450 protein-coding genes, 6 tRNA genes, 1 other RNA gene and 8 pseudogenes (1 of these 465 running past the window's edge) are annotated in these 442,228 nt (G+C 67.0%); 218 read left to right on the top strand and 247 right to left on the bottom strand.

Annotation, left to right across the window (positions count from 1 at the left end):
• Positions 1-5 precede the first annotated feature (5 nt).
• On the top strand, positions 6-896 hold the full coding sequence (locus tag HZ989_RS12110) for a hypothetical protein (RefSeq protein ID WP_209321072.1): 891 nt from the start codon (positions 6-8) through the stop codon (positions 894-896).
• A 222-nt stretch (positions 897-1,118) separates the two neighbouring features.
• Here HZ989_RS12110 and uvrA read toward each other — a convergent pair whose 3' ends face one another.
• The 5 genes from uvrA to HZ989_RS12085 form a co-directional block, all read right to left on the bottom strand.
• Positions 1,119-4,052, bottom strand: a complete 2,934-nt coding sequence (uvrA, locus tag HZ989_RS12105; protein WP_209321071.1) for an excinuclease ABC subunit UvrA — start codon at positions 4,050-4,052, stop codon at positions 1,119-1,121.
• 262 nt (positions 4,053-4,314) lie between these two features.
• On the bottom strand, positions 4,315-5,904 hold the full coding sequence (locus tag HZ989_RS12100) for an EAL domain-containing protein (protein WP_209321070.1): 1,590 nt from the start codon (positions 5,902-5,904) through the stop codon (positions 4,315-4,317).
• A 77-nt stretch (positions 5,905-5,981) separates the two neighbouring features.
• Positions 5,982-6,422 carry a flagellar basal-body protein FlbY gene (locus HZ989_RS12095; protein ID WP_209321069.1) on the bottom strand — a complete coding sequence of 147 codons (441 nt, stop codon included), beginning with the start codon at positions 6,420-6,422 and terminating at the stop codon, positions 5,982-5,984.
• A complete protein-coding gene (locus HZ989_RS12090; RefSeq protein ID WP_209321068.1) occupies positions 6,419-6,742 on the bottom strand; it encodes a rod-binding protein in 324 nt (107 codons plus the stop codon). The genes HZ989_RS12095 and HZ989_RS12090 overlap by 4 nt, the downstream gene beginning before the upstream one ends.
• On the bottom strand, positions 6,742-7,848 hold the full coding sequence (locus tag HZ989_RS12085; RefSeq protein ID WP_209321067.1) for a flagellar basal body P-ring protein FlgI: 1,107 nt from the start codon (positions 7,846-7,848) through the stop codon (positions 6,742-6,744). The genes HZ989_RS12090 and HZ989_RS12085 overlap by 1 nt, the downstream gene beginning before the upstream one ends.
• A 182-nt stretch (positions 7,849-8,030) precedes the next feature.
• Between HZ989_RS12085 and HZ989_RS12080 the strand changes: the two genes are divergently transcribed.
• The gene (locus HZ989_RS12080; RefSeq protein WP_209321066.1) at positions 8,031-8,456 is read left to right on the top strand and encodes a flagellar assembly protein FliX; all 426 of its coding nucleotides are present in this window, start codon (positions 8,031-8,033) and stop codon (positions 8,454-8,456) included.
• A gap of 181 nt (positions 8,457-8,637) precedes the next feature.
• The gene (gene dksA / locus HZ989_RS12075; RefSeq protein WP_209321065.1) at positions 8,638-9,072 is read left to right on the top strand and encodes an RNA polymerase-binding protein DksA; all 435 of its coding nucleotides are present in this window, start codon (positions 8,638-8,640) and stop codon (positions 9,070-9,072) included.
• Between the two features lie 71 nt (positions 9,073-9,143).
• Here the strand turns inward: dksA and HZ989_RS12070 are convergent, their stop codons facing one another.
• The 8 genes from HZ989_RS12070 to HZ989_RS12035 all read right to left on the bottom strand — a co-directional run bounded on the left by HZ989_RS12070 (position 9,144) and on the right by HZ989_RS12035 (position 16,074).
• On the bottom strand, positions 9,144-10,628 hold the full coding sequence (locus tag HZ989_RS12070) for a replicative DNA helicase (RefSeq protein WP_209321064.1): 1,485 nt from the start codon (positions 10,626-10,628) through the stop codon (positions 9,144-9,146).
• A gap of 123 nt (positions 10,629-10,751) precedes the next feature.
• Positions 10,752-11,132 carry a hypothetical protein gene (locus HZ989_RS12065; protein ID WP_209321063.1) on the bottom strand — a complete coding sequence of 127 codons (381 nt, stop codon included), beginning with the start codon at positions 11,130-11,132 and terminating at the stop codon, positions 10,752-10,754.
• Positions 11,133-11,254: 122 nt separating this feature from the next.
• Positions 11,255-13,762 (bottom strand): TonB-dependent siderophore receptor, encoded by a 2,508-nt coding sequence (locus HZ989_RS12060; RefSeq protein ID WP_209321062.1) that lies wholly within the window; start codon positions 13,760-13,762, stop codon positions 11,255-11,257.
• A 319-nt stretch (positions 13,763-14,081) separates the two neighbouring features.
• The gene (gene rplI / locus HZ989_RS12055; RefSeq protein ID WP_209321061.1) at positions 14,082-14,666 is read right to left on the bottom strand and encodes a 50S ribosomal protein L9; all 585 of its coding nucleotides are present in this window, start codon (positions 14,664-14,666) and stop codon (positions 14,082-14,084) included.
• 1 nt (position 14,667) lies between these two features.
• On the bottom strand, positions 14,668-14,940 hold the full coding sequence (gene rpsR, locus HZ989_RS12050; RefSeq protein WP_209321060.1) for a 30S ribosomal protein S18: 273 nt from the start codon (positions 14,938-14,940) through the stop codon (positions 14,668-14,670).
• 15 nt (positions 14,941-14,955) lie between these two features.
• Entirely contained in the window at positions 14,956-15,339 is a 384-nt protein-coding gene (gene rpsF, locus HZ989_RS12045; RefSeq protein ID WP_209321059.1) for a 30S ribosomal protein S6, read from the bottom strand.
• Between the two features lie 181 nt (positions 15,340-15,520).
• Positions 15,521-15,796 carry a type II toxin-antitoxin system RelE/ParE family toxin gene (locus HZ989_RS12040; RefSeq protein ID WP_209321058.1) on the bottom strand — a complete coding sequence of 92 codons (276 nt, stop codon included), beginning with the start codon at positions 15,794-15,796 and terminating at the stop codon, positions 15,521-15,523.
• Complete coding sequence (locus HZ989_RS12035; RefSeq protein ID WP_209321057.1) at positions 15,793-16,074, bottom strand: hypothetical protein; 282 nt, start codon at positions 16,072-16,074, stop codon at positions 15,793-15,795. Before HZ989_RS12035 ends, HZ989_RS12040 begins: the two co-directional genes overlap by 4 nt.
• A 107-nt stretch (positions 16,075-16,181) precedes the next feature.
• Here HZ989_RS12035 and fabD point away from each other — a divergent pair, with 107 nt between their 5' ends.
• The 9 genes from fabD (at position 16,182) to HZ989_RS11990 (ending at position 24,434) form a co-directional block, all read left to right on the top strand.
• Positions 16,182-17,138, top strand: a complete 957-nt coding sequence (gene fabD, locus HZ989_RS12030; protein WP_209321056.1) for an ACP S-malonyltransferase — start codon at positions 16,182-16,184, stop codon at positions 17,136-17,138.
• A gap of 70 nt (positions 17,139-17,208) precedes the next feature.
• Positions 17,209-17,949: a 3-oxoacyl-[acyl-carrier-protein] reductase gene (gene fabG / locus HZ989_RS12025; protein ID WP_209321055.1), complete on the top strand. Its 741-nt coding sequence runs from the start codon at positions 17,209-17,211 to the stop codon at positions 17,947-17,949.
• A 19-nt stretch (positions 17,950-17,968) separates the two neighbouring features.
• Positions 17,969-18,163, top strand: coding sequence for a hypothetical protein (locus HZ989_RS12020; RefSeq protein WP_209321054.1), 195 nt, complete (start codon positions 17,969-17,971; stop codon positions 18,161-18,163).
• Positions 18,164-18,402: 239 nt separating this feature from the next.
• Entirely contained in the window at positions 18,403-18,642 is a 240-nt protein-coding gene (locus HZ989_RS12015) for an acyl carrier protein (RefSeq protein WP_013270001.1), read from the top strand.
• A 104-nt stretch (positions 18,643-18,746) separates the two neighbouring features.
• Positions 18,747-20,027: a beta-ketoacyl-ACP synthase II gene (fabF, locus tag HZ989_RS12010; RefSeq protein ID WP_209321053.1), complete on the top strand. Its 1,281-nt coding sequence runs from the start codon at positions 18,747-18,749 to the stop codon at positions 20,025-20,027.
• A 1-nt stretch (position 20,028) separates the two neighbouring features.
• The gene (mltG, locus tag HZ989_RS12005) at positions 20,029-21,243 is read left to right on the top strand and encodes an endolytic transglycosylase MltG (RefSeq protein WP_209321052.1); all 1,215 of its coding nucleotides are present in this window, start codon (positions 20,029-20,031) and stop codon (positions 21,241-21,243) included.
• Positions 21,244-21,257: 14 nt separating this feature from the next.
• Entirely contained in the window at positions 21,258-22,124 is an 867-nt protein-coding gene (locus HZ989_RS12000) for a YicC/YloC family endoribonuclease (protein WP_209323118.1), read from the top strand.
• Positions 22,114-22,755: a guanylate kinase gene (gene gmk / locus HZ989_RS11995; protein WP_209321051.1), complete on the top strand. Its 642-nt coding sequence runs from the start codon at positions 22,114-22,116 to the stop codon at positions 22,753-22,755. The genes HZ989_RS12000 and gmk overlap by 11 nt, the downstream gene beginning before the upstream one ends.
• Positions 22,756-22,757: 2 nt before the next feature.
• Positions 22,758-24,434 carry a formate--tetrahydrofolate ligase gene (locus HZ989_RS11990; protein ID WP_209321050.1) on the top strand — a complete coding sequence of 559 codons (1,677 nt, stop codon included), beginning with the start codon at positions 22,758-22,760 and terminating at the stop codon, positions 24,432-24,434.
• 3 nt (positions 24,435-24,437) lie between these two features.
• Here the strand turns inward: HZ989_RS11990 and HZ989_RS11985 are convergent, their stop codons facing one another.
• The 7 genes from HZ989_RS11985 to HZ989_RS11955 all read right to left on the bottom strand — a co-directional run bounded on the left by HZ989_RS11985 (position 24,438) and on the right by HZ989_RS11955 (position 33,565).
• Positions 24,438-25,571 carry a pyridoxal phosphate-dependent aminotransferase gene (locus HZ989_RS11985; RefSeq protein WP_209321049.1) on the bottom strand — a complete coding sequence of 378 codons (1,134 nt, stop codon included), beginning with the start codon at positions 25,569-25,571 and terminating at the stop codon, positions 24,438-24,440.
• On the bottom strand, positions 25,568-26,377 hold the full coding sequence (gene rsmA, locus HZ989_RS11980; protein ID WP_209321048.1) for a 16S rRNA (adenine(1518)-N(6)/adenine(1519)-N(6))-dimethyltransferase RsmA: 810 nt from the start codon (positions 26,375-26,377) through the stop codon (positions 25,568-25,570). Before rsmA ends, HZ989_RS11985 begins: the two co-directional genes overlap by 4 nt.
• Before the next feature lie 9 nt (positions 26,378-26,386).
• Positions 26,387-27,382, bottom strand: coding sequence for a 4-hydroxythreonine-4-phosphate dehydrogenase PdxA (gene pdxA, locus HZ989_RS11975; RefSeq protein WP_209321047.1), 996 nt, complete (start codon positions 27,380-27,382; stop codon positions 26,387-26,389).
• A 4-nt stretch (positions 27,383-27,386) separates the two neighbouring features.
• On the bottom strand, positions 27,387-28,730 hold the full coding sequence (locus HZ989_RS11970) for a peptidylprolyl isomerase (protein WP_245162357.1): 1,344 nt from the start codon (positions 28,728-28,730) through the stop codon (positions 27,387-27,389).
• Positions 28,731-28,813: 83 nt separating this feature from the next.
• On the bottom strand, positions 28,814-31,246 hold the full coding sequence (locus tag HZ989_RS11965; RefSeq protein ID WP_209321045.1) for an LPS-assembly protein LptD: 2,433 nt from the start codon (positions 31,244-31,246) through the stop codon (positions 28,814-28,816).
• Positions 31,247-31,292: 46 nt separating this feature from the next.
• Positions 31,293-32,438, bottom strand: coding sequence for an LPS export ABC transporter permease LptG (lptG, locus tag HZ989_RS11960; protein WP_209321044.1), 1,146 nt, complete (start codon positions 32,436-32,438; stop codon positions 31,293-31,295).
• Positions 32,435-33,565, bottom strand: a complete 1,131-nt coding sequence (locus tag HZ989_RS11955) for an LptF/LptG family permease (protein WP_209321043.1) — start codon at positions 33,563-33,565, stop codon at positions 32,435-32,437. Before HZ989_RS11955 ends, lptG begins: the two co-directional genes overlap by 4 nt.
• Before the next feature lie 143 nt (positions 33,566-33,708).
• Between HZ989_RS11955 and HZ989_RS11950 the strand changes: the two genes are divergently transcribed.
• From HZ989_RS11950 to HZ989_RS11940, 3 genes are read left to right on the top strand one after another with little or no spacing between them, the layout of a single operon-like run.
• Positions 33,709-35,181 (top strand): leucyl aminopeptidase, encoded by a 1,473-nt coding sequence (locus HZ989_RS11950; RefSeq protein WP_209321042.1) that lies wholly within the window; start codon positions 33,709-33,711, stop codon positions 35,179-35,181.
• A gap of 31 nt (positions 35,182-35,212) precedes the next feature.
• Positions 35,213-35,662: a DNA polymerase III subunit chi gene (locus HZ989_RS11945; RefSeq protein ID WP_209321041.1), complete on the top strand. Its 450-nt coding sequence runs from the start codon at positions 35,213-35,215 to the stop codon at positions 35,660-35,662.
• Positions 35,663-35,673: 11 nt separating this feature from the next.
• Positions 35,674-35,976 (top strand): I78 family peptidase inhibitor, encoded by a 303-nt coding sequence (locus HZ989_RS11940; RefSeq protein ID WP_209321040.1) that lies wholly within the window; start codon positions 35,674-35,676, stop codon positions 35,974-35,976.
• 90 nt (positions 35,977-36,066) lie between these two features.
• Here HZ989_RS11940 and HZ989_RS11935 read toward each other — a convergent pair whose 3' ends face one another.
• Positions 36,067-37,152: an RcnB family protein gene (locus HZ989_RS11935; RefSeq protein WP_245162356.1), complete on the bottom strand. Its 1,086-nt coding sequence runs from the start codon at positions 37,150-37,152 to the stop codon at positions 36,067-36,069.
• A 160-nt stretch (positions 37,153-37,312) separates the two neighbouring features.
• On the opposite strand from HZ989_RS11935, the gene HZ989_RS11930 reads away from it, so the two are divergent.
• Both HZ989_RS11930 and HZ989_RS11925 read left to right on the top strand, forming a co-directional pair.
• Positions 37,313-38,032: a glutathione S-transferase family protein gene (locus tag HZ989_RS11930; protein ID WP_209321039.1), complete on the top strand. Its 720-nt coding sequence runs from the start codon at positions 37,313-37,315 to the stop codon at positions 38,030-38,032.
• 186 nt (positions 38,033-38,218) lie between these two features.
• The gene (locus HZ989_RS11925) at positions 38,219-38,530 is read left to right on the top strand and encodes an SEL1-like repeat protein (RefSeq protein WP_209321038.1); all 312 of its coding nucleotides are present in this window, start codon (positions 38,219-38,221) and stop codon (positions 38,528-38,530) included.
• 395 nt (positions 38,531-38,925) lie between these two features.
• Here the strand turns inward: HZ989_RS11925 and HZ989_RS11920 are convergent, their stop codons facing one another.
• On the bottom strand, positions 38,926-39,762 hold the full coding sequence (locus tag HZ989_RS11920; protein ID WP_209321037.1) for an enoyl-CoA hydratase-related protein: 837 nt from the start codon (positions 39,760-39,762) through the stop codon (positions 38,926-38,928).
• An 80-nt stretch (positions 39,763-39,842) separates the two neighbouring features.
• Between HZ989_RS11920 and HZ989_RS11915 the strand changes: the two genes are divergently transcribed.
• On the top strand, positions 39,843-40,700 hold the full coding sequence (locus HZ989_RS11915) for an NAD(P)-dependent oxidoreductase (RefSeq protein ID WP_209321036.1): 858 nt from the start codon (positions 39,843-39,845) through the stop codon (positions 40,698-40,700).
• A 60-nt stretch (positions 40,701-40,760) separates the two neighbouring features.
• Here HZ989_RS11915 and HZ989_RS11910 read toward each other — a convergent pair whose 3' ends face one another.
• Complete coding sequence (locus tag HZ989_RS11910) at positions 40,761-41,486, bottom strand: polysaccharide biosynthesis/export family protein (protein ID WP_209321035.1); 726 nt, start codon at positions 41,484-41,486, stop codon at positions 40,761-40,763.
• Between the two features lie 94 nt (positions 41,487-41,580).
• Here HZ989_RS11910 and HZ989_RS11905 point away from each other — a divergent pair, with 94 nt between their 5' ends.
• Both HZ989_RS11905 and HZ989_RS11900 read left to right on the top strand, forming a co-directional pair.
• A complete protein-coding gene (locus HZ989_RS11905) occupies positions 41,581-43,044 on the top strand; it encodes a chain-length determining protein (protein ID WP_209321034.1) in 1,464 nt (487 codons plus the stop codon).
• Between the two features lie 48 nt (positions 43,045-43,092).
• The gene (locus tag HZ989_RS11900) at positions 43,093-43,794 is read left to right on the top strand and encodes a hfsB (protein WP_209321033.1); all 702 of its coding nucleotides are present in this window, start codon (positions 43,093-43,095) and stop codon (positions 43,792-43,794) included.
• 188 nt (positions 43,795-43,982) lie between these two features.
• Here the strand turns inward: HZ989_RS11900 and HZ989_RS11895 are convergent, their stop codons facing one another.
• Entirely contained in the window at positions 43,983-45,767 is a 1,785-nt protein-coding gene (locus tag HZ989_RS11895) for an acyl-CoA dehydrogenase (protein ID WP_209321032.1), read from the bottom strand.
• A gap of 138 nt (positions 45,768-45,905) precedes the next feature.
• Here HZ989_RS11895 and HZ989_RS11890 point away from each other — a divergent pair, with 138 nt between their 5' ends.
• The 4 genes from HZ989_RS11890 (at position 45,906) to HZ989_RS11875 (ending at position 48,884) form a co-directional block, all read left to right on the top strand.
• Entirely contained in the window at positions 45,906-46,457 is a 552-nt protein-coding gene (locus HZ989_RS11890) for a cytochrome b (protein ID WP_209321031.1), read from the top strand.
• Between the two features lie 6 nt (positions 46,458-46,463).
• Complete coding sequence (locus tag HZ989_RS11885; RefSeq protein ID WP_209321030.1) at positions 46,464-47,042, top strand: YceI family protein; 579 nt, start codon at positions 46,464-46,466, stop codon at positions 47,040-47,042.
• The gene (locus tag HZ989_RS11880; RefSeq protein ID WP_245162532.1) at positions 47,039-47,959 is read left to right on the top strand and encodes an L-threonylcarbamoyladenylate synthase; all 921 of its coding nucleotides are present in this window, start codon (positions 47,039-47,041) and stop codon (positions 47,957-47,959) included. Before HZ989_RS11885 ends, HZ989_RS11880 begins: the two co-directional genes overlap by 4 nt.
• Before the next feature lie 91 nt (positions 47,960-48,050).
• On the top strand, positions 48,051-48,884 hold the full coding sequence (locus HZ989_RS11875; RefSeq protein ID WP_209321028.1) for a GDSL-type esterase/lipase family protein: 834 nt from the start codon (positions 48,051-48,053) through the stop codon (positions 48,882-48,884).
• 45 nt (positions 48,885-48,929) lie between these two features.
• On the opposite strand, the gene HZ989_RS11870 is transcribed toward HZ989_RS11875, so the two are convergent.
• The 5 genes from HZ989_RS11870 to HZ989_RS11850 all read right to left on the bottom strand — a co-directional run bounded on the left by HZ989_RS11870 (position 48,930) and on the right by HZ989_RS11850 (position 53,737).
• Positions 48,930-49,316, bottom strand: a complete 387-nt coding sequence (locus HZ989_RS11870) for a VOC family protein (RefSeq protein WP_209321027.1) — start codon at positions 49,314-49,316, stop codon at positions 48,930-48,932.
• A 109-nt stretch (positions 49,317-49,425) separates the two neighbouring features.
• Positions 49,426-50,505: a patatin-like phospholipase family protein gene (locus HZ989_RS11865; RefSeq protein WP_209321026.1), complete on the bottom strand. Its 1,080-nt coding sequence runs from the start codon at positions 50,503-50,505 to the stop codon at positions 49,426-49,428.
• A 21-nt stretch (positions 50,506-50,526) separates the two neighbouring features.
• A complete protein-coding gene (locus HZ989_RS11860; RefSeq protein ID WP_245162355.1) occupies positions 50,527-51,375 on the bottom strand; it encodes a 3-hydroxybutyrate dehydrogenase in 849 nt (282 codons plus the stop codon).
• A gap of 110 nt (positions 51,376-51,485) precedes the next feature.
• On the bottom strand, positions 51,486-52,250 hold the full coding sequence (gene yaaA, locus HZ989_RS11855; protein ID WP_209321025.1) for a peroxide stress protein YaaA: 765 nt from the start codon (positions 52,248-52,250) through the stop codon (positions 51,486-51,488).
• Between the two features lie 71 nt (positions 52,251-52,321).
• Positions 52,322-53,737 (bottom strand): FAD-binding oxidoreductase, encoded by a 1,416-nt coding sequence (locus tag HZ989_RS11850; protein ID WP_209321024.1) that lies wholly within the window; start codon positions 53,735-53,737, stop codon positions 52,322-52,324.
• Between the two features lie 68 nt (positions 53,738-53,805).
• On the opposite strand from HZ989_RS11850, the gene HZ989_RS11845 reads away from it, so the two are divergent.
• The 4 genes from HZ989_RS11845 (at position 53,806) to HZ989_RS11830 (ending at position 56,480) form a co-directional block, all read left to right on the top strand.
• Positions 53,806-54,228: an NUDIX hydrolase gene (locus tag HZ989_RS11845; protein ID WP_245162354.1), complete on the top strand. Its 423-nt coding sequence runs from the start codon at positions 53,806-53,808 to the stop codon at positions 54,226-54,228.
• Between the two features lie 137 nt (positions 54,229-54,365).
• On the top strand, positions 54,366-54,902 hold the full coding sequence (locus HZ989_RS11840; RefSeq protein WP_209321023.1) for a hypothetical protein: 537 nt from the start codon (positions 54,366-54,368) through the stop codon (positions 54,900-54,902).
• A 124-nt stretch (positions 54,903-55,026) separates the two neighbouring features.
• Positions 55,027-56,007 (top strand): SPFH domain-containing protein, encoded by a 981-nt coding sequence (locus HZ989_RS11835; RefSeq protein WP_209321022.1) that lies wholly within the window; start codon positions 55,027-55,029, stop codon positions 56,005-56,007.
• 14 nt (positions 56,008-56,021) lie between these two features.
• The gene (locus tag HZ989_RS11830) at positions 56,022-56,480 is read left to right on the top strand and encodes an NfeD family protein (protein ID WP_209321021.1); all 459 of its coding nucleotides are present in this window, start codon (positions 56,022-56,024) and stop codon (positions 56,478-56,480) included.
• On the opposite strand, the gene rnhA is transcribed toward HZ989_RS11830, so the two are convergent.
• The gene (gene rnhA / locus HZ989_RS11825; protein ID WP_209321020.1) at positions 56,477-56,935 is read right to left on the bottom strand and encodes a ribonuclease HI; all 459 of its coding nucleotides are present in this window, start codon (positions 56,933-56,935) and stop codon (positions 56,477-56,479) included. The genes HZ989_RS11830 and rnhA overlap by 4 nt on opposite strands.
• 54 nt (positions 56,936-56,989) lie before the next feature.
• Here rnhA and HZ989_RS11820 point away from each other — a divergent pair, with 54 nt between their 5' ends.
• The 5 genes from HZ989_RS11820 to tatC all read left to right on the top strand — a co-directional run bounded on the left by HZ989_RS11820 (position 56,990) and on the right by tatC (position 59,347).
• Positions 56,990-57,217, top strand: coding sequence for an AbrB/MazE/SpoVT family DNA-binding domain-containing protein (locus tag HZ989_RS11820; RefSeq protein ID WP_209321019.1), 228 nt, complete (start codon positions 56,990-56,992; stop codon positions 57,215-57,217).
• Positions 57,214-57,609 carry a type II toxin-antitoxin system death-on-curing family toxin gene (locus HZ989_RS11815; protein WP_209321018.1) on the top strand — a complete coding sequence of 132 codons (396 nt, stop codon included), beginning with the start codon at positions 57,214-57,216 and terminating at the stop codon, positions 57,607-57,609. Before HZ989_RS11820 ends, HZ989_RS11815 begins: the two co-directional genes overlap by 4 nt.
• Positions 57,610-57,702: 93 nt before the next feature.
• Complete coding sequence (locus HZ989_RS11810; protein WP_209321017.1) at positions 57,703-57,921, top strand: twin-arginine translocase TatA/TatE family subunit; 219 nt, start codon at positions 57,703-57,705, stop codon at positions 57,919-57,921.
• Positions 57,922-57,947: 26 nt separating this feature from the next.
• Positions 57,948-58,463: a Sec-independent protein translocase protein TatB gene (gene tatB, locus HZ989_RS11805; RefSeq protein WP_209321016.1), complete on the top strand. Its 516-nt coding sequence runs from the start codon at positions 57,948-57,950 to the stop codon at positions 58,461-58,463.
• Between the two features lie 44 nt (positions 58,464-58,507).
• Positions 58,508-59,347 (top strand): twin-arginine translocase subunit TatC, encoded by an 840-nt coding sequence (gene tatC, locus HZ989_RS11800; RefSeq protein WP_209323114.1) that lies wholly within the window; start codon positions 58,508-58,510, stop codon positions 59,345-59,347.
• Here tatC and HZ989_RS11795 read toward each other — a convergent pair.
• Together HZ989_RS11795 and HZ989_RS11790 are read right to left on the bottom strand one after the other, a co-directional pair.
• Positions 59,332-59,781 (bottom strand): PIN domain-containing protein, encoded by a 450-nt coding sequence (locus tag HZ989_RS11795; RefSeq protein WP_209321015.1) that lies wholly within the window; start codon positions 59,779-59,781, stop codon positions 59,332-59,334. The two genes, tatC and HZ989_RS11795, sit on opposite strands and share 16 nt — an antisense overlap.
• Positions 59,769-60,044, bottom strand: a complete 276-nt coding sequence (locus HZ989_RS11790; RefSeq protein ID WP_209321014.1) for a hypothetical protein — start codon at positions 60,042-60,044, stop codon at positions 59,769-59,771. Before HZ989_RS11790 ends, HZ989_RS11795 begins: the two co-directional genes overlap by 13 nt.
• A gap of 75 nt (positions 60,045-60,119) precedes the next feature.
• Here HZ989_RS11790 and HZ989_RS11785 point away from each other — a divergent pair.
• Positions 60,120-60,290: pseudogene (locus tag HZ989_RS11785) on the top strand (twin-arginine translocase subunit TatC); the annotation flags it as partial.
• Between the two features lie 93 nt (positions 60,291-60,383).
• Here HZ989_RS11785 and HZ989_RS11780 read toward each other — a convergent pair.
• The 3 genes from HZ989_RS11780 to HZ989_RS11770 form a co-directional block, all read right to left on the bottom strand.
• Positions 60,384-60,947 (bottom strand): hypothetical protein, encoded by a 564-nt coding sequence (locus tag HZ989_RS11780; RefSeq protein WP_209321013.1) that lies wholly within the window; start codon positions 60,945-60,947, stop codon positions 60,384-60,386.
• Between the two features lie 121 nt (positions 60,948-61,068).
• Complete coding sequence (gene glnA, locus HZ989_RS11775) at positions 61,069-62,478, bottom strand: type I glutamate--ammonia ligase (RefSeq protein ID WP_209321012.1); 1,410 nt, start codon at positions 62,476-62,478, stop codon at positions 61,069-61,071.
• A 59-nt stretch (positions 62,479-62,537) separates the two neighbouring features.
• Entirely contained in the window at positions 62,538-62,876 is a 339-nt protein-coding gene (locus HZ989_RS11770) for a P-II family nitrogen regulator (protein ID WP_013269957.1), read from the bottom strand.
• Between the two features lie 134 nt (positions 62,877-63,010).
• Between HZ989_RS11770 and HZ989_RS11765 the strand changes: the two genes are divergently transcribed.
• Together HZ989_RS11765 and HZ989_RS11760 are read left to right on the top strand one after the other, a co-directional pair.
• Positions 63,011-63,829, top strand: coding sequence for an NAD(P)H-hydrate dehydratase (locus HZ989_RS11765; protein WP_209321011.1), 819 nt, complete (start codon positions 63,011-63,013; stop codon positions 63,827-63,829).
• Entirely contained in the window at positions 63,826-64,179 is a 354-nt protein-coding gene (locus HZ989_RS11760) for an ArsC family reductase (RefSeq protein WP_209321010.1), read from the top strand. Before HZ989_RS11765 ends, HZ989_RS11760 begins: the two co-directional genes overlap by 4 nt.
• A gap of 341 nt (positions 64,180-64,520) precedes the next feature.
• On the opposite strand, the gene HZ989_RS11755 is transcribed toward HZ989_RS11760, so the two are convergent.
• The gene (locus HZ989_RS11755) at positions 64,521-64,760 is read right to left on the bottom strand and encodes a hypothetical protein (RefSeq protein ID WP_209321009.1); all 240 of its coding nucleotides are present in this window, start codon (positions 64,758-64,760) and stop codon (positions 64,521-64,523) included.
• Positions 64,761-64,889: 129 nt separating this feature from the next.
• Here HZ989_RS11755 and HZ989_RS11750 point away from each other — a divergent pair, with 129 nt between their 5' ends.
• From HZ989_RS11750 to HZ989_RS11740, 3 genes are read left to right on the top strand one after another with little or no spacing between them, the layout of a single operon-like run.
• Positions 64,890-65,303: a hypothetical protein gene (locus tag HZ989_RS11750; RefSeq protein ID WP_209321008.1), complete on the top strand. Its 414-nt coding sequence runs from the start codon at positions 64,890-64,892 to the stop codon at positions 65,301-65,303.
• Positions 65,304-65,321: 18 nt separating this feature from the next.
• Positions 65,322-65,855, top strand: coding sequence for an RNA polymerase sigma factor (locus tag HZ989_RS11745; protein WP_209321007.1), 534 nt, complete (start codon positions 65,322-65,324; stop codon positions 65,853-65,855).
• Positions 65,845-66,156: a hypothetical protein gene (locus HZ989_RS11740; protein ID WP_209321006.1), complete on the top strand. Its 312-nt coding sequence runs from the start codon at positions 65,845-65,847 to the stop codon at positions 66,154-66,156. The genes HZ989_RS11745 and HZ989_RS11740 overlap by 11 nt, the downstream gene beginning before the upstream one ends.
• Before the next feature lie 4 nt (positions 66,157-66,160).
• On the opposite strand, the gene HZ989_RS11735 is transcribed toward HZ989_RS11740, so the two are convergent.
• Complete coding sequence (locus tag HZ989_RS11735; protein ID WP_209321005.1) at positions 66,161-66,643, bottom strand: hypothetical protein; 483 nt, start codon at positions 66,641-66,643, stop codon at positions 66,161-66,163.
• Positions 66,644-66,781: 138 nt separating this feature from the next.
• Here HZ989_RS11735 and HZ989_RS11730 point away from each other — a divergent pair, with 138 nt between their 5' ends.
• The 10 genes from HZ989_RS11730 to eno all read left to right on the top strand — a co-directional run bounded on the left by HZ989_RS11730 (position 66,782) and on the right by eno (position 76,234).
• Positions 66,782-67,198 carry a DUF6249 domain-containing protein gene (locus HZ989_RS11730; protein WP_209321004.1) on the top strand — a complete coding sequence of 139 codons (417 nt, stop codon included), beginning with the start codon at positions 66,782-66,784 and terminating at the stop codon, positions 67,196-67,198.
• A 26-nt stretch (positions 67,199-67,224) separates the two neighbouring features.
• The gene (locus HZ989_RS11725) at positions 67,225-67,788 is read left to right on the top strand and encodes an RNA polymerase sigma factor (RefSeq protein ID WP_209321003.1); all 564 of its coding nucleotides are present in this window, start codon (positions 67,225-67,227) and stop codon (positions 67,786-67,788) included.
• Positions 67,778-68,197 carry a hypothetical protein gene (locus HZ989_RS11720; RefSeq protein ID WP_209321002.1) on the top strand — a complete coding sequence of 140 codons (420 nt, stop codon included), beginning with the start codon at positions 67,778-67,780 and terminating at the stop codon, positions 68,195-68,197. The genes HZ989_RS11725 and HZ989_RS11720 overlap by 11 nt, the downstream gene beginning before the upstream one ends.
• A gap of 88 nt (positions 68,198-68,285) precedes the next feature.
• Entirely contained in the window at positions 68,286-69,122 is an 837-nt protein-coding gene (gene panB, locus HZ989_RS11715) for a 3-methyl-2-oxobutanoate hydroxymethyltransferase (protein ID WP_209321001.1), read from the top strand.
• Positions 69,123-69,218: 96 nt separating this feature from the next.
• Complete coding sequence (locus HZ989_RS11710; RefSeq protein WP_209321000.1) at positions 69,219-70,022, top strand: tetratricopeptide repeat protein; 804 nt, start codon at positions 69,219-69,221, stop codon at positions 70,020-70,022.
• A 35-nt stretch (positions 70,023-70,057) separates the two neighbouring features.
• Positions 70,058-71,512: a PQQ-binding-like beta-propeller repeat protein gene (locus tag HZ989_RS11705; RefSeq protein WP_209320999.1), complete on the top strand. Its 1,455-nt coding sequence runs from the start codon at positions 70,058-70,060 to the stop codon at positions 71,510-71,512.
• Positions 71,513-71,661: 149 nt separating this feature from the next.
• Complete coding sequence (gene der, locus HZ989_RS11700; protein ID WP_209320998.1) at positions 71,662-73,275, top strand: ribosome biogenesis GTPase Der; 1,614 nt, start codon at positions 71,662-71,664, stop codon at positions 73,273-73,275.
• A 186-nt stretch (positions 73,276-73,461) separates the two neighbouring features.
• Positions 73,462-74,259, top strand: a complete 798-nt coding sequence (locus tag HZ989_RS11695; protein ID WP_209320997.1) for a hypothetical protein — start codon at positions 73,462-73,464, stop codon at positions 74,257-74,259.
• A 297-nt stretch (positions 74,260-74,556) separates the two neighbouring features.
• On the top strand, positions 74,557-74,739 hold the full coding sequence (rpmF, locus tag HZ989_RS11690) for a 50S ribosomal protein L32 (RefSeq protein ID WP_029416334.1): 183 nt from the start codon (positions 74,557-74,559) through the stop codon (positions 74,737-74,739).
• Between the two features lie 217 nt (positions 74,740-74,956).
• Positions 74,957-76,234: a phosphopyruvate hydratase gene (eno, locus tag HZ989_RS11685; RefSeq protein WP_209320996.1), complete on the top strand. Its 1,278-nt coding sequence runs from the start codon at positions 74,957-74,959 to the stop codon at positions 76,232-76,234.
• A 15-nt stretch (positions 76,235-76,249) separates the two neighbouring features.
• Here eno and HZ989_RS11680 read toward each other — a convergent pair whose 3' ends face one another.
• Positions 76,250-76,984, bottom strand: a complete 735-nt coding sequence (locus HZ989_RS11680) for an arginyltransferase (RefSeq protein ID WP_209320995.1) — start codon at positions 76,982-76,984, stop codon at positions 76,250-76,252.
• 123 nt (positions 76,985-77,107) lie between these two features.
• On the bottom strand, positions 77,108-78,004 hold the full coding sequence (locus tag HZ989_RS11675) for a flagellar motor protein MotB (RefSeq protein WP_371813006.1): 897 nt from the start codon (positions 78,002-78,004) through the stop codon (positions 77,108-77,110).
• Between the two features lie 120 nt (positions 78,005-78,124).
• On the opposite strand from HZ989_RS11675, the gene HZ989_RS11670 reads away from it, so the two are divergent.
• Positions 78,125-78,209 (top strand) — tRNA-Leu (locus HZ989_RS11670).
• A 55-nt stretch (positions 78,210-78,264) separates the two neighbouring features.
• Here HZ989_RS11670 and HZ989_RS11665 read toward each other — a convergent pair.
• Positions 78,265-79,833 (bottom strand): amino acid permease, encoded by a 1,569-nt coding sequence (locus tag HZ989_RS11665; RefSeq protein WP_209320993.1) that lies wholly within the window; start codon positions 79,831-79,833, stop codon positions 78,265-78,267.
• A 145-nt stretch (positions 79,834-79,978) separates the two neighbouring features.
• On the opposite strand from HZ989_RS11665, the gene hrpB reads away from it, so the two are divergent.
• The gene (gene hrpB / locus HZ989_RS11660; RefSeq protein ID WP_209320992.1) at positions 79,979-82,426 is read left to right on the top strand and encodes an ATP-dependent helicase HrpB; all 2,448 of its coding nucleotides are present in this window, start codon (positions 79,979-79,981) and stop codon (positions 82,424-82,426) included.
• 50 nt (positions 82,427-82,476) lie between these two features.
• Entirely contained in the window at positions 82,477-83,772 is a 1,296-nt protein-coding gene (locus HZ989_RS11655) for an MFS transporter (RefSeq protein WP_209320991.1), read from the top strand.
• Position 83,773: 1 nt separating this feature from the next.
• Here the strand turns inward: HZ989_RS11655 and HZ989_RS11650 are convergent, their stop codons facing one another.
• Genes HZ989_RS11650 through HZ989_RS11640 form a run of 3 tightly spaced genes read right to left on the bottom strand, consistent with a single transcriptional unit; the run spans position 83,774 to position 86,886 of the window.
• Positions 83,774-84,571, bottom strand: coding sequence for an RNA methyltransferase (locus tag HZ989_RS11650; protein ID WP_209320990.1), 798 nt, complete (start codon positions 84,569-84,571; stop codon positions 83,774-83,776).
• Complete coding sequence (locus tag HZ989_RS11645; protein ID WP_209320989.1) at positions 84,568-85,467, bottom strand: class I SAM-dependent methyltransferase; 900 nt, start codon at positions 85,465-85,467, stop codon at positions 84,568-84,570. The genes HZ989_RS11650 and HZ989_RS11645 overlap by 4 nt, the downstream gene beginning before the upstream one ends.
• Before the next feature lie 18 nt (positions 85,468-85,485).
• The gene (locus HZ989_RS11640; protein ID WP_245162352.1) at positions 85,486-86,886 is read right to left on the bottom strand and encodes a glycosyltransferase family 2 protein; all 1,401 of its coding nucleotides are present in this window, start codon (positions 86,884-86,886) and stop codon (positions 85,486-85,488) included.
• 126 nt (positions 86,887-87,012) lie between these two features.
• Here HZ989_RS11640 and HZ989_RS11635 point away from each other — a divergent pair, with 126 nt between their 5' ends.
• Entirely contained in the window at positions 87,013-87,657 is a 645-nt protein-coding gene (locus HZ989_RS11635; protein WP_209320987.1) for a TetR/AcrR family transcriptional regulator, read from the top strand.
• Positions 87,658-87,683: 26 nt separating this feature from the next.
• Here HZ989_RS11635 and HZ989_RS11630 read toward each other — a convergent pair whose 3' ends face one another.
• A complete protein-coding gene (locus HZ989_RS11630; RefSeq protein WP_209320986.1) occupies positions 87,684-89,735 on the bottom strand; it encodes a transglycosylase SLT domain-containing protein in 2,052 nt (683 codons plus the stop codon).
• A gap of 113 nt (positions 89,736-89,848) precedes the next feature.
• Here HZ989_RS11630 and dapA point away from each other — a divergent pair, with 113 nt between their 5' ends.
• Both dapA and smpB read left to right on the top strand, forming a co-directional pair.
• Positions 89,849-90,733 carry a 4-hydroxy-tetrahydrodipicolinate synthase gene (gene dapA, locus HZ989_RS11625; protein ID WP_209320985.1) on the top strand — a complete coding sequence of 295 codons (885 nt, stop codon included), beginning with the start codon at positions 89,849-89,851 and terminating at the stop codon, positions 90,731-90,733.
• Entirely contained in the window at positions 90,733-91,236 is a 504-nt protein-coding gene (smpB, locus tag HZ989_RS11620) for an SsrA-binding protein SmpB (RefSeq protein ID WP_209320984.1), read from the top strand. Before dapA ends, smpB begins: the two co-directional genes overlap by 1 nt.
• Before the next feature lies 1 nt (position 91,237).
• Here the strand turns inward: smpB and HZ989_RS11615 are convergent, their stop codons facing one another.
• From HZ989_RS11615 to HZ989_RS11605, 3 genes are all read right to left on the bottom strand, one after another.
• The gene (locus tag HZ989_RS11615; protein WP_209320983.1) at positions 91,238-91,438 is read right to left on the bottom strand and encodes a hypothetical protein; all 201 of its coding nucleotides are present in this window, start codon (positions 91,436-91,438) and stop codon (positions 91,238-91,240) included.
• A 127-nt stretch (positions 91,439-91,565) separates the two neighbouring features.
• A complete protein-coding gene (locus HZ989_RS11610; RefSeq protein WP_209320982.1) occupies positions 91,566-92,213 on the bottom strand; it encodes a uracil-DNA glycosylase in 648 nt (215 codons plus the stop codon).
• A gap of 157 nt (positions 92,214-92,370) precedes the next feature.
• Positions 92,371-92,949, bottom strand: a complete 579-nt coding sequence (locus tag HZ989_RS11605; RefSeq protein WP_209320981.1) for an NYN domain-containing protein — start codon at positions 92,947-92,949, stop codon at positions 92,371-92,373.
• Here HZ989_RS11605 and folK point away from each other — a divergent pair.
• The 3 genes from folK (at position 92,948) to HZ989_RS11590 (ending at position 96,245) form a co-directional block, all read left to right on the top strand.
• The gene (gene folK / locus HZ989_RS11600) at positions 92,948-93,520 is read left to right on the top strand and encodes a 2-amino-4-hydroxy-6-hydroxymethyldihydropteridine diphosphokinase (RefSeq protein ID WP_209320980.1); all 573 of its coding nucleotides are present in this window, start codon (positions 92,948-92,950) and stop codon (positions 93,518-93,520) included. The genes HZ989_RS11605 and folK overlap by 2 nt on opposite strands.
• Before the next feature lie 83 nt (positions 93,521-93,603).
• The gene (gene rpoZ, locus HZ989_RS11595) at positions 93,604-93,963 is read left to right on the top strand and encodes a DNA-directed RNA polymerase subunit omega (protein ID WP_209320979.1); all 360 of its coding nucleotides are present in this window, start codon (positions 93,604-93,606) and stop codon (positions 93,961-93,963) included.
• Between the two features lie 101 nt (positions 93,964-94,064).
• On the top strand, positions 94,065-96,245 hold the full coding sequence (locus tag HZ989_RS11590) for a bifunctional (p)ppGpp synthetase/guanosine-3',5'-bis(diphosphate) 3'-pyrophosphohydrolase (protein ID WP_209320978.1): 2,181 nt from the start codon (positions 94,065-94,067) through the stop codon (positions 96,243-96,245).
• Positions 96,246-96,428: 183 nt separating this feature from the next.
• Here the strand turns inward: HZ989_RS11590 and HZ989_RS15210 are convergent, their stop codons facing one another.
• The gene (locus HZ989_RS15210) at positions 96,429-96,545 is read right to left on the bottom strand and encodes a hypothetical protein (RefSeq protein WP_245162351.1); all 117 of its coding nucleotides are present in this window, start codon (positions 96,543-96,545) and stop codon (positions 96,429-96,431) included.
• A gap of 148 nt (positions 96,546-96,693) precedes the next feature.
• On the opposite strand from HZ989_RS15210, the gene HZ989_RS11585 reads away from it, so the two are divergent.
• From HZ989_RS11585 to dacB, 4 genes are all read left to right on the top strand, one after another.
• Positions 96,694-97,407 carry a hypothetical protein gene (locus tag HZ989_RS11585; RefSeq protein WP_209320977.1) on the top strand — a complete coding sequence of 238 codons (714 nt, stop codon included), beginning with the start codon at positions 96,694-96,696 and terminating at the stop codon, positions 97,405-97,407.
• Positions 97,408-97,634: 227 nt separating this feature from the next.
• Positions 97,635-97,988: a GIY-YIG nuclease family protein gene (locus tag HZ989_RS11580; protein WP_209320976.1), complete on the top strand. Its 354-nt coding sequence runs from the start codon at positions 97,635-97,637 to the stop codon at positions 97,986-97,988.
• On the top strand, positions 97,981-101,442 hold the full coding sequence (gene dnaE / locus HZ989_RS11575; protein WP_209320975.1) for a DNA polymerase III subunit alpha: 3,462 nt from the start codon (positions 97,981-97,983) through the stop codon (positions 101,440-101,442). Before HZ989_RS11580 ends, dnaE begins: the two co-directional genes overlap by 8 nt.
• Positions 101,442-102,926 (top strand): D-alanyl-D-alanine carboxypeptidase/D-alanyl-D-alanine-endopeptidase, encoded by a 1,485-nt coding sequence (gene dacB, locus HZ989_RS11570; protein ID WP_209320974.1) that lies wholly within the window; start codon positions 101,442-101,444, stop codon positions 102,924-102,926. The genes dnaE and dacB overlap by 1 nt, the downstream gene beginning before the upstream one ends.
• 96 nt (positions 102,927-103,022) lie before the next feature.
• Here the strand turns inward: dacB and HZ989_RS11565 are convergent, their stop codons facing one another.
• Together HZ989_RS11565 and HZ989_RS11560 are read right to left on the bottom strand one after the other, a co-directional pair.
• On the bottom strand, positions 103,023-103,238 hold the full coding sequence (locus tag HZ989_RS11565; protein ID WP_209320973.1) for a DUF2283 domain-containing protein: 216 nt from the start codon (positions 103,236-103,238) through the stop codon (positions 103,023-103,025).
• Entirely contained in the window at positions 103,235-103,486 is a 252-nt protein-coding gene (locus HZ989_RS11560) for a hypothetical protein (protein WP_209320972.1), read from the bottom strand. The genes HZ989_RS11565 and HZ989_RS11560 overlap by 4 nt, the downstream gene beginning before the upstream one ends.
• Positions 103,487-103,659: 173 nt before the next feature.
• On the opposite strand from HZ989_RS11560, the gene rpsB reads away from it, so the two are divergent.
• The 15 genes from rpsB to lpxB all read left to right on the top strand — a co-directional run bounded on the left by rpsB (position 103,660) and on the right by lpxB (position 118,756).
• Entirely contained in the window at positions 103,660-104,541 is an 882-nt protein-coding gene (rpsB, locus tag HZ989_RS11555; protein WP_209320971.1) for a 30S ribosomal protein S2, read from the top strand.
• Between the two features lie 235 nt (positions 104,542-104,776).
• The gene (tsf, locus tag HZ989_RS11550; RefSeq protein ID WP_209320970.1) at positions 104,777-105,721 is read left to right on the top strand and encodes a translation elongation factor Ts; all 945 of its coding nucleotides are present in this window, start codon (positions 104,777-104,779) and stop codon (positions 105,719-105,721) included.
• A gap of 243 nt (positions 105,722-105,964) precedes the next feature.
• Positions 105,965-106,708, top strand: a complete 744-nt coding sequence (gene pyrH / locus HZ989_RS11545; RefSeq protein ID WP_209320969.1) for a UMP kinase — start codon at positions 105,965-105,967, stop codon at positions 106,706-106,708.
• Between the two features lie 26 nt (positions 106,709-106,734).
• Positions 106,735-107,292: a ribosome recycling factor gene (gene frr, locus HZ989_RS11540; RefSeq protein ID WP_209320968.1), complete on the top strand. Its 558-nt coding sequence runs from the start codon at positions 106,735-106,737 to the stop codon at positions 107,290-107,292.
• 34 nt (positions 107,293-107,326) lie between these two features.
• Positions 107,327-108,082 carry a polyprenyl diphosphate synthase gene (gene uppS, locus HZ989_RS11535; RefSeq protein ID WP_209320967.1) on the top strand — a complete coding sequence of 252 codons (756 nt, stop codon included), beginning with the start codon at positions 107,327-107,329 and terminating at the stop codon, positions 108,080-108,082.
• Positions 108,082-108,906 (top strand): phosphatidate cytidylyltransferase, encoded by an 825-nt coding sequence (locus tag HZ989_RS11530; protein WP_209320966.1) that lies wholly within the window; start codon positions 108,082-108,084, stop codon positions 108,904-108,906. The genes uppS and HZ989_RS11530 overlap by 1 nt, the downstream gene beginning before the upstream one ends.
• Positions 108,903-110,099, top strand: coding sequence for a 1-deoxy-D-xylulose-5-phosphate reductoisomerase (gene dxr / locus HZ989_RS11525; protein ID WP_209320965.1), 1,197 nt, complete (start codon positions 108,903-108,905; stop codon positions 110,097-110,099). Before HZ989_RS11530 ends, dxr begins: the two co-directional genes overlap by 4 nt.
• Before the next feature lie 37 nt (positions 110,100-110,136).
• Positions 110,137-111,354, top strand: a complete 1,218-nt coding sequence (locus tag HZ989_RS11520; protein ID WP_209320964.1) for an RIP metalloprotease — start codon at positions 110,137-110,139, stop codon at positions 111,352-111,354.
• Between the two features lie 29 nt (positions 111,355-111,383).
• A complete protein-coding gene (bamA, locus tag HZ989_RS11515; RefSeq protein ID WP_209320963.1) occupies positions 111,384-113,855 on the top strand; it encodes an outer membrane protein assembly factor BamA in 2,472 nt (823 codons plus the stop codon).
• A gap of 32 nt (positions 113,856-113,887) precedes the next feature.
• Entirely contained in the window at positions 113,888-114,478 is a 591-nt protein-coding gene (locus tag HZ989_RS11510; RefSeq protein ID WP_209320962.1) for an OmpH family outer membrane protein, read from the top strand.
• 12 nt (positions 114,479-114,490) lie between these two features.
• A complete protein-coding gene (gene lpxD / locus HZ989_RS11505) occupies positions 114,491-115,489 on the top strand; it encodes a UDP-3-O-(3-hydroxymyristoyl)glucosamine N-acyltransferase (RefSeq protein ID WP_209323113.1) in 999 nt (332 codons plus the stop codon).
• 57 nt (positions 115,490-115,546) lie between these two features.
• A complete protein-coding gene (fabZ, locus tag HZ989_RS11500; RefSeq protein WP_209323112.1) occupies positions 115,547-115,975 on the top strand; it encodes a 3-hydroxyacyl-ACP dehydratase FabZ in 429 nt (142 codons plus the stop codon).
• Entirely contained in the window at positions 115,972-116,757 is a 786-nt protein-coding gene (gene lpxA, locus HZ989_RS11495; RefSeq protein ID WP_209320961.1) for an acyl-ACP--UDP-N-acetylglucosamine O-acyltransferase, read from the top strand. The genes fabZ and lpxA overlap by 4 nt, the downstream gene beginning before the upstream one ends.
• Positions 116,754-117,599 carry an LpxI family protein gene (locus HZ989_RS11490; RefSeq protein ID WP_209320960.1) on the top strand — a complete coding sequence of 282 codons (846 nt, stop codon included), beginning with the start codon at positions 116,754-116,756 and terminating at the stop codon, positions 117,597-117,599. Before lpxA ends, HZ989_RS11490 begins: the two co-directional genes overlap by 4 nt.
• On the top strand, positions 117,596-118,756 hold the full coding sequence (gene lpxB / locus HZ989_RS11485) for a lipid-A-disaccharide synthase (RefSeq protein WP_209320959.1): 1,161 nt from the start codon (positions 117,596-117,598) through the stop codon (positions 118,754-118,756). The genes HZ989_RS11490 and lpxB overlap by 4 nt, the downstream gene beginning before the upstream one ends.
• 38 nt (positions 118,757-118,794) lie before the next feature.
• Here the strand turns inward: lpxB and HZ989_RS11480 are convergent, their stop codons facing one another.
• Positions 118,795-119,421 carry a hypothetical protein gene (locus HZ989_RS11480; protein WP_209320958.1) on the bottom strand — a complete coding sequence of 209 codons (627 nt, stop codon included), beginning with the start codon at positions 119,419-119,421 and terminating at the stop codon, positions 118,795-118,797.
• 66 nt (positions 119,422-119,487) lie between these two features.
• Positions 119,488-120,381, bottom strand: a complete 894-nt coding sequence (miaA, locus tag HZ989_RS11475) for a tRNA (adenosine(37)-N6)-dimethylallyltransferase MiaA (protein ID WP_245162350.1) — start codon at positions 120,379-120,381, stop codon at positions 119,488-119,490.
• Positions 120,382-120,454: 73 nt separating this feature from the next.
• Between miaA and HZ989_RS11470 the strand changes: the two genes are divergently transcribed.
• From HZ989_RS11470 to HZ989_RS11460, 3 genes are all read left to right on the top strand, one after another.
• Positions 120,455-121,504: an Mrp/NBP35 family ATP-binding protein gene (locus HZ989_RS11470; protein WP_209320956.1), complete on the top strand. Its 1,050-nt coding sequence runs from the start codon at positions 120,455-120,457 to the stop codon at positions 121,502-121,504.
• 62 nt (positions 121,505-121,566) lie between these two features.
• The gene (locus tag HZ989_RS11465) at positions 121,567-122,664 is read left to right on the top strand and encodes an NADH:flavin oxidoreductase (protein ID WP_209320955.1); all 1,098 of its coding nucleotides are present in this window, start codon (positions 121,567-121,569) and stop codon (positions 122,662-122,664) included.
• 25 nt (positions 122,665-122,689) lie between these two features.
• Positions 122,690-123,499, top strand: coding sequence for a sterol desaturase family protein (locus HZ989_RS11460; RefSeq protein ID WP_245162349.1), 810 nt, complete (start codon positions 122,690-122,692; stop codon positions 123,497-123,499).
• Between the two features lie 86 nt (positions 123,500-123,585).
• On the opposite strand, the gene HZ989_RS11455 is transcribed toward HZ989_RS11460, so the two are convergent.
• From HZ989_RS11455 to HZ989_RS11425, 7 genes are all read right to left on the bottom strand, one after another.
• Positions 123,586-123,906 (bottom strand): YbjQ family protein, encoded by a 321-nt coding sequence (locus HZ989_RS11455; protein WP_209320954.1) that lies wholly within the window; start codon positions 123,904-123,906, stop codon positions 123,586-123,588.
• A 17-nt stretch (positions 123,907-123,923) separates the two neighbouring features.
• Positions 123,924-124,451, bottom strand: coding sequence for a dihydrofolate reductase (locus HZ989_RS11450; RefSeq protein ID WP_209320953.1), 528 nt, complete (start codon positions 124,449-124,451; stop codon positions 123,924-123,926).
• On the bottom strand, positions 124,451-124,747 hold the full coding sequence (locus tag HZ989_RS11445) for a phosphoribosyl-ATP pyrophosphohydrolase (RefSeq protein ID WP_209320952.1): 297 nt from the start codon (positions 124,745-124,747) through the stop codon (positions 124,451-124,453). The genes HZ989_RS11450 and HZ989_RS11445 overlap by 1 nt, the downstream gene beginning before the upstream one ends.
• Positions 124,744-125,361, bottom strand: a complete 618-nt coding sequence (locus tag HZ989_RS11440) for a hypothetical protein (protein ID WP_209320951.1) — start codon at positions 125,359-125,361, stop codon at positions 124,744-124,746. The genes HZ989_RS11445 and HZ989_RS11440 overlap by 4 nt, the downstream gene beginning before the upstream one ends.
• Before the next feature lie 11 nt (positions 125,362-125,372).
• On the bottom strand, positions 125,373-125,597 hold the full coding sequence (locus HZ989_RS11435) for a DUF2188 domain-containing protein (protein ID WP_209320950.1): 225 nt from the start codon (positions 125,595-125,597) through the stop codon (positions 125,373-125,375).
• Positions 125,598-125,607: 10 nt separating this feature from the next.
• Positions 125,608-126,474 carry a thymidylate synthase gene (locus HZ989_RS11430; RefSeq protein ID WP_245162348.1) on the bottom strand — a complete coding sequence of 289 codons (867 nt, stop codon included), beginning with the start codon at positions 126,472-126,474 and terminating at the stop codon, positions 125,608-125,610.
• Positions 126,475-126,546: 72 nt separating this feature from the next.
• Positions 126,547-127,089: a DUF924 family protein gene (locus HZ989_RS11425; RefSeq protein ID WP_209320949.1), complete on the bottom strand. Its 543-nt coding sequence runs from the start codon at positions 127,087-127,089 to the stop codon at positions 126,547-126,549.
• A gap of 43 nt (positions 127,090-127,132) precedes the next feature.
• Between HZ989_RS11425 and ilvC the strand changes: the two genes are divergently transcribed.
• Entirely contained in the window at positions 127,133-128,125 is a 993-nt protein-coding gene (gene ilvC, locus HZ989_RS11420) for a ketol-acid reductoisomerase (RefSeq protein ID WP_245162531.1), read from the top strand.
• 68 nt (positions 128,126-128,193) lie between these two features.
• Here the strand turns inward: ilvC and HZ989_RS11415 are convergent.
• Positions 128,194-128,270: transfer RNA gene (locus tag HZ989_RS11415), tRNA-Pro, on the bottom strand.
• 157 nt (positions 128,271-128,427) lie between these two features.
• Between HZ989_RS11415 and HZ989_RS11410 the strand changes: the two genes are divergently transcribed.
• Positions 128,428-128,501, top strand: a tRNA-Gln gene (locus tag HZ989_RS11410).
• A 221-nt stretch (positions 128,502-128,722) separates the two neighbouring features.
• Complete coding sequence (locus HZ989_RS11405; protein WP_209320947.1) at positions 128,723-129,151, top strand: response regulator; 429 nt, start codon at positions 128,723-128,725, stop codon at positions 129,149-129,151.
• Positions 129,152-129,155: 4 nt separating this feature from the next.
• On the opposite strand, the gene HZ989_RS11400 is transcribed toward HZ989_RS11405, so the two are convergent.
• A complete protein-coding gene (locus HZ989_RS11400) occupies positions 129,156-129,704 on the bottom strand; it encodes a GNAT family N-acetyltransferase (RefSeq protein WP_209320946.1) in 549 nt (182 codons plus the stop codon).
• Positions 129,701-131,875 carry a S9 family peptidase gene (locus HZ989_RS11395; protein WP_209320945.1) on the bottom strand — a complete coding sequence of 725 codons (2,175 nt, stop codon included), beginning with the start codon at positions 131,873-131,875 and terminating at the stop codon, positions 129,701-129,703. Before HZ989_RS11395 ends, HZ989_RS11400 begins: the two co-directional genes overlap by 4 nt.
• Before the next feature lie 84 nt (positions 131,876-131,959).
• Between HZ989_RS11395 and HZ989_RS11390 the strand changes: the two genes are divergently transcribed.
• The gene (locus HZ989_RS11390) at positions 131,960-132,766 is read left to right on the top strand and encodes a serine protease (protein WP_209320944.1); all 807 of its coding nucleotides are present in this window, start codon (positions 131,960-131,962) and stop codon (positions 132,764-132,766) included.
• Here the strand turns inward: HZ989_RS11390 and HZ989_RS11385 are convergent.
• The 5 genes from HZ989_RS11385 to HZ989_RS11365 form a co-directional block, all read right to left on the bottom strand.
• The gene (locus tag HZ989_RS11385) at positions 132,750-133,697 is read right to left on the bottom strand and encodes a glycosyltransferase family 2 protein (RefSeq protein ID WP_209320943.1); all 948 of its coding nucleotides are present in this window, start codon (positions 133,695-133,697) and stop codon (positions 132,750-132,752) included. The two genes, HZ989_RS11390 and HZ989_RS11385, sit on opposite strands and share 17 nt — an antisense overlap.
• Complete coding sequence (locus tag HZ989_RS11380) at positions 133,697-134,632, bottom strand: glycosyltransferase family 2 protein (protein WP_209320942.1); 936 nt, start codon at positions 134,630-134,632, stop codon at positions 133,697-133,699. The genes HZ989_RS11385 and HZ989_RS11380 overlap by 1 nt, the downstream gene beginning before the upstream one ends.
• A complete protein-coding gene (locus HZ989_RS11375) occupies positions 134,629-136,077 on the bottom strand; it encodes a lipopolysaccharide biosynthesis protein (protein WP_209320941.1) in 1,449 nt (482 codons plus the stop codon). The genes HZ989_RS11380 and HZ989_RS11375 overlap by 4 nt, the downstream gene beginning before the upstream one ends.
• Positions 136,077-137,627, bottom strand: coding sequence for an exopolysaccharide biosynthesis polyprenyl glycosylphosphotransferase (locus HZ989_RS11370; protein WP_209320940.1), 1,551 nt, complete (start codon positions 137,625-137,627; stop codon positions 136,077-136,079). Before HZ989_RS11370 ends, HZ989_RS11375 begins: the two co-directional genes overlap by 1 nt.
• A gap of 598 nt (positions 137,628-138,225) precedes the next feature.
• Positions 138,226-139,116, bottom strand: a complete 891-nt coding sequence (locus HZ989_RS11365) for a LysR substrate-binding domain-containing protein (protein ID WP_209320939.1) — start codon at positions 139,114-139,116, stop codon at positions 138,226-138,228.
• A gap of 155 nt (positions 139,117-139,271) precedes the next feature.
• Between HZ989_RS11365 and HZ989_RS11360 the strand changes: the two genes are divergently transcribed.
• From HZ989_RS11360 to HZ989_RS11345, 4 genes are read left to right on the top strand one after another with little or no spacing between them, the layout of a single operon-like run.
• Complete coding sequence (locus HZ989_RS11360) at positions 139,272-141,740, top strand: TonB-dependent receptor domain-containing protein (RefSeq protein ID WP_209320938.1); 2,469 nt, start codon at positions 139,272-139,274, stop codon at positions 141,738-141,740.
• Positions 141,741-141,757: 17 nt separating this feature from the next.
• A complete protein-coding gene (locus tag HZ989_RS11355; RefSeq protein ID WP_371812944.1) occupies positions 141,758-142,969 on the top strand; it encodes a TIGR03364 family FAD-dependent oxidoreductase in 1,212 nt (403 codons plus the stop codon).
• On the top strand, positions 142,966-143,781 hold the full coding sequence (gene phnX, locus HZ989_RS11350; RefSeq protein WP_209320937.1) for a phosphonoacetaldehyde hydrolase: 816 nt from the start codon (positions 142,966-142,968) through the stop codon (positions 143,779-143,781). The genes HZ989_RS11355 and phnX overlap by 4 nt, the downstream gene beginning before the upstream one ends.
• A gap of 4 nt (positions 143,782-143,785) precedes the next feature.
• On the top strand, positions 143,786-145,063 hold the full coding sequence (locus tag HZ989_RS11345; protein WP_209320936.1) for a DUF5690 family protein: 1,278 nt from the start codon (positions 143,786-143,788) through the stop codon (positions 145,061-145,063).
• A 54-nt stretch (positions 145,064-145,117) separates the two neighbouring features.
• Here HZ989_RS11345 and HZ989_RS11340 read toward each other — a convergent pair whose 3' ends face one another.
• Genes HZ989_RS11340 through HZ989_RS11330 form a run of 3 tightly spaced genes read right to left on the bottom strand, consistent with a single transcriptional unit; the run spans position 145,118 to position 147,929 of the window.
• The gene (locus HZ989_RS11340; RefSeq protein ID WP_209320935.1) at positions 145,118-145,777 is read right to left on the bottom strand and encodes a hypothetical protein; all 660 of its coding nucleotides are present in this window, start codon (positions 145,775-145,777) and stop codon (positions 145,118-145,120) included.
• Between the two features lie 2 nt (positions 145,778-145,779).
• Positions 145,780-146,568 carry a nucleoside triphosphate pyrophosphohydrolase gene (mazG, locus tag HZ989_RS11335; protein WP_209320934.1) on the bottom strand — a complete coding sequence of 263 codons (789 nt, stop codon included), beginning with the start codon at positions 146,566-146,568 and terminating at the stop codon, positions 145,780-145,782.
• Positions 146,565-147,929 carry an MFS transporter gene (locus tag HZ989_RS11330; RefSeq protein ID WP_209320933.1) on the bottom strand — a complete coding sequence of 455 codons (1,365 nt, stop codon included), beginning with the start codon at positions 147,927-147,929 and terminating at the stop codon, positions 146,565-146,567. Before HZ989_RS11330 ends, mazG begins: the two co-directional genes overlap by 4 nt.
• Before the next feature lie 116 nt (positions 147,930-148,045).
• Between HZ989_RS11330 and HZ989_RS11325 the strand changes: the two genes are divergently transcribed.
• From HZ989_RS11325 to ygiD, 4 genes are all read left to right on the top strand, one after another.
• A complete protein-coding gene (locus tag HZ989_RS11325) occupies positions 148,046-148,918 on the top strand; it encodes a D-alanyl-D-alanine carboxypeptidase family protein (RefSeq protein WP_209320932.1) in 873 nt (290 codons plus the stop codon).
• Positions 148,915-149,376 (top strand): hypothetical protein, encoded by a 462-nt coding sequence (locus tag HZ989_RS11320; RefSeq protein ID WP_209320931.1) that lies wholly within the window; start codon positions 148,915-148,917, stop codon positions 149,374-149,376. Before HZ989_RS11325 ends, HZ989_RS11320 begins: the two co-directional genes overlap by 4 nt.
• A gap of 83 nt (positions 149,377-149,459) precedes the next feature.
• A complete protein-coding gene (gene wrbA / locus HZ989_RS11315; protein WP_209320930.1) occupies positions 149,460-150,062 on the top strand; it encodes an NAD(P)H:quinone oxidoreductase in 603 nt (200 codons plus the stop codon).
• A 3-nt stretch (positions 150,063-150,065) separates the two neighbouring features.
• Complete coding sequence (gene ygiD, locus HZ989_RS11310) at positions 150,066-150,863, top strand: 4,5-DOPA dioxygenase extradiol (RefSeq protein ID WP_209320929.1); 798 nt, start codon at positions 150,066-150,068, stop codon at positions 150,861-150,863.
• Here ygiD and HZ989_RS11305 read toward each other — a convergent pair.
• Positions 150,818-152,374: an AMP-binding protein gene (locus HZ989_RS11305; RefSeq protein ID WP_209320928.1), complete on the bottom strand. Its 1,557-nt coding sequence runs from the start codon at positions 152,372-152,374 to the stop codon at positions 150,818-150,820. The two genes, ygiD and HZ989_RS11305, sit on opposite strands and share 46 nt — an antisense overlap.
• Positions 152,375-152,562: 188 nt before the next feature.
• Between HZ989_RS11305 and lipA the strand changes: the two genes are divergently transcribed.
• From lipA to HZ989_RS11290, 3 genes are all read left to right on the top strand, one after another.
• Positions 152,563-153,525, top strand: coding sequence for a lipoyl synthase (gene lipA / locus HZ989_RS11300; protein ID WP_209320927.1), 963 nt, complete (start codon positions 152,563-152,565; stop codon positions 153,523-153,525).
• A 91-nt stretch (positions 153,526-153,616) separates the two neighbouring features.
• Positions 153,617-154,072: a type II toxin-antitoxin system RatA family toxin gene (locus HZ989_RS11295; protein ID WP_209320926.1), complete on the top strand. Its 456-nt coding sequence runs from the start codon at positions 153,617-153,619 to the stop codon at positions 154,070-154,072.
• Positions 154,069-155,196 (top strand): NAD(P)/FAD-dependent oxidoreductase, encoded by a 1,128-nt coding sequence (locus HZ989_RS11290; RefSeq protein ID WP_209320925.1) that lies wholly within the window; start codon positions 154,069-154,071, stop codon positions 155,194-155,196. Before HZ989_RS11295 ends, HZ989_RS11290 begins: the two co-directional genes overlap by 4 nt.
• Here HZ989_RS11290 and HZ989_RS11285 read toward each other — a convergent pair.
• The 6 genes from HZ989_RS11285 to queA form a co-directional block, all read right to left on the bottom strand.
• Entirely contained in the window at positions 155,193-155,951 is a 759-nt protein-coding gene (locus HZ989_RS11285) for an SDR family NAD(P)-dependent oxidoreductase (protein ID WP_209320924.1), read from the bottom strand. The genes HZ989_RS11290 and HZ989_RS11285 overlap by 4 nt on opposite strands.
• A 39-nt stretch (positions 155,952-155,990) precedes the next feature.
• Positions 155,991-156,353, bottom strand: coding sequence for a VOC family protein (locus tag HZ989_RS11280; RefSeq protein WP_209320923.1), 363 nt, complete (start codon positions 156,351-156,353; stop codon positions 155,991-155,993).
• A complete protein-coding gene (gene purF, locus HZ989_RS11275) occupies positions 156,350-157,864 on the bottom strand; it encodes an amidophosphoribosyltransferase (RefSeq protein WP_209320922.1) in 1,515 nt (504 codons plus the stop codon). The genes HZ989_RS11280 and purF overlap by 4 nt, the downstream gene beginning before the upstream one ends.
• A gap of 28 nt (positions 157,865-157,892) precedes the next feature.
• Entirely contained in the window at positions 157,893-158,489 is a 597-nt protein-coding gene (locus HZ989_RS11270; RefSeq protein WP_209320921.1) for a CvpA family protein, read from the bottom strand.
• A gap of 27 nt (positions 158,490-158,516) precedes the next feature.
• On the bottom strand, positions 158,517-159,881 hold the full coding sequence (gene radA, locus HZ989_RS11265; RefSeq protein WP_209320920.1) for a DNA repair protein RadA: 1,365 nt from the start codon (positions 159,879-159,881) through the stop codon (positions 158,517-158,519).
• Between the two features lie 91 nt (positions 159,882-159,972).
• A complete protein-coding gene (queA, locus tag HZ989_RS11260) occupies positions 159,973-161,043 on the bottom strand; it encodes a tRNA preQ1(34) S-adenosylmethionine ribosyltransferase-isomerase QueA (protein WP_209320919.1) in 1,071 nt (356 codons plus the stop codon).
• A gap of 86 nt (positions 161,044-161,129) precedes the next feature.
• Between queA and HZ989_RS11255 the strand changes: the two genes are divergently transcribed.
• From HZ989_RS11255 to HZ989_RS11245, 3 genes are all read left to right on the top strand, one after another.
• Positions 161,130-162,293 carry an amidoligase family protein gene (locus tag HZ989_RS11255; protein ID WP_209320918.1) on the top strand — a complete coding sequence of 388 codons (1,164 nt, stop codon included), beginning with the start codon at positions 161,130-161,132 and terminating at the stop codon, positions 162,291-162,293.
• Positions 162,290-162,724, top strand: a complete 435-nt coding sequence (locus HZ989_RS11250; protein ID WP_209320917.1) for a hypothetical protein — start codon at positions 162,290-162,292, stop codon at positions 162,722-162,724. Before HZ989_RS11255 ends, HZ989_RS11250 begins: the two co-directional genes overlap by 4 nt.
• Positions 162,725-162,826: 102 nt before the next feature.
• On the top strand, positions 162,827-164,497 hold the full coding sequence (locus tag HZ989_RS11245) for a lysine--tRNA ligase (protein ID WP_209320916.1): 1,671 nt from the start codon (positions 162,827-162,829) through the stop codon (positions 164,495-164,497).
• A gap of 103 nt (positions 164,498-164,600) precedes the next feature.
• On the opposite strand, the gene HZ989_RS11240 is transcribed toward HZ989_RS11245, so the two are convergent.
• The 6 genes from HZ989_RS11240 to HZ989_RS11215 form a co-directional block, all read right to left on the bottom strand.
• Complete coding sequence (locus HZ989_RS11240; RefSeq protein ID WP_209320915.1) at positions 164,601-165,236, bottom strand: helix-turn-helix transcriptional regulator; 636 nt, start codon at positions 165,234-165,236, stop codon at positions 164,601-164,603.
• A 52-nt stretch (positions 165,237-165,288) separates the two neighbouring features.
• Positions 165,289-165,720, bottom strand: coding sequence for a hypothetical protein (locus HZ989_RS11235; RefSeq protein WP_209320914.1), 432 nt, complete (start codon positions 165,718-165,720; stop codon positions 165,289-165,291).
• Positions 165,721-165,809: 89 nt separating this feature from the next.
• Positions 165,810-166,166, bottom strand: a complete 357-nt coding sequence (locus tag HZ989_RS11230) for a hypothetical protein (RefSeq protein WP_209320913.1) — start codon at positions 166,164-166,166, stop codon at positions 165,810-165,812.
• Positions 166,167-166,203: 37 nt separating this feature from the next.
• Positions 166,204-166,599 (bottom strand): hypothetical protein, encoded by a 396-nt coding sequence (locus HZ989_RS11225; protein WP_209320912.1) that lies wholly within the window; start codon positions 166,597-166,599, stop codon positions 166,204-166,206.
• Between the two features lie 52 nt (positions 166,600-166,651).
• A complete protein-coding gene (locus tag HZ989_RS11220) occupies positions 166,652-167,059 on the bottom strand; it encodes a PaaI family thioesterase (RefSeq protein WP_209320911.1) in 408 nt (135 codons plus the stop codon).
• Complete coding sequence (locus HZ989_RS11215; protein WP_209320910.1) at positions 167,056-167,529, bottom strand: PaaI family thioesterase; 474 nt, start codon at positions 167,527-167,529, stop codon at positions 167,056-167,058. Before HZ989_RS11215 ends, HZ989_RS11220 begins: the two co-directional genes overlap by 4 nt.
• Positions 167,530-167,591: 62 nt before the next feature.
• Between HZ989_RS11215 and HZ989_RS11210 the strand changes: the two genes are divergently transcribed.
• Positions 167,592-168,650 carry a ligase-associated DNA damage response exonuclease gene (locus tag HZ989_RS11210; protein ID WP_209320909.1) on the top strand — a complete coding sequence of 353 codons (1,059 nt, stop codon included), beginning with the start codon at positions 167,592-167,594 and terminating at the stop codon, positions 168,648-168,650.
• Between the two features lie 205 nt (positions 168,651-168,855).
• Complete coding sequence (locus HZ989_RS11205) at positions 168,856-169,227, top strand: VOC family protein (protein ID WP_209320908.1); 372 nt, start codon at positions 168,856-168,858, stop codon at positions 169,225-169,227.
• 543 nt (positions 169,228-169,770) lie between these two features.
• Here HZ989_RS11205 and HZ989_RS11200 read toward each other — a convergent pair.
• Positions 169,771-171,384: a response regulator gene (locus HZ989_RS11200; RefSeq protein WP_209320907.1), complete on the bottom strand. Its 1,614-nt coding sequence runs from the start codon at positions 171,382-171,384 to the stop codon at positions 169,771-169,773.
• A gap of 203 nt (positions 171,385-171,587) precedes the next feature.
• Here HZ989_RS11200 and queC point away from each other — a divergent pair, with 203 nt between their 5' ends.
• The 3 genes from queC to HZ989_RS11185 all read left to right on the top strand — a co-directional run bounded on the left by queC (position 171,588) and on the right by HZ989_RS11185 (position 173,945).
• Positions 171,588-172,304, top strand: coding sequence for a 7-cyano-7-deazaguanine synthase QueC (gene queC / locus HZ989_RS11195; protein ID WP_209320906.1), 717 nt, complete (start codon positions 171,588-171,590; stop codon positions 172,302-172,304).
• Positions 172,301-172,936, top strand: coding sequence for a 7-carboxy-7-deazaguanine synthase (queE, locus tag HZ989_RS11190; RefSeq protein ID WP_209320905.1), 636 nt, complete (start codon positions 172,301-172,303; stop codon positions 172,934-172,936). The genes queC and queE overlap by 4 nt, the downstream gene beginning before the upstream one ends.
• Positions 172,937-173,144: 208 nt before the next feature.
• A complete protein-coding gene (locus HZ989_RS11185) occupies positions 173,145-173,945 on the top strand; it encodes a class I SAM-dependent methyltransferase (protein WP_209320904.1) in 801 nt (266 codons plus the stop codon).
• Positions 173,946-174,132: 187 nt separating this feature from the next.
• On the opposite strand, the gene HZ989_RS11180 is transcribed toward HZ989_RS11185, so the two are convergent.
• From HZ989_RS11180 to HZ989_RS11170, 3 genes are read right to left on the bottom strand one after another with little or no spacing between them, the layout of a single operon-like run.
• On the bottom strand, positions 174,133-174,405 hold the full coding sequence (locus tag HZ989_RS11180) for a hypothetical protein (protein WP_209320903.1): 273 nt from the start codon (positions 174,403-174,405) through the stop codon (positions 174,133-174,135).
• A gap of 9 nt (positions 174,406-174,414) precedes the next feature.
• On the bottom strand, positions 174,415-175,530 hold the full coding sequence (aroC, locus tag HZ989_RS11175) for a chorismate synthase (RefSeq protein ID WP_209320902.1): 1,116 nt from the start codon (positions 175,528-175,530) through the stop codon (positions 174,415-174,417).
• A gap of 10 nt (positions 175,531-175,540) precedes the next feature.
• Positions 175,541-176,260 (bottom strand): DnaJ C-terminal domain-containing protein, encoded by a 720-nt coding sequence (locus HZ989_RS11170; protein ID WP_209320901.1) that lies wholly within the window; start codon positions 176,258-176,260, stop codon positions 175,541-175,543.
• A gap of 76 nt (positions 176,261-176,336) precedes the next feature.
• Here HZ989_RS11170 and pdxH point away from each other — a divergent pair, with 76 nt between their 5' ends.
• Positions 176,337-177,011, top strand: a complete 675-nt coding sequence (pdxH, locus tag HZ989_RS11165; RefSeq protein ID WP_209320900.1) for a pyridoxamine 5'-phosphate oxidase — start codon at positions 176,337-176,339, stop codon at positions 177,009-177,011.
• Here the strand turns inward: pdxH and HZ989_RS11160 are convergent.
• From HZ989_RS11160 to HZ989_RS11150, 3 genes are read right to left on the bottom strand one after another with little or no spacing between them, the layout of a single operon-like run.
• Positions 177,002-177,643: a TetR/AcrR family transcriptional regulator gene (locus tag HZ989_RS11160; RefSeq protein ID WP_209320899.1), complete on the bottom strand. Its 642-nt coding sequence runs from the start codon at positions 177,641-177,643 to the stop codon at positions 177,002-177,004. The genes pdxH and HZ989_RS11160 overlap by 10 nt on opposite strands.
• Before the next feature lie 51 nt (positions 177,644-177,694).
• Positions 177,695-178,348, bottom strand: coding sequence for a uridine kinase (gene udk, locus HZ989_RS11155; RefSeq protein ID WP_209320898.1), 654 nt, complete (start codon positions 178,346-178,348; stop codon positions 177,695-177,697).
• Between the two features lie 26 nt (positions 178,349-178,374).
• The gene (locus tag HZ989_RS11150; protein WP_209320897.1) at positions 178,375-178,575 is read right to left on the bottom strand and encodes a hypothetical protein; all 201 of its coding nucleotides are present in this window, start codon (positions 178,573-178,575) and stop codon (positions 178,375-178,377) included.
• A gap of 54 nt (positions 178,576-178,629) precedes the next feature.
• On the opposite strand from HZ989_RS11150, the gene HZ989_RS11145 reads away from it, so the two are divergent.
• Positions 178,630-180,276 carry a long-chain-fatty-acid--CoA ligase gene (locus HZ989_RS11145; protein ID WP_209320896.1) on the top strand — a complete coding sequence of 549 codons (1,647 nt, stop codon included), beginning with the start codon at positions 178,630-178,632 and terminating at the stop codon, positions 180,274-180,276.
• A 3-nt stretch (positions 180,277-180,279) separates the two neighbouring features.
• Positions 180,280-180,942, top strand: coding sequence for a DUF1499 domain-containing protein (locus HZ989_RS11140; RefSeq protein ID WP_209320895.1), 663 nt, complete (start codon positions 180,280-180,282; stop codon positions 180,940-180,942).
• Here HZ989_RS11140 and HZ989_RS11135 read toward each other — a convergent pair.
• Complete coding sequence (locus tag HZ989_RS11135) at positions 180,927-181,844, bottom strand: MBL fold metallo-hydrolase (RefSeq protein WP_209320894.1); 918 nt, start codon at positions 181,842-181,844, stop codon at positions 180,927-180,929. The genes HZ989_RS11140 and HZ989_RS11135 overlap by 16 nt on opposite strands.
• A gap of 82 nt (positions 181,845-181,926) precedes the next feature.
• Between HZ989_RS11135 and HZ989_RS11130 the strand changes: the two genes are divergently transcribed.
• The gene (locus tag HZ989_RS11130; RefSeq protein ID WP_209320893.1) at positions 181,927-182,076 is read left to right on the top strand and encodes a hypothetical protein; all 150 of its coding nucleotides are present in this window, start codon (positions 181,927-181,929) and stop codon (positions 182,074-182,076) included.
• On the opposite strand, the gene HZ989_RS11125 is transcribed toward HZ989_RS11130, so the two are convergent.
• Together HZ989_RS11125 and HZ989_RS11120 are read right to left on the bottom strand one after the other, a co-directional pair.
• On the bottom strand, positions 182,073-182,489 hold the full coding sequence (locus HZ989_RS11125; protein ID WP_209320892.1) for a TIGR01244 family sulfur transferase: 417 nt from the start codon (positions 182,487-182,489) through the stop codon (positions 182,073-182,075). The two genes, HZ989_RS11130 and HZ989_RS11125, sit on opposite strands and share 4 nt — an antisense overlap.
• A gap of 22 nt (positions 182,490-182,511) precedes the next feature.
• Positions 182,512-183,849, bottom strand: coding sequence for a sulfotransferase (locus tag HZ989_RS11120; protein ID WP_209320891.1), 1,338 nt, complete (start codon positions 183,847-183,849; stop codon positions 182,512-182,514).
• A 403-nt stretch (positions 183,850-184,252) separates the two neighbouring features.
• Between HZ989_RS11120 and HZ989_RS11115 the strand changes: the two genes are divergently transcribed.
• Complete coding sequence (locus HZ989_RS11115) at positions 184,253-187,495, top strand: TonB-dependent receptor domain-containing protein (RefSeq protein WP_209320890.1); 3,243 nt, start codon at positions 184,253-184,255, stop codon at positions 187,493-187,495.
• Between the two features lie 158 nt (positions 187,496-187,653).
• The gene (locus HZ989_RS11110) at positions 187,654-188,229 is read left to right on the top strand and encodes a hypothetical protein (RefSeq protein ID WP_209320889.1); all 576 of its coding nucleotides are present in this window, start codon (positions 187,654-187,656) and stop codon (positions 188,227-188,229) included.
• Positions 188,230-188,438: 209 nt separating this feature from the next.
• Here HZ989_RS11110 and metH read toward each other — a convergent pair.
• The 8 genes and pseudogenes from metH to HZ989_RS11070 form a co-directional block, all read right to left on the bottom strand.
• Positions 188,439-191,107, bottom strand: a pseudogene (gene metH / locus HZ989_RS11105) (methionine synthase).
• Positions 191,107-191,553 (bottom strand): PIN domain-containing protein, encoded by a 447-nt coding sequence (locus tag HZ989_RS11100; protein ID WP_209320888.1) that lies wholly within the window; start codon positions 191,551-191,553, stop codon positions 191,107-191,109. Before HZ989_RS11100 ends, metH begins: the two are co-directional and overlap by 1 nt.
• Positions 191,550-191,969 (bottom strand): hypothetical protein, encoded by a 420-nt coding sequence (locus HZ989_RS11095; protein ID WP_209320887.1) that lies wholly within the window; start codon positions 191,967-191,969, stop codon positions 191,550-191,552. Before HZ989_RS11095 ends, HZ989_RS11100 begins: the two co-directional genes overlap by 4 nt.
• 83 nt (positions 191,970-192,052) lie before the next feature.
• Positions 192,053-193,123 carry a homocysteine S-methyltransferase family protein gene (locus tag HZ989_RS11090; RefSeq protein WP_209320886.1) on the bottom strand — a complete coding sequence of 357 codons (1,071 nt, stop codon included), beginning with the start codon at positions 193,121-193,123 and terminating at the stop codon, positions 192,053-192,055.
• Positions 193,120-194,166, bottom strand: a complete 1,047-nt coding sequence (gene metF / locus HZ989_RS11085) for a methylenetetrahydrofolate reductase [NAD(P)H] (RefSeq protein WP_245162347.1) — start codon at positions 194,164-194,166, stop codon at positions 193,120-193,122. Before metF ends, HZ989_RS11090 begins: the two co-directional genes overlap by 4 nt.
• On the bottom strand, positions 194,166-195,128 hold the full coding sequence (locus tag HZ989_RS11080; protein WP_209320885.1) for a metalloregulator ArsR/SmtB family transcription factor: 963 nt from the start codon (positions 195,126-195,128) through the stop codon (positions 194,166-194,168). The genes metF and HZ989_RS11080 overlap by 1 nt, the downstream gene beginning before the upstream one ends.
• 64 nt (positions 195,129-195,192) lie before the next feature.
• Positions 195,193-196,008, bottom strand: a complete 816-nt coding sequence (locus HZ989_RS11075; RefSeq protein ID WP_245162530.1) for a DUF6065 family protein — start codon at positions 196,006-196,008, stop codon at positions 195,193-195,195.
• 121 nt (positions 196,009-196,129) lie between these two features.
• Entirely contained in the window at positions 196,130-197,065 is a 936-nt protein-coding gene (locus HZ989_RS11070) for a 2-hydroxyacid dehydrogenase (protein ID WP_209320883.1), read from the bottom strand.
• A 126-nt stretch (positions 197,066-197,191) separates the two neighbouring features.
• Here HZ989_RS11070 and HZ989_RS11065 point away from each other — a divergent pair, with 126 nt between their 5' ends.
• The 4 genes from HZ989_RS11065 to mdoH all read left to right on the top strand — a co-directional run bounded on the left by HZ989_RS11065 (position 197,192) and on the right by mdoH (position 201,568).
• Positions 197,192-197,617 carry a protease inhibitor I42 family protein gene (locus HZ989_RS11065; protein ID WP_209320882.1) on the top strand — a complete coding sequence of 142 codons (426 nt, stop codon included), beginning with the start codon at positions 197,192-197,194 and terminating at the stop codon, positions 197,615-197,617.
• 66 nt (positions 197,618-197,683) lie between these two features.
• Entirely contained in the window at positions 197,684-198,862 is a 1,179-nt protein-coding gene (locus tag HZ989_RS11060) for an acyltransferase family protein (protein WP_209320881.1), read from the top strand.
• Positions 198,859-199,512: a DUF998 domain-containing protein gene (locus HZ989_RS11055; protein ID WP_209320880.1), complete on the top strand. Its 654-nt coding sequence runs from the start codon at positions 198,859-198,861 to the stop codon at positions 199,510-199,512. Before HZ989_RS11060 ends, HZ989_RS11055 begins: the two co-directional genes overlap by 4 nt.
• Positions 199,513-199,642: 130 nt before the next feature.
• Positions 199,643-201,568: a glucans biosynthesis glucosyltransferase MdoH gene (gene mdoH, locus HZ989_RS11050; protein ID WP_209320879.1), complete on the top strand. Its 1,926-nt coding sequence runs from the start codon at positions 199,643-199,645 to the stop codon at positions 201,566-201,568.
• Between the two features lie 78 nt (positions 201,569-201,646).
• Here the strand turns inward: mdoH and ettA are convergent, their stop codons facing one another.
• From ettA to HZ989_RS11015, 6 genes are all read right to left on the bottom strand, one after another.
• Positions 201,647-203,314 (bottom strand): energy-dependent translational throttle protein EttA, encoded by a 1,668-nt coding sequence (gene ettA / locus HZ989_RS11045; protein WP_209320878.1) that lies wholly within the window; start codon positions 203,312-203,314, stop codon positions 201,647-201,649.
• Between the two features lie 337 nt (positions 203,315-203,651).
• Positions 203,652-204,116, bottom strand: coding sequence for a hypothetical protein (locus HZ989_RS11040; protein ID WP_209320877.1), 465 nt, complete (start codon positions 204,114-204,116; stop codon positions 203,652-203,654).
• 829 nt (positions 204,117-204,945) lie between these two features.
• Positions 204,946-205,587: an NrsF family protein gene (locus HZ989_RS11030; RefSeq protein WP_209320876.1), complete on the bottom strand. Its 642-nt coding sequence runs from the start codon at positions 205,585-205,587 to the stop codon at positions 204,946-204,948.
• Positions 205,577-206,146, bottom strand: coding sequence for a sigma-70 family RNA polymerase sigma factor (locus HZ989_RS11025; protein WP_371812932.1), 570 nt, complete (start codon positions 206,144-206,146; stop codon positions 205,577-205,579). Before HZ989_RS11025 ends, HZ989_RS11030 begins: the two co-directional genes overlap by 11 nt.
• A gap of 37 nt (positions 206,147-206,183) precedes the next feature.
• On the bottom strand, positions 206,184-206,795 hold the full coding sequence (locus HZ989_RS11020; protein ID WP_209320875.1) for a TIGR02466 family protein: 612 nt from the start codon (positions 206,793-206,795) through the stop codon (positions 206,184-206,186).
• Between the two features lie 205 nt (positions 206,796-207,000).
• On the bottom strand, positions 207,001-207,774 hold the full coding sequence (locus HZ989_RS11015; protein ID WP_209320874.1) for a tRNA1(Val) (adenine(37)-N6)-methyltransferase: 774 nt from the start codon (positions 207,772-207,774) through the stop codon (positions 207,001-207,003).
• Positions 207,775-207,889: 115 nt separating this feature from the next.
• Here HZ989_RS11015 and HZ989_RS11010 point away from each other — a divergent pair, with 115 nt between their 5' ends.
• Positions 207,890-208,930 carry a polyprenyl synthetase family protein gene (locus HZ989_RS11010; protein ID WP_209320873.1) on the top strand — a complete coding sequence of 347 codons (1,041 nt, stop codon included), beginning with the start codon at positions 207,890-207,892 and terminating at the stop codon, positions 208,928-208,930.
• 13 nt (positions 208,931-208,943) lie between these two features.
• Here the strand turns inward: HZ989_RS11010 and HZ989_RS11005 are convergent, their stop codons facing one another.
• Positions 208,944-210,149, bottom strand: a complete 1,206-nt coding sequence (locus tag HZ989_RS11005) for a pyridoxal phosphate-dependent aminotransferase (protein ID WP_209320872.1) — start codon at positions 210,147-210,149, stop codon at positions 208,944-208,946.
• A gap of 106 nt (positions 210,150-210,255) precedes the next feature.
• On the opposite strand from HZ989_RS11005, the gene HZ989_RS11000 reads away from it, so the two are divergent.
• The 6 genes from HZ989_RS11000 to rodA all read left to right on the top strand — a co-directional run bounded on the left by HZ989_RS11000 (position 210,256) and on the right by rodA (position 217,231).
• Complete coding sequence (locus tag HZ989_RS11000) at positions 210,256-210,966, top strand: TVP38/TMEM64 family protein (protein WP_209320871.1); 711 nt, start codon at positions 210,256-210,258, stop codon at positions 210,964-210,966.
• Positions 210,967-211,242: 276 nt separating this feature from the next.
• Complete coding sequence (locus HZ989_RS10995) at positions 211,243-212,283, top strand: rod shape-determining protein (RefSeq protein WP_013269710.1); 1,041 nt, start codon at positions 211,243-211,245, stop codon at positions 212,281-212,283.
• A gap of 139 nt (positions 212,284-212,422) precedes the next feature.
• Positions 212,423-213,529: a rod shape-determining protein MreC gene (gene mreC / locus HZ989_RS10990; protein WP_209320870.1), complete on the top strand. Its 1,107-nt coding sequence runs from the start codon at positions 212,423-212,425 to the stop codon at positions 213,527-213,529.
• Between the two features lie 8 nt (positions 213,530-213,537).
• Entirely contained in the window at positions 213,538-214,044 is a 507-nt protein-coding gene (locus HZ989_RS10985) for a hypothetical protein (protein WP_209320869.1), read from the top strand.
• Entirely contained in the window at positions 214,041-216,077 is a 2,037-nt protein-coding gene (mrdA, locus tag HZ989_RS10980; protein WP_209320868.1) for a penicillin-binding protein 2, read from the top strand. The genes HZ989_RS10985 and mrdA overlap by 4 nt, the downstream gene beginning before the upstream one ends.
• Positions 216,074-217,231 carry a rod shape-determining protein RodA gene (rodA, locus tag HZ989_RS10975; RefSeq protein WP_209320867.1) on the top strand — a complete coding sequence of 386 codons (1,158 nt, stop codon included), beginning with the start codon at positions 216,074-216,076 and terminating at the stop codon, positions 217,229-217,231. The genes mrdA and rodA overlap by 4 nt, the downstream gene beginning before the upstream one ends.
• Here the strand turns inward: rodA and pip are convergent.
• Positions 217,228-218,214, bottom strand: a complete 987-nt coding sequence (gene pip, locus HZ989_RS10970) for a prolyl aminopeptidase (protein WP_209320866.1) — start codon at positions 218,212-218,214, stop codon at positions 217,228-217,230. The two genes, rodA and pip, sit on opposite strands and share 4 nt — an antisense overlap.
• A gap of 28 nt (positions 218,215-218,242) precedes the next feature.
• Positions 218,243-218,629, bottom strand: coding sequence for a DUF423 domain-containing protein (locus HZ989_RS10965; protein ID WP_245162346.1), 387 nt, complete (start codon positions 218,627-218,629; stop codon positions 218,243-218,245).
• Between the two features lie 31 nt (positions 218,630-218,660).
• On the opposite strand from HZ989_RS10965, the gene HZ989_RS10960 reads away from it, so the two are divergent.
• Positions 218,661-219,821, top strand: a complete 1,161-nt coding sequence (locus tag HZ989_RS10960; RefSeq protein ID WP_209320865.1) for an MFS transporter — start codon at positions 218,661-218,663, stop codon at positions 219,819-219,821.
• On the opposite strand, the gene HZ989_RS10955 is transcribed toward HZ989_RS10960, so the two are convergent.
• From HZ989_RS10955 to HZ989_RS10945, 3 genes are all read right to left on the bottom strand, one after another.
• Positions 219,814-220,413, bottom strand: a complete 600-nt coding sequence (locus HZ989_RS10955; protein WP_209320864.1) for a hypothetical protein — start codon at positions 220,411-220,413, stop codon at positions 219,814-219,816. The two genes, HZ989_RS10960 and HZ989_RS10955, sit on opposite strands and share 8 nt — an antisense overlap.
• A 115-nt stretch (positions 220,414-220,528) precedes the next feature.
• Positions 220,529-222,961, bottom strand: coding sequence for a tipN (locus HZ989_RS10950; RefSeq protein ID WP_245162345.1), 2,433 nt, complete (start codon positions 222,959-222,961; stop codon positions 220,529-220,531).
• 271 nt (positions 222,962-223,232) lie between these two features.
• Positions 223,233-223,415: a hypothetical protein gene (locus tag HZ989_RS10945; RefSeq protein ID WP_209320862.1), complete on the bottom strand. Its 183-nt coding sequence runs from the start codon at positions 223,413-223,415 to the stop codon at positions 223,233-223,235.
• A gap of 160 nt (positions 223,416-223,575) precedes the next feature.
• On the opposite strand from HZ989_RS10945, the gene HZ989_RS10940 reads away from it, so the two are divergent.
• Complete coding sequence (locus HZ989_RS10940; protein WP_209320861.1) at positions 223,576-225,045, top strand: phospholipase D-like domain-containing protein; 1,470 nt, start codon at positions 223,576-223,578, stop codon at positions 225,043-225,045.
• Here the strand turns inward: HZ989_RS10940 and HZ989_RS10935 are convergent.
• The 5 genes from HZ989_RS10935 to HZ989_RS10915 all read right to left on the bottom strand — a co-directional run bounded on the left by HZ989_RS10935 (position 225,033) and on the right by HZ989_RS10915 (position 228,965).
• The gene (locus tag HZ989_RS10935; protein ID WP_209320860.1) at positions 225,033-225,770 is read right to left on the bottom strand and encodes an endonuclease/exonuclease/phosphatase family protein; all 738 of its coding nucleotides are present in this window, start codon (positions 225,768-225,770) and stop codon (positions 225,033-225,035) included. The two genes, HZ989_RS10940 and HZ989_RS10935, sit on opposite strands and share 13 nt — an antisense overlap.
• 44 nt (positions 225,771-225,814) lie before the next feature.
• Positions 225,815-226,501 (bottom strand): TPM domain-containing protein, encoded by a 687-nt coding sequence (locus HZ989_RS10930; protein ID WP_245162344.1) that lies wholly within the window; start codon positions 226,499-226,501, stop codon positions 225,815-225,817.
• Positions 226,501-227,265, bottom strand: coding sequence for a YgcG family protein (locus HZ989_RS10925; RefSeq protein ID WP_209320858.1), 765 nt, complete (start codon positions 227,263-227,265; stop codon positions 226,501-226,503). Before HZ989_RS10925 ends, HZ989_RS10930 begins: the two co-directional genes overlap by 1 nt.
• A gap of 53 nt (positions 227,266-227,318) precedes the next feature.
• A complete protein-coding gene (locus HZ989_RS10920) occupies positions 227,319-227,969 on the bottom strand; it encodes a LemA family protein (RefSeq protein ID WP_209320857.1) in 651 nt (216 codons plus the stop codon).
• A 72-nt stretch (positions 227,970-228,041) separates the two neighbouring features.
• Positions 228,042-228,965 carry a bifunctional methylenetetrahydrofolate dehydrogenase/methenyltetrahydrofolate cyclohydrolase gene (locus HZ989_RS10915; RefSeq protein ID WP_209320856.1) on the bottom strand — a complete coding sequence of 308 codons (924 nt, stop codon included), beginning with the start codon at positions 228,963-228,965 and terminating at the stop codon, positions 228,042-228,044.
• 102 nt (positions 228,966-229,067) lie between these two features.
• Here HZ989_RS10915 and HZ989_RS10910 point away from each other — a divergent pair, with 102 nt between their 5' ends.
• Entirely contained in the window at positions 229,068-230,915 is a 1,848-nt protein-coding gene (locus HZ989_RS10910) for a PPC domain-containing protein (protein WP_209320855.1), read from the top strand.
• Positions 230,916-231,138: 223 nt separating this feature from the next.
• Positions 231,139-232,218, top strand: coding sequence for a hydratase (locus HZ989_RS10905; RefSeq protein ID WP_245162343.1), 1,080 nt, complete (start codon positions 231,139-231,141; stop codon positions 232,216-232,218).
• Between the two features lie 10 nt (positions 232,219-232,228).
• Here the strand turns inward: HZ989_RS10905 and HZ989_RS10900 are convergent, their stop codons facing one another.
• Entirely contained in the window at positions 232,229-233,368 is a 1,140-nt protein-coding gene (locus HZ989_RS10900; RefSeq protein ID WP_209320854.1) for an ATP-grasp domain-containing protein, read from the bottom strand.
• Positions 233,365-234,768 carry a cytochrome P450 gene (locus HZ989_RS10895; RefSeq protein WP_209320853.1) on the bottom strand — a complete coding sequence of 468 codons (1,404 nt, stop codon included), beginning with the start codon at positions 234,766-234,768 and terminating at the stop codon, positions 233,365-233,367. Before HZ989_RS10895 ends, HZ989_RS10900 begins: the two co-directional genes overlap by 4 nt.
• Before the next feature lie 100 nt (positions 234,769-234,868).
• On the opposite strand from HZ989_RS10895, the gene HZ989_RS10890 reads away from it, so the two are divergent.
• The 5 genes from HZ989_RS10890 (at position 234,869) to HZ989_RS10870 (ending at position 241,004) form a co-directional block, all read left to right on the top strand.
• On the top strand, positions 234,869-235,597 hold the full coding sequence (locus HZ989_RS10890) for a hypothetical protein (protein ID WP_209320852.1): 729 nt from the start codon (positions 234,869-234,871) through the stop codon (positions 235,595-235,597).
• Complete coding sequence (crtD, locus tag HZ989_RS10885; protein ID WP_209320851.1) at positions 235,594-237,123, top strand: 1-hydroxycarotenoid 3,4-desaturase CrtD; 1,530 nt, start codon at positions 235,594-235,596, stop codon at positions 237,121-237,123. Before HZ989_RS10890 ends, crtD begins: the two co-directional genes overlap by 4 nt.
• A gap of 271 nt (positions 237,124-237,394) precedes the next feature.
• On the top strand, positions 237,395-238,567 hold the full coding sequence (gene crtY / locus HZ989_RS10880; RefSeq protein WP_209320850.1) for a lycopene beta-cyclase CrtY: 1,173 nt from the start codon (positions 237,395-237,397) through the stop codon (positions 238,565-238,567).
• Positions 238,564-240,066 (top strand): phytoene desaturase, encoded by a 1,503-nt coding sequence (locus tag HZ989_RS10875; protein ID WP_209320849.1) that lies wholly within the window; start codon positions 238,564-238,566, stop codon positions 240,064-240,066. Before crtY ends, HZ989_RS10875 begins: the two co-directional genes overlap by 4 nt.
• Entirely contained in the window at positions 240,063-241,004 is a 942-nt protein-coding gene (locus HZ989_RS10870; RefSeq protein WP_209320848.1) for a phytoene/squalene synthase family protein, read from the top strand. The genes HZ989_RS10875 and HZ989_RS10870 overlap by 4 nt, the downstream gene beginning before the upstream one ends.
• Here HZ989_RS10870 and HZ989_RS10865 read toward each other — a convergent pair.
• Entirely contained in the window at positions 240,976-241,725 is a 750-nt protein-coding gene (locus HZ989_RS10865) for a fatty acid desaturase (RefSeq protein WP_209320847.1), read from the bottom strand. The two genes, HZ989_RS10870 and HZ989_RS10865, sit on opposite strands and share 29 nt — an antisense overlap.
• On the bottom strand, positions 241,722-242,219 hold the full coding sequence (locus tag HZ989_RS10860) for a sterol desaturase family protein (RefSeq protein ID WP_209320846.1): 498 nt from the start codon (positions 242,217-242,219) through the stop codon (positions 241,722-241,724). The genes HZ989_RS10865 and HZ989_RS10860 overlap by 4 nt, the downstream gene beginning before the upstream one ends.
• Before the next feature lie 94 nt (positions 242,220-242,313).
• Between HZ989_RS10860 and fni the strand changes: the two genes are divergently transcribed.
• Both fni and HZ989_RS10850 read left to right on the top strand, forming a co-directional pair.
• Positions 242,314-243,342, top strand: a complete 1,029-nt coding sequence (fni, locus tag HZ989_RS10855) for a type 2 isopentenyl-diphosphate Delta-isomerase (protein WP_209320845.1) — start codon at positions 242,314-242,316, stop codon at positions 243,340-243,342.
• Positions 243,343-243,428: 86 nt separating this feature from the next.
• Positions 243,429-245,075, top strand: coding sequence for an NAD(P)/FAD-dependent oxidoreductase (locus tag HZ989_RS10850; protein ID WP_209320844.1), 1,647 nt, complete (start codon positions 243,429-243,431; stop codon positions 245,073-245,075).
• On the opposite strand, the gene HZ989_RS10845 is transcribed toward HZ989_RS10850, so the two are convergent.
• Complete coding sequence (locus HZ989_RS10845) at positions 245,017-245,394, bottom strand: response regulator (RefSeq protein ID WP_209320843.1); 378 nt, start codon at positions 245,392-245,394, stop codon at positions 245,017-245,019. The two genes, HZ989_RS10850 and HZ989_RS10845, sit on opposite strands and share 59 nt — an antisense overlap.
• A 157-nt stretch (positions 245,395-245,551) precedes the next feature.
• On the opposite strand from HZ989_RS10845, the gene HZ989_RS10840 reads away from it, so the two are divergent.
• Together HZ989_RS10840 and HZ989_RS10835 are read left to right on the top strand one after the other, a co-directional pair.
• A complete protein-coding gene (locus HZ989_RS10840; protein WP_209320842.1) occupies positions 245,552-247,066 on the top strand; it encodes a carboxylesterase/lipase family protein in 1,515 nt (504 codons plus the stop codon).
• 73 nt (positions 247,067-247,139) lie between these two features.
• On the top strand, positions 247,140-247,577 hold the full coding sequence (locus tag HZ989_RS10835) for a hypothetical protein (RefSeq protein WP_209320841.1): 438 nt from the start codon (positions 247,140-247,142) through the stop codon (positions 247,575-247,577).
• 3 nt (positions 247,578-247,580) lie between these two features.
• Here the strand turns inward: HZ989_RS10835 and cobS are convergent, their stop codons facing one another.
• The 3 genes from cobS to HZ989_RS10820 form a co-directional block, all read right to left on the bottom strand.
• On the bottom strand, positions 247,581-248,594 hold the full coding sequence (cobS, locus tag HZ989_RS10830) for a cobaltochelatase subunit CobS (RefSeq protein WP_209320840.1): 1,014 nt from the start codon (positions 248,592-248,594) through the stop codon (positions 247,581-247,583).
• A gap of 60 nt (positions 248,595-248,654) precedes the next feature.
• On the bottom strand, positions 248,655-249,080 hold the full coding sequence (locus HZ989_RS10825; protein WP_209320839.1) for an organic hydroperoxide resistance protein: 426 nt from the start codon (positions 249,078-249,080) through the stop codon (positions 248,655-248,657).
• A gap of 193 nt (positions 249,081-249,273) precedes the next feature.
• Positions 249,274-249,942: a J domain-containing protein gene (locus tag HZ989_RS10820; protein ID WP_209320838.1), complete on the bottom strand. Its 669-nt coding sequence runs from the start codon at positions 249,940-249,942 to the stop codon at positions 249,274-249,276.
• 45 nt (positions 249,943-249,987) lie between these two features.
• On the opposite strand from HZ989_RS10820, the gene HZ989_RS10815 reads away from it, so the two are divergent.
• The 3 genes from HZ989_RS10815 to HZ989_RS10805 all read left to right on the top strand — a co-directional run bounded on the left by HZ989_RS10815 (position 249,988) and on the right by HZ989_RS10805 (position 253,986).
• Complete coding sequence (locus HZ989_RS10815) at positions 249,988-250,287, top strand: BolA family transcriptional regulator (RefSeq protein ID WP_209323105.1); 300 nt, start codon at positions 249,988-249,990, stop codon at positions 250,285-250,287.
• A gap of 82 nt (positions 250,288-250,369) precedes the next feature.
• Complete coding sequence (locus HZ989_RS10810) at positions 250,370-252,187, top strand: ATP-binding protein (protein WP_209320837.1); 1,818 nt, start codon at positions 250,370-250,372, stop codon at positions 252,185-252,187.
• A gap of 107 nt (positions 252,188-252,294) precedes the next feature.
• A complete protein-coding gene (locus tag HZ989_RS10805; RefSeq protein WP_209320836.1) occupies positions 252,295-253,986 on the top strand; it encodes a cisplatin damage response ATP-dependent DNA ligase in 1,692 nt (563 codons plus the stop codon).
• Here HZ989_RS10805 and HZ989_RS10800 read toward each other — a convergent pair.
• Entirely contained in the window at positions 253,983-254,609 is a 627-nt protein-coding gene (locus HZ989_RS10800; RefSeq protein WP_245162342.1) for a hypothetical protein, read from the bottom strand. The two genes, HZ989_RS10805 and HZ989_RS10800, sit on opposite strands and share 4 nt — an antisense overlap.
• A gap of 225 nt (positions 254,610-254,834) precedes the next feature.
• Between HZ989_RS10800 and HZ989_RS10795 the strand changes: the two genes are divergently transcribed.
• The 5 genes and pseudogenes from HZ989_RS10795 to HZ989_RS10775 all read left to right on the top strand — a co-directional run.
• Entirely contained in the window at positions 254,835-255,848 is a 1,014-nt protein-coding gene (locus HZ989_RS10795; protein WP_209320834.1) for a low specificity L-threonine aldolase, read from the top strand.
• A gap of 124 nt (positions 255,849-255,972) precedes the next feature.
• Positions 255,973-257,463: a hypothetical protein gene (locus HZ989_RS10790; RefSeq protein WP_209320833.1), complete on the top strand. Its 1,491-nt coding sequence runs from the start codon at positions 255,973-255,975 to the stop codon at positions 257,461-257,463.
• A gap of 291 nt (positions 257,464-257,754) precedes the next feature.
• Entirely contained in the window at positions 257,755-258,246 is a 492-nt protein-coding gene (gene msrB, locus HZ989_RS10785; protein ID WP_209320832.1) for a peptide-methionine (R)-S-oxide reductase MsrB, read from the top strand.
• A gap of 57 nt (positions 258,247-258,303) precedes the next feature.
• Positions 258,304-258,882, top strand: a complete 579-nt coding sequence (locus HZ989_RS10780) for a hypothetical protein (RefSeq protein WP_209320831.1) — start codon at positions 258,304-258,306, stop codon at positions 258,880-258,882.
• Between the two features lie 254 nt (positions 258,883-259,136).
• Positions 259,137-259,354: pseudogene (locus HZ989_RS10775) on the top strand (DDE-type integrase/transposase/recombinase); the annotation flags it as partial.
• A 538-nt stretch (positions 259,355-259,892) separates the two neighbouring features.
• Here HZ989_RS10775 and HZ989_RS10770 read toward each other — a convergent pair.
• Positions 259,893-260,009 (bottom strand): annotated as a pseudogene (locus HZ989_RS10770) (IS3 family transposase); the annotation flags it as partial.
• Positions 260,010-260,089: 80 nt separating this feature from the next.
• Positions 260,090-260,164: transfer RNA gene (locus HZ989_RS10765), tRNA-Thr, on the bottom strand.
• 95 nt (positions 260,165-260,259) lie between these two features.
• Here HZ989_RS10765 and HZ989_RS10760 point away from each other — a divergent pair.
• The 7 genes from HZ989_RS10760 (at position 260,260) to HZ989_RS10730 (ending at position 265,980) form a co-directional block, all read left to right on the top strand.
• Positions 260,260-260,430 carry a hypothetical protein gene (locus HZ989_RS10760; protein WP_209320829.1) on the top strand — a complete coding sequence of 57 codons (171 nt, stop codon included), beginning with the start codon at positions 260,260-260,262 and terminating at the stop codon, positions 260,428-260,430.
• Between the two features lie 103 nt (positions 260,431-260,533).
• Complete coding sequence (murA, locus tag HZ989_RS10755; protein WP_209320828.1) at positions 260,534-261,838, top strand: UDP-N-acetylglucosamine 1-carboxyvinyltransferase; 1,305 nt, start codon at positions 260,534-260,536, stop codon at positions 261,836-261,838.
• Positions 261,828-262,310 (top strand): DUF2948 family protein, encoded by a 483-nt coding sequence (locus HZ989_RS10750; protein ID WP_209320827.1) that lies wholly within the window; start codon positions 261,828-261,830, stop codon positions 262,308-262,310. Before murA ends, HZ989_RS10750 begins: the two co-directional genes overlap by 11 nt.
• The gene (locus HZ989_RS10745) at positions 262,307-262,771 is read left to right on the top strand and encodes a UPF0262 family protein (RefSeq protein WP_209320826.1); all 465 of its coding nucleotides are present in this window, start codon (positions 262,307-262,309) and stop codon (positions 262,769-262,771) included. Before HZ989_RS10750 ends, HZ989_RS10745 begins: the two co-directional genes overlap by 4 nt.
• 157 nt (positions 262,772-262,928) lie before the next feature.
• A complete protein-coding gene (locus tag HZ989_RS10740; protein ID WP_209320825.1) occupies positions 262,929-263,558 on the top strand; it encodes a M23 family metallopeptidase in 630 nt (209 codons plus the stop codon).
• Positions 263,559-263,632: 74 nt separating this feature from the next.
• The gene (locus HZ989_RS10735; RefSeq protein ID WP_209320824.1) at positions 263,633-264,598 is read left to right on the top strand and encodes an ABC transporter ATP-binding protein; all 966 of its coding nucleotides are present in this window, start codon (positions 263,633-263,635) and stop codon (positions 264,596-264,598) included.
• Positions 264,595-265,980 carry an ABC transporter permease gene (locus HZ989_RS10730; protein ID WP_209320823.1) on the top strand — a complete coding sequence of 462 codons (1,386 nt, stop codon included), beginning with the start codon at positions 264,595-264,597 and terminating at the stop codon, positions 265,978-265,980. Before HZ989_RS10735 ends, HZ989_RS10730 begins: the two co-directional genes overlap by 4 nt.
• Positions 265,981-266,199: 219 nt before the next feature.
• Here the strand turns inward: HZ989_RS10730 and rpsU are convergent, their stop codons facing one another.
• Entirely contained in the window at positions 266,200-266,439 is a 240-nt protein-coding gene (gene rpsU, locus HZ989_RS10725; RefSeq protein WP_156796303.1) for a 30S ribosomal protein S21, read from the bottom strand.
• A gap of 278 nt (positions 266,440-266,717) precedes the next feature.
• Here rpsU and HZ989_RS10720 point away from each other — a divergent pair, with 278 nt between their 5' ends.
• A complete protein-coding gene (locus HZ989_RS10720; protein WP_209320822.1) occupies positions 266,718-267,380 on the top strand; it encodes a COQ9 family protein in 663 nt (220 codons plus the stop codon).
• 181 nt (positions 267,381-267,561) lie between these two features.
• Here HZ989_RS10720 and ileS read toward each other — a convergent pair whose 3' ends face one another.
• On the bottom strand, positions 267,562-270,531 hold the full coding sequence (gene ileS, locus HZ989_RS10715) for an isoleucine--tRNA ligase (protein ID WP_209320821.1): 2,970 nt from the start codon (positions 270,529-270,531) through the stop codon (positions 267,562-267,564).
• Positions 270,532-270,760: 229 nt separating this feature from the next.
• On the opposite strand from ileS, the gene HZ989_RS10710 reads away from it, so the two are divergent.
• Together HZ989_RS10710 and HZ989_RS10705 are read left to right on the top strand one after the other, a co-directional pair.
• Positions 270,761-271,318, top strand: a complete 558-nt coding sequence (locus tag HZ989_RS10710; RefSeq protein WP_209320820.1) for a DUF3828 domain-containing protein — start codon at positions 270,761-270,763, stop codon at positions 271,316-271,318.
• Between the two features lie 37 nt (positions 271,319-271,355).
• On the top strand, positions 271,356-271,937 hold the full coding sequence (locus tag HZ989_RS10705) for a DUF3828 domain-containing protein (RefSeq protein WP_209320819.1): 582 nt from the start codon (positions 271,356-271,358) through the stop codon (positions 271,935-271,937).
• 54 nt (positions 271,938-271,991) lie between these two features.
• Here HZ989_RS10705 and HZ989_RS10700 read toward each other — a convergent pair whose 3' ends face one another.
• From HZ989_RS10700 to HZ989_RS10685, 4 genes are read right to left on the bottom strand one after another with little or no spacing between them, the layout of a single operon-like run.
• Positions 271,992-272,165, bottom strand: a complete 174-nt coding sequence (locus HZ989_RS10700; RefSeq protein ID WP_209320818.1) for a hypothetical protein — start codon at positions 272,163-272,165, stop codon at positions 271,992-271,994.
• A complete protein-coding gene (locus HZ989_RS10695) occupies positions 272,162-273,109 on the bottom strand; it encodes a bifunctional riboflavin kinase/FAD synthetase (protein ID WP_209320817.1) in 948 nt (315 codons plus the stop codon). The genes HZ989_RS10700 and HZ989_RS10695 overlap by 4 nt, the downstream gene beginning before the upstream one ends.
• An 11-nt stretch (positions 273,110-273,120) precedes the next feature.
• Complete coding sequence (locus HZ989_RS10690; RefSeq protein ID WP_209320816.1) at positions 273,121-273,576, bottom strand: MaoC family dehydratase; 456 nt, start codon at positions 273,574-273,576, stop codon at positions 273,121-273,123.
• 38 nt (positions 273,577-273,614) lie between these two features.
• The gene (locus HZ989_RS10685) at positions 273,615-274,484 is read right to left on the bottom strand and encodes a TIGR01459 family HAD-type hydrolase (protein ID WP_209320815.1); all 870 of its coding nucleotides are present in this window, start codon (positions 274,482-274,484) and stop codon (positions 273,615-273,617) included.
• Between the two features lie 79 nt (positions 274,485-274,563).
• On the opposite strand from HZ989_RS10685, the gene lspA reads away from it, so the two are divergent.
• From lspA to HZ989_RS10670, 3 genes are all read left to right on the top strand, one after another.
• A complete protein-coding gene (gene lspA / locus HZ989_RS10680; RefSeq protein WP_209320814.1) occupies positions 274,564-275,091 on the top strand; it encodes a signal peptidase II in 528 nt (175 codons plus the stop codon).
• A gap of 69 nt (positions 275,092-275,160) precedes the next feature.
• Positions 275,161-275,727, top strand: coding sequence for a DUF3035 domain-containing protein (locus HZ989_RS10675; protein WP_209320813.1), 567 nt, complete (start codon positions 275,161-275,163; stop codon positions 275,725-275,727).
• 91 nt (positions 275,728-275,818) lie between these two features.
• On the top strand, positions 275,819-276,268 hold the full coding sequence (locus HZ989_RS10670) for a PaaI family thioesterase (RefSeq protein ID WP_209320812.1): 450 nt from the start codon (positions 275,819-275,821) through the stop codon (positions 276,266-276,268).
• 47 nt (positions 276,269-276,315) lie between these two features.
• On the opposite strand, the gene HZ989_RS10665 is transcribed toward HZ989_RS10670, so the two are convergent.
• A complete protein-coding gene (locus HZ989_RS10665) occupies positions 276,316-277,014 on the bottom strand; it encodes a hypothetical protein (protein ID WP_209320811.1) in 699 nt (232 codons plus the stop codon).
• Between the two features lie 128 nt (positions 277,015-277,142).
• A complete protein-coding gene (locus HZ989_RS10660; RefSeq protein ID WP_209320810.1) occupies positions 277,143-278,417 on the bottom strand; it encodes an EAL domain-containing protein in 1,275 nt (424 codons plus the stop codon).
• Positions 278,418-278,526: 109 nt separating this feature from the next.
• Between HZ989_RS10660 and HZ989_RS10655 the strand changes: the two genes are divergently transcribed.
• Positions 278,527-279,297 (top strand): SDR family NAD(P)-dependent oxidoreductase, encoded by a 771-nt coding sequence (locus tag HZ989_RS10655; RefSeq protein ID WP_209320809.1) that lies wholly within the window; start codon positions 278,527-278,529, stop codon positions 279,295-279,297.
• A gap of 58 nt (positions 279,298-279,355) precedes the next feature.
• On the top strand, positions 279,356-280,276 hold the full coding sequence (locus HZ989_RS10650) for a lysophospholipid acyltransferase family protein (protein WP_209320808.1): 921 nt from the start codon (positions 279,356-279,358) through the stop codon (positions 280,274-280,276).
• Here HZ989_RS10650 and HZ989_RS10645 read toward each other — a convergent pair.
• The 5 genes and pseudogenes from HZ989_RS10645 to HZ989_RS10630 all read right to left on the bottom strand — a co-directional run bounded on the left by HZ989_RS10645 (position 280,231) and on the right by HZ989_RS10630 (position 283,425).
• Entirely contained in the window at positions 280,231-280,758 is a 528-nt protein-coding gene (locus tag HZ989_RS10645) for a response regulator (protein ID WP_209320807.1), read from the bottom strand. The genes HZ989_RS10650 and HZ989_RS10645 overlap by 46 nt on opposite strands.
• 52 nt (positions 280,759-280,810) lie before the next feature.
• Positions 280,811-280,978, bottom strand: a pseudogene (locus tag HZ989_RS15205) (hypothetical protein); the annotation flags it as partial.
• A gap of 85 nt (positions 280,979-281,063) precedes the next feature.
• The gene (locus tag HZ989_RS10640) at positions 281,064-281,258 is read right to left on the bottom strand and encodes a DUF2093 domain-containing protein (RefSeq protein WP_209320806.1); all 195 of its coding nucleotides are present in this window, start codon (positions 281,256-281,258) and stop codon (positions 281,064-281,066) included.
• 32 nt (positions 281,259-281,290) lie between these two features.
• A complete protein-coding gene (locus tag HZ989_RS10635) occupies positions 281,291-281,542 on the bottom strand; it encodes a DUF2164 domain-containing protein (protein WP_209320805.1) in 252 nt (83 codons plus the stop codon).
• A complete protein-coding gene (locus HZ989_RS10630) occupies positions 281,539-283,425 on the bottom strand; it encodes an ABC-F family ATP-binding cassette domain-containing protein (RefSeq protein ID WP_209320804.1) in 1,887 nt (628 codons plus the stop codon). The genes HZ989_RS10635 and HZ989_RS10630 overlap by 4 nt, the downstream gene beginning before the upstream one ends.
• 80 nt (positions 283,426-283,505) lie before the next feature.
• Between HZ989_RS10630 and ndk the strand changes: the two genes are divergently transcribed.
• Both ndk and HZ989_RS10620 read left to right on the top strand, forming a co-directional pair.
• On the top strand, positions 283,506-283,925 hold the full coding sequence (gene ndk, locus HZ989_RS10625; protein WP_209320803.1) for a nucleoside-diphosphate kinase: 420 nt from the start codon (positions 283,506-283,508) through the stop codon (positions 283,923-283,925).
• 99 nt (positions 283,926-284,024) lie between these two features.
• Entirely contained in the window at positions 284,025-284,702 is a 678-nt protein-coding gene (locus HZ989_RS10620) for a YoaK family protein (RefSeq protein ID WP_209320802.1), read from the top strand.
• Between the two features lie 133 nt (positions 284,703-284,835).
• Here the strand turns inward: HZ989_RS10620 and HZ989_RS10615 are convergent, their stop codons facing one another.
• The 5 genes from HZ989_RS10615 to purM all read right to left on the bottom strand — a co-directional run bounded on the left by HZ989_RS10615 (position 284,836) and on the right by purM (position 291,577).
• Positions 284,836-286,896 carry a M13 family metallopeptidase gene (locus tag HZ989_RS10615; RefSeq protein WP_209320801.1) on the bottom strand — a complete coding sequence of 687 codons (2,061 nt, stop codon included), beginning with the start codon at positions 286,894-286,896 and terminating at the stop codon, positions 284,836-284,838.
• Between the two features lie 89 nt (positions 286,897-286,985).
• On the bottom strand, positions 286,986-287,519 hold the full coding sequence (purN, locus tag HZ989_RS10610; RefSeq protein ID WP_245162528.1) for a phosphoribosylglycinamide formyltransferase: 534 nt from the start codon (positions 287,517-287,519) through the stop codon (positions 286,986-286,988).
• 62 nt (positions 287,520-287,581) lie between these two features.
• The gene (locus HZ989_RS10605; RefSeq protein ID WP_209320799.1) at positions 287,582-288,955 is read right to left on the bottom strand and encodes a M28 family peptidase; all 1,374 of its coding nucleotides are present in this window, start codon (positions 288,953-288,955) and stop codon (positions 287,582-287,584) included.
• Between the two features lie 483 nt (positions 288,956-289,438).
• Complete coding sequence (locus HZ989_RS10600) at positions 289,439-290,326, bottom strand: hypothetical protein (protein WP_209320798.1); 888 nt, start codon at positions 290,324-290,326, stop codon at positions 289,439-289,441.
• Positions 290,327-290,545: 219 nt separating this feature from the next.
• Positions 290,546-291,577: a phosphoribosylformylglycinamidine cyclo-ligase gene (purM, locus tag HZ989_RS10595; protein WP_209320797.1), complete on the bottom strand. Its 1,032-nt coding sequence runs from the start codon at positions 291,575-291,577 to the stop codon at positions 290,546-290,548.
• Positions 291,578-291,657: 80 nt separating this feature from the next.
• Here purM and rnd point away from each other — a divergent pair, with 80 nt between their 5' ends.
• Positions 291,658-292,806, top strand: a complete 1,149-nt coding sequence (gene rnd, locus HZ989_RS10590; protein ID WP_209320796.1) for a ribonuclease D — start codon at positions 291,658-291,660, stop codon at positions 292,804-292,806.
• On the opposite strand, the gene HZ989_RS10585 is transcribed toward rnd, so the two are convergent.
• From HZ989_RS10585 to HZ989_RS10575, 3 genes are read right to left on the bottom strand one after another with little or no spacing between them, the layout of a single operon-like run.
• On the bottom strand, positions 292,807-294,294 hold the full coding sequence (locus HZ989_RS10585) for a Ppx/GppA phosphatase family protein (RefSeq protein WP_209320795.1): 1,488 nt from the start codon (positions 294,292-294,294) through the stop codon (positions 292,807-292,809).
• On the bottom strand, positions 294,291-296,507 hold the full coding sequence (locus HZ989_RS10580) for an RNA degradosome polyphosphate kinase (RefSeq protein ID WP_209320794.1): 2,217 nt from the start codon (positions 296,505-296,507) through the stop codon (positions 294,291-294,293). The genes HZ989_RS10585 and HZ989_RS10580 overlap by 4 nt, the downstream gene beginning before the upstream one ends.
• A 23-nt stretch (positions 296,508-296,530) precedes the next feature.
• A complete protein-coding gene (locus tag HZ989_RS10575; protein ID WP_209320793.1) occupies positions 296,531-297,229 on the bottom strand; it encodes a chromosomal replication initiator DnaA in 699 nt (232 codons plus the stop codon).
• Between the two features lie 195 nt (positions 297,230-297,424).
• Here HZ989_RS10575 and aspS point away from each other — a divergent pair, with 195 nt between their 5' ends.
• The gene (gene aspS, locus HZ989_RS10570) at positions 297,425-299,206 is read left to right on the top strand and encodes an aspartate--tRNA ligase (RefSeq protein ID WP_209320792.1); all 1,782 of its coding nucleotides are present in this window, start codon (positions 297,425-297,427) and stop codon (positions 299,204-299,206) included.
• 19 nt (positions 299,207-299,225) lie between these two features.
• Here the strand turns inward: aspS and HZ989_RS10565 are convergent, their stop codons facing one another.
• The 4 genes from HZ989_RS10565 to HZ989_RS10550 form a co-directional block, all read right to left on the bottom strand.
• The gene (locus HZ989_RS10565) at positions 299,226-300,071 is read right to left on the bottom strand and encodes a pentapeptide repeat-containing protein (RefSeq protein WP_245162341.1); all 846 of its coding nucleotides are present in this window, start codon (positions 300,069-300,071) and stop codon (positions 299,226-299,228) included.
• Positions 300,072-300,145: 74 nt separating this feature from the next.
• Positions 300,146-300,577 (bottom strand): pentapeptide repeat-containing protein, encoded by a 432-nt coding sequence (locus tag HZ989_RS10560; RefSeq protein WP_209323104.1) that lies wholly within the window; start codon positions 300,575-300,577, stop codon positions 300,146-300,148.
• Positions 300,578-300,678: 101 nt separating this feature from the next.
• Complete coding sequence (locus HZ989_RS10555) at positions 300,679-301,098, bottom strand: thioesterase family protein (RefSeq protein WP_245162527.1); 420 nt, start codon at positions 301,096-301,098, stop codon at positions 300,679-300,681.
• Positions 301,099-301,100: 2 nt separating this feature from the next.
• On the bottom strand, positions 301,101-303,872 hold the full coding sequence (locus HZ989_RS10550; protein ID WP_209320789.1) for a TSCPD domain-containing protein: 2,772 nt from the start codon (positions 303,870-303,872) through the stop codon (positions 301,101-301,103).
• 205 nt (positions 303,873-304,077) lie between these two features.
• Between HZ989_RS10550 and HZ989_RS10545 the strand changes: the two genes are divergently transcribed.
• Positions 304,078-304,470, top strand: a complete 393-nt coding sequence (locus tag HZ989_RS10545; protein WP_209320788.1) for an NADH:ubiquinone oxidoreductase subunit NDUFA12 — start codon at positions 304,078-304,080, stop codon at positions 304,468-304,470.
• Complete coding sequence (locus tag HZ989_RS10540) at positions 304,467-305,141, top strand: DUF2155 domain-containing protein (protein WP_209320787.1); 675 nt, start codon at positions 304,467-304,469, stop codon at positions 305,139-305,141. Before HZ989_RS10545 ends, HZ989_RS10540 begins: the two co-directional genes overlap by 4 nt.
• Here the strand turns inward: HZ989_RS10540 and aat are convergent.
• The 4 genes from aat to HZ989_RS10520 all read right to left on the bottom strand — a co-directional run bounded on the left by aat (position 305,108) and on the right by HZ989_RS10520 (position 308,185).
• Positions 305,108-305,773 (bottom strand): leucyl/phenylalanyl-tRNA--protein transferase, encoded by a 666-nt coding sequence (gene aat, locus HZ989_RS10535; protein WP_209323103.1) that lies wholly within the window; start codon positions 305,771-305,773, stop codon positions 305,108-305,110. The two genes, HZ989_RS10540 and aat, sit on opposite strands and share 34 nt — an antisense overlap.
• Before the next feature lie 67 nt (positions 305,774-305,840).
• Entirely contained in the window at positions 305,841-307,187 is a 1,347-nt protein-coding gene (gene accC / locus HZ989_RS10530) for an acetyl-CoA carboxylase biotin carboxylase subunit (protein ID WP_209320786.1), read from the bottom strand.
• Between the two features lie 3 nt (positions 307,188-307,190).
• Positions 307,191-307,700 (bottom strand): acetyl-CoA carboxylase biotin carboxyl carrier protein, encoded by a 510-nt coding sequence (gene accB, locus HZ989_RS10525; protein ID WP_209320785.1) that lies wholly within the window; start codon positions 307,698-307,700, stop codon positions 307,191-307,193.
• Between the two features lie 5 nt (positions 307,701-307,705).
• Complete coding sequence (locus HZ989_RS10520; RefSeq protein WP_209320784.1) at positions 307,706-308,185, bottom strand: type II 3-dehydroquinate dehydratase; 480 nt, start codon at positions 308,183-308,185, stop codon at positions 307,706-307,708.
• A 116-nt stretch (positions 308,186-308,301) separates the two neighbouring features.
• Between HZ989_RS10520 and thiS the strand changes: the two genes are divergently transcribed.
• From thiS to HZ989_RS10500, 4 genes are all read left to right on the top strand, one after another.
• The gene (gene thiS / locus HZ989_RS10515) at positions 308,302-308,499 is read left to right on the top strand and encodes a sulfur carrier protein ThiS (protein WP_209320783.1); all 198 of its coding nucleotides are present in this window, start codon (positions 308,302-308,304) and stop codon (positions 308,497-308,499) included.
• 40 nt (positions 308,500-308,539) lie between these two features.
• Positions 308,540-309,349, top strand: coding sequence for a thiazole synthase (locus HZ989_RS10510; RefSeq protein ID WP_209320782.1), 810 nt, complete (start codon positions 308,540-308,542; stop codon positions 309,347-309,349).
• A gap of 67 nt (positions 309,350-309,416) precedes the next feature.
• The gene (locus tag HZ989_RS10505) at positions 309,417-309,923 is read left to right on the top strand and encodes a DUF3224 domain-containing protein (RefSeq protein WP_209320781.1); all 507 of its coding nucleotides are present in this window, start codon (positions 309,417-309,419) and stop codon (positions 309,921-309,923) included.
• Positions 309,924-310,095: 172 nt separating this feature from the next.
• Positions 310,096-311,802 carry a hypothetical protein gene (locus HZ989_RS10500; protein WP_209320780.1) on the top strand — a complete coding sequence of 569 codons (1,707 nt, stop codon included), beginning with the start codon at positions 310,096-310,098 and terminating at the stop codon, positions 311,800-311,802.
• Positions 311,803-311,810: 8 nt separating this feature from the next.
• Here HZ989_RS10500 and HZ989_RS10495 read toward each other — a convergent pair whose 3' ends face one another.
• From HZ989_RS10495 to HZ989_RS10485, 3 genes are read right to left on the bottom strand one after another with little or no spacing between them, the layout of a single operon-like run.
• On the bottom strand, positions 311,811-312,608 hold the full coding sequence (locus tag HZ989_RS10495; RefSeq protein ID WP_209320779.1) for a thioredoxin domain-containing protein: 798 nt from the start codon (positions 312,606-312,608) through the stop codon (positions 311,811-311,813).
• A gap of 21 nt (positions 312,609-312,629) precedes the next feature.
• Positions 312,630-314,060, bottom strand: a complete 1,431-nt coding sequence (locus HZ989_RS10490) for a M48 family metalloprotease (RefSeq protein WP_209320778.1) — start codon at positions 314,058-314,060, stop codon at positions 312,630-312,632.
• A gap of 54 nt (positions 314,061-314,114) precedes the next feature.
• The gene (locus HZ989_RS10485) at positions 314,115-316,778 is read right to left on the bottom strand and encodes an Rne/Rng family ribonuclease (RefSeq protein ID WP_209320777.1); all 2,664 of its coding nucleotides are present in this window, start codon (positions 316,776-316,778) and stop codon (positions 314,115-314,117) included.
• Positions 316,779-317,275: 497 nt separating this feature from the next.
• Between HZ989_RS10485 and HZ989_RS10480 the strand changes: the two genes are divergently transcribed.
• The 3 genes from HZ989_RS10480 to prfB all read left to right on the top strand — a co-directional run bounded on the left by HZ989_RS10480 (position 317,276) and on the right by prfB (position 322,249).
• On the top strand, positions 317,276-318,490 hold the full coding sequence (locus HZ989_RS10480; RefSeq protein ID WP_245162340.1) for an N-acetylmuramoyl-L-alanine amidase: 1,215 nt from the start codon (positions 317,276-317,278) through the stop codon (positions 318,488-318,490).
• Between the two features lie 102 nt (positions 318,491-318,592).
• Entirely contained in the window at positions 318,593-321,052 is a 2,460-nt protein-coding gene (locus tag HZ989_RS10475) for a penicillin-binding protein 1A (protein WP_371812914.1), read from the top strand.
• Positions 321,053-321,126: 74 nt separating this feature from the next.
• Positions 321,127-322,249 (top strand): peptide chain release factor 2 gene (prfB, locus tag HZ989_RS10470; protein ID WP_209320774.1). Its coding sequence is split into 2 segments (ribosomal slippage): positions 321,127-321,195 and positions 321,197-322,249, totalling 1,122 coding nucleotides; the frame shifts between segments, so codons are not numbered across the junction.
• Positions 322,250-322,296: 47 nt separating this feature from the next.
• Here the strand turns inward: prfB and HZ989_RS10465 are convergent.
• The 4 genes from HZ989_RS10465 to tyrS form a co-directional block, all read right to left on the bottom strand.
• Positions 322,297-322,872, bottom strand: a complete 576-nt coding sequence (locus HZ989_RS10465) for a polymer-forming cytoskeletal protein (protein WP_209320773.1) — start codon at positions 322,870-322,872, stop codon at positions 322,297-322,299.
• Positions 322,862-324,007: a peptidoglycan DD-metalloendopeptidase family protein gene (locus HZ989_RS10460; protein WP_209320772.1), complete on the bottom strand. Its 1,146-nt coding sequence runs from the start codon at positions 324,005-324,007 to the stop codon at positions 322,862-322,864. The genes HZ989_RS10465 and HZ989_RS10460 overlap by 11 nt, the downstream gene beginning before the upstream one ends.
• Positions 324,008-324,194: 187 nt before the next feature.
• Positions 324,195-324,650, bottom strand: a complete 456-nt coding sequence (locus HZ989_RS10455) for a peroxiredoxin (protein WP_209320771.1) — start codon at positions 324,648-324,650, stop codon at positions 324,195-324,197.
• Positions 324,651-324,663: 13 nt separating this feature from the next.
• Positions 324,664-325,920 carry a tyrosine--tRNA ligase gene (gene tyrS, locus HZ989_RS10450; protein WP_209320770.1) on the bottom strand — a complete coding sequence of 419 codons (1,257 nt, stop codon included), beginning with the start codon at positions 325,918-325,920 and terminating at the stop codon, positions 324,664-324,666.
• Between the two features lie 228 nt (positions 325,921-326,148).
• On the opposite strand from tyrS, the gene HZ989_RS10445 reads away from it, so the two are divergent.
• Genes HZ989_RS10445 through HZ989_RS10435 form a run of 3 tightly spaced genes read left to right on the top strand, consistent with a single transcriptional unit; the run spans position 326,149 to position 328,221 of the window.
• Positions 326,149-326,685, top strand: a complete 537-nt coding sequence (locus HZ989_RS10445; protein ID WP_209320769.1) for a DOMON-like domain-containing protein — start codon at positions 326,149-326,151, stop codon at positions 326,683-326,685.
• On the top strand, positions 326,682-327,884 hold the full coding sequence (locus tag HZ989_RS10440; RefSeq protein ID WP_209320768.1) for an exo-beta-N-acetylmuramidase NamZ domain-containing protein: 1,203 nt from the start codon (positions 326,682-326,684) through the stop codon (positions 327,882-327,884). The genes HZ989_RS10445 and HZ989_RS10440 overlap by 4 nt, the downstream gene beginning before the upstream one ends.
• Before the next feature lie 13 nt (positions 327,885-327,897).
• Positions 327,898-328,221, top strand: a complete 324-nt coding sequence (locus HZ989_RS10435) for a hypothetical protein (RefSeq protein ID WP_209320767.1) — start codon at positions 327,898-327,900, stop codon at positions 328,219-328,221.
• A gap of 6 nt (positions 328,222-328,227) precedes the next feature.
• Here HZ989_RS10435 and HZ989_RS10430 read toward each other — a convergent pair whose 3' ends face one another.
• The gene (locus tag HZ989_RS10430; protein ID WP_209320766.1) at positions 328,228-328,878 is read right to left on the bottom strand and encodes an alpha/beta hydrolase; all 651 of its coding nucleotides are present in this window, start codon (positions 328,876-328,878) and stop codon (positions 328,228-328,230) included.
• Between the two features lie 156 nt (positions 328,879-329,034).
• Here HZ989_RS10430 and HZ989_RS10425 point away from each other — a divergent pair, with 156 nt between their 5' ends.
• From HZ989_RS10425 to HZ989_RS10350, 16 genes and pseudogenes are all read left to right on the top strand, one after another.
• Positions 329,035-329,514 (top strand): Rrf2 family transcriptional regulator, encoded by a 480-nt coding sequence (locus tag HZ989_RS10425; protein ID WP_209320765.1) that lies wholly within the window; start codon positions 329,035-329,037, stop codon positions 329,512-329,514.
• The gene (locus tag HZ989_RS10420; RefSeq protein ID WP_209320764.1) at positions 329,511-330,650 is read left to right on the top strand and encodes a cysteine desulfurase family protein; all 1,140 of its coding nucleotides are present in this window, start codon (positions 329,511-329,513) and stop codon (positions 330,648-330,650) included. The genes HZ989_RS10425 and HZ989_RS10420 overlap by 4 nt, the downstream gene beginning before the upstream one ends.
• A 3-nt stretch (positions 330,651-330,653) precedes the next feature.
• Positions 330,654-332,119, top strand: a pseudogene (sufB, locus tag HZ989_RS10415) (Fe-S cluster assembly protein SufB).
• Positions 332,116-332,499: a hypothetical protein gene (locus HZ989_RS10410; RefSeq protein ID WP_209320763.1), complete on the top strand. Its 384-nt coding sequence runs from the start codon at positions 332,116-332,118 to the stop codon at positions 332,497-332,499. Before sufB ends, HZ989_RS10410 begins: the two are co-directional and overlap by 4 nt.
• A pseudogene (gene sufC, locus HZ989_RS10405) lies at positions 332,500-332,637 on the top strand (Fe-S cluster assembly ATPase SufC); the annotation flags it as partial.
• Between the two features lie 17 nt (positions 332,638-332,654).
• The gene (locus HZ989_RS10400) at positions 332,655-332,933 is read left to right on the top strand and encodes a hypothetical protein (RefSeq protein ID WP_209320762.1); all 279 of its coding nucleotides are present in this window, start codon (positions 332,655-332,657) and stop codon (positions 332,931-332,933) included.
• Positions 332,933-333,229, top strand: coding sequence for a type II toxin-antitoxin system RelE/ParE family toxin (locus tag HZ989_RS10395; RefSeq protein WP_209320761.1), 297 nt, complete (start codon positions 332,933-332,935; stop codon positions 333,227-333,229). The genes HZ989_RS10400 and HZ989_RS10395 overlap by 1 nt, the downstream gene beginning before the upstream one ends.
• 7 nt (positions 333,230-333,236) lie before the next feature.
• A complete protein-coding gene (sufC, locus tag HZ989_RS10390; protein ID WP_209320760.1) occupies positions 333,237-333,986 on the top strand; it encodes a Fe-S cluster assembly ATPase SufC in 750 nt (249 codons plus the stop codon).
• Positions 333,983-334,996, top strand: a complete 1,014-nt coding sequence (gene sufD, locus HZ989_RS10385) for a Fe-S cluster assembly protein SufD (RefSeq protein ID WP_209320759.1) — start codon at positions 333,983-333,985, stop codon at positions 334,994-334,996. Before sufC (HZ989_RS10390) ends, sufD begins: the two co-directional genes overlap by 4 nt.
• Positions 334,975-336,213, top strand: a complete 1,239-nt coding sequence (locus tag HZ989_RS10380; RefSeq protein WP_209320758.1) for an aminotransferase class V-fold PLP-dependent enzyme — start codon at positions 334,975-334,977, stop codon at positions 336,211-336,213. The genes sufD and HZ989_RS10380 overlap by 22 nt, the downstream gene beginning before the upstream one ends.
• A 5-nt stretch (positions 336,214-336,218) precedes the next feature.
• Entirely contained in the window at positions 336,219-336,608 is a 390-nt protein-coding gene (locus tag HZ989_RS10375) for an SUF system Fe-S cluster assembly protein (RefSeq protein ID WP_209320757.1), read from the top strand.
• Entirely contained in the window at positions 336,608-337,027 is a 420-nt protein-coding gene (locus tag HZ989_RS10370) for an iron-sulfur cluster assembly accessory protein (protein ID WP_209320756.1), read from the top strand. The genes HZ989_RS10375 and HZ989_RS10370 overlap by 1 nt, the downstream gene beginning before the upstream one ends.
• A complete protein-coding gene (locus HZ989_RS10365; RefSeq protein WP_209320755.1) occupies positions 337,028-338,023 on the top strand; it encodes a methionine ABC transporter ATP-binding protein in 996 nt (331 codons plus the stop codon).
• The gene (locus HZ989_RS10360) at positions 338,023-338,685 is read left to right on the top strand and encodes a methionine ABC transporter permease (protein ID WP_209320754.1); all 663 of its coding nucleotides are present in this window, start codon (positions 338,023-338,025) and stop codon (positions 338,683-338,685) included. Before HZ989_RS10365 ends, HZ989_RS10360 begins: the two co-directional genes overlap by 1 nt.
• A gap of 13 nt (positions 338,686-338,698) precedes the next feature.
• Positions 338,699-339,502: a MetQ/NlpA family ABC transporter substrate-binding protein gene (locus tag HZ989_RS10355; protein WP_209320753.1), complete on the top strand. Its 804-nt coding sequence runs from the start codon at positions 338,699-338,701 to the stop codon at positions 339,500-339,502.
• Positions 339,503-339,504: 2 nt separating this feature from the next.
• A complete protein-coding gene (locus HZ989_RS10350) occupies positions 339,505-339,867 on the top strand; it encodes a TfoX/Sxy family protein (protein WP_209320752.1) in 363 nt (120 codons plus the stop codon).
• Here HZ989_RS10350 and HZ989_RS10345 read toward each other — a convergent pair.
• The 3 genes from HZ989_RS10345 to HZ989_RS10335 all read right to left on the bottom strand — a co-directional run bounded on the left by HZ989_RS10345 (position 339,864) and on the right by HZ989_RS10335 (position 343,412).
• Positions 339,864-340,649: a 1-acyl-sn-glycerol-3-phosphate acyltransferase gene (locus HZ989_RS10345; RefSeq protein ID WP_209320751.1), complete on the bottom strand. Its 786-nt coding sequence runs from the start codon at positions 340,647-340,649 to the stop codon at positions 339,864-339,866. The genes HZ989_RS10350 and HZ989_RS10345 overlap by 4 nt on opposite strands.
• A gap of 24 nt (positions 340,650-340,673) precedes the next feature.
• Complete coding sequence (locus HZ989_RS10340) at positions 340,674-341,729, bottom strand: GGDEF domain-containing protein (RefSeq protein WP_209320750.1); 1,056 nt, start codon at positions 341,727-341,729, stop codon at positions 340,674-340,676.
• Positions 341,730-341,846: 117 nt separating this feature from the next.
• Positions 341,847-343,412 (bottom strand): DEAD/DEAH box helicase, encoded by a 1,566-nt coding sequence (locus tag HZ989_RS10335; RefSeq protein WP_209320749.1) that lies wholly within the window; start codon positions 343,410-343,412, stop codon positions 341,847-341,849.
• A 265-nt stretch (positions 343,413-343,677) separates the two neighbouring features.
• On the opposite strand from HZ989_RS10335, the gene HZ989_RS10330 reads away from it, so the two are divergent.
• Complete coding sequence (locus HZ989_RS10330) at positions 343,678-344,037, top strand: hypothetical protein (RefSeq protein ID WP_209320748.1); 360 nt, start codon at positions 343,678-343,680, stop codon at positions 344,035-344,037.
• Positions 344,038-344,125: 88 nt separating this feature from the next.
• Here HZ989_RS10330 and parE read toward each other — a convergent pair whose 3' ends face one another.
• The 3 genes from parE to HZ989_RS10315 all read right to left on the bottom strand — a co-directional run bounded on the left by parE (position 344,126) and on the right by HZ989_RS10315 (position 347,952).
• A complete protein-coding gene (parE, locus tag HZ989_RS10325; RefSeq protein WP_209320747.1) occupies positions 344,126-346,192 on the bottom strand; it encodes a DNA topoisomerase IV subunit B in 2,067 nt (688 codons plus the stop codon).
• Complete coding sequence (locus HZ989_RS10320; RefSeq protein WP_245162339.1) at positions 346,161-347,438, bottom strand: O-antigen ligase; 1,278 nt, start codon at positions 347,436-347,438, stop codon at positions 346,161-346,163. Before HZ989_RS10320 ends, parE begins: the two co-directional genes overlap by 32 nt.
• A 265-nt stretch (positions 347,439-347,703) precedes the next feature.
• Positions 347,704-347,952: a hypothetical protein gene (locus HZ989_RS10315; RefSeq protein ID WP_209320745.1), complete on the bottom strand. Its 249-nt coding sequence runs from the start codon at positions 347,950-347,952 to the stop codon at positions 347,704-347,706.
• A 28-nt stretch (positions 347,953-347,980) separates the two neighbouring features.
• Between HZ989_RS10315 and HZ989_RS10310 the strand changes: the two genes are divergently transcribed.
• Positions 347,981-348,205 (top strand): hypothetical protein, encoded by a 225-nt coding sequence (locus tag HZ989_RS10310; RefSeq protein WP_209320744.1) that lies wholly within the window; start codon positions 347,981-347,983, stop codon positions 348,203-348,205.
• A 39-nt stretch (positions 348,206-348,244) separates the two neighbouring features.
• Here the strand turns inward: HZ989_RS10310 and HZ989_RS10305 are convergent, their stop codons facing one another.
• The 3 genes from HZ989_RS10305 to HZ989_RS10295 all read right to left on the bottom strand — a co-directional run bounded on the left by HZ989_RS10305 (position 348,245) and on the right by HZ989_RS10295 (position 351,810).
• Positions 348,245-350,614, bottom strand: coding sequence for a UvrD-helicase domain-containing protein (locus tag HZ989_RS10305; protein ID WP_209320743.1), 2,370 nt, complete (start codon positions 350,612-350,614; stop codon positions 348,245-348,247).
• Between the two features lie 209 nt (positions 350,615-350,823).
• Positions 350,824-351,543 carry an SIMPL domain-containing protein gene (locus HZ989_RS10300; RefSeq protein WP_209320742.1) on the bottom strand — a complete coding sequence of 240 codons (720 nt, stop codon included), beginning with the start codon at positions 351,541-351,543 and terminating at the stop codon, positions 350,824-350,826.
• Positions 351,544-351,591: 48 nt separating this feature from the next.
• On the bottom strand, positions 351,592-351,810 hold the full coding sequence (locus tag HZ989_RS10295; protein WP_209320741.1) for a ribbon-helix-helix domain-containing protein: 219 nt from the start codon (positions 351,808-351,810) through the stop codon (positions 351,592-351,594).
• Between the two features lie 190 nt (positions 351,811-352,000).
• Between HZ989_RS10295 and HZ989_RS10290 the strand changes: the two genes are divergently transcribed.
• A complete protein-coding gene (locus tag HZ989_RS10290) occupies positions 352,001-352,762 on the top strand; it encodes a Coq4 family protein (protein WP_209320740.1) in 762 nt (253 codons plus the stop codon).
• A 96-nt stretch (positions 352,763-352,858) separates the two neighbouring features.
• Positions 352,859-353,779, top strand: coding sequence for a DMT family transporter (locus HZ989_RS10285; protein ID WP_245162338.1), 921 nt, complete (start codon positions 352,859-352,861; stop codon positions 353,777-353,779).
• Here HZ989_RS10285 and HZ989_RS10280 read toward each other — a convergent pair.
• Entirely contained in the window at positions 353,776-353,952 is a 177-nt protein-coding gene (locus HZ989_RS10280) for a DUF4169 family protein (protein WP_209320739.1), read from the bottom strand. The two genes, HZ989_RS10285 and HZ989_RS10280, sit on opposite strands and share 4 nt — an antisense overlap.
• 77 nt (positions 353,953-354,029) lie before the next feature.
• On the opposite strand from HZ989_RS10280, the gene HZ989_RS10275 reads away from it, so the two are divergent.
• Together HZ989_RS10275 and HZ989_RS10270 are read left to right on the top strand one after the other, a co-directional pair.
• Complete coding sequence (locus HZ989_RS10275; RefSeq protein ID WP_209320738.1) at positions 354,030-354,278, top strand: DUF2171 domain-containing protein; 249 nt, start codon at positions 354,030-354,032, stop codon at positions 354,276-354,278.
• 103 nt (positions 354,279-354,381) lie between these two features.
• Positions 354,382-354,774, top strand: coding sequence for a YccF domain-containing protein (locus HZ989_RS10270; protein WP_209320737.1), 393 nt, complete (start codon positions 354,382-354,384; stop codon positions 354,772-354,774).
• On the opposite strand, the gene HZ989_RS10265 is transcribed toward HZ989_RS10270, so the two are convergent.
• From HZ989_RS10265 to fumC, 3 genes and pseudogenes are all read right to left on the bottom strand, one after another.
• Positions 354,775-355,086 carry a CcdB family protein gene (locus HZ989_RS10265; RefSeq protein ID WP_209320736.1) on the bottom strand — a complete coding sequence of 104 codons (312 nt, stop codon included), beginning with the start codon at positions 355,084-355,086 and terminating at the stop codon, positions 354,775-354,777.
• On the bottom strand, positions 355,086-355,316 hold the full coding sequence (locus HZ989_RS10260; RefSeq protein WP_245162337.1) for a type II toxin-antitoxin system CcdA family antitoxin: 231 nt from the start codon (positions 355,314-355,316) through the stop codon (positions 355,086-355,088). Before HZ989_RS10260 ends, HZ989_RS10265 begins: the two co-directional genes overlap by 1 nt.
• A gap of 60 nt (positions 355,317-355,376) precedes the next feature.
• Positions 355,377-356,768: pseudogene (gene fumC / locus HZ989_RS10255) on the bottom strand (class II fumarate hydratase).
• 93 nt (positions 356,769-356,861) lie between these two features.
• Here fumC and HZ989_RS10250 point away from each other — a divergent pair.
• Together HZ989_RS10250 and HZ989_RS10245 are read left to right on the top strand one after the other, a co-directional pair.
• Entirely contained in the window at positions 356,862-357,479 is a 618-nt protein-coding gene (locus HZ989_RS10250; protein WP_209320734.1) for a peptidylprolyl isomerase, read from the top strand.
• Between the two features lie 62 nt (positions 357,480-357,541).
• Complete coding sequence (locus HZ989_RS10245) at positions 357,542-357,850, top strand: RusA family crossover junction endodeoxyribonuclease (RefSeq protein ID WP_245162525.1); 309 nt, start codon at positions 357,542-357,544, stop codon at positions 357,848-357,850.
• Here HZ989_RS10245 and HZ989_RS10240 read toward each other — a convergent pair.
• The 3 genes from HZ989_RS10240 to ssrA form a co-directional block, all read right to left on the bottom strand.
• Positions 357,804-358,481 (bottom strand): C13 family peptidase, encoded by a 678-nt coding sequence (locus tag HZ989_RS10240; RefSeq protein WP_209320733.1) that lies wholly within the window; start codon positions 358,479-358,481, stop codon positions 357,804-357,806. The two genes, HZ989_RS10245 and HZ989_RS10240, sit on opposite strands and share 47 nt — an antisense overlap.
• Before the next feature lie 150 nt (positions 358,482-358,631).
• Positions 358,632-359,117: an SspB family protein gene (locus HZ989_RS10235; RefSeq protein ID WP_209320732.1), complete on the bottom strand. Its 486-nt coding sequence runs from the start codon at positions 359,115-359,117 to the stop codon at positions 358,632-358,634.
• Between the two features lie 69 nt (positions 359,118-359,186).
• Positions 359,187-359,551: a transfer-messenger RNA gene (gene ssrA / locus HZ989_RS10230) on the bottom strand.
• A gap of 36 nt (positions 359,552-359,587) precedes the next feature.
• Here ssrA and HZ989_RS10225 point away from each other — a divergent pair.
• On the top strand, positions 359,588-361,282 hold the full coding sequence (locus HZ989_RS10225) for a bifunctional protein-serine/threonine kinase/phosphatase (RefSeq protein ID WP_209320731.1): 1,695 nt from the start codon (positions 359,588-359,590) through the stop codon (positions 361,280-361,282).
• 36 nt (positions 361,283-361,318) lie between these two features.
• Here HZ989_RS10225 and gltA read toward each other — a convergent pair whose 3' ends face one another.
• Both gltA and gltX read right to left on the bottom strand, forming a co-directional pair.
• Positions 361,319-362,620: a citrate synthase gene (gltA, locus tag HZ989_RS10220; RefSeq protein WP_209320730.1), complete on the bottom strand. Its 1,302-nt coding sequence runs from the start codon at positions 362,618-362,620 to the stop codon at positions 361,319-361,321.
• 64 nt (positions 362,621-362,684) lie between these two features.
• Positions 362,685-364,103 (bottom strand): glutamate--tRNA ligase, encoded by a 1,419-nt coding sequence (gene gltX / locus HZ989_RS10215; protein WP_209320729.1) that lies wholly within the window; start codon positions 364,101-364,103, stop codon positions 362,685-362,687.
• On the opposite strand from gltX, the gene HZ989_RS10210 reads away from it, so the two are divergent.
• Entirely contained in the window at positions 364,102-366,321 is a 2,220-nt protein-coding gene (locus HZ989_RS10210; RefSeq protein ID WP_209320728.1) for a ComEC/Rec2 family competence protein, read from the top strand. The genes gltX and HZ989_RS10210 overlap by 2 nt on opposite strands.
• On the opposite strand, the gene lexA is transcribed toward HZ989_RS10210, so the two are convergent.
• From lexA to HZ989_RS10190, 4 genes are all read right to left on the bottom strand, one after another.
• Positions 366,302-366,994 carry a transcriptional repressor LexA gene (gene lexA, locus HZ989_RS10205; protein WP_209320727.1) on the bottom strand — a complete coding sequence of 231 codons (693 nt, stop codon included), beginning with the start codon at positions 366,992-366,994 and terminating at the stop codon, positions 366,302-366,304. The genes HZ989_RS10210 and lexA overlap by 20 nt on opposite strands.
• A 72-nt stretch (positions 366,995-367,066) precedes the next feature.
• Positions 367,067-367,882: an indole-3-glycerol phosphate synthase TrpC gene (trpC, locus tag HZ989_RS10200; protein ID WP_209320726.1), complete on the bottom strand. Its 816-nt coding sequence runs from the start codon at positions 367,880-367,882 to the stop codon at positions 367,067-367,069.
• Positions 367,879-368,913: an anthranilate phosphoribosyltransferase gene (gene trpD / locus HZ989_RS10195; protein ID WP_209320725.1), complete on the bottom strand. Its 1,035-nt coding sequence runs from the start codon at positions 368,911-368,913 to the stop codon at positions 367,879-367,881. Before trpD ends, trpC begins: the two co-directional genes overlap by 4 nt.
• 4 nt (positions 368,914-368,917) lie before the next feature.
• Positions 368,918-369,508 carry an aminodeoxychorismate/anthranilate synthase component II gene (locus HZ989_RS10190; protein ID WP_209320724.1) on the bottom strand — a complete coding sequence of 197 codons (591 nt, stop codon included), beginning with the start codon at positions 369,506-369,508 and terminating at the stop codon, positions 368,918-368,920.
• Between the two features lie 107 nt (positions 369,509-369,615).
• Between HZ989_RS10190 and HZ989_RS10185 the strand changes: the two genes are divergently transcribed.
• The gene (locus HZ989_RS10185) at positions 369,616-369,807 is read left to right on the top strand and encodes a peptidoglycan-binding protein (RefSeq protein ID WP_209320723.1); all 192 of its coding nucleotides are present in this window, start codon (positions 369,616-369,618) and stop codon (positions 369,805-369,807) included.
• Here HZ989_RS10185 and trpE read toward each other — a convergent pair.
• Together trpE and HZ989_RS10175 are read right to left on the bottom strand one after the other, a co-directional pair.
• Positions 369,804-371,324: an anthranilate synthase component I gene (gene trpE / locus HZ989_RS10180; RefSeq protein WP_209320722.1), complete on the bottom strand. Its 1,521-nt coding sequence runs from the start codon at positions 371,322-371,324 to the stop codon at positions 369,804-369,806. The genes HZ989_RS10185 and trpE overlap by 4 nt on opposite strands.
• On the bottom strand, positions 371,321-373,237 hold the full coding sequence (locus HZ989_RS10175; RefSeq protein ID WP_209320721.1) for a peptidylprolyl isomerase: 1,917 nt from the start codon (positions 373,235-373,237) through the stop codon (positions 371,321-371,323). Before HZ989_RS10175 ends, trpE begins: the two co-directional genes overlap by 4 nt.
• Positions 373,238-373,363: 126 nt before the next feature.
• Here HZ989_RS10175 and tpiA point away from each other — a divergent pair, with 126 nt between their 5' ends.
• From tpiA to katG, 4 genes are all read left to right on the top strand, one after another.
• A complete protein-coding gene (gene tpiA, locus HZ989_RS10170; RefSeq protein WP_209320720.1) occupies positions 373,364-374,146 on the top strand; it encodes a triose-phosphate isomerase in 783 nt (260 codons plus the stop codon).
• A gap of 51 nt (positions 374,147-374,197) precedes the next feature.
• Positions 374,198-374,617 (top strand): preprotein translocase subunit SecG, encoded by a 420-nt coding sequence (gene secG / locus HZ989_RS10165; RefSeq protein WP_209320719.1) that lies wholly within the window; start codon positions 374,198-374,200, stop codon positions 374,615-374,617.
• A gap of 143 nt (positions 374,618-374,760) precedes the next feature.
• Positions 374,761-376,410, top strand: coding sequence for a CTP synthase (locus HZ989_RS10160; RefSeq protein WP_209320718.1), 1,650 nt, complete (start codon positions 374,761-374,763; stop codon positions 376,408-376,410).
• A gap of 102 nt (positions 376,411-376,512) precedes the next feature.
• Positions 376,513-378,726, top strand: coding sequence for a catalase/peroxidase HPI (katG, locus tag HZ989_RS10155; protein WP_209320717.1), 2,214 nt, complete (start codon positions 376,513-376,515; stop codon positions 378,724-378,726).
• 69 nt (positions 378,727-378,795) lie between these two features.
• On the opposite strand, the gene HZ989_RS10150 is transcribed toward katG, so the two are convergent.
• A tRNA-Ser gene (locus tag HZ989_RS10150) sits at positions 378,796-378,885 on the bottom strand.
• 197 nt (positions 378,886-379,082) lie between these two features.
• Between HZ989_RS10150 and HZ989_RS10145 the strand changes: the two genes are divergently transcribed.
• From HZ989_RS10145 to HZ989_RS10120, 6 genes are read left to right on the top strand one after another with little or no spacing between them, the layout of a single operon-like run.
• Positions 379,083-379,781: a septal ring lytic transglycosylase RlpA family protein gene (locus tag HZ989_RS10145; protein WP_245162336.1), complete on the top strand. Its 699-nt coding sequence runs from the start codon at positions 379,083-379,085 to the stop codon at positions 379,779-379,781.
• 48 nt (positions 379,782-379,829) lie between these two features.
• Entirely contained in the window at positions 379,830-380,456 is a 627-nt protein-coding gene (gene tmk / locus HZ989_RS10140) for a dTMP kinase (RefSeq protein WP_209320715.1), read from the top strand.
• Entirely contained in the window at positions 380,453-381,433 is a 981-nt protein-coding gene (locus HZ989_RS10135; protein ID WP_209320714.1) for a DNA polymerase III subunit delta', read from the top strand. The genes tmk and HZ989_RS10135 overlap by 4 nt, the downstream gene beginning before the upstream one ends.
• Positions 381,434-381,440: 7 nt before the next feature.
• Positions 381,441-382,223 carry a TatD family hydrolase gene (locus tag HZ989_RS10130; protein ID WP_209320713.1) on the top strand — a complete coding sequence of 261 codons (783 nt, stop codon included), beginning with the start codon at positions 381,441-381,443 and terminating at the stop codon, positions 382,221-382,223.
• Entirely contained in the window at positions 382,220-383,020 is an 801-nt protein-coding gene (locus tag HZ989_RS10125; RefSeq protein ID WP_209320712.1) for an MBL fold metallo-hydrolase, read from the top strand. The genes HZ989_RS10130 and HZ989_RS10125 overlap by 4 nt, the downstream gene beginning before the upstream one ends.
• 52 nt (positions 383,021-383,072) lie before the next feature.
• The gene (locus HZ989_RS10120) at positions 383,073-383,255 is read left to right on the top strand and encodes a DUF3606 domain-containing protein (protein ID WP_209320711.1); all 183 of its coding nucleotides are present in this window, start codon (positions 383,073-383,075) and stop codon (positions 383,253-383,255) included.
• A 1-nt stretch (position 383,256) separates the two neighbouring features.
• Here HZ989_RS10120 and HZ989_RS10115 read toward each other — a convergent pair whose 3' ends face one another.
• From HZ989_RS10115 to HZ989_RS10055, 13 genes are all read right to left on the bottom strand, one after another.
• Positions 383,257-383,952 (bottom strand): VIT family protein, encoded by a 696-nt coding sequence (locus HZ989_RS10115; RefSeq protein ID WP_209320710.1) that lies wholly within the window; start codon positions 383,950-383,952, stop codon positions 383,257-383,259.
• A 101-nt stretch (positions 383,953-384,053) separates the two neighbouring features.
• The gene (locus HZ989_RS10110) at positions 384,054-384,677 is read right to left on the bottom strand and encodes a hypothetical protein (RefSeq protein ID WP_209320709.1); all 624 of its coding nucleotides are present in this window, start codon (positions 384,675-384,677) and stop codon (positions 384,054-384,056) included.
• Between the two features lie 14 nt (positions 384,678-384,691).
• On the bottom strand, positions 384,692-386,113 hold the full coding sequence (gene lpdA / locus HZ989_RS10105; RefSeq protein ID WP_209320708.1) for a dihydrolipoyl dehydrogenase: 1,422 nt from the start codon (positions 386,111-386,113) through the stop codon (positions 384,692-384,694).
• Entirely contained in the window at positions 386,106-386,594 is a 489-nt protein-coding gene (locus tag HZ989_RS10100; protein WP_209320707.1) for a glutathione peroxidase, read from the bottom strand. The genes lpdA and HZ989_RS10100 overlap by 8 nt, the downstream gene beginning before the upstream one ends.
• 8 nt (positions 386,595-386,602) lie before the next feature.
• The gene (locus HZ989_RS10095; RefSeq protein WP_209320706.1) at positions 386,603-387,919 is read right to left on the bottom strand and encodes a pyruvate dehydrogenase complex dihydrolipoamide acetyltransferase; all 1,317 of its coding nucleotides are present in this window, start codon (positions 387,917-387,919) and stop codon (positions 386,603-386,605) included.
• Positions 387,916-389,313, bottom strand: coding sequence for a pyruvate dehydrogenase complex E1 component subunit beta (locus HZ989_RS10090; protein ID WP_209320705.1), 1,398 nt, complete (start codon positions 389,311-389,313; stop codon positions 387,916-387,918). Before HZ989_RS10090 ends, HZ989_RS10095 begins: the two co-directional genes overlap by 4 nt.
• Positions 389,310-390,359 carry a pyruvate dehydrogenase (acetyl-transferring) E1 component subunit alpha gene (gene pdhA / locus HZ989_RS10085; RefSeq protein WP_209320704.1) on the bottom strand — a complete coding sequence of 350 codons (1,050 nt, stop codon included), beginning with the start codon at positions 390,357-390,359 and terminating at the stop codon, positions 389,310-389,312. The genes HZ989_RS10090 and pdhA overlap by 4 nt, the downstream gene beginning before the upstream one ends.
• A gap of 127 nt (positions 390,360-390,486) precedes the next feature.
• A complete protein-coding gene (locus tag HZ989_RS10080) occupies positions 390,487-390,804 on the bottom strand; it encodes a septum formation initiator family protein (protein ID WP_209320703.1) in 318 nt (105 codons plus the stop codon).
• 122 nt (positions 390,805-390,926) lie between these two features.
• Positions 390,927-391,943, bottom strand: a complete 1,017-nt coding sequence (locus tag HZ989_RS10075) for a M48 family metallopeptidase (RefSeq protein WP_209320702.1) — start codon at positions 391,941-391,943, stop codon at positions 390,927-390,929.
• A 6-nt stretch (positions 391,944-391,949) separates the two neighbouring features.
• The gene (locus HZ989_RS10070) at positions 391,950-392,519 is read right to left on the bottom strand and encodes a LemA family protein (protein ID WP_209320701.1); all 570 of its coding nucleotides are present in this window, start codon (positions 392,517-392,519) and stop codon (positions 391,950-391,952) included.
• 73 nt (positions 392,520-392,592) lie between these two features.
• The gene (gene parC, locus HZ989_RS10065; RefSeq protein ID WP_209320700.1) at positions 392,593-394,794 is read right to left on the bottom strand and encodes a DNA topoisomerase IV subunit A; all 2,202 of its coding nucleotides are present in this window, start codon (positions 394,792-394,794) and stop codon (positions 392,593-392,595) included.
• A 39-nt stretch (positions 394,795-394,833) separates the two neighbouring features.
• Positions 394,834-395,565 carry a DNA repair protein RecO gene (recO, locus tag HZ989_RS10060; protein ID WP_209320699.1) on the bottom strand — a complete coding sequence of 244 codons (732 nt, stop codon included), beginning with the start codon at positions 395,563-395,565 and terminating at the stop codon, positions 394,834-394,836.
• Entirely contained in the window at positions 395,565-396,050 is a 486-nt protein-coding gene (locus HZ989_RS10055; protein ID WP_209320698.1) for a nuclear transport factor 2 family protein, read from the bottom strand. The genes recO and HZ989_RS10055 overlap by 1 nt, the downstream gene beginning before the upstream one ends.
• A 285-nt stretch (positions 396,051-396,335) precedes the next feature.
• Between HZ989_RS10055 and HZ989_RS10050 the strand changes: the two genes are divergently transcribed.
• The 3 genes from HZ989_RS10050 to HZ989_RS15200 are packed head-to-tail and all read left to right on the top strand — an operon-like array spanning position 396,336 to position 398,138.
• Positions 396,336-396,683, top strand: a complete 348-nt coding sequence (locus tag HZ989_RS10050) for a helix-turn-helix transcriptional regulator (protein ID WP_209320697.1) — start codon at positions 396,336-396,338, stop codon at positions 396,681-396,683.
• Complete coding sequence (locus HZ989_RS10045; RefSeq protein WP_209320696.1) at positions 396,667-397,167, top strand: SRPBCC family protein; 501 nt, start codon at positions 396,667-396,669, stop codon at positions 397,165-397,167. Before HZ989_RS10050 ends, HZ989_RS10045 begins: the two co-directional genes overlap by 17 nt.
• A 14-nt stretch (positions 397,168-397,181) precedes the next feature.
• Entirely contained in the window at positions 397,182-398,138 is a 957-nt protein-coding gene (locus tag HZ989_RS15200) for an SRPBCC domain-containing protein (protein WP_245162335.1), read from the top strand.
• On the opposite strand, the gene HZ989_RS10030 is transcribed toward HZ989_RS15200, so the two are convergent.
• From HZ989_RS10030 to proS, 11 genes are all read right to left on the bottom strand, one after another.
• Positions 398,135-399,373 (bottom strand): serine hydrolase, encoded by a 1,239-nt coding sequence (locus HZ989_RS10030; RefSeq protein WP_209320695.1) that lies wholly within the window; start codon positions 399,371-399,373, stop codon positions 398,135-398,137. The genes HZ989_RS15200 and HZ989_RS10030 overlap by 4 nt on opposite strands.
• 76 nt (positions 399,374-399,449) lie before the next feature.
• Positions 399,450-400,397, bottom strand: coding sequence for a GTPase Era (gene era / locus HZ989_RS10025; protein ID WP_209320694.1), 948 nt, complete (start codon positions 400,395-400,397; stop codon positions 399,450-399,452).
• Positions 400,394-401,107, bottom strand: coding sequence for a ribonuclease III (gene rnc, locus HZ989_RS10020; RefSeq protein ID WP_209320693.1), 714 nt, complete (start codon positions 401,105-401,107; stop codon positions 400,394-400,396). The genes era and rnc overlap by 4 nt, the downstream gene beginning before the upstream one ends.
• Positions 401,107-401,895, bottom strand: coding sequence for a signal peptidase I (gene lepB / locus HZ989_RS10015; protein WP_245162524.1), 789 nt, complete (start codon positions 401,893-401,895; stop codon positions 401,107-401,109). The genes rnc and lepB overlap by 1 nt, the downstream gene beginning before the upstream one ends.
• 580 nt (positions 401,896-402,475) lie before the next feature.
• Entirely contained in the window at positions 402,476-402,877 is a 402-nt protein-coding gene (gene acpS / locus HZ989_RS10010; RefSeq protein WP_209320692.1) for a holo-ACP synthase, read from the bottom strand.
• Between the two features lie 10 nt (positions 402,878-402,887).
• Positions 402,888-403,655 carry a pyridoxine 5'-phosphate synthase gene (locus HZ989_RS10005; protein ID WP_209320691.1) on the bottom strand — a complete coding sequence of 256 codons (768 nt, stop codon included), beginning with the start codon at positions 403,653-403,655 and terminating at the stop codon, positions 402,888-402,890.
• Complete coding sequence (pyrE, locus tag HZ989_RS10000) at positions 403,652-404,236, bottom strand: orotate phosphoribosyltransferase (protein ID WP_209320690.1); 585 nt, start codon at positions 404,234-404,236, stop codon at positions 403,652-403,654. The genes HZ989_RS10005 and pyrE overlap by 4 nt, the downstream gene beginning before the upstream one ends.
• Positions 404,237-404,274: 38 nt before the next feature.
• On the bottom strand, positions 404,275-404,565 hold the full coding sequence (locus tag HZ989_RS09995; protein ID WP_209320689.1) for a hypothetical protein: 291 nt from the start codon (positions 404,563-404,565) through the stop codon (positions 404,275-404,277).
• A gap of 20 nt (positions 404,566-404,585) precedes the next feature.
• The gene (locus HZ989_RS09990) at positions 404,586-405,287 is read right to left on the bottom strand and encodes an ABC transporter ATP-binding protein (protein ID WP_209320688.1); all 702 of its coding nucleotides are present in this window, start codon (positions 405,285-405,287) and stop codon (positions 404,586-404,588) included.
• The gene (locus HZ989_RS09985; RefSeq protein ID WP_209320687.1) at positions 405,280-406,581 is read right to left on the bottom strand and encodes a lipoprotein-releasing ABC transporter permease subunit; all 1,302 of its coding nucleotides are present in this window, start codon (positions 406,579-406,581) and stop codon (positions 405,280-405,282) included. The genes HZ989_RS09990 and HZ989_RS09985 overlap by 8 nt, the downstream gene beginning before the upstream one ends.
• Entirely contained in the window at positions 406,578-407,891 is a 1,314-nt protein-coding gene (gene proS / locus HZ989_RS09980) for a proline--tRNA ligase (protein ID WP_209320686.1), read from the bottom strand. Before proS ends, HZ989_RS09985 begins: the two co-directional genes overlap by 4 nt.
• 132 nt (positions 407,892-408,023) lie before the next feature.
• Here proS and HZ989_RS09975 point away from each other — a divergent pair, with 132 nt between their 5' ends.
• Both HZ989_RS09975 and HZ989_RS09970 read left to right on the top strand, forming a co-directional pair.
• The gene (locus HZ989_RS09975) at positions 408,024-408,437 is read left to right on the top strand and encodes a DUF2141 domain-containing protein (RefSeq protein ID WP_209320685.1); all 414 of its coding nucleotides are present in this window, start codon (positions 408,024-408,026) and stop codon (positions 408,435-408,437) included.
• 5 nt (positions 408,438-408,442) lie between these two features.
• Positions 408,443-408,970 (top strand): hypothetical protein, encoded by a 528-nt coding sequence (locus tag HZ989_RS09970; protein ID WP_209320684.1) that lies wholly within the window; start codon positions 408,443-408,445, stop codon positions 408,968-408,970.
• Here the strand turns inward: HZ989_RS09970 and HZ989_RS09965 are convergent.
• From HZ989_RS09965 to HZ989_RS09835, 27 genes are all read right to left on the bottom strand, one after another.
• Positions 408,967-409,230, bottom strand: a complete 264-nt coding sequence (locus HZ989_RS09965) for a DUF1467 family protein (RefSeq protein WP_209320683.1) — start codon at positions 409,228-409,230, stop codon at positions 408,967-408,969. The two genes, HZ989_RS09970 and HZ989_RS09965, sit on opposite strands and share 4 nt — an antisense overlap.
• Positions 409,230-409,652 carry a methylmalonyl-CoA epimerase gene (gene mce, locus HZ989_RS09960; RefSeq protein ID WP_209320682.1) on the bottom strand — a complete coding sequence of 141 codons (423 nt, stop codon included), beginning with the start codon at positions 409,650-409,652 and terminating at the stop codon, positions 409,230-409,232. The genes HZ989_RS09965 and mce overlap by 1 nt, the downstream gene beginning before the upstream one ends.
• Positions 409,652-411,328, bottom strand: coding sequence for a ribonuclease J (locus HZ989_RS09955; RefSeq protein ID WP_209320681.1), 1,677 nt, complete (start codon positions 411,326-411,328; stop codon positions 409,652-409,654). Before HZ989_RS09955 ends, mce begins: the two co-directional genes overlap by 1 nt.
• Positions 411,325-412,107: a type III pantothenate kinase gene (locus tag HZ989_RS09950; protein WP_209323098.1), complete on the bottom strand. Its 783-nt coding sequence runs from the start codon at positions 412,105-412,107 to the stop codon at positions 411,325-411,327. The genes HZ989_RS09955 and HZ989_RS09950 overlap by 4 nt, the downstream gene beginning before the upstream one ends.
• Positions 412,104-412,850, bottom strand: coding sequence for a biotin--[acetyl-CoA-carboxylase] ligase (locus HZ989_RS09945; RefSeq protein WP_209320680.1), 747 nt, complete (start codon positions 412,848-412,850; stop codon positions 412,104-412,106). The genes HZ989_RS09950 and HZ989_RS09945 overlap by 4 nt, the downstream gene beginning before the upstream one ends.
• 4 nt (positions 412,851-412,854) lie before the next feature.
• Complete coding sequence (gene nuoN / locus HZ989_RS09940; protein ID WP_209320679.1) at positions 412,855-414,300, bottom strand: NADH-quinone oxidoreductase subunit NuoN; 1,446 nt, start codon at positions 414,298-414,300, stop codon at positions 412,855-412,857.
• Positions 414,301-414,307: 7 nt separating this feature from the next.
• A complete protein-coding gene (locus HZ989_RS09935) occupies positions 414,308-415,795 on the bottom strand; it encodes an NADH-quinone oxidoreductase subunit M (RefSeq protein WP_209320678.1) in 1,488 nt (495 codons plus the stop codon).
• A gap of 3 nt (positions 415,796-415,798) precedes the next feature.
• Positions 415,799-417,901, bottom strand: a complete 2,103-nt coding sequence (gene nuoL / locus HZ989_RS09930) for an NADH-quinone oxidoreductase subunit L (RefSeq protein WP_209320677.1) — start codon at positions 417,899-417,901, stop codon at positions 415,799-415,801.
• A 5-nt stretch (positions 417,902-417,906) separates the two neighbouring features.
• A complete protein-coding gene (gene nuoK, locus HZ989_RS09925) occupies positions 417,907-418,215 on the bottom strand; it encodes an NADH-quinone oxidoreductase subunit NuoK (protein WP_209320676.1) in 309 nt (102 codons plus the stop codon).
• Positions 418,215-418,841, bottom strand: coding sequence for an NADH-quinone oxidoreductase subunit J (locus HZ989_RS09920; RefSeq protein WP_209320675.1), 627 nt, complete (start codon positions 418,839-418,841; stop codon positions 418,215-418,217). The genes nuoK and HZ989_RS09920 overlap by 1 nt, the downstream gene beginning before the upstream one ends.
• A 122-nt stretch (positions 418,842-418,963) precedes the next feature.
• Positions 418,964-419,455, bottom strand: a complete 492-nt coding sequence (gene nuoI / locus HZ989_RS09915; RefSeq protein ID WP_209320674.1) for an NADH-quinone oxidoreductase subunit NuoI — start codon at positions 419,453-419,455, stop codon at positions 418,964-418,966.
• Positions 419,452-419,661 (bottom strand): hypothetical protein, encoded by a 210-nt coding sequence (locus HZ989_RS09910; protein ID WP_209320673.1) that lies wholly within the window; start codon positions 419,659-419,661, stop codon positions 419,452-419,454. The genes nuoI and HZ989_RS09910 overlap by 4 nt, the downstream gene beginning before the upstream one ends.
• A gap of 5 nt (positions 419,662-419,666) precedes the next feature.
• Positions 419,667-420,737, bottom strand: a complete 1,071-nt coding sequence (nuoH, locus tag HZ989_RS09905; protein WP_209320672.1) for an NADH-quinone oxidoreductase subunit NuoH — start codon at positions 420,735-420,737, stop codon at positions 419,667-419,669.
• A gap of 3 nt (positions 420,738-420,740) precedes the next feature.
• On the bottom strand, positions 420,741-422,786 hold the full coding sequence (nuoG, locus tag HZ989_RS09900) for an NADH-quinone oxidoreductase subunit NuoG (RefSeq protein ID WP_209320671.1): 2,046 nt from the start codon (positions 422,784-422,786) through the stop codon (positions 420,741-420,743).
• Positions 422,786-423,031, bottom strand: coding sequence for a hypothetical protein (locus HZ989_RS09895; protein ID WP_209320670.1), 246 nt, complete (start codon positions 423,029-423,031; stop codon positions 422,786-422,788). Before HZ989_RS09895 ends, nuoG begins: the two co-directional genes overlap by 1 nt.
• Positions 423,031-423,525 carry a hypothetical protein gene (locus tag HZ989_RS09890; RefSeq protein WP_209320669.1) on the bottom strand — a complete coding sequence of 165 codons (495 nt, stop codon included), beginning with the start codon at positions 423,523-423,525 and terminating at the stop codon, positions 423,031-423,033. Before HZ989_RS09890 ends, HZ989_RS09895 begins: the two co-directional genes overlap by 1 nt.
• Positions 423,526-423,528: 3 nt before the next feature.
• Complete coding sequence (gene nuoF / locus HZ989_RS09885) at positions 423,529-424,842, bottom strand: NADH-quinone oxidoreductase subunit NuoF (protein WP_209320668.1); 1,314 nt, start codon at positions 424,840-424,842, stop codon at positions 423,529-423,531.
• A gap of 390 nt (positions 424,843-425,232) precedes the next feature.
• Positions 425,233-425,505, bottom strand: coding sequence for a hypothetical protein (locus tag HZ989_RS09880; RefSeq protein ID WP_209320667.1), 273 nt, complete (start codon positions 425,503-425,505; stop codon positions 425,233-425,235).
• A 45-nt stretch (positions 425,506-425,550) separates the two neighbouring features.
• Entirely contained in the window at positions 425,551-425,739 is a 189-nt protein-coding gene (locus HZ989_RS09875) for a hypothetical protein (protein WP_209320666.1), read from the bottom strand.
• A complete protein-coding gene (gene nuoE, locus HZ989_RS09870; protein WP_209320665.1) occupies positions 425,736-426,398 on the bottom strand; it encodes an NADH-quinone oxidoreductase subunit NuoE in 663 nt (220 codons plus the stop codon). The genes HZ989_RS09875 and nuoE overlap by 4 nt, the downstream gene beginning before the upstream one ends.
• Positions 426,395-426,781 (bottom strand): hypothetical protein, encoded by a 387-nt coding sequence (locus tag HZ989_RS09865; RefSeq protein ID WP_209320664.1) that lies wholly within the window; start codon positions 426,779-426,781, stop codon positions 426,395-426,397. The genes nuoE and HZ989_RS09865 overlap by 4 nt, the downstream gene beginning before the upstream one ends.
• A complete protein-coding gene (locus tag HZ989_RS09860; RefSeq protein ID WP_209320663.1) occupies positions 426,781-426,972 on the bottom strand; it encodes a hypothetical protein in 192 nt (63 codons plus the stop codon). The genes HZ989_RS09865 and HZ989_RS09860 overlap by 1 nt, the downstream gene beginning before the upstream one ends.
• A complete protein-coding gene (locus HZ989_RS09855) occupies positions 426,969-428,147 on the bottom strand; it encodes an NADH-quinone oxidoreductase subunit D (protein ID WP_209323097.1) in 1,179 nt (392 codons plus the stop codon). The genes HZ989_RS09860 and HZ989_RS09855 overlap by 4 nt, the downstream gene beginning before the upstream one ends.
• Positions 428,148-428,256: 109 nt before the next feature.
• On the bottom strand, positions 428,257-428,685 hold the full coding sequence (locus HZ989_RS09850; protein WP_209320662.1) for a hypothetical protein: 429 nt from the start codon (positions 428,683-428,685) through the stop codon (positions 428,257-428,259).
• Between the two features lie 6 nt (positions 428,686-428,691).
• Positions 428,692-429,282, bottom strand: coding sequence for an NADH-quinone oxidoreductase subunit C (locus HZ989_RS09845; RefSeq protein ID WP_209323096.1), 591 nt, complete (start codon positions 429,280-429,282; stop codon positions 428,692-428,694).
• A gap of 86 nt (positions 429,283-429,368) precedes the next feature.
• Positions 429,369-429,971: an NADH-quinone oxidoreductase subunit B family protein gene (locus tag HZ989_RS09840; protein ID WP_209320661.1), complete on the bottom strand. Its 603-nt coding sequence runs from the start codon at positions 429,969-429,971 to the stop codon at positions 429,369-429,371.
• Positions 429,941-430,318, bottom strand: a complete 378-nt coding sequence (locus tag HZ989_RS09835) for an NADH-quinone oxidoreductase subunit A (protein ID WP_209320660.1) — start codon at positions 430,316-430,318, stop codon at positions 429,941-429,943. The genes HZ989_RS09840 and HZ989_RS09835 overlap by 31 nt, the downstream gene beginning before the upstream one ends.
• A 197-nt stretch (positions 430,319-430,515) precedes the next feature.
• Between HZ989_RS09835 and HZ989_RS09830 the strand changes: the two genes are divergently transcribed.
• The 3 genes from HZ989_RS09830 to HZ989_RS09820 all read left to right on the top strand — a co-directional run bounded on the left by HZ989_RS09830 (position 430,516) and on the right by HZ989_RS09820 (position 433,704).
• Positions 430,516-432,096, top strand: coding sequence for an AbgT family transporter (locus tag HZ989_RS09830; protein ID WP_209320659.1), 1,581 nt, complete (start codon positions 430,516-430,518; stop codon positions 432,094-432,096).
• A 101-nt stretch (positions 432,097-432,197) separates the two neighbouring features.
• A tRNA-Asp gene (locus HZ989_RS09825) sits at positions 432,198-432,274 on the top strand.
• A 182-nt stretch (positions 432,275-432,456) separates the two neighbouring features.
• A complete protein-coding gene (locus tag HZ989_RS09820) occupies positions 432,457-433,704 on the top strand; it encodes a Coenzyme F420 hydrogenase/dehydrogenase, beta subunit C-terminal domain (RefSeq protein ID WP_209320658.1) in 1,248 nt (415 codons plus the stop codon).
• A gap of 6 nt (positions 433,705-433,710) precedes the next feature.
• On the opposite strand, the gene mfd is transcribed toward HZ989_RS09820, so the two are convergent.
• Together mfd and HZ989_RS09810 are read right to left on the bottom strand one after the other, a co-directional pair.
• Entirely contained in the window at positions 433,711-437,163 is a 3,453-nt protein-coding gene (gene mfd / locus HZ989_RS09815) for a transcription-repair coupling factor (protein ID WP_209320657.1), read from the bottom strand.
• Positions 437,163-437,483: a succinate dehydrogenase assembly factor 2 gene (locus tag HZ989_RS09810; protein ID WP_209320656.1), complete on the bottom strand. Its 321-nt coding sequence runs from the start codon at positions 437,481-437,483 to the stop codon at positions 437,163-437,165. The genes mfd and HZ989_RS09810 overlap by 1 nt, the downstream gene beginning before the upstream one ends.
• Positions 437,484-437,580: 97 nt before the next feature.
• Here HZ989_RS09810 and recG point away from each other — a divergent pair, with 97 nt between their 5' ends.
• Positions 437,581-439,671, top strand: a complete 2,091-nt coding sequence (gene recG / locus HZ989_RS09805) for an ATP-dependent DNA helicase RecG (RefSeq protein ID WP_209320655.1) — start codon at positions 437,581-437,583, stop codon at positions 439,669-439,671.
• On the opposite strand, the gene HZ989_RS09800 is transcribed toward recG, so the two are convergent.
• The 3 genes in view from HZ989_RS09800 to rfaE2 are tightly spaced (at most 8 nt apart) and all read right to left on the bottom strand, a layout consistent with a single transcriptional unit that may run on beyond the window.
• Positions 439,668-440,768, bottom strand: a complete 1,101-nt coding sequence (locus HZ989_RS09800) for a DUF3089 domain-containing protein (RefSeq protein ID WP_209323095.1) — start codon at positions 440,766-440,768, stop codon at positions 439,668-439,670. The two genes, recG and HZ989_RS09800, sit on opposite strands and share 4 nt — an antisense overlap.
• A 2-nt stretch (positions 440,769-440,770) precedes the next feature.
• Positions 440,771-441,760, bottom strand: coding sequence for an ADP-glyceromanno-heptose 6-epimerase (rfaD, locus tag HZ989_RS09795; protein WP_209323094.1), 990 nt, complete (start codon positions 441,758-441,760; stop codon positions 440,771-440,773).
• An 8-nt stretch (positions 441,761-441,768) separates the two neighbouring features.
• Positions 441,769-442,228, bottom strand: the end of a protein-coding gene (gene rfaE2 / locus HZ989_RS09790; protein WP_209320654.1) for a D-glycero-beta-D-manno-heptose 1-phosphate adenylyltransferase. It continues 1,013 nt past the right edge of the window; the window shows 460 of its 1,473 coding nt (coding positions 1,014-1,473); its start codon lies beyond the right edge, outside the window; the stop codon is at positions 441,769-441,771.

Raw genomic sequence — 442,228 nt, 5'->3', positions numbered from 1 at the left:
ATTCGATGACGTTTTCGGCCACAGACGCGGCGTTCGAGGGCTTTCGGGTGGTGCGCAGGCACCCGCTGGCCGTCGTTTTCTGGGCAGCGCTGCATCTGGTGTTCCTCGCCGCCTTTTTCGGTGTGTTCGGGTCCGACCTGGCCAGCTTTATGGCGGCGACCGAGACCCTGCAGGGCACCGATCCCACACCCGTCGAGTTGGAGAGCCTCAGCCCGACCCTTTTGGGCCTGTTCGCCCTGGCCGCGCCTGCGGGGCTCCTGCTGGGAGCCATCCTGAATGCCGCCGTGGCCCGGGCCGTCGTCAGGCAGAAGGACAAGGCGTTCGGCTATCTGCGGCTGGGGGCCGACGAGCTGCGGGTGCTGGCGGTGACGGTCGTGATGTTCATCGTCTTCGGCGTCGGAACGATGGTGGCCTTCACCCTGGTCGGCGTCTGCGCAGGTCTGGCCGCGGCCGCCAATGCGGGACTGGGATGGCTTGTGGGGATCGTACTGGGCCTTGGTGCCGTGGCGGCCGTCGTCTGGATGATGGTTCGTCTAAGCCTGGCTGTACCGGTCACCATCGCGGAGCGTCGGATCTCCCTGTTCGACTCCTTTGCCCTCACCAAAGGACACGCGCTGAGCCTGCTGGGCATGGCGGTCATTGCCTTCATCATGACCTTTCTGGTCGGCATGCTGATGACGGTGGTGGCCCTGCCGCTGACGATGACAACGGGCGGCCTGGAACAGCTGGCTGCGCTGGACGGGGCGTCGACCCTGGATATCCTTCGCGCCGCCGGACCGGCCATCGCGGTGTACGTGGTCGTGAACGCCGTGGTGTCCGCGCTGCAGCAGGCCGTGCTGTATGCGCCGTTCTCGGCCGCGTATCTGGGGCTGAAAGGCCTGCCACAGGAGGGCTGACCACCGTCAACCTGTCCAGGACTTGACCTGGTCATGCCGGGGCGGGGCGATGGCCTGATCTCGGGCGAGGTCGTGAAGGTCACGCCGTCGATCATCGACCTGAAGGCCGTGTCGTCGTGACCGCCGTGCTGCTGATCAGCGCGGTCGTGCTGGTGATGCGCTGCAACTTTGCGCGTCAGGGCGGGCTGGCTACGGCCTCACACGCCCCTGTCTGACACTGCCTCAGGCCCGCGCCGTCGCCCGCTTCGGCTTGACGGTCTCACCGGCCAACGCCGCGACCCGCGCCTTGCGGCGGGTCTCATGCCGGTCCAGCACCTCCTTGAGATAGCGCCCGGTCCAGCTGGCGGCATTGGCCGCGACCTGTTCCGGCGTGCCGACCGCGACGATCTCGCCGCCGCCGTCGCCACCCTCCGGACCGAAGTCGAGCAGATAGTCGGCCACCTTGATGACATCCAGATTGTGCTCGATCACCACGATGGTGTTGCCCGCCTCGACCAGTTCCTGGAGCACGTCCAGCAGCTTGCGCGTATCCTCGAAATGCAGGCCGGTCGTGGGCTCGTCGAGGATGTAGAGGGTCTTGCCGGTCGCCCGCTTTGATAGCTCCTTCGACAACTTGACCCGCTGTGCCTCGCCGCCCGACAGGGTGGTCGCCGACTGGCCGACCTTGACGTAGTCCAGACCCACGCGGGTCAGGGTCAGCATCTTGTCCCGGATGGGCGGCACGGCCTTGAAGAACTGCCCGGCTTCCTCGACCGTCATGTCCAGAACATCGGATATGCTCTTGCCCTTGAAGACGATTTCCAGTGTCTCGCGGTTGTAGCGCTTGCCCTTGCAGACGTCGCAGGTGACGTAGACGTCGGGCAGGAAATGCATCTCGATCTTGATCAGGCCGTCGCCCTGACAGGCCTCGCAGCGACCGCCCTTGACGTTGAAGCTGAACCGCCCGGGTCCATAGCCGCGCGCCCTGGATTCCGGCAGGCCGGCGTACCAGTCGCGGATCGGCCCGAAGGCCCCGGTGTAGGTGGCCGGGTTCGAGCGCGGCGTGCGCCCGATCGGCGACTGGTCGATGTCGATGACCTTGTCGAAATGCTCCAGCCCCTCGATCCGGTCGAACGCAGCGGGGGCGTCCGAGGCATTGTGCAGGCGGCGTGCGGCGGCCTTGTACAGGGTCTCGATCGTGAAGGTCGACTTGCCGCCGCCCGACACCCCGGTCACGCAGGTGAACAGGCCGACGGGGATTTCACCGGTGACGTTCTTCAGATTGTTGCCGGTGGCACCGCTGATCTTCAGCGTCTTCTTGCGGTTGATCGGGCGCCGGCCTTCGGGCGGCAGTTCGATCTCGCGCTCGCCGGTCAGGTATTTGCCGGTCAGGGACTTGGGGTTCGCCATCACCTGTTCCGGCGTGCCCTCGGCGCAGATTTCGCCGCCGTGGACGCCGGCGGCCGGACCCATGTCAATCACATAGTCGGCGGTCAGGATCGCCTCCTCGTCATGCTCGACCACCAGGACCGAGTTGCCGAGGTCGCGCAGGCCGCGCAGGCTTTCCAGCAGGCGGGTGTTGTCGCGCTGGTGCAGGCCGATCGACGGTTCGTCCAGCACATAAAGCACGCCGGTCAGGCCCGAGCCGATCTGCGACGCCAGCCGGATTCGTTGGCTCTCACCGCCCGACAGGGTGCCCGAAGAGCGCGACAGGCTGAGATAGTCGAGGCCGACATTGTTCAGGAACCGCAGCCGGTCCGTGATTTCCTTCAGGATGCGGCGACCGATTTCCAGCTGCTTGTCCGTCAGCCGCTCCGACAGGGTGGTGAACCACAGCCAGGCTTTCGAGATCGACAGCCAGCTGATCTCGGCGATGTCCTCGCCGTCGATCTTGACCGCAAGGGCCTCGGGCTTCAGCCGTTTGCCGCCGCACGCCTCGCAGGGCGTCTCGGACTGGAAGCGGCCCAGTTCCTCGCGGACCCACGCACTGTCGGTCTCGCGCCAGCGGCGGTCGAGGTTGGGGATGACCCCCTCGAACGGCTTGGAAACCTCGTATTTGCGGGCGTTGTCGTCATAGACGAACTTGATCTTTTCGCTGCCGGTGCCGTGCAGGATGGCTTTTCGGGCCTGATCCGGCAGGTCTCTCCAGGGCACGTCCATCGAGAAGCCATAGTGGCGGGACAGGGCCTGCAGCGTCTGGGTGTAGAGGGGCGATGGTCCGCGCGACCAGGGGGCCACGGCTCCCTTGTGCAGCGTCTTGTCCCGGTCGGGGATCACAAGATCCGCATCGAAGGTCAGCTTCAGCCCCAGGCCGTCGCACACCGGACAGGCCCCGAACGGATTGTTGAAGCTGAACAGCCGGGGCTCGATCTCGCTGATGGTGAAGCCGGACACCGGGCAGGCGAATTTCTCGGAAAACAGCAGCCGACGCGGCTCCTCGCCCTCCGGTGCAGACGCCCACTCGGCCACGGCGATGCCGTCGGCCAGGTTCAGCGCAGTCTGGAGGCTGTCGGCATACCGCGCCTCCAGACCCGCCTTGGTGACGATCCGGTCCACGACGATGTCGATGTCGTGCTTGACCTTCTTGTCCAGCGTCGGCGCATCCTCGATGGCGTAGAACTCGCCGTCGATCTTCAGCCGCTGAAAGCCCGAGCGTTGCCACTCGGCGATCTCCTTGCGGTATTCGCCCTTGCGGCCGCGCACGATGGGCGCCAGCAGCAGCAGCCTTTCGCCCTCGGGCAGGGCGGCGAGTCTGTCGACCATCATGGAGATGGTCTGGCTCTCGATCGGCAGGCCGGTCGCCGGCGAATAGGGCACACCCACCCGCGCCCAGAGCAGGCGCATATAGTCGTTGATCTCCGTCACCGTGCCGACGGTCGAGCGCGGGTTCTTCGACGTGGTCTTCTGCTCGATGGAGATGGCCGGCGACAGGCCCTCGATCAGGTCCACGTCCGGCTTGCCCATCAGCTCCAGGAACTGGCGGGCGTAGGCCGACAGGCTTTCGACATAGCGCCGCTGGCCTTCGGCATAGATGGTGTCGAAGGCGAGCGAGGACTTTCCTGAACCCGACAGGCCGGTCATCACGACCAGCTTCTCACGCGGGATGTCCACATCCACACCCTTGAGATTGTGCTCGCGCGCGCCGCGCACGCGGATGAAGTTGTGCTTTTCGGTCATCTGTTCCGGGAACGCGGGAAGGCCGGACAGGTGTCCGGTGCAACATCGCTATATGGGCATTGATCCCACTGATTCAGCAAGAACAATGTGGGAACATTGAGACTGGAGCCTGATCGAAAGCGTGATTCACGCCTTTGGCGGACCCATGCAGCGGATCATGCTCAAGCGATCAGGCCCGAGGGCCATTCCGTGGTCACACGGAGAAAATCGCCCGCGTTGAGCGTGATGACGGCGGTCAGTCCGGCATGGACTGCGGCAGCCGTCAGCCCCAGACGGCTCCGATTTGCCGCGCCGGTTCGACGGACTGAAGGCGGGTGCGAGGTTCGATCTCGGCCTTTCCGAACAGCCAGCCCTGGCCGTAGTCAACCCTGAGATCGCGCAGGATGTCAGCGGCAGCTTGCGTCTCGACCATCTCGGCAATGGTCTGGACCTTGAGCGAGCCGCAGAGCTCGACGAGATGTCCGAGCATCGTCCGCGCGCGCGGATCGGTTTCCACGCCTTCGACGAACTTGCCGTCGATCTTGACCGTGTCGACCGACAGGCGGCGCAGGTAGTCGTATGAGGCAGACCCCGAGCCGAAATCGTCGATGCAGACCTTGATCCCGGCGGCGCGGAGCGCACCAAGGCGGCGGTTCGCGGCTTCGACATCGGCCATGGCGGTTGACTCGGTCACCTCGACGATCAGGCGACGACGCTCCTCGGGGCGGACCGCCGTCATGCGCAGGATGGACTGCACATAGCGGTCATCCGCCAGAGAGGCTCCCGAGACATTGACGGCGATTTTCAGCAGGCCGGCACCGGGTTGACGCAGGCGGCTCAGCGCCTTTTCAGCGACGGCGACGTCGAAGCTGTCGATCAGGGCCAGTTCCTCGGCCATATGGATGGTGTCGGCCGTGGCATCGGGGCTCCGGAACCGTGACAGGGCCTCGAAATGGTGAACGGCTCCCGTCTTGAGATCGACGATAGGCTGGTAATGCAGCTCGAAGCCGCCATCACGCACCATGGTCCTGAAGGCGTTCGCGCTCTTGAGCGTGCGCTCCAGGGCGGCGGTAAAGGTCAGTTCCGGCCGGTCCAGCCCGCCGTCCTTCAGACAGCCTTCGACCGCGAAGCGCAGGGCTCGAAGCGCGTTCAGGGAATCGCCGCTGGCATCGATGCCGACATCGATCGATCGGACATCCAGATCTTGACCCTCGCTACGGCCGATTTCGCGAACCTCGTCCGCGAGGTCGACGCTATTCGCGCGATCACGCACCATGGCGAACTGCTCGGGACCCAGCTGGCCTGCGCTGTTGCCATCGACGGATGCGGCCTGGAGCGCGCCCTGGACGCGGGTATTCAGGCGTTCACCCGCCTCGCCGAGCGCTCCGGCGGCCTGCAGACCCTGAATGTCGACAAAGGAGACGGCCAGGTCGCGGGACACGCCCGGCGCGGTCAGGATATCGCGGGCCCTGTCCAGGAATGCGGCCGGTGTAAGCGCCGGACGCGACTGGGCCTCCTGCGGCAGATAGGCCGGTCCATCCCAGGTGACGGCTGCCGAGATGTTGGGGGCCAGGTCGGGCAGGAGGAACAGGCGGGCGCTGGCACGGCGAACGTGGCTGTCACCGGCGGAAAACAGCAGTTCGACAGCCGGCGATCGGGTGCCGGGCCTGAGTTTGGCGAGCACCGTCTCGATCGCCTTTGCGCTGGCCTTGCCGACACCTTCGAAGATGGACAAACCGACCAGTTTCTCGGCCGGTATTTCCCGTGACGGACCGGAGCCCATGGCAAATACGATCATACCTCCGGGTGCCAGCTCGACCAGCAGGTCGGAGGCGGCGAAGGCAAATCCCAAAAGGCGCATGCTGACTGGCATGAACTCAGCCTCTCATAGAGCCCTTAAACTTAGCCTCAAACTCATCGTTAACGCGGGTTGAACACTTTCTCGTTCCGTCAGGCCGTGCGGTTCAGCGTGACGGCGCGCCCGTCACCGGTGGCTGCGCGGCCGGACGCGCCATAGCCGGTGCCCATGGCGCGCGCGCCGGCGACTTCCTGGGCGATGGTGCGGACAAGACCTTCGGAGATGGTACGCGCGGCCTCGACGGTCCGGGCATGAATGGCCAGGACGGCCTCGAACGTCTCGGTCGCCTTGATCAGGCCCATGCGTTCGCTGACGGGGGCCGCAGACAGCAGGTCGGGGTTCGACTTCAACTGGGCTGACTCCCGGCGATACAGGTTGGCCAGTTCCTGGGTCTCGGCCAGGCTTGCGGTCACGTCCTGGGGGCGGCGCGAGGCGAAGGCATCGGTTTCGGCCTCCAGCCTGGCCGTCAACCGGTCGGTCAGATCGGTCAGGCGGCGCAGATGGGCGGTGGCGGTGACGGGATCGTAGGTCACTCTGCGGCTCCCGCCGGAGCCTGGGTCTGCTGGGCCTGCATGCGGACCATCTCCGCGACAATCGTGTCGGCCAGGCCGATCCCGCCGGCCTTGACCGTCTGCCTGGCCATGGCGTCGATCATGAAACTGCGCCAGGTGCCCTCGGCCTCGCCCCCCCCGAAGGGACCGTCGGTCGACAGGCCCTCGAACATGGGCTTCAGCATCTGGGCCAGGAAGGACGCCTCGAAATTCTCTGCGGTTTCGCGCATGCGGGCGGAGGCCGCGCCGGGCGCTGTGGGGGCGGGTGCCAGCAGGTCGGCAGAAACGGACAGGTCGCTCATCACAGCACCTCGATCTCGGCCTGCAGCGCGCCCGCCGCCTTGATGGCCTGGAGAATGGAAATCATGTCGCGCGGCGAGACCCCCAGGGCATTCAGGCCGCTGACCAGGGTGGACAGGGACGTCGCCCCGTTCACCAGCCGGATCTCGCGGCCCAGTTCCTCCTCGACTGTGACGTCGGATTGCGGGACGACCGCGGTCTGGCCCTGGCTGAAGGGGGCGGGCTGGCTGACCTGCGGGCTTTCCTGAACCGAGATGGTCAGGTTCCCTTGTGCGATCGCGACGGTGGAGATGCGGACGTTCTCGCCCATGACGATGACGCCGTTGACCTCGTCGATAATGACCCGGGCGGGGGTATCGACGGCCACCGGCATGTTCTCGACCCGGCTGATGAAGGCCGCCATGCCCAGTTGTGCGGGGGCCCGCAGGGTGACGACCGAACCGTTCTCGGCCAGGGCCGTCGTGGGATAGGTCGCGTTGATGGCGGCGGCGATGCGCTGGGCTGTGGTGAAGTCGGGGTTGCGAAGGGTCAGGCGGACTTCCTGAAGGCTGTCCAGGTTGAAGCCCGTCTCGCGCTCGACTGTCGCGCCCGATGCGATGCGGCCGGCGGTCGGCACGCCGCGCGTCACCGACGAGCCGGAGGAGCCCGAACCGGACACGGAGCCGGTCTGGACCGAGCCCTGGGCCACCGCATAGACATTGCCGTCCGCACCCTGGAGGCTGGTGACCAGAAGAGTGCCCCCCAACAGGCTCTTGGCATCGCACAGGCTGGAGACCGACACATCGACCCGTGCGCCCGGCGTGGCGAAGGGCGGCAGGTCGGCGGTCACCATGATGGCGGCCAGGTTCTTGGAGTTGGCGTTCGATCCCCGGATGTTGACGCCCAGCCGCTCGGTCATGCCTTCCAGCGACTGGCGGGTGAAGGGGCAGTTGCGAAGGCTGTCGCCGGTGCCGGCCAGACCGACCACCAGACCATATCCGACCAGCTGGTTGCTGCGCACGCCCTCGATGGAGGCGATATCCTTGATTCGCGACTGCGCCGACGCCGGTCCGGCCATGGCGAACGCCAGGGCGAGCGGAGCGAGGAGGGCGGTCAGCAAATTCTGCATCGGGCGGTCTTTCGGCGGGCGTATTCATTTTGTTGGATGCGAAAGTCGTGCCGGAAGAAAATCACACAGAATCAATGTTGTTGCTCATCGACTCCGCGTTGTCCCGGCAAATCCTGCCGCGTCGTTAACCAATCGGTGACGGACGTCTGGCGATGGTGAGCCATGCTACGGAGCACCCTGTCATGAAGGTCACTGGCCCCTCGGGTACCGGTCCCGCCGCCAGTCAGCGGCCCGTGCGCGCGAGCGGCGGCTTCTCCGTGCCCCAGGGCGCGGCGACCCCTGCGACGGCGTCATCGCAGGCGGTGTCGTCGGCGTCAGGCGTCAGCGATGTCTCTGCCCTGATGGCCTTGCAGGGTGTGGAGACCGCGACCGAGCGGCGACGCCGCGCCGTCCGGCGCGGAGCCGGACTGCTGGACCGGCTGGACGAGCTGAAGCTGGCCCTGCTGTCGGGCGAGGCGGGTGAGGGCGCGCTGGAGCGCATGGCGCGGGGTCTGCGCGAGGAGCGGCCCGACGATCCGGATGAGACGCTGACGGGCCTGCTGCAGCAGATCGACCTGCGCGCCGCCGTCGAACTGGCCAAGGCCGAAGTTCGCCGCACTGCAACATAAACTCCGGAAATACCGGTCAAATCCCCCGATCATCGGGCCGGGTGATGAAGAAATGTCACGCGGTCGGTGACAAGCGGGCATGGCCGCGATCACGGACGCGCGATGATGGTTGCCGCGAGTCACGAACCCTGCCTATAGGCCGTCTTGCGCCATGGGGGGCGCTGCTTCGAGTGTGAGTGCGATGACCGCATTGGCCTCTGTTCCGTCGGACGAACCAGCCGGTTACCGGCCTTCGGACGACGAGCCGTTCATGAACGAACGGCAACTCGGCTATTTCAAGCATAAGCTGCTGGCCTGGCGGGACGACATCCTGCGTGAATCCAAAGGGACGGTCGTCAATCTGAAGGCCGAGACCGAGAACCATCCCGATCTGCTGGACCGCGCTTCGTCGGCTTCCGACCGCGCCCTGGAACTGCGGACGCGCGACCGCCAGCGCAAGCTGATCGCCAAGATCGAGGATGCGCTCCGCCGGATCGAGGACGGGTCCTACGGATACTGCGAAGACACCGGTGAACCCATCAGCCTTGGACGTCTGGAAGCCCGTCCCACCGCGACCCTGTCGGTCGAAGCCCAGGAGCGCCACGAACGTCGCGAGCGGGTTCATCGGGACGATTGAGGCCCATCCCTCATCCATGGGGGAGGGTCGTCGAAGCGGCGCATCGACGGGGAGCGGCAGGGGTCGCGGCACTACTCCGGAATGTCCCTGAAGTTTGAGTAGCGTCCATCGCGGGCAAGGTTGCCGAACCGCGTGGTATCCGCGTCGAAGCTGAGCTTCACGATGCCGATCGGGCCGTGACGCTGCTTGCCGATGACGACCTCGGCCTGGTGCTGCAGGATGTCCATGTCCTCCTGCCATTTCAGATGCTCTTCGGTGCCTTCGCGCGGCTCGGTTCGGCCGAGGTAGTAGCTTTCGCGATAGACGAACATCACGCAGTCGGCGTCCTGCTCGATCGAGCCGGATTCGCGCAGGTCGGACAGCTGGGGCCGCTTGTCCTCGCGGTTTTCCACCTGACGCGACAGCTGCGACAGGGCCACGATAGGCACGTTCAGCTCCTTGGCCAGGGCCTTCAGGCCGCCGGTGATCTCCGACACCTCCTGGACCCGGTTCTTCTGGCCGTTGCCTTCGCCCACGGTGATGAGCTGCAGATAGTCGACGATGATCAGGTCCAGCCCCTGTTCCATCCGCTTCAGGCGACGGGCGCGTGCCGCCAGCTTGGAGATGGCCAGGCCGCCCGTGGCGTCGATGTAGAGGGGGCTCTCGCCGATCTCGATGGCCGCGTCGCGCACCTTGCCGAAGTCCGAGGCGTCGATCTCGCCCTTGCGCAGGCGGTCGGAAGAGACGCCGGACGCATCGGCCAGGATCCGCATGGCCAGCTGTTCGGCGCTCATTTCCAGCGAGAAGAAGGCCACCACGCCGCCCGAGACCGTCTTGCGGCCGTCCGGCGTCGGCTCCCAGCGATAGTTGCGCGCGATGTTGAAGGCGATGTTGGTCGCCAGGGCGGTCTTGCCCATCGACGGACGGCCCGCAAGGATCAACAGGTCGGACGGATAGAGGCCGCCCAGCTTCTGGTCCAGATCGTCCAGATGGGTGGCCAGACCGGCCAGCTTACCGTCGCGCTGATAGGCCTCGCCCGCCATCTGCACGGCACCGGCCAGCGCTGTCGAGAAACTGACGAAGCCGGACGAGGGCGCACCCGTCTCGGCCAGGGAATACAGGGTCAGCTCGGCCTGTTCGATCTGCTCGATCGCGGGCGTGTCCGGATCCGGAGCCTCCTTGATGATCTCCCCGCCGATGCGGATCAGATCGCGACGCAGGGCCAGGTCGTAGACCACGCGGGCATAGTCGGGCGCGTTCGCCCCCGGCGGGGCGCGGTCCATCAGGTCGGCGAGATAGCGCAGGCCGCCGAACTCGGCGAAGGCCGGGTCCTGCTTGAACCGCTCCATCAGTATGGTCGGCTCGGCCAGCATGCCCTGGCGGATGTGGTCCTCGATGGCGTCGTAGAGCCGCTGATGGAAGGGCTCATAGAAATGCGATCCGCGCAGACGGTCCGACAGCCTCTCGAAGATGGCGTTGTCGAACATCAGCGCACCCAGAAGCGCCTGCTCGGCCTCCAGGTTGTGCGGCAGGGACGGGATGGCCACGGAATCGGCGAAGGGGGTAAAGGCGTTCATCGGGTTAACGCTTACCCCTCACATGAGCCTGCGACAGCCTTGGACGTGGCCTTGGCCGGGGATCGATTCGGCCCGTCTGTGGACCGCTGGAAAATCCCTAGACGGATCAGTTCGGGGCGCGGCTCAGCCGGCCGGACAGGGATAGCGATCCGCCATCCAGGCGCGGATGCCGTCCGTCGGCGACATGTGACGCCGACGCTCGACCGGGATTGCGTTCAAAAAGCTCAGCAACTGGCGCGCATTGACCGAAATGCGCTCACCCGGGCAGGCGGGCGGTGTCCGTCCGGCCGCCCGCGCAGTGCGCACTTCTTCGCCGACGTTGGTGAAGGCGGTATTCGCTTCCCGCATCAGACGACGCGCGTCCGAGCGCAAGGCCGATGTCGGATTCAACGGCACCCTGTTTGCCTCGGTCACGAACGTGTCCAGGGTCCGCGTCTGGGCGGCGGCACGGTGGGCAATGGCGAGAATGGACGCTGTCGCGATGACGATGATGATGGTTCTCATTGGGCCCCTCGACGTCTGACCAGGCTTTGCAGCGTCACACGGCGGCGAAACCAAGGCGCGAACATGAAAACGGCGCGGAGATCGCTCTCCGCGCCGTGTCCGTTCCGGTCCTGTCGTCAGGTCTAGAAGGAGTAGCTCACGCGGCCATAGATGAAGCGACCGTTGAAGCCATAGGGCGAGTACTGCGGGAAGCCCACCGAACCCGTCACCCCGTTGATCGCGGCCGGAGTGAACTGCGGATACTCGTCGGTCAGGTTGGTCACGCCCACGGCCAGGCCGACACCGATAGGCAGCTGATAGCGCGCTTCCAGATCGATCAGGGTGTTCGAACCGGTCTCGTAATCCAGACTCGGGCTGTTATTGGCGACCAGAACACTGTCGTAATAAGTTGCCTTGGCGGTCGCGGACCATCCACCCAGGGACCAGTCGAGGCTGGACACGACCTTTTTCTCGGGCGTGCCGTCCTCGAACGCGAGGATGTTGGCCCGGTCGAACAGGAAGAAGGGCGAGGACGCCAGGGCGCTGGTCGACGGCGGGGTGGAGTTGACCTTGGTGTCGTTGTAGTTGCCTGCGACCGTGAAATCGAAGCGACCATAGTCGGTCGGCAGGCGATAGCGGCCAACAATGTCGATGCCCTTGGTCGTGGTGTCCACGCCGTTGACGAAGAAGCGCACGCCGCTGACGCTGGTGCCAGGCAGATTGGCGGTCAGGAAGGCGCGGATCGCGTCACGCTGGGCCACAGTCTGGCCGGGACGCGCGCCGCCCGTGCCGCCCAGGGTTTCCGAATAGGCGATCCGGTCGTTCACGTCGATCTGATAGGCATCGACCGTCAGATCGACGGCACCCAGACGGAAGACCAGGCCTAGCGAATAGTTGACCGAGGTTTCGGCCTCCAGAGGCTTGGAGCCCAGGATGCGGGACACCGGATCATCGACGCGGAAGGTACTGTTCTCTGCCAGGGTCACGACGGGCACGCCGCCGACCACGCTGGCCGACAGGTTGGTCGCCGTATAGCTGAAATACTGCTGCTGCAGGGCCGGGGCGTGGAAGCCCGACGACACCGCTCCGCGGATAGCGAAGCCGGGATTGAAGTCGTAGCGGGCCGAGGCCTTGCCGGTCAGGGTATCGCCGAAGTCGGAATAGTCCTCATAACGGGCCGCCAGACCGAAGGAGAGGGCCTCCGTCAGCTTGCCCTCGAAATCGACGAAGGCGCTGTAGTTGCTGCGGTCGACCTTAATGGCGTTTTTGTTCGACAGGCCGGGGAAGCCTTGTGAACCGAGCGGGTTGGCTGTGGTCGTGCCCGGGATGACGATCTGCGGGCCCTGATTGTAGGACGCCGGTTCGCCGGCCGTGACCTCGAAGTTCTCGGCCCGGTATTCGACGCCGAAGGCAAAGTTCAGGGGTTCGTACAGACCGATATCCAGCGGCTTCACGCCGTCGATGCCGACCGTGAGCTGGTCATAGGACAGGCCGCCCGCATCGAACTGGCGCTGGGACGTCGTGCCATAGGTGCGGTTCAGCGAGTTGACAACACGGTAGTCCAGCGCATTGCTGCCGTATCCGGCCGAAAGATCCCAGTCGATACCGAACGCAGCGCCCTTGAAGCCGCCGTAGATGTTCTTGTCGACGATCTCGGTCTGGATCAGTGGCAGGAAGCCGTTTGGATAGATGGAGGTGTCGTTGCGCGTCTCGTTGAAGGCACGGGCCGTGGCGGCGGACGAGCTTTCCTTCTGCTGGATGCCGCCGAAGGCATAGGCGGACCAGTCATTGCTCAGCGGCTTGCCGGCATTGAACCACAGGGACTTGCTCTGGACGTCCGGATCGCCGAAGCGGCCGATGACCTGGTTGGAGGCCCCACCGTTGATGGCCGAAGGAGCGGCGAAGTCGGATCGGTTGGTGTTGTTGCGGTCCTGAATTTCGCCGGCGACGGTCACGAACCCGTCCTCGCCCAGCGGCAGACCGATCCAGCCTGCCAGCGACGATTGCGCGCCGTCCTGCACATCGCGGGTGCCACGAGCGGTGGTGACCGTCGTGTCGTAGCGGCCGTAATTATAGGTGATGCCGCCGCCTGAGTTCGCCTCGCGCAGGCGCAGGTTCAGCACCCCGGCGATGGCATCCGAACCATACTGGGCCGACGCGCCGTCTCGCAGCACTTCGACGGAGCCGAGAGCGACCGAAGGGATGGTGTTCAGATCGAAGGCAGTCGAGCCGCGTCCGAGGCTGCCATTGACGTTGACCAGGGCGCTGACGTGGCCGCGCTGACCGTTGATGAGGACCAGGGTCTGGTCCGGGGCCAGCCCGCGCAGCGTCGCCGGGCGGACGTGATCGGAGCCATCCGAGATCGCCGGGCGCGGAAAGTTGATGGACGGCGCGCTGGCGGCGAGGGCCGTGGCCAGCTCCGTGCCGGTTCCCTGTCGGGTCAGGGTCTCGCCGTTGATCACATCGACCGGCGCGATCGTGTCAAGGCGGCTGCGGCCGGCCGTACGGGTGCCGGTGACGACGATTTCGTCGACCTGGCTGGCGTCATCCTGCGGCGGCGCCGACTGCGCCGAAGCGACGAGCGGGCAGGCGAGCAGGGTTGCGGCGGATGCGAACCCGAGCAGGAGGGAGCGGCTGGTTATTCTGAGCATGTTCTGGACCTGACGACCGAGGGGAGGAACGGCGGCGACCGCCGTGTAGCTAAGCGAAACTGTTCAGCACCGGCTGGTGCGGACGGGCCGCCAGCTCACCGCTGGACGCAAGATTTTTGCGCCGACGGGGCTCGGGGTCCGTTCCCCTGCAAGCTGGGTCCACCTTGAGCCGAGGTCAAGGACGGGAAGTGTCTTCGTCGGCGCGCCGTTGCATTTTTGACATGGAACGGACGCAGTGCAGAAACGAAGAAGGGCGCGCCTTTGCGGCGCGCCCTTCAGGTTTTCTATTCCGCCCGATGAGCGGAAATAGGGTCGGCGATCAGGCTTCGGAGCCGAGACCGTCCTGCTGGCCGGCACCGCCCTCGACCATGTCGCGGGCCTGTTCGGCGGCGGCATTGCGGTCTTCGTCGTAGGCCGACTTGATGACGTCCTCGCCCTTGGCCTGACGCTCGGCTTCGTCGGCCGAACGGGCGATGTTGATCTTGACCGTGGCGGTGACCTCGGCGTGCAGGCGAACCAGCACGTCGTGAACACCCAGGGTCTTGATCGCCGTGTTCAGGACGACCTGCGAGCGTTCGACCTTGCCGCCTTCGGCCTGGACGGCCTCGGCGACGTCGCGGCCCGAGACCGAGCCGTACAGCTGGCCGGTCTCGCCCGCCTGGCGGATCATGACGTAGGACTGACCGTCGATCTTGTCGGCGATCTTTTGGGCCTCGCCCTTGTTCTTCTCGTTGCGGGCCTCGATGGCGACGCGGTCGAGTTCGAACTTCTCCAGGTTCTTGGAGGTGGCGCGAAGGGCCTTGTCCCGCGGCAGCAGGAAGTTGCGAGCGAAGCCATCCTTGACGGTGACGACGTCGCCGATGGCGCCGAGGTTCTCGACGCGTTCGAGCAGAACGACCTTCATCTTATTTCACCACATAGGGCAGGAGGGCCAGATAGCGGGCGCGCTTGATGGCCTTGGCCAGTTCGCGTTGCTTGATCTGGGACACGGCGGTGATGCGCGAGGGCACGATCTTGCCGCGTTCGGAAATGTAGCGCTGCAGCAGCTTGACGTCCTTGTAGTCGATCTTCGGCGCGCCTTCGCCCGTGAACGGGCAGACCTTGCGGCGACGATTGAACGGACGGCGGCCGGAGCCGGCGCCGACGGGCATGCCGGGGGTGGAGGTGGTATCGGTCATGGGTTCAAATCCTCCTTACGCGGCCATGTCGGCGTCTTCACGCGGCGTGCGTTCGCGATCGCGTTCACGCTCGCGCTCACGGCGGGCCAGCAGCGGCGACAGTTCCAGGTCGAGTTCCTCGACGCGGACGGTCAGCCAGCGCAGCACGTCCTCGTTGATGCCGAGCTGACGCTCGACTTCGGCCATGGCGGGCGGGGGGCAGTCGATGGCCAGCAGGGAATAGTGCGCCTTGCGGTTCTTCTTGACCCGATAGGTCAGGTTTCGCAGGCCCCAGTATTCGATCTTGGCGACCGTTCCGCCGCCGGCCACGATCAGGTCCTTGATGGTGTCGTTGAGGGCTTCGGCCTGCTGCGCGCTGATATCCTGGCGCGACATGACCGTGTGCTCGTAAAGAGCCATAGTGTCGTCTCCCTTGTAGGGCGTCGGCGCGACCGGACCGGGTGAAGTCCGAACCACGATGGATCCTGAAGCGGCGGCCGGGATGACTTCCCGAACCCTTTGGTGTTCCGCATCAGGACCGAAGCCCTGGAAAGCGAGCGCGTATAGGGGAAAAGGAGGCAGGGGGCAAGGACTGAAAGGGTCAGCGCCAGTTCTGGGCCGCGTGACGGATGCGAAGGATGACCACTTTGCGTTTGGCGATCCGGTACACAACGATGAAGGGCGTCTTCGCCACCTGAAGCTCGTGTGTGCCCGCCCGACTGCCGGCGCGGCCCAGGTTCGGAAACTCTGCGAGATTTCGAATGCTGGATTCAATCCGGCTCGCGACCATGAGCGCCGCGCCGGGCTTGTCGCCCGCAATGAAGTCTGTCTGCGCCCGCATGTCCTCAAGGGCACGCTGGGCGAACTCAATGTTCACCGGGATTGTTTGGCCAGGAGGTCGGTCAAGCGCGCCCGCATTTCGGCGAAGACGATATCTGCATCGAGCAACGGTTCGTTGTCGGCTGAATCAATGCCTTCCTGGATCCAGGCGAGATACTCACCCTCAGTGGCGAAGCCGAGCCACGGATCGCGGGCGTGGAGCGAATCCCGGACGAAATCCGCCGCCGCTTGTTCCGGCGTGATCTCATTGGCCTCAGCGCGCGCCTTGAGGCGTTCGAGGTCTTCATCGGACAGCTGGATCGCGACCTGGGCCATGCCTGAAACGTCGTCTCTCGACCGCCCTTCGTCAAGTCGGCCGGGTTGCCCGGAGGCGGCAACCGGCTTACCCCTCCGCGCTCCTCAGGCAACCACGGACCCTCCTTATGACCCTCGCCCTCCTGTTCCCCGGACAAGGCAGTCAGGCCGTCGGCATGGGCGCGGCGCTGGCCGACGCCTTCGCCTCGGCGCGCGAGGTTTTCGCCGAGGTCGATCAGGCGCTGGGTCAGGATCTGTCGGGACTGATGCGGAACGGGCCCGAGGATCAGCTGACCCTGACCGAAAATGCCCAGCCGGCCCTGATGGCGGTGTCGCTGGCGGTCATGCGGGTGCTGGACAGGGAGTTCGACGTGTCCGTGGCTCTCGCGGCCTTCGTGGCGGGCCATTCGCTGGGCGAGTATTCGGCCCTGGCGGCGGCAGGGGCCCTTTCGATCGCCGACACCGCGCGCCTGCTGAAGCTGCGCGGCCAGGCCATGCAGCGGGCCGTGCCGGTCGGGCAGGGGGCGATGGCGTCGCTGATCGGGCCGAAGACGGACCTGGCCCTCGCCGAGGAAGCCGCAGCGGCCGGGGCCGAAATCGGCACCTGCGTCGTCGCCAACGACAATAACAACGGCAATGTCGTCATCTCGGGCGACAAGGCTGCCGTGGATCGCGCCATCGAGAAGGCCAAAGAACTGGGGGCGCGGGCGATTCCGCTGAACGTCTCGGCCCCCTTCCACTGCCCGCTGATGCAGGCGGCCGCCGACGAGATGGCCGCGGCCCTGGCCTCCGCCCGACTGATCGCGCCGTCCGTGCCCGTCGTGGCCAATGTCACGGCCCGACCGGAGACCGACGCCGACACGATCCGTCGCCTGCTGATCGAACAGGTCACCGGCCGCGTGCGCTGGCGTGAGAGCATGGAATGGATGGCGACGGACGGCGGCGTGACCCGCTTCGTCGAGATCGGCTCGGGCAAGGTGCTGACCGGCATGGCCAGGCGGATCGCCCCGGACGCGGACAGTCTGGCGCTGAACAGTCCGGAAGACATCGAGGCTTTCGCCCAGGCAGTGACGAGTGGCGGGTGACGAATGACGAGTTCACTCGCCGCCCTTCTCGCCACTCGCCACTAAACACTCGTCACTACGGAGACAGACCATGTTCAATCTGACCGGCAAGACCGCCCTCGTCACCGGGGCCACGGGCGGCATCGGCGGGGCCGTCGCCCGTGCCCTGCATGCCCAGGGCGCGACCGTCGTCCTGTCCGGCACGCGCGAGGCCGTGCTGGCCGACATGAAGGCGGAACTGGGCGAGCGCGCGCATTTCGCCACCGCCAACCTGTCCGATCCGGCCTCGGTCGATGCCCTGGTCGGCGTGGCCGAGGAGGTCGCGGGGGCGGGGCTGGATATCCTCGTCGCCAATGCCGGGATCACCAGGGACGGCCTGCTGCTGCGGATGAAGGACGAGGACTTCCAGTCGGTCCTGACCGTCAATCTGGAAAGCTATTTCCGTCTGTCGCGCGCGGCAATGAAGGGCATGATGAAACGCCGCTCGGGGCGGATCATCGGCATCACCTCGGTGGTCGGCGTCACCGGCAATGCCGGCCAGACCAACTATGCCGCCTCCAAGGCCGGCATGATCGGTTTTTCCAAGTCCCTGGCCCAGGAAGTCGGGTCGCGCGGCATCACCGTGAACTGCATCGCCCCGGGCTTCATCACCTCGCCCATGACCGATGTGCTGAACGAGCAGCAGCGCGAGGGCATCCTCCGGAACATTCCGGCCGGGCGCCTGGGCACCGGCGACGAGATCGCGGCGGCGGCCGTCTATCTTTCGTCCGACGAAGCGGCTTACGTCACGGGCCAGACGCTGCATGTGAACGGCGGCATGGCGATGATCTGATTGCCGAAGGAACACCCCGATGATCGTCCTCCGCTACCTCGCCACCATTCTCGCGGGCCCGCTGCTGCTGCTCGGCATCATCTGGGTGCTTCAGGGGCTCAACATCCTGCCGGGCAGCTTCATGACCGGCCAGATCATCTGGGCGATCTACGGGGCTCCGATGGCGATCGTCGGCGGGGGTCTGGTGTGGTGGGTCAACCGTCCCCGCCGATAACACCCGGCTCAAGTCGCGCGACCGCGCGATAGCCCGCCTGGCCTGCCTCAAGTCGCGCGACCGCGCGATAGCCCCTCAAGATGCGTTACGCCCTATTTCCCCCCGCGAGCGGTGTGCTAAAGCGTCGCTATCCGGTTGGGTCAGCGAGGTGTTGCCTCTTGCGCAATCGGGGCCGCCGTGACACGGCAGACCAAGATTACAACGCCGCCCCGGGCGGCATCTAGAAGGCAGAGACACCTATGTCCGATACCCTGGAACGCGTCCGCAAGATCGTCATCGACCACCTGGACGCCGATCCGGACAAGGTCACCGAAAAGGCCAGCTTCATCGACGACCTGGGCGCTGACTCGCTCGACAACGTCGAACTGGTCATGGCCTTCGAGGAAGAGTTCGACATCGAGATCCCCGACGACGCCGCCGAGCACATCCAGACCGTCGGCGACGCGGTGAAGTTCATCGACGAAAAGACCGCCGCCTAAGCGCATTCGGTCTGACGGCAGTTGATGGCCGCCCGGCCCTCCTAGCGGAGAGGCCCGGCGGCCATTACTGTTTCTGAATCAGGATTCTGCTGGAGCGCGAAAGCATGCGTCGCGTCGTCGTCACCGGTCTCGGCCTCGTCACCCCCCTGGGCACCGGCGTCGAGCACAGCTGGAAGGGCATCGTCGAGGGGCGCTCCGGCATCCGTCCGATCACCGCCTTCGATACGGAAGGCTACGGCTGCACCATCGCGGGCGAGGTCCCCAGCGTGGACGGGCGGGGCGGCGGCGGGCCCGACGTGCCCGGCAGCTTCGATCCCGACGCGATCATGTCGCCCAAGGAGAGGAAGCGCGTCGACGACTTCATCCTGTTCGGCATCGCGGCGGCCGACGAGGCGCTGAACGACGCGAACTGGCACCCCGAGACCGATGAGGACAAGGAACGGACCGGCGTCATGATGGGCGCGGGTATCGGCGGCCTCGGCCCCATCGCCGACAGCGCCCGGATCCTGGCCGATTCAGGGGCCCGCCGGATCAGCCCCTTCTTCATCCCGTCCGCCCTGATCAACCTGGCCAGCGGTCAGATCTCGATCCGGCATCAGCTGAAAGGCCCGAATCACGCGGTGGTCACGGCCTGTGCCTCCGGCGTTCACGCCATTGGCGATGCCGCCCGGATGATCGCCTTCGACGACGCCGATGTGATGGTGGCGGGCGGGGCCGAAAGCTCCATCGTGCCCTTGGGCATCGCCGGATTCCTGGCCTGCAAGGCGCTGTGCACCGCCTACAATGACACGCCCGAGGCGGCCTCGCGCCCCTATGACCGGGGCCACGCCGGTTTCATCATGGGCGAGGGGGCCGGCGTTCTGGTGCTGGAGGAATACGAGCACGCGAGGGCGCGCGGGGCAAAGATCTATGCCGAGGTCATCGGCTACGGCATGAGCGGCGACGCCTTCCACATCACGGCCCCGTCCGAGGACGGCGACGGGGCCTACCGCGCCATGAGGGCGGCGGTGAAGCGGGCCGGGATCGCGGTCGAGGACATCGATTACGTCAACGCTCACGGCACCTCGACCATGGCCGACTGGATCGAGCTGAGAGCGGTCGAGCGGCTGGTCGGTGACCATGCCAAGAACCTGGCCATGTCCTCGACCAAGTCGATGACCGGCCACCTGCTGGGGGCGGCCGGGGCCATCGAGGCGGTGTTCAGCGTCCTGGCGATCCGCGACCAGATCGCGCCGCCGACGATCAATCTGGACGACCCGGAACACGAAACCGCCATCGATCTGGTGCCACACAGGGGCAAGCCCATGGAGATCGACGTGGTGATGTCCAACAGCTTCGGGTTCGGCGGCACCAACGCCTCGATCATTTTCCGCAAGGTCGCCTGACATGACGAACGACCGGGGGGCGGCCCCAGGGCCAAAGCGGTCGGGACTGGTGGTGGCCGCGCTGGCCGCCTCGGCGACGGTCAGTCTGTTCCTGATCGCCGGCCTGGCCTGGGCCTGGAGCGTCTATTACGCCCCCGGACCCTCGGCGCGGGCGGGCGATGCGACCATCGTCACCCTGCCGTCCGGCTCGGGCGTCTCGGCGATCGCCGCCCGTCTGAAGAGTGCGGGGGTGATCCGGTCGGTGGACATGTTCAAGGCCGCGGCTACCCTGACCGGGGCGGACCGGAGGCTGCGCGCCGGTGAGTACGAGGTGCCGACCAGAACCTCGCTCAAGGGCGTGCTGGCCCTGCTGACCGATGGCCGCGTCGTGCGCCATTTCGTGACCATTCCCGAGGGGTGGTCGTCGGCGCAGGCCGTGGACATCCTCAACAAGGAATCCGTCCTGACCGGTACCATCGCCGAGGTGCCCGAGGAGGGCTCGCTCTGGCCCGAGACCTATGAGATCGAGCGGGGCGAAACGCGCGCCGAGGTCATCGCCCGCATGCAGCGCGCGGCGACCGAAAACCTTGCGGAGCTGTGGGCCCAGAGGGGACCCAACACCGTGGTCCGGACGCCGGAAGAGGCCGTGATCCTGGCCTCCATCGTCGAGAAGGAAACCGGCATCGCGCGCGAGCGGCCCCAGGTCGCGGCGGTGTTCTCGAACCGGCTGCGCATCGGCATGCGGCTGGAGAGCGATCCGACCATCATCTACGGCATTACGAAGGGCCAGCCTCTGGGTCGGGGCATCCGCCGGTCGGAGCTGGAGCGCGACACCGGCTACAACACCTATCTGATCGACGGCCTGCCCCCGACGCCGATCGCCAATCCGGGCCGGCAGTCGCTGGAGGCGGTGCTGAACCCGCCCCAGTCGCAGGACCTGTTCTTCGTCGCGGACGGGACCGGGGGGCATGTGTTCGCCTCGACCTATGAGCAGCACCTGATCAATGTCGCGCGCTGGCGCTCGATCGAGGCGGGCCGGGCGGGGCCCGCACCGACAGAGGCCTTGCCGCCCGGCGCGGCTCCCGCGACCCCGCCCCCGCCCACCGAAGATGCGGTCATCACCATGCAGCCACCCGGATCGTTGACGCCGCCGCGTGCGACGACCGGGCTGCGGCCTGCTTCACCGGCTCCATCGACCGCACCCGCCACGACACCCGCACCAGCGAACGGGCCGTGAGCGTCCTTTCCGGCATGACCGGCTTCGGCCGGGCCGACGGCGTCCTGGACGGCTGGACCTGGACGGTCGAGGCGCGCTCGGTCAACGGCCGCAATCTGGAGGTCCGGTTTCGCGGGCCGAACGGGTTCGACAATCTGGAGCGGCTGGCCCGGGCGGCGGCGCAGGCCCGGCTCAGCCGGGGTCAGGTGACCCTCGGCGTCAACGCACGCCGCGCAGACGGCGACGCGCCGACCTTGAAGGTCAATGAGGCGGTGCTGGCCCGCTATCTGGCGCTGGCCAATGGACTGGCGGAGGAGGGGGCCACGCCGCCGTCGGCCGATGGATTGCTCGGCCTGAAAGGCGTGATCGAGAGCGACGAACAGGTCGATGACGCCGAGGCCCGTGCCGCCGTCGAGGCCGCCATCGCCGCCAGCGTGGAGCAGGCTCTGGATGCGCTCAAGGTGTCGCGCGACCGTGAAGGGGCCCAGCTGCGCCCCGTGATCGAGGACTTCGTCGGCCGGATCGAAGCCTTGGTCACCCGCGCCGAAACCGAAGCGGCCGCCCAGACCGGGGCCGTGCGCGAGCGTTTCGCCCGACGCATGGCCGAACTGGCCCCGGACGCGCCGGATCTGCAGGAGCGGATCGTGCTGGAGGCCGCCGCCCTGGCCACCCGGGCCGACGTCCGTGAGGAACTGGACAGGCTGATCGCCCACATCGCCTCGGCTCGGACCCTGCTGGATCAGCCGCCGGCCGGCCGAAAGCTGGACTTCCTGATGCAGGAGTTCATGCGCGAGGCGAACACACTGTGCTCGAAATCCGCTACGACCGCGCTGACCGCCATAGGCCTCGACCTGAAGGCGGTCATCGAGCAGCTTCGGGAACAGGTTCAGAATGTCGAATGACCGCACGCCCCGCCGGGGTGTCCTGCTGATCGTGGCCAGCCCGTCGGGCGCGGGCAAGACCTCCCTGTGCCGTCGCCTGATGGCCGATCATGGCGGGCTGGAGCTGTCCATCTCCATGACCACGCGCGGCATCCGGCCGGGAGAGGTGGCCGACCGCGACTATCACTTCGTCTCGCCCGAGGAATTCCAGCGCGGTATCGACGAGGACGCCTTCCTGGAATGGGCCGATGTGCACGGCAACCGCTACGGCAGCCCGCGCGCGCCCGTGGACAAGGCCCTGTCGGAGGGCCGGGACGTCCTGTTCGACATCGACTGGCAGGGGGCCCGACAGATCGCGGAGAAATGCCCGGGCGACGCGGTCCGCGTCTTCATCCTGCCGCCCAGTCTGGAAGAACTCCGCCGCCGTCTGGTGACCCGGTCGCAGGACGCCGACGACGTGATCGAGCGCCGCATACAGAACGCCAAGGGCGAGATCGAGCACTGCGGGGAGTTCGACTACGTCTTCGTCAACGACGACTTCGACCGGTCCTATTCCGAACTGGCCCATATCTATCACGCCGAGCGCAGCCGGCGGTTCCGCAACACCTGGGTCGAGACCTACCGGACGGCCCTGCTCTCGGAGGTGGTCTGACCATGCCCGGCGATATCGAGATATCCCAGGCCGCGACGCTGGAGCCGATCCAGCAGATCGCGGCCAGGGTGGGGATCGGCCCCGACGCGCTGGAACCCTATGGCCGCTATATCGCCAAGCTGTCGCGCGAAGCCCTGGCGCGGCTGGCGGATCGTCCGGCGGGGCGGCTGATCCTGGTCACGGCCATCAATCCGACAGCGGCGGGCGAAGGCAAGACGACCACGACCATCGGTCTCGGCGACGCGCTGAACCGGATCGGACGCAAGACAGTCATCGCCCTTCGCGAGCCCTCGTTGGGGCCGGTGTTCGGACGAAAGGGCGGGGCGACGGGCGGAGGCCATGCCCAGGTCGCGCCGATGGAGCGGATCAACCTGCATTTCACCGGCGATTTCCACGCCATCGGCGCGGCGCACAACCTGCTGGCCGCCATGGTCGACAACGCCCTCTACTGGGGCGACGACCGGGGGCTGGATGCGCGGCGGGTCACCTGGCGGCGCGTCGTCGACATGAACGACCGGGCCCTGCGGCAGGTCGCGGTGGGCCTTGGTGGCACCAATGGCGCGGTGCGCGAGAGCGGCTTCGACATCACCGTCGCCAGCGAGGTCATGGCCGTCCTGTGCCTGGCCGAGGGGCCGGACGATCTGGCCGCGCGGCTGGCCCGCATCGTGGTGGGTCGCACACGGGACGGCGGGGCTGTGACGGCCGGGGATATCGGCGCGGCCGGTGCGATGGCGGCCCTGCTGGGCGAGGCTGTCCTGCCCAATCTCGTGCAGTCGCTGGGCGGCACACCGACGCTGGTCCATGGCGGCCCGTTCGCCAACATCGCCCACGGCTGCAACTCGGTGACGGCGACCCGCGCGGCGCTGGCGCTGGGCGAGTTCGCGGTGACGGAGGCCGGGTTCGGGGCCGATCTGGGGGCCGAGAAATTCCTCAATATCAAATGCCGGTCCAGCGGCCTGGCTCCCGCCGCCGCCGTGATCGTGGCGACGGTTCGGGCGCTGAAGCTGCAGGGCGGGGTTGCGAAGGACGCGCTGGGCACCGGCGACGTCGCGGCCGTGCGGGCCGGCTTCGTCAATCTGGCGCGCCACATCGAGAACCTGCACGGCTTCGGGCTGCCGGTCGTGGTGGCGATCAATGCCTTCCATGGCGACACGGCCGAAGAACAGGCCGCGATCATCGACCTGTGTGCGGCGCACGGGGTCGAGGCCCATGTCTGCACCCACTGGGCCGACGGCGGCGCGGGGGCTGTGGGTCTGGCCCATGCCGTGGCGGCCCTGGCCGACGCCAATGACGATCCGGGCCGCGCGCTGAAGCTGACCTATGCCGACGACCTGCCGCTGGAGCAGAAGATCCGTACGGTGGCCCAGTCCCTGTACCGCGCCGCAGACATCGCCCTGTCGGCCGCGGCGAGGAAGGACCTCGCCCGGTTCGAGGCCGAGGGCCACGGTCACCTGCCGGTCTGCATGGCCAAGACGCCCTATTCCTTCACCGCCGACGAAAAGGTGTCGGGCGCGCCCCAGGGCTTCGTCCTGCCGGTCGAGTCCGTGCGGCTGTCGGCCGGGGCGGGCTTCGTCGTCGCCCTGTGCGGGGCGGTCAATACCATGCCGGGCCTGCCGCGCGTGCCCTCGGCCGAGCGGATCGGGCTGGGCGCGGACGGCCGGATCACCGGTCTGGATTGAGCCTCAGTCTGCCGCGCGCGCCGCGAACCAGGGGATCATTCGCGACAGGGCGTCCTCGATCTCGGGCGTGGAGACCGCAAAGCTGAACCGCATGAAGCGGTGGCCGTCGACGGGATCGAAGTCCACGCCGGGCGCGGTCGCGACCCCGGTGTCGCGCAACAGACGCTCGCAGAAGGCCACGCTGTCCTGCGTCAGATGGCCGATGTCGGCCCAGATGTAGAAGGCCCCGTCCGGCGGGGCGATCGACTTCAGGCCCAGCGCGGGCAGGGCCTCCAGCATCCGGGCACGGTTGGCGCGATAGACCTCGATATGGCCTTCCAGCACCTCATGCTGGTCCATGGCGACCAGACCCGCGTGCTGGCTCAGGGATGGCGGGGTCAGGAACAGATTGCCGATGAAGGCGCGCGCCCGCTCCGCATGGTCGGCGGGCACCAGCAGCCAGCCCAGTCGCCAGCCGGCCATGCTCCAGTATTTGCTGAAGCTGTTGATGACCATGGCGTCCGGCTCGAACTGCAGCATCGACGGCTGGGGGCCGACATAGGACAGGCCGTGGTAGATTTCGTCGGAGAGAATCCGGATCCGCTTTCTGCGACACACGGCAGCGATTTCGGAGAGTTCGGAGGCGGAAATCACCGACCCGGTCGGATTGGCCGGGCTGGCGATGATGACCCCGGCGGGCGGAGGGTCCAGCGCGTCCAGGGCGGCGGCCGTCAGCTGGTAATGCTCGGCCGGCCCGCAGGCGATCTCGACCGCCTCGATATTCAGTGCACGGACGGTGTTGCGATAGGCGACATAGCCGGGGCGGGCCATGGCGATCCGGTCGCCCGGTGCGAAGGCGGACGACAGCGCCAGCACCAGGGCGGGAGAGGCTCCGCAGGTCAGCAGCAGACGATCGGCCGTGATCGCGACGTCGTAGCGGTCGCGGTACAGCTGGACGATCCGCGCCTTCAGCGGCGCGCTCTCCCAATAGCCCATGCCGTCGAGATCCAGCACACGGTGGGCCTCGGCGATCGCGGCGGGCGGGGCGCCGGTCGACGGCTGGCCGAACTCCATATGGATCACGCTGCGGCCCTCGGCCTTCAGGGCATGGGCCAGGCGGCTGATGCCGATGGCGCGGAACGGGTCGATGTCGGTCATGGGGTCGCCTCCGCCAGCCGCAGGAAGCCCGCGATGTCGATCGTCTCGGCCCGCGCGTCCGGATCGATGCCGGCGGCCTCGCACAGGGCCCGGCCGCCCAGCTGTTTCAGGCTGGAGCGCAGCATCTTGCGGCGCTGGCCGAAGGCGGCGGCTGTGACGGTCTCCAGCCGCTTCAGCGTCTCGCGGGCGGGCCGTCCGGCGCGTGGGATCAGGTGGACGACGGCCGACGCCACCCTGGGCGGCGGTGTGAAGGCGGCGGCGGGCAGATGCATCACGATCCGCGCCTCGGCCACCGCCTGGGCGATCACGGCCAGACGCCCATAGGCGTCGTCGCCCGGGGCGGCCACGATCCGCTCGGCGACCTCCTTCTGGAACATCAGGGTCATGGCGTGCGGCGTCCACGGACCCGTCAGCCATTTGATCAGCAGCGGCGTCCCGACATTGTAGGGCAGGTTTGACACGACGTGGGCCGGGCCGGTCGCCAGATCGGCCTCGACGACCTTCAGCGCATCGGCCTCGATGATCGTCAGGCGGCCCTCGCCGTTGTCCAGTTCGGCCAGCAGGGGCAGAAAGCGCGGGTCCTTCTCGACCAGCACCACCGGCCCCGCATCGCTCTCCAGAATGGCGCGGGTCAGGCCGCCGGGGCCGGGGCCGACCTCGATCACGGCGCGACCCTCGAACGGTCCGGCCAGGCGTACGATCTTGCGCGTGATGTTCAGGTCCAGCAGGAAATGCTGGCCGAAGCTTTTCCTGGCCAGCAGGCCGTGGGCTTCCAGGGACTCGCGAAGGGGGGGCAGGTCTGACACCGCCTCCTGTTAGCGCGTGGCCCGCGCCGCCGCCATGGTGGAGGCCAGACGGATCGCGGCGATCAGACTGTCCGCCCGCGCCACACCCTTGCCGGCGATCTCGAAGCCGGTGCCGTGGTCGGGCGACGTCCGCACTATCGGCAGGCCCAGGGTGGCATTGACCCCGCCCCAGAAGTCCAGTGTCTTGACCGGGATCAGGGCCTGGTCGTGATACAGGCAGACGGCGGCGTCATAGGTCGCCCGCGCGTCGTCGTGGAACAGGGTGTCGGCGGGCAGGGGGTCGGTGATGGCAATGCCCTCGGCCCGCAGCGCCTCGGCCGCCGGGCGCAGCACCTCGATCTCCTGCAGGCCCAGCGCACCCCCCTCGCCCGCGTGCGGGTTCAGGGCGGCCAGAGCGAGGCGAGGCGCGGCGATGCCGAAATCACGCTTCATGGCCTCGTGTACCACGCGCGCCGTGCGGCAGACCCGTTCGGCCGTGACCAGTTCCGGCACCTGGTCCAGGGCCACGTGGATCGTCACCAGACAGGCGCGAAGGTCCCTGGCCGTCAGCATCATGACCGGCCCGCGCGTACCGGTGAAGGGCGCGTCGGCGGTCAGTTCGGCGATGAACTCGGTGTGGCCCGGAAAGCGGAACCCGGCGGCATAGAGCGGGGCCTTGGCGATCGGGGCTGTGACCACACCTGACGCTTCGCCGGACAGGGCCAGGCCGACGGCTCGCTCGATCCAGTCGGCGACGACGGAGGCGTTGCGGGGATCGGGCCGGCCCGGCTCGACCGGCGCAGGTGCCGGGTGGTGCAGAACGGGCAGGGCGCGTGCGAAGGCCGATGCGGCATCGCCCGGGGCTCCGATCTCGACCACGGGAATGCCCTGCGCGGCCAGCAGGCGCATGTCGCCGATGACCGCGAACGGTGCCTCATTGCCCAGGGTCTGCCAGGCTTTGGCGACGATCTCCGGTCCGATCCCGGCGGGTTCGCCGAGGCTGAGGACCAGAGGTGGCAGTCCCATGGATCTACTTCAGCTCGATCAGGGCGTCGGCGCGCAGATCGCGCAGATAGCGTCGCGCCAGCATGGCCAGGTTCTGGTTCTGCAGACGGCCTTCGACCTCGCGCGCGGTCGGCACATCGGCACCGCCCGCGCGGCGCCCGCAGACGGCGAGCAAATGCACACCCAGAGGCGTGCGGACGACGTCACTGACACTGCCGATCTCTGCCGCGCGCGCGACCTGCTGGAACTGCGGGGCCAGGTTGGCCACATCCGCCTCGCCGAGGTCGGAACCGAGAAGCCCGGCCTCCGACGAGGTCCGTTGCAGGATGTTGTCGCAGGTCAGACTGCCGCGCAGGGCCTGAAGCCGGGTCGTTGCGGCGGCCACATCGGCGGGGGGCGCGGTTTCCGGCAGCTCGATCATGGCCTGTTTCAGCGACACCAGACTGGTCGCTGCGCCCGCGCGCTTGTCGCGCATATAGATGATGTAGACGCCGCCGGAGACCGGGATCGGCCGCGACAGCTGACCGACCTGAAGCGACTCGAGGGCCGCCTGCAATTCAGGCTGGACGGTGCCCTGTACGAGCCAGCCGGCGTCGCCGCCGCGCGTCGCCGACGGGGCGGCGGAAAACTGGCGGGCCACCGCCTGGAACGGCGCGCCCTGGACCATCTGCTGCACCAGCTGTTCGGCCCCGTTGAAGGCCTGCTGCTGGCCTCCGACGCGGGCCGCCTCGATGTAGATTTCACCGACCAGATACTGGGGCCTGGATGCGGCCTCGGTAACCTGGCGCAGCGCCTGCTGGACCTGTGCCCGGCTGACCCGCGAACGGCTGTTGAACCGGCCGCCGACCAGCTCGCGCCAGCCGATCTCGGTGCGCAACTGCTCGCGAAGGTTTTCCACCCGGATGCCGCCACCGGTCAGGAATTCCAGATAGGCCTGTGGCGTCGTGCCGGCGTCCTCGGCCATGCGCGCGATCTCCTGATCGACCTCGGCGTCGGTGATGATCAGCGTGTCGAACTTGGCGATCTCGGCGGCCTGCAGCCGTTCCTCGATCAGGCCCTGCAGCGCCTGCTGCTGGATCGCCGGGATGTTCTCCTCGGTCGGTTGCACCTGGCTCATGGCGATGGTGGTCAGCATGCGCTGACGCAGGTCGAAGCCGGTGATGACCTGATCGTTCACGGTCGCGACGATACCGTCGGCCATCTTGAACTCGGGCTGAGGCGGCTGAGCGGCCGTGATCGGCTGCTGCCCGGCGGCGGGATTCAGGGTGCCTGCCGCCGCTCCGGGAGCCTGCGCCGGACGAGGGGCCGTCTGTGCCACGGCTGAACCGGCGACCAGCGCCGCCAGGGCGGCGGCGGTCGAAATACGCATCAAACCCATGGTCAGTCCTGATTCCCTCGAACCCGCGCGCCGTGTCCAAAAACGGGCCAGGCACACGCGTTCACGCGTCATGCCTAACGCAAGCCGTTTGATCCATAGCCTGACCCTCCAAAAGTGGCGAGGTTTAGACGAACATAGACACCGTCCGAAGGCCCGGTGGGCCGAACGCGGGTGTTGTCGCGCCGATAGCCGACCTCGACCCGGAAACAGTCGTCGTCGAACAGCAGGCCGACTTCTGACCGGGTGATCAGGTTGCGCTCCAGGTCGGCGATGCCTGCGACCGTCACGCCCCAGTTACGATGGACGAACTGCTGACCGGCCAGCTGCACGAACTCGTAATTGCGGTTGTTCGGCCCGGTCAGGGGATTGGACCGATCGACGATGTAGCTGAGCGTCGCGAGGTTGCGCCGACCCCATCGACCATCGACGGCGGTTTCTGCCCGGCGGATATTGCCCGATCCATCCACGGTCGCATGACCCCAGCCGCGGATGCGGTCCGACGGCTGGAAGCTGGCCTGGACCACCCAGTCCGAGGTCTGGCTCCCGACGCCGGTCGGGTCGTAGATCTTGGTGGGGGCATCCGGAATCGGAATGCCGAAGGCTATCTGGTCCGCATCGCGCATGCTGCGTCCGACGAACAGACTGGCGCTGCGGTTGCTGTCCCAGCGCAGGGTGGAACGCACCCCGGCCGTAAACCGGAAACCGCCTTCCAGCAGGTCATGACCGGGAAAGCGGTCGATGCGGAACAGCGAGGACTCGTCCAGCTCCAGCGTCTCGGAGTCCTCGACCGGGATGCGGGCGTCGACGTCGGGTGCGTTGGACAACGAGATCTGGCCCAGCGGTTCGACGATCAGGTCCGCCCCGTTTCCCAGGTGCCGGATCAGGGGATAGCTGACGTCAAGGCCGATGGTCGCGCGCTCCCGGGTGATGGTCTCATCGGCCAGGCCCAGCACGGGCGGCAGGTCGGCAACCGAATAGACATCGATGCGCCCGTCGATGAAGGGCTCGTAGCGGATGCCCGCCGCCGAGGTCAGGGACCGGCGCCAGTCGATCTGGGCGGTGACCCGGCGGCTGTCCACACCGGGCAGGCCGAGGGTAGCCCCCCTCGGTACGACCTGGGGCCTCAGCACCGGACTGCCGACATAGTCGTCGCGGTACAGCGACACGGCCGATCCGCGCAGCCGCAGCCGCCCGCCCAGCACCGCCTGCTCCGGCTCCCAGCGCCCATCGATCAGAGGCGCGACCAGCGGCAGCGATCCGTCATTCTCGAACACGTTCAGCGCAGGCGTCACATCGTTGAACCGTGCCACCCGCAGGCTCTGGAAGGAGAAGGCGGCGACCGACAGGTACGAACGGGCGGTCTGTCGCTCGGCATACAGCTGCGAGATCAGGCGGCGCTGGTCGCCATAATACAGTCCATTGTCCTGATAGGGGTCGATGACGTCGTAGCGGTCGAACAGGGTCTTGTCGGACGTCCGCTCGGCCGTGAAACCCCAGCGCCACGGGCCGGCCGGATCGAACCTGCCCCAGCTCAGGACATAGCTGCGGCTGGTCTTGTCGCCGAAATCGACGTTGCTCTCGGCGCTGCCGTCGCCGTCCAGATCAAAGTCGCCGAAATTCTGCGCATAGGTGTAGCCGGTCCGGGCCAAGATCGTGCCGTTCGAGAAGCGCCGACGCCATTGCAGGTTCAGGAACGGGACCACGCCGGTGTTGAACTGCGGGCTGATCAGCCAGTCCTCTGACGGCGAGATGACCCGAAGGTAGGGCGTCTCGATCGAGACGCCGCGCCCCTGGTCGTAGTTGGTGATCGGCACCAGAAAGCCGGACGCCCGATCCACGGTCGGGTCGGGATGGGCGAAGTAGGGCGTCCAGAAGACGGGCACGCCGCCGATCTTGAAGACCGCATTCCGATACAGGACCGCACGCAGGGCCTCGTCCTGGACCACCTTTTCGGCCTGGATCGAGAGGCTGGGCTCCTTCGGATGGCCCTCGGCGTCGCAAACGGGGCAGGGCGTGAACAGGGCGTAGTTCAGCTCGTTGACGTTTTCGGACCGCCGGACCGCCGTCGCGGCCATCAGACTGGCCCCATTTGTCAGCCGTGTGGCCAGATCGACCGCGACGCCCGCCTTGAGATCCGAATCCAGTTCCAGATGGCTGGCGTGGACGACGTTGCCGTCCGGGTCGGTCAGCTCGACCTCGCCGTCGGCGACCCCGACCCCCTGGCCGATGTCATAGGTGACGGCGCGGCCGCGCATTGAACGGTTCTGGAAGCGCGCATAGACGCGGTCACGCTCGCCGGTCGCGGTGATCACATTGCCCTGACGGGTCGCCTGATCGGCTTCGAGATAGACGGCATCGACCGGCAGGTCGACGGCGGGGGGCGACGTCGGGCGCGACGGCGTCTGGGCCAGCGCCAGGCTGGACAGCGCCCAGGCCGCCAGCACCGAGCCGGTCAGCAGGCGGATCCGCAGACGGTGCCGGAAAAGAGGGCCGCGATCAGCCTGCATCGGTAGGACTGTATCCCTTGTTCAGGCCCCCGCCTTCGGGAACCGCTTAGCCGTCTTCGGTATAGAACAGCAAGGTGAAGGCCGCGAGCGCTGTCAGGACGGCCGGCAACCAGGCGGCGATGACGGGGGGCACGACCTCCGCCGAGCCCATGGCCGCCGAAAACTGGTTCAGGAAGAAGAAGGCAAAGCCCAGCACGACCGCCGCCACGGCCATCCGCGCCAGGTCTCCCAGCCGCATAAGCCGCAGCGAGAAGGCTGCGGCCAGGATGGTCATGGCCGCGAAGGCCAGGGGGGTGGACAGCAACTGCTGCAGCCGCAGCCGATAGGCGGTGGACGAGAACCCCGCATCCTCGATTCTCCGGATCTGGCCCGGCAAGGACCAGAAGGGTGTCGATTGCGGCCGGGCGAACCGTTCGAACGCCTCTTCGTCGGCCAGGCTGGAGGGCAGGTCCAGGGTCGAATAGCGCGTGGCCCGCTGCCCGGTCTGGGCCCCGACCGCATTCACCAGACGCCAGCGACCGGCCGCCAGGCTGGCGGACCGTGCGTCGATCCGCTCGGTGAAGGCGCGGCGGCCTCCCGGATCGGTCGTATAGATGAAGAAGGTGACGTCCAGCAGCTGGGCGCGGGCGCGATCCTGACGCGCCGCGCGGATGACCATCTGGCGCTGGCCCTCGCCCTCACGCAGCCAGATCGCCTCCTGCTCGCCCCCGCCGACGCCATCGGAGATCCGGCTGCGTTCACGCTGGAACATGCCGTCGCCCGATGCGGCCAGGGGACCGATGATGGTCACCGTCAGGATACCGGCCACCACCGCCGCGCCCGCCGCGGGCAGGACGAAGCGCCAGGCCGAAACGCCCGCTGCCCGCATGGCGATCAGCTCGCTCCGCCGGTTCAGCCCGACAAAGGCCGCCAGCGTCCCGAACAGGAAGACGAAGGGAAGAAGCTGCACGATCACCGCGGGCGACTTGATCAGCATCAGGCCCAGGATGCGCAGGCCCGAAAGATCGGTGTCCGATCCCAGGCCGCGCGAGATCTCGACGAAGTCGATCAGCATGACCAGGGCGCTGATGACCCCCAGCGCCACGGCCAGCGACTTGCCCAGCTGGAGCAGCACGTACCGCTCGATACGTCCCAGATGCAGCGCGTTCAGCATATGGGCGGGTGCCGCGCCGATGTTGCCCAGGGGGCTCATGCCGGTCGCACCTTCAGTCGGGACAGGGTCGGGCGAGAGGCCCTGTGCGGCTTCAGCGCCCGGAACACCAACCTGAGCGCCACGACGGTCGCGGCGATCGGCAACAGATACTGGAACACGTTCAGCCATCCGTTCCATGCGCTGGCCGCCACCACCGCATAGCCGACGACGCGGACCAGCAGGAAGGCGCCCGAGGCCTTTGCGATCCGTGCGGTGTAGCCGGTCCGACTGAAGGCGCCGCCCAGGATGGCGGTCAGGGCCATGGCCATGGCGGTCAGGGCATACAGCGGCGATGACAGCCGCGAATGGGCCTCCGCCAGCAGTTCACCGCGGGGAGCCGTATCGCGAATCAATTCGGGCGTGGGTTTGAACAGCTGGGTGATCCACAGGTCGGCGGACTTGTAGCGGATGCGCTGGTCGTCGGTGACATATGGTCCCAGCGGGAAGACGTAGCCGTCGAACACCAGCTGCTGCAGCACGCCGGCCGGGCTGTACTGCTGCCACGAGCCCTGTTTCATGGTCAGGACGGGCTGTCCGTCGACGCGCCCGAAGCGGGCCTCCGCCGCGTCCCAGGTCGTCACCTTGTCGCCGTTCTGGATGTAGATGAACAGGTTCTTCAGCAGGCCATTCTGTTCGATCTGCTGGACATAGACGGTCAGACCGTTCGGACCCTGAACGAATCGGCCTTCCTCGACCAGCAGGGCGGCCAGATCGGTGCGGATGGCGAAGGCCTGTTCCCGCGCCGTGCGCTGCGCCCAGGGTTGCACCACGACATTGGTCAGCAGCATCACCGCGGCGACGCCCGCGGCCAGCCAGGCGCCGGGCGCGATCATCTGCCAGCGGGTCATGCCGCTGGCATAGGCGGCGGTCAGTTCCTGCTCGCGCTGCAACCGCGTCAGGGCGATCAGGGCCCCGACGAACAGGCCTATGGGCAGGATCACGCTGAACAGCAGCGGCACGGCCAGCAGGGTCAGCTTGACCATGATCCAGACGCTCTGACCGCGTTCGACGATGACCTCCAGCTGATCCAGGCTCTGGCTCAGTATGCCGATTCCGGCCAGCGAGGCGCAGGCTGCCAGAACGGGCAGGGCGATCTGGCGGAACAGATAGGTCTGGATCAGGGTCATGCGGGCGATGAAATCACCCGGTTGCGGGCGCGGGCGTGGCAGTCCATCTAATACACACCCGGCTGCGTCGCCGACAATGGCAGACGCAGCCGCCTTCACCGTATCAACGACCGGGAGCGAATCCCGGCGGGAGTCCCTTGTTCATGAATATCGCCTTCGTCGCCGAAGCCGGCGTCTCGCAAGCCTTGGCCGTTCTGGTCCATGATGGTCGGGCCTTCGCAGGGTCCGGCGCCGACCACGATGCCGCTGCGGCGGGCAGCCTGACCCGGGCGATGACGAACAGCCGCTTCAACGGCAGCGCATCCAGCACGCTGATCGTCGCGGCCCCGCAGGGCATTCAGGCCGACACCGTGGTTCTGGTCGGGGCGGGCGAGGCGGGCAAGTTCGACGACCTGGCGATCGAGACGGCGGCCGGCACCGCCTATCATGCGGTCAAGCTGTCGGGGGCCGAGGCCCTGACCATCGACCTGCGCCACCTCTCCGCAGAGCAGGCCGCGCGCGCCGCTTTCGCGGTGAAGCTGGCGGCCTACCGGTTCGACAAATACCGGACCCGGGAAAAGCCGGACAAGATTCCCTCGATCAGGACGGTCAATATCGTCACCGCCGATGTCGCGGCCGCCCAGGCCGCCTTCGGGCCGCTGGATGCTGTTGCCGATGCGGTCTGTTTCTCGCGTGACCTGGTCGCGGAGCCCGCCAACGTCTTGTATCCGGCCGAGTTCGCCCGTCGCGTCAAGGAACTGGAACGCCTCGGCCTGACCGTCGAGATCCTGGGCGAAAAGGAGATGGAGGCGCTGGGCATGCACGTCCTGCTGGGCGTCGGTCAGGGCTCGGTGCGTGAAAGCCAGCTGGCGGTGATCCAGTGGAATGGCGGCAAGCCCGGCGACCAGCCGATCGCCTTTGTCGGCAAGGGCGTCTGCTTCGACACCGGCGGCATCTCCATCAAGCCCGCCGCCAATATGGAAGACATGATCTGGGACATGGGCGGGGCCGCCGCCGTCGCCGGACTGATGCACGCGCTGGCCGGTCGCAAGGCCAGGGTCAACGCGGTCGGCGTGCTGGGCCTGGTCGAGAACATGCCCGATGGCAATGCCCAGCGTCCCGGCGACATCCTGACCTCCATGTCCGGCCAGACGGTCGAGATCATCAACACCGACGCCGAGGGTCGCCTCGTTCTCGCCGACGCCCTCTGGTACACCCAGGACCGGTTCAAGCCGAAGTTCATGGTCGATCTGGCGACCCTGACGGGGGCCATGATCGTGGCCCTGGGTCTCGACTATGCGGGCGTGTTTTCGAACGCCGACGATCTGGCCGACGCGATTCTGGCCGCCGGTCCCAAGGTCAACGAGAACGTCTGGCGCCTGCCGATCCCGCCCCAGTACGACAAGATCATGGACAGCGTGAACGCCGATGTGAAGAATTCGGCCGGACGCGACGGCGGCTCGATCACCGCCGCCCTGTTCCTGCAGCGGTTCACCAACGGCGTGCCATGGGCGCACATCGACATCGCGCCGGTGGCCTGGGCGTCCAAGTCGACGCGCGCGACCGTGCCGGACGGCCCGGTGGGCTGGGGCGTGCGCCTGCTGGACCGCATGGTGGCCGACACCTACGAGGGCTGAGGCCCTGGTGGACGGCCCCGGGACGAGCGCAATGGGCGAGATCTGGTTCTATCACCTGGAGCGATCCACGCTGGATCAGGTCCTGCCCGAACTGCTGGACCGGACGCTGCAACGCGGGTGGCGCGCGCGGGTTCGGGTCGCCGATGCGGATCAGCGGGCGGAGATCGACGAACGGCTGTGGTCGTGGCGCGACGACACCTTTCTGGCCCATGGCCTTGCCGACCAGCCGCACGCCGCGCGCCAGCCCATCCTGCTGACCGCCGGACATGAGAACCCCAACGCGTCCCAGGCGCTGTTCATTGTCGATGGGTCGGATATGACCGTCACCGAGGAGTTCGAACGATGCTTCATCATTTTCGACGGACGCGACGAGACGGCGCTGCAGGGTGCGCGGGAACGCTGGAAGGCGCTGAAGGGGCAGGGGGCCAATCTGGCCTACTGGAAACAATCGGACGAGGGGCGCTGGGAAAAGGCGGCCTGATCGGCGCGCTGATGCTGGCGGCGTGCTCGTCCACGCCCGTCCCGGCACCCGACGCCCCCGCGATCGTCGAGGAGGCCGAGGCCAACCCGCCGGTCGGCACCCACATGCCGGATGGATCGGAGGACCTCTGCAAGGCGGCCGACCTCCAGTACTTGGTCGGGCGCCCCAGGACTGAAATCCCAGTGCCGGTCGAGGTCGTCAGCCGTCGCGTGGTGTGCACCACCTGTCCGGTGACGATGGACTTCTCGCCCTACCGGCTGAACATCTTCTACAATGAACAGAGCGGTCTCGTTGAGCAGGTCCGATGCGGATGATCCCCGGCCTGGCGCGGGCGGGGTCTCTTGCAGCCTGCGCGGTGACGCCGACCACCCCCGCGCCGTCGGAACGGCGCGGGGGGCTTCGATCTACCAGCGCCAGGCGTCGTAGATGGCGTCGATGATGTAGCCGTCGTAGCTGTCGATCAGATAGATCGTCGTATCGACCAGCACCCACCGGGTTCCGGGGGGCGGATAGCCCAGACCATAGGTCCGGTAGTCGTTCAGCTGGTAGCGCCAGAAGATCGACGGCAGGTAGGATCCGACGTAGTAGCGCTGGCCATAGTAGCTTCTCGGCACCGAGTAGTAGCCGTAGTTCGGCGCAAAGTAGAAGCCGAACCGGACCCCGTTGAAGTCCCGGAACGACCGGTCGTTCCGCCACCAATCTCTGGACCGGCCCCGGTTCCAGTTGCGACGCCAGTCGTACTGGTTCCAGCGGTTGCTGAAGCCGCCATAGTCGCGTCGGCCGTTGCGGTCGTTGTTCCAGTTCCGACCGCCGCCATGGCGATCCCGGTTCCAGTCCTGACCGTTGTTGCCGTTCCAACCGCCATTCCAGCCGCCGTTGCGATCCCGGTCGCGATCCCGGTTCCAGTCCTGACCGTTGTTGCCGCCACTGTTCCAGCGTCCGCCATTGCCGCGATCCCGATCCTGGCCGTTTCGGTCGCGATCCCCGCGATCCCGATCCCCGCGATTCTGGTCGCCGCCGTTCCACTGGCCGCCACCGTTCCAGCCGCCTTGTCCCTCGCCGCCCTGGCCCCACTCATCGCGATCCCGGCCGCCGCGACCACGATTGTCCTGCTGGATCGAGGGTTCAGGCGGAGGCGGCGCAAGGATGACCGGCGGCTGCGGCGGGCTCCAGCCTCCGCCGTCGTTCCCGCCGCGACCACCGCGGTCGCGTGACTGGTCGCCCTGGTCCCGACCACCGCCATCGCCACGGCCTCGATCGCCGCGGTCCCGGGTCTGGTCTCCCCGATCCTGGCCACCGCCCCTGGCGCGGTCGCCGTCACCGCGACGCTCCTGCGGAGCCTCGGGCGGCGCAGGGATGAAGACCTCGGCCGGAAGTCTTTCGGGCCGGGCATCGGCGGTCAGTTCCTCCTGGGCATGGGCCATGGTCGACAGGCTGGCGGGCAAGGCCAGGGCGGCGAGGGCGGCAAAGGCCGTAACGGACGATTTCATCTCATGGTTTCCCGCACGCCGATCCCGGCGGCTCGTCCTCACGGTCGCGCTTCCACCATGAACGCTGGCTGAACGACCCGGATCGCTTGCGGCAGGCCATGCCGCGACCCAGATCAGGGGCCCGCATCGGACGCGGCCCCCCCTGTTCCGGAGACTCTGCATGACCAACCCGATCCAGCTCTGGTACTGGCCCACGCCCAACGGCTGGAAGGTCTCCATCGCCCTGGAGGAAATGGGGCTGCCCTATGAGGTCAAGGCCGTGAACATCGGCACCGGCGAACAGTTCACGCCGGAGTTCCAGGCCATCAGCCCCAATGGCCGCATGCCCGCCATCGTCGATCCGGACGGTCCCGATGGCCAGCCGCTGTCGATCTTCGAGAGCGGGGCGATCCTGCAGTATCTGGCCAACAAGTCGGGCCAGTTCTATCCGACCGATATCCGGGCCCGCACCGAGGTCGATCAGTGGCTGTTCTGGCAGGTCGGCGGCCTGGGGCCGATGGCGGGTCAGACGCACCACTTCCGCCAATATGCCCCCGCGATCATCAAGGACCAGCGCCAGATCGCCTATGGCGTGCGCCGCTACACCGACGAAACGCATCGTCTGTATGGCGTCATGGACCGTCGGCTGGCGGATCGCGACTATCTGGCGGGCGACTATTCCATCGCCGATATGGCGGCCTGGCCCTGGATCCTGCCGGAGCATCAGGGGCAGAACATGGACGAGTTCCCCAACCTGAAGGCCTGGCTGGCCCGCGTGGGCGCGCGCCCTGCGGTGATCAAGGGCCGCGCCGTCGGCGATGCACTGCGCAGCAATCTGGCCGCATCCGGCAAGGCGGCAGAGGCGGCGCGCAAGGTTCTGTTCGGCCAACGGGGCCGATAGAGTCTGAATCAGAGATTTACAGTGTATTTCTCAGGTCTGAACAACCCGGACAGTATTCATATCCCTTTTACATAAAAGATTCTGCGGCACTTGGCGCTGTTAACTTTAACTTCAAACCGGAGGTATTTGATCGCGTATCGAAGGGCGGGTCCAGAACGGACATCTCCCATCGCAAAGGATACGGTGATGAACGCGCAAGAAACCGCGCCGGAACTGATCGACACGGTCGAGGCGGCCCCGCTGCCCCTGCCGACCCCCGACATGGACGGTGACGCTCTGTTCCGTCTGGGCATGATGTATTCGTCCGGATCGGGGGGGTGCCCGATGGACAGGGTCTCGGCCCATATGATCTTCAATCTGGCGGCCATGAAGGGCTCGATCGAAGCCCGGGTCTATCGCCGCGAGATGTCCGAAGAGATGGAACGCGACGAGATCGCCGAAGCCCAGCGCGCCGCCCGCCGCTATATCGACGCTGGCGTGGTCCGTCTCGCGGCCTGATGTCCCGGCGACATCAGCCGCCGGGTCTCAACCATCCGGGCGGATGACCCGCACGGCGACCGCATGGCGTCGCGCGGGCGGCAGAACCACACGACAGGGTCACCCCGGCTGACCCAGCCGCTGACCCCAGGTCCGGATCCGGAGGACGCCGATCCGGGCGACACCGGTAAAGGCGGGCTCCCCGGCACCGGAACGGACCCCCAAGGTCGAACAGGCGGTGGTCAACAAGGCCGCGGCCACGGCGACAGGTTTCGACCTTATGGTCTTGCGGTCCATCCTGGAATGTCAGGTCCTGGCCAGCAGAGGCCGGCAGCGGCCTACGTCGTTCCATTCAGGGGCCAAAGACGTCGCCACGCACAGACTCATTATGCCAAAGCCGAACCGGGGATGGAGAGTCAGTCTGCCGCCGTGCCGAAGCCGGCAAGAGGTGCGAGTGGGGCGAATTCGGCGGAGGTCCGCATCATGCGTGCCTGGATGGCGGCCAGGATGTCCGCCGTGTTCCAGATCGACCCCTGCATCACGGCGGCCCACTCCAGCCCCTCGGCGACCGTGTGGTCCCGCGCATAGGTGACCGCAGCCTTTGAGCCCGAGATCGCCAGCGGGGCCTTGGCGGCGATGGCCAGCGCCATCTCCAGCGCCGCGGCCGCCAACGCCCCGGAGTCCGGCAGGACTGCATTGACGAAGCCCAGCCGCTCGGCCCGTTCGGCGCTCAGGGATGTGCCCAGATAGGCCAGTTCGCGAACCACCGCCTCGGGCAGGACATACGGGAGCCGCTGCAGGCTGCCGACGTCGGCCATCATGCCGATATTGATCTCCTCGATGCGGAAATACGCCCCGACCGCCGCCAGCCGCAGATCACAGGCGGCGACAAGGTCGAGGCCGGCCCCGACGCAGGCCCCCTGGACGGCCGCAATGACCGGAAACCGCACCCGCTCGATCATGGTGAGGGTGTCCTGCAACTCGCGCGCAGCCTGATGAAAGGCCTGGCGCTCCGCCGCCGTGTCCGTCTTCATAATGGCCCCGCACGAGAAGACGGAGATGTCCATGCCCGCACAGAAGTTGCGGCCCTCGCCGGAGATGACCAGGGCGCGGACCTCGCCCGTCGCATCCAGCGCCCTCAGGGCAGGTCCGAAATCCCGCCAGAACGACAGGTCCAGGGCGTTGGACGCCTCGGGCCGCGAGAGCTTCAGTTGGGCGACGGCACCGTCACGGGTGATCTCGAAGGCCGACATGGGTCTTTCCCTCCTGTGCGGAATCTGTGTCATTGGCGTTCGAAGCGTTTTCTATTGAAACCAACCGGGAGCCAAGCCTCATGTCACTTCAGGGCAAGACGCTGTTCATCACAGGTGCCAGCCGTGGCATCGGACTGGCCATTGGCCTGAGGGCGGCGCGCGACGGGGCCAATGTGGTCATCGCCGCCAAGACCGCCGAGGCGCACAAACACCTGCCGGGCACCATCTACTCCGCCGCCGCAGAGATCGAGGCCGCCGGGGGGCAGGCCCTGCCGCTGATCGTCGACGTCCGCGACGAGGCCTCGGTCCTCGCGGCGGTCGAGGCCGCGGTGGCGCGCTTCGGCGGCATCGACATCTGCGTCAACAATGCCTCGGCCATCCAGCTGACCGGCACCCTGGCCACGGACATGAAACGCTATGACCTGATGCACCAGGTCAACGCCCGCGGGACCTTTCTGGTGTCCAGGGCCTGTATCCCGCACCTGAAACAGGCGCAGAACCCGCACATTCTGGCCCTGTCGCCGCCCCTGGACCTGTCGCCCCGCTGGTTCGGCCCGCATGTGGCCTACACCATGGCCAAATACGGCATGAGCCTGGCCATGCTGGGGATGGCGGATGAGTTCCGGGAGGACGGCATCGCCTGCAACGGCCTGTGGCCCCGCACCGGTATCGCCACCGCCGCCATCGAGTTCGCCCTGACCGGCAAGGACGGACTGGCCCATTGCCGCACGCCCGAGATCATGGCCGACGCCGCCCATGCCATCTTCACCACCCCGTCACGCGAGCTGACCGGCCGGTTCCTGATCGACGACAGCTTCCTGTACGAGCGCGGGGTGCGCGATTTCGAAAAGTATAGCGTCGACCCCGGAAAGCCCCTGATGCCTGACTTCTTCGTCCCGGCGGACAGTGTGCCGCCGCCGGGGGTCGTGGTGGGGTGAGGGGGGCGGGTGGCTGCCCGGTGGACCGGGTCGCCAGCACTCCATTTGCGGTCTCACAGCCTAAAACTGCTGATACTGCCCGTTGATCGAGTAGTTGAAGCCGACCGGAAGAGCCGCCCGCACCTGGGTGAAGAAGTTGGCCAGTTCGCCCAGGGTCGAGCGTGGCACGAACAGGATGTCGCCGCGCCGCAGGGCCACGACCTCGCCGCGACGGGGCCTCAGGTCCACGACACGCATCATCCGGATGCCGCCCGGTCCGCGCCGGATCAGCGCCACCTGCTGGGGCTTGGCACCGGCCAGGAAGTCACCGGCCTGGACGATCGCCTGATAGGCGTCCATGTCGCCGTTCATGTCATAGACGCCGGGCGTCCGCACCTCGCCGGCCACCCAGACCTTCACAGGTCCCGCCGTCTTCAGCGTCACCTCGACCATCGGCCGGACCAGTTGTGAGGCGTAGGCACTGGACAACTGGTATTCCAGTTCCGCCAGCGTCCGGTCTGCCGCCATGGCCTGACCGATCAGGGGCAGGGCGATCCGCCCGTCGGGTCCGACCTTGATGGTGCGGGTCAGTTCGGTCGCGGTCGGCGTCGCAACCTCGATCTCGTCTCCGGGATAGAGGAGGTATTCAGGCTCCGCGTCGGTCCAGTCGGCGAAGGCGATGGCGGGAAAGCCGGACGTCTGCACGCGGCTTGACGGCGGACCGCTCTGGCCGCTGGCACAGCCTGCCGTCGACGCGGCGACCACTGCCGCGCCCAGGGTCCACAGAATCTGTCGCCGATGAAGCATGAAGCCGACCCTCGCCGATCATGGGTAACCAGTGGTTAACGCCGACGGTTGAAGGATTAACCTTGTTTACGATTCCACGGATTCGCTTTTTCCCATGCGTTCGACGGCCAGCACGACGACCTATGTCTCGGCTCGCCCCCGTTACGGGGTGTTCGACGTCATCGGCCTGCTGTTTCGTGAGCTGGCGCTGATGATCGTGATTTTCCTGGTGTTGTTCGCCATCGGAGCCGGCGTGGTCCTGACGCTGAAGAAGACCTATACCGCCGGGGCCAGCCTGTTCGTCGGGGCCGGTCAGGAATACGTCTATCAGCCACGCGTGGGGCTGGGCGACCGTCAGTCGACGCCGCCCGCGCCCGGTGAGGTCGCCCAGGCCGAAGCCAACATCATCGGCAGCCGCGAGGTCAAGCTGCGTGCCGTCCGCGCGCTCAGCCTGGAGTTCTTCCACAAGCCCGGCAAGGTCTCGACCGACCCGCTTGCCAAGCAGGAAGGCGATGCGATCAAGGCCATCAACGACGGTCTCATGATCTCGACCACGCCGCAGAGCGCGATCATCGGCCTGGGCTTCGAAAGCGACGACGCCGACAGGTCGGCCCGCATCCTGAACGCCATTCTCGACCAGTATCTGATCTATCGGCGCGAGGTCTTCCAGGACCGCTCCACGTCCGCGATCCAGTCACAGCGTCGGGTGTTCGAGGACGAACTGGCCGATGTCGATGCGGCCTATGAGGCCTTTCTGGCGTCAAACGACATCGGCGATTTCGCATCGACCAAGACGGCGCTGGCGGCGGTCTATCAGTCGACCCTGACCGAAAAGCTGTCGGTGGAGAACCAGCTGAACCAGGCGACGCGGCGGCTTCAGACCCTGGAGGCGCAACAGGCCATTACGCCGGCGGAAGTGACGCTGCAGCAGGACCTCAATGTCTCGGCCCAGGACCAGATCCTGCAGCTGCGCACCGAGCGGGAACAGCTTCTGGCGCGCTACCAACCCGACAGCCAGCCGGTGCAGGACATCGAGGCGCGGATCGCCGGGCTTCAGGCCTATGTGGCCTCGGGCACCACGGTCGGGGCCAAGGAGGTACGTCTGGGGCCGAATCCGGTCTGGACCGAGCTGGAAACGACCCGGATCACGACCCGGGCCGAACGGGACTCGCTCGCGGCCCGGCTTTCTTCCGTCAATCGCCAACTGGCCGAAATCCTCGACCGTCAGGCGAAGATGACGCGCGAGGAGTCTGAAAATGCAACGCTTGCCTCCAATCGCGACGTCCTGACCGCCAACATCCGCGACTTCCAGCAGCGCGAGGCCCAGAGCCGCGCCGATGCCGGTCTGGTGCGCGCCGGGGCCGACAACGTCCGGGTGATCGAGCGTGCCGCCGCCCCCACACGCGGCACCAGCCTCAAGCTGCCGCTGATGGTACTCGCCTTCCTGTTCGCGGGCTTTACAGCGCTGTGCGTGGGCCTGTTGCGGGTGTTCACGCGCCGGGGTCTGTCGACCCCCGCGATCGTCGGCCGGACGCTGGACATGCCGGTCCTCGCCGTGGCTCCGATGAAGGCGGTCTGAAGGGGGCATGATAGCCTTTCCCCCGACAGTCACCGCGTAACCGATTCGATGGTCGATCTCACAAGCGAAATGGCGGGCCTCTGGGCCGCGCTGGGATCGGCTCCCGCCCACCGCGGCCGGGTCCTCCAGTTCGCCTGCGCCAGTACCGGGGAGGGGGCCTCCACCGTCGCGCGCGAGTTCGCCCGGCTGGCGGCCGTGCGGGCGCGAAAGCCCGTCTGGCTGATCGACGCGGACCTGACCCAGCCTTGTCAGCTGGAAGCGGTCGCTGCCGACCGGGACCGCTTCGGGCGTCTGGGGGCCGCAGTGGCATCCTCGCCCGACGGCTCCAGCTTCTATGCCGTCAGCCCGCCGGTGATCGGGCGCGACCGCAAGCCGGTCGCTCCGGCGCGCCTGATGACGGCCCGACCCTGTCTGGGCGGGCGTCTGTGGGTCACGCGGTTCCGGGCCGAGCTGCTGCGCTCGGGTCAGCGCGTCGAGGCCCTTCCCGACCACCGCTACTGGGATGCAATGCGCAGGCACGCCGACACCATCATCATCGATGCACCGGCCGCGGACCGCAGCGACCTGTCGATCACCCTGGCCCCGTTCGTGAATGCGACCGTCCTGGTGGTCGCAGGCGAAATGTCAGGGGCCGCCGAACCCGTGATCCTGCGCGACGAGATCGAGGCGGTCGGCGGCCGCATCGCCGGGGTGGTCGTCAACCGCTCCACCTATCGCCCGCCGGCATTCCTGAGGCGGCTGACGGGGTAAGGGCACGCTACGTCCGAAACTGACGCAGGCCTGTGCTATCGGTTGCGACACGGCTCATGGGGGATTTCGCCGGGATGCGCGGCGTACACGCAGGTTGCACAGGTGCAATCGGCTCCGTCAGGCCACCACTGGGTTTCAGCGTCGATTGCACCTTTTGCACCCGTTTTTTTCGAGTGCAATTCGGGGCTTCAGACCCCCAGCGCCCCGCGGTCCAGGCGCTGCAGCAGGTCGCCGCCCTGGCCCACGGCCGCCAGTCGGCTGGACGCGTGACCCAGGATGTTGGCTGCGTAAACTTCGTACAGGGCGATCTTGCCCTCCAGCCAGGCCGGATCGCCGTCGCCGGCGTTCAGCTTGGACCTGGCAGCCAGGGCACCTCTCGCCAGCATCCAGCCGCCGATGACGTCGCCCATCAGCTTCAGATAGGCGTCGGCTGCGGCCAGCACGTCGGCGGCCCCGGCCGGATCGGCCTTGCGGTCCAGAATCCACAGGGTGGCGTCCTCGACCGCTTCGATCGCCGTCCTGAACCGCTCGACCGGCTTGCCGGAATAGAGGCCGCCGAGCGCCCTCAGCGTGGCCTTCATCTCGGCGATCACGGCCTTGGCCGAGGCCCCGCCGTCCTGCGACAGCTTGCGACCGACCAGGTCCATGGCCTGGATGCCGTTGGTGCCCTCATAGATCGGGGCGATCCGGGCATCGCGATAGAACTGGGCCGCGCCGGTTTCCTCGACGAAGCCCATGCCGCCATGGATCTGCACCCCCTGCGAGGCGATCTCGACCCCGGCGTCCGTCGACCAGGCCTTGGCGATGGGGGTCAGCAGGTCCTCGCGGCCCTTCCAGTGGGCGCGCAGTTCGGGCGTCGCGGCATGGCGGGCCATGTCGGCGGCCACGCCGGTGGACAGGCAGATGGCCCGCGCTGCCTCGATCCGGGCCTTCATGACCGACAGGGTGCGGCGCACGTCCGGATGATCGAAGATCGGGGCTCCGGCCTCGCCGGACCAGACCGATCGTCCCTGACGCCGGTCCAGGGCATAGGCCAGGGCGTGCTGGTAGGCCCGATCGGCGATGCCGACCCCCTCCATGCCAACTCCCACCCGCGCCGCATTCATCATGGTGAACATATGGGCCAGGCCCTCGTTCGGTCGCCCGACCAGTTCGCCCGTCGCCCCCTCGTACTGCATCACGCAGGTGGGCGAGGCGTGGATGCCCAGCTTGTGCTCGATGCCGACGGGCCGGAAGGCATTACGGTCGCCCAGGGTGCCGTCGTCCTTGACCAGATACTTGTTGGCCAGGAACAGGCTGATGCCCTTGGGTCCGGCGGGCGCATCGGGCAGCCGGGCCAGGACCAGGTGGACGATGTTGTCCGTCGCGTCGTGGTCGCCCCAGGTGATGTAGATCTTCTGGCCGGTCAGGCTGTACGTCCCGTCGCCGTTCGGCGTGGCGGTGGACGTCAGCGCCCCCAGGTCCGACCCGGCCTGGGGCTCGGTCAGGCACATGGCCCCGGTCCATTCGCCACTGACCATGCGCGGCAGATAGGCGGTCTTCTGATGCTCGGTGCCGTGCGCCTCGATGGCCTCGATGGCCGCCAGCGACAGCATGGGGCACAGGCCGAACGCCATATTGGCGGCGTGCACGGTCTCATAGGCCGCCAGCTCCAGCGCCTTGGGCAGGGCCTGCCCCCCGGCCGAGGCGGGCGCCGCCAGACCGGTCCAGCCGCCCGCCGCGAACTGGCGATAGGCGTCGGCGAATCCCGGCGCGGCCGTGACCGCCCCGTTCGCATATTTCGCCCCGGCCAGATCGCCGGGCCGGTTCAGCGGAGCCAGGACTTCCTCGGAGAACTGGCCGGCCGCTTCCAGCACGGCGGTCAGCACATCGCCGTCATAGTCGGGAAAGGCCCCGGTGGCGGCCAGGTCGTCGATGCCGGCGACGGCGGTCAGGCTGAAGGCCAGGTCGCGGACGGGGGCACGATAGGTCATGGGCAGATCCTTTTCGGAGCCATGCACCGCTCCGTTCTGCGTCTTCATGCGATGATGCCGTAGCGTCAGGCAAGGGATGGCTTGGCGTCTGGCCTCAGGTGCGCCAAGTTGCGCCTACGACTTCAACGGGGACACCGCATGGCCGAGCCACGCAATCGCTATTCGATCGTATCGCTGATCTTCCACTGGGGCCTGGCCCTGCTGGTGCTCACGCAGGTCCTGCTGATCGCCGCGCACGAGGCCACAGAGGGTCCGCAATCGCGCCAGTTCGTGGTCCTGCACAAGGAGATCGGCCTGACCATCCTGCTGCTGACCCTGGCCCGAATCGGCTGGCGGATCGCCAATCCCGCCCTGCCCATGCCGCCCGGAACGCCTCAGTGGCAGAAGATCGCGGCGCGGGGCACGCATGTGCTGTTCTACGTCCTGCTGATCGGCCTGCCGCTGGGCGGCTGGGCGGCGTCCAGCGCGGCCGGGCGAGATATCAGCTATTTCGGCCTGTTCAACTGGCCCCTGCTGCCGCTGCCGCAGAGCCGTGATCTGGCGGGCACCTTCATGGACATGCACGAGCTTGGGGTGAAGTTCCTGTACGTCCTGCTGGCTCTGCACGTGCTGGCGGCGCTGAAGCACCAGTTCATCGATCGCGACAATGTGCTGCACCGCATGGTGCCGTTCATTCCGCGCCGTCCCTAGGCACCGATGATCCGCCGTCGGTCCCTGTCGGCTCTGGTCCTGCTCGCAGCAGCGGTCGCCGCCCTCGACGGTCCGCCGGTCCTGGCCCAGGTCAGCCGGTGGGTCGCCGTGCCCGCGCAGTCCAGCATCACGATGCGGGTCGCCAGTCCGCTGGGCCTGCGTCGCGGCCGATTCGAGCGCTGGAATGCCGACGTGCGCTTCGACCCCGAAGCGCCGGAGACGGCGCGCGTCGCCGTCACGGTCGAAGCCGCGTCCCTGCGCATGGACAATGCCGCCCTGACCCGCCCGGCCATCGGTCCCGGCCTGCTCGACACCGAACGCTTTCCCGACATCCGCTTTCAACTGACGTCGCTGCGGCGTCTGGACGGCGAGCGGTTCACGGCCGAGGCGGATGTGACCATGAAGGGTGTGACCCGTCCGGTCAGCTTCCCGGTGACCTTGCGCAGCGATGGCCGGACGGCGCAGATGACCGGCGGCTTCTCGCTGGACCGGGCCGCCTACGGAATTGGAACGCAGGGAACGTGGAACAGGCTGATCGGCCGACAGGTGCGGGTGGACGTCTCGCTGGCGACACGGTCCGCCTGACCGAAGGTCCGGACGCGGCCGTCGCGGCGCTACGGGCCGGGCAGCTCGTGATCCTGCCGACCGAGACCGTCTATGGGCTGGCGGCCGATGCCGGCAACGCCGACGCCGTCGCCCGGATCTTCGAGGCCAAGGGCCGACCCCGGTTCAACCCCCTGATCGCCCATATCGCGGATGTCGGGGCGGCCGGGGCCATCGCCGTGTTCGACGATGCGGCGCGGAAGCTGGCCACCGCCTTCTGGCCGGGCCCCCTGACGATCGTGGCTCCGGTTCGGCCAGGCGACCGGGTCTGCGACCTTGCCAGGGCCGGGCTGGACAGCGTCGCGGTGCGGGTGCCGGGCCATCCGCTCGCCCGGGCGCTGCTGCGGGCCTTCGGTGGCCCCGTCGTCGCGCCCTCGGCCAACCGCTCCGGCCGCCCCAGCCCGACCACCTTCGCCGATGCGGTGGAGGAGACGGGAGCGTCCGCCGCCGCTGCTCTCGACGGAGGCCCCTGCTCCGTAGGGGTCGAGAGCACGGTGGTCTCGGTGCTGGGCGGCCGCGTCGCCCTGCTGCGCCCCGGGGCCGTGACCCGCGATCAGATCGAGGCCCTGGTCGGGCCGCTGGAGACCAGCGACCACGGCCACCGCTCCCCCGGGCGCCTGACCACCCACTACGCCCCCGACGCCCCCGTCCGGATAGACGCATTGGATGGCCCCCGCCCCGGCGAGATACTGCTGGGCTTCGGCCCGGGTGTAGGGGAGGCCCGCTGGAGCCTGAGCGTATCGGGCGACCCGCGCGAGGCCGCCGCCAACCTGTTCCGCCTGCTGCGCGAGGCGGACCGCGAGCACCCTGCGGGCATCGCCGTCGCCTCCGTGCCGATGGCGGGGCTGGGTGAGGCGATCAACGACCGACTGCGGCGGGCGGCGGGGTTTGTGGGGTAGGCTCGACCGGGATCGAACTCCGATTTGCAAGTCATGTTGCGTGTCTGAAGGTCTCGTGACAGTCCTCCGTGCAACAAGGGGAACGTCGGACATGTCGAGCATCATCGGGGCACGCCACCCCCAACGCGTCTGGACCCTGGTTCTGTCGCTTCTGGCAGCCTCCATCGGCAGCGCCGCGATGGCCCAGACGCCCGAGCCGTTTGCCTCGACCCGGCCGACGGCCCGGATCGAATACTGGCAGCAGCGGCTCAACGAGATCGAGGCCCGGCTGTCGGATCCGGCCAGTCTCGCGCCGATCCGGCTGGTCTTCCTCGGCGACTCGATCACCGATTTCTGGACCATGGCCGAGAACCCCTGGTTCCCGGGCACCACGGGAGGACGGGCGGTCTGGACCGGGACGTTCGGCGGCGCGGACAGCGCATACCTCGCCCTCAACATGGGCATCTCCGGCGACCGGACCGAGCACGTGCTCCAGCGCATTCTGCCGAAAGGCGAGGGCGGTCTGGGGGAACTGGATCGACCGGACCTCGATCCCGAGGTCATCGTACTGCTCATCGGCATCAACAACAGCTGGGCCGCCGAGGATCCCGCCGTCTCCAGCATCTTCGAAGGCGTCCGCGCCGTCGTGGAGGCCGTGCATGCCCGCAAACCGCGTGCGGTGATCGTTCTCCAGTCGCTGCTGCCGACCAACGAGACCGATCGGAACGAAAACGTCGTGAAGCCGGTCAATGCGGCGCTCGCCGCCTTCGCCTCCGAAAGCCCACAGACCGCCTACGTCCGCTATCTCGACCTGTATCCGACCTTTCTGACCCCGGACGGTCAGCAGAACCGGGCCTTCTTCATGGACGCGGTGCATCCGGACGAGGATGGCTATCGCGCCTGGCGGGACCGTCTGGTGCCGTTTCTGGACGACTTGCGGCAATAACAGCGCTCCCGCTGTTCCCGGCCCGACCCCGTCATCTTGCTGGTTTCATCCGAAGCCCGGCATGAGGTGAGAGGGCCATCCGATGCGGACCAGAAGCCCGTCCGGACCGCACACGCCGACTTCATAAAGCCCCCATTCGCGGTGTCGCAGAATGCCGCCCGGGCGAATGATCAGGTCGTCCACACGTGCCGCGATGGCCTCCACATCCGGCGTCCGGATGAAGACGCCGAAAGGATTATGCGATTCCGGGACTGCCCAGGGACCAGCTCCGGCCTGGGTCAAATGGACCTCACATCCCCAGCCCGTCATGATGCAATAGGTCTTATCGCCACCGGTCCGGGCGAAGCCAAGACGCTCCCAGAATGGTATCGCCGCCGCCAGATCGTTGCTCGGAACGATGGCGAAGGCGCCCACGGTCTCGGGGATGGGCATGGATACTCTCTGGCTGGATGGACGACGAGGCTGGGTCCCTATCCAGCCTGCGCGGACGATCTCCGGCTTGCAATATATCGGCGATGGACATTTCGACCCGAAGGTCCGCCTACCCGAACCGCGCCTGCAGATCGACGCTGGACCGCACGCCCACGTCCCCGAAACAGCTCTCCAGCCATTCCTCCGCCGCCGCCCGGCCGCGGGTCTTCAGGTCGTTGAGGAAGGTCCATTCGGTGTTGAATTTGGAGCCCAGAGACAGGTCGCCCAGCCAGTGGTCCGCCTCGATGGCGTGCATCAGGATGTTGCGGTAGCGGTCCTGGGCCGAGGGCGTCAGCCGGCCCTGTTCGATCAGGTCCTGGACGAAGGCGACGGCGCGCAGTTCGGCGACCAGCGGCGCGTTGAAGACGACCTCGTTCAACCGGTCCATGATGTCGCCGGGGGCCTTGGGCGTATCGGCCCGCTCGAAGGCGTTGAGGGTGATCAGCAGGACGTCATTCGGCGTGTCCTCGTAGAACAGGGGCCAGAGCGGCGGATTGGCCAGATAGCCGCCGTCCCAATAGGGCTCTCCGTCGATCTCGACCGCCTGGAACAGCTGGGGCAGGCAGGCGGAGGCCAGCAGCACCTGATCGGTGATCTCCGCATTGGCGAACACCCGCGACCGGGCATGGCGCACGGCGGTGGCGGCGACGTGCAGCTTGATATCCGAGCCCCGGATCGCCTCGAAATCGATCGAGGCATTCAAGACACGGTTCAGTGGGTTCAGGTTCAGCGGGTTGAACTCATAGGGCGACATCGACATCGCCAGCGTCTCCGACGCCCGCCACAGGGTGGTGTCCTTCAGCCAGGCCGGGGTCAGGGCATTGGACCAGATCGAGGTGTCGCCGAAGACGTTCTTGCCGCCCGACTGGTTGGTCTCGCGCCACAGCTTGTCCAGCGCCTTGCGGGCTCCGACCGCCCCGCCGGTCGCCAGGCCCGACACCAGGGCCGCGCCGTTCATGGCCCCGGCCGAGGCGGCGGTCACCGCCCGGATGTCCAGCCGCCCGTCCTCCAGCAACCGGTCCAGCACGCCCCACTGGAAAGCACCGTGCGCCCCGCCGCCCTGCATGGCCAGACAGATGGGACGCGGGGACGCGGGATCGGCCGCCTCGGGGGCGGGCACCGGCGTGGCCTTGCGTCTGAAAAGCGCCATTCGCCCCCGGCTGTGCTGGCCTTATTGCGCGGTCCAGCCGCCGTCGATCGAGAAGGACGCCCCGTTGGCCGAGGCCCCCAGGTCGGAAATCAGATACAGGAACAGGCCCGAAAGCTGCTCCGTGGTGACGAACTGTTTGGTGGGTTGCGCCTCCAGGATCACGTCGGTGATGACCTTTTCCTTCGAGATGCCGCGCGCCCTGGCCTGATCGGCGATCTGCGACTGGACCAGCGGCGTCTCGACATAGCCGGGGCAGATGGCGTTGCAGGTGATGTTGTCGCGCGCGACTTCCAGAGCGACCGTCTTGGTGAAGCCGACCACGCCGTGCTTGGCGGCGACATAGGCCGACTTGAACGGGCTGGCGACCAGACCGTGGGCCGAGGCGATGTTGACGATCCGGCCGCGCCCCTGCGCCTTCATGATCGGGATGGCGGCGCGGGTGGCATAGAAGGTCGAGGACAGGTTGATGGCGATGATCTGTTCCCACTTGTCGGACGGGAATTTCTCGACCGCCTCGACATGCTGGATGCCGGCGTTGTTCACCAGAATGTCGACGCGACCCAGCTGGTGCTTGCCGAAGGCGACCATGTCGGCCACCTCGTCACCCTTCAGCATGTTGGCGGCGTGATAGCGCACACGGACGCCACAGCTGGCCTCCAGCTCGGCGCGGGTGCGTTCGATCTCAGAGGGATCGCCCAGACCGTTCAGCACCACGTCGCCGCCGCGCGATGCGACCGCCCGGGCCAGCGCCAGGCCGATGCCCGAGGTGGAACCGGAAATGACCGCGACCTGACCCTTCAGGTCATCGGGATTGCGATAGACGGGGCGCTCGGTCGCTTCACCATCCTTCTTGCCGGGCCACTGGAACATGGGGTCTCGTCCACTCTGGTTTCCTGGTGCCGCGCAAAGAGGCGCGACGGTTTCTAGGTTCCGTCAGCCTAGCTGTTCGCGACTGCGAAGGCGACAGGCCGGGGCAAATTTCATGCCCGGGTGAATATCCAGTCGGTGTCGGTCGAGGCCGCCTTGTCGAAGGCGTAGCCGTCGCGGGCAAAGGCCTTGAGGTCCGCAGCCTTCCCGATTCGTTCGTCGATGGCGAACCGGGCCATCGACCCGCGCGCCTTCTTGGCAAAAAAGGAGATGATGCGGCTTTCGCCGTCCTTGGTCTCACGGAACTGGGGGGTAACGACAGGCAGTTTCAGCGCCCGGGCGTCGACCGCGCCGAAATACTCCTGGCTGGCCAGGTTGACCAGGGTGGGGTCGGACTGGTCCGCCGCATCGGCGTTCAGCTGTTTCGAGATCCGGTCGCCCCAGAAGTCGTACAGGCTGGACCCGCGACGCGTCTTCAACCGCACGCCCATCTCCAGCCGATAGGGCTGGATCCGGTCCAGAGGGCGCAGCAGGCCATAGAGCCCCGACAGAATGCGCAGGTGATCCTGGGACCAGGCCAGCGCCGTCTCGTCCAGCGTCCGCGCCTCCAGACCCTGATAGACGTCGCCTGCGAAGGCGAAGGCGGCCTGGATGCCGACATCGGTCGCGGCCGGATCGAAGGCCTGGAACCGCTCGCGGTTGAGCCGGGCCAGATCGTCGGAAATGCTCATCAGCCGACGCAGGTCGGCCTTGGTCTGGCGCTTGGCCGTGCGCGCCAGACTGGCCAGGTCGTCGGTGAACCGCGGCCGGGTCGCCGGGACCGTGAGGGCGGGTTCGGAAAAGTCCAGCCGTTTGGCCGGGGACAGCACGATCAGCAAGGGCAGGAGCTCCGTTCGTCAGCCGGCGTGTCTAGGCTGGTTCGGTGACGGAATGAAGGGTGCCGATCGCCTCAGAACAGGACCGCCGGGTTCATGATCCGCTTCGGGTCGATGGCGGCCCGGATCGCCTGCATGGTGGCAATCTCGAGCGGCGACTTGTAGCGGCGAGCCTCGTCGGTCTTGAGCCGCCCCAGCCCGTGTTCGGCGCTGATGGAGCCTTCATAGCGGGCGACGATGTCATGGACGACCTGCGATCCCGCCTCCCACCGACCCAGGAAGGCCTGCAGGTCCGCACCGGGCGGGCACAGGACGTCGTAGTGCATATTGCCATCGCCGACGTGGCCGAAGGCGCTGACCCGCGCGCCGGGCTCGAACCGTTCGACGGCGGCGGTGGCTTCGTCCAGGAAGTCGGCGATGCGGCTGACGGGGACCGAGACATCATGCTTCCAGCCGCCGCCCTCGGGCCTCTGGGCGGCAGACTGCTCCTCGCGCAGCTTCCAGAAGTCGCGAACCTGCGTCTCGTTCTGGGCGATGGCGGCATCGGTGATCAGGTCGGTCTCGAAGGCCGTGGACAGGATGCGCTCCATCCCGGCCTCGGCCGCGCCCGGTTCGCCCGACGTCAGCTCGATCAGGGCATACCAGGGCTGGACACTGTCCAGCGGCTCGCGGACACCGGGGATGTGCTTCAGGGCGAAATCGACACCGACGCGCTTCATCAGTTCGAACGCCTCGACCCCGCCGCCGGTCTCGGCCTTGGCGCGGGCCAGCAGCTGGATCGCCGCGTGGGGATCGGCCAGGCCGACGACGGCCGTCGCGCGGCTTCGCATGATCGGGAACAGCTTCAGCGTCGCGGCCGTGACGACGCCCAGCGTGCCCTCGGCCCCGATCAGCAGCTGCTTCAGATCATAGCCGGTGTTGTCCTTCCTCAGCCGCTTCAGGCCGTTGAAGACCTGACCGTCGGGCATGACCGCCTCGATGCCCAGCACCAGATCGCGCATGACGCCATAGCGAATCACGGCGGTGCCGCCGGCGTTGGTCGAAATCACGCCCCCGATCGTCGCCGTGCCCTCGGCCGCGAGACTGAGCGGGAAGAACCGGTCGGCCTTCGCCGCCAGTTGCTGGGCCTCCAGCAGGGTGACGCCCGCCTCGACGGTCATGGCGTCGTCCAACGGCGTGACGTCGCGCACGGTCCGCAGGCGACGGGTGGACAGCAGCACCTCTCCATAGGGAATCTGACCGCCGACCAGGCCGGTATCGCCGCCCTGGGGCACGATGGCGACACCGTGGCGGGCGCAGATTGCCACAGCCTGCGCGACCTCGGCGGTCGTGGCCGGCTTCAGCATCAGGGGCGTGTTGCCATGCCATTTGTTGCGCCATTCGGTCAGCCAGGGCGCGATCTCGGCCGCATCCTCGGTCCAGCCGGCCGGGCCGAGGGCGGCCTTCAGGGCGATGACGGCGTCGACGGGGGGAGGGGGGCTCGCGCTCATGTCGCCTTGTCTCAAAGCATGGCCGCATTTGCCACCCCAAACCGCTGCCGGACAGCTATGATGCGGCGATGACATCGCCAACCGCCATGATCCCGGTTCCTGCTGTGGGGGTCGTCTGCCTGAAGGGTGACCAGGTGCTGATGATTCGGCGAGGGACGGCGCCGCGCATCGGCCAGTGGAGCCTGCCGGGCGGTCGGATCGCGCCGGGTGAGCGGGCCATGGACGCCGCTCTTCGTGAACTGCGCGAGGAGACCGGTGTGACCGCGCGCCTCATCGGATTGATCGACGTCGTCGACGGCATCTTTGCCGATGAGGGTCGCCACTATGTCCTCATCGACTATGCCGCCGAATGGATCGAAGGCGTGCCTGTGGCGGGCGACGACGCGGCCGAAGCCACATTCATGTCGATCGACGAGGCGCTGAAAGCCGTCGACTGGGATCAGACCCGCCGCATCATCGCTGCCGGAGTCCGGTTGGCCGGAAGGGCCTGACACTCTGTCAGGTGTCGTCACTTACCTATTGAGGCCCGAAAAGCGACACAAACCTCAGTCGACCCGGATGACTTTGCCGGTGTCGTCTGCCACACAGCAAAGAGTTCGGCGTTGTGCCGACTCGGGGGAGATATCGAATGAAGAAGACCTTGCTCGCTGCAGCGTCCACTGCCGCTCTCGTGATCGGCATGAGCGCCTTCGGCACCGCCGCCATGGCCCAGGCCACGTTGACGGTTACCAATGACGGTGAAGTCGCCATCACCGAGCTGGCCATTTCCGGCACCTCGGTCGAGGACTTCGGCGAGAACCTGCTCGACGAAGAAATCGCTCCCGGCGATGGCGTCGAAGTGACCTTCGAAGTCGGCGACGAGTGCATCCAGGACGTCCAGGCCACCTACGAGGATGGCGACACCGAAGAAGTCTATGACGTCGACCTGTGCTCCGGCAGCGGCTTCGAGGTCGAGGACGACGACGTCGATGAGGAAGATCCCTCGGAAGACGAAGAAGAAGATGAAGACGAGGACGAATACGAAGACGAAGACGAAGACGAAGACGAAGACGACTCTGACGACGAGGACGAGGACGAGGACGAGGACGACTCGGACGATGAGGACGAGGAAGACGAAGAAGAAGACGATTCCGACGACGAAGAAGACGAGGAAGAAGAAGAGTAATCTTCTTTTCAATCCGAGCCTTGCGGCGGTCCCCTCGGGGGCCGCCGTTTTCGTTTGGAGGTGACCGGTTTCGATGGAACAGGCCTCGGCGCAGGCGTAACATGTCCGACGTTGGAGGAAACGAATGAGCTATTTCGCACTCGCGCTGGTGGTCCTGGCCATCGTCATGCTGTTCAGCGTGGTCAAGATCGTGCCCCAGGGGCGGGAACTGACCGTCGAGCGGTTCGGCAAATACACCAAGACCCTGAAGCCGGGCATCAGCATCCTGACCCCGTTCGTCGAGCGGATCGGGCGGCGCATGAACATGATGGAGCAGGTCCTGGACGTGCCCCAGCAGGAGGTGATCACCAAGGACAACGCCATGGTGAAGGTCGATGCCATCGTCTTCATCCAGGTGATGGAGGCTTCGGCCGCGGCCTATCGGGTCGAGAACCTGCCCTATGCGATCACCCAGCTGTGCTCGACCAATCTGCGGACCGTCGTCGGATCGATGGATCTGGACGAGGTCCTGTTCCAGCGCGACAACATCAACTCGCGTCTGCTGACCGTGATCGACGCGGCGACCGAGCCGTGGGGCGTCAAGGTCAACCGGATCGAGATCAAGGACCTGACCCCGCCCGTCGACATCACCAATGCCATGGCGCGCCAGATGAAGGCCGAGCGCGAACGTCGCGCCGTCATCACCGAGGCCGAGGGCGAGAAACAGGCTGCCATCGCCCGCGCCGAGGGGGCCAAACAGTCCGCCATCCTGCAGGCCGAGGGTCGCAAGGAAGCCGCTTTCCGCGACGCCGAGGCCCGCGAGCGCGCGGCCGAGGCCGAGGCCAAGGCGACGGCCATGGTCAGCCAGGCCATCGCGGCGGGCGACGTCAACGCCATCAACTATTTCGTGGCCCAGAAGTACGTCGAGGCCTTCGCCGAACTGGCGCGGAACCCGACCGCCAAGACGGTCATCGTGCCCGCCGAGATGGGCAGCCTGGTCGGCACCATCGCCGGGATCGGCGAGCTGGTCGGTCTGGCCCGCGACCAGCAGCAGATGACCCGCGCCGCGCCCCCGCCACCGCCTCCACCACGTCCCCGTGGCGGTACCGTCCCGCCCACCGCCTGATCCGGAGCACCCTCATGACCGCGATCGCCGACATCTATGCCGCACAGCCCTTCTGGATCTGGCTGGCGCTTGGCGTTCTGTTGCTGGCCGTCGAAGCCGCCTTCTCGACCGAGTGGCTACTTTGGCCGGCCGTGTCCGCCGGGATCGTCGCGGTCCTGACCGCCCTGGGTCTGCGGCTGGGTCTGCCGGTCGAGATCGGTCTGTTCGCAGCCCTGACCCTGCTCTCGACCCTGCTGTCGCGCCGACTGATCCAGCGGGTGAACCCGTCGGACAGCCCCGATATCAACGACCGCGACGGCCGGCTGGTCGGACAGCGGGCCAGGGTGGTGTCGGCCTTCGTCAGCGGACGGGGGCGGGTGTTCGTGTCGGGTGCCGAGTGGCCGGCGGAGATCGAGGGCCCGGCACCCGATGTGGGATCGGACGTCGTCGTCGAATCGAGCCTGGGGTCGGGCCTGAAGGTTCGCGCGGCCTAGGTTCTCGCCTTCGCCGCTCGCATCTCCTCGATGCCGCGGTTCGCCAGCTGGTCGGCGCGTTCGTTCAGGGCGTGGCCGGCGTGGCCCTTGACCCAGTGCCACTTCACCTCGTGCCGGGTGCGGGCGACGTCGAGGCGTTTCCACAGGTCGTCGTTCTTCACCGGCTTCCTGTCCGCCGTCTTCCAGCCGCGCGCCTTCCAGCCATGGATCCATCCGGTGATGCCATCCATCACATATTTGCTGTCCGTGTGCAGGTCGATCCGGCACGGGCGGGTCAGGGCCTCCAGCGCCATGATGGCGGCGGTCAGCTCCATGCGGTTGTTGGTGGTCAGCGGCTCTCCGCCCGACAGTTCCTTGGTGCGCTCGCCAAACTGAATGATCGCGCCCCAGCCGCCTGGGCCCGGGTTACCCTTGCAGGCGCCGTCGGTGTGGATGATCACGTGGGACACGGGCATTCTCGCATGGCGTTATAACGTGTGTTATACAGTGGGTCGAAAGAGAGGCCAGTCATGATCGCGCTCAAAGTCACCCAGGTCGGAAACTCGGTCGGCGTCGTGCTGCCGAAGGAGGCCCTGGTGGAACTGGGGGTCGAGAAGGGCCAAACCCTCTATCTGACCCGCGCGCCGGATGGATCGATGCGTCTGTCGCCCTATGATGACTCGGTTCAGCGCCAGATCGCCCTGGGTGAGAAACTCATGGACGAGCATCGAGATGTCTTCCGCGCCCTGGCCAAATGAAGACGCGCGAACCGGTCTGGCTCGAACAGGCCGCGATCGTGGCGCTGCATGACCGAAGTCTGGCGCTGCATGGCGGACCATCGGGCCTTCGGGACGAAGGTTTGCTGGAATCGGCTTTGCAGCGCCCAGGGAACCGGTTCTTCTACGACGGCGAAACGAGCCTCGCCGTGCTGGCCGCGACCTATGCGGTCGGGGTGGCGTCGAACCACCCGTTCGTCGATGGCAACAAGCGCGCCGCCTATCAGGCCTTGATTCTGTTTCTCGCTCTCAACGGCTCCCCGCTTCAGGCTGACAAGGTAGACGCTATCGAGACGATGCTGGCCGTCGCGGCTGGTGATGTAGACATTGAGGCCCTCGCCGAATGGATCAGGGCCAACAGTACGGCGTCGTGACGCCGCATTCGCTTGGCGCGTCGCCATCCGTTGGACTATATGCAGCGTATGTTTGACGCGGGCCGCTTCCGGTCCGTTCGAGGAGATTGTTCCGTGGGCGCTATGAGCATCTGGCATTGGGCCTTTGTCATCTTGATCGTTGCGCTGCTGTTCGGGGGCAAGGGCAAGATCTCGGGCCTGATGGGTGACGCGGCCAAGGGCATCAAGGCCTTCCGCGAGGGCCTGAAGGACGAGGACAAGAAGGACGGTCCGCATGAGGGCGTCAGCAGCCTGCCGCGCACCGACGCGGAAAAGGAAGAGCTGAAGCGCTAGTCGCGGGCGGGAAGAGAGCCTGACGGATGGGCGGCCTCGGCCCCGGGATCGGGGGCCTCGAATACGTTGTGATCGGCATCGTCGCCCTCGTGGTCGTGGGACCCGAGCGGCTGCCCGGCATGCTGCGCGCGCTGGGCAAGATGGTCGCCAGGGCGCGGGGCATGGCCAATGAGTTTCGTGCCAGCTTCGAAGACATGGCCCGCCAGTCCGAACTGGACGAGCTTCGGAAAGAGGTCGAGGCCCTGCGCACCAGCCAGATGGTGCCCCTGGGGGCCGCCGCCGACGCAGCCTTCAAGGACATCAAGGCCGATCTGGAACGCCCCGCTCACGTCGAGAGCCTGCCGCCGTCCGTGGTTCTGGACCAGCCGGAGTTCCCCGAGGCCGTGACGATGCCGGCGCCGGAGGCCGTCGCGCCCGCAGCCAAGGCTTCCCGCAAGCCTCGCGCCGCGTCTGCCAAGGCGATCTCGGCGGGCACGACCGCGAAGGCGCCGCCCAAGGCCGCCAGGCCCCGCGCGCCGCGTAACAGCAAGATCGACCTGTGACCGTTCGCGACGAGGCCGAGATCGAGGCGTCGCGGGCGCCCCTGATGGATCACCTGATCGAGCTGCGCGGGCGGTTGATCTGGTGCGTGGTGGCCTTCATCCTGGCCTTCATCCTGTGCTTCTTCTTCGCGGCCCAGCTGCAGGTCGAGCTGATCAAGCCGTTCCAGGCGGCCGCCGCCGTCCATGCCGATGCTGTCGCCCGGGGCACACACGGCAATCCGCTGGACCTGCTGGCCATTGCCATGGGCCTGAAGCCGCTGCCTCCCGGCGGGCTGGCGGCGGTCGAGCTGATCGCCACGGCGCCGCTGGAACAGCTGTTCACCAAGATGAAGATCGCCGGGTTCGGGGCCATCGTGCTGTCGTTCCCGGTCATCGCCTATCAGCTGTACGCCTTCGTCGCGCCGGGCCTTTACCGCAACGAGAAGGGGGCCTTCCTGCCGTTCCTGATCGCCACGCCGGTGATGTTCTTTCTGGGCGGGGCGCTGGTCTATTACGTCATGCTGCCGTTCGTGATGCTGTTTTCCCTGAGCCAGCAGATCTCCAGCGAGGGCATCACCGTGATGCTGACGACCAAGATCTCGGACTATCTGAACCTGGTGACGTCGCTGATCCTGGCGTTCGGACTGTGCTTCCAGCTGCCGGTGGTGACGACGCTGCTCGGCATGGCCGGGCTGATCTCGTCCAAGCTGATGAGCGAGGGCCGACGCTATGCCATCGTCGCCGTCGTGGTCCTGGCCGCCATCGTCACACCGCCCGACCCCATCAGCCAGCTGATGCTCGCCGTGCCCCTGGTCCTGCTTTACGAGGTGTCGATCTGGTGCGTCCGGCTGATCGAGTGGCGGCGCAAGACGGACGAGGACGCCGAGGTTCAGGTCAGCGCCTGATCGGGCGTCAGGATGTCGAGTTGCGGAAACAGCGGTCTCAGATGGCTGATATTCCATGTCACGACGCGAGGAATTCCTGCCTCGATAGCGGCTTGTCCGATAAGCCAGTCGTAGATTCTGGCACCGATGCCACCGTGCTCGCTGAAGGCTCTCACAGCCCAGACGGTTTGGGTGGGCGTCAAACCTACCAGCGTGGTGACTGCGGAGACGCTTTCAAGCGAAGCCCAGGCCCGGGCGGGTTCCCAGCCGTAAGGGGAGGGGCCACTTCTCCTGGTCAAGGTCGTGAATGCCTCAGCGTAGCTGTGTGCCGCCACGCCGAAACGCTGGTTCTCTGCGGCGATCAGGATCCGGACCGAGGGCCCATGATGCGAATGGTCCTCCTCAAGGCCAGCGACGATGACGTTGCTGTCGAGAAGCGTTGTCAGTCGATGCATAGGCCGCGTTCATTTCGATCCTCGTCGATCGAGGCCAGCGTTTCCTCAAGTGTGATGGTGCGGCCAGTGGCGCGCTGCACAAGGATTCTGCCCTTCCAGACCATGCCGTCGGGTGCCGGTTTTGGGCCCGGCGGATGGAAAGCGCGCAACGCTTCCTCCACCACCTGCGTCGTTGTCATGCCCGTCTGGCGAGCCAGGTCCGCAGCGCGCTCACGCGCGAACCGGGAGCGTATGTTAAGCTGAGCGGATCGGGCGCGTTCCATGGGTTCCTTTCTATCACGGAGGCCCGGGGAATGGCTAGCAGACCGAACATCTTGCTAGCCAAGACGTAGCCGCGGGCCCGGGCGGGTGTCATCGCGCTGGCCGCCGTCGTCACGCCGCCCGACTCCATCAGTCCGCTGATGCTCGCCGTGCCCCTGGTGCTGCTCTACGAGGTGTCGATCTGGTGCGTCCGGCTGATCGAGTGGCGGCGCAGGACGGACGAGGGCGACGAGGAATCGGCTGGCTAGAAGGGACATGGTACAGGTGAGAGGGCACCGCTGGCACTACGCTTGTCGTTCTTCCGACCCAAGTCGATGGCAGGAAATCTTATAACCCACCTTTCAGAGCTCGCGACCCAACAAACGGTCCTTTATTGATAAGCGGGCTTTCAGGGCGTTTGCTAGCGCTTTCTTGACTTCACTTGATTCCGCGTCCGTCAGTTCGTCTGTTGCTTTATGTTCGCTCAACGCTGAAAAAACGAACCGTAGGAACGGCTTGCCATAGCTAGGGTGAGAATGCACCAACCGTTTGATGGCTGCAGGGTGCTTGTAGATGTGACATCTAATGGTATGGGTCCATGCATCCCTGTCATCCTTCGAGAGGCTGGACAACGGCCACCTCTGTCGGCTCAGCCAAATGACCATCTCTTCCAAAACGTAAAAGTGGAAAGATAGCTTTGGGTCTGTTGCCGTCGTTGCATTTGGGCTCTCGGTCAGATACTCGCGAAATAGTGCGTGAACATGGGCGAACGCCGCATCTGTCGAGTTTTTTCGGTAGGTTAACAGGGCAAGAAATAGCCCAATAACACCTACGACAAAGCCGATTGCCGATGCGGTATTCGCGAATCGACTACCGTCTTGCCCTTCAACAAGCCACCGCCAGAACGCGGCGAGATCGATGTCCATCTTTTCCCCCTCCAACGAGCCAAGTCTGTGCTCAGTACCAACGGAATGCAACCTTTGAGTGCAGCAAAAAGCCCCGGATGGCGGACCATCCGGGGCCTTGTCTATCCGCCGACCCTATCGATCAGCAGCTGTAGTACATGTCGAACTCGACCGGGTGGGGGTGGAGCGACAGGCGCATGACCTCTTCCATCTTCAGCTCGATATAGCTGTCGATGAAGTCGTCATCCATGACGCCGCCCTTCTTGAGGAAGGCGCGGTCCTTGTCGAGGTTCTCGAGCGCTTCCTTCAGCGAACCGCAGACCTCGGGGATGTTGCCGCGCTCTTCGGGCGGCAGGTCGTAGAGGTTCTTGTCGGCGGGGCCGCCCGGATCGATCTGGTTCTCGATTCCGTCGAGGCCCGCCATCAACAGGGCGACGAAGGTCAGATAGGGGTTGCCCATCGGATCGGGGAAGCGGGCCTCGATGCGCTTGCCCTTGGGCGAGGAGACGTGCGGGATACGGATCGAGGCCGAGCGGTTGCGGGCCGAATAGGCCAGCTTCACCGGGGCTTCATAGCCGGGCACCAGACGCTTGTAGGAGTTGGTGGTCGAGTTGGCGAAGGCGTTAATGGCCTTGGCGTGCTTGATGATACCGCCGATGTACCACAGACATTCCTGGCTCAGACCGGCGTATTTGTCGCCGGCGAACAGGGGCTTGCCGTCGCGCCAGATCGACTGGTGGACGTGCATGCCCGAGCCGTTGTCGGCGAACATCGGCTTGGCCATGAAGGTCGCCGACTTGCCGTAGGCGGCGGCGACATTGTGGATCACATACTTATAGAGCTGCAGACGGTCGGCCATGGTCAGCAGGTCCGAGAACTTCAGACCCAGTTCGTGCTGGGCTGGGGCGACCTCGTGGTGGTGCTTCTCGGGCTGGAGGCCCAGGTCGCGCATGACGCCCAGCATCTCGCCGCGCAGGTCCTGGCCGCTATCGACCGGGTTGACGGGGAAATAGCCGCCCTTGGGCCCGGGGCGGTGGCCCATGTTGCCCTCGGTGTATTCCGCGCCCGTGTTGGCCGGCAGCTCGGTGGAGTCATAGCTGTAGCCGGTGTTGTGCGGCTGGGTCGTCCAGCGCACGTCGTCGAAGATGAAGAACTCGGCTTCCGGTCCGAAATAGACCGCGTCGCCCACGCCCGAGGACTGCACATAGGCCAGGGCCTTCTTGGCCATGGAGCGGCTGTCGCGGTTGTAGGGTTCGCCCGTGTCCGGGTTCATCACGTCGCAGAACAGGAACATCGTGGTCTGCTGGTAGAACGGATCGATATAGGCCGTGGTCAGGTCCGGCATCAGCAGCATGTCGCTCTCGTTGATCGCCTTCCAGCCGGCGATGGACGAGCCGTCGAACATGGTTCCCTCGGTCAGGAACTCCTCGTCGACCAGGTCGATGTCGAAGGTGACGTGCTGCAGCCGTCCCTTGGTGTCGGTGAAGCGGACATCGACGTATTTCACGTCCTTGTCCTTGATCTCCTGCAGGATCTTGCTGGCGGCGCTCATAGGTTCGATGTCCTTCTCTTCGTTTCTTCTGGGGAGGAAGCTTACTGGTCTTGTGCGGCCTAGACCGCCTGCGCCCCGGTTTCGCCGGTGCGGATGCGGATGACGTCGGTGATGTCGGAGACGAAGATCTTGCCGTCGCCGATCTTGCCCGTGCGGGCGGCGGTCTGGATGGCCTCGATCACGGCCGGGGCCAGGTCGTCGGCGACGACCACCTCGATCTTGATCTTGGGCAGGAAGTCGATGACGTATTCGGCCCCGCGATACAGTTCCGAATGACCTTTCTGGCGGCCGTATCCCTTGGCCTCGAGCACGGTCATGCCCTGCACCCCGATGTCCTGGAGCGCCTCTTTCACGTCGTCCAGCTTGAACGGCTTGATGACGGCTTCGATTTTCTTCATGGGCGCCCCCGAGCTGGCTTGGGCCCGATCTCTTGCGAGAACGTCCAGACACTCGGGGAGCAAAGGGACACCGCATTGCAGCATAAGGCAAGGGCCAGGTTGCATTTTCAGGCGCTCCGTGCGCGGAAGGATGGATGGTGAAAACGAATGCTCCGTCCCTGTGGGGAGATGTCGTCCCGCGGCCGGGCGCGCAGACGCACAAGCACAGCCGCGGTCGGCTGGGCGTGGTCAGTGGCGGGCCCCTGAGAACGGGGGCCGCGCGGCTGGCGGCGCGGGCGGGATTGCGGACCGGGGCGGGGCTGGTGCGGCTGCTGTGTCCGCCGGACGCGGCCCGGGTCGTGGCCGGGGCGGTCGAGGCGATCATGGTCGACGCCTTCGGGACGCCGGACGAACTGGCGACACTGACCCGGCCGATGCAGGCGGTGGTGATCGGCCCGGCGGCGGGGCTGGACGAGGCGACGGTCGCGAACCTGACGGCCATCGCGGGCGGGCAGGCGGCGCTGGTGGTCGATGCCGATGCCCTGACGCTCTTTGCCGGGCGGGCGGATGCGCTGTTCGCCCTGCTGGGCGAGCGCGACGTCATCACGCCGCATGAGGGCGAGTTCGAACGCCTGTTTCCCGGGCTGCTGGCGCAGGGCCGTGAGGCGGCGGCGATCGAGGCGGCCGGGCGGTGCGGCGCGGTCGTGGTGCTGAAAGGCAGCCGGACGCTGATCGCCGCGCCGGACGGGCGGATCGTGGTTCAGCCTGAGGCCTCGCCCTGGCTGGCGACGGCGGGCAGCGGCGACGTGCTGGCGGGCATGATCGGCGGGTGGCTGGCGCAGGGGCTGTCGGCGTTCGACGGGTCTTGCGCGGCCGTCTGGATGCATGCCGATGCGGCGGCCCGCTTCGGTCCGGGCCTGATCGCCGAAGACCTGCCCGAACAGATCCCCCATGTGCTGAGGAGCCTGCGATGACCCCGACCCTCTATGGAATCAAGGCCTGCGACACGATGAAGAAGGCCCGCGCCTGGCTGGACCAGCACGACCGGGCCTATGTATTCCACGACTACAAGGCCGTCGGCATCGACCGGGCGACGCTGGCGGGCTGGGTGGCCGAACATGGCTGGGAGACGGTGCTGAACCGTAACGGCACGACCTTCCGGGCCCTGCCGGATGCGGCGAAGGCCGGGCTGGACGCCGACAAGGCCATCGCCCTGATGCTGGCCCAGCCCTCGATGATCAAGCGGCCGGTGCTGGATACGGGTGACCGCACGCTGGTGGGGTTCAGGCCGGAAGGGTATGCGGCGGCGTTTGGGATGGAATAAACCAAGTAAAATCAGATATATGACGCAGATATCTGATCTATGGACAGCGGTTCAGGCCACCTCCGATTGCACTCCGGAAAAACCGAGTCCAGGGCGTGCAAGCCGCTGATTTCACAGGCCTAAAATTGCACTTCGTTGGACTCATGGAGTCCAGCGAACTCGATCGCCCGTTCCTTCTCCCCTTGCGGGAGAAGGTGGCCGAGTGAAGCGAGGTCGGATGAGGGGTGACTCCGATATCGCGGGTGAACGCCAGCCGGGCCCACACCCTATGCTCCGGAGTCACCCCTCATCCGTCAGCCTTCGGCTGCCACCTTCTCCCGCAAGGGGAGAAGGACGATGGTTTACCCCTCCACATCCGTCTCGGGGCGGTCGTGGCCGTCGGCGCGTTCGGTGATCCAGGTGCCGGTGCTGTCCGCGTATTCGATCATCGCCGTCTGGTCCGCGACGCGCTGTTCGCGAGCGGCGTGCACGGCGGCGGCTTTTGCGGCGTCGTGGTTGGGGAAGGTCTCGGACCAGGTGTCGCCGACCCTGTAGGCCCAGCCGCCGTCATGCTCGGCGATGCGATAGGTGACGTGGGTCATGGGAGGCTCCGTTGCAGGTTTGATCGCTTCACTCGCATTTTCTTCAAGGCCGTGCATCCATTTCGCGGTTCGGCTGCGACCCGTCATGGAAAGCGCGGGCGATGGGCCGGTGCGCATGGGGTGAATACGATGGAAGACCTGTTCCGTTCCTACTGGTGGCTGCTGTTCCCGCTGGGCTGGTTCGTGTTCGGCGGCCTGCAGTCCGTGATCGACTATTTCCGGCACAAGGACACGCTGAAGATCATCAAGACCTATGCCGACAAGGGCGAGCAGCCGCCCGAGGCCCTGCTGAAGGCGCTGGAGCAGCCGGAGTATGAGGATCGCCGCGACCGGCGGCGCTATCGCTACCGGTCGCACGGCGAGCGGGGCAGTGTCTTCTCGGTGGTGCTGTTCGGGGTGCTGGCGGCGGGCTTCGGCTATGCCAGCTTTTCCAACATGTACGAGGCGGGCGACGCTTTTCTGATCGTGGCCTTCGTGATGGGGGCGCTGGCGCTGGCGTCCCTGGTCTCGGTCGTGCTGGCCGGGCGCACTCCCCGCGAGTGACGGTGGTCGGTGGGGGACATGACGACAGACGCCGGGCTGGTGCGGGCGGCCCGGGCGGGCTCGGACGCCGCCTTCGCGCGGCTGGTGGAGCGGCATCAGGCCCCGGTGCGGGCCTTTCTGCGCCGGATTCTGGGCGGCCGTTTCGACATGGCCGACGACCTGGCGCAGGAGGTGTTCGTCGCCGCCTGGGGCTCGCTCGGGCGGCTGAAGGATCCGGCCGGGGTGCGGTCCTGGCTGTTCGGCATCGCCTGGCGACGGGCGCAGGACCGGATGCGGTCGGGACTGAGGGGACAGGCGCGGGACCGGGCCTGGCTGGACGAAACGCAAACCGCGGCCGGGATTTCGCCCGAGGACCGGCTGGCCCTGGCCGACGCCATGGCGAGCCTGCCCGCCGACCAGAGAGCCTGCGTCGCCCTGTGCCTGGCCGACGGATGGTCGCATGGCGAGGCCGCCGGGGCGCTGGGGCTTCCGCTGGGCACGGTGAAATCCCATGTCACCCGGGGTCGGGCGCGACTGCTGGCCGTGCTGACGGGAGGATCGGATGACGCCTGAAGACACGCGCGAGCAGACTCTGGCCGCCTTCTTCGCCGAAGCTGTCCCCCCGGCGCGCGACCTGGGCTTTCAGGCCGTGGTGGCGGAGCGGGTCGCGCGTCGACGGGCGATCGCGACGGTGGTCGCCCTGATGCCCTGGACGATCGCTGCCATCGCCCTGTGCTGGGCGCTGGGGCCGCTGCTGGCTCCGGTCGTGCTGGCGTTCAGCCAGACCCTCGCACCGGCCGTCGCCATCCTGGCCCTGACGGCGCTGGGTGTATGGGGCTCTCTTGCGGCCGGGCGCCGTCTGGCACCGGTGTAAGGCGTCAGCCGGCGCGCAAATAGCCGAGGCAGTCGGCCTGCACAGCCTTCAGAGCGGGATCGGTCACGCCCTCGACGGCCGAGATGATGGTCGGGTCGTCGGTGACCTCGCAGGTCCGTTCGTCGGCGCCGCCGGAGGCGTTCAGGGCGGTCAGCACACCCTCCGGATTGATCGGCAGGGCCCGGGACAGGGCGTCGGCCAGGCCTTCGGCGTATTCGCCATCCACCTCGGGCCTCAGCATGGGAATGACCGACAGCCAGCCGGGGTCGCCGGTCGCGATGCCGGCGAAAACCGGCTCCAGCCCGGTCGGATCGGCCGGGCCGGTCAGGACGGCGACCGTATGGCCTGCGCCATCGGCAGCGATCAGGTCGGCCAGGTGGGCGGCCGTCATCGGCTGTTCGGGGATGTCTTCGCCCTGGGTCGTGTCCACGGGTGGCGAACAGGCAGCGAGGGCGGCGATCAGGGCAGCGATAGACAGGCGGTGCATCGGTCGGGGTCTCCTTGCGCGCCACCTTACGAAGATTTCACGTCGATCCACGCATCCGTTCGCGCTCGCCGCCGCCTCTTGTGATCAGAAGGCCCGGGCATCAGGCTCGCGCCGATCATTCAAGGAGGGGCCAAACCCATGGAAGACTTCATCCCGATCTTCGCCATCTTCGCCGTTTTCGGCTCGATCACCGCCATCGTCGTCGGACCGAGCTGGCTGAAGAGCCGCGAACGCCGCGACATGCAGGCGACCGTCCGCGCCGCCATCGACAAGGGCCAGCCCCTGCCGCCCGAGGTCATCGAGGCCCTGGGCAAGGAAGCCACCAAGAACCTGCCCAGCCGCACCCGCGACATCCGCCGGGGCATCGTGTGGCTGGCGACCGGCATCGGCATCGCGGCCTTCAGCCTGATCAACGACCTGTCGGGCAATGGTGACGGCTGGGGACCCCACGGCGGCCCCGACTTCGACGGCGATCTGCTGGGCATCGCCGCCATCCCGGTCGTCGTCGGTCTGGCCTATCTGCTGCTGAGCTTCTTCAACAAGAACAGGGACTGAGCCCGGACTGACAGGGGGAAGCAGTCATGGCCAAGTCCCTGATGGACCATCACGACGTGGAGCTCGCCGCCCTTGCGGCGGCGGGCGGGCGGCGCGAGTTCGGCGAACTGGTCCGCCGCCATGGCTCGGCCGTGCGGTCCCTGCTCCGGCGGATGGGCGCGCAGGGGGCCGAGGCCGACGACGTGGCCCAGGACGCCTTTCTTCAGGCGTTCGAGAAATGCGCCGAGTTCCGGGGCGACGGCACCTTCGCCGCCTGGGTCAAGCGCATCGCCGCGCGTCTGTATCTGAAACGCAAGACGAAGGACGCCCGCTATGTCGCCGAGATCGAGCCGGACCAGGAGGATGTTACGCCCTCTCCCGACCAGGCCGGTCTGGTCGACCTGGACGAGGCCTTGAAGACCCTGAGCGAGACCGAACGCCTGTGTGTCTCGCTGTGCCATGGCGCGGGGCTGTCTCATCCCGAGATCGCGGCCGCCATGAATCTGCCGCTTGGAACGGTGAAGTCTCATGTCAAACGTGGTCTGGATAAACTCCGTGCCCGGCTTTCGCCGGATGCCGGACAGTCGGGGAGGGCGACCCATGTCGGCTGACGAAATCGATCCGATGATCGAGCGGCTGTTCGCCCGCACGCCCCAGATGGCCGACGCGACCCTGTTCGCCGCCGATGTCGAGACGAAGCTGCAATCCTCGACGCGGGTGCGGACCCTGGCCCTGACGCTTGCGGGCGTGGTCGGAGGGATCATCGCGGTGCGGGAGTCGATGAATGTGACCCTGAATTTGACAGGGTCGCAGGCCCCGGTCGCGGGGCGGGTGATCGGACAGGGGATCCAGTCCGCCAGTCTGGACGTGCAGGGGGCGGTCGCGTCCGGTCTGTCGCAGATGGGGCTGGCCGACATGACGCTGGGGTCCATGGGCGGGATGCAGCTGTTCTGGATCGCCGCCGGCGCGCTGATCGCGCTGGCCGCCGCGGGGGTGATGAAGCTGTCGCAGGATGTCTGATCGCTCGATCTCCGCACCCCCCGGCCTTCGCCGGGGTGTATGGAGATGATAGAGAGATCCGCCGTCGCATCAGATCGAGTTCAAACCGATGTCCGCCCAGTCCCAATCCGCCGTCAAACGCCTCGCGGCCCCCGACATCATGAAACGCAAGGGCGGCGAGCCGATCGTCTGCCTGACCGCCTATGACGCCCCGACGGCGGCGCTGCTGGACGATCACTGCGACCTGCTGCTGGTTGGGGACAGCGTCGGCATGGTGGTACACGGCTTGCCCAATACGGTCGGCGTCACGCTGGAGATGATGATCCTGCACGGGCAGGCGGTGATGCGCGGGTCGAGGCGGGCCATGGTCGTGATCGACATGCCGTTCGGCAGCTACGAAGGCGGCATGCAGATCGCCTATGAGAACTGCGCGCGGGTGATGAAGGAAACCGGGGCCCAGGCGGTCAAGCTGGAAAGCGGCCCGACGGTGCCCCAGACGATCGAATATCTGGTCCAGCGCGGCATCCCGGTCATGGGCCACGTCGGTCTGCGGCCCCAGGCGGTGCTGACCGAGGGCGCGTTCAAGGCCAAGGGCAAGACCGACGACGAGCGCCTGCGGGTCATCGCCGAGGCCGAGGCGACCGCCGACGCCGGAGCCTTTGCCATCGTCATCGAGGGCACGGCCGAGGGCGTGGCGCGCGAGATCACCGGGACGATCGACAAGCCGACCATCGGCATCGGTGCCTCGGCCGCCTGCGACGGGCAGATCCTGGTGACGCCGGACATGCTGGGCCTGTTCGACTGGACGCCGAAGTTCGTGCGCAAATACGCCGATCTGCGGGGCGAAATCGACCGCGCGGTCGCAACCTATGCCGCCGATGTGAAAGCCCGCCGTTTTCCTGCCGAAGTCGAGACCTACTTCTCAAGGACACCCGTCACCTCCTGACGCGTCTTGCCCGTCAAGATGCGTTGCGGGGGAAGCGCCGACTGTCTAGGGTCCGCGCCGATTGGCTTTGCAGCGTTTTTTGGGGCGGCGTTTCACGTGACTGATGTCTTCGAAGAGGTCGAGGAGGAGATTCGCTCCGAACGCCTCAAGCGCCTGGCGCGCACCTGGCTGCCGGTCGTCGGCGGGATTCTGGCCGTCGCCCTGGTCGCCGCCCTGGCATGGTGGGGCTGGCAGAGCTTCCAGACCAGCCAGGCCAACAAGGCCTCCGTCGCCTATCAGCGCGGCATTGAGGCCTTGCAGTCCGGCGACAAGACGGCGGCCGAGAGTGCCTTCGCCGAGGCCCAGAAGGTCGGCAACGGGGCCTACAAGGCCCTGGCCCTGCAGCAGCGCGCGGGTCTGGCCGTCGAGGCCAATCGCATCCCCGACGCCATCAAGCTGTTCGATGACGCCGCAAAGGCCGACTCCGATCCGATGCTGGCCGATCCGGCCCGCTACAAGGCCGCGCTGCTGCTGATGGACAACGGCGGGACGCTGGCCGACCTCGAGGCGCGGCTGACGCCCCTGACCGACGACGATCGGCCCCTGCGGCCGTTCGCGCAGGAGGCGCTGGGTCTGGCGCGTCTGCAGTTCAACAAGCCCGCCGAAGCGCGCGAGCAGTTCGTGCTGCTGACCCTGGGGCAGGACGTGCCGGATTCGGTGCGTCAGCGCGCCCAGGCCGCGATCAGCATGATCGACGCCGGACTGGTGGCCGGGCTCGGCCCCATCGTCGCCGCCCAGCAACTGGTACCGCCACCGGAGCCCGCCCTTCCGACCGGCCCGGATGGCCAGCCGATCGACCCGCGCGTCCTGGAAGCCGCACGTCAGGCCCAGGCCCAGGCCGAAGCGCAGGGGTCGAACTGACCGTGACGACCCGCCCCCTCAAGACCGGAACACCGATGACCCCTGTGTCGCGCGCATTGAAGACGGCCCTGATTCTGGGGATCGCCGCCGGATTGGCGTCCTGCGGGACCGTGCGGCGCGCGCTGCCGTTCGGTCTGGGCAAGGGCGACGCGCCCCAGGCCACGGCGACCGAGGGGACGCGGATCTCGATCCTGACCTTTGAACAGCAGCTGGCCCCGTCCGCCGGGCTGGTGGGACGTGACTTCTTCCTGCCGGGACCGGTCGCGGCCAATTCCTGGCCTCTGCCGGGCGGCACCGCGACCAATTCGATCGAACACGTCATCGCCGCGCCGAACTTCGCCGTGGCCTGGCGTCGCCGCATCGGCGACGGATCGACCAAGACCCGCCGGGTCATGGCTCCGGTTGTGGCCGACGGCGGCCGCGTCTTCGTCATGGACGCCGAATCGACCGTGACGGCCGTCGATGCGGCCACCGGCGACATCGTCTGGAAGGTCGACGTCAAGCCGGACGGCCGTGAGGCCCGCGGTGGGGCCAGCGTGTTCGGCCTGCCCATTCCCTCCATCGGCATCGGCGGACCGGGTCAGCTGACCGGCGGCTTCGGTGGCGGCGTCGCCGTCGGCGGCGGCAAGGTCTTCGTCGCCTCCGGCTATCGCACCATGTCGGCCCTGGATGCCGCCACCGGCGCAGTCGTCTGGACCCAGCCGGTCGATGTGCCGATCCACGGCGCGCCGACGGTGGCGGGCAACCACGTCTATGTCGTCGATGTCGACAACCAGCTGATCGCCTTCAACACGGCGACGGGTCTGCAGGACTGGTCCTATCGCGGCATCGTCGAGCCGGCGCGGATCATGCGGGCCTCCAGCCCGGCGGTCAGCGGCGAGACGGTCATCGCCCCCTTGTCGTCCGGTGAAGTGGTCGCCCTGCGGGCCGGCAACGGCCAGGTCGTGTGGCAGCAGGTCCTGTCGCGCACCAGCCGCACCAGCGCCCTGTCGGAGGTCCGCGACATCGCGGGTCGCCCGGTCATTTCCCGCGGCTTCGTCTATGCCGTCGGCCATTCGGGCGTCATGCAGGCCATGGACATCCGCACGGGCCAGCCGAAATGGTCGCTGCCCGTCGCGGGCGTGAATGCGCCGCTGCCGGCGGGCGACGTGGTCTATGTGGTGTCCAAGTCGGGCGAGCTGACCCTGGTCAATCGCGAGTCGGGCGCGGTCTACTGGACCCGCAATCTGAACGACGGCCGGATCCGTCAGGAAGGCGGCTTCATGGGCTTCTTCGACCGCACCGTGCGGCCGGAGTGGTCGGGTCCGATCCTGGCCTCGAACCGGCTGGTCCTGGTCAACTCCGACGGCGATGCCGTGGCCTTCGATCCGAAGACGGGCGTGGAGACCGCCAGTCTCTCTCTCGGCGCGCCCGCCTATATCGCCCCCGCCGCCTACAATGGCGCGCTCTATGTCCTGACCGACGACGGTGAACTGGTCAGCATCCGCTGATTGACACAAATTCTCCGCTCATCCCCGCGAAAGCGGGGATCCAGTGCTAGGGTGAGGCACGGAGCCTTGGATTTCGGTCGGCGCGCCAGGTCGACTATCATCGCCCAAAGGACTGGGTCCCGGCCTTCGCCGGGATGAGCGGAATCTGGATGCCATTGAAGCTCGCCATCGTCGGCCGCCCCAATGTGGGCAAGTCGACACTGTTCAACCGGCTGGTCGGCAAGCGCCTCGCGCTCGTCGACGATCGCCCGGGCGTGACCCGCGACCGGCGCTATGCCGAGGGCAGCATCGGCGACATGGACCTGACGCTGATCGACACGGCGGGCTACGAGGACGTCAGCGACGACAGCCTGGAATCGCGGATGCGCGAGCAGACCGAGCTGGCGCTGGAGGACGGCGACGTCATTCTGTTCATGATGGACGCACGCGAGGGTGTGACCTCGCTGGACCGCATCTTCGCCGAGCGGCTGCGGAAACAGCACAAGCCCGTCATCCTGCTGGCCAACAAGGCCGAGAGCCGCGAGAGCGGCGGCGGGGTGGGGGAGGCGCACGCCCTGGGCTTCGGTGAGCCGGTCGCCATCTCGGCCGAGCATGGCGAGGGGATGGCCGACCTGTATGCCGCCATCCGCGACGCCTCGGTCGACATCTTCGTCGAGGAGATCGACGAACCCGACAAGCCGATCCGCATCGCCATCATCGGCCGTCCGAACGCCGGCAAGTCGACCCTGATCAACCGCCTGATCGGCGAGGACCGTCTGCTGACCGGACCCGAGGCGGGGATCACCCGCGACTCGATCTCGGTCGACTGGGAATATGAGGGCCAGAACATCCGCCTGGTCGACACGGCCGGGATGCGGCGCAAGGCACGGGTGCAGGAGAAGCTGGAAAAGCTGTCGGTCGCCGACACCATCCGCGCCATCACCTATGCCGAGGTGGTCGTGCTGGTGATGGACAAGGACAATGCCTTCGACGTCCAGGACCTGCAGCTGGCCGATCTGGTCGAGCGCGAGGGCCGGGCGCTGGTCTATGTCGCCGCCAAATGGGACCTTGAGGACCAGCCCCAGGCCAGGATGGCCGAGCTGAAGCATCTGGCCGACGACAAGCTGCCGCAGCTGCGCGGGGCGCCGTTCGTGGCCCTGTCGGCGCATTCGGGACGCGGCGTCGATCGCCTGATGCCCGCGGTGCTGAAGGCGCACGAGACCTGGTCGGTCAAGGTCAAGACCAAGGATCTGAACGACTGGCTGGCCCTGGCGACACAGCGGCATCCGCCCCCCGCCGTGGACGGCAAGCGGATCAAGACCAAATATATGGCCCAGACCAAGGCCCGCCCGCCGACCTTCGTCCTGTTCGCCAGCCGCGCCGCCTCCCTGCCCGAACACTATATCCGCTATCTGACCAATTCGCTGCGCGAGAGCTTCGACCTGCCGGGCACGCCGCTGCGGCTGACGATCAAGGGCGGGTCGGAGAACCCCTATGCCTCGGGCGGGGCCAAGTCCGGCCCCGAACGCTACAAGGGCGACGCCAAGACCGCGCCGCGCGCCGTCAGGAAGAAGGCCGAGGAAGAGTCGCACCTGCCCGGCAAGGCGCTGGAACAGAAGAAGACCCGCGTCGCCAAGCCCCGCATCATCGGCGCGGTGAAGAACTCGGCGTCGAAGAAGGCCGGGTCGTCGGTGGCGGTGCAAAAGGGTGCGCGCGGCGGGGCGCGGCAGGTGTCGCGCTCGGGCCGTGTGCGGACGGGGCAGAAGCATCTGCCGAAGAAATAGGGTGGCGGGCGCACCGGGCCGCTGCACCGTCGGCGTCCCGCACCATCGCCAACGGCACCGGTCGCCCCGCAGCAGAGGTCGCTGTTTTTCGCTTTTCGGGCGGCCTTTGCACGGCGGCGGGTGGTTGTTTACCCCGTCCTGCTGATAGGTTCAGGCAAGCCCCGTGACAGGTCCTGGATTACTTCATTGAACTACGTCGTCCTCCGCCGCAGTCCGGACTGGGCTCATTTCGATATTGAGCAAACCCGCGTCTTTCTCGCCGCCTTCCCCGCCATCGATAACGACCTGATCGTAAAATTCGCAGAACGCTGGGATGCCGTCATGGCGATGCGATACATCGATTATCGCCAGGCCATGAAGGATCTGGCGCTGTCGACAGCACGCGCGGTGCGGCGCGCCACATTCGTGACGCTCGACGATCTGCCACACCTCGACCTTCATGATGACGACAGGCTGTACTTCACCGACGACGACGACTGGGTCAGCCCCGACCTGTTCGAGCGACTGGAGCAGTTGCCTTCGAATGGCGACGGCTGGCTCTGGAACTCGGTGTTCGTCGGCAAGCTGTTTGGTGACACGCCCGAGGAGGGGCCGGAAAGCCGCGTGGTCCGGGAACGCCCTGCGTCGGATACGGTCTATACCAACAACTATGCTGTAACGGGTGCGGCCTTTCGGCGTCTGGGTGCCGGCGCCCTGGTGGAACACACGAACGCGCAGCTGGCCCTGGATGGCGGGCGCTTCGTGCCTGTTCGGTCAGGGGAGTATCTCAGCGCCGCCAACAAGCATCTCTGCTGCACGGTCTGCATCCATTACAATCAGGCCAGCGAGGCCTTTCAATCGGATATGGCCGGAGCCGTCCGACTGATCCTCGACGAACTGGCCGTCACTGAGTTGAGCCCGCGCATTTCGTGGCTCGCGGGGGCACTGCAAGCCTTCCAGGAGATCAACCGTCGTGCCTTGCCGAAAGGCGATCCAATCGGGTGAGCAAGACGCTCGTTGGGCAGGGACTCGACGTGGAGCCTGTGCCCGCTTGCCATGGTGAGAAGCGGAGGCCGGACTGTCGACCGGCATCGGCCGCATGGTCGCGTCCCTTGAGCCTGATCGGCCGAGGGGCCACGCCCACTGCCCGCCCAGGCCAACCGACCTCTTTTCCCTTGAACATCCCTGCCAACTCCGGCATAAGCCCGCCCTCGCAGGCGGCTCATCCGATGGGCCGCCGCATTTCGTTTTCGCGCTGGCGGGTTTCGATCCGTGGTGCCCGACCCTGAGATTGAGACGGACATGGCTGTTCCGAAGCGCAAAGTATCGCCCTCGCGTCGCAATATGCGCCGCGCCCACGATGCCCTGGGCACCAACCCCTATACCGAAGACAAGGACACGGGCGAGCTGCGCCGGTCGCACCACATCGACCTGAAGACCGGTACCTATCGCGGCCGCCAGGTCCTGACGCCCAAGGAAGACTAGGCCTCTTCTTTCCACGGCTTTCGAGACGTTTGCGGCGCGCGGGACACCCCGCGCGCCGTTTTCGTGCGCCGAGGCGGCATCGATCCTTCACGGAATGCCGCTCATGATCCGATCCCTGTTCGCAGACCCCGCTCTGGCCGGTCGGCGGTTGGCGATTCGCGGGGGCCGGGCTAAACCCCCGGCCTGATCCTCCCTGCATCCGCGAAGGCCCCAGCCCATGACCGACATCGCCGACATCGTCGCCCGCCAGATCCTCGACAGCCGCGGCAATCCCACGGTCGAGGTCGATGTGGTTCTGGAAGACGGCAGCTTCGGCCGCGCGGCGGTGCCGTCGGGTGCCTCCACCGGCGCGCACGAGGCGGTCGAGCTGCGCGACGGCGACGCGACCCTGTGGGGCGGCAAGGGCGTCCAGAACGCCGTGGATGCCGTCAACGGCGAGATCTTCGACGCCCTGTCGGGCATGGACGCCGAGGACCAGCGCCGCATCGACGAGGCGCTGATCACCCTCGACGGCACCGAGAACAAGGGACGGCTGGGGGCCAATGCCATTCTGGGCGTGTCGCTGGCGGTCGCCAAGGCCAGCGCGATCTCGGTCGGCCTGCCGCTGTTCCGCTATGTCGGCGGCATCTCGGCGCGCGTGCTGCCGACGCCGATGATGAACATCATCAACGGCGGAGCCCATGCCGACAATCCGATCGACATCCAGGAGTTCATGATCCTGCCGACCGGGGCCGAGACCTTCTCCGAGGGCCTGCGGATGGGCTCGGAAATCTTCCACGCGCTGAGGAAGCAGCTGAAGGACGCCGGCCACAACACCAATGTCGGCGACGAGGGCGGCTTCGCCCCCAATCTGGCCTCGGCGGAGGAGGCGCTGAGCTTCATCACCAGGGCGGGACAGGCCGCGGGCTATCTGGCGGGCGAGGACTTCCACCTGGGCCTCGACGTCGCGGCGACCGAGTTCTTCAAGAACGGGGCCTACAACATGGCCGGCGAGGGCAAGATCCTGGACGGGGAGGGGATGGTCGCCTACCTGGCCGACCTGTGCGAGCGCTTCCCTATCGTTTCGATCGAGGACGGGTGCGCCGAGGATGATTTCGACGGCTGGAAGCTGTTGACCGATGCCCTGGGCGAGCGCGTCCAGATCGTCGGCGACGACCTGTTCGTGACCAATCCGGCGCGTCTGGCGGCCGGGATCGGCGAGGGTCTGGCCAATTCCATCCTGATCAAGGTCAACCAGATCGGCACCCTGTCGGAGACCCTGGACGCCGTCGATATGGCCCACCGCGCGGGCTATACCGCCGTGATGAGCCACCGCTCGGGCGAGACGGAAGACTCCACCATCGCCGACCTGGCCGTGGCCACCAACTGCGGGCAGATCAAGACCGGCTCGCTGGCCCGCTCGGACCGGACGGCCAAGTACAACCAGCTGCTGCGGATCGAGGAACTGCTGGGCGACCAGGCGTCCTACTATGGCGACGGGATGCTGCTGAAATAGGCGGACGCGACCGTTTCAGTCGATGCGGGTCCAGCCGAGAGGCTTCAGGACCTCCATCGGCCGGAACTGGGCCTTGTAGTCCATCTTGGACGAGCCCTCGACCCAGTAGCCCAGATAGACGAACGGCAGGCGCACGATCGCGGCCTGCCGGATGTGGTCCAGGATGGCGAAGACCCCCAGCGAACGCTTGCTCATGGCCGGGTCGAAGAAGCTGTAGACCATCGACAGCCCGTCCGAGAGCAGGTCGCACAGGGTGACCGCGACCAGGTCGCCGGGGCCTTCGTCGGTGCTGGGCAGGCGGTATTCGATCAGGTGGGTCCGGACCGCCGTGTCCTCGACCATGGCGATATAGTCGGGCCAGGTCATGTCGGTCATGCCGCCGCCCGGGTGGCGGGTTTCCAGATAGCGTTTCAGCAGGGCGAACTGCTCCTGCGTCGCCTCGGCCTCGACCAGGTCGCGCGACAGGTCGGCGTTGCGGCTCAGGATCTTGCGATGCCCGCGCGAGGGCTGGAACTCCGGCACCGGCAGGCGCACGGAGATACAAGCGTCGCACCCCTCGCAGGCCGGGCGATAGGCGATGTTCTGGCTGCGGCGGAACCCGGCGTGGGTCAGTTCGTCGTTGACGTGGGCCCCGTCCGAGAAGGGCAGGTTGGCGAAGACCTTCCGCTCCGTCATGCCTGGCAGATAGGGGCAGGGCGCGACCGCCGTCATGAAGAAGCGAAGCTGGCGCGTGGGAACATACTGCGTCACGTCAGGACGTCCGCATCGGTTGGACGATCATCGAGGGCAGGCAAGGCGTCATGCGGTGATTTGGCGTCATTCCGGCCTGCGCCGCAAGGCTGTTCGCGCCGGAACCGATCCGGCGCGCGCTCGTCACAGGCTGGTGTCCGTCGGAAGCACGGGGGCCTCGCGCAACAGGACGATGGCGATGCGCCGGTTTCCGGCCAGCGACGGATCGTCCGGGTACAGAGGATCGGACCCGGCCTTGCCCGCCACGGAATAGACCCGGTCGACGTCGACGCCGGCCGACTGCAGGATCTGACGCGACGCATCGGCGCGCGACGCCGACAGCGTCCAGTCGCCGGGGCTGGAGGCGCGGCCCGATCCGGCGATGGCCGAGGTGTGACCGGAGATCGAGATGCGATTGGGCAGACGGTTGACGACCCCGGCGATGGCGCGCAGCAGGATCTGGGCCCGCGCGTTCGGTCGCGCCGAATTCTGGTCGAACATCGAGCGGCCTTCCTGATCCACCAGCTGGATGCGCAGGCCCTCCGGCGTCTGGTCGATGATCAGCTGTTTCGACAGCTCGGCCAGCTCGGGCATGCGCTGCATGGCCTGACGCAGGGATTCGGCGGCCGAGGCGAATTCAGCGGCTTCGCGGGCGGCGATCTCGTCGCGCAGCTCATCCTCGGAGGCGGCGGCCAGATTGGGGTTGGTGCCGACTTCCTCGGGCGCGTCCTCGGGGGCTTCGGGGGCCTGTTGTTCCATCACGGACATGGAGCCGGAGCTCTTGGCCCCGTCCTCGCCCAGAGAGGTGCCGCCCAGAATGCCGCCGGAGCCGGAGGTGGTCGCCGACACGCTGGCGGGCGCGAAATATTCGGCGATGCCGCGCTTCTGTTCCGGGTCGGTCGTGTTGATCAGCCACATCAGCAGGAAGAAGGCCATCATCGCGGTCACGAAGTCCGCATAGGCGACCTTCCAGGCGCCGCCGTGGTGTCCACCGCCGACGACCTTCTTGACCTTCTTGATGAGGATCGGACGATCACTCATGGACGACATGGCACGAGCCCTGGGACAACGATGGCTGACCGTGGTCGATCTAGGTTAAGGTGGCGTTTCCGATTGGGCAGTTGTGGCCGCGACCACTTGCCCCTAAACGGACCGCCCAGTGCGGATGTGGCGAAACTGGTAGACGCACCAGATTTAGGTTCTGGCATCGCAAGATGTGGAGGTTCGAGTCCTCTCATCCGCACCATGAACAAAAGGCCCGGGATTGCTCCCGGGCCTTTCGTCCTTGGGTGATGCGGGGATCAGGTCGTCGCAGGAGGCGGAGGAATGTCGGCATCCTGCTCGTGGATGTCGCTCAGACCGCGCCCGACATGGCTCTTGCGATAGCCATAGAGGAAGTAGATCACCAGGCCGATGCCGCCCCAGATCGGCAGTACCATCTTGGCGTCGTGCGGCAGGTTCCAGAACAGGAAGGCGCAGCCTGCGGCCGAGAGTGGCGCGAACAGCCAGATCAGCGGCGTGCGGAACGGACGCTTCCGGTTGGGCTCCTTGACCCGCAGGATCATGACCGCCAGCGACACCATGAAGAAGGCGAAAAGGGTGCCCGAGTTCGAGATGTCGGCCAGCTGACCGACCGGGAACAGGGCCGCCGCGATCGCCACCGCGATGCCGGTGAAGGCGGTCACGATGTAGGGCGTCTTCCACTTGGAGTGGATCCTGGTCAGGCCTTCCGGCAGCAGGCCGTCGCGCGCCATCACGAAGAAGATGCGCGTCTGGCCATAGATCATCATCAGGATGACCGAGGGCAGGGCCAGGAGGGCCGCGGTGCCGAGGGCGTTGCCGATCATCGGGAAGTTGACCTCACGCAGGACGTGGGCCAGCGCCTCGTTGGAACAGACCAGCTTGTTGGCATTCTCGGCCAGGGCACAGGCGGCGACGAAGGCGGGCGATCCGGGCTGGACCGCTTCCCCGGCCGGGCCGACCACGGGCTGGGCCCCGATGGCGCCGATCGCACCGACCGCCACCAGCAGATAGAAGATGGTGCAGATGGCCAGCGAGCCGATCAGGCCGATGGGCACATTGCGTTGCGGGTTCTTGGTTTCCTCGGCGGCGGTCGAGACCGCGTCGAAACCGACATAGGCGAAGAAGATCGAGGCCGCGGCCCCGACGATGCCCATGCCCGAGGAGCTGCCGAACAGGCCGTTGGGCGCGAACGGGGTGAAGTTCTCGGACTTGATCAGCGGCAGGGTGATGACGATGAAGGTCGTCAGGGCGACGACCTTGATGACCACCAGCAAGGCGTTGACGCGCGCCGACTCCGTCGTGCCCAGCATCAGCAGGAAGGTCACGCCCAGAGCCACGATGATGGCGGGGATGTTGATGATGCCGGCCGAAAAGTCCGGCGTCGGGATGAAGCCGTTCATCGACCAGGTCGGGCCGGCCTGGAGAAGGTCGGGCCAGTCTATTCCAAGCCCGTTCTCGAGCAGTCCAAGGACATATCCGGACCACCCCACAGACACGGCCGAGGCCGCCACGGCGTATTCGAGGATCAGCGCCCAGCCGACGCACCAGGCCAGAAGCTCGCCCATGACGGCGTAGGTATAGGTGTAGGCGGAGCCCGAAACCGGGGCCATGGCCGCCAGTTCGGAGTAGCAGAGCGCGGCAACGGCGCAGACGGCTCCGGCGATCACGAAGCTGATCGCCATGCCCGGACCGGCTTTTTGCGACGCAGCGGCCGTCAGAACAAAGATACCCGTGCCGATGATGGCGCCGATTCCCAGCAAGGTGAGCTGGACTGGACCGAGCGACCGATGAAGCGATTTCTTCTCGGCCGTGGCTAGAATCGCGTCGAGCGACTTAATGCGCCACATGAATTTCCCCTAATACGATTATCCCGGACCCCTGCCGGTTTGCGCTGACGCTAACCATGGAAATGGCCTTGCGCAACGCGCTATCGATCCATGACTGCGTGACGACGCTTTCGTGAACACCGCCGTTGCCGCTGGAGCGCTCCCGATGTTGCCGATCCACGCCGTTCTGGACGACCTGAAGGCCGCGCTGGCCGCCCGGCCGGCGGTCGTGCTGGCGGCACCTCCGGGCGCGGGCAAGACGACGGTGGTGCCGCTCGCCTTGCTGGACGTGCCCTGGCGCGGCGACGGACGCCTCCTGGTGCTGGAGCCACGGCGACTGGCCGCGCGGGCGGCGGCGGAGCGGATGGCGGCGACGCTGGGGCAGGCCACCGGAGAGGTCGTCGGCTATCGCACGCGGCTGCAGAGCCGGATCGGGCCGCGCACCCGGATCGAGGTGATCACCGAAGGGGTCTTCACCCGGATGATCCTCGACGATCCCGGCCTCGACGGCGTGGCCTGCGTCATCTTCGACGAATTCCACGAACGCAGCCTGGACGCCGACCTGGGCCTCGCGCTGGTGCGGGACAGTCAGGGGGTGCTGCGGGACGATCTGAAGATCCTGGTCATGTCGGCGACGCTGGACATCGCGGGGATTTCGCGGCTGCTGGCCGGTGCAGACGGAATGCCTGCACCCGTGATCGAGGCGGAAGGACGGGTCTTTCCGGTCGAGACCCTCTACCTCGGCCGCAATCCGGTCGAGCGGATCGAGGACGCGACGGCGCGGGCCTGCCTGACGGCGCTGGGCGATCAGTCCGGTTCGGTGCTGGCCTTCCTGCCGGGGCAGGGCGAGATCCATCGGACGGCGCAGCGGATCGCCGAGCGGCTGCGCGATCCGTCGGTCGATGTCGTTCCGCTGTTCGGGGCGATGGAGAAGGACGCCCAGGACCGGGCCATCCAGCCTTCGCCCCCGGGCCGGCGCAAGGTCGTGCTGGCGACGTCCGTGGCCGAGACCAGCCTGACCATCGAAGGCGTGCGGGTCGTCGTCGACAGCGGCGTGTCCCGCGTGCCCCGGTTCGAGCCGTCCAGCGGTCTGACCCGGCTGGTGACCGTGCGGGTCAGCCGGTCCTCGGCCGAGCAGCGCCGGGGGCGGGCGGGTCGGACGCAGCCGGGGGTCTGTTATCGCCTGTGGGACGAGGAGGCGACGCGGGGGCTGGTGCCGCATCAGCGGCCCGAGATTCTGGAGGCGGACCTGACGGGCCTGGCGCTGGATCTGGCGCGCTGGGGGGCACGCTCTACGGACGGTCTGGCCCTGCTGGATGCACCGCCAAAGGGCGCGATGGCCGAGGCGCGGGCGGTGCTGACGCGACTGGGTGCGCTGGACGCTGCGGGCGGGCTGACGGCGCACGGGCAGCGGCTGACCCGGATGCCGCTGACGCCCCGGCTGGCGCACCTGGTCGCGGTGGCGGCCAATGCGGGGGAGGCGAGGCTGGGTGCGATGATCGCGGCCGTGCTGAGCGAGCCGGGGCTGGGCGGCAACGACACCGACCTGCGCGAGCGGCTGCGCGGCTTCGACCGCGACCGTGGCCCCCGGGCCAGTGACGCGCGCACGCTGGCTGATCGATGGGCGCGGGCGGCCCCGGACGGCGGCGAGGCGCGGGGCGACGGCATCGACGTCGGCACTCTGCTGGCCGAGGCCTTCCCCGAGCGGGTCGCACGGGCGCGGGGCAGGCCGGGCGAGGTGTTGCTGGCGTCCGGCCGGGGCGCGTTTCTGGACGCCACCGATGCGCTGGCCGCAGAGCCCTGGCTGGCGGTCGCCGATCTGGGCGGCGGCGAGGCCCGGGACCGGATCCGGCTGGCGGCCCCGCTCGATCCCGCGACGCTGGAGGGGCGGATGACGCTGGAGGATCGGCTGGTGCGCGAGCCGTCGGGGCGTCGGGTCGTGCGGCGCATCCGGCGGCTGGGGGCCATTGTGGTCGACGAGCGGGTCATCGGACCGGCCGACCGCGCGGCGATCACCGCTGCCCTGCGCGCCGAGGTGGAACAGCAGGGGCTGGCGGGCCTGCGCTGGGGCGAGCGGGCGACCGCCCTGCGCGACCGCCTGGCCTTTCTGAGGGGGCTGGATGAGGACTGGCCCGACGTGTCCGACGACGGCCTGACGGCGGCGCGCGAGACCTGGCTTTGGCCCCTGCTGGATACGGCTCAGGCCCTCGACACCCTGCCGGACGACGCCCTCGCACAGGCCCTGCTCAGCCTCGTGCCGTGGGACCGGCACCGGGACCTCGATGCCCTGGCCCCGGCGCGCCTCGTCACGCCCCTGGGGTCGGCAGCGATCGACTATGCGGCTCACGGCGGACCGCGCGTGGACATCCGGGTGCAGGAGCTGTTCGGCGTGCGGGAACACCCGGCCGTCGGCGGGGGCCGGGTGCCGCTGACCCTGGCCCTGCTGTCGCCGGCACGGCGTCCGCTACAGCTGACGAAGGATCTGCCGGGCTTCTGGAGCGGGTCGTGGAAGGATGTGCGCGCCGAAATGCGCGGCCGCTATCCGCGCCATCCCTGGCCGGAGAACCCCGCCGAGGCCCCGCCCACCAATCGGGTCAAGCCGCGCGGGACCTGACCGCTTGACCACAGGGCCGAGCCGACGCATCGGTGGTCATCGACATGGGGATGCTGACCTTGCCCGCACCTGACCTGCTGATCGCGCCCAGTCCTGCCTCGACCCGGCGCGTCCTGTTCGCCAGCCTGATCGGCACGACGATCGAATTCTTCGATTTCTACATCTATGCGACCGCCGCCGTGCTGGTGTTTCCGGCCCTGTTCTTTCCGGGCGGCGATCCGCTGACGGCGCAGCTGCAGTCGTTCGCCACTTTTGCCCTGGCCTTCTTCGCGCGGCCGGTCGGGGCGGTGGTGTTCGGTCATTTCGGCGACCGGATCGGGCGGAAGGCGACCCTGGTCGCGGCCCTGATGACCATGGGACTGTCGACCGTCGTCATCGGCCTGTTGCCGACCTATGCCCAGGTCGGCGTCGTGGCCCCGCTGCTGCTGGCCCTGTGCCGGTTCGGTCAGGGGCTGGGTCTGGGCGGCGAGTGGGGCGGCGCGGTCCTGCTGGCGACCGAGAACGCGCCGCCGGGGCGCAAGGCCTGGTTCGGCATGTTCCCGCAACTGGGTGCGCCGATCGGCTTCATCCTGTCGACCGGGGCCTTCATCGTCCTGACCTCGACGATGAGCGATCAGGCCTTTCTGGATTGGGGATGGCGGGTGCCGTTCCTGGCCAGTGCGGTCCTGGTCATCGTCGGCCTGTGGGTCCGGCTGCGGATCACCGAGACGCCGGAGTTCAGCCGGGTGATCGAGCGGGCCGAGCGGGTCAAGGCCCCCATCCTGACCCTGCTGGCCCGTTACAAGGGGGCTCTGGTTCTGGGGACGCTGGGGGCCACCACGACCTTTTTGCTGTTCTATCTGATGACGGTGTTCGCGCTCAGCTGGGCGACGACGACCCTGGGATTCACCCGCGCCGACATCCTGCCGATCCAGCTGGTCGGGGTGATCTTCTTTGGCGCCTTCATCCCGATCTCGGCCCTGGCGGCCGATGCGTTCGGTCAGATCAAGGTGCTGGTCGCGGCCTCGGTCGGGATCGCCCTGTTCGGGTTTCTGATCGCGCCGCTGTTCGCGGGGGGGCTGACCGGACTGCTGATCTTCTTCTCGATCGGGTTCGCCCTGATGGGGGCGACCTACGGGCCACTCAGCTCGACCATGGCGCGGCCGTTCCGCGCGGCGGTGCGCTATACGGGGGCGTCGATGGCGTTCAATCTGGCGGGCATAGCGGGAGCGTCCGTGGCCCCTTACGCCGCGACGTCTCTGGCCAAGACCTTTGGTGTGCCGGCCGTGGGCCTGTATCTGGCGGGAACGGCCGTGGTGACCATCCTGGCCCTGATCGGCATGTCTCGGCTGAAGGTCGAGGACTGACTCAGACGGCGTCGGTCACCGCATAGGCCATGATGCCGGTGGCGATGGCAAGGTTCAGGCTGTCGGCCCGTCCGCGCATCGGGATCTTCACATTGACGTCGCAGGCGGCGGCGAGGCCGTCGGTCAGCCCGGCCTGCTCGTTGCCCATCAGGATCAGGGTCGGCGATGCAAGGGCCGCGTCGCGATAGCCGACGCTGGCATCCAGCCGGGTGCCGACGACGCTGCCGGGCCAGGTCGTCCGCCAGGCCAGGAAGGCCTCGGCCGTACAGCGGACGATGGCGACGGCGAAGACGCTGCCCATGGTGGCGCGCACGGCCTCCACGGAAAAGGGATCGACGCAGTCGCCGATCAGGATGACGCCGCCGCAGCCGGCCGCGTCCGCGGTGCGGATGATGGTGCCGAGATTGCCGGGATCACGGACCTGCTCCAGCGCGATCCAGCAGGCGGCCGATGCGGGGTCGATCTGGTCCAGCCGGGCATAGGCCTGGTCGAAGACGCCCAGCACGGTTTGCGGGTTCTCGCGGCGACTGATCTTTTCGAGGATGGGGTGGGTGACGACGACGATCTCGCCGTCGGCCTCCAGCGTCGCGGCCTTCGCGCGGTCCAGCAGCGGATGGGGCCGCGCCTCCATGCCGACCATCAGCAGCCGGGGCGCGCGGCCCTGATCCAGTGCCTCGCCGATGAACTTCAGGCCCTCGGCGAGAAACTGCCCCGTGGCCTCGCGCTCCTTGCGCATGTGCAGGGCGCGGACGGCCTTGACCGTGTCATTGGTCAGGGAGGTGACGAGGCGTTCCGTCACGAGGCGCTCCACCGGGCGAAGAAGGACAGGCCGATGGCGCGGGCGTCCGGGCCGTCCTCGGACAGGGCCAGTTCGCCCCAGTCGATGCGGCCGGCGCGGTTCGCGGTCGCCTCCCGCATCAGATGCGCCAGCGACAGGCCCGAGACCCGCGCGGCATAGGCGTTCAGCAGCAGGAAGTCCGCGTCGTCGGACAGCAGGGCCGCGCAGTCCGTCAGCAGGGCGGGCATGTCCTCGAACAGCCGCCAGACCTCGCCCGTCGGGCCGCGTCCGTATTTGGGCGGGTCCAGGATGATGCCGTCATAGCGCGAGCCTCGCCGGACCTCGCGCGCGACCCATTTTCGGGCGTCCTCGACGATCCAGCGGATCGGGTGGTCGGACAGGCCGGACAGGTCTGCGTTCTCGCGCGCCCAGGCGACCGACTTTCTGGAGGCGTCGACGTGGGTGACCTCGGCCCCGGCCGCGGCGCAGGCCAGGCTGGCGACGCCGGTGTAGCCGAACAGGTTCAGAATCTTCGGCCGGGCGCGGGCCCGCACGCGTCCGTCCAGCCAGTCCCAGTTCGCCGCCTGCTCGGGGAAGAAGGCCAGGTGCCGGAACGGGGTGAAGCGGCCCGTGAACCTCACCTCGCGCCACGACAGGGGGAAGGTGTCGATCGCCCCGCCCGCGAACCGCCAGCGCCCGTCGTCATCCTCGTCCTGCGCCTGCGGGTCGAAGAGGGCGTCGGCGCGGTCGAAGGCGGTCGGATCGCGCGGCTGCCAGAAGCACTGGGGCTCGGGCCGGACGACCGTGTGGGCTCCATATCGCTCCAGCTTCCTGCCCGCCCCGGAATCAAGCAGGGCATAGTCGGACCAGCCACAGGTCAGCAGCGTCTGGGGCTCGGGGGCGAAAACGGGAGGCATGGATCAGGCCTTATGCCGTCAGGCGGCCCGCCGTCCAGCCGTCGCGGGCCCGGCCACGGTTTCGGCTGTCAGATCGATGGCGTCCGGCACGTGCCGTGTCTTGTTCCAGGCGAAGGGCTCGTAGAACAGCCGGGCAAAGCCATGGGCGAAGGCCAGGGTCAGCATGGACCAGTAGAGCGGGGTCCGGGCGATGTCGGCGAGGGTACAGGGCAGGCCGGCCCGGCGGGTCCCGAGCCAGGCGCTGCTCCAGGCGGCGACGGTCCCGAAGCCCAGAACACCCAGGGACACCAGCGAGGCGCGAGGCTCCAGCCCGGCCGCGACCGCGACCAGCACCAGGGCCGCGACCCAGGCCACGGAGATCGCGTGCACGGCCGCGGCCGCGAGCGATGCCCCGACCGTCATCAGCAGGGCCAGAGCCCCGCGCCACCCGAGGGTGTGCAGCGAACGGGTGTGAACGCCGCAGGTCTGCATGTACCCCTTCAGCCATCGCGTCCGCTGCGGCAGCCAGGCGCCCAGACCTCCCGGCGGAGGCTCATGGGTCGGGCGCTGGATGACCCCCAGGGTGCCGCCGGCCCGCCACAGGCGAAAGCCCAGATCGGCATCCTCGGTGACATTGTGGGCATCCCAGCCGCCGACGGCGCGCAGCCACGACGCCCGGAAGTGATTGCTGGTCCCGCCCATGGGAAACGGCAGTCCCAGCCAGGCCATGGCCGGCAAGGTGACCTCGAACAGGCTGGCGTATTCGATGGCGAACTGGCGATCGAGGAAGGGTGTGCGGGTCCGTGTCGCGGTCCGGATGCGCAACGGCGCCTGAAGAGCCGACAGCGTGCCGGACGCGTCGGCGGCGAAGCGCGCCGCCGCCTCGCGAAGCTGAAGCGGATCCGGATCGTCCTCGGCATCATAGACGGTCACCAGCGCGCCGGTCGCGGCGGCCAGGCCGACATTCAGGGCGCGGGGCTTGGTCCGGGGATGGCCGGGCGGCGCGATCAGGATCGACATCCAGGCCGGGCGGTCGGCGTGCCAGGCCGCGTCGATGGTCTCCTGGTCGTGGGCCTCCAGCACCAGGAAGGCCTCCAGTCGATCCGGGGGATAGTCGATCCTGGACAGGCGTTCGACCAGCTGGTCGATCACCGATGCCTCGTCCAGCAGGGCCACCAGGATGGTGTAGCGGGGAAGGTCCGGCCCCCGCGCCAGGGTGCCCGGCGCAGGCCGTGGCACCACGATCAGCAAGACCCGCCAGAGGGCGACAAGCACGAAGGCCAGGTGCGCACTGCGGATCAGGATGGCCCCGGTCGCTTCAGGGGCCAGGCGTATTCCGGCGCCGGCAGCCACCAGTGTCGCCAGCAGGACGCCGGCCTGAAGCCCGGTCAGGCTTCGACGGCTTGCCCATTCCTCGAAGCGATGCGCCAAAGTGTTCAAGGTCGCCAACCGCAGGTTGCCCGACAACCCTAGGCGGCAAGCCCGTGTCGGGCAAGGCGTTGGCATGACGAAGGGATTGCCGCTATTCCAGCACGGCGGCGTCGCGCCGTGGATGGAGTTGTTCGCGTGCCGGAACTGCCGACGATGTCTTCAGCGGGGCCGGTCAAGGGTGCGCGCAAGCCCAAGGGCGAGGGCCATGCCCGGCGTGCCGAAATCCTGGAAGCCGCCGAACGCATCTTCGTGGAGGTCGGCTATGAGGGGGCCACGATCCGGCGGATCGCCGATGAGGTCGGCCTGTCGTCGACGGCGCTCTACATGCATTTTTCCGAGAAGTCGGAGATCCTGCACGAGATCTGTCGTGTCGCGTTCGCGCGGCTTCAGGCCATGAACGAGGCCGTGATGGATGAGCCCGGACCGCCGGAGCTGCGTCTGCGGCGGCTGCTGGAAGCCTATGTCGCCTTCGGGTTCGACAATCCCAATGCCTATCGCCTGACCTATCTGACCCGCCCGGTCGAGGCGCGCGACGGCGCGCAGACGGCGGCCCAGAACCTGGGCGGGGAGCTCTATCGCGCGTTCGAGGCAGTGGTCGGCGATATGGCCGCACAGGGGCATCTGAGGGGCGATCCGCGCACCGCGGCCCAGACGCTCTGGGCCGGCGCACACGGCGTCGTCTCCCTGATGATCACCAAACCTTACTTCGACTGGGTCGGCCGCGAGGCCCTGTCACGGTCGATGATCGATGCGCTGATCGCGGGCCTGCTGAGGCCCTGAGGGCCGCCCAAGGGCCTTGGGGTGACCTATTGATACGGTCGCGGCCCGTTGTAGCCCGCCGCGATGTCGCGCGAGAGGTTCAGGGGGGCGGAACCGCCGTTCAGCCGGGCCTTGTAGACCGACATGTTTTCCATCACCCGCATCATGTAGTTGCGCGTCTCGGTGAAGGGGGCGCATTCGATGAAATCGGCCGGGTCCACGCCGCCCCCGGCGACGCCACCGCGCGGATCACCGCACCGCGCCGTCCACTGCAGTGGTCGGGCAGGGCCTGCGTTATAGCCGACGGTGGTCAGCAGCATGGAGCCCGAAAACTGGCTCATCAGTTCGCCGAGGTGATAGCTGCCCAGGGTCATGTTGTAGTCCGGGTCCCACAGCCGCTCGGACGACCAGGGCATGCCCAGACGCCGAGCCACGCCCGAGGCGGTCGAGGGCAGGAACTGCATCATGCCGCGGGCGTCGGCACCCGAGCGGGCGCGGGGGTCGAAGCTGGATTCCTGACGCGTGATGGCCAGGGTGAACTCCAGCGGGGCGGCCCCGGCCACGACCGGCGGTATGCGGATCGGATACTGGCGCTCGGGCATCAGATAGCCGCGCTGGCTGGCGGTTCGGCCGACCATCATGGCCCCGAAGCCGTCGCCGTAGCCGCGCGACAGGTCCATCAGCTGGGCCAGATCGGTCGCGCCGGGCAGGGTGTCGTCCAGCTGGTAGGCGAAGACCCGGAACAGGCTCATCTCGCCGGCCTCGCCCAGGATGCGGGCGGCCCGGACGACCTCGTTGGCCTCGAAGGCAGCCGCGTCATTCTGCGTGATGACGGGATCGGCGGGCAGGGTCAGGGTCGTGATCCCGGCCTTCTCGGCGGCCAGCTGGCCGTAGAAGGTCTGAATGTGACGGGCCCCCTCCTGGTAGAAGGTCCGGGCCCCTGCCTGGTCGCCCCGGGCCTCGGCCGCGCGGCCCAGCCAGTAGAGGGCGCGGCCCTGGGTGATCGGGGTCTGTGACGCCTGGCGCAGGGTCTCGAAATGGCGGGCGGCGGTCGTCGGATCGCCGATTTTGGTCAGGGCGACCCAGCCGGCGAAGAACTCGGCATCGACCTTCTTTTCGCCGGACGGGAAGCCGTGTCCCGCCATCGCGTCATAGGCGGCGCGCCATTCGCGGCGCTCAAGGGCATCGAGGAAATAGTTGCGGCGCTCGGACCACAGCGTGGCCTGGGAATCCGGATTCAGCGGCGAGGGGGGCAGGGCCGACAGCAGGGGGAAGCCCTCGGTCTGACGACCGGCCGCGCGCAGGATGCGGACCCGCTCCAGCACGACATTGGAATCCATCGCCTGCGACGGCGACAGACTGGCCACGATCGCATCGCCGCCATAGGCGCTGCGCAGCGACAGGACGGCATTGGCGATGGTCTGTCGCTCGGGCGAGACGAGGGCGATCATGGCCCGCGTGGCCGGGCCGTGCGGGCCGACGAGCAGCATGTTCAGCCGCGCCTCGTGATCCCGCTGCTTCAGGGCGGAACCCCAGCGGGCCAGGATGCGGGTCTGGTTCGCCACGTCGAAGGACTGGGTCTGCCACCATTCCTGGATCAGCAGGCGGGATTCGTCCCCGCGACCGCGCTGGTCCAGCGCATCGGCCAGGGCGATGGCCCCCTCGACGGTGGTCGGCCGGTCCGAGGCGAAATAGGCCAGGGCGGCGTCGGTCCCCATGCCGGCGCGGTCCAGCGCCCGTTCGCCCGCCGCGATCCGGCTCTCGGCCCGGGGCCAGCCGGCCAGGGCGGTCTTGTCCCGGGCCAGTTCGGTGAAGGACAGCTGATCGGCGGAGGTATCGACCAGGGCCCATTCGACCAGCTTTCTGGCCGTGCCGTCGCCGATGCCGGAGATGGCGTTGCGCGCACCGATCACGTCGCGGGCGCGGGCGGCGGTCAGACCCTGGCGGAACAGGGCCACGTCGGCCTGGCTCAGAATGCCCGGCTGATAGGCGTCGCTCGAGGCGGAGGGCGTGCCCAGGGGCGGCTGGCGGTTCAGGTCGGCGGTCTGCGGAATCGGCGCGAGAACGGCCAGAACGGCCGCCAGGGTGGTCGCAAGCATGATATGTCCGATCCCCATTCATCCCGGTTGCGGGTTCGACCCCGGCAACCTACCCTCTCGCGTCTCGTTTCAGGCGCCTGCCGCCCATCCCCACGCAAGGTATTCTTGTTTCAATGACCGCCCCCTTGTTCAAGGGCGTGATCACCGCCCTGATCACACCACTTCGTGACGGAAACGTGGACGAAGCCGCATTCGAGGCCCTGCTGGAACGCCAGATCGCTGCCGGAGTTCATGGCGTCGTGCCGATGGGCACCACAGGCGAAAGCGCCAGCCTGTCGTCGCAAGAGCACAGGCAGGTGGTCGAGCTGTGCGTGCGCGTCGCCGCCGGGCGTGTGCGGGTGATCGCGGGCGCGGGATCGTCCTCGACCGACAAGGCGATCGGGATGGTGCGCCATGCCAAGACCGTCGGGGCCGACGGTGCCCTGGTCGTCACACCCTACTACAACCGGCCGTCGCAGGCGGGTCTGAAGGCGCATTTCGAGGCCATCGCCGATGCCGTCCAGCTGCCGCTGTTGCTGTACAATGTGCCAGGCCGGACGGGCGTCGATCTGGCGGATTCGACGGTGGCCGAACTGGCCGGTCATCCGAACATCGTCGGGATCAAGGACGCGACCGGCGACATGGGGCGGGTCAGCTGGATGCGTGCCAATATCACGGGCCAGTTCGACCTGATCTCGGGCGATGACGCCAGCTGCCTCGGCTATCTGGCCCATGGCGGGCACGGTGTGATCTCGGTGGTGTCGAACGTCGCGCCGGACGCGATGGTGGCGCTGTACGGCGCGCTTCAGGCCGGGGACCTGGCGAGCGCCCGGTCGTGGCAGGATCGGCTGATCGGGCTTCACAAGGGTCTGTTCGCCGACGCGTCGCCGTCGCCGACCAAATATGCGCTGGCGACGCTGGGGCTGTGCGGCGAAGAGGTGCGCCTGCCCCTGGTGCCCACGTCGGCCGAGGCGCGCGCGGTCGTCGATGCGGCCCTGTCCGCGGCCGGAATCGGCTGATGGCGACGTCCAAAGAGAAGGCCGCGGCCGCGACCAGGGCCCCCATTACCAAGGCCAAGGTGATCGCCGAGAACCGCCGTGCCCGCTTCGACTATTTCCTCGAGGACAATATCGAGGCCGGGATCATGCTGCTGGGCACAGAGATCAAGGCGCTGCGGATGGGGCGGGCCAATATCGCCGAGAGCTATGCGGCGGTGGAGGGGCGCGAGATCGTGCTGATCAACGCCGACATCCCGCCCTATGTGCAGGCCAACCGGTTCAACCACGAGCCGCGTCGGCCCCGGAAGCTGTTGCTGCACAGAAAGCAGATCGACCGGCTGATCGGGGCGGTGCAGAAGGACGGCCAGACGATCATTCCGCTGAAGCTGTATCTGAACGACGACGGCAAGGCCAAGCTGGAGATCGCCCTGGCCAAGGGCAAGAAGCTGCACGACAAGCGCGAGGCCTCGGCCGACCGCGACTGGGCCAGAGACAAGGCCCGGCTGCTGCGCGACCGCGGCTAGATCAGGCGGCGCGGCTCAGCGGTCGGGCGTCGACGACGTTCGGCGCGGTCAGCGTCGGGGCGCTGGTCCCGTAGATTCCCAGCGACGGCGCGAGGGCGCGTTCCGCGACCATGATCGTCAGGGTCAGGACGATGGCCGCGAGCAGGGCCAGCAGTCCGATCCGGCGTTCGGCGGCGGTGAAAAGCGAAGGCCTGTTACGCATGGTCTGCCCCTCCCAAGGCATGGATCCAACGCAAGCTGTGCGGAGATGTTCCGCCCGGTTTTCATACACCCGAACGGTCCTGATTCGTGTGTCCGGCGAACAACAGTCGCCCGTCAGGAGAGGTGAGTCAGCGGCTGTCGATGAGGGTGCGGGCGCGCCGGAAGATCGCCTCGAACATCGCCGGCGTCAGGCGGCCGGTGTTCGTGTTGAGCCGCGAGCAGTGATAGCTGTTCAGCAGGGTATAGCCGCCGATTTCGGCCTCCATGCCGTGGCCCGACGCCATGGCCGAGGCCGGAAGGCCCATGGCCTTCAGCACGCTGCGGCGCGAGACGTCGCCCAGGGTCACGATGACCCTCAGCCGGGACAGGGCGTCCAGCCGGGCCTTGAGGAACGGGCGACAGGTCGCCTCCTCGATCGGGAGGGGCTTGTTCTGGGGCGGGGCGCAGCGGACGGCATTGGTGATCATGCAGTCGACCAGCGTCAGGCCGTCGTCCGGACGGGCGTCATAGGTGCCAGTGGCGAAGCCGGTCCGGATCAGCGTCTCGTACAGAATGACGCCCGCCCCGTCGCCGGTGAAGGGCCGGCCCGTCCGGTTGGCCCCGGTCCGGCCGGGGGCGAGGCCCGCGACCAGCAGCCGCGCGTCCGGGTCGCCGAACGAGGGCGCGGGGCCGTTCCACCAGTCGGGGTTCTGGCGGCGGTTCTCCTCGCGATAGGCGACCAGCCGGGGGCACAGGGGGCAGTCGCGGGGCGGTTCGGGATCTTGCCGTGGTGTCATGCCCAAAGATCACTCCGCTCATCCCCGCGAACGCGGGGACCCAGTTCTTTGGGCGCACATTTCGGGCCGCATGTTCGCTGACATTGATCCGAGGCACCGTGCCTTGAGAAAGCACTGGGTCCCCGCGTTCGCGGGGATGAGCGGGAGGTAAAAAAGGTCATCCTTCGTTCCTGTCGAAGGTGCGCACCGTCGGCGCGGTCGAGGGCGTCCTCGGCCGCCCCCAGTCGTCCAGCCGGTCGGCCAGGTCGATGTAGTCGTCGGCCTGACGCCGCAGTTCGTCGGCGATCATCGGCGGCTGGCTCTTCATGGTGGAGACGACCGTGACCCGCACGCCCTTGGCCTGTACCGCCTGGACCACGCGCCGGAAGTCGCCGTCGCCCGAGAACAGGATGGCGTGGTCCATGTGCGGAGCCATCTCCAGCATGTCGACCGCGATCTCGATGTCCATGTTCCCCTTGGTCTTCGTATGACCCTGGGCGTCGGTGAAGCGCCTGACCGGCTTGGTCACGACCGAAAAGCCGTTGTAGCCCAGCCAGTCGACCAGGGGCCGGATGGACGAGAACTCTTCGCCCTCGATCACCGCCGTGTAATAACAGGCGCGGATCAGGCGGGACTGCTGGCGAAAGCCGTCCAGCATCTTCCGGAAATCGAGATCGGCGTTCAGCGCCCTGGCCGTCGAATACAGATTGGCTCCGTCGATGAAGACGACGAGGCGGTCGTTCGGATAGGATGTCATGGCAATCTCGCCTTCTGAAATATCGGACCCGGACACCCATGCGGACCTCGTCAATATCGACGGGTCCGGGAGTCTGGACGACGCCGTCATCGTCGCCCTGGGCTGCAATGACAAGGGGGTCTGGTCCGATTGTCGCGAGGCGCTGGAGGCCGCCCTGGCCCGGTTCCGGACGGAAGGCATCGATGTGGTCGCCCGCTCGTCCTGGTGGGCGTCGCAGGCCTGGCCCGACCCGGAGGATCCGCCCTTCCTGAACGGTGTGGTGATGGTCAGGACCGCCCACGATCCGCACGCCCTGATGGCGGCGCTGGGCCGGATCGAGGCGGCGTTTGGTCGTCGCCGCACGGTGCGGAATGCGCCCCGGACGCTGGACCTCGATCTGATCGCCTATGGGCGGGAGCAGGGCGACCGCGACGGCCTGATCCTGCCGCATCCGCGCGCGGCGGAGCGGAAGTTCGTCATGGGGCCACTGGCGGAGATCGCGCCGGACTGGGTGCATCCGGGGGTGGGGAAGACGGCGAGGGCTCTGGAGGTGCAGGCTTCCGTTGGTCGAGATGCGCGGCCTGTCGGCTGATCGCCCCAAATCGTCCCTGTGGCGTTGCACAAACGCCTCCCCATCTGTATGCAACGCGGTTCTCCCCCCGCCCGAGGTAATTCATGGCTCGCGTCACTGTCGAAGATTGCATCCAGAAGGTACCGAACCGGTTCGGCCTGGTCCTGCTGGCCGGGAACCGCGCCCGCGCGATCGCCAATGGCGCACCGCTGACCATCGATCGCGACAATGACAAGAACCCGGTCGTCGCCCTGCGCGAAATCGCCGACGAGACCGTGGTCCCCGCCGACCTGCTGGAGACTGTCGTGGTCGCCCTGCAGCGCGTCGACGAGCGCACGGAAGCCGAGGACGAGGCGGAAATCGTGGGTCTGCTGGCCGAGCCGCAGCACATGAACATGGCCGAGGCCGAGCTGATCCGCGCCCTGCAGAGCGACCGGGACGGCGGGCAGGAGGAGCGGTACTGACGGCCCAATCCGCCAACGGTATCACCATCCTCCCGGCGCGGTCCGGTTCGACCCCGCCGCCGACCCCCATTGCCAATGACGCCGTATCGCCGCCCGCAGAAATGTCGGCGGCGAAACGCATTCCGGTCCTGCGCCAGTTCGAGCTGATCGAGGCGGTCAAGGCCTATGACCCCACCGCCGACGAGGCCCTGCTGAACCGGGCCTATGTCTATGCGATGAAGATGCACGGCTCGCAGCTGCGCGCCTCGGGCGATCCCTATTTCGCCCATCCGATCCAGGTCGCGGGCATCCTGACCGACTATCGGCTGGACACCGCCACCATCGTCACCGCCCTGCTGCATGATGTGGTCGAGGACACCTCGGCCACCCGCGACGACATCGCCCGCATGTTCGGCGAGGAGGTCGCGGTCCTGGTCGAGGGGGTGACCAAGCTGAGCCGGCTGGAGCTGCAGGCCGAGCACACCCGTCAGGCCGAGAACCTGCGCAAGTTCATCCTGGCGATCTCGAAGGACGTGCGCGTCCTGCTGGTGAAGCTGGCCGACCGTCTGCACAACATGCGGACGCTGAAATACGTCAAGCCCGAGAAGCGCGAGCGGATCAGCCGCGAAACCCTGGAGGTCTATGCGCCGCTGGGCCGGTCGATCGGCATCCACTCGATCGCGTCGGAGCTGGAAGAGCTGGCGTTCGAGCACCTGAACCCCACGGCCCGCACCGCCATCGAGCGGCGGCTGGAGGCGCTGAAGCTGGAGCACGGCGGGGCCACCGAGACCGTCGCCGGCGAGTTCCAGCGGGTGCTGAGCGAGGCGGGGATCGAGGCCCGCGTCTATGGCCGCCAGAAGACCCCCTATTCGATCTGGAGGAAGCTGCAGCGGAAGTCCGTGGGTTTCTCGGCCCTGTCCGACATCTATGGCTTCCGCGTGCTGGTCGAGGCCGAGGATGACTGCTACCGCGCCTTGGGCGTCATCCACCGCGCCTGGCCGATGGTGCCCGAGCGGTTCAAGGATTTCATCTCGACGCCCAAGTCGAACAACTATCGCTCCCTGCACACCACGGTGGTCGGCCCCGCCGGCCTGCGCATCGAGATGCAGATCCGCACCGAGGCCATGGACCGTGTGGCCGAGGACGGGGTGGCCGCGCACTGGGCCTACAAGAACAAGTCCTATGGCTTCGACCAGGAAGCGATGGAGCGCGAGGGCGGCCGCGACCCGCTGCAGAACCTGCGTCACCTGGTCCAGGTGATCGAGCACGGGGAGGGGGGCGAGGACTGGGTCGAACACGCCAAGCTGGAGATGTACCTGGATCAGGTCTTCGTCTTCACGCCCAAGGGGCGGCTGATCACCCTGCCGCGCGGCGGCATGGCGCTGGACTTCGCCTATTCCGTCCACACCGAGGTCGGCGACACGGCCGTGGGCGTCAAGATCAACGGCGAGCTGAAGCCGATGCGCACGGCGCTGCAGAACGGCGACGTGGTCGAGATCATCCGCGGCAAGAAGCGCGAGGCCCCGGCCGACTGGCGCAGCCTGACCGTCACGGGCCGCGCCCGGTCCGCCATTCGCCGCCATATCCGCTCGTCAGAGCGCGACGAGTTCTACAAGCTGGGCAAGACCACCCTGGAACAGGCCCTGGGCCGGGTCGGCAAGTCGCTGGCCGCCGTGTCGCTGAAGTCGGTGGTCGAGACCCTGGCCACCGGCACCGAGGAGGATCTGTTCGACGCCATCGGCCGGGGCCGCCTGCCCGCCAACAAGGTGGTCGAGATGCTGTTCCCGGCCCTGAAGGGCACGCTGAACACCGGCCAGGAACGCAGAAAGATCGCCGACGACAAGGCCCGCATGTTCGTGCGAGGCGGCGGCCTGACGCCGGGGATCAGCATCCATTTCGGGGCCTGTTGCACGCCGGTGCCGGGTGACCGGATCGTCGGCATTCTCGAGCCCGAAAAGGGTCTGACCGTCCACGTCATCGACTGCCAGAAGCTGGCCGATTTCGCCGACGACGACAGCGTCTGGCAGGACCTGCAATGGACGCCCCAGGCCGAACAGGGCGCGGTCGGCATGGCCCGCCTGCGCGCCACCATCAAGAACGCGCCCGGCGTCCTGGGTCAGGTCGCCACCGTCATCGGCGAGGCGGGGGGCAATATCCTGAACCTGAAGATGGCGCACCGTCAGTCCGATTTCTTCGACGTCGACCTGGACGTCGAGGTCGCCGACGCCAAACACGCCACCAGCATCATGGCCGCGCTGCGGGCCAACCCCAGCGTGGACACCGCCGAGCGGTCGCGGGGGTAGGGGCTCATTCCGTCATCCTCCGGCAAGCCGCTTGCGGCGCAGACCGGGGGACGCAGCGGCGCGCGGGAGCGCGAAGCTGTCGCGCACTCCGCCGCTTCCGACCATCCTGCCTGAACAGATCGCCTTCGGCGCCGCTGGGTCCCCCGGTCTCGCTGCGCTCGCCGGAGGATGACGGACTTGGGCCTACTTCTTGCCCGGCGGCTGGGTGAAGGGCGAGGTCCCCACCGACACGGCCGGCTTGGCCTTCTCGGCCTTGGGTTTGCGGACTTCCTTGTTGGACTTCACTTGACCCTTGGCCATGGCCGATACTCCAGACGCGCGCCGCCGGAAGGGCGGGCGTGGCGAATACAGCATAGCCTGCGTCGATCCCGCCGTCCTCCGAAAGCGTTGGCTTGACGATGAACGATCTGGCGAACAACGATGTCTCAGATCTTAACAGGGGGCCGGTATGCGAGCACTTGCCAGGGCAACCTTAGGCGTCCTGCCCATCGTCTGGACCGTCATCACGGCGCCGCTGGCGATCATCAGCGCCTTGAGCGACCTGCTCAACATCGACGGTCTACTGCTCGCCCCCGTCGCCACCTACAGGGCGGCCGCGGTCGACACGGCGTCCGCCCTCGGCCTTTCCCTGCCGGTCGCGGGCTGGGTGATTGATCTGGTCATGCTGGGCCTCGCCGCAGGCGTCCTGGCCTGGCTATTCTTCACCCGCCTCTATCTCGAGAGCCGCAGCCAGTGGAGAGCCGCGCGGGAAGGACGAGCCATCGCCGTCAACCCTCAAGATGTCGAGCCGGATGCCCTCGACCTCTTGGTTGCCGGGACCGCAGGAGCGGGAATACTGGTCGCCGGCGGTGTCAGCCACATGATGCTGTCCACCGGGGCCGCCATGGCCGGGACTGGACCCATCGGATGGGTTGTGGGCCCCTTTGTCTTCGCTGGGGTCGGCCTTTGGGCGTTATCGAAGCGCGAAGAAGCAAGGAAGAACGCTGCAGAAGCGCATGCGCGTCGTGAATCGCTCAGGCTGGCCGCCGAACAGGCCGCCATTGCGCAATCCAACATTCGAATGTTCAGGGCCAACGAGCGCCGCAAGCTTCTCATCGCATCAGGGATCGTTTTCGCGGTCGTCGCGGGCAACTTCGTCGTTCCCTTGTTTGCGAACTTCTGAACTTGACGAGAACAAAAAGCCAACATAGAACATATGCGGAACACGCAATCTGGGGATAAGGCGATGACACGGGTGGTTCGGGAAACTCTGTCGCTTGCATCGTGCGGCGGCTTTGTCTGGATGGTCTGGCAGGTCGCCCTGCTGGCGAGATGAGTCGCCGAACCTGATTCCCTTTCCGCTCATCCCCGCGAAAGCGGGGACCCAGTGAGAGCCGCGAACCCCGAACGATGGCCTTTTTCACCTACATCGTGGCCAGCGGGAGAAACGGAACCCTCTACACCGGGTCGACCGATGACCTGACGGCGCGGGTGTTTCAACACAAGAGCAAGACGTTCGGGGGTTTCACGGCGAGGCACGATGTGGATCATCTGGTCTGGTATGAAGTCCACGAAAGCCGGGACGCGGCGTTCCGGCGCGAACGGCAGATCAAGAAATGGAATCGCGTCTGGAAGCTGGAGCTGATCGAGACGGCCAATCCGGCGTGGCGCGATCTGCATGATGAGTTTCGCCTCCAGGGGCTTACGGATGCCAAGGACTGGATCCCCGCGTCCGCGGGGATGAGCGGAAGCGAAAATGGCTGAGCTCGGCGGGAACGGTTTCGTCCATCTGAGGGTCCGCTCGGCCTATTCGCTGCTGGAGGGCGCGATCAAGGCGGGCAAGGTCGGGAGGCTGGCGGCGGACGCAGGGATGCCGGCGGTCGGCGTCGCGGACCGGGTCAATCTGTTCGGGGCGCTGGAGTTTTCCGAAGCCGCCAAGGCGGTGGGAGTCCAGCCGCTGATCGCCTGCGCCCTGCCGGTGACCGGCATCGGCGGCAAGCGGGCCGAACGCTGGGCCAAGGTGCCGACCGTGGTTCTGATCTGCCAGGACGAGACGGGGTGGCGGAACCTGTGCGCCCTGTCGTCCTCGGCCTATCTGGACGCCCGTGACGAGGAGCCGCACGTGACCTGGGAGCAGGTCGTGGCCCGGTCGGCGGGGCTGATCCTGCTGTCGGGCGGTCCGGACGGTCCGGTCGATCCCCTGTTCGTCCAGAACAAGCCGGCCGAGGGGGCAAGGGCGCTGGCGGCGATGGCCGGGGCGTTCGGCGACCGCTTCTACGTCGAGCTGCAACGGCATGGACGGCCGGACGAGGCGGCGGCGGAGCGGGGTCTGGTCGACTGGGCCTATGGCCAGGACGTCCCGCTGGTGGCGACCAACGACGTCCACTACGCCCGGCAGAACCAGGCCCGGTCGCACGACGCCCTGCTGTGCATCGCCGACGGCGCCTTCACCGGTCAGGAGGACCGCAGACGGATCAGTCCGGAGCATTTCTTCAAGACGGCGGCGGAGATGCGGACCCTGTTCGCCGACCTGCCCGAAGCCTGTGACAGCACGATCGAGATCGCGCGCCGCTGCGCCTTTCTGGTCACGACCCACCCGCCGATCCTGCCGCGCTTCGACGCCGGCGACGGCCGGACCGAGCCCGAAGAGCTGATGCATCAGGCGCGCGAGGGGCTGAAGGCGCGGCTGAAGCGGGTGACGCCCTCGGCCCCCGAGGCCGACTACTGGACCCGGCTGGAGTGGGAGGTCGGGATCATCACCCAGATGGGGTTCCCCGGCTATTTCCTGATCGTGTCGGACTTCATCAAATGGGCCAAGGCGCACGGGATTCCCGTCGGGCCGGGGCGGGGTTCCGGGGCCGGGTCGCTGGTCGCCTGGGCCCTGACCATCACCGATCTGGATCCCTTGCGGTTCGGCCTGCTGTTCGAGCGGTTCCTGAATCCCGAGCGGGTCTCCATGCCCGACTTCGACATCGATTTCTGCCAGGAGCGGCGGGAGGAGGTGATCACCTATGTCCAGGAGCGCTACGGCAAGGACCGCGTCGCCCAGATCATCACCTTCGGCACGCTGCAGGCGCGGGCCGTGCTGCGCGACGTCGGCCGGGTGCTGCAGATGCCGCTGGGACAGGTGGATCGCCTGGCCAAGATGATCCCCAACAATCCGGCCAATCCCACGAGCCTGGCCCAGGCGATCGAGATCGAGCCGCGTCTGCGCGAGGCGCGCGATGCCGACCCGGCGGTGGCGAGCCTGCTGGAGACCGCTCTGGAGCTGGAGGGGCTGTACCGCAATGCCTCGACCCATGCGGCGGGCATCGTCATCGGCGACCGGCCCCTGGTCGAGCTGACGCCCCTGTATCAGGACCCGCGGTCCGACATTCCGGCCACCCAGTTCAACATGAAATGGGTCGAGCCGGCCGGGCTGGTGAAGTTCGACTTTCTGGGCCTGAAGACCCTGACGGTGCTGGACCGGGCGCACGGATACCTGGCCCGGCGCGGGGCGGCGCAGGACTTCAACCTGCTGCCGCTGGATGACGGCAAGACCTATGAGCTGATGGCCTCGGGCCAGACGGTCGGGGTGTTCCAGCTGGAATCGCAGGGGATGCGCGACACCCTGCGCAAGATGCGCTGCGGCTCCATCGAGGAGATCACGGCGCTGATCTCGCTGTATCGCCCCGGGCCGATGGAGATGATCGACACCTATATCGACCGCAAATTCGGTCGGGCCGAGGTCGACTATCTGCATCCCAGCCTGAAGGAGACGCTGTCGGAGACCTATGGCGTCATCATCTACCAGGAACAGGTGATGAAGATCGCCCAGATCCTGGCGGGCTACAGCCTGGGCGAGGCCGACCTTCTGCGCCGCGCCATGGGCAAGAAGAAGAAGGAGGAGATGGATTTCCAGAAGGCGCGCTTCATCAAGGGCGCGTCCGAGAAGTCCGTCCCGGAACAGCAGTCCGACTCCATCTTCGAACTGGTGGCCAAGTTCGCCGGCTATGGCTTCAACAAGTCGCACGCGGCGGCCTATGCGCTGATCAGCTACCAGACCGGCTGGCTGAAGGCGAACCATCCGGTGGAGTTCTTCGCCGCCTCGATGAGCCTCGATCTGTCGAACACCGACAAGCTGGCGGTCTTCTATCAGGATGCGAGGAAGTTCGGCGTGCCCGTGAGGGCGCCCGACGTGAATACATCCTCGGCCGACTTCGACGTGGCGTGGGACGAGGGGACCGGGGCGGTGCTCTATGCGCTGGGGGCCATCCGCAATGTGGGCCTGGAGGCGATGAAGCATGTCGTCGAGGTGCGCGAGACCGGCGGTCGCTTCGTCGACATCTTCGACTTCCTGGAGCGGGTCGATCCGCGCGCGGTCAACAAGCGGGCGCTGGAGGGACTGGCCAAATCGGGAGCGTTCGATTCCCTCCATCCGAACCGCCGCCAGCTGTTCGAACAGGCCGATACCCTGATGGCCTATTGCCAGAGCGTGGCGGCGGACCGGACCTCGTCGCAGGTGTCGCTGTTCGGGGCCGATCAGGCGGGGGCGTCGCGTCCCCGGCTGAAGGCCGTGGAGCCCTGGGTCGGGCCGGAACGGCTGGATCAGGAGCTGTCGGCGGTCGGCTTCTACCTGTCCGGCCACCCGCTGGAGGACATGGAGGGGGCGCTGCGACGCAAGCGCGTGACCTTCGTCGCCGAGGCGGTGCAGCGCGTGGAGCAGGGTCACGACGCCTTCATGATGGCCGGGGTCGTGCGTCGGCGTCAGGAGCGGGCCAGCGCCAGGAATGGCGAGAAATTCGCCTTCGTCACCTTTTCGGACCCGACGGGCGAGTTCGAATGCCTGTTCCCGCCCGAACAGCTGCGGAAATGCCGCGACCTGCTGGAGGTCGGTTCGGCCCTGATGGTGCGGGTGCGGGCCAAGGCGTCGGACGGGGAGGTCCGCTTCTTCGGCGACGACTGTTCGCGGCTGGAGACGCTGGTGGACGATGCCGCGGTGGGGCTGCGGGTGCATGTGTCGGCCCGCACGACCGATCCGACCGCCATCGAGGCGCGGCTGGCGCGGGCGGTGGCCCAGCCCGGTGCCGGGGGCAAGGGGGGCGAGATCACCCTGATCGCCTCGCTGGACGGACGCCGCGAGGTCGAGATGCGGCTGCCCGGCCGCTATCGTCTGGACGGGGCGCTGCGGGGCGCGCTGAAGTCGGCCCCCGGCGTGTTGATGCTGGAAGACTCCTGATGCGCCGGGCCGCCTTGCCGGTGGCCCTGTGGTCGCTGGTCGCGGCCCTGACGGTGTCAGCGGGCGGCTGCGCCTCCTCGGGTGGACTTGCCGGAGCGGAACCCCCGGCCGTTCGGGCTGTTCTGGACGACCCGGGACAGTCGGGCACGCGCTGGGGTCTGCTGGCCGTCACGGCGGAGGGCGAAGCCGTGGTGGCGCGGAACGCGGACCAGCGCTTCATTCCCGCGTCGACCACAAAGATTTTCACCACGGCCGCCGCCTTCGCCCTGCTGGACGATCTGGATGCGCCGGATCCGGCCGATGGAACCTCGGTTCGCCTCGAAGACCGTCCGGACGGCGGCGCGGCCGATGCGGTGCTGGTCGGTGCCGGGGACGCGCAACTGGGCGACGGACCGGGCTGCGTCGCCGACTGCCTGTCGGAGCTCGCCGATGCGACGGCCGCGCGGGTCCGGCGGGTCGGAGACGTCATCGGCGACGACCGGCTGTTCCCCGACACGCGGTGGGGCCCCGGCTGGAGCTGGGAGGACATGCAGGAATCGTTCGGGGCGGCGGTGTCAGCCCTGACGGTCAACGACAATATCGTGGTGCTGGAGGTCATGCCGGGAGCGACGGTCGGCGTGCCGGTTCGGGCGACCTGGCGGGACGGGGACGACCTTCAGCCGCTGGAGACGGAGGCGGTCACCGTCGCGGACGGCGAGGCCGATCTGAGGCTGGAACGCCGGCCGGGTCAGGAGGGCGTGCGCCTTTACGGCCGGATGCCGGTGGGAGCGGCACCGGCGCGTTTACGGGTCGGGCTGGACGATCCGGCCCTGACGGCGGCGCGCCGGTTCCGGCGTCTGCTGGAGGCGCGCGGCGTGACGGTCGAGGGTGAGGTGAGGGCGCGCCATCGGCCACCGACGCTGACCGACGCCGTCGCCCCGGTTTCCGGGATGGACGGGGTGGAGGTGGCGCGTCTGGCGCGGCCGCCGCTGCTGACCACCCTGACCCGCACGGCCAGGTTCAGCCAGAACCTGCATGCCGAACTGATGCTGCATCGGCTGGGTCGGCTGGACGGCACGGGGGCGCGTGCCGACGGCCTGGCCCGGATCGAAGCGATGATGGCCACGGCGGGCGTCCCGCGCGAGGCCTTCGACCTCTACGACGGGTCCGGCCTGTCGGCCTACAATCGCATCAGTCCCCGGGCGGTGACGACCTTCCTGCTGTGGACGATGGACCAGCCCTGGGGCGAGGCGTGGCGGGCGACCCTGCCGGTCGGCGGACGGAACGGCACCCTGTCGCGGCGGTTCGTGGGGACGCCGCTGGAGGGCAAGGTGTTCGCCAAGACCGGCACCCTGAATGGCGTCAACGCCCTGGCCGGTTTCCTGACGGCCGCCAGCGGGCGGATGCTGGTGTTCGCGATCTATGCCAACGACCGGCCCTCGTCGGCGGGGTCGGCGCTGGACGTCATGGACCGCGCCGTGCTGGCGCTGGCGGCGGAGAACTGAAGCGGACGCGCCGATGCCCACTGCCCCGGACGAGCGCCGTCAGGGCCTGGTCGACACCCTGAACGCGGCGGCCCCCGCCGACGTCGATGAGGTCCGTCAGGCGGCTCGGGGCGCGTTCAGGGGAAGGGAGCTCGTCTCGATCGTGGTCAGATCGAGTTTCGTGGACGCGCGGTCGATATCGATGCCGACCACGGTCCCGTCTTCGTCGATGTCAGCGTTCAGGCCGGTCGCCACCTCCCGCGTTTCGACACCCGGTGTGGACTTCAATTCGATGTAGAGGCTGTCCGTCTCGGGATAATAGTGCAGCTTCACGATCCAGCCTTTCGGAAGTTCCGATCCAGGAAGGCATCATGCACCGTAACACCGTATTCGAGAAGAACGACGCGAAGCGCCCTCGGCGACGTCTCGCCGGGCACGACGACTTCGCCCCAACACCGGATGCGACCGTCCTCCTGAATTTCGCGCCTGAGCGGGTTGGCGGCAACCGCCTCGCACCAGTCTCGCTGGATATGGGGCCGTTTCCGCAGCACCTGTTCCTCGAAGTATCGCGTCGTCTTCAATCCCGCGTCTCCCGAAACCGAAGCTTGCATTTTCGGGGCCCGGGGTCTATCAGCCCGCCCACTTCACACGCAGGCGTGGCGTGTTCGGGGAGACATCCCGGACGCTCCGTTCCGAGGGATCATCTGGTCCTTTCACCGTCTGCGGCGGAATAATCGGAAAAAGGACTTTCCCAATGGCTCTGCCAGACTTCTCCATGCGCACCCTGCTCGAAGCCGGTGCCCACTTCGGCCACCAGACGCACCGGTGGAACCCGAAGATGGAGCGCTACATCTTCGGCTCGCGCTCCAACATCCACATCATCGACCTGTCGCAGACGATGCCGCTGTTTCACCAGGCTCTGGTGGCCGTGCGCGAAGTCGCTGCGAAAGGTGGACGCGTCCTGTTCGTCGGCACCAAGCGCCAGGCCGCCGAGCCGGTCGCCGAGGCCGCCAAGCGCTGCGCCCAGTACTATATGAACAATCGCTGGCTCGGCGGCACCCTGACCAACTGGAAGACCGTTTCGGGCTCCATCGCGCGTCTGCGCGAGCTGGAAGGCATCCTGGAGCGCGGCGGCGAAGGCCGGGTCAAGAAGGAACTGGTCAACCTGGCCCGCGAGAAGGAAAAGCTGGAACTGTCGCTGGGCGGCATCCGCGACATGGGCTCGATCCCCGACATCATGTTCGTGATCGACACGAACAAGGAAGCGATCGCGATCCTCGAAGCCCGCAAGCTGAACATCCCGATCATCGCGATCCTGGACACCAACTCCGATCCCGACGGCATCACCTATCCGATCCCGGGCAATGACGACGCTGCGCGCGCCATCCAGACCTATTGCGACCTGATCGCCGACGCCGTCCTGGACGGTCTGGCCGCCGGTGCCGCGCACTCGGGTGTCGATCTGGGCGCGATGGAAAACCCCGTCGAGCCGATGCTGGCCGAGGCCTCGGCTCCGGTCGATGCGGACGCAGCGCCTGCCGGGACCGAGGCCGTCGCCGAGGAACTGCTGGCCGCTTCGGGCGAAGAGGTCGTCGCCGAAGCGCCTGCCGCCGAGACCGAAGAGACCGAAGCCTGATCTTTTCCCTCCCCCGCGGGGGAGGGCAGGCGCGCAGCGCCGGGTGGGGGCGGCAAGGCGATGAGCAGGCGATCTGAGTCTGATCTGCCTTGCCCTCCCCACCCGGTCTTCGCTTCGCTTCGACCACCCTCCCCCGAGGGGGAGGGATAAGAGCGGATTTGACCTGTCGAGAAACTGACATCAGGCCGGGGTAATCCCCCGGCCGCTCACGCATTCAAGACTCAGGAGACCAGCAATGGCCGAGATCACCGCCGCCCTCGTCATGGACCTTCGCGCCAAGTCCGGCGTGGGCATGATGGACTGCAAGAAGGCGCTCCAGGAAACCGACGGCGACATCAACGCCGCGATCGACTGGCTGCGTGCCAAGGGCCTGTCCAAGGCCGCCAAGAAGGCCGACCGCGTCGCCGCCGAGGGCCTGGTGGCCGTCGCCTCGAAGGAAGACGGCAAGGGCGAAGTCGGCGCCGCCATCGAGTTCAACTCGGAAACGGACTTCGTGGCCCGCAACGAGCTGTTCCAGAACGCCGCCAAGGCCTTTGCCCAGAAGGGGCTGGACCATCACACGGTGGAGGCCCTGCACGGTGCCGAGCTGGAAAACGGCAACACCATCCAGGCCGAGGTCACCAACATGATCGCGACCATCGGCGAGAACATGCAGCTGCGTCGCGCCGCCCGCCTGTCGGTCGATGAGGGCGTCGTCGCCTCCTACGTCCACAATGCCGTGGCTCCGGGCCTCGGCCGAATCGGCGTTCTGGTCGCCCTGCACGGCGGTGGCGACAAGGCCGCCCTGCGCGAGCTGGGCCGCAAGATCGCCATGCATGTCGCGGCGACCGCGCCGCTGTCGCTGAACACCGATGACCTGGACCCGGCCGCCGTCGAGAAGGAGCGTCAGGTCCTGACCGAAAAGGCCAAGGAAGAAGGCCGTCCCGAGGCCATGATCGCCAAGATTGTCGAGGGCCAGATCAACAAGTTCCAGAAGGACGTGGTGCTGACCAAGCAGCCGTTCGTCATGAACCCCGACGTGACCATCGAGCAGCTGGTCGCCGACGCGGGCAAGGAACTGGGCGCGCCCGGCCTGCACCTGGCCGGCTTCGTCCGCCTGGCCCTGGGCGAGGGCGTGGAGAAGGTCGAGGGCCCGGACTTCGCCGCCGAAGTCGCCTCGATGATGGCTCCGCAAGCTTAAGGACGCTGTTTTCCCTCCCCCTCGGGGGCGCGGGCCGATCGTATACGATCGGCTCCGCACAGATCGCGAAGCGATCGGGTGGGGGCGACAAGGCAAGGCCGCACGATGGGTCGCCGGCCGTTCCCACCCGGTCTTCGCTTCGCTACGACCACCCTCCCCCGAGGGGGAGGGAGATTCTTGAGTCGAAGCCAAGCGCGCCCTTCGTCTATAAGACACCGACGATTCCCGCCGGACGAGACCCCCATGCCCGCTGACAGTGCCCCGAAATACAAGAAGGTGCTGCTGAAGGTGTCGGGCGAGGTCCTGATGGGCAATCAGGGCTATGGCATCGACATGGACACGGTCGACACCGTGGCCGCCGCTATCGCCAAGGTGGCCACGGGCGGGACGCAGATCTGTCTGGTGATCGGCGGCGGCAACATCTTTCGGGGCCTGTCGACCGCAGCCGCCGGGATGGAGCGGGCCAGCGCCGACTATATGGGCATGCTGGCGACGGTGATGAACGCCCTGGCCATGCAGAACGCGCTCGAGAAGATCGGCATCCAGACCCGCGTGCAGAGCGCCATACCGATGGCCGCGATCGCCGAACCCTATATCCGCCGTCGGGCCGTCCGGCACATGGAAAAGGGCCGCGTGGTGATCTTCGCCGCGGGGACCGGCAATCCCTATTTCACGACCGATACGGCCGCCGCGCTCCGCGCCGCCGAAATGGGCTGCGACGCCCTGCTGAAGGGCACGTCAGTGGACGGCGTCTATTCGGCCGATCCCAAGAAGGATCCGTCCGCGACCCGCTATGACCACCTGAGCTATCAGGATGTTCTGAGCCAGAATCTGAAGGTCATGGACGCCGCCGCCATCGCCCTGATGCGCGAGTCGAGGATTCCGATCGTGGTGTTCTCGATCCGCGAGGAAGACTCCCTGCGCAAGGTGCTGAAAGGCAAGGGGACCTTTACCGTTATCGGCGACACAGACCCCAAAGCGGCCTGATACAAGAAACGCACCAGGAGACCGACATGGCCAAGCCCGACCTGAAGACCTATCGCGACCGCATGGACCGCGCCGTGTCCTCCCTGAAGGAGGAGTTCCAGGGCCTGCGGACGGGTCGCGCCAACGCGGGCCTGCTGGATCCGGTCCAGGTCCAGGCCTATGGCTCCTCGTCGCCGCTGAATGCCGTGGCCGCCATCAGCGTGCCCGAGCCGCGCATGATCTCGGTCAGCGTCTGGGACAAGTCGATGGTCGGACCGGTCGAGAAGGCCATCCGCGCGGCGGGTCTGGGCCTGAACCCCATCGTCGACGGCCAGACCCTGCGCATCCCGGTGCCGCCGCTGACCGAGGAGCGCCGCCGGGAGCTGGCCAAGCTGGCCGGCAAATACGCCGAACAGCAGAAGATCGCCGTCCGCAACGTGCGCCGCGACGCCAACGACGACCTGAAGAAGGCCGAGAAGGCGGGCGAGATCAGCCAGGACGACCAGAAAAAGATGGAGACCGAGGTCCAGAAGGACACCGATGCGGCCATCAAGCGTATCGACGAGACCTTGAAGACCAAGGAAGTTGAGATCATGCAGGTTTGAGGGCGTCCTCGTACCTCGACAGAACGGATTATCGATGACGGCCCAACCCGGCGGTCTGCCAGCCTCTGAGATCGGGCCCCGGCATGTCGCACTGATCATGGACGGAAACGGTCGCTGGGCGCAGGCGCGGGGACTGCCGCGCGCCATGGGCCACCGCGAGGGGGTGCAGGCGCTGAAGCGCACCGTTCAGGCCGCGCCCGATTTCGGCATCGAATGCCTGACGGTGTTCGGCTTTTCGACCGAGAACTGGCGCCGTCCCGTCGAGGAGGTGTCCGACCTGATGGGTCTGGTCCGGTCCTATGTGTCCAGCGACCTGAACCGGCTGGCGCGCGAGGGTGTGCGGGTGCGGGTTCTGGGGCGCCGCACCGGTCTGCCCAGCGACATCGACGCCATCGTCGAGCGGGCCGAGCGGACGACGGCGCACAACGACAAATTCCTGCTTCAGGTGGCCTTCAACTACGGCGGCCGGGCCGACATCGTCGATGCGGCCCAGGCCCATGTCGATCGCGTGCTGGCGGGGCAGGCGACGGGTCCGCTGGACGAGGACATGCTGGGCTCAGGCCTGTCAACGGCCGGGGCGCCGCCAGTGGACGCCATCGTGCGGACCTCGGGCGAGCAGCGGCTGTCGAACTTCCTCCTGTGGGAGGCCGCCTATGCGGAGCTGATCTATCAGGACATTCTGTGGCCGGACTACGGGCCACACGGCCTGGCCGACGCGGTCCGGCAGTACCGGGCGCGCGACCGCCGGTTCGGGGCCGTGTCCGTCGCCCCGGCGCTCGCGGTCGGCTGATGGCGATTCGGGTGCGCGACATCGGGCTTCGCGCGGCGTCCGCCATTGTTCTGGCTCCGGCGGCCGGCCTGGCCACCTGGCTGGGCGGACCGTGGTTTCTGGCCCTTCTGGTCGCTGCAGCCGCCCTGTTGTCGGCCGAATGGGCGATGATGAGCGCGCCCAGGGCCTGGCGGGCGACGGGCGCGGCCGTGTTTCTGGCCCTGCTGTGCGCGATCCTGACGGTTCATGCCCAGCAGCTGTCGCTGTCTCTGGTGCTTCTGGTCTTCGGCGCGGTCGCTGCGGCCCTGTATGCCCGAGCCCGGGGGCAGGAGGCGCTGGATGCCGCCTATGGCGTGCTCTACCTCGGCTGGCCGGCGGTGCTGGTCATCTGGCTGCGCAACGGTCAGGCGGACGATGCCTCGGGCCTGCACTGGACGGTCTTCGTGCTGGCGGTGACCTGGGCCTCCGACATCGCCGCCTATGTCGTTGGCAGCCTGCTGGGGGGTCCGAAACTCTGGCCCCGCTTTTCCCCGAACAAGACCTGGTCCGGATTTCTGGGCGGGCTGCTCGCCGGTGTCGCGGCGGGCGCAACGATCGCGGCCTGGCTGGACATGGGGCCGCTGACCGTCCTGTGGGGCGGTGCGCTGGGTCTGGCGGGAGCCCTGGCCACCATGGCGGGCGACCTGTGGGAATCGGCGCTGAAACGCCGCTTTGGCGTCAAGGATGCGGGCAAGTTGATCCCGGGGCACGGGGGGCTGCTGGACCGGGTGGACGGGCTGATGTTCGCTATTGTCGTGGTCGCGGCCGGTCGGCTGGGCGTGCTGCTGCTGGAGGGCGGCGCATGATCCGGCGGCGGGTGAGCGTCCTGGGTTCGACGGGTTCGGTCGGGACCTCGACCCTCGACCTGATGGAGCATGGCCAGGCGGCGGGATCGGCCGGGTTTCAGGTCGTGGCCCTGACCGGCGGGGCCAATATCGAGCGTCTGGCCGGACAGGCCCGGCGCTGGCGGCCGGAAATCGCCGTGACGGCCGACCCGGCACGGCTGGATGAGCTTCGCGCGGCGCTGGACGGCACCGGCATAGCGGTCGCTGCGGGCGAGCAGGCGGTGATCGAGGCGGCGACGCGGCCGACGGATCTGGTCATGGCCTCCATTGTCGGCGCGGCGGGTCTGAAGTCCGCCTGGGCGGCGGCGGCGACCGGGGCGACGCTCGCCCTCGCCAACAAGGAAAGTCTGGTCTGCTGCGGGGCCAGCCTGATCGAGCGGGTCCGCGCCCATGGCGGGCGACTGATCCCGGTCGATTCCGAGCATTCCGCCATCTTCCAGGTGTTTCCGGCCGAGACGCCGGACCATGTCGCACGATTGATCCTGACCGCCTCGGGCGGGCCGTTCCGCACGATCTCGCGCGAGGCGATGGCCGCGATGACGCCGGAGCAGGCCGTGGCCCACCCCAACTGGAGCATGGGGGCCAAGATTTCGGTCGACAGCGCCACCATGGCCAACAAGGGCCTGGAGATGATCGAGGCGGCCTATCTGTTCGGCATGCCGGCCCAAAAGATCGACGTCGTCGTCCATCCGGAATCGATCATTCACAGCCTGGTCGAATACATCGACGGCTCGACCCTGGCCCAGATGGGGCCGCCGGACATGCGCACACCCATCGCCTGCGCCCTGGCCTGGCCCGAGCGACTGGCCTGGCCGGCCCCCCGGCTGGACCTTGCGGCCCTTGGCCAATTGACGTTCGAGGCACCCGATCCGGAGCGGTTTCCGGCCCTGCGACTGGCGCGTGAGGCGCTGGAGGCGGGGGCGGGGGCACCGACCATTTTCAATGCCGCGAACGAGGTCGCAGCCCTGGCCTTTCTTGACCGTCGTCTGGCCTTTCTCAATATTGCCGCAGTCATCGCCGAAACGCTTGATCGGATGACGAAGACGGGGCCGGGTTCCGGTCATGACGACGCCTGCGCCGGGGCCCTGGCCCTCGATGCGGACGCCCGTCGTGTAGCGGTCGGGATCGTTCAGGACATGGCGATCGCCGCCTGATGGCGTCTCGCGGACGGGAAACGGGGACGACGAGCGAATGCTGAACGCCTTGGCGCAAATCCTGATGACGGTCGTGCCGTTCCTGCTGGTCCTGACGGTCATCGTCACGATTCACGAACTGGGTCACTTCCTCGTCGCGCGGTATTTCGGGGTGAAGGTCGACCGGTTCGCCATCGGCTTCGGCAGGGCGATCTTCAGCCGCACCGATCGCCACGGCATCGAATGGCGCATCGGCTGGCTGCCGCTGGGCGGCTATGTGAAGTTTTCGGGCGACATGGATGCCTCCAGCGTACCCGACAGCCGGGGTCTCGATACGCTGAAGCGCGAGATCGTGGCCGAAAAGGGCGTCGGGGCCGAGCGCGACTATTTCCACTTCAAGCCGATCTGGCAGCGTATGCTGATCGTCGCCGCCGGGCCGGTGTCGAACTTCATCCTGGCCATCGTGATCTTCACAGTGCTGTTCTCGCTCATCGGCGTGGAGCTGCGTCCCGCCCGCGTGGGTGGGGTCTTGGCTGGATCACCCGCCGAGGCGGCCGGGTTTCAAACCGGCGACCTTATCTCCCACATGAACGGCAAGCCGGTCGAGGACGCGGGCGAGGTTTTGCGCAAGGTCAACCTGTCCAGTGGCGATCCCATCCGCTTCACCGTCGAGCGGGCCGGACAGCCGGTCGAGATCGTCGCCACGCCGGCCCGCACGACCAAGGACGACCCGATCGCAGGCCGGGTTAACGTCGGCACCATCGGCTTGAAGCTGTCGTCCACGGCGGCCGAGTCCCGCCAGATCCGCTACAATCCCATCGAGGCGGTGGGGCAGGGGGTTCGCGAGACCGGTGACGTCCTGGGCACCACCCTGAACTATCTCGGACGCATCTTCACGGGCCGCGAGAACGGCGATCAGCTCAGCGGGCCGCTGGGCATCGCCAAGGCGTCGGGAGCCCTGACGAACGCCGCAGTCGCGGCCAATCCCGACCCTGTGGCCATGGCCATCAACCTGCTTCTGACGATGATGAGCTTTGCCGCCATACTTTCGATCGGAATCGGCTTTCTAAACCTGTTGCCCATCCCGGTTCTGGATGGCGGTCATCTGGTCTTCTACGCCTATGAGGCTGTGGCGAGAAAACCCGTGGCGGCCAGTGTTCAGGAGGCGGGGTATCGGGTCGGTCTTGCTTTGCTGGCGGGTTTGATGTTGTTCGCGACCTGGAACGACCTGCAGAAGTTGAACCTGTTCAAATTCCTGGGCGGGCTCGCCTCGTGAGCCGACGCCAGCCCTTATTGGTTTCCCGAATGATCCTGAACGACCCGCGCGCCGCCAACACCCCGGCCGACAGAACTCTGCGGGGCGGTTTCGTCGCCACCGTCAGCCTGATCGCCCTGATGGCGGCCGGTCCGGCGTTGGCTCTGACGCAGCCGCCTGCGCCGAATGTCCAGTCCGGGGCGCTTCAGGCCACGGGGCAGGCCGCGACCGCACCGCCGACCGAGACCGGCGTGGTCAATCGCATCCTCGTGCAGGGCAACCAGCGGATCGACCAGACCACGGTCCTGTCCTATCTGCCGATCCAGCCGGGCGACACCATCGATCCGGTCATCCTGGACGTCGCCATCCGCACCCTGACGCGGACCCAGCTGTTCGCCGACGTCCAGATCGGGCTTCAGGAGAACGGCGACCTGATCATCCGCATCGTCGAGAACCCCATCATCAACCAGGTGGTGTTCGAGGGGAACAGCTCGATCAAGGAAGACAAGCTGCGGGAGGAGGTCACCATCTCTCCTCGCGGCATCTACACCCGTGCCCGGGTCCAGGAGGACGTGGGCAAGCTGATCGAGCTGTACCGTCTGTCCGGCCGGATCTCGGCGACGGTCACGCCCAAGCTGGTCCAGCTGGAACAGAACCGCGTCGACGTCGTCTTCGAGATCGACGAAGGCCCCGAAACCGGCGTGCAGGCCATCACCTTCCTGGGTAACCAGGCCTTCTCGGATTCCGAGCTGCAGGAGGTCATGGTCACCAAGGAATCGGCCTGGTTCCGCCTGTTCACCAAGAACGACAACTACGACCCCGGCCGCCTGGACTACGACCGCGAGCAGCTGCGCAAATTCTATACGAACCGGGGTTATTACGATTTCCGCATCACCTCGGCCGTCGCCGAGCTGACGCCCGACGACAGCGCTTTCGGCATCACCCTGACCGTGGACGAGGGGGACCGCTACAACTTCGGTACGATCGACGTAGTGACCGAAAACGATCGGCTGAACGCTGACTTCCTGAAGCTTCTGCTGCCGATCCGGTCCGGCGATCTTTACGAGAGCGACAAGATCGAAAGTTCGGTTGACGCCCTGACCTTCGCCGCCGGTTCGGCCGGCTATGCCTTTGTCGACATCAACCCGACCTATCGGGCCAATCCGGACACCGACACCGTCGATGTGACCTTCAACATCTCCGAGGGCCAGCGCGTCTACGTCGACCGCATCAACGTCATCGGCAACACGCGGACGATCGACCCGGTCATCCGTCGCGAACTGCTGCTGACCGAAGGCGACGCCTTCAACCGCACCCTGGTCGAGCGCTCGCGCAACAACCTGCGGGGCCTGGGCTTCTTCAAGGACGTGACCATCGAGGAGGAGCGCGGCTCCGCCCCCGACCGCTCGGTCGTGAACGTCACCGTCGAGGAACAGCCCACGGGTGAGCTTTCCGTCGGCGCCGGCTTCAGCTCGGTCGACAGCTTCGTCGTCAACCTGGGGATTTCGGAGCGCAACTTCCGCGGCCGGGGCCAGAACGTCGTGGCCCGGGTCGAGTGGGGCTCGCTGCGTCAGCAGATCGATTTCCGCTTCACCGAGCCCCGCTTCCTGGGTCGCGACATCGGCGCGGGCTTCGACCTGTTCCACTCGCGTTACGACTTCCAGCAGGAGTCGTCGTTCGACTATCGCTCGACCGGTGCCGGCCTGCGTCTGACCTATCCGCTGAACGGCTACAGCCGCCTGGCGACGCGCTATTTCATCAAGGACGACGAGATCATCGTGCCCGTCGGCTATTGCGCGGGCGGGGGGCAGGGGTCAGCGGCCCTGTGTGAACAGATCGGCGCCTCGCTGAACTCCTCGGTCGGCTATACCCTGCTGGTGGATCGTCGGAACGATCCCATCCGCCCGACGCGCGGCTGGACCGGATCGGTGCGCCAGGACTTTGCCGGTCTGGGTGGCGACGTGAACTATGTGAAGACCGAGGTCGAAACGACGGCCTACTACGGCATCACACCCAGCTGGATCGTCAGCGTCACCGGCTCGGCGGGCTATGTGTCGGGCTGGGCCGGGGATGCGATCCGCATCAACGACCGCTTCTTCAAGGGCGGCAACACCTTCCGCGGGTTCGAGAACGCCGGCATGGGCCCGCGCGACCTGGCCACAAACGACGCCCTGGGCGGCAACTTCTATGCGGTCGGCAGCGTCGAGCTGACCCTGCCGAACGGCCTGCCCGAACAGTACGGCATCAAGACCTCGCTGTTTGCCGACGTGGGCACGCTGGGCGTGCTCGACGACCGCTATACGGTCAACGCCACGACCGGACTGTCCAGCGCCTGCCGCGACGGGGCCGTCATCGGCGACGCCTGCGTGGCCGACGACCTGTCGTTGCGCGCCTCGGTCGGCCTGAGCGTGCATTGGAAAGCGCCGGTCGGTCCGATCCGGTTCGACTTCTCCCAGATCCTCAGTTCCGAAGACTACGACCGCACCGAAACCTTCCGTTTCTCCACCTCCACCCAGTTTTAAGCCGGGCCGTTCCGGCCTCCATAAGGTTACCCATGAAACTCCTCGCTCTCGGCGCATTCGCCCTGGCCTCCTTCGCCGCCATCGCCGCCCCCTCGGCCGCTTCGGCCCAGACCGCCGGCCCGCAGAACCCCGGACCCGTGATCCCCGGCGTCTGCGTCTATTTCAACCAGCGCCTGCTGGCCCAGTCGACGGTCGGTCAGGCCGTTCAGGCTCGCATGGAGCAGCTGGCGACCGAGGTTCAGGGTGAACTGGCCCCCTATGGCACGGCGATCCAGACCGAAATCACCGCCCTGCAGCAGGGTGGCCAGGCCGCCGATCCGGACGGCTTGCGCCGCAATGCGCTGCAGCAGCGCATCCAGGAAGCCCAGGCCCTGGAACAGACCCGCCAGGACGAGCTGCGTTACACCCTGGGTGAGCAGCGCCGCCTGATCTCGGCCCAGGTCGAGCCGATCCTGGTCGCCGTGTACCAGGAACGGGGCTGCGGCCTGCTGCTGGACCGCGAAAGCGTCTTCATCGCCAACCCCGCCATGGACGTGACCGACACGGTCATGGAGCGCCTGAACGCGGCCCTGCCGACGCTCAGCTTCAACCGCCTGCCGGTGCCCGTCCAACAGGCTCAGTAGGCATTCGGCATGATGCCCGACGCCCGGTTCTTCACCACGTCGGCACCGCTCGGCCTCGACGACCTCGTTGCCCTGACGGGTGGCGAGGTCGTTCGCCGTTCGGGGGCCACCGTGTCGCGCGTGGCTCCGCTGGCCGAGGCGGACGCGGCCTGCGTCGCCTTCATGGCGGATCGCAAATTCGCCGCGGCCCTGTCGGCCTCGGGCGCGGGGGTGGTCCTCGTGCCGCCGTCCGCGGTCGAGGCGGCACCCGCCGGGGCGGCGGTCATCGTCTCGAGAGAACCCCAGGCCGCCTGGGCCCGGGTCGCGGCGCAGCTGCATCGACCCATTGCGCTGGAGGCCGCCATCGGGAGCGACGTCTGCGAAGACGACACGGTCGTTCTGGAGCCGGGCGTGGTCGTCGGTCGTGGTGCCCGGATCGGGCGCGGGAGCCGGATCGGGGCCAGTACTGTCATCGGCCCCGGCGTTCAGATCGGGCGTGACTGTGCAATCGGTCCGGGAGCTTCGGTCGGATTCGCCCTGATCGGCGATCGGGTGAAGATCTACGCCGGGGCGCGGATCGGCGAGGCCGGCTTCGGGGCTGCGGGGGCCGCCGGCGGACCTGTCGACATTCCCCAGCTGGGCCGCGTCATCCTGCAGGACGGGGTGACCGTCGGCGCCAACACCTGCATCGACCGCGGGGCCTATGGCGACACCGTCGTCGGCGAGAACACCAAGATCGATAACCTGGTCCAGATCGCGCACAACTGCATCATCGGCCGGAACTGTCTGATCGCCGCCCATACCGGCATTTCCGGCTCCTGCACCGTCGGTGACAATGTGATGTTCGGGGGCCAGGCTGGGATCGGCGACCATCTGTCGATCGGCGACGGCGCGCGGGTCGCAGGGGGCGCGGGCGTGCTGGCCGACATCCCGGCGGGAGAGACCTGGTCGGGCTATCCCGCCAAACCGATCCGGCAGTTCTTGCGCGAGGCCGTCTGGCTTGCCAGACAGGCGAACCGCAAGAAGGACTGAGTGCGCGTGACTGATCCGACGACCGCCGACGACATCCGAATTGACTACGCCGAGGTGATGCGCCGTCTGCCGCATCGCTATCCCTTCCTGCTGGTGGACAGGGCCGAGGCCTTCGTGCCCGCGACCTCGATCGTCGGCATCAAGAACGTGACCCACAACGAGCCGTTCTTTCCGGGCCACTTCCCGATCGATCCGGTCATGCCGGGGGTGCTGATCGTGGAGGCCATGGCCCAGACGGGGGCCCTGCTGATGTCCAAGACCCTGGATGTCGCCGTGGCCGACAAGGTCATCATGTTCATGTCGATCGACGGCGTCCGCTTCAGGAAGCCCGCCCGGCCGGGCGACCAGCTGCGCATGGAGGTCAAGGTGACCCGCGCGCGGGGCGACGCCTACAAATTCCGGGGCGAGACCTTCATCGACGGCAAGCTGGCGGCAGAGGCCGAGTTCATGGCCATGGTGGTCACGGTCGACCAACCCGCGACATGACCATTCACCCCAGTGCCATCGTCGATCCCTCGGCCGAGATCGCCGCCGACGTCGTGATCGGTCCCTGGTGCACGGTCGGGCCGGGCGTCTCGCTGGCGCCGGGTGTCCATCTGGTCAGCCACGTCGTGGTCCAGCAGGACACGCGCATCGGCGACCGCACCGTCATCCACCCCTTCGCGGTCATCGGCGGCGACCCCCAGCACAACGGTTACAGGGGCGAGCCGGTCCGGCTGGAGATCGGCCACGACAACAGTATCCGCGAGCACTGCACCTTCAACCGCGGCACGCCGCAGGGCAGCGGCGTCACCCGCGTCGGGTCCCACGGCCTGTTCATGACCGGGGCCCACGTCGGACACGATGCGGTCGTCGGCGACAACGTCGTCATGGCCAACCAGGCGACGCTGGGCGGTCACGCGAGGATCGGCGACAGGGTCTTCCTCGGTGGCCTGTGCGCCGTGCACCAGAACGGCCGGGTGGGGCAGGGGGCGATCGTCGGCGGTCTGGCGGCCGTGACGCGCGACGTCATCCCCTATGGCTCGGCCTGGGGCAACCACGCGCGGCTGCATGGGCTGAACCTGATCGGATTGAAGCGGAAGGGCTACGGCAAGGACGCCGTCCGCCGGCTGCTGGCCGCCTTCCGGGATCTGTTCGAGGGAGCCGGCGTCTTCGCCGACCGGCTGGACCGCGTCGAGGCCGACTATGCCGACCTGCCCGAGATCATGGAGATCGTCGCCTTCATCCGCGCCGACGCCAGACGCCCCCTCTGTCTGCCGGGCGAATGACCGGAGCGACCGGAAAGCTGGGCCTGATCGCGGGCGGGGGCGAACTGCCGCATGCCATCGCAAGGCGCTGCGAGGCCGAGGGGCGTCCGCTATACATCGTGCGGCTGGACGGGTTTGCCGACGTTCATCTGGAACGCTGGCCCGGCGCGACCTTCGGCATGGCCGAGATCGGCGGCATCCTGAAGGCCTTGAAGCACCAGGGCTGTGTGGCCGTCTGTCTGGCCGGCACCGTCAGCCGACCGGATTTCAAACGACTGAAGCCGGACCTGAAGGGGGCCTCGGTCCTGCCCGGCATCATCGCCGCCGCCGCCAAGGGCGACGACGCCCTGCTGCGCAAAATCCTGTCGGTGTTCGAGGCCGAGGGCTACGGCATCGAGGGGGCCGATGATATTCTGGGCGGCGAGACCCTGCCCGACGGGGCGCTGGGCCGCGTCATGCCGACTCCAGAGCAATTTCTGGACTTGAAGAAAGCGCTTCATATCGCAGAAAAGACAGGAGAACTTGATATCGGGCAGGGCGCAGTCGTCTGTGACGGGCTGGTGCTGGCGGTCGAGGCCCAGGAGGGCACCGACGCCATGCTGGCGCGCGTCGCGGGCCTGCCCGCCGACCTGCGGGGTTCGGCGACGGATCGCAAGGGCGCGCTCGGCAAGGCGCCCAAGCCGATTCAGGATCTGCGTGTCGACATGCCGGTGATCGGCGCTCGCACGGTCGAGATGGCGGCCGCCGCCGGACTGGCCGGCATAGGCGGGATTGCGGACCGTCTCATTCTGATCGATCGGCAATCAATTATTGATGCAGCAGATCGCCTCGGTCTGTTCATCTGGGGCGAGCCCCGGCCATGAAGGTCATGCTGGTCGCGGCGGAGGCCTCGGGTGACGCCCTGGGAGGCGGTCTGGCCGCGGCGCTCAGGGCGAGAGAGCCCGGCATCGCTCTGGTCGGCGTCGGCGGTCCACGCATGGCCGAGCAGGGGATCGTCAGCCCCTTCGACATCGCCGAACTGTCGGTCCTGGGCTGGCTGGAAGGGTTGCGTGCCTATGGCCGGGTCAAGGCCCGGGTCGCCGACACCGTGGCCATGGCGCTGCGCGAACGTCCCGATGCTGTGGTCCTGATCGACAGCTGGGGCTTCACCATCCGCGTCGCCAGGGCCATTCGCGCCGTCCTGCCGGACGTGAAGCTGATCAAATATGTCGGCCCCCAGGTCTGGGCCTCCCGGCCGGGAAGAGCGAAGACGCTCGCCGCCGCCGTCGATCACCTGCTGGCCCTCTACGCCTTCGACGCGCCCTGGTTCGAGGCCGAGGGCCTGCCCACCACCGTCGTCGGATCGCAGGCGCTGCACATCGACATGGGCGGGGCCGATCCCGCCGCCTTCCGGTCCGCGCGGGGCATCGCGCCCGATGCTCCCCTGCTGTTGATCCTGCCGGGCAGCCGCCCCGGCGAGATCCGCCTGATGACACATGTCTACGAGCAGGCCGCCGCGCGCCTGAAGGCCGGGCGTCCGGACCTGCAGATCGCCGTGGTCGCCGCCGGCACGGTCGCGGCCGATGTCACCGCCCGCGTCGCCGCCTGGCCGTTCCGCGCCCATCTGGTGACCGAGGCGGACAAGTATGCGGCGATGAAGGCTGCCACCGTCGCCCTGGCCACCAGTGGCACGGTCTCGACCGAGCTGGCGCTGGCGGGCGTGCCCATGGTCATCGGCTACCGGTTCGCGCCGGTCAGCTATGCGCTCATGAAGCCCTTCTTCACCGGCAAATACGCCACCCTGTTCAACCATGCTGCCGACGCCGAGATCGCCAGGGAGCTGATCCAGGCGGAGGCCACTCCGGAGCGGTTCGTGGCCGAGCTGTCCCGCCTGCTGGACGACCCCGCCGTTCGGGCCGACCAGTCCGCCCGCCAGACTGCCGCCCTGGACCTGATCGGCCGTGAGGGACGCGACCCGTCCGAGATCGCGTCGGACGCGGTCTTGCACCTGATTGACGCTCGCCCCGGTCTTCGACTGTAGAACACCGTTCGCGGGACGGATGGGATGATCCTGGGTGTTCAGCTCTGACTGGCGGGCGCGATGCTTTCGAGTGTGGTGGCGAGATCGTCCTCATATCGCAGGGTGACGGTCCGGCCATTGGCGGACGTCATCTCGCCAGCGACGAAGGCCTCGAAGGTCACCGAGGTCCCGTCAGGTGCCTTGACCGTTAGCTCGGACGGCAGGTCACCGCTCTCGGTGTCCGCGCCGCCGAGGACGCCCTGGATCGTCTTCGCATCGGCGGGCGGAGCCGGTTCGCCTTCCACCCGGGGAAGAATGGACGCCCCATTGATGAGCAGATCGACCATTCGGTGTTCAGTGGTCACCGTGTAGCGAACCTCGACCGGCTTGCCGATCAGCGGCTGGATCGTGGCCGGAGCGACCGGGCCTCCCACCTCAGGATCGAGGCTTCCCAATTTCAGATTGCCTTCATCGCCCACGGCTGCGCCGGCAGGGCCGACCTCAAGGCCATCATAGTAGGCCGGCCAGCTGACGTCCTCGAAGGCCAGCAGCACGCCCTTGACGCTGTGCGTTCCGACCGTCCGGGGGGCGAAGCCAGCCTGTGCGGCCTCTGCGCTGGCACCCTCCGGTGCCGAGGCCGGCTCTGTGGCCGGAGCCTCGCAGGCCGCGAGAGCCAGAGCCGCCAACCCCGTGATGAAAAGCCTGATCGTGATGTCCCGTCTCCCCGGATCGCCGTGTCGGGAGAGGCTAGATCAGCGTCGCGCGGGTGGCAATCGGCCAGTCCGTTTCCAGTCGGCACACTGGTTCCTGAACCATGTCAGCTGGCGCTTGGCATAGTTCCGGGTGGCCTGTTGAATCGCCGTGGTCGCCGCGGCCAGGGTGATCTCTCCGCCGAGGAGGGCTGCCAGTTCCCGTACGCCCACCGCCTTCATCGCAGGGAGGGCCGGGTTGAGTCCCCGGCCCGCCAGCGCCCGGACCTCATCAATGGCCCCGCCCGAAAGCATCGTCACCACCCGCGCATCGCAGGCGGCATAGAGGGCCTCACGGTCCGGCTCGATCACCTGCCGGTCATAGGTGCCCGGTTCCAGCAACGGCCGGGTCGAGGCACGCCAGTCGCTGAGCGACCGCCCCGTCGCCCGTGCCACCGCATAGGCCCGCGTCAGGCGCTGGCGGTCCCCGGGCGCGATGGCGGCCTCGGCGGCCGGATCGACGGTCGTCAGCCGCAGGCGGAAGGCGGCCTCGCCCTCGGTGTCGTACAGCGCCATCGCCGCCTCGCGCGCCTCGCCCGGTACATCGGGAATGTCGGCAAGACCCCGGGTCAGGGCGTTGAAATACAGGCCCGTTCCGCCGACGATCAGGGCGGGGCGACCCTCGGCGCGCAGCGTCTCCAGCAGCGGCAGGATCGCCCGCGTCCAGCGGCCGACCGACCAAGTCTCGGCCGCATCGACCGTGCCGTACAGATGGTGCGGGGCCTGCGTCTCGTCGTCTGCCGATGGCCGGGCGGTCAGGACGCGCAGGTCAGCGTACAGTTGCTGGCTGTCGGCATTGATGATGGCCGCCCCCGTGCGCGCGGCGATCTCCAGCGCCAGCCGCGACTTTCCCGATGCGGTCGGGCCGGCGATCAGGGTGATGGCGGGTCGGGACACGGGACGCTCGCTTGCGGCAGGGGTTGGCGATAGAACGCGCATCCCTCCCTCGCAACCAGCTCCCGAGTTCGCCTTGATCGATCGCGCCGCCGTCGAAGCCGTCCTGAACGCCATTCCCGACCCCGCGACAGGCCGGGGACTGGTCGATGCGGGCGTGCCGAAAGGCCTGACCGTCACCGAGGATCGCGCGGGCTTCGTCATCGAGGTTCCCGCCGACCGCACCGCCGCCTATGCCCCCGTGCGCGATGCGGCCGAGGCGGCGCTGAAGGCCATGCCCGGCATGGCCCGGGTCTCCGTGATCCTGACTGCCGAGACCGCCCCCGCCGCCCGCAAGGCCTCCCTGTCGCCCGCCGCAGTCGAGCAGACGCGCGCCAAGGCACCGGTGCCGACCGACCGCCCCGCCCATGTCCGCCGTGTTCTGGCCGTCGCCAGCGGCAAGGGGGGCGTGGGCAAGTCCACGGTCTCGGTCAATCTGGCCACCGCCCTGTCGAGACGCGGCCTGCGGGTCGGCATCCTCGACGCCGACGTCCACGGTCCCAGCCTGCCGACCATGCTGGGCCTGTCGGGCAAGCCGGACTATGTCGACGGGGCCATGGTTCCGCACCTCGCCCACGGGCTGAAGGCCATGTCGGTCGGCCTGCTGACCGGGGCCGGGGACGCCATGGTCTGGCGCGGCCCGATGGCGTCGCAGGCCCTGACCCAGATGCTGACCCAGACCCGCTGGGGCTCGGAAAATCAGCCACTGGACGTCCTCGTCGTCGATCTGCCTCCCGGCACCGGCGACGTGCAGCTGACCCTGATCCAGAAGACGCCGCTCGATGGGGCCGTGATCGTCTCGACGCCCCAGGCGGTCGCCCTGGCCGACGCCCGCCGCGCCCACACCCTGTTCCAGCGCGTCAATGTGCCGACGCTGGGCCTGATCGAGAACATGTCCGGACCGGTCTTCGGGCGCGGTGGGGCGGAGGCCGAGGCGGGCCGTCTGGGTGTCGATTTCCTCGGCGATCTGCCGCTGGACGGCACGATCCGGGAGGCCGGCGATGCGGGCACGCCGCTGGCGTCGGGGCCGGTGGCCGACCGCTTCGATGCCGTCGCGGCGACGATCGCGCAAAAACTCGGCCTCTGAGGGTTTTCAAAGGCAACGGCAATCGCCACCTTGTCGGTACCTATTCCCCAGCGAGACTCCCCATGAGCGTCGACACCCTGTTCCGCCCCTTCACGATCAAGGGCCTGACCCTGCCCAACCGCATCGTCATGGCCCCCATGACGCGCTCGTTCAGCCCCGGCGGCATCCCGACCTCGGACGTCGCGGCCTATTATCGTCGTCGCGCCGAGGGTGAAGTCGGCCTGATCATCACCGAGGGCACGGTGGTCGAACGCCCCGCCGCCCGCAACGACGCCAATGTGCCGGTCTTCCATGGCGCCGCCCTGCCGGAGTGGAAGAAGGTGGTCGACGAGGTCCATGCGGCCGGTGGCCTGATCGCGCCGCAGATCTGGCACGTCGGGGCCGCGCGCGGGCAGGGGGCCGAGTGGCAGCCCCTGGGTCAGGTCGACAGCCCCTCCGGCCTGGTCGCGCCCGGCAAGCAGAAGTACGAACCGATGACCGAGGAGGACATCGCCGACACCATCGCCGCCTTCGGTCGGTCCGCCCGGGCCTCGCGCGAGCTGGGCTTCGACGCCGCCGAGATCCACTCGGCCCACGGCTATTTGATCGACCAGTTCTACTGGGCCGGCCTGAATGCGCGCGGCGACCGCTGGGGCGGCCCGTCCATCGCCGAACGCGCCCGGTTCGGCGTCGAGGTGGTCAAGGCGGTCCGCGATGGTCTGGGCCCCGACATCCCCCTGATCATCCGCCTGTCGCAGTGGAAGCAGCAGGATTACGAGGCGAAGATCGCCCTGAGCCCCGACGAGATGGCCGAATGGCTGCTGCCCCTGTCGGACGCGGGCGTCGATGTCTTCCACTGCTCGCAGCGCCGCTTCTGGGAGCCGGAGTTCGAAGGGTCTGACCTGAATTTCGCCGGCTGGGCCAAAAAGATCACCGGCAAGCCGACCATCAGCGTCGGCTCGGTCGGTCTGGATGGAGAATTCATGGCCGCCTTCCGGGGTGAGGGTTCGAAACCTGCCTCACTCGATGGCCTGATCGAGCGGATGGAGCGAGAGGAGTTCGACCTGATCGCCGTCGGTCGTGCCCTGCTGTCGGACCCGAACTGGGTGCTGAAGGTCAAGGAAGGCCGTCAGGACGAACTGTCCGCCTTCGAGCGCGGCCATATGGCCGTGCTGCACTGAGGCAGTCGCGAGTGGCGAGTGGTTAGTGGCGAGCGAGGTCGGATGGCCCGCGGCCTTCTCGCCACTCGCCACCCGCCACTCGCCACTCTACTTTCCGGCCATGACCCCCGCCGCCGTCCTGATCACCACCCTTTGGCTGACCCTGATCATCGGGGCGCGCTATCTGCTGATCGCGGGGGGTGTCTGGTGGCTGACCTGGGGGCGGGCCAGGGGTGTGGGCCGTCGCCTGAACCGCGAGCGGCCGTCGCGTCGGCTGATCGCCCACGAGATCAAATTCTCGCTGCTCTCGACACCCATCTATGCCTTGCCCGCCGCGGTCGCCCTGGAGGCGTGGAAGGCGGGCGGGACCATGATCTATGTCGATCCTGCGGCGTATCCCCTGTGGTGGCTGCCGGTCAGTTTCGTCCTGCTTCTGGTTGTGCAGGACACCCACTATTACTGGACCCACCGGCTGCTGCACGACCGCCGCATCTTCGGATGGGCCCACGCCGCCCATCACCGCGCCCGCGATCCCAGCCCCTTTGCCAGCTTCGCCTTCGACCCGGCCGAGGCCGTGGCGACGGCCTGGCTGTTGCCGCTGCTGACCTTCCTGATCCCGCTGAACCTGTGGATGCTGGCGGTGATGCTGGCGTTCATGACCGCCACGGCGGTGATGAATCACTGCGGGTGGGAGATGTGGCCCGATCGCTGGGTGCGCGGCCGCATCGGCTCGCAGCTGATCACCGCCACCCACCACAGCCGCCACCACACCCACATGAAGACGAACTTCGGGCTCTATTTCCGCATGTGGGACCGGTGGTGCGGGACGGATGCGATGCCTGAAGTCAGGGATTAGGGGGTAGGGATTAGGGATTGAACCGAGGCTGTCCAGCCAGGGTCGCCCCCGCTCCACCTAATCCCTAATCCCTAATCCCCAATCCCTCACTGAGGCTCCACCACCACGGCCGTGCCATAGGCCAGTACTTCGGTCACGCCCGGCATGATCTCGTTGGATTCATAGCGCATGGCCAGGATGGCGTTGGCACCGGCGGCCCGGGCGTGGTCCACCAGCTGTTCGAACGCTTCCTGCCGCCCGGCCTCGGCCAGTTTCACATAGGCACCGACACGCCCGCCGACCAACGACTGCAGCCCGCCGATCGCGTCGGATACGACGTTGCGCGACCGCACGGTGATGCCGCGTACGACACCGATGTGGCGCACGATCCGGTGTCCGAAGATGTCGTTGGTGGTCGACGTCAGCATGGCCAAGGCCTCCGATTTCAGATGCGGTCCAGGATGCGGAAGACGAACGGATGGTCGTCCTTCTCGCCCGCATCATGGCGTTCGTTCAGCGTCTCGGCAAACAGGGATTCGTCGAACGCCGGGAACATCGCGTCGCCCTCGGGTTCCGCCTCGACCTCGGTGATGTACAGCCGCCTGGCGCGCGGCAGGGCCGCTTCGAACAGGGCCGTGCCGCCGATCACGCAGATCTCGTCGATGCCGTCGTCCCCGGCCGTCTCACGCGCGATGTCGATGGCGTCGGCCAGGTTGGAGCAGACCACCGCCCCCTTCGCCTTGCCCCGCTCCTCATAGGACAGATCGCGCGACAGCACGAGGTTGAGTCGACCGGGCAGGGGCCGCAGCGGCAGGCTCTCCCACGTCGAGCGGCCCATGATGCAGGGCTTGCCCAGGGTGATGGCCTTGAACCGCTGCAGGTCGGATCGCAGCGTCCACGGCAGGTCGCCGTCCCGACCGATGACTCCGTTGCGGGCGCGGGCAACGACGAGGGCGATGTGGGGGATGGGCATCAGGAACGCTCCAGCCAGCGCAGCCATTTGTGCTGCATGGCCTGTTCGATATCGATCCCGGCCTGATCACAGTAGATCAGTAGCATACCCAGCACATCGGCGGCCTCGTCGGCCAACGCATTGGGATCGGCTTCACCGCGGGCACGGCCCGAAAGGCGCAGATGTTCGGCGGTCAGTTCGCCCAGCTCTTCCTGAAGCTTGAGGATGGCCCAGTCGCCGGAGCGGTCGATGCCGTGCGCTGTGGCGTAGATGTCGGAGATGCGCAGGACGTCGGCGGCGAGATCTGAAATCTTCACAGGGGGTGCGCGGCGACCCACGCCTCCATACTTCTCATCAGGGTGGATATCGGCAGCCGATCGATGTCACGCCGGGAAAAGCCCCGCGCGACCAGCGCGTCGTCATTGTCCGCCATGAAATCAGTGAACTGATCCCATAGGCGCGCTGGCCCGTCCGCGTCCAGCCGCGCCTCCTGATCCAGCCAGTCCCGAACGGCTGTGAACGCTTCCAGCGGCTGGTTCCCATGGGCCACGACGTCGGAGCTCGACAGGTCCGACAGGGCAGCCTGGTACCGGTAACGCTCGGTTTCCATAATCAGGCACTTCTTTTCTGACCAGGGCGCGCCCCCAAAGCGTTTGCACCCGAGGTCAAGCCCCAGCTCCAACGGCATGTTCAACCGGAACAACTCACCCGCCTTGCGGGCCTTGATGCGGGACAGGTCGTGGATGCCGTATTTCGAGCCTTCGATCAGCTCGATAATCTTCTCGATCCGGGGCTCATTGCCATCCAACCGCTCCGACGCGATCCGCGGTTGGAAGCCGAGGCGGTAGATGCAGAAGACAACGGGCCGCAGCAGCGACTTGTAGTCGTTGTCGAACGGGCAGTTGATGAAGACGTTCGTTTCGAACGCCAACGCAATCCGCCTCAGCCTTTGGAGGCCACGGGATTGCGCCCATAGCTGTCTCGCTGGCGGATCGTGCCGTCCTTACGGTGGACATAGAACTCCACGCCGTCCTTGCGGGCGGCGTTCCGACCGAATTTGATCGCGTCAGCCTGGGATTCGAACACCTTGGTCGCTTTCGCCGCTCCGCTGCTGCGAACGGCCCATTCCCCATTCGGACGGGGTACGACATGCTTGTTGGCGGCCATCGCGCGGCTCCTAGATCGCAACCTGCGCTTTAATATGAGGCCAGGACTCGTACCCTTCAAGCACGAAGTCCCCCGGCTCGAAGGCGAACAGGTCCCGCCCTGGCGCCACCGTCATGGTCGGCAGATCGAACGGCTGGCGGGTCAGCTGCAGCTCCGCCTGCTCGATATGGTTCGAATAGAGGTGGGCATCGCCGAGGGTGTGGACGAAGTCGCCGGGCTCCAGCCCCACCACCTGGGCGACCATCATCGTCAGCAGGGCATAGCTGGCGATGTTGAACGGCACGCCCAGGAAGACGTCGGCCGAGCGCTGGTACAGCTGGCAGCTCAGTTTCCCATCCCCCACGAAGAACTGGAACAGGCAGTGGCAGGGCGGCAGGGCCATGTCCTCGATATCGGCCGGGTTCCAGGCCGAGACGATATGGCGGCGGCTGTTGGGATCGGCCTTCAGACCCTCGATCAGCCGGGCGATCTGGTCGATGCTCCCGCCGTTCGGCGCGGCCCAGGACCGCCACTGCTTGCCGTAGACGGGGCCCAGTTCGCCGTCCTCATCGGCCCATTCGTCCCAGATGGAACAGCCGTTCTCCTTCAACCAGCCGATGTTGGTCTCACCGCGCAGAAACCACAGCAGTTCCACGATGATGGAGCGCAGATGCAGCTTCTTGGTCGTCAGCAGGGGAAAGCCCTTCGACAGATCGAACCGCATCTGGCGGCCGAACACGCCCAGCGTGCCCGTGCCCGTCCGGTCGTCGCGCCGCACGCCGTTGTCCAGGATGTCGCGCAGCAGGTTCAGATACTGGAACTCGGGATGGTCCGCGGGCGCGGCCGTCTGCGCTCCGGTCCGGGTCTGAAGATCTGCGAGGGTCGCGAGGGCGTTCATGGCATCAACCCTCCGCCGATTCGCGCGCCGAATCATCAGGCGACCCGTGGCGGTCCACAGGCAGAGGTCGCCTTATCCCCCGAACCCACCCTGATCCAGAAACGCCTGCTCCTCGGGCGTCGTGTCCCGGCCCAGACAGGCGTTGCGATGCGGGAACCGGCCGAACCGGGCGATGACGTCGCGGTGGACGTGGGCGAACTTCAGGGTATCCGGCATATCGGCCACCAGCGGCAGCAGGGCGTCCTGATCGGCCAGATCCTCCGAATGCATCAGCGGCATGAACAGGAACTGGCGCAGCTCGGGCTCGAACGTCGCCGGATAGCCACGGGCGATGGCATCGCGGGCGAAATGGCGGGCAAGTGCATCGGTCGCGAACTGATGGGCGGTGCCGCGAAAGCTGTTTCGGGGATACTGGTCCAGCACGATCATCAGGGCCAGCGCGCCCTCGGCCCTGTCCATCCAGTCGTCCAGCTGGCGGCGTGCGGCGGCGAAATGGGCGGCGCGCATGTATTCGCGCACGAGAAAGTCGAACTGCGGGTCCTTCCGGTACCACTTGGCGGGACCGGCCTCTTTCCAGAAGCCGACAATCGTGGATGGCGTTATGAGACCCGGCATGACGCACTCCTCCTCAGGTGAAGCCTTGGCCCTACCCGCTCCCTTGCCCGTTTTCCATGACCGCGATTGCGATCTGTCGATCATCCGCGGCCGGCGGGTCGCCATCATCGGCTACGGCAGCCAGGGCCGGACCCATGCGCTGAACCTGCGTGACAGCGGCGTCGCCGACATCGTCGTGGGTCTGAAGGAAGGGTCCGCCACGCGGGCGAAGGCCCAGGCCGACGGCTTTCCCGTCCTGACGGCCGGTCAGGCGACGGCCAGTGCCGACGTCGTGGCCATGATGGTCTCGGACGAGGCGCACCGCGACCTGTACCGCGACGAGATCGAGCCGAACATCAGACCCGGCGCGGCCCTGATCTTCGCCCACGGCCTGTCGGTCCGGTTCGGCCTGGTGACGCCGCGCCCCGACCTCGACGTCATCCTGGATTCGCCCAAGGGCATCGGGCCGCGCATCCGCGATCTGTACGAGGCCGGGGAGGGGGTCTTCTGCCTGTTCGGCGTGCATCAGGACGCCACCGGCGGGGCCCACGCCCTGGGCCTGTCCTATGCGGCGGCGCTGGGCTGTGGGCGCAAGGGCATCCTGGAAACCACTTTCGCCGCCGAGTGCGAGAGCGATCTGTTCGGCGAGCAGGTGGTGCTGTGCGGCGGGGTCGGCGAGCTGATCGATGCGGCCTTCATGAAGCTGGTCAAAGCCGGCTATCCGCCCGAGGTCGCCTGGTTCGAGTGCTTCTATGAGGTCAAGCTGGTCACCGACCTGATGTACGAGCGCGGCATCGCGGGGGCCTTCGCCAAGATCTCCAACACGGCGGAATATGGCGCCTATCTGACCGGCCCGCGCGTGATCGGCGAGGCGTCGCGCACGGCTATGGACGCAGTGCTGGGCGAGGTTCGCGACGGTTCGTTCGTCCGGCGGTTGATGGCCGACCATGACGCCGGCTCGCCCGAACTGCTGGCCCGGCGCAAGGCTCTGGGCGAACGCACCATCGAGACCGTCGGTGCACGTCTGGCGAAGGTCGCGGAGGCAGCGAAGGGGTGAGGCGGGAAGCGCCCGGAGCGCGCCCAGGTCGTGTGCGCCCGCGTCGACCGCGACAGCGCCCCGGATAATGGTCGGAGTGGCAGGATTCGAACCTGCGACCCCTGCGTCCCGAACGCAGTGCTCTACCAGACTGAGCCACACTCCGACTTGAGGACGGGGCTTATAGCGACGGGGTTCCGGGGCCGCAAGCGGCGTTCATGCGGGCGGCGAAATAGACGGGAAACCGGGTGTTGCATCGCCTGCGGCCTTGGCGTATTCGACCGCCTCCCCAAGGCCCAGGTCTCGGGGCGCACCGGGCCTGCTGGGGAATGGTGTAATGGTAACACTCCGGTTTTTGGTACCGTCATTCTAGGTTCGAGTCCTAGTTCCCCAGCCACCGATGCGCTTTCCGACCATCGACGCTCGTGCGTCGCGATCCGGACTTCGGCGGTCACGGTCATTCGCCCTGAGGGCGCAAGCCATTGTCGATTTTCATGGAGACGGTGAACCCTTCCGCCAGGCGCGCGTTCGCTGTGTTCGGTAGCCGACACAGTGGCCGGAAGGCGGGCCGCCGGGCTTTGGGGTAAGTGGGTGAATCAGGCTGCTGACCTCCGGGTCATGATCGTGGAAGATCAGGCCATCCTCGCGATGGAGCTGGAGCTGGTGCTCGGCGACGCCGGGTGCGAGGTCGTGGGCTGTGCCATGGATCGCGACGGCGCATTCGAGATTGCGGCCCGCGAGCGGCCGACGCTGGCACTGGTCGACGTCAACCTGCTGGACGGGATGACCGGACCCCAGATCGCGCAGAGGCTCGTCAGCGAATACGGGACGGTCGTGGTTTTCCTGACCGCCAACCCCGAACAGATCCCCGACGGGTTCGCCGGTGCCCTCGGGGCGGTGTGCAAGCCGTTCGACGACCACACGATCCGCGCCGTGGTCGCCTTCGCCGGCCGCTTCATCACCGACCGGACGGTGGGCGAGGCTCCCCGCAAATTCCGCCTCGCCCCCTGGCTCAAGACGCCGCCCGCCAGGATCCCGACTCACTGATCGATCAGGCCAGGCCCCTGCGCAGATCCAGTCCGGCTGCAGTCGGAGGTGCGCCGTCGGGGGCCAGATCGAGCTGCATCAGATGCACGTCGATCCAGCGGTCGAACTTCCAGCCGACCTGGGCGTAGGTGCCGACCCGGCGAAAGCCGAGGCGTTGGTGCAGGGCGATCGAAGCCTCGCTGGTAGCGCTGTCGCTGATGGCACCGATGACATGGCGCAGGCCCATGGCGCGAACGCGATCGACCAGGGCGGTCAGCAAGGCGCGCCCGACCCCGCGACCCCGCGCATCCGCCTCGACATAGATCGACCCCTCGACGCCATACCGGTAGGCCGGGCGCGGCCGGAATGGAGAGGCGTAGGCATAGCCCGCGAAGGCTCCATCGATCCCGGCGACCAACCAGGGCAGCCCCCTGGCGCGCACGGCCTCGAAGCGCGCTGTCATCTCCGCCAGCGAGGGTGGATCCAGCTCGAACGTCGCCGTGCCGGTCAGGACCTCGCGGCCATACAGGGCCGTAATGGCGGTCAGGTCGGACGGGGTCGCCTCCCGGATCACGCGGTCTCCCAACCCCGATCCATGGCCCAGACCGCGAAGGCATAGTCGTGGGCGACTTCCTTCAGATAGTCGAACCGCCCCGAGGCCCCGCCGTGCCCGGCCTCCATATTGATCTTCAGCAGCACCGGATTGCCCGAGGTCGTGGCGGGGCGAAGTTTGGCGACCCATTTCTGGGGCTCCCAGTAGGTGACGCGCGGATCGGACAGGCCGCCGGTCGCCAGGATCGCCGGATAGGCTTTGGCCTCGACCTGATCGTAGGGGCTGTAGCTCATCATGTAGTCATAGGCCTCCGGATCCTCGATCGGATTGCCCCACTCGGGCCACTCGGGCGGGGTCAGGGGCAGGGAGGTGTCCGACATGGTGTTGATGACATCGACGAACGGCACCTGGCCGATCACCCCGGCCCAAAGGTCGGGCCGCATGTTGGTGACGGCTCCCATCAGCAGGCCCCCCGCCGATCCGCCCAGGGCCACGATCCGGCCGGCGCTGGCATAGCGGTTGGCGATCAGGTGTTCGGCCGAGGCGATGAAGTCGGTGAAGGTGTTCTTCTTGGTCATGCGCCGGGCATTCAGGAACCAGCCCCAGCCCTTGTCCGACCCGCCCCGGATGTGGGCGATGGCATAGATCCAGCCCCGGTCCACCAGCGACAGCCGCCCGGTCGAGAAGCTGGCCGACATGGGAATACCGTAGGAGCCGTAGCCATAGAGCAACAGCGGTGCTGACCCATCCACCGGCGTCGTCCTGCGGCGCAGGATCGTCACCGGGACCCTCTGGCCGTCGGTGGCCGGGGCGTTCAGGCGCTCGACGACATAATCCGCCGGGTCGTGGCCCGAGGGGATTTCCTGCACCTTCATCAAGGTCCGGGCCCTGCTGGCCATGTCGTAGTCGTAGGTCGAGGTCGGGGTGGACGGCGAGTTGTAGGTGTAGCGGGTGACCGTCGTATCGAACTCCGACGCCCCGGCCAGCGACAGGGCGTAGGCGGGTTCGTCCGCCGCGATCGCGTGCTCCTGGCCCGCCTTGTCGCGGATGATGATGGTGGTGTTGGCCTCGGCCCGCTCCTGCCAGGCCAGGTGGGCCGAGGTCAGGTCGAACCCCTCCATGAACCGTCCGGGCCGGTGCGGCACCAGCTCGCGCCAGGCGATGCGGGCGGGCTGGCCGGTCGGTGCCTGCATCAGCTTGAAGTCGACGGCCTCGTTGTCGTTGGTACGGAATACCCAGCCGTCGGGCCAGTGGTCCGCATCGTAGCGGATGCCGACACGACGCGGGGCCAGCACCGTCGGCATGGCCGTCGGAGCACCCTTGGGGATCTGCCAGGCCTCCGATGTCTCCTGGTTCTGGACCGTGATGAGAACGAAGGCGTCGTCCGAGGACCGCCCGACGCCGAGGAACATGCCGTCGTCGGCCTCGTCATAGACCAGCACCGTTTCGCCTCCGCGCGAGGGGCGGCGATAGATCCTGTCCGGGCGTCCGTTGTCGTCGCGGTTGGTCCAGAAGATGTAGCCGCTGCACGGGCTGAAGACGAAGTTGCCGTTGGACGACTGGATCGGGTCGGGCAGCAGTTCGCCGGTGTTCAGATCGCGGGTGTAGATCTGGTGCACCTCGGACCCCTGGGCATCCTCGGCATAGGCGAACAGGGTATGGTCGGGGCTGTGCTCGACCGAGGAGACCTCCGAATAGGCCTTGCCCTCGGCCAGGGCGTTGGCGTCCAGCAGGATCGTCTCAGATCCACCCCCGCGCGGGCGGCGGCAGAACAGGGGATGCTGCATCCCGGTCTCGAACCGGCTGTAGTATTCCCAGGGACCGTCGGGGGCGGGGACGGACGAATCGTCCTCCTTGATGCGGCCTTTCATCTCCTCGAACAGCCGGGTCTGGAGCGGCAGGGTCGGGGCCAGCATCGCCTCGCGATAGGCGTTCTCGGCGATCAGGTGTTCCTTGACGTCGGCCTTGATCAGCGTCGGGTCGCGCAGCACTGCCTGCCAGTTATCATCCTTCATCCAGTGATAGTCGTCGATCCGGGTTCGACCCAGCTGTTCGATGGTCACCGGGATCTTCCGGGCGACGGGCGGCTTTGGCAGGGTCATCGAAACTCCGGACGGACGGGCGAGAACGGGAGAGGCTGCGGCGGCCAGGGCCGACGCGGCGGTCGTGGCCACGAACCGGCGGCGGTTCATGGCGGGCCTTCCTTTAGGACAGGACGCAAGCTTGTGCGACGGGGAGCGCTTGCGTCAAATGCCCCGAGCCGGAGACCCCGCCGAATGATCCAGACCCCGCCCGTCCCGGACGCGCCGTCGCCGCTTGTCGTGCCCGTCCGGGACCTGACGGTAGAGCTGATCAATGCGACGGTTCAGCTGGACCAGCCTTCGGGACCGACGACGCGCACGGTCGGCACGGGCTTTCTGATCGATGCCGTGCGCCCGGACGGCACCCCGCGTATCGTGCTGGTCACGGCCGCCCATGTGCTGGAGACGATGCCAGACCCGGAGGCGCGGATCGGCTGGCGTGTCGCCCTGCCGGACGGGAGCTGGCGATTCGATCCGGAGCCGCTGATCATCCGTGACGACGCGGGCGGACCGCTCTGGACACAGCATCCCGTGCAGGACGTGGCCGTCATGGAGATCACGGCCCCGGAAGCCTTCGCGCGGGCGGCCATCCCGATCGGCTGGCTGGCGGACGGGAATGCCTTCGACGCCTGGCAGGTCGGGCCGGGCGACGAACTGCTGTCGCTGGGGTTTCCGCGCGGGCTTTCCTCGAACCGGGCCGGGTTTCCGATACTCCGGGTGGGGCGTATCGCGTCCTGGCCCCTGTCGCCGGTCAGCGCCTTTCCGACCTTCCTGCTGGATTTCACTGTCTTCCCCGGCAACTCGGGTGGACCGGTCTTCTGGACGCCGGGCGCGCGCAAGCGGCCCGGGACGACCGGGCCGGAGACCCCCTTCATCGCCGGCCTGCTGAGCCAGGAGGTCCGCGTCGGCGACGATGCTCTGGAGATCGGCGTGGTCACCCACGCCGTCTTCATCCGCGAGGCGATCGCCCGGCTGGACGCCGAGGTCAGACCCTCGCCGTGAGGCCGTTCAGCCGGGCCAGTTCACGCGTGCCGTAGAACCGGGGCTCGAACCCCCTGGTCCAGAACACCTTGCCGAGACCGCGGGCCGTCCTGTCCATCATCCCGGCCCGCGCCGGATGGGCGATGGCGGTCAGGGCGAGGGCGGCGATGCCCCAGACCACAGCCTGCACCACGCCGACCAGCATCCAGCGACCGACGCCCGGCCAGTCGCGGGCCTTGGCGGCGGTCTGGCTGGGCCCCTGGCCATAGGCGAAGGCGCGCGACAGGGCATAAAGCATCGTGGCCCGATGCGGCGGCGCGAACTCCTCGACCCAGGCGTCGGCGGCCCAGCCGAACCGTCCGCCCCGCGCGCGGAGGGCTGCGAACAGGGCATCGTCCTCGCCCCCGGTCTGGTCCGCGAGCGTGTCGAAGGGCGTGGGTCCCGGCAGGGCCGTCGCGCGCACCAGCAGCGAGTTCCCGCAGCCAAAACTGTGGTCAATCAACCCTGTGGACGCGGGTCCTTCCCTGCCGAAGAAGCGTTGGAGATAGGGGGTGGCCCATCCGGTATCGTCGGGCACCCGGCCTGTGATCGGGCCGAACACCGCGTCCGCCCCCGTTTTGGCCTGCGCCGTCAGCAAGGCGGCCAGCCATTCGGGCGAGGCGACCTCGTCATCGTCGAGGAAGGCGATCAGTCGCGCGTCGGTCATCGCGAGGCCGGCGTTGCGCGCCGTGGCCACGCCGGGTTTCGGCTCATGCCGATAGATCAGTGGACAGGGGCTGGTGACAGCCAGACGCGACACAGTCCCGGCCGCTGTCCCCGCCGGATCGTTGTCGACGACGACGATGGACGCAAGCCGGTCGGCCACGCCCGTCTGCGCGAACAGCGAGCGCAGCGCCCGCTCCAGACCTTCGGGCCGCCGCATCGTCGGCACGATCACCGACACGTCCGGCATCAGACCGCCTCGGCGTAGAGGGCGGCGCGGTACAGCCTCAGTGAGAAAGCCCGCGCGCCCGTCGGCATCCAGCCTGCGACGGCCGCGCGTTTCATCCACGGCCGCACCCTGGACAGGGCGGGCAGCCGCTTGAGCAGTCTGGCCGCCTTGAAGCTGGGGTAGTTGCCGATGATGTCGGGATGGCGGGCGACGACGCGGGCGAAATTGCCGGCCGACTGCTCATATTTCCCGGCCAGCGCCTCGACCGTATCCAGACCCATATGGGTGGCCGGATTGTCGACGTGGACGACGGTGAACCGACGCGAGACGCGCATGGCCCACTCGACATCCTCCCAGCCCCAGCCGGTGAAGGCGGGGTCGAAGGCCTCGGCCCGGAACACATCGCGGCGGACCAGCAGGTTCGAGGTATAGACGTATTTTTCGGGTGTCCTGGCCCGCTCGACACAGGGAACGCACTCGCTGCGGGTCGCCATGGCGCGGTGGACCGAGAAGCGCGTGTCCGTCGGGGCCTGCAGCAGCGAAAACCCGCCGAAGGCCACGGCCGGATCCTCGCGCGCGACCAGGTCGGCCCAGGTCCAGAGGAAGCGGCGGTGGTCCGGCCGCATGTCGCTGTCCAGGAACAGCAGGCTGCCCCCCCGCGCGGAGGCGGCCAGCCGGTTGCGCCCCTTTGAGCGGCCTTCGTTCCGGGTCAGGGAGATCAGGCGGACGGGCAGGGCCATGGCAAGGACGACAGACGTCAGCCGCGCGGTCAGGGCGGGGTCGTTGGTGCCGTCATCCAGCAGGACGATGTCGACCGCGCCACCCAGGGCGCCGGCTTCCTCATCCAGCAGGCCCAGCAGTTCGGTCGGGTCGTCGCGCAGGAAGGGGATCAACACCGAGATCGCCGGTTTCGCCGACGTCCTGCGCGCATTGTCCGTCAGGACCGGGCGGGTCATGCGGTCATGCTCCGGCCCGTCCGTGCCGCGATCAGGCGGAGGGCCAGGTCGCGCACGCCGGCGGCATTCAGGGTCAAGGCAGCCGCCGCATAGACGACGGCGCCGACGCCGGCCTTCAACGCCAGCTCCGCCACGCCTCCATAGGCGGGCAGCAGGACCACGGTTCCAGCCATGACCCCGCAGGCCAGGGCGCAACGGCTCAGCGCCGTCCCGGGGATCGGCATGACGACGACGCTGCGCCCCAGGGCGATGGACGCCAGAAGGCCGATAGCGAAGCTGGTCGTCGTCGCGAGCGCGGCCCCCATCACGCCCAAGGGGGGCACCAGGATCAGGTTCAGGATCACGTTCGATGCCGCGGGGATGCCCAGGGTCAGAAGAAGTCGGTCCGTCCGCCGTCCCAGCACGAAGGCCTGGCCGAGGTAGTAGGCGGTCATACCCGACAGCAGGGCCGACAGGGCGATCCAGGGCGTAACGGAAGCCGCGACGCTGCGCAGGTCCTCGCCGATCATGAAATCCGCCAGGGGCCGCGCCACCAGAGCCACGCCGACGGCGGCCGGCAAGCCGATCAGGATGAAGGTCGAGGCCTGTTCACGGGCGGCGGTCATGAAGGCCTCGCGACTGCCGCGCTCCCAGGCCATGATAAGGGCGGGCGTGCCCGCGGCACCCAGCCAGATGAAGAGCACGTCCAGCGTCCGGCTGGAGAGGCTGTAGCCGGCGTGATAAGCCCCGACCGCCGCAGACCCCATGAAGATTTCCAGCAGGAACCGGTCGGTGGACGCCATGATCAGCGACAGGCCCAGCCCCGCCGCGATCGGATAGCCATAGCGGGCATAGCCGACCAGCCGGTCGCGATAGTGGACGCCGCCTCGCGCCTGCCTCAGTTCGCCGGACAGCACGAAGGGCAGGGCCAGCAGAGGGGCCACGGCCAGACCGATCAGGGGGGAGGCGGCTCCCGCGCCCATCAGCGCGCAGGTCGCTCCGATCAGGAATCCACCCAGGGTCACGCCGATGTCCATGGCCACCGATTTCGACACCTCGCCCGCCGCCTGGTATCGCTCCTGCGCCAGCTTGGTCAGGGCCCGGATCGGCAGACCGACCAGACCGGCACCGATGGCCAGCTTGAGCCCTTCATCGATGGGCGAGAGCCAGAGCAGCAGACCCGCGATCGGCAGGACGGCTGCCGTCATCACCGCCATGGTGCGGTACACCGTGGTGAAATGGTCGGCCAGACCCTGGTTCCGCTCGGCCGCCCAGAACCGGGCCATCGACGCTTCCAGCCAGCTGAAGGTGCCCACATGGACCAGTGTCGTGATCGAGATGGCGAGGGCGTAACGGCCGAAGTCATCGGGGCTCAGCAGCCGGGTGAAGACGAGGATCGCCCCGAACCCGACCAGCCCCTGGATGATATTGGCAGGCAGATAGCCCCAGACGCCGCGCCAGAACATCAGCGAACCGCCGCGCGATCACCCAGCAGGACGGGCACGGTCACGGCCATGATCCAGAGATCCAGCCACAGCGACTGACGTTCGATATAGTCGATGTCCAGCTGCACCCGGCGGCGCACGTCCTGGGCGCAGTGCAGTGGCCCGCGAGACCCCTTGATGGCGGCCCAACCCGTCATGCCGGGCTTCATACGGTGACGATGAGCATATTCGGCGACCAGGCGCGCGCTCTCGACCGCCCCGGTCTTCATGCCGATGGCATGGGGCCGGGGGCCGACCAGCGACATCTCGCCCTTCAGCACATTGAACAGCTGTGGCAGCTCATCCAGGCTGGTGGCGCGGATCAGCTTGCCGATGCCGGTCACGCGGTCGTCGTCGGTCGTGACCTGGCGGCTGGCGGTGGCATCGGCGGCGTCGGCCCGCATGGAGCGGAACTTCCACACCACGATCTCCTCGTGATTGAAGCCATGACGGCGCTGGCGGAAGAAGATCGGGCCGGGGCTGTCCAGCTTGATGGCCAGGGCCGTGATCACCATGACCGGTGACAGCACCACAAGGACCAGCGTGCCGACGATGAGGTCCTGCAGCCGTTTGTTGAAGGCGCGGCGGTCGTCATTGAGGGAGCCGTCCAGCGACGCCAGCGGAGCCCTGGCCAGCCGGTCCAGCGCCGCGCTGCGCTCGATGGCATCGATCGGATCGACCAGCAGGGTGACCTCGTTGGGGAGTGCCGATAGTCGCGCCGTCAATTCGCGCACCCTCTTCTCTGCCCTCGGATCGATGGCCAGGACGATCCGGTCGACATAGGGCGTCATCCGGTGGGTCATCAGGGCCTCGGCATCGCCCAGCACCGGCACGCCCTCGATGCTGTCAGGAGACCGTGCCAGACGGTCGTCGAACACGCCGAGGACATTGATGTCACGCCGTTGCAGGGCGTCACGGATCAGCCGTTCCGCATGGCGCGTCGCACCGACCAGCACGATGTTCGGCGTCAGGGCTCCCGTCGCCCTCCAGCCCATGACGGCCTGGCTCCAGCCGAGGTGCAGGCAGTACAGGGCGACGGTGACCAGGGCGGTCCACACGATATAGGCCGTCAGGGCCGGGGTGCTGCCCGTAACCACGGCTTCCAGGGCAATGGCGCACAGACCGCCGCCCAGTGCGACGCCGGACACGGCCGCCAGATGGACCATCACCTCCTGTCCTCGCGCGAAACGGTAGAGCCCGAGGGATCGAAGCAGACCCAGGATCACCAACGCGCCGGCTGCCAGCGGCAGGGCGCGGGACAGGGGCATGGTCATCAGCCCGGCCGGCGTCATCGCCCAGCCAATCGCAAGGGTCAGACCGAACACGACGGCAACATCGGCACTGCGGAACCAGTGGACCGCCAGCCGCGATGCGCCTTTCTGGCGAGCATTCCGCCACACGTCGGGGCGAAACGGTCCGCGCCGCGCCGCGCCCTCTGTCGCGCCTCTCGCGGATTTCGCGGCCAGGGCCTGCAGCCCTGTCGCATCCAGCCGCGGCACCGCCGCGCGATCCAGTTCGAGGGCTTTGGTCATGCATTCACTGTGCACAGACCCTGTGGATGTCGCGTTAACGCTGGTCCTCACTCTTGATAGGCGCGAACCGCATGATCGGCCAGGTGACCGCCTCGCACATCGCCGCGGAGCCGGCGGCGTCGTTCATCTGGAGACCCACACAGGGCTTCACAGGGGCCTGAGGGATCAACCGCACCCCATTCCCGATCAGGCCCGGCAAACGGCCCCAACGCCGGGAACCGGCGCACGTTCGAGCCCGATCAGGCAGGGTGTCTGGCGGCTGAAGAATGGCTTCCTATCCCGTCGCCGGCCGGGCCCTGGTGACGACGACACGGCCCGCCGCATCAACGGCGCGAACCTGAAAACGCGCCTGCCCGGATCGACGCCGATCGTCGTGATCGACGCGATGGACGGTGCTCCTGCGATGATGTGTTCGACGACAATCATCCCGGTACACAGATGCCGACCGGAGCGCCGTCCGCGCCATCTCTGCAGCCTAGAAGGACTTCCTCAGGCGGACTGTCACCTGGACGCAAAATGGGAAGGGGGAAGGAAGGCCAGCGCGTGGCTCTCGGGAGCTGTGTGGACGGTCCACTCTCTGCACCGGGATTCTGCCGCGTCAAAGAGGGATGGGGCTCTCCGCACGCAAGCTTGAAGCCGTGTCGAAAACCCCTCTGGCCAGGGTGGAGCGGCGCTGGTCGGCAAGGCACATGATGTAGCCGGTCTGGATCGGTACGTCGCAGTCGAGCGGCAGATAGGCGATCCGGGGATCCGGCGGGCATTCGGCGGAATAGAACATGCTGACGCCAACCCCCATGGCGATGGCCTCGCGGATGGTCTCGCGGGTGTGGAGCTCGATGGTTTCGGCCGGCTCGACCCCGGCCCGCGACAGCAGGTCCAGAGACGTCTCCCGGGTGCGCGAGGGAGCTTCGCGGAGCAGAAGCGTCTCTTGACCGAGAAGGCTGAGGGCTGCGGTCGTCGAAGCCGCGACGGGATGATTGCGGGCCACACCCAGCACGAGTCGATCGCGGTAAATGGCCTCGTAGGACAGAGAGGCATCGATCGGGGGATCGCAGGCGATGATGGCGTCGACCTGTCCAGCCTTGAGCCAGGCCACCACCTCGCTGGCGTTGCCGATCCGCACCTGAATTCTGGCCCCGGGGCACCGGGCGGGGTAGGCGGCGACGAAGCGGGCGGCATAGGTCGGACTGTCGGAGGCGAGGCGTAGTTCGAGGCCGCCCGGGGCAAGCGCCGGTGCGAGGAAGTCGTCGATCTCGCCACTGACCGAAAAGAGCTTCTGGGTCAGGGCGAACAGGGACTGCCCCGCGCCTGTCAGGACGAGCGGCGGCTTGCGCCCCTGAAACAGGGGCACCTGGTGGCGTTGCTCGAGCGCACGCAGCTGTTCGGAGATTGTGGGCTGCGATACGGCCAGCCGGCGCGCGGCGCGCACGATGCTGCCCTCGCCCGCCACGGCGTGAAAGGCCCTCAGATGCTGGAGATTGGCGGCCATGCCGCGTTTCTATGGCGTCATGGTGAAACGCCCGTGACACCTCGGCCCGTCCGAGGGGGGCCCTCGAAACAACCGATTGGCGGGGTCCAGTCGCGCCGGGCGATAGACCCTTCGTCGCTGCCGGGGGGGATCCGGCGCCTATTGGGAAACTCATCATGTCCGTCACGAACAAGCACGCGCTGCTGGTCAGCGTTGGACTTCTGGCACTCGCGAGCGCCACTCCGAGCTTCGCCCAGACCGAATCCGCTTCCCAGGAGCCGACCCAGGTCGACGAGATCGTCGTCACGGGCCAGGCCGTCGCCCGGGGCAACAACGTCATCGGGGCCGATCGGATCGACGCCCTTCCGGCCGCCCAGAACATCGTGGATGCCATCAAGCTGGTCCCCGGCGTGTCGATCCGGGGATCGGATGCGCTGAACAACGACCCGTGGACCTATGCCATCAATATCCGCGGGTTCGAGGTCAACCAGCGCAGTTCAAAGGTCGGCCAGACGCTGGACGGGGTTCCGCTGTTCAATGCCTCCTACTATCTCGGCGGATCGCCGGCCCAGAAATATGTCATCACCGAGAGCGTGGACCGCATTCTGGTAAGCCAGGGCACGGCGGACGTCGGCTCGCCCGCTGCGAACGCTCTGGGGGGAACCCTCGCCTACTTCACGCGCGACCCGTCCGAAGAAGCCGCTGGCCTGATGCGTGTGACGCTCGGGGACTTCGATACCCGGCGCTATGTCGCGCGCTATGACTTCGGCACCCTGTTCGGCAACACCCGCCTGTATGTCGCCGGCTCGCAGCTGGATGCGAAACTCTGGCCCCACGGTGGCGCGACGCCGGCGGGGATCGAGCAGTTCTCACTGGAGGCCAAGTCGGTGACCGATTTCGGCAATCTGGTTGTGACCGGCTATGTCAACTACAACGACAGCGACGATGATCCCATCATCGAGTCCTCGCGATCGGCCCTGAACACACGCGGCCTCAATGTCGACGGGTCCTCGTCCGTCTTCAATCCCCTGAGCGCAGCGGCCAATGAGAACTGGGCCGACGACTGGGCGGCCATTCGTGAAAACACGTTCGGATACCTCAAGTTCGACTGGCGTCTGAATGACGTTCTGAGCGTGGACGTCACGCCCTACATTCAAAAGAACGAAGGTGTTGGCGAGTTCCTGCCGCCCGGCCTGCAGCCGCGGATCGTGACGGTCGGCGGCCAGCGTCGTCAGGTCGTGTTCGGCAACGGGGCGTCGCGCTCACGCACGGCCACCTTCCAGAACGCGGCAGGCAACGCTGTGTTCAACTATACGGCCGGCGTCGCCGACAGCTATATTGCGCTCGACGGGTCTACGGTCACCTCGGCCGACTGCTATACGTCAGACGGGGCTGTCCGGCTCACCAACGGCCAGCCCACCTGTGCCCAGGGCCAGTCCTACCGCAACAGCACCTATTATCACACGCGCTCGGGCGTTGTGGCCAATGCCCGGCTGGACCTCGGTGCCCACCAGGTCAGGGCCGGTGTCTGGTACGAAAATCTGGACCGGGACTTCGGGCGCAAATGGCTGCGCTATCAGGATATCCGCACGGGGCCGGTGATCGTCGCCAACTCGGTCTACCGCGAGGATTTCGAGCAGACTTTCGTCACGGACCTCTACAAGTTCTACATCGCGGACGACTGGTCGGTGAGCGAGGATCTGACGATCAGCCTTGGGCTTCAACACTATCTTGTCGACATCTCGGGCCAGACCCGGGACGAGAGCCGCTATGCCGCAGATGGGACGTTCAATGGTTTCCTGATGTCGAGCGTGAACAGCGACAGCGACGAAATCCTCCCGTCCGTCGGTGCGGTCTATGACGTGACCGATGATCTGCAGGTGTTCGGCGGCTATTCGCGGAACTTCGGGGCCATCGGCGACTGGGCGCTCGAGAAGACGGGCACGGTCTTCGCCCGCCTGAAGCCGGAAACCAGCGAGAACATCGAGGTCGGTGCCCGCTACAGCACGCAGCGCCTCGCCGCCGCCGCCACCGTGTTCCGCACCGAGAATGACAAGGCGATTGTTTTTCTCGATGAAACCTTTGCCTCGAGCACAGGCGGCATCAACTACAATGTCGGCACCGGCGGCACCTATGTGAACGCCCCCGGCGGCATTCGGACGACCGGCGTGGAGGCCAGTGCGCAGTTTCGTCTGACCGACGCCTTCAGCGCCTATGCGGCCTTGACGCTGCTCAACAGCGAATACAGCGCGACCTTCAACGCGGCCAACTACGGGGGCAGCCGCCGTACCCAGGTCACGGAGGGCAACAAGGTTCCCGGTACGCCGGACGTGCTGCTGGCCGGATCGCTGTCCTACGAAAAGGGACCGTTCACCGGCAGCCTGACGGCACGGTATGTGGGCGAGTCGGAAGGTGACGCCCAGAACCGCCCGGAACTGGTGGTGCCGTCCTATACGCTGGTGGACCTGTCAGCCGCCTATCGCCTGCCTCTCGGCGACGATGAAGGCCGCTATATCGAAGCCCAGGTTGCGGTGAATAACGTCACGGACGAACGGTACATCGGTGGCATCCTCGACGAGTTCAATCAGCGCTATACGCCCGGCGCGCCCCGGACGGTCTATTTCACCCTGTCGGCCGCTTTCTGATCGACGAACGGCTTCTCTTGGGTCAACCCGAGGGGAGCCGTTCTGTCTATTGCCTCAAGAAATTTGAATCCTTGGACCATTCATCGGCGCCCACGTCCCGTTTCGACCTTGCTGTGGTGGGGGCAGGCATTCTGGGCCTTGCACACGCCCTGGCGGCTGCGAAGGCCGGAAAGTCGGTGGTCGTGATCGACCGCGATGCACGGGCCGTTGGAGCATCGATACGCAATTTCGGGTTCGTGACGATTACCGGACAGCGGCAAGGCGACACCTGGCGTCGCGCCAGACGAAGCCGGGATGTCTGGGTCGAGGTCGCGCAGCAAGCCGGGATCCCGATCGAGCAGCGTGGACTGACGATGCTGGCCCGCCGCCCCGAATCCCGCGCGGTGCTGGAAGCGTTCATGAAGACCGAAATGGCGGCGGATTGTGCCCTGTATTCACAGGCCGAAGCCCAGCGGCGCTGGCCCGAGTTTGCGTCTGCGCCTCTGACCGGTGCCCTCTGGAGCCCGCACGAGGTGCGGGTCGAATCCCGCACCGCCATACCGCGCCTGGCTGCGTGGCTTGCCGAAGCCCTGGGCGTCTGTTTTGTCCGTTCCGCCGCCGTGCAGAACGTGTCGCTGCCGCGCATCCAGACTTCGCGCGGCGTGATTCTCGCGGATACCTGCGTGGTGTGCCCGGGCGATGATCTGACGAGCCTCTATCCGGAGGCCATCGCGGCCAGGAATGTGACACTCTGCAAGCTTCAGATGCTGCGCCTGGCGTCTCCCGAAAGGGCGCTGCCGACTGTCCTGATGTCCGACCTCGGGCTTGTCCGTTATCATGGCTACGCCGACCTGCCTGAAGCTTCAGCCCTCAGAACGCGTCTGTCCGCCGAGCAGCCGTCCCACCTGCAGAACGGGATCCATCTGATCGTCGTGCAGAGTGCGGACGGGTCGCTCGTGGTCGGTGACAGCCATCATTATGACCAGACGCACGAACCGTTCGCGGAGCAGTCCGTCGAGGATCTGATCCTGGACGAGTTCCGCGCGGCGACCGGGTTCGACGCTCCGCCGGTGCTGGAGCGGTGGACGGGCGTCTATGCCTCTGCGGACCAGGACATGTTCCGTGAGACCCCCGAGCCCGGGGTCCGTCTGGTGATGGTCACCAGCGGGACCGGTGCCTCGACGGCTTTCGCCATCGCCGAAGAAACCATAGCCGACCTGTTCGGATCCTCTCAGGACGTTGCAGCATGAGTTCCCCGATCAAGGCCGTGATCTTCGACTGGGCCGGTACCATGGTCGACTTCGGCTCCGTCGCGCCGGTCATGGCGATGCGGGAGGCTTTCTCGGCGGAGGACGTTGCTGTGACGGACGCGGAGATCAGGGCCCATATGGGGCGGGCCAAGCGGGACCATGTGGCCCAGATCCTGGAGGGCTCCGGGGTCAATGCGTTATGGACCGCGCGTCATGGTGCGGCACCGACCGGCGCGGACGTCGATCGAATTCATAATGCGCTGGAGCCGCTGATGTTCACCGCCGCCGCCGCCTGCTCCGGCTTGATCGACGGCGCGGCCGACCTCGCGCGCGATCTGCGCGCACGAGGCGTCAAGATCGGTTCCACCACCGGCTATACCCGGACCATGATGCAGGCGATCCTGCCGCGCGCGGCCGATCAGGGCTATTCGCCCGACGCGGTCGTCTGTGCCGGGGAAACACTGGAAGGCCGTCCGTCGCCCTTGATGGTCTGGAAGGCGCTGGTGGAGATGGGCGTGTGGCCGGCGGCGGCCTGCGTCAAGGTGGATGACGCCGAGGTCGGAATGGGCGAGGGGCGAGAGGCCGGGTGCTGGACCGTCGGGATCGCCGCGTCGGGCAATGGTGTCGGCCTGAACAAGGCCGAGCTGGCGGCCCTGGACCCGGCCGAGCGGGCCGCCCTCATCGAACGGGCGCGGGATGCGCTTATGGCGGCAGGCGCGCACACTGTGGTCGACACCGTGGCGGATCTGCCCGGGGTGCTGTCGGAGATCGAACGGCGCATCCTGGCCGGCGAAACCCCGACGGGTCTGTGAGGCGATGTGGCTGACGCGATGGCTTGAGAAGGCTCATCCGGTCGCCTTCTCCCTGTTCGCAGGGACGGCGGCCTTCGCCACCTATTTCTCGATGTATGCGTTCCGCAAGCCGTTCACGGCGGCGACCTTTGAAGACGTCCCGGGCTGGGCGTTCGCGCTCGATTACAAGGTAGCCCTCGTGATCGCCCAGGTGCTGGGATACGCCCTGTCCAAGGTCATCGGCGTCAAGGTCATCTCCGAGATGGACCATAGTCGAAGGGCGGTCGCCATCATCGCCCTGATCGGCCTGTCCTGGCTGGCGCTGGTCGGGTTTGCCCTGGCACCCGCGCCATGGAATGTCGCGGCCCTCTTTCTGAATGGATTGCCGCTTGGTCTGATCTGGGGGCTGGTGTTCAGCTATGTCGAGGGCCGCCGCACGTCCGAGGTGCTGGGCGCCATTCTGTGCGCCAGCTTCATCCTGTCGTCGGGGGTCGTAAAGTCGATCGGCAAGGCCCTGCTCAATCTCGGCGTGTCCGATCACTGGATGCCGGCAGCGGCGGGATTGGTCTTTGTTCCGCTGCTCCTCATCTCCGTCATCGCCCTGTCCCGGATCCCGCCTCCCAATGTCGCCGATGAGGCCGCCCGGGTCCGACGCGGCCCGATGGACGGGCAGGCCAGAGCCGCCTTCCTGAGAGACTATGGTCCCGGCGTCATTCTGCTGGTCGTCGCCTATGTCCTGTTCACCGCCGTTCGTGATGTGCGCGACAACTTCGCTGCGGAAATCTGGTCGGCGCTGGGGTTCGGAGGGACGGCAGCCATATTCACCGCCAGCGAGCTTCCCGTGGCCGCGATCGCGCTCTGCGCCCTGGGAGCCATCATGATCGTGCGGGACAACCTTCGGGCGCTTCTGGTCATCCACGGCATCGTCATCCTGGGTGCGGCGATCCTCGGTGCAGCCACGCTCGGCTATCAGCTGGGTCTGGTGTCTCCGATCGCCTGGATGATCCTGTCCGGCGCAGGCCTCTACATGGCCTATACGCCCTTCAACGCGATGCTCTTCGATCGCATGATCGCGGCGACCGGTCGGGTCGGCACGGCGGGGTTCCTCATTTATCTGGCCGATGCCTCGGGCTATGTCGGCAGTGTCGCCTTGCTGCTGTTCCGCAACTTCGGTGTCGCCGACATGAACTGGCTGACCTTCTTCATCTGGACCTGTTACGCGGCGGCCATGGCCAGCGTCGGCCTGGTGACGGTTTCAGCGGTGTTTTTTGCCCGGCGACGGCATGTCCGCGCCCATCCCTGATCCGGGCCAGGCCTTCCCTGGAGTCGCCCCCCGATACGACAAGACCGCCAGGACCTATGTCGCAGGCCTCTGCATCGCCCGTCGCCCGATCGGGTTCAGGCTGTACCAGACGACGAAACCGATCATCGCCACCATGCCGATGGCCGAGGGCAGCACCTGGCTGACCGGCTGGAACTGTTCCAGCAGGTTGCCGGACCCGGCCGACAGCATGGCGAAGTAGAAGCCGATCATCTTCACACCGTGATCCAGCAGGCGCACATGACGCCGCCAGGTCTCGATCCACAGGTGACGGCTCAGGTCATAGAGGATGATGGTGGTAATGAAGCCGATGGTCGCATAGCCGATCGCGGGCGGCCATGAGGCGTTGCCCGACCCCATGTGCAGCCCCAGCACGGCCACCAGCCCCAGCCCCGTCAGGGCCAGGGCGATGTCCGGCAGGCCCGGCCCGGCCCGCTTCAGCGTCAGGGTCCGCAGGCCGCTCAGATACTGGTATCCGGCGCTCAGCGTGGCCGCGACCAGCGGCGCGGGCGGATCGAACAGAACGTCGGCGATCACCGCGCTGGTCAGCACCACGGCCCCCAGGCCGACGGTGGCGCGCCCCGACCAGCGATGCAGCGGCCCGCCCTTGCGGCTGAACAGCGGGACCAGACCGATCAGCAGGGCCAGGGCCCCGGTGCCGATGTGGCTCCAGACATTCAGGGCGTGGGGGTCCATGATCAGCCTCTCCGCTCCGCCGCCTTCGCCGCGTTCCACAGGGCGTCCATCTCGGCCAGATCCGACTGTTCGGGCGTCCGCCCGTCCCTCGCCAGTTCCGCCTCGATGAAGCCGAAGCGCCGCACGAACTTGGCGTTCGCGCCCCGAAGGGCATCCTCCGGCTCCACGCCCAGCTTGCGGGCCAGGTTGGCGACGACGAACAGCACATCGCCCATTTCCTCGCGGGCCTTGTCGAGGTCTCCGGCGGCGATCTCGACCCGCAGTTCTGCGACCTCCTCGTCCAGCTTGGCGAACACCTCGTCGGTGGACGGCCAGTCGAACCCGACCCGCGCCGCGCGCTTGGTCAGCTTGGCTGCGCGGTGCAGGGCGGGCAGACCGACGGGCACGTCGTCCAGCACCCCGTGCTGGGCCTTTCCCGCCCGCTCGGCCGCCTTGATGTCTTCCCAGCGCAGCTTCTGCGCCGGTCCGCTGATCTGGGGATCTTCCTCACCGAAGACATGAGGATGGCGCCGGATCAGCTTGTCGCACATGGCCTCGGCCACATCGTCATAGGCGAACAGCCCCTGTTCCTCGGCCATCCGGGCGTGGAAGACGACCTGGAACAGCAGGTCCCCCAGTTCATTCTTAAGCTCGCCCATGTCGCCCCGTTCGATGGCGTCGGCGACCTCATAGGCCTCCTCGATCGTATAGGGAGCGATGGTCTGGAAGGTCTGTTCCACGTCCCACGGGCAACCGCCGTTCGGGTCGCGCAGCCGCACCATGATCTCGCGCAGCCGTTCGGTGGGGGTCATGCTGCATCCCGGGCGGCCAGCCCGGCCCGGACCTCGGCATGACGCTCTGCGTTCAGCGGATAGGCCCTCAGCACCACCGCCGACAGAACCAGCAGCACCGTCGGTACCGCCAGGAACAGGATCGTCAGCGTCGTCAGGGCTGTCGGCGTGTTCACGGCCCCCACCGCCTGATCGAACCCGACCCAGCCCAGGATGATCAGCACGCCCACGCTGATCGCATAGCCCAGCTTGGTCGTCAGGCTGAGGAAGGAGAACAGCAGCCCCATCCGGTCCTCGCCCGTCTCCAGCCGGACCTCGTCGGCCACATCCGCCATCATGGCCCGGGTCAGCAGAAGTCCCGCCGCATAGGGCAGCCCCGCGATGAACAGACCGATGGCCGTGACCGTGAAATTCCCCGCCGGCAGGAAGCCGACCAGTCCGTACAGGACGGCAAACGCGATCGAGGCGATCTGCAGCGCCCGGTCCTTGCCGACCCGGACCGCCAGCCAGCTCCAGAACGGGGCCGCGATCAGCCCGGCGACGAAATACAGCACCATGAAGATCTGGCTCTGGCCCCGGTCGAAGCCCTTGATGCTCTCGAAATAGAAGAACAGCAGCGCCCCCGTGATGCCCGGGGCGATGCCCAGGAACAGGTCGCACCACAGGACCTTGCGCACCACCGGTCGCACGATCAGGGCGATCCAGGCCTTCAGCGCGCCATGCGTTTCGCCCCGCGTCACCTGCGGCTCGGGGGCCAGCAGGACGGCGGCGACCAGGGTCACCGGCAGGCCGACCAGGATGAACAGCCCCATGGCCCGCACCCCGTCCTCATAGGTGCCCCATCCGGCCTGCAGCACGATGGTGGGAATGAACAGGGCGATCAGCACGCCGACGATGTTGGCCGACTGCCACCAGCCGTAAAGACGGCTGCGCTCGTCATACTGCGGGGCCAGCACCGCCCCCCAGGCCAGCTGCGCCAGGGTGGTGATCGAAAAGCCGAGATAGAGCACCAGCAGCCAGACGAACAGATATCCGAACCCCGCGCCCGGCTTCACAAAGAAGATGAACCATACCGCCAGCATCAGGATCGGCGTGCCGGCCGCCAGCCAGGTCCGGTAGGGGCCCCATTTCGACGTCGTCCGGTCCATCCCCCAGCCGACGACCGGGTCGAAGAAGATGTCGATGCAGCGCACCAGCAGGAAGGCCAGCCCCACCGCCGCCAGATCCAGTCCGACATACTGGCTGTAGAAGGCCGGCAAACTGACCGCCAGCGGCAGGCCGATCGCCGCATAGGGCAGGCAGGGGCCGGAGAAGGCGGCCAGCACCAGATTGGACCGGCGAGGGGCGGCGAGGGTCCCTTTCGGGAGATGTGTGTCGGTCATCCGGCCGTCCTGTACATCCGCCGCAGGCTGAGTCGGCGCGAACCGACCATGCCAGAACTGGTCGCGTGAGGAGAGGGGCCTTGCCTGTAACGCCGCAGTGAGGCTTCCTGATCGCCATGCGTCGTGGCCTGCTCCTCCCGATCCTGGCGATCCTGTTCGGCCTGATGATGGCCGGTGCCGGTCCTGCGATGGCGCAAACGGACGACCGCTGTCAGGCCGGACGCGAGCAGTGGGCCGGTCAGGCCTTTGCCAACGCCATCTCGGAGTATTCGCTGGAGTGGTCGCCGTTCGGCACGACCGAGTGGGGCTGGGTGACCTATCTGCCGCTTCTGCAGAAGGAACTGGGCACCGACTGCGACGCCGGCACGCCCGCCTTTGCGGCCGCCTTGGCGGGCTTCCAGACACGCTATGCCCTGACGGCCACGGGCGTCTTCGACCAGCCGACCTTCCAGACCCTCAAGGGCGTGCTTCAGGAACGCCGGCCCTTCGTCATGGCCCGAGTCCGCGATGAATGCCCCGATCCGCCGCCGATCCGGGAACTGGGCTATCTGGTCGAGTCCGAGGAACACGCCGACCGCCTGACCCGCCTGCTGCGCCGCGACGTGCTGGACGCCTATCGTCGCATGGTCGCCGCCGCCCGCGCCGAGGTGCCGGAGGTCAGGAACGACCCCGAGCTGCTGCAGATCTTCTCGGGCTACCGCGATCCGGAAGTGGACGCGGCCCGGTGCGCGGCCGAACGCAATTGCGACGGCCTCCGGCGCGCCGTCTGCTCGCCGCACCGGACCGGTACGGCGGTCGATCTCTATGTCGGCGAACTGCTGGGCATGGGGGTCGATTCCACCCAACCGGCCAGCCGCCTGCACATGAGCCGGCAGCCGACCTATCGCTGGCTGGTGCGCAATGCCGGACGGTTCGGCTTCGTGCCCTACGTCTTCGAGCCCTGGCACTGGGAGTGGGTGGGATCGCCGACGTCCCAGGGCACGCCGTGAGGGCTCTGACCGACGGCGAGCGGCGATTGATCCGGGGCGAGTTCGGCGACGCAGTGGCCCTGGAGGCCGTGCGGCTTCTGGGCACCCCATGGCCGTTCGATCGCGCCTTCGTGCCGGGCCGCTGGTTCGGGCGGGATTGGGTGCTGTGGCCGCGGCGGTCGCTGCCGGGGGATTTTGCGGTCGCGCCGGTCGCGCTTCAGGCTGTGCTGATCCACGAGATGGTCCACGTCTGGCAGGGCCAGTCGGGCGTGAACCTGCTGACGGGCAAGCTCAGGGCCGGTGACGGCCCCTCGGCCTACAGCTATCCGGCCGCGCCCTGCGGGTGGGAGGCGCTGAACATCGAACAGCAGGCGATGGCGGTCGAGCATCGGTTCAGGGCGGCACGTGGCCTTCGCGTGCCCGCCGATGCCGGCCATTACGCCTCCGTCTGTCCGATCGGCGGATCAAATTCGCGCTGAGAGGGCTTGCGCAGGATGAAGGGCGCGCTAAATCCGCTACTGATGTTGTTGCAGAAGTGCGAAACCCTTCACAGGAGCGATCCATGACCAAGGTGCTGGTTCTCTATCATTCGACCTATGGCCACATCGAGCAGATGGCCGAAGCGGTTGCGGAAGGCGCGGCCTCCGTCGAAGGCGTGACCGTCGATATCCGCCGCGTCCAGGAAACCGTGCCCGAGGCACTGGCGATCCAGTCGCACTACAAGCTCGACCAGAAGGCGCCCCTGGCCAACGTCAATGAGCTGGAACACTACGATGCCATCATCGTGGGCGCGGGAACGCGTTTCGGCACGGCGGCGGCCCAGATGCGGAACTTCTGGGACCAGACCGGCGGCGTGTGGTTCCAGGGCAAGCTGGTCGGCAAGGTCGGTGGGGCGTTCACCTCCTCGGCGACCCAGCATGGTGGCAATGAGACGACGCTGATCGGCCTGATCCAGACCCTGCTGCACCACGGCATGGTCGTGGCCGGTCTGCCCTATGCCTTCGCCGGTCAGATGACCCTGGACGAGATTTCGGGCGGCTCGCCCTACGGTGCGACCACGATCACGGGCGGCGATGGATCGCGTCAGCCCAGCGCCAACGAACTGGCCGGTGCCCGCTACCAGGGCGCGTACATCGCCGGGCTGGCGAAGAAGCTGAAGGCCTGATCCATGCGCCAGCCGGCGGTCTTCTTCGGGCACGGCTCACCGATGAACGCCCTGGGCGGGCCGTACGCGGCGGCCTGGCGCGCCCTCGGGCATGAGCTCGGAAAACCCGCCGGCATGGTCATGGTCTCGGCCCATTGGGAGACCCGCGGCCTCGGCGTGACGGCCCAGGCGAACCCTGAAACGATCCACGATTTCGGGAACTTCGGGCCGGAGTTGCATGCGATGCAGTATCCGGCTCCGGGGTCTCCGGTGCTGGCCGCACGGGTCGCTGACCTGACCGGGGCGCAGGCCGTCGAGACCTGGGGGCTGGATCACGGGACATGGTCGGTGCTGGCGCACGTCTGGCCGGACGCGGACGTGCCGGTCGTGCAGCTGTCACTGAACCGCGCGCTGGACGCGCGCGGTCACTATGAGCTGGCGAAACGCCTGCGGCCCCTGCGCGACGAGGGCATCGTCATCGCCGGCAGCGGCGACGTCGTGCACAATCTGCGGACCTTGAAGCGGGACGGCGAGGACGCTTATCCCTGGGCGACCCGCTTCAACCTGGCGGTGAAGTCGGCGCTGGAGCGGGGCGATCACGACGCCCTGATCGACTGGGTCGGCCTGGCCGAGGATGCGCAGCTGAGCGTCCCGACCGACGAACACTATCTGCCGTTGCTCTACGTCGCCGCCCAGGCCGAACCCGACGACGCGGTGACCTTCTTCAACGACGTGATCGACGGCGGGTCGATCTCGATGACGGGCGTGCGGATCGGTCAGGCCGCCTCGGCCAGGTCGACCAGCGACTGGATGGAAACATAGTCCGTCTTGCCTGTGCCCAGCACCGGCAGCTCGCCCACCTTCACGATCTTCTTGGGCACCGCCAGCTCCGGTGCGCCATGTTCCCGCGCCCAGTCGGCGATCTGTTTGACGTCCGCGTCCTTGCGTTCGGTGACCAGGACCAGCTTCTCGCCCTTCCGGCTGTCGGCGACGGAGATGACGGCATGGCGCGCCTCTGGCCAGACGGCGCTGACCAGGCCTTCAACCGCGCTCAGCGAGACCATCTCGCCGCCGATCTTGGCGAACCGCTTCACGCGACCGAGGATGGCGATATAGCCCTCCGGATCGATATCGACGATGTCACCGGTGTCGTGCCAGCCGCCCTCCAGAGGCTCGATCCGCGTTGGATCCTCAGGCGACATATAGCCGGCCATGACATTGGGCCCCCGCAGGAACAGGCGGCCACCCTCGGTGATGCCCTCGACGGGCTCGACGCGGGCCTCCATGCCCGGCAGCAGCTGTCCGACGGTGCCGGGGCGGTTGCGGCCTGGGTGGTTCACGGCGACCACGGGCGCGGCCTCGGTCGCGCCATAGCCTTCCAGCAGCTTCACGCCGCCGAACCTTGTGTTGAACAGGTGGTGGGTCTCGTCACGCACCCGCTCGGCCCCGGCGACGACGAATTGCAGGGTGCGGAAATCGTCGGGCGAGGCGACGCGGGCCCACTGGTTCAGGAAGGTGTCGGTGGCGAACAGAAGGGACGCATTCACCTCGGCCAGCAAGGCCACGATCTGCTTGCCGTGCAGGGGGGAGGGGTACTGGAAGGTCTTCAGCCCCTGCAGCAGCGGCAGGATCACCCCGCCGGTCAGTCCGAAACAGTGGAAGGTCGGCAGGGGGTTGAACATCACCCAGTCCGGATCGAGCGGAATGTGGGTGTGGACCTGACGCGCATTGGCGACGAGGTTCTTCTGGCTCAGCAACACACCCTTGGGCGCGCCGAAGCTGCCGGAGGTGAACAGCACCACGCCGGGATCGTCCGGCCGGGTGGCGACACGGAACCGGCTGGGCATCAGACCCGCCATCAGGCCGAACAGCTTGTCCTGAAGGCCGATGGTGGCCCGCACATCGTCCAGCCAGACGATCTCGGCGACCGTCTCAAGCTGGGCGATCAGGTCCTCGAGTTTGGCCTGTTCGACGAAACGACGGGCGCACAGGATCTTCCTGACCCCGCCCGCCTGGATCGCCGCCTTCAGATTCCGCTCGCCGGAGGTGAAGTTCAACATCACCGGCACGCGCCCGAACGCATGCAGTCCGAAGAAGGTCACGACCACGCCCATCGACGATGGCAGCAGGATGCCGACCCGTTCGGACGGTCTGGTCATCGCCGCGATCTTGCGCCCGAGGACGAAGGCGGCGCGGATCAGGCCCGTATAGGTCAGGGGCTTCCGGTCCTGGTCCTCCAGGATTTCCTTGTCGCCGTACCGGGCGCGCGCGGCGATCAGGGCGTCGAAGAGGGATTCTTCGCCCGCGGATGGATCAAGGCCTGGCCGTAGCACGCATATCCTCCGGAGGGCTTTGCACCGCCCCCTCGCTGACTGGACGGCCAAACTAGGCAAGCTGGGCGGCAATGAAAAGATGCGTTACGTCGCGTGAGCGTCCGGGCTGCGTCACAGGGCGTGACTTGCCTTCCGGTGACGGAAAGACGACATACCGGCCTGTCCTCCCTGGAGCCCGGCCTGCCTCGATGGTCACCCTCATCGACACCCTGACGCGAAGCCCTGCGGACCTGCGTCATCCGGAAAAGCAGAACCGGCCCGAGACGGCGGTGCTGAAGAAGCCCGACTGGCTGAGGGTCAAGGCCCCGGGGTCGGGTCAATACAATGCGACGAAGGAGATCGTCCGCTCCAAGGGGCTGGTCACCGTCTGCGAGGAGGCGGCCTGTCCGAACATTGGCGAGTGCTGGAGCCAGAAGCACGCCACCCTGATGATCATGGGCGACACCTGCACGCGGGCCTGCGCCTTCTGCAACGTCAGGACGGGCCTGCCCCAGCCGCTGGACCCCGAGGAACCGGCCAAGGTCGGGCTGGCGGTCGCCCAGCTGGGTCTGAACCATGTCGTCATCACCTCGGTGGACCGGGACGACGTCGCGGACGGCGGGGCCGCCCATTTCGCCGAGGTGGTTCGCCAGATCCGGCTGCAGGCCCCGCTGACGACGATCGAGATCCTGACGCCCGACTTCCTGCGCAAGGACGGCGCGGCCGAGGTGATGATCGATGCCCGTCCCGACGTCTTCAACCACAACCTCGAAACCGTGCCGCGCCTGTATCTGAAGATCCGGCCCGGGGCCCGCTATTTCCATTCCCTGCGCCTGCTGCAGCAGGTCAAGGAGCGCGACCCCAACCAGTTCACCAAGTCCGGCATCATGGTCGGTCTGGGCGAGACCCGGGAGGAGGTCATGCAGGTGATGGACGACATGCGCTCCGCCGGCGTCGACTTCATCACCATCGGCCAGTACCTGCAGCCGACCCGCAAGCACGCCGCCATCGACCGGTTCGTCACGCCGGAAGAGTTCAGGGCCTATGAGGCCATCGCCCGGGCCAAGGGCTTCCTGATGGTCTCGGCCTCGCCGCTGACGCGCTCATCGCACCACGCCGGCGACGACTTCGCCCGGTTGAAAGCCGCGCGTGAAGGGCAGACGCGGCGTTGAGGCAAACGAATGGTGACCTTGTCATCCCGGAAGACGCGCAGCGGCTATCCGGGACGGTGCAGCCCGTCGGGATGACAAGGGCTTTTGCCTGATGGCCATCCATCGCGTCACCCGTCATCTGCCCTACACCCCCGCCCAGCTCGCCGAGCTGGTCGCGGACGTGGAGGCCTATCCACGCTTCGTGAAATGGGTAACCTCGATGCGGGTCTGGAACCGCCGGCAGGAGGCCCCCGGCGTCGATCTTCTGGATGCGGAGGCCTCGGTCGGGTTCTCGTTCCTGAAGGAGCGGTTCTCGACCTGGGTGCGGCATGATCGGAATGCGCCGCTGGTCGAGGTCGGGCTGCTGCGCGGCCCGTTCCGGCACCTGAAGAACCGCTGGGAGTTCCATGAGGACCCCGGGGGCACGCGGCTGGAGTTCATGATCGACTTCGCCTTCAAATCACCGCTGCTGAACGCGGCGTTGCAGGCCAATTTCGATCGGGCGGTGTCCATGCTGATCGGATCGTTCGAGGCGGAGGCCGCGCGGCGGTTCGGTCCCAGGCCGTGACCGGGTTCGACTTCGACGCCGTCGTGGTGGGGGCCGGGGCCGTGGGCCTCGCTTGCGGCCGGGCGCTGTCGAAGCGGGGGGAGAGCGTGCTCGTCCTCGAGAAAGAACCGCACATCGGCCAGGGCGTGTCGTCGCGGAACTCCGAGGTCATCCACGGCGGGCTCTACTATCCGACCGGGTCGCTGAAGGCGCGGTTCTGCGTCGAGGGGCGGCGGGCGCTGTATGCCTGGCTGGACAGCCACAAGATCGACCATCACAAATGCGGCAAGCTGGTCGTCGCCACCGAAGAAGGCGAGGTCGACCTGATCGAGCGTATCTTCGAACAGGCGACCCTCAACGGCGTCGAGGGGCTGGAGCATCTGAGCGGCGAGCAGGCCCGCGCGCTGGAACCGGCCCTCAACGCCCGCGCCGCCATCCTGTCGCCCGAGAGCGGCATCTTCGCCAGCCACGACTATATGCTGTCGCTGCAGGGCGAGATCGAGGACGCCGGGGGGTCTGTCGTCGTCTCCACGCCGTTCGAGCGGGCCGAACCCCTGCCGGGCGGCGGTTTCCGGATCACGGCAGGCAGCCTGGATCCGGAGGGGGAGGGCGGCACCAGCCTGACCACCCGGCTGCTGGTTACCGCGCCCGGCCTTTCGGCGCAGGCCGTCGCGGCCCGGATCGAGGGCTTTCCGGCGGATCGCATTCCGGCGGGTCATTTCGGCAAGGGGGTCTATTTCCGTCTGACGGGCAAGGCCCCGTTCGACCGGCTGATCTATCCGCCGCCGATCGCGGGGGCGCTGGGCACCCACTATCGCAAGGATCTGGGCGGGCAGGCCGTGTTCGGGCCGGACCTCGAATACGTCGCGACCGAGGACTATGCCGTCGATCCCGCCAGGGCCGAGGCGTTCGCGACCTATATCCGCCGCTTCTGGCCCGGCCTTCCCGACGACGCCCTGACGCCCGACTATGCCGGTATCCGGCCCAAGCTGCACGGACCGGGCGAGCCCCAGCCCGACTTTCAGCTGGATGGCGTCGAGGTGCATGGCCTGCCGGGCCTGATGGCCCTGTTCGGCATCGAGAGCCCGGGCCTGACCAGTTCGCTGGCGATCGGTGAGGCCGTGGCCGCGCGTCTGCTGGCCTAGATCAGGGCGGCGGTCGGCAGGTCGGCCGACCATTCCCTGAAGCTGATCCGGGTCGGGGGCGTCAGGTCCGGTCGCGCCAGTTCGACGATCAGGGGGCCGAGTTCGGACGGATGGGGCAGGGTCTGGGGGTCTTCGCCCGGGAAGGCCTGGGCGCGCATCTGGGTGCGCATGCGCCCCGGGTCCAGAACGCTGACCCGGATCGGCGTGCTCTCGATCTCGTCGCCCCAGGCCAGCATCATGGCCTCGGCCCCCGCCTTGGTGGCGGCATACAGACCCCAGAAAGCCTTGGGATCGCGGGCGAGGCTGGTCGTCAGATGGATGACGCGGGCGGCGTCGGAGCCGCGCAGCAGGGGCTCCAGCGACCGGATCAGGCGATATGTGGCGGTGAAGTTGGTCTTCTCGATCTTGGCGAAGCCGCGCGGGTCGATGTGGCTGACGGGGGTCAGGCCCTGGGCCCCCAGGGTGGCGGCCGCATTGACCCAGATGTCCAGCTTGCCGAACCGACCGAAGATCGCCCCGCCCAGCCGGTCGATGCCGCCGCCGTCCACCAGATCGAACGGCACCAGCGTCGCGTGACGCCCGGTCGCGGCATAGATGGCGTCGTCCAGCTCCTCCAGCCCGCCCTGGGTCCGGGCGGTGGCGACGACGTGCGCGCCGGCGACGGCCAGGGCCAGGGCGGCCTGATAGCCGATGCCGCGCGACGCCCCCACAACAAGGGCGATACGGTCATCCAGGGGAAGGGCGTCGGAGGTCATGCGGCCTGATAGCGCGACGGTTCGCCGTGCGCCAAGCGGCTAATCGACCAGACCGGGCGCCGGCTGCCACAGGCTGAGGCTGACGCCCTGATCGTCGCAGATGACGGCCGACAGGCCGGTCTCGCTCTCGGCCGGCATGGAGGCGCGGCCGCCCAGCGCATTCACCCTGGCGCAAAGGGCGTGGACGTCGGCGACCTGGATGTAGAGGTTCGGGAAGTCCTTGCGCTCGCCCTTGCGCAGACCGAACGGCACCTCGCCGACAGCGCCCGTCGCCAGGACATGGGCATAGGTCGGGTTGGAGTTCGCGTCATCGAACGTCCAGCCCAGCAGGGCCGAATAGAAGGCTTTGGCCTTGTCCAGATCGGGTGTGTCGATGGTGAAATAGCCGAGGCGGTTGGTCATGCGGTCACCAGCAGCGACAGCTGGCGGCCGATGGCGTCGCGGCCGCCGTCCGCGATCTCGCGGTCCACCAGACGGGTCGGATAGTCGCCGGTGAAATAGTGGTCGGTGAACTGGGGGGCGGCGTCGTTGCGGCCCGTCTCACCCATGGCCTTGTACAGGCCGTCGACGGACAGGAAGCCGAGGGAATCGACCTCCAGCAACTCGCGCATCTCCTCCATCGTCTTGTTGGCGGCGATCAACTGGTCCCGTTCGGGCATGTCGATGCCGTAGAAGTCGGGCCACAGGATCGGCGGGCTGGCCGAACGCAGGTGGACCTCTTTCGCCCCCGCGTCACGGACGGCGCGGACCAGTTTGACCGAGGTGGTGCCGCGCACGATGGAATCGTCGATCAGGACGACGCGCTTGCCCTCGATCACGGCGCGGTTCGGGCTGTGCTTCATGGCCACGCCCTTCTGGCGCGCGCCCTGGCTGGGCTGGATGAAGGTGCGGCCCAGATAGTGGCTGCGGATGATGCCCATCTCGTAGGGGATGCCGCTGGCCTGGGCATAGCCGAGGGCGGCGGGCACGCCGGAGTCGGGCACGGGCACCACCACATCGGCGTCGATCGGAAACTCGCGCGCCAGTCCTTCGCCCATGCGCTTGCGCACGCCATAGACGGAGCGCCCGTTCACGACGCTATCGGGGCGCGAGAAATAGACATATTCGAACAGACAGGGCCGGGCCGCCCGGGCCGGGAAGGGCTTCAGCGAGCGCAGGCCCTCGTGGTCGATGACGATAACCTCGCCATGCTCGACGTCGCGGACGAAGGTCGCGCCCATGGTGTCCAGGGCGCAGGTCTCGGACGCCAGCACCCAGGCGTCGCCGAGCTGACCCAGCACCAGCGGCCGGATGCCCAGCGGATCGCGGGCACCGATCATCTTGGTGCGCGTCTGGGCGACCAGGGCATAGCCGCCCTCGATCCGGGCCAGGGCGTCGATGAAGCGATCGACGATCTTGGCCTTACGGCTACGGGCGATCAGGTGAAGGATGACTTCCGAATCCGAGGTCGACTGGAAGATCGAGCCTTCGCCGACCAGCTGGTTCCGCAGGAAATGGAAATTGGTCAGGTTGCCGTTGTGGCCGATGGCGATGCCGCCCTGGTCCAGATCGGCGAACATCGGCTGGATGTTGCGCAGGAAACTGCCACCGGCCGTCGAATAGCGGGTGTGGCCGACCGCCGCTGTCCCCGGCATTCGCTCGGGCAGATCGGTGCCGCCGAAGGCCTCGCCCACATGGCCCATATGGCGTTCGGTGTGAAAGCGGGTCTGGTTGACCGAGGCGATGCCGCAGGCCTCCTGACCCCGATGCTGCAGGGCATGAAGGCCCAGGGCAACGATGGCGGAGGCCTCGTCGGCGGGCGCGCCCCAGACGCCGCAGACACCGCATTCCAGGCGCGGATGATCGTCATCGGCGTCTCGGAAATGCTCCCGGTGGACGACCGGAGGCTGGATCACATGGCTCAGGCTGCGCATCGACGGGGCTCCGATGACAGGCGAATACTCATTCGGGGGCGGCAGGGCGCGAGGTAGGCTGCGATTGGGTCGGGGGCAAGGCGTTATTGTTCGAAAACCCTCGGCGAACGGATGAATCGACGACCGGGCTGATGGCGTCGGCCCCCCGGCCGATGCCGGGCAGGATGATCTGGATGGCGCGGGCGGCACCGGCGCTGAGGGGGCGCAGCGTTGCCTCACTGAGCCATTTCGGGGTCCGCTCGCCCGGCATGGCGGCGACGATCACCAGGTGGATGGTCCCCAGTAGCACCAGGGCGCGGCCCGCGCCCACGACGATCCCGACCAGCCGGTCGATGCCGCCGAGCGTCGGGTGCGCCTGTGCCTGTTTCGACAGGATGGAGCCGAAGATGCGGATGCCGAAATAGACGAGCAGGAAGGAGCCGATGGCCGCCGTGATGGAACCCGCCCAGTCGGGGTTCACCAGGGCGCGGCCGATCGGGGCGGTCAGGGGCAGGGCCACGAGGGCCAGGAAGGCCGCGAGCACGAAGCTCAGCAGGGTGATGATCTCGCGCGTGCCCCCGCGCACCCACCCGGCCGCGGCCGAGGCGAGGATGACCAGCAGGGCGAAGGCGTCGAAGCCGGTCATTCGGTGTCCGTCAGCCGCATCCCTGACCTAATAGCGGTTCTGCGAGATTCGTTCGACCGCTTCGGTCAATCGGCTGACGCCGGTGATCTGGACGCCCCCGCCCTTGACCGTCAGGGGCGGGGACAGGGCCTGGTCGAAGCCCAGCTTCTGCGCCTCGCGCAGACGCGCCTCGGCCCGGCCCACGGCCCGGACCTCGCCCGACAGGCTGATCTCGCCGAAGACGATGCAGCCCTGGGGCAGGGGCATGTCGGTGACCGAGGAGATCAGGGCGGCGGCGGCGGCCAGGTCGGCGGCGGGCTCATTGATGCGCAGGCCGCCCGCGACGTTCAGATAGACGTCCTGATCGCCGAAGCCGACGCCGCAGCGGGCCTCCAGCACCGCCAGGATCATGGCGAGGCGACCCGTCTCCCAGCCGATCACGGAACGGCGCGGCGTGCCATAGGCGGATTTCGACACCAGGGCCTGGATCTCGACCAGCACGGGACGGCTGCCTTCGATCCCGGCGAAGACGGCGGCCCCGGGGGCGCGGTCCTTGCCCTCGCCGAGGAACAGGGCCGACGGATTGGCGACCTCGCGCAGACCGGCATCGCCCATCTCGAACACCCCGATTTCGTCGGTCGCGCCAAAGCGGTTCTTTCCGGCGCGCAGGATGCGGAACGGATAGCCTCGCTCGCCCTCGAAGCTCAGGACCGCATCGACCATATGCTCCACGACACGCGGACCTGCCACCTGGCCGTCCTTGGTGACGTGGCCGACCAGAACCACCGCCGGGCCGCCCGCCTTGGCCAGGCGAACCAGTTCGCCGGCGCAGGCGCGAACCTGGGTGACCGATCCGGGTCCGGCCTCGTGCGCGTCGGACCACAGGGTCTGGATCGAATCGACGATGACGATGTCGAACGTCTCGCGCTTCAGCGTGCCCAGAATGTCGCGCAGCGCCGTGGCGGACGCCAGGGCGACGGGGGCCTCGGCCAGGCCCATGCGACGGGCGCGGGCGCGAATCTGCTCGATCGCCTCCTCGCCCGAGATATAGGCCACGCGCGCCCCGGCCAGGGCGGCGCGACCGGCCACGTCCAGCAGCAGGGTCGATTTGCCGACGCCGGGATCGCCCGAGAGCAGGATGGCAGAGCCGGGCACGACGCCACCGCCGCAGACCCGGTCGAACTCGGTCACCCCGGTGATGATGCGGGGCGGCTCTGCGGTTTCGGACAGCAGCGATTCGAACTGCAGGCCACGGGCCCTGGCGGTGGCGGCCGGCTTCAGCGCGCCGGGCGGGGCCGAGCGGCTCTCCTCGACGATGGTGTTCCAGTTGCCACAGGCATTGCACTGCCCCGCCCACTTGCCGTGGACCGCCCCGCAGGACTGACAGACATAGATCGCACCGTCTCTGGCCATGTCACCGGCTTACAGGAGTCGCGCGGATCGGGGCAGGGGGCAGGTCCGGGCCTACGTCCGATTCTGACGGGCCTGGGATGGCGGTCTGCGGTCAGCGACGGAACAGCAGCGACCCGTCGCCGTAGGAGTAGAACCGGTATCCGTCCGAGACCGCGTGGGCATAGGCAGCCTTCATCGTATCGAGCCCTGCGAAAGCGCTGACCAGCATGAACAGGGTCGATTTCGGCAGGTGGAAATTGGTCATCAGCACGTCGACGGCGCGGAAGGCGTAGCCCGGTGTGATGAAGATGGCCGTGTCGCCGTGGAAAGGCTGGATCACACCGTCGGGTGTCGTTGCGGATTCCAGCAGGCGCAGCGACGTGGTGCCGACGCAGACGATGCGTCCGCCGTTTGCATGGACGGCATTCAGGGCGGCGGCGGTTTCGGTCGAGACCGTGCCCCACTCGGAATGCATCCTGTGATCGGCGGTGTCGTCGGCCTTCACCGGCAGGAAGGTCCCGGCCCCGACGTGCAGGGTCACGGCATGGGTGCTGACGCCCTTCGCCCGGATCGCCTCCAGCAGGGCCGGTGTGAAATGCAGGCCGGCGGTGGGGGCGGCGACGGAGCCGTCGTGGGTGGCGAAGACGGTCTGGTAATCCGACCGGTCGCGATCGTCCTCGGGTCGTTTGGCGGCGATATAGGGCGGCAGGGGCATGACGCCGACCGTACGGATGGCCTCGTCCAGCGCCGGGCCGGTCACGTCGAAGCGCAGGGTGATCAGGCCGTCTTCGGACTTGGCCACGACGGTGGCCGACAGGCTGTCGAACACGATGCGGTCGTCCGGCCGGATGCGTTTGCCGGGCTTCATGAAGGCGGACCAGGTATCGGGCGCATCGCGGTGGTGCAGGGTGGCCTCGACCGCGACCGTCAGGGTCTCGCCCTCCGGTCCTCCGACGACGGTATTGGGGCGTTCGCGAACCCCGGACAGCCGGGCGGGGATGACGCGGGTGTCGTTGAAGACCAGGGCATCCCCGGGGCGCAGAAAATCCGGCAGGTCGCGAATGATGTGGTCGGCCAGGGTGCCGTCCCGGACCACCAGCAAGCGAGCGGCATCGCGCGGCTCGGCCGGGCGCAGGGCGATCCGGTCCTCGGGCAGGTCGAAGTCGAAATCGGCGGTCTTCATGGCGTCGGCGAATGGCCACGCGCGCGGTCAGGGGTCAAGCTGCTAAGGTGTATGGGGTCCAGGCGGGCCGGCGGGGATCTTGAGCGTTGGCGATCACTCTGGACTGGAAGACGGGCTTCGAGATCGAACTGATGGCCCCCGCCGGTGCATCCCGACGGGACCTCGCCGAGCGTGTGGCAGACCGGGTCCCCGGGACAGTGCGGCGCTTTTTTCACCCGCAGTCGGAGCCCAGCGCGGTTGAGGGCCGACCCGTGTTCGAGAACCTCACGCCCGGATTTCAGGTCGTGGACGGTCAAGGACGGTGGATCGCCTCCTTCGTCGACGATCTGACGTTACAGCGCGATCTCGACCGGGAACGGCCGCCATTGGACGGGTGGCGGCGGATTGTTGCCGATGATGGGCGACTGCTGAGGTTGGTCGAGCGCCACTGTGACCCGGATGCGGTGGGGGACGTGACGCTGGAGCCGCTGGCCGCGCTGTTCGGGACCCGGATTGTGCGGCACCCGTCGGGGATGGTGCGGGTCGCCGACGACCGGGGCCGGTCGGTGGCGATTGATGCGCCCTTGCCGGGCGAGCGGGAACGCCCGTGCGAGATCGTGACCGCCCCGATGGAGGCGGACCATACCGAGGGGCTCGGACGCTTGCTGGCGGATGCGCGGGCGTTGGGCTTCTTTGTTCCCGTCGAGGCTGCGACCCACGTTCATTTCGATGCCGGTCCCCTGTGTTCTGCGCCAGCGGTGGCGGCACTGGTGGCGCTCTGGACGCGCCACGGGACAGCGCTGAAGCGGCTGGTCGGGGCGAATGCCCAGTGCGTGCGACTGGGAGACTGGCCCGGGGAACTCGCGACCCTGACCGCTAGCGAGGCCTTCCCGGCCATGGAATGGGCGGCGGCCAGGGCCGGGCTCGCAGGCGTGGAGGGGCTGGCGAAGTACTGCGATTTGAACCTGGTCAACCTGATCAACGGGCGTGCGGACAAGCACACCGTCGAGGTGCGGGTGTTGCCGGGCCTGCTTGATGCGGACGCGATCGTTGCGGCTGCGGCCCTGTTCGAAGGCCTTTTGGGCTGGTGCCGTGATGCGGTGCGGGGCGAAGCCGTGCCTTTGACCCTCGTCGAACTGTTGATTCAGTCGCCGATGGACGAGGCCGCGAGGAGCCTCTGGCTGGACAGAATTCGTCAGGAGAACACGGCTATCGCAGGCGCTGGAAGGCCGTATAGTCGGGAGACCGATCAGTCGAGGAACAAGCCATGACGACCAGAATCCAGGCCCGCTCGCGCCGCTTGTCGTGCGCCTTGCTGATGTCCAGCGCGATTGCCCTTGTGATGTTCGGTCAGCCCGGCCGGGCGGCGGCGCAGGACGAATACGACACCTTCTTTGCCTCGGGCTACACCTACTGCGACGCCAAGCTGATGGGGGCGCTTTTTGGCGAGGATCCAGACGGCGGAAAAATCATTATCGGCCAGAAGATCCAGAACGGCATCGGATCGAACATTCGTGTGACGCTCGCCGAGAGCCGTGATCTGGGAAACACCTGCGAGTGGGAAGACACGGGGCTGTCGTACAGCGACGCCCAGGTGATGGCCGAGGTCTGGGGCCTGGACGATCCCTATGAGGCCAAGCTGAAAGCCGCCCGTCTGTACACCCAGGGACGGTCGCAACAGGTCGCCAATGCGCTGAGCTAGGGTCCTGAGCGCGGGGATCGCGGGAGCTGCGCCGGCGGTCGGCACGGCGGTGCCTATGGCCTGTCGTTGACCCATACGGTCTAAAGCTGCAAACCCCCGCCCATGCTGCAGAACCTCGAAACCTTGGCCCGCGAAGCCAAGTCCTGGCCGTTCGAACAGGCCCGCGCCCTGCTGGACCATGTGCTGAAGAAGCGGCTGTCGGACGCGGAGCGCGATGCGGCCAGGCTGCTGATCGACGCCGGCAAGGCGGACGAGGCGCTGGCGACCTTCGAGGCGCTGCAGCGACCCGTGGTGCTGGAAACCGGATACGGCCCGTCCGGCCTGCCGCACATGGGCACGTTCGGCGAGGTGGCGCGCACGACCATGGTGCGCAACGCCTTTCGCGCCCTGACCGGGGATCACTGGCCCACGCGGCTGATCGCGTTTTCGGACGACATGGACGGCCTTCGGAAAGTGCCCGAGGGCGTGCCCAACCCGGAGATGCTGGCCGAAGACCTGCATCTGTCGCTGACGCGGGTGCGCGATCCGTTCGGGACGCACGACAGCTTCGGCGCGCACAACAATGCGCGTCTGAGGGCGTTCCTCGACGGGTTTGGCTTCGACTACGAATTCATGTCCTCGACCGAAACCTATCGGTCCGGCCGGTTCGATGAAGTCCTGCTGCGGCTGCTGGAGCGGTTCGACGCGGTCCAGGCGATCATGCTGCCGACCTTGGGGCCGGAGCGGCGCGAGACCTATTCGCCCTTCCTGCCGGTCAGCCCGATCACCGGCCATGTGCTCCAGGTGCCGACGCTGGAGCGGAACGTGGAGAAGGGCACGATCGTGTTCGACGACCCGGCCGGGGGGCGCACCGAACTGCCGGTCACGGGCGGGCATGTGAAGCTGCAGTGGAAGCCGGACTGGGCGATGCGCTGGACCGCGCTGGACGTCGACTATGAGATGAGCGGCAAGGACCTGATCGAGAGCGTGCGCGAGTCGTCGAAGCTGTGCCGCGCCCTGGGCGGGGTGCCGCCGGAGGGGTTCAACTACGAGCTCTTTCTCGACGTCGAGGGCAAGAAGATCTCCAAGTCCAAGGGCAACGGCCTGACGATGGAGCAGTGGCTGCGCTACGGCACGCCCGAATCCCTGAGCTGGTATATGTTCCAGTCGCCGAAGTCGGCCAAGTCGCTGCACTTCAACGTCATTCCGCGCGCGATCGACGACTGGCTGGGGGCCATCGAGGCCTATCGGACGCAGGAACCCGCCAGGCGGATCGACAACGCCGTCTGGTCGATCCACGCCGGCCATCCGCCCGAGGTCGCCTCGCCGGTGTCCTTCGCCCTGCTGCTGAACCTGGTCGGCGTGGCCAATGCGTCGAACAAGGCGCAGCTTTGGGCCTATTTCGCCCGGTATCTGCCGGACGCGACGCCAGAGACCGAGCCGGTGCTGGACGGGCTGATGGACCGGGCGCTGAACTATTACGAGGACTTCGTGAAGCCGACGAAGTCCTATCGTCTGCCGGACGACCGGGAAAAGGCGGCCCTGCTGGATCTGGCGGCACGGCTGGGGGCGCTCCCGGCCGGGACGACGGATGGCGAACTGATCCAGGGCGAGGTCTATGCTGTGGGCAAGGCGCACGGGTTCGAGCCTTTGAGGGGCTGGTTCGCGGCGCTGTACGAGGTGTTGCTGGGGGCGTCGCAGGGTCCGCGCTTCGGGTCGTTCGCGGCCATCTATGGCCTGCCCCAGACCCTCCAGCTGATCGAAGCGGGCGCAGAGGGAAAGCTCGCGGCATAGAGGCCGACAGAGTGCCGGTGGCGGCCGCGCAACGGTGCGCGGCCCGGGCGGAGGTCAGGGCTGATGGAAGAAGCCGCTCCGGACGGGGCAGCTTTTTTCCGGCCTACTGACTGACCCACAGGATCCGGGCCATCCAGTCGATGTCCGCGCGGGGGATCAGGCGCGGAGGATAGGCGGGGTTGATCGAGCCCAGGGTGACGGACGTGGCATTGATCGCATCTACCTGTTTGGCCAGGGTTTCGCCGGACCGGGTGCGCGCCACCACCCGATCGCCCTTGCGCACGTCGGTGTGGTCGCGGTCCACCAGGACGCGGTCTCCCTCGCGATACAGGGGCACCATGGAGTCGCCGGAAATCCGCAGGCTGAACAGGCTATCGCCCGGCGCAGGCAGATCGGTCTGGTCCCAGCCATCGCCGGTCGGCAGGCCTGCGTCGTCGAAGAAGCCGTCCGGGCCGGCCTGGGCCATGCCCAGCATCGGTGCCGTCGCGATCCGCATGGGCGCATCGTCGGCCAGGGCGGCGAATTCGGCCAGCGATGTGCCGGTGACTTCCAGTATGCGGTTCAGGCTTTCGGTCGAGGGCCAGCGCGGTCGCGGCGGGACGCCCGGTCCGAACCGCTTGGAGGGATTCAGGGCGGTGGCGTCCAGCCCGGCCCTGCGCGCCAGGGCCGAGGCCGAGAGGCCCTGGCGGCGCGCCAGAACGTCCAGGGCCGACCAGAGGCGATGATGGGAGAGGGGCAAGCGCGCCGACCGTGCAGACGGGAAGGTCGACACCGTAGCCAGGAATAAAGACCTATTCCAGCCCTGCCGCCCGCCGCTCCTGCCAGGCCCAGAAGGTGCCGATGCCGATGGTCAGAAGGATGCCGTAACTCGCGAGGTTCAGCACGGTGTAAAATGCCGCAACAGGTGGTCGGACATCGAACAGATAGACGATGTGGCTCATCACGACGAGCAACTGGATGGCCAGGGCCCAGGTCACCCACGCGCGCCGGGACTGCCAGACGATGAACGCGAAAGTACCCGCCATAGCTACGTCCAGAAGGAACAGGATCCACTGGAAGTCCTGATAGAGCTGGCCGTCGTCCTGCAATATCAAGCCCGCAAGCCAGCCCAGGAGGTAAGTGCCCATGACATGCCGCTCAGGTCCGTCGCCTTTGACGAACGCAAAGATGGCCACTCCGATCATGGGGAGCATGGCTATCTTGAGATAGAGGGTGTCCAACATGCAATCGCCCCCGCACGAAATCGTGCGAGGGCGACTATGCTGCGAGTCTGACTTGCTTGGAACCCGTCCCGCACAGGACTACGCCAGATTCAGGCGGCGCGGTCCACCCTGTGAGGCGGACGTGTTTCCGACCCGATCGGGGTCTCCCAGTCGTCGGGCTTTTCCATCGGGCCGACGGCATAGATGCCATAGCCCTGACGGCGGTGGGCGCGCTGCAGTTCGGCGTGGCAGGCCACGATGGCTTCACGGGCCGAAGACAGGGCCGCGATGGCTTCGATGGCCTTGGCCTGGGCTTCCGAACCCGCGACCGGCGAAACCTTCAGAAGGGTGCGGGCACCGATCATGGACTGCACGAGGGTCGTGGACGCCGTGATGGCCGCGTCGACCGCCTTTTCGGTGGCATAGAGATCACCAGCAATGCTGGCAACGACTTCAGTTCTATCCATGGTCAAGCCCCTCGATGAAAAAACAACGAACAACTTGTTAACACATCCGGGACGCAACAGGTAGCGTTTTGTTAACGATTCGTGGAGGGCCGCCGACCCTCCCACCGCCTGCGCCTTCCCCCCCGACGGGAGGACGGTCTTCCGGCTTGTCCATCGGGCCGACAGCGAGTGTGTCAAGCCCCAGACGGCGGGCCAGAGCGGCAAGCGTGTTGTGGGTATCGACCAGGTGGGACCGCGCCGAGGCCAGCGCCCCGATCGTGGCGGCGGTGGCGTCGAACGCCTTCTGACCCGTCACGGCAGACAGACAGGCGTGGGCCCGGGCGGCGGGCAGCATGGCGGCCAGGTTTGCGGCTTCGATCAGGGCCAGGTCGATGGCCGACTCGGCGGCATACAGGCGGATCGCCAGGGACTCGCCGACGGTTTCTCTGCTCATGGTGGATTTCCCCGGTGGCCGGATGCCACCTGAGGATGCAATCATGGGTCGTTCAGGATTGCAAGTCCCGGTTGTCGTCCAGCGAGAAGTGGGCCGTCAGGCTGGCGATGGGCTCGGCCGGGTCATCCTGCCAGGCCTCGGCCAGGACGTGCGCCACGCGGCGACCCGCGCGCGAAATACGGGCGCGGGCATGGACGTCGCGCGGCTTGCCCGACCGCAGATAGGCCGTGGTCACCGTGATGGGCCGGGGCAGGCGAAGGCGCGGCCAGACCAGGGCGACCTGGGCGATGGCGGTCAGCTCCAGCATGGCGGCGGTGGAGCCCCCGTGCAGGGCCGGCAGCATGGGATTGCCGATCAGGTGGTCGGCGAAGGGCATGACGACCGTCAGGATGTCGCCGTCGCGTTCGGTCCGAAGATCCAGAAAGCGGGCGTAGGGAATCGTGTCCAGCAGGCCGGTCATGCGGCGTCGCCTTCCGCCTTCTGGCCGGAACCGGTCGCGCCCGCGTCCCTGGCGTTGATGACATAGGTCGCCTGGGCGGCGGCGACCGGGTCGGCGGGGTCGTCCTCGAAGGCCCAGGCGCGGACGAAGCCGATGGTGCGCGTCAGTTTGTAGCAGCGGGCCTCGCTGAGCAGGTCCACGCGCGGACGGGCGGCGCGCATATAGTCGATGCGCAGGTCCAGGGTGGCGATGGGGGCATATTTGCCAAGGGCCACCCAGACGGCCAGACCCCCGACATGGTCCAGCATGGCGGTGACCAGACCGCCGGCGAAGACCTCCGTCTCCGGATCCCCGACCAGATCGGCCCGCCAGGGAGTGCGCAGGCGAACACGGTCGCCCTCGACACCCTCGTACCGGAATCCCAGCGAATGGGTGTGGGCCGCGCCCGAGGCGAGCTGCGGCAGGATGTCGGTCAGGAACGGATCGCTCATCTGTCCGTCCTTATCGGGCGCGGACTGGCGCGCAAGCCCCGCAGCATGCCCATATCGCGCCCATGATCCGACCCGAAGACCTGCTCCGACCCACGCCGGCCGGCCTGTACTGCCCGCCCGGCGACTTCTACGTCGATCCCAACCGGCCGGTGGACCGGGCGGTGGTGACCCATGGCCATGCCGACCATGCCCGATCGGGCCACGGCGCGGTGCTGGCGACGGCCCAGACCCTGGCCATCATGGCCGAGCGGTATGGCGAGGACTTCACCCGGCTGCGCCAGCCGGTGGCCTATGGAGAGACCGCCTCCCACAACGGGGTCGAGATCCGGCTGGTCCCGGCGGGCCATGTGCTGGGTTCGGCCCAGGCGGTGGTGACGTATCAGGGCCTGACCATGGTGGTGTCGGGCGACTACAAGCGTCGACGCGATCCGACCTGCACCCCGTTCGAGCCCGTCCCATGTCACGTCTTCATCTCGGAGGCGACTTTCGGCCTGCCGGTCTTCACCCATCCGCCGGATGCCGGGGAGGTGGGGCGGCTGGTCCAGTCGCTGGGCCAGTTCCCGGACCGCGCCCATCTGGTCGGGGCCTATGCGCTCGGCAAGGCCCAGCGGGTGATCCGGCTGCTGCGCGAGGCGGGCTGGGAGCGGCCGATCTACGTCCACGGCGCGCTGGAGCGGCTGAACGCCCTCTACGGGCGCGAGGGCGTCGATCTGGGCCCGATCCTGCCGGCCACGGGGCTGCAGAAGGACGCCCACTCTTCAAAAGGAGGATTGGGCGGCGAGGTCGCCATCGCCCCGCCGTCCGCAATCCAGGATCGCTGGGCGCGGCGTTTCGCCGATCCGGTGACGGCCTTCGCGTCCGGCTGGATGCTGGTCAAGGCGCGGGCGAAGCAGCGGGGCGTGGAACTGCCGCTGGTGATCAGCGACCACGCCGACTGGCCCGAGCTGATCCAGACCTTCGAGGAGGTGAGGCCCGAAGAACTGTGGATCACCCACGGCCGCGAGGAGGGGTTGCTGCGCTGGGCCGGGATCAACGGCGTCAAGGCGCGGGCGCTGCGACTGGTGGGGTATGAGGACGAGGACGAGGAGACGGGCGGGGAGGGCGGTCCGGATCAGGGCTGAGGGCCTGAGCCCGGCTGGTCGATCGTGTCCGCTGACGCCGCCGTGACGGACATTGCCACGTCACGTGTGATTGTAGAAGAAACAGGGAATGGCAAAGTCAGGACGGTTCTTGCTGTTCGCCCTCGCTGTCACATGCGGACTCGCAGTGGCGTGCAGCGAAGAGGGAGCGCCCCGGCGGGGTCACATGAGGCAGGACACATCGGCTATGACCAACCCGGTCTTCCACTTCGAGATACCTGTCACGGACATGGACCGGGCGGTCTCCTTCTACGAGGCTGTTTTTGGCTATCGCATGACCAGGCGAGACGTTGACGGCTACCCGATGGCCTTTTTTCCGCGAAGCGACGGTGCACCGGGTTCCAGCGGAGCCCTCGCCAAAGGCGACGTCTACAGGCCCTCAAAGGAGGGTGTGATCGTCTATTTCGATGTCCCGGACATTGATGCCGTCTTGCTGCGCGCCCGGGCGCACGGGGCGAATGTGCTCTATCCCAAGAAGGATATCGGCGCGGCAGGTTATGTCGCTGAAATCGAGGACAGCGAGGGCAACCGGATCGCTTTGTCGCAGGTCAGGGACTGACAGGACGGCTTCTGCTCGTGTGAAGCGCTGGGGCGCAATCACGCGTTCCACCCTCGAACGCACCCTGGACGGGTCCGTTTGTGGCTCTCTCGAACGAAGATTGCGAAAGCCACGACCGCTTCTGACGTGGGCGCGTGTCAGGCTGTCCGCACGATCATGATCCCGCGGAATGCCCCGGCCGGCCGCGTCCGGACCAGGGCCATCTCTTATCTCTCGAATACGCTCTGAACGGGGTCGAGTCCGTTTGCGAGCCGTGCCGACGGGTTGGAGCCAGGAGCAGGAATGTCAGTTTTTTGAATGCGATGGCCAGATTTTCCAAGGCCAGGCCGCAGGAGTTGGACTCCTTGCACCCGGTTTTCTGGAGTCCAGTTCGTGACCCGTGACCGTTGGTGTCCCGCCCGGCAAACCTAGAGCCTGATCGGCTGAGGAGGAATCGCTTCGCGATTCCGCCGATGCCGTGAATCAGGCTCCGGATATGAGCGAGGGCATGATTCACGCTTTCGGTTGGACCCACGACGTGGGTCCACCTCAAACGATCATGCCCTAGGCGGCGCGAACCTTGGCCTTGGGCACGTCTGCCGTGTCCGCTGTCAGGGCGGCACTCATGGCCATACGCAGGCGCTCGGGCTTGATCGGCTTCTCGACCACGGCGGCCATGCCGATCGACAGATAGTGTTTCGCATCGTCGGGATCCGCGTTGGCGGTCAGGGCGACGATCGGGACGTTGCGCGCCGGGCCGGTCAGGGCGCGGATGGCCTGGGTCGCCTGGACGCCGTCCATGCGGGGCATCTTGATGTCCATCAGGATCAGGTCGAACGGGCGGGCCTGGACGGCTTCCAGAGCCGCCAGCCCGTCCTCGGCGGTCTCGGACGAACAGCCGAACATCTCGCACAGGGCCTGGGCGACGATCCGGTTGGTGGCATTGTCGTCGACGATCAGGATGTGCGGATTGGAGGTCAGCTCAAGGTCGGCCAGGGCCGAGACGTTCGACGGATGATCGATCGCGACGTCCGACAGGGGCGCCGTGATATTGAAGGCGAAGGTGGTGCCGCGACCCTGGTTGTTCTCGGCCCAGATCCGGCCGTTCATATTGTCGATGATCTGGCGGCAGATCGACAGGCCCAGTCCCGCGCCGTCCGGACCGGAGCCGTGGACGAAGGGCTCGAAGATGGCATCCACGTGGCCGGCATCGACGCCGGGGCCGTCGTCCCGGATGCGCGCTTCCATATGGACCTGGCCATCCTGGGACCAGGCCTTGAGGCGGGCCTCCACCACGCCGTTGCGGGCGAACTTCAGGGCATTGCCGATCAGATTGTTGAACACCTGCTTCAGGCGAACGGAATCGATGTCTGCCTTCAGTTCCGTGTCGCCCTCATAGCCGACCAGCAGGCGTACGCCGTCCTGGGACGCGCGCGGGGCCCACAGGTGCTCGACATCGTCGACGAGGGCGCGCAGCGGGGTAGGCGCGGGGGCCAGCTCCAGCTCGCCGGCCTCGGCGCGCGAAAGGTCCAGCGCATCCTGCAGGATACGCAGGAGGGTCTCGGAGGAATCGACGATGGTCTGGACGTGCAGGTGGGCCGCATCGCTCAGGGGCTGGCGGCGCAGCAGCTCGGCGACGGCGAGGACGCCGTTCATGGGCGTGCGCAGCTCGTGGCTCATGATGGCCAGGAACTGGTTCTTGGCGCGGGCGGAGGCCAGCGCCTGGGTCCGGCTGTCGGCCAGAGCGCTGGCCTGCTCCTCCAGTTCGCGATTGTGGGCGCGCTGGTGGTCGTTGACGGCCTGCAGCAGGGAGATGGTGGTGCCGACACCGCGATAACGCCCCTGCCGCGTCACGATGAAGCCGCGCATCAGGGCCCCGGGGCCGGACTTCAGCAGGATGTCGCTGAAGGCATCGATGCGGACCCCGGCCTCGACCACAGCGGGCTCGGGATCCATGATCATGGAGACGGGGCGATTGGCGTAGAGCGCGTGCCCAAGTGGACCGGCGATCCTGAGCAGGAAGGCGGTGCGTTCGACCAGCCCGACGGGCCGGCCGTTCTCGACCACGGGGATCACGAGCGTATCCGGCTCATTGCTGAAACGAGCGAAAATCTCGCTGGTCGGGACCGTCGGCGAGACAGGCTCGGCGCGCTCGGTAAGAACCTCGATCGTCGGCATACAGGCCGTTACTCCATCATCACGATGAACAGTTATGGGATAACCTTCTTCGGAATCGTTAACTGTGACCCGCTGCCGCATTCCGGCCCCCATTGGCGAGGTTTTGCTGGTGTCCGTGCGGTGGTGTAAGGGCCAGGGCAAACGTCCAGAGTTCCATCCCTTTTTTCTATGCGCGCGGCCAGCCGGCCGACCGCAGGGCTGTCATGACCGAAACCCGATCCAAAGCATCGTCGGCTCTCGTCCTGTTCTCCGGTGGTCAGGACAGCGCGACCTGCCTGGCCTGGGCGATGGAGCGGTTCGGGCGGGTCGAGACCGTGGGTTTCGACTATGGCCAGCGCCATGCGGTCGAGATGGCGGCGCGGCTGAAGGTGCGCGAGAGGATGCCCGGCGTCCTGCCGGACCTGGCCGCGCGGCTGGGGCCGGACCACGTCGTGGACCTGACCGGGTTCGGGGCCATCGGCGAGACGGCCATGACGACCGACCGGGCGATCGAGGTGGGCGCGCGCGGCCTGCCGACGACCTTCGTACCGGGGCGAAACCTGATCTTCCTGACAGCGGCGGCTGCGCTGGCGGACCGGCGCGGGCTGGATGTGCTGGTCGGCGGCATGTGCGAGACGGACTTCTCCGGCTATCCCGACTGCCGACGCGAGACCATGGACGCGATGGAGCGGGCGCTGTCGCTGGGGTTTGACCGGCGCGTGCCGGTCCAGACGCCCCTGATGCGGCTGACCAAGGCACAGACCTGGGCGCTGGCGGACGAGATCGGTGGCACCGCCCTGGTCGAACTGATCGTGGAGGACAGTCACACCTGTTACCTGGGCGACCGGACGCAACGCCATGCCTGGGGCTATGGCTGCGGGACGTGTCCGGCCTGCGCGCTCCGGGCCGCGGGCTGGGACGGATGGGTCGCAGGACAATGACCTATGCGGTCAAGGAAACCTTCCTGACGGTGCAGGGCGAGGGCGGTCAGGCGGGGCGCCCGGCGGTCTTCCTGCGGTTCGCCGGGTGCAATCTGTGGAGCGGGCGCGAACAGGACCGGGCCACGGCCGTTTGCTCGTTCTGCGACACCGAGTTCGTCGGGACCGACGGTGACGGGGGCGGGCGATTTCCGGACGCGGAGGTGCTGGCGGACCATGTCGCTTCCCTGTGGATCGGTCGGGGCGGGCATCCGAAACTGGTCGTCTGCACGGGTGGCGAGCCGCTGCTGCAACTGGACGGGGCCTTGATCGCCGCCCTTCACGCCCGCGGCCTTGACATCGCGGTCGAGACCAACGGCACCCTGCCGGTGCCTGAGGGGATCGACTGGGTCTGCGTCAGCCCGAAGGCCGCGGCCCCGGTGGTGCAGATTTCAGGGGCCGAGTTGAAACTGGTCTATCCTCAGCCGCTGGCAATGCCGGACCGGTTCGAGGACCTGGATTTCGAGCGCTTCTGGCTGCAGCCGATGGACGGACCCGATCAGACGGCCAATACGGCGGCGGCCCTGGACTACTGCCTGCGCCATCCGAAATGGCGCCTCAGCATCCAGACCCACAAGTACATCGGAGTCCGTTGACCGGACGCGACCTCACGGCTGCTTCAGACGGGCAAGACCGGCGTCCGGGCCGGGGCCGATCAGATGCATCCCGAACGGCTCACCCGGGTCCTGGGCACCGCCGTCGTGATCCTCGTGGGCGCGGATCACCAGATATCCGATGTCGGCGGGATCCAGCCCCCGGGTAACCGTATGAAAACGATGTCTGCCAGCGATCTTGCAAGCAATCATGATTTACAAGGCTCCCGAAAAGGGAATGCCCATGCTTCAAGACCACCAGAACTTTGACGTCGACGAGGCGTTCGAAGTCGGCCTGTCAGAAACCGGTAACTTGTGGCAGCGCCTGGGCGTGAAGCCCGACTTCACGGGACTCGATGTGATGGAGGTCGGCTCCGGTCTCGGCTTCCTGACCGCCGATATTGCCCTGGCGGGTGCCAAAAGCGTTCTGGGTATCGATACCTGGGAACCGCGCGTGGAGTGGGGCACAAAGAAGCTGGCCCAGCGCTTCCCGCAGCTGACCAACGCCCGGTTCGACTCCACACCAACCAACGACATGGCCGGTGAGGCGCGTTTCGATGTCATCGTCTCGCAGAACACCTTCGAGCATATTGCCGATATCGACAGTGTGCTGAACTCTTTCCGTCGCCTGCTGCGCCCGGGCGGCAGAGCCTATATCGGCTTTTCCCCGATGTATCACAGCCCGTTCGGCGACCACGGCGAACTGCGTGCGAGAGTGCGCCTGCCCTGGCTGCATCTGATTGCAGGCCGCAAGCGCGTGATCGCGGCCTATAACAAGGCCAATGGCGAGAACGTCACGACACTTATCGAATGCGGCTTCAACGCCTTGAAGCCAGCAGACTTTCGCCGCGCCTTCCTCAGGTCGGGCCTCGTCGTTGAAAGCCTGCGCGTCAATCCGACAGAGGGCGGGCTCAAACAGCGCATCATGGACGCCTTTGCCCTGATCTCGAAGATCCCGGGGCTGGAGCCCTACTTCGCAACCGGCATGTACGTGGTCCTGCGCAAGCCATAGGCTGATCGCCCTGGATTGGCGTGCGCGTGGCCTTGTAACCTCGGGCAGTTGCGAGGCGATCCGTCATGGCCGTTGTTTGAGCGTCGGTTCATGTCGATCCCGACGGCCCACGCGCCGGATATCTGCGAGGGCAGGATTCACGCTTTCGCTGGACCCACGACGTGGGTCCAGCTCAAACGATCATGCCCTAACAGCGCTGGCCGTTGGCGCGGCGTTGCTCGCATCGGCGTTGCTCGCGTTCGTGGTCGCGCTGCTCGCGCGCCTGGCGCGCGCGGGTTTCCTCGTCGGAGGTGGTGACGGAATCCACTCCGGCACCGACGACCGCACCCGTGACCTTTGCCGCGCCACCGACCACCGCACCCGCCGTGCCGACCACGGCCCCGACCAGACAGCCCTGGAGCATCAGTGCGCCCGCGAGGACGATCGACAGGGCGGCGGTGCGTCTGGCAGTGCGGAACATGGTTCGCACCTAATCCGAACCGGGTGAATGGATTGTGACCGGACCGATTTGCGCCCGGTGCCTCAGCATGGCGTCGGCCAGCACGCAGGCGGCCATGGCCTCGACCACCGGAACGCCGCGCAGGGCGACGCAGGGGTCGTGGCGACCTATTGTCCGCAGGTCGGTCTCGGTGCCGTCGCGGGTGACGGTCTGTCGCGGGGTCAGGATCGAGGATGTCGGCTTGAAGGCGATGCGGGCGGTCAGGGGCTGGCCGGTCGAGATGCCGCCGAGCACGCCACCCGCCTGGTTCGACTGGAAGACGATCCCGCCGTCCGGACCGATCCGCATCTCGTCGGCATTGTCCTCTCCCGACAGTTCGGCGGAGGCGAAGCCGGCCCCGATCTCGACGCCCTTGACGGCGTTGATCGACATCATGGCAGCGGCCAGTTCGGCGTCCAGCTTGCCGTAAAGAGGGGCACCCCAGCCGGCGGGGATACCGGTGACCTCCAGGGCGACCACGGCACCGGTGGACGAGCCCGCCTTGCGCACGCCGTCCAGCCAGCCTTCCCACGCGGGCACGACCCCGGCGGAGGCGGCGAACAGCGGGTTGTCCTGGACGACGGAAAAATCAACGCTGTCCGGCGCGATCCTGTGCGGACCCAACTGGACGATGCCGGCGCGGATGACGATGCCGTCGCCCAGAATGCGGCGGGCGACGGCCCCGGCGGCGACCCGGCTGGCGGTCTCGCGCGCCGAGGACCGTCCGCCGCCGCGATGGTCCCGCACGCCATATTTGGCCTGGTAGGTCATGTCGGCATGGCCGGGCCGGAAGGCGCGGGCGATCTCGCCATAGTCTTTCGACCGCGCATCCTCATTGTCGATATGGATGGCGATCGGTGTGCCGGTGGTCACGGGCCCGTCGCCGTCGTCGAAAACCCCGGACAGGATGCGGGCGGTGTCGCTTTCCTTCCTCTGCGTGACGAAGCGGCTGCCCCCGGGTTTTCTTCTGTCCAGCCAGGGCTGCAGATCGGCCTCTGACAGAGGAATCCGGGGCGGACAGCCGTCAACGACGCAGCCGATCGCCGGCCCGTGGCTTTCGCCCCAGGTCGTCACGCGAAACAGATGGCCGAAGGTGTTGTGGGACATGATCCCGCGATTAGGCCGCCAAACGGTCCGGCGTCCAGACCCGGGTGAAGCGGGCCAGCATGTCTTCGGCGGCCGAGGGCGCGACCTCGCTGGCGAACAGGGTGACGAACAGGTGTCCGGTCCTGTGCGAGCCGCGCGCGGGCAGGCCGAGATCGCGCAGGCGCAGGCGGACGGGCGATTGCAGGCCGGGGGTCAGCCAGGCGGAGCGCGTCCCGGCGTGGGTCTCGATCTCGAGGCGGCCTCCGTCGGCCAGCACGCGCGGTGTGGCCCCCCAGCGCATGTGCAGATCGTCGCCCAGGACGGCGAGGCCATCGCTCGGCCGGATCAGGACGGGAAGGTACAGGTCTGACCCGTCGTCGGCGGCATTCTTCAGTCGAAGATGTTCCCCGGTGCGCATCCCGGCCGGCGCGTGCACCCGCAACGATCGCATGCCGAGGCGGACGGTGGCATCGCCGCCCTGGATGGCCTGAAGCGGCGTCAGGCCAACGACCGGCAGGGCGACAGGACGCGTCGTCGGCGCGGCGAGGGCGGGGTGCCCGCCCCCCCGATCCTGGATCAGGCGATAGGCGGCGATGACGCGGCGAAAACGGTCCGCATCGCCGCCGGGCAGGTCGGGCCGAGCCCCCTTGACGGCCAGGCGGAAGGCCCGCGCCACCTCGGTCTGGTCGGTCGGGCCGTGCAGCCCGAGGACGGCGAAGGCTTCGTTCAGGGTCTGGTCGGATGGGTTCATGCGGCGAATAGGCCCTCGGCATGGTCAAGGACGGGTTAACCGTGCGGAGGTGGGCGGCGCTTGCTATATCGGCCGCATGACCAGCGCCGTGATCCCGCCCAGCCCGTCCCGCGAGGAGTATGCCCGCGACTATGCCGCCGCTCTTGCGGCCAACGGAGACGAGACGATCTTCGATCGGGCGGAGCCGATCGGGCTGATGATCGACTGGCTGGCCCAGGCCCGGGCACATGAGCCGAATGACCCCAATGCCATGGGCCTGTCCACGGTGGATGCCGATGGCGCGCCGGACAGTCGGATGGTCTTGCTCAAGGACGTCGATGCACGGGGATTGACCTTCTATTCCAATCGCGAGAGCGCCAAGGGGCTTCAGCTCCAGGACCGGCCGCGTGCGGCGCTGCTGTTTCACTGGAAGTCGCTGCGACGCCAGGTGCGGATACGCGGCGCGGTCGAGCCGGTCAGTACCGAGGAGGCCGATGCCTATTTCGCCAGCCGGGCGCGTGAAAGCCGGATCGGTGCCTGGGCTTCGGACCAGTCACGGCCACTGGCCGGGCGCTCCGAACTGGAAGCTGCGGTCGCGCGCGAGACGGCGCGGTTCGAGGGCACGGACGTGCCCCGGCCCGGGCACTGGACGGGATGGCGCGTGGTGCCGGATGTCGTCGAGTTCTGGAGGGACCGGCCATTCCGTCTTCACGATCGCCTGCGCTTCATCCGGGCTGGCGATGACTGGACGCGCGCCCGGCTTCAGCCCTGAACCCGGGTGCCATAGCGGGCCAGGAAGGTCTGCACGGCATCTTCCGCGATCTGCGCATTGGATCGGGTCGCCCGAACCTCGTCCCCCGTGACGAGGGGCATGAAGAACACCGGATGCTCGATCATTCCCATCAACTGGCCGGCGGCCCAGGACGGCTTGTCGATCCCCAGCTGGCCGCGCTCTGACAGGCGCGACAGGGCGGCTATGAGGGGGCGGCCGAAATCGGTGCGTCCCTTGTCGAAGAACTGCTGGGCGACGTCGCGGAAGCGGGGCCGCTCCGCCATCACAAGTCGGAAAACGGCTCGCACAAACGGATCACCCATGAAGTCGGCATAGGCGGTGGCGAAAAGGATGAGCTGATCGCGCGCCGCGCCATCCGCGACGCGGACGCGTTCCATCTGGGCCGAGAAGTCGGCCGAGGCGTCCGCTATGACCGCCGTGAACAGGTGCTCCTTCGAGGGGAAATAGGCGTACAGGGTCGCCGTCGAGACGGTCGCCGCCCGCGCTACAGGTTCGATCTTCGTGGCCGCATAGCCGTTGGCCATGAAGTGGCGGCGCGCTTCGCGAACGATTGCCTGGCGACGCTGGTCGTCCACTTCGAGGACGCTGGCCTGGGCGTTGTGTGAGTGCATCCGGTTACCCTTAGCCCACATAGTTACGCTTCGGAAAGTCAGACGACGTCGTCAGGTCTGATGCGCCAGGAGGGGTGCCAGCAGGGGATGCGCCAGCAGGGGGGCGGCCAGGCGCACGATAACCTGCGGATCGTCCAGTCGGACCGCGGCCGTGGCATCGGCGATGACGAAATCGGCCCGTGTGCGGGATGGCTCTGTCAGGCGCTCGTGACCCGGCCGTACCGTCCTGAGGTACTGGTCGATGACCGAGGCCGATGTACGGCCTCGCTGGGCCTGATCGCGCAGCAGCCGACGGATGAACCGGATGTCGGACGGCGTGTCGACGAACACGCGGATGTCGAACAGGTCCGCCACCGCGGGCGTGCACAGTATATGGGTCCCCTCCACAATCACGACGGGCGCGACCGGGATGACCTCGCCGTCCGGCTCCCGTCCGTGGTGGATGAAGGAATAGACCGGTGCGGTGACGGGTTTGCCCGCCTTCAGTCGGCACAGGTCCTCGTACAGCAGATCGTGGTCACGGGCGGCGACGTCGTCGAAATCGAAGGTCGCGGCATCGAAGCCGGGCAGGGATGCGGCGTCGCGGTAGTAGGAATCCTCGCGCATCAGCACGGCGGTACCGGGCGGCAGGACCGAAGCGACGGTTTCGGCCAGCGTCGACTTGCCCGAGCCCGAGCCGCCGGTTATCGCGATGAGAAGGGTCATGGCGGGCCCTTACCGCCCGCCACGGCTCAGCGGAAGACGCAGGTCAGACCGGCGTACAGGCTTTCGACCACACCATCGGGCGCATCCGTGCCCAGAAAGCCCATGTCGAACGCCTCGGGGTCCCGAAGGGACAGGTCCGCAAAAAACGCCAGAACCGTGGATCCACAATGGCCGGACGTGCGCAGGGATCTGCCTGCCCTTGAGTCACGTTGCTTAACGACGGTCACCTCGGCTAGCTTGGCCCAAGCCCCGCATGCAGCCGGGGTATGTAAGGGAATGCGATGCTGGGATTGATGCAGGACTGGCCGCTGACGGTCGACCGGATCCTTGACCACTCGAAGAACTGGCACAGCCATCGCCAGGTCGTGACCCGATCGGTGGAGGGGCCGGTCGTGCGGACGACCTATGGCGATATCCATGGTCGGGCCAAGCAGGTTTCCAACGTGCTCAAGGAATGGGGCATCAAGGTCGGTGACCGGGTCGCGACCCTGGCCTGGAACACCGGCAACCACATCGAGGCCTGGTACGGCATCATGGGGATCGGGGCGGTGTGCCATACACTGAACCCGCGCCTGTTTCCCGAGCAATTGATCTACATCATCAACCACGCCGGCGACCGGATCATTTTCGTCGATCTGACGTTCGTGCCGCTGCTGGAAGCGATCCTGCCGCATTGTCCCAGCGTCGAGCGGGTCGTGGTGCTGACCGACGCATTTCACATGCCGGCGACGAAACTGCCCAGGGCGGAATGCTATGAGGCGATCCTGGCGGGCGTGTCGCAGGACTGCGTCTGGGGCGATTTCGACGAGCAGACCGCCTGCGGACTTTGCTACACCTCGGGGACGACGGGAAACCCGAAAGGGGTGCTGTATTCGCACCGGTCGAACTTCATCCACACCCTGCTGGGCATGCAGTCCACGGTGCTGGGGCCGTCGCCGAAGGAAGTCATCCTGCCGGTCGTGCCGATGTTCCACGCCAATGCCTGGGGCATTGCCTTCGCGGGACCGGCGTCGGGGGCCAAGCTGGTCATGCCGGGGGCCAGGATGGACGGCGCCTCCATCTATGAGCTGATCGTGTCGGAAGGCGTGACCTTCTCGGCCGCCGTGCCCACCGTCTGGCAGGGGCTGCTGGCCCACCTGCGCGAGCACAAGCTGACGATCCCGACGGTCAAGCGGGTGCTGATCGGCGGCTCGGCCGTGCCGGAGAGCCTGATCCGTGCCTTCCACGACGAGTTCGGCATCGAGGTCTCGCAGGGCTGGGGCATGACCGAGACCTCGCCCATCGGCACCATGTCGATCCTGACGCCCGAGCTCGACGCCCTGCCTTATGACGAGGGCATGAAGTGGCGGATCAAGCAGGGGATGCCGCCGCTGGGCGTCGAGCTGAAGCTGAAGAACTATGCCGGCCAGGAGATGCCGCACGACGGCACGACCTACGGCCGTCTGATGATCAAGGGCCCGACCATCGCCCGCGCCTATTTCCGCGACGAGGGCGGCGACATCCTGGACCACGAGGGCTTCTTCGACACCGGCGACGTCTCGACGATCGACGAGCACGGCTTCATGCAGATCACCGACCGGGCCAAGGACGTGATCAAGTCCGGTGGCGAATGGATCAGCTCGATCGAGATCGAGAACATCGCCGTGGGCCATCCCAGGGTCGAACTGGCGGCCGTCATCGGCGCGGCCCATCCGAAATGGGACGAGCGGCCGGTGCTGATCATCAAATTGAAGCCCGGCGAGACCCAGGACAAGCAGGAGCACCTGGACTTCCTGGTCGGCAAGATCGCCAAATGGTGGATGCCCGACGATGTCGTCTTCGTCGACGACATCCCGCTGGGGGCCACGGGCAAGATCGACAAGAAGAACCTGCGCGAGCAGCTGAAGGATTATCGGCTGCCGACCTCGGTCGAGCCGGCGCGGGTCTGAGGCGTGGCCGGACGGAGTCCGGTGCGCGGCCTGATGGCCGTCCGTGCCGCCGTCGCGGCCGCTCTGGCCGGCCCCCTCGTGGTGCTGGTCGCGGTGCTGCTGGTGGCCAGCGGTGTGATCCCGGTGAGCATCGGGCTCGACCTCCTTGCCTTGAAGGTCGGTCCGGGTCTGAGCGTGCTGGCGGTGGTCATCGCTCTGGTCGCGCTTCCGGGCGCGTTCCGGAGCTTCGCGCGCCTGGGCCTGATCGCCCTCGCGACGCTGGTCGTCGCCGTCGGCGGGGCGGGCGCGTTTCTCTGGCGGGTACAGGCCATGGCGGCCGTCGGTCCTCTGGACGTCACGACCGATCCGGGCGATCCACCGGGCGTCCCGGACGCCGTCGGCCCCGGCGTCGCCTGCCCGGGCGTGTCCGCGCCCATGACCCAGTCTGCGGAGGGCGCGGCGGGCTGGGCCATGCAACAGGCCGGTTTCCGCATCACCGACGCCAGCCTGTTCCAGATCAGGGGCGAGCGCACCGGGACCTTCTTCGGCCTGCGGCATGAGGCGGTCATCCGCATCCGTCCGGGCCGGACCGATGTCCGGGTCGTGGCCCGCTATGACCGCGCCGACGGCGGCGAGACCTGTCGGCTGGCGGGCGCGCTGGTCGCTGCGCTTCAGGCCGGTCGATAGGTCGCCGCAAGCGTCGGTTCGCCGTCGGCGATGACGCGCCGGTCCCTCACCAGCTTGATCAGGTGCGCCCAGACCGACAGGCCGGCTGCGGCCCACAGGCGCTGGTCCACGGCGGCATACAGAACCGGAACCATCGCCGCGATGGTATGATCCCCGGCCAGGAGGCGGCTCATGATCTGGGCCTCGCGATCCAGGCGATGCTGGCGATAGGCAGCGAGGAAGGGCGCGGGCTCGGTCACCGGCGCGCCGTGCGTGGGCCACAGGGTCGAGAAATCGGCCGCGATCACCCGCTCCAGGCTGCGCATGTAGTCGCCCATGTCGCCGTCGGGCGGGGCGACCACAGTGGTGGACCAGCCCATGACGTGGTCGCCGCAGAACAGGGCGTTCTCGTCTTCCAGGGCGAAGGCCATGTGGTTGGACGCATGACCCGGTGTGAAAAGGGCGCGAAGGGTCCAGCCTTCGCCGGCGATCGCCTCGCCCCCCGTCAGGACCGTATCGGGTGAAAACGCGGCGTCCTCCTCCTCGTCGAGGGGACCCGACGCATGCGTGTCCTGCGCGGGCGGGCGCGCGGCCAGGATCGGTGCTCCGAGGCGTCCGGCGAACGGGCGGGCGAGGGGAGAATGGTCGCGGTGGGTGTGGGTCACCAGGATATGGCTGACCGTCCGGCCCGCGACGGCCTGTGTCAGGGCGTCCAGATGTGCAGCATCGAGCGGGCCGGGGTCGATGACCGCGACGGACGATCCAGGCCGGGAATGGCCGACGATATAGGTGCCGGTGCCGGTGAAGGTGAACGGGCCGGGGTTGTTGCAGATGACCCTCTGGATCAGGGGCGAGACCTGATCGGCGCGGCCATACCGGAAATCGAAGGCGCGGACGAAGGGAATGGCCTGAAGCACGGACATGACGCTGGTCTCGAAATGGCACGAAGGACGACGGCCCGTTCCTTGCCTTAACAGAACGTAAACCTGTTCTGGAGCACCTGTCTTGGCCCGATCAATCGCACTGACTGTCTCAAGCCGGCTCCAGCCCGTCGCGGCGGCCATGCTGTGCCTGATGGCCGCACAACTGGTCCTGGCATCCTGTGGCGATCCGGAACCGATCCCCTACGCCGCGCGGACTGCGATCAGCCGCTAGAGCGGCAGCCGGCTGAGGTCATAGCCCGCTGCGGCGGCGGCTTCGCGCAAGGTCTGCGCATCGGACCGATCCAGCGCCCGCATGGCCAACGCCCAGGCCATGGCGGACCGGGTGCCCGAGCGACAGAACATCAGGACACGTTCCTGAGGCTCGAGAGCCGCAATGGCCGTCGCAGTCGCGGTCACCGCCGCCTCGTCCGGAAGACCCCGAACGGGAGCATGGACGAACCGCATGCCTGCGGCCGCCACAGCGCTGGCCATTTCGTCGGCCGAAGGTTGACCGGGGTCTTCATTATCCGGACGATGGCTGATCACGACGACGACACCCGCGTCGGCGAACGCCGCGAGACTGTCGAGGGCGATCTGCGGGGCGACAAGGGTCCCCGCGTCCAGGGTCTGGTAGAAGGCGGTCATGCGGGGACTCCTGCGGGGGCTTTCAGCCTTGATAGGCCTTGAAGAACGGCTCCAGGTGGCTCTCGTAGCGCCGCCATGCGTCCCGCGAACTGGTGTAGAGCGGTTTCCGGACCTGGGCGAAACTGGCGGTCGTTACGGCGCGCCTGGTCTTGTGGAAGTCGCTGAGCCCGGCCTGGGGCGGCAGACCGACGTGCTGAATGATCCGGTCGATCCACGGCTCGATGTCACCGACCAACTCATCGTAGGGCAGCGTCAGGACGGCGTCGCCCAACTGCTCCGTCCAATGCTCGCGTAAGCGGTCCTCGCCCCGGAAATAGCGACCCATATCCTCCTGCGACCAGCTCCAGTCGACTCCCTGCGAAAAGCGTGTGCGGAAGCAGGACCAGGCCACAGCGCCGGCAGACCGTTTCAGCCAGATAAAGCGCGCATCGGGCAGAATGTGGCGGATCAGGCCCAGATAGCGGCTGTGGTTCAGTGTCTTGTCCACGATCCGGCCATCGGGCCCAAATCGCTCGTCGAGCATCGTCAGATAGGCCCGACCGATCGCTTCGAATCCCCTGGCACCATTTGAGGCCGCGAATGCCGACACCGCCGCGGGGGTGAAGCCCTGGATGGGCATGGCCGCCGTACTGAAATAATTGATCTCGGCACCGTCGGTCACGTCAGCGTGGCTGACCAGAATCTGCTCGATCAAGGTGGTGCCGGATCGCGGCAGGCCGAACACAAAGATCGGCCTGTTCGAGCGAGTCTCCACGACGGGCAGCCGGGCTGCGAAATCAGCGGTCCAGCCCTGGATCACCTGATCAACAAAGGCGTCCGTGTCTGCCGCCTGGTAGCCCCGAAGTCTCTGCATGACCGCAGCGCCTTCCGAATAGGCAGCAAAGGCTCTGTCGATTTCGCCGAGATTATCCCAGGCCTTGCCCAGTGCATATTTCAGCACGCTGCGCGCTTCCTCGCCCGCCGGTCCATTCGGGAGCCGCTGCAGCAGGTCGAGCATCGACTGCAGGTCGGGGTCGCCGGCCGCGAACGTCTTGGACTCGGCCAGCGCCTGCCAGGACCAGGCCATCGCCGAGGCATCGGTGTGCAGCGACATGGCCTGTCGAAGCGCAGCATTCGACGCCTCGATATCGCCGACCTGCGCCAGGCAGGTCCCCAGGAAATGCCATCCGGCAGAGTTGTTCGGTTGCTCGATCGTCAGGGCGCGACCAACGTTGCAGGCAGCCTGGACGCGCCCGTGGAGCGCCAGCATCTGGCCGTAGGCCAGCCGAGGGCCTGGATCAGCCGGATTGACCCGTGCGTAGCGCTCGGCCGCAATCAGGGCGACGGAAATGGCCCCGATGGTCGACGCGAGCCGTGACACAGCCCCCCACTTTGTCCCGAAATCGCTCGCACTGTTCACGGCATGAGCGAGGTGGGCTGCAGCCGCGTCCCGGTCTCTCCTCTGGAAGGCGGCAAGCGCGGCGTTCACGCGCTCAGCAGCATTTGGTGTCGTGATGGGTCGCTGGTTTTGCAACAAGGCGCGTTTCCTGTCCCGCGCGCGGGAATGGGGTAAGGGCTGACACCCTTCTTACCTTTGAGGCCACGTTTCAAGGATGTGGCGCAACGGTGACAGTTTGAGGCGGAATGTGGCGGGACTGAAGCATTTACGTGGACGTAATCATTACGAAGATTACACTCGTGACAGGGAGTCGTGATGTTTGATTGCGACGGAGCGTTGGGTGGACCCTGCCGGGAGCCCAATTTGCGCAGCTGGAGAGTAGACAGTGAAAGTTGAAACCGTCCGTGGACGCCTTCTGGCGTCGACCATGATCGGTGGTGTCGCGATTTTCGCCGCGGCCATGGTTCCTTCGATCGCCCTGATGGCTGTACCTGGCGTGGCCATGGCTCAGGCCTCGGCGACCCAGGGTGCCCTGTCGGGCACCGTCAGCGACCAGAGCGGGTCTCCGGTCAGCGGCGCGTCCGTCACCGTAACGTCCGACGCCCAGGGCTTCAGCCGCACGCTGACTTCGGACGCTTCGGGCAGTTTCCGCGCTGTCGCCCTGCCTCCCGGCAGCTATACCGTCTCCATCAACGCCAGCGGCTTTGACGCCTTCTCGGAAGCCGTCACGGTCGGCGTGGGCGGCACCACCTCCGCCATCTTCACCGTCGGCCGCGCCGGCGCGGCTGCGGATAACGTTGGCGAAATCGTCGTCGTCGGCGTCCGCACCGCTGTTTCCGACTTCGACACCACCACAACCGGCCTGAGCGTCGACGTGGAAGAACTGGCGTCCAACGTGCCTCTGGGGCGCAGCGGCACAGCCCTGGCCCTGCTGGCTCCCGGCGTGACCTCGGGCGACGCGGCGTTCGGCGGCATTCCGTCGATCTCCGGTTCGTCTGCGGGTGAGAACACCTTCTTCGTCAACGGGCTGAACATCACCGACTTCGTCAGCTTCCTGGGCGGCGCATCCGTGCCGTTCGAGTTCTTCGAGACCTTTGAAACCAAGACCGGCGGCTATTCGGCTGAGTTCGGTCGCGGCACCGGCGGCGTGATCAACGCCACCACCAAGTCGGGCGGAAACGAATGGGAATTCGGTATCACCTCCTTGTGGGAGCCTGAAGCGCTTCGCAGCTACTCGCCGAACACCTATCTGGCACTGAACGATCTCGACACCCTCGAAAGCTGGGATGTGATCCTTGAGGCCGGTGGCCCGATCATCCAGGACCGCCTGTTCGTGTACGGCCTGTACAACCAGCGTTATCGCGAGTCCTACAATCAGAATACCTCCAACCAGGGCTTCAAGGTCGAGGACGACAGCCCGGTCTACGGCGGCAAGATCGACTACATCATCGCCGATGGTCATCGCCTCGAAGGCACCTACTTCTCCGACGAGACCACTCAGGACGTCACTCAGACGACCTTCTTCGCCGGCACGCCCACGCCGAATTCGCGAAACGACGGCACCTATCAGAACACGTCCGGCGGGGATAACTGGGTCATCCGCTACACCGGACAATGGACCGACTGGCTGACGACGTCGCTGGCCTATGGCGAGACGAACAACAACTCCTCGTCGACGTCGGCGGAAGACGTCAATCCGGTGATCACCGACATCACGGGCTTCGACTACAACCGCGACGGCGTCGAGGATGTCGCCGCCCCTCTGACCGCCCAGCGCGGCAACTGGCTGGTCGGCTCGCCCGGCACCAATGACGACAAGCGCGAAATGCTGCGCTTCGATGTCGATGTCTATTTCAACCTGTGGGGTGCGCACCACGTCCGCGCCGGTATCGACAACGAAAACCTGTCCGGTTCCCAGACGCTGTCGCGTTCGGGGCGGGGCTTCAACATCTGCCGCTCCAGCCCGATCAACACGGCTGTCGGGGCTGACGCCCTGAACTGCTCGGGCACCCGCACTGGCGGCGTCGCCTACCGCTACCAGTCGCCGTTCACGGCTGCGACAGCTGGGGCGCGTCCTGCGCTGATCGGCTCGCCGCGTCGGGTCCGCGTGGAAGTCTACAACAACGACGGTAGCTGGGAATCGACCCAGAACGCCCTTTACCTCCAGGACAGCTGGCAGGTCACTGATCGCTTGACCCTGAACCTTGGCCTGCGTGCGGAAAGCTTCGAGAACGCCAATATCTCGGGCGACGTCTTCGTCGACATCAAGAACCAGATCGCTCCGCGTCTGGGTGCCACCTATGATGTGTTCGGCGATCGCACCGCCAAGCTGTTCGGCTCCTATGGCCGTTACTTCCTGCCGGTCGCGCTCAACACCAACCAGCGCCTCGCTGGTCGCGAGCTCTACTTCCGCGATACCTACAACCTGAATACGGCCAACGGTAACCTGGCGATCGACGCCAACCAGGACGGCATTCGTGACGACAACGATCAGCCGATCCTGGGCACGCTGTTCTCGTCCGTCACCCTGGCGGACGGCACCACCCGCCCGACCAACACCCAGGTCGATGCCGAGCTGGCCCCGATGTACGTGGACGAGTTCATCCTTGGCTACTCGCAGGAGTTCAGCAACGACTGGGGTGACTTCACCGCCAGCGTCACCGGCACCTATCGTGATCTGGGCCGTGCCATCGACGACATCGCCATCGACAGCGCCCTGCAGGCTTACTGCGCGGCTGCCGGCGGCGGTCTGACGGCCGCCAGCTGCTATTCGGTCTGGTCTGGCTTCCACCAGTATGTTCTGGCCAACCCCGGTCAGGACGTGACCGTGACCCTGGCCGGTTCCGATCTGGCGAAGGCTTCGGGCGGACGCATCACGACGGATCGCCAGGTCACCCTGTCGGCTTCGGACCTGCGCTTTCCGAAACCTGTCCGCGAGTACACGGCGGCGGAGTTTACCCTGGAACGCGCCTTCGACGGCGTCTGGGGTGGTCGCGTCAGCTACCTCTGGTCGAACAACGAAGGTAACTATGAGGGTGCCCTCAAGTCCGATAACGGCCAGGCCGATCCCGGCCTGACCCAGGACTACGACGTCCCCGGCCTTGCGGACGGTGCCTCTGGCAAGCTGCCGAACCATCGCGAACACTCGTTCAAGGCCTATGGCAACTGGCAGGTTACGCCCGCCTTCAATATCGGCACGAACATCATCGTTCAGTCGCCGCGCCTGTTCGGCTGTCAGGGCGTTCACCCCGAGACGGATCCGAAGACCGACGACGATCTGTTCGCCGCCTACTACGGTGCCGCCTCGTGGTACTGCGACAGGAACGGCGACGGTAAGTCGGAATCCACGCCGCGGGGTTCGCTGTTCGAAAGCGACTGGCTGACCCAGGTCGACCTGACGTTCGCCTATACGATCAGCGATCGCTGGGGTATTCCGGGTGAGGGCGTGACGCTGCGGGCCGATGTGTTCAACGTATTCGCCAGCAACAATGAGCTCGACTTCAACGAGTTCGGCGAGATCGATATCGGCGTCTATCCGGGCCCGGGCCAGGTCAACCCGAACTTCGGCAAGGTCACCTCTTACCAGACGCCCCGCTTCGTGCGTCTGAGCGCGTCGATCAAGTTCTAGAACAGACGCCTGTATGAGCAGACGGGGTGGCGGATCTTCGGGTCCGCCACCCTTTTTGTTGCCTGCTGTCGATCCGCGATCAGGGGTCGCAGAAAAACCATCGCTGTGTTCGACAGACTGTCACGTTGATCTCCTTTGTACCGAACACCGGACTACTCATGCGCACGCTCTTCGCCGCCTCGCTTCTCGCTCTGGCCCTCGCCGTTCAGTCACCCGCCCGTAGCCAGGACGCAGACGGGCCCATCACCACCGCTCGCGGTGGAGGCGAAAGTGTCGCCGCCCGCAACGCCCGTGAGGCCATCGCCTATGCCACGCCCCTGCCGCGCGGCGCGCCGGAACAGGATTATCCGCTGGTGGCCTGGTGTGCGGCCCTTGTCGAGGGACACATTGCGCTGGGACGGACCCTGACCACGGCAGACGATCTGGATCGCGAGATCATGCGGCTGGGCGGGCTGGAGGCGACGGACTTCCGTGAGGCGCTCCGGATCGGGGCCGCGCGCCAGACGCCCGCCACGCGTGCCGCCGCCGAAGCGGCCGCCGCCGGGGCCGCGGCCAAATGGACGCCGTTGATGGCGCAGACCGACGAACGCGTGCGCAGCGAAGCCTTCGGCCTGTTCTTCGGCCTGCCGGGCCGGTGCGAGCACGCCGCGCGCCGCGTCCGCGAGAACATCACCACCCCGCCGGAAACGCTGGATGACGCCGGTCTGGACGAGACCGGTCAGCCGAAGGGGTAATAGACGCCTTCTCCCCTTGCGGGAGAAGGTGGCAGCCGAAGGCTGACGGATGAGGGGTACGGCGACGCAAATGACATGAGGCGAGCAGACGCCGATCAGCAAGACCGGGAGTCACCCCTCAGCCGACCTCGCGGAGCCTGTCCTCCGGCCGATCGAAGATCGGACCGGGGGGCTCGGCCACCTTCTCCCGCAAGGGGAGAAGGGGACAGCTAAGCCGCCGCGACCCGTTCCACCGCGCCCGGCTCGTAGTTGAGGATCGGGGCCAGCCAGCGTTCGGCGGTCTCGACATCCCAGCCCTTGCGCGCGGCATAGGCCTCGACCTGATCGCGATCGATCTTGCCGACGCCGAAATAATGGCTGCCGGGATGGCCGAAATACAGGCCCGAGACCGAGGCGGGCGGGGTCATGGCGAAGGATTCCGTCAGGGCCATGCCCGCGTTCGCTTCCGCCTGTAACAGTCTGAACAGCGTGGCCTTTTCCGTGTGATCGGGCTGGGCGGGATAGCCGGGGGCAGGGCGGATGCCCTGGTATTGCTCGGCGACCAGGTCGTCGATGCCGGTCGCCTCATCCGGCGCATAGCCCCACAGCCGGGTCCGCACTTCCTTGTGCAGCCGCTCGGCGAAGGCCTCGGCCAGACGGTCGGCGAGGGCCGCAGCCATGATGGCGGAATAGTCGTCGCCCGCGTCCTTGAACCGCTTCGAGGCCTCCAGTTCGCCGTGGCCGGTCGTGACGGCGAAGGCTCCGATATAGTCCTGACCGGCCTCTGCCACGAAATCCGACAGGGCCAGGTTGGGCTTGCCGTTCGCCTTCCGGATCTGCTGGCGCAGGGTGTGGAACCGGGCGATCTCTTCGCTGCGGCTCTCATCGGCATAGACGGCCACGTCGTCGCCGATGGCATTGGCGGGCCAGAAGCCGACGACGCCCCTGGCCGTGAACCACTTCTCGTCGACGATCCGCTTCAGCATGACCCTGGCATCGGTGAACAGGTCGGTCGCGGCCTGTCCGACGATCTCGTCCTCGAGGATCTGCGGATAGCGGCCGATCAGTTCCCAACTGGCGAAGAAGGGCGTCCAGTCGATGTGATCGGCGAGGTCCTGCAGGTCCCAGCTGTCGAAGGCGCGGACGCCGATGAAGGAGGGCGCGCCGGGCATGGGATCGACCGGATCGGGCCGGAAGCGGTTCTCGCGGGCCTGGGGCAGGGTGGCGCGCGCCTTGACCTCCTGGCCCCGGGCGTATTGCTCGCGGATGCGGATGTATTCGTCGCGGGTGGCGGCCTCGTTCTTCGCCCGTTCGGTCTTCGACAGCAGACCCGAGACCACGCCGACGGCGCGACTGGCGTCCACGACATAGGTGGTCGATCCGGAGGAATAGCCCGGCTCAATCTTGACCGCCGTATGGGTCCGGCTGGTCGTGGCCCCGCCGATCAGCAGGGGGATGTCGAAGCCGCGCCGCTGCATTTCGCGGGCGACGAAGACCATCTCGTCCAGGCTCGGGGTGATCAGGCCCGACAGGCCGATGATGTCGACCTTGTGCTCGATCGCGGCGTCCAGGATCCGGTCGGCCGGGACCATGACGCCCAGGTCGATGACCTCGTAGTTGTTACATTGCAGGACCACGCCGACGATGTTCTTGCCGATGTCGTGGACATCGCCCTTGACCGTGGCCATCAGGATGCGGCCGGCCTGCTCGCGCGGTTTTCCGGCCTTTTCGGCCTCCATGAAGGGTTCCAGCCAGGCCACGGCCTGTTTCATCACGCGGGCGGACTTCACCACCTGCGGCAGGAACATCTTGCCCGATCCGAACAGGTCGCCGACGACGTTCATCCCGTCCATCAGCGGACCCTCGATGACGTGCAGCGGCCGGTCGAACGACAGGCGGGCCTCCTCGGTATCGGCGTCGATGAACTCGGTGATGCCGTTGACCAGGGCGTGCTCGATCCGCTTGCCCACCGGGGCCAGCCGCGCCATTCAGGTCGCCTTTCGTCCCGGCGCCGCCCTTGTCGCCCTTGAATTTCGGCGATGTCGACCAGCCGCTCGGTGTTGCTGACATTGGTCCGCTGCGGGCGGTTCAGGATCACATCCTCGACAGCCTCCCGCAGGACCGGGTCGAGGGTGTCATAGACGGGCAGGTCGCCCGCATTGACGATGCCCATGTCCATGCCCGCCTGGATGGCATGGTACAGGAAGACGCTGTGGATCGCCCGGCGCACCGGCTCATTGCCGCGAAAGCTGAAGCTGACGTTCGACACCCCGCCCGAGACCCGCGCATAAGGCAGGGTGGCCTTGATGACCCGCGTCGCCTCGATGAAGTCGACGGCGTAGTTGTCGTGCTCCTCGATCCCCGTCGCCACGGCGAAGATATTGGGGTCGAAGATGATGTCCTCGGGCGGAAAACCGACCTCGTCGACCAGGATGCGATAGGCGCGGGTGCAGATCTCGATCTTGCGCGCGGCGGTATCGGCCTGTCCGACCTCATCGAAGGCCATCACGACGACGGCGGCGCCGTAGCGCAGGCATTTGACCGCCTGTTCGCGGAACTCCGCCTCGCCCGCCTTCATCGAGATGGAATTGACGATCGGCTTGCCCTGGACGCATTTCAGGCCCGCCTCGATCACCTCCCATTTCGAGGAGTCGATCATCACCGGCACGCGGGCGATGTCGGGCTCGGCTGCGATCAGGTTGAGGAAGGTGACCATGGCCGCTTTCGAATCCAGCAGGCCCTCGTCCATATTGATATCGATGATCGATGCGCCGGCCTCGACCTGCTGGCGGGCGACGGTCAGGGCGGCGGGATAGTCGCCCTCCACCACCAGCTTCTTGAATTTGGCCGAGCCGGTGACATTGGTCCGCTCGCCGACGTTGATGAAGGTGGGGCGCACTAGATCTCCAGAACCTGTCTCGCTCGCGGACTCAGACCCTGCTCGCCGAACGGATTGATGATGAGGACGCCGTTGATCTCGGCCCCGTCGGACAGGTCTTCGGTCAGGAGCGTGTCCACGCCCGCCTGACGCGCTGACGCCAGCAGAAGGGCGTCCCAGTACTGAAGCGTTGCAGCGCCTGCCTGCTCAAGGGCCCAGACCGCGGCCTGACGGGTGGGGGGAAAGACCGAAAATGCCCCGATCAGACGCCGCCCGGCCTGCGCGGCCTCTGAAGGTGTCTTACCCATCTTGCGGCGCAGGACATTGTTCAGTTCACCGACGACCTGAAGGCCAACGATTCCCTGTTTCGCCGCCAAGGCCGCCACCGTAGCTCTCGCGACAGCCTGCTTTTGCGGACTGTCTTCGTCATACAGGTAGGCGAAGACGTTGGTGTCGGCGGAAATCATCGGTCGTACAATTCGTCGCGGGTCCAACGTTCGCCGCAGGAGTGCCCGCCGCCCGCCGTTAACAGGGCCTGCAAGGCCTCGGCCCGAACCTTCGGGTCGGGATCGGCGGGGTAGATCAGCGGCGCGTCCGCAACCTCATCGCCAGGAAGTTCGATCACAACAGTTTCCCCCCGACGTGACGCATACAACTCCTTCCAGAACGTCTGCATCCGCCCGACGGGACGCAGTCCGGACGTAGGGCGCCCGTCCACCCCATCGGCCATCTTGCGCCACAGGCCACGGACGCCATCGACGACGAGTTCCAGGTCTTCGCCGCCCTTCAGGGACTGGAGGCGCGCGGTGACCCTTCGATCGCCATGGACGTGTTTGGTCCAGACGACGACGTCTTTCACAGCGGTTTCGGCTTGAGCGCCCATGTCAAATCTCCCTGTCAGCAGCGGAAGAGAGTCTAGGGGGCCTATGGGGGGTGTCAATGGGTCTGAGGTGGGGGTATATGGGGTCACGCCACCAGCTCGAACGGTTCGAGCCCCGACAGCCGCATCGCCACCGGCCGCTCCGGGATCTCCCGCGTCGGCAGTTTCGACACCGCCTCGGCCGTGTGGCGGATATGCTCCGGCGTCGTGCCGCAGCAGCCGCCGACGATGTTGACCAGACGCGAAGCCGCCCATTCCTCGATGAAATGGGCCGTCTGGTGCGGTTCCTCGTCATACTGGCCCATGGCGTTGGGCAGGCCGGCGTTGGGATAGGCGGCGACCAGGGTGTCGGCGACCCGGCTCAGTTCGGCGATGAACGGCCGCATCAGATCGGCCCCCAAGGCGCAGTTGAAGCCGACAGCAAACGGCCTGGCGTGCCGCACGCTGTTCCAGAAGGCCTCGGCCGTCTGGCCCGACAGGGTGCGGCCCGACCGGTCGGTGATGGTGCCCGAAATCCAGATGGGCAGGGGCTCCATCCCCTCGTCTTCCAGATCCTTGATGGCCTTGATCGCGGCCTTGCAGTTCAGCGTGTCGGTGATGGTCTCGATCAGATAGAGGTCGACCCCGCCCTCGTTCAGCGCCTTCACCTGATGGCGATAGGCCTCATAGACCTGGTCGAAGGTGACCAGCCGCGCGCCGGGATCGTTCACGTCGGACGACATCGACAGCATCTTGTTCAGCGGTCCGATCGATCCGGCGGCAAAACGCGGCTTGTGTGGTTCCTTCTCCGTCCAGCGGTCAGCCGAGGCGCGGGCCAGTTTCGCGCCTTCCAGATTGATGTCCCACACCGCATCGGCGTCCAGGTGATAGTCGTCCTGGGCGATGACCGTGGCCGAGAAGGTGTTGGTCTCGGAGATGTCGGCCCCGGCGGCGAAATACTGGTCGTGCAGGTCAGCGATGACATCCGGGCGGGTGATGCACAGGATGTCGTTGTTGCCCTTCATCTGGCCGTTGTGGCCGGCGAAACGGTCGCCGCGGAAATCCTCTTCGGACAGTTCGGCGCGCTGGATCATCACGCCCCATGATCCGTCGAGGACCAGGATGCGCGCCTTCGCGGCGGCATGGAGGGCCGCGATGCGTTCTTCGCGGGCGGTCATGCGTAATCCTCCCCCGCCGGGGGAGGGGGACCACCCGAAGGGTGGTGGAGGGGGCTGCCCCCTTCGTCGGCTTCGCCGACACCTCCCCCGATGGGGGAGGACTGTCCTTCGCGCACACCCAGCACCCGGCAGATGGCATAGACCAGGTCGGCGCGGTTCAGGGTGTAGAAGTGGAAGTCGGAAAATCCCTCCTCCTGCAGCCGGGCGCAGGTCTCGGCGGCGACGGAGGCGGCCAGCAGCTTTCGCGTCTCGGGATCGTCGTCCAGACCCTCGAAATGGGCCGCGAGCCAGGCCGGGATCGTCGCGCCGCATGACGCGCTCATCCGCTGCAATCCTGCGAAGTTCGATACCGGCATGATCCCGGGGAGCAGGGGAATGGTCACGCCCGCCGCCCGGATCCGGTCCCGGAACCGCAGGAAGGCGTCGATATCGAAGAAGAACTGGCTCAGTGCGCGCGTAGCACCCGCGTCGACCTTGGCCTTCAGCACGTCGATGTCGTGCTCGATGGACGGGCTTTCGGGATGCTTTTCCGGATAGACGCCGATCGAGGTCTGGAACCCGCCGACGCGCTGGATCGCGCGGGCCAGCTCCGTCGCATTGGCATAGCCATCGGCGCGCGGCTGATAGGCCCCGCCAATGCCACTGGCACCGGGCGGATCGCCGCGCAGGGCCACGATGTGGTCGACGCCGATGGCCTTGTAGTCCTGGATGACCTGATCGACCTCCTCGCGGCTGGCCTCGACACAGGTCAGGTGGGCGGCCGGCTTCAGGTTCGTTTCGGCCAGCATCCGTTGAACCGTGCGGTGGGTGCGCTCGCGCGTCGAGCCGCCCGCGCCATAGGTCACGGACACGAACGCAGGATTCAGCGGCTCCAGACGGCGGACGGCCTTCCACAGGGTCGCTTCGGCTTCGTCGGTCTTGGGCGGGAAGAACTCGAACGAGACCCGGACCGGATTGGCGTTGTTTCCGGCGCGCGCGACCGGCCCCAGCGGCGACAGCAGCAGGGCGCGGGCGTCCGCGAGTGACGTGGCGGTGGCGGCCATCAGGCAACGCTCCTCTTGGCGACGGCCGGGCGTGTCGCGGTCCAGATGGTGACGGTCAGGCCTGCGGTATCGGGCGGCAGGGCGATGGAGGCGGAGGCGTCGAGACCGGCCTCTGCCAGCCAGCGGCCGATCTCCTCGTCGGCAAATCCGAGCCGGCGATGCTGATGTTCGTCGCGCAGTTGCTCGAGGTCGTGGGGGGCGAAATCAACGATCAGAAGTTTTCCACCGGGACTGACCAGTCGGGCGGCCTCTGCGACGGCAGCCGCCGGATCGACCAGATAGTGCAGCACCTGATGGACCAGAACGAGGTCGGCGGACTGGCCGGGCAGGCGGGTGGCGAAGATGTCGCCGTGGCGCAGTTCGACCCTGTCCAGGCCCGCCTTGACCACATTGGCGCGGGCGATGTTGAGCATGTTCTGGCTCAGATCCAGCCCGATCGACATCCGCGCCCTGGAGCCCAGCAGGGTCAGCATGCGGCCCGAGCCGGTGCCGAGGTCGACGACGCGGTCGAACGGGCCGGTTCCGGCCGCGCGGGCGATGGCGCTCTCGACCGCCGATTCGGACACATACAGGGACCGGATGCGGTCCCAGCTGGGGGCCACGGTCTCGAAATAGGCGGCGGCGGCCGTCGCGCGTTCATCGCGGACAGCGTTCAGGCGGGCGTGGTCCGCCTCGCCCTCGGCGTCGTCCAGCAGGTCCAGCACCGTGTCGATCAGGCGACGGGCGTCCACGTCGTGCGAGACGCGATAGAAGACCCTCGCGCCATCGGGAAACCGTTCGATCAGACCCGCGTCGGTCATCAGCTTCAGGTGGCGGGACACCCGGGGCTGGCTCTGGTCCAGAACCCGGCTGAGTTCCATCACCGACAGTTCCTCGCCCGCCAGCAGCGACAGGATGCGCAGCCGCGTCGGCTCGCCGGCGGCGCGCAGGGCTTCGATCGTCTGTTCTGCCGTCAGGGACATGGGAAAATCATATAAGGATATCCTTATATGATTGGAAGCCCGAAAAGGTGGTGTCGCGCCGGGGTTATCGGGGCTTCGGAACGGCGGACCAGGTTCTGAACCCGATGTGGGCCCTTGCCGGAGGGCCGGGCTCCGTCGGCGGGCTGTCTGGCAGGGGGGACAGGCGGCGCTTGTTCACGTGCGCGGCCGGTGCCCGGGCGATCTGGTCGGGGAACTCGCCGCGGAAATAGAACCGCTGCCAGGCCTGTTTGATCGTCTCCGGATCGCCGTTGGCCATGCGGGTGTTGAAGTCGGTCCGGACCTCCATCCATTTGCGATACTGCAGCGCCAGGTCGGAGTCCTCGTCCATCGAGGCGCGGACGGGCCGGAAGGCCTCGATCCTGCGGTGTTCGACCGGTTGAATGAAGCAGAAGGGTTCGTCCTTCTCGAACCGCACGATCCCCGGCGCGGTGAAGCGCCAGTTCATCGTGAAGGGGTAGGGCAGCCAGTCCGTCTCGGTCAGGCCCTCCAGCGCGCCGATCCCGTGCTTGAACCGGTTGGGCACGCCCGAGGCCCGCAACGCCCAGCCGGGCGGCGTGCGGAACAGCCAGCCGGTGTGGAAGGTCAACACGCCTTCGGTGAAGTGCGACGCGGCGAAATGGTCGAAGAACTCGGCACCGGCATCCGGCCGGAACCGGATCGAATCGGCCCCCATCCGCCCGTCCCACTCGGCCTCGAAACCGAACGGACACAGCAACTCCCACCCTGTGGTGTTGGCCATGGTGAGCGGCAGGCACCGATAGGGGTGGCGACCGGCGAAATCGTCCATCCAGTCACGTTCGGGACGGCCGGGCACCAGACGCGGCGGGTCGCGACGCATGGGAAAGCATTCCAGCGTCAGATCCGGGTCTGATCCGGCGTCCGGTGTGGTCTGGCGCGTGATTTCGTCGGTCTGGTCGGTCAAGAGCGGGCTCCGATGAGGCATCTATCCGGCGTGTCCGATCGACCTTCCGCAACTGGCGTCAGCGCGTCGGGGCGATCGGCGTGATCAGGGGGTCGTCCGCCACTGCTGCGGCCAGATTGCGCATCAACAGGCCCAGCATGCCCTGCACCGCCTCGGTCGTAGCCCCAGCCGTGTGCGGCGTCAGGACGGTATTGGGCACGTCGGCCCAGCGCGCGGCATCGACAGGTTCGGTCTCGAAGACGTCCAGCGCCGCCTGACCCAGGGTGCCGGACCGCAGCGCCGCGATCAGGGCCTCCTCGTCCACCAACTGTCCCCGCGCGACATTGACCAGAAGCCCGTTCGAGCCGAGCGCCCTGAGCACCTCGGCCGAGATCAGGCCACGGTTCGTCCGGTCCGCGCGACAGGCGACGACCAGGATGTCGCTGTTTCGCGCGAGCTCCGGCAGGCTGGCGTTGCGGGGCCAGGGCGAGGGCTTGTCGCGTGGCCCCCACCAGGCGACCTCGCAGCCCATCACCTGCACCCGGCGTGCGACGGCTTCGCCGATCAGGCCAAGGCCGACAATTCCGACCCGCTGACCCTTCATGGACGGGGTCATCAGCCGGCTTTCCATTCGCCAGTTGCCGTCCCTCAGTGTGCGGTCACCCGCGAGGATCTGGCGGCGGGCCGCCAGAATCAGTCCCAGCGCATGATCGGCCACGTCCTCGTGATTGACGGCGGGCGCGTGGGTGACCGGCAGGCCTCGGGCGGCGCACCAGTCCAGGTCGATGCCGTCATAGCCCGATGTGAAGCAGGCGATAAGCTTCAGGTTCGGCAGACGCTCCAGCACCGCCGTATCCAGCGGCGCTTCGCCGATCACAACGACGGCCTGAATGTCGGCCTGGGCCTCGACCGGGGGGTCTTCCCAGAACCGGAACACGCGATAGGCGGTTTCCAGAAACGGTGTCAGCAGACCCAGGGCGGGCTGCATGATCAGGACGGCGGGACGGGGCTGCATGGCAGTGCTTCTAGGCTTGACGCGGGTCAGGAGCCAGTCGGCGGTCAGGAAAAAGAGGGTCGCCGAACACCGTGCAGGGCGGCTAGGCTGGAGCAGGAAGGCGGTTCGCCCGCCGAAGGAGCCTCCATGAAAATCATCGCCGCCTCATTCCTCACCGTCGCGCTTCTGACCGGGTGCAGCGCCGTCGGCGGTGGACGGGACGGAGGGACCGGAGCGATGCCCGTGAACGGCGATGTCGAGGGCGTGAAGGGCGGGGAGACCCGTTTGAACGTCGGCCAGACGATGGCTGTGGCGCTCGACAGCAACAGCACCACCGGATACCAGTGGCAGGTGTTCGACATCGAAGGCGGCGTCCTGACGCCCGGCACTCCCTTCGGTGAGGAGATCGTCGAGCCGCACGCCCCCGGGATGGTCGGTGTGGGCGGCACGACGCATTGGCGCTTTGTCGCAGCGCGCCCCGGCACCGCGACCCTGACCTTCACCTATCGACGCGCCTGGGAACAGGGAACGCCGCCGGCCCGGACGGAGACCTATCGCGTCCTCGTCCGGTGACGCCGCCGCGCTGACCCCTGGCAAGGCGGCGTGGACAGGGCGGGGCCGGTCGATCATAGACGCAGGGTGAACCCCGCCGCCACACCTGTCCGTCGCCTCGATCTGGACTGGATCCGGGTATCCGCGTTCGGCCTGCTGATCCTGTATCACGTCGGCCTGGCCTATGCGCCCTATGACTGGCACATCCACAGCCGTCACACCTTCGAATGGATGCGCGAAGGCGTGCTGGTCACCAATCCGTGGCGGCTGACGCTGTTGTTTCTGGTTTCCGGTGCCGCGCTTCGGTTCATGACAGCGCGCCGGAGCGCCGGCCAGGTGGCTCGGGCCCGGGCCGAGCGTCTGATTCCGCCCCTGTTGCTCGGGACCCTGGTCCTCGTGCCGATCCAGTCGTGGATCGAGGCCATGGACAAGGGTGGCTGGTCCGGCGACTTCGCCGCCTGGTGGTGGCACGAATTCAGCCTTTCGGGCCTCAGCGACGGCGTCCCCGTCAACCATCTGTGGTTCATCGTCTATATCGCGGTCTACAGCGCGGTCGTGGTGCTGCTGATGATGCGCCCGACGCTGCTGGCGCGGGCCGAAGCGTTGCTGGTGCAGGCTCTGGCCGGCTGGCGGGTGGTCGTCGTGCCGATGGCCTATCTGATCTTCATCCGTCTGACGGTGTTTCCGCAGATCGGCGTGACCAACACCCTGACCCACGACTGGTACAATCATGCCCTGTCCCTGGGGGCCTTCCTGTTCGGCTTTCTGGTCGTACGACAGGAGGCCGTGTGGCGCGATCTGGAGCGATATCGCTGGCTCGGCCTGGGGATCGCCGGCCTGGCCCTGCCCGTCATGATGCTGCAGACCGCGCATCCGGGGGGAGGGGCCTTCTGGGGCGTCCCGCGAAACCTGGTTTTCGCGATCGACCAGTGGGCCGTGATCTGCACCATCCTGGGGTTCGGCAGTCTGTACCTGCGCCAGCGCGACAGTCGTGTGTTGCGGTATCTCGGCGACGCGGTCTTCACCTGCTATCTGGCGCACCAGACGATCCTGGTCGTCGCGCTGTGGCTGATCGGGCCATTGGGCTGGGCCGCTCCACTCGAGGCCGGGGTGCTCGTGATCGTCACGATCGGCGGCAGTCTTCTGGTCTATGAGGGTGTGCGCCGAATCCCGCTGATCCGCCCCATCTGGGGGCTCAAGCCTCTTGCCGCCGGGCATGTCGTCGCCGGTTCGGCTCCCGTCGCTCGGGCCGACAAGGTCGCATGAAGATCCCGGCGCAGGATATCGCAAAGGCGGCGCGAGCCCTGCTCGCGGTCGGCGTGGCGGCACCGGTTCTGGCGCTGGTGGCGGTGCTGATCGCGGCGGCGACCTACACGGACTTCGATCACGCCCGACAGTATCTGAGCGAACTGGGCGGCGCGACGGCGGCCCATCCGTGGATCTTCAACGCCGGGGTCCTGTTCGCCGGGGTCCTGACCGGATTTGCGGGCCTGGGATTCGCCCTCGCCGTCGTGATCCTGACCCGGTCCGTCGTGTCGCCCATCCTGATCGGTCTGCTGTTCGTGCTGGCGGGGATCGGGCTGGTCGTCTCAAGCCTCTATGCCTGGCCGGACCCGCGACACATGGCCATCAACCTGGGCCTGGGGATTCAGCTGGCGCCGGCGTTCCTGCTGTTTGCCTTGCGGGACGCCGCAGGGGTCCTTCGTCTCAAACAGTTCCTGCTCGCCGCCTTCCTCGCCATGGTCGCCCTGACGGTCATGACCAAGCACCTGATCTTTCCCGGAACGGTCAACGATTTGAACGTCGGCTACTGGGAACGGGCCTTTGCCATCGTGCTGGTCGGGTGGGTCGGCGTGGCGGCCTGGCTTCTCGGAAAAGCCCTGGATCCCGGCATCGCATCGATCGACGACGCCTGATCGCCCAAGAAAATTCACGTGATCACCATTCCGTGATTGAAAATCGCGCAAGAGTGATTGAAAGTGCCTGCGATGTTGCATCGCAACAACCGTGTCCGGTTGGCGCCTTGTGACCCGAAAGGGAGCTTTCATGAGCGGCTACGGCTCGACGGCACGTGTCTATCAATCCGATGACAAGGTCGAGATGTTTTCGGCCTTCACCGGTGTCAGCGGCTGGCTGCCTGAGCAGGCCCCGCTTGCCATGCCGCGCCAGACGTTCGACGACGCCGACCGTCAGGTGACCGCTCGTCCGGCGACGCGTCCGGACGGGCTGCTGACCCGTCGGTTCATCGTGTTCGGTTCCACGTTCGCCGTGGCTCTGCTGGCCCTGATCGCACCGGTGATCTTGTGCGCGCGCGAAGGGTTTCAGCCGCTCGAGATCCTGGCCCTGGTCATCTTCGCCGTCCTGATCCTGGCCATCGCCTGCTGGTTCTGCAGCACCTTCGCCGGTCTGGTCGTGATGCTGACGGGCCGCGAGCAGGACGACATGGACTTCGCGCCCTATCCGCCGCTGCCGACGCGCCGGACGGCCTTGCTGATGCCGCTCTACAACGAGGACGCCCGCGCGGCCCTGGCCCGCCTCGGCGCGCTCGACGCCTCCCTGGCCCGCCTGGGGGCTTCGGACGCCTTCGACCTGTTCGTGCTCAGCGATTCGACAAAAGACGAGGCCGCCATTGCCGAACTGTCGGCCTGCATGGCCCTGCGCGCCCACGCCGGCAGCCAGCTCTACTATCGCCGCCGGACCGAGAACATCGAACGCAAGGCCGGCAACATCGCCGACTGGACGCGCACCTTCGGCGGTGCCTACGACTTCATGATCGTGCTGGACGCCGACTCGACCATGGCCGGCGAGACCGTGCTGCGTCTGGTCGACGCCATGGAGCGCAACCCCGGCGTCGGCCTGATCCAGACCGCCCCGACCATCATCAAGGCCCAGACCCTGTTCGCGCGCGTGTCCCAGTTCGGCGTGCGCCTGTACGGCCGCGTCGCCGCTGCCGGCCTGGCCTGGTGGGCGGGTTCGGAGGCCAGCTACTGGGGCCACAACGCCATCCTTCGCACCCGCGCTTTCGCCGACTGCGCCGGCCTGCCAGAGCTTGAAGGCCGCAAGCCCTTCGGTGGCCACATCATGAGCCACGACGTCGTCGAGGCCGCCCTGCTGCGCCGCGCCGGCTGGGCCGTCCACGTCACGGCCGCCCTGGACGGCAGCTGCGAAGAGACCCCGCCGACCCTGACCGACTTCATCCGCCGCGATCACCGCTGGTGCCAGGGCAATCTGCAGCACCTGGCCCTGATCGGCGCCCCGGGTCTGAACCCCATCAGCCGCCTGCAACTGGCCATGGGCTGCATGGCCTATCTGTCGTCGCCGCTGTGGCTGGCCTCGCTGATCGTCGGCATGGCCATGCAGCTGCAGGGCCCGGTCGACTGGACGTCGTTCTTCTACATCCTGAACCCCCAGTTCTCGCCCTTCATGCTGGCTTCGCTGCTGGGTGGCGTGATGCTGATGGGCCCCAAGCTGATGGGCTTCGTTCTGGTCCTGACCCGTCCGGGCGAGCGCAAGGCCTTCGGCGGCACCCGTCAGATCCTCAAGGGCATGGCGCTGGAAATCGCCCTGTCCGCCGCCCTGGCCCCCATCCTGATGGTCGCCAACACCATCGCCGTCATCAAGATCGTCAGCGGCCATGACGCCGGCTGGTCGGCCCAGCAACGCAGCGCCGACGGCTTGGCCTGGAAGGATGCCTTCATCGCCATGCGCTGGCAGATGTTGACGGGCGCGATGTTCGCGGCCGGCCTCTTCATCCGTCCCGACCTGGCGACCTGGTTCGCCCCGATCGTCCTGCCGCTGCTGTTCGCCGCCCCGATCGGGGTCTTCACCTCGCGCCGCGCGGTGGGCGAGGCCTTCGGCCGCAAGGGCTGGATGGTCACTCCGGACGAGGATGCCGTTGCGGTGTCGCCTGCCGTGCTGTTCCCGGCGACGCGCCCGGTGGCCGAGATCGAACCGGTTCGCGCCTTCGGCTGATCCCGGCGTTCTGACGCGAAAAAGAAAAGGGGACCGGGCCGCAGCCCGGTCCCCATTTTTGTTTTCTGGTCTGGAGCCTTACCGCCCGAACTTCTGGAACTTGATCCTGTGCGGGATCAACGCGTCCGTCCCCAGGCGGCGCTTCTTGTCCTCTTCATAGGCCTCGAAGTTCCCTTCGAACCATTCGACGTGGCTGTCGCCCTCGAAGGCCAGGATGTGGGTCGCCAGACGGTCGAGGAACCAGCGGTCGTGGGAGATGACCACGGCGCAGCCGGCGAACTCTTCCAGCGCCTCCTCGAGGTTCTGCAGGGTCTCGATGTCCAGGTCGTTGGTCGGTTCGTCCAGCAGGATCAGGTTGCCGCCGGTCGCCAGGGTCTTGGCCAGGTGGACGCGGTTGCGCTCACCGCCCGACAGCTGTCCGACCTTCTTCTGCTGGTCGCCGCCCTTGAAGTTGAAGCTGCCGACATAGGCGCGGGTGTTGATCTCGCGTTTGCCGACCATCATCACATCGGTGCCGCCACTGATCTCTTCCCAGATGGTCTTGTTCGGGTCCAGGGCGTCGCGGGACTGGTCGACATAGGCCAGCTTGACCGTCTCCCCGACCTTGATGCTTCCGCCGTCGGGCGTTTCCTGGCCGGTGATCAGCTTGAACATGGTCGACTTGCCTGCGCCGTTCGGGCCGATCACGCCGACGATGCCGTTGGGCGGCAGTTTGAAGGTCAGGTTGTCGAACAGCAGCTTGTCGCCATACGACTTCTGCAGGCCCTCGACCTCCAGAACGACATTGCCCAGACGCGGTCCGGGCGGGATCTGGATGTGGGCGTGGGTCTGGGCCCCGCGCAGGTTCTCCTGCTCGGTCACCATCCGCTCATAGGCGGCCAGACGGGCCTTGGACTTGGCCTGACGTGCCTTGGCGCCCGACCGCACCCATTCCAGTTCGCGGGTCAGGGCGCGCTGGCGAGCCTCGGATTCCGAGTTCTCCTGAACCACCCGCTTCTGCTTCTGCTCCAGCCAGCCGGAGTAGTTGCCCTCGTAGGGGATGCCCTTTCCGCGATCGAGTTCCAGCGTCCATTTGGTCACCAGGTCCAGGAAGTAGCGGTCGTGGGTCACCAGGATGACGCAACCCGGGAAGGCCTCCAGGTGGTGCTGCAGCCAGGCGACGCTCTCGGCGTCGAGGTGGTTGGTCGGCTCGTCCAGCAGCAGCATGTCGGGCTTGGACAGCAGCAGCCGCGCCAGGGCGACGCGGCGCTTTTCCCCGCCGGACAGGTTGGTCACCGCCCAGTCGTCGGGCGGGCAGCGCAGGGCGTCCATCGCCATCTCGATGCGGCTGTCGATGTCCCAGACGTCGCCGGCGTCGATCTTCTCCTGGAGCGAGGTCATCTCCTCCATCAGCTCGTCGGAGTAGTTCTCGGCCATCTCCATGGCGATGGCGTTGAAGCGGTTGACCCACTGCTTCTCCTCGCACCAGGCCTCGACGTTCTCGCGGACGTTCAGGGCCTCGTCGAGGTGGGGTTCCTGTTCCAGATAGCCGCGCTTGACGCCGTCGGCGGCCTTGGCCTCGCCGCTGAACTCCGGGTCGATGCCGGCCATGATCTTCAGCAGGGTCGATTTGCCCGAGCCGTTGACCCCGACGACGCCGATCTTGGCGTCGTTGTAGAAGCTCAGCCAGATGTTCTCGAAAATTTTGCGGCCGCCGGGAAAGGTCTTGGTCAGACCCTGCATCTGGAAGATATATTGCTGCGCCATGAGGTGCGGTGCGCCCTGTCGTCAAAATCGGATGGGAGGTAGGGGCGCGATGTAGCGACCCGCGCGCCGGGTGGCAAATGAACTGGTCCCCGGCCGCCTGGCGCAACCTTGCGCCGACCCTGGCAAACCTTCAACGCCATCGGGTCCCGGTCATCGCGAGGTGCCAGATCTGTGGCCTGACGAAGGACGTTCGGTGGGCCGTCGTCCGGCGATCCAGGGGCGACGCCCAGGTCCCCTGGGGAAAATCGGTTCCTTGTCGTCGTGGCCATTGTGCACGACGACAGCGGGCCTGAGGAGTCATCCGGGGTTGACGAGGGATACTGACCGGCGCGGCCCCCTAAGGGGAGCTTGATTCAACGAGGTCGAGGATCGTTCTGACAAGTGGATCGTACTGTAACGCACCGTTTACGTAAGCGGTCGGTCCTTCGTTGTCGGGTCCTTCCTCGCGCGGAACAATGGCGATCACAAGTTCACCGACCTCAGCAACCCAGCCGGTGCCGCAGGACACCATGCTGTTCCAGGTCACCCGGAAAGGGCCAGAGACTGCACCATCATTTTGTATGAAACGAATGGGGTCCAGGGTCGCCCAGCCGAAAGCTTCACATTCCGCTTCGCCGGCATCGTAGCCGGGGTAAAGGATCGGCTGTCTTGAGCGAGCGGCTGCTATGCACGCACTTGGATCGGACTGCTCAACAGCAACAACACGGCCAACAAAGACTGCTTTGGCGTATTGGACTTCACGAGACGCATCGGCAGGCCTCGGGACGCATGCAAAGGTGCGGGCGGCAGGGATCAGCGCCACGCCTACGAGTAGCGCCAGAACGAAGTGCCTTGTCAGGCCATGCCTCATCGAAAACACGTTGAAAATCTCTCGGTTAGAGGGGACAGGCCCTGTCGTCGTGTATCTTCTGGCGACCGGAGCAAATCCGCGCATAAGATTCCAGATCAACAGAAAACAAGAACAGCTGTCTTCATATTGCTGAATAGGCTCCTTGGATCAATATAGTGACGATTGTAATAAGCATCCCAGCCAATCTCAAGGACTTCATGGGACTGAAACGGTGCTCTGACTACCTCAGGTGCGGCGGGTGCCGTCAGGGCCGCTGCGATCGCCAATAGAGTGAGGATTCTCATCACGACGGGCCTGTCCTGAGGCGTTGAGTCGCCAAATCGGAAAAAAGGCTGGCCGGGGCAAAGACTGGCGTTTTCACCCTGATCGGCCCTGACTGACAGCAGGTACAATCCGGTCTCGACCCCAAACCGACAACGGCATTATTCAACCGTTTGCGGTCTGTCTGTCTACACCCAGCCACCAACGAAACCTGACGAACGGCAGTGGCCTGCACCCGGTTTCGTAGACACAGGTGCGGCGGGAGAATGGGCGCCAATCGCGAGCTGGCCGGGGAAATCCGCCTGATCCATGCCTAGAGCAGCGGCCGTTATGGCTCGCCCCGCGTCCACGCCACCCTGCGCCGGCATGAACGTCGGATCGGTCGATACCGCGTGATTCGGTTGCAGCTCTTTACGCTGGACAATCGCCTGATCGCCCGGCGGGTGGGAGCGCTTTCGACATCTGATCGAAAAGCCGCCGGAATGGCGGTCCGGAGGGTCATTGGCCTTTAGGCCGACGCCTACCAGCGAAAAACGAACCGTCCCGCGACGGCGCCGATGGCGGTCGCCAGCCCCATGCCGAGCGAATACCAGACGGCGACGAACGGGGCGGTGTGTTCGGGGCAATGCAATCCGTACAGGGTCGTGGCCAGTCCGGCGGTCAGAAGGCCTGCAGCGGCTCCCGCAAGGGCAGGGCGTGTCGGCGCAAACGCTCGCGCCGCCCAGAAGACGAACGGGGCGGCCAGGCCGCTGAGCAGCAGGATGTTGGGGGCACAGGCCCGGGCGCTGTCGCCCATCAGGGCGGGCATCCGCTCCGGCATCGGCATGGTGACCAGCTCATGGACCGCCAGCGCCCCCGCCGCGACCAGCAGGGCGGCGAGCACCGTCAGCGGTGCCTTCGCGCTGGCACCCGGCCGACCCAGCCGCGCCAGCAGCCAGAAGGCGGCGACCGCCAGCCCTCCGGTGTAGGCCGCCTTGGCCCAGAAGGTCGGACCGATCATGGCGGTGGCGAGGTCGCTGCGGAACCCCAGCCAAAGCCCGACGCCGGCCAGCACCAGCAGGCCGCCGGGGACCATCCACAGCAGCAGGCGGCGTTCGATCTCGCGGCGGCCGGACGGCGGCAGGTCGACAGCCAGGGCGTCGATCAGGTCTTCAGTCTTCATGGTCGCCTCCGTCGGGGGACGCGGGCGCAAAGCGGGCGTTCAGGGATTTCAGGCTGCGGTGGATGCTGACCTTGGCCGCGGTCAGGGTGTAGCCGTGGTTGGCGGCGGCCTCTGCGACGGTCAGGCCTTTCAGGCGGACGTCCTCGATCAGACGGCGCTGGCGGGCGGGCAGCAGCGACAGACAGCGCGACAGGTCGGCCCGGGTCGCGCCATCCTCGACCGTATGGTCGGCGAACAGCTCCGACGCCTCGTCCAGCGGATGGGTCGGGCGGCGGCCGCGTCGGCGCAGGTGGTCGATCAGCTTGTGCCGTGCGATCGCATAGGCCCATCCGCTGAAGGACTGGTTGCGGTCCCAGGTCGTCCGCTTGGCATGGATGGCGATCAGGGTTTCCTGCACCAGGTCCTCGGCATCCGCCCCCCCGTCGAACAGCCGACGGGCGAAGAAGGGCCGCAGATGCGCGCCCAGATCGGTCAGCAGCACGCGCCAGGCCCCAGCGTCGCCATCAAGGCCACGCAGCATGAGGGACTGAAGATGCGCTTCGCGGTCGGTCACGGTCACCGGGTGGTTCGTGCGGGACGCGGAAAAGGTTACACAGTCAGGCGTAGTTGAAACTCACCGAAATCCGCTCTGCCTTCGCCGCGTTCATCGGCACTTCGTGCCGCAGCCAGCTTTCCCACATCAGCACGGTCCCGGCCGAGGGGGTCAGGTAGACGAATGGCTGCTCGGACTGCGGGGCATCGGGGTCGACGCCGGGGCGGGCCATCATCAGGGGCAGGCGGGGATCCTCCAGCTTCAGGGCCGACGCGCCGTCTGGCACTTCGACATAGACGGTGCCGGACAGGAAGGCGTGCGGGTGGATGTGGCCGGAGTGCGACCCGCCGGGCATCAGGATATTGACCCACATCGTGTCGAGCCGTGGCTTCCTGGCCAGGTCGAAATTCAGGGCCCGGGCATAGGCCAGGGCGTGGCGGTCCAGATGCTTCTTCAGCTCGGCGAACTCGGGCAGGCGCCGGGGCAGGTCGTTCAACGAGCCGTAGGAGGTATAGCCCCGGTATCCATGCGCCTTGCACCAGGCCCGGCCGGCCCCGTCCTCGGTGGCCAGCATGCGACACGCGTCGGAGAGGCCGGCGTTGAAGGTTTCGAACCCCGGTGTGGCGGCGAGGGTGGCCTCATAGACCTGGGTGACGAAGAGGGGGCGCAGGGACATGGACGTCTCTTAGCCTCTCCCTCCCCCTCGGGGGAGGGCAGATCGCGCAGCGATCGGGTGGGGCGGGCAGGGTGGGGTGCCGAGGCCTGCGTCCGATTCTGGCGCAGGTACCGTCCAGGGTGCTGGCTGCCTTCAGGTGAATGTCGAAGCCCTGGAGAAGTCAGAGTCACTTTTTTCCTCCTGGAGACTCCAGGTCCCGAACGGGTCAGAAACCGATATCTGCCTCGCCGCGCAGGATCGCCTCCGTCCCGGGCGTATGTTTGGCACCGTTGCGGTCGTGCAGGATCAGGGCGGGTAGCAGCCGCAAGGGGGCGCGGCCGCCGCGGATGGCCTGGATCAGGACCCGTTTCGCGGCATGGTCCGCGAACGGCTGGATCGGCCTGATGGCGAAGGATCCGCACCGCTCTCCCAGCAGGGCCAGCAGATCGGCCAGGCGGTCGGCGCGGTGGATGATCACGATCCGGCCTCCGTCCCGCACGCCGTCGCTCAGAAACCGCGTCCAGACCGCCAGTCCGTCATCGGCGATCCAGGCCCCGCGCCTGGCCGGGGAGGGCGCGCGAAGGGCGGACTCGTCGTCGAAAAAGGGGGGATTGCTGACCGCCCAGTCGAACCGGGCGAGCCCCGGCGCCGCGAAACCTGCGGCGACGTCGCCGTGCCTCACGACCATCCGGTCTTGCAGGCCGTTCAGGATGACGTTCCGCCCGCCCAGATCGACCGCCGCTGCGTCGCGCTCGATCCCGGTCAGCAGGACGCCGGACCGGCGCGCCGCGATCTGGGTCAGGACGGCACCGACCCCGCATCCGGCCTCCAGCACCCGCTCGCCCGGCCTGGCCGGCACGGACGCCGCCAGCAGGGCCGCGTCCATCCCGGCGCGATAGCCGTCGCGGGCCTGCAACAGACGAACCCTTCCGCCCAGCAGGGCATTCTCGATGGGTTCGTCGTGCGGCAGGGCCTCGGACGGTGGAGATGCGACGGTCACGCGGCTTGACCCCTCATGGTGGTGTCACCATTGTCCGGCGGATCGGTTTGCTGCAAGCGGGCGCGATAAGGAAGCGGCGTATCCTCCCCGATGCCGCGTTTGAGAGAGATTTCCTTTGGATGCCGTCACTTTGACCGCGCCCCGAGCCCATCCCATCAGGGACCGGGGCGATGCCGAGGCCCTGGCCCGGCTGGCCAAGGTCGACATGGCGGCCGTCGATGCCCTGATCCTGGACCGGATGCAGTCCAGCGTGCCTGTGATCCCGCTGCTGGCCGAGCATATCGTCTCGGCGGGCGGCAAACGCCTGCGGCCCTTGCTGACGATCGCGGCGGCGCGGTCCGCCACGGCGGGCCGGCCCGAAGCCGATCTGACGGCCGCGCTGAAGCTGGCGGCCTCCGTCGAGTTCATTCACACCGCCACCCTTCTGCACGATGACGTCGTGGACGGGTCCGAGCGCCGTCGCGGCAAGGTCGCGGCCCATCTGATCTGGGGCTCGGCCACCAGCGTGCTGGTCGGCGACTTCCTGTTCGCCCGCGCCTTCGAGCTGATGGTTGAAACCGACCAGATTCGGGCTCTGGGTATTCTGGCCCAGGCCTCCAGCGTGATCGCCCAGGGCGAGGTGCTGCAGCTGACGCGGGCGCACGACCTGAACCTGGATCAGGAAACCTATCTGCGGATCATTTCGGCCAAGACCGCCGAACTGTTCGCAGCCGCCGCCGAATCCGGTGCCGTCGGCGTCGGCGCGGACCAGACGACGACGTCGGCGCTGCGCGCCTATGGGCTCAACCTGGGTCTTGCCTTCCAGCTGGCCGACGACGCGCTCGACTACGGCGGTTCGTCGGAAACCCTGGGCAAGAACGCGGGCGACGACTTCCGCGAAGGCAAGGTGACCATGCCGCTCCTGCTGGCTGTGGCCCGAACGCGCGGACGCGAGGACGCCTTCTGGGACCGCACGATCAACGGCAACCAGCGGACCGACGAAGATTTCCGCCGGGCGCGAGAGTTGATCCTGGGTACGGGCGCGGTGTCGGCCACGCTGGATACGGCCGGCGAATACGCCGACGCCGCCAAGGCTGCGTTGAAGATGCTCCCGAACGGGGATTGGCGCGCGGCGCTGGAAAAGCTCGCCGACTTCGCCGTCAGCCGGGCCAGCTGACCTTCAGGCCTGACTATCTGAGACCCGCTGCGAACCTTTGAATGCGCGCGCAGGCCTCCTCCAGAACGGCTTCCGACGTCGCATAGCTGATCCGGAAATAGGGGCTGAGGCCAAACGCCGCCCCCTGAACCACGGCCACGCCCTCGGCTTCCAGCAGGGCCGAGGTGAAGACCTCGTCGTCGCTGATGACCGTGCCGTCAGGGGTCGTCTTGCCGATCAGCCCCTCGATCGACGGATAGACATAAAACGCCCCTTCCGGATTGGGGCAGCGGATGCCGGTCGCCTGGTTCAGCATGGACACGACGAGATCGCGCCGCTTCTCGAAGGCGGCCCCGCGCTCGGCCATGAAGTCCTGGGTCCCGTTGAGCGCCTCGACGGCCGCCCACTGGCTGATCGACGACGGGTTTGACGTCGTCTGGCTAGCGACCTTGCGCATCAGATCGATCAGGGGCTTGGGCCCGCCCGCATAGCCGATGCGCCAGCCGGTCATGGCATAGGCCTTGGACACGCCGTTGACGGTCAGGGTGCGGTCGTAGAGGTCCGGCGCGACCTGGGCGATCGTCGTGTATTCGAAGTCGCCATAGGTCAGGTGCTCGTACATGTCGTCTGTCAGCACCCAGACCTGCGGATGGCGACGCAGGACATCGGCCAGGGCCTCCAGCTCTGCCCGGGTATAGGCAGCCCCGGTCGGGTTGGACGGACTGTTCAGGATCAGCCATTTGGTGCGCGGCGTGATGGCGGCCTCCAGAACCTCGGGCCGCAGCTTGAAGCCGTCGGACTCCTCGCCAGTGACGAAGACGGGCTCGCCGCCCGCCAGCAGGACCATGTCGGGGTAGCTGACCCAGTAGGGGGCCGGCACGATGACCTCGTCGCCCGCGTTCAGGGTGGCGACGAAGGCGTTGTAGATCACCGGCTTGCCGCCCGAGGCGACATGGATCTGCGCTGCGGTGTAGGTCAGACCGTTCTCCCGTGCGAACTTGGCGACGACGGCCGCCTTCAGTTCGGGCGTACCGTCGACGTCGGTGTATTTCGTCTCGCCGCGCTGGATGGCGGCGATGGCGGCGTCCTTGATGTTCTGCGGCGTGTCGAAATCGGGCTCCCCCGCGCCCAGACCGATGACGTCGCGCCCGGCCCGTTTCAGTTCCCGGGCCTTGGCCGTGACGGCGAGGGTCGCCGAGGGCTGGACGCGGGCGAGGGCGGCGGATTGCAGGTCGGACATCGGCGATTCCCGGGGAGAGCGGTCCTTCGTCTTACGCAGTTGCGAAACCGGGATCAAACGGCAAGGCTCGCCCTGGGGGCTGGCACGGTGGTATGCGCAGGCGACCATGCGGCGCATCCTCGACTTCATCCTGAACATGGAAGGTGCCCGGTGGCGCGCGCTGCTGGCCAGTGTGCTGTTGCTGGGGGCCGTGGCCGCGCTGTTCGCCGTCGGCAAGGCCTCGCTGGGGCTGGAGGCCGAGGGGCGGCTGGAGGCCTGGCTGCAGGGCTTCAACGACGGACCGCTCGGATTCGCGGCTGTGGTCGTGGTGTTCGTGGTCTCGGCCTTCCTGGGCGTGCCGCAGTTCATCCTGATCGCCGCCAGCGTCGTGGCCTTCGGTCCATGGTCGGGGTTCGTCTACAGCTGGATCGCCACGGTCGTCTCGGCAGGCGTAACCTACTGGCTGGGGCGCGGCCCCACCGCACGGGCGGTCGAAAAGCTGGGCGGGCAAACGACCGAGCGTCTTGCCCGGTTCGTCGGCAAGAACGCCTTCTATGCCAGCTTCATGATCCGCAACGTGCCGTCGGCTCCGTTCATCGTCGTCAACATGGCCTTCGGGGCCGCGAGGGCCTCGTTTCCCGCCTTCCTGGCGGGATGCGCGCTCGGGGTACTGCCCAAGACGGCCCTGGTGGCCTTTTTCGGCGGGTCCTTCATGTCGGCGGTGCGCGGCGACGGCGTCTGGACTTCCGCCATTCTGGCGGGCGTGGCTGTGGTCTGGCTGGGCCTGATGCTGGCCGTGCGCGAGATCGTGAAGCGCCGCGAAAACCCGGCCGATTAACCAGAACTCGGGGCGGCGCAGGTCCGGTGGGTCGACCGTTCGAAACGTTGCGCAGAAACCGGGGCATAGCCGTCACCGGGTCGTGATCGGAAGCGGTCGTTCGGGTGCCATCGGGGCTTGTATTCGCCTGTCCATGCGGGCAAACGAGCGCACAGCCGGTCAGGCGAGGACGATCAGGAAATTCGACGCGTGTGGGGATACGCTTCGGATGGGGTGTCGCCGAAGCCGGATGATTTCAGCGCCTTGAAGGCCCCAACCGAACGGTAACCGACCTCCATGAGTTTCTCCCTCTTCGGCGCCATCTCCAACGACATTGCGATGGACCTCGGGACCGCCAACACCCTGATCTATATGAAGGGCAAGGGCATCGTCCTGAACGAGCCTTCGGTCGTGGCGCTCAGAAACGTCGGTGGACGCAAGATCGTGCATGCCGTCGGTATCGAAGCCAAGCAGATGCTGGGCCGCACGCCCGGCCACATGGAAGCCATCCGCCCCATGCGCGACGGGGTCATCGCCGACTTTGAAGTCGCCGAGGAGATGATCAAGCACTTCATCCGCAAGGTTCATAACCGCAAGGGCTTCGTGAACCCCAAGATCATCGTCTGCGTGCCCTCGGGTGCCACGGCGGTCGAGCGGCGGGCGATCAACGACAGCTGCCTGAACGCCTCGGCCCGCCGCGTGGGCCTGATCGACGAGCCGATGGCCGCCGCGATCGGCGCCGGCCTGCCGATCCACGAGCCGACGGGGTCGATGGTCGTCGACATCGGAGGTGGCACCACCGAGGTGGCCGTGCTGTCGCTGTCAGGCATCGTCTATTCGCGCTCCGTCCGGGTGGGCGGCGACAAGATGGACGACAGCATCATAAGCTACATGCGTCGCAACCATAACCTGCTGATCGGCGAGACGACCGCCGAGCGCATCAAGAAGGACATCGGCACAGCCCGCATCCCGGCCGACGGCGAAGGCCTGTCGATCGAGGTCAAGGGCCGCGACCTGATGCAGGGCGTGCCCCGCGAGGTTCGCATCTCGGAACGGCAGGCCGCCGAAGCCCTGGCCGAACCGGTCTCGCAGATCATCGATGCCGTCAAGGTGGCGCTTGAGGCGACGCCGCCGGAACTGGCCGCCGACATCGCCGACAAGGGCATCATGCTGACGGGCGGCGGAGCGCTGCTACGCGGTCTGGACGCCGAGATCCGCGATCACACCGGCCTGCCGGTCTCGGTCGCCGACGATCCGCTGTCCTGCGTGGCCATCGGCTGCGGTCGCGTTCTGGAGCATCCGCGCTGGATGAAGGGCGTGCTCGATTCGGCGCTTTAGGGCCAGCCGCAAGCGTCGCTGCAAATCCCCGTGATTGCAGCGAATTCGCCGGTTTCATTGTGGCCCGCTTTTTGCGATAGGCTGCGTACAGCGGCGGGGGGCGTCCCGCCGACCATGACTCTTTTTGGGAAGGCAGGCCGTGGCGTTTCGCGACGGACCGTTCGATCAGTTCAAGGTGCCGCTGGTGTGGACCGCCGCGGTCGTGGTCGTGGTCGCCCTCATTGCATCGGTTCTGCTGATCCTTGTTGACCGCCGCCATGACGCGGACGCCGATGGCTATGGGCCCGTCCGCGCGGGCATCGACGCAGGCGCCGGGCCGCTCAACGGCATCTTCGCCGCCCCGGTGCGCTGGGCCGGGGCGGCGTCGGACTATTTCGGCGGCTATTTCTTCGCCGTGTCCGAGAACCGCCGTCTGAAAAAGGAACTGGAAGAGCTTCAGCCCTGGCGCGACCAGGCCATCGCCCTGAAGAACGTCAACGCCCGCTACGAGGCCATGCTGGGTTTGAGGACCGAACCGGTCATTACCCTGGCCACTGCCCGCGCGGTGTCGGAATCCCGGGGGCCTTTTGCAAAATCGTTCCTCCTGGACGCAGGGTCGGACAAGGGCATCCGGATCGGCAATCCCGTCATTACCGAACAGGGTTTGGTGGGACGGATCGTCGGCGTGACCGGCGGGGTCAGCCGGATGCTCCTGCTGACCGACGTGGCCAGCCGCACGCCCGTTCTGATCGATCGCACCGATGCTCGCGCCCTGCTGACCGGCGATGGGTCGGGTAATCCCAAGCTTGAGTTCGTGCGCGGTGTCGGCGCGGTCCAGGCCGGCGATCGTGTCCTGACATCCGGTGATGGCGGAGGCTTTCCGCGCGGTGTGCCGATCGGGGTCGCAGCGCGCGGCATCGACGGGTCCTGGCGGGTCAAGCTGTTCAGCGATCGGGGGGCCATCGACTACGTCCGCATCATGCTGTTCCAGGACTTCAGCCAGCTGGTCGCACCGGACGCCCTGAACGCGGCTCCGCTGGCGGGCCTCGCGACCGCGCCGGCTCCGAGCGCGACCCAGGCGGCGGCCATCGGGGATGCGGCCGCACGGCGTGCGCGGACCCCGGCCGCTGCCGGGCCAGGCTCCGCAAGACCACAGGCGGCTCCCACGCGATCCAGGCCAACGGTCCCCTCGACGGCTAGGCAGGTGCCGGTTCCGCCGACCGCAGCCCCGCCTGTCCCGGTGCCGGCAGGAGGGGGCGCGGCGTGAGACGTTCGATGCAGGTTCGCGTCGTCGGCCCGCTGCAGTGGGTCATCTATCCCGCGCTGATCGCCATGGCCGCCACCCTGCTGCTGGCGACGCCGGTCGAGTTGTTCGGCCTGAAGCTGCCGGAGCCGGTTCTGCCGATGGTGCTCGCCTTTGCCTGGCCGCTGATCCGCCCGTCGATGATGGCTCCGGCCGTGCTCTTTGGCCTCGGCGCGTTCCTCGACATGTTCTGGGGAGGCACCCTGGGGCTGTGGCCCCTGTGCCTCCTCGCGATCTATGCCGTCGTGCTCGGGTCGCGAAACCTGCTGGCGGGTCAGGAGACGCAGGTGCTGTTCGTCTGGTACGCCACCTGCACGTTGGGTGCCTTCCTGCTGGCCTATCTGGTGGTGAGTCTGGTCGCAGGGCACGCCCCGAGCCTGCTGGCCCTGCTGGGGCAGGTGATCCCGACGCTGCTGCTCTTCCCCATCGCCGACTGGATGGTCCGGCGGTTCGACGACGGCGACGTGCTGTTCCGATGAGCGAGCCATCGATCTTCTTTTCGGACGTCAATGAGCGGCAGGGATCGTTCCTGCGGCGCACCTTTGTCGTGGGTGGGCTGACGGCTCTGGGTATCACGGCCCTGACGGTGCGGCTGGCCCAGCTCCAGGTCGTTCAGGCGCAGGAATATGCGACCCTCGCAACCAACAACCAGTTCAACTTCCGTCTTATGCCGCCGCCCAGGGGACGGATTCTCGATCGCAATGGCGTGGTGATCGCCGGCAACCGGCCCAGCTTCCGCGTCCTGATCGTGCGAGACGAGACCAAGGATCTGGACCAGACCCTGGACCTCCTGGGTCGTCTGCTGCCCGACACCGTTGATCGGCGGCGCGCGATCATCCGGGATGTGAACGCTGCGCCGCGCTTCAGCCCCGTGCCGGTCAAGAGCGACCTGACCTGGGAAGAGTTCGCCAAGGTCAACATCTATGCCCCCGAACTGCCGGGGGTGATGGCCGACATGAACGAGGCGCGCTTCTATCCGTTCGGCGGCTCGTTCGCGCACGTCATCGGATACGTGGCCAAGGTGTCGGATCGCGACATCAAGGCCATCCAGGACAGGGGCGAAGAGCCCCCTCCCATGCTCTACAATCCGGGTTTCCGGATCGGCCGCTCGGGGATTGAAAAGGCGCTGGACGCCGACCTCCGCGGCGAAGCCGGAGGCAAGCGGGTGGAAGTGGATGCCCGCGGTCGCGTCGTTGCCGAGGACGTCGGAGGCTCGCGTGCAGCCGTGCCCGGCGACGATGTAGTCCTGACCCTCGATGCGGATGTACAGAACCGGGCGCTGGAGGTGTTCGGCGATGAAAGCGGGGCCTGTGTGGTGATGGATGTCCGTAACGGCGACATCCTGTGCATGACGTCAGCCCCGTCGTTCGACCCGAACCTGTTCGTCGGCGGGGTACCGACGCGAACCTATCGTGCGCTGGCCGACTATGAGCGCAAGCCGCTGCTGGACAAGTCGATCAACGGGACCTTTCCCCCCGGATCGACCTTCAAGCCGGCCACCGCCCTCGCCCTGCTGGCGGCGGGGGTCGATCCAAATCAGCGCGTGACCTGCGGCGGGTCGTGGCGGACGGGCAACCGGACCCAGAGGTGCTGGGGCGTGCATGGATCGCAGGACATGCATGATGCGATCAAGAACTCGTGCGACGTCTATTTCTACGCCATGTGCAATCGCGCAGGCGTCGATGGCATCCGTAACGCTGCGATCAAGCTCGGCTTCGAGACCGCGTTCGACATCGGCGTGGACAACCAGCGCAAGGGCCTGCTGCCCTCGACCGAATGGAAGCGCCGGACCTTCCCGAACGATCCCGTCTGGCATCCGGGTGAGACGACTTCGGTGGCCATCGGCCAGGGCGCGATCACGGTCAATGCGCTGCAGCTGGCGGTCTATACCTCACGTCTGGCCAACGGAAAAAAGGCCATCCAGCCCCGACTGATCAAGTCGGTTGGGGGTGTCGAACGCCCCAGCGGCGCGGCCGTGCCCGACCTGGCCTTCAGCCAGGAACACCTGGAAATCGTCCGCCAGGGCATGATCGCGGTGGCCAATGACACCTCCGGCACAGCCTATCGTCAGAGCCAGCTGGGGCTCGGCGACATCCAGATGGCGGGCAAGACCGGGACCGCCCAGTCCCGCGACTATGGCACCGGGTCGCGCAAGTCAGACATCTGGGCGCTGAAGGATCACAACCTGTTCATCGCCTTCGCCCCGATCGATGCACCCCGCTATGCCGTGGCGGTCATCATCGAACACGGTGGTCGGGGCGGGAGCACGGCCGGCGCCCCCCGGGCGCGGGAGGTCATGCGGACCGTCCTGTTGAAGGATCCGGAAATGCGCGAGCGGATCACGCGGCCGGCCCCGCCCGAGGCCGAAGGGCCGATGACCGACGAAGAGGCGAACTTCGGCGCAGCGCCCGAGCCCGACCTGCCCACGCCGGATGCGCAGACCCCCCCCGTCAATCGCACCGGTCCGTCCACGACCGGCGGTCCACGCCCCTATCTGGCGGAGCCTCGATGACCTCTTCGGCCCTGACACGCCCCGGTGAACGCGATCGTCTGTCAGTCAAACTGGGCGAGATCGACTGGCGGTTCGCGGCCCTGCTGTGCATCGTCGGTGGGATCGGGGGCGCGATGCTTTATTCGGTCGCCGGGGGTTCGTGGGAACCGTGGGCGGCCAATCACATGATCCGCTTCGGCGTGTGTCTGGTGATCATGCTGGCGCTGTCGATGGTCAGCATGCGGATCTGGTTCGGATCGGCCTATGTCGTCTACGGTCTGGCCCTGGTCATGCTGGCCCTGATCGAGATCCCCGGTCTGGGCTACACGGCCATGGGCGCGACACGATGGCTGGACCTGGGCGTGACGCGGATCCAGCCGTCGGAGATCATGAAGATCGGCGTCGTTCTGGCGCTCGCGCGCTGGTACCACGGGGCCTCGGCCCAGGACGCCCGGTTCAGCTGGAAGCTGATCTTTCCCATTGCCATCATCGGCCTGCCTTTCGCCCTGGTGGCGCATCAGCCGGACCTGGGCACGGCCATGCTGATCGGCCTGACCGGCGCCGCGATGATGTTCATGGCGGGTCTGAGCTGGAAGATCATGGCGGCGGCGGCCGCGGGTCTGGCGGCCATCGTCCCGCCCTATGTGATGTTCGGCATGCACGACTATCAGCGCCATCGCGTGCTGACCTTCCTGTCGCCGGAGAGCGACCCGTCGGGCACCGGCTATCACATCACCCAGTCCAAGATCGCCCTGGGGTCCGGGGGTCTGCTGGGCAAGGGATATGGCCTCGGCAGCCAGAGCCAGCTGGAATTCCTGCCCGAGAAACAGACCGACTTCATCTTTGCGGCCGTGTCGGAAGAGTTCGGCTTCGTCGGATCGTTCTCGATCCTGCTGTGCTACATCGCCATCATCCTGATCGCGCTCAGGATCGCCTCGCTGTCGCACAGCCATTTCGGGCGGATGGCGGCTGCCGGCGTGACGGCGACTTTTGCCCTCTATGTGATGATCAATGGGGCCATGGTCATGGGTCTGGCCCCTGTTGTCGGCGTGCCAATGCCGCTGCTGAGCTATGGCGGTACCGTCATGCTGACCGTGATGATCGGCTTCGGACTGGTCATGGCGACGCGAGTTCACCGCTATGCCGAGTTGCCCAAGGGCCACGGCCTGATCTAGAGGCGACCCGAAGCCATCGCCGCCCAGTCGGTCCCGCGCACCAGGCTGTCGATAATGCCCGGCTCGCTCGAGGCGTGACCAGCGTCAGGGACGATATCCAGCCTTGCCTCCGGGAAGGCGCGGTGCAGCGCCCATGCGCTGGCGATCGGCGTGACCACGTCGAAACGGCCCTGGGCGATCCAGGTCGGAATGTGGCGTATCCGGCCGATGTTCTTCAGAAGCCAGCCTTCCTCCGGGAAGAAGCCGCCGTTCATGAAGTACCAGCACTCGATGCGGGCGAAGGCGATGGCGAATTCGGGTTCGGCGAACTTGTCCGGACGGGCGGCGGGGCCCTCGACGCTGACGGTCTCGCCCTCCCAGCTGGACCAGGCGATGGCGCAACGCTCCTGTTCGGCGCGGTCGTCGCCCGTCAGCCGCTTGTAGTAGGCACCCATCAGGTCGTTGCGTTCGTCCTCCGGGATCGGGGCGATGAAACGCTCCCAGGCGTCCGGGAAGATCATCGAGGCCCCGTCCTGATAGAACCAGTGCAGTTCCTTCCTGGTCAGCAGGAAGATGCCACGTAGGATCAGGGCCTTGACCCGCTCGGGGTGGGTGATCGCATAGGCCAGCGACAGCGTAGACCCCCAGGACCCGCCGAATACGGCCCAGGCGTCGATCCCGCAGCGCTCGCGCAAGGCTTCGATGTCCTCGATCAGGGTCCAGGTGGTATTGTCCTCGAGCGAGGCATTGGGTCGCGACTTGCCGCAGCCGCGTTGATCGAACAGCACGATGCGATAGATAGCCGGATCGAAATAGCGGCGCATGCCGGCATTGATCGCACCGCCAGGGCCGCCGTGCAGGACCAGGACCGGCCGGCCTTGCGGGTTGCCGCATTCCTCGAAATAGATCTCGTGGGCACTGCCGGTCTGCATCCAGCCGGACGCGAAGGGCTCGATTTCGGGGTACAACTCGCGTCGGGGCGTCTCGGTCACGGGAAAGGCCATACTGGGGTCGGTGCCTCGGGTGGGAGGGTCAGGCGGTGGGCAAGGCGCGCAGGCCGCAGAAGGCCAGGACGAGCCAGCCCGCGATCATCAGCACGCCCCCGATGGGCGCGACGGCCCCGAGAGCGGGGAGACTTAGCAAGCCCAGGAAGGCCAGCGCCAGACAGAAAATCAGGCCACCGGTCGTCGCCAGCCAGCCCGCCACGCCGGCAAGCCTAAGCCCCGGGGCCAGGACCGCGCAGACTACGCCCAGCACGGCATGGGCCAGCTGGTATGAGGCCCCTGTGGTCAGCAGGGTCTTGATCTGGGGGCCGGCCCCGTGGGCGGCGAAGGCCCCGACCGCCACCGCCATCGCGCCGTTCAGTGCAGCGAAGGCCGCGAGGTAGCGATTCCATATCATGACGAGACCGTAGACCATGGAGTCGTCTGCGTCTGCTATCGGACGAGGCATGACTCCCGCCCGCCGCATGGCATTGCAGTATGTGTTGCTCTTCGGTGCCAATGGCGTGAGCCTGCCGTTTGCCGGGCTGTGGTTCCGCGCCCAGGGATTTTCCGGAGCCGAGATCGGGGCGCTGCTGGCGGCACCGATGCTGGCGCGGCTGGTGACCGGACCGGTGCTGGCGGTTTGGGCCGACGGGTTCGCGCATCGCCGGACGCCGATCGCCATTCTCGGTGTTGCGGGCGCGCTGGCCTATGCGGGCGCGGGCGTGACACAAGGGGTATGGGTTCAAGGCCTGCTCTGGTTTCTGGGTGCCAGCACGATGGCCGCGATGATCCCCCTGACCGATGTGCTGAACCTGAGCGCCGCACGCAGGCACGGCTTCGCCTTTGCCTGGCCACGGGGATGCGGGTCTGCGGCGTTCGTGGCGGCAAACGTACTGATGGGGGCGATCCTCGCGCGGGCATCGGTCGACTGGGTCATTGTGTGGATCGTCATTGCGGGCGTTCTGGTTGGGGTGACCGCCGCCAGCCTGTTGCCACCCGAAGCAGTGTCCGACGCCGGACCGGGCCGCAAGCGGGATCGCTATGCCGGCATCGCCCGTCTGGTGACCGATCCCGGATTCATGACAGCCATCGTGGCGATCGGCGCGGTCCAGGCGACCCATGCCTTCTATTACGGATTCTCAGCCATTGCGTGGAAGGCACAGGGGATCAGCGAGGCGACGACAGGCCTGCTCTGGGCGACGTCCGTCCTGGTCGAGATCGCCTTCATGTGGATCGTCGAGCCGTGGCGGCGGGCGAGGGGGATCGGGCCCTGGCCGGTGCTGATGCTGGGGGGCATCGCGGCCGTGGTCCGGTGGACGGTGCTGGCCTTCGTGCCGCCGCTCTGGGCGCTGTGGCCGCTACAGGCCCTTCACGCGCTGACGTTCGCGGCGACCTATCTGGCAGGTGTCGAGATCATCGAACGGCTCGCACTGCCGGGGCAGCATACGGCGGCGCAGACGTTGAGTTCGGTCATGGCGGCAGGCGTCCTGATCGGACTGGCGACCCTGGCCGCCGGGCCGCTGTACGATCGATACGGGACCCTGGGCTATCTGGCCATGACCGGCCTGGCGGTCATGGGCCTGGCGGCGGGGTGGCGATTGAAGCGAACGTTGCGGATCAGCTGAGCCGGGCGCGGGGCAGGGGCGACAGATGCCGGGCAATGGCACCGGCCGCCGTGCGAATCCCGGTGCGAAGGTCTTGCGGATCGGTCGTCGCCGGAACCCGCAACAGTCCGACGGCCGGCGCGTCTACGGAGTCGGGCAAGGCGGTGAGAATACGATAGAGCAGATAGCTGCCGGCGTCCTCTTCGGACTCCGACGACGCGTCCGCCGCAAGGCCGGCATCGGTCAGGGCCCGGACCATCTCCGCAACCGGCGCAGTCGCGCGCGCGAGGGCAGGGCCGGTCTTCACAAGCCGGGCACCACCGGTCAACGTCCGGTTTTCAGCCCTCATCTGGATGCGAAAGCCGTCGGTCCGACGCGTTCGACCGACCAGAAGCACGCCGCGGCAATCAGGGTCTTCGAGTTCGCCCGTCAGAAGACCGGCGAGGACATCCGGATCCCCCGGGCCGATCGGCACGGCGCGCGCGCTATGCGGATGCCAGCCGTCGTCGGCCATATCCTCCAGCGCGGCCCATGAGGGGTCTTCGGACTCGTAAACACAGACGAGGATAGCGGGTCTACGGTCCGGTTGGGTCTCGGCGACGGTGTCGAGCATGGGGTCCGCTGTGTGCGTGACGGGGTCGTGACAGCGGCGCGACGGTGTCTGCAAGCGGACGTTATCGTCAAGCCCAATTCCTCCGGCCGCCCCCCGTATCAGTCGCTTTCGCGTCTCAGGCGAGATCGCCGATTGCGGCATCCAGCAGCAGGAAAGCGCGACCCGGATCGGTGGCCAGGGTCGCCAGAACATCGTGGGCGTCGCCCGCGCGCGCGCGATCGTTCAGCCGGGCGGCGAGGTCGCGCACATATCGCTCGGCATCGGCCCTGAGTTCCGGATCGCTCATCACCCGGCGCGAAACGCTGCGCACGGCGGCCGGCGCGACACGGCGCACGATCTGGCGCGCACGGTCGGGGTCGCGTTCAGCCAGAGCCGTTGCGGCCTCCTCCACACGTGACCGGGGCAGCAGGGCGTTGGGATCGACACCCATCCGCCGGATGGCCCCCGTTATCCTGTCTGCGAGGGCGTCGGCGTCGGCTGGCATGGCTGGCGCATCGAGATCCAGCGATGGTTCGCCCGGGCCGTCGTCGACCAGATCGCTCCAGTCCAGCCGGTCCTGAGGCGGCGGCGCAGCGCGGGGCGTGGGTTCGCTGCTGGCGGGGGCGAGACGCAGGCGACCCCTGAGGCCGAGTCCACGGTCCCGTTCGGCCTCCACAGCCGCCTCGGGCCGGGTGGGTCGAGTCTCTGGCGTGGTCTGCGGAGGCGGTGTGGACGGGGGCTCGCGGCGACGCATCGGTTGGGGATCGCCCGAGACCACGCCCATCAGGCGCACGGCTTCGGTCAGCATGTCGTAGTTTCGGCGTACCCGTTCCTGGAAGCCGGCGTCCAGGGCCTCGGTGTCCTCGGCGGCCTTGCGCGAGGCAGCGGCGAGGGCGGCCAGACCCTCTTCCACCGTGATGCGCACGGCCTCGGCGCGGGCGCGGGCTTCTTCCGGCAGGCGTGAGGCGCGGTCGTCGAGGTCTCCTATCGCAGCATCGACCTCGGCCAGGGCCTGGTTCATGCGAAACAGGGTGGCCTCCAGCTTGCCGATCGCGCGCTGACCAGCCTCGTCGACGAGGCCCACCGTCTCGTCGACGATGCGACGGGCACCTTCGACCCGGGCATCGGCGGCCTGGTCCGCCTTCTGTGCCGCATCGAACAGGGCCTCGCCGAGGCGGTCGGCGCGAACCTGGGCGTGATTTGCGGCTTCGTTGGCTGCGATGCGACTGTCCTCGGTGGTGGCCTTCAGGACGGCGAGGGCCCTGCGCGTTTCTTCGACCAGGGTGTCGCGCGCTTCGGCCGCCAGCGCCTCAAAGCGGTCGAGCGACAGCTTCGTCGCGGCGTCGAAGCCATCGGCCTCACGCTGCGAAAGGTCCACCAGGGCGCGAAACTGGTCGGTCGCAGCTTCGACGAGATCCTTCAGAATCTCCGACGTGCGGGTCGAGATGTCGCCGAGTTCGCCACTGGCCGAGCGGGCGGCGGACAGCTGTTCGGTCAGCTGGGCGCGCTGGCTCTCGACCTGGGCCGAGAAGTCCTCCTGGTCGGTACGCAGGGCATAGGCGGCCGTGACCAGGGCGGCCCGCTGCTGGCCCAGCCCCTGTTCGACCGACAGGATCTGCTCGGCGACGCCGGTGCCGGCATTCTCCAGGCGCAGGGTCTGGCGGGCCAGGTCGTCGGCGGCCAGTCGGGCGGCGTCCTGCGCTTCGTTTGCAGCGGCGGCGAGGTCTGCGGCACGGGCGGCCAGTGCCGTCTCGGCTTCGCGCAACTGGGTCTGGGCCAGATCCGAGGCATCGACGATCAGGCGGGACTGGCGCTCGACCGCGCCAAGAACATTCGAGGCCTGGGTGTCGAGGCGACCGCCCAGATTGACCATCTCATCGCGCTCTCGCGCCAGGCTCTCGGTCAGGCGACGGGCCGTCCGGGCGGCGGTATCAGCCGCTTCATTGAGCCGGTGGGTCTCGATCGAAAGGGCTTCGCGCAGAAGGGCCATGTCATGACGGGCGCGCTCGGCGGCCAGAGCGGTCTGATCGATGTCGTTGCGCAGGGCCGACAGGACATCGCCAGTCTGCTGGGCCGCCAGGGCGGTCGGAGCGACCATCGCTTCAGCCATCTGTCGGGCACGGCGAGTCTCGAAGGCCAGGCCATTTCCCTGACGTATGGCGTGAGCAAGCATCAGGGCCAGGCCGGCGGGTGCCAGGGCGATCAGGGTGTAGATCGCCAGGCGCAGGGGATCGGCCAGGATGTCACCGGCACCGATCTCATAGGCCGCCCAGGCTGCGATGCCGCCGAGCCAAAGCGCCGAAGCCGCGCCGGCAATCAGATAGGGCGTAGCGGGCTGACTGGCCCGCCCGACCGGCAGCGGGCGGGGTGCAGGCGGTTCTGGCCGGCGATAGGGGGCCGGCGGGGCATCAGCGCTGATCGAGAAGGGCGCGACGACAGGCGATTCCGGGATCGGATGCCGGGCAGGCATAGCCGGAGCAGGCTCGGCCGTGCGTTCAGATTCCGCTGCGGCGACCTCCGCCCGCTGCTGCTGCAGTTCGAGAAGACGCCGACGTCGACGTTCGGACATCGGGCGTTCGGGAGCAGGTGGCGGGCTTGCCGCAGGCACCTGGTCGGGAATTGAGATATCGTCCGAAGGTGGTGCCTCGGCGTCCGGGCTTACCTCGGGGTCGGTCAGAACAAGCGGCGGCCGTTGGCGGGACTTCATTAAAGGTCAATCTCGTTTGGCGGGCGCGCGGCGTTCCGTGCCAGGTGCACCCGTGACCCTAGAGCCTGATCCCGGAGGGCGAAAGCATTTCGGGTTCAGGAAACACGCGTCAGGCGAAATCAGTCGTGTCGCATCAGCACTTCTGATCGCGACGTGCGGCGATGAAATCGGCCCTGGCCGGCTGGTCGCAGTCTCGAACGCGGTGCACCTCGGGCGACGCGCGCTGTGGGCGCTCGATGTCAACGCCGAACTGGGACAGCGCTGCCGTGACGAGCAGCGCGATAAAGCCAGCCAGCAATTCGATCAGCGCCTGCACCTGAGTGCTCCCTTCGACCCTTTCGCCTTATGCCTGATTTCAGAGTGTCACACAATCCGGTGGTGGAACCGATGCGCAGCTGTGCCATTGACGATACCAGCCCTCAATGGGACGAAAAGGGCGATCCGGCAGGATCATTCAGGCGGGCGGGTCGATCAACATGGAGCAGGCGGTCGACCACGCGACCCTGGACGCCTCGGCGGTCCTGGTTCCCGGCGACACCTGCTGGCGTATCGAGACGGCCGATCGGCTGTCGATCCTGATGGAGAACGAGGCCTATTTCGACGCCTTGTCGTCGGCCCTGGACAAGGCCCGACGGTCGGTCGTGGTGCTGGGGTGGCAGTTCGATCCGAGAACCCGTCTGGATCCGGAAACAAGGACCGGAGACCGCCAGGCCGAGATCGGGCACCGGTTACGGTTGATGGTCAAGACGCGACCCGAGCTGGATGTGCGACTGTTGATCTGGAAGTCGCCCCTGCTGATCGCGGCGTCGCAGGGCTTCTATCCGCACAAGGCCCAGACCTGGTTCCGCAAGCGGATGGTGGAGTTCCGACTGGATTCGCCGGGTCCGATCGGAGCCTGTCATCACCAGAAGGCGGTCATCATCGACGATGCCGTGGCGTTCTGCGGGGGCGGGGACATTTCGGTCGATCGCTGGGATTCCACCGGGCATCTCGACGACGATCCGCGTCGACGCCAGCCGTCCGGCGTCATCTCTCCGCCCCGTCACGAAACCATGTGCGTCATGAGCGGTCCTGCGGCCATGGCGCTGGGCGATCTTGCGCGCGAACGCTGGTTCAAGGCGACGTGGGAGAGGACGGTGCCCGAACCGGCTGGAAGCGACCCGTGGCCCGACGACGTGCCGGTCGATTTCGAGAGCGTTCGCGTCGGCATCGCCCGGACCGAACCCGCATACGGCGGTCGGATTGAAGTCCGTGAGAACGAACGCCTGCATCTGGCGGCCATTCGGGGGGCCAGAAAGCTGATCTATATGGAGAACCAGTACTTCACCTCGCCGGTGATCGCCGGGGCCCTGGCCGAACGGCTGTCCGAACCGGACGGCCCCGAGATCGTGCTGGTCTCTACGGGACGCAGCCCCAGCTGGTTCGACAGCATGACGATGGACACGGCGCGTGCCGAGGTCCTGTTTCGGCTGGAAACGGCCGACGTCCACAACCGTTTCCTTGCCTTCAGCCCCAATACCCGGGGCGGCGAGCGGATCATCGTCCACGCCAAGGTGACCATCGTGGACGATCGCCTTTTGCGCATCGGTTCGACGAATATCAACAACCGCTCGCTGGGCTTCGACACCGAGTGCGATGTGGCCATCGCGCCGGACGACGCAGCTGGTCGGGAAAGAATTCGTGCCTATCGCCACCAGACCATCGGCCACTTCATCGGCGTCAGCGGGGACGCCTTCGCGGCGGCCGAGGCCGTCACGGGTTCGACGGGCAAGGCGATCCAGGATTTCGACACGGGACGCCTGTCGCCGCTGGGCGCGACGCCGCCCTCGATGGTCCAGCGCACGATCGCGGAATTCCAGCTGGGGGACCCCGTGTCGACCGCAGACGCCTTCCGTCCGTGGAAGCGGCGCAATCGGTCGCAGCGACCTCTGCCTCAGACGTCCTGAAACTCGAAATCGACGACCAGGGGCAGGTGATCCGAAGCCATCCGCGCCAGGGGTGAAAACGCAGCCCGGACCCCAACCACCCGGATGTGCGGACTGACGAAGGCGTGGTCGATGCGGATGGCCGGAAAGCCGGATGGGAAGGTCTTGATCGTCGGTCGTTGGCCGATCTGACGCTGGCAGTCCGCCAGCCTGCGGGTCAGGGTCTGGTAGGGTCGCGTGATCGAGGTCGCGTTGAAGTCGCCCGCCAGAATCGTTGGTCCCTGACAGTCGGCATGGCCCATCCAGTCCTTGCCGACCAGGGCGGCGGCCTGAAGCCGCTGTTCGCGCGGAACCAGCCCCAGGTGGGTGGTCAGGACATTCAAGGGCGGACAGTCCTGTTTTTCCACACGGGTCCAGAGGGCACCGCGCGGTTCCAGACCCGGGATGCCCCTGACGGTGGGCAAGGCCCCGACCCGGATCAGGCGCTCTGGCCAGCGGCTCAGGATCGCATCGCCGTACTCCTCCTGTTCGACCGTCATCGCGGCATGGAAGCGAACGGTCATGCCCAGGCTGTCGGCGATCGTCCGGGCCTGATCCACTCCACCTGTGCGGACCCTGCCGACGTCCAGTTCCTGGAGGCAGACGATGTCAGGATCGTGCTCGGCGATGACGGCGACGATCCGCTCGACATCCAGTCGACGATCCACGCCGACACAGCGGTGCACATTATAGGTCATGAGACGCATGACCGACCCGCTAGTCGATTATGCGGGCCAAGGCCATGCGGGTCTCAAATCTCGACGAGACGGTCTAGGACCTCGTTCGGGTTCGAGGGGCGCGGCGGAAAATGCTCCGCCAGAACGCCGCCTGCCAGTGCGATGGCCCTTTCAAAACCTTCTGCCGGGCGGCGGGCTTTCAGGCCAGCGGTCAGGACGGCGACGGAGTTGGCCCAGACGTCGGGATCGACACGGCTGTAGATCCCTTCATCGGCGATGATCTCGACCTGACGATCGGACAGGGCGGCGAAGATCAGAACGCCCGTCCTCTCACGCGTGACATGCAGGCCATGGGCCAGGAACTGATGCATGGCGGCCTGTCGGGCTCTGTCGCGCCGGATCGATCCGGGCGTGACGAGGCGCGTGACGGGCGGGATACGCAGGAACAGATAGGCCATGATGAAGATCGCTGCCTGGACGACGGCATAGACGCCGATGGTCCGACCGATCATCACGTCACGGGCGGCAAGGTGAGCGGCTTCCCAGGTCACGGCGAAACCGGGAAACCACCTGGCCTCGAACCCGAGGGGAATGAATGCCAGCGGCAGGATAAAGGCCACTGCTGCCGCCCAGACCAGGCTGACGTCCCGATAGGAAGACACCTGTCGCGCGAGGACACAGAAAATCTCGCCCGATGTCCGGGCCTCGGCCGCAGCGATGGCGGCGGCGATGGCGGCGTGTTCTTCAGGTTTGATCCGCATTACCATCCGCCGGAAGCCCCGCCACCGCCAAAACTGCCGCCGCCGCCGGAGAAGCCGCCGCCACCGCCGAAGCCGGAACCGCCGGAGCGACTGCTGGCTGCGCTGCTCAGGACATTGGCCGCTCCCCACAGGATCACGTCGCCCAGACCCTCCGGGCCGCGTCGACGCCGGCCCCTTCTTCCCGCACCGCGCATGAGGTTCAGCAACAGAAACAGAAAGATCAGCGCGATGATGAGGGCCGGAAAGAACGGTTCGTCGGCTTCGGTCGGAGCGGCGGCGACGGCCCGGGCCCGGGCTTCTGCGGGATCCAGTCTGAGCTGGCCGATCACGGCATCGACGCCGGCCGTGATGCCTCGTTCAAAGCCGCCTTCGCGGAAAGGCGGCAGAATGTCGTTCTGGATGATCTGGTTCGACAGGGCATCGGTCAGGACGGGTTCAAGCCCATAGCCGACCTCGATGCGCACCTTGCGTTCGTTGGGCGCGACAATCAGCAGGACGCCGCTGTCACTTTCGCTGCCGCCGATGCCCCAGGCCCGGCCGAGCCTGTAGCCGTAGTCCTCGATCTCGTAGTCCTGAAGGCTGGTCAGGGTGACCACGACGAACTGATCGCCCGTGTCGGTCTCCAATTGGGCCAGCCGGGCCGTAATCTCGGCTTCCCTTTCCGGGGACAGAAGCCGGGCCTGATCGACGACACGCCCGGAGAGCGCAGGAAAGTCCGGCTCGACCGCGAAAGCCGGCGTGCCCATGTACAGGACAACCACCATCGCTCCGACAAGGGCGACGGCACGGCGGGCAAGGCTGGCCAGGGAAACCAAAGTCACCGTGCCGGCGGCGTCGAGCCCGGCGCGTTTGTCGGCGCACCATTCAGGTTGAACTGCACCTGCGGCGCGGACTGTGCCTCTGCTGTGGCCGTGAACAGTTGCATCGGTTCCTCGCCCGAAAAGACGGTCCTGGCCCAGATCACGGTCGGGAAGGTGCGAAGGCTGATGTTATAGTCGCGCACCGCCTCGTTATAGTCGCGGCGCGCGATGGTGATGCGGTTTTCGGTGCCCTCAAGCTGCGACTGCAGCTGCAGGAAGCCCTGGTTGGCCTGAAGCTGGGGATAGGCCTCGACCGTGACCAAAAGACGCGAAAGGGCGCTGGTCAGCTGGCCCTGCGCCGCCTGGAACTGCTGGAAGGCCGCGGGGTCGCTGAGGGTCTCGGGCGTAACCTGAACGGCCGTGGCGCGGGCGCGGGCCTCGGTGACCTGCGTCAGGGTGGTGCGCTCCTGAATGGCGGCCCCCTGCACGGTAGCGACCAGGTTCGGGATCAGATCGGCGCGGCGCTGGTACTGGCTCTGCACATCGGCCCAGGCCGCCTGGGCGCGTTCCTGCTTGGTCGGGATGGTGTTGTAGCCGCAGGCCGAAAGCGCCGGAACCGCCAGTATGACGACGGCCGCCATACCGAAGCGCGAGTTGATGCGAACCATGGAAACCCTCCGTTCGACGGCCACCCGCCGCCTGTCTTCAAGTCGTGACTATCCGCGCATCGACGGTTTGCTTCAAGCATCCAGAGCCGATGGTACGATACCGTTCGCACGGCAGGCGGCGACATAGGTGTTGGCCAGCAGGCAGGCGATGGTCATGGGTCCGACTCCGCCGGGGACGGGTGTGATCGCACCCGCGACCTCGACGGCCTCGGCGAAGAGCACGTCGCCGACGACCCGCGTCTTGCCCTCGGCGGCCTTCACCGGATCGGCGGAGGGAACGCGGTTGATGCCCACGTCGATCACGGTCGCGCCGGGTTTGATCCAGTCGCCCCGGATCATCTCCGGTCGCCCGACCGCCGCGACCAGAATGTCTGCGGTCCGGCAAAGGGCGGGCAGATCCCGGCTGCGGGAGTGGGCGACGGTGACGGTGCAGTTCTCTGCCAGGAGCAGCTGCGCCATGGGTTTGCCGACGATGTTGGAGCGGCCGACGATCACCGCGTGCAGGCCCGAGAGATCCCTAAGCCGGGCCTTCAGCAACATGGTCGAGCCCAGCGGCGTGCAGGGGACCAGTCCTGGCAGTCCGACGGCCAGGCGGCCGGCATTGACGACGTGGAAGCCGTCGACGTCCTTGTCCGGGTCGATCGCGCCCAGCACTGCGGCCGAATCGATCTGCGAGGGCAGGGGCAGCTGCACGAGGATGCCGTGGATGCCCGGGTCCTCGTTCAGGGATTGAACCAGGTTCAGCAATTCGGCCTGGGTGGTCGTGTCGGGCAGTCTGTGGGTGTCGGACCGCATACCGGCGCGTGCGGTGGTTTCGCCCTTGTTGCGGACGTAGATCTGGCTGGCCGGATCCTCGCCGACAATCACGACAGCCAGACCCGGCTTGATTCCGTGTGACGTGATCAGAGCGCCTGTCGCGGCCGTGATGCGGCCCACGAGGCCTGCAGCGAAGACCTTCCCGTCGATGATCGTGGCGCGCATTGGGTCGTCCGCCATGATTGGCTCCTCATCCGTCAGGAATCGACCGGTGCGCGGCGATTTACAGTTGTCGCGGATCGTCGTCTATGTGCGCCACGGGCTTATCCCGGGGGAAACATCATGCGCCGTTCTTCTTTCGCCATCACCGTCAGCGCCATCGCTCTGCTCACCGCCGGTCAGGCTCTGGCCCAGGAGGTCACGCCTCTGCGTCTGGGTCAGTCCGTGACGGGCGAACTGACCGCAGAAGACACCAGGGTCGATAACGACGATGTCGGCCAGTTCGTCTACGACACCTATTCGGTCCGGCTTCGCGAAGGCCAGCGGGTCGAGGCGACGCTGCGCGCCGCATCGTTCGATGCCTATCTGGAGGCGTTCGTGGGCGATGCTACCGAGGCGTTCGCGTCTGACGACGATGGTCTCGAAGAAGGAACCGACTCGCGGATGCGTTTCGTGGCTCCTGCCTCCGGCACCTATCTGATCCGGGCGCGGACCCTGAGCGGTCTGGAAGGCGGAGACTATACGCTGCAGATCAGCGAACGCGCTGCCCCGCCCCGCGCCCCGCGCCCGACCGGACTGCGGATCGGGGAAGAGATCGATGGCCAGATCACGGACACCGATCCGGTGAACGACGATGACGCCCGTTACGACGCCTACAGCTTCCGCGCTCGCGAGGGTCAACGCTATGCGATCAGCCTGAACAGCGACGATTTCGATGCGGTCGTTCGGGTCGGTTCGGCCCGCGGCGTTTTCCAGGAAATCGCGTCCAATGACGATTCCGGCGCAGGAGGGCTGAACTCCTATCTGATCTTCACGGCACCGACCTCCGGCGACTTCATCGTGCGCGCCGCGCCGCTGGCTGGCACGACCAACGGTGCCTATACCCTCAAGGTTGAAGAGGCCGCACCGGCCGCGCCGCGCAATCCGATCGCCTTCGGCGAGACGGTGGAGGGCAACCTGGGCAGCCACAGGAACGATTTCGGTGTTCCGGCCGAGATCTATACTTTCCACGCCACAAGCGGTCAGCGGATCATCGCCACGATGAGTTCGGACTCGTTCGACACCTTCCTCGAATTGTTTGCCGAGCGAGCCCAGGACGCTGGTGGCCGCTATTCGGTCGACTCCGATGATGACAGCGCGGGCGAGGGCACCAACTCGCGCCTGACCTTCACCTTCTACGAGGACGGCGATTACGCCCTGGAGGCCCGGGCCTTCAACGGTGACGGGGAGGGGGCCTTCACCCTGACCTTCGAGGAGGCCCCGCCGCTGCCTGAACCTGCGCCGATCGCCGTGGGGGCGACCGTCCAGGGCGAGATCGTCGACGGCGACGCGACCGACGACGAAAACCGGGGCTATGACGCCTATCGTTTCACCGGCGTGGCCGGAAACCGTGTCCAGGCCATCATGCGCTCAGGTGATTTCGACACCTATCTGCAGATCGGAACGGCGGAGGGGGAGTTCTACGCCGCAGCCGAGGACGACGACGGTCTGGGTGAAGGCACGGACTCGCGCCTGAACTACATCCTGCCGGCCGACGGCGACTACATCGTCCGCGCCCTGCCGCTGTCGAGCGACGACAAGGGCCTGTATTCACTGGAGCTGATCGACCGGGGCCCGCAGCCCCTGCCGGGCAGCATCCTGGTGGGTGCGACGGCGCGGGGAACCCTGACCGATGACGACGGTCTGACCGAGGACGGCAGCTATTACGACGCCTACAAGGTCACGCTGAAGGCCGGCGAGAAGCTGCGGCTGACGATGGTTTCCAATGCGTTCGACGCCTATATCGATGTCGGTCAGGAAGATGAAAGCGGCGTGTTCACCTCGGTCATCTCGGACGATGACGGCCTGTCGGACACCCATGCCAAGATCGAGTGGAGTGTCGAGGAAGATGGTGACTATGTCATCCGCGCCCGCAGCTTCGCTTCGGGACAGGAAGGGGCCTATGCCCTGACGGTCGCACCCAGAGAGTAGTCTGACGTCAGACCAGGACAGGGGCTCCGATGGGAAATCATCGGAGCCTCTTTTCGTTTCAGCGCCCGGACGTCTGGCTGGCCGAGGCCAGATCGATCAAAAAGTGACAATCAAAATGGACACTCATGTGTCAACCCGGCTTGTCAGTCCGTGAAAAACGGTGCGACATGGTCGATGTGAAGGTGTGGACCCCGTCCCCCGGGCAATGAGGCGTTGGACAACGATGACGGCGATCCGGCTCGACCAGGAAGCAACAGCGCCCGCGCGTGGGAGTCACAGCTTCTATGCCGCCTTTGATCCTGTGTGGATAAGGCACGCGAGGGTCGCGAGGCGTTCGGCGGTTCTGCCGACCTTTGGCGGAGCGGGGCCCGACGGCGGACCCCGGTTCGACGCCGACGTCCCCCCGGGTGGATATCTCTGGTGGTATGTCGATGCCCAGAGCGACGATGGACTTTATGGTCTGACGCTGATCACCTTCATCGGCAGCGTCTTTTCTCCCTACTACGCCTGGTCAGGCTGGGCCGACCCGTTCAACCATTGCGCCGTCAACCTGGCGCTCTACCGGCTGGACGGCGGGGCAGGGCGCTGGGCCATGACCGAACGGCCGGAGCGCAAGCTGACGCGTGATGCCAGCCATATCTCGATCGGCCCGAGCAGCCTGTCCTGGGAGGGGGGCGTGCTGACGGCGACGATCGATGAGATCGCCAGCCCCTGGCCGGAGCGGCTGCGCGGCACGATCCGTCTGCGGCCAGAGGCGCTGACCGGTCGCGCCTTTGCCCTGGACGCCGCCCAGGACCATGTCTGGCAGCCGCTGGCCCCCCGGGCGCGGGTCGATGTCTCGTTCGATACGCCCGGTCTTTCCTGGAGTGGTGACGGCTATTTCGACACCAATCACGGCAGTGAACCTCTGGAGGCGCGGTTCCGGCGCTGGGATTGGTCACGAGCCCATACACCGGATGATGTCGTGCTGTTCTACGACGTTGACCGGCTCGATGGAGCCCGCCACGAACTGGCCTTGCGGGTCAACAGAAGCGGTGACATCGAGCGGGTCGAGGCCCCGCCGGCCAGGGCCTTGCCACGGACCCTGTGGGGAGTCCGGCGCAAGGCGCGCGGGGATGCCGAAGGCCGGATGAAGGTGACCCGGACGCTGGAGGACACCCCCTTCTATTCGCGCTCGGCCCTGTCGGGTGATGTGTTCGGGCGTCCGGCTTCGATCTGGCACGAGAGCCTGATGCTGGATCGGTTCAGCAATCCAGCCGTCCGATGCCTGCTGCCGTTCCGGATGCCGCGCGTGCCCTGGTAGCTCGACAGGCTCAGGTCGCCCCCTCGAACCAGCTGATGTCCGCCGTGGACACCTCGCCGAACGAGCGGCCCTGTCGGATCGAGGCGGCGATGATCTGAAAAGCTGTCACAGGCATGGAGATGAAGGGCCAGGGATCGCTGGCGTCCCAGGTCACGTCCCTGGCTTTCGTCAGGGCCTTGAGATTGGGGCCGAAGCGAACGGGGTCGAACACGGAGCTCTGGGTTTCTGTCAGGGTCGGATAGAATTGTTGCATCCAGCGCGCGGCCCGCAGTCGCGGCGGGGCGGCGGTCGGCTCCAGGGTGGCGGCGGCGAGATCCTGCGTCTCGATAAAATGAACCCCGCTGGTGACGCGGGGATTGCATTCGATAGCCTGAGGGCAGCCGTCTTCGTCGACGATGAAATCGAACGAAATGAAGCCTGTGTGGCGGGTTTTTGCGACGAAGTCCTCGACCCAGGCCTGGATCGCCGGATGCTCAACGCGTTCGAAGGCCACGGCGACGGTGCCGGACATGACGAGGCCGCGATAGACCACGGTCGTCGCGACCTGGCCCGCATGGGCGATCGAAAAGGTGCTGAAATGCTGGCCCCTGATGCGCTGTTGCACGATCTGGCGGGCGTCGGCGCTCGCGGGGCGGGGCGGGGTGCCCGCCGCTCCGAAGGCGATCCCGCGACCGGAACAGGACAGGGCCGGCTTGACCACATAGTCATTGGACAGGGCCAGGGCTTCGGCCGCCGCGCTGCCGAGCGCGGCCGTGCGCGGCACGGTCAGGCCACGACCGGCGGCCAGGGTGGCGAAGGTTTCCTTGTCGTGAAGCGCAAGCAACTGATCGACCGGGGGCGCATAGAGGTGCACGCCGGCGGGAAGCCGGTCGCGCAGATGGGCGACATGCATCGTCTCTTCGGACAGGGGCAGGACCAGGTCGACGCCTTCCCGTGTGACGATCTCCAGCAGAGCTTCGAGATAGGCCGCCTTGCCCGCCGACGGCGCGGGCGTGACCCGGCTCCTGGCCACGGTGTTGGACGCCCCCGTCAGATGGCTGCGGAACGGTTCTGCGACCACCACGCGCCAGCCCCGCGCGTGGAAGGCGCGCGCGAAGTCCAGCGCCTTCGGCAGCCGGCCGATGGTGATCAGAACGGTTCCCGCGGTCATGCCGCCTCGCTGGTCCGGCGCACGCGCACCATGACCTCCTCCGCCGGACGCGTCGTCAGCCGGGCGACCGGACGGACCCGTTCGGGATGGTCCACGCTGAAGCGATAGCGGCGCAAGAGGCGGCCAAGGATCAGGGTGGCCTCTGTCGTGGCGAAGGCCGCGCCGACGCAGACCCGGCGGCCGATCCCGAAAGGGATATAGGCCCCGGGCGTCATCTCGTGCTCGCGCTCGGGCAGGAAACGGTCCGGGTCAAAGGCGTGGGGGTTCTTCCAGAGCGCGCTGTGGCGGTGCAGCACCCAGGGCGCGATCATCACCATCGAGCCGCGCCGAAGCTGGTAGCGGCCGAACCTGACGGGTTTCAGGGCGACGCGGGGCAGGAAGGTGATCGGGGGATACAGGCGAAGGGTCTCGCGAAACACGTTGCGGGAAAAGGTCAGATGTCGGGTCTGCTCGAAGCTGATGGTCTCGTCCGGTGCCCGGTCACGCACTTCGGCCTCTATGCGATCAGCGATCTCGGGTCTCATCGCCGTGATGAAGAAGGACCAGGTGAGGGCGCTGGCGGTTGTTTCGTGGCCGGCGAGGAAGAAGACGCCCAGCTGGTCGATCACTTCCTCGCGCGTAAAGACCGTTTGGTCTTTCGGATCCCGGGCCCCGATGACGCTGGCGGCGATGTCGTCGAACGCGGCTCCGGCGGCGAGATGTCGGTCCAGCAATGCGCCGATGTGGTGGCGGATGCGGGCGCAGGCCTCCAGCACCGGACGGCTTTGGGGGATGGTGGTAAAGGCCTTGTCGAAGATCAGGCGGCGCAGTTCGACGTGGGCCACGCTGCGTTCGAAGACGGCGAAGGACTCAAACACATCGCGCGCGGCGTCATTGGCCAGCGAGGCGGAGAACACGGTGCGACAGATGATGTCGGCCGTCAGCTGACCCAGCATCATGTCGAGCGAGAACATCTCGCCCGTGCGACACCGCTCGTCGAGACGGGCCTCCATGTCGTCGACGGCTGCTGACATCGCCGGATAGGCCAGGCTCAACCGCATGTGGGAGAAGGATGGATCGATCATTCTCCGCTGGGCCCGCCAGCGATCCCCTGCCGAGACAAAGATACTGTCACCGACCAGGGGCTCCAGTGCCCCGACCATCAGGTCGCTCTTGGGAAAGACATCGTCCGGGTCGGCCAGGATCGCCCGGACGGTCTCCGGGTCATTGACGATCAGGATGAAGCGGCGGGAGTAACCCAGCGGACCGAACGGGACCTGATAGGCCGAGGCTGGCAAGAGGCTCAGCAGATTTCCCTCGCCGCGAAGGGCGGTGCGCACCAGGGCGGCGAGCGGCGGCAAAGGATCCGGCCCGGGCGGTTGGTACAGGTCAGGCAGGTCGGATCCGCGTGTCGGCCTCACCGCAGATTTTCCTTACGAACCATCCTGATCCCTTGAATCTTCGACCACTACGCTGAAGGATGAACAGAACGCCAGACGCCGCCGTCCGCAAGGCTCGACCATGTATCTTCTGTTCAAGAGTCTGATCGCGGTCCATATCCTTTTCGGTGCTGTGGGCCTGATAAGCTTCTGGATTCCCGTCTTCAGCCGGAAAGGGTCGCCCGCGCATCGGCTTTGGGGTCGCATCTTCGCGCGATGCATCCTGGTCGCCGGCGGGATCGCCATCCTGCTGTCCCTGTGCACACTCTACGCCCCTATGGAGACCCATCCTCACCTGGAGGACCCGGTCTTCGTGCGCGGGATCTTCGGCGTGCTCATGTTTCATCTGGGAGTGCTGACGGTGAACCTGGCCTGGTACGGCCGAGAGGTTTTGAAGAACAAGGCGAACCCGGCCGCAAACCGGCGCGGGGTGACCCTCTATCTGCAGGTCCTGCTGGGCCTGACCTCGGTCGGCTGTGTGATCGAGGGACTCGCGATCGGTCAGCCCCTGATCGTGGGGGCCTCGGTGATCGGCTTCGCGACCGTGGCGACAAACCTGATGCACATGCTCAACCCGGCTCCCCCGCCGAAGGCCTGGCTGAGAGAGCATGTCAAGGGCATCGTGGGGGCGGGGATTTCAGTCTACACGGCGTTCTTCGCCTTCGGAGCCGTTCGCATCATGCCTGAAATCGCGTTGCATCCGGGTCTTTGGGCCATCCCCCTGACGGTCGGATTGGGGCTGATCCTTTATCATTACTGGAAGATCAGTCAGTCCGGCTCGCAACTCGGGAAACTGGCCGCCGGCGAATGAAAGACCATCCGGTTCTGGTCATTGGCGCGGGCATGGGAGGTCTTGCCGCCGCCATCGATCTCGCGCGCGCCGGCTGTCAGGTCACGGTGGTCGACAAGGCCGCGACTCCCGGCGGCAAGATGCGTCAACTGCATCCGGATGGAGGCGCCGGCATCGACGCCGGCCCGACGGTGTTCACCATGCGTTGGGTGTTTGAAAGCCTGTTCGCCGACGCCGGGGCCAATCTTTCGGACTATGTGACCCTGGGCTCCGCCGGCGTCCTCGCCCGGCATGGCTGGACCAACGGTTCGCGGCTCGACCTGTTCGCCCGGATGGATCAGTCGATCGCGGCGATCGGCGACTTCGCCGGAAAGGCGGAGGCCGAGGGCTATCGCGCGTTCTGCGAGCGGAGCCAGGCCATGTACGCCGTGCTGCGTGACTCCTTCATTTCCGCACAGCGCCCGGGCTTGTTCGACATGGCCCCTCGCGTGGGACTGGCCGGGCTGCCCGCCCTGCTGGCCACCGCCCCCCACAGGACACTCTGGGCCGAGCTTGGCCGCTATTTCACCGATCCGCGCCTGCGGCAGCTGTTCGGTCGATACGCGACCTATACCGGGTCGTCGCCCTTTGCCGCTCCGGCGACGCTGATGCTCATCGCCCATGTCGAGAAGGATGGGGTCTGGTTTGTCGAGGGCGGCATGATCAATGTGGCGCTCGGAATGGAGGCCCTGGCCCGATCTCTGGGAGTGACTTTCCGATATGGTGAAGGGGTCACGGCAATCCTGCAGGCGGGCGGGCGCGCATCGGGTGTTCAACTGGCCTCGGGCGAGAGCCTCGCGGCCGACTCCATCGTCTTCAACGGCGATATCTCGGCCTTGAGGGGCGGCTTGATCAGCGGCACCCGAGCCGTCGGTCCGCAGCCTGTGGCATTGGCCCGGCGCTCGCTCTCGGCTGTGACATGGTGCGTGACCGGGCGAACCCGCGGCTTTCCGCTTTCGCACCACTCAGTCTTCTTTTCAGATACCTACGAAGACGAGTTCCGCCAGGTGTTTGGGCGTCAGTCCGTCTGCGAACAGCCCACCGTCTATGTGTGTGCCCAGGATCGCCATGATGACCGACAGCCGCCGGGGGAAACGGAACGGCTTTTGCTGCTGGTCAATGCGCCTGCGGTCGGAGATCGGGGGTCATTCGATCCCGTCCGTCTGGAAGAGGTACGCCGTCGGGCCTGGTCCGTTCTGGAGCGTTGCGGGCTCACGGTGGAGGCCGCGGACGAGGCCATGGTCGCGACGACGCCGGACGATTTCGAGCGGCTGTTCCCGGCCAGCGGCGGGGCACTGTATGGCCGGGCCAATCACGGACTGATGGGCAGTTTCCAGCGTCCCGGACCGGAGAGCGGGCTGGACGGGCTGTATCTTGCCGGCGGCGGGGTCCACCCCGGCCCGGGTATTCCGATGGCGACCCTGTCGGGGCGGCTGGCTGCCATGCGGCTTCTGTCCAGGACTCAAGGCGTCCACACCGGCTGGCGGCTCCCACAGAGTGCTCTCTAGAAACCGGACAGCGATCCCGAATGGTCATCGACCGTGAAAACGGCTCACATTTTCGTCGGTCTGGCCTTACAGAACCTTCGACGGATGGGGATCAGGTTCGAAATTCGACGAAGTCCGGGGCATGGATTCCCGGCGAGGAAGGGGACGGAGGCGGTGGCATGATCAGCAACGGGCAACGGCGCTCAGGCCCTCGGGGCCGGACGGGCGGATGTGCGGAAAGCGGGCCTGAAGCGCGGCTCCCCGGATCGCCGCAATCGGGCCTTTTGATCGGATGACCGCAGCGGCACCGGACTACGACCTGATTCTGGTCGGCGGGGGGCTCGCGTCCAGCCTGATCGCGTGGCGGCTGGCGCTCGATCGGCCTGATCTGCGGGTGGCTGTGATCGAGCGCGATGGCGCGCTTGGCGGAAACCACACGTGGTCGATCTTCGACAGCGACGTCGCCTCCGTCGATATGGAGTGGCTGACCCCGGCGATCGCGCATCGATGGTCCCGGGGCTATGAGGTCCATTTTCCCCGTCGCAGCCGGATCGTGACGACGGGTTACAGCAGCCTGACCTCCGAACGGCTTCACGCGACAGTCGCGCCCCTGCTGGGTGACCGGCTGATCCGCGGCGAGGCCGTCGTGGTGGATCGCGAGGGGGTCACCCTGGCCGACCAGCGCCGGCTCACCGCCGGCGGGGTGATTGACGCGCGCGGGCCGAAGCCGACGCGGGCACTGGATCTGGGCTGGCAGAGTTTTGTCGGACAGACGGTTCGACTGACCGAGCCTCATGGCCTGACCCGGCCAACGATCATGGACGCCACGGTCGAACAGTTCGGGGCCTACCGGTTCGTCTATCTGCTGCCGTTCGACGACCGTACGGTCATGGTGGAGGACACCTATTACGCCGATCGTCCGGAGCTCGACCGGCCGGCCCTGAAGCAGCGCATTGACGCCTACATCCGCTCGCGCGGCTGGGCGGTCGAGGCGGTTGTCGCCGAGGAGGAGGGCGTCCTGCCCATCGCGCTGGACGGCGATATCGACGCGTTCTGGGCGGACGGAGAACCCGTGGCCCGCGCCGGTCTTCTGGGCGGGTTGTTTCACCCGGTGACGGGCTATTCCCTGCCCGACGCCGTCCTTCTGGCCCGGCTGATCGCCGGGCAGCAGGACCTGTCGTCCGCGGGTCTCAGACGGCTGACGGAATCCTATTCCAAAGGGATCTGGCGGGATCGCGCCTTCTATCGTTTGCTGAACCGGATGTTGTTCAGGGCCGCTGAGCCGGGAGAACGCTGGCGCGTGTTCCAGAGATTCTATGGACTGTCGGACGGCGTGCTGCGGCGCTTCTACGCAGGCAGGAGTAACCTGCTCGACAAGGTGCGTATCCTCACAGGAAAACCGCCCGTGCCTTTTGTTCGGGCGCTGCGGCAGGTCCGCGAGACAGGACGAGGAAGTCGGGCATGAGAGACGTGGCAGCAAGACGCGCGGTTGTGATCGGGGCGGGCTTTGGCGGCATCGCCCTGGCCATCCGTCTGCAACGCGCGGGGGTTCAGACCACGCTTGTCGAGAAGCGCGACAAGGCCGGAGGCCGGGCCTATGTCTGGAAGGAACAGGGCTTCACCTTCGATGCCGGCCCGACGGTCATCACCGACCCCGACTGCCTGACCGAACTCTTCGAGGGCACGGGATCGGAGCTGAAGGACTATGTCGAGCTGATGCCGGTCGACCCCTTCTACCGGCTGTGCTGGGAAGACGGGGCCTTCTTCGACTACAACAACGACCAGGCGGCCATGGAGCGCCAGATGGCGGCCTTCAATCCGGCCGACGTCAAGGGTTACGAGCAGTTTCACGCCCATTCCGAAGCCCTGTATCAGGAGGGCTATATCAAGCTCGGCTCTGTCCCGTTCCAGTCGTTCTGGACCATGATGAAGGCTGCGCCGGTCCTGGCCCGTCTCGAGGCGTGGAACAGCGTCTATGATATGGTGGCGCGCTATATCCAGGATCCGCATCTACGCCAGGCGTTCAGCTTCCATACCCTCCTGGTGGGGGGAAATCCGTTCAAGTCGAGCTCGGTTTATTCGCTGATCCATGCACTGGAGCGCCGCGGCGGCGTGTGGTTCGCCCGTGGCGGGACCGGAGCCCTGATCGCGGGGCTTATCCGCTTCTTCGAGGATCTCGGTGGGGTCGTCCGGCTGAACAGCGCGGTCGAGCGGATCGAGACCGAGGGCGAGCGGGCCACGGGGGTTGTCCTCGAGGGGGGAGAGGTCATCCCGGCCGATATGGTCGCTTCCAACGCCGATGTGGTTCATACCTACGACCGCCTTCTGGGCCAAAGCCCGCGCGGAAAAGCCAAGGCAAAATCTCTGAAATCAAAACGATTCTCCATGTCGCTCTTCGTGCTGCATTTCGGGACGTCGAAGCCGCAGTCGCATCTGGCGCACCATACGATCTGTTTCGGGGCCCGATATCGCGAACTGATCTCGGAGATCTTCGCCGGCCCGTCCCTGCCGGAGGATTTCTCGCTGTATCTGCACGCGCCGTGCGCCACCGATCCGTCGATGGCCCCCGAGGGCATGAGCAGCCACTATGTCCTGTCGCCCGTGCCGCACCTCGGCACCGCCGACATCGACTGGTCGGTGAAAGGGCCGGAGTACCGCGAGAGGATCATCGATTACCTTGAGGAACGCTATATTCCGAACCTGCGCCGGGATCTGGTCACCACCCGCATCTGGACGCCCCTGGATTTCAAGGACGACCTGAACGCCCATCTGGGCTCGGCTTTCTCGCTTGAGCCGATCCTGACGCAGAGTGCGTGGTTCCGGCCGCACAACCGCGATGACGTCATCCCGAACCTTTACATTGTCGGGGCAGGCACCCATCCGGGTGCGGGCATCCCCGGAGTGGTCGGCTCTGCCAAGGCCACGGCAGGCTTGATGCTGGAACAGGGGCAGACTGTCCGGTGACCGCAGATGCTGTCCTCGCCGCCTCAAAGGCTTCGATCACCAAGGGGTCCAGGAGTTTTCGCTCTGCCTCGCGGCTGTTCGACCCGGCGGTGCGAGAGGATGCCTGGCTGCTCTATGCCTGGTGCCGGGCCTGTGACGACGAGATCGATGGCCAGGATCATGGCTTTGGCCATGAGGCGTTGAGCGTCGAGGAGCAGAAGCGTCGGCTGGCGCGACTTTACGACATGACGCGGCGGGCCATGACCGGCGAGCCGATGTCAGACCCGACGTTCGCCGCCTTCCAGCGCGTGGCCATCCGTCATCGCCTGCCGGAACGCTGGGCCATGGACATGATCGACGGGTTCGCCATGGACGTGGAGCACCGCGACTATGTCACCCTCGATGATGTCATGGCCTATTGCTGGCATGTGGCAGGGGTGGTCGGAGTCATGATGGCGCGGGTCATGGGCGTAACGGACCCCGAGGTTCTGAGGCGCGCGCAGGATCTGGGTCTGGCCTTCCAGCTGACCAACATCTCGCGCGACGTGATCGAGGATGCCGAAGGCGGTCGCGTCTATCTGCCGGCCGACTGGCTGGTCGAGGCGGGCCTTGAACCCACGGCCGAAGCCGTCGCTGACCCCGGCAATCGCGAGACCGTCCATAGGGTGACACGGCGGCTGCTGGCGGTGGCCGAGCCCTATTACGACAGTGCGCGCGATGGTCTGCGCGGCCTGCCGTTCCGATCGTCGATGGCGATCGCGGCGGCGCGGGGCGTCTATCGTGAGATCGGCCGCAAGGTCCGGCGGGGCGGGCCGGGCGTCTGGAAGAGGCGCGTTTCGGTCGGCCGGGCGATGAAGCTGTGGCTGTTCGGCCGGGGGGCCTTGATCGCCGTCTGGACCCAGACCCTGGATCGCGGCAAGGCCCCGCCGCCTAGACAGGCTCTGTGGACGCGGGTCTGACGGGCTGGGCCTTCAGCGACGGCAGCCGCCACCACGGCGTCGTCGGCGAGCTGTGGTGCTCGTGGTGCAGGCCGAAGTGGAAGCAGGTCAGCAGCGACAGGATCCACGGCATCGGCAGGGTTCGGGCGTTGTGGTGGTCGATGAAGCCAGCACCGGACTTCTCGTGTCGGTGGGGCAGCCAGGTGCCGAAGACGAACAGCTGCAGGGCGCTGACGATCGCGGGCAGGCCCCAGAATAGCATCATGTTCAGCGGGTTCGCCTTCAGGACGAACAGATAGACTACAACCACAGCCATGACGATCAGGAGTTCGCGCAGGCCGAAATAGCGGGTGAAGAAGGCGACGAACCAGGGACCGAAGGCCTCGGGCCGGTCGGCGTGGAAGTCCGGGTCGGCGGCGCTGCCGGGCGCGCGGTGATGCTGGTGGTGGCAGACATTGAGGGTGCGGAACGAGAAAGCTGCATAGGCTCCGACGCACAGCTGGCCGATCGCCGCATTCAGGCGCGGTCGACCGGGGGCCAGCGAGCCGTGCATCGAATCGTGCGCGACGATGAACATACCGGCGCCCAGCCAGCTCTGGGCCAGGATCAGTAGAGGGGCTAGGGCCACCGCGGGCCACGAAAGGCTCTGGAAAAAGACGCCCCAAACATGCAGCGTCAGCCACCCGCCGACGATCAACAGGGCCAGCGTCAGGCCGATGGCGGTCTGGCGGACCGGGCTCACGGCGTGGTCTCGCCGAGGCGTTCGGCCCGGCGCGCTTTCAGGATGGCGTTCAGCCGGTGGGGGTTCGGGGCGAGGACGAAGCCGAAGGACACGGCCCCCTCTCGCGTCTGGACCGCATGATGCAGCCTGTGTGCCTGGACCAGTCGACGGGCATATCCGTTCCTCGGCATCCAGTGGAAGGGCCAGCGCTGGTGCACCAGACCATCATGCACGAAGGCATAGACGACCCCGTAAAGGGTGACGCCCAGGGCGATCGCACGAATCCACCACAGGTCGGTCAGCCAGGCCAGGACGAACAGGCCGCATCCGACGATTGCGCCGACCACGCCGTAAAGATCGTTGACCTCGAACATCTTGTCGTGCGGCTCGTGGTGATCGCGGTGCCAGGCCCAGCCAAGGGGGCCGTGCATCACATAGCGATGCGTGGTCCAGGCGACGCCTTCCATCAGAAAGAAGACGGCCACGGTCAGGGCGGTGAACCAGAAGGCCAGCATGATCTGAACTCTACCCGCTGGACCCCGATGCTGCCAGCGTGACAGATCACCTCTGTTGCGCCTATCGACGGCCAACGAGATTGTGGAGCGCCTGTTGTCCGGACCGAGCATCACCGATCGCAAGGATCAGCACCTGGACGTGGTCCTGTCCGGCGGGGGGCGTCATGCCCGCGACGCCGGGTTCGATGCGGTTCGTTTCGTGCACGAAGCGCTGCCGGATCTGGACCACGCCAGGATCGACCTTGGTGTCGACTTCCTGGGGCACCGGCTGCGCGCCCCCTTGCTGATCAGCTCGATGACCGGGGGACCGTCCCGGGCAGAGGCGATCAATGCGCATCTGGCCGAGGCGGCGCAGGCCCTGGGCATCGCTCTGGCGGTCGGGTCGCAGCGCGCGGCCCTTGAGGATGGCGGCGGGTCGGGGCTGAACCAGTCGCTGCGGGATCGGGCCCCGGACACACCGATTCTGGCCAATATCGGTGCGGCACAGCTGACGCGCGGCTTTGGCCTCGACGAGGCCCGGCGCATCATCGACATGATCGGGGCCGATGCCCTGATCGTGCACCTGAATCCGCTTCAGGAGGCCTGCCAGCCCGAGGGCGATCGCGATTGGTCGGGTGTCGGCGCGGCCCTTGAGGCGCTGATCCTCCGACTGGACGCACCGGTCGTGGTCAAGGAGACGGGGGCCGGTCTCTCCGCTGCGACCGCACGGCGGCTGTTTGCGATGGGCGTTTCGGCGATCGATATCGCCGGCGCGGGGGGAGCGAATTGGGGCTTGATCGAGGGAGAGCGGGCCAACGATCCCTCTGACAAGACCCACGCCCTGGCCTTCGCCGACTGGGGCATTCCGACGGTCCAGGCGATTCAGGCGGCGCGCCAGGCGTGCCCCGCAGGGTTCATCATCGGCTCGGGCGGCATCCGCGATGGTGTCGATGCGGCCAAGGCGATCCGGCTCGGTGCCGACCTCGTCGGCCAGGCGGCGGGCGTCCTGCAGGCTGCGACGGTTTCGACCGAGGCCGTGATCGACCACTTTCAGATCATCATCCGGCAGATGCGGACCGCGTGCTTCTGCACCGGGTCGGCTGATCTCCAGGCGTTGCGCAAGGCCGAGCTGATCCAGAGCTGACCCGTTCTGCCGCGCGACGAACGCACGCGTGGCTGGAAGCCACCTGTGCCGGAATCGTCCATGATGTCCTTGATGCGGAGGCCGATATGAGCGAACGCGACGTCGATGTCGTCATCCTGGGCGGTGGGCACAACGGTCTGGTCTGCGCCTTCTATCTGGCCCGGGCCGGGTTGAAGGTCACGGTGCTGGAGCGCCGGAGCATGGTCGGCGGCGCTGCGGTGACCGAGGAATTCCATCCCGGATTTCGTAACTCGACGGCGAGCTACACCGTCAGTCTGCTGAATCCCCAGATCGCCGCCGACATGGATCTGGCGCGTCATGGTCTGCACATCGTCGACCGGCGGATGTCGAACTTCCTGCCCCTGGAAGACGGGCGGCATCTGGCGGCGGGGCCAGGCCGGACCCAGGCCGAGGTGGCAAAGTTCTCCAACCGGGATGCGGAGCGTTTGCCGGCCTATGAGGCGCGGCTGGAGCGGGTGGCCGAGGTGCTGCGCGCGCTGGTTCTGGAGACGCCACCGAACCTGCCGGACGGCGGCTGGCGGGAGGCTCTGCCCGAAATGATGAAGGCGGGCCGTGTGGCGCGTCGGCTGGGGGGGCTGGACGTTACGGCCAGACGAGACGTCCTCGACCTGTTCACCAAATCGGCGGGTGACTGGCTGGACGGCTGGTTCGAGAGCGATCCGGTCAAGGCCCTGTTCGGGTTCGACAGCGTGGTCGGACACTATGCCAGCCCCTATACGCCCGGCTCGGCCTATGTGCTGCTGCATCACGTTTTCGGTGAGGTGAACGGGGTAAAGGGCGCGTGGGGTCATGCGATCGGAGGCATGGGGGCCATCACCCAGGCCATGGCCGCGGCCTGTATCGAACAGGGGGTCGACATCCGGCTCGACGCCCCGGTGGCGAAGGTGCTGACGGTGCATGGCAGGGCAGTCGGCGCGGTGACCGAGGGCGGACAGATCGTAAGGGCGCGCGCGGTCGTGTCGAACCTGCATCCGCGTCTGCTGTTCGATCGCCTGGTCGATCCGGCGATCGTGCCGGCCGATTTTCGGGACCGGATGGCGGGCTACCGTTCCGGCTCGGGCACGTTCCGGATGAATGTCGCGCTGTCAGAGCTGCCACGATTTTCCGCTCGTCCCGAGCCCGGCGATCACCACACGGCCGGGATCATCCTGGCACCCGGCCTCGACTATATGGACCGGGCGCATGCCCAGGCCCGGCTGGACGGCTGGTCGGCCCGACCGATCATCGAGATGCTGATCCCCTCGACGCTGGACGCCACCCTGGCACCGCGAGGGTCGCACGTCGCCAGCCTGTTCTGCCAGCACGTGGCTCCGCAGCTTTCCGACGGTCGGTCGTGGGACGATCACCGCGAAACCGTCGCCGACCTGATGATCGATACGGTCGACGAATGGGCCCCGGGATTCAAGGCCTCGGTCCTGGGGCGGATGGCCCTGACGCCTCTGGACCTGGAACGGCGCTTCGGTCTGGTGGGCGGAGACATCTTCCACGGACGGCTGACGCTGGACCAGCTGTTCAGCGCCCGCCCGGTCCTCGGCCATGCCGATCACCGCATGCCGGTGCCGGGATTGTATCTGTGCGGCTCCGGAGCCCATCCGGGCGGCGGGGTGACGGGGGCACCGGGCCACAATGCGGCGCGCGAAATCCTGAAGGACTTCAAACGGCGGCGATACCCAGGGCCTGGAACAGGGCGTCGCGCACGGCATCTTCGGTGAAGGGTTTCTGGATGGTCGGATGTCCACGCCAGTCTTCCGGCAGGCCACCCTCGCCATAGCCGGTGGAGAAGACGAACGGGACGCCCATCGCTTTCAAGGCCTCGGCGACCGGGAAAACCTCACGACCGGCGACATTCACATCCAGAAGGGCACCGTCCAGACGGTTGTCGTTCCGCAGGACCTCGAGGGCGGTGTCGATGTCGTCGACGGGCCCGACCGGGGCGAATCCCATGTCTTCCAGCATCGTCTCCAGCAGCATGGCGACCAGCGCCTCGTCCTCGACCACCAGAATGCGGCGACCGCGCACGGCATCAGACATCAAGCTACCTCGATCAGCGGAAGACCAGTCCGCGACAGATCCGGCCCGTGTCTAGCGTGACAAGCCCGGGGTTGCCACATCGTCGTGGACCCCGGCATCGCGGCACCCGCAACCATCGCCGGATTGTCGGCGCGCCCAACCTTGCTAGGATCACCTCATGATCCTTGAAAGCCTGATGGCGGCCCTCATGACCACCGGTCCGGCAAATCTCTCCGACCCCGAGATCGTCGTCGCCCAGGGTCGCGCCCAGGGCCGTGCGGAAACGGGCGTTATCTCTTTCCAGAACCTGCCCTATGCGGCGCCGCCCGTGGGTCCGCTTCGCTGGCGTCCGCCGGAGAAGCCCGCGCCATGGTCCGACATCCGGGACGCGACCCGGCCAGGCCCCATCTGTATCCAGCCGCCTGCCAACGGCGATCCGGGCGTCGGGCCGCTGCCCATGAGCGAGGACTGCCTGACGCTGAACGTCTGGACGCCACAGGGCATGACGGCACCCCTGCCGGTCATGGTCTGGATCCACGGCGGTGGGTACAACAACGGGTCGGGCACGGCGGCGCTCTACAGCGGCACGAACCTGGCGCGCCGGGGCGTGGTGGTGGTGACGATCAACTATCGGCTGGGACGGCTCGGCTTTTTCGATCATCCCGCTCTGGCCGCCGAGCGTCGGCCCGACGAACCCGCGGGAAACTATGGCGTCATGGACCAGATCGCCGCCCTGGAGTGGGTGCGCGACAATATCGCCCGGTTCGGCGGTGACCCCGGCAATGTGACGATCTTTGGCGAGTCAGCGGGCGGGGTCGCGGTGACGCAGCTGATGGTCGCGCCCGCGGCCCGGGGTCTGTTCCACAAGGCGATCGTACAGTCCGGCCTTGGGCGCCAGAGATCGGCGCTGCTGGACGAGGATCGCCCCGGACACCCGTCGGCGCAGAGCCTCGGCGTCGCCTTTGCCCGATCCGTGCAACTGGCCGGGGCCACAGCCGATGAGCTGCGCGCCCTACCGGCCGAAAGCCTGCTGTCGCCGACCCCCGCCTTGTACACCGACAATCTGATCGTCGACGGGCGTGTCGTGTCCGAGGATGTCGTCGAGGCCTTCGCGGGCGGACGACAGGCCCCTGTGCCCATGATTCTCGGCACCAACAGTGCGGAGTTCTGGTGGATCCGCCCGTCCGACGCGGGTGCCTATGGACGTGCGGACGATCTCATGACCGACGAGGAATACAGCGCCCTGGTCGCGGCCTATGGCGGGCAGGGCGGCTATGACACCTCGGTCGTCAGCGACCTCATCTTCAACGAACCGGCCCGTCATCTGGCGCGCCTGCATGCCGGTGCGGGACATCCCGCGTGGCTGTACCGTTTCGACGTCGTGCCCGAGTCCAATCCCGAACCCAGCGGGGGGGCGACGCATGCGTCCGAGCGGCCCTATGTGTTCGATAACCTCGACACCGTCGGTCGGCCGCTGGGAGAGCGTGACGCGCGCGCGGCCACGGCCATGGCGGACTACTGGACCGGATTTGCCGCGCGATCGGATCCCAACGGACCGGGCAGGGTCGACTGGCCAGGCGTCGCCGGCGACCGGTTGCTGGAGTTCACCAACGACGGACCGGTCGCCAGAGCCGTGCCGCACGGCGAGAGGCTGGACCTGATCCAGCAGTTCTACGCCCGAATTCGGCCCTGACGGGCCCGACCCTGCGGCGCTGATCGCCGGGCCCTTGCTTGGCGCAAGGGTCGAGGCGGGCTAGATCCAGCGCATGACCCAGACCTCCCTTCGCCGCCTGATCGACCTGCCCGGTGTCGCCGACCTCGAGGCCATGGCCCTGATGAAGCCCGGCCACGCCGACCCGGCGCGCCGCGACGAGTTCCCCGAGGTGGATCAGGTCCTGACGGCGGTGTTCGGCCTGACCGCCGGGGCGGCCGAGGACGCCGTCCGCCCAGACGACTGGGACGGCATCGAACGTTTGTCGCCGCTGGATCAGGTCGAGGCCTTCGCGGCCGAGGGCTGGGACGTCACCGACGCGAAGAGGAAGCCGCTGCGGATGCTGGCGGTCTTCGCCGAACCCCTGGCCCTGGCCATGCGCGGCGCCGCCGGATCACTGCCCGACGCGCCGTTCGTGCCGGAACCGAAGGAGGAGCGGGATGCCTGGGGAGCCGGACTGGCCGCGGAGGCGGTGCGGTTCCGGAAGCGGTAGGGCCTAACCCACCTTCACCCGCGTCGCCGCCTCGGGGAGGTCCTCGCCGAACGCGCGCTGGTAGAACTCCGCGATGGTCGGCCGTTCCAGTTCGTCGCACTTGTTGAGGAAGGTCAGGCGGAAGGCGAGGCCGACGTCGCCGCCGAAGATGGTGGCGTTCTGGGCCCAGGTGATGACGGTGCGGGGGGACATGACGGTGGAGATGTCGCCGTTCATGAAGGCGTTCCGCGTCATGTCGGCGACGCGGACCATGGCGGCGATAGCCCGCCTGCCGTCGGCGGTGGCCCATTCGGGGGCCTTGGCGGCGACGATCTCGGCCTCCACGTCGTGGTCGAGGTAGTTCAGGGTGGTGACGATGTTCCAGCGGTCCATCTGGCCCTGATTGATCTGCTGGGTGCCGTGATACAGGCCACTGGTGTCACCCAGACCGATGGTGTTGGTGGTGGCGAACAGGCGGAACCACTTGTTGGGGCGGATGACGCGGTTCTGGTCCAGCAAGGTCAGGCGACCCTGCGCCTCCAGCACGCGCTGGATGACGAACATCACGTCGGGGCGGCCGGCGTCGTATTCGTCGAACACCAGGGCAATCGGGCGCTGGATGGCCCAGGGCAGCATGCCTTCGCGGAACTCGGTGATCTGCTTGCCGTCCTTCAGGACGATGGCGTCCTTGCCGACCAGATCGATGCGGCTGACGTGGCTGTCGAGGTTCACGCGGACCAGGGGCCAGTTCAGGCGGGCGGCGACCTGTTCGATGTGGGTCGACTTGCCGGTGCCGTGATAGCCCTGGACCATCACCCGGCGGTCGTGAGCGAAGCCGGCGCAGATGGCCAGGGTCGTCTGGGGATCGAAGCGATAGGCGGGGTCCGTCTCCGGGACATGGCCGTCGACGGTGTCGAACATCGGCACGGTCATGTCGGCATCGATGCCGAAGGCCTCGCGCACGCTCACCTGCCGGTGGGGCTCGAAGGTCAGCAGGGGATCGGGGGTCGCGTCGGGCGGAGAGTCGGAAAGGGCCATAGGCCCCGTGTAGAGGGGCCGCGCGCGCGGCTCAACACGCGCGCGGTCTCTCTGCTGTGGTTATTCCGCGCTGAGGGCGACGTCGACGTTGCCGCGGGTTGCGTTGGAATAGGGGCAGACCTGATGCGCCTTCTGGATCAGGTCGTCGATGACCGCCTTGTCGAGGCCGTGATCGGTGACCTTCAGATCAACCGAGATGTTATAGCCTTCGCCATGGTCGTTCTTGCCGAATCCGATGCCGGCATGGACCCTGGTGTCCGGGCCGACCGGCGTGCCCGCATGACCGCTGACCAGACGCAGGGCTCCCATGTAACAGGCGGCGTAGCCGGTCGCGAAAAGCTGCTCGGGGTTGGTGCCGGGGCCGTCGTCGCCGCCCATCGCCTTCGGGACAGACAGGGCGACGTCGATCTTGCCGTCGTCGGTATGCGAGCGACCATTGCGGCCGCCACCGGAAGCGGTGGCGTGGGCTTTGTAGAGGACGTCCATCAGAAGGCTCCGTTTCGACAGGGGGAGCTGTGCAGATAGGGGGCCACGCGACGAGCGCTAGAGCCTGATCGGCCGAGGTGGAATCGCTTCGCGATTCCGTCGATGCCGTGAATCAGGCTCCGGATATGAGCGAGAGCATGATTCACGCTTTCGGCTGGACCCACGACGTGGGTCCACCTCAAACGATCATGCTCTAGGCGATGCCGGCCTTCTTGAGGATCTTGTAGGCCTTGATGACCCGCACCAGCTTGGCCTCGGCCCCGCGGTCGCCCTGGTTGTGATCGGGGTGACAACGCTTCAGCAGGTTGTGATAGGCGGTCTTGATCTTGTCCTTCGACGACCCGGGTTCCAGGTCGAGGTCCGCGAAGGCTCCGCGTTCGATCTTGCCGACCCGGCGGTCCTCGGTCGGGTGCTGGGCCGCCTGATCGCCCTTCCTGCCAAACAGGCCATAGCTGTCGCGCCAGGAGCCGGCGCCCGTGGAGTTGGCCGTACCCATCCTCGCAGCGAAGGCGGCGGCCTCTCTGGAGTTCTTGCCGGCCTTCATCTCCCAGGTCGGGCGACCGCCCGTCATGGCCTCGTTTTCCTTGGCCGCGCGGATCTGGGCCTCGTTCATACCGGCGTAGAAATTCCAGCTCTTGTTGTACTCGCCCGCGTGCGGCTGGCAGAAATCGTAGAAGTCGTTCAGCCGCTCGCGCGATTTTGGCGCACGCGCCGTCGCGGCCCTGGTGCAGTCGGGCCAGTTGCAGGGCTTCTCGCCGGGCTTCAGACGCAGGACATCGGCTTCCGCCTCGGCCTCACCGGCCTTGGGCGGTTTGATCCGCATGTCCTTGAAGCGGGGCTTGTAGTCGAATGACGCTGGCATCGGTCACAGTGTAGGGTCGAATTGGTCACCAACAAGGAACCGAATATGTCTGAAGGCCCGATCGCGAGGATTATCCGCAGAAAACTGACGGACGCGCTCGCACCGACACGCCTTGAGATCGAGGACGACAGCGCGCGACACGCCGGCCATCATCATGAGGGGGGTATGGACGCGAGGCCCGGCGGCGAAAGCCATTTCAACCTGACCGTCGTCTCCACTGCCTTTGCCGGGCTGGGTCGGGTGCAACGCCAGCGCATGGTCAACGGCCTGCTGGCCCAGGAAATGGCCGGTCCCGTGCACGCGCTTTCGATCCGCGCCCTCACGCCTGATGAAGCCGGAGGTTGAACGATAAACCTGCGTTCACCTCGTCTTAGAACGTTCGCCCTAGTGTCAATCGCGAGACTGCTCACGGGATATCGGGAAGCGCATGGTTGGCTCCGAGGACATTGGCAAAAGCCTCGAGGGCGCACGCACCGGTGCCAGTGAAGCCGCCCAGGCGCTGACAGCGATCCTGCAAACCCAGTATCTGCGCTATCTCATCATCGCCAGTTGGGCGGTCGGCCTGTTTGGCACCGTCGGTGCGGTCCCTGCCATCATATGGTTTGCAGTGACGGTGGCGGCGGGTTCTGTCCGGGGGGCCTTCGAGCGCCGCATGGCGGGCCGGGTCGATGCCGGATGGGGTCTGATGTTTCCGGCCGTGGCGACCGTCACCACCGCAGCCTGGGCCTCGGCGCCCCTGCTGGCCTGGTTTTCGGACACGAGCTTTGGTCAAGCCCTGGCCGTGGCGCTGTTGATCAGCGGCTATGTGCTGGTGTTCTCGCAACTGCGGAGTTCGCCCAAGCAGGCCATCGTGATCTCGTCGCCCTATTCGGTGGTCGCGGTGATCATTCTTTGCAGTCTCTGGGGTGACCCGCAGTTTGTCCCGTTCCTCAGCATCATGCCGTTCACGGCCGCAGGCCTGTCTGTTCTGGTCACCATGACGATGCTGCGCGACGAGCGGATCAAGGCGTTCCAGGAACATCAGGCCCATCTGATCGAGGAGCTTCAGAGCGCGCGCGACAAGGCCGATGCCGCCAACCAGGCCAAGTCCAACTTCCTGGGCGTCATCTCGCATGAGTTGCGCACACCGATGAACGGCGTGCTCGGGGCGGCACAGGTGCTGTCTTCGACCCGGCTTGAGCCGACGCAGCGCGAGTATCTGTCGATCATCCGCAACTCCGGCGACAACCTGCTGCACCTGCTGAATGACATTCTCGACATGACCAAGATCGAGGCGGGAAAGATGACCTTCGAGGTTGTCGACGTGTCGATCGAGGACCTGCACCGGCGTGTGACCGGACCATTCGAAGCCCAGGCGGAAGCGAAGGGCCTGCAGTTCATTTCCACCTTTGATGGCGAGGTGCCGTCTGTCGTGAAGGGCGACCCGTTGCGGGTCTGTCAGGTGATCCAGAACCTCCTGTCGAACGCCGTGAAGTTCACCGAGGCGGGCACGATCCACTATCACGTCGTGGCCCGCAGGATCGCCGACAGGCGCGTCGCCTTCGACTTCTCCGTCACCGACAGCGGCACCGGAATTGCGCCCGAGGACCTGCAGCGCCTGTTCCAGCCCTTCACCCAGGTGGATGCGTCCTCCACCCGGCGTTTCGGGGGAACCGGGCTGGGCCTGACGATCGCCCGACGGATGGCCAACATCATGGGCGGGGACATTCGTGTCGAGTCGACCCTCGGCCAGGGATCCACCTTCGTCCTGTCGGTCGAGGCCGACGTCGTGGAATGGCAACCCATGCAGGAGGCCGAGGCCATCGACGCCGAGGTGGGCGAGGGCGACAGCCTGTCGGTCCTCGTGGTCGAGGATCACCCGGTCAACCGCATGATTCTGGAAGCCTGGCTCGGTTCGGCTGGACACACGACGGTGTCGGCGGAGGACGGCCAGATCGCCGTGGACGTCGCTGCAAGCCAGGTCTTTGATCTGATCATCATGGATGTGAACATGCCCGTCATGGATGGCCTCAGCGCGACCCGCCTGATCCGGTCCGCTGGCATGAACGCTGAAACACCGATCGCCGTTCTGTCCGCCTCGGCCCGGCATGAGGACCATGAGGCGGGTCTGGGCGCCGGCGCCGACGCCTATCTGAACAAGCCGATCGATTTCGCAGCCCTGGCCCAGCTGATGCAGAAGGTCAGGGGCGGTCGAGCCGCCATACAGGGCGGGGCGGAAAGCGTTCAGGCGGCGGTCGCCGCCTGAACCGGGCCAGACGCGTACCGTTCAGACACAGCACAAGGCCTGAACCCCGAAGGGAGACTTCCGGGGCGTTTTCGCGTTTGGAAGGGCCTGTGCGTAGATGAGGCTTCATGCGCGCCTTCGCCGAACTGCTGGATCGCCTGTCGCTGACGGGATCACGGAATGCCAAGCTGGTGCTCCTGCGGGATTATCTGCGCGTCACGCCCGATCCCGACCGGGGATGGGCGCTCGCAGCCCTGACCGGGGAGCTCAGTTTCGACGCGGCCAAGCCGGCGATGATCCGCCGCGCGGTCGAGGCAAGGGTCGATCCGGTGCTGTTCCGCTGGTCCTACGACTATGTCGGCGACCTGGCCGAAACGGTGGCCCTGATCTGGCCCGGCAATCCTGAACACCGCCCCAACCGCGAGCCCGGGTTGGGCGAGATCGTGGACGCCCTGTCCTATGCCAGGCGTGGCGAGGTTCAAGGCCTGATCGAGGGGTGGCTGGACGCCCTGGCCCCAAAGGGACGATGGGCGCTGCTGAAGCTGGTGACGGGGGCATTGCGGGTCGGGCTGTCGGCACGACTGGCGAAGACGGCAACGGCCATGGTGCGGCCGGCCATGGTGTCGGACGCTCCAGATCCTGCGGGCGATGAGGCGGTCGTCGCGCTGGAGCCCGTCGATGTGTCCGAGATCGAGGAGGTGTGGCACGGGCTGGTGCCGCCCTATGCCGACCTGTTCGCCTGGCTGGAGGGGAGGGCGGAGCGACCCAGTCCCGATGCGCCTGGCCGGTTTCGCCCGGTCATGCTGGCGGTCGCGATCGACGAGGTGGTCGATTTTGCGAGGCTTTCCCCTTCCGACTACGCCGCCGAATGGAAATGGGATGGCATCCGTGTCCAGGCCGTTCGGGAGCAGGGGGTGATGAAGCTGTACTCCCGGACCGGCGACGAGATTTCAGGAAGTTTCGGCGACGTCACGGCGGGCCTCAGCTTTGAGGGCGCGATCGACGGCGAACTGCTCGTCTGGCGCGACGGGCAGGTCGCGCCGTTCGGGGACCTGCAGCAGCGGCTGAACCGGAAGACGGTCGATGCCAGGACCATGGCGGCCTATCCTGCGGCCATCGTTGCCTATGACGCCCTGGCGCTGGATGGCGAGGACCTGCGGTCGCGTCCCTTGCGAGAGCGACGCGCGCGGCTGGAAGCCATGGTGGCGGCGCACACCGGCGACCGGCTGCATCTGTCGGCCGTCGTCGATTACGACAGCTGGGAGGCATTGGGCCTCTTGCGCGCCGATCCGCCGGTCGGGGCGGCGGCCGAGGGTCTGATGCTGAAGCACTGGGACAGCCCCTATGTCGCGGGGCGCCCCAAAGGGCCCTGGTTCAAGTGGAAGCGCGATCCGCACGCGATCGACTGCGTCCTGATGTACGCCCAGCGCGGGCACGGAAAACGCTCCAGCTTCTATTCCGACTTCACCTTCGGCGTCTGGACGCCTGAGGGCGCGCTGACCCCCGTGGGCAAGGCCTATTTCGGGTTTACCGACGAAGAACTGAAGCAGCTGGACAAGTTCGTGCGCGACCACACGATCGACCGCTTCGGGCCGGTGCGCTCGGTGCGGGCCGAGCACGATTTCGGGCTGGTGCTGGAGATCGCATTCGAAGGTCTGAACCGGTCGCCCCGCCACAAGTCGGGCGTCGCCATGCGCTTTCCCCGGATCGGGCGGATCCGTTGGGACAAGCCGGCGCGCGAGGCCGCGACAATCGCAGAGGTCATGGATCTGCTCGATGCCATCGAGGGCGGTGGCGGGCGTCTGGCGAAAGCGGGCTAGCCGGCCTTGCGCCGCGTGCGCCAGGCGCGGTCAACGTCGTCGGACACGCCGCAAAGCTGCAGGAAGGTGACGACGGCCACCGATGCGGGTGCGGTCATGCCCGGCATCAGGGCGTGTCCGGCGGGAGCTGGAGCGGTCGCCTCGATCATCAGGGGCAGGATGGTCCATCGGGCCGGGAAGGGCTGGACGTCGATGTTCGGTTCGGCGCGCAGATGCGGGCAGTGCTGAAGCGACAGGTCCGAGCAGCGGCGGTGCAGCGGCGCGATCGCCCCCGCATCGATCAGGACCTGCGCGTCGGCGATGCGCGGCGGCAGGTCGGCCCCTCGGCCCGAGGCCCGCAGGCGACCGGCCGGGATGCGGCGCGCGACCTGTGTCACGCGGTCGTCGGGACCGGTCGGCTCCCCGCACATGGGGCACAGCATCCGGGAGACCGTCAGACGCTGACGGAGCAGGTGGTTCCTGGAGTATTCCGGGCGTCCGTAGCCGGCATGCTCCACCTGCGTCAGGGCCAGACGCCCGCCGACAGAGGCACAGGGCCGGACGCCCTGGATCGGTTCCGCGGTCCAGCTGGTGACCCAGGGCACATCGACACCGACGGTCAGGGTGGACTTCTTCAAAGGCACGCACTCCGCTGCGGTCGACCAGCTTGAGGCCCCACGCGGTCCCCGTCGAGGGGCGGATTTCTCATCCGACGGGTTCCAATCCCCGCCCGGGACAAGGGTCTGTCCGATCCAGCGCCGGTCCCCGGAGCGGCCGAGGGTCAGCAGGGTTTGCGCGCGGGCTCGAATCCGCTCAGCGCCGGGTTCGACAGCGGTCGCGACTGCGACCGGAACGAGGCCTGACTGGCGATGCGCTACGATTTCGGTTCCGACAATACGGCAGGGATGGCACCGGCCGCGCTGCGCGGCCTGGTCGAGGCCAACGCGGACTACGCACGGGCCTACGGGGCCGACGACATCACGGCGCGCGCCGCCGACCAGATTCGAAGCCGTCTGGACGCGGATGCCGAGATTCGCTTTGTCTTTTCGGGTACGGCCGCCAATGCCATCGCCCTGTCGATGCTGGCCTATCCGCACGAGGCGGTTCTGGCCCATCACGCCGCCCACGTCTGCACCGACGAGACGGGTGCACCGGGCTTCTTCGGGCAGGGTGTCGGCCTGATCGGCCTGCCCGGCCTGTCGGGCAAGATCAGCGCGCGCGCTCTTGAAGCCGCCCTCGACGAGCCCGAGGTCGGCCACCGCCAACCGCCGGCGGTTCTCAGCCTGACCCAATCCACCGAATACGGCACCGTCTATACCGAGGAAGAACTGCGGCACCTGATCGAGCCGGTGAAGGAGCGCGGTTACGGGGTCCATCTGGACGGCGCGCGGTTGGCCAATGCGGCGGCGGCCGGGTTCGACCTGACCCGGATCGCGCGGCTGGGCGTCGACGTCCTGGTGTTCGGGGGCGCCAAGGCCGGGGGGCTGTGCACCGAGGCGATCGTGATGTTCGACAAGTCCCTGGCGCGCCGGATCGACAATCGGTTGAAGCAGGCCGGGCAGATGGCGTCCAAGGGCCGGTTCCTGGCCGCGCCCTTGCTTGGACTGCTGGAGAGCCATGCCTGGGAGGACGGTGCCGCCCACGCCAATCTGATGGCCCGGAGGCTGGCGGCCGGTATTGCGTCACGCACTGCCTTCACCCTGGCGCACCCGGTCGAGGCCAATGCCGTGTTCGTCCGCATGCCTGCGACGGCCCATGCGGCCCTCAACGCGGCGGGGTGGGCCTGTTACCGCTTCGACGACGGTTCGGTTCGTTTCGTATGCTCCTGGGCGACGACCGAAGGGGCGGTGGACGAGGTGCTGGAGGCGATCGCGTGTCTTTAGTCGGCACCCGGCCGTTCGCCCGCGACGCGAACTGTCACGCCTTCGCCGTAGTGGCTTGGCAAGGTCGCGTCATATCGGCTTTAACCCGTCACCGAACCAACGATTTCTGGCCTGGAGTTCGCCCATGATCCGTTTCCTGACCGCCGTTGCGGCGGCCGCCGTCGCCTTGAGCGCCAGTGCCGCATCTGCACAGGACTTCCGGGCCCTTGCCCGGACCGACCTGCAGGCGGCACACGACGCCCTTCGCGACAACCACCCGGCGGCCGTCATTCCCGGCGCGGCAGGCGACAGCTTCCGGGGCTGGATCGAGGCGGGCCTGGCGGATGCCAATGGCCGTCTGGGTCAGGTGAACTCCGGTGACAGCCACGCCTATCTGATGCGGTACTATGCGGCCGGCTTCCGGGATTCCAACATCGCCATCACGCCATCCTACGAAAGCCTGGGGCCGTACTTCGGCATCTCCTGGCCGGGGATCACGACCGGCTGGCGGAACGGCCGCTACGAGGTCACCTACGTCAAGGCCGGCGTCCGCAACGCGCCGCGGGTGGGCGATATCGTCGTCAGCTGCAACCTTGTGCCGATCGAGGAATATGCGCGTGGCAAGCTCGACAAGTGGGAAGGCAATCTGGACACGGAGGCCGGGCGCGTGACATCGGCGCCGTATCTGCTGTGGAACCGGAACAATCCGTTTGCCGCAGGCGTCCCGTCGACCTGTGAGTTCAAGCGTGGCGATCGCGGTCGTCCTCGCGCGACCGATCTCCGTCCCGTCCCGCTGGCGGCCGGGGACCTGGAGGCGGCCTACCGCGCGACCGTCTACATGCCGACGGCGACGCCGCTGGGCATCGAAACCGTCAATGGGCGGCCGTGGGTCAATGTGCACTCCTTCGCCGATAGCGCGGGGTGGGATGCCTTCAACGCCCAGGTCGAGGGACAGGCTGCGGCCCTGCGGGGACCGCAAGGCTTCGTGCTGGACCTGCGTGCCGCGTCCGGCGCTTCGGCCTATACCTCGACCGCGCGCGGCTATGGCCTGGCCAACCGCATCTGGACGCCCGAGTTCACCGTCAGCCGCCAGCCCGCGGCCGGGGCCATCACCTATCGCGCCACGCCGGGCAACCGGACCTGGTATGCCGAGACCCTGGGGCGCATGCAGGCGGATCCGCGCTTCGTGCAGGAAGCCACGCCGGTGATCGAACAGACCCAGGCGATCGTCGCGGCCTTCGATGCCGCAATCGCTGCGGGACAACAGACCTTCACCCTGCAGGGCCGGGCCGCCGTGGCCGATACAGGGGCCGCCAATCCGGTTCAGGGGCCTGTCGTCGTCCTCGTCGATGCCGGTTGCTCGGGTGGGTGCCTGGACACGCTGGACCTGCTGTCCAAGCTGCCGAACGTCCGCATCGCGGGCTCGACGACGGCGACCGACACCATCTTCATCGAGCCGACCGTCGCGCGCCTGCCGTCGAACTATTCCGATCTGAGCTATGGTCACAAGGCCTGGACCAGCCGCGCGCGCCCAAACAACACGCCGTTCACCCCGGCGCAGGGCCTGGCCTATGTCGGCAACCCGGCCGACGAGGCGGCCGTCCGGGCCTGGGTCGCGACCCTGTTCGGAAGCTGAGGCGATCACCACCCTCCCCGTCACGGGGAGGGTGGACGCGCGCTGAGCGGATAGAAAATTCAGGTAAATCAAGGCACTAAAGGATTTTTCTGACCTTTTCTAGCCGGCATAGGTCCGAGTCGGATGGACTCCGAAAAACCGGGTCCATCGCGTGCAAAGCTCTGATTTCAAAGACCTTTAATTGCACTTCGTTGCACACCTGGAGTCCAGCGAACCCGGGGGGCAGGGGGCGTCGATTCCGGCGAGGGGCATGGGGTTGGAAGCCCATGCCGGCGTGCCTATCTCGGACCCATGACAGACACCGCAGACACCCGTCCCCTTCGGTCCGCCGCCGGCTTTGACCTGACCCCGCCCAGCGAAAGCCAGCGCGTGGCGCTGGAAGCCGATCTGAACGCGGAGGAGAAGCGGGTCCTCCTCAGCCACGGCACCGAGGCCCCGTTCTGCGGCGTTCTGCTGGGTGAAAAACGGCCCGGCGTCTTCTGCTGTCGCGAATGCGGCCTGCCGCTGTTCAAGGCGACGACCAAGTTCGAGAGCGGCACCGGCTGGCCCAGCTTCACCCAACCGGTGGACGAGGCACACGTCACTGCCATCGTCGACCGGTCGTACGGCATGACGCGGACCGAGACGACCTGCGCCCGGTGCGGCAGCCATCAGGGACACGTCTTTCCCGACGGACCACCCCCCACCGGCCTGCGGTACTGTATCAACTCGGTCGCCCTTCAGTTCGTGGAAGAGGGCCGCCCCTTGCCCGATCCGCTGGGGCGCGGCGACGGGATCGCATGATCTTCACCGTTCCGCCGCATTCCGGGTTAGGATGACGCGTGTCGTGGAGTTGATGGCATGCTGATCCTGCTCGTTCTGACCAGCCTCGCGATCGCGTCGGATCCGGATGGCGTGGTGTCCACGGCACCGCCAGGGGCCGATTCGGTGGTGGTGGGTGCAGTCGCGCCGACGACGGACGCCCGCCCGGATGCGTCCCGGATCACCCCGACGACCCAGTCCCTGACGACGGCCGAGCAGATCGACCGCTGGATCGCGGCCCGTCCAGCTCCGGACGCGCCCTTCGCCTCCGATCGAGAGCCTGTGGATGACCGCAAGATGCACGGCTTCGTGAGCGGCGCGGTCGGGACCGGTGACTTCCGTGCAGTCTCTGTCGGCGTGTCCCTGCCCATCGGCGAGAGTGGTCGTCTGGACCTGAGCTTCTCCCAGACCCGGAACGGGTACGGCGGCTATGGGTACGGCTACGGCTACGGATACGCCGGTCTTGCCTACGACGGGTTCGGATACCGCGATTACCGGCCCACGGATTTCAACGGGCATCGCCCGATGGCTTATGACCCCTTTTTCGAAGAGCGGGTGAGGGTGGCGGGAAGCGACACCGAGCGACGAGACCCGCAATCGGACCGCCGCACGCCCTGACCCCGCACGATCATGAAAAAGGCCCGGTATATCGACGGGGCCCTGATCGTTCAGATGGTGTCACCTGCCTCCGAGTTTTCATCCAGACTCCGTTGACTGGGAACAGGTCGGCATCGGCGCGATTTCCGCCGGCTGACCTGCCCCCTTCCTAATCCCCCGGTTTGAGTGAGAGTCCGTCAACCTCAAGGAGACGGACATGATGAAGAGCAGGTTCCCCGAGGCGCAGATCATGGGCGTGCCGCGCGAACAGGAAGCTGGCAATGCGCCGGCGGCGGGGTCGCAAGCGGGCGACCGGGATGCGCATCGTGGACGACTTCACGCGCGAGGCCTTGGCGGTGGTGGTCGACACCTCGATCCGCGGCCGGCGCATGGCGCGCGAGCTGAATGCGCGATCGCACGGCGCGGCAAGCCGGCGCTGATCGTCAGCGACAACGGCACGGAGATGACGTCGAGAGCCATGCTGGAATGGGCCGCCGCCGGGCGATGACCGCCCGGGCTTCTCGCGCCGGAGACCGTGCGGCTGAACCACGCGGCCGGTCGGCTGCGCGACGTGAATAGCTGCGCCGCCCGGCCGCTCCCACCGGAGCCCAAGATCAGCTATGAAGCCTGCGGACTCCCATTCTGACCGCGGGACCACAGGGAAGGCAGGTCAGGTTCAGCCGCCGCCCTTGCCGCTCTTGGCGATCTGTCCGCCCGCGTCGATGATTGGAGGCTGGTCTTTGGTCGACGGTCTGGTGCGCGGAGGCGAGGCGACCGCGGCGTCGCCGCCTTCTCCCGGAAACGCGGTGCTACCGGGCTGGGACATCAGCGAGACCGGCTTACTGGGCGTTGCAGTGTTGTTGTCCGCAGGCTTGGCAGGCGGGTTGCACGCCGCCACCATCAGAAGGGTGAGACTAGCGATCACAGTCCGCATAGGTGTGCGGTCCCTTGTCTTCTGCCGACTCCAAAACAGGATCGCTATGTCATCGCACAGGGATATCAACGGCCGATGTTGGTGCTGTCAAGCTACCGGCCGCAGACCGCTGGCTCTCGGAGCGACTGCGCCAGGCGTAGTAGCCGCTCGCCGTCAGGCCCGGGACCGCGCACATAACGCGGACTGGCCAGACCTGACGATGCCCATCGCAGAATTCGCCACTTGTTCAGGTCTGAACCAGTGGGGAGTGAGATGCGGGCGGACTCCGTAGAGCCCGCCACGCTTACCTTCAGATGGTGCCGCCGGGGGGAATCGAACCCACGACCTCAGCCTTACCAAGGATGCGCTCTACCACTGAGCTACGGCGGCGGAATCTGAGGAAGCGGCCGTATAGCCACTGGATGGGCAGGGGGGAAGCCCTCTTTCCGCTTGCCCGGCAAGTTTTCCCGGTGCTGACTGTTTCAATGACCAAGCCGTCCGATACGACGCCTGCCGCAGCGGGCCCCGATCCTTCTCCCTCCACCAGAACGCCGGAGCAGGTCGCAAAGAGCGAGCGGGCCAACCGGCTGGCCAAGGCCCTGCGCGATAATCTGCGGCGACGGAAGACGGCCCGGCCAGACCGCAAGGACAGCTGAACACTTTTCACGACAGCGACCGTCCGCTCTTTCGTCAGAGGCCCGGGCCGGGCTAGATAGCCGGCTCGCCGGGACGCTGGATCCTTGCGGTCTCAAGGACGACATGGACAGCATCACGGTTCACGGGGGCAGCACCCTCCACGGTTCGATTCCCGTCAGCGGGGCCAAGAACTCGGCCATCAAGCTGATGGCGGCGTCGATCCTGACCGACCAGCCGTTGCTGCTGACCAATATGCCGCGCCTGGCCGACACGAAGTTCCTTGGCCGCCTGTTGCAGCAGTTCGGCGTCTCGGTCACCGAACGGGACGGCGACGACGGGCAGGAAACCCTGTTCGATGCGCGCGAGATCACCTCGACCTTTGCGCCCTACGATCTGGTGCGCCAGATGCGGGCCAGCTTCAACGTCCTCGGGCCGCTGCTGGCCCGGACCGGTCACGCCCGGGTTTCGCTGCCGGGCGGCTGCACCATCGGGGCGCGTCCGGTCGATCTGCACATCGACGCCCTGACCCGCCTCGGGGCCTCCATCCATCTGGAGGAGGGTTATGTGTCGGCCGTGGCGCCGGACGGCCTCCGGGGGGCGGAGATCGAGTTTCCCTTCGTGTCGGTCGGGGCGACCGAGCATACGCTGATGGCCGCAACCCTGGCGCAGGGGACGACCGTCCTGAAACGCGCCGCGCGCGAGCCCGAGATCGGCGATCTGGCCCGGTGCCTCGTCATGATGGGGGCCAGGATCGAGGGCATCGATACCGACACCCTGGTGATCGAGGGCGTGACGTCGCTGACCGGCGGTAGCTGGTCCGTGATCCCCGACCGGATCGAAATGGGGTCCTACGTCTGTGCCGCCGCCATGGCGGGGGGCGAGGTGCGTCTGACCCGGGGGCGGGCCGGGCTGATCCAGAGCCTGACGGACCGTCTGGTCGAGTCCGGGGTTGAGATCACCCCGACCGGCGATGGCGTCATCGTCAAACGGGATCCGGCTGTCCGGCTGAGGGCCGTCGACGTCGCGACCGAGGTCTATCCCGGTTTCGCGACCGATCTGCAGGCCCAGTTCATGGCACTGATGACCACAGCCGAGGGGGTCAGCGTCATCCACGAGAACATCTTCGAGAACCGGTTCATGCATGCGCCGGAGCTGATGCGGCTGGGGGCCGAGATTTCGGTTCACGCCGGCGAGGCCCGCGTGACCGGGGTCGAGCGACTGAAGGGCGCGCCCGTGATGGCGACCGATCTGCGGGCCTCGGTCAGCCTGGTCATCGCCGGCCTGGTCGCCGAGGGTGAAACCAGCATCGGACGCGTCTATCATCTGGATCGCGGTTTCGAGCGGCTCGAGGAAAAGCTCGGGGCGTGCGGGGCCGACATCCGGCGGGTCAAGGGCCCGCCCGTCGAAGGACCGGGTGATGACCACTGAACCCCTGACGGCCGAGGAGGGTGAGGCCATCCGGGCCGCCGGCGGGAACAATGCGCCGCTGCGCCTGCTGGCCGAGGACGATCAGGATCTGGCCATCATTTCGGCCGCGCTGCAGGATTCCATCCTGCGCCCCGCCGACATCGTCTGGGAAAAGAGCGCGCGTCGTCTGACGATCGAGCTCAGCCGCTTCTGCTGGGAATGCGGCGGCACCCGGGTGCGGGCGGCGATGCAGTTCGGCGACGTCCAGGCGGTGAAGAGCCGGGGCCTGCCACGGCTGCCCGACGCGCCGCTGGAGTTGCTGGCCATCCATTTCATCGAGGGCGAGGCCCCGAGCGGCAAGGTCATCCTGATGTTCGCCGGCGGGGGCGATCTGAGGGTCGATGTCGAATGCCTGGACGCGGTGGTCGCCGATCTGTCCGAGCGCTGGCAGGCCAGTGTCACGCCCACCCATCTGGACGGAAGCGCCGAATGACCGAACAGCGCCTGGCCTCCGTCGATCTGGACGAGGCGACCCTGCCGTCTGCGACGGCCGAGATCGAACACGAGCGCCGGGTGGCGATCTTCGACCTGGTGGAGAAGAACGTCTTTTCGCCGGAGGGGGCCGATGCGGGGCCCTATGGGCTGAAGCTGTCGCTTCAGGACAACCGGCTGGTGTTCGACATCGCCGGTATCGATTTCGCCCGGACCTATGCCCTGTCCCTGACGCCGCTGAAGAGCGTGCTGAAGGATTATCTGATGATCTGCGACAGCTATTACGAAGCCCTGCGCGGCTCGTCGGCCAGCCAGATCGAGGCCGTCGACATGGGGCGGCGCGGTCTGCACAACGAAGGGGCCGAGCTGCTGAAGGCGCGGCTCGACGGCAAGATCGCCATCGATCACGAGACGGCGCGCAGGCTTTTCACCCTCGTCTGCGCCCTCTATCGCCGGGGCTAGATCGAGGTTCGAGGTGCGGCGTCCTGCCACGTCCAGTGCCCCAAAGTCGCCCCATGATGTCTTAGAAAGACGGCTCGTCGGCATTGGTCGCCTGTTTGGGCTGTGACCGGTCGCTGCCCCTCCGCTTTTGACAAGCGCCGCCCGAGCCGAAGAATTTATGCGCCAGCTGCCGACCGCCGTCCGATCCCTGTTGACCCACTCCGGCCAGACGGTCGCCCTGATGGGCGTCGCCGTCCTGGCCATGGCCATGGCACCGGCGGCGGTGCCGTCCCTGACGGCGGTCGAGGTCCCGGAAGCCGTCCCTGTGGTGGCTGTCGCGGCACCCGCCGGTCCGGTCATGCGCGAGATGACATTTGACGAGCCCGTGCCGGGCTTCGCCATCAACTCCCGCTTCGGAATGCGGCGGCTGGGCGGCGAACGGGGTGTCCGAATGCACAAGGGAGTCGATATCGCGGCCCCGACCGGCACCACGGTCTTTGCCGCAGCCGAGGGTGAGGTCATTCGCATCGGCCATGATCCGGCGGGGTATGGCAACTTCATCGAGATGCGCCACCCCAACGGCATGACGACGCTCTATGGCCACCTGAGCCGGATCGACGTCGCATCGGGCGACCGGATCGGCGCGCGCGAGCGGATCGGCCTTGTCGGCTCCACGGGCTATTCCACGGGGCCCCATCTCCATTTCGAGGTCCGCAGGGCCGGGGCCCAGGTCAATCCGGCCCGTGTGATGGGTCAGGTGTTCGAGGTCGCCGTGGAAATGCCGCCGCACGGTTCCCCCGCACCCTGATCTTTACGTCGAATCCGGTTTGAGGTGGCAAGCGCCTTTGCTACCCCTTGGTCTGGTCAGGCTCGGGGGTGCAGATGGCGGCGTTGGTTCTGGATGGCGTCAGCAAGCGTTATGGCGAGTTTCAGGCGGTTCGCGACCTGAGCTTTGAGGTCCAGAAGGGCTCCATCTGTGGCTTCCTTGGGCCCAACGGCGCGGGCAAGACCTCGACCCTCCGCATGATCCTGGGCCTGCAGTCGGCCACGAGCGGATCGATCTCGATCCTCGGCGCGCCGGACGGGCGCAAGGTGCGCGACCGGATCGGCTTCCTGCCGGAGGAGCGCGGTCTCTACAAGAAGATGACCCCCGTCGACGCGATCGCCTTCTTCGGGTCCCTGAAGGGCTTGCCGAACTCGGAGGGCCGCAAACGCGCCCGGGAAATGCTGGAGGCCCAGGGGCTTGGCGCGTCGCGCAACAAGAAGATGAAGGCGCTGTCCAAGGGGATGGCCCAGAAGGTCCAGCTGATCGCCTCGGTCGTGCACCGTCCGGAGTTCGTCATTCTGGACGAGCCGTTCAGCGGGCTGGATCCGGTCAACCAGCAGGGGCTGGAGGCGGTGATCCGCGATCTGGCGGCCAATGGCGCGACGGTTCTGTTCTCCACCCATGTCATGCAGCACGCCGAGCGGTTGTGCGATCAGGTCGTCCTGGTCGCCCGGGGCCGAAAGGCGTTCGACGGCACGGTGGCTGAGGCGAGGGCGACCTCGCGCCGTTTCCTGGAGCTGGAAGGCGAGATTGCCGAGGCGGCGGTCGCGGGCCTGCCCGGCGTCACCGGCGTCGAGGTGACGTCCGAACAGGGGGGCGTGCGCCTGCTGAAGGCGGCGCTGGCCCCCGGTGCCAATGGGCAGGAAGCCTTGAAAGCCGCCTTCGTCACCGGTCTGGACGTCCGCCGGTTCGAGTTGAAGGAGCCGACGCTGCATGACGCCTTCATCGACCTGACCGGCGATCATCCCGATCAGGATCAGAGCGTCGCGCGACCTGTCGCCAGCCTGGAGACCGTCCGATGAGCCGCGTGCTGCTGATCGCCCGCCGGGAGTATCTGGCCTATGCCCGCACGGTCGGGTTCTGGCTGTCGCTGCTGGCCCTGCCGCTGTTTGCGGTGCTTGGCGGGGGGCTGCCTGTCCTCCTGCGGGGCGCGGATACGGTCCGGGCCGTGGCGCTGATCGAGGAGGGGCAAGCCGCCTCGGGTCTGGAACAGGCGGTGCGGCAGGCGCTTGCGGACGACACGGAGCGACGCAGCGAGCGTGCGCGTGAAGCCGCCGAGAAAGCCGCAGCCTCGGCCGGCGCACCCCCGGGCGCGGCCCGGGAGGCCCTGGCGTCGATCAGCCAGCCCCGACTCAGGTTCGTGGCCGTTCCATCCGATCTGGCGAGCGCACCGCCGGGCGTGGCGCGCGACGCCATCGTGCGGCGATATCTGACCGACGAGACGCCAAAGTCCGAGCGTCTGGACGCCGTGGTCTTCCTGACTCGCGGAGCCGATGGACCGGGGGCCCGCGTCTGGGCCGCCCGGGCATCGGACGACACGGTCGAGGATTTCGTGCGCGACGCCCTGAAAGATGCGAATCGCAAGGCGGTACTGGCGGCGGCCGGCATCGACGCCGCGGTGGTTGATGGGACCGACAGCTTCAGGCCCGAGATCGGCGTGTTCTCGCCACGGTCGGCGGGGGCAGGGGAGGTCTCCCTGCGCGACCGGCTGCCCGGCGTCATCGGCCTGGCCATGTGTTTCATCCTGTGGTCGCTGATCATCACGGGGGCGTCGATCCTGCTGAACAGTGTGATGGAGGAGAAGTCGAACAAGATCCTGGAGGTCCTGCTGTCTTCGGCCTCCGCCACCGAAATCCTGACGGGCAAGGTGCTGGGTGTGGCGATGCTGACGCTGACCGTGCTGGTCGTCTGGGGGGGTATCGGCACGTTCGGCCTGATCTCGGCGGCCCCGAGCGTGGCGGCCGACGTCGGATCGGTGCTGATGGCGAACGGGCTGCTGTTCTATTTCGCGGCCTATATCGTCGGCGGATACCTGATGTACGCGGTGCTGTTCGCCGCCATCGGGGCCTTCTGCGAGACGCCGCGCGACGCCCAGACCCTGATGGGGCCGATCATGATGGTGCTGGTGATCCCGATCCTGGTCGTCCAGATGTCGCTGGTGAACCCCGATGCGCCGGTCGTCCGCTTCATGTCCTGGGTGCCCTTCTTCACGCCCTTCCTGATGAGCGCGCGGGCGCCGTCCGAGCCGCCCCTGATCGAGGTGATCGGCACCATGGCGGGCATGTTCGCCGTGGCGCTGCTGATGGTCTGGCTGGCCGGGCGGGCGTTCCGGGCCGGGGCCCTGTCCGACGTCAAGTTGAGCTGGAAGAGCTTCGCCTCGGCCATCAGCGGCGGGGAGCGGTAGTCGCGTCATCTCCCTCCCCCGCGGGGGAGGGGCGTCTATGCGGAGCATCGACGGGGTGGGAAGGGCCGGTGATCCAGATGCAGGTCCGGGGGACTTCGCCTTGCCGCCCCCACCCGGTCTCCGCTGCGCTGCGACCACCCTCCCCGAACGGGGAGGGAGAAGGATACGAAAAAGGCCGCTCATTCGAGCGGCCTTTGAAATCTCGATCGTTGCGCCGGCTTACGGGCGCGGGACGCGGGGCTTGGGAGGGGGCAGCAGGCCTTCGCGCTGCATGCGCTTGCGGGCCAGTTTGCGGGCGCGACGAACGGCCTCGGCCTTCTGGCGGGCGCGCTTCTCCGAGGGCTTCTCGTAGTGCACGTGGCGCTTCATTTCCCGGAAGCTGCCTTCGCGCTGCATCTTCTTCTTGAGGGCTTTCAGGGCTTGATCGACGTTATTATCGCGAACGAAAATCTGTACCAGGTTGAACTCTCCTTTGGCCGCCCGCCGCGTCCTGTGAGAGGCGGGCAGACAAGTAAAATCGGTTCCCGCAGGCGACAGCCCGGCGAGCGAAGGCGTGCGGATACACCAAGCCTGTCACCCTGTCCAGATCGTCGCGTCCCCGATCGCGCTGTCGCGCGTCGGGGATGACAAGAGTAGAGTGAGGTCATGATCGATAGGCCACATCTCTCGAACGAGGTCCCGGGCGACTGGGGCGACGCGCTGTCGCGCGTCGGGGATGACAAGGCTGGAGTGGAGCCATGACCGATACGCCACCTCTCTCGAATGAGGCCCCGGGCGACTGGGGCGACCGGATGGAACAGGCCGTGCTGGACGCAGCCGTCCGGCTGGCACCGACCCTGGGCTGGAGCGGCCGTATGGTCCGCGCGGCCTGCGCCGAAAACGGCCTGTCCCAGGGCGATCAGGACCTGCTGCTGCCCAATGGCCCGCGCGATCTGGCCGCCCTGCTGTCGCGCAGGCACGACGCCCGGGCGCTGGAGGCGCTGGGCGAGCCCGGCCCGATGAAGATCCGCGAGAAGATCTTCGCTGCCGTCTCGGCGCGGATGGAGGCGGGCGCGGCCGATCTGGAGGCGACGAAGACCTGCGCCGGCTTCCTGGCCCTGCCGACCCATGCCGACCTGGGGCTGAGCCTGGCCTGGGAGAGCGCCGACCACCTGTGGCGCTGGGCGGGCGACACGGCGACCGACTGGAACCACTATTCCAAGCGGACGATTCTGTCGGGGATATTGATTCCGGCCCTGACGATGCGCTGGTTCGAGGGCCGCGAACCGGCGGAAGCCTTCGTGCGGGCGCGGATCGAGAACGTGATGGCCTTCGAGAAATGGAAGGCGGGGATGGATTTCGATGCACCGGTCAGGCGGGCGACCGAGTTCCTGAGCCGGCTGCGATACGGGCGGGTGTGACGGTTTCCCTCTCCCGGAGGGAGAGGGCTTGAGCGCACGGCGGCGCAGCCGTCGTCCTTGCGCGAAAGGGTGAGGGGTTCTGCCCTCACCGGTTCGCACCCTAACCCCTCACCCTTTCGGCCGAGACGCATCGCTTCGCTCTGCGGGCCTCAAGCCCTCTCCCGATGGGAGAGGGTGAACGTCACGCATGCCTGGCGTCCCACCATCGCACCGCGTCGGCATCGCGGGCGCTGAGATCGGGGTAGGCGGGGTCGGAGCCGACGTCGGGGACGCGACGCCAGGAGCGGGCGCATTTGGGATGGTCGGCAAGCCGGACTTCAACGACGATTTCCTTGCCGGGATGCGCCACCAACGGGGTCTCGGTGTATCCCGTCAGGTCTGCGCCGCTGGTCCGGAAGATCTCGGCTGCGTCCAGATCAAGGAAGAGCGTCTCCAGTTCGCGAGCGATTGATACGACCGGCCAGGCGTCCAAGGCTCCGCCGATGACCTTGTCGCGGCGCGAGGCTTCGAGAGCATCGTTGACGGCCTCGATCACGGTTTTCACCCGCATCCACCGATGGGCCTCCTCGCCGTTCCGCCATTCCGCAGGCGTCTCCGGGATCACCCGCGCGCAGTTCGTGCCTGCGTCCGGATAGCGCGTCGTCCAGGCCTCCTCCATGGTGAACGGCGTCAACGGCGCGAGCCAGGCGGTCAGGCGCAGGAAGACCTCCTGCATCACCGTCCGCGCCGCGCGGCGGCGGATGGCGTCGGGGCGGTCGCAGTAGAGGCTGTCCTTGCGGATGTCGAAATAGAGCGCCGACAGGTCGCCGGCGCAGAACTCCAGCACCGGGCGGACGACGTCCTGGAAGCGGTAGGTCTCATAGGCCCCGCGCACCTGCAGATCGAGCTCCCACAGGCGGTGCAGGATGAACCGTTCCAGGGGCGGCATGTCGGCATAGGCGACGCGCTCCGCCTCGTCGAAATCGGCCAGGGCACCCAGCAGATAGCGGACGGTGTTGCGCAGCTTGCGATAGGCGTCGACCGTGGTCTGGAGGATCTGCTTCCCGATCCGCTGGTCCTCGGCATAGTCCACCAGGGCGACCCACAGGCGCAGGATGTCGGCCCCGCTCTCCTTGATGACGACGGCGGGGTCGGTCGTATTGCCCCGCGACTTGGACATCTTCTCCCCGTTCTCGTCCTGGGTGAAGCCGTGGGTCAGGACGGCGTCATAGGGGGCGCGGCCGCGGGTGCCGGAGCCTTCCAGCAGGTTGGACTGGAACCAGCCGCGATGCTGGTCCGAGCCTTCGAGATACAGGTTGGCGGGCCAGTGCGACGGGCGGTCGCCGGTGTAGCCGTGGGCCGGGTCGCGGGTCTCAAGCGTAAAGGCATGGGTGCAGCCGGAGTCGAACCAGACGTCGAGGATGTCCTCGATCTTCTCGTAGCTGGCCGGGTCGTGCAGGCCGAGGAAGTCCGAGTCAGGACGGGTGTACCAAGCGTCGGCGCCGCCTTGTTCGATCGCGGCGACGATGCGGGCGTCGACCTCGGGGTCATGCAGGGGCTGGCCGGTGTGTTTGTCGACGAACATGGCCAGAGGCGTGCCCCAGGCGCGCTGGCGGCTGATGAGCCAGTCGGGGCGACCCTCGACCATGCTGCGGATGCGGTTCTTGCCGGCGGCGGGGTGGAAGTCGGTCTGGTCGATGGCGGTCAGGGCCGTCTCGCGCAGGGTCGCGCCGTCGGCATGGTCCAGCGACTGGTCCATGCGGATGAACCACTGGGGGGTGTTCCGGAAAATCACCGGGGCCTTGGAGCGCCAGCTGTGCGGGTAGCTGTGTTCGAGGCGGCCGCGGGCCAGGAGGGTGCCGGCCTCGATCAGTTTTTCGATCACGGCGGGGTTGGCACTGCCGAACTTGCCGGTCTTCTTGCCCTCGGTCTCCAGCACCTTCAGGCCGGCGAACAGGGGAACGGACGGATAGTAGGCCCCGTCCGGGTCGACGGTGTCGGGCACCTCATGATGTCCGTGGGCCTTCCAGACGTCGAAGTCGTCCGCGCCGTGGCCGGGGGCGGTGTGGACGAAGCCGGTGCCCGCGTCGTCGGTGACGTGGTCGCCGTCCAGCAGGGGCACGTTGAAGCGGTAGCCGTCGTCCAGCTCCGCCAGCGGGTGGGCGCAGACCAGGCCGGAGGGGTTGATGTCGTCCATACGGGTCCAGGTGGCGATCTTCGCGGCCCTGAAAACGTCCTCGGCCAGCTTGTCGGCCAGGATCAGCCGGTCGCCCTGTTTCGCCCAGGGCTCGAATTCCAGGCCGGTCTCCATCGACTGGACCTCATACAGGCCATAGGCGATCTCCGGGCCGAAGCTGATGGCGCGGTTGGCCGGGATGGTCCAGGGCGTGGTCGTCCAGATGACGATCGAGGGCGTCTGGTAGCGGAAGGCCAGCAGGTCGTCGGGGTGGTCGTCGGTCGCGGCGATGACCGGGAATTTGACCCAGATCGTGGGCGAGACGTGGTCGTGGTATTCGATCTCGGCGTCGGCCAGGGCGGTGCGCTCGACCGGCGACCACATGACCGGCTTGGAGCCGCGATACAGCTGGCCGGAGTTCTTGAACTTGTGGAACTCCTTCACGATGGCGGCCTCGGACGAATAGTCCATCGTGGCGTAGCGGTTGTCCCAGTCGCCGGTGACGCCAAGGCGTTTGAACTGGTCCTTCTGGACCTCGATCCAGCCCGCCGCGTATTCACGACAGGCGGCGCGGAATTCGGCCTTGGAGACCTCGTCCTTGCGCTTGCCCTGGGAGCGGTAGCGTTCCTCGATCTTCCACTCGATCGGCAGGCCGTGGCAGTCCCAGCCGGGCACATAGTCGACGTCGTAGCCCAGCAGAAAGCGCGAGCGGACGACGAAGTCCTTCAGCGTCTTGTTCAGCGCATGGCCGATGTGGATGTCGCCATTGGCATAGGGCGGGCCGTCGTGGAGAACATAGAGGGGCGCGCCTTCGGCCTGACGCTGCGCGCGCAGGGTGGAATACAGGTCGCCCCACTGTTCCAGAATTTGCGGTTCCTTCTGGGGCAGGCCGCCGCGCATGGGGAAGGGCGTCTCGGGCAGGAAGACGGTCTCGCGGTAGTCGCGGCCGGTGGAGGATTCGGGGGCGGATTCGGTAGGGGGGGCGTCGTCGGCCATGCGTCTGGTCTCGGGCAATCTGATGGGGGCGTCGGGTGAGGTCGGCTGGCAATCCCGGCGGGCGCGGGGGCGGTCAGGCCCCGTCGGCGCTACGCCGGGCGGCTAATCTCGATCGGAATGATCCGGCGCGCGTCCATAGAAGGGTCCTATCAGGGCGCGGGGGCTGGGAAAAGCGCGGGGTTTCGGTAACGTCACTTTCATGCGGCGAGGTCGTGGAGGAGAAATGTCTATGCGGATCAGACTGACGAGCATGTTTTGCGCCGTGCTGATCGGCGCGCCACTTGCAGCCTGCGAGGCCAGGCCGACCGAGGGCGCGGCCCCGGCGGCGGCAGCGACGTCCGTCCAGGCCGAAGGGGCGGAAGCCTTCGTGCGCGACCTCTATGCGAGTTATACCGACGACTATGGCGTTCAGTCGGGTCGGACCGACACGGTCTGGTCCGAGCGGACCAAGGCGCTGTGGGACGAGAATTTCGAAGCCGCCCAGGGCATGGGCTATCTCGGTTTCAATCCGATCTGCGCCTGCCAGGACTGGCTGAAGCTGCAGGTGACGTCGCTGGTCGTCACCTCGACCGGATCCGACAGCGCCGATGCCGCCGTGGTGTTCGTCAACGGCGAGCCGCCGGAGACTGTGCGCCAGACCCTGAAACTGGTCCGCGAGGACGGCCAGTGGACGGTCGACGACATCGCCTGGGGTTCCGGGCATATACTCGCGGGCGAGCCCAACATGGTCGAGGGGCTGATCGCCTCGACCGCCGAGATCAAGGCAATGCCCGCAGAGGATCGGTGAACCGTCGATCACCCAAGGCCTTAACCGGAGAATGACAATGCGTAGCTTGATGATGGTTTCGGTCGCCGCGATTGGTCTTGCGGCCTGTTCGCAGGGGGAGGACGCCAAGGCACCTGACGGCGATGCCGCGGCTTCGGCCTCAGCCTCATCCTCGCAAGCAGGAGCGGCGTCTCCGACCGGGCCGGTGTCGCGCGATCAGATCTATGCCGCGGCGGGCGAGGGGCCCGAGGTCTTTGTGCGGACGATCTACGCCCAGTACGTCAATGGCGGACCGCAAGGCGAACAGCCGGCGCCGGGACAGGACCCGATATTCTCGCGCATCATGAATGCCCTGATCGGGGCCGACTTCCGCGCGGCGAACGGAGATGTGCCGACGCTTGACTATGACCCGTTTTGCGCGTGCCAGGATCAGGGAGATTTCGCCATCACTGCCCTCGCCGTCGCCCAGTCCGCCCCCAATGCGGCCGAGGCCAATGTCGCCTTCACCAACCTGGGCGAGGCGAAGACGCTCAAGCTGAAGCTGGTGCGCGAAGGCATCAATTGGAAGGTCGATGACATCATCGACGGCGAGACTTCGGTGCACGACGAACTGATGAAGGTGGCCGAGGCGGCGGCCTGAGGTCTGATCAGTGCCGTTGGGTCTCGCCGTTGCCTCCGGCCCTGTCGCCCGGGCCTACTCGCCCGGGGCGGGCTGGCTGTGCCTTTGCGCCTCGCGCTCCTGCTGAGCCCTGTCCATGGAGGCGGCGGCCATCACCAGGCCAGTCACGCAGCCGGACAGGGAGGTGCAGAGAAAGGCCGCCAGGATCATTCTGGAAATCACAGGCAGGGCGGGCCGGTCAAACGTCATGCTGTGTCTCCTCCGTTCAGGACGATTTTGGCCATCCTTGCATCGCCGTCAATCTGGGTCTTGAGAGCGTCGAGCCCGTCGAACTTCATCTCGCCGCGCAGCAGGGCGACCAGTTCGGTCTCGACCGTCTGGCCGTAGAGGTCGCCCGAGAAGTCGAACAGCCAGACCTCCAGCAGGGGCTCGGCGATCTCGAACATCGGCCGGACGCCGAGGTTGGCGACGCCGTCGATGACGCGGCCGTCCGGAAGGCGGGTGCGGGTGGCATAGACGCCATAGGCCGGGCGCATATAGTCGCCGAGGCGGACGTTGGCGGTCGGGACGCCGATGGTGCGGCCGCGCTTGTCGCCGTGGACGACTTCGCCCTCGATGGCGAAGGGGCGGCCGAGGATGGCGGCGGCGCGGGCCATGTCGCCGGCGTGCAGGGCCTCCCGCACGGCGCTCGAGGACAGTTTCAGGCCGCCGGCATCATCGATACGGTCGGTGACCGAGACGCTGAACCCGAGGTCGGCTCCGGCCCGGGTCAGGGAGTCGGGGGACCCGGTGCGGCCCTTGCCATAGGTGAAGTCGAAACCGATCGCAGCGTGCCGAAGCCCCAGGCCTTCGCAGAGGACCCGATGCGCGAACCCGGTATCCGACAGGCCGGCCATCTCGGCGTCGAACGGCAACAGATAGAGACCTTCGACCCCCAGGGGTTCGAGCGCCCGGGCCATCTGGCCGGGCGTCATGAGCCGGAAAGGCGCGGCCTCGGGCTGGAACCAGCGGCGCGGGTGCGGCTCGAAGCTGACGACGGCGAGGGGGGCATCCAGCCGTTTCGCCGCGTCGCGGGCCGAGGCGATGACGGCCTGATGCCCCCGGTGGACGCCGTCGAAGGCGCCCAGCGCGGCGGCGGCCCCGCGTTGCGCCGGGAGCAGGTCGCGCCAGCCGTTGATGATCCGGGTCGGCACGAGAGCGCCGGTCAGGCCCTGGCGGGCCGGCGACGGCGGGGGACGCGGACGATGGCCTCACCCTCCATGATGCAGTCCTCGCCGACATAGCCCTCGGTGCGCAGGGTCACGCGGGCCGATTCCTGATCCACGGCCGCGACGGTGATCCGGGCGCGGACGACGTCGCCGATCCGGACCGGCTTGTGGAACGCCAGGGTCTGGCTGAGGTAGATGGCCCCGGCCCCCGGCAGGATGGTGCCGACGACGGCCGATCCGAACGAGGCGCTGAGCAGGCCGTGGGCGATGCGGCCCCGGTAGGCGGTCTTGGCGGCAAAGGCCTCGTCCATGTGGACCGGGTTGAAGTCGTCGGACGCCTCGGCGAACTGCTGGATGCGGTCCTCGGTCACCGTGACGTCCTTGATCGCGACCATTCCGGGCGACAGCTCTTCGAGGATATAGCCGCCCGAGGCGTGGGGTCCGGTGTTCATGGGGCGGTGTTAGCGGGCGTTTCGGCGTTTGGCGAGGACTACCATTTCAGGTCCAGGGCGGCGTAGCGGGCATAGGCCGTTTCGGACGTCAGCAGGGCCGCCGCGCGGGCCGGGTCGAGCGCGTCGTCGGTGCCGCGAGCGGCGTCGCCGTGGATCCCCTGGGCGATGAACAGGCAGTCGAGCGCCTGACGGTTGGCCCCGAGCACATCGGTCACCACGCCGTCGCCGATGCACAGCACGCGCGACCGGTCGACGGGACGACCCAGCAGCCGCCCGGCCTCGGCCAGGGCCAGGGCATAGATCGGGCCATAGGGCTTGCCCGCCATGGTCACCCGACCGCCGATCGATTCGTACAGATCGGCGAGCGACCCGCCGCAGTAGATGATCCTGTCGCCCCGCTGGACGATCCGGTCGGGGTTGGCGCAGATCAGTTCCAGGTCCCGCGCCACGGCCTCCGTCAGACTGGTGCGATAGTCCTCGGGGGTTTCCGTTTCGTCGTCGATCATGCCGGTGACGGACAGGAAGGCCGCGTCGGCGGCCCCTTGCGCGCGCACGAGCCCGAGGCCCTCGTACAGGGTGTCGTCGCGTTCCGGTCCGATGATCCAGGCCGGGCCCGGGGCGCGTGCCGCCAGCTCCACGCGCGTGGCGTCGCCGGAGGTGACGAAGGCCTGCCAGCTGTCGCGCGGCACGCCAAGGGCATCCAGCTGGGCGATGACGTCGGACGCCGGTCGTGGCGAGTTGGAGATCAGGACGACATGACCACCCTGCTGGTTGAACCGGGTCAGGGCCGCGCAGGCCTCCGGCCAGCTTTCACGGCCGTTGTGGATCACGCCCCAGACATCGCACAGCAGGACGTCATAGTCGGCGGCGACGGCGGACAGGGCAGGCAGGGCGTGGGGCAGGGTCATGGGCGCTGACTAGCGGTTCGCGGCAAATGCGTGAAGGGAGGGTTTGGCGGCGGCGCGTTCGCCTGCTAACCGGACGCGCATGAAAATACCTCGTATCGCCTGGGCCGCCTATGGCTTCGCACTCGTCGTCATCGTGCTGGACCAGCTGACCAAGGCCTGGGTCCTGGGTTCGGCCGACGTGTCGGACCCCGCCCTGATTCCCGATGGGTACAGGTTCGCCGAGGTCGTGCCGGGGATTTTCTCGATCACCATGGTTCGCAACACCGGTGTCAGCTTCGGCCTGTTCGGCGGGGGGGGCGCGCGGTGGGCGCTGTCGATCTTTTCGCTTATCGTGGCGGGTGGCCTGGCCTGGTGGGCGCTGCAGGCGCAGCGTCGAACCTTGATCGCGGCGATCGGCCTGGTGATCGGCGGGGCGGTCGGCAATGCCATCGACCGGATCCGCTTCGGCTATGTCGTCGATTTCATCGATTTTTCGGGGACCGGCGTGTTCCCGTGGGTGTTCAACATCGCCGACAGCGCCATCACCATCGGTGTGTGCCTGTTGATTCTGGACAGCATCCGCTCGGAACGGAAGGCCACCGTTGGCGTGGCCCACGAAAAGGCGTAATCAGCGGCTCTTTCGTGCCTGCAACTGTGTGACCTGGGCGCGTTCGTCGCGCCGGAGCCGAACCGAACCATGAGAATCGCCCGTCTTTCGACTGTGTCCCTGATCGCCGTCTCGGCCGTCGCCCTGACCGCCTGCGGGACGGTGCGCCAATCCATCGGCCTGACCAAGGTCGTGCCGGACGAGTTTCTGACCGTGGCCTCCGCGCCCCTGACGGTGCCGCCGGAATACGGCCTGCGCCCGCCGGCACCCGGCCAGCCCCGGCCGCAGGAACTGGCCCCCGAAAGCGCCGCGCGCCAGATCCTGCTGGGTCAGCGCCAGGCCGTGACCCGTTCGGCCGGTGAGACCGCACTGGTCAGCGCCGCCGGTGCCGACCGCGCCGATCCTCTGGCCCGCTATGTCGTCGACGACGAGTTCGGTGATCTGGCGCACAAGGAAACCAGCTTTGCCAACCGGATCCTGTTCTGGCGGCGTGACGATGCCTCGACCCAGGCCCCGACCCAGAGCGAGACCGCCGGCGGCACTGTCACCATCGACGCGGCGAGCGAAAATGCCCGCCTGCAGGCCCTGACCGGCACGCAGTCGCAGATCGTGATCGCGCCGCGCCGCGGTGGCGGGTTCAAGCTGCCGGGGCTTTAGGAACGCATCGTCCCCCAAGGGGGGGAGGATTGGCTTGCCACATTTCTGACAGTCCTTATTGTGAACGGACCCCATCAGCGGACCGTTCGCCATGACCAGCATCCTGTCGCTCACCCACCTGTCCGGCGTCGAGCAGTTGCGTCTGGCCTTTCAGGGCGAGGAGAACGCAGCGCCGATCGCGAGGACGCTCGACTATGCCCTGACCGAGATCGAGGAGGGGCGGGTGGTGTTCGAGGGGACGCCGACGCGGGCGGTCTACAACCCCATCGGCACGGTGCACGGCGGCTGGATGGCGACGCTGCTGGACTCGGCCTGCGCCTGCGCGGTGCATTCGATGCTGAAGCCGGGTCAGGCCTATACGACGCTGGAGATCAAGACGGTCTTCCACCGCGCCCTGACCGAGGGCGTGCCGGTGAAGGCCGAGGGGCGGATCGTCCAGATGGGGCGTCGGGCCGGGTTCGCGCAAGCCGAGCTGAAGGGTCTGGACGGCAAGCTCTATGCGACGGCGACCTCGACCTGTCTGGTGATGGAGACGAAGTAAACAGTCCGGCCCACGGTCGTGCCGAACCGAACCGCGCTGGCGGCCGACTACATCGGCGGAACGATGCCGTCCTTGCCCATGGCCAGGAACCCGACCGTGGTGGCCCCCGCCGGTATGACGACATAGACCTTCTGTCCAACCGCCAGGGACGCCCGGTCCGTCGGCTCGAACCGCACGATCGGCACGTCTTCGGGGATGGTGACGTTGGCGGTGCCGCCGTCATAGGAGATGGTCAGCATGCGGCCGGCGGACGAAGCCTCGCTGCCTGAGACCGTGCCGTTGGTCATCATGCTCTGGCTTTCGACGGTGCCATTGGTCATGGCACTCGACTCGACGGGGCCGCCGCCGCGGGATGCGACCACACCCGGAGTGTCCCACGCATAGTGGCCTTCGCCGGCTCCACGCATGGATTCAGGAAAGATCACAAGCTCGACCGCGCGAAGGGCCTCCTTCGGGCCGGTTGTCGCGGTGCCTATGAAATCGCCGTCCTTGAGCGTCGAGAGGCTGGAGGACACGACCCAGACAAAGCGGGTGTCCGCCGCGACGGGGACCGAAACCGTCCGGTCGTCCCAGGTCCGGACGGTCAGCGTATCGCCTGCCAGGGCCTGCAAGGTGCCGCGCAGGCGAACGGTGGCGGACGAAGCGGCGATCGTCTCCGCAGGGGCGGCTGTCGGCTCCGGTGCAGAACACGCGCCGAGCATCGCCAGCACGGCAGGAACCCAGGCCAGGTGTCTGATCGACGTCATGGTGCCTCCAGTCATCGTGAGGTCGGCGACCGGCCCCCCTTCCGACCTACACACTGCACGTTCGTGGCGGCGCTTGCCATGGCTCCGCGCGTGCGGCGAAACGTCCCCGGCCCGGGAACGAAGCCGATCTACGCGAACCGCCGCCGCTTCTCCGCCGAGATCAGAGTGGAGCGCACGAAATCCGCCGGAGGGTCGGTCTCGGCGAGGACGTCTTCCTTGATGGCGCGGGGCTGACCGAACAGATGGCCCTGGCCCATGGCGACGTCGAGCTCGAGGATGTCGACGATCTGGCGCTCGTTCTCGCACTTCTCGGCGATGACCTCGATGCCGTAGCGGCGGGTCAGCTGGGCGAAGTCGGCGGCCTGGATGTCGCGCAGGCTCGGTATGGGCGTGCCGCCGTCGAGGTCCAGCAGCTGTTCGATCAGCAGGTCGGCGGCGACCTTGACGAAGCGCACATCCGACCGCTGCAGGTCGTTGAAGTCCAGATCCAGGGTCTGGACCTTGTCGATCGAGAAGCGGAAGCCGAGATCGGCCAGCTTGGCCATGTTGCGGGCCTCGACCGCGCCGCGGGCGTCGAAGGTGGCCTGACCCAGTTCGAAGATCAGGGCCTCCTTCAGATCGCGGTTCTCCGACAGGAAGGCCAGGAACTGCGGGAAGAAGGTCTCGTCGCCCAGGGAGGACAGGGCGACGTTGCAGAAGACGCCGACCTTTCGGTCCTGACGCGCCAGACGGCGCACGATCTGGGCGCAGCGGAACAGCAGCAGGTTGTCGATGGCGGGGACCAGGCCCTCGCCCTCGGCGATCGACAGATACTCCGCCGGCATCATGACCCGGTCGCTCGAATCCCGCAGACGGGTGAAGCTTTCGTAGAAGACGGTCCGGCGCTGGGGCAGGGTGACGACCGGCTGCAGATACAGGTCGACGCGGTTTTCGGTCAGCGCGTCGTGGACGGTTTTCAGCAGAATGTTCGACTGCTGATGGCGGCGGGCCTCGACGCTGTCGGGCGCGACCATGGGCGCGACCTTCAGGCGCTGGTCGATGGAGATGCTCATCTGCTGGATCAGATCTTCCAGCATGCGGACTTCGCCGGTCAGTTCCTCGGTGCGGGTCAGGGCCCCGGCCTCGATCGCGGTGGCGAGGTCGCCGAGCGCGCTCTGGGTCTGTTCCATGGCGTCGGCCAGCAGCCGGTGCGCCTCACGCACCATGCCGATCTCGGCGCGCAGGGCCTTGCGTTCCGTGATACCGGTGAAGATGGCATGGGCCGCACCCAGCAGGCCCAGCACGCCGAACGTCGCCGCCGCGCCCGCACCGACGCCCAGCCCCGCCCGCCACAGGAAGGCACCGACCGTCATCGCCAGAAAGACGTAGCCGAAGAACAGAAAAGCGTTGGTCAGTGCGCGCATGGGAACGGGGTTGTCCGTCTTCCCGGATGGAATCGGTCGAGTATCAGGGTATCAGGTCCAAACGGCTAGGGTGCGGTTCAAGAAACCGCGCCGAAATCAGGGGATACGCATGGAATTGTTCGATCTGACCGGCAAGGTCGCCATCATCACCGGCTCGTCCAAGGGCATTGGCAAGGCCATCGCCGAGCGGCTGGCCGAACATGGGGCCAGGGTGGTGATCTCCTCGCGCAAGGCGGGTCCGTGCGACGAGGTCGCGGCCGCCATCAATGCGAAGCATGGCGAGGGCCGCGCCATCGCCATTCCGGCCAACATCGCCTCGAAGGAAGACCTGCAGCGGCTGGTGGACGAGACCAATGCGGCCTGGGGCCAGATCGACATCCTGGTCTGCAATGCGGCGTCCAACCCCTATGCCGGGCCGATGGCGGGGATTTCGGACGATCAGTTCAACAAGATCCTGCAGAACAATGTCGTGTCCAACCACTGGCTGATCCAGATGGTCGCGCCGCAGATGCTGGAGCGTCGGTCCGGAGCCATCACCGTGGTCTCGTCGATCGGGGGCCTTCGCGGCAATGTCCTGATCGGGGCCTATAACATCTCCAAGGCCGCCGACATGCAGATGGTTCGGAATCTGGCGGTGGAGTGGGGGCCGTCGAACGTGCGGGTTAACTGCATCGCGCCGGGCCTGGTGCAGACCGACTTCGCCAGATACCTGTGGGAAAATCCCGAGATCCTGAAGGTCGCGACCGATCCCGCCCCGCTGCGTCGCATCGGCCAGCCGGACGAGATCGCGGGGGCGGCCGTCTATCTGTCGTCGCCGGCGTCGTCCTATATGACGGGTCAGACCCTGGTCGTGGACGGCGGGATCACCATTGCCTGGTGAGGAGGGTCACAGGGTCGGCGCGCGCTCGGATCGCCCTGGGGGCGATCGCGCGCCCGGAGTGCGGCAGGACCTGATCTGGCGTCTGGAATCGGTGGCCTTCGCCGGCTTCATCGGCCTGATGCGGCTGATCGGGCTGGAGGCGGCATCGAACCTGGGCGGATGGTTGCTGCGGACCCTGGGACCGCGCGTCAGCACTCACCGGATCGTCATGCGCAACCTGCGCATCGCCTTTCCCGATATGAGTGTGGCGGAGCGGGCGCGGCTGGCCATCGATCAGTGGGAACAGACAGGCCGCACCTTTGCCGAGACGGCCGTGATGGATCAGCTGACGCCGGCCTCCGGCCGGATCGACATCGTGGGGGCGGATCGGCTGGAGGCGATTCGTCGGAGCGGCAAGCCGGTCGTCTTCGTCGCCGGCCACATGGCCAACATCGAGACGATGGCGGCCGTTCTGGTGGCCAGCGGGGTGCCGGTCCAGGTCACCTATCGCGCGGCGAACAACCCCTATGTCGATGCCCAGATCCGGGCCGCGCGGGCGAGGTATGGTGTGAAACTGTTCGCGCCCAAGGGCGGGGACGGGGCGCGGGAGTTGCTGGCCGGAATGGGACGCGGCGAGAGCGTCGCCCTGATGAACGATCAGAAGTTCTCGGAGGGACCCGAGGTGAGCTTCTTCGGTCACCCGGTGAACGCCGCGCCCGGACCGACACGGCTGGCGCTGAGGTTCGGCACGGTGATCCTGCCGCTGTCGGTCGTGCGGCTGCCCGGCGTCCGGTTCCGGGTGACGGCCCACGAACCGATCGAGGTCGCGTCCACGGGCGACCGACAGGCCGACATCAAGCGGGGCGTGCAGGCCATCACGACCTTCATCGAGGACCGGGTGCGCGAACATCCGGTCGACTGGTTCTGGGTCCACCGCCGGTGGCCGGACCGGGTCTATGCCGCGCTGGAGTCCGACAGGTCGGCGTCATCGAGGGCATGATCGCTCTCGCGGCGCAACGGACCCTCGTAGGTCGCCGAGCTCTTCCGGCGGCGGTCCGGGCCGAAATAGTCTTCGGTCTTCACGAAGGCGCGCGGGCGCATGATGACGGCCTCGATGCGGTCGAAGATGGCCTTGCCCGTGATCGGCTTGACCACGAACTCGGTCACGCCGGCGTCGCGCGCCTCAAGGACGCGCGACCGTTCGGAGTGGCCGGTCATCATGATGATCGGCAGATGGGGATTGACGCTGTCGGGGCTGTTGCGGACCAGACGGGTGAATTCGAGCCCATCCATAGGGGCCATGTTGAAGTCCACGATCGCCAGATCGATGTCTCGTGACCTTAGCGCGTCCAGAGCCATGGTCCCGTCCGCAACCTCGCGGATGTTGCGGACGCCGGCGGACTGCAGGATCGCTGACGTGATCGCGCGCATGTGCTGGTTATCGTCGGCCAGCAGGATGTGCAGGGCGTGGAGACCGGGCATGGGATCGGGGCGGAGGAACTATACGACTGCGGACAGATGCAAGCACCTATCGTCAAACGGAGACCAGGTCCATGTCGGTTGCCCCTCGGGACGATGGACAAGGGGATTCAGGCCCCGTCTGCCCGATCAGGAGGGAGGGATCACCGTTGCGGTCACGCCCTTTCGTGCGCCAGCACAGATGGGGCCCGGTCGCCCGGCCGGTCATGCCGACCGCACCGATGATGCCTCTGCGTCTCGCCGTTCATGACGCGGGGCCTGGTCCGGCCCAGGACGAATCCCCCTGGATCAGGCTGCGGCGCGAGGGATCATTCGCCGACCAGCCGGGTCAGCGCCTCCGCCGGGCTGTAATAGGCTTCCTGTCGTTCTGCGGACCAGTACCGCAGCGTCTCCAGCGGGATCGTGCGGCCGGACACCGCGCACAGGACGAAGGGACCCGGCTTCAGCACGGCGAACTCGCCGTCGCCATAATGGAGGGTCGCGGGGATCGGGGTCGCGTTCATGACGTCAGCCTAGCGATATCGACACCGGCTGGCTATCGGGCCGGCGGGCGCTGTTCGAGGGCGAAGACGGCGTCGGCCAGCTCCTCGACCTTGCCCGCGATCAGGGCCTGGGCGTCGTAGAGGCCGCGGTTGTAGATGGCGTAGCCAAGGTCACGGGCGATAAAATCCAGCAGCATCGAGGCCTGAAGCGCGCCGAGCTCGACATCCAGATCGTCGCGCAGGAAGGCCTGAAGGCGCGGGACGAGGTCGGCGGTTTCCTCTTTCGAAAACGCGATCGGTTTCATGCGGTGACCTCGGCCAGGGTTTCCTCCGCCGACATCCAGGCGGCCTCGGCGGCGTCGAGATCCGACTGGGTCTTCGCGCGGGCGCGGGTGAGGCCTTCCAGCGCCCTGGGGTTGGAGACGGCGGCATTGGCCAGGTCGTCATCGATGCGCGCGATCTCGGCGGTCAGGGCGACGACGCGTTCCTCGGCCTTCTTCACTGCGTGACGCAGTGTGGACGGGGAGGGGCCGCCCTTCTTGATCTGAGGTTTGGCGGCCGGGGCGGCGGCGACCACGGCCGCTTCTTCCTTCTTGACCTGACTGGGCTTCACGGCATCCCGTTTGGCGCGGTCGAGAACGAACTTCGCATAGTCGTCCATGTCGCCGTCGAACGGTTTCACCGTGCCGTCGGCCGCCAGCCACAGCCGGTCGGCGACCATCTCCATCAGCGAGCGGTCGTGGGTGATCAGGATGACGGCGCCGTTGTAATCGTTGAGCGCGTCCAGCAGGGCCCGGCGGCTGTCGATGTCCAGGTGGTTGGTCGGTTCGTCGAGGATCAGGACGTGGGGCGCATCCATGGCGACCATGTTCAGCAGAAGGCGCGCGCGCTCGCCGCCGGACAGGCTGGCGACGGTGGTTTCCTGCTTTTCGTAGTTCAGGCCGAACTGGGCGAGCTTCGAGCGGCGGGCGCTTTCGGGGGCGTCCGGCATGGCGCGGCGGATGATCTCCAGCGGTGTATCGGTCGGGTCCATGGCCTCGATCTGATGCTGGTGGAACCAGCCGACCCGCATCTTGCGGTCGCGGTGCAGCTCGCCGTCCGAGACGTTCAGGGCCCCGGCGATCATCTTGGCGAAGGTCGACTTGCCGGCCCCGTTGACGCCCAAGAGGCCGATGCGGTCGTCCAGGTCCATGCGCAGGTTGAGGTTCTTCAGGATGGAACGACCCGCCTCATAGCCCACGCTGGCGCGCTCCAGCCGGATCAGGGGCGGGGCCAGCGGACGGGGGGGCGAGGGCAGGGTGAAGGGGGCGACGCGTTCCTCGATCGTGGTCGAGACCGGCTGCATCTTGGCCAGCCGCTTCATGCGCGACTGGGCCTGGGCGGCCTTGGAGGCCTTGGCCTTGAAGCGGTCGACGAAGGCCTGGAGGTGGGCGCGCTCGGCGTCCTGCTTGGCCTTGGCCGACAGCTGCAGCCGGGCCTTCTCGGCGCGGGCCTGTTCGAACTGGTCGTAGTTGCCGGTGTAGATCTCCAGCTTGCGGTTCGCGAGATGGAGGATGTGGGTGCAGACCTCGTTCAGCATCTCGCGGTCATGGGAGATGATCAGGGCGGTCGCCGGATATTTCTTCAGCCGCGCCTCCAGCCATAGCGCGCCTTCGAGGTCGAGATAGTTGGTCGGCTCGTCCAGCAGGAGCATGTCGGGCTGGGCGAACAGGGCGGCGGCGAGGGCGACGCGCATGCGCCAGCCGCCGGAGAACTCCGACATCGGCCGCTGCTGGTTCTCGTGATCGAAGCCGAGGCCGGCGAGGATTTCGGCGGCGCGGCTGGGGGCTCCGTCGGCGTCGATCTCGATCAGGCGGGTCCAGATCTCGCCCATCTCCTCGGGCTCGGCGGTTTCCAGGCGGGCCAGCAGGTCGTGGCGTTCGGTGTCGGCCTCCAGGATCGTCTCGATCACGCTGACGGGGGTGGCCGGGTGCTCCTGATCGACCGATCCGATGCGGGCGGTGCGGGGCAGGGAGACCTCGTCTCCATTGCCGGCCAGCTCGCCCAGGATGATCTTGAACAGGGTGGACTTGCCGATGCCGTTGCGGCCGACCAGCCCGACCTTGGATCCCGGCGGCAGGCTGACCGAGGCGTCGTCCAGAAACTGGCGACCCCAGGCGTTGAACGTCAGGTTGGTGATCTGGAGCATTAGAACTTACGAGGCTTGGAAGGCGGGGAGGCGGCGTCTATAAGCCCGCGACCTTCAATCTCCCAACAAGAAGTCTATCCATGACCGAACGTACCTTCTCGATCATCAAGCCCGACGCCACGCGCCGCAACCTGACGGGCGCGATCAACGCCGTGATCGAGGCCGCCGGACTGCGCATCGTCGCCCAGCGCCGCGTGCACCTGACCGAGGCCCAGGCCAAAAAATTCTATGAAGTCCACGCCGAGCGCCCCTTCTATGGCGAACTGGTCGGCCAGATGACGGCAGAGCCGGTTGTCGTCCAGGTGCTGGAAGCCGACAACGCCGTCGCCCGGTACCGCGAAGTCATGGGGGCCACCAACCCGAAGGACGCCGCCGACGGCACGATCCGCAAGTCGTTCGCCCTGTCGATCGGCGAGAACTCGGTCCACGGTTCGGACTCGGTCGAGAACGCCGGCATCGAGATCGCCCAGTTCTTCACGGACGACCAGATCGTCGGCTGAACCCTTCTATAGAGATCGTCGCGGCGACGGCCGGGTCCATGGCGGACCCGGCCGTTTTCGTGTCAGGGTCCGGCCTCATGCCGCTGTTCAGATGACCAGATGAAGGAGTACGGGCACAGGGGCGTCCTGCTGGCGACGACGCTGTCGGCTCTGGCGGGCTTTGTCGATGCGGTCGGCTTCCTGACGCTGGGAGGCTTCTTCGTTTCCTTCATGAGCGGCAACTCGACCCGGCTGGGCGTGGGGCTGGCGACCGGGCGATGGGCCGAGGCGACGACAGCGGCGGGCCTGATCTGTCTGTTCGTGGTCGGGGTGGTGATCGGTGGCACGGTCGCGCGCCGGGTCGGCGAGGGCCGACGCTCTGCCGTGTTGGTGGCCGAGGCGCTGCTGCTGTTCGTGGCCGCGACGCTCGGCACCCTGGGTCATCCGGGCCGGGGCATGATCGCCGCGGTGCTGGCCATGGGTGTCGAGAATGCGGTGTTCCAGAAGCAGGGCGATGTGGGCGTCGGTCTGACCTATATGACCGGAACCCTGGTGCGGATGGGTCAGAGGATCACCACGGCGCTGCACGGTGGACCGCGCTGGGACTGGCTGCCGTTTCTGGCGCTCTGGCTGGCGCTCTCCGGCGGCGGTGCCCTGGGGGCCTTGAGCTATCTGCGGATCGGCGTCCTGGCCCTGTGGCTGGCCCTGGCTGTGGTGATTGCCCTCGCCGCAGGCACCTGGCTGGCTGAACGGACCGGCAAGGCCGCGGGTGAGAGGGGCGAACCTTCGGCAGGCTGACACCTCCCTGAGGACTTCCTTCCGGAACCGCCCGCAGGCGACGCACGGGGCTCCGGCCGCGAGGCTCCCCGAAGCGGGAGCGTTCTCTGACGACAAGGGCCCCGGATCGCTCCGGGGCCTTGTTCGTCCCTGACTACCAGATGCGGGCGCGGGCCTCCGGGGCCAGATACTGCTCGTCGCCCGGCTTGACGCCGAAGGCCTCGTACCAGGCGTCGATGTTGCGCACGGTCGCGCCGGCCCGGAACGCGGCGGGCGAGTGAGGGTCCACCGTCACCTGCTGGCGAAGAGCCTCCTCGCGGGCATTCTCGCGCCAGACCTGGGCCCAGCCGAGGAAGACGCGCTGGTCGCCGGTCAGGCCGTTCAGCACCGGAGCGGGCTGGCCGTTCAGCGACAGGTGGTAGGCGTCCAGCGCCAGCAGCAGCCCGCCCATGTCGGCGATGTTCTCGCCCATGGTCAGGTCGCCGTTGACGTTCGCCCCCTCGACCGGGCTCAGCGCCGAGTACTGGGCCCCCAGAACAGCGGCGCGTTCCTCGAACCTGGCGGCGTCCTCTGCCGTCCACCAGTCGCGCAGCACGCCGTCGCCGTCGGTCTTGCGGCCCTGATCGTCGAAGCCGTGGGTGATCTCGTGGCCGATCACCGCGCCGATGCCGCCATAGTTGATGGCCGGGTCGGCGCGCGGGTCGAAGAACGGTGCCTGGAGGATCGCGGCGGGGAAGACAATCTCGTTGCGGGGCGGGTTGTAATAGGCATTCACCGTCTGGGGCGTCATGCCCCATTCCAGCGGATCGACCGGGCGCTTCAGCTTGCCCAGGTTCCACGCCCACTCGAAGGCGGAGGTCCGCTCGACATTGCCGTACAGATCGCCAGGGACGAGGTTCAACCCCTCATAGCTCCGCCATTGTTCCGGATAGCCGATCTTCACGCCGAAATTGGCCAGCTTGTAGAGGGCCTGTTCCCTGGTCGCGTCGCTCATCCAGTCGACACGCTCGATGCGGCCGCGCATCGCGATCATCAGGTTGGCCACCAGGGCTTCCATCTGCGCCTTGGACTCGGCGGCGAAGTGGCGGGACACATATTCGCGGCCGAGGGATTCCCCCAGCGATCCGTCCACCAGGGTGACGCCGCGCTTCCAGCGAGGCCGGTCTTCGGGCTGACCGCTCAGGACCTTGCCATAGAAGTCGAACCGGTTGTCCACGAAGGCCTGCGACAGATAGGGCGAGGCCTGGTCCACGACATGGAAGGCCTCCCACGCCTGAAGCGTCTCGATCGGGGTCTCGGCGAAGATGCGCGCCATGCCGGGAAAGGCGGTGTTGTTCGCCGCGATCAGGACGGGGATGTCCGACACACCCGCGCCCTCGGCCCAGCCGGCCCAGTCGAAGCCGGGGGCAGCGGTGGCCAGGTCTGCCAGGGTCGTGGGGTTGTAGAGCTTGTCGATCTGGCGGTTCTCGACCTGGGTCCAGTGCTCATGGGCGATGGCGGTCTCGAAGGCGACGATCTTTTCCGCATTTCCGGCGGGATCGGCCCATCCGGCCAGTTCGAGGGCCCTGGCGACATAGGCCTGATAGGCCGTCTTCTGGGTCGCGAAACTGTCTTCCAGATAGTAGTCGCGGTCGGGCATCCCCAGACCGCCCTGGACCACATAGGCCGAAGTCCTGTTGGGGTCCTTCAGGTCCTCGAAGGTCTGGATGGCGAACAGACTGCCCCCGAACCCGGACTGGGTGCGGCCCATCAGGGCGGCCAGCTTCTCGCGGGTATCGGCGGCGCGGACCTCGTTCAGATCGGCCTGAAGCGGCGTGGCCCCCAGCTGATTGACCTTCGCCTCGTCCATGAAGTCGCCGTACAGGGTGCCGATGCGCTGGGCGTCCGGGCTGGCTGTGGGGTTGGCGGCGCTTTCGTCCACCAGAGCGCGCAGATTGGCCTGGGACCGGTCGTACAGCATGTCGAAGACGCCGTAGGACGTCTTGTCATCGGGGATCGGCGTATTGGCCAGATAGGTGCCATTGGCATAGCGGTTGAAGTCCGTCCCCGGCGAGACCGAGGTGTCCATGCCGTTCAGGTCGAAGCCGAAGACGCCGATCTCGGCCTGGTCCTGGGACGGGATCTCGACCGCGACCGGCGCGGTCTGGGCCAGGGCGGGCAGGGCGACGAACAGCGCGGCGGAGGCGGCGCAGGCGAGCAGGCGAAGTTTCAGCATGGGTCCGTCCCGACGGATGAAAAGGGCGGATCGGACACTGTCGCGGGTTTCGTCGTCTGTCGCGCCGAAACTGTCCGGATTACAAACTTCTAATCCAGCGACCGGCAGAATTCGGCGAGCGCGCGGGGATAGAGGGCATGTTCGGCCTGCAGCACGCGCCGGGCGAGGCTGGCGGTGGTGTCGTCGGGGAGGATGGGCACCGCGCTCTGGGCCAGGATCGGCCCCTCATCCACGCCGTCGGTGACGATGTGGATGGTGCAACCGGCCTCGGTGTCGCCCGCCGCAAGCGCACGGGCATGGGTGTCGAGGCCGGGGTGTTTCGGCAGCAGGCTGGGGTGGATGTTCAGCATCCGGCCGGCCCACCGACCGACCAGCCAGGGGGTCAGGACCCGCATATAGCCCGCCAGGGCGACGACCTGGACCTGTGCGGTCTCCAGCTGGGTCTGGATTGCCGCCTCGTGCGCGGCGCGATCCTTGCCGAAGGGCCGGTGGTCGATGGCGATGGCAGAAATGCCCCTCGACCGGGCCATCGCCAGACCGCCGGCCTCGGGGTCATTCGACACGACCAGCACGATCCGATGGGGCGCATCGGATTGCGCCGCCGCGTCGATCAGGGCCGCCATGTTGGAGCCGCCGCCGGAGATGAGGATGGCCACGCGGACGCGGCCGGTCGATGCCGCCACGGTCAGTTCGCCGGAGTGGGGGGATCGCCGACCGAGACGAAGGCCCCGGCCGGACCCGGAAAGACGACCGGGCTTTCATAGCCGTCGTCGGACACGGCCGAGACGCCGAAGAAATAGTCGTCGATCGGCACGCCCGCCAGCACCAGCCGGGTCGCGTTGCCGGCCCATCGGCTGTTCGTCCATTGCGGTGCGGTCGTGGATCGCCACCAGACGCGATAGCCCGCGGCCCCCGGCACCGCCGTCCAGCTCAGGGTCGTATCGGGCTTGACCGCGCCCTCGATCGTCACGCCCGAGGGCACCATGGGGGCCGAGGCCAGGGCCGCCATGGCGGCGATGTTCAGCCGGGCCACCTGGCCCAGATAGGCGAAGTCGACCCCCTCGATGGTGTCGCCATAGACCACGCCGTTCTCGGTCCGCAGGTCCTGATGCTGGCGGTCGTAGTTCTCGGCCCCTTCCGTGATCCGGACGGCCGGGAAGCCGGCGCGCAGCATCTCGACCTGATCGCCGCCGCGGCCGAAGCGGTCGGTGCGATAGACCATCTCGACGTCGAAATTGGTCAGGTAACGGTCGGCGATACCGTCGATGTAGCGCCCCAGGTTGCGGGACGAGGAATCCAGCTCGCCGCCGTTGTAGCGGCGCCGGTCGGTCTGTAGCGCCGTCTCGACCGTCTTGGTGCCTTCGGAGAAGACGCGGACGCGGGTGGTGTCGCGCACGCCCGACTGACCCTGGGAGTTGCCGACGATGTCGTTGTTCAGGTTCGCCTCGACGACCCACCCTTGCGCCTTCGCATAGTCGGCCAGGATCCTGCCGCCGAACAGGCCCTGTTCCTCGCCCGACAGAACGGCATAGACCAGGGTGGCATCGAACCGGTGCTGCGACAGAACGCGGGCGGCCTCCAGCACGGCGGCGACGCCCGAGGCATCGTCATTGGCCCCCGGCGCATCGGCCGTGAAGTTCATCACGTCGGTGACGCGGCTGTCGATATGGCCCGAGATGATGATAACGCGGTTGGGGTCGCCGGTCCCACGCTGGATGGCCAGGACATTGACCACCTCCGTCGGGGTCGGCACGCGCGGACCGGTGACGGTGTCGGCGGGCAGGGCGATCTCCAGACAGCCCCCGCAGGCCTCGCCCATCGCGCGGAACTGGCGTTCGGTCCAGCGCCGCGCCGCGCCGATGCCCCGGGTCTCGGAGACGGTGTCGGACATGGTGTGGCGGGTGCCGAAGCCGACCAGGGCGGTGATGTCGGCGCGCATGCGGTCGGGCTCGACCTTGGCCACTACCTCATGCAGCAGCGACTGCTCGGGAGCCGCGGCCGTCTGGGCATGGGCGACGCCGGGAAGGGCGAGGAGGGCGGCGAGGGCAATCAGACGCATGGACGACTCCGGTTTGGGGGGACCGTACCGCCTTCGCTCTCCAGGCGGGAGGGGGGATGAGGCCTGCGGATTGGACTCCGGAAAAACAGGGTGCAAGGAGTCCAATGGCTGCGACCGGCTCTGCGAGAATTCGTCCAAACTATTGATTTTTTTTATCGCTGGTTTCGAGCTCGGGAATGGACTCTCGCCACGAAGTGTCCCCTCCGGCAGGTTGTCATCACCGTCGCCTCGGCCCGATCAGGCCCGTCGCGGTCTTGCTGAGGGATCGGGACGTTTGCGCGCATTCCCGAAGCCTGCCACGCGACTGCGTCAGAACCGGACGCAGGGGTGATCACGTGGTCAGCCTCTTCGTTGAGGAGGGGGATAAGTCCCGCCATGGGGACCGGTTTCGACCCATAAAGGTCAGTGAAGCGTCCGGCTACCGTGCTGCGGTAGGCGACTGTTACGACTTTCAAATCCTCGGTCAGCTGCTCCGTGAGCAGACTATTTGAGCGCCACAATCAACAGCAGCGCAGCGATGACCCATGCAACAAGCCGGAGCGATTTTAGCAGCGTCAGGACTTTAGGATCAATCAGTGGCGACCTCAATGATGCGTCTCTACCACTGGTATGAGCAGGGGCATTTTCGTTCTCCACAGAAGCGCCTACGGCACTCGGGTTTAGACTTTGGCTCCACAAGGTCAGGTCGAAGTCGCCAACCTTTCCCAGCCTCGGCGGCACGATCTCACACCCTTCAGGTGTTTGGACGGGATGATCCTTTTTGTCTGATGTCAGCACCTTGATGTGGCTGGTTGAGATCGATGGCGACCAGTCCGAATAGAAGCCCTCGACCCCGTCAACACGTAGCGTTCCGCCTCCGATCGCTCTCTGGTCAATTCTAGAGGCTATCTGGGCAAAGAATTCGTCTCGAACGTACAGCGTAAAGCCCAGATAGTCCGGATAGGTCTCTTCGCGAAAATCCGGGTCGCACGTGTACGAGACACCGCCAAACACACGGCAGTCATCGATGTCAGCTGCGGACCTTCTATAGATGGACAGAGTGAGATCTTCAATTTTGCGAGCCGTGCCGAACATCGAGTATTCGGTCGGGTGTGACTGGTCGGGGGGGTGTCCAGAACGCAGTTTCGCCAAGATATGGGTCTTCTCAACGAGCTTCGGAGCTTCTTCACCGACGGTGCCATATTGGTCCCTCGAGACCGACGAAACTAGCTGGACATCAAACAAGGTGAAGTAGAGGGACCAAGTCCAAGGGATTTGCTTTGTTGCCGTGCTCGCCGACGCGTCCGCAATCTCACTCACACTCCAAGAGTACAGATTCCGGAAGTCAGAAACGTTGTCCAACACCACGCTTCGTTCCAAGTGACGCTGCATCTTTGCCTCCTTGTACCCATCCGCTGCCGGACCCTACATTGATCTCCGCCTCAACCGTTAAGGTCGATCAGGTGGTCGGTTTCAACTGCTTCTCGTAAGACCCCTCCCCACCCTCAACCGCCGTTGGCAAGGTCAGCTTCAAGCGTGTGGAGAGCGGTGTGGTCACCGACGCGAAATCTAGCCGACCTCAGTACACCCTCTCCCGCCGGAAGAGGGAAACTATACCAACTGCCCGCACACGAAGGCGGCCTCGCCGGCCTCCAGCAGGCCCGCCAGGACCTCCTCGGCGTTCTCCGGGCTGACGATCAGGATGAAGCCGATGCCGCAGTTGAAGGTGCGGCGCAGTTCGTGGTCGCTGATGCCGCCGACCTCGGCCAGCCACTGGAACACGGGCGGCAGGGGCCAGGCGTCCCAGTCGAATGAGGCCGTCAGGCCTTCGGCCAGGCAGCGGGGCGGGTTCTCGATCAGGCCGCCGCCGGTGATGTGGGCCGCGCCCTTGATGAGCCCGGCCTTCATCAGCGGCAGCACGGACTTTACATAGATGCGGGTCGGCTCCATCAGGGCCTGGGCCAGGGACCGGTCCCGGGCGAAGGGGGCATCGTCGCTCCACGACAGGCCCGAGCGTTCCACCACCTTGCGGATCAGCGAATAGCCGTTCGAGTGCGGGCCGGATGAGGCCAGGCCGATGATCAGGTCGCCGGTGTTCTGCAGGTCGAGCCGGGGAAGGGCATGGCCGCGTTCCAGCGCGCCGAGCGAGAAGCCCGCCAGGTCGTAGTCGCCGCCGGAATACATGCCGGGCATCTCGGCCGTCTCGCCGCCCACGAGGGCGCAGCCGGCCTGACGGCAGCCTTCGGCGATCCCCGAGACGACGCGGCGGGCGGCGTCGATCTCCAGCTTTCCGGTGGCGTAGTAGTCCAGGAACACCAACGGCTCCGCGCCCTGGGCCAGCAGGTCATTGACGCACATGGCGACCAGATCGATGCCGACGCCGTCATGACGGCCGGTCTCGATGGCGATCTTCAGCTTGGTGCCGACCCCGTCGGTCGTGGCGACGATCAGGGGATCGACGAACCCCGCCGCCTTCAGGTCGAACAGGGCCCCGAACCCGCCCAGGGCGGCCTCGGCACCCGGGCGGCGCGTGGAGCGGGCCAGAGGCTTGATGTGCTCGACCAGGCTGTCGCCGGCGTCGATGTCCACACCGGCATCGGCATAGGTCAGGCCGTTGATTTGCGTGTCGGAAGTGTCGCTCATCGCTCACAGGCCTGAAATCGGTGCGAAAATAGGGTCGCGGCACTTGCCACGACGGCGTTGCGGGGGGCTATAGCATTTCAATGACGCCGATCACCACCAATGACGCTCTGGTCCGGTTCTGTGCCGATGTCGCCAAGGCCCCGTTCATCGCGGTCGATACCGAGTTCATGCGGGAAACGACCTATTGGCCCAAACTGTGCCTGATCCAGGCCGCGACGCCGGAGCATGAGGCGATCATCGATCCGCAGGCCGAGGGGCTGGATCTGACGCCCTTTCTGGACATCCTGCGCGACCCCGGAATCGTGAAGGTCTTCCACGCCGCGCGCCAGGACACCGAGATCTTCGTCAAGCTGGGGGCCATGCCCAGGCCGATGTTCGACACCCAGGTCGCCGCCATGGCCGCCGGGTTCGGGGATCAGGTGGCCTATGATTCGCTGGTCCGTCAGATGCTGCGCATCGATCTGGACAAGGGCAGCCGCTTCACCGACTGGTCGCGACGACCGCTGTCGGAGGCGCAGCTGACCTATGCGATCGGCGACGTGACGCACCTGGCGGCGCTGTATCCGAAGCTCCGCGACCGGCTGGCCAAGGACGGCCGGCTGGACTGGGTCACGTCGGAGATGGAGGATCTGGTCGATCCTGAACTCTACGACACCACGCCGGACAAGGCCTGGAAGCGGCTGAAGCCCAAGAAATACAACGCCAGATACCTGGCGGCTTTCAAGGCGACGGCGGTCTGGCGCGAGCAGGCGGCGCAGGACCGCGACCAGCCGCGCGGACGCATCCTCAAGGACGAGGCCATCGACGAGATCGCGACCCAGGTGCCGACCGACGTAGAGGCCTTCAACCGCCTGCGCTCTGTGCCCAAGGGGTTCGGCGGATCGCGTCTGGGGCTGGAACTGGCGGACGAGCTGAAGCGGGTCATGCTGGACCCCGAGGCCCATGCGCCGAAGATGGACCGCCCCGCCCACAATCAGCCCGCGCCGCCTTCGGTGGTGGAGCTGTTGAAGGTGTTGCTGAAGGCCAAGAGCGACAATGCGGGCGTTGCCTCGAAACTGATCGCCAATGTGGCGGACCTGGAGAAGATCGCCCTGTCGGATGCGGCGGATGTGGATGCCCTGAAGGGCTGGCGGCGTCAGCTGTTCGGCGAGGATGCGCTGAAACTCAAGCGCGGGGTGATCGCCCTGGTGCTGAACGGACCGCGCGTCGAGGTCGTCGAGATCGAGTAGTCAGATCTCCAGCTTCAGGCCCATGGCCTCGGCCAGGGCCCTGGCGCGACGGCGGGTCTGTTCGCCCAGCAGGACATCGGCATAGCCGTCGGACGCCGTCAGTTTCAGCTGGCCCCCGGCAACGGTGATCGAGGCATTGGCCAGCAGTTGCGGCGACCGGCCGGACAGGTCGCACCCCAGCCGCATCGCGAGGCCCAGGGCCCGCGCGCTCGCACGGGCTTCCTCGCCCAGCAGTCGATCGGTCGTTTCGGGGGCTGGTGTCGCGGCATTGCCGCCGTAGCGGGCGTTGAGGGCGCAGGCCAGCCAGACCCGCTCGGCATGGGTCTGGCCCGGGATCGGCGCGCGCAGGACCTGGTCGAACACCAGTTCCAGCCGGTGGTCCGGATGCAGCCGGGCTCCGAGGTCGGCCAGGCGACAGGCCGCGGCGGCCAGCACCGGATCGCGCTCCGGCCCGAAGGCTACGGGCAGGGCGGCGATGATGTCCGACAGCCAGGCGTTCAGCGCGGCGGGGAGGGCGGGCGAGATGCCCTGGCGCGCACCCAGCGCCGCACACCCCGCGATCAGGGGGTCGGCCGGCGCCTCGTCGTGGTCGAGCGTCTCGTAGAGCAGGCCTTCGCGCAGGCCCCAGGCGGAGAAAACGACACGCTTCAGCGACAGGGCATCGATCAGGCCCTCCAGCACCAGGGCAGCATAAGGCAGGGTCTCGGCCCGCCGCCTGGATACCCCCGGCAACCGGTCAAGCGAGGCCCTGGACTGCTGGGCCACGAACCGGGCCACGCCGCGCGCGTCCTCGGCGCTCATGGCATACTGGTGGACGATCCGCAGCGGATAGCCGCTCATCTCCATATGCAGCTGGGCCAGGGATCGCCAGCCGCCGCCGACCGCGTGGAGTCCGTCTGCGCTGAATCGCGTGCTGACGGGCTTCAGACGTTCGGCGATCATGTCGCGCAGTCGGATCGCATCGAAACCCTTCGGGTCGGCCAGGGCGAACGGCCCCAGGGCCAGGGTGACGCCCGGCTCGACCTTGCCTCCGCCGATGCGGATCAGCTCAAGGCTGGACCCGCCCATGTCAGCCGCAAGGCCCTCGGCGCGCGGGTCGCCGGCCATGACGCCCAGGGCGGAATAGTGGGCCTCTTCCTCGCCTGTGAGGACGCGGACCTGGAGCCCGGTCTCGGCCGCCACCCGATCACAGAAGTCGGGACCATCCTCGGCCTCGCGCACGGCAGCGGTCGCGGCGACGAAGGTATAGGCGGGGCGCACGCCTTCCAGGACCGCCGCGAACCGGCGAAGCGTGGTCATCGCCATCTCGACACCGGCTTCAGACAGCCGGCCCGTCCCGGACAGGTCGCGGCCGAGGCCGGCCAGGACCTTTTCGTTGAACACGGTCCAGATCGCCCGGCCTTCCAGCCGGTAGAGGACCATCCGGACCGAGTTGGAACCGATGTCGATGACAGCCGCCTCACGCGGGGCGGTGAACCCATCCGTCATAGAGTCGGCCGGTCGTAGCGCAGCTCCTGCGGCTTGTTCTTCACCTTGCGGCCACGGCCTGACAGGCTGGGGTTGGTCATGAAGTATTTGTGAGCCGAGAAGGGCCGCTCCGGGTCCACCGGTTGCACCCGGGTGTAATGACCGTCGGCGCCGAGAACCCAGCTCTGGGCGTCGTCCTTCAGATTGGCGACCATGATCTGGTCCAGGACCTGGTCGTGGACCGTGGCGTTGAAGACCGGCGTCATGATCTCGACACGCCGGTCCAGGTTACGGGTCATCCAGTCGGCGGAAGAGATGAAGACCCTGGCCTTGTCGTGCGGAAGGTCGCGGCCGTTGGCGAAGCAGATGATGCGGCTATGCTCCAGGAAGCGGCCGACGATCGACTTGACCCGGATGTTCTCCGACAGGCCCGCCACGCCGGGGCGCAGGCAGCAGATGCCGCGCACGACCAGTTCGATCCGCACGCCGCACTGGCTGGCGCGGTACAGGGCGTCGATGATCTCCGGATCGACGAGCGCATTCAGCTTGACCCAGATGGCGGCCGGCTTGCCCTCGGCGGCTGAGGCCATCTCCTTGCCGATCAGCTCGATCAGGGTCGTTTTCATGTTGAGGGGCGAGACGACCAGCGCCTCCAGATCCTCGGGCTGGGCATAGCCGGTGATGTAGTTGAACACCCGCGACGCATCGCGGGCCAGGACCGGGTCGGAGCTGAACAGGCTCAGGTCCGTGTAAACCCTGGCCGTGATCGGGTGATAGTTGCCGGTGCCGAAATGGCAGTAGGTCTTCAGTCCGTCGCCCTCGCGGCGCACGACGACGCTGAGCTTGGCGTGGGTCTTGTACTCGACGAAGCCGAAGACGACATGAACCCCGGCGCGCTCCATGGCCCGGGCCCAGCGCAAATTGGCTTCCTCGTCGAACCGGGCCTTGATCTCGACCAGGGCGACGACGTTCTTGCCATTCTCGGCCGCCTCGATCAGGGCAGCGACGATCGGACTGTCTTTCGAGGTGCGATACAGGGTCTGTTTGATGGCGATGACGTTGGGATCCCTCGCCGCCTGACGCAGGAACTGGACCACCACGTCGAAACTCTCGAACGGGTGGTGGATCAGGATGTCTTTTTCACGCACGGCGGCGAAGACGTCGCCGCCCTGGTCGCGGACCCGTTCCGGATAACGGGGCTCATAGCCGGGAAATTTCAGGTCGGGGTGGCCGGAGGGAATCAAATCGCCCAGCTGCGCCAGGCCCAGCATGCCGTCGATCAGGACCACGTCCTGCGGTTCGGCCTCCAGTTCGCCAACGATGAACGCGCGCAGGTCTTCGGGCATGGATGCCTCGATCTTGACCCGCACGACCGAGCCCAGGCGTCGTTGTTTCAGCGCCTCCTCGAACTCCAGGACCAGATCTTCGGCCTCTTCCTCGATCTCGATGTCGCTGTCGCGGATCAGGCGGATCACACCTTTTTCCAGCACCTCATGGCCGGGGAACAGGTGCTCGATGAACATCAGGAGCACGGTTTCGAGTGTCACGAACCGGCGTCGCCCCTTTACCGAGCGGCCGTCGCCCGTCAGCTCCCAGAAGCGGCGCACCTGGGTCGGGACCGGGACGAGGGCATAGAGCGTCTTGTTGTCCCGGTTGCGGCGCAGCTTGAGCGCCAGAGAGAAGCCCAGGTTGGGCAGGAAGGGAAACGGATGCGCCGGGTCGATGGCCAGCGGCGTCAGGACGGCGAACAGCTGGTTCAGGAACTCGGGCTCCAGCCGTTCCCTGTCGGTCTTGGTGACCTTCTCGGAATGGACGACCTCGATGCCGGCCCCGACCAGCTCGCGCCGCAGCTGACGCCAGCGTTCCTGCTGTTCGGCCATCAGTTCGCCGGCGGCGACGTTGACCTTCTCCAGCTGTTCGGCGGGCGTCAGACCGTCGGCCGACAGGACGCGGACCCGCTCGCGCAACTGCCCCTTCAGCCCCGCCACACGGGTCATGAAGAACTCGTCGAGATTGTTGGCCGAGATGGACAGGAACCGAAGCCGCTCCAGCAGCGGATGGTTGGGGTTCGCCGCCTCTTCCAGCACCCGGTTGTTGAAGGCGAGCCAGCTGATCTCGCGGTTGAAGAACCGTTCCGGCGAGGCCATCAGCGTCGCGTCCAGGCTCAGCTGGGGGGCGCGAGAGGAGGGGACTTCCTCTCCTCGGGTCGGATCAGCGATGGCAGAGTCGGACATGAGCCGGTTGTGGGGCGGGTTTGTTACGGCTGCAACCCTTCGTCGCCGCCGTCGAACAGTTCGGCGCTGGCATCGAGGACCTGGCGGGCCAGGGCCCGCGTCACGGGGCGATGTTCGTCGTCCAGCCGGGCGACGATGGCGGCCGCCGCCTCCGCCGACCGGGCGATGCGCAGCACCAGAAAGTCGATGACGCCGTCCGCCGGGATGATGCTGCGTTCTGCGAATCGGGCAGCCAGGATGGCGGACATGACCGCGTCGTCCGGGGCCTCCATGGCCACCACCCGCACGGCGTCGAGGCGGGAGCGCAGATCCGGCACCCGGACCGCCCATTGGCGCGGCGAGGGGCGCGACACCATCAGCAGGGCCCCGCCATCGTGCTGGGCCAGGTTGATCAGGTGGAACAGCGTTTCGTCATCGGCGTCCCGGGCGATGTCGAGGAGGACCGGGCGGCCCTCCAGTTCCAGCGGATCGGTCAGTGCGGCCTCGGCGCCGTTCAGCGGAACGGCACCGACGCGCTCGGCCCAAAGCGCCGCCAGATGGCTCTTGCCGCAACCCGCGGGTCCGCAGAGCGCCATGACCCGGCCCGCGGCATCGGGCCAGGTGGACAGGGCGTCCATGGCACTGGCGTTGGACGCCGAGCGCACGAAGACAGACGCCGCGCCGACCACGTCGCTGGTCAGGGGCAGTCTGAGCTGATCGCGGAGGGGTCGACGCGCCGACATGAGGCCAGCATAGCAGATCAGCCCGACTGTCCGGATAGGGTATCGCCGCAGGCCGTGGACAGACGGCCAGGCCTGTGGACGTCGAGGCCCGACCCGGCCCGACCTTGACTTTCCGGGGCGTTGATGCGCCCTACGCCGCTTCCATTTCCCGCCGTGCCCCTTGTCTTTCCGGGGGCCGTTTCAGACGATTTTCTCATGCACGCCTATCGCTCCCACACCTGCGGTGCCCTCCGGTCGAAGGACGCAGGATCGAATGTGCGGCTGTCGGGCTGGGTGCACAGGAAGCGCGACCACGGCGGTCTGCTGTTCATCGACCTGCGCGATCACTACGGCCTGACGCAGCTGGTCTTCCACCCCGAGACCCCCGGGTTCGAGGCGGTCGAGCGGCTCCGCGCCGAGAGCGTGATCCGCGTGGATGGCGAGGTCGTGGTGCGCGACGCCTCGGTGGTCAATGCCAACCTGCCGACCGGCGAAGTCGAGCTGCGCGTCACCGGCGTCGAGGTCCTGTCCGAGGCGGCCGAACTGCCGCTGCCGGTGTTCGGCGAGCCGGAGTATCCGGAAGAGCTGCGGCTGAAGCACCGCTACCTCGATCTGCGCCGCGAAACCCTGCACAGGAACATCGTGCTGCGCTCGCGCGTGATCTCCTCGATCCGTCGCCGCATGGTCGACCAGGGCTTCCTCGAATACCAGACGCCGATCCTGACGGCCTCTTCGCCCGAAGGCGCGCGTGACTTCCTGGTGCCGTCGCGACTGCATCCCGGCAAATTCTATGCGCTGCCGCAGGCCCCGCAGCAGTTCAAACAGCTGCTGATGGTCTCGGGCTTCGACCGCTATTTCCAGATTGCGCCCTGTTTCCGCGACGAGGACCTGCGCGCCGACCGGTCGCTGGAGTTCTATCAGCTCGATGTCGAGATGAGCTTCGTGACGCAGGAGGATGTTTTCGCAGCGATCGAACCCGTCATGCACGGCGTGTTCGAGGAATTCGCCGACGGCAAGTCGGTGACGCCCTATCCCTTCCCGCGCATCCCCTACCGGGACTCCATCGCCTGGTACGGTACCGACAAGCCCGACACCCGAAACCCCATCAAGATGGCCGAGGTGTCGGACCGCTTTCGCGACGGCGGGTTCGGCCTGTTCGCGAAGATTCTGGGTGCGGACGCAAAGAACGCGGTCTGGGCGATCCCTGCGCCCGGTGGCGGCTCGCGCGCCTTCTGCGACCGGATGAACAACTGGGCCCAGGGCGAGGGCCAGCCGGGCCTCGGCTACATCTTCTGGTCCGACGACAACGACGCCTGGGGCGGGCCGATCGCCAAGAATCTGGGAGCCGAGGCGACCGACGCCCTGATGTCCGGGCTCGGCCTGGACAAGGGCGATGCGGCCTTCTTCGTCGCTGGCGACCCGAAGGTTTTCTACAAGTTCGCCGGTTCGGCCCGGACCCGCCTGGGCACGGAGCTGAAACTGATCGACGAAGGCCGGTTTGAATTCTGCTGGATCGTCGACTTCCCCATGTTCGAATGGTCGGACGAAGAGAAGAAGGTCGATTTCAGCCACAACCCGTTCTCGATGCCGCAGGGCGAGCTGGAGGCGCTGAACACCCGGGATCCGCTGGAGATCCTGGCCTATCAGTACGACATCGTCTGCAACGGCTATGAGCTGTGTTCGGGCGCGATCCGGAACCACAAGGCCGAGATCATGCTGAAAGCCTTTGAAATCGCGGGCTATGATGCCTCTGTGGTCGAGGATCAGTTCGGCGGCATGCTGAACGCCTTCCGCTATGGCGCGCCGCCGCACGGCGGGCTGGCCCCGGGCATCGACCGGATCGTCATGCTGCTGGCCAACCAGGTCGCGATCCGCGAGGTCATCGCCTTCCCGCTGAACCAGCAGGGCGAGGATCTGCTGATGAACGCCCCGACCGAGGCCGGTGAACGTCAGCTGAAGGACGTCCACATCCGCACGGCCATGCCGCTCAGGATCTGAAGTCGTTCAGGGGGCGGCCTCAGGGCTCGCCGCCGTCCGCGATGATGATGTTCCGGCGTGGTGACGGTGGCGCAGGAGGCGCGGGCGGTCGCGGCGGGGCGGGAATGCGAACGGTCATCCGGCTGGAGCAGCTGTGGACCGTGAGGCGAGCCGGCAACCGGGTCGACCCGTCGCCGCAGGCCTCCGACACCTGGGCCTGGGTCAGGCCGCGCGCGCCGGACAGGTCTGCCCCCCGGATGTCGGTCCGGCTCAGGGAGGCGTCCGTGAAGGATGCGCCCCGGAACGTCGCATTGGCCAGTCGCGCGCCATCCAGCTCGGCCCCGTTGAAGTTGGCCGAGGCGAAGTCTCCGCCCGCCATATTGGCCGCGTTCAGCTGCGCGCCTGCGAACGACGCCCCGCGCGCCGACAGGTTGGCGAGAGTGGTGCCGAACAGCTCGGCCCCCGACAGATTGGCGTTCGTCAGATTGGCGCGATTGAAGTTGGCCCCCGTCGCTTCCGCACCGGTGAGCGAGGCATCGGTAAAGTTCGATGTCGAAAAGTTGGAGCCCTGGATCCGGGCACCGCGCAGATCGGCGCGGCTGAAGTCGCTGGCGGAGAAGTTCGAACCGACCAGTTCGGCGCCGCGCAGATTGGCTCCGACCAGGGTGGCCGAGATGAAGGTGGCACCCGCGAAGGTCGCGCCGGACAGATTGCGGCCCGAAAGCTCACAGCGATTGCACGACCCGCCCAGCGAGACCATACGGGCGACTTCGCGGTCCTGGACGTAGAGCCGGCTCCCGGCGGTCACGGGCGATACGACGCCACACAGTCCGGCCGAAAGGGTCAGGGCGGCGAGGGCGGCGTTCACGCGAGCAGACTGGAACATGGACTGTTTCACGCCGCCTAGATGCCCCGTCACGCGCCCAAACCCTACTTAAATCGCGGTAAGAATGGAGGTCTTCAGCAGGCGGGAATGCGAAGCGAGCCGGGCAGGGTGGTCGATGCGTCGCCGCAGGCCCCGTTCAGCTGTCTCTGTGTCAGACCGGTCGCCCGGGCAAGCCGGGCGCCGGAAAAGTTCGCTCCGCTCAAGGTCGCGCCGTTGAAACTGGCACCCTCCAGATAGGCTCCGACGAAACTGGCATTGGTCAGGTTCGCGCCATTGAATCTGGCGCTGGAAAACACGCCGCCATAGGCCTCCACATCGCGCAGGTCGGCATTGGAGAAGCGGGTGCGGTTCATGACCGACAGGCTGAGGTCCGCCTGGCGCAGCCGCGATCCCGACAGATTGAGGCCTCGCGCCTCGAGCCCGCTGAAATCGCCCTGGAACAGGTTGCAGCCTGCGCAGCTGGCCCCCCCGCGCACGCGCGCGATCTGTCCGGCATTCTGGGCCATGGCCGGGGCGGACACGGCCAAAGCGAGCAGAGTGGCGAGGATCACGCGATGCAAGACGATATTCCGAATCCGGCCAGCCAGCGGCAGTCTGGAGCGAGACCCTAGGGCACAGGGCTTACGATCTGCTGAACCGTCGTTTCCATGCCGGCGAGGATGGTCCGAAACCCTTCGGACAGGGGCATCGACACGCCGTCCACGGCCCGGACATAGGTCAGGTCCACCTCGACCAGCGTCTGTCCGGCCCGGGTGATGTCGACCCGGATCGCGTAGCTGGATCGGCCCAGCCGGGTCAGGAAGACGCGCAGATCCAGCAGGTCGTCGAAGCGGGCAGATGCGCGGAAGGTCGCATGGGCATCGACGACATAGCTCTGGCCCATGTCGCTGTCGGCGTCGCTGGGGACACCTGCGGCGCGGAAGAACTCCAGGGCGGCGACGTCGGCATAGACAAGATAGTTCGGGTTGAAGACGACACCTTGCGCGTCCACCTCGCCCCAGCGGACGCGCAAAGGGTGGCTGAACACGGTCAAATCAACCGCGCATCTTGGGGGGCAACCCCGCACGAATCGCAGACCAGCGCCCCGCCGCGCTGCTGCAGCGTGAAGTCGCCACAGGCCGGGCAGGTTTCGGCCTCGCGCCTGTCATAGGGGCTGACCTCGGGCCCGGCCTTGCGGCCGAACGGCAGGACCACGAGGTTGTCCGGCGTCGTTCCCCGGGCGAACCCCTTGGAAATGAAGCGGGCGGCGGGGACCAGTTCGTCGGCCTTGCCCGACCCCAGCCCGTCGGCATTGAGAGGTTCGGCGTCGGCATTGGCCAGCTCGGTCCGGTTCAGATAGCTGACGCCCAGCTCGCGGAAGATGTAGTCGAGAATGGAGGTGGCCGACCCGACGCGGTCATTGCCCGTGACGCGTCCCGCCGGATCGAACCGCGTGAACACGAAGGCATCCACGAACTCGTCCAGCGGCACGCCGTATTGCAGGCCGATCGAGATCGCGATCGCGAAATTGTTCATCAGGCTCCGGAAGGCGGCCCCTTCCTTGTGCATGTCGATGAAGATCTCGCCGAGCTCGCCGTCCTCGTATTCGCCGGTATGGATATAGACCTTGTGGCCGCCCACAGCGGCCTTCTGGATATAGCCCTTGCGACGGTCCGGCAGCTTGCGACGCGTCCGGACCCGTTCGATGACCCGCTCGACCACGCGTTCGGTGACGGGCGGCGGCGGGGGCGCGGGGTCCGGCATGCGCCTGAGCGGTTCCGTTTCCGGAAGGACGAGCAGGGGTTCGCCCGATGCCTGACGTCGGGAGAGGCGGACGGCCCGATGTCCCTCGGATGCCGCCTGGTTCAGGGTGGCCATGGCTGCGCCGATCCCGGCCTGGCTGGGCAGCTCGATCGCGGTCAGGTCGATGACGTCGCTGAAGGCTTCCGCCAGACGGGTCAGGTCGGTGGCGGCCGGGCCCGTCTCCGCCAGAAGCGCCCTCAGTCGAGGCGGCGCATCGGGCCAGCCCGCGAGGTCCCGGTGTCCGAACACATAGGCGCTGGCGACGGAAATCTCTTCGGGCGTCGCCAGAAGGCTCAGCAGGAGCCCCTGTCCGAAGGTGTCTTCGTCGATCCCCAGGACATCGCGGACGAAGCCGGGCTCCAGCACCGATGCGTGGAAGGCGTCTTCCAGTCTCTCGACATGGGCCAGGGCCGTTTCCACGGCTTCCAGCTCGGTATCGGTGAAGCCGCGTGCGGCCAGGTCCGCGTGGCCGAGGATCGGGGCGTCCACCAATGTGCGGCGGCCCAGAACCCAGCGCTCGGCCGATTCCACGTCGGCTCCCTGAGCCTCGATGGCCTGGGCAAGGGCCGGATGCAGCCGGCGGACAAGATCCCCGTCGCGGGTCTGGAACAGGTCCACCGCGCCGAGCGTCGAAATGCCCAGACGCAGGTCGCGCTCGGCGTCCGCGGCCACGGTTGCGATCAGGCTGTGCCGTCGACCGGATTCCTGGGCAGCGGCGAGGGCCTGGGCTGTCCGCAAGGCGGCGGCCCGGCCAAGCTCGGTGTCGAGGCCGGCCAGTCGGGCCTCACGCGCCTGCAGGGCGGCGATGACCTCGTCGGCTGCCGTCATCCAGGCTGGAGCGGGCCGGAGGGTCTCGACCAGTTCGCTGGACGCCAGGGATACCGATGCGGCCAGCAGGCCGGCCGCCGACTGGAAGGCACTCTCCGGGCTGGACCGTTCCGGCTGGCCGACCAGCCATTCCAGACCGCCGACCAGGGTCATGATGATCGGGCGCACCGCATGGCGGCGTCTGGCCAGCCGTCCGTCCGCGGCGAATCCGCAGGCGACCTCGATCTCGAGCGCCGTGGTCCAGAGCCGGGCCAGGGCATCAAGCGCCGGGACCAGGTCCGGCAGGGTTGCGGCAATGGAGGGCAGGGACAGGGCGCAACCCGGGGCGATCGACAGGTCGCCCAGGGCCTCGGCGTCGTGCAGGGAGAAGGCCACCACGAGGTCGTCGGCCAGGGCCGCGTCTGCCGCTGCCCGCAGGGGCGCATCCACGAGGGCGTCCGGCTGGCCGACGGAAACGATGCGCATCGGGGCCTTCGGCTCGGGCTCGGGTGCGGAGAACAGCCGTCCGGCGATGGCATCCAGAATGGCCGTGTCATCGGCCCCCGCGCGCCGGGCCGCCAGTGCAGCGCGGGCCAGGGCCGGATTCGCGGCCGGGTCGCCGCAGACCGAGGCCGGCCCATTGCAGCGGCGGACGGCATGGGTGACGGCCTTCAGCGTCCGGGTGACACCCGACAGGGCGTGGGCCGTGACACGCGCGGTCCGCAGCCGTGCCGTATCGCCCTCGAAGCGGTTGCGCACGATGGGGTCGTCGAGGTCGAAGACGCTCGAATTGCGGGTCGGGGCGCCGGAGTCCTCGGAGGCGTGCGGTGTTCTCGCGCCTTCCATGAGGACCGACGACGGAGCGGCCAGGCCCAGCAGGACGCTCGCAACCAGCTCGGAGGCAAAGATGTCCGCGTCCGACGTCGCTGCGAAGATGCCGGTGGCCCGGCCCCAGGCGGCGAGGCGGTTGGCCCAGCGATCAAGGGCACCGTCGAGGATCGCCGTTCCACCGGTCGCTTGCCGGCCCGGCGCGGTTTCGAGCCTGGGCCAGTCATCGGGCGAGCGGTCGTGCCAGTCCAGCCAGGCCTCGACCCGCGCGTCGCTCCAGCCGGCCGGGGCCGTGACCCGCACGACCCGGCCGACGCGCTCGATCTCGCGCGCTTCGCAGGCGACGGTCGCGGTCAGGTCGGACAGGAGGGGGGTAAAGCGCATTCGCGGGCCCGGACAGGATCGTTGCGACAGCCTAGGGCGCGCCGCCGCCTGTCTGCAATAGATGTAGGGGTTTCGGGGCAGGTTACCCCCAAGATGTTGGCAATAAGGATTTCGGGTCAGTGCTGGACGCGGGCCGGGCCGGTTTCTATGATCGCGCCTCTGGATCGGGCCTCCCGCCGATCCGAATCTGGACTGGATAGGCCCCGTGCTCGGCAGAATCTTCGGTTGGACGTCCGGCGCGACGATCGGCACACTCTTCACCATCGCCAGGCGTGGCGAACTGATCGGCACCGACGAGAACGGCAACCGCTATTACCAGTCACGCGACCACATCAGCTATGACGGCCGCAAGCGACGCTGGGTCGTCTATGACGGCTATGCCGAGGCGTCCAAGGTGACGCCGGACTGGCACGGCTGGCTGCACTACACTTTTGACGAGCCGCCGACCGAGGCTCCCTTGCCGCGCCGCCGGTGGGAGAAGGATCATCTGCCCAATATGACCGGCACGCCGCTGGCCTGGCATCCGCAGGGGTCGCTGGCGGCCGAGGGCGTGCGCCCTGCCGCAACGGGCGACTACGAAGCCTGGAAGCCCGAATGACCGCCCTGCGCCGGGTCCTGGCCGGCACGGCCGCCGTCGTTCTGGCGACATCCGGAGTCGTCGTGGCCGGTGGCCGACAGGACGGCCCGCCCCAGGACGCCCGGCCGGCCGCGGACCCTGTCGGTGATGCCCTGCGCAATGACCCGGGTCAGGAAGCGGCTCCGGCCGGCGATCCGGCCCCCGACGAGCCCATCGCCATTACCCCTCCGATTCCTTCCGTCGAGACGACCGATCTGGCCGCCGACCCGGTCTCTGAGGAAGAAGACGCCGCCACCGATGAGGCGGACAAGGGCGAGGGCGAAAGCGAGGAGGACAAGGCCAGGCGTCTGGCCGCCGACACGCCCACGCCGCGCCAGCGTCGGCGCGTCGCCATCGTCGATGCCATCGACAAGATCACCGCCGAGAGCATGCGGTTCGAGGTCGAGGTCGGCGGGCCACCGGTGCGGTTCAACAACAATCTGATCTTTACCGCCCGCGCCTGCGAGGTCTCGGCCGACAATGAGGTGGTGAAGGACGCCATCGCCTATCTGGATATCACCCTTCAGCCCCGCGCCTCGCCGGGGACGGCACCGCGCCAGATCTTCCGGGGCTGGATGTTCTCGTCCACACCGGCGATCAGTGGTCTGCAGCACCCGATCTATGACGCCTGGATCGTCGGCTGCAAGGCATAGGCCACGGCGTCCGACCCTGACAGCGGGATCGACAGGGCCATCGTCTCGGGACCGGACTCCAGGGCCATGGCCAGCCGTTTCAGGTAGTCGGCCTGGGGCATTTCGATCAGGCCGAACTGGTCCAGGTGAGGCGTCCTGAACTGGGCGTCCAGCAAGCGCCAGCCGCCCCGGCGCAGCCGCGCGACCAGATGCACCAGGGCGACTTTCGAGGCATCCGTGGCGCGGCTGAACATGCTTTCGCCGAAGAAGGCCCCGCCGAGGGTCACGCCATAGAGACCCCCGACCAGGACCTCGTCGCGCCAGCACTCGATGCTGTGGGCCCGTCCGCGGGCGTGCAGCTCCACGTACAGTCTGCGAATGGGGGCGTTGATCCAGGTGTCCTCGCGTCCCGGTGACGGCGATGCGCAGGCATCCAGGACGGCGGCGAAGGCGGTATCGACCCGGACGACGAACGGTTCGGCGCGAACGGTCCTGCGAAGCCGGGTCGGGATGTGAAAGGCGTCCAGAGGGATGACGCCGCGTTGCTCGGGTTCGACCAGAAACACCCGCGGCTCGTCCCGACCCTCGCCCATGGGGAACACGCCCCGGGCGTAGCACGCCAGCAGGGCCTCGGCGGTGAACAGACCCGGCAGGGGGAAGACGGAGGCCGCAGGGTCGGTCACGGTCGCTATCCTTCCCCACAGGGACAGGACCGGGGGGTCACGCCTTTTGCCGCCTGGCCCAGTTTTCCAGCCAGTGGATGTCGTAGTCTCCCGACAGGATGTCGGGCTCGGCCAGCAGTTTCTGGAACAGCGGGATGGTCGTGTCGACGCCGCCGATGACCATCTCGTTCAGGCTGCGCTTCAGACGGGCGATGCATTCGGCGCGGTCGCGGCCGTGGACGATCAGCTTGCCGATCAGGCTGTCGTAATAGGGCGGAATCGAATAGCCGGCGTAGATCGCGCTATCCAGCCGCACGCCCAGACCGCCCGGCGCATGGAAGTCGGTGACGGTCCCCGGCGAGGGGGCGAAGGTCTCGGCGTTTTCGGCATTGATCCGGACCTCGATGGCGTGGCCCTCGAAGTGGATGTCCTCCTGGGTGAAGCTCAGCGGCAGACCGGCGGCGATGCGGATCTGTTCGCGCACCAGATCGACCCCGGTGACCGCCTCGGTGACCGGATGTTCGACCTGCAGGCGGGTGTTCATCTCGATAAAGAAGAACTCCCCGTCCTCCCACAGGAACTCGATCGTGCCGACGCCCAGATAGCCGATCTTGCCGATGGCCTTGTTGACCGTCTGGCCGATGGCGATCCGTTCCGCAGCCGACAGGGCGGGCGAGGGGGCCTCTTCCAGCACCTTCTGGTGGCGGCGCTGCAGCGAACAGTCGCGCTCGCCCAGGTGGACGACGTTGCCGTGGCTGTCGGCGACGACCTGAATCTCGATATGGCGGGGCTTCTGGAGATAGCGCTCCATATAGACCGCGCCGTTGCCGAAGGCGGCCCGGGCTTCGGTCTGGGCGGTCTGGACGGCCTCGACGAGGTCTTCCGGCGTCAGGGCGACCTTCATGCCGCGCCCGCCGCCGCCCGCCGCCGCCTTGACGATCAGGGGAAAGCCGATGGTCTTCGACGCTGCGATGGCGTCCTCGATCGTCTCGACCTCTCCGGCCGAGCCGGGGACGCAGGGAATGCCGGCCGCAAGCACCGTCTGCTTGGCCGTGATCTTGTCACCCATGACGCGGATGTGCTCCGGCGTCGGGCCGATGAAGGTCATGCCGTGGGCCTGGACAATTTCGGCGAAGCGGGCGTTCTCGGACAGGAAGCCGTAGCCCGGGTGGATGGCCTGGGCTCCGGTGATCTCTGCCGCCGCGATGATCGAGGGGATGTTCAGATAGGATTTGGCGGCCGGGGCGGGGCCGATGCAGACGCTCTCGTCGGCCAGCCGCACCCACATGGCACCGCGATCGGCCTCGGAGTGCACCGCGACGGTGGAGATGCCCATCTCCTTGCACGCGCGGTGAATACGCAGCGCGATCTCGCCGCGGTTGGCGATCAGGACCTTGGTGAACACGGCCTAGGCCTCAAGCAGGACAAGAGGTTCGCCGAACTCGACCGGCTGGGCGTCGCCGACCAGAATGTCGGCCACGACGCCGTCGCGCGGGGCCTGGATCGGGTTCATCGTCTTCATCGCCTCGATGATCAGGAGGGTCTGACCCTTCTTCACCTTGTCGCCCGGCTGGACGAAGGCCGGGGCTTCCGGCGAGGCCTGAAGATAGACGGTGCCGACCATGGGCGACTTCACCTGCTCTCCGGCCCGGGCGACGATCGTCGCCGGATCCGACGGCATTGCGGCCGGCGCGGCGACCGGGGCCGGGGCGGCAGCCGGTGCGGCCTGTTGCGGCGCGGCGGCATACTGCATGACCGGTGCGGCCGTGATCTCGCGGGCGACGCGGATGCGGAGCTCACCCCGCTCGACCTCGATCTCGGTCAGGGAGGTGTCATTCAGGATATCGGCCAGCTGGCGGACCAGAGCGGCGTCGATCTCGATCGACGGTTCGTTCTTCAGCGGTTTTTCGGTCGCCATGACAGCTATGCCTTGTCTGGGTTCAAACGGCCGGCGGAGATCTTGCGTTCCCCCACCAGCCCGAGAGCGGCCTTGACGGCCAGTTCATAGGATAGGGCTCCGAAGCCCGAGACGACGCCGGTCGCGGCCAGCGAGACGTAGGTCCTGTGCCGGAATTCCTCGCGCGCCGCCGGGTTGGACAGGTGGCACTCGATCACCGGAATGGTCAGGGCTTTCAGCGCATCGAGCAGGGCGATGGACGTATGGCCATAACCGGCCGGGTTCAGGATCAGGGCGTGCGCCTCGGTGCGCGCCTCCTGGACCCAGTCGATCAGCTCGCCCTCGCGATTGGTCTGCCGGAACACGACCGTCGCGCCTTCGGCTGCCGCCTCGCACAGGGCCTGGACGTCGGCCAGGGTCTCGCGTCCATAGATGTGCGGCTCCCGCACACCCAGAAGGTTGAGGTTGGGGCCGTTCAGGACGTAGAGGACGGGGGTTTCGGGCATTCGCTCCGGACAGGTTGGCGACGGCTGGACCGCCTCGGTGGGGCGGCCTTTTAGCGGAACGGCGTGCCGCGTCAAAGCCGGGGACGCGCCGGATCGGATCGGGTTGACGTAACGACATGCGCATTCAAGTCAACGGAGATACGCGCGAAGTGACTGCGCGGACGGTTCTGGCCCTCGTCGAGGAGCTCGGATTCGACGTTCGCAAGGTCGCTGTGGAGCGAAACCTCGCCATCGTGCCCCGGTCGCTCCACGCGGACACGCCCCTGGCCGAGGGCGACCGGATCGAACTGGTCCAGTTCGTGGGCGGCGGCTGAGCGGGTTCCGTTCCCGGCCGGTCGGGCCTAGATTGGTCGGATGAATGCTCCCTTCAGCCCGCCCGCTCCGGCGGATATCTCATCCGACACCTGGACCGTCGCCGGTCGCACGTTTTCGTCGCGTCTGATCGTCGGTACCGGCAAATATGCCGACTATGCCCAGAACGCGGCCGCGGCCGAGGCGGCGGGGGCGGACATCGTCACGGTGGCGCTGCGCCGGGTGAACCTCAGCGATCCGTCCCAGCCCATGCTGGTCGACCATCTGAAGCCGGACCGGTTCACCTTCCTGCCCAATACGGCCGGTTGCTTTACGGGCGAGGACGCGGTGCGGACCCTGCGCCTGGCGCGCGAGGCGGGGGGGTGGGACCTGGTCAAGCTGGAGGTGCTGTCGAACTCGGCGCACCTGTATCCCGACATGATCGAGACGCTGCGGGCGCTGGACCTGCTGGTCAAGGACGGGTTCGACGTCATGGTCTATTGCACCGACGATGTCGTGATGGCCCAGCGGCTGGAGGCGGCGGGGGCTGCCGCCATCATGCCGGCGGCGTCGCCGATCGGATCGGGTCTGGGCATCCAGAACCGGGTCAACATCCGGCTGATCGTCGAGCAGGCCCGGGTGCCGGTGCTGGTCGACGCGGGCGTGGGCACCGCCTCGGACGCGACCATCGCCATGGAACTGGGCTGTGACGCGGTCATCGCCAATACGGCCATCGCCGGAGCGCGGGACCCGATCGGGATGGCACGGGCGATGAAGCATGCGGTGATTGCCGGACGCGAGGCCTATCTGGCCGGGCGTATGGCCAAGCGGATGTATGCCGACCCGTCGTCACCGCTGGGCGGTCTGATCTGATCGATCCGCGATTGACGGGCGTCGCCAAGCGGCCCATTCTGTTCCCGAAATGTTCACGGGGGTCGGGATGCGATTTCTGACGGTTCGAGGCTATGTGGTGCTGATCACCTTGCTGGTTCTGGCGAGCATCGGCGTCTTCGGAGCCGGTGTGGCGCGGGCCCAGGATGCGGGCCTGCATCACGCGACGGGCACCTTCGAGGTGACGATGGCACCCGGCGACGAGGAGCAGGTCGAGGCGGGCCTCGGTCTGTCGCGTTATGTCCTGTCCAAGACGTTCGAGGGCGGCATCACCGGCACCTCGGATGGCCAGATGCTGGCGGGTGGGCCGCCGGGCGTGGAAACAACCGGCACCTATGTGGCGCTCGAGCGTGTGGTGGGAACCCTGGACGGCAAGACCGGCGCCTTTCTGCTGGCCCATCGCGGCGACATCAATGCGGACGGCTACACCCTGTCGATCACCGTCGTGCCGGGATCGGGGACGGGGGAGCTGGTCGGGCTGTCGGGCGACTTCGGACTTACCATCACCGACGGCGTCCACCACTACGATCTGGCCTATCGATTGCCAGAGGACTGAGGCCCGGGCGGACCCGGCCCGACGCGATCACGATCAACGTCGGATCGGTCACAGAAGCCGGGCGTCGATGAGGCTCCACGGGAGGGCAGACCGGTTCAGGGGCCGAAGGCACGGTGCAGGCAGGTGACTTTGTGCCCGTCTTTGAGGCAAGGTGTCCGGGGAGGGTTTGTCCATGCGAAACCGGCTACTCGGGTTCACCGCGATGGTCCTGTGCCTCGCCGCGCCTGCGGTTGTCGCCGATGCCACGACCGCCATGGCCGACGATGCCGCGGCCGCGGCGCTGATCCAGACCCCGCGCGGGTGCGGCCGGGTCGGGTCGTCGCTGGATGCGGCCCCGGAAGCCAATATGGTCATGGTCGAGGGCTTCGGGACCGCGACCTGGAAGGTCGACACGGACAGTGCGGAGGCCCAGGCCTGGTTCGATCACGGGGTGCGACTGCGCTGGGCCTTCGAGCACACCGAGTCGGTGCGGGCGTTCCGGAAGGCGAGGGCGCTCGATCCCGATTGCGGCCTGTGCGCCTGGGGCGAGGCCTGGGCGCTGGGGCCGAACCTGAACGGTGGCGGCACGGACGAGGCCTCGATGAACGAGGGCCGGGTGCTGGCCCAGCTGGCGCGACGCCGTGGCCGCGACGCGACGGCGCTGCAACGCCAGATGATCGACGCCCTGATCCAGCGGTATTCGGGATCCATGGCCAGCCGGGGTGTCCGCTTTGCCCGCGCCATGGACCGGGTCCAGCGCCGCTCGCCGGACGATCCCATGATCGCGGCGGTGGCCGCCGACGCCTGGATGTTGCAGGCCGACGAATGGTGGGATGACGAAGGCCGACCCGGTGACCATGGCATCGTGCGCGCCATGTCGATCCTGGAGGACTCGCTGGCCCGGTCGCCCGACGATCCCGGTACCATCCATCTGTACATCCACCTGACCGAATGGTCGGGCGACCCGCACAAGGCTATTCCCTATGGCGAGCGGCTGGCAGCCCTTGCGCCTTCGGCCAGTCATCTGGTGCACATGCCGTCGCACACCTTCTATCGCGTCGGCCGCTACAGGGACGCGATGCGATCCAATGTGAACGCGGTCGGGCTGGACAAGCGATACAATGAACTCGCGGCCCCTCCGGGCGGCATCGTCGGCATGCCGCTGCACGGCCATAACCTGCATTTCGGCATGGGCGGGGCCCTGATGGCGGGCGGGGCCGAGGACGGTCTGGCCCTGGCGCAGGACTTTCTGGCGACCTATCCCGAGATCGCGGGCGACGCGGTCTGGCGTCAGCTGATGGCCAATGACGCCTATGCGATCTTCGGCCGGTTCGGCACGCCCGAGCAGGTCGCGGCCCTGGGAGAGCCCCCGGCGGACCGGCCCCTGCTGCGGGCCAGCTGGCGCTATGGACGAGGCGAAGCCGCCGCGCGCGCCGGGAATGCCGCCGCTGTCCGCGCCGAGGCCCAGGCGATCAAGGCGATCCGGGACGACCCTTCGATCAACGGCGAAAATGCCAAGGACATGAAGGACTTCATGGAGGTGTCCCAGCGCGTGCTGGAGGGCCGTGCCGCCATGATCGAGGGCAATGCCCCCGCCGCGATCGCCGCCTTTACGCGCGCGGCAGAGATCCAGGCGCAGGACTCCGAGGGCGGCGATCCGCCGATCATCTGGTATCCGACGCGTCGCAGCCTGGCCGCTGCGATGCTGGCCAATGGCGATGCCGCCGGGGCAAAGGCCAGGGTTGAGGAACTGCTCACCGACTGGCCGATGGATCCCTACAGCTATTTCGTGCTCGCCGAGGCCGAGGCGGCGCTGGGCCATGCGGCGGCCGCCGAGGCTGCCCGGGCCAGGGCCAGCGTCGAATGGGTCGGCGGCGAGATGAGCCTGAAGCTGGCCTAGGCAGCGGCCTAGGTCGCGGCCTTGGCGGCCTCGATGGCGGCCAGGACCTCGGCCGGGGCGATGCTGGAGGTGGTCTCGCCGTTGATCAGGAAGGTCGGGGTGCCCACCAGCCCCAGCGTCGCGCCGGTCGTGTGAATGTCGGCCAGGTGCCGGTTCATTTCGGGCGACCGGATGGCGGCCACAGCGTCAGGTATGGAGACGCCGTTCTCGGCCAGCACACGGTCCACCGCCGCGCGTGTCAGGCCGTTCTCGGCCATCAGGGCCTGATAGACCTGCAGGTATTTGCCCTGCTGGTGGGCGGCCAGGGCCGCGCGGGCGGCATAGTTGGAGGTGGTATCGTTGCCCCGATCCAGAATGGGCCAGTCCTTGAACACGAACCGCACGTCGGGATGCGCCTCCATCAGGCGGACATAGTCCCTGGCCACCGCCTTGCAGCCGGGGCAGCGGTAGTCGAAGAATTCGATCACGGTGACCCTGGCGTCGGCCGGGCCGAAGGATGGATCGCGCGCATCGGCCATCATCAGGGCAGGATTGGCCGCGACGGCGGCATTGATCTTCTGGACCGTATTGTTCGCCTCGGCCTGTTCGCGGGCCTGAACGACCTCGTCCAGCACGGCCGGATTGGCCATCAGATAGGCCCGAACCCGGGACCCGAAATCGCCCCCCGTGACATAGGGCGCAAGCGAAAGACCGAGCGCGACCACGGCCACGGCCAGGGCAGTGGCACCGCCGCGCCCCGAGCCGAACCAGGCCAGTGGATCGGACCTGGTCACGGGCGCGGGATTGGTCGGGGTCGGATCAGTCATTCAGGGCCTCGGTCGGAAGGGTCAGGCGCCCGCGGGCGGTATGACGGTCGAGCGGTCCCGGCGGCGTTCCTGCCGCCGGTCCAGGTCGTTGATGTCGTCCATGGTCGCGCCGGACGCCAGAACGATGTCCATGGCGCGTCGCCATTCGTTCGATCCTCTCGGCAGCATGTCGCGGGCCCGCAGGGCAAATTGCGTCGCCTCCTGCTCGATGCCGGCCGCGAAATAGTATTCCGCCGAGGCCAGGCGCGCCTCGCCCTCCTTGCCCTGGCTGGCATAGGCCTGTGACAAAAGCCGCCATGCGAGGGTGTTGTCGTCCTCTCGCGCCACCGCCCGTTTCAGCTGATCGACGGCGGCATCCAGGTTGGCGCTGTCATTGGTCTCGATGAGGGCGTGGGCCAGGTTGATGCGAAGCAGGGGCGCGTCCGGCTTCAGCCGCACGGATTCCGAATGGGCGGCGATCGCCTCGCCCGGACGGCCCTCCTCGAACAGGATCTGCCCCTTCAGTTCCCACAGATAGGGGTCTTGCGGCTGTTCGGCGATCAGGGCATCTGTGGCGTCCAGCGCCCTCTGTGTCTGGCCGTCGCGATACCAGGCGATGGCGCGGGCATAACGCGCCGGGAAGGACGTGTCGCCGGAGCCATAGGCCCGGAGCGTCGTGTTCGGCGGGTCCATGAAGGCGTGAATCTTGGCCACGATCAGGGCGTGCTCGGCCATCCGTTCCGGGCTGTCGACCCGGCCATAATGGGCGGCCGCCTCAACGGGGCGACGCAGGGCTTCGATCCGCTGACCCGACAGGGGGTGGCTGCGGAAATAGGGATAGCGGCGCGCGTCGGAAAAGACTTCCTGGCTGCGGAAATTCTCGAAGAATTCGACCAGCCCCCGTCCGGATTCGCCGGCCGCCTCCAGACCGCGTTGCGCGGTGATGTCGGCCTCGCCTTCCTGACCTTGCAGGTAACGCAGGGCATTGATGGTCCCAAAGAACTGACCCGAGCCCAGCAGGGCCACGCCGGCACCCGGCTGGCCGGCGGCAATGGCCAGGGCCCCCAGAGCCATCGTCATCAGAAACGGCTGGGTCGCAGCACTCTGCGCCCCTTCGCGCAGGACGTGGCGATTCTTCACATGGCCCGCCTCGTGCGCCAGGACGCCCAGCAGCTGGTTGGGATTCTCGGTGCGCAGGATCAGACCGGTGTTGACCCCGATCACCCGGTTGCCCGTGGCGAAGGCATTCAACTGGGGGTCGTTCACCAGCAGAACCTGGATCTCGGACGGCTCCAGCCCCATCGCGATGAAGACCGGATCGGTCCATTCTCGAATGATGCTCTCGACCTCGGTATCCCGGATCGTGGACTGGGCCGAAGCAGGACCGGCCACGGCCGCCAGCAAGGACGCGGTAGCGGCGGCGCAGACCATGCGCGCGACGAGGCGGGACGCTGACTGGTTCGACCGGATCATGGCCAACTCCTTCGACCGGCGCCCCCGCCTCGTCTTCATGAGCAATCTAGGCCGTCACGAGCCCAGACGCCACCACCCACGCTTGGGCTTGACCGGGGGTGCGGTGATTTGCGCCGGGTCATTGGCGATGATGGCGGACAGATCCGCCTCGGGCATGGGCGGTTCGACGGCCTCGACCAGGATGGCCGGCTCGGCCTCGGCCACCGGCTCAGATGCCTCTGCCACGAAAGCGATCTCCGGCTCCATCGGGGGCACTGCGTCTTCGGCATCGGCCTGAACAATCGCGTCCGACGGGGTGTCCGCGACCGAGGTCGAGGACTTGCGGCGCACGCGGCGGCGTTGCGGCTCAGCGGTCACGACCGGGGCAGGGGCCTCGGAGGCGTCGTCAGCCAGCATGACGGCCATCGGCGCATCGGGCGACCCGTCGGCGGGCATACCCTCGCTGGTGGCGTCACCCTCGACCTTCAGATCGTGCGGCGTGGAGCGCTCTCCACCCCGACCGCGACCCCGACGACGACGCCGCGAGCGGCCGCCTTCGCGATCGCCGGCGATCTCGCCTTCCGGCCGTTCGCCGACCTGTTCCTCGACGTCACGCCGGGTCTGGACCGGGGCTGAGTTGGCCGAGGGACGCTCGCCCCGTTCGGCACGGGCGGGCGGGTTCAGCGGGTCGAACCAGACATAGGGATCTTCCAGAGACGGCGTACGGCCGCGAACCCAGAAGAAATCACTCGATCCGGTCGAGGCCGTATCGCCGTCCTCGCGGACCCGGCGCCCCCCCCGGCGACCCCGGCGGCGGCGGCGGCCCGCCTCGCTGTCGTCGTCGTCGTCGGAAACGACGCCCTCAATCACGGCATCGGCGGCGATCGGTGTCGCTTCCTCGTCACGGCGTCCGCCGCGACGGCGACGGCCGCGACCCCGGCCGCGCTCGCCCTCGTCCCGCTCGGCGCGCTCACGCGGCTCGTCGTCGTCGGTGTCTTCACGGTCCAGATCGTCGTCGTCGTCGACGATGAAATCCTCGTCGGCATCGTTGTCGTCATCGGCGCTGTAGGCGGAGTCATCGAAGTCGTCGTCGAGGTCCGCCAGGGAAACGACGGCCTCGGGGGCGACGAAGTCCTCGTTGGTCTCGGTGCGTTCTATGGCGCTCTCGCCCTGGCCCAGGCGGTCGTCGATCTGGATGATGACGGCCAGGCCGCGACGCTCCAGCAGCCGCTGCAGATAGTCGCGCTTGTGGTTCAGGATGTAGAGGGCGACGGCGGATGAGACCTTCAGATTGATCGACCCCGCGCCGTTCTTGCCGGCCTCGATGTCGACGGCGCGCAGCACCATCAGGGCGGCGCTTTCGGCCGAACGGACCCGACCGGCACCCTGGCAGTGCGGGCAGACCTCGGTGGCGCCTTCCAGCACGCCGAGGCGGCGACGCTGACGGCTGATTTCCATCAGGCCGAAGCCGGAGATGCGGCCCATCTGGATCCGGGCCCGGTCGAAGCTGAGTTCGTCCTTGAGGATGCGTTCGACGGTCCGGTTGTTCTTGGACTCGTCCATGTCGATGAAGTCGATGACCACCAGGCCTGCGAGGTCGCGCAGGCGCAGCTGTCGGGCGGCCTCGACGGCGGCCTCGCAGTTCGTCTTGAAGGCCGTGGCCTCGACGTTGCGTTCTTTGGTCGCGCGCCCCGAGTTGACGTCGATGGCGACCAGGGCCTCGGTCTGGTTGATGACCAGATAGCCGCCGGACTTCAGCGGCACGACCGGCTGGTGGATCTGCGTCAGCAGCTCCTCGATGCCATTGGCGGCGAACAGGGGCCTGGACCCCTGATAGAGGTGCACCTTCCTGGCCTGGGACGGCATCAGCACGCGCATGAAGTCGCGGGCTTCCTTGAAGCCTTCGAGGCCTTCGACCTGGATGCCGTCGAAATCCTTGTCGAACATGTCGCGCACGGCGCGGCGGACGAGGTTCTCTTCCTCGTAGATCAGCGAGGGGGCGTGGGAGGCCAGGGTGGTCTCGCGGATCGTTTCCCACAGGCGCAGCAGGTATTCGTAGTCGCGCTTGATCTCCGCTTTGGTGCGTTTGGCGCCGGCCGTGCGGATGATCAGACCCATGCCGCGCGGCACGTCCAGGGCGGCAGCGGCGGCCTTCAGGCGCTTCCTGTCCGTGGCCTGGGTGATCTTGCGGGAGATTCCGCCACCCTTGCCGGTATTGGGCATCAGCACGCAGTAGCGACCGGCCAGAGACAGCCAGGTGGTCAGGGCCGCACCCTTGCCGCCGCGCTCATCCTTGACGACCTGGACCAGCAGGATCTGCCGGCGCTTGATGACGTCCTGAATCTTGTAACGACGCATCAGGCGACGCTTCAGACGTTCCTCCTCGGCCATCCCGCCTTCGGAATCGCCGTCGTCGCTGTCGCGGGCGTTCTCGTCGTCGTGATCGTCGTCGGCCGAGTGCGCCTCGGCCATGATGGCCTCGCGGTCGGCGGCCGGAATCTGGTAGTAGTCGGGGTGAATTTCGTTGAAGGCCAGAAAGCCGTGGCGATTGCCGCCGTATTCCACGAAGGCTGCCTGCAGGCTGGGTTCTACGCGGGTGACCTTGGCGAGGTAGATGTTGCCGCGAAGCTGGCGTCTGGTCTTCGACTCGAAGTCGAATTCCTCAACCTGGCGGCCGTCCACGATGGCGACGCGGGTTTCTTCCGCGTGCGCCGCATCGATAAGCATGGTCTTTGACATTGAAGATTTCTCTCTGGCGCGCTCTGCCGGGACCTGAAGAGGCCGGGGCGGCTCGCCGAACGGGGTAAGGGGCCGGTGCGTGCATCATCCCGTCGTCGCGGCGAACGCCGGACACGACTGCGACCGGCCCTGTCGGGGCAGTCGATCGGAGGGAGAAGCAGGCGGAAAAGCCCATGGGGTCTGGTCGGTCCTGGACCCGCGGGCGCCGGAACAGCGTCGCAAGGTCGGGGGTAGGCCCGGCCCCGTCGATCTGTCCGGGACTAACCGGTCGATCCGCGAGGGCGGGAGTGGGGTGCCGCGCCGGGGCCGCGCCAGACCGTCGATGCGGCGGCGCGATCGTTCGCGAACAGATACAAGCATAGGCATGCCGGGTGTGAATGAAAAGCCACGATGGCTCTGCCTTCCGCTTTCATGGCCCCGCTTAACCCAATCCAAACCGCGTTCTGGCAGGCTGCCCCTCTCGATCAAGGTGGGTCGCCGTCACAATGCGCGCGTCGATGCGTTTCAAACTCTCAGACTGGAGCGTCCGCGACTGGGCGCTGACGGTGCTTGCGCTCGTCGTGCTGGCGGCGGTTCTGCTGGCCGGTAGCCGTTCGATGGCGACCGGGGCTGCGGGCGACGTCCTGGGTGTGCGCTTTGGCGGCGATGCCGATCACACGCGCGTCGTTATCGACCTGGGCCGATCGGCGCGAGGCGAGGTCATCGAATCCGGATCGGCGGGGCGCGTCGTCCTGACTCTGGCCGGCGTGGGTGCCGGTCGCGGCGTGGACGGAACCGGATCGGGTCTGGTTCGCGACTGGCGTGTCAGTCCGTCGGGCACGGCTTCGCGCCTTCAACTGGCCCTTGGACGGACCGCCCGGATCGAGCGGCGGTTCCTGCTGCCGCCCGGCGATGGCGTCACCCACTATCGCTACGTCATCGACATCACATCCACCGGGGGCACGGTTGCCGGCACCACGGCGCGACCCGCCGCGACCCGCGCCCCGGTGCGCGCCGGGCGTCCGCTGGTGGTCATCGATGCCGGACACGGCGGGCATGATCCTGGGGCCCTCGGTTCCCATCGTTCCGAAAGCGCCGTGACGCTCGCCGCCGCCGTGGCGCTGCGCGACGAGCTGCTGCGGACGGGTCGATACCGTGTCGTGCTGACCCGCGAGTCGGATGTCTATGTCGACCTGTATCGTCGCGTTCGTATCGCCAGGCAGGCGGACGCCGATCTGTTTATCTCTCTGCATGCCGATGCGGGGGCCGACCCGGCGACGCGTGGCGCATCGGTCTATACCCTGTCCGAACAGGGCGCGAGCCGGGCGGTGCGCGAGGTCACGCGCGGCGACAACTGGCACCAGGACCTGCATTTGCCCGGACGGGATCCGTCGGTCGATCGCATCCTGCTGGACATGACCCAGCGCGCCACCCAGAACCGCTCGGCCCAGTTCGCACGCCTGCTGCTGAACCATTTGGAAGCCGCCGATCATCCATTGCTGCGCCGCAGCCATCGCGATGCGGGTCTGGCCGTCCTGCTGGCCCCGGATGTCCCGGCCGTCCTGCTGGAGATGGGCTTCATCACGAACCCCGACGACGAGCGCGCCCTGGGCGATGCCACCGAACGCCGCCGGCTTGTGCGCGCTGTGGCCGGGGGCATCGACCGCTATTTCAGCCAGACGTCCCAGCCGCTGCAGATGGCGGCGCTGAACAGCGCGGGTGGCCTTCCATAGAGCAAGATCGTTTGAGGGCCCCACGTCGTGGTTCTGTCCCAAGCGATCATGCCCTAGCGAAGCATCGCGAGCCCGGCTAAACCCGACAGCGACCGTCGGATCATGCGACGCGCGGTCGGGTCGTTGGAGTCTGCGGTGAAGATTGCCGAACGCTGGTTCGTGATGGCGGGTGTGGCCTTGCTGGGGGCGATTGCCCTGGCCGGGCTCATCGTCGCCGTCTATGCGGCCTGGCTGTTCCATGACCTGCCCGATGCATCAGAGTTGGCGGACTATCGCCCGGCGACGGCGACGCGGGTCTATGCCGGCGACGGTACGCTGATCGGCGAGTTCTCGGACGAGCGGCGCATCTATGTGCCCTACGAGCAGATCCCGCCGCTGGTGGTGAAGGCCTTCCTGGCGGCTGAAGACCGCAATTTCTTCCAGCACGGCGGCATCGACGTGTCGGGCCTCGGTCGTGCCATGCTCAAGAACGTCCTCAACGCCGCGACGGGGCGACGCCTCGAGGGTGGATCGACCATCACCCAGCAGGTGGCCAAGAACGTCCTTCTGACCAATGAATCCAGCATCGGACGCAAGCTGAAGGAGGCGATCCTTTCCAGCCGTCTGGAAACGACCCTGTCCAAGCCGCAGATCCTCGAGCTGTATCTGAACGAGATATTCCTGGGTTACCGGTCCTATGGGGTGGCCTCGGCGGCCTACAACTATTTCGGCAAGTCGCTGGAGCAGCTGACGCCTGACGAGGCGGCGTTTCTGGCGGCCCTGCCCAAGGGTCCGAACAACTATCATCCCAAACGCCACCCGGCCGCCGCCAAGGGTCGGCGCGACTGGGTACTGGGTGAGATGGCCCAGAACGGGTTCATCACCCAGGCCCAGCTGGTCGAGGGCCGTGCCCGACCCCTGAACGCCCAGGCCGCGCCGCGGCGGGCCGAGTATCAGGATGCCGATTTCTTCGTCGAGGAGGCGCGGCGCCAGGCGGTCGCCAATCCCGATTTCGGCGACCAGTTGAACGCCGGTGGCTTCTATATGCGCACGACGCTGGATCCGTCGCTGCAGACGGCGGCGCGCGACGCCCTGATGCGGGGCCTGGAGAATTATGACCGCCGGCATGGCTGGCGTGGCGCCTGGGGCACGACCGATTTCGCGCCCGGATGGCAGGCCGTGGCGCTTCGCCAGCAGGCGCCACCGGAACGCCGTGAATGGCGAGCTGCTGCGGTCGAGAGCGTGTCGGGGAACACGGTCCGGGTGCGCACCGCGCGTGACGACGATACCGGCACCCTGCTGACGGCCGATGCGGCCTGGGCCAATGCCAATCGTCCGCTCAGGCGCGGTGACCTGATCTTCGTCGAGCCCCGGGCGGGTCAGTTCGCCTTGAAACAGGTCCCGGCCGTCAACGGCGCGCTTGTCGCGATCGAGCCACAGTCGGGGCGGGTTCTGGCGATGGTCGGCGGTTACTCCTATGCCCTGTCCAGCTTCAACCGCGCGACCCAGGCCCGGAGACAGCCGGGGTCGTCCTTCAAGCCCTTCGTCTATGCGGCTGCGCTGGAAGGTGATTTCACGCCCGCCTCGATCATCGTCGACGGGCCGATCAGTTTTGCTGGTGGGCCGAACGGTCGCCGCTGGACGCCCGAGAACTACAGCCGGCGCTATTACGGCCCCTCGTCCCTGCGTCGGGGGCTTGAGCTGTCGCGCAATGTGATGACGGTTCGTCTTGCCGACAGCATCGGCATGGAAAAGGTCGTCGATCTGGCGGCCCGGATGGGGGTGGCCAGCAACCTGCAGCCCAACCTGTCCGTCTCTCTGGGTGCGGGAGAAGTCACCCCGTACAATCTGACGGCCGCCTATTCGGCCTTCGTGAACGGCGGCCGGCGGGTGAACCCCTATCTGATCGAATACGTCCAGGACCGCGACGGCGAGACCATCTATCGCGCCGATCAGCGGCGGTGCCGGGACTGTACGCGCGCCTTTGCCGGCCAGGCCTCGCCGTTCCTGGAGCCTCGTGGCACCCAGGTCATCGACCCCATCACCGCCTACCAGATCAGCTCCATGCTGGAAGGTGTGATCCAGCGCGGTACGGCCGCCAGCGCCCGGGGCCTGGGGCGCTGGGTCGGGGGCAAGACGGGAACGACCAACGAGTACCGCTCGGCATGGTTCGTCGGTTTCACGACCGATATCGTGGTCGGGGTCTTCATCGGCTTCGACGACAACCGGTCGTTGGGTTCCGGCGAGGCGGGTGCCTCGGCCGCCGTGCCGGTGTTCATCGACTTCATGGAGGACGCCCTGAAGGAACGGCCGGCCCGTCCTTTCGTGCGGCCGCGCGGTGCGATCTTCCGCACCGTCGACGGCATCGAGGAAGCGTTCCGACCCGGCACGGAACGCCGTCGCGAGGACGAGCGCGAGGCCGAGGAGGCTGCCACTCCGGATGGTCCCCAGAACTACAACGATGTCATCCAGCGCGAGGCCGAGGCGGCGGCCGGCGCGACACCGGGGCAGACCACCCAGCCGACCTCTCCACCGTCGCCGACCCGACAGGAACCGGCCGAGGACTTGAGCGGGCTGTACTGACGGCCTAGTTAGACCCTCATGAGCGGCGCGCCCTCCGGCGCGCCGTCTTCTTTTTGCATTCGCAGGAGTTCGCGATGAGACCGGATGTCGAGGCCATGAAGGCCGACATCGAGCAGAGTGTCGCTCTGCTCAGGAGGCGTCTTTGACTGGGATGTCGCCAACCGAAAACTCGATGAGCTGAACGCGAGGGTCGAGGACCCGACACTGTGGGACAGGCCCGACGAAGCGCAGGCGGTCAGCCGCGAGCGCTCGAAGCTGGAAGCCCAGATCAATGCCGTCAAGGGCATGGAGCGCGACCTCGAGGACGGCATCATGCTGGCCGACATGGCCGACGAGGAAGGCGACGAGGCGACGCTGGAAGAGGCGCGCGCGCAGCTGAAGGCGATCAAGGACCGGGCGGCACGCGCGGAGCTGGAGGCCCTTCTGTCCGGGGAGGCCGACGGCAACGACGCCTATCTGGAAGTGAACTCCGGTGCGGGTGGCACCGAGTCCTGCGACTGGGCCGGAATGCTGCTGCGGATGTATTCGCGCTGGGCCAGGGCGCATGGCTACGAGGTCGAGGTCGAGGCGTCGGAAGACGGCGATCAGGCCGGGATCAAGTCGGCGACCATCCTGGTCAGCGGCCCCAATGCCTATGGCTGGCTGAAGTCCGAATCCGGTGTGCACAGGCTGGTGCGGATCAGCCCCTATGACGCGGCGGCCAAGCGCCACACCTCGTTCGCCTCGGTCGGGGTTTCGCCGGTCGTGGACGATACCATCGAGATCGACATCAACCCCGCCGATGTGCGGACCGATACCTATCGTGCGTCAGGATCCGGTGGCCAGCACATCAACAAGACGGATTCGGCCGTGCGGCTGACGCACATTCCGACCAATACCGTCGTGGCCTGCCAGGCCGGACGCTCGCAGCACCAGAACCGGGAACAGGCCTGGAAGATGCTGCGCGGGCGTCTGTACGAGCTGGAGCTTCAGAAGCGTGAGGCGGCGGCGCAAGCCCTGGCCGATGCCAAGACGGATATCGGCTGGGGGCACCAGATCCGCAGCTACGTCCTGCAGCCCTACCAGATGGTCAAGGACCTGCGGACAGAGGTCGAGACGTCGGACACCCAGGGGGTTCTGGACGGCGATCTGGACGCCTTCATGGGCGCGGCCCTGGCGGCCCGGGTCGGAGAGACGCGCGGCTCGACCGTCGAGTAGGGCGGCAGATTTCCCCTCCCCCGAGGGGGAGGGAGAGACTGGACGGCTTATGCTTCCTTGGGGTCGATGACCTGAGGCGCGGGCTCGGCGGGCGCGGGGGCAGGTGCCGGCGGAGCCTCGAAGGCGGACGGAGTCGGGCGCGGCGCGGGCGCAGCGGCTGCGGGGGCCTCGCGGCGGCTCTGCAGGACGCGGCCCTGGAAATAGGCACCGATGTCGATCGACAGCTGCTCGGCGGTGATGTCGCCGTCGACATAGGCGGTCGAGACCAGCTTGACCTGCTTGCCGTTGACGCCACCGACGATGCGGCCGCGGACTTCGAGGTAATCGGCGGTGACATTGCCTTCGATGGCCCCGGTTTCGCCGACGATGAGGCGGCCGACGCGGACGTCGCCCTTGACCGAACCGTCCACCTGAAGGTCACCGGCCCCCGAGACACTCCCTTCGAACTGCAGGTCCGACGACAGGGTCGACAGGCCACGCGAGGAGGCGACCGGGGACGGGGCGGGCGAGGATGCCGAGCGATTCATGCCGGGCGAGGGAAGGTCGGGCAGCGGCGGAATGGGTATGGCGTTCGACGGACGGTCGGGTGTGGAGGGGGCGGGGGCTTTCGGCTTATTGAACAAGTTGATCTCCGGCTCTCATGAAGCGTGCGGGGTTCTGGGGTCGGCCATCCATCCATACCTCGTAGTGCAGGTGGACGCCGGTAGAGCGGCCTGTCGTGCCCATGGCCCCGATCCGCTGGCCCAGCGCGATGCGCTGGCCGGGTTCGACGGCCATGGCGTTCAGATGGGCGAAACGGGTCTTGAAGCCGTGACCGTGGTCTATCTCAATGGTGTTGCCATACCCTGAACGAACCCCGGCAAAAGACACAATGCCGGGAGCGGTCGAGTAGATCGGCGCGTTCAGGGGGGCGGCGAAGTCCTGGCCCTGGTGCACAGCGGGGCGACCGTTGAACGGATCGAAGCGGACGCCGAAGCCCGAGGTCGTGCGCGACTGGGTCGGCCGGGCGAAGGGCAGGTCCTCGGCCGCATCGGCCAGGCGGCGCATTTCGGTCAGGTTGTCGGCGGCGTGACGGATGCGCACGGCGAAGGGTTCGTCCACGTCCAGAATGGTGGCCAGGGCCTTGGGATCGCCGGCCTCGATCAGCGGGCCACCCAGGGCCGATCCGGCGGCACCGTAGACAGCCGGGTTGAGTCCTGCGAGGCGGAAGGCCAGACGCAGGCGTTCGGCACGGGTCTGGGCGAAGTCTCCGGCCCGTTCGATCAGGCGTTCCTGGTCCATGCGGACCGCGACGATGCGCTGGATGGGGCGGGCCTGGCCCGGCGCGGGCGGTGTGGCCGGGGCCAGGACCGTCTCGGCCCCCTGGACGCCATGGAACATGCTCATGACACGGGTCAGGGCCGCGTGGCGACGCTCGACCATGCTGGCCATCTCATCCAGTCCGCCGGTCGTGGCCGACATGCGGACGACGGCGGTTTCCAGCCGCGCCTGAAGGTCGGCATTGAGGCGTTCGGAAGCGGCCCGCGCCCGAACGACCTCGTCGTCAGCGCGGCTTCTGGCCACCATGTCGAAGATGAAGCCGCCGGATGCGACCAGGGTCCAGCCCGCGACCACGATTCCGGCCGCAGCCAGCAGCATCTGACGTCCGCTGGTCAGAACATATCCACGCGTCTCGCCGCTGGTGCGGAGAAAGACATGCCGTTCCGGAAACCAGCGTTCAATCAAAGAGTGCCTGATCACTCCCTGTTCTTCAGCCATCGTAACACGCCCCCATGTACGGGACTGATTATCCTGCAACTGTTGCGCGGCTGCAATAGCGTTCATGCAGTCTTAACCATGATGGCGTGCTGCCGACCCGCCAACGAATCTATTCGAAAGCAGATTCGCGTGTCAGGCGTTTTTCAAATAGACTGTATACGCATCAATACAGTCGACGCCTTCACGTTCAGAGAGCCCTTGCAGCGTCCAGAACGGCCTCGGCGTGTCCCTTGACCGAGACCTTGCGCCAGACCTGCCGCACGGTGCCTGATGCGTCGATCAGGAAGGTCGCGCGCTCGATGCCCATATAGGTCTTGCCGTACATGCTCTTCTCGACCCAGACGCCATAGGCCTCGGTGACGCCGGTCTCCTCGTCGGAGGCCAGGGTGACCTTGAGGTCGTATTTGGCCTTGAACCGGTCGAGCTTCTTCACCGGGTCCTTCGACACGCCGATGACCATCACGCCGGCGGCGGCGAAGGCATCGGCGTGTTCGGTGAAGTCCTTCGCCTCATTGGTGCAGCCGGGCGTGTCGGCCTTGGGGTAGAAATACAGCACCGAAGGGCCGGACAGGGTGGCGCGGGCACCGCCGTCGGCGGGCATGTTGAAGGCGGGGGCCCTGGAGCCCGTGGTGATCTCGGTCATGTCTCTTCTCCGTTCAGACGGGGCGGACGAGCAGGAGCTTCTTTTTGCCCGCCGCCAGCTTGATAACGCCGTCGGCGTTGACGTCGGTCGCCTCGATAAGGCGTGCCCCGTCGGCGATCGCCTCGTCATTCAGTCGCAGGCCGCCGCCCTGGGCCAGACGTCGCGCCTCGCCATTGGAAGCCGTCAGTCCCGAGCGGGTGGCGACGGCGGCCAGCATGGCTCCGATCACTTCAGACGAGGGCAGGTCGATGGTCGGCAGGTCGGCGGACAGGGTCCCGCGCTCGAATGCGCCTTCAGCGGCGGCCCGGGCGGAAGCCGCAGCGTCCGCGCCATGCAGCATAGTGGTCGCGGCGTCGGCGAGGGCCTTCTTGGCGTCGTTGATCTCCGCGCCCTGCAGGGCCTCGAAGCCGGCGATCTCGTCCAGCGACAGGTCGGTGAACAGGCGCATGAAGCGGCCGACGTCGCCGTCCTCGGTATTGCGCCAGTATTGCCAGTAGTCATAGGGGCTGAGCTGCTCGGCGTTCAGCCAGACCGCGCCCTGGGCCGTCTTGCCCATCTTGCCGCCGGAGGCCGTGGTGAGCAGCGGCGTGGTCAGGCCGAAGGCGGCCTTCTGATCCACCCGGCGGACCAGGTCGACGCCGGAGACGATGTTGCCCCATTGATCCGATCCGCCCATCTGCAGGGTGCAGTTCACACGTCGGTTCAGCTCCAGGAAATCCACCGACTGCATCAGCATGTAGTTGAACTCGAGGAAGGTCATCGGCTGTTCGCGTTCCAGCCGCAGCTTGACCGAGTCGAACGCCAGCATCCGGTTGACCGTGAAATGGGTGCCGTAGTCGCGCAGGAACTGGATGTAGCCATAGGTCGACAGCCAGTCGTCGTTGTCGATCATGATCGCATCGGTCGGGCCATCGCCGAAGGTCAGGAATTTCTCGAACACGGTGCGGATGGAGGCGATGTTGGCGGCGATCGTCTCGTCGGACAGGTGGGGGCGCGACGCGTCCTTGCCGGTCGGATCGCCGACCTTGGTCGTGCCGCCGCCCATGATGACGATGGGGCGGTGACCGGCCTGCTGCAGCCGACGCAGCATCATGATCTGGATCAGGCTGCCAATATGAAGGCTGGGGGCCGTGGCGTCGAAGCCGATATAGCCGGTGACCACGCCCGCGATGGCCGCGGCATCCAGCTCGGCCGAATGGGTGATCTGATGGATATAGCCGCGTGCCTGGAGGGTTCGCAGGAAGTCGGACTGGAAGGCTGGATCGGTCATGGCTTCAGGCCTGGCGGCAAGGGAAGCGGGGGCAGTAGCACGGTCCGTCGCCGGGTCGAAGGGCGGACGACAGTGGAGTCAGAGTCGCAAAACGTGACTCCAACTTCTCGAGGCCCGGCGCGCTGGCCCGGGCACGGGCCTTCGGTGCGAGGAGTCTGGCATATCGCTGCGTCAGAACCGGATGCAGCGGGCTTGGCCTGGTCGGGGAGGGGCGTGTAGTCCTGAGCGATGCTGGATCCCGTTGAACCCGAAGGCCTGATCACCGCGATGCTGCGGCCGCACCCGGGCGGGATGTCGAGGCCGGCCGTGCAGATGGAGGTCAAGCTGGAGCGGCAGGGCGACCGTCTGTGGGTCCGCTTTATCGTGGCCGGAGACGTCGGGGCCGTGAAGTGGCCGACAGATCAGGGGGGCGGCAGGGCGGATCGCCTGTGGGAGCAGACCTGTTTCGAGATCTTCGTCCGGACGGCCGACGGCTATCGGGAGTTCAACCTGTCGCCGTCGGGGCAATGGGCGTCGTATGGCTTTGTCGGCTATCGGGAAGGGATGACCGAGGCGGCTGAGATCGTGGACGTGTCGCCGCTCGATCTCGCGTCCGACATGCTGGCGCTTGAAGCCCGCCTCGATCTGCCAGCCTCGGCCGGAAAGCTGGCCCTGTCGGCCGTGATCCAGGCCCTGAATGGCGACAGGACCTACTGGGCACTGGTCCATCCGTCCGATAAGCCGGACTTTCATCATCCCGACTCCTTCATCCTGGACCTGCCATGAAGTTCGGCATCGACCGCGTTCTGTCCGAGCCTGATCTGCTCGCCGCGCTGAAGGGGCGGCGGGTGGCGCTGCTGGCGCATCCGGCCTCGGTGACGGCGGACCTGACCCATTCGGTCGATGCGCTGATGGCGGCGGGGGTCAATCTGACGGCTGCCTTCGGGCCCCAGCACGGGATGAAGGGCGACCTGCAGGACAATATGATGGAAAGCCCGGACGAGACCGATCCGGTCCACGGCTTTCCGGTCTTCAGCCTGTACGGCGAGGTCCGTCGGCCGACGGCGGCGTCGCTGGAGACGTTCGACGTTATCCTGATCGACCTGCAGGATCTGGGCTGCCGCATCTATACCTTCATCACGACCCTGCTTTACGTGCTGGAGGCGGCGGCGGAGCACGGCAAGGCGGTCTGGGTGCTGGATCGGCCCAATCCGGCCGGGCGGCCAGTCGAGGGCACCACCCTGCTGCCGGGATGGGAGAGTTTCGTCGGGGCCGGGCCGATGCCGATGCGGCACGGCATGACCCTGGGCGAACTGGGTCACTGGTTCATCGATCACTTCAGGCTGGATGTCGACTATCGCGTCATCGCAATGCAGGGCTATGACCCCGAGGACGGGCCCGGCTTCGGCTGGCCGCTGGGGGAACGGGCCTGGATCAACCCCAGTCCCAATGCGCCCAACCTGTCGATGGCGCGCGCCTATCCGGGGACGGTGATGGTCGAGGGGGCGACCCTGTCGGAAGGACGGGGCACGACCCGGCCGCTGGAGCTGTTCGGGGCCCCGGACATCGACGCCCGCGCCGTGATCGCCGAAATGCGGGCGCTGGCCCCGCAATGGCTGGGCGGCTGTGTTCTGAGGGATATGTGGTTCGAGCCGACCTTCCACAAACATGTCGGCACCCTGTGTTCCGGGGTGCAGATCCATGTCGAGGGGCCGGGCTATGGCCACGCGGCGTTCCGGCCGTGGCGGGTCCAGGCCCTGGGCTTCAAGGCAATCCGGCGGCTGTATCCCGACTACGCGCTGTGGCGGGATTTTCCGTATGAATATGCCTTCGGCAAGCTGCCGATCGACGTCATCAACGGCGGGCCGGGCCTGCGCGAATGGGTCGATGACGCCGAGGCGACGCCCGGCGATCTGGACGCGATCGCCGGACCGGACGAGGCGGCCTGGATCGAGGCGCGGCGGCCGTTCCTGCAGTACGGTTGAAACGGAGACCGCTATGTCAGCCGCAATCCTGTTCATGCTCGCCGCAACGGCGGACGTGACGCCGCCTGTCCGGGCCGAGATCTGTCATGCCCAGATCATGATCATGATCGAGGATGTCATGAGTCAGACCGGTCGGGTCGCCGGGCCGTCCTGGTTCGTCAGGGACTGGTGGGCCCTTCGGCTCACCGATGCGCAGAGCGACGCCTCACGACAGGCAGAGGTCCGCGCCCTCGTCCGAGCCTTCAGGAGCGCAGATCCTGAAGGCTCGGATGCCGAGCGCAAAGCCTGTGTCGATGAGGCGATCGAGGCCGGTGCCGTTCCGGGCCGGAAAGGCTGACACGTCTCAAGCCGGCTCGGCCTCCAGCCGCTTGTCCAGATACAGGCCCACGCGGCGCTCCACGGCGTCGATGTGGTCCTGCCAGAAGTGGCTGGCGCCGTCTTCCAGCTCGTAATCGATGACGATGCCCTTCTGGGTCCGCAGCTTGTTGACCACGCGCTCGACCTCGACCGGCGGCACGATGGTGTCGGCCGTGCCGTGCAGGAACAGGCCGGACGCCGGGCAGGGGGCCAGGAAGCTGAAGTCGTACATGTTCGACGGCGGCGAGACCGAGATGAAGCCGTCCGTCTCGGGCCGGCGCATCAGCAGCTGCATGCCGATATAGGCCCCGAACTGATAGCCGGCGACCCAGGTCTGGGTGGCGGCCGGGTTGTTGGACTGAAGCCAGTCCAGGGCGGTGGCCGCGTCGGCCAGCTCGCCGATGCCTGAGTCGAACTCGCCCTGCGACTTGCCGACGCCGCGCGAATTATAGCGCAGGGTGGCGAAGCCGCGCTGCTGGAACAGCTGGTGCAGGGTCACGGTGACGGGGTTGTTCATATGCCCGCCCGCCTTGGGGTGCGGGTGCAGGATCAGGGCGATCGGTGCATTGGCGCGCTTGCCGGGGGAATAGCGGCCCTCGATACGACCGGAGGCGCCGGGCAGGATGACTTCAGGCATGGGGCTCTGGAATCCGTTCAACTGTCATTTCGGGCCGCCGGAATACTTGACCACGGGGGTAGGACATTCTAGGTCCATCCCTGCGTTCGGCCGCCTCGCGAAGCGGCGGGTCATAGCACAAGACCCCGGAAATGCGCGCGAATTTTGAGGACGACGATGCGACTGTCGACCAAGGGACGATATGCCGTGATGGCGATGGCCGATCTGGCCAGGAACGGCCAGGGCGAGGGAGCCGACGGCCGGGCCGTGTCGCTGGCCGAGATCGCCACTCGTCAAGAGATTTCATTGAGTTATCTGGAACAGCTGTTCGCCCGGCTGAGGAAGAACGGACTGGTGCGCAGCGTGCGCGGGCCGGGCGGCGGCTATCGCCTGGCCAAGGCGGCGGGCGAGACCGTGGTGTCGGAGATCGTGCTGGCCGTCGATGAGCCGATCCGGGCGACGCGGTGCGCGGCCCATTCCTCGCCGCGCGGCTGCATGATGGCCGGTGAACGCTGCATCACCCACAATCTGTGGGAGGATCTGGGCGACGAGATCCACCGCTATCTGGCCAGTGTATCGCTGGAAGACGTCATCATGAACCGGACGGGGTCACGGCGGTCTGCGGCGGCCGGTGCCGACATGGGCGTGGCGGCATGACCGGCGTCTATCTGGACTACAACGCCTCGGCCCTCGTGCGGCCCGAGGTTCAGGCGGCGATGGCCGAAGCCCTGGCCGACAACGGCAATCCGTCGGCGGTGCACGCCGCCGGGCGGCGGGCGCGGGCGCGTGTCGAGACGGCAAGAGCCCGGGTGGCCGATCTGGTCGGGGCGGATGCGCAAAGCGTGATCTTCTCGTCCGGCGGGACGGAATCGAATGCCCAGGCGATCGCCAGTGCGCTGGCGGCCGGGTTCGAGCGGCTGATCGTCTGCGCCTCGGAGCATCCCTGCGTCGCGGAGGCCGCCGTGGCCTCGGGCAAGCCGGTCAAGGTGCTGCCGGTCGATGCGCGCGGCGTGATCGATCTCGGCAAGCTGTCGGAACTGCTGCGCGGCCCGGGCAAGGCTGTCGTGGCCATCCACCATGCCAATAATGAAAGCGGTGTGATCCAGCCGATCCGTGAGGCCGCCGCTATGGTGCGGGAAGCCGGGGGCTGGCTGCACGTCGATGCGATCCAGTCGGCGGGCAAGATCCCGGTATCGATGGGGGCTCTGAAGGCCGACAGTTTGACCCTGTCCGCGCACAAGCTGGGCGGGCCACAGGGTGTGGGCGCGCTGGTGCTGGGCGAAGGCCGGGCGGCGGTGTCGATCGTCCGTGGTGCCGGGCAGGAGCGGGGCCTGAGGGCCGGGACCGAGAACGTGCCGGGCATCCACGGCTTCGGCATCGCAGCCGACTGCGCGGCTCGCGACCTGCCGCTGGCCGAGGCGCACAGGGCCTGGCGCGACGCGGCCGAGGTCGCGGTCGAGGCGGCAGGGGCGACCATCATCGGCAAGGGCGCGCCGAGGCTGCCCAACACCCTGTTCCTGTCGGTCGCCGACTGGGACAGCCCGCAGGCCCTGATCGTGCTCGATCTCGGCGGCATCATGGTCTCGGCCGGCAGCGCCTGCTCCTCCGGCAAGACCAGACCCAGCCGGACGATCGTGGCCATGGGGCGGATGGATCTGGCGACCGGGGGCGTGCGCGTCTCGGGCGGATGGGGCACGACGCAAGACGATTGGTCACGCTTCGCCGACGCCTGGACCAAGGCATACGAGACCCATCGCGCCAGACAGGCAGCGCGCACGAAGGAAGTCGCCTAAGCCATGGCCGCCGTTCAGGAAACCATCGACGCCGTCGCCGCGCTGGAGAAGTACGAGCATGGCTTCACCTCGGACATCGAGACCGAATACGCCCCGCGCGGGCTGAACGCCGACATCGTCAGGTTCATCAGCGAGAAGAAGGGCGAGCCGGAGTGGATGCTGGAATGGCGTCTGGCCGCCTATGAGCGCTGGCTGGCGATGGAAGAGCCGACCTGGGCTTCGGTGAAATACGAGCCGGTCGATTACCAGTCGCTGTTTTACTATGCCGCGCCGAAAAAGAAGGACGGTCCGAAGTCGCTGGACGAGGTCGATCCCGAGATTCTGGAAATCTACAAGAAGCTGGGCATTCCGCTCAGCGAACAGGCGGTGCTGGCGGGCGTCGAGGGCGCGCCGCGCTACGCGGTGGACGCGGTGTTTGACAGCGTCAGCGTGGTCACCACCTTCAAGGCCGAGCTGGCCAAGGCGGCGTCATTTTCATGCCGATTTCCGAGGCCTTACGGGAATATCCTGATCTTGTGCGGCAATATCTGGGATCGGTCGTGCCGGTCTCGGACAACTATTTCGCGGCGCTCAATTCAGCTGTCTTTTCCGATGGTTCGTTCGTCTACATTCCGCCGGGCGTGAAATGCCCGATGGAGCTGTCGACCTATTTCCGCATCAATGCCAGCCAGACCGGCCAGTTCGAACGCACCCTGATCATCGCCGACAAGGGCAGCTACGTCTCCTACCTCGAGGGCTGCACAGCCCCGATGCGCGACGAGAACCAGCTGCATGCCGCCGTGGTCGAGCTGGTCGCCCTGGACGATGCCGAGATCAAATATTCGACGGTCCAGAACTGGTACCCCGGCGACGCGGAAGGGCGGGGCGGCATCTACAACTTCGTCACCAAGCGCGCCGACTGCCGGGGCGACCGGTCGAAGGTGTCATGGACCCAGGTCGAGACCGGTTCGGCCGTGACCTGGAAATACCCGTCCTGCGTCCTGCGCGGCGAGGAGAGCTCGGGCGAATTCTATTCGATCGCCATCACCAACGGGCATCAGCAGGCCGACACCGGCACCAAGATGATCCATCTGGGCAGGAACTCGAAGAGCCGGATCATCGCCAAGGCCGTCTCGGCCGGAAAGTCGGACTCGACCTATCGCGGCCTCGTTTCGGTGCATCCGAAGGCGACGGGGGTGCGCAACTTCACCCAGTGCGACAGCCTGCTCATCGGCGGCGACTGCGGCTCCCACACCGTGCCCTATATCGAGGCCCGCAACGGCTCGGCCCAGCTGGAGCACGAGGCGACGACCACGCGCCTGTCCGACGACCAGCTGTTCTACGCCCAGCAGCGCGGGCTGAGCCAGGAGGAGGCCGTGGCCCTGCTGGTCAACGGCTTCGTCCGCGACGTGATGCAGAAACTGCCGATGGAGTTCGCCGTCGAGGCCCAGAAGCTGGTGGCGATCAGTCTCGAGGGGAGCGTGGGGTGACCGCTCTTATAGCTGGCCTTCTGGCACTCGCATTTGTCAGCCAAACTGCCGAGCAGACTGCGGCCCTGAACGATGCCAAGCGCTTCCAAGCCCAGATGTACTCGGCTTACCATGACTGCGTATCAAGTGAGGCGCGCCGGCTGGAACCTTCTGGCGACGCAGCTGACAGCGTTGTTGAAGCAGCCATGACATCTTGTGCACAGGAGAGGCGAGACCTCCTCCAAATCTCAATCCCGGTTTTGATCATCGAGCATGATTTGCAAGAGGGCCAAACATCGCGGGCAATCACGACCTTTATGAATGGCTTAGATGATGGCGTGCGCTCAGCCGCGCGGCTCGCGGTGATCGAAGCGCGTACAGCTCGAAACTCAAGGCAGTAGATGCTCTCCATCTCCAACCTCAACGTCTCCATCGGCGACAAGCCGATCCTCAAGGGGCTGACGCTCGACGTTCCGGCGGGCGAGGTGCACGCCATCATGGGGCCAAACGGGGCGGGAGCCTTGTCGATGTGCTATGTGGGCTGGCGGAGAATGCCATGACCGCCGTGCGGAAACCCGATTTCCAGACCTACGACGTCGAACTGGACGAAGAGATCGCCGGCCGACTGCGCCAGATCGCCGAGCGGACGGGCGATACAGTCGAAAATCTGATCGCTTCGGCCGCCCTGGCCTATGCGGATCGCGGCGTTCCGCCGTCGAACGCCTGGACCACAGAAGATCTTGCCGCGATCGACGAGGGGTTTGCCCAGATCGACCGGGGTGAGACTTTCACACAGGAGGAGGTCGAGGATCAGATCGACGCGGTACTGCGCTGATGGCGAAGGCCATTTGGTCGGCGCAGGCGACGCAGGAGTTCAAGGATCTGATCGCCTACTTGAAACAGAATAACCGAAAATCCGCCGACGAGGCCGCGACAGAGATCAAGTCGATATCGAGATTGCTGGCGCGGCGGCCCTTCCTCGGTCGGCCAGGTCGACGCGAGGGCGAACGCGAGTTCAGTGTTTCGGACTGGAACAAGGTCTTCGTCTATCGCGTCACACCAGACGGCATCGACATTTCCACGCTGCGCGATCCGCGTATGCAGCCCAAACCAGACGATACGGACACCTAGACCGCCCATGCTCTCCATCTCCAACCTCCACGTCTCCGTCGGCGACAAGCCGATCCTCAAGGGGCTGACGCTCGATGTGCCGGCGGGCGAGGTGCACGCCATCATGGGGCCGAACGGGGCGGGCAAGTCGACGCTGGGATATGCCCTGTCGGGGCGGCCCGGATACGAGGCCGTCGAAGGATCGGTCGAGTGGAACGGCGAGAGCCTGCTTGACCTCGATCCGGCGGCGCGGGCGGCGAAGGGCGTGTTCCTGTCGTTCCAGTATCCGATCGAGATTCCCGGCGTGCCCGCCCTGACCTTCGTGCGCACGGCGCTGAATGCGCAAAAGCGGGCGCGGGGCGAGGAGGAGGTCTCGGCACCGGCGTTTCTGAAGATGGTCCGGGCGGCGTCGGCGGCGCTGAAGATGGACTTCGAGATGCTGAAGCGGCCGCTGAACGTCGGCTTCTCGGGCGGCGAGAAGAAGCGGATGGAGATCCTGCAGATGGCCCTGCTGGAGCCGTCGCTGCTGATCCTCGACGAGACCGATTCCGGCCTCGACATTGACGCCCTGCGGATCGTGTCGGAGGGGGTCAACGCCCTGCGCAGCCCCGACCGCGCCATGCTGGTGATCACCCACTATCAGCGGCTGCTGGACTATATCAAACCCGACCGCGTCCATGTGCTGGCCGCCGGCCGGATCGTGGCCTCGGGCGGGCCGGAACTGGCGCTACAGCTGGAGGCGGAAGGGTATGACAAATACCTGCCGCAGGCCGCATGACGGCGGTCGACCTGCGCGATCCCTCGACCTTCCCGTCGCGGCGGGTAGAGGCGTGGAAATACACCGACCTGGCCCGGGTGCTGCGCGAGACGCCGCCGCCGTCGCCAGGCGTCGAGATCGCGCCCGGCGGGCCGTTCGCGGCGCTTGGCGGCGAGGAGATCGCCTTCGCCAACGGCCGCGCGGTCGGGGCCGATGCCTTCGTCGCCTCGGGCGAGCAGACGCTGCGGCTGCGGTTCGTGTCGGATGCGACGGGGACGGGTCACAGCGCCGCGATGCGGATCGCGGTCAGGCCGGGGGCCCGGCTGACCCTGCTGGAAAGCCATGAAGGGACCGGCGCAGGATATGTCGCCAACTATCGGATTGATCTCGATGTTCCGACCGACGCCGAGGTCACACGCGTCGTGCTGATCGACGAGCCTGCCGATGCCATTTCGGTCGCTGTGGCCCGGGTGAAGACGGCCCCCGGCGCCGTCTATCGCCAGACGACGATCACCGGCGGCGCACGGCTGCAGCGGCAGGAGACTCATCTGGCCCACGGCGGCGAGGCGACGGCGGTGACGCTGGACGGCCTCTATGCCCTGTCCGGCGAGCGCCATGCGGACCTGACCAGCGTCGTCCGCCACAACGGGCTGAACGGCGTCACCTCGCAACTGACCAAGGGTGTGGTGCGCGATACGGCGCGCGGCGTGTTCCAGGGCAAGATCGTGGTCGAGCGCGGGGCGGACGGCACCGATGCGCGGATGGGCCACCACGCCCTGATCCTCGGCGAACGCGCCGAGGTGGACGCCAAGCCGGAGCTGGAAATCTATGCCGACGACGTGCAGTGCGCGCACGGCAATACGGTCGGCAATCTGGACGAGAGCGCCCTGTTCTACATGCAGCAGCGCGGCATTCCGGTCGATGAGGCGCGGGCGCTTCTGACCCAGGCCTTCCTGTTCGAGGTCGTCGACCGCATCGCCCACGAGGGCGCGAGGGAGGTGGTGAGGTCATGGCTGACGGCGCGACTCTGACCCGCTTCGACCCCTATGCCGCCCGGGCGCAGTTCCCGATCCTGTCGCGGACGGTGAACGGCAAGCCGCTGGTCTATCTGGACTCGGCCGCCTCGGCGCAGAAGCCGCGCGTGGTGATCGATGCCCTGACCGCGGCGATGGAAGGCTCCTATTCCAACGTCCACCGCGGCCTGCACACCCTGGCCAATGAGACGACCGAGGCCTTCGAACAGGCGAGGGAAACCGTCGCCCGCTTCCTGAACGCTGAAAGCCCCGACCAGATCGTCTGGACCAAGGGCGGGACCGAAGCCTTCAATCTGGTGGCGGCGGGCTTGGCGCAGAGGCTGAAGCCCGGCGATGAGATCATCACGACGCAGATGGAGCACCACGCCAACATCGTGCCCTGGTCGATGCTGCGCGACCGGCTGGGGATCGTGCTGAAGTGGGCACCGGCGCTGGACGACGGATCGCTGGACATGGACGGGCTGACCGCGCTGATCGGACCGAAGACGAAACTGGTCACAGTGACCCATATGTCGAATGTGCTGGGCACGGTGAACGATGTCCGTGCCGTCGCCGATCTGGCCCATGCGGCCGGGGCTCTGGTGCTGGTCGACGGGTGCCAGGGGGCGGTGCATTGCAGCCCGGACGTCCAGGCGCTGGACTGCGACTTCTACGTCTTCACCGGCCACAAGCTGTACGGCCCGACCGGCATCGGCGGCCTGTATGGCAAGCGGGCCGCGCTGGAGGCCCTGCCGCCGTATCAGGGCGGGGGCGAGATGATCGCGACCGTGACCGAGGAGGCCGTGACCTATGCCGCCATCCCGCACCGGTTCGAGGCCGGCACGCCGCCGATCCTCGAGGTCATCGGACTGGGGGCCGCGCTGGAGTGGTTCATGGCCTTCGACCGCCAGGCCGTGGCGGCGCATGAGCGGGCGCTGTACGACCATGTCGTCGCGCGGCTGTCGGGCCTGAACTGGCTGCGGATCATCGGCGAGGCTCCGGGCAAGGGGGCGATCCTGACCTTCACGGTCGAGGGGGCGCATGCCCATGACGTGGCCCAGATCCTGGACCGGTATGGCGTGGCCGTGCGGGCCGGGCTGCATTGCGCCGAGCCTCTGTCACGTCGCTTCGGCATCAGTTCGAGCGCGCGGGCCAGCTTCGCCCTATATAACACCGTGGAAGATGCGGATGCCTTCGTGGACGCGCTGATCAAGGCGCGGGAGTTCTTTGTGTGAGCGAGATGCAAGACCAAGCAATCAGCCAGAGCGAGACCTTCGCCGGGACCTGGGCGGAACCGCAGGCGGCCGCCCTGCCGCAGGCCGAGCTGGACAGGCTGACCGAGGACCTGATCGCGGCGCTGAAGACGGTGTTCGATCCGGAAATCCCGGTCGACGTCTATGAGCTGGGCCTGATCTACAAGGTCGATCTTTCGGACGACAAGGACGTGCTGATCGACATGACCCTGACGGCACCCGGCTGTCCGGTGGCGGGCGAGATGCCCGGCTGGATCGAGGACGCGGTGATGAAGGTCGAGGGCATCAAATCGGCCCGCGCCAACCTGGTGTTCGAACCGCCGTGGGATCCCTCCAAGATGAGCGACGAGGCCAAACTGGCCTTGAACATGTTCTGATGACCGACTTTGAAACATCGTCATCCTCCGGCCTGACCGGGGGACGTCCCCGCCGCCCGCGCCCCAGGGTCGTGACCCTGACCGAGGCCGCGGCCGGGCGCGTGCGCGAGATCATGGCCAATGCCGAGAAGACCTATGTCGCCCTGCGGGTCGGGGTGAAGAACGGCGGCTGCGCGGGTCAGGAATACACCTTCGCCTATGCCGAAGAGATCGCGCCGATGGACGAGGTGGTCGAGGACAAGGGCGTCACCATCCTGATCGACCCCAAGGCGATCCTGTTCCTGATCGGGTCCGAGATCGACTACGAGACGTCGAAACTGTCGTCCAAATTCGTGTTCCGCAATCCGAACCAGACCGACGCCTGCGGCTGCGGCGAGAGCGTCACTATCGTTCCGGCGAAAGCCCTCGAGACCGACTGAATGATCCGGCTGGAAGGGGTCACCAGGCGCTATCGGAGCGCTGCGGGCGAACGTGTGGCGCTCGACGCGGTCGATCTGACGGTGGCCAGGGGGCAGGTGTTCGGTGTGGTCGGGCGCTCGGGCGCGGGCAAGTCGACGCTGATCCGCACGATCAACCGGCTGGAGACCCCGGACGCCGGCAAGGTCTTCGTCGGCGATCAGGAGATCACGGCGCTGAAGCCGGCCGCCCTGCGGGCGGCGCGTCGGCGGATCGGCATGATCTTCCAGCATTTCAACCTGCTGAACGCCAGGACGATCGAGGAGAACGTCGCCTTTCCGTTGCGGCTGGAAGGGCGGCCGGGGTCGGAGGTCGATCGCCGGACGGCGGAGCTTCTGGACCAACTGGGTCTGTCGGAACATGCGAAGAAGCATCCCGCGCAGCTTTCGGGCGGGCAGAAGCAGAGGGTCGGCATCGCCCGGGCCCTGGCCTGCGGTCCCGATGTCCTGCTTTGCGACGAGGCGACGAGCGCGCTGGATCCCGAGACGACCGACGAGATCCTGGCCCTGCTGGACGGGCTGAACCGCGATCTGGGTCTGACCATCGTCCTGATCACCCACCAGATGGAGGTGGTTCGCCGCGTCTGCGATCGGGTGGCGGTGCTGAAGGACGGGCGGGTGGTGGAGGAGGGGGCCACAGCCGATGTCTTTCTGCATCCGAAGTCTCCGGTCACGCGCGCCATGCTGGCCGAAGGCGAGGGGGGCGAGACCCTCGACGCCTCGGTCGTGCCGGCAGGCGGGCGGCTGGCCAGGCTGACCTTCCGGGGCGGCTCGACCTATGAGCCGGAACTCAGCCGCATCGCGCGGTCGACGGGCGTGGACTATTCGATCCTGTCGGGCCGCATCAGCCGCATCCGGGGCGAGCCCTATGGCCAGATGGTCGTGGCCTTCACCGGCGGCGACGCGGACGCCGCGGTCGCCCAGCTGACGGCGCGCGGCGTGGTGGTGGAGGCCCTTTGATGGAATTCTTCGCCAATATCGACTGGCCCGAGATCGCGCGGGCGACGCGCGACACCCTTCTGATGCTGTTCGGCGCCATGGCCCTGACGGTCGTGTTCGGCGTTCCGCTGGGCGTGCTGCTGTATCTGTCCGGCAAGGGGCGGCTGGCGGCCAATCCGGTGCTGAACGGGGGGCTGTCGCTGGTCGTCAACATCCTGCGGTCGGTGCCCTTCATCATCCTGCTGATCGTCATGCTGCCGGTGACGGTGATTCTGGTCGGGACCTCGCTGGGCGTCGCCGGGGCCATCCCGCCGCTGGTGGTGGGAGCCGCGCCCTTCTATGCGCGTCTGGTCGAGACCGCGCTGCGCGAGGTCGACAAGGGCGTGATCGAGGCGACCCAGGCCATGGGCGGATCGACCTGGCAGATCGTGACCCGCGCCCTGCTGCCGGAGGCCATGCCCGGCATCATCGCCGGAGGCACAGTCACGGCCATCGCCCTGGTCAGCTATACGGCCATGGCGGGCGTGGTCGGGGCCGGGGGCCTGGGCGACCTGGCGATCCGGTTCGGATATCAGCGGTTCCAGACCGACGTCATGGTGGTGACCGTAGTTCTGCTGCTGCTGCTCGTACAAATTCTGCAGATGATCGGTGACGCCATCGTCGCTAGGGTCTCGCATCGCTGATTGAGATTTCCCCATGCTGAGACGCACCCTGATCCTGGTCGCTGCCGCCCTGGCGCTTTCCGCCTGCAGCCAGGGCGTCGAGACGCCCGCCGATCCGTCCGCGCCGCTGATCGTGGGGGCCACGGCCGTGCCGCATGCGGAGATCCTGGAGTTCCTGAAGCCCACGCTCGCCGCTGAGGGATTCCCGATCGAGATCAAGGTTTTCAACGACTATGTTCAGCCGAATACCCAGCTGGCCGAGAAGCGGATCGACGCCAACTATTTCCAGACCAGGCCCTATCTGGACGAGTTCAACGCGGCCCGTGGCGCGACGCTGATCACCATCGCCGGCGTTCATGTCGAGCCTCTGGGCGCCTATTCGCGCAAGCATCGGGCACTGGCGGACCTGCCCGACGGCGCGGACGTCGCCCTGCCGAATGATGCCTCGAACACGGGCCGGTCGCTGCTGCTGCTCCAGTCCGCCGGGCTGATCACCCTGCGCGATCCGACCAATCCGCTGCAGACCGTCCGCGACGTCACAGGCAATCCAAGGAATGTCCGCTTTCGCGAGATCGAGGCCGCCACCCTGCCGCGCGTGCTGGACCAGGTCGATCTGGCGGTGATCAACACCAACTATGCACTGGACGCAGGGCTGAAGCCGAAGACCGATGCCCTGGCGCTGGAGGGCGGTGACAGCCCCTATGTCAACTATCTGGTCGCCCGTCCCGACAACCAGAACGACCCGCGCATCCAGGCTCTGGCGACGGCGCTGCGCAGCCAGGCGGTCAAGGATTTCATCGCGCAGAAGTATGACGGCGCTGTCGTCCCGGCGGCTTGACCATGGCCTATGACCCCGACTTCGGTGAATGGGTGCAAGAACATTTCGCGGCCCTTCATCCGCTCGAGATCAAACGCATGTTCGGCGGGGCAGGCCTCTATTCGGGCGGTCTGATGTTCGCCCTTCTCGATGACGGTGTCGTCTGGCTGAAGGCTGACGAGACCAGTGCGCCGCTGCTGATCGAGGCCGGGTCGCGCCAGTTCACCTATCCGACGAATGACGGGCAGACGATGTCCATGGCCTATTGGTCGCTGCCGGAAAGCGCGATGGACGACCCGGACGAGGCTGTCGCCTGGGCCAGGCAGTCGATCAATGTGGCCCTGCGCAAGGCGACCGCAAAGCGACCGCGCAAAGCCAAGCTCTAGCCTGCTGCTGCCGCCTTCGCCTGTTTCGCCAGCTCGTCGGGGGTGGGGACGCGGACATTGGGAATGACCGGTCCGCCGCGAGCCTCGGCGATCAGTTCGGCGGTCCGGCCCTCCACGACCGCTTCCAGTCGCTCCAGGAACTCCTCCTTGCCCAGCCCGGTCGGGATCGGGTCGAGGAACTCCAGCGTCGCGGTCCCCGGGTGTTTCTCATAGGCCTCCTGCGGCCAGAACAGGCCGAGGTTGGAGGCGAGGGGCACGACCGGCATGTCGAAGTCGCGATACATGTGCCAGACGCCGGAACGGTAGCGGAACTTCTCGCCGACCTTCGCCAGATTGCCTTCAGGATAGATCAGGATCCTGCGGCCCTCGGCATGGGCTGTGGCGCCGCTCTGTTTCAGGGAATCCCGCGCTTCACGGCCGCCGCAGTTGTTGACCACAATGGCCCCCAGCTTCTTCAGCACCGTGCCCAGCAGGGGAAACTTCTCGAGGTGGTCGCCGGTGACGAACGCCAGGTCGTCGAACTGATCATAGGTGGCAAAGCCGTCGCCCCAGCTCTGGTGCTTCGAGGCGATGATGAAGGCCCCGGTCGGCAGGCGGTCGCGGCCGCGCACCTCGATCCGGATTCCGGCGAAGATCCGCATGGCCTGCACCATGCGGCGGACATAGCGGCGGATGACGAAGGCGGTGGCACCGCGCCCCGGCGTCAGGGCTGCGAAAGCGGCGGTGAGGCCATAGCCGATCGACAGGAGCCAGTAGGCGATGTTGAAGGCAAGACTTCGCATCGGACCAGCCTGTCCGATTCTCGCTCAGGCCGCTTCGTTCAGACGCTCGCCGTTGGTGACCTTGTTCCGGCCGGTGCGTTTGGAAGCGTAGAGCGCCTGGTCGGCCCGATCGAGCAGGGACGAGCCGGTCTCACCCGGACGGCGCTGTGCGAGGCCGGCAGAGATGGTCACCGCTCCCAGCTCGTCGTTGGTTGAACGGCGACGGAGGGCGCGGGTGCCGATTTCTTCGCGAATCTCGTTCAGGACCTTCTCGACGGCGGAGGCGTTCTCGGACGGGAAGATGATGGCGAACTCTTCGCCGCCATAACGGGCCGCGGTGCGAGGCGCTTTGGAGATACTGCCGATGACGCTGGCGACATAGCGCAGAACCTGATCACCGGTCTGGTGGCCCCAGGTGTCGTTGAACCGCTTGAAGTGGTCGATGTCGAGCACGGCCAGGGTCATCGGTTGACGGTTCTTTTCAGCCTCGTCACAGGCCTTCAGCAGTCCCTCGTCGAACGCCTTGCGATTCGCCAGGTTGGTGAGGGCGTCGGTCATGGCGTCGCGGCGGACCTGTTCCAGATGATCGCGCAGCCGGGCGATTTCCTGGGTGGACGTCTCGAGACGTCTTTCAAGCGTGGCGTTCTCGAACTGAACCTCGGTCGTGGCCCTGGTCAGGTTCGAGACGACATCCAGCAGGGCGGTCGGCTCGGCGGCCCCTTCGAGGTGGACGGAAGCTCCGGCCAGTGTCTCCCCATAGGCGGCCTGGGACTTCTGCGCCTGGGCGATGGCTTCGGAGACCGTCGACAATTCACGGTTCAGGACGGCACCTGCGTCGCGGATTTCCTCCGACAGGCGACCCCGGGGCAGATATTCGGCTGCAATCTTCTCCGCGATGGCTTCGGTGAAGACGGTTCCATTCCCGAGGACCCGGCTCATCTCGAGGCTCAGCGCACCCTCGGGTTCACCCAGCCAGTGAAGCCAGAGCTCGAAGTTCAGCGGAGTTGGCCAGACGCCGACACTTTCCATCTCGCCCAACGCCCGGCGCGCCAGGGTGAAGGCTTCAGGGCCGTGCAGTGTCGTCTGAACCTGTGTCGACATTCGAGGCTTCTCGCATCGCGCTCTTCGGACCAATGAGTCCATTGCCGGCATGGTAGTGGTCGAACCGTAAGATAGGGTTAATCGCCACTTGAAAAAACGGGAATATGGCCCGCCGTTTCAACCCTTGAGGGTGGCCGGCCGACGCAGGAAGGCCGGTACGTCGCCACCGAAGCCCGCGCCTTCACGCGCCGGTGCCGGGTCGTGGTCGGCGCGACCGCCGGGGCGACGATCGGCCTGACGCAGCCGGGGCTCTGATGTCTGGCGGGGCTCCGATGCGGGTTCGGCGACGGGCCCGACCGGTGCGACGACCTGGACAGCATCCGACACGGGCACCGGCGCAGCGGCCTTGCTCGCCCGGCGGCTGCGGGTGCGGCGGGCCGGGGCCTCGTCGGGGGTTGCCGGCGCATCGATGGCGGCCGGTAACGCGGCGGGCTGCTCCCCGCGCGTCTCCATAGCCTCGACCGGGCTGTCCGCACGGGCCTTTCCGCGCGGCGGGCGGGCGTCGGACTTTGTCGCTCCGCGACGGGACGAGCCGCTGCCCAGGTTCGACCAGTCGAGGTCTAGGACCAGTTCCTCGGGGCTCATCTTGATGAGCTTCATCACCTTGTCCAGCGACTTGTCGTCGGCCGGGGTCACGATCATGAAGGCCTGACCCAGCTTGCCGGCGCGGCCGGTGCGACCGATGCGGTGGACGTAGTCGTCGGCATGGTGGCTGACGTCGTAGTTGAAGACGTGGCTGACGTCGGGAATGTCCAGGCCGCGGGCGGCGACGTCGGACGCGACCAGGATCTTGAGCGCGCCGGAGCGGAAGTCGGCCAGAGTCCGGGTGCGCAGCGACTGATCGAGATCGCCGTGGATCGGCGCAGCATCGAAGCCGTGCTGTTTGAGGGACTTGGCGACGACGTCGACTTCGGACTTCCTGTTGCAGAAGACGATGCCGTTGCGGACGTCGGCGCGGGCCATCAGCTCGCGCAGGGCGGCGCGCTTGGCCTTGGGGTCGCTGGAGGGGATACGGACCAGATACTGGGTGATGGTCTCGGCCGTCATGGCCGGGCGCGACGCCTCGATCCGGGTCGGATCCTTCAGGAAAGCCTGGGTCAGACGGGTGATCTCGGGCGGCATGGTGGCGGAGAAGAACAGGGTCTGACGCTTGGGCGGCGTGAGTTTGAAGATGCGCTCGATGTCGGGGATGAAGCCCATGTCGAGCATGCGGTCGGCCTCGTCGACGACCATCAGCTCGACACCGTTCAGCATCATCTTGCCGCGTTCGAACAGGTCCAGCAGGCGGCCCGGCGTCGCGATCAGGACATCGACGCCCTTGTTCAGGGCCGCGACCTGGTCGCCCATGGAGACGCCGCCGATCAGGAGGACCCAGCTGAGTTTGGTTCCCTTCGCGTATTTTTCGAACGACATGGCGACCTGGTCGGCCAGTTCGCGGGTCGGGGCCAGAACCAGGGCGCGCGGCATGCGAGCCCGGGCGCGGCCCTTGGACAGGCGTTCGATGAGGGGGAGGGTGAAGGCGGCCGTCTTGCCGGTGCCGGTCTGGGCGATCCCCAGAACGTCGCGACCGGCAAGGGCCACGGGAATGGCCTGGGCCTGGATCGGTGTGGCGGTGGTGTAGCCGGTGTCGATGACGGCTTGCAGGGTCGTGGGCGAGAGGCCCAGAGCGGAAAATTCGGTCATGTATCCTTGGACGGAGCCCGGCAGAAAGCTGTGCCGGTGGGAAAGCAGGAGCCGCCCGATCAATGGGGCGGCGGAGAATGTCGCGGAACCGCCCTGTCTCTGGGCGAGCGGGCGGCGCGAATCGCCAGATCCTGTCCCGAACGTGCGCCGCGTATAGAAGTCCATACGTCAGAGTCAAGGATTCGCCGATCGTCGGTCGCCCTTGGCAAAGTGTGAACTATCGTTAAGATTTGGTCATCGAGCGCGGCGGGGAAGGGGTTCAGACATGAGGAAGACCATCATCGCGCTGGCGGCCGCCTGCGCTGTGGCGACGCCGGTGGCGGCCTCGGCCGAGATCGCCGACATGTTCGAGAACACGCTGGTGTCGCGCTATCCGGACGGGGGCTGGGTGCGCCACTGGTTCAACCGGGATGGCACCTATTCAGCCCAGTTTTCGGACGGACGACGGCTTTCGGCGTCCTGGCGGATCGAGGGCGAGCGCGTTTGTCTGAATGGCATCCGGCCAGCCTTCATGATGATCTCGCGCTACTGCTCGCCGGTCGTCGAGGCGCGTGTCGGCCAGACCTGGACCGCGCGCGATCCCCTCGGGCGGCGTGTGCAGAACGAGCTGGCACCGGGGCGTTAAGGGTATTCCGCTCATTCACTGGATAAAGGATCGCGATTGATCATCGCCTGGTCATCGACGCTGATCCTCAACCGATCGTGAAAGCCAACTAAACGTCCAGATCGGCCACCGCGAACCGGGCATTGTCCTGGATGAAGCGGAAGCGGGCGTCGGCCTTCTTGCCCATCAGGCGTTCGACCAGGTCCTCGATGTCGTCCTCGGAGGCGGGCAGGGTGACGCGGGCCAGGGTGCGCTTCTTCGGGTCCATGGTGGTCTCCTTGAGCTGGGAGGCCATCATTTCGCCGAGGCCCTTGAACCGGCCCAGTTCGACCTTCTTGCCCTTGAACACCGTGGCCATCAGCTCCTCGCGGTGGGCCTCGTCGCGCGCATATTCCGACAGGGGACCGGCCGAGAGGCGATAGAGCGGGGGCAGGGCCATGAACAGGCGGCCCTGGCGGATCACCTCGGGCATGGAGCGGTAGAAGAAGGTGATCAGCAGGGCCGCGATGTGCGCCCCGTCCACGTCGGCGTCGGTCATGATGACGATGCGTTCGTAACGCAGCTGTTCGATATCGAAGCGCGGGCCGGGCGTGACACCCAGAGCGAGGGTCAGGTCCGAAAGCTCTATATTCGCGCGCAATTTGTCGGCCGTGGCATTGGCGACGTTCAGGATCTTGCCGCGCAGGGGCAGGATGGCCTGGGTCGTGCGGTCGCGCGCCTGCTTGGCCGATCCGCCGGCCGAGTCGCCCTCGACGATGAACAGTTCGGTACCGTCGGCGGACTGGCGGCTGCAGTCCGAGAGCTTGCCCGGCAGGCGGAGCTTGCGGGTGGCCTGGGCGCGCTGGACCTCCTTGTCCTTCCTGCGACGCAGGCGGTCCTCGGCCCGCTCGATGATGAAGGCCAGCAGGACATTGGCCTGTTTGGGATTTTCGGTCAGCCAGTGGTCCAGGGGGTCTCGCAGCAGGGCCTCGACCAGACGCTGGGCGTCGGGGGACGACAGCCGGTCCTTGGTCTGGCCCTGGAACTCGGGATTGCGCACAAAGACGGAGATCATGGCCCCGGCGTTGGCGATGACGTCCTCGGCCGTGATCTGGACCGCGCGCTTCTCGTTGGTCAGTTCGCCATAGGCCTTCAACCCCTTGACCAGGGCGGCGCGGAACCCGGCCTCATGCGTGCCGCCATCCGGGGTCGAGACGGTGTTGCAGTAGGACTGGACGAAGCCGTCGGCCTCGCCGAAGCCGATCGGGGACCAGGCGACGGCCCACTCCACCGCCCCGGCCTCGCCCTTACGCTCGACCCGGCCGGAGAAGGTCGGGGTGACGGTTTCCAGCTCGCCGATGCGTTCGGCGAGGGCGTCGGCCAGGCCGTTGGGGAAGTGGAAGGTCGCGGCCTCCGGCGTCGAGTCGGTGATCCGGTCGGGCGCGCAGGTCCACTTGATCTCGACACCGCGGAACAGATAGGCCTTGGACCGGGCCATCCGGAACAGGCGGGCGGGCTTGAAGGCCGCGCCGACGCCGAAGATTTCTGCGTCCGGGTGGAAGCGGATCAGGGTGCCACGCTTCTTCGACGGCTGCACCTGTTCGATCGGGCCGAGCGGCAGGCCGCGGCTGAAGGACTGTTTCCATTCGAAACCGTCGCGCCAGACCGTGACGTCGAGACGGTCGCTGAGGGCGTTGACGACGCTGACCCCGACGCCGTGCAAACCGCCCGAGGTTTCATAGGCTTTCCCCGAGAACTTGCCGCCGGAGTGGAGGACGGTCATGACCACCTCCAGCGCCGACTTGCCGGGATGTTTCGGGTGCGGATCGACGGGAATGCCGCGCCCGTCGTCCTTGACCGACAGGAAGCCGTCTGCGTCGAGGTCGACGGTGATCAGTTTCGCATGGCGGGCCACGGCCTCATCCATGGCGTTGTCGAGGACTTCGGCGAACAGGTGATGCAGGGCCCTCTCGTCCGTGCCGCCGATATACATGCCGGGGCGTTTGCGGACGGGCTCCAGACCCTCGAGCACCTCGATCGAGGAGGCGGAGTAGGAACCGGTGGCGGGGGCGGGCGGGGCCGCGGGGGCCGCGACGGGCGCGGCGGCCTGCGCCGTCAGAGCCGGGTCGGGCACGGGCACCGCAGGCTTCGGGGCCTCGGGAATGTCATCGAACAGGGATGGCGCGTTGGCGGGCATGGGCGGAGTGTGTCGCGATTCGGGGTCGCTGCTGGTAGGCCGCGCGCGCCGCCGGGGCAAGCGGGACACGCGTCGGGTATGGCTCGAAACAGGTGGCGCGGGCGACGATGGCCAGCATCAGCACCCAGGGCAGGTTGGCATGGCTGAGCAGCACGCTCTCGGACAGGCTGAGCAGCAGGAAGGCCAGGAAATAGCCCAGCGCCCACCAGCCCTCCTTCGGCCCGTCGGTCCTGACGCGCAAGACCGAGCCGAGAAAGCCGATGGCGACCAGGAGACCCACGCTGATCGCACCCGGCCAGCCCAGCTGGACCAGCAGGTCGATCCAGCCGTTGTGCGCCGATGGCACGGGCCAGCCCGTTTCCGCGCGCACATACATGGCGGGCACGGAGTCGCGACCCCAGAAGGCCTGGTAGCCATAGCCGGTCCAGGGATGGACCGAGACCTTGTGCATCAGGCTGACCCAGATGTCGGTGCGGCCGGTCAGGGAGGGATCCTTGCCCAGCGCCTTCAGCACCACGGCCGGCTCGGTGATGAAGACATAGGAGCCGGTCGCGATCAGCACGACGCCGACCCAGATGGCCACGACCGAGAAGGCCGCCCCGCCGCGCCGCATGGCCCACAGACCGGCGATCAGGCCCACCGCGAGCAGCAGACATAGCAGCGAGGTCTTGGACTGGGTGGCGAGGACCAGAAGGGTCGTGACCAGCAGGGCGATGGAGGGCATCAGCCGATGGCGGGTCTGTTCGGAAGCCAGGCAGGCGGCGCTGGCGGCGGCACCCGCGACCATGATGACACCCATCTGGTTCTTTTCGTACCACAGGCCGCGCCACAGGCCGTCGTTGTCGCCGTGGTGCACGCCGATGGCGGGAAAGGCGAAGACGAAGACCAGACTGCCGATGCCGAGGATCAGTCCCATCCACATCAGCAGCCGCGACAGGTGCACGCCGCGGAAGGCGACGCCCAGATAGACGGCAAAGACCGACGCCATCCCCATCGCCAGCACGCGCCGCAAGGTCGTCTCCACATCGATCGACCAGTATCTCGACGCATAGGCGTGGAGCACCAGGCCCAGCACCATCAGCAGGGCGGGCCAGGCGCGAATGACCTTGTCCGCCCGCATCGCCAACAGCCCGATGATGACAACATAGACCGGCAGCCAGATCAGCCGCAGAATCGGTGTTTCGGCCTGGGTCGGGGCGAAGACCGGACCGACGAAGGCCCCGGTGAGCATGATCACCACGAACATCGCCGCCGCCCGCTCCCAAAGGGGCGGGGCAGGGTCGGCAGGCGCGGAGGTGGCGAGAGCAGGGTGCACGGAGGGAGGTTGGCAAGACCTCGTTAAGGAAGCGTGTGGGGCCAGCCCCCAACCCTCACCCGCTCATCCCCGCGAAAGCGGGGACCCAGATCTTCTGTGGGGCACGCCGCAGGGCACTTGATTACCGTGATCGAAGAGCCAGATCGCCGAAAGCACTGGGTCCCCGCTTTCGCGGGGATGAGCGGAGATTGAGGGATCAGCTCTTGTCTTGAGCCTCGGCAGCCCGCTGCAGATCAAGCGTCTCGCGCAACTCCGCCAGGACCTCGTCCAGATCGCGTACCGGTTCAACGGGATCGAGCGGTTGCCTGGGTTCACGGGGATCGCCGTTGATCCAGACAAAGTCGTCGTAGTCGAACAGATGCGACTCCAGCATCATCGCCGCGACCCGTGTTCGAACCGGATGTAACCGTTCAGCCGCCCGCAGCGAAAATCGTGCGAGGGTCAAGGAACCGGACCCGCAGGGGGACTTCAGTATGGCGATCAGCGGCGACTATTCGACGCCCGTCTATGTCAACGGCTACAGCTGCCGCAACTGCACCGACGTATCCAACGCCAAAAAGAACATCGACCCGGCCCGCCCGGAGTCTGGCCCGTTCAACTCGACCGCCGACCTGGACCCTCGCGCTCGCCTGGCACCGCAGAAGGTCAACGCCAACGTCGCCGTGCAAAGCATAAGGCTGCTCGACGTCCGCGCCTGAAGAAAGCGACCGGAAGACCGGAATTCCGCCCGGACCCGGTCATGCCTTCTCAACAAACGTATCGATGACTTTCTTCTCGCCCGCCTTCTCGAACGCCACCGTCAGCTTGTTGCCCTCGATCACCCCCACCGAGCCGTAGCCGAATTTCTGGTGGAAGACGCGCTGGCCCTTGACGAAGCCAGAGCCGGATTTGGGGTCGGCGGTGGCGATCAGGCGGCCTTCACCCTCGATGACGGTGCTGCGGGCGGGGCGGGCACCGGGGGTTTGTGCGGCCGTGAAGGCTTTCGCGCGCTGCCAGCCGGGAGAGGTGTAGCCGGTGCTGAAGGAGGGGGTGTCGTCCCAGCGGGATTTCGCCTCCTTCATGCCGGCGGAGGCCCCGTAATAGCCGGTATCGCTTTCGGCCTCGACATGGGCGATGGGCAGTTCGTCGACGAAGCGGCTGGGCAGCTGCGATGTCCAGCGGCCGTAGACGAGGCGGTTGGCGGCAAAGGAGATGCGGGCGTCCTGCTTGGCGCGGGTGACGCCGACGTAGGCGAGGCGGCGTTCCTCCTCCAGGCCTTTTTCGCCCTTCTCGTCGATGCTGCGCTGGCTGGGGAAGACGCCTTCCTCCCAGCCGGGCAGGAAGACGAGCGGAAACTCCAGTCCCTTGGCACCGTGCAGGGTCATGATCTGGACGGCGTCCGAGGACGGGCCGCGGTCGAGGTCCATGACCAGCGAGACGTGTTCGAGATAGGCACCCAGCGTGTCGAACGACTGCATCGCCTGGGTCAGTTCTTTCAGGTTGTCGAGGCGGGTCGGGCCGGTCACGCGGTCGGCCTTCTGCATGTCGGTATAGCCGCTCTCCTCCAGCACGGCCTCGGTCAACAGCCAGTGGCGGGTGTCAGCGGCAAGGGCGCGCCAGCGGTCGAGGTCGCGCACGAAGGTCGACAGGGCGGTGCGGGTGCGGGCCTGAAGCTCGTCCGACGTGATCAGGTCACGAACGGCGGCCATGGCCGAGACGCCGTTGTGACGGGCGATCTGCAGGATCTTCTGCACACTGGTGTCGCCGATGCCGCGCTTGGGCACATTGACGATCCGCTCGAAGGCCAGGTCGTCGTCCTCGGACTGGATCAGGCGCAGATAGGCGTGGGCGTCGCGGATCTCGGCGCGCTCGAAGAAGCGCGGCCCGCCGATAACCGTATAGGGGATGGCCAGGAGGACGAACCGTTCCTCGAAGGCGCGCATCTGAAACGATGCACGAACCAGGACGGCCATATCCTTGTAATTCGTACCCTCGCGACGGGCGGTCTCGATCTCGTCGGCGATCAGGCGGCTCTCGGCCTCGCCGTCCCAGACGCCGCGCACGCGGACCTTGTCGCCGGTCTGGTCCTCGGTCCACAGGGTCTTGCCCAGACGGTCGCGGTTGGCGGCGATCAGGCCGGACGCGGCCCCGAGGATGTGGCTGGTCGAACGGTAGTTGCGCTCCAGCTTGACGATCTTCGCGCCGGGAAAGTCTTTTTCAAACCGGAGGATATTGTCGACCTCTGCGCCTCGCCATCCATAGATGGACTGATCATCGTCACCGACGCAGCAGACATTGCCGGTCGAGGACGTCAGGAGCCGCAGCCACAGATACTGGGCGACATTGGTGTCCTGGTATTCGTCGACCAGGATGTAGCGGAAGCGTTTCCGATATTCGTCAGCTATGTCCGCGTGTTTCGACAAAATTGTGAGGTTGTGCAGCAGCAGATCGCCGAAATCGCAGGCGTTCAGTGTGGCCAGGCGCGACTGATAGGCGGCGTACAGGCTCTGGCCCTTGCCGTTGGCGAAGTCCTCGCCGGAGGGCAGCTTTTCGGGCGTCCAGCCGCGGTTCTTCCAGTGGTCGATCAGGCCGGACAGCGATTTGGGCGTCCAGCGTTTGGTGTCGATGTTGGCGGCTTCGAGCAGTTGCTTCAGCAGCCGCTCCTGGTCGTCCGTGTCGAGGATGGTGAAGGTGGACTTCAGCCCGACGAGCTCTGCATGGCGGCGCAGGATCTGGGCTGCGACCGAGTGGAAGGTGCCGAGCCAGCGCAGCCCCTCTGCCGACGGGCCGATCAGGTGGGTGATCCGCTCGCGCATCTCGCGTGCAGCCTTGTTGGTGAAGGTGACGACCAGCAGTTCCCACGGCCGGGCGCGGCCGGTGGCCAGGATATGGGCCAGGCGAGTGGTCAGGACGCGGGTCTTGCCCGTGCCGGCCCCGGCGAGGACAAGGACCGGGCCCTCGGTCGCCTCGACGGCCGCGCGCTGTTCGGGGTTGAGTCCTGACAGATAGTCGGGGGCCTCATGCGTCACGCCACCGGGACCGCGCGAGCGGGCGAGGTCGGAGATGCGCGGGGCGGGCAGGGCGTCAGTCAATGCGGGGATCCCGGGATTCGGCGTGACCCGGAACATAATGAGCACAGAGGCCAAAGTCAGTCCCTGACTTCGACGGGCCAGGAACCGGCAAGCCGCGCTGTCGTTTGTCCGGTTCAGGGGCGGCATGGAAGCGCCCAGGCTGCCGGAGATCGAGCCGCCGACCCTGCCGGTGCCGGGGCCGGCCCCCTCCAACTGATGTCGGTGTCTCCTCCCGATCGCTTCGCGACCGGGAGGAGACCGAAGGACTATTTCAGCTGGTAGGTGACCGTGGCGACGACGCGGACGCGCTTGTCCAGCGAGGTGGATTCGTTGTCGATGTCCTCGCGGGCAAGGATTTCGAACGACCCTTGCGTCGCCTGACGGATGGGCCCGAGCGGCGCGCCGGAATCCTTGGCGAACTGCTCCGCACCCGAGCGGGCCGAGGCCGTGGCTTCCGCGATCATGGACGGGCGGACCTCGTTCAGCTTCGTGTAGACATAGACCGGGTCGGCGAACCCGATCAGCACGTCCTGACGCACCAGCTGGTCCAGCGAACGCTGGGTCTGGGCCACGCGGGCCACGTCGCGGGTGCGGATCGTGACGGAGTTGGTCGCGGTATAGTGCAACACGTCGCCGGCGGGCTGATAGGCATTGGCCTTGTTGTCCGTGACGGACAGGCGACCATTGGTCAGGGCGTCCTCGGGATAGCCCTGGGCCTTCAGGAACTGCTGGACCTTGAGCAGGTCGCCATCGATCTTGCCGGTGACGGCATCCAGATCGTCGCCCGACTGGCTGAAGTTGATGGTCAGGACGGCCAGATCGGCCACGACGTTACGCTCGGCCACGCCGCGCACCGTGACCTGTCGATTGCCCACCTGGGCATTGATGACCCCGCCGCCTATGGCGATGCCGGACCCGATCAGGCCGATGGCGATGAGCCCGCCAAAGATGGCGGGCGGAAGAAGGCTGCTGCGATCGACTGACACGGCGATATCCCCTGGTTGAGAGGGAGACCGTGCGCGCCATTGTCGCAATTAGCGAGTGATGGAACCTGACCCCGCGTGCTCCAGCGCAAGAAGCCGACAGGCGGAGGCGAGCGCGCGACGCCCGCGCGTCTGGTCGATCCAGACCAGCAGGCCTGCGTGGCTGAGGTTCCGTTCGGCGGCGATGCGGTCCAGGATGACCCAGAACTCGGGTTCCAGAGCCACGGAGGTGGCGTGACCGGCCAGGGTGACGGAGCGCTTCTTGAGCATCAGACCGTGCGTTCCGCCAAAGCCGCCTCCTCCACGTGGATACGATAGATCACCAGCGCCGTGTTCAAAAGGCCGAAGGCCTCCCCCTGAAGCCACCGTGGGCGGTGGAGAGGACGGCGAGGCGTCGGGCCAGGGTTCGCGACGGTCGCCGGGTGCGCTATAGTCGGGTTCCTCACAGCGGGATGACTCGATGACGATCGATACGCTTGCCTACCCCGAAGAGTTCCAGTCGCTGAAGCCGCAGCGTATTCAGCCGCTTGCCGCCTATCGGGCGTTCCGAAAGCTCATCCGGGACAAGGAAGACACCGCCCAGGTGTTTGAAATCATGAAGGCCCTCTCGGGCCGATCGCAGGCCCGCGGCTATGCGCGGATGCTGCGCACCATGGAGGGGGGGCGCCAGGCCTTCCTGCGTGACGAACTGGCGCACAGGCTGGATGATCCCGCATGGCTGGCCCGCTTCAAACCGGGAACGGTCGGCGCGACCTACCGGGCGTTCCGGGAAGCGCGCGGCTTCACGGCCGACGGCCTCGCTGAGGTAGAGCGGGAGGTGGTCCCCTTCATCGACGCGCCGCATCCGATCGTCTGGTATTCGCGCAGGCTCAGGGACATCCACGACATCTGGCACGTCCTGACCGGCTATGGCACCGATGCCCTGGGCGAAGCCTGTGTGGTGTCATTTTCCTATGGGCAGACCCGGAACCTGGGGTTTGCCTTCATCGGCTATGGCGCGGCGCAGGAGATCCAGCGGGAGAACCGGGCCATTCCGGCGCGGCGGGCGGTCCTCCAGGCGTGGCGAAACGGGCGCGCGGCGCGGTGGCTGCCGGGACTGGACTATGAGGCCCTGTTCCGTGAACCCCTGGACGCGGCCCGCATGCGACTGGGGATCCGGCCGGCCACCGTTTATGCGGCCGTGCCTGAAACCGTGCGCAACGTCATCAAACTGCGGGCATGACATAAGGCAGCCTTGGCCTTTCGGGCGGGGATCGCGGTTGCCTGCGATGCCGTCACCCGGCAAGGGTCGGCTCTCCCCCTTGACCGAGAGTCTGCCTTGAACCTGCCCGAACCCCTTCGTCGCCCGTCCGCCAATGCCCTGGCCATCGCCGGGGTCGTCCTGTGTGCCGTGATCTGGGGCACGACCTGGTATGCGATCACCTGGCAGTTGGGCACGGTCGATCCGGTGGCGTCGCTGGTATGGCGGTTCGGGCTGGCCGCGCTGGTGCTGATCGTCGGCTGCGCGGTGATCGGGCGATCGCTGACGCTGACGCGGGGCCAGCATCTGGCGGCCTTGGGGCAGGGTGCCTTTGTCTTCGCCGTCAGCTACTCCTTCACCTATGCCGCCGAGGGGCATGTCACCTCGGCCATCGTGGCTGTGGTGTTCGCCGGCCTGGCCTTCCTGAATCTGGTGCTGTTCCGGGTGGTCGTGGGCCAGAAAGCCTCAGGCGCAGCGTGGACGGGGGCCACACTCGGCATCATCGGGGTCGCCGTCCTGTCGGGCGGCGAGGCGCTCGGGGCGGGTTTCGACCAGCGCGCATTGATCGGGATCGGCCTGGCCTTTCTGGCGGTGATGAGTTCTGCCGTCGGCAACTACTTCTCGTGGCGGGGTCAGGAGATGGGCACCGCAATCCTGCCGCAGACCGGCTGGGCCATGGCCTATGGGACGGGGATGCTGGTCGTCTTCGGACTGGTGACCGGTGCGCGGTTCACCATCGATCCGAGCCCCGCCTATCTGATCTCGCTGGTCTATCTGGCCGTCCTGGGGTCGGTCGTGGCCTTCGTCACCTATTTCGCCGTGGCGAGGGCGCGGGGCTATGCCCTGGCCAGCTACATCTCGGCCCTGACGCCGCCGATCGCGATGCTGGTGTCGGTGCTGTTCGAGGACGCCCATTTTGGATGGTCGGCGGCGGCAGGACTGGCGCTGGTGCTGGGCGGGCAGGCGCTGCTGTCCCGCGCGCCGAAGGCGGCCACCTAGTCTTCGAGGCGGGACTGATCCAGCAGGCGTGACAGGCGTTCGCGTTCTGCGCGGGCGGCGTCGCGTTCGGCCTTGGTGAGGCCATGGAGCACGCGATTGGCCTCGGCCCGTGACTTCGCCCCGTCCTTGTTTCGCGCCTTGCGCACGCGGTTCAGGTTTACGATCTCGGCCATCGGATCCTTTCGGCGCAGTCGGCAACCCGGCGCACGGGTCGGCGTTTGAGTGTCTCACCCCCGCCAGGAGACCGCCCATGGTAGACGTCACGCGCATCAAGGAACACCTAGAAGTCGTCGGTTCGGACGGCGGTCACGTCGGGCGTGTCGACCACGTCCTCGGCGACCAGATCGAGCTGGCCAGGCTGGATCTCGCCGGTGTCTTCAAGCACCACATGATTCCGGTCAGCTGGGTCGACGACGTCCGTGACGACACGGTCCGCCTGTCGCTGACGAAAGATCAGGCCAGGGCCCAGTGGACCGAAAAGCACCACGACGCACACTAGGCATCCGCCGGGTTACGACGAATTCACGAGGGCCCCGCTGATATCGGCGGGGCCTTTCGACTATGTATTCGGGGTCGGCAGCGGGCCGGCAGGAGAGACGCCCTTGATCCGACTGATCCTGAACATCCTGTGGTTCGTCTTCGGCGGCTGGATCAGCGGCCTGCTGTGGCTGCTGGGCGGGGCGATCCTGGCGCTCACGGTCGTGGGTCTGCCCTGGAGCTTCGCCGCCTGGCGGATCGCCAGCTATTCCTTCTGGCCGTTCGGGCGAGAGGTGGTCTGGGCGGGGGAAACCGGGGGCAAGGACGTCGGCTGCTTCGGTGTGGGCCTGAACGTGATCTGGTTCGTGTTCGCCGGCTGGTACATCGCCCTGTCGCACATCATTATCGCTGTCGCCGAGGCCATCACCATCATCGGCATCCCCTTCGCCCTGAAGGATCTGGAACTGGCCAAACTGGCCCTCATGCCGGTCGGTGCGACGATCCGGGACAAGCCCTGATCAGAACCCGGTGAACAACCGGTCGAGGGCGCGACGGATTTCGTCTTCGTAGCGCTTGAGATCGCCGACGGCTCGCTTCAGTTCGGACCGCAGGACGGGCGCCATTTCAGGCAGCGAGAGATGGAACGGCTCGTCGTTCAGTCGAATCAGGATCGAAACGCGCGTGAATTCGCCGCTGCGAGGTTCCCGGATCAAGGGCGCGATCAACGCCGTTGGCATCTCCTCCACGAAATGGGACTGCATCAGGACGATGTAGGGAGCGGCTATGCGAGAGCGGGGTGACGGGTTCGCAAACACGTCAAACTGGCGCATCACCAGGTCCGCAAGTCCTCACCGAAGACGCCGTCGCGCTCGATGCGCAAACGATAGGCTTTCAGCGCCTCTGCGTTCTCTTCGGCCCACCGCTTCGCGCGTGCTTCGGCCCCGGCCGGATCGACCTTTTGCAGATAAAGGCGAAGGCTTCTTTCATCCACGCCGGTCACATCAATACCCAGCCGCGCGGCCTGCTCCAGCAGTTCCGGTTCGATCTCGATCTTTTTCAAGACAGGATGCACCATAAGACTACTCTAGTGCGAAAGGCGGCCAAACGCGAGCGGGCGGCTTCACCCCGGCGCGATCATCTTCTCGGGCCGCACCGCCTCGTCGAACTCGGCGTCGGTCAGGTAGCCGCCGCCGACGGCTTCCTGGCGCAGGGTCGTCCCGTTCCTATGGGCCGTCTTGGCGATCTTCGCGCAGGCGTCATAGCCCAGCTTGCCGTTCAGGGCGGTGACCAGCATCAGCGAGTTGTTCAGGCCGCGTTCGATGTTGTCGATGCGGGGCTCGATGCCAACGACGCAGTTGTCGGTGAAGCTGACCGCCGCATCGCCGATCAGCTTCATCGATTGCAGCACGTTGTAGATGATGACGGGCTTGAACACGTTGAGTTCCAGATGCCCGTGCGATCCGGCGACCGTCACGGCCACGTGATTGCCCATCACCTGCGCGCAGACCATCGTCATCGCTTCGCACTGGGTCGGGTTGACCTTGCCCGGCATGATCGAGGAGCCCGGTTCGTTGGCGGGGAGGCTGAGTTCGCCGAGGCCTGCGGGGCCGGAGCCCAGGAAGCGGATGTCGTTGGCGATCTTCATCAGGCTGACCGCGAGCACGTTCAGCGCGCCCGAAATCTCGCGACCATCGCGTCATGCGCCGCGAGCGCCTCGAACTTGTTGGGCGCGGTGACGAAGGGATGGCCGGTCTCGGCGGCGACTTCGGCGGCGAAGGCGGTGTCGAAGCCGAACCTTGGCGTTGACCCGGTGCCGACAGCGGTGCCGCCCTGCGCCAGCTCGAGCACGCGCGGCAGCGCCGCTTCCACCCGCTTGATGCCCGTAGCCAACCTGCGCGGCGTAGCCGAGAACTCCTGCCCCAGCGTCATCGGGGTCGCATCCTGCAGGTGGGTGCGGCCGATCTTGACGATGTCGGCGAATTCCTGCCTCGGCATCGAGCGCGCCGTGGAGCTTCTTCAGGGCAGGGATCAGGTGGTCCAGCGCCTCGACCGCCGCAGCAATGTGCATGGCGGTGGGGAAGGTGTCGTTCGACGACTGACCCATGTTGCAGTGGTCGTTGGGGTGGACGGGGGTCTTGCCTCCCTTCTTGCCAGTGAGAATCTCGTTCGCGCGGCTTGCGATCACCTCGTTGGCGTTCATGTTCGACTGGGTGCCCGAACCCGTCTGCCACACCACCAGCGGGAACTGGTCGGCGAGGGTGCCGTCGATCACCTCGCGCGCGGCCTGGACGATCGCCTCGCCGATCCCGGCATCCAGCCTGCCCAGCGCCATATTGGTCTCTGCGGCGGCGCGCTTGACGATGCCCAGGGCGCGCACGATCGGCAGGGGCTGCTTTTCCCAGCCGATCCGGAAGTTGCCGAGCGAGCGTTGCGCCTGGGCCCCCCAGTAGCGGTCGGCGGCGACCTCGATGGGGCCGAAGGTGTCGGTTTCGGTGCGGACGGTGTGGGTCATGGTCTGCTGTCTTCGGCTTGGCGATAGATCGCGGCGGGGTGTAGCACGGCGATGCCGTCGGGCAAGGCGGCGAGCCATGATCGGAGCGAGGCGATGAGGCAATTCGAGATCATCTCGGCTGCGGTGTTGAGCATGACCCTGGCGGGCTGCGCGACGATATCCTCGGCCCCGCCGGTCCAGGTCGTCATCGCCACGGACGCGGGGCGGTTGGTCGTCGATCTGGACGTCGAACATGCGCCGGTCTCGGCCTGCAACTTCATCAGTTATGTGACGACCGGCGACTATGACGGGGGCAGTTTCTTTCGCACCGTGGTGGCGGCGACCAACGCCAATCCCAACCCGATCAATGTGATCCAGGCCGCGACGCCGCGTGGATCGGACGATGCGTCCAGGCCCCCCATCTCCCTGGAGCGGACGCGGGACACGGGCCTGCGCCATCTGGCGGGCACGATTTCGCTGGCCCGGGGAGGGCCGGATACGGCGACGTCCAGCTTCTTCATCGTGACGCACGATACGCCCAGTCTCGACTTCGGCGGCGGGCGCAATCCGGACGGTCAGGGGTTCGCGGCCTTCGGGCAGGTGAGCGAAGGTCTGGAGGTGGCGCGGGCTATTCAGGCGATGCCTGCCGATGGCGAGGAGCAGCTGACGCCACCGGTCGTCATCCGTTCCGCCCGTCTGATCGGAGAGCGGCCGTCGCGGTGCCGCAATTGACCGGCGACTGGGTCGTCTCCGGCAAGGTTCGGGCGCGCGAGGAGGGGGAGGCCGTCGTCATCATGATCGACGGCCTGACCACCCAGGCCAAATACTACAAGCCGCTGGTCTATGAGTTCTTCAGGAAGGAATGGCGCGGCGCGCGGCCGTCCTATGGCGACTATGTCGTGGAGATCGTGATGGAGCACGTCGGCGAGCCGCCCTGGATGGACCTGGACAACCTGGCCAAGGCGCTGCTGGACGCCATCAAGGGATATCTTTTCCACGATGATGCCCAGGTGGCCCGGCTGCTGGTCGAAAGGCACGAGGGCGAACGCGAGCGAATCACGATCCGTGCCTATCCCCGTGCGCCTGGCCGCCCGAGCGGGTGAACCGCAGGGTCGGCAGCAGCAGCTGCATATTGGGACCAATGAAGACCTGGGGCTCCGAGGCGGGCGTCAGACCTTCTGCCGCCTCGCGCTGGCTGACGCAGGCACGGGTGGCATTGGCCAGGGCGATGAAGTCCGTGGCGGTCGGAAGGCTCTCGATCACACAGCCGTCGAAATACGGATAGGTGGCGTCCTCGCTGCATCCGAACGAGGCCCGGTCACGGCGTGCCGCGGTCATGACCATGCGGTTCGGTCCCGCCAGGCTGTCGAGGAACACGCCGGAGAAACAGGCGGATATGACCACGACGGTCGGCCGCTCGCCGCACACCTCATGGACCAGGCGAGCCATGGCGGTCGGCGTGACCCGCGCCGCGGGACCGAAGTTGATCCCCTCGGGCGAACCGTGGGAGCTGATGTAGAGGAAGCAGCCGCGCGTGGCCCGGGCCGCCGTCTCGGCGATGCCCGTTACGGCCGCCTCGGCTGACGTGGGCGGCTCGGCATCCGGGCGCAGGCTGTAGTCGACCATGTCGGCGCGGGAAAAGCCGGCGGCGAGGAACCCGGCGGTCAGGTCGCGACGGGCGTTGTCGAAAGCCTGGATCGGTTGACCCGCGCTGGTGCGCCAGTCGGCGGCCACGATCGCGGAGGCCCAGCCGTCGAACCGGCTCTGGGCGAGCGCTGGGACTGCGCCCAGCCATGCCAGAAGAACGATGACGACCGAGCGAACCAGGAGACGCTCCCGACTGGAGGAGATGACAGCCTACCAACAGCGCAGGCGGCGCAAAGCCTATTTCTTGCGGAACTGATCCAGCGACACGACCTTGGGGCCGTCGTCGCCCGACGGCACGGGCTCGGTCCGTTTGGGCGCAGGCAGCTCCGCGACGGGTTCGGCCACGACCTCGGGGGCCTCGAACTGCAGCAGGAACTGGACGCTGGGGTCGTAGAAACGGGTCACGGCCGCATAGGGCACGGTCAGGACCTTGGGCATGCCGCCGAACTTCAGCATGACGGAAAACAGGTCGTGCTCGACGGAGAGGTCCCAGTACTGGTGCTGGAGCACCACGGTCATCTCGTCGGGATATTTCGCCACGACGTCGGGCGGAACCGAGACGCCGGGCGCGCGGGTCTTGAAGGTGATGTAGAAATGATGGGCACCCGGGATACCACCGGGACTGGCGGCGCGTTCGAGCGCGGCACGGATCACGCCACGCAGGGCATCCTGCGCCAGCCTTTCGTACAGCATCTCGTCAATCGGCGGCGCGTCGTCGGCCATGAATACCCTCGGTGTCTGGCGACAGATAGCGGCACCGGGCGCCGGGCGGAAGACGCCATGTGCGGAAAGCGCCGGGGATTCTGTTGGCAGGCTCCCCGACAGGCCCCGCCCAGGGATCTGAACCCCTGGGACTCAAGATTCGAAATCAACCGAACCGCATTACGCGGCGAGGCGGACTTCTCCAGCGAAGTTATCGTTCGCAGTTAGAAAATGGCCCGATACGGTGGGCCAGGACGAGCGAAAGCAGTCTTCTTTACACGTCCGTCGATGCTAGTCGGCCCCATAAGCCTCCGCCGATAACGCGGGGAAGATGGTGGAGCCGCCGGGAATCGCACCCGGGTCCGGTCCGCTTATTACAAGCGCGTTTATCGCCATATCCGGAGCAAGCCCCGGCAAGAGGCAATATAGGCCGAGAAGTCCTTGCATCCAAGTTGCGAAGTGAAGTCTGCTGCAAGGCAGGGGGATTTCGCATGGCGGAGGACGGCAGGCTGGAGATTGCGGCGGGGTTCGCGACCGCGCTGGGACCGCGCAAGGACAATCAGGATTTCGGAGCCGTCCACATCGGTGCCCCTTCGGAGCAGGCGCTGCACGGGATGGTCGCCCTGGTCGCCGACGGCGTGAGCGGGTCGAAGGCCGGGCGCGTGGCGTCTGAACTGGCGGGTCGCACCTTCATCGACGCCTATGTCGATCAGAACCCGCTGAAGGGCGTCGCGGCGGCGGGCGTGGGGGCCCTGGCCGGCTATAACCGGTGGCTCCATGCCAAGGGCCGATCGGATCCGGATATGGCCGGGGCAGCCACGACCTTCACGGCCCTGGTGATGCGCGGGCGCGAGGCGACAGCGCTGCATGTGGGCGACAGCCGGGCCTGGCATTTCCGCGACGGGGTGCTGACCCGACTGACCGAGGACCATGTGCTGAGCCAGCCGGGTCTGAGCCATGTCCTGTATCGGGCGATCGGAATTGAACCCGACCTGCGGCTCGATACGCGGGCTGTGGGGCTGAAGGCGCACGACCGGCTGCTGCTGACGACCGACGGCGTGCACGGCGTGGTGTCCGACGAGGATCTGGGCCACCTGCTGGGACGGCGGGCTTCGCCGGAGGCGGACGCCCGGGCCATCGTCGATGCGGCGGGTCTGGCCGAGACGCGCGACAATGCCACCGCCATCGTCATCGACGTCATCCGCATCGGGGCCGTGGATCAGGATGCGATCGGGGCGGAGGTCGCGGGGCTGCCGATCCTTCCGCCACCGAACGCGGGCGACAATGTCGACGGGTTTCGGCTGGAACGGCTGCTGTCCGATGGCAACTACACCCGGCTGTTCATTGCCCGGGACGGCGAGGCGACCACGCCCGTCGTGCTGAAGTTTCCCAAGCCCGCCCTGCTGTCCGAAAGCGGGGCGCGGGGTGCCTTCCTGCGCGAGAGCTTCATCGGCCGGCGGATCGACAGTCCGTTCGTGGGCAAGACCCTGACGCTCGATGTCGGTCGCCAGAGCCGCCTGTACATCGCCCAGCCCCTCTATGTCGGACGAACGCTGCACGCGAAGATCGCCGAGGAACCGTTCGACATCCCGACGGGCGTGGATGTCGGCATCCGCCTGGCCAGGGCCGTCGTAGCCCTGCACCGGCAGGGGATTGCCCACCGCGACATCAAGCCGGACAATGTGATCCTGGAGAAGGACGGCGGGCTGAAGCTGATCGATCTGGGCGTCGCCAGACTGCCGCGGATCGAGGAGTTCGCCGAGGCCGAGGCCCCGGGCACGGCCGGGTACAAGGCACCGGAGTTGTTCGCGGCCTATCCGGGTGATGCCCTGAGCGATCAGTATGCGCTGGGGGTGACGCTGTACCGGCTGTTCACCGGCGACTACCCCTGCGGCCAGGACGAGGATTTCAACCGGATGCGGTTCGAGAAACCGACCCGACCGACCGTGCTTCGTCCCGATATGCCGGCCTGGCTGGAGGCGGCGATCCTGCGGACGCTGGCGGTCGAGCCGACCGACCGGTTCGCCGACGTCGAGGAACTGATTCACGTGCTGGAGAGCGGCAGCGCCGCGGCCGTGCCGGCACGACGCGAGCTGTCGCTGATGGAGCGCGAGCCGGTGCGGTTCTGGCAAGGGGTCAGCGCGCTGCTGCTGGTCCTGCTGCTGGTATCGTGGATGATCCGCTGAGGGCGACGGCCCGATGCCTCCCTCGACAGGGAGGTTTCAGCCGCGCGACTGGATCGGCACGTAGTCGCGCTGCGTCGGGCCGGTGTACAGCTGGCGCGGGCGGCCGATCTTCTGCGCCGGATCGGCCAGCATTTCTTCCCACTGGGCGATCCAGCCGACGGTGCGGGCCAGGGCGAACAGCACGGTGAACATCGAGGTCGGAAAGCCCATGGCCGACAGGGTGATGCCCGAATAGAAGTCGACGTTGGGGAACAGTTTGCGCTCGATGAAATATTCGTCGGACAGGGCGATGCGCTCCAGTTCCTTGGCCACCTGGAACAGGGGATCGTTCTTGTCGCCGACCAGGTCGAGGATCTCGTCGGCCGATTCCTTCATCACCGTCGCGCGGGGGTCGTAGTTCTTGTAGACCCGGTGGCCGAAGCCCATCAGCTTGTATTTCCGGGCCTTCACGCCCTCGATGAACTCCGGAATCTTGTCCGGCGTGCCGATCTCCCGGAGCATGTTCAACGCCTCTTCGTTGGCGCCGCCGTGCGACGGTCCCCACAGACAGGCGATGCCGGCGGCGATACAGGCGAACGGATTGGCCCCCGACGAACCGGCCAGGCGCACCGTCGAGGTCGAGGCGTTCTGTTCGTGGTCGGCGTGAAGAGTGAAGATCCGGTCCATGGCCCTGGCCATCTTGGGGTCGACTACATAGTCCTCGGCCGGAACCGCAAAGCACATGCGCAGGAAGTTCTCGGCGTAGCTGAGGTCGTTGCGCGGTGACACGAAGGGCTGGCCGATGTGGTATTTATAGGCCCGGGCCGCGATGGTCGGCATCTTGGCGATCAGACGGATGGCCGAGATGTCGCGCTGGACCGGATCATGGATGTCCAGGCTGTCGTGATAGAAGGCCGAGAGGGCGCCCACAGCCCCGACCATGATCGCCATCGGATGGGCGTCGCGGCGGAAGCCCTCGAAGAAGCGATCGAACTGGGCGTGCAGCATGGTGTGGCGGGTGACGATGGTCTCGAACGCCTCGTATTCCGCAGCCGTCGGCAGTTCGCCCTTCAGCAGAAGGTGGCAGACCTCGATGAAGTTCGACTGCGAGGCCAGCTGGCCGATCGGATAGCCGCGGTGCAGCAGGATGCCGGCGTCGCCGTCAATGTAGGTGATGGCGCTTTCGCAGGCCGCGGTGGAGGTGAAGCCGGGATCGAAGGTGAAGGTATCGGTCGCGCCATACAGCTTGCGGATATCGATGACGTCCGGGCCCGTGGAGCCCGACAGAACCGGCAGTTCGACGGTCTTGTCGCCGTAGGTCAGGGTCGCCGTTCCGGCGGGTTTGGAGGCTTCGGTCATCAGGCGCCCTTGCGATGGTGTTCGGACCGGACGGGAAGACCCGGACCGCGACGGTTACCTACGATCATCTAGTCTGTTGCAGCGCATCATCCAAGCGGCCGAGCGATTCTTCCCGACCGAGCGCGGCGAGGGTCTTTGCGATGTCGGGTGAAACGCCGTCGCCCGTCAGCGCGGCCCGGACAGCGGGGCCGATCTTGCCGAATCCCACCGCTTCCTCCTCGGCGAAGGCCTTGAGCTCGGCCTCCAGGGCGAAGACGTCCCAGCTGGCGAACAGTCGTAAGCGGTCACGCAACCGCGCGATCCGTTCGCCCGATTCGCCCGTGAGGAGGGGCAGGGCCTTTTCAAAGATCTGCAGAGGGCGCCGGCGAAGGACGAAGCCGGTCTGATCGGCCAGTTCCAGCAAAGTCCGGGCCCTGTCCTTGACGAGGGGCATGGCCCGCAGAAGACATGCCTCGTCGCCCTCGGCCAGCGCATGCCCGCGCGCCAGATGTGTGTCCAGCACGGCCTTAGCCAGCCGGTCGTCGTCGGCCAGCCGCATCCAGTGCGCATTGACGTGGGCCAGTTTGTCGAAGTCCAGCCGGGCGGGGGCCTTGCCGACGCCGTCGAGGTCGAACCATGCGCGGGCCTGATCGTCGCCGAACAGTTCATCGTCGCCGTGGGCCCAGCCCAGACGGGCCAGATAGTTGCGCATGGCCTCGGGCAGATAGCCCATCCCGGCATATTCGTGGACGGCCTGGGCCCCGTGTCGTTTCGACAGTTTCGCGCCATCGGGACCGTGGATCAGGGGGATGTGGGCGAAGGTCGGTCGCGGCCAGTCCAGCGCATCATAGATCAATGATTGACGTCCGGCGTTGTTCAGATGGTCGTCGCCCCGGATGACGTGGGTGACCCCCATGTCATGGTCATCGACGACGACGGCCAGGTTGTAGGTCGGGGCCCCATCGGAACGCAGCAGGACGAGGTCGTCCAGATCTTCGTTGCCCCAGCTGACTTCGCCCTGGACGGCGTCACTCACGATCACCCGGCCCGGCAGGGGGCGTCGGAAGCGGACGATGTGAGGCCGGGACAGGTCGTCCATCGTCGGCTCGCGGTCGCGCCAGGGCGATTCGAATGGACGGCGTGCGGCCTTGGCCTCGTCACGCAGGCGGCCGGTTTCCTCGGCGGATGTGAAGTCGCGATAGGCGGCCCCGCGCTCCAGCAGTTCATCGACAACCTGGCGGTGTCGGTCCGCGCGGGCATACTGGAAGACGGGGTCCTCGTCGGCGAACAGTTCCAGCCAGCTGAGGCCGTCGAAGATCGCCTTGACCGCCTCGTCGGTCGAACGCTCGCGGTCGGTGTCCTCGATGCGGACCAGGAACCTGCCGCCGCGGCCTTTCGCGTAAAGGTAGTTGAAAAGCGCCGTTCTTGCGCCGCCTATGTGCAGATAGCCGGTCGGCGAGGGGGCGAAACGGGTGATGACTCGGGGGTCGGAGGAGGAGGTCATGGGGGGCGTGTCCGGACGGGCCGCCCTTATACCTCCCGATGCCGCAAAGCCCAGCCCGCGAGAGAGGATCGCCGCGTGGCTTTCCGATGAAGTCCGGGCGCAGTCGCTGCGGTGGCGGTTGCTGGCCCCGGTGGCGTTCGGCTGCGGAGCGGCCCTCTATTTCGCGCTGAAGCGCGAGCCGCCATTGTGGCCGCTGCTGGGAATGGCCGGGGCCATGCTGGCGATCTGGCTGGGTGCACGGTGGCGGGGGAACGGGCGCAGGATCACCCTGCCGCTGATGCTGCTGGCCTGTCTGGCGTGTGGACTCGCGGGGGCGAAGGTCCGCAGCGACCGTGTCGCGGCGCCGATCGCACCGGCCATGGCCGAGCCCACCGTGATCGAGGGCTGGGTCGTCGATGTGGACAGCCCGGGCGACCGGGGGCACCGGGTGGTCGTCGCCCCCGTCCGCGTGCAGGGCCTGCTCCCGGAGGCGACCCCGATCCGTCTGAGAGCCACGGTCAGGGGTGAGCCGCCGGTGCCAGGGTCAGCCATCCGCCTGTACGCGATCCTGAATCCGCCGCCGCCGCCCGCCAGCCCGGGAGCCTATGACTTCGGGAGAGGGGCCTGGTTCGACCGCCTGGGCGGCACGGCCTTCGCGCTGGGCGAGACGCGGACGGCCGGGCTGCCCGCGGCGCCATGGAGCCTGCGGATGGCGATGCGGGTCAATGCGATGCGGTTTGCTCTGGCCCGGCGGATCGTCGATCGCCTGGGCGAGCGAACCGGCGGGATCGCGGCGGCCATGACGACGGGGCATGAGACCTGGATCCAGCGCGAGGATCTGGACGCCATGCGCGATTCCGGACTGGCACACATCCTGTCGATCAGTGGCCTGCACATGGCGATCGTGGGCGGGTTTGCCTTCTTCCTCGTGCGGTTCGGGGTGGCGGCCTGGCCCTGGCTGGCGCTGCGGGTGTCAGGCAAGAAGGTGGCGGCGGTCGCCGGGCTGATCGCGGTCTGGAGCTATCTGGTGCTGTCAGGCGCACCCGCCCCGGCGGAGCGGTCGGCGATCACGGCCTCGATCGCCTTCGCGGCCATCCTGCTGGACCGGCCGGCCATCAGCATGCACGGGCTGGCTGTGGCCGCCATGGTCGTGTTGATCCTGCAGCCCGAAGCCATCGTGACACCGGGGTTCCAGATGTCGTTCGCGGCAACAGCGGCCCTGGTGGCCCTGGCCGAGGCCTGGCCACCCCGGACACGCGCTCTGTCTGTGCCCTGGCCCATCGCCCTGATCCAGTCGGCGCGGCACTGGCTGGTCATCGCAGTCAGCGCCAGCTTCGTGGCGGGCGCGGCGACGGGGCCGTTCGCGATCCAGCATTTCAACCGGACCGCCGTCTTTGGTCTGATCGCCAATCTGGCGACGTCGCCCATCGCCGATTTCATCATGATGCCGGCGCTGGCCCTGGGTGCGCTGCTGGAGCCGGTCGGGCTGGGCGGGCCGTTCCTGTGGGTGGCGGGCAAGGGGGTGGATGCGATGCTGTTCGTCGGCCACCGGGTCACGGCGCTTCCGGGCGCGGTCAGGACCATCGCCAGCGCGCCGGACCATGTGTTGCCGATCTCGTTCCTGGGCGTGCTGTTCGTCTGTCTGTGGCAGGGGCGGCTGCGGTGGGCCGGACTGCCGTTCGTCTGCGCGGTGCTGATCTGGCCGCGCGATCCGACACCGACAGTCTGGATCGGCGATGGGGGGATCAATGCGGCCTATAGCGTCGGCGGTCAGGCGGTCGTGGTGCGGCCGGGCGTGCGGGATTTCGCCACCGAGGTATGGTCGCGGCGGCGCGGACTGACGCGGGCCGAGCGGGACGACGCCGGCTGGATCTGCGAGCGGTATGCCTGTGCGCCCCGAACCGGTCATGCGCCCCTGGCCGTGTGGTGGGGCAAGGTCGCGCCGGATGCGGAGGCGCTGGCGGGCCTGTGTGCCTCGGCCCCGCTGGTCAGCGTGCGGGCGACGGTGTCAGCCCTGCCCAGCGCTTGCGCCGACCGCCTCGTGCTGGACGGGGTGGACTACGCACGCGGCGGGGCGGTCGAGCTGTGGCAGACACCGCAGGGCTGGCGTGCGGTCTGGTCTGCGGATACTCGGGGAGACAGGCCGTGGAGCCGCCCCGGACAAGGTCTCCGACCTTTCCGGGATGACAAGGCCGATCCGGATGCGGCCGAGCCTGGCTCTAGTGATACTGGCGGATGAGACCGACCAGCTTGCCCTGGACCTCGACCTGGTCGGGGCCGAAGATGCGGGTTTCATAGGCGCGGTTGGCGGGCTCGAGGGCGATGGAGTTGCCCTTCCGGCGCAGCCGCTTCAGCGTCGCCTCCTCGCCCTCGACCAGGGCGACGACAATCTCGCCGGACGAGGCGGTATCGACCCGTTTGATGACCACCAGATCGCCGTTCAAGATACCGGCCTCGATCATCGAATCGCCCTCGATCTCGAGCATGTAGTGTTCGCCCGCGCCCAGCATGGCTTCGGGCACATGATAGCGGCCGTGATCCTGCTGGATCGCGGCAATGGGCACGCCGGCGGCGATCTTGCCGACCAGAACCAGTTCGCGGGTGTCGTTGGCGGGTTCTGCCGCCCGCGGACGGCCGCCGCCCTCGATGACGTCGGGGCGGAAGGGGGCGCGGCCCCGGACCGGGCCGGTCGTGGCCTGTTCCGGCAGCTTCACGACCTCAAGGGCGCGGGCGCGGTGGGCGAGGCGGCGGATGAAGCCGCGTTCCTCCAGCGCCGTGATCAGCCGGTGGATGCCGGACTTGGACGCCAGATCCAGAGCCTCTTTCATCTCGTCGAACGAGGGGGAGACGCCCGTCTCCTTGATCCGCTCGTGGATGAACATCAGGAGTTCGTGCTGCTTTTTCGTCAGCATGGTGAGAATCGCCTTCAGAACAAGTCGTGAACCGTTGTCGATGTTCTGTAAGTGTTCCTCCCTAATGTCAACTTAACGGGAAACAGGCTCCAGCAGCGACCGCGTGGCGGCCTCGACGTCCGGTTGCCGCATCAGGCTTTCGCCGACGAGGATGGCCCGGGCCCCCGCCGCCGCCACCTCGGCGACGTCCGCCGCCATAGAGATCCCGCTCTCGGCGACCAGCAGGGCTCCGGCGGGGGCCATGGCGGCATAGCGGGCGGTGGCGGACAGATCGACCTCGAAGGTGCGCAGGGAACGGTTGTTGATGCCGATCAGGACGCCGCCCGCGTCTGGCTCAGAAAGCGCCACGGCGCGGGCCATCTCGGCTTCGTCATGGGTCTCGATCAGGGCGTCCATGCCGAAGCGGCGGGCCTCGGCCAGCAGGTCGACGGCCAGGGCGTCGTCAACCATCGACAGGATGATCAGGATGCAGTCGGCCCCCAGCGCCCGGCTCTCGGCCACCTGCCAGGGGTCGACGAGAAAGTCCTTGCGCAGACAGGGCAGGGCGGTGGCGGCGCGGGCGGCGATCAGGAAGTCGTCGTGGCCGTGAAAGCTGGGTTGATCCGTCAGGACGGACAGGCAGGTCGCGCCGCCCGCCTCATAGGCGCGGGCCAGGGCGGGCGGGTCGAAGTCGGCGCGGATCAGACCTTTGGAGGGGCTGGCCTTCTTGATCTCGGCGATCAGGGCGGGGTGCCCGTCCTGCGAGCGCTTGCGCAGGGCGTCGAGAAAGCCGCGCGGCATGTCGGCGACCCGGGCGAGCGATTCGACCTCGGCCAGCGGACGGGCGGCCTTGCGCGCCTTGACCTCGACCCGTTTGTAGGCGGCGATCTGTTCCAGGATGTCGGTCATGCGGCCGACTCCGGCTCGGGCGCGGAGGTGATGGCGGCCAGCTTCGTCAGGGCTGTCCGGGCCGCACCGTTGTCGATGGCGCGGGCGGCGATGGCTACCCCTTCCCTGAGGTCCGCCGCCTTGTCCGCGACGATCAGGGCGGCGGCGGCGTTCAGCAGGACGACGTCGCGATAGGGCCCGGTCGCGCCGTCGAGCAGGGCAGTCAGGGCGGCGGCATTGGTCTCGGCGTCGCCCCCGCGCAGGGCGGCGATGTCGGCGCGGGGCAGGCCGGCGTCCTCGGGCGTCACGGTGAAGCGGCGGACAGTTCCGTCCTTCCATTCAGCGACCTCGGTCGGGCCGGTCGTGGTCAGTTCGTCCAGTCCCTGACCGTGCACGGTCCAGGCGCGGGTGGCCCCAAGGTTTCCGAGCACCCGGGCCAGGGGCTCCAGCAGGCGCGGGTCATAGACGCCCATGACCTGACGCCGGGCGAGCGCCGGGTTGGACAGGGGACCCAGCAGGTTGAACACAGTGCGAAAGCCGATCTCGGCCCGGATCGGCCCGACGTGGCGCATGGCCCCGTGATAATGCGGCGCGAACAGGAAGCAGATGCCCGCTTCGTCCAGCGCCTGTTTCTGACGCTCCGGCCCGGCGGTCAGGTCGACTCCCAGCGCCGAAAGCACGTCGGACGAGCCCGATCGGGAGCTGAGGGCGCGGTTGCCGTGCTTGGCGACCTTCAGGCCCGCGCCGGCCAGGACCAGTGCGGCGGCGGTCGAGATATTCCAGGTGTGCTGGCCATCGCCCCCGGTGCCACAGGTGTCGATGACGTCATATGGCTGGTCGAAGGGGCTGGCGGCGGCGCGCATGGCGCGGGCGAAGGCGGTGATCTCGTCCACCGTCTCGCCCCGGATCCGCAGGGCGGTGACGGCGGCGGCGACCTGGGCTGGGGTCGGTTCGCCGCGCAGGCAGGCGGCGAAGAAATCGCCGGCTTCCGACTCGCTCAGCGTCTGGCCGTCGACCAGCCGGGCCAGCAGCGGCTTGAATCCTTCGGACACCGCCTCAGACCATGGCCAGGCGCTTGACGCCCGCCAGATCGAGGAAGTTGGCCAGAAGCGCATGGCCGTGTTCGGTGGCGATGGATTCGGGGTGGAACTGAACACCGTGGATCGGGCGGGCGTGATGCTGGACGCCCATGATCTCGCCGTCCCCGGTCCAGGCGGTGACGTCGAGGCTGTTCGGCAGGGTGGCGCGGGCCACGGCGAGGCTGTGATAGCGGGTCGCGATGAAGGGGCTGGGCAGGCCCGCGAACAGGCCGCGACCGTCGTGGGTGATGGGCGAGGTCTTGCCGTGCATCAGGGCCTTGGCCCGCACGACGTCCCCGCCGAAGGCCTGGCCGATCGCCTGATGGCCCAGGCAGACGCCGAGGATCGGCATGTCGTCGGGTGCCGTGGCGATCAGCGGCAGACAGATGCCGGCCTGATCCGGCGCACAGGGGCCAGGCGACAGCAGCACCGCCTCGGGCTTCAAGGCCCAGGCTTCCTCCACGGTCAGGTCGTCGTTCCTGACGACATGCGTGCGCGCGCCCAGCTCCGCGAGGTAGTGGACGAGGTTGTAGGTAAAGCTGTCGTAGTTATCGACGACGAGGATCATCCGGCGCTTCTAGAGACTGGTTTCACTGCCGCCAAGCGGACGCGTGCGCACAACGGATCGTTAACCGTTGCGGTTCGAGATCGGCATTCGAACCGGAGGGTGAGTCCATGACCATGCAGGCCCAGATCGATCAGGCGCGGCAGGCGCTGGTGGAGGTCGAGTCGAAGCCAAGTGTCATGGCGACGCTGGGGGCCGCAGCGCTCGCAGCGGCGGCGGCGGTGCTGCTGGCCGGGGTCATGATCCTGGGGCCAGGCGTGGCGATCGAGGATCAGCCGGTGCCGGTTAGCGCGACGACCTAGACACCGCCCGCGTCATTCAGGGGCGCGCCCAGCTCGAACCGCCAGGCATCCCCGGCCGCCCGCATCGGGGCGCGGGCCTTGGCCTCGGTTTCCGCATATTCGGCCGCCGGATCGCTGTCGGCGACGACACCGGCCCCGGCCTGGACGAAGACCTGGCCGTCCGCGAACAGGGCGGTGCGCAGGACGATGCAGATGTCGGCCTCTCCGCCCGCCGAGATATAGCCGACACCGCCGCCATAGCCGACACCGCGCTTTTCCGTCTCCAGCTCGTCGATGATTTCCATGGCGCGAACCTTGGGCGCGCCGGACAGGGTGCCGGCGGGCAGGGCGGCCAGAAGCGTATCCACCGCGTCGAGGTCGGGGTGGGCGCGACCCTCGACATTGGAGACGATGTGCATCACCTGGCTGTATCGTTCGACGACGAAGCTCTCGGTCACCTTGACGCTGCCGGGGGCGGCGACTCGGCCCACGTCGTTCCGACCCAGGTCCAGCAGCATCAGATGCTCGGCCCGTTCCTTCGGATCGGCCAGAAGCTCGGCCTCCAGCGCCCGGTCGGCCTCCGGCGTCGCACCGCGCGGCCGGGTGCCGGCGAGCGGGCGAATGGTGACCCCGCCGTCCTTCAGACGCACGAGGATCTCGGGGCTGGAGCCCGCCAGCTGAAAGTCGTCGAAGGTGAGAAAATACAGATAGGGCGACGGATTCTGGCGGCGCAGCGAGCGGTAGAAGGCGAACGGATCGCCCGTCCACGGCGCACGGAAGCGGTGGCTGAGCACGACCTGAAAAATGTCACCCGCGCCGATGTAGTCCTTGGCCGCAGCGACCAGTCCGGCATAGGCGGCGGCATCGACCGGGGACGCAAAGTCAATGGCCGGGGTGGGCGTGGCCTGGGCACGACCGAGCAGGGGACGACGCAGCCGGTCCTCGAAATCGTCCAGCCGGGCCTCGGCGGCATCGACGGCTGTCTCCGGGTCGTCCCCGGGCCAGACCGGAGCCATGACGACGATCTCGTGCTTCACTGAATCGAAGACGGCAATGACCGACGGGCGGGTCAGGACGGCGTCGGGCAGATCGAGCGGATCGGGATTGGGCGCGCCGAGGGGTTCCAGCAGGCGGACCATGTCGTAGCCGAAGACGCCGAACAGGCCCGCGGCCATGGGAGGCAGGCCGTCGGGCAGGTCGAACCGCGTTTCCGCGATCAGGGCGCGGAGGTTGTCGAGCGCGCCGCCGGGCTGGTCAGTATAGCGTCTGGCGGCGATATCCGGCCCTCGCGCGATCGAGGCGACGCCATCGCGGCAGCGCCAGACCAAGTCAGGATCGAGCGTGATGATCGAGTATCGGCCGTTCAGCGCGCCGCCTTCCACCGACTCCAGCAGGAAGGCGTGAGGGCGGCCCCAGCCCACCTTCAGATAGGCGGACACTGGCGTCTCCAGGTCGTCGATGATCCGGCGCACCGCGATCTGCGGCGTTCCGGCCTTCAGTCCCGCGACCAGAGCCTGCCGGTCGGTCGTCTCGCTCATGGAGCGGGAGCGGTCGGCGTCGCTTCCGGTGCGGTGACGCCGAGGGCCTCGATCGCGGCCGCCGGATCATTGGTCGCCTTCGAACGCGCCGCCGCCGCCGTCACCAGCTGCTCGACGCCGGCATTGACGATGTCGCTTCCGATGCGGCCGCGAATCTGATCGGCCAGACGCGAGGCCGTGGCGGGATCGGCCGGCCGCACCGCATCGACGCGGCCGACGACGAAGCTGTTGTTCGTGCCGGGGCCGGTGAAGATCTGGCCACGGCTCTGGCCGAACAGACCCTCGAGCACGCCCTGACCCAGAGCGGTCTGGGCTTCGGCATTCTGTTGCACGCCACTGCGGTTGATCAGGGTGGCACCCGCCGAGGCCGCGACGGCGGCGATGTCCTGACCGTCGCGGACACGCTTGGCCAGTTCCTCGGCCTTGGTGGACAGGCGTCGGGCGTTCTCGCGCAGGGTCCACTGCTGGGTCAGCGGCCCACGGACCTCGGCCAGGGCCGGCAAGGCGGCGGGACGGATGTCGTCCAGGCGCAGCACGAAATACTGGCCCTGGCCGGCGTCGATCACATCGCTTTCGCCGCCCCGGGTCAGGGCATAGGCGCTCTGGAGGATCTGCGGCGGGGCATTCATCGGCTGGCCGTCGGGCAGTCGGCCGTCCTGGGTGAAGGGGGGAAGCTGGACGAAGCGGGCCCCGACCTGTTCGGCGGCGACGGCCAGGGGCTTGCCCTCGGTGCGCGCCTTCTCATAGGCCTCCACCCGGGCATAGACGCGGGCCTTCATATCCTCTTCCTGGAGCTCCGCCACGATGGCCCCGCGAACCCCTTCCAGAGTGGCGGGCGTGCCGGGCAGGATCACGGTCACCTTGGCGACCGAGAAGCCGACACGGCCCTGGATCGGGGCGGACACCTGATTGGCGGCCAGAGCGAAGACGGCGGTGGCGACGGCCGGATCGGGCAGGGCGCTTTGGGGCTGGGCCTCGTAGACGGCGGGCTGGATATTGTTGGCCTCGGCCACGGCCTGGGGGGTCTGGCCCGCGCGCAGGGCGCCGGCGATGCGGTCCGCGGCCGCCTGGGTCGAAACGGTCAGGGTCGTGAAGGTCCGGCGTTCCGGGGTCGACAGGGCGTCCTTGCGGAAGTTGAAGCGCTCGACGACCCGCGCCTCGGGGATCGCCGGCGGAGTGAAGCCCGGCGCATCGTTGAACAGCAGGACCGTGGCAATACGGAATTCGGGCCGACGCAGCTGGCTCGCGTTCTCGTTGATGAAGGCCGTCAGCTGGGCGTCGGTCGGGGCGGGCGTCGCGCCGGCCATGGCCTGGGTCACCTCGAACCAGCGGCCGTCGCGGACCTGGAAGGCCTGACCCGCCAGCAGCGCGCCGAAGATGCGCGGGGTGCGCAGGCCCGCCTGGATGGCCGTGCCGAAATGCTGGCTGACGGCCGTGTCGCGGAACTCGTCCTCGAGCATGACCGGCGTCACGTTCTGGGCGGCCAGGGCCTGCTCGTACTGGGCCTGATCGAACTGGCCCGTGACCTGGTTGAAGAAGGCCGGAATCTCGCGGATGCGCTTCAGGACCAGCTCCTCACTGACACGGATGCCGGCCTTGTAGGCCCAGTCCAGGAAGCCGAGACGATTGGTCTGGCCTTCCAGATAGCGGACGTGGACGTTTTCCTTGACGAGGTCCTCGTTTGTGACCGGACGTCCGGCCTGCTCCTGCATGCCGGTGCGGACGCGCTCGAACTCCGACCGGAACTGGGCCACATCGACCGAGCGATCGCCCGCCGTGATGATGTGTTTGGGGCCAAGATTGCGCAGGACGTCGGTCTGGCTGCCGCCCACGATCAGGAAGCTGAGGATCAGCAGGACGAACAGACCCGCCGCCCACTTGGATTTGGCGAAGGCACGGAACAGGGAAATCATCGAGTGGGCCTGACGGTCGGACGGCGAGACACGCCGCGAATGGGGATATGGGCGTATAGGGGAGGCGACCTATCCCCCGCAAGCGCCGGGCTTGGCAGGCGGCGAGACGCTGCCTAGACAGGCCGGATGAAACAATCCGTGAAGATGATCGTCGGCAACTGGAAGATGAACGGCGAGTCCACCGGGGCGAAGGAGTTCGAACGCCTCGCAGCCCGCCTGATCGAGGATCCCTGCCGGGTCGACGTCGCCATCTGCCCTCCCGCGACGCTGGTCGAACGCTTTGCACGCATGGGCGGGCCGGCAGGAATCGGCATCGGGGGCCAGGACTGTCACCCTGAGCCGCGCGGGGCCTATACAGGCTCGATCTCTGCCGAGCTTCTTTTTGAGGCGGGGTGCGCGTTCGTTATCGTGGGCCACTCCGAGCGTCGTCAGCTGTGCGCCGAGACCGATGCGATCGTTTCGGCCAAGGCTGATGCAGCGATAAGGGCGGGGCTGGCTCCGATCATCTGCGTTGGCGAGACTTTGGCAGAGCGCGAGGCAGGAGAGGCGGTCGCCGTGGTCCGACAGCAGATTCTGGGATCGCTGAGTGATCGCCTGGCGGGTAGGGAATGGGCCTTGGCCTATGAACCGGTCTGGGCCATCGGAACCGGCCGGACGCCTACCCTGGAACAGGTCGCCGAAATCCATGCAGCCGCTCGTGAAGCCATGACCGAGCGGCTCGGCGATTGCGCCCGCCACACACCCATCCTGTACGGCGGTTCCGTGAACGTCGACAACGCCCGAGAAATCCTGGCGGTTGAGAATGTCGGGGGCGCGCTCGTTGGTGGGGCTTCGCTGAAGGCCGAGGACTTTATCGCGATCATCCATGCCGCCGAACTCGCCCTCGTTGCCGCTGGCGCGCAAGGATGATAGACGCCGCCGCTTGATCGGCGGACCGTCCCGCCACACATGTAAGCGACCATGCTCCAGACCATTCTCCTCGTCGTCATGATCCTGATCTCGCTGGCCCTGACCGGCGTGATCCTTTTGCAGCGTTCCGAAGGGGGCGCCCTGGGCATGGGCGGAGGTCCGTCGGGCTTCATGACCGCGCGCGGGGCGGGCAATCTGCTGACCACCACGACCTGGTGGCTGGGCGCGGGTTTCGTGATCTGCGCGATCAGCCTGACCATTCTGGGCAATGTGGAGCGGTCGAACCGTTCGGTCGTTGATGCCGATGCCGTCGGCTCCATCGCCCTCGATACGGCTCCGTCGACGCCGACGGCCCCGGCACCCAATCCCGCGACGCCGTCGCAGCCGGCCGCGCCGTCGCTGGACGACCTGGAAGCCAGCCTGCCGACAGCGGGCGTGGCCCCGGCCCCGGCACAGACGCCGGCGAACTAGGGTGACGGCGGAGGCTCCTCCGCCGCTTCCCCGCCGATCCAGCCTCCTGCACCCGCCGACGGTGGGGCCGAAGATGTGTTTTCAACAGATGGATCGCGAACCGATCCGAAGCTGGAGCCGAATCGGCTCTAAGGTGATGCCCCGTGGCTAGATATGTCTTCATCACGGGCGGCGTGGTTTCCTCGCTGGGCAAGGGGCTGGCGTCGGCGGCCCTGGGCGCATTGCTCCAGGCGCGCGGCTACAAGGTCCGGCTTCGCAAGCTCGATCCCTATCTGAATGTCGATCCGGGCACGATGAGCCCCTATCAGCACGGCGAGGTCTTCGTGACCGACGACGGGGCCGAGACCGACCTCGATCTGGGTCACTATGAGCGGTTCACCGGCGTGTCGGCGGCCAGGTCGGACAACATCACGACCGGCCGCATCTATTCGACGATCATCGAGAAGGAACGGCGCGGCGACTATCTGGGGGCCACGGTGCAGGTCATCCCGCACGTCACCGACCAGATCAAATCCTTCTGCCTGACCCCCGCCCTGACCGATGAGGGCGAAGAGGTCGACTTCGTGCTGGTCGAGATCGGCGGCACGGTCGGCGACATCGAGGGCCTGCCGTTTTTCGAGGCGATCCGCCAGCTGGGCCAGGACCTGGAGCGGGGCCAGTCGTGCTTCGTCCACCTGACGCTGCTGCCGTTCATCAAGACGGCCGGGGAGATGAAGACCAAGCCGACGCAGCATTCGGTCAAGGAGCTGCGCTCCATCGGCATCCAGCCGGACATCCTGCTGTGCCGCTGCGAACTCCCCATCCCGCCGGAGGAGAAGCGCAAGATCGGCCTGTTCTGCAATGTGCGCGAGACGGGCGTGATCCAGGCGATGGATTCGGCCGATATCTATGCCGTGCCGCTGGACTATCACCGCGAGGGTCTGGACGCCGAGGTGCTGGCCCATTTCGGCATCAAGGACGCGCCAGAGCCCGACCTGACCCAGTGGCAGGAGATCGCACGTCGCCGACTGCAGCCCGACGGCGAGGTCACGGTCGCCGTCGTCGGCAAATACACGGTCCTGAAGGACGCCTATAAATCCCTGATCGAGGCGCTCCATCACGGCGGGGTGGCCAACAACGTCAAGGTCAACATCGACTGGGTCGAGGCCGACACCTTCGAGGGCGACCGCGAGCTGTGCGAACAGCGACTTCAGGACGCCCACGCGGTCCTGGTGCCCGGCGGCTTCGGCGAGCGGGGGGCGGAAGGCAAGATCGAGGCAGCGCGGTTCGCCCGCGAGCGCAACATCCCCTATTTCGGCATCTGTTTCGGCATGCAGATGGCGGTCATCGAGGCCGCCCGGAACCAGGCAGGGCTGACCAGGGCCTCCTCCACCGAGTTCGGTCCGACCGAAGAGCCTGTCGTCGGGCTGATGACCGAATGGACACAGGGGAACCAGCGCGTGCTTCGGCAGCAGGGCGGGGACCTGGGGGGCACCATGCGTCTGGGGGCCTACGATTCGACCCTGACCCCGGGATCGAAGATCGCCGGGATCTACGGAACCACGGCGATCAGCGAGCGTCACCGCCACCGTTACGAGGTCAACATCAACTATCGCGATGCGATCGAGGCCATGGGCCTGCGATTCGCCGGTCTGTCGCCCGATGGCGTCCTGCCCGAGACCGTCGAACGCACCGATCACCCGTGGTTCATCGGCGTCCAGTATCACCCGGAGCTGAAGAGCCGACCGTTCAAGCCCCATCCGCTGTTCGCCAGCTTCATCGAGGCGGCGCTGGTGCAGAGCCGGCTGGTTTGATAGGCCTAACCTATCCTGACGATCAATATTTCAAGTTAGACTAATGCCCGCCAGGGTCTATCCTCTCCGTCCTCAACCACATAACGGCAGGATGGAACGATCATGGACGGCAGCGATATCGTCGAGCCCACCACCAAATGCCCGCTGGGGCACGGCGTGCGGTTTCACACCAGCTTTGGCGGCCGGTCCAACCGCGACTGGTGGCCCAACCAGCTGAATCTGAAGCTCCTGTCGCAGCATTCGTCGATGGTCAGCCCGTTCGCGCCGACCTTCCGCTATGCCGACGAACTGGAAAAGCTGGATGTCGAGGCGCTGAAGGCGGACCTGCGCGCGCTGCAGACCGATTCAAAAGACTGGTGGCCCGCCGACTTCGGTCACTACGGCCCCTTCTTCGTCCGCATGGCCTGGCACAGCGCGGGCACCTACCGGACCGGCGACGGACGCGGGGGTTCGGGGGCGGGCACGCAGAGGTTTGCCCCGCTGAACAGCTGGCCGGACAACGGCAACCTGGACAAGGCGCGCCGCCTGATCTGGCCGATCAAGCAGAAATACGGAAACCGGATCAGCTGGGCCGACCTGATGATCCTGGCCGCCGACGTCGGCATGGAGACCATGGGCTTCAAGACCTTCGGCTTCGGCTTTGGTCGCGAGGATGTCTGGGAGCCGGCCGAGGACGTGTTCTGGGGGGCCGAGGATACCTGGCTTGGCGATGAACGCTATCAGGGCGAGCGTGAGCTCGACAAGCCGCTGGCCGCCGTCCAGATGGGCCTGATCTATGTGAACCCGGAAGGCCCGAACGGGAACGCCAGCCCCTCCGCCGCGGCCCACGACATCCGCGAGACCTTCGCCCGGATGGCCATGAACGACGAGGAAACCGTCGCCCTGATCGCCGGCGGCCACACCTTCGGCAAGGCCCACGGCGCGGGCAGTCCGGCCCATGTCGGTGTCGAGCCGGAAGGTGCGGGACTCGTGGAACAGGGTCTGGGCTGGCGGAACAGCTTCGAGAGCGGCAAGGGATCGCACACGATCACCAGCGGCCTCGAAGGTGCCTGGACCAGCCATCCCACGCGTTGGGACAACGGCTATTTCGACCTGCTGTTCAAGTACGACTGGGAGCTGACCCGCAGCCCGGCCGGTGCCCAGCAATTCACGCCGGTCAACATCGCCGACGATGATCTGGCCCCCGACGCACACGATCCGTCCCGGCGCGTCAAGCCGATGATGGCCGTGACCGACATCGCGCTGAAGACCGACCCCGCCTATCTGGAGATTTCGAAGCGGTTCCACGCCCATCCGGACCAGTTCGCCGACGCCTTCGCGCGAGCCTGGTTCAAGCTGACCCACCGCGACATGGGACCGCGGGCCCGGTACCGTGGTCCGCTGGTGCCGCAGGAAGTCCTGATCTGGCAGGATCCGATCCCGGACGTGGATCACCCGCTGGTCGAGGCGGCCGACATTGCGGACCTGAAGGCGCGCATCTTCGCCTCGGGTCTGTCCGTCAGCGCGCTTGTCGCCACGGCCTGGGCCTCGGCCTCGACCTTCCGGGGGTCGGACAAGCGGGGCGGGGCCAACGGTGCCCGGATCCGTCTGGAGCCGCAAAAAGACTGGGCGGTGAACCAGCCGGCGCAACTGGCCCGGGTTCTGTCCGCTCTGGAAGCCATCCAGACCGACTTCAACGCGGCCCGGACCGACGGCAAGAAGATCTCCCTGGCCGACCTGATCGTGCTGGCCGGTTCGCTGGCTGTCCAGAAGGCCGCCCGGGACGCCGGCTTCGACGTCGAGGTGCCGTTCACGCCCGGCCGGATGGACGCCAGCCAGGCGCAGACCGACATCGAGTCCTTTGATGTGCTGGAGCCGACGGCCGACGCCTTCCGCAACTACCTGAAGACGGACTACACCCTGACGGCCGAGGAGCTGATGGTCGACCGGGCGCAACTGCTGACCCTGACCGCACCGGAGATGACGGTTCTGGTCGGCGGCCTGCGGGCGCTGAACATCAATACCGACGGTGTCCAGCACGGGGTCTTCACCAAGCGTCCGGGTCAGCTGACCAACGACTTCTTCGTCAACCTGCTGGACATGGACACGGTCTGGACCGCGACCTCCGACGAGGAGGCCGAGTTCGAAGGGCGTGACCGGGCGACCGGTGCGCCGAAGTGGACCGCGACCCGCGTCGATCTCGTCTTCGGCTCCAACTCGCAACTGCGGGCTCTGGCCGAGGTCTATGCCCAGTCGGACTCGGGCGAGAAGTTCGTCACGGACTTTGTCGCGGCCTGGACGAAGATCATGAATGCGGATCGGTTCGACCTGCGCTGACCGGTCGAGGACCCGAGACGTTAACGGCCCCCGTCCGACCCGGGCGGGGGCCGCTTCGTCTTGGAGCTGTGGCGGACAGGGTGGGATTCGAACCCACGGCAGGCTTTCACCTGCGGCGGTTTTCAAGACCGCTGCCTTAAACCACTCGGCCACCTGTCCGTATGGACACAAGGCATAGCAGCGACGCGCCCGTTAACCAAAACGGAAATCGTCCGGTCGATCATGAAGCCATGATCGGGATGACAAACCTTCGGGCGGCTCTCAGGTTCTTGGTCGTCGGCACCGCGTTGTCGACGCTCGCAGCCTGCGCCAGCGCCGGCGCGCCCGGTGGCACGCGACGGGCCGTGATTCCGGTCGTGACCGACCCCGCACCGATCGTGTCGGGCACGATGCGGCCGTATCAGATCAGGGGACGCTGGTATCGACCGGCGGAACAGCCGGGATATGACGAGGTCGGCATGGCGTCCTGGTATGGCGACCAGTTCAACGGGCGGCCGACATCGACCGGCGAGCGGTTCGACATGCACGCCCTGACGGCGGCCCACAAGACACTGCCGCTGCCGGGGCTGGTCGAGGTGACCAACCTGGCCAACGGACGGACGGTCGTCCTGCGCGTCAATGATCGGGGACCCTTCGTCGACGACCGGATCATCGATCTGTCCCGAGGCGCCGCCGAGGCGCTGGATCTTCTGCAGCGTGGCGTGGGCGAAGTTCGTGTCCGTTACATGGGCCGCGCCCCCAGGGTCGGGGGTGGTGCCGTGCTTTCGTCCGCCCGGTCGCAACCCCGACAGCCGGCCGCCGTGCCCGAACCGGCCCCCATACCCATGGCTTCGTCCGCACATTTCTGGATCGAGGTCGCGGCCTATCCGACCCGGCCGGAGGCGCGGGCCGCGGCCGGGCGTCTGGGCGAGACGGCCCGGGTGCAGGCCGCGACCGACAACTCCAGGTTCCGGGTGCTGCTGGGACCCTGGCCCGACGCGAATGCCGCCGAACAGGCACGACAGTCCGTCGTGGCGCGGGGATTTCGCGACGCCCTGTTGATATCGGCGCGATAGGACCGAAGCGCCCTTGGCCCCGGGCGTCGGGGTCGCCATTGTGCGCCGATGGCGCGCGGTCGGTTCATTACGTTTGAAGGCGGGGAGGGGACCGGAAAGTCCACCCAGGTCGCCCGTCTGGTCGATCGTCTGCGCGCGGGGGGTCGCGAGGTGATTCGGACCCGCGAGCCCGGGGGGTCCCACGGCGGCGAGGCCATCCGCGAGCTGGTGGTCCGCGGCAGCGCCGATCGCTGGTCCGCGCGGACCGAGCTGCTGCTGATGTTCGCGGCGCGCTCCGATCACCTGGAGCGTACCATTCTGCCGGCGCTGGAGGCCGGACACTGGGTCGTTTGCGACCGCTTCGCCGATTCCAGTCGCGCCTATCAGGGATTGGCGGGGGGCGCCGAGACCGCGTTTGTCGAGGCGCTCGACCGGCATGTGGTCGGGCGCAATCAGCCGGATCTGACGCTCGTTTTCGACCTGCCGACCGAAGTCGGACTGGAACGCGCCCTGGCGCGTGCCCAGGAAGACACCCGCTTCGAGTCCAAGGGCATCGCCTTTCATCAGGCTCTGAGGCAGGCCTTTCAGGCCATCGTCGAAACGCATCCGGAGCGGTGCCGCCTGATCGATGCGACCGGGTCGGTCGATGAGGTCGAGGCGCGCGTGTGGGCGGCCGTGGAGACGCTGGCACCATGACGGCCGAGCCGAGAGATCGCTTCGACCTGGTGGCGTCCGCAGGGGCGGAAAAGGCCTTTCTGGAGGCACTGGATCGGGGGCGGCTGCATCACGCCTGGTTGCTGTGCGGACCTGAGGGTCTGGGCAAGGCGACCTTCGCCTATCGCGCGGCACGCCGTCTGCTGGGGGCGCGGCCTGACCCGACGCGGGGGGCGCTGGGCGCATCGCCCGGCGATCCGGTCAGCCAGCTGGTGTCGGCCCAGTCGCATCCGGATCTGATGGTGCTCGAGCGCCTGTCGGACGGTGGCAAGACGAAGAAATCCATCTCCGTCGATCAGGCGCGCGATCTGCCGGAGTTCTTTTCCAAAAGCCCGTCCCAGGCCGCGTATCGCGTCGCGATCGTGGATACGGCTGACGACCTGAATTCCAATGCGGCCAATGCCTTGTTGAAGACTCTGGAAGAGCCACCGGAGCGCGGTGTGCTGTTCCTGATCAGTCATGCGCCGGGGCGACTGCTGGCCACGATCCGGTCGCGATGCCGTCGGCTGACGTTCGCGCCCTGGGATGATGCCGCAGTCGCGGCTCTGGTCTCGCGCCAGACCGATCTGGACGGTGACGAGGCCCTGCGGATCGCGGGGATGGCGCGGGGATCGCCCGGCGCGGCCCTGTCCCTGGCGACCGAGGCCAGTCTGGCGCTCGACCGGCTCGCCCGGCGCTGGGTGGACGAGCCCGCGCTGGACCGGGCCGAGCAGATGGCGATGTCGGACACCTTTCGCGGGGCGGACGGGCAGGGGCGGTTCGAGGCGCTGATGGATCGCCTGACCGCCGCCGTGAAAACGAGGGCGCTGGAGGGGAGCGACGGCGCGGTCTGGGCGGATCTCTGGACCCGGCTGAGCGAACTGCCGGACCGGACCGCCGCCGTGAACCTGGATCGCGCCGACGTGCTGGCCGGGGCCCTGGCCGACCTGTCGCGGGCCAAGGCCCAGGCGGGTCGGTGAGGTCGCCATGCTGATCGACAGCCACGTCAATCTGCATGCGGTCCAGTTCGACGAGGATCGCGATGCGGTCATCGCGCGCGCACGGACGGCGGGCGTGGACCTGATGGTCGAGATATCGGACTCGCTCGCCACCTTCGAGGCGACCCACGCCCTGGCAACGCAGCATCCCGACATCTGGTGCACCGTGGGGGCGCATCCCCACGAGGCGCGGCATCACCTTGAGATGACCGCTGCGGATCTGGTGGCCCTGGCCCGGCGCCCGCGTGTGGTCGGAATCGGGGAGTGCGGACTGGATTTCCACTATGACCTCAGCCCTCGGGACCAGCAGGAGGCGGTGTTTCGCGAACATATCGTCGCCGCACGCCAGACGGGCTTGCCGCTGGTCGTGCACACGCGCGAAGCGGACGACCGGATGGCCGCGATCCTGAGAGAAGAGGTGGAGAAGGGGGCCTTCAGGTTCCTCATGCATTGCTACACAAGCGGGCATGAACTTGCAGAAACAGCTTCGGAATTGGGGGCCTGGTTCTCGGTCTCGGGCATCGCCACCTTCAAGGCGGCGGAGGATGTGCGCGCGGTGATCCGCACCATGCCGGCGGATCGCATCATCGTCGAAACCGACTGTCCGTATCTGGCCCCGGTGCCCCATCGCGGACGGCGGAACGAGCCCGCCTATATCGGCCATGTGCTTCAGGCGCTGGCGGATATCCGGGGCTGGACGCCGGAGGAGGCCGAGGCGCAGACGACGGATGCCTTCTTTGGTCTGTTCGATCGGATCCCGAGGCCCGCATGAGCGATCTGGAGATCACCATCCTGGGGTGCGGGTCGTCCGGTGGCGTGCCACGGGGCGATGGCGACTGGGGGGCGTGCGATCCGGCCGAGCCGAGGAACCTGCGCTCCAGATGTTCGATGCTGGCGCGTCGGAAAGGCCCGGACGGAGAGACATGTCTGCTGATCGACACGTCTCCGGACCTGCGTCAGCAGATGCTGACCGCGCGGGCGACCCGCGTGGACGCCGTGCTGATCACCCACGATCACGCCGACCAGACCCACGGTATCGACGATCTGCGGGTGTTCGCCCTGCGACGGCGCCAGCGGCTTCCGGCCTGGATGGATGCAGCGACACGGACGGCGCTGACCCACCGGTTCGACTACATCTTCGAGAGCAAACAGGGTTATCCGGCCATTCTGGAGGCGCAGGACCTTCCGGCTCACGGCACGCCCTGGGAGGTCGACGGCCCGGGGGGCGCGGTACCGGTCGTGACGTTCGACCAGGGCCATGGGCCCATCCGGTCCGTCGGCTATCGACTGGGTCCTGTCAGCTATTCGAGCGATGTCGATGCCCTCGACGATGACGCGCTGCGCGCCGTGAGCGGGTCCGACATCTGGATCATCGACGCCTTGCGCTGGACACGCCATCCGACGCACGCCCACGTGGACCAGGCGCTGGAATGGATCGCCGCTGCCGATGTCGGCAAGGCGGTGCTGACGAACCTGCATATCGATCTGGATTACAAGGCGTTGTCGGCGCTTGTTCCGTCAGACGTGGAGATCGCACACGATGGCTGGACCGCAGCGATCCGCCTCTGATCCATCTACAATTTCGCATAATATATCTTAGGCGATAAAGGGAAACGCCCTCATGGCTGGCCTCAAGGACAAACGCGGTTTCATCGACAAGGACCGTCTGGACCTGTCGGAGCGCCAGGCTGTCGAATACTGGATGAAGCGCTGGGGCGTGACCCGAGAACAGATCACGGCGGCGCATCGCAAGGCCGGCCGGATGGTCAAGGACATCGCTGCAGAACTCGGCAAGAAGCGCTGATTCAGGTCACGACGCCAAACAGTCGGCCGATGCCCGCTGTGACGGCCAGGGCGATCGCGCCCCAGAAGACGACACGCGCGATGGGCCGGAACAGGCCTGCCCCGCCGGCGGCGGCGCCGAGCCCACCAAGGACGGCGAGAAAGACCAGGGACGATACGGCCACGACGGGCATCACCCCCTCAATGGGCGTGATGAAAACAGCCAGCAAGGGCGCTGCGGCCCCCAGGGTGAACGTCGCTGCAGAGGTCAGCGCGGCCTGGACGGGTCTGGCCGTGGTGAAGGTCGAGATGCCGAGTTCATCCCGTGCGTGGGCCATCAGGGGATCGACCCGCATGAGCTGCGCGGCGACCTGATTGGCAAGGTCCGGGGTCAGGCCACGCTCGACGTAGATCTGGCTCAGCTCGCGCGTTTCCGCCTCCGGCGATGCCTCCAGCTCGGCCCTCTCCTTGGCCAGATCCGCCTTTTCGGTGTCCGATTGGGAACTGACGGAGACGTATTCGCCTGCGGCCATCGACAGGGCCCCGGCCACCAGACCGGCGATGCCGGCCACCAGGACGGCGGATTTCGAGGAGCCGGCTGCGGCCACACCCATGATCAGACTGGCCGTCGACACGATGCCGTCATTCGCGCCAAGGACGGCCGCCCTGAGCCATCCGACGCGCGAGATGACGTGGCCTTCGAGATGGGATCGCTTCATCTGCGCACAGAGCGCCCTGCCCCGGCCGAGCGCAAGCCTTCAGTGAGATGCGGATCACCCGGCCACAGGCGTTCACCGATCGGCGCGGACGACCGTTTGGGCTAACCGGGTTGCACCCTGCCCCGCCAGAGAGCAAACGAGGCCAGGCCGACGGGGCCCAGCAGGGCCAGGGCGACGGGTCGCTGGATCGCACCCTCCCACCGGATCAGGTCGATGCCGGTCTGGCCCGTCATCACCGCAGCAGAAGCGGCGACCGCCAGCAACGCGAAGAGGAACGCGAGCCGCCAGACAGACGAGCGCCGGAAAACGATCAGGAGGATCGCCGGATAGACCACGCCTGCGAGCATGAAGGGGCCGCTCGCGCCATGTGAAGGGTCAGGCAGCGGCACCAGTCCGGCCCACAGGGTGGCACCGCCCACGCTGATCACACACAGACCCGCCGCGAGGGCGATCGGCAGGTTAACGCCAAGTCCGCGCATCCGGACCACCTGGCCCACGCCGGCGAGAATCGCCATGGCCCCGATCAGCATCACCAGGGTGTTGAACACGCTGGCCACGGGCGAATCGAGCGAGCCTAGCTCACTGGCCACGTCGCGGGCGAAATCATACCCCGGAACGAAGGGGAACAGCGCGATCTGCATCGCGAAATAGAGGATCGGAAAGGCAATCCCCGCCAGCAGCGCGAACCTGACCCAGGAGATTGGTCTCGTCGAGGGGTCGGGCATGCGCCGAATCATTCCTAGAGATGGATCACCCGGCCATACGCATCCAGCGCCGCCTCATGCATGGCCTCGGACATGGTCGGGTGGGGATAGACGATGCCGTGGATGTCTTCCTCGGTCGCTTCCATGGTGATGGCGGTGACATAGCCCTGGATCATTTCGGTGACCTCGGCCCCGATCATATGGGCCCCGATCAGGGCCCCGGTCCGGGCGTCGAAGATCGTCTTGACGAACCCCTCGGTCTCTCCCGAGGCGATGGCCTTGCCGTTCACCTTGAAGGGGAAGCGGCCGATCCTGACCTCACGTTTCGCCTCACGCGCGCCCTGCTCCGTCACCCCGACCGAGGCGACCTGGGGCTGGGCATAGGTGCAGCCGGCGATGGGCGAATGGACGTTGGGCGAGGCGAAACCGGCGATGTGTTCGGCGGCGTGGATGCCTTCGTGACTGGCCTTGTGGGCCAGCCATGGCGCACCGGCGCAGTCGCCGATGGCGTAGAGCCCCTTCACATTGGTCCGGCAGTGGCCGTCGATCTCGATATGGCCGCGGTCCATCTTCACGCCCAGCGCCTCCAGCCCGATGCCGTCGGTGTTGGCGGTGATGCCGACCGCCGAGATGCAGACCTCGGCCTCAAGCACCTCGGCCTTGCCGTCGGCCTCGATGCCCACCTGCACGCCCTTGCCGCCCCCCTCTCTGGAGACGGTGGACACCTTTGTGACCTTGCAGCCGGTACGGAACTTCATGCCGCGCTTTTCGAAGGCCTTCCGGGCGGCTCTGGAGACCTCTTCGTCCTCGACCGGCATGATCCGATCGACCGCTTCCACGACCGTAACTTCCGCGCCCAGGGCTCTGTAGAAGCTGCCGAATTCGATTCCGATCGCGCCCGATCCGATGACGATGATCGACCGGGGCATGGCCTTGGGTGCCATGGCTTCCCGATAGGCCCAGATCCGATCGCCGTCGGCCTCCAGGCCGATCTGGGGGATGGCCCTGGCCCGGGCACCGACCGCCAGCATGACCGCCCTGGCCTCGACCGTGCGCGAACCGCCGGCCTTGAGCGCGATGACGACCCTGGGGGCCGCAGCACCCTTCTCCAGCTTCGCGTTGCCCTCGATGACCTCGATCCTGTTCTTTTTCATCAGGAAGCCGACGCCCTGATTGAGCTGTTTTGCCACGCCGCGCGAGCGGGCGATGATGGCGTCGAAATCGAAGCCGACCTTGTCGGCGGACAGGCCATAGTCCTTCAGATGACTCAGGCTCTCGTACTTCTCACCCGACTTCAGCAGGGCCTTGGTGGGGATGCAGCCCCAGTTCAGGCAGATCCCGCCCAGGGTCTCACGCTCGACGATGGCGACCTTCAGGCCCAGCTGGCTGGCGCGGATGGCCGCGACATAGCCCCCCGGACCCGAGCCGATGACGACGAGATCAAGCGTATCAGCCATGTCGGATCAGTTTCTCGATATCGGGCACAATGGCCGCAGGTTCGACCTGGGGCGCATAGCGGGCGACCACCCTGCCCTCCCGGTCGGTCAGGAATTTCGTGAAATTCCACTTGATGTCACGGCTGCCGAGGAAGCCCTTCTTCTGTTCCGTCAGCCAGGCGTAGAGCGGGTGGCGGTTCGCGCCATTGACCTCGATCTTGTCGAACAGCGGGAAGTCCACGTCATAGGTGGTGCTGCAGAACGAGGCGATCTCGGCGGCCTTGCCCGGCTCCTGCCCCCCGAACTGGTTGCAGGGAAAGCCCAGCACCTCGAACGGCTGGTCCGCGAACTGTTTGTGCAGGGCTTCCAGCCCCGCATACTGGCCCGTGAAACCGCATTTCGACGCCGTGTTGACGATCAGCAGCGCCTTGCCGCGAAACCGCTCCAGCGGCACCTCGGTCCCGTCGATGCCGGTGGCGGCGAAGTCATAGACGGTGCTCATGATCCCTCTCAGGCCAGCATGGTGACAGGATCTTCGATCAGCGGCTTGAACGCCTGCAGGAAGCGCGCGCCGATGGCACCGTCGACGACCCGGTGATCGCAGGTCAGGGTGACGGTCATCACCGTGGCGACGGCCAGCTGGCCGTTCTTCACCACAGGCCGTTGTTCGCCCGCACCGACGCTCATGATCGCGCCCTGGGGTTCGTTGATGATCGAGCTGAAGGCCTTGATCCCGAACATGCCGAGGTTCGAGACGCTGAAGGTGCCGCCCTGGAACTCCTCGGGCTTCAGCTTCTTGTCCCGGGCGCGTTTCGCCAGATCCTTCGATTCTACAGCGATCTGGGACAGGGATTTGGTTTCGGCCTTGAATATGATCGGGGTGATCAGGCCGCCGTCGATCGCCACCGCCATCGCCACGTCGGCGTTGTGGTGCATCGCGATACCCTCGGGCGAATAGCTGGCGTTGGCCTCGGGCACGCGCTTCAGGGCCATGGCGGCGGCCTTGATGACGAAGTCGTTGACCGAGACCTTGATGCCCCTGGACTCCAGGCCCGTATTGACCCTGGCGCGCGCCGCCAGCAGCGCATCGATCTCGCAGTCGATGAACAGCGGGAAGTGCGGCACGGTCTGGATCGAGCCGACCATGCGCCGCGCGATCGCCTTGCGCATGCCGTCCAGCGGGATCAGGTCGTAGCTGCCGTCGGGGATCCCCATGTCGGCCAGAGACTGAACCTTGCGCGCCTCGATGCCCGAGGCGGCGGCCGTCACAGGCGATACCGCCGGACGCGCGCCGCCCTTGCCGGCGGCCTCGACATCGGCCTTGACGATGCGGCCGTGCGGGCCCGTGCCCTTCAGGGTCGACAGATCCAGACCGGCGTCCCGGGCCAGACGCCGTGCCAGCGGCGAGGCGAAGACGCGCGCACCCTGTTCTCCCCCCCTTGGGGGGAGAGGCTGCGGAGCAGCCGAGGGGGGCGCGATGGGCTCGGACTTGCCCCCCTCTGGCGGCTGCGCCGCCTGTCTCCCCCCAAGGGGGGGAGACTGCGGTTGCGGCGACTGGGCAGCCTTCGGAGCCGGAGCGGCCGAACCGCCCTCCTCCGCCAGCCGGGCGATCGGCGTATTGACCTTCACGCCCTCGGAGCCTTCGGCCACCAGGATGGCAGTGATCGTGCCTTCGTCGACGGCCTCGACCTCCATGGTCGCCTTGTCGGTCTCGATCTCGGCGATCACATCACCCGCCTTGACGGTGTCGCCGACCTTGACGTGCCATTTGGCCAGGACGCCCTCTTCCATCGTGGGCGACAGGGCGGGCATCAGGATGTCGGTCATGCCATCACCGCCTTGACCGCCTTCACGATCTTGTCGACGCCGGGCAGCGACAGGATTTCCAGATTGGCGGCATAGGGCAGCGGCACATCCTCCTGATGCACCCGCAACGGCGGCGCATCGAGGTAGTCGAAGGCATGTTCGATCACCCGGGCCACAACCTCGGCACCGACGCCCATCGGACCCCAGCCTTCCTCGGCCGAGACCAGGCGGCTGGTCTTCCTGACGCTCTCAACGATGGTCTCATGGTCCAGCGGGCGCAGGGTTCGCAGATCGATGACCTCCACCGAGATTCCCTCGGCCTCCAGCTGTTCGGCGGCCTGCAGGGCGAAGCCGACCATGCGGGCGTGGGCGGTGATGGTGACGTCGGTACCCTCGCGGCGGACCCTGGCCTTGCCGATGGGAACCAGCCAGTCCTCGACGTCCGGCACGTCGAACTCGATGCCGTACATCATCTCGTGCTCGAGGAAGACGACAGGGTTCGGGTCGCGGATCGCCGATTTCAGCAGGCCCTTGGCGTCGGCGGCGTCATAGGGGGCGACGACCTTCAGGCCCGGCACCTGGGCATACCAGGCGGAATAGTCCTGGCTGTGCTGGGCCCCGACGCGGCTGGCGGCACCGTTCGGACCGCGGAATACGATGGGCGCCCGGATCTGGCCGCCGGACATGTACAGCGTCTTGGCGGCCGAGTTGATGATGTGGTCGATGGCCTGCATCGCGAAGTTGAAGGTCATGAACTCGACGATCGGCTTCAGGCCCGCCATGGCGGCGCCGACACCCAGACCGGCGAAGCCGTGCTCGGTGATCGGGGTATCGACCACGCGGCGGGCGCCGAACTCCTGCAGCAGTTCGCGGCTGACCTTATAGGCGCCCTGGTACTGGGCGACCTCCTCGCCGATCAGAAAGACAGCCTCGTCGCGGCGCATCTCTTCGGCCATGGCATCGCGCAGGGCGTCGCGGACGGTCGTCTTCACCAGCTTGGCACCGGCCGGGATTTCGGGATCGCGCAGCGCAAGCCTCGGTGGGGAAGACGAGCCCCCCTCCCCCGCTTCGCGGGGACTCCCCTCATCGGGGGGAGATTGCGTTCCGGAATGTCCCCCCTCGGGGGGGACCGAAGCCTGCGAAGCAGGGTTCGAGGGGGGACTGGCCACCGCGCCAGCCTCTCCCGCCATCCGGGCGATCGGCGTATTGACCTTCACGTTCTCGGAGCCTTCGGCCACGAGGATTTCGGCGATCTCGCCCTCATCGACGGCCTCGACCTCCATGGTCGCCTTGTCGGTCTCGATCTCGGCGATCACATCGCCCGCCTTGACCGTGTCGCCCGCCTTGACGTGCCATTTGGTCAGGGTGCCTTCTTCCATCGTGGGCGACAGCGCCGGCATGAGAATGTCGGTCACTGGGCGTTCTCCAAGATGGGGGTCTCCACATAGACGTCGGTGTAGAGCTCGGACGGATCCGGCTCGGGGCTTTCCTGGGCGAACTGGACGGCCTCGGCGACGATGGCCTTCACCTCGGCGTCAATGGCCTTGAGCTCGTCCTCCGTGGCCTTCGCCTGCTCCAGTAGCATCTTGACGTGGTCGATGGGGTCGCGGGTCTTCTTGACCTCGTCAACCTCCTCCTTGGAACGGTATTTGGCCGGGTCGCTCATGGAATGACCACGATAGCGATAGGTCTTCACCTCAAGGATGAAGGGCCCCTCGCCCGCTCGCGCGCGCTTCACCGCCCGCTCGACCGCGTCCTTGACCGCCAGGACGTCCATGCCGTCGACCAGTTCGCCGGGGATGCCGAAGCTGGCCCCGCGATGGGCCAGGTCGGTCGTCGAGGACGAGCGTTCGATGCTGGTCCCCATGGCGTACTGGTTGTTCTCGATGATGTAGATGGCCGGCAGCTTCCACAGCTGGGCCATGTTGAAGCTTTCGTAGACCTGGCCCTGGTTGGCCGCGCCGTCGCCGAAATAGATGAAGGCGACGCTGTCATCGCCCCGGTACTTGCCCGCGAAGGCCAGGCCGGTGCCGAGCGCGACCTGCGCTCCCACGATGCCGTGGCCGCCATAGAAGCCGGTCGGCACGTCGAACATGTGCATGGACCCGCCCTTGCCCTTGGACGACCCGCCGGAGCGTCCGGTCAGTTCGGCCATGACCTCTTTCGGGTCCATGCCCGCGGCCAGCATATGGCCGTGGTCGCGATAGCCGGTGATGATCTTGTCGTGGCCCTGTCTGACGTTGGCCTGAACGCCGACCGCAACGGCCTCCTGGCCGATGTAGAGGTGGCAGAAGCCGCCGATCAGACCCATGCCATAAAGCTGGCCTGCCCGCTCCTCGAAGCGGCGGATCAGGACCATCTCGCGATAGTAGGCGAGCAGCTCGTCCCTGGTCGCGGTCGGGGCGTTGGGAATCCTGGCCGAGGCCTTTGAGTCCGTGGTCTTCTGGGCGGCTCTCGCCATCCGGCATCTCCCGGGTATGGGCTCCCGGGCTATCCGCGCCGCCGGAGCTTCTTATCGTTACGGAAAGCGGCTGTAGCAGCCTTCGTTCCCCAATGGCAAAGCGCGCAAGCTCCGTTGTAACAAGAGTTCAGGAGCGCGTGGCGGTCGCCGACCCGACGCGCGGCGTACCGACCTGGACCACATAGTCGCGAGGGTCCGAAAAGCCGAGCACGGCGCTGGCGCGTTCCTCTAGCAGGTCCCGGGACAGGCTGCCGGTGCGCAGATAGCGAACACGAACCTCGAGATCGGCACGCTGCTCGCTCAGAGCCATCAGCTGGGTCTTGCGCTGGACCAGACGCGCATCGCGCGCAGACCCGCTCAGAAGACCGCGTTCACCGGTCAGGGCCTGAACGCTCAGATACACGACCAGCAGAAACAGGAAGCCGGTCACAAAATAGGGTTTCATCCGTTCGAGCAACACGAACGCTCCTTCTGAGCGTGAAGTCAGTTGCCCATTCGTGACCGAAAATGCCTAACAAATCCTAGCTTGACCGTAGGCGAGGCCTCGAAATCTTCGCCCCGCGGAAATCAGGAGACGGGAACCGCCGTGGTGGCCGAGGGGATCGCCGAATTGTCCCGGGAGCCGGGGTCGCGGCCGCCGGCGAACCGGATCAGGGCTGCGATCCGCTTCTCGATCGGCGGGTGGGTGGCGAACAGGGCATCGGTGAAGCCCTCACGCTCATTGTCGAGAAACAGGCCCTGCACATCGTCGGGGGCCTGGAGCTTCGATCGACCGGACACCTTGCGCAGGGCCGAGATCATGGAGTCGGGGTTCCTGGTCAGTTCTACCGAACCCGCGTCAGCGACATATTCGCGGGTCCGGGACAGCATCATGCGGATGACGAGGGCGAAGATATAGCCGACGGCCGCGATGGCGAACCCGATCAGGATCAGGAGACCCCCGTTCCTGTTGTCCCGGCTGCGTCCGCCCCTGACATAGAACAGGCTACGAAACACCAGCTGGCACAGCACGCTGATGATGCCCGCGAAGATCGAGGCGATGATCATGGTCCGCACGTCCTTGTTGATGACGTGCGTCAGCTCGTGGGCCAGGACGGCCTCCATCTCATCCCGGTCGAGGGCGGCGATCAGGCCGCGCGTGACGGTCACGCTGTAGTGGCCCTCGCGAATGCCGGAGGCGAAGGCGTTCAGGCTGTCGCTGTCGATGATGCGGAGCGTCGGCGTCTGCAGCCCGCGCGAGATGGCAAGATTTTCCAGCAGGTTATACAGCTGAGGCTCATCCCGGCGCTCAACCTTGCGGGCCCCGGTCATGGCGTCGATCATGGCCTGATTGCCGAACCAGGCAATGGCGAACCAGACCAGGGCGACGACGACGGCCAGGGGGATGGTGCCCGCCAGCATCGACAGGGCCAGACCGATGTCCTGGCCGAGCGTCCCACCGGAATTGGGCAGGAAGCCGAACCCCATCAGCACCAGCTCCAGCCCGAACAGGACGAGCGTCAGCATGACCGGAAAGCCGATCAGCAGCAGGGTCGAACGCGTGTTGTTCGCCCAGATGTGGGTCTGCAGCCCGACGGCGGCCATACAGGGTTAGAACTTCACCGGGGGCGGTGCGGCGGTCATGGCCGCACGATCGGTGGCATCGACGGCGAAGAACGGCTTTTCATTCCCGAAGCCGAACATCCCGGCGAACAGGACGGTCGGGAACTGGGCCCGCACGGCGTTGAACTCGGCCACCGCATTGTTGAAGAAACGTCGCGCGGCGGCGAGCTTGTTCTCGATGTCGCTCAGCTCGCGCTGCAGTTCCAGGAAGTTGGTGTTGGCCTTCAGGTCCGGATAGGCCTCGGCCACGGCGAACAGCCTGCCCAGAGCGCCGGTCAGCATGTTGTCGGCATTGACCTTCTGATCGACCGTCGAGGCCCCGGCGGCGGCAGCGCGCGCCTCAGTCACCGCGTTCAGCGTGCCCTGCTCGTGCGCGGCATAGCCTTTCACCGTCTCGACCAGGTTGGGGATCAGGTCGTTGCGCTGCTTCAACTGCACGTCGATGTCGGCAAAGGACTGGTCGGCCTTCTGATCCAGGGCGACAAGCCTGTTGTACCCGCCCAGCACGACGAATCCGAGCACGGCGATGATGACGACGACGACGATGATGGCGGTCATGACGGGCCCCTGTGAGACCCGGATTATCGCGCGATCGGATCGGTGCGGCCAGTGAAATCGCGGTAAGCCGGGGTCAGCGGAACTTGCGCAGGCCCCGCGGTCCCATCCGCCCTGCTCCGGCGCGCTTGCCCAGCCAGTCCTTCCAGTCGGGCCAGTTGCGACGGCGTCCGCCCCCGTCGATCCATTCCGGCCCGTGCGCCCCGTCGAACAGGGCGATGTCTGTCAGCCCGCCCTGCTTGAACGACTGCAGCTTCACGCCCTTGCCGCGTCCCATTTCCGGAAGCTCCTCGGCCTTGAAGATCAGGGTCTTCAGATTTCCGCCGATGGTGACGATGTGGTCGCCGTTGACCCGGAGCGCGGCCAGCAGCTCGCCGTTCAGCACCTGTTTGCCGCCGCGCTTCTGGGCCAGCAACTCGTCTTCCGGGGCGATGAAGCCATAGCCGGCCTTCGATGCGATCAGCAGCTTCGCGCCGGGCTGATGGGCGAGGACCGCGACGATGCCGGCGCTTTCCTCCAGCTCGACCATCAGCCGAAGCGGCTCGCCGTGGCCCCGTCCGGACGCCAGCCTGTCGGCCCCCACCGTAAAGACGCGGCCGTCGGACGCCGCGACCAGCAGCTTGTCGGTCGTGAAGGCCGGCACCAGAAAGCCCAGGGCGTCGCCTTCCTTGAACTTCAGCTCGGACGGATCCTCGACCTTGCCCTTGACGGCCCGGATCCAGCCGCGCTCGGACAGGATCACGGTGATCGCCTCGCGCGGGATGAAGGCCTCGGCGGGCACGAAGGCGGACGCGTCGACGGCCTCGGCGATCGTCGTGCGGCGTGGCGAAACCGTGACCTTGCGCGTCGCCGCGAGCTCCTGCCCGATCTTCTTCCACTGTTTGGCCGGTGACGATGTCAGCGACTGCAGCGAGGCCAGTTCTTCGGACAGGGCCTTGTATTCGTTCTCGATCGTCATTTCCTCGATCCGCGCCAGCTGACGCAGCCGGGTGTCGAGAATGAAATCGGCCTGGGTTTCCGACAGACCGAAGCGGGCGATCAGGACGGCCTTGGGCTGCTCCTCCTCGCGCACGATGCGGATGACCTCGTCCAGGTTCAGGAAGACGATCCGCAGGCCTTCCAGAAGGTGCAGCCGCTTCTCGACCCGCTCGATCCGCCAGGCCGAGCGCCGGTTCAGCACCTCGCGCCGATGATCCAGGAAGGCCTGCAGGCAGGCCTTCAGCCCCATGACGCGCGGCGTGCCCGTGGCGTCCAGCACATTCATATTGACGGGGAAACGGACCTCCAGGTCCGACAGACGGAACAGGCTCTCCATCAGGCTGTCGGCATCGATGTTGCGGCTCCTGGGGTCGAGCACGATGCGGATGTCCTCGGCGGACTCATCGCGCACGTCCCCCAGCAGGGGGGCCTTCTTCTGTTCGATCAGCTCGGCCAGGGCCTCGATCAGTCGTGATTTCTGGACCTGATACGGCACCTCGGTGATGACGATCTGGTAGCCGCCCCGCTCCAGCGGCTCGCGCTCCCATCGGGCGCGCAGACGCACCCCGCCGCGTCCGGTCTCATAGGCGTCGAGGATCGAGGCCTGCCCCTCGACCGCCACGCCGCCCGTGGGAAAATCCGGCCCCGGCACGATCCCGGTCAGCTCCGCCGTGGTCGTCTCGGGCCTGTCCAGAAGGACCAGACAGGCGTCGATCAGCTCTCCGACATTGTGTGGCGGGATCGAGGTCGCCATGCCCACGGCGATGCCGGACGATCCATTGGCCAGCAGGTTGGGGAAGCCGGCCGGCAGGACCGTCGGTTCTTCATCCTGATCGTCATAGGTCGGACGGAAGTCTACGGAATCCTGATCGATTCCATCCATCAGAAGCATGGCCGCCGGGGTCAGCTTGCACTCGGTGTAGCGCATGGCCGCGGCGTTATCGCCGTCGATGTTGCCGAAGTTTCCCTGCCCGTCCACCAGCGGATAGCGCTGGGCGAAATCCTGGGCCAGGCGCACAAGGGCATCATAGATCGAGGCGTCCCCGTGGGGGTGGTAGCCGCCCATGACCTCGCCCACGACCTTGGCGCATTTGCGCGCCGCCGCCTGCGGATTCAGCCGCATCTGGTGCATGGCGTAAAGAATTCGACGGTGCACGGGTTTGAACCCGTCACGCACATCGGGCAGCGCCCGGTTGGTAATCGTCGACAGGGCATAGGCCAGATAGCGACGCGAAAGCGCATCACCCATCGGTTCGTCGACGATACGGCCGCCTTCGGGCGGGGGAGAGTGGAGGGTCATGGATTGCGAATCGGCTGGTTTGACCCGGCAGTCTAGCCCCTAAAGACGGCCCTGCTCTGCCAGCTTGTCGATCATCCAGACCCGCGCCTCCGGGAGTGGCCGGTTCTGGGGATGGAAGACGAACTGCTCCAGGAAATGCCCGGTCAGGTCCAGACCGGCGCGCACGTCGCCGTCCCGCAATCCGGCCTGGGCACCAAGCATGAAGGGCGGTAGTTTCAACAACTTGTCAGCATAGGGTGCACCGGCGTCCGAACTGACGGCCCGGCCGGTGCGGGGGCTGACCCAGATCAGATCGCCCATCGAACCGGTGACGGCACAGCGCGACAGATCGAGCCCGAACCCCAGATCCTCCAGCAGCCCCGCCTCGAACCGCACGAAGATCGCCGGCCAGACCGACGGGATCCGGAAGGCCGACATCAGGGCTTCGAATGCCAGGAAGGCCCCGGGATGCGGCTCGCGCTCCGGCAGGGCGCCCTGGGCGACAGCCGCGGCGGCCGCGAGGCCCGTCAGGGCCAGGCTATCGTCGAACAGGGCGCTCGGTCCCTCCCCCACCGGTTCCAGCCGCGCCGACCCCAGATGATCGGCAGTCCGGGCCCGGTAGTCGGCGATGACCCGCGCACCGGCCTGCAGGAAGGGCTTCATCCGGCGCGACGCCCCTCCGGCCACATAGGCGGCATGCCGTCCGTGGGTCTCGGTCAGCAGGTCGACGACGACGCCCGTATCGCCATGGGACCGCGCCGACAGGACGAAGGCGTCTTCGTGGAACTCCATCAGGGGGCCGGGGCTTCCTTCGCCGCCTCGTACGTCCTGATGATGCGGGCGATGGGGCTGGCCAGATCGTTCGGGACGGCGAGGCTGAGGACGTATTGCTCGATCTTCCAGCCGCCGTCGGTCAGGCGCATGACGCCCGACCCCCGCGTGCGGCCATAGGTGTCGTTGGTCAGCTGTTCCTCGAACCAGGCGATGCAGCGGCATTCGATCGGCGCGATCGTGACGACCCGCGACGTCGCAGGATACGACCAGCCTTGGCCGCGCGCGAAATAGGGACCGACATAGCCGCGCAGCTCGTCCAGCGTCCAGTGTTCGCCGGCGTCCGTCCCGACGAAGCGGGCATCGGGCGCATAGAGTGCGAAATAGGCATCTGCGTCGGCCGCGGCCGAGGCGACGTTCAGCGCATCGAGGACGGCCGCGACCTCGGCCTCCGGCGTCGCGGATCGAACGGTCAGGGCGGCGAGGGCTGCGAGGACAAGGGACATGGGCACCTCCGGATAGAAATGCCCTTCCTAGCCCTACTCGCCGCCTTCCGGAACCGGACAGGTCTTTGGGGTGATCGCCCGGGTGAGGATTCCGGTCGACGACGAGTCCGGCGATGGCTTGAGGGTGCCGTTCAGAACGACGGCTCGCAGGGGCCGTCTCCGGCTCGGAGAACCGGCCAGAACGGTGCCAGGGCCACGGCCTTCCCCGGGTTTCATTTAACCGCTCGGTTGACAACAGTTGGCGACGGGCGCACTTAACCGATCAGTTCAACACGAAACGCCGACATGCAGCCCGATCTCCTCTCCGCCCGGTTCGCCGCCCTGGCTGACCCCACCCGTCGGGCCATCCTGGCGCGTCTGGCCGAGGGCGAGGCCAGCGTGAACGATCTCGCCGCGCCTTTCGACATGAGTTTACCGGCCGTTTCCAAGCACCTGAAGGTTCTGGAAAAAGCGGGCCTGATTTCGCGCGGGCGGGAAGCGCAATGGCGACCCGCGCGGCTGGAACCGATGGCGCTGAAAAGTGTCGCCGAATGGCTGGAACACTATCGTCGATACTGGGACTCCAGCTTCGACCGGCTCGAAACCTACCTGCAGAAGATCCAGAAGGGAGACCCCGATGGCCCACGAAACTGACAACCCCTGCCATACGCCGGGCGAGCCCAACGGCTTCGACCTGACGCTGAAGCGCCACTTCGATGCGCCCCCCGAAAACGTGTGGCAGGCCTGGATCACCCCCGACCTGCTGAAACAATGGTTCTGCCCCAGGCCCTGGTTCGTCTCGGAGGCCGTCATCGACCCGCGCCCCGGCGGCGTCTTTAACACGGTGATGAACGGACCCGACGGTGAGGTCATGCCGAACTCGGGCGTGATCCTCGCGATCGAGCCGAACCGCAGACTGGTGACGACCGACGCCTTCACGCCCGACTGGCGACCGACCGGGCTTCCGTTCATGGTCGCCGAGGTGACCCTGGCACCCGCGGCCGATGGGGGCACAGACTATGTCGCCGTGGCGCGCCACTGGAACGTCGAAACGATGAAGCAGCATGAGGCGATGGGTTTTGAGGCCGGGTGGAACGCAGCCGCCGATCAACTGACCGACCTGCTCAAGACGCTGTGAGCGCCCGGATGTCGATGTCTGAAACCACCCTTCCCGACCTGCCGGCTCTGCTGCCGCACCGCCTCGACATGACGCGCGTGTTCGATGCGCCGCGTCCTCTGGTCTGGGCCGCCTGGACCCGGCCCGAGATGCGGGTCCAATGGCTGGGTCCGGTCGAATGGCCCATGGTCTCGGGAACCAACGACCTGCGGGTGGGCGGACCATGGCGGGCCTGCCTCCGGTCCGTCGAGACCGACGAGGACCTCTGGCAGGGGGGACACTATCGCGAGATCGACGAACCCCGACGACTGGTCTTTACCTTCAGATGGGACGAGAGCCACGAAGACGGTCCGCCCGCAGAGACGCTGGTGACCGTCGATCTGCACGAGACCGCCGACGGCCGCACCCGGATGGACTTCACCCACGAGGGCCTGAAGTCCGAACGAAGTCTGGCCGGCCACACCCATGGCTGGACCTCGACCATGGACCGGCTGGAGGCCTGGCTCGCCATCCATCCCGACGGACAACACGCCGAGGAGACCAGAATGAAACTCGTGACCAGCCTGAGCTTCGCCGGAAATTGCCGGGAAGCCTTCGAATTCTACGCCCGGGTCCTGGGCGGCGAGATTACGGCTGCCATGACCTACGGCGACGGTCCGCCGGGGATGGAGGTGCCGGCCGCCATGAAGGACTGGCTGATGCACTGCTGGCTGCAGGTCGGAGATCAGGCCCTGATGGGTTCGGACATGCATTCGGACTGGGCCACGAAGATCAATGAGCCCAGGAACGGCTTTGACGTCACCCTCCATACCGACAGTGTCGAGGAAGCCCGCCGGGTGTTCGAGGCTCTGTCCGAGGGCGGCACGGTCGCCATGGCGTTCTCGGAGATGTTCTGGACGCCCGGCTTCGGCACCCTGACCGACCAGTTCGGCATTCCCTGGATGGTCAACGTCTCGCCGGCCGCCGACTGGAAGCCGGGAGCGGCAACCTAATCGGCCAGGGCGGTCGGGAAGGGGTGCCCGAGCGCCTCGGCCATCCCTTGCTGCGAAATCAGCAGGACCTCGGGCTGCTGGTGGTAGTTGTTCGACAGCACAATCACCGCGACCCGGGCGTCCGGCTGCCAGGTCACCAGGTTGCGAAAGCCTGACCAGCTGCCGGTGTGATAGATTTCCCGGTCCTGAAAGGCCGGCGTCACCCGCTGGCCGAGGCGATTGGCCATCAGGCCGTACCCCCATTCCCGTCGGGGCAAGCCGTTCCTGTCCCTCGGCTGATCCGCCGGGGCGTGGTCGGCGATCATCTGGGCATAGCTGAAAGGCGTCAGCACATGGCCGCCATGCAGCGCCCACTCCCAGACCAGCATGTCGTCGAGCGTCGAATACAGCGCACCCGCACCGGCCACGATCGACACGTTCGGCTGGCGCTGGGCCGTCAGCCCGGCCGGAAAGGTCGCATGGCCGGTGACGATGCCGAGATCGCTGTCATCGTCGAACCCCGTGTCCTTCATGCCGAGCGGCTCGAAGAAGGTCGTCCGCAGATAGTCCGGAAAGGCCATGCCACTGGCCTTCTCGACGACGGCGGCGGCCAGGTTGAACCCGGCATTGTTATAGGAAAGCTTTAATCCCGGTGTGAACGACAGGTCGAATCCCTTTGACTCCTCAGTCAGTTCGTCCAGCGCCGCTGGCGTGACCCGGCGATCGCCCCAGCCGGGTCGCGCCATCAGGTCCGGGATGCCGGAGGTGTGCGACAACAGATGGCTGAGCCGGATGGGGCCCCAGGCGACGGGACACGGCTGGATCCATTTGCAGACCGGATCGCCGATCGACAGCCTGCCCTCGTCCTGCAGTTTCAGGAGGGCGGCCGCCGTGAACTGTTTCGAGACCGATGCCAGGCGGAACCGGGACGTGATCCGGTTGGGTGCGCCTGTGGCGACGTCGGCAGGGCCGTAGGCCTGTCGGAACAGCACCCGGTCGCCGCGCGCCACCAGGACGGCCCCCATGAACCGACCGGCCCCTGCCTCGGCCTGAAGGCGAGACGCGAGCAGCGGCAGCGACTCGACGACCGCGACAGGCGGGCGTTCGGGCAGAGCGGCCCGATCGGACGACGGCGTGGGCACTGGCCGTGCCATCAGGGCCGCAGCCAGGGCGGCACCGCCCACCAGCAGAACCACGCCGATCAGGCCGAGGATGAGGCGGGGACGAGCCCCCGACGTACGCGGAACGTGGAACATCAGGCTTGGTAACGGCTCCGCACGATTCGTCACCCCCGACGGGCGTTTCCGCGCTCAACTCTGCGCGAGCGGCAGGCTAGACGTCGAAGTCCAGGCCGAACTGGGCATAGAGCGCCCGGCTGTCCTGCCATTTCGGATCGACCTTGACCGTGAGGAACAGATGGACCGGGCGATCCAGCAGCTCGGTCAGTTCCTCGCGCGACTTCTGGCCGATCCACTTCAGGGTCTGCCCGCCCTTGCCCAGCACGATGGGCCGCTGGCTCTCGCGCTCGACGTAGATGGTCTGTTCGATGCGGGCGGAGCCATCGGCCTTCTCGTCGAAGGCCGTGGTCTCGACCGCCGCGGAATAGGGCAGTTCTTCGTGGACGCGCAGATAGACCTTCTCCCGGGTGATCTCGGCGGCCAGGACGCGGATCGGCACATCGGCGGACTGGTCCTCGGGATAGAGCCAGTGCCCTTCGGGCATGGACAGGGCCAGCCGCTGCTTCAGGTCGTCGACCCCGTCGCCGGACAGGGCCGAGATCATATAGACCTCGGAATAGACGCCCGTTTCGAACAGGGCGTGGGACAGGGCCAGCAGGGTGTCGCGGCGCATGCCGTCGATCTTGTTGAGCGCCAGGATGACCTGGGTGTCGGTCGCCTTCAGATTGGCGATGATGGTCTCGGTGTCCTCGGCCGAGCGGCGGTCAGCGGCCTGACCGTCCTTGCCCTCGGAGGCGATGTGCGAGGCGGCGTCTATCAGATGGACGACGACATCGGCGTCCTGGGCCCCGCCCCAGGCCGAAGCGACCATGGCGCGATCCAGCCGGCGGCGCGGGGTGAAGATGCCGGGCGTGTCCACCAGAACGATCTGGGCCTCGCCCTCCATGGCGATGCCGCGCACGGGAAAGCGGGTGGTCTGGACCTTCTGGGTGACGATGGAGACCTTGGACCCCGTCAGCCGGTTCACCAGGGTGGACTTGCCGGCATTGGGCGCGCCGATGATGGCGGCGAAGCCCGCGCGGGGGTTCTGGGGTTCGGTCAAATCACGCCTTCTCGCTGCAGCAATGCGGTCGCGGCCGCCTTTTCCGCGTCCTGACGCGAACGCCCCGCGGCGGTCAAGGGTTCGACGCCCTCGATGGAAACCTCGACCGTGAACGTCGGGGCATGGTCGGAACCGGTCCGGGACGCCACGCGATAGGCCGGCAGGGGGCGGCCCTGCCCCTGGGCCCACTCCTGCAGCGCGGACTTCGGATTGTTCAGGGCACGCGGGGCAGGCGAGGACAGTTCCCGGGCCCAGGCCCGGTCGAACATCGCGCGGGCCGAATCGAGGCCCCCATCCAGGAATACCGCGGCCAGCAGGGCCTCGACCGCATCGGCCACGACGCCTTCCTTGCGGCGGCCGCCGGTCCGGGTCTCGCCGGGCGACAGGCGAAGGGCCTCGCCGATCCCGAGGGCTTCACCCACCCGGCCGCAGGCGTGTTTGTCGACCAGGGCGTGCAGGCGCGAGGACAGCTCGCCCTCGTCTGCCGCCGGGAAGTCGTCGTGAAGACGCTGCGCGACCAGCAGACCCAGCACCCGGTCGCCCAGGAACTCCAGCCGTTCGTTGTGCCGCGCGGGCTTGCCCGCGGCCTTGTCGGCCCCCTCCCCCACGCTGGAATGGGTCAGGGCCCGCTCCAGCAGGGCGGGGTCGCGGAAGACGTAGCCGATGCGGTCGACCAGAGCGGCCACCGCATCGGCGCGGGCATTCGCCATCAGTCGAGGATCTTGAAGAAGCGGCTCAAGCGGATGTTCTGGAACCAGCTGACGGGGTTCCACAGGGAGGCACCCGGCGACCAGGAGAACATGATGATCTCGGCCTTGCCGACCAGATTTTCGTCCGGCACCAGACCCACACCGGCGGACTGCTGCACACGGCTGTCGATCGAGTTGTCGCGGTTGTCGCCCATCATGAAATAGTAGCCGACCGGAACCTCATAGACGCCCGTGTCGTCCAGATCGCCGCCGGGACCGAAATCCTGGGTCATGAAGGTCTTGCCGTTGGGCAGGGTCTCGCGGACCTCCGTCACCGGACGCGGGCCGAAGACGTCGGCGACCTCTGCCGCGCCCACGGTCACGTCCTGGACCGGCGTGCCGTTGATGTAGAGCTTGTTGGCGATCATCTGGATCTTGTCGCCGGGCAGGCCGATCACCCGCTTGATGTAGTCGGTCTTGTCGTCGCGCGGCAGCTTGAACACGACGATGTCGCCACGGTTCGGCGCACGGCCCAGAACCCGGTCATCGCCGAGCGGCAGGTTGACCGGCAAGCCCGACGAGAACCTGGAATAGCCATAGGCCCACTTGGACACGATGATGTAGTCGCCCTCGTAGAGGTTCGGCTCCATCGAGGCCGAGGGGATGGTGAAGGGCTGGAACAGCAACACACGCAAGACGAAGGCGATGGCCAGGGCCACGACGATGGTCTTGATGATTTCAAGGGTCTCGGAGCCGGCCGAGCCGCCCTCGTCGTCATCCCGGGCCGCGACGCGGGCCGCAGCGGGAATCTTTTCCTTGCGGTCGTCGAACGGTGCATCGCCCTGATCGCTCCAGATCGGGCGGGGCACGTAAGACGAGGTCACGGGCTCGGCGGCGACCGGTTCGACGGGTGCCTCGGCTACGGGAGTCGGTTCGGCGGAAGGCTCTGCGATGACCGGTTCCGGTTCGGCAGGAGCCTCGGGCTCGCCCACCGCCTCGTGGTGCGCCTCAAGGGCCTCGGGTGCGTCGCTTTCGGACGCTGCGAAGGCCTCCTCGGTCGTCTCGGGTGCGTGATGCTCAGGTGCGTGATCTTCGGCCGCGTGATCTTCGGCCGCGTGATCTTCGGCCGCGTGATCTTCGGGCGCGTGATGTTCGGGCGCATGATCTTCGGCCGCGTGATGTTCGGGCGCGGGGTCCATCGGCGCAGCGGCCTCTTCGACCGGTCCGACCGGCACGTCCGGCGTCGGAACCGCGGCCTCATGTGGCGTCGGGACGGCGGCCTCGTGCGGCTCGTCCGCGTGCGGGTCGTGCTTGATCTCTTCGCTCATCGTCTGAAAGCCTGTCCCCGGCCGCGCGGTGCGGCGTCCTCTTCGCACGCGTATATATCGATTACGCCATCGGCAAGGCTTCGATCACCACGAAGGCGAGTGCATAGGGGTGTTCGTCGGACAGCGTCAGATGAATGTGCGCGCTGTGACCCGGCGGCGTCAACCGCGCCAGGTGGTCGGCCGCCGCTCCGGTCAGGGCCAGGGTCGGCTGGCCGGAGGGCAGATTCACCACCCCCATGTCCTTCCAGTAGACATCACGGCGCATCCCGGTGCCCAGCGCCTTGGCACAGGCCTCCTTGGCCGCGAACCGCTTGGCATAGCTCCAGGCCGCGTCGGGCTTGCGCTCCGACCGGGCGCGTTCGATCGCGGTGAAGCACCGGTTCCTGAAGCGGTCACCGAAACGGTCGATCGACGCCTGGATGCGCCGGATGTCCGACAGGTCCGCGCCCACCCCGATAATCATGCGGCGATGATCACCGGGCCGGCTCCGGTGCCCGCGCCTCGTCCATCAGGGCCCGCATCCGCCCGATCGCCGACCCCAGTCCGACGAAGATCGCCTCCCCGATCAGGAAATGGCCGATGTTCAGCTCCATGATCTCGGGGATCGCAGCGACGGCGGCGACGGTCTCGTAGTCGATGCCATGCCCGGCATGGACCTCCAGCCCCAGAGCCCGGGCCTGGGACGCACCCGCCTTCAGGGCGATCAGCTCGCGTTCGGCATCGTCCGGCCTGCCGTCGCGCACGGCGTCGCAATAGGCGCCGGTATGCAGCTCCACCACGGCCGCCCCGGTCCGATAAGCCGCTTCGATCTGGACCGGGTCGGCCCCGATGAACAGGGATACGCGCGACCCGGCGTCGTTCAGACGCCCGACCACGGGTGTGATCCAGTTGTGGCCGCCCACGACGTCGAGGCCGCCCTCGGTCGTCCGCTCCTCGCGCTTTTCAGGCACCAGGCATACGGCATGGGGTCGGTGATGCAGGGCGATGGCCAGCATCTCCTGGGTCACGGCCATCTCGAGGTTCAGCGGTCGGTCCTGATCGCGCAGCACGGCCGACAGATGGTCGATGTCGGCATCCGAGATATGGCGACGGTCCTCACGCAGGTGGGCGGTGATGCCGTCGGCTCCGGCCTCGAGCGCCTCTCGAGCGGCCCGGACGGGATCGGGATAGAGGCCGCCGCGCGCGTTCCGGACGGTCGCGACATGGTCGATGTTGACGCCGAGGCGGATGCGTTCGCTCATTTCGACAGCCTGCGACTGCCCGGATCCTCGACGGGCAGGGCCGCGAGTTCGGGCGGCAGGGCGTCTGCGGCATAGGCCGGCACATCCAGCGTGGCCAGGGCGACCAGGGGCACACCGACATCGGCGCGACCGCCGGACCTGTCGACGATACAGGCGGCGGCCACGACATCCCCGCCCGCCTCGCGGATGGCGGCGATGCATTCGCGGCTGGACAGGCCCGTGGTCACGATGTCCTCGACCATCACCACCTTCTGGCCCGGCTCGACGTGGAAGCCGCGCCGGAGTTTGAACGTGCCGCCCTCGCGTTCGACATACATCGACGGGACACCCAGATGACGCGCGGTCTCATAGCCCGGGATGATGCCGCCCACGGCGGGTGAGATGGCGACCTCGACGGGCCCGACGGTGGCGGTGATCTTCTCGGCCAGGGCCTTGCAGAGCCGCTCGCAACGGCGGGCATCCATGAAGACCAGGTTCTTCTGCAGGAAGACCGGGCTGTGCAGGCCGGAGGACAGCACGAAATGCCCCTCGCGCAGGGCACCGGCGGAGCGGAACTCGTTCAGGACATCTTCGGAGGTCATGCGGCGGTCTTAGGACCAACCGGCTCACAGGTGAAGCGTCACATTGCCAGACGCGCGTCGCATTCGGTCACACCCTCGGCGATCCCGAGGTCTGCGTACAGTCGCCTGGCCTCGCTCCAATTGACGATGGCCTGACCGGGCTGGTCGAGCGCATCGAGGGCCAGGGCCTTCAACCGCAGGGCATTCGCAAGGTCCAGCGCCCGGTCCGGCAGGTCGGCATAGAGGGCAACCGCCTCGGTGGCCTCCCCCAGCGCCTCGACGAACCGCCCTTCCAGTCGGGCCCGGTCGGACCGGTGCCGAAGATCGTAGGCCCGTTGCAGGTCGTCCATCGAAGCCTCCCTGCGTCCGATCAGTATTCCCGGCTTTCGGCCTGGCGTTCTTCCAGATGGCCGTCCTTCAGGGCGAAGACCCGGTCCATGTGGCCGGCCAGCGCCATGTTGTGGGTGGCGATCAGGGCGGCAACGCCGGTGTCCTTGACCCGTTTCTGCAGGGCCTCGAACACCGTCTGGCTGGTGGTCGGGTCGAGGTTGCCGGTCGGCTCGTCGGCCAGAAGCAGGCGCGGGCTGTTGGCCAGGGCACGGGCCAGCGCCACCCGCTGCTGCTCCCCGCCCGACATCTGCGCCGGCTGGTGCAGGATGCGCTCGGCCAGACCCAGAGAGCCCAGGGCCGCCTCGGCACGGGTGCGGGCCTCCGTCTCCGAATAGCCGGCGATCCGCATCGGCAGGGCCACGTTGTCGCGTGCGTCGAACTCCGCCAGCAGGTGGTGGAACTGATAGACGAAGCCGATCCGCGACAAGCGCAGCCGCGTGCGGGCGCGTTCGTCGAGGCTGCCGACATCCTCGCCGTCGATGCGAACCTCGCCCGAGGTCGGCCGTTCCAGCAGGCCGGCGGCATGCAGCAGGGACGACTTGCCCGAGCCCGACGGCCCGATCAGCCCGACCAGCTCGCCCGGATGGATGTCGAGGTCGACGCCCTTCAGCACCGTCAGTTCGCCCTGACCGGTCGTATAGGTGCGGGTGATCCCGCGCAGGCTGAGGACGGGACTACTCATAACGCAGGGCCTCGACCGGATCGATGCGCGAGGCCGACCACGACGGCGGCAGGCTGGCCACGCAGCTCATGATCAGCGACCAGAGCGCGACCCAGAACACATCCACGGGATCCACTTCGGCCGGTATGGCGTCGAGCATATAGACGTCGGCGTTGAACAGCTGCACGCCTGTGATGGCCTCCAGGAAATGCTGGATCGCGCCAATGTTCAGGCAGAACAGCAGACCCAGGGTCAGGCCCGCCAGCGTTCCGGCAACACCGATGGTCGCGCCCGCCATGAAGAAGATGCGCAGGATCGACGCCGGACTGGCCCCGATGGTGCGCAGGATGGCGATATCGCGCCCCTTGTTCTTCACCAGCATCACGATGCCGGAAATGATGTTCATGGCCGCGATGGCGACGACAAGGCCGAGGATGATCGACATGGCCGCCCGCTCGACCTTCAACGCGCCCCAGAAGGCGGCCAGACGATCGCGCCAGTCCATGACGAAGGCACCGGGTCCGGCGGCGGCGCGAACGGGCGCGATGTATTCACCGACCCGATCGGGTTCGGCGACCTTCATCTCGATCACGTCCCAGAGGCCCTCCTTGCCGAAGAACAGCTGGGCCTGCTCCAGCGGCATGAAGATGAAGATGCGGTCATAGTCGGCAGTGCCCGACGAATACATCCCGCCGACGCGATAGGTCTTGGACAGGCCGCCCAGATTGCCGAACGCCGAGTCCGCGCCGGTCGGCGAATAGATCTGGATCGGGTCTCCGACGCGCAGACCCAGCTGGTCGGCCAGGGCCTGCCCGATCAGGACATTGTCGCCGCCATAGGCACCCTGGCCGAAGCTGGCCCTGGCCTGGGGCGACAGGCTGGAGGACACATATTGCATGGTGTCCAGATCCTCAGAACGAAGACCGCGCACCACACCGCCGGTCGTCTGGCCGCCTGCGATAATCAGGGCCTGGGACTCGGTCAGCGGGCTGACGCTCCGGACGCCCGGAACGGCCTTCAGCCGCGCGACGACCGCGTCGCGATCCGGGGCACTCAGCACCTGGCCCTGGACATACATATGCCCATTGAAGCTCAGCATCCGGCCCAGCAGTTCCGTGCGGAACCCGGCCATGATGCTCATCACGCTGATCAGGACCGCGACGGCCAGCATGATGCCGACGAAGCTGATGATGGCGATGGTCGCGACCCCGCCCTCCTTGCGCCTGGCCCGCAGATAGCGAAGCGCGAGACCGATCTCCCAGGTGGAAAAAGCCCCGGCGGGTCTGGGCGGCGCGTCGAGCGGCGTCGTGGTCAACCGATGCGCTCCATCGCCTGATCCAGAGGCAGGGTCGACTTCTCGCCGGAGGCCCGGCGTTTCAGCTCGACCACGCCCTCGGCCACGCCCTTGGGCCCGATGGTCAGCTGCCAGGGAATGCCGATCAGGTCGGCGGTCGCGAACTTGCCGCCTGGCCGCTCGTCGGTGTCGTCATAGAGGACCGACTTGCCGGCGGCCTCCAGGGCCTCGACCGCGGCCTCACAGGCCTCGCAGACGCCCGGATCGTTGGCGCGCAGGTTGATGACGACCACGTCGAACGGGGCCACGGCGTCCGGCCAGATGATACCGGCGTCATCATGGCTGGCCTCGATGATCGCGCCCAGCAGACGCGACACCCCGACGCCATAGGAGCCCATGTGGACCTCGGTGTCCTGGCCGTCCGGTCCGGCGACCTTCGCCTTCATCGGGGCCGAATATTTGGTGCCGAAATAGAAGATATGGCCGACCTCGATGCCGCGCGCGGTCAGGCGATCGCCCTCCGCCGTCTGGCTCTCGAACTGGGCCGCGTCGTGCATTTCCTCGGTGGCGGCATAAAGGGAGGTGCGGCCGTCGACGATGGCCTGCAGGTCGTTCCAGTCGACGTCGGGACCGGGGGCCGACATTTCGACCAGGGCCTTGTCGCAGAAGACCTGGCTTTCGCCGGTATCGGCCAGGACGATGAACTCGTGGCTCAGGTCGCCGCCGATCGGACCCGTGTCGGCACGCATCGGCACGGCCTTCAGACCCATCCGGGCGAAGGTGTTCAGATAGGCCACGAACATGCGGTTGTAGGCGCGCCGCGCCGCCGCCTCGTCGATATCGAAGGAATAGGCATCCTTCATCAGGAACTCGCGTCCGCGCATGACGCCGAAGCGGGGCCGACGCTCGTCGCGAAATTTCCACTGGATGTGGAAAAGGTTCAACGGTAGCGACTTGTACGACTTCACGAAGCCCCGGAAGATGTCGGTGATCATCTCCTCGTTGGTGGGGCCATACAGCAGCTCACGCTCGTGCCGGTCAGTGATGCGCAGCATCTCCGGGCCATAGGCGTCGTACCGCCCCGATTCGCGCCATAGATCGGCCAGTTGCAGCGTCGGCATCAACAGTTCGACCGCCCCTGCCCGCTCCTGTTCCTCGCGCACGATCTGCTCGATCCGGTTCAGGACGCGCAGGCCCAGAGGCAACCAGGCATAGATGCCGGCGGCCTCCTGTTTGATCATGCCGGCGCGCAGCATCAGCTGGTGCGAAACGATCTGGGCGTCGCTGGGCGCCTCTTTGAGCGTGGGCAGGAAATAGCGCGACAGGCGCATTGGTCGGTCCTTGCGTGGGGCGGTCTGCTGTAGCCCGTGCAGGCGAACCTTGGCAACGCGATGGCAGGGCCATTGACACCACTCCCCTCGCCATGCTTTGTATTACAAAGTTCTTTTACCTGGGGGAATCTGATGAAACGTCTTCTGTTCACAACCGTTCTGGCCGCTGCCACCCTGCCCGGCCTCGCCATCGCCGGAACGGTAGAGGTTCGCCTGACGGGCGCCCAACCGGGCGGGCCCGTGATGGTTCAGCTCTGCTCCGAGTCCGAAGGGATGACCCGCTGCTCGCGAAATGCCCGCGTGGCGGTCAGCAACGGCATGGCCATTGCACGGTTCGAGAACGTCCCCGCCGGTCGCTACGGCGTCGGTGCCTTTCAGGACGTCGACTCAAACGGCCGCCTGGGCTTCAGCATGATGGGTCGCCCGAACGAGCCCTGGGGCTACAGCCGCAACGCCCCTGCGGTCATGGGACCGCCGAACTTCGCGGACGCGGCCGTCACTGTCGGCGCGGCCGGCGGCGTCATCACCGTTCAGCTGGGGCTCTGAGCACGATGAACCTCGACCTCGTCCCGCTCGGCTGGATCCACAGCCTCGCCTGCCTCGTCGCCCTGGCTGCCGGAGCCTTCGTGTTCGTCACCCCCAAGGGTACGCGGCAGCACCGGCTGGTCGGCCTGACCTTCGTCATCTCCCAGATCGTGCTGAACGTGACGGCGCTCGGCATCTACCAGCTGGGGCAGTTCTTCTTCCCCCACGTGCTGGCGATCATCACCCTGGTCCTGATCGCCGTCGGCTGGGGCGCGGGTCGCCTGATCCGGCACCATAGCGGCTGGCGCTTCGTCCATCTCAGTTCCATGATCCTCAGCTACTACATGCTGATCGGCGGCGGAGTGAACGAGGTCTATCTGCGCATCGATGCGCTGAAGGCCATCCTGAACCGTGAGGGGCCCCAGCTGATCGGCATGACCCACGGCGTGGTCATGCTGGTCTTCCTCGTCCTGCTGCTGGGCTGGAACGGGGCCGAGATCGTGCGGATGGTCCTCAGGACCAGGCGACGGTCGGCCCGGCTGACGACCGTCTAGACGCCGGGTGGTGCCATATCCGGCAGGGGCATCCAGCCGATGTAGACGAGGAACATCACGAAGGCCCAGACGATCAGGGCGACCCAGGTGGTCGTGATGAACTTGCGCTTCAGGTTCGGCGTCTTCGGCGCGCCCCACTGGGTGCCGTCGGTCGGCGGCTCGTGCGTCTCGGCCGAGGTGCCGAGAGGCAGGATGCCGAACAGCACCACCCACCAGACGACGATATAGATGGCGAACATGGTCAGGGGGCCGATGGGCATCAGTGCGTGTCCTTGGGGGCTTGCATCAGCTCGATCAGGACGCCGCCCATATCTTTCGGGTGCAGGAACAGGATGGGGGTGCCGTGGGCGCCGATGCGGGGTTCGCCGGACCCGAGAAGGGTCGCGCCCTTCGCCCGCAGCGCATCGCGGGCGATCAGGATATCCTCGACCTCGAAACAGACGTGGTGCTGGCCGCCCTTCGGGTTCTTCGCCAGAAAGCCGTGGATCGGGCTGTCCTCTCCCAGCGGTTCAATCAGCTCGATCTGGCTGTTGGGCAGGTCGATGAAACAGACCCTCACGCCCTGGGCCGGCAGGTCGAAGGGCTCGCCGGCCGACGTGGCGCCGAGCATATCGCGATAGAGTGCGACGCTGGCCTCGATGGACGGGGTCGCGATGCCGATGTGGTTCAGGCGACCGATCATCACAGCCTCAGGATCACCGTCTCGACGATCGGGCGACGGTCCCAGATCTGCTGCGAGGCCTTCTTCAGTACCCGCGCCACGGCCTGTTCGACCACATCGTCGTCATCGCGCGCCTCACCCTTCAGCGAGCCGACGACCTGTTCGACGCGCTCGGCCAGATCGTCGAGAGCGTCGCCCAGGGGCGTGACCTCGTCGCCCGGCAGGCCGATGGCGCGGACGTCAATGTCCGAGACGATCTTGCCGCGCTTGTCCATGGCAAAGCTGACGACCAGTACGCCATTGGTCGAGGCGTGGCGACGCTCGCGCAGGGCCTCGCCCTTCTCCGTCACCACCATGCCGCCGTCGACATACAGACGACCGTTGGGCACCTCGTCGATGATGGCGGCCACACCGGGGGCCAGACGAACGAGGTCGCCATTGCGGGGCGTGACCGTCTCCGGCACGCCCAGGTCGCGGGCCAGCGCCGCATGCTCCATCAGGTGGCGACGCATGCCGTGGGTCGGGACCGAGATGCGCGGGCGGGCCCAAGCATACATCTGGCGCATCTCGTCGCGGCACGGGTGGCCCGAGACGTGGATGCCCGGATGGTCCTTCTCGGTATAGAGGCGCACCCCCCGGTCGGCCAGGCGGTCCTGAAGGTCGGCGATGGCCAGTTCGTTGCCCGGAATGATCCGCGACGAGAAGATGCAGTGGTCGCCCAGACCCAGCTTGATGAAGGGATGCGATCCGTCGGCGACGCGCGACAGGGCCGCACGGTCCTCGCCCTGGCTGCCGGTGCACAGATACAGGATCTCGTCGGCCGGCCAGTGACGGGCCTCGTCCTCGGACAGGATGGCCCTGGAGTCATTGAACAGGCCGACGTGTTTCGCCGCCGCCGTGATCCGGTGCATCGAGCGACCGGCCAGGGCCACGCGACGGCCCGCCTTGTCCGCCGCCTTGATGACGCTGACCATACGGGCGACGTTGGAGGCGAAGCAGCCGACGGCGATCCGGCCGGTCCTGAGGCTGCCGATCAGGTCGATCAGGCCATCCTGCGCTTCGGTTTCCGATCCCGCCTCGCCCTCGACGAAGACATTGGTGGAATCGCAGACCATGGCCAGCAGGCCCTCGTCGCCCATCCGGGTGATGGCGGCAACATCGGTCGGCTTGCCGATGACGGGGTTGGGATCCAGCTTCCAGTCGCCGGTATGGAAGACCGTTCCCAGCGGCGTGACGATCTTCAGGCCGTTCGGCTCGGCGATCGAATGGGTCATGGTGATGAAGTCCACCGAGAACGGTCCCAGATCGACGTGGCCGCCCATCGGCACCTCGATGATCTTGACGTCGCGCAGGCCCCGGTCGCGCAGCTTCTCGCGGATCAGGAAGGCGGTGAAGGGCGTGGCGTAAAGCGGGGCCTTCATCCGTTCCCACAGCCACGGCAGGGCCCCGATGTGGTCCTCATGCGCATGGGTCAGCAGGATGCCACGGATGGCCTCGCCTTCGAGGAAGGCGGGGTCGGGCACGATGATGTCGACGCCGGGCGTGGACGAATCGCCGAAGGTCACACCGACGTCGACGATGATCCACTGGCGGTCGTCTTCGGGGCCGTAGCCATAGCAGTTGAGGTTCATACCGACCTCGCCCGAGCCGCCCAGCGGCAGGTAGACGAGTTCGTCGTTCGCTTTGATTTTTGTCATGTGTCCGTCAGATGGGTATTGCGGCGCCAGATTTCGAGCAGGCCGCGAATGGTCAGGTCCGGATCGAACCGGTCGATGCTTTGGGTGGCGCCTTCGAACAGCGAGGCCACGCCCCCGGTGCCGACGACGGTCATGGGTGCCCCCCACTCCGCCTTGATGCGGGCGACCATGCCCTCGATCAGGCTGACATAACCCCAGAAGACCCCGGACTGCATATTGGACACGGTGTCCTTGCCGATCACGGTCTCGGGCCTCTGGATGGCGATACGCGGCAGCATGGCCGCCGCCTCGTGCAGGGCCTGGAGGCTGAGGTTGATGCCGGGCGCGATCGCCCCGCCCTCGAACGCCCCGTCCGCGGCGACGATGTCGAAGGTGGTCGCTGTGCCCGAGTCGATGACGATCAGGTCGCCGGGATAGATCAGATGCGCACCGATGGCGTTGACCAGGCGATCCGCACCCGCCTCGCTGGGTTTCCTGATCCGCACGGGGATGCCCAGTTCGACATTGTCGCCGATGACCAGGGGCTCAACCGACAGATAGCGACGGGCGAGGTTTCTCAGGTTGAAGATCGATTGCGGGACCACGCTGGAGATGATGCAGCCGTTCAACGACGCCAGCTCGATCTTCCGCATGGCCAGCAGCTGCGTCAGCCAGACGGCGTATTCGTCGGCGGTGCGGCTGGCCTCGGTGGCCGTGCGCCATTGGGCGATCCAGGCCTCGCCGTCATGGACGGCGAACAGCGTGTTGGTATTGCCCTGTTCGATGGCGAGAAGCATCAGGCGGCCACTCCAAAGAAAACATCGCCTGCCGAGATCAGCCGCAGCTGACCATCGGCCGTGCGCAGGCGGAGGGCTCCGTCCGGTGCCACGCCATCGGCGGTCCCCTCGACCGTCTCATGACCCAGACGCGCGACGCAGGGACCGTCCAGCCCGCTGGTGCGCGCAATCCAGGCGTCGAGGATGGGCTGGAAGCCCAGGCTTTCCCAACGCGCCTGCCAGAGGGCAAAGGCCTCGGCCAGCACGCGCGCGGCGGCGTCGATGGACGGCGGATAGGCGATATCCGAGCGCAGGTGGCTGGCCAGACAGGTCGCCGGGCGTTCGGTCCCCTCCGGCGCATGGGCCAGGTTCACGCCGATGCCGACGGCCAGCCACAGTGCGCCGGACGCGTGCGTGCCGGACTCGATCAGGATACCGGCGGCCTTCTCGCCCGCGAGCATCACGTCATTGGGCCATTTGATACTGACCGATCCGGGCACGGCAAAGGCATCCAGCAGGTCGGCGACGGCGAGCGCCGCGACGAACGTCACCTGCGCCGCCTCGGCCGGGGCCTTGTGGGTCAGGGTCAGCAGGGTGGCGAACAGGTTGCCGGTGTCGCTGTTCCACGCGCGCCCGCGCCGACCGCGTCCGGCGGACTGTCGGCGAGCGACGATCCACCGGGCCACGGTTTCACCGGCCTCGGCGCGGCGGCGTGCCTCGGCGTTGGTGGAATCGATCTCGTCCAGCAGATCAATGGGCGGCGTCACCGCCCTACTTCGCTCCGAACCCGGTCGCGGCGATTTGGGTCAGCGGCTCCAGCCAGATCAGGCCGACGATCACCAGCGGGAAGGAAAAGGCCGCGCAGACCCAGCCGATCCATTGAGCTTCGACCGGAGCCTTGTCGGTGGCGACCCCATCGTCCGGTGCCGCGTCGAACCACATCAGCTTGATAATGCGCAGATAGTAGAAGGCCGCCACGACCGAGGCCACCAGACCCGCCGCAGCCACCATCCAGTAACCAGCCGAAGCCGCAGCGCCGAAGACATAGTATTTGCCCCAGAAGCCCGAGAACGGCGGCATGCCCAGCACCGACAGCGACAATACGGTGATGGCCATGGCGGTGACCGGCCGGTCCTTCTTCAGGCCCACCAGGTCGGCGATCTTGCGGATCGGACGACCGTTGCGGCTCAGGGACAGGAGGATGGCGAAGAAGCCCATGGTGTCAATCATGTACAGGGTCATGAACATGACCATGGCCTGCAGGCCCTGCTCGGTGCCTGCCGCGATGCCCAGAATGGCGTAGCCGATGTTGGCGATCGACGAATAGGCCAGCAGGCGCTGGATGTCCTTCTGCGCCAGGCCACCCCAGGCCCCGACGACGAAGCTGGCGAGGGCGATCAGGATCAGCACCTGGGCCCACTGCTCGTGGGCCTGCAGGAAGCCTTCGCTCAGGGCGCGTGCAAACAGGACCATGGCGGCCATCTTCGGTGCCGTGGTGAAGAAGGCCACGACCGGCGTCGGCGCGCCTTCATAAACGTCGGGCGTCCACATGTGGAACGGCGCGGCCGAGACCTTGAACGCCAGACCGCAGATCAGGAACACCAGGCCGAAGATCAGGCCCGGACCGGGGTTGGCCGTGGCATAGGCGGCGATGTCCTCGAAATGCATCGAGCCTGAGAAGCCATAGATCAGGCTGGAGCCATACAGCAGCAGGCCGGACGACAGGGCCCCGAGCACGAAATACTTCAGGCCGGCCTCGGACGCCTTCAGGTCGTCGCGGTGATAGGCGGCCAGCACATAGAGGGCCAGCGAGTGCAGCTCGACCCCGACATAGAGCGAAATCAGGTCGCCGGACGACACCATCATCCCCATGCCGACGGCGGCGAGGACGATCAGGATCGGGAACTCGAACCGGGCGATACCGGTGCGCTGCATCCAGCCGCCGCCCAGAACGACGGCCACGGCCGAGGCCAGATAGATGGCGACCTTGGCATAGACGGCCAGTGGATCGGCGACATAGGCCCCGTTGAAGGCGGTACCGAGCGGGCCGGTCGCGGCGACGGCAGCGGCCGCGATGAGCAGGGCGACGGACAGGATCGACACCAGCCGCGCCGACTTCTCGCCGATGAAGGCACCGAGCAGCAACAGGACGAGCGCACCGATGGCGAGCGTCAGCTCCGGGGCGGCGAGATAGAGGGCTTGGGACAGGTCAGGCATTATTCTCTCACCCGCCGGTCGCGAGCTGCCAGCCGTTGACGACGGCGTCGACGGAGGCGGCGGTGTAGTTCAGGACGAGGTCCGGCTGGACGCCCAGCCAGATCGTGCCGACGATCAGGGGGACGAAGATGACCAGCTCGCGCAGGTCGATGTCCTTGATCGTGGCCAGCGCCGGGTTGGTGATCTCGCCGAACATGACGTTGCGATACAGGGTCAGGGCATAGACGGCCGACAGGATGACGCCGGTCGCGGCCACGAACGCCGCCCAGGTCGAGGCCTGATAGACGCCGGTCATCGTCAGCATCTCGCCAATGAAGCCCGAGGTCCCCGGCAGACCGACGTTGGCCATGGTGAACATCAGGAAGATGGCCGCGTACCAGGGCATCCGGTTGGTCAGGCCGCCGTAGAAGGCGATCTCGCGCGTGTGCATCCGGTCATAGACGACACCGACGCAGAGGAAGAGCGCGCCCGAGATCAGCCCGTGGCTCAGCATCTGGAAGATGGCCCCCTGCATCCCCTGGGCGTTGCCGGCGAAGATGCCCATGGTCACGAAGCCCATGTGCGCCACCGACGAATAGGCGATCAGCTTCTTGATGTCGGTCTGTCGGAAGGCGACCAGGGACGTGTAGGCGATGGCGATCACCGACAGGGTGAAGACCAGCGGCCGGTACAGGACGGATGCATCCGGGAACATCGGCACATTGAACAGGATGAAGCCGTAACCGCCGAGCTTCAGCAGGATGCCGGCCAGAATGACCGATCCCGCCGTCGGCGCCTGGACGTGGGCGTCGGGCAGCCAGGTGTGGACGGGCCACATCGGCATCTTCACCGCGAACGAGGCGAAGAAGGCCAGCCACAGCACCGACTGGGCCTGCGGGCTGAAGGCGAAGGTCTTCAGCTCCGGAATGCTGGTCGTGCCCGCCTTGTTGGCCATCCACAGCATGGCCAGCAGCATCAGCACGGACCCCAGCAGGGTGTAGAGGAAGAATTTGTAGGCGGCATAGATCCGGTTCGCCCCGCCCCAGACCCCGATGATGATGAACATCGGCACCAGGGTGCCTTCGAAGAAGATGTAGAACAGGAACAGGTCCAGCGAGGTGAACACCCCGATGACCAGGGTCTCCAGCACCAGGAAGGCGATCATGTAGTCGACGACGCGGGTCTCGATCGACTTCCAGCTGGCCAGGATGCAGATCGGCATCAGGAAGGCCGTCAGCAGGACGAACAGGATCGAGATCCCGTCCACGCCGAGGTGATATCCGGCCCCGGCGAACCAGGCGTAGTTCTCGACGAACTGATAGGCCGGGTTGGCGCTATCGAACTGAAGCACCAGCACCGCCGACAGGGCCAGGGTCACCAGAGTGGTGCCCAGCGCCACCCAGCGGGCGATGCCATCCTGGCCCGACGGAGCGGCAAAGCGGCCGATCAGGATCAGCAGCGCCCCGACCAGCGGCAGGAAGGTGACCACGCTCAGGATATTGGGGATCGCACCCATAACTCAGGCACCCCAGGTGTAGATGGCGAAGGCGAGCAGACCGGCCACGCCGAGCAGCATCACGAACGCATAGTGGTAGACATAGCCGGACTGGAGCCTGGCCAGCCGCGCGGCCGATTTCAGCGACGCCCAGGCGGCACCGTTCGGCCCCAGCCCGTCGATGATCCGGACATCGCAGACCTTCCAGAAGAAGTCGCCCAGCGCCCTGGCACCCTTGACGAAGACGAACCCGTAGATCTCGTCGAAGAACCACTTGTTGTACAGGAAGGTCCAGAGCGGTCCCTCCTTCGCGGCCATCCGCTTTGCCATCCCTTCGTGCAGGACGTAGTAGAAGGCGGCGATGGCGGCCCCCAGCAGGGTCACGACCAGCGGCGACCACTTCACCCACAGCGGAACCTCGTGGCTCTCGTGCAGGACATGGTTGTGCGGACCGTTGAAGATGGCACCGCGCCAGAACTCGGTCTCGTGATGGCCGATGAAGTCGGGCGCGAAGACGAAGCCCGCTGCGACCGCGCCGATCGCCAGAACGATCAACGGCGCCAGCATGACCCACGGGCTCTCGTGCGGCTTCAATGGGCCATGATGGCCATGATCGTCATGCCCGTGCGCGCCATGATCTCCATCCTCGATCCGCTCCGCGTGGGTCTCGATCCGGGCGTGCGGGGCGCGATCGTCAGGGTGGTCGTGCGCGTGTGCGGCGATCGCCTCTTCCGTCCATTGCGGCCTGTTGTGGAAGGTCATGAAGATCAGCCGCCACGAATAGTAGCTGGTCAGCCCGGCCGCGAAGATGCCGACGAAGAAGGCGAAATACCCCGCTGCCGAATGGCCGCTCGTGGCCGCCGCCCAGGCGCTCTCGAGGATCGAATCCTTCGAATAGAAGCCGGCGAAACCGCCGATCCCGGGGATGCCCAGGCCGGTGATGGCGATCGTGCCGATCATCATGACCGCATAGGTGACGGGCAGCAGTTTCCACAGCCCGCCCATCTTCCGCATGTCCTGTTCGTGGTGCATCCCGTGGATCACCGATCCGGCCCCCAGGAACAGCAGGGCCTTGAAAAAGGCGTGCGTAAACAGGTGGAACATGGCGGATTCATAGACGCCGACGCCCGCCGCAAAGAACATGTAGCCCAGCTGCGAACAGGTCGAATAGGCGATGACCCGCTTGATGTCGTTCTGCATCAGGCCGACCGTCGCCGCGAACAGGGCCGTGACTGCGCCGGTGATGGCGATCAGCAGCGACGCCGTGGGCGCATACTCATAGATCGGGCTGAGCAGGCAGACCATGTACACGCCGGCGGTGACCATGGTCGCGGCGTGGATCAGGGCGGACACCGGCGTCGGGCCCTCCATCGCATCGGGCAGCCAGGTGTGCAGGAAGAACTGCGCCGACTTGCCCATGGCACCGATGAACAGCAGCACACCCGCCAGATCCAGCGCCGACCAGGTGTGCCCCAGGAACGCCCAGCCCTGCCCCTGTTTCGAGGCGATCATCGGGAACAGCTCGGCGAACTCGATCGTGCCGAACATCCAGAAGACGGTGATGATGCCCAGCGCAAAGCCAAAGTCGCCGACGCGGTTGACGACGAAGGCCTTGATGGCGGCGGCCGACGCGGTCGATTTCTTGTACCAGAAGCCGATCAGCAGATAGGACGCCAGCCCCACCCCTTCCCAGCCGAAGAAGAGCTGCATGAAGTCGGCGGCGGTCACCAGCGCCAGCATGGCGAAGGTGAACAGGGACAGATAGGCGAAGAAGCGCGGCCTGGAGTCGTCTTCGGCCATGTATCCCCACGAATACAGGTGCACGAGCGAAGACACGCTGGTCACCACGACCAGCATCACCGCCGACAGGGCATCGATGCGGATCGACCAGGCCGACTGGAAATCGCCGACGTTGATGAAGGGCGCGATCGTGACCGTGAAGGGTTCGAGATGACCCCAGGTCCACTGGCTGAACACCGTCCAGGCGACGGCGCACGAAAAGAACAGCAGGCCGGTCGTGATGGCTTGCGACGGGATATCGCCGATGCGGCGACCGAAGAGGCCGGCGATGGCGGCACCGAGCAGCGGGGCGAAGACGCCGAGCGTGACGAGCAGTTCGAGAGTCACTCCGGTCAGCCCTTCATCACATTGGCGTCGTCAACCGCGATGTCGCCGCGGTTGCGGAAGAAGGTCACCAGGATCGCCAGGCCCACGGCGGCTTCGGCCGCGGCCACCGTCAGGACGAACATGGCCATGATCTGCCCCTGTACGTCGTTCAGATAGGCGGAGAAGGCGACGAAGTTGATGTTCACCGCCAGCAGGATCAGCTCGACCGACATCAGGATGATGATGATGTTCTTCCGGTTCACGAAAATGCCGAAGACACCGATGGTGAACAGCATGGCGGCGACCGCCAGATAGTGTTGCAGACCGACGTCCATCAGCGCAGCTCCTCGCCGGTAACGCCCGCCCCGGTGACGACGCCCTTGATCTGGACCGAGGTCTTGCGGTCGCGGTTGGTCTGGGCCCCCGGATCCTGACGGCGGACCGACGGCTTCTTGCGCAGGGTCAGGACGATTGCCCCGATCATGGCGATCAGCAGCACGATCCCGGCCGCCTGGAAGAAGTAGATGTAATCGGTATAGAGCACCCGCCCGATCGTCTCGACGTTCGAGGCATCGGCGGTGGCGACGGCGGGTGCCACGGCGTCCGAAGCCGCCCCGCCCTGCACCACCACGATCGAGATCATGACCATCTCGGCCAGCAGTATGCCCGCCACGATCGCCGCCAGGGGCAGATAGGTCGCATACCCCTCGCGCAGCCTCACGAAGTCCACATCCAGCATCATGACGACGAACAGGAACAGGACCGCGACCGCGCCGACGTAGACGACGACCAGAAGCATGGCCAGGAACTCCGCCCCCAGCAGCACGAACAGTCCGGCCGACGAGAAGAAGGCCAGGATCAGCCACAGGACGCTGTGCACGGGGTTGCGCGCAGTCACGACCAGAAGGCCGGACACGACTGCCACCGCCGAGAGCAGATAGAAGGCTATGCCTTGCAGCATGGGAGGCTTTCGCCCTTTCCGAAATGGTGCGGCGCAATCGCCGCACCTCTTAGACAGCGTTCGCCCCAAAATGAAGCGAGCAATTCGTATTCTGCCCCTCTCCCGCCGGGAGAGGGAAATCCTCACCGATAGGGTGCGTCGAGCTCCAGGTTCCTGGCGATCTGGCGTTCCCAGCGGTCGCCGTTGTCCAGCAGCCGCGCCTTGTCATAGAGCAGTTCCTCGCGCGTCTCGGTGGCGAACTCGCTGTTCGGACCCTCGACGATGGCATCCACCGGGCAGGCCTCCTGGCACAGGCCGCAATAGATGCATTTGACCATGTCGATGTCGTAGCGGGTGGTCCGGCGGCTGCCGTCGCTGCGGGGCTCCGATTCGATGGTTATCGCCTGGGCCGGGCAGATGGCCTCGCACAGCTTGCAGGCGATGCAGCGTTCCTCGCCGTTCGCATAGCGGCGCAGGGCGTGTTCGCCCCGGAAGCGCGGCGACTGCGGATTGCGCTCGAACGGATAGTTGATGGTGTGCTTGGGGCGAAAGAACTCGCGCAGGGTCAGGCCGAAAGCCCCCACCATGTCGATCAGCAGCGCACCCTTCGCGGCCTGGACGATACGGGTAATCATCGGATGGGGTCTCCGGGACGGCGGCAGTCGCGGCGATAGCGATCCGTGTCGGTGTTCATGATGGCGCACAGGCGCACGCGTTCGGCCTCGCGCCGCTCAATGCCTTCCTGACGCCGCTGCCACTGATAGACGGACGCCGGCTCGGCCTCATAGGCGGGCGGCAGACAGCCGGTCAGGCCGATGCAAAGGACGGACAGGGCGGCCATCCGGATCATGCCTCGACCATAAAGACGCGCCAGGCCGACACGATCACCACGGCCACCAGAGACGTCGGCAGGAAGATCTTCCAGCCCAGCCGCATCAGCTGGTCGTAGCGGTAGCGCGGCACGAAGGTCTTCACCATGGCGAACATGAAGAACCAGAAGACGATCTTGGTCGCCAGGACCAGGAACAGCAGAAAATTGACCAGGAACGGCGGCCAGTCGGCGGTGAAGTCGATCGGAAAGCCCGGGTTCCAGCCGCCGAAGAACAGCAGGCTGATCATGGCGCACATGAAGACGATGTTGGCGTATTCGCCGATCATGAACAGCAGATAGGGCGTGGAGGAGTATTCGACCTGATAGCCGGCCACCAGTTCGGACTCCGCTTCTGGCAGGTCGAACGGCGGGCGGTTGGTTTCCGCCAGGGCCGAAATGAAGAACATCATCGTCACCGGGATCATCACCACCACCAGCGGCCAGGTGTCGGCCCCGCCGCCGAAGGCGAACCAGTTCCAGATCCAGCCTTCCTGCGCCGTCACGATCGACGACAGGTTCATGGTCCCGGCCAGCAGGATGACGTTGATGATGATCAGGCCGATCGAGACCTCGTACGACACCATCTGCGCGGCCGACCGCAGCGAGCCCAGGAACGGATACTTCGAGTTCGAAGCCCAGCCGCCCATGATGATGCCGTAGACGCCCAGCGAGCTGATGGCGAAGATGTACAGGATGCCGACGTTCAGGTCGGAGATGACCCAGCCCGGCGCGAACGGAATGGCGGCCCAGGCCACGAAGGCGAGGACGAAGCTGATCAGCGGTGCCAGCAGGAAGACCGCCTTGTCGGCCCCGGCGGGAACGACGATTTCCTTCAGGACGAACTTCAGAAAGTCGGCGAAGGACTGAAGCAGGCCGAACGGACCCACGACATTGGGCCCTTTCCGCATCATCACGGCCGCCCAGATCTTGCGATCGGCCAGCAGCAGGAAGGCCAGCGACAGCAGGATACCGATCGTGACGATCAGGATGCCGCCGGTGGTGATCAGGGTCCAGCCGACCGGTCCGGTCCAGAAATTCTCGGTCATGCTCTACTCCGCCGCCAGCAGGGCCGGAGCCATGCGCAGGGCGCTAAGCTCGGCCATCGTCGCGCTGGCGCGCGCGATCGGGTTGTTCAGATAGGGGTCGGTCACGGCCGAGGTGAAGGCGACATCGCCCAGAGCCCCTTTGGTCCCCAGGCTCGCCACGTCGAACGACGCAGCAGGGGCCAGATAGTCGATCCGGCCGAACGTCGGATGGTCGCCCATCAGTTTCGTGCGCAGCTGCTCCAGGGTGTCGTATGGCAAGGTGTGACCCACGCGCTCGGACAGGGCACGCAGGATGGCCCAGTCTTCCTTGGCCTCGCCCTTGGGGAAGACGGCGCGTTCGGCCATCTGCACCCGGCCCTCGGTGTTGACATAAAGGCCCGACTTTTCGGTCCAGGCGGCACCCGGCAGGATGACGTCGGCGGTGTGCGCCCCGCGGTCGCCATGGCTGCCCAGATAGACCTTGAAGGCGTTCGACGGACCGGTCTCGATCTCGTCCGCCCCCAGCAGGAACAGCACATCGAGTGCACCCCGCTGGACCATCTCATGGGCCGAAAGGCCGCCCGTCGCCGGGACGAAGCCCATGTCCAGCCCGCCGACGCGGGCGGCGGCGTAGTGCAGCACGTTAAAGCCGTTCCAGCCATCCTTGACGACGCCCAGCGAGCCGGCGAGTGCGCCGAGGGCGTTGATTACGGCCGGGCCCCTGGGGCCCGACAGGGCCCCCGAACCGACGACGATGGCGGGGCGTTCGGCTTTCGACAGGGCATCGGCAGCCGCCTTCGGCAGCTTGGACAGCGTCTTCGTCCCGCGACCGATCAGGTCATAGTCATAGGTCAGGTCGGCGGCATCGCCGATGACGCTGACGCGGGTCTTGCCGGCCAGCCAGGACTTGCGGATGCGCTGGTTCAGCAAGGGGCCTTCGGTGCGCGGATTGACGCCGACCAGAAGGATCGAGTCCGCCCCTTCCAGACCTTGCAGACCCGTGTTGAACAGCCAGCCCTCGCGCGGGCCATATCCCAGGGCCGATCCGTCCTGGCGACAGTCGGTGTTGGACGAGCCCAGCGCGCGGAACAGGTCCAGCGCCGCCTTCATCGATTCCGCGTCCTGCAAATCCCCGGCGATGACGCCGATCCGGTCTGACGGGGCTGACTTCAGCTTCGAGGCGACCGCGTTCAGCGCCTCGTCCCACGAGGCGACGCGCAGCTTGCCGTTCTCGCGCACATAGGGCCGGTCCAGACGGCGCGCCTGCAGGCCGTCGACGACATAGCGGCTCTTGTCCGACAGCCACTCCTCGTTGATGCCCTCGTGCACGCGCGGCAGGATACGCATGATCTCGGCACCCTTGGACTGGGCCGAGATGTTGGAGCCCAGGGCGTCCATGACGTCGATGGTCTCGGTCTTCTTCAGTTCCCACGGGCGATAGTGGAACTGCCACGGCCGGTGCGTCAGGGCCCCCACGGGGCACAGGTCGTTGACGTTGCCCGACAGCTCGGACCCCACGGCCTGTTCCAGATAGGTGGTGATCTCGGCGTCCTCGCCTCGACTGATCATGCCGATGTCCGGCACGCCCGCCACTTCCGACACGAACCGCACGCAGCGGGTGCACTGGATGCACCGCGTCATGAAGGTCTTGATCGTCGGACCCATGTTCTTTTCTTCGACCGCGCGCTTGTTCTCGGCATAGCGCGAACCGTCGCGGCCATAGCCCATGGCCTGGTCCTGCAGGTCGCACTCGCCGCCCTGGTCGCAGATCGGGCAGTCCAGCGGGTGGTTGATGAGCAGGAACTCCATCACCCCTTCGCGCGCCTTCTTGACCATCGGCGTGTCGGTGAAGATCTCCTGGTTTTCGGCGGCCGGCAGGGCGCAGCTGGCTTGCGGCTTGGGCGGTCCGGGCTTCACCTCGACCAGGCACATGCGGCAGTTGCCAGCGATCGACAGCCGCTCGTGATAGCAGAAGCGCGGGATCTCGTGCCCGGCGCGCTCGGCAACCTGAAGCACGGTCATGCCGGGCTCGAACTCGACTTCGATGCCGTTGACTTTAGCGACGGGCATTATTCGCGGACTCCGCCGTAGGGATGATCGACCAGATCGAGGCGTTTCTCGATCCGATCCACGCGTTCTTCGATTCGATCCAGTCGACGGTTCACGCCCGCGAGACCCTCCTCGACATGTGTCATACGGATCTTGAGGCCGTGGACGTCTTCGCCCACGCGATCCAGCTTGGTTTCGATTGCGGTCAAGCGGATTTCCACACGGCGGAGGATCTGCAGGACGAGGTTGTCGGGTTCGTCGACCATCAGCCCGCCTCCCCGTTCGCCGGCATAGTCATCATGGCCGTCTGCGTCGTGCCGTCTGGCAGCGTCTGGGTGATCTCGATCTCGTCGCCGCGCATGGCATAGCGCATGACCGGATCGCCGGATGCATTCATCCACCGAACGGAGGCGGGGTCGGGCAGGTCCAGCGGCTTCCACACGACCAGTCCGTCAGCGGCGCGGCACTGGGCCTTCATCATCCCGCCATCGACGGGCGCGCGCCACTGGGCGTTGACGACCTGACCCTCCAGGCCGGTCAGCTCGATCGCCTCGACCTGCTGGCCATGGATGGCGGCCAGACCGGCGCGACAGACGCGGCGCAGGTCCACGGCCGTCAGCACGGCCGGCGACCGGGCCACGGCACCTGACACCGGCGCGGTCGGGGCGACGGTCTCGGCCGGGGTCGCGGCCGTCTCGGCAGGCTTGCCGCAGGCCGACAGGGCCATCGCCGTCAGGGACAGGATCAGGGCGCGCCGCATCCCCTACTCCGCCGCGATCGCGTGGCCGGCGAAGTTCGCGCGGCGGGTGCGGTAGGACGAAATGCGGTCCTCGATCTCGTGGCGGAAGTGGCGGATCAGCCCCTGGACCGGCCAGGCGGCGGCGTCGCCGAGCGCGCAGATGGTGTGGCCCTCGATCTGGGTCGAGACTTCCAGCAGCATGTCGATCTCGGCGGGATCGGCCTCGCCCACGGCCATCCGCTCCAGCACGCGCCACATCCAGCCGGTGCCCTCGCGGCACGGCGTGCACTGGCCGCAGCTCTCGTGCTTGTAGAAATAGCTGATGCGGGCGATCGCCTTCACCAGGTCGGTGGAGTTGTCCATCACCACCACGGCGGCCGTGCCCAGACCCGACTTCATTTCGCGCAGGGAATCGAAGTCCATCAGGGCGACTTCGCTCATCTCGCGCGTGATCAGGGGCACCGAGACCCCGCCCGGGATGATGGCCTTCAGATTGTCCCAGCCGCCGCGCACCCCGCCGCAGTGATCCTCGATCAGCTGACGCAGCGGGATCGACATGGCCTCTTCGACATTGCAGGGCCGGTTCACGTGGCCGCTGATGCTCATCAGCTTGGTGCCGGTGTTGTTCGGACGGCCGAAGCCGGCAAACCACTGGGCCCCACGACGCAGGATCGTGCCGACGACGGCGATCGACTCGACGTTGTTCACCGTGGTGGGGCAGCCATACAGGCCCGCGCCGGCCGGGAACGGCGGCTTCAGGCGCGGCTGGCCCTTCTTGCCCTCCAGGCTTTCCAGCAGGGCGGTCTCTTCGCCGCAAATGTAAGCGCCCGCGCCGTGGTGGATATAGAGGTCGAAGTCCCAGCCGTGGACGTTGTTCTTGCCGATCAGCTTCGCCTCATAGGCCTGCTTGACCGCCGCCTCCATGCGCTCGCGTTCCAGCACATATTCGCCGCGCAGATAGACGTAGCAGGCGTGGGCCTGCATCGCGAAGGAGGCGATCAGACAGCCTTCGATCAGCAGGTGGGGATCATGGCGCATGATCTCCCGGTCCTTGCAGGTGCCGGGCTCGGACTCGTCGGCGTTGACGACGAGGTAGTGAGGCCGGTCCTTCACCTCCTTCGGCATGAAGGACCACTTCAGACCGGTCGAAAACCCGGCGCCGCCGCGTCCGCGCAGACCCGAGTTCTTGACGTTGGTGATGAGCCAGTCGCGGCCCATATCCAGCATGTCCTTGGTCGCGTTCCAGCAACCACGGTTTTTCGCACCTTCCAGACCCCAGTCCTGGAGCCCGTACAGGTTGGTGAAGATGCGATCCTTGTCTTCCAGCAGACCGACCATCAGCGCGCCTCCCCTGCCCCGGCCACCCCGGCCGTTCCCGCTGCCGCGCGGGCGCGAGAGTTCGCTCCGCCGATCGCCGGTCTGGCGCTCGGTTGGCGGAGGCGGACGCTGGGCGCCTGAACTTGGGGGTGTCTGATCAGGCGCATTCGGGGAACCGGCGGGAGAAGGCGAAGGGGACGGCGCAGCAGGCGTCGGTGTCGCGGGCGGTGCCGAGGCCCCGCCCAAAGGCAGGGCGCTGGCGCCCATCAGATTGGCCATGAAAAGGCCGGCGACGCCGCGCTTCGGTGGTTTTGATGTCACGACGGTCCCCCGAACGTCTTGTGATCACGGACTGTGCACGCCCCGTCGGATAATCACGCGACGGTTCGTCCTGGCCGGGAAGCAAGGCGCTCATTGTGGGCCTCCGTCCAGCTCGGCCATCCGACGGCGGTGATATCGGGTGCGCAGGAAAATCGCGGCCAGCATCAGGGCCCATCCCGCCGCCAGCGCCGTATAGCCCGCCATCTGCACGAACTCGGCGAGCCCACCCGCGCGTGTCGCGCCCCAGACCAGAATAGCCCCGAGCAGCACCAGGCCGAAGCCCGCCAGCCGCTGGTTGCGGCCCACGGCACGGATTTCCGCACGATAGGCGGCCACCTTCTCGTCAGACCTTGCATCGGTCATGCGCTGACCTCGCCCGAGCCGCAGGTTGCTGGTTGAGCGCCCATATCACTTATCGACCTTGGGCTTGCGCACCCGGCCGGCCACCCCGACGGCGATGAACGCGAGGCCGATCGCCAGAAAGGCGGAATTGTTGTCGCCGGACAGCCCGAGGACGAAAAACACGAACCCGATCGCGAAGAAGGCGTCGGAGTTCTTGAGGGATTGGCCCGACTTGGGATCGAAAGGTTCGGTCATGCCGTCACGGGCTCGGAGTTCGGGAGTTTCTTGATCTTCTTCGCCGCCGTGCCGTCATACAGTTTCGGATCGGTCAGGGTCAGCGGCCCGCCCTCTGGTGCCGAGTTCACGCGGTCGACTCGCGTGCCCGGTTTGGGCGTCTTGCCCGCCGCGAAGTCGTCGATGATCTGGTTCAGGTCGGCGGCCGTCAGGTCCTCGAAATAGTAGTCGTTGATCATGGCCATGGGCGCGTTGACACAGGCCCCCAGACACTCGACCTCTTCCCAGTAGAATTTGCCGTCGGCCGACAGGGTCTGCTTGTCCCCGATCCGGCTCTTGCAGACCTTCATCAGTTCGCCCGAGCCGCGCAGCATGCAGGGCGTGGTGCCGCAGACCTGGATCAGGGCGGCCGAGCCGACCGGCTCCAGCATGAACATGGTGTAGAAGGTCGCGACCTCCAGCACCCGGATGTAGGCCATGTCGAGCTTCTCGGCGATGGCGCGGATGGCGGGCTCGGACACCCAGCCCTCTTGCTTCTGCACCAGCCACAGCATCGGGATCACGGCCGAACGGGCACGATCGGCCGGATATTTGGCGATCCACCAGTCGACCTTCTTCAGCGTCTCCTTCGAGAAGGCGAACGAGGCGGGTTGTTCCTTGGCGAGACGACGGACGCTCATGAGGGATCGGCCCTGCTGGTTTGGCCCGTACCGGGAAAAAGGAACCGTCGCGCCGCGGACCACCGGGACACAGCGAGCAGCAAAACCGCAAAAGCTGCCGCCATCATCAGGATGCCCGAGCCGATGCCCCAGGCCACAGGCCAGGCCTCACCACTGGCTTCGGCACCCTGCTCGACGGCCTTCCAGATGATCTGTGAGGGAACCCAAAGCACTGCAAAAAGCGCCAGGCTGGACAGGAAGCGGGCGAGAACAGGACGGCGATTTTCTTCCGGGACCAGATCCCGGTTTCTCACAAACACGCCGAAAGTGAGCGCCATGATTACTGACCATACCCAGACATAGGTCCAGTCCTCAAGGGCGAAAACAGGAGTGGGGATTGACATCAGAGGTCAAGCTCCGAGTCTACAACCACACCGTCGCCGAGGATTTTCTTGCGAAGCACCACGATCTTGTGTTCGCCGCTGCGGCGCAGCAGGACGCTGTGCTGATAGGCTGTTCCGGACGCGTCGGTTGCGGAATAGCTGACGACTTCCCAGCCCTTCTGGACCAGATCACTCAGAGGCTTGTCACTCACCGATCCACCTCCCCGAACACGATATCCAGCGAGCCCAGGATGGCTGACACGTCGGCCAGCATGTGGCCGCGGTTCATCCAGTCCATGGCCTGCAGGTGGCGGAAGCCGGGCGCGCTGATCTTCACGCGGTACGGCTTGTTGGTGCCGTCACTGACCAGATAGATTCCGAACTCGCCCTTGGGGGCCTCGACGGCGGCATAGACCTCGCCGGCCGGAGTGTGGAAGCCTTCGGTGTAGAGCTTGAAGTGATGGATCAGGGCTTCCATCGACCGCTTCATCTCGCCGCGCGTCGGCGGCACGATCTTGTTGTTCTCGACCATGACCGGTTCGCCGGGGCAGTTGCGCAGCTTGTGGATGCACTGCTCCATGATGTGCACCGACTGCTTCATCTCCTCGACGCGGACGAGGTAGCGGTCCCAGCAGTCGCCGTTCTTGCCGACGACCACGCCGAAATCGAGCTCGGCATAGCATTCATAGGGCTGCGACTTGCGCAGGTCCCAGGCGATGTCCGAGCCGCGCAGCATCACGCCGGAAAAGCCCCACTGCAGGGCCTGCTCCTTGGACACCACACCGATGTCGACGTTGCGCTGCTTGAAGATGCGGTTCTCGGTGACCAGGCTCTCGATGTCGGCCAAAGCCGCCGGGAACTCGGCGCACCAGCGGCCGATGTCGTCGATCAGGGCCATGGGCAGGTCCTGATGCACGCCGCCCGGCCGGAAATAGTTGGCGTGCAGGCGCGCGCCGCAGGCCCGCTCGTAGAAGACCATCAGCTTTTCGCGCTGCTCGAAGCCCCACAGCGGCGGCGTCAGGGCCCCGACGTCCAGCGCCTGGGTCGTCACGTTCAGCATGTGCGACAGGATGCGGCCGATTTCCGAATACAGCACCCGGATCAGCTGGGCGCGATACGGAACCTCGATTTCGAGCAACCGCTCGATGGCCAGACAGAAGGCATGCTCCTGGTTCATCGGCGCGACGTAGTCGAGCCGGTCCAGATAGGGCACGTTCTGGAGGTAGGTGCGGGCCTCCATCAGCTTTTCGGTACCGCGATGCAGCAGGCCGATATGCGGATCGACGCGCTCGACCACCTCCCCGTCCAGTTCCAGCACCAGACGCAGCACACCATGGGCGGCCGGGTGCTGGGGCCCGAAGTTGATGGTGAACTTGCGGTCGTCCATCTCGCGCGCATGGGCCGTGCGCGGATCGCCGAAGGCGATATGGCCCAGATCGTCGGTGACGACGTCCAGTTCGGCGCGGGTGGGCGAGGCCTTCGCGATGGGGTGTCCGTCAGCCATCAGTGCGCGCCTCCGGCGTATCGGGTCTGCGGGTGATGGCCACGAACCAGCCGACGGCCAGGGTGACCACGCCCATCCCGGACACGGCGGCCGTCGACAACTGCCAGTCTCCGGTCAGAACGGCCAGCGCCAGGGGCGTGGACAAAAGGATAGCCGAGGCCCCCAGCAGGGCGCTCTGCAACTCGGCCGCCGAAAGCCTGCGGATGCTGGCCCCCACGGCCAGACAGATCACCGCCACCATGATGGCGATGCCCAACATGGACGTCTGTTCCGGCGGGATCACCGGCGAGCGCGTAAACCAGCCGGTCAGCCGGGCCCCGAGGGTGAACAGAAAGGCGGTCGAGAAGGTCACGAGAAAGAACGAAGCCGCCGACTGTATCGACGCCTTGGTGAAAGCCTGCTGCAACGCTGAGGGTGGCATGGTCGATCATCCCGTCGCCTTGGGCCCCGGGACCGCCCCGGGTGCCTTCTCGTCGCCAGGCAGGACGGAGGCCGGATACTCGGCACCTTCCCACGGCGACAGGAAGTCGAAGTTGCGGAACTCCTGCGTCAGCTTGACGGGCTCATAGACCACCCGCTTCTGCTGTTCATCATAGCGGACCTCGACATAGCCGGTCATCGGGAAGTCCTTGCGCAGCGGATGCCCCTGGAACCCGTAGTCGGTCAGCAGGCGGCGCAGGTCCGGGTGGTCCGAGAACAGCATGCCGTACATGTCGAACGCCTCGCGCTCGAACCATTCGGCTGAAGGATAGACAGAGATGACGCTGGGCACCGGCTGGACCTCGTCGGTCGTGACCTTGACCCGGATGCGCGTGTTCCGCGTCAGGCTCAGCAGATGATAGACGACGTCGAACCGTTCGGCCCGGTCGGGATAGTCCACGCCGCAGACGTCCAGCAGCTGCTGGAACCCGAAGCGGTCGCGCAGGTCCGTCAGCACGCTCACGATCCGGTCGCGGTGGCAGGTCAGCGTCAGCTCGCCATAGGCCACGGTCGCATCGACCTGCAGCTCGGCCACCATCTCCTGGCCCAGCGGCGTCAGGACGGCGGTGTTGGCGGCGACGGTCGCCAGGTGGCCGATCGCGTATTTGGGCTGTTCGAACTCGCTCACCGGTCGATCGTCCCCGTCCGCCGGATCTTCTTCTGCAGCTGCAGCAGGCCGTAGATCAGGGCCTCGGCCGTCGGTGGGCAGCCGGGCACATAGACGTCAACCGGCACGATACGGTCGCAGCCGCGCACGACGCTGTAGCTGTAGTGGTAATAGCCACCGCCGTTGGCACAGCTGCCCATCGACAGGACGTAACGCGGGTCCGGCATCTGGTCGTAGACCTTGCGCAGGGCCGGAGCCATCTTGTTGGTCAGGGTGCCGGCGACGATCATCAGATCCGACTGGCGTGGGCTGGCGCGCGGGGCCATGCCGAACCGCTCGAGATCATAGCGCGGCATGGACGCCTGGATCATTTCCACGGCACAGCAGGCCAGACCGAAGGTCATCCACATCAGGCTGCCCGTGCGGGCCCAGTTGATGACGTCATCCAGAGACGCGGTCAGGAAGCCCTGCTCGGCGATCTCGGTGTTGACCGCCTCGAAGAACTTGTCGTGGATTTTGGGGTCGTAGCCCTCGACGGTCGAACGGCCGCCCTGGCCATAGGCCGTGGGCAGCGGGCTCGATGGTGCGACTATTGCCATTCCAGCGCGCCCTTCTTCCATTCGTAGATGAAGCCGACGGTCAGGACGCCGAGGAAGGCCATCATCGACCAGAAGGCGAAGATCATCTCGGGCCGAGCGAGATCGAACATCGATACGGCCCAGGGGAACAGAAAGGCCACTTCCAGATCGAAGATGATGAACAGGATCGACACCAGATAAAACCGGACGTCGAACTTCATCCGCGCGTCGTCGAAGGCATTGAACCCGCACTCGTAGGCCGACAGCTTCTCGCTGTCGGGGTTCGAAGGGGCCAGGACCCAGGCGGCGATCATGAAGCCCAGGCCCAGCACCGTTGCGATCCCCAGGAAGATCACGATGGGCAGATACTGCAAAAGGAATGCGTTCATGACGAAGGGTCCCTGCCGCAAGGGGGAGGCGGCGGATTCGCCGCTTTCTAGACCCAAGATCGCAGCGGTTCAAACCCATGCGACGAAACGATTTCTTGTTGAGAACGGTTCGCACAGAATGTCGCACCGGGGTTGTGCTGATGGGGCACCGTCTGACTTTATGGTGGCCTTCCGACTGAGAGGGGTGCCGCCCAGCCATGACCGACGTAACCCCCGAAGGCCTCCCGCCCGCCAAGGGCTTCCTGGGCCTTGTCGAGCGCACCGGCAACAGCCTGCCCGATCCCGTCTTCCTGTTCCTCTGGTTCATCCTCGCCCTGATCGTGCTCAGTATGGTCGGTGCCGGGCTGGGATGGGCAACGGTCAATCCGGTGACGGGCGAGGCCTTGCAGGCTCAAAGCCTGCTCTCGACCGACAATCTCTCAAAGCTGTTCATCGACATGCCAAAGACCCTGGCGGCCTTCCCGCCCCTGGGGATCGTGCTGACCGTCGTCTACGGCGCGGCGGTGGCCGAGCGCGCCGGTCTGTTCACCACCGCCTTTCGAGGCATGTTGCTGAACGCGCCCCGGTTCATCCTCACGCCGGCGGTGGCGGTCACCGGCATGGTGTCACACCATGCGTCGGACGCCGCCTATGTCGTCGTCATTCCCCTGGCGGCCGTGATCTTCTCGGCGGCAGGACGTCATCCCCTGGCGGGGCTCGCGGCCGGGTTCGCGGCGGTGTCCGGCGGGTTCGCGGGCAATCTGTTTCCGGGGGCCTCCGATGCCCTGATCCTGGGCATCACCGAGTCCGCGGCCCAGCTGATCGATCCCGCCTATTCCGTCACCATCGCGGGCAACTGGTTCTTCTCGATCGGCATGGTGATCGTATTCACACCGATCATCTGGTTCCTGACCGACGTGGTCATAGAGCCGCGCCTGAAGGGCCGCTCGCCCATCCTGTCCGGGCGGGCCGGCCTTCACGACAAGGTCTCGCTGACCGCTGCTGAAAAGCGCGGTCTGGCCTTCGCCGGCCTGACGCTGCTGGCCATGGTCGCGCTGTGGGCCACCATCACCTTCCTGCCCGGTTCGCCCTTCATCGATGCGGAGGCCGAGCCGAACCAGCGGTTCAACCCGCTCTACCAGTCCCTGGTCGCCTTCTTTGCCATCCTGTTCTTCCTGGCGGGCGGGGCCTACGGGGTCGGCGCGGGTACGGTGGCGAGCCACCGCGATCTCGTGGTCATGATGCGCGACGGCATCGCCCAGATGGCCCCCTACATCGTCCTGGCCTTCTTCGCCGCCCACTTCGTGGCCATGTTCAACTGGTCCGGACTGGGACCGATCCTGGCGGTCGGCGGCGCGGAATATCTGAAGAGCGTCGCCCTGCCGACCCCGCTTCTGCTGATCGCCGTCGTGCTGGTCTCCTGCTTCTTCGACCTGTTCATCGGTTCGGCCTCGGCCAAATGGTCGGCGCTGGCTCCCATTGTGGTCCCGATGTTCATGCTGCTGGGCATCAGCCCGGAGATGACGACCGCCGCCTACCGCATGGGCGATTCCGTCACCAATATCGCCACGCCCCTGATGAGCTATTTCCCCCTGATCCTGACCTTCGCCCAGCGGTGGGATCCCCGATTCGGACTGGGCTCCCTCCTTGCCAATATGCTGCCCTATGCAGGGTCGTTCCTCGTGGCCGGGCTGATCATGGTGGCGGCCTGGGTCGCCATGGACCTGCCGTTGGGACCGGGCGTCGGGGTTCATTACCAGCTGCCTGTGCCCGTCGCAGGCGCGTCGATCGCCGGTTGACGAGGAAGTTTCGAACGCGCTCCCGATCCTCGCTTGACACACCGGCGAGCCCCCGCCTAAACGACGCCCCTCGCCGCGCCGGAGACGACGCAGCGGGAAACGCGGGTGTAGCTCAGTTGGTTAGAGTGCCGGCCTGTCACGCCGGAGGTCGCGGGTTCGAGCCCCGTCACTCGCGCCATCTCTTCTGAAGCAGAAGGGATGGCGCCCTCCCTCTCTTTTGTGCGCTAACGCTCGCGATGCGGTCGCTCGCTGCTTGAGCGCGGGCTGTGTCGGGCGGCGGCATGCGTGCTTGACGGCCCAGCGTTGGCGTGGGTTCCTCGCGGTCCGGTCGCACAAGGCCGGCGCTTCGGAACGCCCGCCTTGCCTGTTTCCGCCGACCCCTCTGCGCCCGTCTGGGCCCCGACCGTGCGCCCGCCCGTTCCTCGCAATCTGTGCACCGACTGCGGCGTGTCGCGCATGGAAGATCCGACGCTGTGTGGCAAGGCCTGCCAATTCATCAAGCCGGACTATCCGGCCATGGAGACGCGCGTTCATGGCCGGACGCGCGATCCGGCGACCAGGCCCGACGAACTGTTCTTCGGACCCGTGAAGCGCATGGTCCGCGCTTCGCTGCGGGCACCGGCTCCCGGCGCCCAGTGGACCGGCATCACCACCCGTATCGGCGAACGCCTGCTCGAAACCGGCGCGGTCGATGCGGTCCTGACCATGGCCCCCGATCCCGATGACCGGTGGCGGCCCATGCCGGTCCTGGTCACGGAGGCGTCCGCGATGGCCCAGGTACGCGGCATGCGGATGGGCTATGCGCCCCTGCTGGCCCTGCTGGAGAATGCGCGCGCCCGGGGATACCGCCGCCTCGCCGTTATCGGCATCCCCTGCCAGGTCTACGCCCTCCGTGCGCTGGAGGCCGAGCTGGGTTTCGACAAACTCTATGTCGTCGGCACCCCCTGTTCGGACAACACCACGACCGAACGCTTCCATACGTTTCTGGCCCTGCTGTCGGAGCACCCCGACACCATCACCTATCTGGAATTCCGCGCCGACTATAATGTCGAGCTGAGGTTCACGAACGGTCGGGTGAAGACCATCCCCTTCCTGTCCCTGCCGATCTCGCAACTGGCCCCGGATTTCTTCCCGCTCACCTGCCGGACCTGCGTCGACTACACCAATGCCCTGGCCGACATCACCGTCGGCTACATGGCCGGTCAGGGCGAGCAGTGGCTGCTGGTCCGCAACGATCGCGGCGAGGAACTGCTGGATTTGCTGGGCGACGAGGTCGCGTTGTCCGAGCCCGGCGACAAGGGAAAGCGCAAGGTCGCCGTGGCCGGTTTCATCGCCAATGTGGAGCGCGCGGCGGGCGGCCTGCCCCTGCGCCGTATGCCCGACTGGGTCCGTCCGATCGTCAGCTGGCTGCAGCCACGCACCGGACCGCGCGGGCTGGAGTTCGCCCGCACCCGGCTGGAGATGAAGGCCGCCGAGACGGTGATCCATCTGCGCCGCGAGGAGCCGCGCCGGATGAAATCGATGATCCCTGACCATGTGTGGCGCCTGGTCGAGCCCTATGGCCTGAAACCGGCCGAGGGCGAGCGCGGCGACCCCCCGCCCGCCTGACCGCGATCAGGCCCGCGCGACCCGCGCCAGGTCGGTGGTGATCCGCTCGGCGACCTTCAGCCGGTCCTCCGGCGTGGGCCAGTCGCCCTTCACCACGATTTTCTGATCCGGCCGGATCTTCCACGTCGCGTGGTTCTTCTGAATCAGTCCGACCAGCCCGACAGGATTGGGGAAGCGGTTGTCCCGCAGCGTCAGCACGCAGCCCTTGGGCCCGATGTCGATGCGTTCGATGCTGGCGGTCTTGCAGCTGGCCTTGATCCCCACGATGCGAAGCAGCTGTCTGGCTTCGTCCGGCAACGGTCCAAACCGGTCGATCAGTTCGGCCGCCAGAGCCTCTCGTGTCTCGTTGTTCTCCGCGTCGGACAGACGACGATAAAGGCTCAGACGGACGTTGAGGTCCGAGACATAATCCTCGGGAATCAGGACGGCCGCCCCGACATTGATGGCGGGCGACCAGCCGCGATCCGCCACGCCCTCGCTGCCGTTCTGGCGCAGCTCGGCGACCGCGTCTTCCAGCATCTGCTGATACAGTTCGACGCCGACTTCGCGGATATGGCCCGACTGTTCGTCGCCCAGCAGGTTGCCACCGCCGCGCTGGTCGAGGTCGTGGCTGGCCAGCTGGAACCCTGCCCCCAGGTTGTCGAGCGACTGCAACACCTGCAGACGCCGCTCGGCCGACAGGGTCAGGGGTCGTTTCGGATCGACCGTCAGATAGGCAAAGGCCCGCGCCTTAGACCGGCCGATACGACCCCGGATCTGGTGCAGCTGGGCAAGGCCGAACATGTCGGCGCGGTGGACGATCAAGGTGTTGGCGGTCGGGATGTCGATGCCGCTTTCGACGATCGTGGTCGAGACCAGCACATCATAGCTGCCGTCATAGAAGGCGCTCATCACGTCCTCCAGCTGGGTCGGGCTCATCTGTCCGTGACCGACGACGAACCTGACCTCCGGCACCTGGCCCCGGAGGAACGCCTCGACGTCGGGCAGGTCTGCCAGGCGGGGACAGACGTAGAAGGCCTGGCCACCGCGGTACTTTTCGCGCAGCAGGGCCTCGCGCACCATGACCGGATCCCACGGCGCGACATAGGTCCGCACGGCCAGACGATCGACCGGCGGTGTGGCGATGATCGACATCTCGCGGATGCCCGAAAGGGCCATCTGCAATGTGCGCGGGATCGGCGTCGCGGTCAGGGTCAGCAGGTGGACGTCGGCGCGCAAGGATTTGAGCTTCTCCTTGTGCTTGACCCCGAAGTGCTGCTCCTCGTCGACGATGACCAGACCCAGGTCCTTGAACCCGACCTGATCGGACAGCACCGCATGGGTGCCGACCACGATCTCGAACGAACCGTCCTTCAGACCGCTGCGCGTCTCGGCCGCGTCCTTTGCGGTGACCATGCGCGACAGGTGGCGGACCTTGATCGGCCAGCCGGCAAAGCGTTCGCTGAAGGTCTTGAAATGCTGGCGGGCCAGAAGCGTCGTCGGACAGACGATCGCGACCTGTTGACCGGTCATGGCCACGACGAAGGCGGCACGGATGGCGACCTCGGTCTTGCCGAAGCCGACGTCGCCGCAGATCAGCCGGTCCATCGGCACACCCTTGCCGAGATCCTCCAGCACGTCGCCGATGGCGTTGAGCTGATCGTCGGTCTCCTCGTAGGGGAAACGCGCGCAGAATTCGTCGAACAGGCCGTGCGGCGGGGTGATCGCCTCGCCGACCCGCAGGGCCCGCTTGGCCGCCAGCGCGATGAGCCCCTCTGCCATGTCGCGCAGCCGGGCCTTGGCCCTGGCCTTCCTGCCCTGCCAGGCCGCGCCGCCCAGCCGGTCGAGCTGAACGCCATCGGACTCCGACCCGTAGCGGGTTAGCAGATCAATGTTTTCAACGGGTAGATAGAGTTTGCTGTCACCGGCATAGAGCAGTTCGAGGCAATCGTGCGGGGCCTCCTGGATCTCCAGGGTTTTAAGGCCCTCATAGCGGCCGATGCCATGATCGAGGTGGACGACCAGATCGCCGGTCGTCAGGGCGGAGGCCTCGGCCAAGAAATTCGCCGCCCGACGCTTGCGTTTGGGCCGCGCCAGCCGGTCGCCAAGGATGTCGGTTTCGGAAATGACGGCGATGTCGGGCGTGGTGAAGCCGTGCTCGACCGGCAGGATGGCGCGCAGATAGAGGTCCCTGGGTGCCGTCTGCACGTCGGCCCAGTCGCGCACGGCCACGACATGGTCCAGCCCGTGATCTGCGAGCATCACGCCCAGTCGGTCCGACGAGCCCTCGCTCCACGAAGCGAACAGCACCCGCCTGCCGTCGGCCCTGAGCGCCGCCGCATGGGCCGCCACGGCTTCAAACAGATTGACGCTGTCCTGGGCTCGCTCGGCTGCGAAGGTCCGCCCCAGACGGCCGCCCGCATCTTCCGCCGCTGCATCGAACGGCGTCAGGCGACGCACCTGCCGACCGGCCAGGGCCGAGTTCCAGTCCGCATCCGGCAGATACAGCAGCTCCGGGGCCAGAGCCCGGTTCGCCGCACCTCCCTTGGTCCTGGACGCCTCGTGCCGCGCCTCAAAGGCATCGCGGGTCAGGGCCCAGCGCTCCACGCGCGCCGCCTCGGCCTGATGATCCAGAAAGATCGCCGCCCGATCCGGCAGATAATCGAACAGCGTCTCCAGATGCGGATAGAGCAGCGGCAGCCAGTGCTCCATGCCCTGGCGCCGCGCGCCCTCGCTCACGGCGGCGTAAAGCGGATCATCGCCGGATGCGCCGAACAGGTTCAGATATCCGGTGCGGAAGCGGCTGATGGTCTCCGCATTCAGCAGGGCCTCGGACACGGGCGACAGGGCGACCTCGCGCCGCTGACCGGTAGATCGCTGGGTCTCGGGATCGAAGGTCCGGATGGACTCCAGTTCGGAGCCGAACATGTCCAGTCGCACCGGCTCGTCGAAACCCGGCGGAAAGACATCGATGACCCCTCCCCGAACGGCGTATTCGCCCCGTTCGTTCACGGTCGAAGCCCGCATATAGCCGTTGGTCGTGAAATAGGTCTCCAGCGCCGCCGTATCGAGCTCGCGCCCGACGACGGCATCGAACCCGGCCGAGGTCGTGACGGCCCGCGGCGGGGTCCTCTGCATGGCGGCGGCCACGGTCGTGACCAGAAGCAAGGGCTTGCGCTCGTCCACGCCCCGTCGCGCCAGCGCCGTCAGACCCGCCATCCGCTCGGCGGACACCCCCGACGTCGGGCTCAGCCGGTCGTAGGGCAGACAGTCCCAGGCCGGAAACTCGACGACCTCGATGTCCCTGGCGAAGAACTGGAACGCCTGCACGAAAGCCGTCGAACGCGAATAGTCCCGGGCCACGAACACGCCGATGCCGCCCGCCGCCTTCAGCCGCTCGGCGATGATGAGGGCATCCAGACCCTCGGGCGCGCCGCCCAGCTCGTGATCGGCCCGCTTTTCCAGGCTCGCGCCGTCCATCAGCCCGCTCCCTCGGCGACCGCCGCGGCGACATGGCCGCGCATGAAGGTGCGCAGCCTGGCCATCAGCGGTGTGTCGTGTTCGGCCGGCGTAGCCTGGGTTTCGATGATCCAGGCATAAAGCTCGTGATCGTTGTCCTCGGCCAGCAGGGCCTCGAGACTGTCCAGATCGGCGTCGCTCAGACCCTTGCCTTCCCGCTCCATGAACGGCCCCAGCACCAGATCGGCCTCGCGAAACCCGCGCCGCCAGGCCCGGAAGGTGATCCGGCCCAGCCGCTGGCGGCGGATTTCGGTTTCGGCACGCGCGTCGTTATCGGCCACAAGAATCCTTGCCCGGTCCATTGGTCAGTTCGGCCCAGCAGATAGAGGTGTCGCGCCCGTTTCGCCAGCGGAGCCTTGGCGTCTATTGTCGCGGCCGATGCGACCCCAGATTCTCTTTCCCCTGTTCGCAGAGGTTTCCAGCCTGAAAGGCGTGGGGCCTCGCACCCTGCCGATGGTTCAGAAGCTGGCGGGACCGCTGGTGCGTGACGTCCTGTTCCTGGCGCCTGTCGGCGTCGTCACCCGTCGCAGGACCCATGCCGCCGACGCCGTCGAGGGCGAGGTCGGTGTCTTCGATGTGGTGATCGATCGCATGATCGCACCCGGTCGACCCGGTGTTCCGCTGAAGGTTCGCGCCAGTGACGAGACCGGCTTCGTCCACCTGATCTGGTTCGGGGGCAGTCCGCAACACATCGACCGCCAGTTGCCTCGGGGCGAACGACGGCTGGTGTCCGGCAAGGTCGAGCGCTTCAACGGCGAGGTCCAGATCGTCCATCCCGACTGGATCGTGCCGCTGGACAAGGGTGAGGACATCCCGGCGGTCGAGCCGGTCTATCCCGCCACGGCCGGACTGGCGTCGCGGAACGTCCGCAAACTGGCGCTCGGTGCCCTGGCCATCGCGCCCGATCTCGACGAATGGCAGGACCCGGCCTGGCGGACCAAACGCGGCTGGCCGGGCTGGAAGGCCGCGCTGGACACTCTGCACGCGCCGACGGGCGAGGCCGATCTGTCCCCGGACAGCCCGGCCCGCGAACGGCTGGCCTATGACGAGCTGTTCGCTCACCAGCTGGCGCTTGCGCGTCGTCGCCGGGCACGCCAGATCACCTCGGCTCCGGTGATCCATGACAACGCGGCATCGGCCGCCCTCCTGGCCTCCCTGCCGTTCGTCCTGACCGGTGCCCAGGCGCAGGCGGTCGCCGAAATCAGGCGTGACCTGGCCTCCGGCGAACAGATGGCCCGCCTGCTGCAGGGGGATGTCGGATCCGGCAAGACTGCCGTCGCGGCCCTGGCCATGGCGGACACAGCCGGGTCCGGCTTTCAGACCGTCCTGATGGCACCCACCGAAATCCTGGCCCGCCAGCATTTTCAGCGGCTGGGGCCGATGCTGGAAGCCGCCGGTCTGTCGACGATCCTGCTAACCGGCCGCGACACGACCGTCGAACGCCGGGACCGCCTGGCCGCCCTCGCCTCGGGCGAGGCGAAGGTCGCCATCGGCACCCATGCGCTGTTCCAGGACGCGGTCCGTTTCCATCGCCTGGCGCTGGCCGTCATCGACGAACAGCACCGCTTTGGCGTCAACGAACGGGCCCGGCTTCAGGCCAAGGGCGATCCGCGGATCGGCGGCGTCCATCTGCTGACCATGTCCGCCACCCCGATCCCGCGCACGCTGGAGCTGACGCAATATGGCGAGCTGGAGGTCAGTCGCCTGACCGAAAAGCCGCCGGGCCGCACGCCGGTCGCCACAGCCGTCCTGCCCCTCGCCCGCATCGGCGAGGTGGCCGCACGGCTCAAGGCCGCCGTGGAGTCCGGAGCCCAGGCCTACTGGATCTGCCCACTGGTCGCAGAATCGGAAGCGACGGACCTGGCCGCAGCCGAGGACCGTGCGCGCGATCTCCATCGCCTTCTGAACATCGAGGTCGGGCTCGCCCACGGGCAGATGCCGGGCGCGCAACGCGAAGCCGTGATGGCCGATTTCGCCGACGGTCGCCTGCCGGTCCTGGTCGCCACCACGGTCGTCGAGGTCGGTGTCGATGTGCCCAATGCCACCATCATGGTGATCGAACACGCCGACCGGTTCGGCCTGGCCCAGCTGCACCAGCTGCGGGGACGGGTCGGACGCGGTGCAAAATCGAGCGCCTGCATCCTGCTGTATGGGGGACAGGACGGCGCGTTGGGAGACACGGCGCGCGAACGCCTCGAAACCCTTCGCCGGACCGAGGATGGCTTCGAGATCGCTGAAGAGGATTTCCGCCTCCGGGGGGGTGGCGATCCGCTGGGGCTGCGGCAGAGCGGATTTCCCGCCTACCGGTTCGCCGATCCGATCCGGCACCGGTCGCTGATGCTGGCTGCGTCCGATGACGCGCGCCTGGTTCTGGGCCGCGATCCCGACCTCACATCACCGCGAGGTCAGGCAATCCAGGTGCTGGAAGCCCTGTTCGATTGGAAGACGGACCGCAGCGGCCTCGATTAGGGGACGTTGGCCGCGTTCCATGTCGCCAGCCTGCGTTCGATATCGGCCTCAGTGTCCGCGTAGAACAGATTGTATTGGCGCGCTTTTCTTCGATCTGCCCAGTTGCCGACTTCCCTGAAGGACTCGGTCTTGAGCTCCGTATGTCGAAGCAGGCCGCCCCGGCATTGCGTTGCTACGGCCCGATCGATGAAGGCCGGCCTCAGGCCCCACTCCAGCCCTGTGGCATTGGCAGCCCCGCGATGCCGACGCGCCGGAACATACACGGGATCGCTCGACCCGCTCACGGGGTTCACGCACAGGACGGCGCGGCCGTCCAGGTGTATGAGTCGACCGTTGGCATCCCATACCAGGGCACGCCGAAGGCGTCTCCAGGCGGCCCCGTCGTTGGTTTCGTCCACCTGTGACCAGCCGATGACGCAGTTGATCTGGGCTGGACTGGCGCAAGGGGGCGCGGTCGGCGGCAGACCGTCTACGGCGACGATGACATCGATCAGATATGCGGCCACCAGGCGTCGGCTCAGGACCGGGTCCCGGGCAATGCGATCCTGCAGCAGGCGGTCGATCAGGTCTGCGCCCTGCTCCACCCCCGCAAGGACCAACGGGCCGGTCGGATGCGCCGCCAACCAGGTTTCAAAGGCCGCCAGAGCGTCGCCATAGGCAAACGCGCGTGCATCGCGGGCGTCGTCGCGCAGGGTCAGACGCGTATAGAGCGACGCCTGCCGGTAGCGCGGCACGCTGATGGACCCCGCGCGGGCGAATGGCCCGGCATAGTTCGGGATCACCACCCGATCGAGGTAGGCATCGGCCTTGGCATCGCCGATGGGACCATTCCACTCCCTGCCCCCATCAAAGGTCGTGGAATGCAGGAAGAAGACGGCGGCATTGCCGGAACCGGGAACGCGCACATTCCGCATCGCCCAGGCGTTCGCGGATCGATAATCCGGTGCCGGTGGCGGGGTATAGGTCTGGAACGGGACCTTGGGGTCAAGACCCGCCTTCAGAATGTCGCCGCGCCAGATGGCGACCGCGATTGCGAGCAGCAGAAGCAGCCCGATACCGAGCCAACCCAGCGCCTGCCGCACGGTCAAGGCACGCACCCTCACCTGTAGGGGTCCGGTTGAGACAGATAGGACTGCACGTAGCGGCGCACGCCCTCCTCCAGCGGGGTGGACTGCCCACCGAAGCCCAGCGCACGAAGCCGGTTCATCTTCGCCTCGGTGAAATACTGATACCGGTCGCGGATGGCCTCGGGCATGTCGATATAGGCGATCGAGGGCTCGCGCCCGGCGGCAGCAAAGGTGGCCATGGCCAGGTCCAGGAACGACCTGGCCTGACCCGATCCGGCATTGAAGATGCCGCTGACCTCAGGCGTGCCCAGCAGCCAGTCGACGATATCGACCACGTCGTCCACGAACACGAAGTCGCGGAGCTGACCGCCGTCGGCGTAGTCGGCGTGATGCGAGCGGAACAGGCTGACGGTCTCCCCGACGGCGACCCTGGGCCAGATCTGGGCGATGACGGACTTCATCCCGCCCTTGTGGCCTTCGTTCGGGCCATAGACGTTGAAGAACTTCAGACCGGCCCACTGGCGCGGGGCATGGTCGCGCGCAGCCTGTCGAACTGCATATTGATCGAACAGCTTCTTCGAATAGCCGTAAGCATTTAGCGGTTGAAGCTTCGAGATTGATGCAAGATCGTCCGCATCCTCGAATCCGGCTTCTCCGTCGCCGTAGGTCGCCGCCGAGGACGCATAGATCATCCGCGTCTCGTTGATGGCGCACCAGTCCCAGAGATCGCGCGAAAGACTGAAGTTGGTGCGCAGGATCAGGTCCGCATCGGTCTCGGTGGTCGAGGAAATGGCGCCCATATGGACGACCGCGCTGACCCGCTCTGCATGCCGTTCGAGCTGCAGGAAGATTTCTTCCGGCTGCCAGAAGTCGGCGATGGCTGACTTCGCGATGTTGCGCCACTTGCCGAGATCGGCACCCTCCAGCCGGTCGCAGACGACGACGTCCCACCGGTCCTCTGCACACAGGCGCGAGACGATGTTGGAGCCGATGAAGCCGGCACCGCCGGTGACCACGATCATGCGCCGCATCAGCCGGCCTCCTCCGGGGCGCTTTCGGTCATCCTCGCGAGGGTCCGGGTCGTGGAATAGCCGTCGGCGAACTCCGCCAACCGCACTTCACCGCCCCAGCTTTCGACCAGATCGCCGCCGACCACCCCCTCACGCGTGTAGTCCGCGCCCTTGATCAGCACGTCGGGGCGCAGCCGTTCGATCAGGGCCAGAGGTGTGGGATCACCAAAGGACGTCACCCGGTCCACGCTGGCCAGCCCACCGATGACCACAGCACGGCTGTCCAGGTCGTTCACGGGACGGCCCTCACCCTTGAGCCTGCGCACCGAGGCATCGGTATTCAGCGCGACCACCAGCCGGTCGCACCAGGACCGCGCCTGGGCCAGATAGGCGACATGACCGCGATGCAGGATGTCGAAACAGCCGTTGGTAAAGCCGACCTTCAGGCCCTGACGCCGCCAGGTGTCGACCTCGGCGGCG

Origin of the sequence: Brevundimonas sp. AJA228-03, from assembly GCF_017795885.1 — a bacterium.
Taxonomy (GTDB): domain Bacteria; phylum Pseudomonadota; class Alphaproteobacteria; order Caulobacterales; family Caulobacteraceae; genus Brevundimonas.
Note: the sequence above shows the minus strand (reverse complement) of the source record. Positions and strands in the feature narration are given on the sequence as shown.

Bases quoted from the DNA above. Each gene is read 5' to 3' on its own strand.
- HZ989_RS12110 (WP_209321072.1), top strand. From the start codon at position 6: ATGACGTTTTCGGCCACAGACGCGGCGTTCGAGGGCTTTCGGGTGGTG.
- uvrA (WP_209321071.1), bottom strand. From the start codon at position 4,052: ATGACCGAAAAGCACAACTTCATCCGCGTGCGCGGCGCGCGCGAGCAC.
- HZ989_RS12100 (WP_209321070.1), bottom strand. From the start codon at position 5,904: ATGCCAGTCAGCATGCGCCTTTTGGGATTTGCCTTCGCCGCCTCCGAC.
- HZ989_RS12090 (WP_209321068.1), bottom strand. From the start codon at position 6,742: ATGAGCGACCTGTCCGTTTCTGCCGACCTGCTGGCACCCGCCCCCACA.
- HZ989_RS12085 (WP_209321067.1), bottom strand. From the start codon at position 7,848: ATGCAGAATTTGCTGACCGCCCTCCTCGCTCCGCTCGCCCTGGCGTTC.
- HZ989_RS12080 (WP_209321066.1), top strand. From the start codon at position 8,031: ATGAAGGTCACTGGCCCCTCGGGTACCGGTCCCGCCGCCAGTCAGCGG.
- dksA (WP_209321065.1), top strand. From the start codon at position 8,638: ATGACCGCATTGGCCTCTGTTCCGTCGGACGAACCAGCCGGTTACCGG.
- HZ989_RS12070 (WP_209321064.1), bottom strand. From the start codon at position 10,628: ATGAACGCCTTTACCCCCTTCGCCGATTCCGTGGCCATCCCGTCCCTG.
- HZ989_RS12065 (WP_209321063.1), bottom strand. From the start codon at position 11,132: ATGAGAACCATCATCATCGTCATCGCGACAGCGTCCATTCTCGCCATT.
- HZ989_RS12060 (WP_209321062.1), bottom strand. From the start codon at position 13,762: ATGCTCAGAATAACCAGCCGCTCCCTCCTGCTCGGGTTCGCATCCGCC.
- rplI (WP_209321061.1), bottom strand. From the start codon at position 14,666: ATGAAGGTCGTTCTGCTCGAACGCGTCGAGAACCTCGGCGCCATCGGC.
- rpsR (WP_209321060.1), bottom strand. From the start codon at position 14,940: ATGACCGATACCACCTCCACCCCCGGCATGCCCGTCGGCGCCGGCTCC.
- rpsF (WP_209321059.1), bottom strand. From the start codon at position 15,339: ATGGCTCTTTACGAGCACACGGTCATGTCGCGCCAGGATATCAGCGCG.
- HZ989_RS12035 (WP_209321057.1), bottom strand. From the start codon at position 16,074: ATGGCCCAGGTCGCGATCCAGCTGTCCGATGAAGACCTCGAACGCCTC.
- fabD (WP_209321056.1), top strand. From the start codon at position 16,182: ATGACCCTCGCCCTCCTGTTCCCCGGACAAGGCAGTCAGGCCGTCGGC.
- fabG (WP_209321055.1), top strand. From the start codon at position 17,209: ATGTTCAATCTGACCGGCAAGACCGCCCTCGTCACCGGGGCCACGGGC.
- HZ989_RS12020 (WP_209321054.1), top strand. From the start codon at position 17,969: ATGATCGTCCTCCGCTACCTCGCCACCATTCTCGCGGGCCCGCTGCTG.
- HZ989_RS12015 (WP_013270001.1), top strand. From the start codon at position 18,403: ATGTCCGATACCCTGGAACGCGTCCGCAAGATCGTCATCGACCACCTG.
- fabF (WP_209321053.1), top strand. From the start codon at position 18,747: ATGCGTCGCGTCGTCGTCACCGGTCTCGGCCTCGTCACCCCCCTGGGC.
- mltG (WP_209321052.1), top strand. From the start codon at position 20,029: ATGACGAACGACCGGGGGGCGGCCCCAGGGCCAAAGCGGTCGGGACTG.
- HZ989_RS12000 (WP_209323118.1), top strand. From the start codon at position 21,258: ATGACCGGCTTCGGCCGGGCCGACGGCGTCCTGGACGGCTGGACCTGG.
- gmk (WP_209321051.1), top strand. From the start codon at position 22,114: ATGTCGAATGACCGCACGCCCCGCCGGGGTGTCCTGCTGATCGTGGCC.
- HZ989_RS11990 (WP_209321050.1), top strand. From the start codon at position 22,758: ATGCCCGGCGATATCGAGATATCCCAGGCCGCGACGCTGGAGCCGATC.
- HZ989_RS11985 (WP_209321049.1), bottom strand. From the start codon at position 25,571: ATGACCGACATCGACCCGTTCCGCGCCATCGGCATCAGCCGCCTGGCC.
- pdxA (WP_209321047.1), bottom strand. From the start codon at position 27,382: ATGGGACTGCCACCTCTGGTCCTCAGCCTCGGCGAACCCGCCGGGATC.
- HZ989_RS11970 (WP_245162357.1), bottom strand. From the start codon at position 28,730: ATGCGTATTTCGACCGCCGCCGCCCTGGCGGCGCTGGTCGCCGGTTCA.
- HZ989_RS11965 (WP_209321045.1), bottom strand. From the start codon at position 31,246: ATGCAGGCTGATCGCGGCCCTCTTTTCCGGCACCGTCTGCGGATCCGC.
- lptG (WP_209321044.1), bottom strand. From the start codon at position 32,438: ATGAGCCCCCTGGGCAACATCGGCGCGGCACCCGCCCATATGCTGAAC.
- HZ989_RS11955 (WP_209321043.1), bottom strand. From the start codon at position 33,565: ATGACCCTGATCCAGACCTATCTGTTCCGCCAGATCGCCCTGCCCGTT.
- HZ989_RS11950 (WP_209321042.1), top strand. From the start codon at position 33,709: ATGAATATCGCCTTCGTCGCCGAAGCCGGCGTCTCGCAAGCCTTGGCC.
- HZ989_RS11945 (WP_209321041.1), top strand. From the start codon at position 35,213: ATGGGCGAGATCTGGTTCTATCACCTGGAGCGATCCACGCTGGATCAG.
- HZ989_RS11940 (WP_209321040.1), top strand. From the start codon at position 35,674: ATGCTGGCGGCGTGCTCGTCCACGCCCGTCCCGGCACCCGACGCCCCC.
- HZ989_RS11935 (WP_245162356.1), bottom strand. From the start codon at position 37,152: ATGAAATCGTCCGTTACGGCCTTTGCCGCCCTCGCCGCCCTGGCCTTG.
- HZ989_RS11930 (WP_209321039.1), top strand. From the start codon at position 37,313: ATGACCAACCCGATCCAGCTCTGGTACTGGCCCACGCCCAACGGCTGG.
- HZ989_RS11925 (WP_209321038.1), top strand. From the start codon at position 38,219: ATGAACGCGCAAGAAACCGCGCCGGAACTGATCGACACGGTCGAGGCG.
- HZ989_RS11920 (WP_209321037.1), bottom strand. From the start codon at position 39,762: ATGTCGGCCTTCGAGATCACCCGTGACGGTGCCGTCGCCCAACTGAAG.
- HZ989_RS11915 (WP_209321036.1), top strand. From the start codon at position 39,843: ATGTCACTTCAGGGCAAGACGCTGTTCATCACAGGTGCCAGCCGTGGC.
- HZ989_RS11910 (WP_209321035.1), bottom strand. From the start codon at position 41,486: ATGCTTCATCGGCGACAGATTCTGTGGACCCTGGGCGCGGCAGTGGTC.
- HZ989_RS11905 (WP_209321034.1), top strand. From the start codon at position 41,581: ATGCGTTCGACGGCCAGCACGACGACCTATGTCTCGGCTCGCCCCCGT.
- HZ989_RS11900 (WP_209321033.1), top strand. From the start codon at position 43,093: ATGGTCGATCTCACAAGCGAAATGGCGGGCCTCTGGGCCGCGCTGGGA.
- HZ989_RS11895 (WP_209321032.1), bottom strand. From the start codon at position 45,767: ATGACCTATCGTGCCCCCGTCCGCGACCTGGCCTTCAGCCTGACCGCC.
- HZ989_RS11890 (WP_209321031.1), top strand. From the start codon at position 45,906: ATGGCCGAGCCACGCAATCGCTATTCGATCGTATCGCTGATCTTCCAC.
- HZ989_RS11885 (WP_209321030.1), top strand. From the start codon at position 46,464: ATGATCCGCCGTCGGTCCCTGTCGGCTCTGGTCCTGCTCGCAGCAGCG.
- HZ989_RS11875 (WP_209321028.1), top strand. From the start codon at position 48,051: ATGTCGAGCATCATCGGGGCACGCCACCCCCAACGCGTCTGGACCCTG.
- HZ989_RS11870 (WP_209321027.1), bottom strand. From the start codon at position 49,316: ATGCCCATCCCCGAGACCGTGGGCGCCTTCGCCATCGTTCCGAGCAAC.
- HZ989_RS11865 (WP_209321026.1), bottom strand. From the start codon at position 50,505: ATGGCGCTTTTCAGACGCAAGGCCACGCCGGTGCCCGCCCCCGAGGCG.
- HZ989_RS11860 (WP_245162355.1), bottom strand. From the start codon at position 51,375: ATGTTCCAGTGGCCCGGCAAGAAGGATGGTGAAGCGACCGAGCGCCCC.
- HZ989_RS11850 (WP_209321024.1), bottom strand. From the start codon at position 53,737: ATGAGCGCGAGCCCCCCTCCCCCCGTCGACGCCGTCATCGCCCTGAAG.
- HZ989_RS11845 (WP_245162354.1), top strand. From the start codon at position 53,806: ATGACATCGCCAACCGCCATGATCCCGGTTCCTGCTGTGGGGGTCGTC.
- HZ989_RS11840 (WP_209321023.1), top strand. From the start codon at position 54,366: ATGAAGAAGACCTTGCTCGCTGCAGCGTCCACTGCCGCTCTCGTGATC.
- HZ989_RS11835 (WP_209321022.1), top strand. From the start codon at position 55,027: ATGAGCTATTTCGCACTCGCGCTGGTGGTCCTGGCCATCGTCATGCTG.
- HZ989_RS11830 (WP_209321021.1), top strand. From the start codon at position 56,022: ATGACCGCGATCGCCGACATCTATGCCGCACAGCCCTTCTGGATCTGG.
- rnhA (WP_209321020.1), bottom strand. From the start codon at position 56,935: ATGCCCGTGTCCCACGTGATCATCCACACCGACGGCGCCTGCAAGGGT.
- HZ989_RS11820 (WP_209321019.1), top strand. From the start codon at position 56,990: ATGATCGCGCTCAAAGTCACCCAGGTCGGAAACTCGGTCGGCGTCGTG.
- HZ989_RS11815 (WP_209321018.1), top strand. From the start codon at position 57,214: ATGAAGACGCGCGAACCGGTCTGGCTCGAACAGGCCGCGATCGTGGCG.
- tatB (WP_209321016.1), top strand. From the start codon at position 57,948: ATGGGCGGCCTCGGCCCCGGGATCGGGGGCCTCGAATACGTTGTGATC.
- tatC (WP_209323114.1), top strand. From the start codon at position 58,508: ATGGATCACCTGATCGAGCTGCGCGGGCGGTTGATCTGGTGCGTGGTG.
- HZ989_RS11795 (WP_209321015.1), bottom strand. From the start codon at position 59,781: ATGCATCGACTGACAACGCTTCTCGACAGCAACGTCATCGTCGCTGGC.
- HZ989_RS11790 (WP_209321014.1), bottom strand. From the start codon at position 60,044: ATGGAACGCGCCCGATCCGCTCAGCTTAACATACGCTCCCGGTTCGCG.
- HZ989_RS11780 (WP_209321013.1), bottom strand. From the start codon at position 60,947: ATGGACATCGATCTCGCCGCGTTCTGGCGGTGGCTTGTTGAAGGGCAA.
- glnA (WP_209321012.1), bottom strand. From the start codon at position 62,478: ATGAGCGCCGCCAGCAAGATCCTGCAGGAGATCAAGGACAAGGACGTG.
- HZ989_RS11770 (WP_013269957.1), bottom strand. From the start codon at position 62,876: ATGAAGAAAATCGAAGCCGTCATCAAGCCGTTCAAGCTGGACGACGTG.
- HZ989_RS11765 (WP_209321011.1), top strand. From the start codon at position 63,011: ATGGTGAAAACGAATGCTCCGTCCCTGTGGGGAGATGTCGTCCCGCGG.
- HZ989_RS11760 (WP_209321010.1), top strand. From the start codon at position 63,826: ATGACCCCGACCCTCTATGGAATCAAGGCCTGCGACACGATGAAGAAG.
- HZ989_RS11755 (WP_209321009.1), bottom strand. From the start codon at position 64,760: ATGACCCACGTCACCTATCGCATCGCCGAGCATGACGGCGGCTGGGCC.
- HZ989_RS11750 (WP_209321008.1), top strand. From the start codon at position 64,890: ATGGAAGACCTGTTCCGTTCCTACTGGTGGCTGCTGTTCCCGCTGGGC.
- HZ989_RS11745 (WP_209321007.1), top strand. From the start codon at position 65,322: ATGACGACAGACGCCGGGCTGGTGCGGGCGGCCCGGGCGGGCTCGGAC.
- HZ989_RS11740 (WP_209321006.1), top strand. From the start codon at position 65,845: ATGACGCCTGAAGACACGCGCGAGCAGACTCTGGCCGCCTTCTTCGCC.
- HZ989_RS11735 (WP_209321005.1), bottom strand. From the start codon at position 66,643: ATGCACCGCCTGTCTATCGCTGCCCTGATCGCCGCCCTCGCTGCCTGT.
- HZ989_RS11730 (WP_209321004.1), top strand. From the start codon at position 66,782: ATGGAAGACTTCATCCCGATCTTCGCCATCTTCGCCGTTTTCGGCTCG.
- HZ989_RS11725 (WP_209321003.1), top strand. From the start codon at position 67,225: ATGGCCAAGTCCCTGATGGACCATCACGACGTGGAGCTCGCCGCCCTT.
- HZ989_RS11720 (WP_209321002.1), top strand. From the start codon at position 67,778: ATGTCGGCTGACGAAATCGATCCGATGATCGAGCGGCTGTTCGCCCGC.
- panB (WP_209321001.1), top strand. From the start codon at position 68,286: ATGTCCGCCCAGTCCCAATCCGCCGTCAAACGCCTCGCGGCCCCCGAC.
- HZ989_RS11705 (WP_209320999.1), top strand. From the start codon at position 70,058: ATGACCCCTGTGTCGCGCGCATTGAAGACGGCCCTGATTCTGGGGATC.
- der (WP_209320998.1), top strand. From the start codon at position 71,662: ATGCCATTGAAGCTCGCCATCGTCGGCCGCCCCAATGTGGGCAAGTCG.
- rpmF (WP_029416334.1), top strand. From the start codon at position 74,557: ATGGCTGTTCCGAAGCGCAAAGTATCGCCCTCGCGTCGCAATATGCGC.
- eno (WP_209320996.1), top strand. From the start codon at position 74,957: ATGACCGACATCGCCGACATCGTCGCCCGCCAGATCCTCGACAGCCGC.
- HZ989_RS11675 (WP_371813006.1), bottom strand. From the start codon at position 78,004: ATGAGTGATCGTCCGATCCTCATCAAGAAGGTCAAGAAGGTCGTCGGC.
- HZ989_RS11665 (WP_209320993.1), bottom strand. From the start codon at position 79,833: ATGTGGCGCATTAAGTCGCTCGACGCGATTCTAGCCACGGCCGAGAAG.
- hrpB (WP_209320992.1), top strand. From the start codon at position 79,979: ATGTTGCCGATCCACGCCGTTCTGGACGACCTGAAGGCCGCGCTGGCC.
- HZ989_RS11655 (WP_209320991.1), top strand. From the start codon at position 82,477: ATGCTGACCTTGCCCGCACCTGACCTGCTGATCGCGCCCAGTCCTGCC.
- HZ989_RS11645 (WP_209320989.1), bottom strand. From the start codon at position 85,467: ATGCCTCCCGTTTTCGCCCCCGAGCCCCAGACGCTGCTGACCTGTGGC.
- HZ989_RS11630 (WP_209320986.1), bottom strand. From the start codon at position 89,735: ATGCTTGCGACCACCCTGGCGGCCGTTCTGGCCGTTCTCGCGCCGATT.
- dapA (WP_209320985.1), top strand. From the start codon at position 89,849: ATGACCGCCCCCTTGTTCAAGGGCGTGATCACCGCCCTGATCACACCA.
- smpB (WP_209320984.1), top strand. From the start codon at position 90,733: ATGGCGACGTCCAAAGAGAAGGCCGCGGCCGCGACCAGGGCCCCCATT.
- HZ989_RS11615 (WP_209320983.1), bottom strand. From the start codon at position 91,438: ATGCGTAACAGGCCTTCGCTTTTCACCGCCGCCGAACGCCGGATCGGA.
- HZ989_RS11610 (WP_209320982.1), bottom strand. From the start codon at position 92,213: ATGACACCACGGCAAGATCCCGAACCGCCCCGCGACTGCCCCCTGTGC.
- folK (WP_209320980.1), top strand. From the start codon at position 92,948: ATGGCAATCTCGCCTTCTGAAATATCGGACCCGGACACCCATGCGGAC.
- HZ989_RS11605 (WP_209320981.1), bottom strand. From the start codon at position 92,949: ATGACATCCTATCCGAACGACCGCCTCGTCGTCTTCATCGACGGAGCC.
- rpoZ (WP_209320979.1), top strand. From the start codon at position 93,604: ATGGCTCGCGTCACTGTCGAAGATTGCATCCAGAAGGTACCGAACCGG.
- HZ989_RS11590 (WP_209320978.1), top strand. From the start codon at position 94,065: ATGTCGGCGGCGAAACGCATTCCGGTCCTGCGCCAGTTCGAGCTGATC.
- HZ989_RS15210 (WP_245162351.1), bottom strand. From the start codon at position 96,545: ATGGCCAAGGGTCAAGTGAAGTCCAACAAGGAAGTCCGCAAACCCAAG.
- HZ989_RS11585 (WP_209320977.1), top strand. From the start codon at position 96,694: ATGCGAGCACTTGCCAGGGCAACCTTAGGCGTCCTGCCCATCGTCTGG.
- HZ989_RS11580 (WP_209320976.1), top strand. From the start codon at position 97,635: ATGGCCTTTTTCACCTACATCGTGGCCAGCGGGAGAAACGGAACCCTC.
- dnaE (WP_209320975.1), top strand. From the start codon at position 97,981: ATGGCTGAGCTCGGCGGGAACGGTTTCGTCCATCTGAGGGTCCGCTCG.
- dacB (WP_209320974.1), top strand. From the start codon at position 101,442: ATGCGCCGGGCCGCCTTGCCGGTGGCCCTGTGGTCGCTGGTCGCGGCC.
- rpsB (WP_209320971.1), top strand. From the start codon at position 103,660: ATGGCTCTGCCAGACTTCTCCATGCGCACCCTGCTCGAAGCCGGTGCC.
- tsf (WP_209320970.1), top strand. From the start codon at position 104,777: ATGGCCGAGATCACCGCCGCCCTCGTCATGGACCTTCGCGCCAAGTCC.
- pyrH (WP_209320969.1), top strand. From the start codon at position 105,965: ATGCCCGCTGACAGTGCCCCGAAATACAAGAAGGTGCTGCTGAAGGTG.
- frr (WP_209320968.1), top strand. From the start codon at position 106,735: ATGGCCAAGCCCGACCTGAAGACCTATCGCGACCGCATGGACCGCGCC.
- uppS (WP_209320967.1), top strand. From the start codon at position 107,327: ATGACGGCCCAACCCGGCGGTCTGCCAGCCTCTGAGATCGGGCCCCGG.
- HZ989_RS11530 (WP_209320966.1), top strand. From the start codon at position 108,082: ATGGCGATTCGGGTGCGCGACATCGGGCTTCGCGCGGCGTCCGCCATT.
- dxr (WP_209320965.1), top strand. From the start codon at position 108,903: ATGATCCGGCGGCGGGTGAGCGTCCTGGGTTCGACGGGTTCGGTCGGG.
- HZ989_RS11520 (WP_209320964.1), top strand. From the start codon at position 110,137: ATGCTGAACGCCTTGGCGCAAATCCTGATGACGGTCGTGCCGTTCCTG.
- bamA (WP_209320963.1), top strand. From the start codon at position 111,384: ATGATCCTGAACGACCCGCGCGCCGCCAACACCCCGGCCGACAGAACT.
- HZ989_RS11510 (WP_209320962.1), top strand. From the start codon at position 113,888: ATGAAACTCCTCGCTCTCGGCGCATTCGCCCTGGCCTCCTTCGCCGCC.
- lpxD (WP_209323113.1), top strand. From the start codon at position 114,491: ATGCCCGACGCCCGGTTCTTCACCACGTCGGCACCGCTCGGCCTCGAC.
- fabZ (WP_209323112.1), top strand. From the start codon at position 115,547: ATGCGCCGTCTGCCGCATCGCTATCCCTTCCTGCTGGTGGACAGGGCC.
- lpxA (WP_209320961.1), top strand. From the start codon at position 115,972: ATGACCATTCACCCCAGTGCCATCGTCGATCCCTCGGCCGAGATCGCC.
- HZ989_RS11490 (WP_209320960.1), top strand. From the start codon at position 116,754: ATGACCGGAGCGACCGGAAAGCTGGGCCTGATCGCGGGCGGGGGCGAA.
- lpxB (WP_209320959.1), top strand. From the start codon at position 117,596: ATGAAGGTCATGCTGGTCGCGGCGGAGGCCTCGGGTGACGCCCTGGGA.
- HZ989_RS11465 (WP_209320955.1), top strand. From the start codon at position 121,567: ATGAGCGTCGACACCCTGTTCCGCCCCTTCACGATCAAGGGCCTGACC.
- HZ989_RS11455 (WP_209320954.1), bottom strand. From the start codon at position 123,906: ATGCTGACGTCGACCACCAACGACATCTTCGGACACCGGATCGTGCGC.
- HZ989_RS11450 (WP_209320953.1), bottom strand. From the start codon at position 124,451: ATGCCCATCCCCCACATCGCCCTCGTCGTTGCCCGCGCCCGCAACGGA.
- HZ989_RS11435 (WP_209320950.1), bottom strand. From the start codon at position 125,597: ATGGCCGCCAACAAGCATGTCGTACCCCGTCCGAATGGGGAATGGGCC.
- HZ989_RS11430 (WP_245162348.1), bottom strand. From the start codon at position 126,474: ATGAACGCCCTCGCGACCCTCGCAGATCTTCAGACCCGGACCGGAGCG.
- HZ989_RS11425 (WP_209320949.1), bottom strand. From the start codon at position 127,089: ATGCCGGGTCTCATAACGCCATCCACGATTGTCGGCTTCTGGAAAGAG.
- HZ989_RS11405 (WP_209320947.1), top strand. From the start codon at position 128,723: ATGATCGTGGAAGATCAGGCCATCCTCGCGATGGAGCTGGAGCTGGTG.
- HZ989_RS11395 (WP_209320945.1), bottom strand. From the start codon at position 131,875: ATGAACCGCCGCCGGTTCGTGGCCACGACCGCCGCGTCGGCCCTGGCC.
- HZ989_RS11390 (WP_209320944.1), top strand. From the start codon at position 131,960: ATGATCCAGACCCCGCCCGTCCCGGACGCGCCGTCGCCGCTTGTCGTG.
- HZ989_RS11385 (WP_209320943.1), bottom strand. From the start codon at position 133,697: ATGCCGGACGTGTCGGTGATCGTGCCGACGATGCGGCGGCCCGAAGGT.
- HZ989_RS11380 (WP_209320942.1), bottom strand. From the start codon at position 134,632: ATGACCCGCCCGGTCCTGACGGACAATGCGCGCAGGACGTCGGCGAAA.
- HZ989_RS11375 (WP_209320941.1), bottom strand. From the start codon at position 136,077: ATGTTCTGGCGCGGCGTCTGGGGCTATCTGCCTGCCAATATCATCCAG.
- HZ989_RS11370 (WP_209320940.1), bottom strand. From the start codon at position 137,627: ATGACCAAAGCCCTCGAACTGGATCGCGCGGCGGTGCCGCGGCTGGAT.
- HZ989_RS11365 (WP_209320939.1), bottom strand. From the start codon at position 139,116: ATGGCCGCCAATCTCCAGCATCTGAGGGCCTTTCACGCCGTGGCGGGC.
- HZ989_RS11360 (WP_209320938.1), top strand. From the start codon at position 139,272: ATGTCCGTCACGAACAAGCACGCGCTGCTGGTCAGCGTTGGACTTCTG.
- phnX (WP_209320937.1), top strand. From the start codon at position 142,966: ATGAGTTCCCCGATCAAGGCCGTGATCTTCGACTGGGCCGGTACCATG.
- HZ989_RS11345 (WP_209320936.1), top strand. From the start codon at position 143,786: ATGTGGCTGACGCGATGGCTTGAGAAGGCTCATCCGGTCGCCTTCTCC.
- HZ989_RS11340 (WP_209320935.1), bottom strand. From the start codon at position 145,777: ATGGACCCCCACGCCCTGAATGTCTGGAGCCACATCGGCACCGGGGCC.
- mazG (WP_209320934.1), bottom strand. From the start codon at position 146,568: ATGACCCCCACCGAACGGCTGCGCGAGATCATGGTGCGGCTGCGCGAC.
- HZ989_RS11330 (WP_209320933.1), bottom strand. From the start codon at position 147,929: ATGACCGACACACATCTCCCGAAAGGGACCCTCGCCGCCCCTCGCCGG.
- HZ989_RS11325 (WP_209320932.1), top strand. From the start codon at position 148,046: ATGCGTCGTGGCCTGCTCCTCCCGATCCTGGCGATCCTGTTCGGCCTG.
- wrbA (WP_209320930.1), top strand. From the start codon at position 149,460: ATGACCAAGGTGCTGGTTCTCTATCATTCGACCTATGGCCACATCGAG.
- ygiD (WP_209320929.1), top strand. From the start codon at position 150,066: ATGCGCCAGCCGGCGGTCTTCTTCGGGCACGGCTCACCGATGAACGCC.
- lipA (WP_209320927.1), top strand. From the start codon at position 152,563: ATGGTCACCCTCATCGACACCCTGACGCGAAGCCCTGCGGACCTGCGT.
- HZ989_RS11295 (WP_209320926.1), top strand. From the start codon at position 153,617: ATGGCCATCCATCGCGTCACCCGTCATCTGCCCTACACCCCCGCCCAG.
- HZ989_RS11285 (WP_209320924.1), bottom strand. From the start codon at position 155,951: ATGACCTCCGACGCCCTTCCCCTGGATGACCGTATCGCCCTTGTTGTG.
- HZ989_RS11280 (WP_209320923.1), bottom strand. From the start codon at position 156,353: ATGACCAACCGCCTCGGCTATTTCACCATCGACACACCCGATCTGGAC.
- purF (WP_209320922.1), bottom strand. From the start codon at position 157,864: ATGCGCAGCCTGAGCCATGTGATCCAGCCTCCGGTCGTCCACCGGGAG.
- HZ989_RS11270 (WP_209320921.1), bottom strand. From the start codon at position 158,489: ATGACCGGCTTCGACGCCTTCGCCCTGCTGGTCATCCTCGCCTCGGCC.
- radA (WP_209320920.1), bottom strand. From the start codon at position 159,881: ATGGCCAGAGACGGTGCGATCTATGTCTGTCAGTCCTGCGGGGCGGTC.
- queA (WP_209320919.1), bottom strand. From the start codon at position 161,043: ATGAAGACCGCCGATTTCGACTTCGACCTGCCCGAGGACCGGATCGCC.
- HZ989_RS11250 (WP_209320917.1), top strand. From the start codon at position 162,290: ATGACGACCAGAATCCAGGCCCGCTCGCGCCGCTTGTCGTGCGCCTTG.
- HZ989_RS11245 (WP_209320916.1), top strand. From the start codon at position 162,827: ATGCTGCAGAACCTCGAAACCTTGGCCCGCGAAGCCAAGTCCTGGCCG.
- HZ989_RS11235 (WP_209320914.1), bottom strand. From the start codon at position 165,720: ATGTTGGACACCCTCTATCTCAAGATAGCCATGCTCCCCATGATCGGA.
- HZ989_RS11230 (WP_209320913.1), bottom strand. From the start codon at position 166,166: ATGGATAGAACTGAAGTCGTTGCCAGCATTGCTGGTGATCTCTATGCC.
- HZ989_RS11225 (WP_209320912.1), bottom strand. From the start codon at position 166,599: ATGAGCAGAGAAACCGTCGGCGAGTCCCTGGCGATCCGCCTGTATGCC.
- HZ989_RS11220 (WP_209320911.1), bottom strand. From the start codon at position 167,059: ATGACCGGCCTGCTGGACACGATTCCCTACGCCCGCTTTCTGGATCTT.
- HZ989_RS11215 (WP_209320910.1), bottom strand. From the start codon at position 167,529: ATGAGCGATCCGTTCCTGACCGACATCCTGCCGCAGCTCGCCTCGGGC.
- HZ989_RS11210 (WP_209320909.1), top strand. From the start codon at position 167,592: ATGATCCGACCCGAAGACCTGCTCCGACCCACGCCGGCCGGCCTGTAC.
- HZ989_RS11205 (WP_209320908.1), top strand. From the start codon at position 168,856: ATGACCAACCCGGTCTTCCACTTCGAGATACCTGTCACGGACATGGAC.
- HZ989_RS11200 (WP_209320907.1), bottom strand. From the start codon at position 171,384: ATGCCGACGATCGAGGTTCTTACCGAGCGCGCCGAGCCTGTCTCGCCG.
- queC (WP_209320906.1), top strand. From the start codon at position 171,588: ATGACCGAAACCCGATCCAAAGCATCGTCGGCTCTCGTCCTGTTCTCC.
- queE (WP_209320905.1), top strand. From the start codon at position 172,301: ATGACCTATGCGGTCAAGGAAACCTTCCTGACGGTGCAGGGCGAGGGC.
- HZ989_RS11185 (WP_209320904.1), top strand. From the start codon at position 173,145: ATGATTTACAAGGCTCCCGAAAAGGGAATGCCCATGCTTCAAGACCAC.
- HZ989_RS11180 (WP_209320903.1), bottom strand. From the start codon at position 174,405: ATGTTCCGCACTGCCAGACGCACCGCCGCCCTGTCGATCGTCCTCGCG.
- aroC (WP_209320902.1), bottom strand. From the start codon at position 175,530: ATGTCCCACAACACCTTCGGCCATCTGTTTCGCGTGACGACCTGGGGC.
- HZ989_RS11170 (WP_209320901.1), bottom strand. From the start codon at position 176,260: ATGAACCCATCCGACCAGACCCTGAACGAAGCCTTCGCCGTCCTCGGG.
- pdxH (WP_209320900.1), top strand. From the start codon at position 176,337: ATGACCAGCGCCGTGATCCCGCCCAGCCCGTCCCGCGAGGAGTATGCC.
- HZ989_RS11160 (WP_209320899.1), bottom strand. From the start codon at position 177,643: ATGCACTCACACAACGCCCAGGCCAGCGTCCTCGAAGTGGACGACCAG.
- udk (WP_209320898.1), bottom strand. From the start codon at position 178,348: ATGACCCTTCTCATCGCGATAACCGGCGGCTCGGGCTCGGGCAAGTCG.
- HZ989_RS11145 (WP_209320896.1), top strand. From the start codon at position 178,630: ATGCTGGGATTGATGCAGGACTGGCCGCTGACGGTCGACCGGATCCTT.
- HZ989_RS11135 (WP_209320894.1), bottom strand. From the start codon at position 181,844: ATGTCCGTGCTTCAGGCCATTCCCTTCGTCCGCGCCTTCGATTTCCGG.
- HZ989_RS11125 (WP_209320892.1), bottom strand. From the start codon at position 182,489: ATGACCGCCTTCTACCAGACCCTGGACGCGGGGACCCTTGTCGCCCCG.
- HZ989_RS11110 (WP_209320889.1), top strand. From the start codon at position 187,654: ATGCGCACGCTCTTCGCCGCCTCGCTTCTCGCTCTGGCCCTCGCCGTT.
- HZ989_RS11100 (WP_209320888.1), bottom strand. From the start codon at position 191,553: ATGATTTCCGCCGACACCAACGTCTTCGCCTACCTGTATGACGAAGAC.
- HZ989_RS11095 (WP_209320887.1), bottom strand. From the start codon at position 191,969: ATGGGCGCTCAAGCCGAAACCGCTGTGAAAGACGTCGTCGTCTGGACC.
- HZ989_RS11090 (WP_209320886.1), bottom strand. From the start codon at position 193,123: ATGACCGCCCGCGAAGAACGCATCGCGGCCCTCCATGCCGCCGCGAAG.
- metF (WP_245162347.1), bottom strand. From the start codon at position 194,166: ATGGCCGCCACCGCCACGTCACTCGCGGACGCCCGCGCCCTGCTGCTG.
- HZ989_RS11080 (WP_209320885.1), bottom strand. From the start codon at position 195,128: ATGTCCCTGACGGCAGAACAGACGATCGAAGCCCTGCGCGCCGCCGGC.
- HZ989_RS11070 (WP_209320883.1), bottom strand. From the start codon at position 197,065: ATGCAGCCCCGTCCCGCCGTCCTGATCATGCAGCCCGCCCTGGGTCTG.
- HZ989_RS11065 (WP_209320882.1), top strand. From the start codon at position 197,192: ATGAAAATCATCGCCGCCTCATTCCTCACCGTCGCGCTTCTGACCGGG.
- HZ989_RS11055 (WP_209320880.1), top strand. From the start codon at position 198,859: ATGAAGATCCCGGCGCAGGATATCGCAAAGGCGGCGCGAGCCCTGCTC.
- mdoH (WP_209320879.1), top strand. From the start codon at position 199,643: ATGAGCGGCTACGGCTCGACGGCACGTGTCTATCAATCCGATGACAAG.
- ettA (WP_209320878.1), bottom strand. From the start codon at position 203,314: ATGGCGCAGCAATATATCTTCCAGATGCAGGGTCTGACCAAGACCTTT.
- HZ989_RS11030 (WP_209320876.1), bottom strand. From the start codon at position 205,587: ATGAAGACTGAAGACCTGATCGACGCCCTGGCTGTCGACCTGCCGCCG.
- HZ989_RS11020 (WP_209320875.1), bottom strand. From the start codon at position 206,795: ATGTCCCTGCGCCCCCTCTTCGTCACCCAGGTCTATGAGGCCACCCTC.
- HZ989_RS11005 (WP_209320872.1), bottom strand. From the start codon at position 210,149: ATGTCCGACCTGCAATCCGCCGCCCTCGCCCGCGTCCAGCCCTCGGCG.
- HZ989_RS11000 (WP_209320871.1), top strand. From the start codon at position 210,256: ATGCGGCGCATCCTCGACTTCATCCTGAACATGGAAGGTGCCCGGTGG.
- HZ989_RS10995 (WP_013269710.1), top strand. From the start codon at position 211,243: ATGAGTTTCTCCCTCTTCGGCGCCATCTCCAACGACATTGCGATGGAC.
- HZ989_RS10985 (WP_209320869.1), top strand. From the start codon at position 213,538: ATGCAGGTTCGCGTCGTCGGCCCGCTGCAGTGGGTCATCTATCCCGCG.
- mrdA (WP_209320868.1), top strand. From the start codon at position 214,041: ATGAGCGAGCCATCGATCTTCTTTTCGGACGTCAATGAGCGGCAGGGA.
- rodA (WP_209320867.1), top strand. From the start codon at position 216,074: ATGACCTCTTCGGCCCTGACACGCCCCGGTGAACGCGATCGTCTGTCA.
- pip (WP_209320866.1), bottom strand. From the start codon at position 218,214: ATGGCCTTTCCCGTGACCGAGACGCCCCGACGCGAGTTGTACCCCGAA.
- HZ989_RS10965 (WP_245162346.1), bottom strand. From the start codon at position 218,629: ATGGTCTACGGTCTCGTCATGATATGGAATCGCTACCTCGCGGCCTTC.
- HZ989_RS10960 (WP_209320865.1), top strand. From the start codon at position 218,661: ATGACTCCCGCCCGCCGCATGGCATTGCAGTATGTGTTGCTCTTCGGT.
- HZ989_RS10955 (WP_209320864.1), bottom strand. From the start codon at position 220,413: ATGCTCGACACCGTCGCCGAGACCCAACCGGACCGTAGACCCGCTATC.
- HZ989_RS10950 (WP_245162345.1), bottom strand. From the start codon at position 222,961: ATGTCCGAACGTCGACGTCGGCGTCTTCTCGAACTGCAGCAGCAGCGG.
- HZ989_RS10940 (WP_209320861.1), top strand. From the start codon at position 223,576: ATGGAGCAGGCGGTCGACCACGCGACCCTGGACGCCTCGGCGGTCCTG.
- HZ989_RS10935 (WP_209320860.1), bottom strand. From the start codon at position 225,770: ATGCGTCTCATGACCTATAATGTGCACCGCTGTGTCGGCGTGGATCGT.
- HZ989_RS10930 (WP_245162344.1), bottom strand. From the start codon at position 226,501: ATGCGGATCAAACCTGAAGAACACGCCGCCATCGCCGCCGCCATCGCT.
- HZ989_RS10925 (WP_209320858.1), bottom strand. From the start codon at position 227,265: ATGGTGGTTGTCCTGTACATGGGCACGCCGGCTTTCGCGGTCGAGCCG.
- HZ989_RS10920 (WP_209320857.1), bottom strand. From the start codon at position 227,969: ATGGTTCGCATCAACTCGCGCTTCGGTATGGCGGCCGTCGTCATACTG.
- HZ989_RS10915 (WP_209320856.1), bottom strand. From the start codon at position 228,965: ATGGCGGACGACCCAATGCGCGCCACGATCATCGACGGGAAGGTCTTC.
- HZ989_RS10910 (WP_209320855.1), top strand. From the start codon at position 229,068: ATGCGCCGTTCTTCTTTCGCCATCACCGTCAGCGCCATCGCTCTGCTC.
- HZ989_RS10905 (WP_245162343.1), top strand. From the start codon at position 231,139: ATGACGGCGATCCGGCTCGACCAGGAAGCAACAGCGCCCGCGCGTGGG.
- HZ989_RS10900 (WP_209320854.1), bottom strand. From the start codon at position 233,368: ATGACCGCGGGAACCGTTCTGATCACCATCGGCCGGCTGCCGAAGGCG.
- HZ989_RS10890 (WP_209320852.1), top strand. From the start codon at position 234,869: ATGTATCTTCTGTTCAAGAGTCTGATCGCGGTCCATATCCTTTTCGGT.
- crtD (WP_209320851.1), top strand. From the start codon at position 235,594: ATGAAAGACCATCCGGTTCTGGTCATTGGCGCGGGCATGGGAGGTCTT.
- crtY (WP_209320850.1), top strand. From the start codon at position 237,395: ATGACCGCAGCGGCACCGGACTACGACCTGATTCTGGTCGGCGGGGGG.
- HZ989_RS10875 (WP_209320849.1), top strand. From the start codon at position 238,564: ATGAGAGACGTGGCAGCAAGACGCGCGGTTGTGATCGGGGCGGGCTTT.
- HZ989_RS10860 (WP_209320846.1), bottom strand. From the start codon at position 242,219: ATGCTGGCCTTCTGGTTCACCGCCCTGACCGTGGCCGTCTTCTTTCTG.
- HZ989_RS10850 (WP_209320844.1), top strand. From the start codon at position 243,429: ATGAGCGAACGCGACGTCGATGTCGTCATCCTGGGCGGTGGGCACAAC.
- HZ989_RS10845 (WP_209320843.1), bottom strand. From the start codon at position 245,394: ATGTCTGATGCCGTGCGCGGTCGCCGCATTCTGGTGGTCGAGGACGAG.
- HZ989_RS10840 (WP_209320842.1), top strand. From the start codon at position 245,552: ATGATCCTTGAAAGCCTGATGGCGGCCCTCATGACCACCGGTCCGGCA.
- HZ989_RS10835 (WP_209320841.1), top strand. From the start codon at position 247,140: ATGACCCAGACCTCCCTTCGCCGCCTGATCGACCTGCCCGGTGTCGCC.
- cobS (WP_209320840.1), bottom strand. From the start codon at position 248,594: ATGGCCCTTTCCGACTCTCCGCCCGACGCGACCCCCGATCCCCTGCTG.
- HZ989_RS10825 (WP_209320839.1), bottom strand. From the start codon at position 249,080: ATGGACGTCCTCTACAAAGCCCACGCCACCGCTTCCGGTGGCGGCCGC.
- HZ989_RS10820 (WP_209320838.1), bottom strand. From the start codon at position 249,942: ATGCCAGCGTCATTCGACTACAAGCCCCGCTTCAAGGACATGCGGATC.
- HZ989_RS10815 (WP_209323105.1), top strand. From the start codon at position 249,988: ATGTCTGAAGGCCCGATCGCGAGGATTATCCGCAGAAAACTGACGGAC.
- HZ989_RS10810 (WP_209320837.1), top strand. From the start codon at position 250,370: ATGGTTGGCTCCGAGGACATTGGCAAAAGCCTCGAGGGCGCACGCACC.
- HZ989_RS10805 (WP_209320836.1), top strand. From the start codon at position 252,295: ATGCGCGCCTTCGCCGAACTGCTGGATCGCCTGTCGCTGACGGGATCA.
- HZ989_RS10795 (WP_209320834.1), top strand. From the start codon at position 254,835: ATGCGCTACGATTTCGGTTCCGACAATACGGCAGGGATGGCACCGGCC.
- HZ989_RS10790 (WP_209320833.1), top strand. From the start codon at position 255,973: ATGATCCGTTTCCTGACCGCCGTTGCGGCGGCCGCCGTCGCCTTGAGC.
- msrB (WP_209320832.1), top strand. From the start codon at position 257,755: ATGACAGACACCGCAGACACCCGTCCCCTTCGGTCCGCCGCCGGCTTT.
- HZ989_RS10780 (WP_209320831.1), top strand. From the start codon at position 258,304: ATGCTGATCCTGCTCGTTCTGACCAGCCTCGCGATCGCGTCGGATCCG.
- HZ989_RS10760 (WP_209320829.1), top strand. From the start codon at position 260,260: ATGACCAAGCCGTCCGATACGACGCCTGCCGCAGCGGGCCCCGATCCT.
- murA (WP_209320828.1), top strand. From the start codon at position 260,534: ATGGACAGCATCACGGTTCACGGGGGCAGCACCCTCCACGGTTCGATT.
- HZ989_RS10750 (WP_209320827.1), top strand. From the start codon at position 261,828: ATGACCACTGAACCCCTGACGGCCGAGGAGGGTGAGGCCATCCGGGCC.
- HZ989_RS10745 (WP_209320826.1), top strand. From the start codon at position 262,307: ATGACCGAACAGCGCCTGGCCTCCGTCGATCTGGACGAGGCGACCCTG.
- HZ989_RS10740 (WP_209320825.1), top strand. From the start codon at position 262,929: ATGCGCCAGCTGCCGACCGCCGTCCGATCCCTGTTGACCCACTCCGGC.
- HZ989_RS10735 (WP_209320824.1), top strand. From the start codon at position 263,633: ATGGCGGCGTTGGTTCTGGATGGCGTCAGCAAGCGTTATGGCGAGTTT.
- HZ989_RS10730 (WP_209320823.1), top strand. From the start codon at position 264,595: ATGAGCCGCGTGCTGCTGATCGCCCGCCGGGAGTATCTGGCCTATGCC.
- HZ989_RS10720 (WP_209320822.1), top strand. From the start codon at position 266,718: ATGACCGATACGCCACCTCTCTCGAATGAGGCCCCGGGCGACTGGGGC.
- ileS (WP_209320821.1), bottom strand. From the start codon at position 270,531: ATGGCCGACGACGCCCCCCCTACCGAATCCGCCCCCGAATCCTCCACC.
- HZ989_RS10710 (WP_209320820.1), top strand. From the start codon at position 270,761: ATGCGGATCAGACTGACGAGCATGTTTTGCGCCGTGCTGATCGGCGCG.
- HZ989_RS10705 (WP_209320819.1), top strand. From the start codon at position 271,356: ATGCGTAGCTTGATGATGGTTTCGGTCGCCGCGATTGGTCTTGCGGCC.
- HZ989_RS10700 (WP_209320818.1), bottom strand. From the start codon at position 272,165: ATGACGTTTGACCGGCCCGCCCTGCCTGTGATTTCCAGAATGATCCTG.
- HZ989_RS10690 (WP_209320816.1), bottom strand. From the start codon at position 273,576: ATGAACACCGGACCCCACGCCTCGGGCGGCTATATCCTCGAAGAGCTG.
- HZ989_RS10685 (WP_209320815.1), bottom strand. From the start codon at position 274,484: ATGACCCTGCCCCACGCCCTGCCTGCCCTGTCCGCCGTCGCCGCCGAC.
- lspA (WP_209320814.1), top strand. From the start codon at position 274,564: ATGAAAATACCTCGTATCGCCTGGGCCGCCTATGGCTTCGCACTCGTC.
- HZ989_RS10675 (WP_209320813.1), top strand. From the start codon at position 275,161: ATGAGAATCGCCCGTCTTTCGACTGTGTCCCTGATCGCCGTCTCGGCC.
- HZ989_RS10670 (WP_209320812.1), top strand. From the start codon at position 275,819: ATGACCAGCATCCTGTCGCTCACCCACCTGTCCGGCGTCGAGCAGTTG.
- HZ989_RS10665 (WP_209320811.1), bottom strand. From the start codon at position 277,014: ATGACGTCGATCAGACACCTGGCCTGGGTTCCTGCCGTGCTGGCGATG.
- HZ989_RS10660 (WP_209320810.1), bottom strand. From the start codon at position 278,417: ATGCGCGCACTGACCAACGCTTTTCTGTTCTTCGGCTACGTCTTTCTG.
- HZ989_RS10655 (WP_209320809.1), top strand. From the start codon at position 278,527: ATGGAATTGTTCGATCTGACCGGCAAGGTCGCCATCATCACCGGCTCG.
- HZ989_RS10645 (WP_209320807.1), bottom strand. From the start codon at position 280,758: ATGCCCGGTCTCCACGCCCTGCACATCCTGCTGGCCGACGATAACCAG.
- HZ989_RS10640 (WP_209320806.1), bottom strand. From the start codon at position 281,258: ATGAACGCGACCCCGATCCCCGCGACCCTCCATTATGGCGACGGCGAG.
- HZ989_RS10635 (WP_209320805.1), bottom strand. From the start codon at position 281,542: ATGAAACCGATCGCGTTTTCGAAAGAGGAAACCGCCGACCTCGTCCCG.
- HZ989_RS10630 (WP_209320804.1), bottom strand. From the start codon at position 283,425: ATGCTCCAGATCACCAACCTGACGTTCAACGCCTGGGGTCGCCAGTTT.
- ndk (WP_209320803.1), top strand. From the start codon at position 283,506: ATGACCGAACGTACCTTCTCGATCATCAAGCCCGACGCCACGCGCCGC.
- HZ989_RS10620 (WP_209320802.1), top strand. From the start codon at position 284,025: ATGAAGGAGTACGGGCACAGGGGCGTCCTGCTGGCGACGACGCTGTCG.
- HZ989_RS10615 (WP_209320801.1), bottom strand. From the start codon at position 286,896: ATGCTGAAACTTCGCCTGCTCGCCTGCGCCGCCTCCGCCGCGCTGTTC.
- purN (WP_245162528.1), bottom strand. From the start codon at position 287,519: ATGGCGGCCCTGATCGACGCGGCGGCGCAATCCGATGCGCCCCATCGG.
- HZ989_RS10605 (WP_209320799.1), bottom strand. From the start codon at position 288,955: ATGCGTCTGATTGCCCTCGCCGCCCTCCTCGCCCTTCCCGGCGTCGCC.
- HZ989_RS10600 (WP_209320798.1), bottom strand. From the start codon at position 290,326: ATGCAGCGTCACTTGGAACGAAGCGTGGTGTTGGACAACGTTTCTGAC.
- purM (WP_209320797.1), bottom strand. From the start codon at position 291,577: ATGAGCGACACTTCCGACACGCAAATCAACGGCCTGACCTATGCCGAT.
- rnd (WP_209320796.1), top strand. From the start codon at position 291,658: ATGACGCCGATCACCACCAATGACGCTCTGGTCCGGTTCTGTGCCGAT.
- HZ989_RS10585 (WP_209320795.1), bottom strand. From the start codon at position 294,294: ATGACGGATGGGTTCACCGCCCCGCGTGAGGCGGCTGTCATCGACATC.
- HZ989_RS10580 (WP_209320794.1), bottom strand. From the start codon at position 296,507: ATGTCCGACTCTGCCATCGCTGATCCGACCCGAGGAGAGGAAGTCCCC.
- HZ989_RS10575 (WP_209320793.1), bottom strand. From the start codon at position 297,229: ATGTCGGCGCGTCGACCCCTCCGCGATCAGCTCAGACTGCCCCTGACC.
- aspS (WP_209320792.1), top strand. From the start codon at position 297,425: ATGCACGCCTATCGCTCCCACACCTGCGGTGCCCTCCGGTCGAAGGAC.
- HZ989_RS10565 (WP_245162341.1), bottom strand. From the start codon at position 300,071: ATGTTCCAGTCTGCTCGCGTGAACGCCGCCCTCGCCGCCCTGACCCTT.
- HZ989_RS10560 (WP_209323104.1), bottom strand. From the start codon at position 300,577: ATGGCCCAGAATGCCGGACAGATCGCGCGCGTGCGCGGGGGGGCCAGC.
- HZ989_RS10550 (WP_209320789.1), bottom strand. From the start codon at position 303,872: ATGCGCTTTACCCCCCTCCTGTCCGACCTGACCGCGACCGTCGCCTGC.
- HZ989_RS10540 (WP_209320787.1), top strand. From the start codon at position 304,467: ATGACCGCCCTGCGCCGGGTCCTGGCCGGCACGGCCGCCGTCGTTCTG.
- accB (WP_209320785.1), bottom strand. From the start codon at position 307,700: ATGGCGACCGAAAAACCGCTGAAGAACGAACCGTCGATCGAGATCGAC.
- HZ989_RS10520 (WP_209320784.1), bottom strand. From the start codon at position 308,185: ATGCCCGAAACCCCCGTCCTCTACGTCCTGAACGGCCCCAACCTCAAC.
- thiS (WP_209320783.1), top strand. From the start codon at position 308,302: ATGCGCATTCAAGTCAACGGAGATACGCGCGAAGTGACTGCGCGGACG.
- HZ989_RS10510 (WP_209320782.1), top strand. From the start codon at position 308,540: ATGAATGCTCCCTTCAGCCCGCCCGCTCCGGCGGATATCTCATCCGAC.
- HZ989_RS10505 (WP_209320781.1), top strand. From the start codon at position 309,417: ATGCGATTTCTGACGGTTCGAGGCTATGTGGTGCTGATCACCTTGCTG.
- HZ989_RS10500 (WP_209320780.1), top strand. From the start codon at position 310,096: ATGCGAAACCGGCTACTCGGGTTCACCGCGATGGTCCTGTGCCTCGCC.
- HZ989_RS10495 (WP_209320779.1), bottom strand. From the start codon at position 312,608: ATGACTGATCCGACCCCGACCAATCCCGCGCCCGTGACCAGGTCCGAT.
- HZ989_RS10490 (WP_209320778.1), bottom strand. From the start codon at position 314,060: ATGATCCGGTCGAACCAGTCAGCGTCCCGCCTCGTCGCGCGCATGGTC.
- HZ989_RS10485 (WP_209320777.1), bottom strand. From the start codon at position 316,778: ATGTCAAAGACCATGCTTATCGATGCGGCGCACGCGGAAGAAACCCGC.
- HZ989_RS10480 (WP_245162340.1), top strand. From the start codon at position 317,276: ATGCGTTTCAAACTCTCAGACTGGAGCGTCCGCGACTGGGCGCTGACG.
- HZ989_RS10475 (WP_371812914.1), top strand. From the start codon at position 318,593: ATGCGACGCGCGGTCGGGTCGTTGGAGTCTGCGGTGAAGATTGCCGAA.
- HZ989_RS10460 (WP_209320772.1), bottom strand. From the start codon at position 324,007: ATGGCTGAAGAACAGGGAGTGATCAGGCACTCTTTGATTGAACGCTGG.
- HZ989_RS10455 (WP_209320771.1), bottom strand. From the start codon at position 324,650: ATGACCGAGATCACCACGGGCTCCAGGGCCCCCGCCTTCAACATGCCC.
- tyrS (WP_209320770.1), bottom strand. From the start codon at position 325,920: ATGACCGATCCAGCCTTCCAGTCCGACTTCCTGCGAACCCTCCAGGCA.
- HZ989_RS10445 (WP_209320769.1), top strand. From the start codon at position 326,149: ATGCTGGATCCCGTTGAACCCGAAGGCCTGATCACCGCGATGCTGCGG.
- HZ989_RS10440 (WP_209320768.1), top strand. From the start codon at position 326,682: ATGAAGTTCGGCATCGACCGCGTTCTGTCCGAGCCTGATCTGCTCGCC.
- HZ989_RS10435 (WP_209320767.1), top strand. From the start codon at position 327,898: ATGTCAGCCGCAATCCTGTTCATGCTCGCCGCAACGGCGGACGTGACG.
- HZ989_RS10430 (WP_209320766.1), bottom strand. From the start codon at position 328,878: ATGCCTGAAGTCATCCTGCCCGGCGCCTCCGGTCGTATCGAGGGCCGC.
- HZ989_RS10425 (WP_209320765.1), top strand. From the start codon at position 329,035: ATGCGACTGTCGACCAAGGGACGATATGCCGTGATGGCGATGGCCGAT.
- HZ989_RS10420 (WP_209320764.1), top strand. From the start codon at position 329,511: ATGACCGGCGTCTATCTGGACTACAACGCCTCGGCCCTCGTGCGGCCC.
- HZ989_RS10400 (WP_209320762.1), top strand. From the start codon at position 332,655: ATGACCGCCGTGCGGAAACCCGATTTCCAGACCTACGACGTCGAACTG.
- HZ989_RS10395 (WP_209320761.1), top strand. From the start codon at position 332,933: ATGGCGAAGGCCATTTGGTCGGCGCAGGCGACGCAGGAGTTCAAGGAT.
- sufC (WP_209320760.1), top strand. From the start codon at position 333,237: ATGCTCTCCATCTCCAACCTCCACGTCTCCGTCGGCGACAAGCCGATC.
- sufD (WP_209320759.1), top strand. From the start codon at position 333,983: ATGACGGCGGTCGACCTGCGCGATCCCTCGACCTTCCCGTCGCGGCGG.
- HZ989_RS10380 (WP_209320758.1), top strand. From the start codon at position 334,975: ATGGCTGACGGCGCGACTCTGACCCGCTTCGACCCCTATGCCGCCCGG.
- HZ989_RS10375 (WP_209320757.1), top strand. From the start codon at position 336,219: ATGCAAGACCAAGCAATCAGCCAGAGCGAGACCTTCGCCGGGACCTGG.
- HZ989_RS10370 (WP_209320756.1), top strand. From the start codon at position 336,608: ATGACCGACTTTGAAACATCGTCATCCTCCGGCCTGACCGGGGGACGT.
- HZ989_RS10365 (WP_209320755.1), top strand. From the start codon at position 337,028: ATGATCCGGCTGGAAGGGGTCACCAGGCGCTATCGGAGCGCTGCGGGC.
- HZ989_RS10360 (WP_209320754.1), top strand. From the start codon at position 338,023: ATGGAATTCTTCGCCAATATCGACTGGCCCGAGATCGCGCGGGCGACG.
- HZ989_RS10355 (WP_209320753.1), top strand. From the start codon at position 338,699: ATGCTGAGACGCACCCTGATCCTGGTCGCTGCCGCCCTGGCGCTTTCC.
- HZ989_RS10350 (WP_209320752.1), top strand. From the start codon at position 339,505: ATGGCCTATGACCCCGACTTCGGTGAATGGGTGCAAGAACATTTCGCG.
- HZ989_RS10345 (WP_209320751.1), bottom strand. From the start codon at position 340,649: ATGCGAAGTCTTGCCTTCAACATCGCCTACTGGCTCCTGTCGATCGGC.
- HZ989_RS10340 (WP_209320750.1), bottom strand. From the start codon at position 341,729: ATGTCGACACAGGTTCAGACGACACTGCACGGCCCTGAAGCCTTCACC.
- HZ989_RS10335 (WP_209320749.1), bottom strand. From the start codon at position 343,412: ATGACCGAATTTTCCGCTCTGGGCCTCTCGCCCACGACCCTGCAAGCC.
- HZ989_RS10330 (WP_209320748.1), top strand. From the start codon at position 343,678: ATGAGGAAGACCATCATCGCGCTGGCGGCCGCCTGCGCTGTGGCGACG.
- parE (WP_209320747.1), bottom strand. From the start codon at position 346,192: ATGCCCGCCAACGCGCCATCCCTGTTCGATGACATTCCCGAGGCCCCG.
- HZ989_RS10320 (WP_245162339.1), bottom strand. From the start codon at position 347,438: ATGTTCGTGGTGATCATGCTCACCGGGGCCTTCGTCGGTCCGGTCTTC.
- HZ989_RS10310 (WP_209320744.1), top strand. From the start codon at position 347,981: ATGGCGATCAGCGGCGACTATTCGACGCCCGTCTATGTCAACGGCTAC.
- HZ989_RS10305 (WP_209320743.1), bottom strand. From the start codon at position 350,614: ATGTTCCGGGTCACGCCGAATCCCGGGATCCCCGCATTGACTGACGCC.
- HZ989_RS10295 (WP_209320741.1), bottom strand. From the start codon at position 351,810: ATGCTCAAGAAGCGCTCCGTCACCCTGGCCGGTCACGCCACCTCCGTG.
- HZ989_RS10290 (WP_209320740.1), top strand. From the start codon at position 352,001: ATGACGATCGATACGCTTGCCTACCCCGAAGAGTTCCAGTCGCTGAAG.
- HZ989_RS10280 (WP_209320739.1), bottom strand. From the start codon at position 353,952: ATGGCCGAGATCGTAAACCTGAACCGCGTGCGCAAGGCGCGAAACAAG.
- HZ989_RS10275 (WP_209320738.1), top strand. From the start codon at position 354,030: ATGGTAGACGTCACGCGCATCAAGGAACACCTAGAAGTCGTCGGTTCG.
- HZ989_RS10265 (WP_209320736.1), bottom strand. From the start codon at position 355,086: ATGCGCCAGTTTGACGTGTTTGCGAACCCGTCACCCCGCTCTCGCATA.
- HZ989_RS10250 (WP_209320734.1), top strand. From the start codon at position 356,862: ATGAGGCAATTCGAGATCATCTCGGCTGCGGTGTTGAGCATGACCCTG.
- HZ989_RS10245 (WP_245162525.1), top strand. From the start codon at position 357,542: ATGATCGACGGCCTGACCACCCAGGCCAAATACTACAAGCCGCTGGTC.
- HZ989_RS10235 (WP_209320732.1), bottom strand. From the start codon at position 359,117: ATGGCCGACGACGCGCCGCCGATTGACGAGATGCTGTACGAAAGGCTG.
- HZ989_RS10225 (WP_209320731.1), top strand. From the start codon at position 359,588: ATGGCGGAGGACGGCAGGCTGGAGATTGCGGCGGGGTTCGCGACCGCG.
- gltA (WP_209320730.1), bottom strand. From the start codon at position 362,620: ATGACCGAAGCCTCCAAACCCGCCGGAACGGCGACCCTGACCTACGGC.
- HZ989_RS10210 (WP_209320728.1), top strand. From the start codon at position 364,102: ATGGGGGGCGTGTCCGGACGGGCCGCCCTTATACCTCCCGATGCCGCA.
- gltX (WP_209320729.1), bottom strand. From the start codon at position 364,103: ATGACCTCCTCCTCCGACCCCCGAGTCATCACCCGTTTCGCCCCCTCG.
- lexA (WP_209320727.1), bottom strand. From the start codon at position 366,994: ATGCTGACGAAAAAGCAGCACGAACTCCTGATGTTCATCCACGAGCGG.
- trpC (WP_209320726.1), bottom strand. From the start codon at position 367,882: ATGACCGACATCCTGGAACAGATCGCCGCCTACAAACGGGTCGAGGTC.
- HZ989_RS10190 (WP_209320724.1), bottom strand. From the start codon at position 369,508: ATGATCCTCGTCGTCGATAACTACGACAGCTTTACCTACAACCTCGTC.
- HZ989_RS10185 (WP_209320723.1), top strand. From the start codon at position 369,616: ATGACCATGCAGGCCCAGATCGATCAGGCGCGGCAGGCGCTGGTGGAG.
- trpE (WP_209320722.1), bottom strand. From the start codon at position 371,324: ATGAGCGAGACGACCGACCGGCAGGCTCTGGTCGCGGGACTGAAGGCC.
- HZ989_RS10175 (WP_209320721.1), bottom strand. From the start codon at position 373,237: ATGATTTCCCTGTTCCGTGCCTTCGCCAAATCCAAGTGGGCGGCGGGT.
- tpiA (WP_209320720.1), top strand. From the start codon at position 373,364: ATGAAACAATCCGTGAAGATGATCGTCGGCAACTGGAAGATGAACGGC.
- secG (WP_209320719.1), top strand. From the start codon at position 374,198: ATGCTCCAGACCATTCTCCTCGTCGTCATGATCCTGATCTCGCTGGCC.
- katG (WP_209320717.1), top strand. From the start codon at position 376,513: ATGGACGGCAGCGATATCGTCGAGCCCACCACCAAATGCCCGCTGGGG.
- tmk (WP_209320715.1), top strand. From the start codon at position 379,830: ATGGCGCGCGGTCGGTTCATTACGTTTGAAGGCGGGGAGGGGACCGGA.
- HZ989_RS10135 (WP_209320714.1), top strand. From the start codon at position 380,453: ATGACGGCCGAGCCGAGAGATCGCTTCGACCTGGTGGCGTCCGCAGGG.
- HZ989_RS10130 (WP_209320713.1), top strand. From the start codon at position 381,441: ATGCTGATCGACAGCCACGTCAATCTGCATGCGGTCCAGTTCGACGAG.
- HZ989_RS10125 (WP_209320712.1), top strand. From the start codon at position 382,220: ATGAGCGATCTGGAGATCACCATCCTGGGGTGCGGGTCGTCCGGTGGC.
- HZ989_RS10120 (WP_209320711.1), top strand. From the start codon at position 383,073: ATGGCTGGCCTCAAGGACAAACGCGGTTTCATCGACAAGGACCGTCTG.
- HZ989_RS10115 (WP_209320710.1), bottom strand. From the start codon at position 383,952: ATGAAGCGATCCCATCTCGAAGGCCACGTCATCTCGCGCGTCGGATGG.
- HZ989_RS10110 (WP_209320709.1), bottom strand. From the start codon at position 384,677: ATGCCCGACCCCTCGACGAGACCAATCTCCTGGGTCAGGTTCGCGCTG.
- lpdA (WP_209320708.1), bottom strand. From the start codon at position 386,113: ATGGCTGATACGCTTGATCTCGTCGTCATCGGCTCGGGTCCGGGGGGC.
- HZ989_RS10100 (WP_209320707.1), bottom strand. From the start codon at position 386,594: ATGAGCACCGTCTATGACTTCGCCGCCACCGGCATCGACGGGACCGAG.
- HZ989_RS10095 (WP_209320706.1), bottom strand. From the start codon at position 387,919: ATGACCGACATCCTGATGCCCGCCCTGTCGCCCACGATGGAAGAGGGC.
- pdhA (WP_209320704.1), bottom strand. From the start codon at position 390,359: ATGGCGAGAGCCGCCCAGAAGACCACGGACTCAAAGGCCTCGGCCAGG.
- HZ989_RS10080 (WP_209320703.1), bottom strand. From the start codon at position 390,804: ATGAAACCCTATTTTGTGACCGGCTTCCTGTTTCTGCTGGTCGTGTAT.
- HZ989_RS10075 (WP_209320702.1), bottom strand. From the start codon at position 391,943: ATGGCCGCCGTCGGGCTGCAGACCCACATCTGGGCGAACAACACGCGT.
- HZ989_RS10070 (WP_209320701.1), bottom strand. From the start codon at position 392,519: ATGACCGCCATCATCGTCGTCGTCGTCATCATCGCCGTGCTCGGATTC.
- parC (WP_209320700.1), bottom strand. From the start codon at position 394,794: ATGACCCTCCACTCTCCCCCGCCCGAAGGCGGCCGTATCGTCGACGAA.
- recO (WP_209320699.1), bottom strand. From the start codon at position 395,565: ATGGAGTTCCACGAAGACGCCTTCGTCCTGTCGGCGCGGTCCCATGGC.
- HZ989_RS10055 (WP_209320698.1), bottom strand. From the start codon at position 396,050: ATGTCCCTTGTCCTCGCAGCCCTCGCCGCCCTGACCGTTCGATCCGCG.
- HZ989_RS10050 (WP_209320697.1), top strand. From the start codon at position 396,336: ATGCAGCCCGATCTCCTCTCCGCCCGGTTCGCCGCCCTGGCTGACCCC.
- HZ989_RS10045 (WP_209320696.1), top strand. From the start codon at position 396,667: ATGGCCCACGAAACTGACAACCCCTGCCATACGCCGGGCGAGCCCAAC.
- HZ989_RS15200 (WP_245162335.1), top strand. From the start codon at position 397,182: ATGTCTGAAACCACCCTTCCCGACCTGCCGGCTCTGCTGCCGCACCGC.
- HZ989_RS10030 (WP_209320695.1), bottom strand. From the start codon at position 399,373: ATGTTCCACGTTCCGCGTACGTCGGGGGCTCGTCCCCGCCTCATCCTC.
- rnc (WP_209320693.1), bottom strand. From the start codon at position 401,107: ATGGCGAATGCCCGCGCCGATGCGGTGGCCGCTCTGGTCGACCGCATC.
- acpS (WP_209320692.1), bottom strand. From the start codon at position 402,877: ATGATTATCGGGGTGGGCGCGGACCTGTCGGACATCCGGCGCATCCAG.
- HZ989_RS10005 (WP_209320691.1), bottom strand. From the start codon at position 403,655: ATGAGCGAACGCATCCGCCTCGGCGTCAACATCGACCATGTCGCGACC.
- pyrE (WP_209320690.1), bottom strand. From the start codon at position 404,236: ATGACCTCCGAAGATGTCCTGAACGAGTTCCGCTCCGCCGGTGCCCTG.
- HZ989_RS09995 (WP_209320689.1), bottom strand. From the start codon at position 404,565: ATGGACGACCTGCAACGGGCCTACGATCTTCGGCACCGGTCCGACCGG.
- HZ989_RS09990 (WP_209320688.1), bottom strand. From the start codon at position 405,287: ATGAGTAGTCCCGTCCTCAGCCTGCGCGGGATCACCCGCACCTATACG.
- proS (WP_209320686.1), bottom strand. From the start codon at position 407,891: ATGCGCCTGTCGCGCTATTTCCTGCCCACGCTCAAAGAGGCGCCCAGC.
- HZ989_RS09975 (WP_209320685.1), top strand. From the start codon at position 408,024: ATGAAACGTCTTCTGTTCACAACCGTTCTGGCCGCTGCCACCCTGCCC.
- HZ989_RS09970 (WP_209320684.1), top strand. From the start codon at position 408,443: ATGAACCTCGACCTCGTCCCGCTCGGCTGGATCCACAGCCTCGCCTGC.
- HZ989_RS09965 (WP_209320683.1), bottom strand. From the start codon at position 409,230: ATGCCCATCGGCCCCCTGACCATGTTCGCCATCTATATCGTCGTCTGG.
- mce (WP_209320682.1), bottom strand. From the start codon at position 409,652: ATGATCGGTCGCCTGAACCACATCGGCATCGCGACCCCGTCCATCGAG.
- HZ989_RS09955 (WP_209320681.1), bottom strand. From the start codon at position 411,328: ATGACAAAAATCAAAGCGAACGACGAACTCGTCTACCTGCCGCTGGGC.
- nuoN (WP_209320679.1), bottom strand. From the start codon at position 414,300: ATGCCTGACCTGTCCCAAGCCCTCTATCTCGCCGCCCCGGAGCTGACG.
- HZ989_RS09935 (WP_209320678.1), bottom strand. From the start codon at position 415,795: ATGGGTGCGATCCCCAATATCCTGAGCGTGGTCACCTTCCTGCCGCTG.
- nuoK (WP_209320676.1), bottom strand. From the start codon at position 418,215: ATGGACGTCGGTCTGCAACACTATCTGGCGGTCGCCGCCATGCTGTTC.
- HZ989_RS09920 (WP_209320675.1), bottom strand. From the start codon at position 418,841: ATGCTGCAAGGCATAGCCTTCTATCTGCTCTCGGCGGTGGCAGTCGTG.
- nuoI (WP_209320674.1), bottom strand. From the start codon at position 419,455: ATGATTACCCGTATCGTCCAGGCCGCGAAGGGTGCGCTGCTGATCGAC.
- HZ989_RS09910 (WP_209320673.1), bottom strand. From the start codon at position 419,661: ATGGCCGCCCTGTCCGTCCTTTGCATCGGCCTGACCGGCTGTCTGCCG.
- nuoH (WP_209320672.1), bottom strand. From the start codon at position 420,737: ATGACCGAGAATTTCTGGACCGGACCGGTCGGCTGGACCCTGATCACC.
- nuoG (WP_209320671.1), bottom strand. From the start codon at position 422,786: ATGCCCGTCGCTAAAGTCAACGGCATCGAAGTCGAGTTCGAGCCCGGC.
- HZ989_RS09895 (WP_209320670.1), bottom strand. From the start codon at position 423,031: ATGGTCGACGAACCCGACAACCTCGTCCTGCAGATCCTCCGCCGTGTG.
- HZ989_RS09890 (WP_209320669.1), bottom strand. From the start codon at position 423,525: ATGCGGCGCGCCCTGATCCTGTCCCTGACGGCGATGGCCCTGTCGGCC.
- nuoF (WP_209320668.1), bottom strand. From the start codon at position 424,842: ATGGTCGGTCTGCTGGAAGACAAGGATCGCATCTTCACCAACCTGTAC.
- HZ989_RS09880 (WP_209320667.1), bottom strand. From the start codon at position 425,505: ATGACCGATGCAAGGTCTGACGAGAAGGTGGCCGCCTATCGTGCGGAA.
- HZ989_RS09875 (WP_209320666.1), bottom strand. From the start codon at position 425,739: ATGACCGAACCTTTCGATCCCAAGTCGGGCCAATCCCTCAAGAACTCC.
- nuoE (WP_209320665.1), bottom strand. From the start codon at position 426,398: ATGAGCGTCCGTCGTCTCGCCAAGGAACAACCCGCCTCGTTCGCCTTC.
- HZ989_RS09865 (WP_209320664.1), bottom strand. From the start codon at position 426,781: ATGTCAATCCCCACTCCTGTTTTCGCCCTTGAGGACTGGACCTATGTC.
- HZ989_RS09855 (WP_209323097.1), bottom strand. From the start codon at position 428,147: ATGGACGACCGCAAGTTCACCATCAACTTCGGGCCCCAGCACCCGGCC.
- HZ989_RS09850 (WP_209320662.1), bottom strand. From the start codon at position 428,685: ATGCCACCCTCAGCGTTGCAGCAGGCTTTCACCAAGGCGTCGATACAG.
- HZ989_RS09845 (WP_209323096.1), bottom strand. From the start codon at position 429,282: ATGGTGGCCGAGCTGCAGGTCGATGCGACCGTGGCCTATGGCGAGCTG.
- HZ989_RS09840 (WP_209320661.1), bottom strand. From the start codon at position 429,971: ATGGAAGAAGGGCGCGCTGGAATGGCAATAGTCGCACCATCGAGCCCG.
- HZ989_RS09835 (WP_209320660.1), bottom strand. From the start codon at position 430,318: ATGAACGCATTCCTTTTGCAGTATCTGCCCATCGTGATCTTCCTGGGG.
- HZ989_RS09830 (WP_209320659.1), top strand. From the start codon at position 430,516: ATGACCGACGTAACCCCCGAAGGCCTCCCGCCCGCCAAGGGCTTCCTG.
- mfd (WP_209320657.1), bottom strand. From the start codon at position 437,163: ATGGACGGCGCGAGCCTGGAAAAGCGGGCCGATCACGAGCTGGGCGGC.
- recG (WP_209320655.1), top strand. From the start codon at position 437,581: ATGCGACCCCAGATTCTCTTTCCCCTGTTCGCAGAGGTTTCCAGCCTG.
- rfaD (WP_209323094.1), bottom strand. From the start codon at position 441,760: ATGATCGTGGTCACCGGCGGTGCCGGCTTCATCGGCTCCAACATCGTC.